We start from the raw sequence: 461373 nt of genomic DNA on the forward strand, positions 1-461373 counted from the left end.
GCACAGTGGGATGCGATCAATGGAAAGATTGATGAAATGGCAAGTAAGTCAGCCAATGCAGCTAAAGTTACTGCAGCCACTACCAGAGCTTCCCAAGGGCAGAATGGAAGAAGTTTTAAAGGGGTTAATGTAAAAGTTCCCCAGGTAAATATGGCCCCTAAAATAAGCGGTTTGCAGAATACGGCCAACAGCATTAATAATGCTAACGCACAAACTACTGGAGCTGTCAATAAAATCAATCAAACGGTATCCCGTATCGGCACTGGAGGTGCGCTGAATGGATTAAATTTCTTGAAAAGGGGATTTACAGATCTGTTCAGGATACTTAAGGGAGGTGTTACTGGGGCGGCAAGTAAACTAACCAGTACTCTTGGTAATCTTTTTCGAACAGCGGGAAATGGTGGCATGAAGCTTATGAAGGCGGCCGGTCAGGTTGTTTTCTTTGGAAGAGCATTGAGAAAAAGTGGTAACGATGCTTCCGGTGCTCAAAATGGAATGCAGAAGATGTTAAAAACGCTTTTGATCTATCGCCTTATTATCCCCATGGTAGTAAGTGCAATCCGATCTATTGGCAAGCATCTATTTGATTCCATGAGAGCCAATGATCAATTTAATAATTCTCTAAAGCTAGTTCGCTCCAACCTAAATGTGGCTTTTACCCCAATCCTACAGGCTATCATGCCCGCTTTAAATATGCTTATGGCAGCTCTGGCAAGAGTAACTGGTTATGTAGCAGCATTTGTAAGCCTATTGTTTGGTAAAACGCTTGCAGGTAGTGTCGCGGCAACCAAGAGCCTTGTAAAAGCAAAATCAGCCATGGGAGCCTATGGGAGCAGTGCAAAAAAGGCAGCCAAGGATGCACAAGGCGTCAGTACAGGTATTGATGAACTTAATATTCTCAAAAGTGATACAGGTGGTGATGATGGAGGTGGTGGAGCAGGGGCTCCTGAAATAACCACTCCTGATATAGATTCCAGTCAGATGGATGCGATTGGCACCGTTGCTGAAAAGGTAAAAGGTGTTCTAAGCCAGTTATTCAAACCATTAAAGGATTCCTGGGATCTGGAAGGTAAGAATGTAGTTGATGCTGCAAAATATGCCTTTACCAACGTAATTAGTTTGGCTAAATCTATCGGTTCCAGCTTTCTGGAAGTGTGGACCAATGGAACAGGAGAGCAGTTTTGCACTAATATCCTGCGCCTTGTAGCACAGATCTATTACATTGTTGGTGATATAGCCGGAGCATTTAAAAAGGCTTGGGATGAAAATGGGAGGGGAACTAATCTCATACAAAGCATTTTTGACCAGTTAAATTCCTGGCTGGCTCTCATTCTTACAATCGGGGAATCGTTCCGTACGGTCTGGAACAATGGAACTGGGGAATCCGTCATTGCCCATATACTTGAGATATTTACGAATATCAACAATACTATTACGAATATTCGGGATAATTTCCGTACCGCTTGGGAACTCGATGGAACGGGAACAGCGGTGATTCAGAACATAATGGACCTATTAGATGGTCTGCTTGGTTCCATTGATAGAATCACACAATCTTTATCTGAATGGAGTAAGAATCTTGACTTCGCCCCACTTATGAAGTCTTTTGAACGCATTACTGCCGCCGTAAAGCCATTAGGTGAAAAGTTAGGAGCTGGTTTAGAGTGGCTTTTTAAAAATGTACTGGAACCACTTGGAAAATGGGCTATAGAGCAAGCAATTCCTGCGGTTTTTGATACGATATCCGGAGCCCTTGATTTTTTAAACAACGTCTTAGATGCGTTGCAGCCATTAGGAGAATGGCTCTGGAACAACCTACTAAAACCGCTGGCTTCTTGGACTGGCGGAACCATCGTGGATATCATTAAAGGAATTACTGATGTCTTTAAGGGCTTAAGTAATATTTTCAAAGAAATCGCAAACGGCACCGATTGGGGGACCATTGGTCAGATGTTAATGGAAGGCTTGGTCAACGGTCTTTCTTCTTTCGTTGATTGGGCTTGGGGAAAAATCAAGGAAATCTTCTCTGGTATCATTACTGTGGTAAAAGATATTTTTGGTATCCATTCCCCATCTACCGTATTTGCTGAAATAGGTGGCTTCCTGGTTCAGGGCTTCCTGGGTGGATTTACCGATATGTGGAATACTGTCTCAGGCGTTATCAGTACGCTTGTAGGGCTTATTATTAATTTATTTTCAGGGTTTGTGGATGGGATTATACAATTAGTTTCTACGTTGTGGGATACCTGTCTTAAGCCGTTTATCTCATGGTTCATGGATACCATGCTCCCTGTGATAAAAAATGCCTTATCCGGATTAATCACTGCTTTTGGTGTGTGGTGGTCTGGCATTAAGGAAACATTATCTTACGTTGTTGATGCCCTTAAAGGTTTAATTGATTTTATAGTCGGAATCTTCACTGGAGACTGGGAAAGAGCCTGGAATGGAATTAAGGAGTTTTTCTCTGGAATCTGGAATGCTATGAAAACATTAGCGGAAACGCTGATGACAGCTATAAAAATAGTGATAGATACCATTCTTACTGCGATAAGAAGTACCTGGGAAGCTATCTGGAACGGGATTAAGACCTTTATAACTGACCTCTGGGACAACATAAAGAATAAGGCAAATGACAGTTTCTCCGCAATCAGAGATAAATTATCCGAGATATGGGATAGTGTAAAGTCTACCATTGAAGAAAAATGGAATGCAATTAAAGACTGGTTTGGAGAGATCTGGCAAAAGATTAAGGACGTATTTAAGCTAGATGAAATGACCCAGGTTGGAAAAGACGTGATGAATAGCTTATGGCGGGGCATGCAGGAAATATGGAATAGCATTACTGACTGGTTAGGTGGAATTGCAAAAACGGTGAGTGAGGCGTTTAATAACGTCATTGATGGAGCAAAGAATCTTGTTAAGGAAGCTAAGGAAGACGCAAAGGAGAAGAAGGAAAAGAAAGAAAAAGGAGACTCCTCCAGCCCTGGAAGTAGTACGGGTTATGTGAGTAGTGGGCCAGGAGTAAAAGGCCATGCTACTGGAGGTTTTCCTGGTTCCGGAAGCTTGTTTATTGCCAACGAAAACGGCAATCCAGAAATGGTTGGTAGTTGGGGAGGCAAGGCCGCAGTTGCTAACAACATGCAGATAACGGAAGGAATCACAAACGCAGTGCAATACGGTATGAGATCGGCCATTGCTCCTTTGGCTGCAAGCATGAGCGCCATTGTCAGCAGTGGAACACCTCAGCTTTCTCTGGTTGGTTCCTCTGCTCGCAATACTGGCATGGAAGATCAAGTCCAGAACATGGCCAACCAGGCTATGTCTATGCAGACCGAGTCCATGTCAGATCATTATCTATCCATTATGGTAGATCTGCTCCGGAAGATCATAGATCTTATCGAAGCCATGGACTTAACTGTAAATATAGATATTAGGGAAATTAAAACCAAACTTGTGGATCTTGAAAAGAGAAGTGGTTTTACAATGAAGAAAACTTAAAGGAGGCGGTGCTATATGGCAGTACTCACAATCAATGGCCGGGAGTTTCCGTCTCCGGACATTGGGGGCAATCTTGTTGTAGCAACCAATGTTAGTGACGGGAAAAATGCAAAAGGAGAATTTATTGGTCAGAGAGTAGGAAGGGATCAACATAAATTTGAAAACTTGCAATGGAAGTTTTTAGATGCTGCCACCTGGTCAGCCATGCTGCAGGAGTTTAATAAATTTGTAGTAACTGCCCGAATCCCGGATATGGTAAATAACCGCATGATGACAATTCGTGTGTATCCAGGGAACCGTACAGCGACTCCCGTAGAATTTGATTCTGATGGTCTTCCCACTATGTACCAGGATTGCAAAGTGAATATTATCGACTGTGGGGTGATTGAGTAATGCAGCCAGCGAGTCAGCAATACAAGGAACTTATGCGTAGTGAGTTCCGGAATCCATTTTCCCATATTCGGGTCACTATCGGCCTGATCAACCAGGAGGCGCAGGCAGGCGCCTATGTTCCCAATCAGGATAACTACACCTATTACAGTAGTTTTAAGATGCCCCTGGACAATTATGAGGTCCAGGAGCTATACGCCACTTGTGACCAGGATTACACGCCAGTTGATGGCAGTATGTACTTCCTTCCGAGGAAAAGAGCGGATGTAGTTCTCAATCAGGGGATCGTGTCAGAAGGACTTATGGGGCCGGTGGAAATCCGGTTCCCAGTCCAGCATGACATAAAGGGGCTGACCATTGAATTTGGAAAGGCATATCCGGTAGATTTTACCATACAATCCGATAACAAGACTTTGGAAATCACCGGAAATGATAACGGGCATTTTGTAACTGAAGAGATATTTAATGGGGCTACGTTCCTGCGTTTTAATCCATCGCGGATGGTAAACGGCCAGAGCCGATTCCGGATACACAAGATTACTATGGGTATCGGAATCTATTTTGATAATAGACGGATACTATCTGCCACAAAAAAGGAGCACATCAGCCCGATTATGGAGGAGCTGCCAACCATAGACTTTAACCTGTCTATAAACAATAAAGACAGAGGCTTTGACATTGAGAATGAAGAAAGCTCTGTGAATTTTTTAGAGATTGGTCAGGACATAACCATTTTATACGGTCAAGAGCTTGAAGATGGATCTGTGGAGTGGTTGCCCGGAGCAAAGCTACAATTAAAAGAATGGTCTGCTGACGATGAGGAAATGAGCTTTTCAGCCAGTGACCGATTCGATTTCATGGACGGGACTTACTATAGGGGACTTTATCGCCCGGAAGGTATCAGCTTGTATGATTTGGCACTTGATGTGCTTTCCGATGCCGGAATTGATAATCGTACCTATTGGATTGACAGTTATTTAAAGTCTGTGAAGGTTTCCAATCCGATGCCAGTGGTTACTCACAAAGAAGCCCTACAGTTGATTGCCAATGCTGGGAGGTGCATTCTTTACCAGGACCGGGAGGGGAATATCTTCTTGAAATCTAGTTTTATCCCGGACATGGAAGCTGAATCAGATAATGAGACATATTTCAGCCATGCTGGATCTGTTCTGGATAAGGCAGAGAAGAAGCCGTATGCGTTAGCAGTCCAGGACTATACAAATGTGACTTCTACACAGTATTTCCTACCAAGGCAGGAAGAAGGAACGACTTATCTAAATGTGGGATATGTTTCAGAGGCAGTAGCGAAAAGTGACGGATACTTTGTTGTTAATCCGACTGTGGAGATCAACCTGGAGGCCTCTTTCAAATGCTTTGGACTGACCTTGGAATTTGGCAGTAATAATCCAACGCAGATGGTCTTTCATGCTTACCTCGATGGGGGACTGGTGGAAGATTACATCGTAACAGATCTGACCGCAACAACGGTCATTAGCCACGAATTTGAAGAGTTTGACAAGCTGGTTATGGAATTTACAAAGGGCTTTCCTAATAACCGGGTGATACTAAACAATATTACTTTCGGAGACAGTACTGATTATATTTTTGAATATGGCCATGAATTGACCAAAACACCAAAGGGAACACAGCTTGCCAAAGTAAGAGAACTGCAGATAGTAAGAACTCTATACAATCAGGCGGGAGAGAAAAAGGAACTGGCCAAAGAAACGATTGCAGTAACGGCTGCGGATAATCGGTACACCTTTTACTTTAACAATCCCTCTTACGACTTGTCCTGCGCCCTGACAGAGCCAGGAGAGGGCCTGACTGCTACTATTATAGACAGCAGCAATTACTTTGCCACGGTGGAAATTACAGGGGTTACAGGCGTTGTAGAGGTGTCAATATCCGGTCGGGAGCTAACAAGTGTAAAGGCTAATGTAACACGGCAGCTAAATCCAACCGGTAGCCAGGAAGCATGGGAAAATCCTCTAGTATCAGATGCAATTCTTGCAGCCAATCTTGCAGATTGGATTGGTGATTACTTAAAGTCAGATCGTCAGTACGAACTGGAATATCGTGGAGAACCCAGGATTGATGCAAACGACATTGCGTTCCTGGAAAATAAATACGTATCAAATTTACTGCTCCGGGTATATGAGCATACACTGAAATTTAACGGGGCCATAAGCGGCTCTATCAAAGCAAGGAGGGACATGAGCAATGTGGCAGACTCCTAAAACAAACTGGAAAGAGGGAGACTTCTTCAACATTGAAGATTACAATCGCATAAAGGGTAACTTAAACGAGATCCGGTTACAGGCACTAATGCTCTGGCCGGATTTTGTTTTTGAGGAAATGGGCTTAGATAAAACCTATCAGGATTACGGCTATCACGCGGATGAGATCAACCGGTTTGAGTCAAACGTGGAAAATATTCGAGCTGGGACCTATCCTTTTAAGACAGGATCCCGTCAGACCTTTTATGATAATCAGCCTTTTATTAACTGGCAGGAACTCAACCGAATTGAGGAAGCCTGTAGGCTAATCTATAGCAATATTCAAAGCCGGTACAACGGCAGGAAAACAATATCTTTTACACTAAACGGAGGTGCTTTTTAAAGTGGGATTAAAAACAGATTATAAGGATGCCATGTTTGATGGCCAGCGCCGGTACCGCCTGATTCCAAATGAGGACGGCACGTATAGCCTTCCTGATGAAACAACTTATACTCAGAAGGGCGATAAGTTCGGAGCCAATGATATTAATGCAACCAATAAGGCAATCAACCAGATCAACCATGTGACGGAGATTACATTGACCGCCTCAGGTTGGACTGGTAGTGCGGCTCCATACACGCAGATTGCAGAGGTACTAGGAGCCACAGAGGACTCAGAAGCTATGGTTGTAAGTGCATTGGCTGACGGGGTCACAGAAACCGTCCAGAAAGCCTACAATAAAGCCTTTGGAATCGTAACCAGTGGTACGGCTACCCTGGGTAATGGAATCATTACCTTTAAGGCGTATAAGAAGCCTGCGACGGATATTAAAGTCGGACTGAAAGGGGTGTAATTCATGGGAAAAGTATGGATGCCCGGAGGAGGCGGTGGGGCAGATCTTGATATCGTAACAGCTGGAAAGCCTGATGTTCTGGCGGGGAAGGTGATCGTCGATAAAGATGGCGAACCATTAACCGGAACTATGCCAGATCGGGGAGCTATTAGTACATTATTAGGCATTAATGGTTCTTATACAATACCTGAAGGATATCATAATGGGTCAGGTAAAGTAACACAAAGCATTGCGACCATGGGAGGCCAAACTGTTAATCCAACGGCTTCGCAACAGATTGTGTCTACGAATGGAAAATATTTAACAGGAAATGTAACAGTCAATGGTGTAACTAATCTGTCAGCAGCTAACATTAAGAAAGGTGTAAATGTAGGGGGAATAGTGGGTACTTTTGAGGGCTATGTTCCTACTCCGACCGATTTATATCTAAGAGGTAATAATATAGCGAATTGGGCTAGAATAACCGCCAATGTATCATTGGATAGCGGGCAAATAACACTGCTTGAAAAAGGCCCAGGTACAATATACACATATATTAATATGACTGGTTATAACTGGTTAGTCATAGAGGGTTACCATAATCGTTCAGCTGGTGAAACTAAGAGTATTAAACTATTAAAAGATAGCGCATCTAGCGATAGTCAAGTAGGTTATCTAGATTTATCATCCTCTGGAGCCGGAAATTATACAGTAGCGTTTAATGTTAGTGCGTTACAAGTATATGCACGCTTTTATTTGCAATTTTACACATTAATGCCAGCCGTTTACCGAATTTGGTTAAGTTAAGGAGGTTTTTCAATGAAAATATATGTGAATGAAAATTATGAAATTATTTCGCTGGAAATTGAACCAGAAATTTATAGAGAAATTTTTGAAATAGAGCAAACAAGAGCGGAAATGTTTGGCACTCTTTGTGATGCCTGTGTCCAGGGGTATAGGTATGAACCGCAATATGAATTGCTTTTCAATGAAGTTGGGAGCAATGCAAGAGATGAAAAAACCGGGGAATTGCTATATAAGCTTGATGAAAACGGAGAAAAGATTCCTGCTGGGTACGCCTGTTATCCTTTTGTAGATTATAAAACTCTTATGCTTATTCAAAAACAGTATGAGTATTCTCAGCGACAGGTACAAGCACTTGATGCTCAAATAGAATATCTGTCCATGATGTCGGGAATCGAAACGGAGGTAAGCCATGAGTAAGTATGAAAAGGTAAAAGGTTTTTATGAGACGGAATTATGGTCTTTAGGAATGGTTAGAAATGCCGTGGACCGCTGGATTACGGCGGACGAGTTTCAGGAGATTACCGGTAAAGAATATGAAAAGAAAGAGTGAGGAAAATGAGTATGAAAAATGTATTATGTACAACCGCAGGAGTGGTGGGGAGTTTTATAGCATCGTTGTTCGGGGGCTGGGATACCGGTATTGCAACCTTACTCCTTTTTATGGGAATTGATTTCTTCTCTGGCTTAGCAGTGGCAGGAATCTTCAAAAATAGCACCAAGACGGAAACCGGGGCTTTAGAATCAAGAGCAGGCTTTAAGGGACTTTGCCGTAAGTGTATGATATTGCTATTTGTCCTAATTGCCTACCGGCTGGATCTGGCCATTGGTACCAATTACATAAGGGATGCGGTAATTATTGGCTTCATAGCCAATGAGTTAATTTCTATCACAGAAAATGCCGGGCTCATGGGAATACCTCTCCCTGGTGTTCTTACAAAGGCTATTGATGTTTTAAAGAAGAAAGCTGTAACTGAATAATTTGTTGCGATGTCGCAACACACAGGCCTGGGATAATCCTGGGCCTTTTCTTTTGGATTGGAGGAATAATTAAATGAGAGATATTACATTGTGTCACCCACGCCTGCAGGTGCTGGCTGCCAAGTTGGTGGAGGAGTGTTCTAAACAGGGATTAAAAATTAAGATTGGAGAAACCTTCCGGACTGTAGCAGAACAGGATGCGCTTTACGCTCAGGGACGAACTGTCCCCGGCAACAAGGTAACCAATGCCCCTGGCAGTACATATAGTTCCTATCATCAGTGGGGGACCGCCTTTGATATTTACCGGAACGATGGTCAGGGAGCGTATAACGAAACAGGGAATTTCTTTGGACGTGTCGGTGCCATTGGTGTAGCCTTGGGTTTGGAATGGGGCGGTAACTGGAAATCACCAGTAGACAAACCTCATTTTCAGTTACCGGACTGGGGCAGCTCAACTTCTGGAATCAAAAAGGTATACGACAACCCTGACGAATTTAAAAAGACATGGACTGCTGCAGCTCCACCTGAAAAGAAATCCGGCTGGAAAGAAGAGGACGGTGGCTGGCGTTACTACAACGGAGATACCGGGGAATGCGTGCGCAATGATTGGGTACAGGTTGATGGGAAGTGGTACTGGTTTAATGCTGCAGGGATTATGATTACAAATACATGGTATTGGTATAATAAAGCATGGTATTATTTAGGACCGGACGGCGCTATGTGCCAGTCGCAGCTTGTCGTAAACTCCGGAAAGATTTATGCAGTGGATAAAGATGGAAAGATGATCACTGAGCCAGTGACGCTGACGCCTGATCAGGATGGCGCGCTGCAGTGGCCGGGACTGGCAACGTAAAGCAATATAGTGATTTTCACAACTTGTCTTGCTATAACATATTGTATAGTATACCTAATAAGAAAGGGGTGAAAATCATGTGCTGCTTTAACAACTGGAACAACTGTCGTCGTAATTGTTGCTGTAACGGTCAGGGTAATGGTCAGGGTAATTGGAGTGACCGTGAGTGTCGCAGACGTGAGCGCGAAGCTTTTAGAAGAGGTTTTAGAAGAGGCTTAAGAGCTTGTCAGGATAACAATATCGAAGATGAAGATGATGAAGATCTTGATTTTTAATTTAAAATAAAATAGCGGGCAACCGGTAATTCCGGACCCGCCCTTTTAATATAGAAGAGATTATATCATTTTCTGACTGCATTTTGACTGCATGACATCTGGTTTTGACTGTATTTAAGTGGTAAAAGGTGGTGAGACTGAAAGGCCCCAATACCTCGGTTTTAAGCAGAAAACTACGGTTTTATAAGGTTTTCTAGTTTTCCAATAAATAAAGCACTTTACTTTTTTCTAAAGAAATATGAAACCAGGCGCCTATCTGTCATGTTTTGGCATTTTTTCACATATGTTTTACCAATTCTGATTAAAGGATGCTGTTATGAAAATATATGTGGTGCAGCAGGGGGACAGCGTGGATTCCATTGCCAGTTCGCAGGGTGTCTCAGTGGAGGCTCTTGTCTTTGACAATCAAATTCAGCCTCCCTATCGTCTGGCCATTGGTCAGTCGCTTTATATCCGCGGAGATGAACCTCCTGAGGACAGGACTCCTCTTTATGTATTTGGATATGCCTATCCTTTTATTGAACCGGTAAACCTGGATAATACCCTTCCATTTCTGACGGATCTTTACGTCTTTTCCTATGGATTTACAGAAAATGGGGATCTGGTTCCCCCGATGGCTGATGATGACTGGATGATTGACCGGGCATTAGAGGCCGGAGTTCGTCCCATTCTTACTCTGACTCCTCTTGGACCTGACGGACGTTTTAACAACAATCTGGTTACCAATGCGGTACATAACCTTCAGGTTCAGCAGCGGCTCATCTGGAACCTGGGACTTAAGATGCAGGAAAAAAGGTATGGCGGGCTAGATATTGACTTTGAGTATATTATGGCTGAGGACCGTCTGGCTTATGCGGACTTTGTAAGCCGTACCACCCAGATCATGAACCAGTTCGGCTATCAGGTAACGGTAGCACTGGCGCCTAAGACTTCTGCGGAACAGGCGGGGCTTTTGTATGAGGGTGTGGATTATGGGCTTTTAGGAGCCGCGGCAAACCGAGTGCTTTTGATGACTTATGAATGGGGGTATACTTACGGGCCTCCAATGGCAGTTGCTCCTATTAACATGGTAAGAAAAGTGGTGGAGTATGCCCTGACGGAAATCCCTGTGTACAAGATAAGTATGGGTATTCCAAATTATGGATACGACTGGCCTCTGCCTTATGAGCGTGGTGTGACGAGAGCGGAAACCATAAGCAATTTGGAAGCTGTTCAAATTGCAATTGATAATGGGGCGGAAATTCAGTTTGATGAAGAGTCTATGAGCCCTTATTTTAGATATTGGAAGTTTGGGATACAGCATGAGGTATGGTTTGAGGATGCTAGAAGTTATAAGGCGAAGTTTGATTTGATTAAGGAATATGGATTGACTGGTGCTGGATATTGGCAGTTGATGCAGTTCTTCCGGGCGAATTGGTTGATTCTCAGTCAGATGTTTGAAGCCAGGAAGGTTGGGGGTTAAAGAGATGATGCAGGGTAATTGGGGTGGGAAAATCCATTATCCTGCATTTTATTTTGCATGACATGGACAGGCACTAGTGGGTAAAAGCCACAAATAAACTTATGTAGTAGGAGACACAAAGATTAGTAATGAGGGCGTCAAACCTAAAGGGGAATTTGAAGGAACTTATAAGTAAACTCTGGTCTGATAAAAATAATAATGTATAAGGTGGCCTCCTTTTGATATTCCGTAAAAGGTACCAAGAAAGACGGTACCTATGGGAGCATTAAGATAACCAGATATCCAACTACGGTATACTACCGTAAGAAGGCGGCTATTGAGAGACTCCAGAAAATGCTTGAAATCAAAGAAATGGAATTACTGGAGCTTATGACACAGGCTGAGGAATATATTGAATCTGTCCCCAAAAGCGAAGTAAGGACTATGTTCCGCTTGTATTACATAGACGGGATTCCCTGGTAGAAGGTAGCACAGGCCATGAATCGAATATTTCCAAAGCAAAGGGTTAGCTTTACGGAGGATAGTTGTAAAAAGAGGAATTTAAGATTCTTTGAAAATGTCTCACAATGTCCCGATGAAAGATGGTAGTATGCTATCAAGCAGAAGCCAGAATTAAATTCCTCCTGTAAGATGTGAACTGGAAAAACGTATCCTATTTGTGTCCTGTTAATGAATTAATAGCTGATTTACAATTATGTTATCCAGTAGTAATGGTTCTGGATAAACAAACAGAGGAGGATTTATTTATGGCAGAATGTATGGAAGAAAGGAATGGATGTACTGTGATTAAACAGTATTATGGGTGTTGTGAAGGTAATGGTAATAGCGGCACAGGAGCAGAAAACGTTTATTCTACGGATGAGACTGTATGCGGAACATGGATTGACGGTAAGCCAATTTATCGAAAGGTTATTACCGGAACGCTTGCGAACGATAGTGGTAATAATATTGTCTTTGCTACTATTCCTGAGCTTAATATTGAACAGTTAATTAACATTCAGGGGAACATGATTTACAAGAATAAAGCAGGGCATATAGTATTTCCTGTATCCTATGCTAGTACAAATGGATTGTTTGCTGCGATAAACATGGCTTACAACGAAATTAAATCCACATTAGAGTACCATTTCTTAAATAACGGTGGAGACTATTCAGGCTGTACAGCTAACGTGATCATTGAATATACAAAGAAATAACAAATTTTTCAAGTATTATTAAAAAATAAAAGTGAGGACTTATTATGACAGGCAAAAAATATTGTATTCAGCTTGCTGAATGTGATGGAAATTCAAAGGATGTTTATTCTTTTGATGAGATTGAGATTGGAACATGGGTGGACGGTAAGCCGATTTACAGAAAGGTGATTACTGGGACATTAGCTAAGGATAGCGCCAATGCTATTATCTTTGCAAATGTGTCCGATCTTAAGATTAATCAAGTAATTAATTTGTATGGAAATGCTATTGGCAAAACTGTTGCAGATCATATGATATTACAGACTTCCTATAACCGAACAAGTGGCTTATTTACAGCAGTAAATATGTTTTACAATGAGGATACAGCAAATTTATATTATAACTTCATAGACACTAATGGGGTTTATTCAGGAAGCACAGCTTATGTAGTTATTGAATACACAAAGAAATAATACTCCTACGGCTGCCAGGTGTAACAGCTTGGCGGCTGATTAAAGCCGACGTTCTTATTTTTTCTTCATGGCTTTTCAAATCGGATAGAAAGCAGTGTTTAGGAATTATTTTTAGTTAAATCCCAATTTCCATTTATACTGATTTCCTTAAAAAACGCCTATCGATTTATGGACGATGGGTGTTTTTTGGTAAATTATGGTATCTAGTAGAAGAAAATATATAGGGGAAAAGTATGAAAAATAAAAAAAGTTAATTATTGGTTGTTGTTGTTGTTGTGTCGTTTTAGTGATCTTAGCCATTATGTTAGTTAATTTTGGTCACAAAATGAAATACTAGAGTGAGGAGAAATATCAGATTATCAATATTAAAAATACTATTTTTCATATATGTGATTTTAATCTTGCAAAATTAAGAAATGTAAGTATAATTGATTGTGCACAAAAGAAAGGGGAATTAGTATGAAAAAAGTAACAAGAAGTATTTTTCTATTTGCAGTATTAGTAATGATGTCAGCATTTAGCATTACGGCGTACGCGGAGCCTGTGGAAGCGCGAAGCGAGGCGACGTTAAGCTATCAGTTATCTGTTATACGAGAATTTAAGTTGTACATAAGTGAATCAGATACTGAAAGTGGAGTATTAGTAGCTAGTGGAAATGATTTTACAACTGTTTATCAAGGAAATATAAAATTAAAAACAAATAAAAATTATTATTTACATGTAGAGGCAAATTGTAATAACTCACGCGAGCTGGGGATGATAGGTCGTTTTACGCTTGATGGAAAAGAATTTAAGTTTATTAATAATAGTAATATATTAGCTACTTCTGTAGATAATATAAAATTCAGTCAAACTGGATTTGGTAAAGATTATATTACACCAGTTTATCTTGGAGGTCATGACCATAAAATATCTTCTGCACGTTGGGGTGGCATACTAGTAAATACGCCTACGAATTTAAAAGGTTATTTTTCTATACCTATAATATCAACAATGCCATCCTTGATTGCTCAAGCTTCTAACATCGATAATGGAGTTAATCTCACTTGGAATAACATTGATAATGCATTGAGCTACAGTGTGGAACGTTCCACAACTGCAGGAGGTCCATACACTCAAATTGCTACTGATTTAACAGAAACAAGCTATACAGATAACAGTGTAACAGCAAATACAACATACTATTATATTGTCAAAGCGAAATTATCTGATTCAGAGACAGTTACCTCTTCCGAGGTATCGGGAACGCCTACAACTGAAACACCAACTGTAGATTCCAAACTTAAGGTTGTCTTGGAACCAGAAGAAAAACTTCAGTTAAGCGTTGACGATCACTTGGATGAAAACACAAACATGACCTGGACCTCTTCTGACAGTACCGTAGCTCAGGTTGATGTGAACGGAGTCGTAACGGCTATTAAGGCAGGAAATGCTGTTATTCATGTTCAGAGTCCAGATGGAGGTTATTCCGATGACATCAGCATACTTGTTGTTGATAACGCTGACGATTATCGTTTGGCAATAGATTTAAAGGTTGGAAAAACAAGTCGTCTAACTGTAGATGATTTAACTAATACCTTAAATGTTACATGGGAATCCATTGACGCTACAGTAGCCACCGTGTCCAGCAAAGGAGTTGTAACAGCAAAGGGGAAAGGTTTAACCCTGGCAAAAGCAACAGACAGAGATGGTAATGTGGTAGGCCAGGTTTATGTAAGAGTAAGAGAATAATTATAAGTAATACATATCAAGAGGGGCGATAATCGCCTCTCTTTTATCATAATTCACACAGGAGCCAGATGGCTCTTTTTTTGTATCTTTTATTGGCTGATCATTACTCCTTTGTTGGTAAAGGTAGCCATGTAAAACTGAATTACTGAAAATTTTAAAAATAAATAAGGAAAGAATGAGGAGAACGAGAATGAAAAACGTATTATGTATAACCGCAGGAGTGGTAGGGAGTTTTGTAGCATCATTGTTCGGGGGTTGGGATACCGGTATTGCTACTTTGCTCCTTTTTATGGTTATCGACTTTTTCTCAGGTTTGGCAGTGGCCGGTATTTTTAAGAAGAGCACCGAAACTGAAACTGGAGCCTTAAAGTCAAGAGCCGGCTGTAAAGGGCTCTGTAGAAAGAGTATAACCTTACTATTTGTTTTGATTGCCTTTCGTCTTGATTTGGCCATTGGTACCAATTACATAAGGGCTGCCGTAATTATCGGTTTTATGGCTAATGAGCTGATTTCCATTGTTGAGAATGCCGGGCTTATGGGCATACCACTTCCTGGAGTTCTGACCAAGGCTATTGATGTGCTGAAAAAGAAAGCTGTAACTGAATAATTCTTACGACCGTCGCAACTCACGGGCCTGGGATTAGCCTGGGCCTTTTCTATTTGGAGGAAAATAATATAAAGATTAATAAATCACTTACACCTTACAATCATAATATCAGTATTGTAGATCGTATCAAGTATATTGTGATTCATTACGTTGGAGCGACCGGTGGAGCTGAGGCAAACTGCAAATGGTATGCCGGCGCTGAGCGGGGAGCAAGTGCTCATTATTATGTTGATTTTGATGGATCCGTGTGGCAGTCAGTGGAGGATAAAAATATCGCCTGGCATTGAGGAGCAAAGAAGTACGTGCATCCTGATTGCCGTAATGGTAAAAGCCTGGGGATTGAAATGTGTGTTCGTAATAAAGGCAATAGGGCAGATACTAGCCGGGACTGGTATTTTGAGGAGGCTACTGTGCAGGCAGCAATTGCGCTGACAAAGAATCTGATGGCAAAGCACAATATACCTGCAGATCGTGTAATTCGTCATCATGACGTGACCGGGAAAATTTGTCCGAATACTTATGTTTATAACCATACACAGCACACCTGGGAGGCGTTTAAGGCAGCTCTGGCAGATACATGGGAAAAGAGAACTGGCTGGATAGAAGAGGACGGAGGCTGGCGTTATTATAACGGAGATACTGGACTGCCGGTCCGTAATGATTGGGTACAGCATCAGGACAAGTGGTATTGGTTTAATGCTGTTGGGATTATGGTCACCAATACCTGGTACCAGTATAATAAAGCTTGGTACTATTTAGGGCTTGACGGGACTATGTGTAAGTCACAGCTTGTGGAGAGTTCTGGAAAGATTTATGCGGTTGACGCAGACGGTAAGATAATAGCGGAACCTGGACGCTCACGCCAGATCAAGCCGGAGCTTTGCAGATGCCGTTATTAACAGAGTGATAAAAATTCTATATGTAAGCTCGTTTGTATATATTTATACACTAATACATATTAAAGAAATCAATTGACAGTATCTATCTTAGAGCGTAAAATCGAAATTAAATATTGAATCAGGGGATGAGATATTATGTCAAAGTTGCAATACGATAAAGACTATCTTATGAAGGCGGATCACAGCATATATGAGAATAAAAGCTTACGGGTGCCTCAAATTCGGGCATATTATAAAGTTTAGGAACATTTTATTGTAAAAAACAACAAAACACATGCAATTATTGTTTTGCCTATTAGCGTCGGAAAAACAGGACTTATGGGATTACTTCCGTATCACATATGCAAAGGAAAAACACTTATTATATCCTCAATTGACAATTAAAGATACGGTGATAGATTCTTTAGATCCTGAAAATCCGGGGCGGAAATTCAGTTTGATGAAGAGTCGATGAGCCCGTATTTTAGATATTGGAAGTTTGGGATACAGTATGAGGTATGGTTTGAGGATGCAAGAAGATATAAGGCGAAGTTTGATTTGATTAAAGAATATGGATTGACTGGGGCTGGATATTGGCAGCTAATGCAGTTTTTTAGGTCAAATTGGCTGATTCTCAGCCAGATGTTTGAAGTTACCAAGTTTGGGGGTTAAAGTGGTGATGCAGGATAATTGGGTTGGGAAAATCCATTATCCTGCATTTTGTATATGTCAGTTACGAACGGCTCAAATGGGAAAAAACCAAAATGCATCTAGTTAATGGGATACATATAGTTATATAAGTGAAGTAGATCAACTATTATTTGAAGAATTTTAATTATCATTAATTAGTTTACTTTATATACAAAACCTATCATAATATATACGTAACTTTAAATAAACTAGGGAGATAAAATATCATGGAAGAGCTAGCAAAATTAAAAGATCAACTATCTGATTTAAAAGCTCAGTTAATCGTAGCTGAATTCGGGCTAAAAGAACAGCAAATAAACTCTTTAAAGGTTCGAATAGCAGAGGTACAAAATCAAATAAATAATCTACACATTCAGTACGAAGGAGACGAAAATTCTCCGGGTGGTAGGGAATAATTTTAAAGAGGCGGTTAACTCCGCTTCTTTTTTTATAAATAGTTAGGCTTGGTTACTTCTTTTACAGTACTTAGGTCATATATTTTATGTCCAATTCGTGTCCTGTTAATGACTATATAACTCATTTACAATAGTAACATACCACATTAGTTAAATTTCGATAAATACCATTTAGTATGTAAATGAAAGTGAGGACCTATTTATGGAAGAAACAAAATGTTGCACTGTAATCAATAATCAGTATTACGGGTGTTGTGCACACAAAGGTTATGAAGAATCTAAAGATTTTTATTCCTTTGACGAGACAGTAATTGGCACCTGGGTAGATGGTAAGCCTATTTATAGAAAGGTGATTACCGGAAAGCTTGCTATAGAAAATAACAATAAATGTACATTTGCAAATGTCTGTGACCTTGAAATTGATAAGGTTATTAATTTGTACGGAAATATGGTAGATAAAAATAATTTATTTCAGGTAACATTATCTGCCTCTATTAATCGTCCTGAGGGAATGTACGCTGCAATAAATATGTACTATGGTATGGCAACAGGAGAAATATACTATTCTTACTTAAACAATAAGGGAGATTACTCTGGTAGTACAGCTTATGTAGTAATCGAATACACAAAGAAGTAGACCATAAAGGCTGCTTCGCGATGCATGATAATAATAACTAGAATATAATGAAAGTGAGATATAATGTAATGTGTAAAGATTCTTGTCTCATCTTATGTTTCTGGTGGTAATACACATTTAATTTCCCGATTTGACAATAGCACCACTTATAATGGATTTCCAAGTAATGTAGATAAGGTAATAAACTCTACTGATAAAAAACTTTATGAATCGGTTCAGGACGTATCTATCACTACAAAAACAGCTACATATTCAGAAGTAAGATATACTGTAAGACCAACAAATACAGCAGTTCTTTATTGTATTAAGTACGAATAAAGAGAAGTTTATTTCTAGCAAAATGATTGATTTTTATTCAAATATTTGAATCCATTATAATCCACTTCCCCTGCATCTTGTTTTTTATATAAAACAATCCCTAAGTACCTATATAAAAAAGTTAAAATCAGAATTTTCCAATATAATTTATTTCCTTTTAAAACAGCCATTATAGCGGCAGATTCTAAAGCTAAAATCATGCTAGAAAAAGCCCTAAAAAACAGTTTGTCGAAAAAGAAAAAGCTTTGACAAAATATAGAATAACTGGTATCTTTAAGGCAAGAATTAAATGTTACTAATTATTCAAGCAGGAGGGTTTATACTTTTATGGAAGGTACAAAAGTAGTTATAGTGGATGATTCCCCATTTTCAATTGCTTACATCAGGGGAATTCTTGAAAGACACGGACTTGAGGTGGTCGGAGAAGCCGGCACACTGGATGCAGTTAAGGAAGTGGTAAAAGATAAGATGCCCCAGCTTGTAACCATGGATATGACATTGCCGGGAACGGACGGGCTGGAGTGTACGAGGGCAATCCATGAGATTAACAAAGATATTAAGGTAATCGTTGTAAGCTCCATGATGGATGATGAAATCGTGAAGGCAGCTAAGGACAACAAGGTATCGGCTTATGTTCAGAAGCCAATTGACGAGGACAGCCTAATGACAGCAATCAGCCGTGTAATGGAATCGGATGAGCTGTATGAGGAGTTGTCTGATAAAAATATGGAAATCTTTAAGGAATCCCTTTTAGATGGAATTAATAAGATGGCTAAATCCCTGATTACATATCAGACGGAATATCCCTGTGAAAAGGAATTCGAGTCCAAGGGCCTTACCATCATTATCGGTATCATCGGAAAGTTCTCCGGAAGAATGCTTATTGATTTAAGCATGAAGACTGCCAGTCAGCTGACAGCAGCAATCATGAAAAAAGAAAACAATACAAACGAAGAAGTGATAGCAGTGATTGGCGAGCTTGCCAATATCATTTCAGGAAATGCATGCTCCGTAATCAACCGTATGAATAAGGCCTTTGGTCTGCGTGTTGCTCCTCCTACCATCATGCATGGAGAAAGTGTCTGCATCACAGCACCTGGTTTCTATACAACTTCTGTAATTGGTGAATCAGAATATGGAGAAATTCTCCTTAACGTCGGATTTCAAAGGGGTGACGATCATTGGATGTAAAATACATGAATCCTTTTATCCAGGCATTCTTTTCCGTGATGCCTCAGCTTGGATTTGATGATATAAAAAAAGAAGGCATCAGCTTAAAGGATGACAACTTAATCAGTACAGGCGTAATTATGACCGTTGGTATTGTGGGAGAGGTCAAAGGAAATGTAGTGTATTGCCTTGGCTTAGAGGATGCAAAAAAAATTGCTTCCACCATGATGATGGGAATGCCGGTGGAAGAGTTTGATGAGATGGCACAAAGTGCTGTTTCAGAGCTTGCCAACATGCTAACTGCCAATGCTGCAACCTTCTTTTCAGAGATTGGAATTACAGTGGATATCTCCACGCCAACCCTGCTTTATGGAACTAACGTATCTATAAAGATGAGCTCCAATCAGGTGCTTTGCGTGAAACTCTCTGCGAATGGCATTCCATTTGAGGCAAATATCGCAATCAATGGATAATAATTAAGCATATGAAACATCAAACATATTTAATATACCAAATATATGAAACGTGCAGATCACAGGATTACCTGTGTCCTGCGCGTTTTTTTATACGAAATTATTATACAGCAAATGAATATTTATAAATTCCTTGTTGACAAGAAAGTGGCATGGTGCTATTATACCAACAAAACCAGTATGTTAATAAGTATAGACGGGAGACCCTATGAATAGAATGATGCATGCAGCGTGTTGTATATCCCAAAGAGCAGGAAACATGACTATGGCCATGTCTCTGATGTGCTGCGCTCATCTCTATTTTTTGTACTCCCATCCAGGCAAGTAAGGAATGCATACTCATAGCATCTTTTTACCACTTACCAAAAACGGGAGCCTTAGGGAGCCTGTTTTTTTCTATATAAGGGAGGAATTATATGATTGAACTTGAGAATGTCTCTAAGGTCTTTGGAACCGGAGAGGGGCAGGTCCATGCGATTTCAGATGTATCTTTATCCATTGATAAAGGAGAAATATTTGGAATCATCGGTTTTTCAGGAGCTGGAAAATCCACTCTGGTACGGTGCATTAATTTATTAGAGGTGCCCACAAGGGGCAAGGTAACCGTGGATTCTAAGGAGCTTACCGCTCTGTCTGCCAAAGAGCTTCGTACTGCCAGAAAAGGAATCGGAATGATATTTCAGCATTTTAACTTAATGCCATCCAGAACGGTGTTTGGAAATGTGGCGTTTCCTCTTAAGGGAAGCAGTCTCAGCCGAGAGGAAAAAGAGAAGAAGGTTCGGGAGCTTTTGCGTCTTGTTGATATCGAGGATAAGGAAAATGCTTATCCAAACCAGCTTTCCGGCGGACAAAAGCAAAGGGTAGCCATTGCAAGGGCATTGGCCAATGACCCTAAGGTTCTTTTGTGTGACGAGGCCACAAGTGCATTGGATCCTCAGACGACGAAAGCGATTCTACAGCTCTTAAAAAAGGTAAATAAGCAGCTGGGCATTACCGTTGTTGTCATTACCCATGAGATGGCTGTCATTAAGGAAATCTGCGGACGGGTGGCAGTTATGGAGAGAGGAAAGGTTGTGGAGGAGGGAGAGGTATTTTCCATCTTTGCCAATCCCAAGGAACCGGTTACCAGGGACTTTATCCGTACCACCTCTAATCTTCAGAAGATCGAAGGTCTTCTGGCGGAGGATTCACCTGTGACCAGATTAAAGCCGGGAGAGATGATCGTCCGTCTCTCTTATGTAGAAAAGAATGTTTCAGAGCCTTTGATCTCAACGGTTTCCAGAACCTTTGACATTGACCTTAATATTATATTTTCTGATATAGAGATTGTTCAGGATGCTCCCATTGGAGGAACCGTAGCTATTATGAGCGGAGAGCGGGAACAGATTACTTTGGCAATGAATTATCTGGCTGAGAAAAATGTAGGAGTGGAGGTGATTAAGGATGCAGGATATACTACATAGTTTCATACCCAATGTGATGGGAAAGCTTCCCACCTTTTATCAGGCCATTGGAGATACCCTTATTATGGCGCTCTGGTCTGGCTCCATTTCCTTTGTCTTAGGCATGGTATTTGGTGTGACCATTACCGTGACAAGGCCTGGGGGAATACTGGCTCATAAAGGAATTCATCAGGTACTTGATAAGGTGATTAATTTCTTTCGCTCCATTCCATTTATCATCCTGTTAACTGGAGTTATGCCGGTTTCCCGATTTATTATGGGGACGGCTATTGGGGTTGAGGGAGCTATTGTTCCTTTAGTGTTTGGTACGGTACCATTTTTTGCAAGACAGATTGAAAGCGCACTGGCAGAAATTGATCATGGGCTCATAGAAGCAGCCCTTTCCATGGGGAAAAGTCCTATGGAAATCATTTTCAGTGTGTATTTAAGGGAAAGCATTGCAGGAATCGCCAGAGGAACTACTATAACAGCCATCAGCCTTCTTGGTCTTACAGCCATGGCGGGAGTCGTGGGAGCCGGGGGTCTTGGAGATTATGCCATACGATATGGCCATGACAGGAATCAGACGGACGTGACGTATGTGACCGTTTTGGTCCTGGTACTCATGGTAAGTGTTATTCAGATCATTGGTAACCGGGTTGTAAAAAAGAATACCCATTAAGGGTCTATATAAGGAGGTAGAACATGGAGCTTCAAAAAAGGAAAATCATCATTGCAGGTGCCGGTCATGTTGGTTCTCATGCGGGCTACGCCTTGATTTCTCAGGGGCTATGTGAAGAAATCGTGTACATAGATGTGGATGAAAATAAGGCCAGGGCTCAGGCCATGGATCTGTTTGATTCCACAGTCTACTTACAAAAACGATGTTTGGTCAGAGCTGGTAATTACACAGATGCAGCAGACGGAGATTTGTTTATTGTAGCCGCAGGCCCCTTGCCTGATATGAGTAAGGGACAGACAAGAATGGATACTCTGCGGGAGACCATAGCCATAATCAAAGATGTAGTGGAAGGCATACGGTCCTCAGGGTTTCACGGGATCATATTGAATATTTCAAATCCTGCGGATGTGGTGACCCACTACATTCAGAGGGTCCTTGATTATCCGGCAGAGAAAATCTTTTCCACCAGTACCACGCTGGACAGCGCAAGGCTTAGGAGAGCGATTTCAGAGGCGGTAGGAGTGGATCAGAAATCCATACTGGCTTATGCCCTTGGGGAGCACGGGGAGAGTCAGATGGCGGCCTGGTCAGCGGTGACCATTGGAGGAAAGCCTCTGTTCCAGCTCATGGAGGAACAGCCAGAACGTTACGGGTCACTTGATTTAAAAGCCATTGCAGCAGAAGGAAAGGCTGGCGGATGGCACATTTTAGCAGGGAAAGGGTCCACGGAATTTGGTATTGGGGCTGCCATTGCAGAGGTGGTCCGGGCAGTATTTGGTGATGAAAACCGGGTTCTTCCCGTGTCCACACTGCTTACGGGACAGTATGGAGAAAACGGTGTTTATGCAAGCGTTCCGTCCCTGTTAAACCGCCATGGAGTGGCAGAGGTGATTGAACTGAACTTAACAGAAGAAGAACTGGAAGAATTTCATAAGTCCTGTCAGACCATGAAAGAGAACTTTAAGCTGGCACTGACTTTATAACAATAACAATGACAAAACAATGGAGGAAACAATTATGAAACTGAAAAAATGGATTACACTTACGTTATCTGCAGCAGCACTGACTCTTTCTTTAACGGCCTGCGGGGCGAAAGAAGCGGAAACCACCACAGCAAAGGATTCCAGCGCTGCAGAGACCAAAGAGGCCGAGGCCACTGCCCAGGGAAGTTCACAGGCCGAGACAACCGGTACAAAGGCCGAGTCCGTTACGGTTAAGCTTGGAGTTGTTGGTAGCATTTATGAAGAGCTTTGGGCTCCGACTAAGGAGGCCCTGAAAAAGGAAGGAATCAATCTGGACATTGTACAGTTCTCCGATTATGTAACCCCTAATAATGCATTGGCAAATGGTGAAATAGACTTAAATGCATTCCAGCACCGCATTTTCTTACAGAATGAAATTGAGAGCAATGGCTATAAAATTGAGCCAATCGGAAACACCTTTATCATTCCCTTAAACCTTTATTCCAGCAAGGTAAAATCAGTATCTGAGATTAAGGATGGAGATACTGTAGCGATTCCAAATGATGTGACAAATGGCGGCCGTGCCTTAAAGGTGCTTGAATCTGCCGGGCTTATTAAGATTAAGAAAGATGCCGGTTTTAGTCCTACGGTGGATGACATTGAAGAGTATACAGTAAAAATAAAAATCCAGGAGCTTGCAGCCAATACCATTCCTTCTACGTTAGCAGATGTGACAGCAGGAATTATCAATGGAAACTTTGCCCTTGATTTCGGCTTAAAGACGGATGAGGCTATCTTTAAGGATACCAGCCTTGGGGAAGAAAACTACTGGAATCTGATTGCAGCCCGTACCGAAGATATTTCTGATCCTGAGAAAAAAGCGGTATATGAGAAAGTCGTTAAGACCTTCCAGTCTGAGGAAACAGAGAAAATATTTAACGATACCTTTGGCGGCTATTTCATTAAGGCTGGCTGGGATCAGGATTTATTAAACAAATAAAAAGGATGGGGAAACCGTGAAGGACATAGAGAAAGATGAACTATCTGATATCATTTCAGATGAATCACGCATTGCATTTGAGCCATTGGAACCCAGGTTTTTAAGCGACAGTCTGGGGCGTTTAAAGGGCAGGGCGGATGCTCTTGTCCTTCCTGTCTCAACAAAAGAAGTCAGCCAGATTCTAAGGTATGCGTGGGAGCATGAAATACCGGTGACTCCAAGAGGCGCTGGCACCAATCTGGTAGGTTCTACGGTACCAATGGAAGGGGGGATCATTCTTGATCTATCCAGAATGAACCGGATTCTATCTCTTGATAAGGATACTCTTACTGCTGAGGTGGAGCCTGGAGTGTTTCTAAAGGATTTTCAGGCCTATGTGGAAGGAGAAGGATTTTTTTATCCGCCTGACCCGGGAGAAAAGGAATCTACGTTAGGGGGGAATATCAGTACCAATGCGGGAGGCATGAGGGCTGTAAAATATGGTGTGACCAGGGATTATGTCAGAGGGCTGGAGCTGGTTTTAGCTGACGGCACCGTACTCACTGTGGGGAGCAGGAATGTTAAGGATGCCAGCGGACTGTCCTTAAAGAACTTAATCATTGGCTCAGAAGGAACCCTTGCAGTTATCACCAGATGCATCTTAAAGCTATTGCCAAAGCCGGAGACCTCACTAAGCGTCCTGGTTCCATTCGGAAGTCTTTTAGTAGGAATTCGCAATGTACTATCTATTCTAAAGGCAAATGTCAATCCTACGGCAGTGGAATTCGTGGAACGAAAGGTCATAAGTCTTGGAGAGGAATTCTTAGGAATCCAATATCCAAGGCCGGATGCCGCTTCTTATATCCTTCTTACCTTTGATGGAAGAGAGGAAGAGGTAGAGGCTTCTGCTAATAGGGCGAAAGAGCTTGTAATGGCACAGAGAGCTTTGGATTACATAGTTCTAAGGGATAAGGAGCTTTCTGATGGAATCTGGAAGGTAAGGGGAGCGCTTGTAAAAGCAGTGGAGGCGGTATCCCAACAGGAGCCGGTTGATATTGTGGTGCCAATTGATAAAAGCAGTGAGTTCATTGATTATGTAAACCAGTTGGAGCAGGAGAAAAACATGCAGATGATCTGCTTTGGTCATGCCGGAGATGGGAACATTCATCTTTGCCTGGTCCGGGGAGAACGGGATGAGGAAACGTGGAACAGGGAGCTTAAGGAAAATATGAGGCTGGTCTATGAGAAGGCTTTTAAGCTTGGAGGTCTTACCTCTGGGGAGCATGGAATCGGGCTGTCAAAGCGTCCTTATTTTCTTTCCGGAACTTCCAGTGAAAATCTGGAGGTCATGAACCGGATCAAAGAAGCCCTTGATCCCAAAGGCATATTGAATTATGGGAAATCATACATAACAGGAGGCAAGGAACATGCAGAAACTGTCTGAACGGACGGCAGGATTTACGGATTCGGTCATTCGAAGGATGACCCGGATATCCAGTCAATACGGAGCGGTCAACTTATCCCAGGGATTTCCGGATTTTGAGCCGCCAAAAGAAATTCTTAATCGCTTAAAGGAAGTAACAGAAGGCGATTTTCATCAATATTCCATTACCTGGGGAGCGCAGAATTTCAGGGAAGCACTGGCTGAAAAACAGTCCGGGCCAATGGGACATGAGATAGATCCGGATAAGGAAATCGTAGTTACCTGCGGAAGCACGGAGGCCATGATGGCTGCCATGATGACCGTGGCAAACCCCGGAGATAAGGTCATAGTGTTTTCTCCGTTTTATGAAAATTATGGGGCAGATGCTTTATTATCCGGAGCAGAGCCTATTTATGTACCGCTTCATCCGCCCCTGTTTCATTTTGACCGGGATGAGCTGGAGGCTGCATTTCAAAAACAGCCAAAGGCCCTGATTCTCTGCAATCCTTCCAATCCCTGCGGAAAGGTATTTACTTTGGAGGAACTGACCTTCATTGCAGAACTGGCTATCAAATATGATGTTTATGTGATTGCAGATGAGGTGTATGAGCATATCGTTTATGAGCCTCACAGACATACTTACATTGCCTCCCTTCCAGGCATGTGGGAGCGGACCATTTCCTGCAGCTCCCTGTCTAAAACGTATTCCATTACAGGCTGGCGGCTGGGTTATATCATTGCATCTCCTGAGATTATTGATGTGGCGAGAAAGGTTCATGATTTTCTTACGGTAGGAGCGGCAGCCCCACTACAGGAGGCTGTGATTCCGGGGTTAAAGTTCGGACCGGATTATTATGAAAGCCTGCGTCAGAAGTATACAAAGAAGAGGGAGCTGTTTCTCAATGGGCTTGATGACATTGGGTTGGCGCATACGGTACCCGAAGGAGCATATTATGTGCTCATGGACATCGGGGAGTTTCATTATGACAGCGACCTTGAATTTTGCGAAGTTCTGGCCAGAGAAGTGGGGGTGGGTGCTGTTCCCGGATCCAGCTTTTTTAAGGAGCCAGTGAACCATTTAATCCGGTTCCATTTTGCAAAAAAAGATGCTACGTTAAAGGAAGCTCTTGACCGGCTTTCTCAAATTAGAAAAAAGATGCCTGCTGGCAGCAGGTAATGATTAAAATAACAAAAAGGGCTAAGATCCGGATTTTGGATTTTGGCCCTTCTTTTCTGTGACTACCCATGATTCCCATTGACAAACAGGAAAAGTGCCATATAATAGTTGTAGGTGCAATTGTTGCAAGTGCAACTAAAAAATAACAACGTGGAGAAACTAACATGAACAATCTGCTGCTTTACGCGAAAAAGTACAAAAGAGAATTTATTCTGGCAGTTATCTGCATCCAGGCGGAGACCATTTTCGAGCTGGTGATCCCCATGGTCATGGCCGACATCATCGATGTGGGTGTGGCAAACGGTGATAAGCACTACATACTGGTCAAAGGGTTCCAGATGGTGGCATTTGCCGTGATTTCCCTGATTTTAGGTCATGCCTGCGCCCGGTATACGGCTCGCTGCGGAAGCGGAATCGGCGCCCAGATCCGAATGGCGGAATTTCAAAAAATGCAGACCTATTCCTTTGCCAATACGGACCGTTTCAGTACGCCTTCTCTAGTCACAAGGCTGACCAGCGATATTACAGCCATTCAAAATTCCATTACCAATGGAATGAGGCCGGGATTTCGTTCTCCTGTGATGATGATAACAGCCATGGTGGTCTCTTTTCGCATAAATCCCAGGCTGGCTCTTGTATTCTTTCTGGCCGCTCCGACTCTGGCCATCATCCTTTTCTTTATTATAAAAAATGTAAGGCCTCTTTATGGCAAAATGCAGGGCGCCATGGATATGGTAAACCGGATCATTCAGGAGAATCTTACAGCCATTCGGGTGGTTAAGGCATATGTAAGAGGCGACCACGAGATAGAGAAGTTTCAGGAGGTAAATAAAAGCCTTCAATCCTCGTCGGAACGGTCCTTTTCCCTGGCCTCCTTAAATATGCCTGCCATGCAGTATGTAATGTACGGAACTATCTTAAGCATTTTATGGTTCGGTGGGAACATGGTCATCCTAGGAGATATGAAGGTAGGAGCCCTTACCAGCTTTTTAAGCTACGTGCTCCAGGTCTTAAATTCCCTGATGATGTTTTCTAATGTGTTTCTTTTATTTACCCGTTCCTTGACCTCCTGGAAGCGAATTTCTGAGGTTCTTGATGAAGAACCGGTCATTAATGATGACCGGGCGACTGATGTTACCATAAAAAAGGGTTCTATCCGGTTTGAACATGTGTATTTTAAATACAAGGATACAGCCAAGGAATACGTGTTGTCCGATATTTCCTTTCAGATAGAGCCGGGGCAGACCATAGGTATCATTGGGCAGACGGGAGCGGCAAAAAGCACTTTGGTTCAGCTGATTCCAAGGCTTTATGAAGCTACTTCAGGAAACATCTATATTGATGATCACCCCATTTATGAATATACGCAGGAGCATTTAAGGGATTCCATTGCCATGGTGCTTCAAAAGAATACTTTGTTTTCCGGCACGGTAAGAGAAAACCTTTACTGGGGAAAGGAACATGCAACGGATGAAGAACTGGACCGGGCTGTGAGAATCTCCTGTGTGGATGAATTTCTGGACCGTCTGGAACATGGCTATGACACAGAGCTTGGACAGGGCGGAGTCAATGTATCGGGCGGACAAAAGCAGAGATTATGCATTGCCAGAGCCATTCTAAAGGAACCGAAGGTATTGATTCTTGACGATTCCACTAGCGCACTTGATACGGCAACGGAGGCTAAGATAAAAGAAGGTCTGGAAAAGGAGCTGCCTGGCATGATAAAGATTATGATCAGCCAGAGAATTTCTTCTGTGATGAATGCAGATCAGATCATCATCCTGGACGATGGCAGAATCAATGGAATCGGTACTCACGATAAGCTCCTGAAGGAAAATGAAATATATCAGGACATCTTTTATTCTCAGCAGAAGGGAGGGAATCAGGCCGAATGAAACCAGTAGGAAGAGCAAAACCAAAGGACGCAAAAAAAGCGCTGATTCATCTGTTAGCATACATCGGGCATCACAAACGCTCCATGGCAGTGATTGCCGTGCTGGTATGCATCAGTGCAGTCTCAAGCATTGCAGGAACGTATCTGTTAAAGCCGGTAATCAACGATTATATCGTACCTGGAGATATTCCGGGACTTATTCGCATGATTGCATTTATGGGACTCATCTATCTGTTTGGAGCCACCTCCTGTCTCCTTTATAACCGGATGATGGTCCGTGTTTCCCAACGGGTGGTGGGAGAAATCCGTATGGATTTATTCCGTAATACCCAGAAGCTGCCACTTAAATATTTTGATACCCATACCCATGGGGAGTTAATGAGCCATTTTACAAACGATGTGGATACCATTTCAGAGGCCTTAAACAACAGTTTTACCCTGCTGATTCAAAGCTTTATTACATCGGTGGGAACTGTTATTATGCTCATTGTGCTGGATGTCAGGCTTTCTCTCATCGTAATTGTATTTCTTCTTATCATGCTGATTTATATCCGGCACAATGGGATACTGAGCAAGAAATATTTCACCCAGCAGCAGAAAAACCTGGGTAACATCAATGGTTTTATCGAGGAAATGGTAGAAGGTCAGAAGGTGGAAAAGGTATTCTGCCATGAGAAACAGGATTTTGAACGGTTCTGTGAGCTTAACGAAAAGCTGCGGATTTCCTCTACCATGGCTACCACCTATACTGGTATTACAGTTCCGACCATTGTTTCTCTTTCCTATATTAACTATGCGGTATCTGCCTGTATTGGAGGTCTCTTTGCTTTATCCGGGCTAATTAATATCGGAACACTTGCCTCTTATCTTGTTTATGTGAGACAGAGTGCTATGCCTATGAATCAGTTTACCAATCAGATTAATTTTCTCATGGTAGCTCTGGCAAGTGCGGAAAAGATATTTGATATGATGGAAACAGAGCCAGAGGTTGATGAAGGCAGGGTGACATTAAAACGGGTTATGGAATGGGAAGATGGAAGTCTTACAGAGACAGATAACTATACCGGACATTTCGCCTGGAAGGTCCCTGGGGAAAATGGAGACTATCAATTGATTTCTTTAAAGGGAGACGTTCGTTTCCACGATGTGGTGTTTGGGTATAATAAGGACCATGCTATATTAAATGGAATCAGCCTTTATGCAAAGCCAGGTCAGAAAATAGCATTTGTGGGTTCCACTGGTGCAGGTAAAACAACCATTATTAATCTGGTGAACCGTTTCTATGAAATTGACAGGGGAACCATTACCTACGATGGAATTGATATCAGAGATATAAAAAAGGATGATTTAAGGCGTTCTATTTCCCTGGTCATTCAGGACACTCATTTGTTCACGGGGACCATTGCGGATAACATTCGTTACGGAAGGCTGAATGCACCCGAAGAGGATGTGCTGGAGGCCGCAAGAATCGCCAATGCAGATTCCTTTATAAGACGTCTGCCAAATGGATACGATACGCTTTTGGAGAGCGACGGTAGAAATTTATCCCAGGGACAAAGACAGCTGATTGCTATTGCAAGGGCTGCCATCTCACAGCCCCCTGTGCTTGTTCTAGATGAAGCTACCAGCTCCATTGACACCAGGACAGAGAAGCTGATTGAAAAAGGAATGGATGCCCTTATGAAAGACCGGACGGTGTTTGTAATCGCCCATCGGCTTTCCACCGTAAGAAATTCAAAAGCCATTCTTGTTCTGGAACAGGGAGAAATTATTGAACGCGGTAGCCATGAAGAGTTGCTGGAACAGAGGGGAAAGTATTATAATCTTCATATGGGACATTTTGAACTGGAATAATTTGTTTAACAAAAGAAGCCGAAAAAGGAGGCAATGGATGGGAAATCATTATATCAGAGAGCTGATGGCACGAGGGGAAAGAGCGAGAAAGCAAATATTTTCACCGCTTTTATCTGAGTTCGGTCTAACGCCGGGACAGGGACAGGCCAGGATTTTATATTACCTGCTTTTAAAGAATAATGTCACGCAAAAGGAGCTGGCGGACAACTGCCACTTTGAAGTGACAACCATGTCAAGGAACTTAGATAAGCTGGAGAAGCTTGGTCTTATTATCAGACAGAACAACCCGGACTGCAGACGCTCATTTCTCATCTGCCTGACCGATAAAGGAATTGCAGAGGCAAAAGAGATTAAAAAGGTATTTGAGCAGTTTGAACAGATTGTGAGTGACGGTATAACAAAAGAAGAGATTGAAGTTTTTTTAAAGGTCATGACACGGATGTGTGACAATATGGAGTCCTATAACCAGAAGGAAAAATAGAGCGGTCTGTACACAGGATACATTGACATAAGACACTGGAGACTGATATAATTTTATTATGAAAAACTTGGGTCTTATAATAAGGAGTGCTTATGACATTACAGGAAAAAAATGAAGTTTTAAGAGCTTATATAAAAGAAATGGGGAGCCTTGCGGTGGCTTTTTCCTCAGGAGTGGATTCCACCTTTCTTTTAAAGACCGCTCATGAGGTGCTGGGAGATCAGGTCATTGCAGTAACTGCCCGTTCCTGTTCCTTTCCGGAGCGTGAATTACGGGAAGCAATGGAATTTTGCAAGGAGGAAGGAATCCGGCATTTTATCGTGGACAGCGAGGAACTGGATATCGAAGGCTTTGAAAGCAATCCGAAGAACCGCTGCTATTTATGCAAGCACGAGCTTTTTGAAAAGATTGCGGTAATTGCAAAGGAGCAGGGAATTGCGGAAATCGCGGAAGGTTCTAATATGGATGACAATGGGGATTACCGCCCTGGTCTTATTGCCGTGGCTGAGTTAAATATCAAAAGCCCCTTACGGCATGCCCAGCTATCGAAAGCAGATATCAGAGAGTTATCAAAGGAAATGGAATTAAAGACCTGGGACAAACAGTCCTTTGCATGTCTTTCCAGCCGTTTTGTCTATGGGGAGACTATTTCAAGAGAGAAGCTTTCCATGGTAGATAAGGCAGAACAGCGCCTTCTTGATATGGGCTTTTACCAGGTCAGAGTTAGAATCCATGGAACCATTGCAAGAATCGAAGTTCTTCCCACTCAGCTTGAGAAGCTTGTGGCAAGAAGGGAAGAGTTTACCCCATATTTTCATGAGCTTGGATTTTCCTATATAGCCATGGATTTAGACGGATACCGGACTGGAAGTATGAATGCTACGCTTGATGAGGCGGTTGTATCATAAGTTATCTTTGTATTTGGCAGAAGCTTCAGGCAGAAAATCTTGAGCTTCATGCGAATCGGTATAAAAATACAACTTACCGTGGTGGCAGTTTGGTTATATCAGAGTGTAAGGCTTTTGCATTCAGATTATTATAAGATGCATACAATATACATCGTCTCTGTATGAAAAAAGGTGCTTTGAGCGTGGCTTTCCTAGACCAGTCAAAGCGCCTTTTTGCTTTAAAGTCGGGAACTTATCCCGGTTCCTGGCATACTGTATTGGAACGAAAAGCCCATTGCATTTTCCTGGTTTTTCTGTTATATTAATTTGTTAAACAATCAGGGGGTGTCTGAAAACTCATTACACCAATCTGCACGTCCCACTTCGCAGCATATTTGGTCCAAATTCAGTTGGCGTAGCCCACTACGCCGCCTTCATCTGGGCCAAATCTCCCACAAAGTGTAACGCACATCTTGATACAAGCAGCTTTCAGAAACGCCCCGGTGGAAAGGATTTGGAAATGTTTTTATATCAGAACATAAATGACCATGTACGGATCCTGGGATACAGAGGCTTTGACGGTTTCATCCGGGTGCCGGAACGGATTGGAGGCCGGACAGTGACCGAGCTTTCCGCCTATGCATTTTCCGGCGGCTGGGGCAGGGAAGAGATGCTTTCGTCCCTGAAGGAAGAAATCCTTCTATGTGACGAAGAGGGAAATCCCATTTTGACAGAAAACAAGGACCTTCCGCCGGCCATAAGCCTGGAAGGATTAAAAGAAATATATTTGCCGGAGACAATTGAAAAAATCGGAAATTACGCATTTTATAACTGCTTTGAGCTGACTCGCTTAACATGCAGTGCAGCCATTTTAGACTTAGGCTCCGGCCTCTTTACCGGCTGTTCTGGAATGCGTTATCTTGATATTCATCTGGTAGACGGAAAGCGTTCCTGCTTAAAGGAAATTCTATCAGAATTAAGACAGTTACTTTATGTAAACTATTATACCAGTCAGGGCAATGCCAGACTTGTTTTTCCTGAAATGTATGAAGAATCGGTGGAGCATACTCCCGCCCGGATTATCATCCGGGAAATGCATGGCTGCGGCCATATGTACCGGTATTGCTTTGACCAGACCGGTTTTCAGTTTCATAAATACGATGCCCTGTTCCCTCACCTTTTGGTACAGGAATCAGAACGGGTCATTGGAGAGCTGGTCATAAACCGGCTTTATAGCCCCATGAATCTTCTGTATCATGACAGAATGGTGTACGAAGCTTATTTATTGGAGCACATAGAAGAAATATCAAAGCTTGCAATAGAAGATGAGATCATGTTCCTCTGGCTTATGGAGGAATATGCAAAAAACCAGGATAAATTTGATTCCATTGTTGAAATAGTATCAAGGGAAGATAAGCCAGAGCTTTTAAGTCATTTAATGGACTTAAGGCGTCATCGGTTCCCCGTAAAAAAACGGGTATTTTCCCTGTAACAAAATGAGGAAAGGTTGGTGAACCGTATGATCGATCCCGTAAGACAAAGACAGCTTGACGAGCTGGAAGAGGTAGAGATAGGGCACGGCATTCTAATGAATGCCAGAAATGAGCTGTATATAAATTTTCGCTATCTCGATGTTGCCTTAAGCAGCTTTGTATTTGAGGCGGATAGAAAGGGCAATGTGCTCTCTACAGACGGCTTTGTCATTTATTACCAGCCAGATCTTTTATTCTCCATGTACAAAAGCAGCCGGATTTTAGTGAACCGGGCGTACTTACACATGTTGTTCCACTGCCTGTTTAACCATTTAAATGGGAAAGGAAACAGGGATAAAATACTCTGGGACGTGGCCTGCGACATCGCCATTGAATCCATCTTAGACAGCTTTTATGTAAAGCCTGTTTACCGCCATCAGTCCCCTTACCGGAGAGAAATTTACGGAAGAATTACCGCCAGACGAAAGGTATTTACCGCCGAGGGAATTTATAAGGACCTGACAGAAATGAATCTGACCCAGGAAGAGCTGCTCCGAATGGCCGGGGAATTTTACGTAGACAGCCACGACCGCTGGGATGAGGATGAAGACCCCAGAGTCAGTACACAGCGGCAGAACCAGTGGCAGGAAATGCGGGAAAAAATGGAGACGGAAATGGAGTCCTTTGGCGAGGAGAACGCCCAGTCTGGCAAAGATTTACTGGAACAGATCAAAGCAGAAAACAGGGAACGGTACGATTACAAACGGTTCTTAAAAAAGTTCGCAGTACTGCGGGAAGAAGCAGAAGTCGATCCCGATTCCTTTGATCCCATATTTTACACCTATGGGATGACGCTTTATGAAAATATGCCATTAATTGAACCCCTTGAAACAAGAGAGGTTTTTAAAATAGAAGATTTTGTAATAGCCATCGATACCTCCATGTCAGTATCAGGAGATCTGGTAAAACGATTTTTAGAGGAGACCTACGGAATGCTTTCAGAATCAGAAAGCTATTTCAGAAAGGTCAACATCCACATCATTCAGTGTGATGAAGAGATCCGCTCCGATGTAACCATAACAAGCCGGGAAGAAATGGAAGATTATATGGAACATTTCACCATAAGCGGGTTTGGAGGAACGGATTTTCGTCCAGCCTTTGAATATGTTAACGGCCTTTTAAACAAAGGAGTATTTAAAAAGCTCCGGGGCCTTCTTTATTTTACCGATGGAAAAGGAATTTATCCCGTCGCCATGCCGCCCTATGACACAGCCTTTGTGTTTATGGAAGGACAGTATGAGGACATCTCTGTCCCCGGCTGGGCCATGAAGGTAATACTGACGGAGGAAGATTTAAATCTTTCATAACAGGAGAAACTGCCATGAATATAAAACGAGCAAAAGAAGAAATTAAAACAACCATAGAAGCTTACTTACTAAAGGATGCATACGGAAACTACGAGATTCCATCTCTGCGGCAAAGACCTATTTTCCTCATGGGACCTCCCGGTGTGGGAAAGACCCAGATTATGGAGCAGGTAGCAAGAGAATGTCAGGTTGGCCTGGTGGCTTATACCATCACCCACCATACGAGACAGAGTGCCGTTGGACTTCCATTTATCCGGGAAAAGGAATATGGAAATGAAACCTACCGCGTGACCGAATACACCATGAGCGAGATCGTAGCCTCTGTGTATGAAAAAATGGAGACCACAGGGCTTAATGAGGGGATTTTATTTATTGATGAGATCAACTGCGTTTCTGAGACCCTGGCACCGACAATGCTTCAGTTTTTACAGTATAAAACATTTGGTAACCATAAGATTCCGGAAGGCTGGGTCATTGTAACTGCTGGTAACCCGCCGGAGTATAATAAGTCAGTCCGGGATTTTGATGTGGTGACTCTGGATCGAATCAAACTTATTCAGGTCGAGCCGGATTTTGAAGTGTGGAAGGCTTATGCGTATGAGCATGATCTTCACCCGGCGGTTATTTCTTATTTGAATACAAGACCGGAGAATTTCTGCCGGATAGAAACTACGGTGGATGGGAAATTCTTTGCCACACCAAGAGGTTGGGAGGATTTATCCCGCTTTATTCAGATCAGTGAGCGGATTGAAAAGGACGTTGACCGGGATGTAGTAGGAGAGTATATTCAATTTCCTAAAATTGCCAAGGATTTCACAAACTATCTCCACCTATACTACAAATACCAGGACGATTATCAGATCGATGAAATTCTTTCTGGTGTGATAAGGGAGACTCTTTGCAATAAGTTAAACCGCGCTCCATTTGATGAAAAATTAAATGTGATTGGACTTTTACTTTCAAAGCTGGGGCAGCAGTTCCGGGCGGTAGCAGATCAGGCAGACAGGACAGGGCTTTTGATGGAGGAGCTTAAAAAGGTAAATCCAGAAGTTGATAGCGTTGGAGATCAGTCTATGGTGGAACGGCTTTCTGTTTTGAGAAGAGAGTGGAAGGAAGTTTGGAATAAAAAGCGGGAAGCTGGGCTTATTAATAGGAGAGAAGATTATCTGGCCAGGGATGTGGAAGGTATTTTGGCTAGATATGAGGAGACTTTGAAAAAGGAAGAATCTGAGGAAGAGCATGTGGATGTGAATGCTTCATGGAATCGGATCCGGGAGCTTTTCAAAGAGGAAAACCAGCGGTATGAAACACTTCTTGAGAGCGGTGGAAGGGCTTTAGAGCATGCTTTTGATTTTATGGAAGCTACTTTTATGGATGGTCAGGAGATGGTGGTATTCGTGACCGAATTAAATACCGGCTATTACAGCGTAAAATTTTTAAAAGAATACGACTGCGAGAGATATTATCAGTATAATGAAAGACTTCTATTCAAGGACCGGGAAGATGAATTAAAATCCCGAATTGATAGTTTGGGAAAATAATGTATAAAAACCATATCTCTGCTCCATAATATAAAAGAAAAGGAGGTAGAGCCATGGGAAATAAAGCATTAAATTACACAGCTCTGACCATTGCCATTATCGGCGCAGTAAACTGGGGACTGATAGGCTTCTTTAACTTTGACCTGGTTTCATTTATCTTCGGCAACATGACATGGATTACGAGGATTGTGTACGGCCTGGTAGGAATCTGCGGGTTGTACCTGCTTACCTTTTATGGTCATAATGAGGCTAGAGCAGACTGATAATTGTTGGTTAAAAACGGAGGGCATTGCTGGGTGACCGTATTTTATATGGGCATGTGGTGGTGCTCTTTTGTTGTGCGAGTAGGATAGTGGGATAGGAAAAGGGAGGTTGTTTGTAATGCATTCGGCCGGGTATGGAGTCACTGTCCGGATCAAGAAAGGATTATATTAGACTGAAATTTCTAGATGTTATTTAATAGACTATAGCTCTAGGAAGTAACGCTGTACGAATTTCATTGCTATTTACATAGTTGAGTGAGTGGTGTTAAAGTTATTGAAGATAAATTTTAGTTTTAGGAAATTTATCTTGTAATGGTAGTGAGGTTTTTATGGCTATAGAAAATAGTTAGAGGTAAATAACTTATTTTTTTATGTAGGAGAACGATATTAATTAATAGGAAGAGTAATTAGAGGGGTTTCTTCTTAAGAACCTTTACAGATAGATAAATTATGATTGATCAGGAGGGAATTTTAGTGAAAATCAAGATCAACCTTTCACAGTGTATGATTGTTAAAAATGAAGAAAAAAATATAAGAAAAGCGTTATCCTGGGGAAAAAATATTGTTTGTGAACAGATTGTTGTGGATACCGGGTCTACTGATAGAACCGTGGAGATTGCGGAGGAGATGGGCGCAAAGGTTTTTCATTTTGAATGGATAGATGATTTTTCTGCGGCTAAGAATTTTGCTATTGAGCAGGCGTCAGGGAATTGGATTGCGTTTTTGGATGCGGATGAGTATTTTTCTGAGGAAGATACTAAGAAGATTTTGCCTTTGCTTGCGCAGGTGGAAGAGGAGAGACGGAAGCTTAAGATACCATTAATGATAAGATCGTCACTGGCTAATCTAGATGAGGAAGGTAGAACTACTTCAATTGCTACACAGGCAAGATTGTTCAGTAATGTCAAGAGTTTGAGGTACGATGGCAGTATTCATGAAACGCTCATGATAGGGGGTACAAAAGCGCCTAGAGCGTTTGAAGCAAGAGATATACTTACGGTTTACCATACAGGTTATTCAAACGCAGTTTACCAAGAAACACGAAAATTAGATAGGAATATTGCTATTTTACAAAAAGAAGTAGATAAAAATCCTCAGAATTATGAGGCATGGGCTTATCTTGGAGATTCTTTTCTAGCAAACAAGCAGCTAAAAGAGGCAGAGAAGGCTTATAACTTGGTTGTAGAACATATGAGTCACGAATTGTTTCAGGAGCGTAGGGATTTTGTATTCTGTAATTTGTTAAAAATTAAATATTATAGTAATGTGGATGATGAAAGAGAACTTCTAGAAGTATATCAAAAATCTGTTGAATTTGCTTGTTTAGCACCAGATGCAGAATATTGGATGGCTCTTTGGCTGCTAGATCGGGGTAAGCTGCAGCCAGGGATTGACTATATGGAACTGGCACTGCGTCGTCTTGAACTATATGATAGCGATGGTAATTTAGATATGGCTGGTTCACTTTCAAATGTATATGGAAGGCTTTTTGAAGCTTACAGATCATTGAATCAGGCTCAGGAGGCAGTTAAGTATGGTACTCTTTACTTGCGAATGGAGCCATATGGAGAAGATGTGCTAATGGAAATGATAAAATTATTTAAAGGAGGAGCAGAGGGTGAGGAAATTGCATCAGCTATCTTATCATTTCTTTCCAAACTTTATGATTTGACCAGAGCTAAAAACAAGCTGTTTTTGATTAGAATAAGCCGAAGGCTTATGTTTAATGAATTAGAAAAGGGAGTATATGATTTGTTTACTCAGGAGGAAAAAGTTTTTTTCCATGAAAATGAGCGTGAAATACTTGGGACTTAACATTTTTATTAAAATATTTAATTTAAGTCTTATGTATAAATAATATGTGACGATATAAGATATAGTCAAGTAAATTTGACTTTTTGTGGTTTGAACGTATGGTATTCAATCTTTCATTCAGGGCCCGAATAAAAGATTTAGAATAAAAAAATGGGGGAAAAGGAATTCCCCGTCATAATTCAAGGAGGTTATTTTATGAGAATTCAGCATAATATCGCAGCTTTAAACTCTTACAAAAACTTAACAAGCAATAATGGTACTGTTGGCAAGAACCTTGAAAAGTTATCTTCTGGTTACCGTATCAACCGTGCAGGTGATGACGCTGCTGGTCTTGCTATTTCTGAAAAGATGAGAGCTCAGATCACAGGTCTTGAGACTGCATCTAAGAATGCTAGTGATGGTATTTCTTTAATCCAGACAGCAGAAGGTGCTATGACAGAAGTTCACTCTATGCTTAACCGTATGGTTGAACTGGCTCAGCAGTCTGCTAATGGTACCTATGAGAATACTGTAGATCGTGCAAATCTTCAGGCAGAATTTACTGAATTAAGTAAGGAAATTGATAGAATTTCTGATGGTACATCATTTAATGGTATGAAGCTGTTAAATGGTAATTTAGATGGTGCTGGTGCTGGTAAAACATTAACACTCCAGATTGGTGAGACATCTGATAATTATAATCAGATTGCAGTTACAATAGGAAAAATGAACAGTGCTTCATTAACCTTGAGTACTGCTAAGGTTGATTCTCAGTCTGCAGCATCAGCAGCTGTAAGTGTAATTAAAAAGGCAATTGATAAAGTATCTAGTGTTCGTGGTAAGCTTGGTGCTACTCAGAACCGTCTTGAGCATACAATCAACAACTTAAGCGTTGCATCTGAGAACATGACAGCAGCAGAGAGCCGTATCCGTGACGTTGATATGGCTAAAGAGATGATGTCCTATACAAAGAACAACATTCTTGTACAGGCTTCTCAGGCTATGCTTGCTCAGGCAAACCAGGTACCTCAGGGTGTTCTTCAGTTATTAAAGTAATTATAATCTTTGATTATAATATTAAAAAGGGATTGTCACTTTATAGTGACAATCCCTTTTTTGCGTAATAGGTAATTATTAAGATTGATTAAAAGGAAAAAAATGTATATACATAAATTATAGGAAGATATGTAATTATATGTTGTAATTTGTCGATATATTAATAGGATGTTAAACTGTTTGAGGTTTTGTTAATTTAAAGAGACTATAAGGAGTCGATTTTAGTGTTAAGCACGATAGTTTCATGTAATAAGTAGTTTTTTATTAAAAGGAGAGCTTCTTTATGACAAGAGTAATTACATATGGTTCTTTTGATTTATTTCATGAAGGACACTATAAATTGCTTGAGAGAGCAAAAGCGTTAGGAGATTATTTGATTGTGGGGGTCACTACCGAACAATATGATGAATCCCGTGGAAAATTAAATGTTGTAGACTCTATTATAGATCGAATTGAGAATGTAAAAAAAACTGGGTTTGCTGATAAGATAATTGTGGAAGATCATATTGGACAGAAGGTGGAGGATATTCATAAATACAGCATAGATATTTTTACCATAGGATCAGACTGGACGGGTGAATTTGATTACCTGAACGACTTCTGCAAAGTAATATACCTAGATAGAACAAAAGAAATTTCCAGTACATTGTTAAGAAAACAAAAGTATCCTATCATAAAATTGGGAATAGTAGGAACCGGCCGTATTGCATCTCGATTTGTGCCTGAAGCAAAGTTTGTCAGTGGTATTGAAGCAATCAGTGCCTTTAATCCACATAAAGACAGCGCAAAAAGATTTGCGGATCGTTTTGGAATTCAAGCATACTGGGAAAGTTTCAAAGACTTTTTAAAACCGTTAGATGCAGTATATATAGCATCTTTACATCAAACTCATTTTGAATATGCAAAGGCAGCTTTAAGTTTTGGAAAGCATGTTCTGTGTGAAAAACCCATGGCTTTGTCAAAAAATCAGGCTCTGGAATTATTTGCAATTGCAAAAGAAAATGATTGCCTGCTCATGGAAGCTATCAAGACGGCATATTGCCCAGGTTTTAATCAGCTTTTGGGAGTTGCACGAAGTGGTATAATCGGAAATATTGTTGATGTAGAAGCATGTTTCACCAGGATTGCAGATCCGGATACGAGAGAAAGTAGGGATCCTAATTTTGGAGGGGGATTTCTTGAATTTGGGAATCATACCATGCTTCCCATTTTTAAGCTGTTAGGAACTCAATATAAAGATGTTAGTTTTAATAGTATTAAAAATGAAAACGGTATCGATCTGTATACAAAAGCTTCTTTTGTCTTTGAAAAAGGAATGGCGTTATCTAAAACTGGTGTTGCTGTAAAGTCAGAAGGGCAATTAATTATAGCAGGAACAAAAGGATATATACTAGCAGAATCGCCATGGTGGCTGACAAAATCCTTTGAAGTTCGCTTTGAGAACGCTTCTAAAAAGGAACAGTATACTGCAAAGTTTTTAGGTGATGGATTGCGTTATGAATTAAGTGAATTTGTGTCTCTCATTCATAATGGTGAAAGGAAATCTTATAAATTTACAGAAGAAGAGTCAATTGCAATGGCCAGAGTTATAGAGAAGTTTCTAATGCTAAGATAATAGAGTATTAGCCTTTAAAAAATTAAATATACAGATTATTCACTATCCTATATTATAAACACAACCATCTTATAATTGGTGTTTTGCTATTTTAATAAAAATTAAAACAATGTATATTAAGCTATTCTATGAATAATAAATGAACTTTTAACATGCCTTCGACTATGGAGATATTAATAACTATAAACAGCTTAACTTAACTGTTGGTTGGGTAACTAAATGATCGAGAGGATCTATATTAAAACGGTGAATTATTTATGAATATATGGGCGCATAGAGGCTGTAGTCAGATGTATCCAGAAAATACATTGCTGGCCTTTTCTAAAGCTAAAAGTATAAATAAACTTACAGGTATTGAGTTGGACATTCAAATGTCTAAGGATGGTCATATGGTTGTATTTCACGATGAACGAGTTGATCGAGTGACGAATGGTATTGGTGAAGTACGGCTGCATTCACTATCAGATTTAAAAAAATTAAGAATAAGAGCAGAAAATGGGATAGAAGAGAGAATACCTACGATAGAAGAAGTATTAGATTTGTTGGAACCAAGTTTTGAAAAAGGATTGAAATTAAATATTGAATTAAAAAATTCAGATTGCCCTTATGATGGCATGGAAGAGAAAATTATTGATTTAATTCATACAAGAGATGTACAAAATTATATTATATATTCCTCTTTTAGCGCAATATCATTAGAAAAAATAAAAAAAATTGATCCTTTAGCAGAGACTGGCATTCTGGATAGAAAGGTATCCGATTGTCTTTTTAAATTGAGAGGTGGCTGTGGAGCTACAGCACTTCATCCACATTGGAAAGATATAGATTTGGAAATTGATAAATTAAAAGGCTATAATGTAAGAGCATGGTTTACTGGCCATTTATATCCTGAAAAGCCAACAGGAGTAAAACTGAATTTAGAGGACCTTGAAAGTAAAGGGATAACGGACGTTTTTTTAAACGAGCCTGAGATTTACTTGTAGAAATTTGGAAGTTAATACATGAATTAGTACAGATAATTAAAAGATTTAACTTTCTCATTTAGACTTTCAATATAAAAAAGGTGGGTGAAGAATGATGAACATAGCTATTATTTTTGCTGGTGGAATTGGTATACGTATGAATAATATTGAGAAGCCGAAACAGTTTCTCGAAATTTATGAAAAACCTATTATAATAAGAACTCTAGAAAAGTTTGAACATTGTTCTGATGTTGATGGTATCATAATAGCATGCGTAAAAGAGTGGATTGATTATTTGCAAGATTTATTATTACGATATAATTTTAAAAAAGTAGTATCTGTTATACCAGGGGGAAAAACAGGACAACTATCTATTTATAATGGCCTATGCGAAGCGCGTAATTTATATTCTGGTAAAGATACTATTGTATTGATACATGATGGTGTAAGGCCGATGATAGATGAAAATTTGATTACTAAAAATATTCACAGTGTAAAAGCGCATGGATCTGCTATTACAACTTGTACAGTAAAAGAAACAGTATTGATTGTAAACAAAAATAATAAAATCGAAAATGTACCTACACGAGAATTATCAAGAATGGCAAAAGCCCCACAGAGTTTTTACTTGAAGGATATTATAGAAGTTCATGAAATGGCTCTTAAAGAGGGGTGTAATGATTTTATAGATTCCTGTTCAATAATGAATTATTATGGCAAAGAAACTTATTTAGTAGATGGACCATCTGAGAATATTAAAGTAACAACACCTGATGATTTTTATATGCTAAGAGCCATGCTTGAATCACAAGAAAACAAACAATTTATATTTTGATTTGTGAGGTATTACTTATGCAAGAAAAGGTATATTTAATTTATAGAAATTTTAAAGGATTGGTTACATCTATTGTTTTTTTGATGTTTAGAGTTTTTCCAATAAAAAAAAATAAGATAGTATTTTGTAATCTAGAAGGGAAAGGTGGGTATGGGTGTAATCCCAAGTATATTGCTGAAGAATTAATATTACGTCTAAAAGAAGATGGCAATTTCAAGCTGTTCTGGATTGCAGATGATTTGACAAAAACATTTCCTAAAGAAATTAATGTTACTTCTAATAAATTTTTTAGTAGGGTATATCATTTATGTACAGCAGAGATTTGGATAGACAATAGTAGGAAACATTTAGGCACTTTAAAACGTAAAAATCAAATATATATACAAACATGGCATGGGGCGATCGGCTTTAAACCAGTAGGCAAGCTAAGAAAAGGTGAGTTTCCACACATAGCATATAAAGTTAGTAAGAATGATTCAAAAATGATCAACTATTTTCTTTCTAATTCAGAATGGTGCACAAGCATATGCGAAAATGGGTTTTTATATAGTGGCAATGTTATAAAAACAGGATCCCCCAGATGTGATATTCTTATAAATCGAAAGAAAGATCAATATGAAAAAATTCGTGATAAATATCAATTGCCGACTAATGCTAAAATAGTTATGTATGCACCTACATTTAGAGGCGGAAGTCAAAAGGCTCTACGAAAAGTTAGTATGAAGAATGTAAATATAGATTTTAAAACACTGATAAGTACGCTGGAAGAAGGAAATAATGAGGAGTGGTTTGTTTTTATTAGATTACACCCACAGATAAAAGATTGCTTTAAAGAGTATAATGTAGGTGAGCATTGTGAGAAGGTAATTGATGTTACTTTGGAAGACGATATGTATGAACTATTAGCAGGAGTGGATACTCTAATTACTGATTATTCAAGTGTTGGTTTTGATGCATCATTTATGAAATTACCAGTATTCATATATGCAGATGATCTTGAAAAATACTCTTTAGAAAGAGGAGAATTATTATGGGATTTGGATTCTTTACCATTTCCTGTATCAACCAGTAATGAGGAACTTATAAATAATATAAAGACATATAATCAAAAAAAATATGAGGAAAGACTGAGTGGATTTTTTGAACAGGTCGGTTTATTGGAAGATGGAAATGCTAGCAAGAGAGTTGTGAATTTAATCGAGAGGTTAACTAAATGATAAATCATGAGGCTTTAATTGAAAAGTTATCTAATAAAACAATATTACTTACTGGTGCATCTGGAACAGTTGGTAGAAATATAATAAGCTTAATTAATAAATACAATATAGAGAATAGTGCTCATATAACAATTTTTGCTTGTGTAAGGAATGAGAAGAAGATAATCCCTTTCATTATGGACAAAGATTTTATTAGATTATATCCAGGAGATATTCTTGATAAATACTATTGGTCAACTATTGACACGTCTGTAGATTATATTATTCATTGTGCTGCTAATACCAATTCAAAATTCATGATTACTAATCCAGTGGAAACTTTGGATGGAATAGTCATAGGTACAAAAAATGTATTGGAGTTCGCACTTAGGTGTAATATTATGGGTATTCTTTATGTCTCTTCAATGGAGATTTATGGAGATTTACCTTTCTTAGACAGAAAAGTGTCAGAAAACGATATAGGAAAGATAGATATTTTAGCAGAAAGAAGTAGTTACCCGCTTGGTAAAAGATTAGCTGAAAATTATTGTTATTGCTATTATAAAGAGTTTGGTTTACCAATCAAAATCGTGCGTCTAGCACAAACATTTGGAAAAGGTATTACTGAAGAGGATAATCGAGTATATGTACAATTTGCAAAATCTGCAATAAGTGGATGTGATATTATTCTTCATACAGGGGGTGAGTCTATGGGTAATTATGTTGATTCAGAAGAGGCAGTACAGGCGATGCTCCTAGTACTCCTAATGGGGAAAACGGGAGAAGCATATAATGTAGTAAATGAAGATAATTCTATGAGTATAAAAGAAATGGCAGAAATGGTAGCAAATAAAATTGCATCTTCTCGAATAGAAGTTCGTTACGATATAAGTGATAATCATGGTTACTCAAAAATTAAAGGAGCTAGATTATCGGCAAGAAAAGTTGAAGAACTAGGTTGGAAAGCTACAATAAGTTTAGAAGAGATGTATAGAAAAACAATTGAGGAAATAGGTGAATTATAAATTGGACAATGGAGTAAATAATTACCAAAATGAGGTTGACTCTTTCAGAAAAAAATTTATCAGTTTTACAGAGCAAAGAGTTGTAATTTATGGTATAGGTAGAAGAACTGCAACACTTATTCCATACTTAAAAGATTTTAATATAGTAGGTCTGATGGATAGAGATAAAGATAATATTGGTAAAGTGATGTATGGCTTACCTATTATTAGTTTACATGCTGCAGAAGATGTAGCAGATATAATAATTATTAATGCACCTCAAAGTTATTGGGAAATTATTTATAAAAGAATATCGAACGCTAAAATTCCTGTATATTACTGTAATGGTGAGATTGCCCAGAGTATAATCATAGACGATTCTTATTGTAATAATCCATATTGGGACCAATCTCTTGAGGTATTATATGATAAGGCGAGTGAATACGAAATTATATCTTTTGACTTATTTGATACATTAATTACAAGGCGAGTATATCTACCGCAAGATGTTTGGAGTATTGTAGAAAAAAAATGTTTTATTGAAAAAAATATTAATTTAAATTTTAACCAGTTAAGGAAACAAGCAATAAGTGAAGCGAAAGTGAATAATCCTAATATTCATGAAATATATAATTCACTAAAAAATTTAACAAAATTAGAAGATAGTCTAATAGAAAATATTATAGAGTTGGAGTTTGAGATAGAAGAAAGTTTGATTATTCCAAGAGTAGAAATGGTTGAGCTATTTAAAAAATTGAAGAATGATGGGAAGGATATCTACATCCTGACTGATATTCATTTACCCTTTAACTTTTTAAAAAAAATATTAAATAAATTTCAGATTAATGTTGATGATAATAAACTTTGGATATCTAATGCTAAAAGAGTTAGTAAAAATAATGGTGACATGTGGGTAAAATATGGGACAGAAGTTGTAGGAGGTAGGAAATCACTGCATATAGGTGATGATATTTATTCAGATATTAGACAAGCTGAAAAATATGGAATTGATACTTACCATGTTATGGCAGGGTCAGATATGCTCAATAATTCTTCTATTAAAAAAGTAGTAACAAAAATCTGTAGTGAGTATGCATCCATCATTGCTGGATTATTTATATCTAATAATTTTAACAACCCTTTTGAGTTAAATTCCTGGAAAGGTAAATTATATTTTGGTACAGAATATAATTTGGGATATGGACTGTTTGGACCTGTAATTTATACTTATCTACGCTGGATAGAAGAAAAGGTAATGACTGAAGGTATTGAACAATTATACTTTTTAGCTAGAGATGGGTATTTTCTTTATGAGAATTATAAATATTTATCCCAAATTAGAGGGTATGGAGTAAACTGTGATTATCTAGAAATATCTAGGCGTGCAGTCATGGTTCCGTCAGTACAATCGGAACAAGATTTAGAAGACGTAATTAGATTTCCTTATAATGGGACTTTTTCTGATTTCTTAGAGGACAGGTTCTCCATAATAGCTGATACTAGAACAAAGGATTATAATGAAAAATGGATTAGTACAGTAAATGATTATGAACAGGTATATGAGCTATGTTTAAAATATTTTGAAGAAATAAAACGGCAAATTTATGATGAAAGGAATAACTATTTAAACTATCTTGACTCAAAAGAAATGAAAGAAAAGTGCGGTTTTGTAGATTTGTTTTTTTATGGGAATACTCAATACTATTTATCTAAGTTATTAAATAAAAAGTTAATTGGATTCTATATGGCTTGCGATTTATCGCCTAGTAACAGGTGTAATGCAAATAATATTTTATTTCCCTGTTTTCAAGACGAATTAGATAGTAAAGCTAAAAACTGTAATATATTAAAAAAATGTTTATTGTTAGAAAGTTTTTTAACTGCACCAAATGGGATGTTATTAAGGATTGACACCAACGGTAAGTTCGTATATAGTTCCGATGGAAACAACCAGAAGTATTTTATAAATAGAAAAGAAATAAATCAAGGAGTAAAGAGCTTTATAAAAGATGCAACAAAGAGTTTAACAGGAAAAGAAAAAGTTGATACAAGGTTTATTGACGATCTTTATGGAGAGTTATTAAACAATAATTTTATACTAAGTGAAAGATTAAAAGAAATTTTTTATTTTGACAATGCTCTCATTCAAAGACGAGAGTTAAAGATAATGGATTAGAGTAAAGGAGAGATAAACATGGGAGATAAAATAATTTCTCAGATAAATTACTTATCAGATGATTGGCAATTAGTTCATAAGATTATTCCTTATGGATCTGGACTGGAAGCATACCGTTCTTTAAAGCGAATTATAGATGATTTTGAAGTACCATATATAATAGATGCTGACCAAAGTAAACAAGGACAGCTATTATATGGGAAGACTATAGTTGGCGTAGATAAAATAAAAGATCTGGATTCGGATAGCAAAATAGTTGTTACTATAGCTAAGAGACGTTATGCAGAAATAAAAGCACAATTAGAGGCTATAGGACTTAAAGAATATAAAGAATTCTGTCATATTAGTCAATTTGCAGTAGAATGGTATTATAAGTATAATAATGAATGCAATATATTCTCTATGGATGTCGCGATAACTACAAAGTGTACATTGAAGTGCCGCAATTGTAATATGTTTATTCCTTACTATAAGGAACCCATAAGTTACTCTTTTGATAGTATAAAGAAAAATTTTGATTTATTATTTGAGAGGATAGATTTTGTTTTTGAGATAGGTTTACTCGGAGGAGAACCACTTTTAAATAGAGAGATAAACGATGTTATCGAGTACTTATTTGAAGAATATGCAAATAAATTTGGCAGTATTTGTATAACAACTAATGGTACATTGATACCACCTGAATCTACATTAAAGATTTTTGAAAAGTATAATGTGATAGTAATTATTAGTGAATATAAGTATGCAAATATACAAAGAGGTAAAATAGAAGAACTTACTGATATTCTTAATAAAAGAGAAATTATATTTGTAGTAAGAAAGGATTTAGTATGGAGTGAGTTTGGTTTTCCATCTGTTCCTATGAATATATTAGATCATAAAGTAAAGGATCACATGATGAAGTGTGACCCTGGTTGGAGAGGGCTAAATGATGGGAAATTTTTCTTTTGCAATGTTGCCTGGAGTGCAGATAAGGCAGGTTTATTCAGCTTGGACGAGAAGGATTACATTAATTTATCTGATCTTAAACCAAATGATAAAAGTGATAAGATAAAATTACTGGAGTATAGTTTAGGAATTATACCTTCAAAATATTTGAGTTTTTGTAAAGTTTGCGGTGGTTGTGGTGAAGATAACACTAGTATTGTTAAGGCGGGTAAACAATTATAGTAAGGTAGTTGTATTTTTTATATAAGATTAATTCTATGGAGTAAATATTGTGGCTATTATTTAAAACATGTACAGTTATATCACTATGAATGTATTGTATTATTAATAATTACGTAGCATGATGCAGCAATCGAATGGAGATAAATATGAACTTAGTTAATTGTGATCTTAGAAGTTTACAAATTAATACTATGGACAAAAAAATATATTGTTTTGGTAGCGGAAAGTATGGAATTGCTTGTGCGAATGTTATGCTAGATAGTGGCTTCGGAGATAAAATCGAAGCATTTATTGATAATGATAGTGAGAGGTGGGGTGAAAATTTTGTAGTAGGTGATAAATCATATCCTATCATTTCTCCTGATGAATTATTAGAAAAGGCAGATAGTAGTTATTATATTTTAATTTGTTGTGCTGATGTTTATGGTGTTTGCCAACAGTTAGATAATATCAAAAAATTAAGTGATACTCCAGTGGTAATATGGCAATTGGTACTTAGTAAAGAATATGATAATAACGTATACCAGGGAGAATTTAAAAAAGTAAATAACCCTATTATTCCAAAGAAAATACACTATTGTTGGTTCGGAGGTAAAGAAATACCAGAGAAGCTAAAGAAATATATGGATAGCTGGAAACTCTTCTGCCCAGAATATCAGATAATACGTTGGGATGAAAATAATTATGATGTAAATAAAAACATATATATGAAACAAGCCTATGAAACTGGTAATATGGGATTTGTTCCAGACTATGCAAGATTGGACATTATATATGAACATGGAGGTATTTATTTAGATACAGATGTTGAATTGATTAGTAATTTGGATGTTATGCTGTATCAAGAAGCCTTTTGTGGATTTAATATTAGAAGGTACCCGAGTTTGGGCCTGGGGTTTGGTGCAGTTAGAAATCAACCAATAATAAAAGAAATGAGAGATTACTATGATCAAATAAAATTTATAGAGGAAGATGGTAAAGCTAACTTAATGGCATGCGATTTACATCAATATAACGTATTGAAAAAGTATGGAGTTAGATGTAATAATCAATATCAGGAAATCAAAAATATGTCAATCTATCCTTCAACTATACTGGATAGTAAGAATTGCTATTTACACTATGAGCACATAAGTGATAATACAATAGCTATCCATCATCATAATTTGAGTTGGTTTACAGAAAAGATGAATGAAGATATGAATAATAGATTTGATTTTTTTAATAAATTAAATATTTTGAAGAGTAGCAATTGAGCAATATTACAACAGCAGAGGTTTATTTACTTAGGAGAACAGAAATGAATAAAAAAATAATACTATGGGGTTGCGGCGAACGAGCTAAAAGGTATATTGAATATGGATATTTTAAAAACTGTGATATAGTAGCTATTGTTGATACTTATCATAAGGGTGAGATATTTGAGGGATTCGGGGTGCATGGAGTAGAGAATGTTAAAGAATTAACAGATCAATCAGATTTTCTAATAATAGCTAGCTCGTATTTTAGTGAAATATATAATACATGTATTGAAATGGATTTACCTAGAAACAAGGTGATATTCACAGATGTAATACATGAAAAACTGTTCGAGAAAGATTTGGAAATAGTCAAAGAGTTATCCTTACAATTATACGAAGATATGTTGCTCAACCAGTATAAGTTAATCAAATTAAATGAAAGAGATTATTTTGATAGTAATCGATTGGTTGGCATAGGAAAATATTCTAAAATTGAATATATGAATGATTATTTTAGATATAGAACATTTGAATATATTGCTGATGAGATATTGGAAAGTGGTCTGATTGGCGAAGTAGCTGAGCTTGGAGTATTTCGTGGTACATTCTCTTGCTTAATAAACGAAAAGTTTAAAGAAAGCAAGTTGTTTTTATTTGACACATTTGAAGGTTTTGATAAAAGAGAAGGTGAACAAGAAATTGCTCTTAATAGATGTAATAAGATATTTTTAGATTATCATACAGAAACATCAGAAGAGTTATTACTATCCCAGTTACCATTCTCTAATAATTGTGTGATTTGCAAAGGTTTATTTCCAGATTCCATCACAGAGGAATCAATAAACACAACGTATAAGTTTGTGTCTATAGATGTGGATTTTGAAAACTCAATTTTTGCTGGGATAGAGTTTTTCTATCCAAGGTTAGTAGAAGGTGGTGTTATCTTTTTGCATGATTATAATACAGCTAGTCTACATGGAGTAAAAAAAGCAGTAAAGCGTTATGAAGAGGTTAATAAACTATTACTTAAAAAAATACCATTAGCAGATAGAGCTGGAACACTAGTTATTATAAAGTAGCAGAATCTATTAATCCATTATAGGGTGTGAGTGAATATCGCTTACGAGGGCGTTTGATGATGAAAGAATTATTAAGTGTTATTATTACTGCTTACAATGTTGAGCAATACCTAGAACAATGTATTGAAAGCGTGTTACATCAGAGTTATATAGATATTGAAATAATAGTTGTAAATGATGGTTCAGATGATAATAGTAGTATAATAATTGACCGTTTTGCCTCAAAAAATCCTCGCATTAAGGTTATACATAAAAAGAATGAAGGGGTTATAAAAGCGCGGTATGATGGCATCAGAATTGCTAATGGAGATTTTGTAACATTTGTTGATGGTGATGACTGGATAGAGCCCGATATGTACACTAACTTGATGGAAAGTTTACTTAAGAACAACGCAGACATGATTGCCTCTGGAATCATAAGATATTATTCCGATAGTTATAAAAAATTTGAAAAGAATATTATAGAGGCTGGGTATTATAATAAATTTCAGATTATTGAACATATAATACCTAATATGCTATGGGATCTAAAGAACGATAAACATGGAATAGATCCATCACTATGTACTAAAATTTTTAATTGTCATAAGCTCTTTAAATCAATGTGTAAATTAATACAAGAAAAATATGAATTTCATTATGGAGAAGATATAGCTATACTGTATCCATTTATTTTAAATATAGATTCGATTGTTATTTCTGATCAAAAATATTATTATCATAGACAGAGAAGACATAATGAATTGGCTAATTATATAACGGATGAAAACTATTTAGAAAAATTATTTGATTTATATAAATACTTAAAAGGTGAGTTTTATTCAAATAAAAATCTATTAATTGAACAATTGGATTATTTTTATATTAACTCAGTAAATATAAGAAAAAAATGTTACAATGAGTTAGCTGAAACGGTTAAATATATGTTTCCTTTTGATAGAATAACGAAAGGAAGTAAGATTGTGTTATATGGTGCAGGAGTTGTTGGAAATACATTTTATAATCAATTGTTAAAGTTAAATTATTGTAAAGTTATTTTATGGGTAGATAAAAATTATTTAAATTATAGTACAAAAAATGTTGACATAAAAAGCGTGTCTGATATTTTAACCGTAGAATATGATCATATTGTTATTTGTAGTTCAACTAAGGAAATCAGTGACTGTATTAAACAAGAGCTAATAGAAATGGGAATAGAACAAGACATAATTGTTTAGTCCGTAAGCGGCTCTTTGTTTGTATTAGTTTATATAAATTTGTGTTTATGAAATTAGGCAGGAACACATAAAGTAAGGCAATTTATAGAGCCTAACTTCTATTTAGTAAATGGAAATTAATCAGTATCAACAATCTCCAAAGTTCCTCTCTGTTATTAATACCACTACATATGATGTTGTCTAAGTTCAATTTGGAATTTGAAAGTGAATAAAATTATTATAAATTGTTATACGTTTATAAAAATAAATACATTTATATAACGATTATAATTGACTTTGTAAATTTGGTTAACAATGTTGTTATTACTGAGTTTATTAATTAAATATAGTATAGGGGATTTTTCAATGAAGGATATTAAAACTATCGCAATGTACTTGCCCCAGTTCCACAATATACCTGAAAATGATCAGTGGTGGGGAGAAGGGTTTACAGAATGGACAGCAGCGAAAAGGGCAGATAAGTTGTTTGAGGGGCATTATCAACCAAGAGAACCTCTGAATAATAATTATTATAATTTATTGCAGAAAAGAACCATGGAATGGCAAGCAGGTTTGGCGTCTAAATATGGTTTGGATGGTTTCTGCTTTTACCACTATTACTTTAAAGACGGACGTAAGGTATTGGAAAAGCCAGCAGAGTTGTTGTTAAGTTGGTGTGATGTTAATATGCCTTTCTGTTTTTGCTGGGACAATACATCATGGGCACGATCATGGAGTAAATTGGGAAATAAATTTACATGGTTTGAAAAGGAAAAAGAACATTCTTGTGAAGGCGATGGAATTCTCCTTGAACAAAAATATGGGAGAGAAAAGGAATGGGAAGACCATTTTAAATATCTTCTACCATTTTTTAAAGATGATCGTTATATAAAAGTAGATAAAAAACCTTTGTTTATTATATACAAGACTGACGAAATGGCTTGCTTTACGGAGATGATTGATTATTGGAAGAAATTAGCACTAGACGAAGAAATAGAAGGTATTTATACTTTAGGGATAAATAGTAGCAATGAAAAAAGAGGAATGGATGGAGTTCTATATAGTGGGCCTGGTGCTTATTGGAATCCAATTATAAGTAGCAATAATTTAGATTTTGAATATAAGAATGGTGTCAAGTGTTTTGACTATGAATCCATATGGAAAAATGCATTGATTGCTAAAGGAAAGAGTAATTTAAAAACGTACTTTGGAGGATTTGTTGATTATGACGATACTCCTAGGCGGGGGGATCGGGGAGCTGCTTTTATCAATACGTCTGTTGAAGTATTCGAAAAATATCTTTATAAATTAGCTCAGAAAAATTTATTAATAAAAAATGAATTCTTATTTATTAATGCTTTTAATGAATGGGGAGAGGGTATGTACCTTGAGCCGGACAAGAAAAGGGGATATGCCTTTTTAGAAGCACTTAGATCTGTTAAAGAAAAATTAAGAAACAGTGCTGATGATGAGAAATTAGAATTTACATCGGTCTTGAATGTAGATAAAAGACCATCTGGAGACAGGGAAAAAATAAGTGCTGATATGTGGAAACAAAATAATAAGTTTAAGGAGTATTATTATTTGCTACATCGTTGGTTGCAATTAAAAGAGGAGAATGTTAATCTTAGCAAGTATTTGATAAAGTGCGGATATTGTAATATTGCTATTTATGGATTAGGTGTTATGGGTAAACATTTATTAGAAGAGTTGAGGCATACAGAAATTCAGGTATTATATGCTATTGATCAAAATGAGCTAATGGTACATCCTGATATTGAAATAAAGAGTGTAAATGATTTCTTTCCCCAGGTTGATGCAGTTGTTGTAACAGCAACCTTTGATTATGATGTAATAAGGACAATGTTAAAAGAGAAGATTGATTACCCTATTGTCTCATTGGCAGAATTACTATATGAGGTATAAGACCTAAACTTTAGATTAAAAATGAAGACAGGTGATGTATGAGAATAATAATATTTGGTATTGGCAAAATGTATGAACGCCATAAGCATGAACTTTCTAAGCTCCCTATTGTTGCTTTTTTAGACAACGATCCCAGTAATCAGGGCGCTACTTTGAATGGAGTTATTATCGAATCTCCCTCTAATATTCATAAATATAGCTATGATTATATATTTATAATGAGCGTACATTACAAGGAAATGAGGAAACAGTTACTTCAACAAGGTGTTTCAAGCACTCGCATTATAGATATTGAACACAGGGGATTTTTGGAAGGTCTACATGAAATAAAGTATTATATTAAGAAAAAAAAGATCAAAAATAGAAAAAGTATTTTATTATGTTCACATGACTTATGTCTGACAGGAGCTCCACTAGTACTCTATTATGCAGCATCTATTCTTAAAGATTATTATAACATTACTGTCTTTTCAAAATCAGACGGACCATTAAGATATGATTATCTGGAATTGGATATTTCCGTTGTAATATGCAATGATATATCTTTAGATAATTTGGAAATATACAAGTTTTTTGATGAGTTTGATCTGCTATTTGTAAATACACTTGTATTCTCTACCAACATAAATGACATGGCTTCACTAAATAAGCCAGTCTTATGGTGGCTACATGAAGATAAGGATGTTTATAATTATTTGGGGATAAGTAGTATAAAGTGTATATTAAATGAAAATATATACCCTTATTCTGTAAGTACATGTGTTGATTCTGTTTTTTATCAGCATTATGATGCTGAAATAAAGAGAATGAGATACGGTATTCCTTATGAAAACAATAAGTCAGAAAGCAAGGAAAAAAACAAACTTATTTTTGCTATTGTAGGATCTGTTGGAAAGAGAAAGGCTCAGGATATATTTATAGAAGCAACAAAAAAGCTAACGACGAATAATGAAAACATTGAGTGTTGGATAATAGGTGAGATACAAGATGAATATAGAAATATGTATGAAAGAGAAAAAGGCGTAAGAGTTTTTGGATCACTAAGCCACGAGCAAGTTATGGAACTATATTTAGATATAGATATAATTGTATGTCCATCTTTATATGATCCACTTCCAGTAGTGTTAACGGAGGGAATGATGTTGAAAAAGGTATGCATTATGTCAGATACCACAGGAACGGCTGAAATCATAGAGCCTTACAAAAATGGTTTAATCTGCAAATCAGGAGATGTAGATGATTTAGCAGGAAAAATGCAGTGGGTTATAAATAATAATGAGAAATTGCCTGCTATCGGGGAAGAAGCCTATAATGTTTATGAGAATTATTTTTCTATGAATCAATATAAAAAAAGTTTGATTAATAACATAAGTGATTTGTTGAATGCTACGCGCAAAAGAAACCAATGACATTAAAGGGGAAAAGATGGTAGGTGAAAAATTAATTATCTTTGGCATGGGTAATGTATTTAAAAGACGAATAAAGCAGTTTGATTTAACGAAAATCGTAGCTGTGACAGATAATCATGTTTCGAGTGATGGAGAGGAAAATTCTGGTTTAAAGATTATTAAACCTGAAGAAATAAGAACTTTAGAGTTCGATTTTATTGTTATTTGCACTGGATATGCGATTGCTAAAGAAATATATTCTCAACTTACAGAGGTGCTGGGGATACCTGGAATAAAAATAATAAGTGAAAAAAAGTATTTTGAAAAAGTATCATGGGAACCCATAACTTTATTGGATATTTGTAGTAAGTTGGGTATTCATTCCATAACAAATACGAAGAAATACTTTTACTCAAATGGTATCCTGAGCAATACAAATGTTTTTGGTGAAAATTTTGCTGACATTTCTTGGACTGATAGAGGTCAAGGTATTGCTATCTTACTTGGTGAAGTGTGTGATAAAGCTTCATACGAAAATATATTTGATAAATTTAAAATAGAGAATTACAAATTTAATAACAATTATAAGTTTATAATGGTTATTAATAATACATGTGGACAGGAGCGCTTAAAAGCTAAATCCATGTTGGGGTATTCTTTAAATTATATTAGCGGATTAGATTTACAATTAATAGTTTATCAAAAACAAGATAAATGTTCAATTTATGTTGCTACGCACAAAGATTATAATGCACCTACCTCTGACCTTTATATTACATTATGGTTGAGTAATAAGGAATGTACTAATACTTCTTATCTTAGAGAACATGGTGATAATATTTCCTATTTGAACTTCAAAATTAATGAATGCACTGGATTATACTGGTTATGGAAACACGCAAATGAGGAAATAGTGGGATTAAATCATTACAGAAGATATTTTAAACTTAATAATAGTAATGAAATACTATCCGAAGTAGAGTTAAGATCACTGATAGAAGAATATGATATATTAGTTGGTAATGCTGTCTGTACCTATCCAATGACCAATAGTAGATATTTAGAAAATTCAATAGATGAAAAAGCTTTTAACAAAGCAAAGCAATTAGTACAAGAAGCAATTATGAAATTGCAGCCTGATTATGTAGAATGTTTTATCGAAGTCATGGATGGATATGCATTCTTCCCATGTAACATGTTTATTACTACAAAAGTAATATTTGATAGATATTGTGAATGGCTATTTTCCATCATTATCCCTGCAGCAGAAGGTTTTGACGAAATTCCATATGATGATTATAGCAAAAGAGCAATTGGATTCTTTGCAGAACGTCTATTAACGGTTTGGCTTTATAAGAATGAATATAGAATTAAAGAATTGCCTATCTTACTTAAGGATGTAACCATGTAAATTTAAGGAGATTTCCAAAAAGTTAAAGTTTATATAGACATTATTAGTAAAGAAAAGTATTTTTTTATACGTTACTGTATGTTGGTTTATATTGTTCTCATAAAACAATTCCGTTAAGACGGTGGATGTTTACCTATCATAATAAAATAAGATTAGAATTATAGCCAATATTTAATAATGAGGGAAATAAGTGTATAAAAGTTAAAGGGGAACAGAAAAACATGCGTACATATATTAAGAAAAAGCTTATAGATCTACTAGATTCGATGAAACAATCACAGGATTCATTGCCTGCATTAATCGATAAGGCACAACAAGTACAAATACTTGCAGATTGTCAAGATGCAGCTATAGCAATAGGAGAGACACTGGAACATGATTCGTCAGACTATGTTAATATCGTCTCTGTGCTCGAACAATATTGTGAAGAAGCCTTTTATTTATCAGAATCGCTGAAAAAAATAATCTGCCTTGAAAGATTAACTAAGCTAGGCGAATTAATAGATAAAGTAAAATTTATGATTGAAGAAATTCCTTTTACGTATCAAATGATTTTCATGCCCTATAAGGCTTCTATGTGGGACAGTTTGGAAAGCATTTGGCGTGCATGTAATGAAGATGAGCGCTGTGAGTGTTATGTAATCCCCATTCCATATTATGAATTCAATTCAAATACCAACAGGTGGATGTATTGTTATGATGGTACACAATTTCCTGATGACGTTCCAATTATTAATTTTAAGGACTATTCGTTAGAACAGAATCATCCTGATGTGGCTTATATCCATAATCCATATGACGATCTCAATCTAGTTACTAGGGTAGACCCAAGATTTTATTCCCGTGAATTGAAAAATTATGTAAATAAATTAGTTTATGTACCATATTATGTTACCTCTGGATTTATTGCTCAAGATCATCTGTCGTTATCTGTTTATCAACATATGGATTACATGGTAGCACAATCAGAATATGCAAAGAGTTTTTGCAAAGGTATGTTCTATTTTGATAGAATCTTACCGTTTGGATCTCCTAAGTTGGACTGTGTAATCAAACTTAGTCAGGAGAACACTATTATACCTGAAATATGGAAACCTTTACTTGAGGGAAAGAAGGTATTGATGTTAAATACCAGTATTGGTTGCTTTTTGCATGACGGAAGTGTCTATCTAAAAAAGATAAAGAGTCTTTGCAATTCTATTATCAAACAGAATCTAGTGGCACTTATTTGGCGCCCACATCCACTATTGGAGGCAACTATCAAATCAATGAGGCCTCAGCTACTGTCAGAGTACAATAACCTGAAAGAATATTTTTTGGAGAATAAGATTGGAGTTTTGGATGATACGCCAGATATCTCAAGAACAGTTGCTTTATCAGATGGTTATATAGGTGAAGAGGGAAGCTCGGTTATTAATTTGTTTGGTGCAACCGGGAAGCCGATATTTATTCTGGATAATCATATTACAGATATTTTTACGAAAGAAGAAAAATGTAGAGTACATTTTACAGATATAATAATAAAAGATGATAAGACTTGGTTTGCTACAAGTCGGTATAATGCGCTCTTCTTCAAAGACATGAAAGAAAAACAAGTTCATTATACAGGACGAGTAGAGCATCAGCCTAAATGGTATAGCGCTTTTCCCTTCATAACAGAATTAGGAAATAATATTTATCTTTCTCCAGATTTTTCTGGAAGACCAGCTGTTTATAATATAAGATCTAATGCTTTTGAATTCATTGGAACTGAGAATATGAGGGATAGTGCAAGGCGTGGATTATGTGTTACGTATAAAAATAGTATATTTTATCTTCCAATTATAGATAATTATATAGCGGAATTTAACTTAGAAACGAGAAAATGGTACTATCATACAGAATGCATTCAAGAGCTTATAGATAACGTAGATAGCGATGTTGCTTTAAGCCAGGGAATGACATATAGATGTTCGGTATGTGGTGAAGAAATGTGGATTACTGCTACCTACACAAATTGTATTCTAAGATTTAATATGAAGAATGGAACATATGCAATTTGCAAGATAGGCAATAAAGAAAATGGATATTCAGGAATTATTGCAGATGATAAATATTTATGGTTAACAGAAGTGAATAGCGGCGATATTGTCAAATGGGAACGACGCTCAGGAAAGGTTAAGACTTTTTGTATGCCAGTAGGTTTTTCCTTCTGGACAGGAGCAATGGATCGTAAGTTGCCTCATTTATCTCTGATAGATATGGGGAAATGGGTAGTGACAGTTCCGGGTTTTTCAAATAGTATGGTTAAGATGGATAAAATAACTGGAGAAGTAAGTCTTTTTATAAACGATTTTTGGAAGAAGGTAGACCAAAATGCAAATGGTTATAATCCTAAATTTCACCTTTCCAGTGAATTTGGAGCAAGATTAGATGAGAATTCAATCATAGTACAAAGAAACTATGATGATGCCGCAGCCATTGTCAACATTGAAGACGAAACCTACGAGATGTTCTATCCAACTCTCAGCGAAGAAGATTTTGCAAAACTCACCGAAGGTGAAGATGGCTTTGAAAAGGTAGATGAAAAGTCCGGTTTCTTCCGAAGAGAAAGCAAAATATTCTCTTTTGAAGGCTTTATTGACGACTTAATCCACGACAGATTAACCGATGTTCGTGAACGACAGCTCAAAGAACTATCTACACTAGCCGCCAATTTGGATGGTACCTGCGGAATCAAAGTACATGAGTATATGATGAATGTATTAGAAAATAAAGATAATCAGTAATTTACATGGAGGCAGCTATGGAGGCGGATAAAATAATTTGGGAAATGCCCAAAGGATTGTTGAACTGGTATAATTTTTCTCCGGAAGGAAAGGTTCTCTACATTGAAAATAAAGAATGCAGTATGAAGGAACTTTTACAGGAAAAATGCAAAACAGTTATCTGTATCAGTGGAGCTGCTTCTTTAGACGAAGCATTTATAAACCAAAATAATAAAGCATTTGATTATATAATTGCAATAGGTACGGCAGAGCGCCTTCCCGACCCGGTGAAGGCTTTTTCTCTATGGAGAGATATGTTAAAAAGCAGTGGACGTTTGATTCTTGGTATGGATAACCGATTGGGTTTAAGATATTTCTGTGGAGATAGGGACCCGTTTACCAATAGAAATTTTGATGGAATTGAGAATTATCGAAGGATTCCTAAAGAAGACAGGAAAGATCTGCAAGGACGTAATTATTCCAAAGAAGAAATCTGCAATCTACTAGATACCTCCGGTTGGAAAAACAGGAAGTTTTACTCCGTTCTACCTAATCTGGATCTACCCCAGTTGATTTATTCAGAGGATTATTTACCGGTAGAAGCATTGGATATCAGGTACTTCCCTATGTATAACCACCCGGATACCGTATTTTTGGAAGAAGAATTTCTATATAAAGATATCATTAACAACGGTTTGTTTCATACAATGGCCAATTCCTTCTTAATAGAACTATCCAATGATAATTCATACGAAAATGTAAAGCATGTGACCGTTTCCATGGATAGGGGCAGAGAAAAAGCCATGGCAACTATTATCAGAGACAATGAAATAGTTGAAAAGCGTGCGTTGTATCATGATGGTATACACAGGTTGAGAGAAATAAAGGAAAACGAGGAAGACCTTAGAGCTCATGGAATCGTGGTACTGGAAGGAAAGTATGAAAATGATTCTTACACTATGCCATACATGGACAGTGAAATTTCAGTTACTTATTTCCGAAGACTAGCAAAAGAAAACTTAGATAAGTTTAAAGATGAAGTGAGCAGATTCCGAGAGCTCATTTTACAGTCATCAGAGCATATAGACGCAGCCAAGGAAAAAGGTGAGCTTGGAATAATATTAAAAAAGGGATATGTAGATCTGGTTCCTCTGAATTGTTTTTATGTAAATGGAACGTTTGTCTTTTATGACCAAGAGTTTTATGAAGAGAATTATCCGGCGAATGTAATAATTCTTCGGACGATTGAACTTATTTATGCCGGAGATCCAGAAATGGAGGCAATACTGCCAAGGCAATATTTCTATGAGAAGTTTGGCATGATTGATCATATGGATACGTTATATCGTATGGCCTGGGTATTTACAGAGAAGTTGAGAAACCAGAGGGAATTGAGAAGCTTTCATGAAAGGTACCAGCGCAACTTAGCAACCATTCATACCAACAGGCAAAGAATTAATTATTCTGCTTCGGAGTATCAGAGAATTTTTGTGGACATATTTCAAAATGCAGATAAAAAGAAAATCATTCTCTTTGGATCAGGTAATTTTACAAAGCGCTTTCTTGCTCAGTTTAAAAGTCAGTATGAAATTTATGCTATTATTGACAACAATGAATCAAAGTGGGGAGGCATGCTGGAAGGAATTAAGATCATGCAACCCCAGATTATTGATGAATTACCAAAGGAAGAGATTAGAGTTATCATATGTATAAAAAATTACATTGCAATTGTTCAACAGCTAAAGCAGATGGGAGTTGTAGATTATTGCGTTTATGATATTAATGCGGACTATCCAAGAAAGCAGCAGGCGATCCCGCTATCAATCAAAGATGGTAACTTGACACCTAAAAAATATCAAACTGGTTATATTGCAGGCGTATTTGATTTGTATCATATGGGACATCTAAATATGTTCAAAAGGGCAAAAGAACAATGTGATTACTTAATTGTTGGTGTAGTTACGGACGAGGGTGTAAGAAAATATAAAAAAACGGTCCCATTTATTCCGTTTGAAGAGAGAATAGAATTAGTACGTTCCTGCAAATATGTGGATGAGGCCGTTGAAATACCTCTAAACTATGGCGGAACCAGAGATGCATACAGAATGTACCATTTTGACTGCCAGTTTTCAGGTAGTGATTATACGGATAATCCAGATTGGCTTGCAGAGAAAGAATTTTTAGAAAAGCATGGTGCAGAAATGGTGTTTTTCCCCTATACAGAAGGTACCAGCTCTACAAAAATTAAGTCACTAATCGAACAGAAGCTAGTTTAAGAATTTCTAGAGAAGGAGTGAGAAATGAAATGAATATAATATGCGCTCCAAGTGGAATCGTTGATATAGAACGGCCCGGACAAGGGATTATGGACATTGTGAAATCAGGATTTCATGACGTTATGCTTGATATGTCAATGGTCTGTTCTCCAAATGAATTAAAATTCTCCGTTAAGACTGGTATAAATAAAAACAATAAAAAAATACGTGTATCTAGTAATCCATTAGAACTTTATAATAGCCTGATTCCCATGTTGGATCAGTGCAGCCAGGTAAAACTAAATAAAACCATAGCTTACGCTCCCTATTTGGAAAGAAGTTCAAAAGATGAATGCTACAATCAACTTTTGATTCGACTGGCGGAGGAGAGTATTAAAGCTTGCAAGAGAGCGGGGAGCCAGTCTATTATAATAAGACCATTATTTTCAGGTGTGAAGCAAGAAAATGAATGGTTAGAAAATAAGAACTATTATCTCCATCTTTCTAGGATTGCCAGAGAGCATAATGTAATGATTCTTTTAGAAAATCAGTGCCGGGATCTAAATGGTCATTTAATCAGGGGGATCTGCTCAGATGGAAAAACAGCAGTCCAATGGATTGATAGATTAAATGAAGAAGTTGGAGAAGAACGCTTTGGATTTTGTATGGATGTCGGTGTTTGCAACTTATGTGGGCAGAATATGTATGATTTTGTTTTAAGCCTTGGAAACCGTTTAAAAGCAGTTATCCTAAGGGACTGTGATGGTCATTCTGAAAATGCTTTACTGCCATTTACCTGCGTAAACAAAGCACAGCCTGTGACTGATTGGCTTAGCTTGATCCGTGGACTAAGGGAGACGGGGTTTGACGGAAGTCTTATTTTAAATTTTTCTGATACGGCTAGTTCATTTTCGCCGATTCTTCGGCCAGAGCTGATGAAGCTTGCCATGTCTGTGGCAAATTATTTTAAGTGGCAGATTGAAATTGAAAACATGTTAAAGAAATATCAATCTATTGTTCTTTTCGGAGCAGGGAATATGTGCCGCAATTTTATGAAATGCTATGGGGAGGAACATCCTCCGTTATTTACTTGTGATAATAATAGCAATATATGGGGGACAGAATTTTGTGGATTAGAAGTTAAATCCCCTGACAGCCTGCTGGAACTTCCAGATGACTGTGGAGTATTCATTTGTAATGTATATTACCGGGAAATAGAAAAGCAACTTCTTGATATGGGCATTGAAAACATTGAATTTTTTAATGATGAATATATGCCTTCCTATTTTTTTGACAGACTGGGGGATAAATAATGATGCAGATTGGAGTACAGACCAAGAATGTCGTATACGATAATCACCCGGAGGAAGGTTTTTCTATATTAAAAAAAGCTGGATTTACCTGTGCAGATTTCAGCTTAAATTCGTATCTTATGAATACATCCTTATATCAGTTAGAATTAAATAAATTTTTTGACCAGTCAATACAAGAACTTGAGAAATTTTTTTTACCTCATAAACTTGGTGCAGATGCAGCCGGAATTACTATTAATCAAATGCATATGCCCTATCCGGTCTATGTCCCAATGGCCAGTGAGGAACTGAATCAATATCTTTGGCAGGAAGTTGCACCAAAAAGTATGATGGTATGTGCCTTTTTCGGTTGTCAATATATTGTCATTCACGGTTGTAAGCTGGCAAGGTATTTGGGATCTGAGGAGGAAGAATGGAAACGTACGGAGCAGTTTATTAAAGAAATGGCTCCTTTAGCCAAGGAGCTTGGTATAACCATATGTATTGAGAATTTATATGATAGCATAGGTGGACATCTAGTAGAGGGTCCTTGCTGCGATGTTAAAAAGGCAGTGGAACGGATTGACCGCGTAAATGAAAAATACCAGGCTGAAGTTTTGGGATTTTGCTTTGATACAGGGCATGCTAATTTGGTGGGAATCGATTTTGAAAGCTTTATTACTGCACTGGGAGATAGATTGAAGGTCTTGCATATACATGATAACGATGGAGCAGCTGACCTTCACCAGATACCGTTTACATTTGCAAAAAACAGAGAGAATTTGGCTTCTACGGATTGGGATGGGTTTATCAGTGGATTGAAAAATATAAAATTTAATAGGGTACTTAGTTTTGAGACAGCACCTGTTATATCCACGTTTCCGGAAGTAATGAAACTAGATACGTTAGGATTTATTGCAAAAATAGGTCAATATTTTTCAAAAGAAATAGAAATATTGAAATAGGAATGGTACTATTAATTTTATTTTGTTATGTCTATAGATGCCACATGGATTTGCTAAGTAATAGCTATATAAAAATGATCTATTTTTAGATATTACTATATGAAGCTATTTTGGTAATGGATTATAACTATTTACTAGGGGAGAAACGCGTATGAAGGTGAATATATTAGGAAGCTGCATTTCACGTATATCACTGCTTGATGGTGATTGTTCAGGACATGGGATTGCACATGATCATATAGAAATGAAATACTTTTTAGACAAACAAAATATAGCATTGTCTGTTATGCCAGCTCCATTTTCTAAAAATGAAATAATGGATATATCTGCAGAAGAATTATGGGATAAATCACGTATCCATTCCTTACAACAATGTTTAAATAAATCCACAGTACATATGCTACTTGAATCTGATGCAGATTGGTTGGTTATGGATTTATTTGATATGCAAAATGATTTTGCTATCTATAAAGAAACAGCGTTTGCTACTTGTGCTCATGAATATATGCAAACAAAATGCTTTAATAAGTATAAAAAGGATATTCAGATTGCTAATCTTATGACGCTACCGAAATGGATATGGTATCCTTACGTTGATATATTTTTTGAAAAAATCATGAAAAAGTATGATGAAAATCATATTATATTAAATCGCTTTCGATCAAATACATATTATTTGGATAAAGACGGGCTGGTTAAGGAGATACCAAATAACTTTAAAAATCCGTTTCAGGCCAATGATAATTACAATCAACCCCTCAAAGAATTAGAAGATTATATTATCGAGAAATATAATCCTTATGTGATAGATCTTTCACAATATTTTATGGGAGATGCGACATTCTGGGATAATCTCAATGGAGCACATTTTGAAAAAGAATTCTATCGAGAGACCTATACTCAACTGATAAAAATAATACAGGGAGAAACAGACAATCGATATTATACTGAGCCTGATTTTTTTAACAAGTCCAGACGTGGCTATGAAGAGGATAAACTGAGGGTATTTGATATTGAACATGGAATTCAGACTCTAGATATGCTTATATCAAAAGAGGATTTCTTGTGGGTAAATGTTTTGGATAAACTGGATACATATGCTCCTGACGATGAAAGAGTGAAGGAATATAAGAAGTTTATGAATGATTTCTTTGTTTACGAGTAAGTTAATGAATATCCGGCAATAGAATATCGATAATTAATAATTTCCTTTAATTTGTTTTTAGAAGAAGATGCTCGTCAATGATAGGAATTTTAAAAACAGTAAAAAGTTTAGTAGTATTTAGTTATGATTTTATATGCTAATTTGTATGGGAATGGAGGTTAACTATGTTTTTCATATGCGGTATAAGCCAAGGCAGGAAACTGCTTGATTATTCAAAGACAATAATCTGTGGCCTGTGTGGAGGCTATGGCAGATATCAGGTTTATATGACCTATAGCTATTTTAGTGTATTTTTCATTCCTATCATTAAATGGGACCGTCGATATTACGTTCAGATGTCTTGCTGCAATACGATCTATGAGTTGAATGCAGAAAAGGGCAAGCAAATAAGCAGAAGAGAGTCGGTAGACATTACAGATCAGGATTTAACTATCATTGAGACTGGTAAAAGGACTACAGGGTGGAATCAAAAGGCCTGCACAAACTGCGGATATGAAACGTCAGAGGATTTTGAATATTGCCCGAAATGTGGGCAAAGATTCTAGACCCGATTGACAAATGTAATAATTAAGAATAGAAACAGCCGGTCATAGATATCAAAGACCGGCTGTTTGCGTTATGTTCCATATTAAATATTTTTTATATAACATTTTCCTAATCAACTGAAGGTGTAACGTAAGCGCATAGTTTCGGGGTATGACTCATAAATAATTTCCGGATCCTATTGCTAGGATTCGGAAATGAAAGCATTTTACTCCATTTTGTTCTTGCAAAGTTCTTGGACTGTTTTATCCCAAGGCGCAAGTTTTGCTATCTCATCATCTGACATGCCCTTGCTGGGACGATTCTCTAGCAAGAACTTCAGATATTCATATAGATTTAAGTCATACGCCTTTGCCATCTCTATGATAGTGAGATAGAGCGAATTGGCTGTCGCTCCTTCCGGAGTGTCTGAAAAGAGCCAGTTTTTCCGGCCTATAGTTACTGGACGGATTGAATTTTCGCTAAGGTTGTTGCTTAAGCTGCACCGGCCATCTTCCAGATATGTCATAAGAAAGTCTCGACGGTTTTTAATATATGTGATTGCTTTCTTAAGTTTGGCATTATCTCCGGGATTGACTTGGTTTGCCCACGCCAAGAAGCCCTCAACGACTGGTCTTTGGTCTTTGAGGCGACGATTGCCTATCTGTTTGTATGAGAGTCCTTTTTCCTTATAGACCCGTTCATACTCGAACAACTTATTACAATACAAGACTCCCTGTACTGCCGGATGACTGTAATCCTTCTCATGGCCTTTTGGGATAGCCTCCAATAGATATCTCCTGATATGTGCAAAGCAACAACAACGCCTGGCTTCATTCACCTTGTTGTAGCCCTTGTATGCATCTGTCATTAGATAAAATCCAGGTTCCATACCCTTTAGGAATTGTTTGATATTTTCTCCTGCTCTTGTGGGCGTGTAATTATAGAGGACGATAGGATTTAATCCATCTTCACCAGTTCGGACAACCCATAAATAAGATTTTGTCTGTGCCCGCCGGTCTTCCTCTTTTAATACCTGGATTGGTGTCTCGTCCATCATAAGGAATCTGCGTTTTAGCAGTTCCCTATGAAAGTAATCATACAGCGGCGTTATATATTCAATGCCAACTATAATAATCCAGTGTGCCATAGATGTTCGTCCTATTGGAGCGTTCATCTGCTGGAAATCCTGCTCCTGACGATAAAGAGGGATGTACAATCCGTACTTTCGATAAATGATATATGCCAGCAGGGATTCTGAAACATAACTTCCGGGAATCAATGCAGGCGTTCCATTATCCTTTATAAACTGTGGCTCCTCCGTATCCTTGCACTCTGGACATGAATACGTGGTTGCCATGTATTCGATACGCTCCAGCTTTGGCGGAGTATAAACGATTTCGCTTCGGATCAGTTCTGTTCCAATCGGAATCATTTGGGTTCCACAGATTGGACATGTTTTTTCCTCTTTGGTCAGTGTATCTACATTTAGCTGTCTGGTTGGAATATCCTTAAATTGTTCTGCTAAAGTAGGTTTCTTTTTTCGAGATTTCTTTGGAGCGGGGATAACTTCCGGTTCGATTAGTTCCACCGGTTTTTCGTCCTCTGTAAGATTGTCAAAAAGGTTCAATTGACCTGCGACGTCATCCACGCGGCGTTCACTGGAAGCACCAAAATACTTCTGGCGAAACCAAGCCAGTTCAGACTTAAGATTATCATTTTCAGCCTGCTGTTTATTCAATGCTTCCGCAAGTGTTTTGATCGTAGTATTTAGTTGTGAAATCATATCTTTAAGCTCAATGAGCTGGATATCTTTACTACTGTTGGCCACGTTTTTGCTCCTTAGTTTACTATAAAAAGTATACCATAAAAAGAGCGAAAAAGCCAGTAAAATCAAGGGTTTCAGCCGGTTTTAAGAGCTTTTGGCTGCTCGATTTCAAGCCCCGTCATAAGCCAGTCGAATTGTTGCCAGGTAATATTTTTTGCCTCATTGCTATTTCTTGGCCATCGATACTTGCCTTGAACAACGTCAAGCCGTTTATAGAGAAGAACCATTCCATCAGGCTCTCGGAGCAGAACCTTGATTCGGTCACATCGTCTGCCACAGAATAGATAAATTGATCTGGCATCCGGTTCCGCTTTCAACTGGTCTAGAATGATGGCGTAGAGTCCATCTATGGACTTACGCATATCCGTATAGCCTGTAATGATATAGATGTTGATTGCTGTGGAAATATCACCTAGCACAACATAACACCTCCCATGCATTTGAGAGTAGTTTCGATCAGGTTTTTATCTGTGTTATTAAAGAAGCGGATTGTTGCATTGCCAATCAGAATTTCAACCGTAGGCAATTCTTTGGTAGCAAGATCCGGAACAATGCAAGTATTTTGCTCTACTTGCAAAGGAGCAGGCATTGATGCCGAATCCGGCATTAAGTTAACCTTTACCACTTCCTGCAAAGGAGCAGATGTTTTCTTTCCTTGATCATCTAACATGGGGATCACCATTCCACGCTTACGAAGTCTACTGATCCAGTTATAAAAGGTGCCTGGATTAATATCATTCATTTGGCACCATTGATAGTCGGAGAGGCCGCTTTGTCGGCACTCCATGATGAGCAGAAACTGCTCATCGGCAGAAATTCGTTTTGATCTCATAATTGCTAGTCTCCGAAATAGAGTAAAATGCTTGCATTCTCGCAAAGGCTTAGAGTAAAACGCTCGCATTTCCTGATAACAATTATAAAGAAAAACGGTGCAATTTAAAATCCACCCTTAGATTAGGCGCTTACGGTGTAACTGCATTTATGCAGATATTCTATAGAATCAAATCATCAATTCCCCTCTTAGGAACATAATGAACCTGGTTATCATCCCTATAATACCGAATATCCCCATTTTCCTTCACTGGTACAATAACCACTTCTTCCTTAGGCTTCCCAAGTGCAAGAACCAAGTCAATGGAATAAAAGGCAGTGTCAATGCCTAATGCCTCTGCCAGGCGGCTTCTCTGCACGTTACCCAGTATGCATCCGCCATACCCTTTTTCAACCGCCCCCAGCATCATGGTCTGTGCAGCAATGCCATCATCATACAATTTATTTTTACCAAGAGACAGATCACATAATATAATAATATAGGCAGATGGGCGTTCTCCTTTTTTGGGACCATCCCATTCAGGCAGTGCTCCAGCCCAGCCAAGAGTCTCAAACACCTTTTCCGTTTCTTCCGGTGTATTACACAACCGGAATTTAAGAGCCTGGGAATTTGATGTGGAAGGTGTGAGCCTGGCAAGGTCCACCAGTTCTTTTAATTCTGCTGTCGGGATTTGTACCTCCTCATAAAATCTGCGGTATGTACGGGATTTAGTGATAAGATCTTTAAACATAACAGTACCTCCTGTTCCATATAATTCACATTGTGATTTTATTAAATTAATTAGTTGAAGTATAGCAGGAAATGATTGGGTCTGCAATGGGAGAAGTGCTAGGCATACATAGTATGCAAGTACGTATGCCGCCCATGCTCATGCACATGAAAAGTATAATGGTACTACGAAGCACCGTAAATACATTAAACTGAAGATGAGAAATTAGCAATAGCACAAGGCAAAGTGTACTAACAGACCAAGGATAATATGTTTAAGATATTCCTCTTTAGAATCCCTAATTCAAAAAAGGAATGGCCTGTATTCTATAAAGTGAAATTCCTATTGGACGTGGTATTAAAAGAACTCTAACGTCAAATTAGCACATAAACACCATCGAATCACCACATATATATCACCCGATGTCATTTCAGACTAATTATATTTCTTTTGTAAATTCCAATAGCTACATAAAAATCTACAAAAATCCAGATATTATGAGCCAAAAACCAATGAAAAATAAAATGGAAATCAGCATGTAGCGACCTTACAGCTCTAAATGCATGTAAAAATATTACAAAGATTTTACAAAAACAATACAAAAATCATACATTATGTGAATGGACAAATGAAAAGCAACTTAATTAAATTAATTTCAAGTGCACAAATTTATAATTATATTAAGCATCCACCCACCTTTCATTGTAATAATTTTTAAGAAATACCCCGATTTTAATTAAGAAAAAAATCATGAAAAGGTCATTGACTTTGTAATTCTAAGGTGTTAAACTTGGAATCGGTTTCAGGGTCGTAGGACAACATGAAACCGCGGCAACATATTACATAAAAAAATAAAAATCTATGTGGTCGCAAGGAGGAGAATTATTATGAAATTAACTACAAAGAAACTCGTACTTACAGGCGTAGCTGTATTAACAATGGCAGCAATCTCTGCATGTGGAAGCAAGACAACAGAGACAACAGCAGCTACTGAGGCTGAAGTAACAACAGAAGCAGCTACAACAGAAGCAGTTACAACAGAAGAAGCAACAACAACAGAAGAGACAACTTTAGAGTCTTCTGAAGAAGCTAGCACAGAAGAGACATCTGCAGAAGCAGCTGAGTCTGAGTCCGCAACAGAAGCATCTTCCGTAGAAGCTGAAACTACAAAGGCAGCTAACTAATTCAGTATTTATACCGAATTAATCTAGAATATGTTTTTTATGAGGCGGGGACATTTTGTCCCCGTCTTTTTTGCGCTCCTATGCTATGCAGAGAGGGGCCTCTTGTGTTATAATTTTCCCAATTAGCAAAATCAAGGAGGTCCATTCTTATGAAGATCACATATATCCATCACAGCTCGTTTCTTGTGGAGCTTGAGACTATGACTCTGTTGTTTGATTATACGGAAGGTGTCATACCTGAAATCAAAAAGGATAAGCCCCTTTTTGTGTTTGCAAGCCATAGACATGGAGATCATTATTCCCCTAAGATACTGGAGCGCTTTGATGATTTCAAAGCGATCAGATATATTTTATCCGATGACATTTCAATCAAACAAATGCTGGAACAAACCGGAAAACAAACTGGCGAACAAACCGGAAATCATATCACGTTTATGAAACCAGGTGCCAAAAGAAAATTTGGAATTATACAGGGAAGCATCTCCGATCTGGAATTGGAAGATGGCATTGCAGATATAGAAATTCAAACATTTAGTTCTACGGATGAAGGAGTCGCTTTCATCATAAAAACAGAAGGAAAGGTCCTTTACCATGCCGGGGACCTAAATAACTGGCGCTGGGAAGGAGAACCGGAAGACTGGAACCTTGCTATGGCAAAACAGTACTCTGAAGAAGTGGACAAGATGAAAGGTATGGAGATTGATGTTGCATTTTTGCCTCTTGATCCCAGACAAGAAAATGCTTTCCACCTTGGATTTGACGAGTTTATGAAAAAGGTTCAGGTAAATCTGGTATTCCCCATGCATTGCTGGGGAGATTTTTCTGTAATTAAAAAAATAAAAAGTATGGAAGTATCAAAACCTTATAAGGACCGAATCATGAACATTCAGGAAGACGGCCAAAGCTTTATTATTAAGTAGGAGACCGGAATATGGAACGCGAAACAGATCAGAAAGCAGATAAAAAAGCAGATAAGAAATCAGACCAAAAAGCAGATATGAAAGCAGGTCCCAAAGCAGACCCCAAAGCAGGCCCCAAAGCTCACCAAAAAGAAAAGCAGGAAAAAGATTTTGAGACAGACCAAATAGACTATAAATCAAAATCCAATTCCCAACCAGAACCACCTTCCTCTCATCAGACCAATCAAAGAGAAGTCCTCAATGCCGCCATGCAGGCTGGACACATTCTTTTGGAAAATGGAGCAGAAATCTTTCGGGTCGAGGAAACCATGGACAGAATCTGCCGCCATTTTGGGATTGAATCCGGGAACTCTTTTGTTTTAAGCAACGGAATTTTCACCACTTCGGGCAATGAGCGGGAGGAAATATTTGCAAAGGTACAGCATATCCCCGTGAGCGGAACACATTTGGACCGGGTAGCTGCCGTCAATCAATTGTCCAGAGAGATTGAGGCTGGTCAGGTTAGCATCTCAGAGGTAAGACAGCGCTTAGACGAAATCAGGGTCATGCCGGGGAAATCAAAGGTCATGCAGATACTTGCTTCCGGAGTAGGAAGCGCCTGCTTCTGTTATCTCTTTGGCGGCAATGTAAGAGACAGTGTGTGCGCCTTTGGGACAGGGATTCTTTTGTACTTTTACGTTTTATTTATCAGTGCTCCAAGACTTTCAAAAATTGTAGGAAATATTGGTGGTGGTGCCCTGGTCACGTTTATTTGTACCATGCTGTATCTCCTTGGCATCGGCGAACACCTTAATTTTATGATCATTGGCTCCATCATGCCTCTGATTCCGGGAGTGCCATTTACCAACGCCATTCGTGATATCGCTGACGGAGATTATATCTCCGGCTCTGTGCGGATGATGGATGCCCTTTTGGTGTTCTTTAGCATTGCCATGGGAGTTGGTCTTGTATTTGGAGTGTTTCACCGTTTGACAGGAGGTGCGCTCTTATGAGTCTGTTGTTTGAGACCTTGGCTGCCATTATTGGCACAATTTCATTTTCCCTGCTGTTTGGAGTTCCAAGGAAGTTTTATCCGTACTGCGGATTTATCGGTGGGGCTGGCTGGATTGTTTACGCGGCACTGCTTAAATTTGTGTCGACTCCTATGTCAGCCATGATTGCTACCATTGTTGTGATACTTTTTTCCAGAATGTTTGCGGTGAGAGAGCGATGCCCTGTTACCATATTTTTAATATCCGGCATTTTCCCTCTGGTTCCAGGGGCAGGGGTGTATTGGACGGCTTACTATATTGTAATGGATGAGCTTAATTTAGCGGCTCGTACTGGATTTTTAGCGCTTAAGGTGGCAGTTGCCATTGTACTTGGAATCGTATTTGTTTTCGAACTTCCTCAGGGTATTTTTAAGTTTGCGGCTAAAAAGCCGATAAAGACAGAGGAGAGAAAAGAAAGGGAGAATAAAGATGATTTGGATTAGAAATGCTCATGTCATAGATCCTACAGACAAAACAGAAAAAAATGTGGATATCTGCATCAGTGACGGGAAAATAACTGCCATTGGCGAGCACCTGGAATTTACCGTAGCAAGAGAAGATGTTGTAATTGATGCTTCTGGCTACGTGGTAGCGCCTGGCCTTATGGATGTACATGTTCATTTCCGTGATCCCGGACTTACCTATAAAGAAGATATACAAACAGGAGCCAGGGCCGCCGCCAAGGGAGGCTTTACTACGGTTGTCTGCATGGCAAATACAAAACCGCCCATTGATAATGTAGAAACCTTAAAATACGTGCTGAAAGAGGGCGAGAAGACCGGAATACGGGTTCTTTCAGCCGCAACCGTATCCAAGGGGCTTATGGGCGCTGAATTAACGGATATGGAGGCATTAAAGGCCAATGGTGCCGCAGGATTTACCGATGACGGAATTCCTCTTTTAAACGAAACCCTTGTGAAAGACGCCATGGAAATGGCGGCAAAGCTGAATCTGCCTTTAAGCTTTCACGAAGAGGATCCAGCATTTATTGTAAATAACGGCATTAACCATGGAAGCGTTTCAGAGCAGCTTGGAATCTATGGTTCTCCAGCACTTGCAGAAGACAGTCTGGTAGCCAGAGATTTAATGATTGCCCTTCATACAAAAGCGCCCGTAAATATTCAGCATATCAGCTCAAAGAGTTCTGTGAAGGCAGTGAAGTTTGCAAAGGAGCTGGGAGCAGAGGTGTATGCGGAAGTGACTCCTCACCATTTCTCTTTGACAGAGGAGGCGGTGTTAAAGCATGGGACTCTGGCGAAGATGAATCCCCCGCTTCGGACCGAAGAGGACAGACAAGCTCTCATTCAGGGATTAAAGGACGGAAGCATTGATATCATTGCTACGGACCATGCGCCTCACAGCACTGAGGAGAAGGCGAAGGGGCTTAAGGAAGCGCCAAGCGGAATTATCGGCCTGGAAACCGCCCTTTCTCTGGGTGTGACCAATCTGGTGCGTCCCGGTCATTTGACCATGATGGAGCTGATGGAAAAAATGAGCCTTAATCCTTCAAAGCTTTACCGGATACCATTTTCGGGAATTCAAATGGATGGCCCGGCAGATCTGGTGATTTTTGACCCTGATGAAACATGGACGGTGGGAGAATACGTATCAAAGTCCGTCAATTCCCCGTTTACCGGTGAATCTTTGTATGGAAGGGTCAAATACACCATTTGTAAGGGTAAAATCGTATATCAGGATGAAAAAGACTGACCGATAAGCAGAAGAAAGCATTTGGGGGAATTCAGTGAGAATAAATGAAATGGAGATCAAGGGAAAGGATCAGCCTCTTCTGGCAAAGGAAAATGATCCTTCTACCAGTGAGATCCGAAAAGCAGTGGAACAGGCAATGCTTAGAGAGACCATTGCAGCAGAGGCCAGCTTTATTGAAGAGGTTGGAGAGAATGTAAAGGCTTCTCAGACAGATGCCAGCAATGCTCCAAAAGAAGAAACCAGGGAGCCGGAAAAATCAACGGACCGGGCAGCCATTTCTGAGGAGGGGGATCCCTATAGGGACCGAAGGGATGGCAATGAAGAGCTTGACCGGATACGGGAAGAAGAGAAGTTAAAAGAAGCACTGAAAGCTTTAAAGGATTGGATGCCATCTTTTAATAAGATGGTTGAAGATGAAATCAATGATCTTACAGCCATGTACCAGGAACTTCTTCGGTCTATTCTGGAACACATCCCGGTTGGCAGCAGAGAGGCACAGATTTCCACCTTAAATGAAAAGCTTTCAGAGCTTTTGTTAAAGCTGCTTAACAGCCGTCTGGGGGAGCTAAAGGCCCTCCTTGACACTTATGGCTCGAAAGAAGCGAAGGAAGCTGTAAGAAAGGCCCTGTATTACAATGTCACCGGAAAGGCCATTGATAGAAAAGAACTTCTTATTATATTTAAAGATCTGTTCAATGCTGATATGGGATTAAAAGATGGGAAGGATTCGTTAAGTTCCTCTCAAAAATATTCACAGGGTCAGGAACGACAGGGAATGATTTACCAGCCGGATGGAAGCGGCAGGATAAAAAATGAACCAGGATATGCTGGACGGATTGCAAAGGAAGCTTATCTTCCCCAGCCTCATTGGACCAAAGAAATGGCGCTGGAAGTTAAAAACATTTCTGGAGCCCAGGTTTCTATTTCTCCTATGGCAGAAAAAAATGTATACACGATCCAAGACCTTGCTCTGGCAGAACGGTTCTCAGAATACATCAATCATTCTGGAAACTTATTTGGTGCTGCCGCTCTGTCTGGAAGCAGCGAAGAGCTATACGGCTTCCTTGCTGCCCTGATGACGATAAAGACTCAAGTATACTGTATTCGCTCTGGGCTGGATAAAGGCCTGGCCTCAGAACTGAGAGAGGCGGTAGACCGGCTCATTGATTTTTACATACAGGAAGAGTATAGAAGATCTTCGGAAAATGGAAGGCAAAGTCAGGGACAAAAACCATTCTTTCAGCCAAAGGACGCCTATAAGATCTTTTATTATATTATGGGACTCTATCATACCAATGGAGACCTTAGTGAAAGCTTCAATAAGGGCATTCGCCAGGCATACCGCCAGTTCTTAAAGAAACAGGAAGGGATAAAGGCATCTGAGGAATCTTTTTGCTTTTTTTCCGGGGAGAAAAAGGATACAAGAGAAGACTGGAAGGCTGGCAAGCGGTATGTAGAGCAGGATTTTAAGGAATTTACAGCCCTTTTAAATGAGTCTGGAGAAAATATGCTGCCCATTGGTGTATTGGAGTTAAGTCCTTGGGGTATGTTTTTAGAGCCGGAACCCTCTGATAATAAAGAGAAAGGTTTGGCCCCGCCCCACCTTATTTGGGGCCTGGGTCTTATCCTTTTTGTATTTATTTTAAGCCTTATTATTTCAATAAGATAATTCTTACCAGTCATTTTCTTCTTTACAGAAATACTTTACTGTGCTACCATGGTAACACATGAAATTAAAGAGGAGGATACAAGGATGAAAAAAATAATGATAAAAGCAGCGCTGGTATTAGGGACACTGGCAATGCTTACCGGATGTTCTGGCAAAAAGGAGGCAGCTCCCACCAGTGCAGCAGAGGCAGGCAAGACAACGGAATCGGCTCAGGCAACTGAGGCAGGAAAGACTGCAGATGGAGAGGATACGTTTACTGTAGGATTTGATCAGGATTTTCCTCCCATGGGCTTTAAGGCAGATAACGGAGAATACACTGGGTTTGATTTAGACCTGGCAAAGGAAGTAGCGAAACGTTTAGGAAAGAAATTCGTGGCACAGCCAATTGCCTGGGATGCCAAGGATATGGAGCTTCAGTCTGGAAATATTGATTGTATCTGGAATGGTTTTACCATAACGGGCAGGGAAGACGGTTATACCTGGTCCAAGCCTTATATGAAAAACAGTCAGGTATTTGTAGTGGGTAAGGATTCGGGCATTAAAACACTTTCTGACCTTTCGGGAAAGGTAGTTGAGGTTCAGGCAGATTCTTCTGCGGAAAAGGCCATTAAAGAAGATGATGCGTTATTAAAGACCTTTAAGACTTTGCAGACCACACCGGATTATAACACTGCATTTATGGATCTTGAAATGGGAGCTGTAGATGCTGTGGCAATGGACGTCATTGTGGCGGCTTACCAGATTGAGCAGAGAAAAGCAGATTTCGTTATTTTAGAGGAATCCTTATCCGCCGAAGAGTACGGCGTTGGGTTTAAGAAAGGCAATGAAGCCTTAAGAGATCAGGTGCAGGAACAGTTAGAAGCCATGGCAGCCGATGGCACATGTAAGAAGATTTCAGAGCAGTGGTTTGGAAAAGATGTTACCACTGTTGGAAAATAAGAGGATGTAATTGGAGGAGTAATCATGACTTTTATACAGATACTTTCACAGCTGGCAGGCGGGATGTGGGTCAGCATCCAGATATTTGTGGTGACGCTGGTCTTTTCCCTGCCCCTGGGGCTTTTGGTTTCCTTTGGGCGAATGTCCAAGAACCGGGTCATACAGGCCATTGTAAAATTCTATATTTCAGTCATGAGGGGAACTCCCCTGATGCTGCAGCTGATGGTAGTTTATTTCGGTCCTTATTACCTGCTTGGGATTAAGGTGAGTAATGATTACCGTCTGATTGCTGCATTCATTGGCTTTGTGATCAATTATGCAGCCTATTTTGCAGAGATCTACAGAAGCGGAATACAGTCGATGCCAGCTGGTCAATATGAGGCTTCAAAACTTCTTGGCTATTCCAAGGCACAGACCTTTGTAAGAATCATTTTCCCTCAGGTGGTAAAACGGATTTTACCTTCTGTGACCAATGAGGTAATTACCCTGGTAAAGGATACCTCCCTTGCATTTACCATCAGCGTTCTGGAGATGTTTGCAGTGGCAAAGGCCATGGCGTCTTCTCAGACAAGCTTAATCCCCTTTGTGGCAGCAGGACTTTTTTACTATGTGTTCAACCTGGTTGTAGCTGTTGGGATGGAATACATAGAAAAACGAATGAATTACTACGAATAGGAGGATTATGATGTATTTACTGGAAATGAACCACGTGCGAAAATCATTTAACGGCCAGGAGGTTTTAAAGGATATCTCCCTGTCCGTAAAAGAAGGTGAAATCGTCTCCATCATCGGTCCCTCCGGTTCGGGGAAATCAACGTTGCTTCGCTGTGCCACCATGCTGGAACAAATGGACGGGGGAGAGCTTGTTTATCTGGGAGAAAAGGCGGCCTGGAATGAGGCTGGCGGAACAAGCATTTATGCAGATAAGGATAAATTAAAGAAGATTCAAAAGAACTACGGACTTGTATTTCAGAACTTTCACTTATTCCCTCACATTTCAGTTCTTCAAAATATTATGGATGCACCTCTTCATGTCCAGAAACGTAATAAGGAAGAGGTGTATGGAGAAGCGGTGAAGCTTTTAAAAAAGATGGGGCTTGAGGATAAGGCTAAAGCGTATCCGTGTCAGCTTTCCGGCGGTCAGTGCCAGAGAGTTGCCATTGCAAGGGCATTGGCGTTAAATCCTAAGATTCTCTTTTTTGACGAGCCCACCTCTGCTCTGGATCCGGAGCTTACTGGTGAGGTGTTAAAGGTGATTCGTTCTCTGGCGGATTTGCAGATCACCATGGTCATTGTTACTCATGAAATGGCGTTTGCAAGAGATATCTCGGACCGTGTTATTTTTATGGCTGACGGTGTTATTGTAGAGGAAGGGACGCCGGAGGAAGTGTTTTCTTCTTCTAATGTTCGGACTCAGAGTTTTCTTGGAAGGTACGGAGAGAATATATAGGAATTAGGAATTTACAATAAAATAACTGAAGATTTTTCACATACCCCTGGAGATGATGGCTTATGCATTTTCGGGGGTATTGCGTTCTCATTCTTTATATTGAAGCAAAACAAATAATTTTAATCTCAAAAGCGTTTAGCCAAGATCAATGACTGCGAGTACACATAAATCATCTGCTATGAGAGAACTCTTGTTGGGAGTTGTGATAATTTGTAAATCAGCGTTAGAGTCAAAAACGATCCACACGTAGCCAACACCAAATAAAGACATCGCATTTCTTTTGATTTCGTTAAAAACTGTTCGACTGATCCGAGGCTTCTTTTGCTTGCAGGATATAAATACGCAGTCTGGTAGCAATCTGTAGGGTTGGACATACCATTAAAGTATATGAGGTGATTATAAATAACACTGGCATTATTAATGACAGACTGTCGTATTATTTCGAACCTAGAGCTGGCCATGACCTGGAGTGTGCGCTGTATGTATCCGATCAGGAAGGGGTGCCGCTCATTGGAGAGTATCGAAATTAGTGAAATAGTGCTAAATTTGTTTGGAAAGTATACCAATTGCCCAGGTTGATATAAGATGATAATATAAATGCATTCTAAAACATAAATCAAGTGCTGAAATCCCAGAATACTATAATCGATTATATTGAAAAATTTACAGGTCATTTGTTACTCTCAGAGGGCTTTTTTTCTGCACTTTATTTATTGATTTGGATTAAGTATAACAGCAATAATTACAATAAAAAAATTTGGGAGGGGCATTGTATGAAAAAAATAAGCAAATTATTAAGTTTCGCAATTGTATTAATGGCAGTAATAACATCCTATTCTTCTATTGGTTTTGCCGCAGTTACTAAACAATTAGATTTATCTAATTGGAAAAGTGTCATATTAGCAAATTCTAACGATCCACAACCTAATTGGAAATTAGACTCTTCTAAAACTACAGTAACACAAACGGTAAATGCTAAAGCGTCAGCCTTTCTAAGTGATATCGAGTGCAATAATGCTAAAATAAAAGGTAATTTTAGTGTTAATACTAATTCAGATGATGATTTCATAGGCTTTGTTTTTGGATACAAAGATGTAGGCCATTATTATTTGTTTGATTGGAAAAAAATAAGTCAAGACGCTGCAAAACAAGGAATGAGCGTTAAACTTATAAATACAGATGATTCTGTTAGTGCCGGTGATTTGTGGATAACAACGGGAAGTGAAAATAAAGTTACTTCTTTGTATAATAATAATATTGGATATAAAGCAAATACGGTATATAATTTTAATTTGAATTTTACAGGTGAGGGAAGTTTTAATATCGTTGTAAAAGAGGGAGATAAAATTTTAGCTAATATAACAATTAATGATAGCACGTATACATCAGGTAAATTTGGATTTTATAATTTTTCTCAGAGTATGGTTAATTATAGTGGTTTTACAATGGAAGAATTACCATCAGCTTTAAAAACCATTGGCGGCGATTCTAAAGTGAATTTAACATGGGACGCATTAACCGATGCTACAAGCTATATCGTTAAACGTTCCACAACCCCAGGAGGTCCATATACACCAATAGCAACAGATGTAAAAGATACTACATATACAGATACAGATGTTACTAATGGAACTACATACTATTATATTGTAACTGCGATAGTTGCTGGCAGGGAAAGTGGTAATTCGAATGAAGCCTTAGCTACTCCAGAGGCATCTCAAACACCTCCCGCAACCGAAGCTAAATTAAAAGTAGTTTTAGAAGTATCTGAAACTCTCCAATTGAGTGTAGATGATGACTTAAATATTAATACACAAATGATGTGGTCTTCTTCAGAACCAACAGTTGCTACAGTAAATGAAAAAGGTATAGTGACAGCTTTGGTGCCTGGTAATACGGTTATAACAGTTAAAAGTACGGACGGATCGTATACAGATTACATAAATGTATTAGTTGTAGAAAATGCAGACGATTACAGGCTTGCAATTGATTTAAAAATAGGAGAGACGGCCAGATTGACTGTAGATGATTTTACTAACACAGCAAATGTGACATGGGCTCCTATGGATTCATCAATAGCGAACGTAACCAGTAAAGGAAAAGTTACAGCACTGAGTAAAGGATTGGTTTTAGTTAGTGCAAAGGATGCAGATGGAAATATCATTGGCCGTATCTACGTAAGAGTAAGAGAATAACTTCATTTAGGGCAGGTATCCGGTTTTCCGGTCCTGCCCATTTATGATAGAGGAGATTATATCATTTTCTGACTGTATTTTGACTGCTTTAGATGGTGAAAGATGGTGAGATTAAAAGTCTCTAAAACCACGGTTTTAAGCGGAAAACTACCATTTTTAGGCAATCATTAAAATTATTTAAGAAAAAAGAAAAAGATTTTTCACAATCAGATGTTATACTAAAAGCGAAATCATAGGTGATTGAAAAAAGAAAGAAGAGGATGCTTATGAAGAAAACTTTGATTGCAGCATTGGTTCTCTGTGCTGCCCTTGTATTTACGGCCTGTGGAAAAAAAGCAAGTCAGACACAAAATACCGGAACGACTGCTGAGACCAAGAGCACGGAGACAACGGCCCAGGTAAGCACAGAGGCTCCGGGAAATACCGGGGAATTTAAAATATTAACTGGCAAGGTGATAAGTGTAACTGATAACATGAAAGGCATTACCATTGAAAACGGGAGTGCAAAGACCGTTCTTGATTTAAACGACGCAGCGGTTGAAACATCCTATGCCTTAGACCAGGGAGTCGAGGTATCCGTAGTCTATAAGGGAGAGATTTCAGGGGCAGATGCAAAGAATGCCAAAATCCTTCTTGTATTAGATGCACAGGAGAACATGAAGACCTTGGAAGCCACCGGAACGGTTGCTGACCAGGCAATGAGCACCTTTACCATTCAGACAGAGGACGGCAAAGAGCTTAGCTTTATGAAGAATAATGCAGAAGGTCTTGATTCTGATGTTTTAGGAACGGCTGATGATGACAGCAACGGAAGTAAGGCAAAGGTGAAGGTCACCTATGTATCGGTTACTTATGACGCTGGAAGCATATCCAATTACCCATTAAAGGTAGAAGCTGCCAAGTAAGAAAGAAGATTCCAGGAAAATCCCGGATGGGCATGGCTTTTTTGATAAAAGGCTTGCAAATTCGGGATTTTCATGTAAAATAAGAGAGATGACAAAGTGAGGGGGTCCAATGCCCCTTTTTTTATGGTTTTTTTAATTAATACGCAGATCACAGAAAGGAAATTAAAGATGATTAGTGCACATAACGTAACATTAAGAATCGGGAAGAAGGCTTTGTTTGAGGATGTAAACATTAAGTTTACAGAAGGAAACTGCTACGGCTTAATCGGCGCCAATGGAGCCGGTAAATCCACATTCCTTAAGATTCTTTCCGGTGAACTGGAGACTACGGTCGGAGATATTGTTATAACACCAGGACAAAGACTATCCTTCTTAAAGCAGGATCATTTTAAATATGATGAATTCCAGGTACTTGATACCGTTATTATGGGTAATACAAGACTTTATGAGATTATGAAGGAAAAGGATGCCATCTACATGAAGGAAGACTTCACGGATGAAGACGGCATCAAAGCAGCAGATTTAGAAGGTGAATTCGCTGCCATGAACGGCTGGGAAGCAGAGTCTGACGCAGCCAACCTGTTAAATGGACTTGGAATTGAGACTGATTTACATTATAAATACATGAGAGAGTTAAATGGTGCGGAGAAGGTTAAGGTTCTTCTTGCCCAGGCACTCTTTGGCAATCCTGATATTCTTCTTCTGGATGAGCCTACCAACCATTTGGACTTAGATGCCATTGCCTGGTTGGAAGAGTTCCTTATTAACTTTGAGAATACCGTAATCGTAGTATCCCATGACCGTTATTTCTTAAATAAGGTTTGTACCCATATTGCTGATATTGATTACAGCAAGATTCAGCTTTACGCAGGAAACTATGATTTCTGGTATGAGTCCAGTCAGCTTATGGTGAAGCAGATGAAGGAGTCAAACCGCAAGAAGGAAGAGAAGATCAAAGAACTTCAGGAATTCGTTCAGCGATTCTCTGCCAATGCTTCCAAATCAAAGCAGGCGACTTCCAGAAAGCGTGCCCTTGAAAAGATCGAGTTAGATGACATTAAGCCATCCAGCCGTAAATATCCATACATTGATTTCCGTCCGGCCCGTGAGATTGGAAATGAGGTTTTATCTGTAACCAATCTTTCTAAGACCATTGATGGAGTTAAGATTCTTGATAATCTTTCCTTTACCATTAACCGTGAGGACAAGGTGGCTCTTGTAGGACCAAATGAACTTGCAAAAACCATTTTATTTAAGATTCTTGCAGGAGAGATGGAGCCTGATGAGGGTGAGTATAAGTGGGGAATTACGACGAGTCAAAGCTATTTCCCTAAGGATAACACAGCAGAATTTGATAACGATGATACCATTGCTGACTGGCTGACCCAGTACTCTCCAGAAAAGGATGCTACCTATGTTCGAGGCTTCCTTGGACGTATGCTCTTTGCAGGAGAAGATGGCGTAAAGAAGGTCAAGGTATTATCCGGAGGTGAGAAGGTTCGTTGTATGCTTTCAAAGCTCATGATTTCTGCTTCCAATGTACTTCTGTTGGACGAGCCGACGGACCATTTGGACATGGAATCCATTACTGCTTTAAACAACAGCCTTATCAAATTCCCGGGAGTGATTCTTTTCTCATCCCGTGACCACCAGATTGTACAGACAACAGCCAACCGCATTATGGAAATCGTAAACGGTCAGTTAATTGATAAGATCACTACCTATGACGAATATCTTGAAAGTGATGAGATGGCTCGTAAGAGACAGGTATTTACTTTGACAGAAGAACAGTCACAAGAGAATCAATAATATAAAGACAAATTAAAATTAGAGACAAAGGGAGGTCAGCCGATTCAGTTCCGGCTGGCACGAGCAGCCGGTGCCTAGCCGGCCGTTCCCTTTGTCTTTTTTATGTTACAAAGCCAGGAGCCGACTCATTGGGATTGCATCAAAAGCGCATTAAGTGCTTTATGAGGATTGTTTTCCTTGTTGCGTAATAAGGTTCTCTCGGCTTATAATCAGTTTGGAAAGGAGGTGAAAGGATGGAGACAATTGATTCCTATGCCTATGAATCCCGTATGAGGGGAATCAGTCCTGGTTTTAAGACGGCAGTGGCAGCAGGAGCTTTGATATTCTGTATTGGAGCAAACCAACTGGGCATTTCCGTAGCGGTGCTTTTAAGCATGTCGTCAATTACGGTATGGTTTGGCGGCTTGCCTCTTTTTAAATATTTAAAGCTTCTTAAAATACCTCTTGGTTTTCTGATTCTTGGAACGGTTGCCATTGTAATTGAAATCTCTTCCAGGCCATATGGTCACGTGCTGTTTCATGGGTTTGGACATTATGTTTGGGTATCAGAAGAAGGAGGCATGACAGCTCTTAAACTGGTCTTAAAGGCAGTTGGGGCATTAAGTGCCATGTATATGCTGGTTCTATCTACTCCAGCCAGTGAGATTATCGGTGTTTTAAAATACCTTCGTGTACCAAAGTTAATCATAGAGCTGATGCACATGATCTATCGGTTCATTTTTGTCTTGACGGATACCCAGCGTCTTATGAAGCAGGCCGCTGTATCAAGACTTGGATACCGGGATTTTAAAACCTCATGCCGGACGTTTGGAAGCAGTGCTGGAAACCTGTTTGTGGTTTCCCTAAAGAGGGCAGGGACTTATTACGATGCCATGACAGCCAGGTGTTACGATGGAGAGCTTTTATTTTTATCAGAGGAAAAAGGGGTCAGACCATGGCAGGTAATTGCTGCTCTAAGTTATTTCCTGATTCTCCTTCTGATTTACGTACTGGTACCATAAGAGAAAGAAGGTATGGGATGGAAGATGTACTATTAAAGGCGGAGGGAATTCGCTATTCCTACGGTCAGGAAAAAGAGGCCTTAAAAGGGATTGACCTGACTGTGAAAAGAGGAGAAAAGGTTGCTGTGCTTGGTTCCAATGGAGCTGGAAAATCCACCTTATTTTTGACTCTTAACGGTGTTCTTACTCCGGATGGGGGAAGAATCACTTACCAGGGAAAAGAAATCGGGAGGAAGAACATTCAGGAGCTTCGTAAAAATGTTGGAATCGTATTTCAGGATGCAGATAACCAGATCATAGCATCAACAGTTTTTTCAGAGGTTTCCTTTGGCCCCATGAATTTAAGGCTTCCAAAAGAGGAAGTTAAAAAGCGGGTTCATACTGCACTGGCGGCCATGAATTTAACCGGGATGGAGGAGAGGCCTCCCCACTATTTAAGCGGAGGGGAGAAAAAGCGGGTGAGCATTGCGGATATCATTGCCATGGAACCAGAGGTGATTCTGTTTGATGAACCGACCGCTTCTCTTGATCCGGTCAATGTGGTGATGTTAAAAGAAGTTCTGGATGAGTTATCTGATTTGGGGAAAACTCTTCTGATATCAACCCATGATGTGGATTTCGCCTTTCAGTGGGCAGAGCGTGCCCTGGTTTTTTCCGGAGGTCGATTGATTGCAGACGGTCCCATAAGAGAGGTATTTAATTCTCCTGCGGTGCTGGAGGAAGCAAATTTAAGAAAGCCAGTGATTTTAGAGGTATTTGAAAGTCTGGTAAGATATGGAGTCTTACAAAAGGATGCCATCTGTCCCAGGCATCCAAAGGAGCTTGAGGTGATGTTGGCAGCAGGATCTGGCAAATGAAAATAATTTGACAGAATATGGTATTAAGGCTAAAATAAGAGAGTATTTTGTGAAAGGTGCCTGTGAAAATTCTCCGCAGGATAATAGGGAAAAGGGTGAGAATCCCTTACGGTCCCGCCGCTGTAAATGTGGAGCACAGTTCCATACATCACTGGGTAACTGGGAAGAGGAGCTGTTGTGAGGATGCATGAGTCAGAAGACCTGCCTTTCATTTCGCTGCGCGCCGGTTACGAGCGATGACCGGTGCGGGGGATTTTTTGTGGTACAAAGGATTCCCTTAGAGAGCGCCTGTCTGATGAGTGGGAATCGTCGGATGTAAGGTGCTTATTTTATTGGAAGGAGAATAACAAATGAGTAAGAGAGAAAAAAGTATCATGAAGCTTGCAACCGCATTTGCACTGGCTTTTGGAATTGTTCCAAGCGCCTTTGCCATGCATATTATGGAGGGATATCTGCCGGTAAAATACTGTATTGCCTGGGGAGCAATCTGTGTACCATTTCTGGCAGCGGGATTTTTCTCCATAAAGAAGACCCTTCGGGATAATAGGAAAGCGATGACGATTCTAGCCATGTCAGGTGCCTTTGTCTTTGTCATTTCCTCCTTAAAGATTCCGTCTGTCACAGGGAGCTGCTCTCATATGACAGGGACCGGACTTGGAGCTATCCTCTTTGGGCCGTCGGCGGTCAGCATACTTGGAATCATCGTTTTGATCTTCCAGGCTATTTTGCTGGCGCACGGAGGACTTACCACCCTCGGGGCCAATACCTTTTCCATGGCGATTGCAGGACCGTTCGTGTCTTTTGGAATATATAAATTATGCAGAGGCTTAAAGGTCAATAAGCTTGTCAGCGTGTTCCTGGCTGCCATGCTGGGCGATCTCTTTACATACTGTGTGACCAGCATTCAGCTTGCCCTTGCCTACCCATCAGAGGTTGGGGGTGTAGGGGCTTCTGCCATTAAGTTCTTAGGGGTATTTGCACCGACTCAGCTTCCTCTTGCAATCATTGAGGGAATCCTGACGGCAGTTATTGTTATGACTCTTGAGACTTATGCCCTTCCAGAGTTAAAATCCATTGGATTTTCCAAGGAGGTGGGTTGAGATGACAAAGAAGAATAAAATGATTATGGCCGTTCTGTTACTTCTCGTGTGTCTCATTGCAGTTATTCCTCTCTTTGCAGTAAAGGGAGCGGAGTTTGGTGGTTCTGATGATGCAGGAAGCCAGATGATTTCTGAGATTCGGGGAACAGAATATGAGCCTTGGTTTACTCCAGTGCTTGAGACCATGATTGGTGGAGAGCTTCCGGGAGAAGTGGAGAGCCTTATTTTCTGTCTTCAGACAGGAATAGGAGTAGGCGTACTGGCATTTTTCATGGGTCGGTTTGTGGAACGGAAAAAATGGCAGGAAAAGCAGAGCTAAAGAATAAAAATATTTATAAATCAGGGGGTTATCGCAGTTTATGCGGTGCCCCCTTTTCGAAACTACAGGAAAATGGTATACTATTCCTATCTTTAATTTGAGGTGATGAATGATGAAAAAAATGATTTCCTGGAATGTAAATGGCCTTCGTGCCTGCGTGGAGAAGGGATTTTTGGATTATTTTAATGAAGTGGATGCAGATGTATTTTGTATTCAGGAAAGTAAGCTGCAGGAAGGACAGATCGACCTTCCGACTCCAGGCTATTATCAGTACTGGAATTATGCAGAGAAAAAGGGCTATTCTGGAACTGCCATTTATACAAAGGAAGAGCCTATTTCCGTTGCCTACGGAATTGGGGAAGAGGAGCACGATAAAGAGGGCAGAGTTATTGCAGCAGAATTTGAAGATTATTACGTGGTTACCTGTTATACTCCTAATTCCCAGAATGAGCTGGCACGTCTTCCTTACCGCATGACCTGGGAGGAAGCATTTCTTGCTTATTTGAAAAAGCTGGAGGAGAAAAAGCCAGTGATCTTCTGCGGGGACTTAAATGTGGCCCATAAAGAGATTGACTTAAAAAACCCAAAGACTAACCGGAAAAATGCAGGCTTTACCGATGAGGAGAGAGAGAAGTTCTCTAATCTCATTGGTGCAGGCTTTATTGATACGTACCGCTATTTTTATCCGGATCAGGAGGAAGTGTATTCCTGGTGGTCTTATCGGTTCAGTGCCAGACAAAAAAATGCAGGGTGGCGCATTGACTATTTCTGCGTTTCAGAAAGCTTAGAGGACAGGCTTGTAAGTGCAGCCATCCATACAGAGGTACTTGGTTCAGACCACTGCCCGGTGGAGCTTGTGATCCGCTAAAGGACAGACAGGAGAAAAGGATAAGGAATGAATTTACTGACGATTGAGCATTTAACAAAATCATATACAGAACGGCTGTTGTTTGATGACACCAGCTTCAGCATTAACGAAGGGGAGAAGATTGGCCTGATCGGCATCAATGGCACGGGAAAATCCACGCTTCTTAAAATTGTTGCCGGACTTGAGGTGCCGGATGAGGGAAATGTGGTGAAGGGAAGGAACTTGGACATTCGGTTTTTATCCCAGAATCCTATTTTTCACGAAGGGGATACCATCATAGAAAGCATTGTCCGGGAAAATGAAGGGCATGACCACGTGTGGGATTTAGAGAGCCAGGCAAAGGCGATGCTGACCAGACTGGGTTTTACTGACTTTGATTCTAAAGTGGAGACATTATCCGGGGGACAGAGAAAAAGGGTCGCTTTAGTAAGCGTTCTTCTGTCTACAGTGGATATTTTAGTACTTGACGAGCCGACCAACCACTTGGACAGCAGCATGGCAGACTGGCTGGAGGATTATCTGCGCCGCTTTAAAGGGGCGCTTCTTATGGTAACCCATGACCGGTATTTTCTTGACAGTGTGACCAACCGGATCGTTGAGCTGGATAAGGGAAAGCTATACAGCTATCAGGCCAATTACGAAGGCTATTTAAAGCTTAAGGCAGAGCGTATGGATATGGCTGTTGCCAGTGAGAGAAAGCGCCAGTCCATACTTCGAGTAGAGCTTGAATGGATGCAGCGTGGAGCAAGAGCCCGTTCCACCAAGCAGAAGGCGCATATTGAACGGTATGAGACACTCCGTGACCAGAAAGGCCTGGAGTTTGATCAGACCGTGGAGCTGGATTCCATTTCCAGCCGTCTGGGACGGACTACGGTGGAGCTTGAAAATATTTGTAAGGCTTATGGAGATAAGGTTCTTATGAAGGACTTTACCTATATCTTCTTAAAGAATGACCGTATCGGCATCATTGGGCCAAACGGAAGTGGAAAATCTACCCTGATGAAGATTATCGCTGGATGGCAGGAAGCGGATTCCGGCACCGTTACCGTGGGACAGACGGTTAAAATGGGGTATTTCTCCCAGGAGAGCGAAGATATGGATGGCAGCGTTAAGGTCATCGATTACATTCGAAATGTGGCTGAGTATGTAAAGACCAAGGACGGAAGCATCAGCGCTTCTCAGATGCTGGAGCGTTTCCTGTTCCCGTCAAGCGTTCAGTATACCACCGTGGAAAAGCTCTCAGGTGGAGAAAAACGACGACTTTATCTCTTACGGATTCTTATGGAAGCGCCCAATGTACTGCTTCTTGATGAGCCCACCAATGACCTTGATATCCAGACCCTGACCATCTTAGAGGATTATCTGGACAGCTTTTTAGGAATTGTAATTACCGTTTCCCATGACCGGTATTTCCTGGACCGTGTGGTGCGCCGTATCTTTGCCTTTGAAGGCGATGGCCGGGTGACTCAGTATGAGGGTGGATTTACCGATTACCAGGCGGCTTATGAAGCAAAGAATCCAGAGGGAACGGAACCAAAGGATGGAGCGTTAAAGAAGGCTGAAAACGGCGAGAAAAAGAAGCAGGAAAAGCCAAAATCAGAACGAAAGCTTAAATTCTCCTTCAAGGAACAAAAGGAATGGGATACCGTTGAAGATGAAATCGGGGCCTTGGAAGAGGCTTTGGAGGGGCTGGAGATATTGATGGCTGAGGCAGCCAGAGATTACAGCAAGCTAAATGCCCTGATGAAGGAAAAGACGGAAAAAGAACAGCTTCTGGAAGAGAAAATGGAACGCTGGATGTACTTAAATGAGCTGGCGGAGCAAATCAAGAACCAGTAAAAGGGACGAAGTGGCAGAGGAGAAGATGTATGGAACAGTACAGGATTAAGGCCGGAAATGAAAACTATCCCATGGGGCTCCATATGGTGCCCGGTGGGATCCATCTTTGCACAGCCGCAGAAGGAGATAGCGTAAGCCTTTTGCTGTTTAAAGAGGGAGAGAAGGAGCCGATCTGCAGTCTTCCCTTTCCTAAGGAAACAAGAAGAGGAAATGTCTATTCTATGACTGTGCTAGGAGATGATTTTTCCGGCCTTTCCTACTGTTTTGAAATGGATGGCAAACGCTTTTCTGATCCTTATGGGAAGCGGTTCTTAAACCGGGATACCTGGGGAGATTTGGAACATGTCCAGAATATCTTACTTTCACCAGTGGAATCCGTGGACTTTGACTGGCAGGGAGATCGGCTGCCACTTATTCCTTATGAAGATACCATCATCTACCGCATGCATTGCCGTGGGTTTACAAACCATAGCTCCTCTGGTGTGAAGGAAAAAGGGACATTTCAGGGGATCATAGAAAAGATTCCGTACTTAAAAGAACTGGGAATTACAACGGTGGAGCTTATGCCGGTCAATGAGTTTCAGGAGGTAATTCTGCCGGAACGTGTGCTCGGGAACCCCTTTGGTGTGGATAAGCCTACCGGAAAAATCAATTATTGGGGATACGGGCCTGGATTTTACTTTTCTCCGAAATCATCTTATGCTTCTGGGGGGACGAATCCGGGGACGGAATTAAAAAGTCTGGTCAAGGCCCTTCATAAAGAGGGGATGGAGTTAATTGCAGAGCTTTACTTTACCGGTAAAGAGCCTGCCTCCTTTGTTCTTGATGTGGTTCGTTTCTGGGCGGAGGAATTTCATTTAGACGGAATCCATTTGTCAGGCTTTCTGCCTCTGGAGCTGTTGAGAAATGACCCTTACCTAAGCCGTTTAAAGCTTTTGGCTCATTCCTGGGAGGAAAAGAAGGAAGGCGGAAGAAAACATCTGGCAGATTGCAATGACGGCTTCCTTATTGATATGCGCAGGGTGCTTAAGGGGGATGAAGACCAGATGAAGAACCTGGCTTTTCGCTTAAGGAACAATCCACCTGACCGGGGAGTGATTAACTTTATGGCATCTACCAATGGGTTTACCATGATGGACATGGTTTCCTATGATACCAAGCACAATGAAGGGAACGGGGAGAACAATCAGGATGGAACTCCTTATAACTACTCCTGGAATTGTGGAACGGAAGGGCCTACCAGGAAAAAGGCTGTGATGGAGCTTAGAAAAAAGCAGCTGAGGAATGCATTTTTACTTCTGTTCTTAAGTCAGGGAACGCCTCTTATCAAGGCGGGAGATGAGTTTGGACATACCCAGTCAGGTAATAACAATGCGTATTGTCAGGATAACGAGATATCATGGCTTAACTGGAATCTCTTAAAGAAGAATCAGGATATGTTTGAGTTCGTGAAAGCGCTGATTGCGTTTCGGAAGTCTCACTCCGTGTTTCATATGGAAAAGGAACCTAAGTTAATGGATTATCTTGTCTGCGGTCTACCGGATATGTCTTATCATGGTGTAAGAGCATGGTGCCCGAAGTATGAGAATTTCAGGCGTCAGCTTGGTATATTCTACTGGGGTGAATACGGGAAAAAGGCGGACGGGACAAAGGATGACAGTTTCTATGTAGCCTTCAACATGCATTGGGAACCTCATCAGTTTGATCTGCCAAGTCTGAAGGAAGGAAAGTCCTGGCACGTGGTATTTCATACCGATGAAAAAGAGATCAATGGGATGTATGACTCTGGGAAAGAACCGAAAGCAGAGGGAAGACAATTTATGGTTCCACCAAGGACGATTGTTGTGTTCATGGGGAAATAAGGTGTTGGAGATTTTGGATGTTGGTACCAATGAACCGGAAGATACCTGTTACTACCCGGAGGAAGATATGTATATGCAGAAATCCAATGGCGAAAGACGGTGTTTTAGTGGAAAGGATATTAGTAACACGTGGTATCCGGATCCTAATCCATTAAGGGAGAATTGAAATGATCTGAAAATAAAGGTAAGGTTTACGCTGAGTAAAAATGACTGGGTGTGGGAGAAAATGGAAAATCGGGTGGTTGAGTATTATAAGAACTATGATGAAGATGGTAGGCTTAAGCGACATAAATTTGAGTATTTAACAACAGTAGAATATTTCAACAAAGTATTGAAACCGGGCAGCAAAATTTTAGATGCCTGTGCAGGAACAGGAATTTATTCCTTTTATTTGGCAGAACAGGGTCATAAAGTGACCTCCTGTGATTTAGTGCCTCATAATGTGGAGCTAATGAAAAAGCATGAGAAGTCCACTTTGCTGGAAGGCATTCAAGTGGCGAATGTGCTTGATTTGTCTAGATTTGGTGATGAGAGCTTTGATGTAGTCCTCTGTATGGGTGCGTTGTATCATTTAGGGGAAGAAGAGAGATTAAGAACCGTACAGGAATGTAAACGGCTCTTAAAGCCGGGTGGGGTTTTAGTACTTTCCTATATCAATCGTTTCGCCCAATTTTTTGTATACATAGAGGAAGAGTTGAAAAACATTGGAGATGGGATTCGTATATTTCAGGATAAAACAGATTCCATTTTTACATTTACAACACCAGAAGAAATTGAGAAGCTAACCAGCCAGTGTGGCATCAGGAAAATACATCATATTGGGCAAGACGGTATGATGTATGCTTTGGGTAAAAAAATGCATGAGGCATCGGAAAAGAGCCTGGAACAATTGTATCAGTATCACCTTACAACTTGTGAAGAGCCTTCAATTTTAGGCGCTAGTGTGCATGGGATGTATATAGGAATGAAATAGTTTAAGTAACTGTTTTGGGGAGGAAAGCGTGGATTATGAATGATATCATTCGCATTGAGGAAGAAAAAGACTATTTTGAGGTGGAAAATCTTATACGGGAAGCTTTCTGGAATGTTTACCACCCAGGGTGCAACGAACATTTAATCGCTCATAAATTAAGAAAGAGTTCTGAATTTATTCAGGAGCTTGATCTGGTCATCGAGAGAAATGGAGAAATCGTTGGCTCTATCATGTATTCTTATGTAACTTTACATAAAGACAGTGGGGAAACAAAAAAGTTTATTGGTTTTGGACCTGTGGCTATAAGACCTGACTGCCAGGGGCAGGGGCTTGGTAAGAACTTAATTCTCCATAGTATGAAAATGGCGGAACAGCTTTCTCATGAGGCTGTGTTCATCACTGGTAGCTCTAAGCATTATCATAAGCTCGGTTTTGAATCAGCAAGTAAATATGGGATTTATCTGGATGAGAACAGAGATGGGGAATTTACATTTTTTATGGTGAAGCCATTGGTTCATGGGGCACTGAAAGATATGGAAGGAATCCTTAAGTTTGATGAATCCTTTGAGCCTTCTAATGAGGAGACAGAAGAATTTGACAAAGATTTTCCAGAGAAGATAAAGGAAAAGCGACCTGGACAGTTATCCCATTAACATATTCAGTTGAATAGAAATGGAGGTATGAAATGTATCAAATTCGCTTAATGAAGATAGAAGATTATGATTTGGTGAACCATTTATGGTGTACCACATCTGGAATGGGAATGCGCAGTTTAGATGACTCTAGGGAAGGAATCAACCAGTTCTTGTTGCGAAATCCATACACTTGTTTTGTGGCTGAGTATGAAGGTGATTTGGCAGGAGTGATTTTATGCGGTCATGATGGACGAAGAGGCTATATCTATCATACTGCCGTTAAAGAAAACTATCGGAAAAAAGGAATCGGAAGTGCTTTGGTGAATCGGGTGCTTGAAGCATTGAAACAGCAGAATATAAATAAGGCTGCACTGGTCGTGTATTCCACCAATGAGCTAGGGAATCAATTCTGGGAAGGTCTGGGATTTGAGACACGAGATGATTTGACTTACAGGAATACTAGTTTGAACCAGGATAACAACTAAATCGCATATCATAGGAAAGATATTATTGCTTCATAAGATATTTATCTACAAACGGCTGACTATCTCTATTTTTTCGCCAGCCGTTTTTTTGTATGATTTTTTGGGATACAGAATAAAAAATATGCGGCTGTTATGAAACAGTTTACATAAATAAATGCCAATGAAGATGTAGCTGTAGCTACAGCTGAAAATACAACCATATCTATTTCAATTTCTTATAATCTTATGTTTCATTTAAATGTTCAGGTACCCCATTTTTTAAAAGCAGCTCCGCCAGATAAAACTCATACTCATCGTCAATATCAATGGAATGTAGCGGGTCCATAAAATAAGGATAGGTGGTCCCTGCATAAAAGCTTTTGTGCTTTAAATAAAATGGCACAGAGGTAAGATAGACAGCCCCATTCAACCGATATCCTGATGAGACATCCTGTCTTCTTATCTGTCTATCATGAAGAGATGGAATCCCAATTTCACCAGATTCCTTAAGGGTCACAGCCAGATAACAGTTACAGTCAAAGGGACATACGCTGACTATGGTGTCTGCCCCTGTTTTAAAGTAACGTTTCACGCTATCCCTTATATGCATTTCATTTCTCAAGGGAGATGTAGGCTGGAGCAGCATGATATAATCATACGTCTTTCCCAGTCGTTCCATCTCTTTGATTCCATGAATGATCACGTCCTTTGTGGCAGCTTTATCCCCTGAAAGCCATGCAGGCCTTAAAAATGGGGCAGATGCGCCCCATTGATTCGCGATATCCCTATACTGCTCCGAGTCTGTAGAGACAACAATATCGTCAAAAATTCCGGCTTTTTTACAGGCCTCTATGGTATATGCCATGAGTGGCTTATGATTTAGCTCCAGAATGTTCTTATTGGGCAGTCCCTTGGAACCGCTTCTGGCTGGTATAAATGCTAAAAACCGTTTATTCTCATACATTACAAACTCCAATCGATATCATAAAATTCCTTCTCCAGTTGAATCCCATTTTGAAACGCCTTCTTTATTTCAGAAATTATTCTTCCGCTGGTACTCGGACATTCATAAGGATTATGGAGGGAGGGATTTACCCAGTCAACTTCCATTGCTTTGTGAATGGCTGATAGAATGCCGTCATAAGTATCATCACAACTGATCACAGAATCTGCCATCACCCGCCCCATTTGTCTGGTACCGATGTTCACGGTCGGGACCTTAAGGCTGGGAGCCTCGATAATTCCGCTGGAAGAGTTTCCGATGACCACCTGACAGTGGCTCATAAGACTTAAATACCGAAGTGAGCCAAGAGACGTAAAAAAAGCAGCCCGTTCCGGGTGGCATTTTGCATAATCGGCAGCCAATTCATTGATACGACTTCCACCTGTATCTGAATTGCTTCCAGTAAATATGGTAAACAAAGAGGGAAGAGAATCCAGGGCTTGAAACAGTGGCTTAATTTGTTCTTCGACACTCTTTGATTCCAGTGTGGCAGGATGAAATGTGATCAGGGCAAGTTCAGATCCAAGGGAAAGATTTAAGGACTCCTCCAGTTCCTTTTTGGAGAGGAAAGACAGCTCCTTAAGCCTTTCCACACCCAGAGCTCCAACGTAAAAGACTCTCTCCGGCGCTTCTCCCAGTTGTATCACCCGTTTCCTATATTCCATTGTACTGGTGAAATGAAGGTAGCTCATTTTGGTAATTCCATGCCTCATGCAGTCATCAAAAGCGCCCCTTGTCAGCTCCCCGCCATGAATATGGGCAATGGGAATCCGGCAAATGGCGGCAGCGCTTGCAGCGGTAAAGATCTCATAGCGGTCTCCTAAAAGCAGCATCATATCCGGCTTTAACCTCTCATACGCCTTAGAAATACCAATGAGCTCAAGGCCCATTGACTTACAGATTCCATAGGAAGTGTCGCTGGCCAGATTCATTTCCACGGTTTCATCTATGGTTATCCCGTCCAGCTCCATGTCCCGGTAAGGGGAACTAAATCTGGAATCCATGTGAGCACCGGTTACTACCATTTGAAGCTTTATATCAGGATCGGCCATGGCTTTACGGATGACTGGAGTTAATAGACCGTACTCCGCCCGGCTGCCTGTTACCACGCATAACCGCTTCATTTAATAATCCTTTCATCCATTTTATAATCCCTGTCAGAAGGCGTCCCAAGGAGGGCTTTAAGCCTCATGGGAGAGATTCCAGGGGAACAGCGCTTGGCGCATAGATTATCCATGGTAAACGGCTCCCCTTTTTTTATGTCCCTGGAGGCTACCAGAAACTTTCTCACCTGGTCCCGGTTTTTACATTCTTCCTTCGATGGTTCCTTATATCCGTTTCCCAAAGCTATCTCAATGTTTCTTATGCTGTCTGTCATAAGTCTGAATTCAGCTGGCTCCAGGCTCAGTCTGTGGTCTGGTCCGGGCATGGTCTTATCTAGGGTCATATGCTTTTCAATGACGCAGGCACCCAGGGCAGCAGCGGCAATGGCGACCTCGATTCCCATGGTATGGTCGGAGTAGCCAATATTTCTTGAAAATTCTTGCCTAATATGGGACATGGCATTTAAGTTCACTTCCTCCATTGGAGTGGGATAAGCGCTGGTGCAGTGGAGCAGAGTGATATCCTGACCGCTCTCATCAAGAAGATTCAGTGCCTCCCCAATCTCTTCCATGGTAGACATGCCAGTGGAGAGAATGATTGGTTTTTGTAAGGAAGCAGCTTTCTTTAAGTACCCATAATTCGTAATTTCTCCGGAGGGGATTTTTATGATTTCAACTCCTAGCTGATCCAGATATTCCATGCTTGTTTCGTCAAATGGGGAAGATAAGAACATGATATTGCGGGAAGTACAATAAAGAGAAAGTTCTTTGAAGCTGTCATAGGATAGTTCCAGTTCTTTCAGCATTTCATATTGGGAGAGATTTTTCCCTGTGTTCCGGTACTGATACTCTGCTTTTATTGCGTCCCTGACAGCCAAAAGCTCGGTGCGGTAGGTCTGAAATTTCACTGCATCTGCTCCCGCTTCCCTTGCTGCATCCACCAGCCCTTTGGCTGTATCCAAATCTCCATTATGGTTTACCCCTGCTTCGGCGATAATCATAACTCTGTTCATAAACACCGACCTCCTTTGCAGGCTTTCCGAAAGCCAGAGTATGGGAAGAAATATTCCTTAATACGAGACTTCCGGCCCCGATCATGGTATTGTCTCCTATGGTGATATTTTGAATGACTGTGGTTCCGGCTCCAATGTGAGTATGTTCCCCCACGGACACATTGCCGCACAGAACGCAGCCAGGGGCTATGTGAACAAAATCTCCGATGCTTGCACCATGCTCTATAATTGCTCCTGTGTTAATGATGCAGCCTTTACCAAGAACCGCCCCGGCCCCAATGATAACACCCTTGCCAATAAAGCTGCCTTCCCCCATTGATACATTCTGAGATAGAACTGCACTTTTATCTATGATGTTAGGCAACACTAACCCGTTTTGCTTTAAGGTCTCATAAATCCGGATTCTTGGACGGGGGTCTCCCAGACTACCTACGGCTATGACACCGTAAGAAATTCCTTGATGGCAAAGGTCAGACAGGAGTTCATCGGTTCCCAGAACTGGAACGCCTGAAATGGCTGTGCCTGCCTCAAGGGTTTGGTCCAGAATACCAATGATATCGTATTCATTGGCAGAACGAATGGAATCAATGACGCTTTCTCCATGGCCGCCTCCCCCAATCAGTATCAGCTTTTTTTTCATAGCTTCATACGCTCCGCCATTTTTCTCATTTCACTGAATTCCCCCATGTCAAGCCAGGTGCTGTCCATTACCGGATACGCACCTGCTTTCTTCCCGTTTTGCAGACAGAGGCGGATCAGATCCGGCATATCAAATGGGGCTCCTTCCGGGAGAGTGTTTAAAACACCTTTTTCCAGAACGTACAGACCGGTGCTGACGAGAAATTCATAGCTGGGCTTTTCATTTAAGGCCTGTATGCGGCCTTCTTCATCCAGTGAAACTACACCATAAGGAACTTCATAATTTTTCATAGCAGTGACTACGGTGATCTGATTTTCATTTTTGATATGATGGTCAAGGAGCTTTTCGTAATTTACGTCTACTAAAATATCACAGTTGCTGACAAAGAAGCTGTCTGTAATTTTGTCTTTTAAAAGTGAGAGAGAGCCAGCGGTGCCAAGTGGCTCCTTTTCTTCTATAAAGTTAAGATGATAACGGTCATCATCGTTAAAATACGCTTTAATCAGTTCTTTTCGGTAGTTCACCGTGAGATAGAATTCCGTAAAACCGTAAGACATCATCTGATTCATGATTCGTTCCACGATGGGGGTATCCCCAATGGGAATTAAGGGTTTTGGTATGATTTTAGTATAAGGATAGAGTCTGGAGCCCTTTCCTCCTGCCATGATGACCACAGGAACCTTTTTGCCCTCTGTTATCCTTTCCTTGGAGGAATTCAGTTCGTTCCAGAATAAAATATCCACAACCTCCATGTGTTCATTTACAAGTGGAAGTCCTTCAATCTTTTTCTCTCTCATGATATCAAGGGCCAGGGGAGTTTCTGACCGTGTAATAACGATAGGAGAGGTGTTCATAATGCGGCTTACGGCCATGGATAGATTTTCGTTTTTTAGGATCCAGCGCCGGATGTCTCCGTCCGTAATTACCCCCACCAGCTTGTCATTTCGAACTACCACCAGGAGTTTCTTCGCCGTTTTATCTAACTGACGGATTGCTGTTTTGATGGAATCATCTGGTGAAATTGAGAATTTCTTTACGTCCATGTAAACCATCCTCCTTCCGGTAATCACCCTTCATTCAGGGTCTTAACAATAAAATTCATGTCAGCTTCCTTAAGGTTTACGCTGCAAGGAAGATTGATCAAATTGCTCTGGTAAAAGGGTGCTTTCTCAATATAATACGCCTGACAGTCCTTATACATGGTCTGGGTGTGAATAAGCTTCCAGATGGGTCTTGTTTCAATGCCGGATTCCCTTAACCTGGTCATAAGTTCATCCCGCCCAGATTTGTGGTTATTTAAGAGCAGGGAATAAAACCAATGGTTATTTCTGGCCTTTTCGCAAAATGAAAGAAGTGAGACATCGTCTCTGTCCTTTAATAAGCTTTTGTAATAACCGTAGTTCTCTCTCTTTTTTTCAATGTACTCTTCCAGACATTCCAGCTGTCCCACGCCTAAGGCTGCCTGGAGATTGGTCATACGGTAGTTATAACCGACTTCATGATGAATGTAGTGGAAGGGATCATCCTTAGCCTGTGCCGATAAATATACAGCCTTTTTTAAATCCTCCTCATTTCTGGCAGTGATCATACCGCCTCCGCCAGTGGTGATTATCTTATTGCCGTTAAAGGAATAAGCGCCAAAATCTCCTATGGTGCCTGCAAACCTGCCTTTTAAGCTTCCTTCAGTGTATTTGGTTCCAAGTGCTTCCGTTGCATCTTCAATCAGCTTTAGACGGTACTCCTTACACAAGCTCAGAAGGGTTTCCATATCAGCCATGCTGCCAAAGACATGAACAATGACAACAGCCTTTATGATCCGCCCCGTAGAACGGTTTAAAAGGCCTTCCTGAGTTTTGGTGCACTCTGTTTTTAGAAACATCTCCAGCTTTTCCAAGTCCATATTCAGGGTATGGTCGCAGTCCATAAAGATGGGATGAGCGCCTAAGTATGTCACAGGATTGACTGCGGCAATAAAGGTGAGTGTGGGAACGATGACCTCCTCATCCCTTTTAATGCCGGAAAGAAGCATAGCCAGGTGGAGGGCTGCCGTACCGCTTTGTACTGCGGCGGTGTTTGGAACCTTTAAGTAGTCTGCCATTTCCCTTTCAAAACGGGTCACATAGCTGCCAGCGGTAGAGACCCAGCCGCTTGTGATGGCATCGTCCAGATATTTCTTTTCATTTCCTTTTAAAACAGGAACGGATAACGGTATCATATGACTCCCTTTCGACTGGTCTAAACAATGTACTGGTCTGTCCGGAAACGGTCCCCATTCTCTTTGATCCACTGAATGGTATTTTGAAGACCAACGGAGAGAGGGTATTCCTGCTTCCATTGGGTGAGACGGGTCAGCTTTTCATTGGAGCCAAGAAGCCTTGTTACCTCACTCTTTTCCGGTCGAAGCCTTTGATCCTCGCAAAGGATTCTGGCTTCTGGATTGATCTGGCGTATGAGTTCCTCTGCCAGGTCCCCGATGGAGATTTCCTTGCCGCTTGCTATGTTGATTTCTTCTCCCATGGTTTCAGGGGAGCGTTCTATTTCTATGAAGCCGTTTACTGTATCCTTTACATAATTAAAATCTCTGGTAGGCGTAAGGCTGCCCAGATAAATCTCTTTTTTTCCAGCCAGAAGCTGGCTGATAATGGTTGGTATTACAGCTCTGGCCGATTGCCTTGGTCCGTAGGTATTAAAGGGACGGACAATGGTCACCGGCAGGGAAAAGCTGCGGTAAAAGGACAGAGCAAGCTGGTCTGCCCCTATTTTCGTAGCGGCATAGGGGGATTGGGCCTTTTTTGGATGAGCTTCATCAATGGGAACGTAGTCCGCACTTCCGTAGACCTCTGAGGTTGAGGTAATGAGCACCTTACCGGTCCCCAGGCTTTTGGCTGCCTGAAGGACATTTAAGGTCCCTTTTACATTGGTATCTACATAGGAATCTGGAGACTGATAGCTGTAGGGAATGGCAATGAGGGCTGCCAGATGAAAGACAGAATCAATACTGGAAAGACAGGCCCTTACCCCATTGGGGTCTCTGATATCTCCGCTTATAATCTCGATTTCATTTCTTATAGAAGCTGGCAGGGTATCCAGCCAGCCATAGCTGTTAAAGGAGTTGTAATAAGCAAGTACCCTGACTTTAAACCCCTTTAAGACCAGCTCTTCGGTAAGATGGCTTCCGATAAAACCATCGGCTCCGGTGACCAGCACCTTTTTCATGGATTTCTCCCTTCTCCGTGGCTGTTATCAAATATTTTGACACGATACGTGCTCGTTCTGTCAGAAACGGCAAAGCAGAATTCTCCATACCGATTGGTCAGGGTATGCCCCAGATAAACGCTTGATAAGTCTTCTTCCTTTCGTTCCTCGTTAAACACAGGGACCAGCCGCTCCAGGATCACTACGGCTCCCACAACAGGGGCGCGGTTGGTGTGCCGGACCAGGCCGCGAATGATTGCATGTGCCATAAGACTCCCCCTTCTTAAATGCTCTGAACCGGCTCAAACATATCAAGCTGATAATCAATCTGGGGATTTTTTAAAACAGCAACCGCAAATTCGCCGAACTGGTTGGTTAAGACATAACCGAGAAGCGTTTTCTGCTTTAAGATGCTGATCGCAGTGATGCGGACTACGGCACCTTCAATAGCCTGGCATTGTGGATTTAATACAGTACCCGTTAATAATACTTCACAGGAGGCTTCCATGGTGATTACCGCCTGAGCCACGTTACGATTATTAAATTTGTCTGGTGGAATAATCAGTTCAGTATAACCGCTCAAGAAGAGTCCTCCTTCTGGTTTGTTATGAGGGGAGCATAGACCGTCAGCTCATACTTCATCTGCGGCTTTGCTTCAAGGGAAAAAAGATACTGCCCGGCCTCATCGGTCACGGCATAGCCAAGGACAAGACGTTCCTGGTTGGCTTCATCGATTTGAGTAAGCATGATGGAAGCACCGGCGCAGGGGGTCCCCTCCTCTGAATATACCGTTCCTTTTATGATCTGGTGATGATCCCGGCTTAGATGAAAATTATAGTGATTTTCCCTCCATGGCAGAAGCTTGGAGCCCCGGATCATAAATGTGTTCCTTCTGGGACCGTCCATTGAAACTCCCCCCTCCTTACACCCTTACTCGTTTTGGGTATAAACCGTTACATTTAATTCCTGCAGGTTTTTGGTGTCCTCCCCGCGAATGATATTGCCTTCCTGCTCTTTGCCGTTTACGATCATTTTATTGATCTTTATTTCTTTGTATTTACCATCGATGATCTCGTTCTTATTTTCCTGTTCCATACAAATCCTCTTTCCTTCCGGCAGATTTATTAAACTATATGCGATTCATAAAATTCTGATACCGTAGAACGGGCAGTATCCCTGATCTCTGTTAAAATCTCATGGAGCTTTGAAAAATACTCATAGAAGAAGTTGGCCTGATATTGAAGGTCAGAAGTCAGATGTTCAAAGTCCTTTGCCAGCATGGAATTATGCTCCTCCTTTATTTCATACAGAAATTCACTGTAATATCCCCCAAGGTAACTGGTGTAGGGGTGGTTCTCAAAGCTGTTTACCAGATGCAGGATATAGAGGATACGCTGAAGGTCAATGTCATCCTCCTCAACTTCAACAAGAGATTTGGTCTCATTCTCCAGACGTATGGTCTCACATAGCTCCAGGCCCTGTTCTGTCTTGATGATAGAATCCTCTAAAAACTCCAACAGGGACTTAATAATATCCTTTGAATCCAGGGTCAGTTCATGACTGGGAAGAAAAGGTACCTTTTTCTTTGAGAAATCACCGTGACCTAGCATCTCATCAAGCTCCTTGTGAGGGGCCCCTTTTATTTCAGCACCGTAGGAGCAGTTAATGAAGCGGATAAAGGGATGGTCCTTGTATTGATTGATATAAAGCTCTAAGTTTTTTCTGAAATAATCAAGAGTCACTGTAGAACCAACCCATTGACCGTTTATGTCCTTTGCCAGGGTCTGGGGTGCATAGTTTATGGTGCTGTCATAGAGAAAGGTAGCACTGTCCGCATGATGCTTCTGGTCCGTATATGCCAGGTCCTGACCGATCAGCAAAATGGGAGAGCAGCCAAGCATAGCAGCGATGTCAATGCAGGCATGTGAAACAGAGCCGCCGCAGTAGACGGCCTTTAAATGCTCCATTCCTTTTACGGTGTGGGAAAGCAGCAGGGAGATAAAGATTTTTTCTCCCTTATAATGTTTCATAAGATACCGGTTGCTGTACTCATAAAAGGCAAGAGGCACCGTAAGATCCAAATGCTCCTTCATCATATCAAAGTTGGCATCCACCGGATCCACCGACACAATGAGATCAGGGGTAATTCCATTTTTGATCAGCGCATCTACGGTTCTGCTTCCCGTAATAATAAAGCAATCCTTTAACCTGTCTTTGTGTTTTTTCATGACCTCTATGTTCTGATCAAGAGAAGGCCCTCCCGATACCACGATGGCTGGTACCCCTGCATTGGAAAACAGGTAGTGGTGAATGGGGGTGGACTGGTCAATTATCTTCATGTTGGCAATCATATTTTTAATAAATACTTTCTTAAAGCGCCTGGCTAAGGATACCTGGGAAGCGGATTTTATAATCGTCCAGTCCAGATGCTCAATAAGCCTGTCGTGCTCCTTTTTATATACGGTACTGTAATTACCAAAGGAAAAGAAATAAATATTGTTAATGTTCTTTAAGTTAATACTTTCTTCAAATATCTTTTTTACCACATCTTCCTTATAGTACACCAGCTTTATGTTGTCCCCCGGATCATTGGAAAAGCTGCGGTATATGGTGAGATTCGGTTCAAATATAATGACTTGATTCTTTGGGCATAGCACCTTTTTTAATTCCGGCAGATAATCGCCTGTATCAATTCCAAATAAAAAAATCAGGGAATCAAATTTTAAATCACTTAGTGTATTTAAAAGATCCTTAATGCTGTTTCTGTAGCTGGCACTGTCTGCCAGTAAATGATACTGCCGGTCTTTTTTTATACGGTAGACGAAGTATCCATCTGAAGTTTTGACTTTTTTCATAGTATCCTCCATAAAATGTCGCCCTTTTGGCTTTTTTCATATGGACGAAAATGCCCGAAGTTCATATTGTCTGCCGGGAATTCTGGGAAGAGAGAGTGCATAGGTTCCGTCTGAAAGGGTAAAGGAGAGTCCCAACCGGACCACTTCATCAGGATTGTCAGGATGGTAGGATAGAATTTCAACTGCGGCTCCGGAAAGAGGGATTCCTGATGGACTGTAAACGGTTCCCGTAAGAAGCAGTAAAGAACTGCCGGGAGCCACTGCATCAGCGGTCACAACTCCGGAACAGATGAGCTGACCGCCTGTAAAACATAAGTTTGACAACGTTCTCTACCTCCTTAATAGGGGTGTCCTTACACCGTGACTGGACACCCCTAAGTGATTACTTACTGTAAAATTTCAACCGAAGTATGACGCCGGCTCTGGTTGTGATACCATAGTTTGCGTTAGCATCTGTAAATGTTACAAGATCTGGCTCTTCTGTGGTTGGTTTTGTGCTCTCCCAAATGGCAACAGCACCGCTCCTTAAAATGGTATTGCTAAAGACAGCAGTACCTCTAAGCAACAAAAGACCCCAGCTGGTTGTGGAAAGTTTTGCAACAATCACTTGTCCGGAATCTGCAACAGAGGCCAAAATAGTTTTCGCAATCGGTTTATAGTTAGCCATAAAAACGCCCCCTCACATTCTCATTAGAAATACGTATTTCTATGTTATAGTATGTCTTTTATGAAATAGAGTGACTAGGCAGTCCAAGGCCTGTGTTCTGGCCATTTAAGCATAACATAACGAAAAAATACGGCAGGCATGAATGGTTTCATGCCTGCCGTATTATCCTGTTACCGTTTCTTAAAGAACCCCTTGTCATAGAGCAATCCCAGGGAAAGACCGAATATCAACCCTATTCCAAGATTATTAATCACTGCCCCAATAATCAGACCAATACAAAGGCCTGTAGCTAAGCCATACTGATAAGAATCATCTTTATTCCGATAGAAATTTGACATTGTATGTACCCCTTATTTTTTTAGTTTATTGTACCTCACCACAGGGGGCAAGTACACTGGTATTTTCTGAGAGTGACTGTGATGGGGGGAGGCCTTACCTTGCATGCGTTACGAAAAAATGGTATACTCTTTGAAATCTTACAAAAGAGGAATACAAGGAGAAAAAGCATGAACAGAATAGAAAAAGTCAGAGAATACGTAGATGAAATGCTGCTTAAGATACCGGACCCAGAATACAGAAGGTGCGGTTACATGCATTTATACGGAGTCTCTCAGGCCTGTACCCTAATTGCCATGAAACGGAAAGAAAATGCAGAGCTGGCAGCAATTGCAGGTATGCTTCATGATATCTATTCCTATACCACCATGGATACCAGGGACCACGCCCATAAAGGCTCAGTCATGGCAAGGGAGATTTTGGAGTCTTTTTCCGCGTTTGAACCACAGGAAATGGACTTGATATGCAATGCTATCTATCATCACAGCAGCAAAGGAAAGACCCATGATTCTTTTTCTGAAGTATTGATTGATGGGGATGTGATGCAGCATTGCTTTTACAATCCTCTTTTCGAGGTGGCTGAGAAAGAAAAAGCCAGATATGAGAAGTTAAAGGCAGAGTTCGAGCTTTAAGGGATAAGGTTAATGATAACAAAATGCCCCTATAGAGGATTTTTTATATTGTCCTCTATAGGGGCGGATTTTCTTTAAATCCCTGCCGCCTGATACGTAAACTGCCCGGTCCCATCAATCCCATAAAAATCCGCAAAGGAAAGATGGAAGATATCGGTCTTTACAGAATCCAGGCAAATACGATTCTTAATCAGGTACTGATATATCCCGGAGTAATCAATAGGGCCTTGAATTAGAATACTCGTTAAGCAGCCATCCCTAAGAATGGCCTTCTTATAGCTTTCAGAATCTTCCCGAACAATAACCTGATCTCCCTCTTTCGCAATGCCGTCTCCAAGAGAAAGAGTGGTGAGTCCATAAAAATTCATGGTGTTTTTCATACCGTATTTGTCTTCGTAAATCATGCTCTGACCGCACATATTATAAGCAGCAGTCTTACCCTGTTTCATGGCATTCGGCCAGATTCCGGCGATTCCGTTCACATCTCCCGCAGCATACACATGGTCACAGGAAGTCCTTAAATAATCATCCACCTGAATAAACCGGTCAATTGCAATGTCACTTCCTTTGATACAGGAAACCGAAGGACTGACACCAGCAGCCACCACAACCATATCGCATTCAATGAGAGATCCGTCATCAAGCATGACAGAGGTGATCTCATCGGTTTCCGGCATGGTGCTTAAAACGGTTTTCCTGCCAAGGATGAATTTGCACCCATGCTCTTCAAACAGCTTCTGATAGGCTTTTCCAGCCGTCTCATCAAGCTGCTTTGGAAGAATCCTGTCTGCCATTTCAAGCACGGTCACGTCCTTTCCCTGTTCCAGGAAGGCATAAGCCGCATCCATACCAACAAGCCCGGAGCCCACAATCAGGATTTTGCTGGCTTTTTCGGAACAGGCTCTGATGTTCTGAGCATCGGAAAGATTACGAAGTCCAAATACATTTTTGGCCTCCCTGAAATTCATAATAGGAGGGATCACGCTATCAGCACCAGTGGCGATGAGGAGACGGTCGTATGCAGTTCTTGATTCATCCTCAAGTATCACCTCCTGACGGGCCGTATCAATGGATACTGCCTTTTTCTGAATCCAGTTGATGCGGGAAGCATCAAAAAAGTTTTCCGGTATAAATGAAAGAGTTTTTTCATCCCGTTCATGGCTTAAATATTTATGAAGCATACACCGGGAGTGCACATATTCATCTGGAGATATCATAATGATCCTGGCATCAGGCTCCAGCTCTCGGATGGTCTTTGCTGCGGTGATTCCGGCAGCCCCTACACCGATAATTACATGAGTCATCCCTGCACCTCCTCTACATAGATCGCACCCGTTGGGCATGATTTTACGCAGCTGGGAGAAAATCCCTTGTCTGCACAGAAATCGCATTTAATTACCTTAGTCTTTGTGCTGGTGTCCGCCTTTAACACTCCGTAAGGGCAGTTCATCACGCACATAAAGCAGGAACCGCATGCGGATTCATCATAAAGCACCAGTCCTGTTTCCCTATCCTTTGTAAGTGCCCCGCTCATACAGGACATCACGCATTCCGGCTGGTCACAATGACGGCAAAAGATTGGGGTGTAGCCCCCGTTTCTGCCTTTTTCGATGTGATTGCGGGATTCATTATGAGGATCGGAAAGCTTTAAGTCGTAGACGGAACCCCCATCCGTCCGGTGTGCCTGCATGCAAGCTATAAAACAATTCTTGCAGCCGTCGCATTTGGCTGCATCAATGAATATCCGTTTCATAAGCCAACCTCCTATATATTAAGACCCTCACGCTTCTCCATGATGATTGTTTCCAGGATATCAGCACTTTCCTTTGCATCCGGATTAATGATCACCTGTCCGCCAGTCAGGCTCTTCATGCCTTCTGTCAGGACCTTAACAGCTACGTCACTTCCGGTTACAAATGGCGGTAAGCCTAAGTGAAGAGGAAGTCCAAGGGCAAGGCCAAAGCAGCCGTCTGCAATTGCCTGCTCTTCCAGCCACTGGGCAGCAGAAAGAACCAGAGGAAGCTTCGGAAGATCTACGCCAAGCTCAGCCGCAATTTCCGTCGCCACGATTTCCAGACGTCCGATGGCAAGACAAGGGCCGAAGTTCAGTACAGGAGGAATTCCAAGAGATTTACATACCTCTCTTAAATTAGGACCGGCAAGCTCAGCCGCTTCCGGAGTCATAAGACCGCAGTTTTCAATACCGCCGGAAGAACAGCCGGCAGTCAGGACAATGATATCTCTTTTGATCAGTTCCTTTGTCAGCTCCACCGTCAGCACATCATGGCCGCCAGCGGTTAAGTTAGAACAGCCTACAATGCCTGCAATTCCTTTGATCTTACCAGCCACAATAAGGTCGATGAGCGGCTTCCAGTTTCCGCCTAAGAAGTTTCGAAGGGAACCCTCGCTGACACCGGTTAAGGTATTGTCGTTTCCGTGTTCCGGTAATAAATTAAGAGGAACGATACCACGTCTTTCCGTATAAGCTTCAATGACCTTATCAATGATCTTTTCGCTCTGTTCTTCCCTGTGCTCGAAATCAAATTTCATCAGCTCTGCATTTGATTTCTTAGCCACATCATCAAGGCAGATCTGCTTGATCTTTAATTCATCACAAATCGGCTCAATGCCAGGAAGGGTACAGTTGAATTCAGAGAGGACTGCATCAATGGCACCAGTGGCAAGAACGGCTTCGCTGGTGTAGTTATTGCCTGCATGGCCGTCAAATACTTCTGGATAAAGCGCGCCTCTTAACTGGAGATCCTGACCCACACAGGTACAGCCGACCAGCTTAAAGCCCTTGGCACCAACCGCCTTTGCCTTAGCCACAGCCTCAGGAGAGATGAGCTTTTCCTGTAAATCCACAAAAATGGTATGCTGATGGCCGGTAATCATGATATTTATGTAATCCGGATTAATGACACGAAGACCAACAGGAGCCATACGAAGCTGCGGCTGTCCCAGCAAAACGTCATTTAACAGGTTTGTCAGTGTAAGTCCGTAGATACCGGTGGAAATACCAAGGCGTAAACAGTCAACCAGCATATCAAGAGGATCGGAGTTTAAGTTGGTGGAGCATTTAACAACCCCTTTAAACACTTCACTTTTAGCACCTCCTGGCATAATGCCAAGCTCTTTCCAGCGTGCTACGCGGGGAGCATAGGCAACCTTTTCGGTCAGCTCCATTTCCACGTATTCCGGCTTGTAGAGATCAGAGAGAACCGCATCGGCAATCTTTTCTGCCTTCTTGTAAACATCTGCCTCATCAACGCCAAAAAGCTCCGCCAAATGCTCTAAGGATTCCATTCCCTTTAGTTCGCCTTTTGCCTGAGCTGTCTTCTTTAAATTGAGTGCAGTGTTTTCCACTACATGTATGTAGCAGCCGCTTCCTGAGGCAACCGCTCTTAAAAAGTTTCTTGCCACGATGGTGTCCGCATCAGCACCGCAGATTCCTCTAGGAGCATTTGGAGTAATCCGGCATGGGCCGTTGGCACAAAGGCGGCAGCATACGCCCTGGAGTCCGAAACCGCATTTCGTACTCTGTTTTTCCACACGGTGATGGGATGTTTCCATCGGCAGTGCGGAAATAAATTTTTCCAGTGGCTTGTCAGCGCTTTCACACGTGTTGCATCCATAACATTGATTCATTTTCTTCCTCCTTGTGAAACTTTACTATTTTAGTATAGATTCGGCCAAAAAATTATTCAGCCAAAATTTTAGCCAGGGAAAATTTCTTTAAATCCTGGTTTAAATTCTTTTGGATTCTTGCGAATTCCCGATGGACGTGACATGGGCGTTTATGGGAATGGACAGGGCAATCGTAACCGGCCTGCATGCATTCAATCAGCACCATCTTTGGGTCAATCACTGTGATAATATCGTATAAAGTTGTTGTTTCCAAATCGCAATTTAAGGCATATCCCCCTGCACTTCCGCGAAAGCTTTTAATATAACCCGATTTTTCAAGCTTTCTGGCAATCTTGTAGGCATTGGCAGGAGTAATCTGTTCTCTCTCACTGATGGATGGAATGCTGTCTGTCTCCCCATTTGACAGTGCCCGGATAATGCGTATTGCGTAGTCACATTCTTTCGTTATCAGCATGTAACACCTCCACGTTATAAGATTAACATACTGTACCTAAATGGTCAAGTTTTATCAGTTACAAAAATTCCCCCGCCGAAGCGGGGAGAATGGATTATGATTCCGGATAAAGAAGATGTTCATCTTCAATCCCATAAAGGACAGTATCAAGGAACTTTCTGGCTAAGTATTTCGCCATGTTAAGGTTCATATCGTAATAGTTTCCACAGTCTCTTGCAGAAGCTCCTGGAACCTCTCCTTCAAAATCACGGATAAATTCATACATCTCTGTGATAAGAGGTACAATATCTCTTGATTTATAATCTCCGCTAAGAAGAAGATAAAAGCCGGTGCGGCATCCCATTGGTCCAAAGTAGATTACTTTTTCGCTGTAGGTTTCATGATTTCTTAAAAAGGTAGCACCCAGGTGTTCAATGGTGTGAATCTCTGCGGTATTCATCACCGGTTCAAAATTAGGGCGGGTCATGCGGATATCAAATGTAGTAATAAGCGCGTCCCCAGCCTGGTCTTTTCTGGAGACGTAGATGCCAGGAAGAAGCTTTAAATGGTTAATGGTAAAGCTTGTGATCTTTTCCATATTGTCATATCCTTTCTTATATGGTGATGGGTTCCATTGGTTTCATTTATGGTTTCTTATGGTGAAATTATAATAAAAATTCCGATTTTCTGCAACCGTTAATGCAAATACATGTAAAATAAAGTGATTTTTAGATAAAAGCAATAAAGCGTAGCAAAAATGCAACGGTAAGGTCATGTAAGAACGGCACCGCTCTATGATAATATATTAAAAAAGCGAGGAGGTAAGTTCCAGTGATTTTTTCAGAAAAATTATTTGTATTAAGAAAGAGTAAGGGTCTCACTCAGGAGGATCTGGCAGAGCATCTAAATGTATCCAGGCAGGCCATTGCAAAGTGGGAGAGCGGGCAGGCATATCCTGATATCTCAAATATCATTGCAATTTCAGAATATTTCAGGGTGACCATCGACCATCTGGTGAAGGATAACAACAACTGTACCACCGCTTTGGTCACTCAGGTTCCATATGAAAAAGAAGAAGTAGTCAAATTCATGATTCAGGCAAAAAAGGAAACCTATGCGGCAAAAGCAGCTCTCCTTCTGGTTCCGGAAGATAAGCCATTTCGCGGGCCAGCCTTTTATCAGGAAAATGATTATATCTATCGTTGCAAGCTGACTGGTGATATGGATTGGTTTCAGGGCCACGAAGAAATCAGTTATAAAAATCAGCCTGTATATGAATGCTATTTCCATGGTGGAGCAATAAAATAAGGGGAAGAAAAGCGGGCGGTTGACAATTATGGTCTGATATGGTAAACTGCGGAATGAGTTAGTTGAGACTAATATAAATTAGTCTATAAAACTGCAAGTCGTAATTTACCCATGATAACATAATTAGGAGGATATTATGAGAAAATCATTTTTACCCAAGTTAACTGTCTTAGCAGCAGTATTTGCTTTAGCACTTACGGGTTGTCAAAGCAAGAGTAATAACACAACTTCTACGGAAACCAGCGCAAGTGAATCCGCTGAAACAACAGCAGCAGAAACCACAGCAGCAGAAGCGAAAACGGTGGAAGTTACTGATATTCATGGAACGGTTACTGTTCCAGTCAATCCAAAGACAGTGGTAGCATTGGATAACAGAACCTTTGAAACCTTATCCGATTGGGGAATTAAGTTAGCAGCAGTTCCAAAAGGAGTTATGCCTGCAGATTCCTCCTATGTAGCAGACAGTGAGGTTCAGGATATTGGAAACCACAGTGAGCCTAATCTTGAAATCATAGCAGCAGCAGATCCTGAGCTTGTAATCGTGGGTCAAAGATTTTCCAGTTATTATGAAGAGATAAAGAAATTGGTACCAAATGCTGCGGTAGTTGATCTTAGCTTCCAGATTTCAAAAGAAGCCGGTAAGTCTGGCGAAAGTTTTACAAATGGTCTGAAAGATTCCACCATCACATTAGGTAAGATTTTTAATAAGAATGAAGAAGCGGAAAAATTGAATGCTGATTTTGACCAGGCAATTGAGAAGGCAAAATCTGCCTATAATGGAACCGACAAAATTATGAGTGTTGTAGTTTCCGGTGGAGACATTGGTTTTTCAGCACCTGTTTCCGGTCGTGTATGGGGTCCTTTGTATGAGGTCTTTGGCTGGACATCAGCCTTAGAAGTGAGCGGTGCCACATCTGACCATCAGGGAGATGATATATCTGTGGAAGCAATTGCACAGAGCAATCCTGACTGGATCTTTGTACTGGACCGTGATGCAGCAATCTCTTCTACAAAGGATGCAGTTCCCGCTCAGGATGTAATAAACAATTCTCCAGCGCTTCAAAACACAACAGCTATTACCAAGGGACAGGTAGTATATGCACCAAATGATACATATACCAACGAATCCATACAGACTTTTATAGAGTTATTTGATAACCTTGCCAAATCTTTAACCAAGTAGGATAAAGGATGTATACCAAAATGCGGAAAAATCAAATCAATAAAATGACAGGGGCTGAGAATTCTCAGCCCCAGAATTGTTCTAATAAGACATGGACAAAATCTTTTACATTGGCAGTCATCTGTGTCCTCATGTTAGGAATCATATCACTTTTTACAGGGGTATATGACATCAAGGGGCAAGAGGACGGACTTCAGATGTTTTTTATTACACGCGTTCCAAGAACGGCAGCGCTCATGCTCACGGGAGCAGCCATGTCCATGGCTGGACTGGTAACACAGCTGATTACACAGAATCGTATGGTGGAGCCTACCACAACGGGCACCATTGAATGGGCAGGCCTTGGGCTTGTTTTTGTTTATCTGGTAATACCGGCACCGACTCTGATGCAGAGAATGGCGGGTGCGATCCTTTTTTCCTTTGTAGGTACCATGATCTTCTTTCTTTTCTTAAGAAAGGTCAAGCTTCGCTCGTCTTTAATCGTTCCTATCATAGGAATGATGCTGGGAGCCGTCATATCCTCAATTTCCACCTTTATTGGTCTCCTTTTTCAAATGACACAAAGCATTCAAACCTGGTTCGTAGGTTCCTTTGCCCCGGTCCAAATCGGACGCTATGAGTATTTATGGCTCATTGTCATTATTAATATCATCATCTTTTTCTATGCGGATCGGTTGACCTTAGCCGGATTAGGAGAAGATGTGGCAACAAGCCTTGGGGTAAATTACAATAAGATTGTAATACTTGGCACGGGTCTTATTTCGGCTGCCGTTGGTATTGTTGCGGCTGTAATCGGAAATCTTCCGTTTTTAGGCTTAATTGTTCCAAATATTGTTTCCATGTATCGAGGGGATGATCTAAAGAGCAATCTGCCCTGGGTATGCGTGCTTGGAATGGGAGCAATTACTCTATGTGACATTATTTCCCGTACACTTATCATGCCTTTTGAAGTCCCTGTCTCTTTAATCCTTGGAACTGTGGGTGCGGTAATCTTTATCGTGATTTTATTGAAACAAAGGAAGTTAAGATGAGCGAATTTATAGATAAGAATAAAAATACCGGGCTGAATCCCGGAGTTGATAATAGAAACAGATCGGCCAAAGCGTTTCGTTCCAGGAAAGAGGAGACGCGTTATTGGATCTTGCTGATAACACTTTTTGTTTTAGGTTCTCTTGCCACCTATGGACTTTTGGTTTATAACAATCCGGTTCCCATGGGTTCTCCCTCTTTTGTTCCCATTGTGAAACGGAGGCTGACCGCCATTGTTGCGATGGTCATCGCTGCTGTTTGTCAGAGCTTAGCGACCGTTGCATTCCAGTCCAGTACCAATAACCGGATTCTCACGCCCTCGCTTTTAGGGTTTGAGGCACTTTACTCCACCATACATACCAGTACCATGTTCTTTTTTGGTGCCGGTGTATTTATAAAATTCAAAGGGACTGGACCGTTTCTGTTTCAGGTAGCGATTATGGTACTCATGTGCTTAATCCTTTATGGCTGGCTGCTATCCGGAAAGTATGGCAATTTGCAGCTTATGCTTTTGGTGGGAATTATTATTGGAACCGGGCTTAAGTCGGTATCCTCCTTTATGAGAAAGCTTCTGGCACCTTCTGAGTTTGATGTGCTGCAGGCAAGATTGTTTGGTTCTGTGAATAATGCGGATGCGGAGTATTTTCCGGTAGCCATACCCATCGTCATCATTACTGCCATATTGCTTCTTGCTTATTCAAAAAAATTAAATGTACTGTCCCTTGGAAAAGGTACCAGCACTTCCCTTGGGGTTCATCATAAGTCAGGAGTCATTTATACTCTTGTATTAGTATCTGTTCTGATGTCTATTTCAACCTCATTGGTAGGCCCCCTTACGTTCTTCGGATTTTTAGTCGCTACCATGACATATCAGGCAGTGCCGACCTATGATCATCGATATGTGTTTCCAATGGCTCTTGCCATAGGCTTTTTGGTTTTAACTGGCTCATACTTTTTCATGTATCATGTATTCAGAGCCCAGGGGGTTGTATCTATCATCATCGAATTGTTTGGTGGAATTACATTTTTAGTCGTCATGCTAAGAAAGGGAACGTTATGATTGAGATTCTTAATGTTGAAAAAAAGTATTCAGATGAAGTAAAAATAGGACCTTTAAATATTCAAATTCCAAAAGCCGGTCTTACCTCCTTAATCGGGCCAAACGGCGCTGGAAAATCTACGGCGCTGTTAATGATTGGTAGACTTTTGAATCTGGATGAAGGCCAGATCAAGGTAGCCAATCTGAATGTTTCACAATCCAAATCAGAGGACCTGGCAAAAATTCTCACGATTTTACGACAAGAAAATCATTTTGTGACCAGACTGACGGTAAGACAGTTGGCGGGCTTTGGACGTTTTCCTTATTCCAAGGGGAGATTAACAAAGGAAGATGAAATGATTATCTCCAAATATATTGATTTTTTAGATCTGGGTGATTTGGAGAACCGGTATTTAGACGAGCTTTCCGGAGGTCAAAGGCAAAGAGCTTATGTGGCAATGGTTTTATGTCAGGAGACGGAATATGTGCTTCTTGATGAGCCTTTGAACAATTTAGATGTTGCCCGTTCCGTGCAGATGATGAAGCATTTAAGGCATGCCGCCAATGAATTTGGACGAACCATCCTGACCGTGATCCACGACATCAATTTTGCAGCCCAATATTCGGATCGGATCTGTGCCATGAAAAACGGACAAATTGCCGCTTTTGGAGCGGTGGAAGATATTATGAAGCCGGAGCTTCTGACGGATATCTTTGAAACGGACATAAATATTATAGAAGGTCCTCGCGGGCCAATCGCAATTTATTGATTCTATCATTCATGAAATTAAGGGGGAGGCTCATACCATAGTATGAGTAGTGGGAAGGAGCGTCATGAATGGAAGAATGGTTTCGATTATCGGAGGATGAAGCCCTGTCTCAGCTTCAGGCAAAGTGGTCAGGTCTGGATTCCGCTGAAATTATAAAGCGCAGAGAGAAGTATGGGGAGAACGCACTGTTAAAGGCAGAACGAAAAAGTGCATTCCAGGTCTTTTTGGACCAGTTTAAAGATTTGCTGGTCATTATCCTGATTATAGCGGCGGTTATTTCTATGATATCCGGGGATGTGGAGAGCACCGGAGTCATTTTTGCAGTTCTTTTGCTGAATGCGGTGCTAGGGACCGTAGAAAATCAAAAGGCAGAGAAATCCTTAGACAGCCTGATGGCCTTATCCGCACCGGTAGCCGTAGTCATTCGGGAGGGCACCATACAGCAGGTGCTGTCCGCAGAGCTGGTGCCTGGAGATATTCTTCTTCTGGAAGCAGGAGATATGGTGGCCGCCGACGGAAGAATGCTTGAAAATTACTCACTTTTGGTCAATGAAAGCTCCTTAACAGGAGAATCCATCAATGTAGAGAAAAAAACAGGAAGAATCCGGGAAGAAAAGGTACCCCTTGCCGAACAGAGCAATATGGTCTTTTCCGGCTCTCTGGTAGCGGCAGGCAGGGCAAAGGTTCTGGTCACCGGAACCGGAATGAATACAGAAATCGGCAGAATTGCTTCCTTAATGAACGACACAGGAGAGAAAAAGACACCTCTTCAGGTAAGCTTAGATCAGTTTGGCAGCAGGCTGGCAGCAGGGATATTATTGATCTGCGTCCTCGTCTTCGGCTTGAGTATATACCGGAAGATGCCGGTTCTCGATTCCCTCATGTTTGCCGTGGCTCTGGCAGTAGCCGCCATTCCTGAGGCATTAAGCTCCATTGTCACCATCGTTCAGGCTATGGGAACCCAGAAAATGGCCCGTGAAAATGCCATTATCAAGGACTTAAAGGCAGTGGAAAGTCTTGGCTGCGTCTCTGTCATCTGTTCCGATAAAACAGGAACCCTGACCCAGAACCGAATGACAGTCCAGCAGGTCTATGTCAACAACCGCCTGTATCCCCCGGAGATGTTAAACCCGGAAGTTCCAGTACATAAATATCTGCTCTACGATGCCGTTTTAAACAATGATTCCGCATACCATGACGGAAAGCTTCTGGGGGATCCTACGGAAGCAGCCCTCCTTCAGATGGCAGAGCGGGCCGGGGCAGAGGAAGCCGTCATTAAGTCTCATTATCCAAGAATCGGAGAAATTCCCTTTGATTCAGATCGAAAGCTGATGAGCACCCTTCACCCGATTGAGGGTAAGAAAATGCTGTTTACCAAAGGTGCCCAGGAAGTCCTTCTTCCCAGGATCAAAAGCATCTGGACCAGTGAAGGCATCCGCCCGGTCCGGGAAGGAGACCTTCATGCCCTCAAAGAGCAGAACATGGATTTTTCTGCCCAGGGCTTAAGAGTCCTCACTTTTGTATGCCGGGAAATCGATGACAATGAGTCACTGACGGAGAAATCCGAAAACGGATACATCTTCTTAGGCATGGCAGCCATGATGGACCCTCCAAGACCTGAGACAAAGAATGCCGTTTTAAATGCAAAGAAAGCTGGCATCCGCCCGGTGATGATTACCGGAGACCATAAAGTAACGGCCTCCTCCATAGCAGAAAAAATCGGCATTATGAGTGACGGGGATGTGGCACTCAGCGGCCCGGAGCTTGATGATATGACGGATGAGGAGCTTGACGGACGACTGGAACGGATCAGTGTTTATGCCAGAGTCTCTCCGGAGCACAAGATAAGAATTGTCCGCGCCTGGCAGAAAAAGGGCCATATTGTAGCCATGACCGGGGACGGAGTCAACGATGCTCCCGCCCTAAAGCAGGCAGACATTGGCGTTGCCATGGGTAAAATGGGAACCGAGGTTTCTAAGGATGCCTCAGCCATGATTCTGACCGATGATAACTTTGCAACCATTATAAAAGCTGTTGCCAATGGACGGAATGTGTACCGGAACATAAGAAATGCCATTAAGTTTCTCTTATCCGGAAACATGGCGGGAATCCTTTGTGTTCTATATACCTCCCTTAGGGGTCTGCCCCTTCCCTTTGCTCCGGTGCACTTGTTATTCATTAACCTGCTGACCGACTCTCTGCCTGCCATAGCCATTGGCATGGAACGGGCTGAGGCGGATCTTCTGGCCCAAAAGCCCAGGAATCCAAAGGAAGGGATCTTAACCATGAGGTTTGTCCTTCAGCTTCTCTTTCAGGGAGCCTTAATAGCCATCTTTACCATGGGAGCTTACGCAACCGGCCTGGTCACCGGAAGTGAAGCCGCAGCCAGCACCATGGCATTTTCTACCTTAACCCTGGCAAGACTTTTCCATGGGTTTAACTGCCGAAGCAGCCATTCCATTTTTAAAATCGGCTTAAGGAGCAATCTATGGAGTATTATGGCCTTTGAAGCAGGAGCTGTGCTTCTTGCAGCCGTACTGTTTATTCCCGGCCTTCACACCCTTTTTTATGTGGCAGATTTAACGGGAAGACAGTTTCTCACGATTTTAATATTTGCTTTTATTCCCACCCTTATTATCCAGGCATTAAAGACCATAAGGGAAAGCCTTTATTGATAAAATAACGCTCTTAAAACTTGACATCATATACGGGGCATGTTACTATTAAAAATATATTAATAAATAGCCTAAGAGATGAAAGAGCCAGGTGATGAGTGCGGGGAACCGTTCATTTCCGAGGCTCTTTCTTTGCTGCTTGAGAAAATTTTAACAGACAGGCAAAAAAAGGTGTAATTGGAAGGGGAAGTTAATATGGGAAGTTACGTTATTGCCCTGGATCAGGGTACCACAAGCTCCAGGTGTATTCTGTTCGATGAACAGGGAAACATCTGCAGTGTAGCACAAAAGGAGTTTACACAGATTTTTCCAAAGCCGGGCTGGGTCGAGCACGACCCCATGGAAATCTGGTCCTCACAGCTTTCTGTAACCATGGAGGCCATGGGAAAGATTGGTGCCCATAACAGCGATATTGCTGCCATTGGTATCACCAATCAGAGAGAGACTACCATCGTATGGGATAAAGAGACAGGGGAGCCGGTCTACCATGCCATTGTCTGGCAGTGCAGAAGAACCTCGGACAGAATTGAACGTCTAAAGGAGGATGGCCTGGAGAGTCTTATCATTGACCGTACCGGACTGATTCCGGATGCTTATTTCTCCGGAAGCAAGATTGAATGGATTCTGGACCATGTAGAGGGGGCCAGGGAACGGGCAGAACGTGGGGAGCTTCTGTTTGGTACCGTGGATACATGGCTGATCTGGAATCTGACGAAGGGCTGCATTCACGTTACCGATTATACCAATGCCTCCAGAACCATGCTTTATGATATTCATAAAAAATGCTGGGACGAAGACATATTAAATTATTTCAGAATACCAAAATCCATGCTGCCGGATGTCAAACCATCAAGCTGCGTGTATGGCTATACCTCTTCCGATGTCATGGGCGGAAAGATTCCCATCGCCGGAGCAGCCGGAGATCAGCAGGCCGCCCTTTTTGGCCAGTGCTGCTTTGAAGCCGGAGAAGTTAAGAATACCTATGGAACCGGTTGTTTCCTGCTTATGAACACGGGAGAAAAGGCCGTTCGTTCCGAACACGGACTCCTTACCACCATTGCAGCCAGCGACCAGGAACAGATTCAGTACGCTCTGGAAGGCAGTGTCTTTGTAGCTGGAGCCGCTGTCCAGTGGCTCAGGGATGAGATGAGAATGGTCCGCTCTGCGGCTCAGACAGAGGAATACTGCCGGGCGGTAGAGGATACTGGCGGCGTTTACATGGTCCCTGCCTTTGCAGGCCTTGGCGCCCCATACTGGGACCAGTACGCCAGAGGAACCATTGTAGGGGTCACCAGAGGTACCAGCAAGGAACAGTTCATCCGCGCCACCGTGGAATCCATGGCTTATCAGGTATCCGACGTAATCGAAGCCATGGAGCAGGATTCTGAGATTCACTTAAAGCAGTTAAAGGTAGATGGAGGAGCCTGTGCCAATAACTTTTTGATGCAGTTCCAGTCTGACTTATTAAACACTCAGATTTTAAGGCCGGAGTGCATTGAGACTACAGCCCTTGGAGCCGCCTACTTAGCAGGTCTTGCAGTGGGCTACTGGAAGGACAAAGAGGAAATTAAAAAGAACTGGAAGGTGTCAAAGGTCTTTGAAACCCAGATGGAGGAAGAGTGCCGGAAAAAACGGATCAAAGGCTGGAAAAAGGCCATTAAATGCGCTCTTATCTGGTCCCAGGATGAGGATTAGAAACACTTGACACCTGGTCTTACCTGTGATAGCATGAAATTAATTAAATAACAAACCTTTGAGACGAGAGAGTAAGGAGATAACACGGATTAATCCGTTTATTTTCCTTGCTCTTTTTTACATTCTAAAATGAATATTCATTGGGCATATGGAGGAGAAAACATGAAGGAAATGCATTACGATGCGGCAATTATCGGCGGCGGTGTCATCGGATCGGCAATCGCAAGAGAGCTGGCCCGTTATGACATGAAAATCTGTGTGGCGGATCGGGAGGAGGATGTCTGTTCCGGTACGTCAAAGGCAAACAGTGCCATCGTCCATGCGGGATTTGACGCATACCCAGGGTCCTTAAAAGCAAAGTTTAACCTGGAAGGCAATCGCATGATGGAAGAACTTTCTAAGGAGCTTGATTTTTCCTTTATTAAGAATGGTTCCCTTGTTCTCTGTTTTTCAGAAGAGGATAGGAAGGGCTTACAGGAACTCTACGAAAAAGGGGTTAAAAACGGTGTAGAAGGGCTTTCTATCCTGTCGGGAGATGAAGTCCGTAAGATGGAGCCTAATGTTACAGAACAGGTGGTAGGGGCACTCTATGCGCCGACTGGCGGCATCGTCTGTCCGTTTGGTCTTACCATTGCCCTGGCTGAAAATGCCTGTGACAACGGAGTGGAATTTCTTTTAAACACAGAGGTAACTGGCATTGAAAAGACCTCTGAGGGCTATGATCTAACGACAAATGAAGGAATCATCCATGCCACATACGTCATCAATGCGGCTGGCGTATATGCAGATGAGTTCCACAACATGGTCAGTGAAGAAAAGCTCACCATTATCCCTAGAAAGGGAGATTACCTTCTTCTTGATAAAGAAGCAGGAACCCATGTATCCCACACGATTTTCCAGCTTCCCGGAAAGATGGGAAAAGGAGTCCTTGTCACTCCTACGGTTCACGGAAACCTTCTTGCCGGGCCTACAGCTTCTGATGTGGAAAGCAAGGAAGATGTAAGCACTACGGCAGGGGAGCTTTCTGATATTTTAACAAAGGCAGCATTCGGCGTTAAGAACATCCCATTTCGCCAGGTCATCACCTCCTTTTCCGGCTTAAGAGCTCATGAGGCAGGCAATGATTTCGTTATTGGAGAAGTAAAAGATGCTCATGGATTTTTTGATGCCGCTGGCATTGAATCCCCAGGGCTTACCAGCGCTCCTGCCATTGGAGTCTATGTGGCAAAACTGGTGGCAGAGAAAGCCGGCGCAAAAAAGAAAGCTGACTTTAACCCTGTCCGCAAGGGAATCATTGATACAAGAAAGCTGACTCTGGAAGAACGGAGTAAGTTAATTAAGGAAGATCCAAGATACGGTACCATTATCTGCCGCTGTGAAGGCGTCAGTGAAGGAGAAATCGTAGATTCCATTACCCGTACTCTGGGAGCTGTTTCCTTAGACGGAATCAAGCGCAGGGTACGTGCCGGTATGGGACGGTGTCAGGCAGGATTTTGCGGGCCTAAGACCATGGAAATTCTGGCAAGAGAGACTGGCAGAGACATTGAAGACATCTGTAAGAACCGGCCAGGTTCCAATATGCTTGAAAGAGAAGAGGGAGGCGCAGCTAATGAGAGAGCATGACATTGTAATCATAGGAGGAGGTCCTGCAGGCCTTGCAGCAGCCGTTGCCGCCAGAAAAGAAGGGATCAAAGATATCCTCATTCTGGAGAGGGACGGAGTCTTAGGAGGAATCTTAAACCAGTGCATTCACAACGGTTTTGGGCTTCATACCTTTAAAGAAGAGCTGACCGGCCCGGAATATGCCGCCCGCTTTATTGATATGGTAGAAGCTGAGAACATCCCTTATCTTTTAAATACCATGGTACTCGATATTAATAAGGACAAAGAAGTGACCTTAATAAACCGGGAAGAAGGTCTTACGGTGATTAAGGCACGTGCCATCATCTTAGCCATGGGCTGCAGAGAGCGTCCAAGAGGAGCCTTAAACATACCTGGCTACCGCCCGGCAGGAATCTATTCCGCAGGAACTGCCCAACGCTTTGTGAACATGGAAGGCAAAACCGTAGGAAAGGAAGTGGTCATTCTTGGTTCCGGTGATATCGGCCTGATTATGGCAAGACGTATGACCTTAGAGGGAGCCAAGGTAAAGGTGGTGGCAGAGCTGATGCCATATTCCGGCGGCTTAAAGAGAAATATTGTCCAGTGCCTTGATGACTATGGAATTCCACTGAAATTAAGCCACACCATAGTGGATATTCAGGGAAAAGAACGGGTCACCGGTGTCACCCTAGCGAAAGTAGATGAAAACCGCAGGCCAATTCCAGGGACAGAGGAAACCATAAGCTGCGATACCTTACTGCTTTCCGTTGGCCTTTTGCCGGAAAATGAGCTTTCCAGAAGTGCCGGGGTAGATTTAAACCCTGTGACTTCGGGGCCACTGGTAGATGACAGCCTGGAGACCAGCACGGAAGGCATTTTTGCCTGCGGCAACGTACTTCATGTCCATGACCTTGTTGACTATGTATCGGAAGAGGCAGCCATGGCAGGTGTCAGTGCGGCTTCCTTTGTAACGGTTGGGCAGAGAACCAGGACTGATTTTGTGGAAATAGCGGCGGAACAAGGGGTTCGTTATACCGTACCTCAAAGGCTTGATATAGAGCACATGAAAGATCAGATCACCGTAAGGTTCCGTGTGGCTGATGTTTATAAGGATCGTTACATCAGTGTCTATTACGACGGGAAGCGGGTATCCCACAAAAAGAAACGGGTGCTGGCACCTGGTGAGATGGAACAGGTGATTATAAAGAAGGAAAGCTTAAGTGAATTTCCAGAGCTTAAAAAAATCGTGATCTGTACGGAGGTGGAATAACATGGAGACGAGAGAACTGACCTGTATCCGCTGTCCACTTGGATGTCAGCTGAAGGTTACCATAGAAGAAAATGAGATTAGCGTAACAGGCAACTCCTGTAACCGGGGCATTGAATACGGGAAAAAGGAAGTCTTAAGCCCCACCAGAATGGTCACCTCCTCGGTTCGTGTCAAGGGAGGAGAACATATCATGGTCTCCGTTAAGACCAGCCAGGATATTCCAAAGGATAAAATCTTTGACTGCATGGAAGAAATCCGTAAGGTTACAGTCCATGCGCCGGTTGCCATCGGCGATGTAATCATTAAGGACTGCGCCGGGACCGGCGTGTCCATTGTGGCAACCAGGAATGTAGATACGAAATCATAAAGCGACCGAGAAAATACCCGGCAGGCACAGGAAGAAATGAGAGATTTTTCGCTCCATTCTCCCTCTTGCCGGGACTTTTATTTCCAAAGAAAATGGTCAAAGGTCAAAAATAGCCTTGACGGTGGGGGAAAGGATTGATAAAGTAGAACAAGATCCATATTTTGTGGGTGTGGAGGAATATTGATGAAAGCAATGGAACTGTTGGAGACATCTCCAGTAATTGCAGCGGTTAAGGATGAAAACGGACTTCATAAATGCTTTGAATCAGACTGCCAGATGGTATTTGTCCTGTATGGAAATATTATTAATATCGGTGGAATCGTACGGCAGATAAAAGAACACGGAAAGTATGCGATTGTACATGCGGATCTGGCCCAGGGACTAAGCTCCAAAGAGATTGCTGTGGATTTTTTAAAGCAGAATACCTTCGCAGATGGAATTATCAGTACAAAGCCTCTTTTGGTGAAGCGGGCCGTAGAGCTTGGCTTAATCGGGGTACAGAGAACCTTTATCATAGATTCTCTTGCCATGAGCACCATGAAGAAGCAGATTGATACCTTCCATCCCGATGTAGTTGAAGTGATGCCTGGTGTCATGCCCAAGGTGTTAAAAGAGATTCGTGCCTATACAAATATTCCCATTATTGCAGGCGGGCTGATATCTGATAAAAAGGATATTATTGCGGCTTTTTCCGCAGGTGCGGATGCAATCTCCACTACCAAGGAAGAGTTATGGTTCATGTAAAAGGAGGATGCAATGAAATTAGTTACATACGAGGTTGACCGGAGAAGAGATATCGGGGTCATGAGTAAGGATGAGACATGGGTCTTTCCTCTCAGGGCTTTTGGTATGGAGTACAAGGAGATGCTGGAGGTTGTAAAAGGACTGAGCCAGTCAGAACTTGATTTACTGGAGCATGCTTCCGGGCTAGACCCATACAGCAACAACATTGTGGGAGCTGCTATGAGAAAAGAAGTAAAGCTTATGGCTCCAATCTGCAGACCAGAGCAGGATATCATCTGTCTGGGGATCAATTACATGGAACATGCTGAGGAATCCGCACGCTTTAAAAAAGAACAATTCGATGGAACACGCGCCAATGCGGTTTATTTCTCCAAACGGGTGAATGAGGCCGTTGGCCCTTATGGAGACATAGAAAGCCACAGTGACATGGTGGATAGCCTGGATTATGAGGCAGAGCTGGCCGTGATCATTGGAAAAGACGCGAAAAATGTACCGGCAGAAAAAGCCAGAGATTATATCTTTGGTTATACCATCATCAACGATGTAAGCGCCCGCAACGTGCAGAACAAACACAAACAGTGGTATTTTGGAAAGAGCCTTGACGGTTTTACGCCTATGGGTCCTTGCATTTTGACAGCAGCATCCCTTTCCTATCCTCCGGAGCTTAGCATTCAGTCTAAGGTAAACGGAGAGCTGAGACAGGACAGTAACACAAAGCTTATGATCTTTCACATTGATCAGATTATCAGTGAATTATCAAAGGGAATGACTCTTCGTGCGGGAACCATTATCTCCACCGGAACTCCAAAAGGAGTTGGGATGGGATTTGAACCTCCTAAGTTTCTACAGGTCGGAGACGAAGTGGAATGTAAGATCGAGGGCATCGGTTCCATCATTAATAAAGTAGTTTAACAAAGAAAGTACGTTTACTTTAGAATCCTCCAATAAGGATGTTTACGAAAATCATAATTGTTTAGAGCATTCAGACGATTACCGATAACATGTAAATAATCATATTTGGAGGATTTTTTCTATCTGAAATGCGCATGCAACTGGTATGTATTTTACTGGTTTTCTGTCTGTATAATGCACCTTGTCCCGGTGGTCATGATGTTATAATGTTCCTGTCTGAAAGAACAGGTAGATGAACGAGGCAGGAGGAACATTATGTACACATTGGTAATTAACTGCGGAAGCTCTTCCCTTAAATTCCAGTTAATCGAGAAGGAATCAGAGGAAGTGATGGCAATTGGACTTTGCGAACGGATTGGAATTGAAGGAAGCATGGTCACGTACCAGAGAAAGGGCGAAGAAAAGAGTGTGATGAAAGCTTCTATGCCCACGCACAAAGAAGCAGTTAACATGATGCAGAAATTGCTTACCGATGAACAGTCGGGTTTGATAAAGAGTTTAAACGAAGTGGGCGCCGTGGGACACAGAGTGGCCCATGGAGGAGAGATTTTTACATCCTCCGCGCTCATCACAGAGGAGACATTAAAAGCCATTGAAGAGTGCTGTGCATTAGCTCCCCTTCATAATCCAGCCAGTCTGACCGGAATTCGTGCCTGCAAAGAGCTGATGCCAGACACTCCCATGGTAGCAGTATTTGATACGGCATTCCATCAGACCATGCCGGAGATGTCTTATCTCTATGGGATTCCATATGAATATTATGAGAAATACAAGGTACGAAGATATGGATTTCACGGAACCAGTCACAGCTATGTTTCCATGAGGGCGGCAGAGTATCTGAACAGGAATTATGAGGACATGAAGATTGTCGTATGTCATCTGGGGAACGGTTCCAGTATTTCAGCCGTACAAAATGGAAAGTCCGTGGATACAAGCATGGGATTTACTCCTTTGGAAGGGCTCTTAATGGGAACCAGGAGCGGAGACATTGATCCTGGTGCCATACAGTTTCTCATGATGAAAGAGGAGCTGACCATTGCTGAGATGCTTGACGTATTAAACAGAAAATCTGGTGTGCTTGGTGTGTCCGGAGTATCCAGTGATTTTCGTGATATTATGAAGGCAGCAGAAGAAGGAAATCACAGAGCGCAGACAGCCCTTAATTCCTTTACATACCGGGTCGTAAAATATATTGGGGCCTATGCGGCAGCTATGGGGGGAATCGATGCCATTGTGTTCACCGCAGGCGTTGGAGAAAATGATGGAAGTATAAGAAAGAAGATTTGTAATCAGCTTGCATTTTTAGGAATTGGTTTGAATGAAGAGGCGAATTCAAAGAGAGGAAGCGAGCAGTTAATCTCAACCTCTGATTCAAACGTAGCAGTCTTAGTGATTCCTACCAATGAAGAATTAGCAATTGCCAGAGAGACAATTTCTATTGTTCAGTAATCCATGTATCAATGGATACTAATAAATAAGCAAAAGGAGAAGGAAAGAAATGAGTATTTTTGCTTTAATCGGGGCGTTTGGCGGAGGCGTTATTGGGGCTTATTTAGGAGCACTTCCAGCATTTATACTAACTGGAGTACTTGCACTTGCAGGAGCGGCGGTGGCAATGGCAGGAGGAGCGGATGTAACCTTAAGCTACGTTACATTTGGTTCTTATCTGGGTCCTCATGTTGCCTTTGCAGGCGGAGTTGCGGCTGCAGCTTACGCAGGAAAAAAGAAGCTTTTAAAAAGCGGCACGGATATTTTAACCCCTCTCTTCGGATTGTCTGATCCTATGACCCTCATTGTGGGCGGAGTGTTTGGAATCCTTGGATTTGTCATTCATTATCTTGCAGGAGGCGTCCTAAAGTTAAATACGGATCTTCCGGGTATTACGGTTATTGTATCCGCTCTCATCGCACGTTTTGCATTTGGAAGCACTGGTCTCATGGGAAAGGTGCAGCAAGGGGAAAAAAGGACCTATATCTCAGGAGGAAAAGAACTTTCCTGCCTGATACTGCTTGGTGCCGGAATCGGGACTGCCACTGGATTTGTGTATCAGACCATGGCAGCAGCAGGAGCACCGGAAGCAGTGACTGGAAACTTTCCCGTCCTTTGTTTTGGGATCGCAGCACTTTCTTTAATATTTGCCCAGACAGGTTTTGGTGTTCCCTCCACCCATCACATTGCCCTGGTCTCCGCGTTAGCGGCAGTGCTATCCGGCAATCCCCTGATGGGAGTGTTGTTTGGTATTTTGACCGCGCTGTTTGGTGATTTTGTGGGAAGGACATTTAACAGTCATTGTGATACCCATGTGGATCCTCCTGCATGTACCATTTTTATCTTCACCTTTCTTGTAAATATATTATTTGGAAACGGTTTTTTCCTGACCTAATCCGTAAAAAAATAAGCATGACCTGTTTAGCAGCGGGTCATGCTTATTTTGCGTTATGGGCAGCTGGCCGCAGCGTGTCTGGCTACGGCAATATCCTGCTCTGTTGTGCCGCCTGACACACCTAGTCCGCCAAGGAAGCGACCGCCACTGGTCAAGGGGACACCGCCTCCAAAGACGCAGAATTTTCCGGGGTGGGTCTGCTGGAGACCGTAAAGAGGCTGTCCCGGAAGAACGGTCCTGCCCGCTTCTTCGGTGGAGATGCGCAGGGCAGCCGCAGTATATGCTTTTGCATGGGAAACCGATATTGCGGCAAGGAGGGAATCATCCATACGGTGCATGGCAACCATGTTTCCTCCGTCATCCACCACGGTAAATACCATGGCAACGTGAAGTGACCTTGCCATCTCTTCCCCTCGCTTCATAATACTTAAAGCCTCTTCTAAAGTCATGCGCTCACTTTTTAAGGCTTCAATGACAGCCGCTGCAATTTCTCCCGCCATTTGGGAATCACTCACAAGAATACCTCCTTATAGGGACTTTCATGGACTTAACATCATTATATAAGGGAAGCCTTTTGCTTTCAATTACAGTACAATCCGAAAAAAGGGACAATCCAATACAGATGATGTAAAATGCGGAGGTTTCAAAAATACATGAAATCAGTCTGTAGATTACTGGAATCTTAAGTCTCATTGTCAGGGGTTGTCTGAACGCTCATTGCCCCAATCTCCACGCCCCGCTTCGTCACCTTCATATGAAGCAAATCTCCCACAAAGTGACGTACATCTTGAAACAGGCAGTTTTCAGACACCCCTAAGATGAACATATGAGACAAAAGGTTCTGGCACCTTAAGCCCTGATTTAAGAGGGGTTAAAAGCATGGATATCAGGTCAGGATAGAAGAAGTCTGGATTGTACAACTTTTATGTTTTAATAATATTTCAGTATTTTCACCTGGATGGGATATGATGTGGACAGAGGAATCAGCCAAAAACTTATTAGGTAGAAGGAGGATATTTTATGCTTGCAAAAGGGTTTACAGAGCCAACGGAGCGTATAAAAAAACTGAAAAGAGCTATTGTGGATGCAATTCCATATGTTGAATCAGAACGAGCTGTTTTAGTAACAGAATCTTATAAAGAGACGGAAGGGCTGTCTCCGATTATGAGGAGAGCAAAGGCCGCGGAGAAGATTTTTAACAGTCTTCCAATCACCATTCATGACAATGAACTGATTGTGGGTGCAATTACAAAGAACCTCCGTTCCACCGAAATCTGCCCTGAATTTTCCTATGATTGGGTAGAGAAAGAATTTGATACCATGGCAACCAGAATCGCGGACCCATTTCAGATTCCAAAGGAGACTGCAGCAGAGTTAAAGGAAGCATTTAAGTACTGGGATGGAAAGACTACCAGTGCCCTGGCAGATTCCTATATGTCCCAGGAGACAAAAGACTGCATCAGCAATGGTGTATTTACCGTAGGAAACTATTTCTATGGCGGCGTGGGACACGTGTGCGTGGATTATGGCAAAGTTTTAAAAATCGGATTTACCGGTATTATCCGTCAGGTCATGGAAGCAATGGCAAAGCTTGATACCAGTGATCCGGATTATATTAAGAAGAAAAATTTCTATGAAGCCCTCATCATTACATATACGGCAGCCACTCGGTTCGCACATCGTTATGCAGAAAAAGCAAGAGAGATGGCAGCGGTTTGTCTCGATGCGAAAAGAAAAGCAGAACTGCTTCAGATTGCAGCAAACTGCGACAAGGTTCCCAAGCAGGGTGCAACGAACTTCTATGAGGCATGCCAGTCCTTCTGGTTTGTACAGATTCTGCTTCAGATTGAAGCCAATGGACATTCCATCTCACCAGGACGTTTTGACCAGTACATGAATCCCTATCTTGCCATGGATAAAGACATTTCCCATGAGTTTGCACAGGAACTGGTAGACTGTGTATGGGTCAAGTTAAATGATATCAATAAGACCAGAGATGAAGTTTCTGCCCAGGCATTTGCTGGATACGCAGTATTCCAGAACTTAATTGTAGGCGGTCAGACAGAAGACGGACTGGATGCAACGAATGAAATGTCTTATATGTGTATGGAGGCGGTTGCACATGTTAAACTCCCTGCACCATCATTCTCCATTCGTGTGCATCAGAACACACCGGACGAATTCCTTTACCGCGCCTGTGAGCTTACCCGTTTAGGCCTTGGTGTCCCTGCCATGTATAACGACGAAGTAATTATTCCTGCACTCTGCAACAGAGGCGTATCCTTAGCAGATGCAAGAAATTACTGTATCATCGGTTGTGTGGAGCCACAGTGTCCTCATAAAACAGAAGGTTGGCACGATGCCGCATTCTTTAATATTGCAAAGGTCCTTGAAATCACTCTGAATAACGGAAAAGTTGGGGATAAGCAGTTAGGTCCTGTAACAGGAGATATTACCTCCTTTACCAATTTAGAGCAGCTTTTCGAGGCCTACAAAAAGCAGATGGAGTATTTTGTTTACCATCTTGCAGAGGCAGATAGCTGTGTGGATTATGCCCATGCAGAACGTGCACCCCTTCCATTCTTATCTGCTTTGGTGGATGACTGTATTGGCCGTGGTAAGAGTGTTCAGGAAGGCGGGGCAATCTATAACTTTACCGGACCACAGGCGTTTGGTGTTGCTGATGCAGGAGATTCCCTTTGTGCGATCAAGAAGCATGTGTTTGAAAACAAAGAGATTACCATGGCACAGTTAAAAGAAGCGCTTGATCATAACTTTGGCAACTGCTGTGACAAGACTTGTTCTTTAGCGGAATCTACGGATGAAGACAGAATTTATGAAGCAGTAAAGAGAATTTTAAGCAATAACGGTTCCATCAATCTTGCTGATTTACAGGCACAGTTGAGCAAGCCTCAAAAAGAAGCTTCAGGCAGCAAGGAAGACTATGCGCAGATTAAGAGAATTCTTGAGAATACGCCATGGTTTGGTAACGATGAAGACGAAGTGGATATGATTGCAAGACGCTGCGGACAGATTTATTCCTATGAAGTTGAGAAATACAAAAACCCAAGAGGCGGTCAGTTCCAGGCAGGATGCTATCCTGTATCCGCCAATGTATTGTTTGGTAAGGATGTAGGAGCCCTTCCTGACGGAAGACTGGCGAAAGCACCTCTTGCAGACGGAGTATCCCCAAGACAGGGAAAAGATACCAATGGTCCCACTGCGGCTGCCATGTCAGTTTCTAAACTGGATCATGCAAACTATTCAAACGGAACCTTATATAACCAGAAATTCCTTCCATCAGCCCTTGCTGGAGATGAAGGCTTAAAGCATTTTGCTTCCATTGTACGTTCTTACTTTGATCACAAGGGAATGCATGTGCAGTTTAACGTAATCGACCGTGATACCCTTCTTGCGGCTCAGAAGGATCCGGATCAGTACAAGGATCTTGTAGTCCGAGTCGCTGGCTACAGTGCGCAGTTTACTGTGCTTGCAAAAGAAGTTCAGGATGACATTATAAGCCGTACCGAGCAGACGTTATAAAGGGTTCCGGCATAGAAAAAGAAGGGAGTCGGCATGGAGTCAATTAATTATAATCTGACGGGAACCGTATTTGATATCCAGCGGTTTTCCCTGCACGATGGTCCGGGAATCCGAACAATCGTATTTTTAAAGGGTTGTCCTCTCTCCTGCCAGTGGTGCAGTAATCCGGAATCCCAGAGTATGAAGCCGGTCATGATGTATAAAAAAGATGAGTGCATTCATTGCGGACGCTGTATCAATGTGTGCAAAGCAGGAGCCATCAGCACGGAAAATGAAAACTGGATAGACAGAAAAATATGCATCAGCTGCGGAGAATGCGCCAATGCATGTCCGGCAGGAGCCCTTGTTTCTAAAGGAAAGACCATGTCCGTTCAGCAGGTGATACGGGAGTTAAAAAAAGATGCCACTACTTACCGCCGCTCCGGAGGGGGAGTCACCCTCTCTGGCGGTGAGCCACTGGTGCAGTATGAGTTTGCAGCAGAGATTTTAAAAGCCAGTAAGGGGCAGGGCTGGAACACTGCCATTGAGACCACCGGAATCGGAACGGAAGAAGCGGTAGAACAGGTTATCCCATATGTAGATACGGTTCTTTTGGATATCAAGCATATGGACCCGGAACAGCATAAGCGGTTTACGGGAGCGGACAATGATGTGGTATTAAAAAATGCTCCCCATATTACCCAGATATCAGATACGGTAATCCGGGTTCCTGTGATTCCAGGTTTTAATGATTCCCTGGAGGCAATTGGTGAAATTGCAGCATATGCAAAGACCCTGACAGGTATCAGAACCATACACCTTCTTCCCTACCATTCCTTTGGAGAAAACAAATATGAGCTGTTAGGGAAGAAGTACGAACTGGAACATGTTAAGCCACTGAATCCGGAAGATCTTACAGAGTGTAAGGAAGTTGTGGAAAAGTACGGTTTTCGGTGCGTAATTGGTGGATAAATTCAAATTGAGAATGGAGGAAAAGAATGGATCAGCAGTTAATTGAAAAAGTAATGAAACAAGTATCTGATGAGCTTGGAATCAAGAAAGAAACAACACGTCCGGCAGCAAACGGAATCGGGATGACTGAATTTGTGGGAACTGCCATTGGCGATACCATAGGACTTGTAATTGCCAGTGTTGACCCAATGCTTGCCGGGGCTATGAAATTAGGCAAGTACCGTTCGGTTGGTATTATTGGGGGCAGAGTCGGAGCCGGCCCCCAGATATGGGCTGTAGATGAAGCAGTAAAGGCAACCAATACAGAGATTATTTCTGTAGAGCTTCCAAGAGATACCAAAGGCGGAGCCGGACACGGAAGTTTAATCTATATCGGTGCAGAAGATGTATCTGATGCCAGAAGAGCAGTGGAAATCGCACTTCAGGTACTGCCAAAATACTTTGGAGATGTTTACTCCAATGATGCAGGACATCTGGAATTCCAGTATACGGCAAGAGCCAGCTACTGTCTGGAAAAGGCACTTGGAGCACCAGTAGGCAAGGCATTTGGAATGACCTGTGCAGGTCCCGCAGCCATTGGTACTGTTTTAGCAGATATTGCAGTAAAAGCAGCCAATGTTGAAGTGGTAGGCTATAGCTCTCCGGCATCAGGAACCAGCTATTCCAACGAGGTAATCCTAACCTTTACCGGAGATTCCGGAGCAGTAAGGCAGGCCGTGCGGGCCGCCATCGAAGCAGGCAAGAAAATGCTTGGAGCCTTGGGAGATGAACCAAAGACCTCTGAGACCCCTTACATTTAACTAAAAAAACATTCAGGAATCATAAGGAGGCTTTACAATGAGCGCAGATGCATTAGGTATGGTAGAGACAAAAGGCTTAATAGGAGCAATTGAAGCAGCAGATGCAATGGTAAAATCAGCAAACGTGACATTAGTTGGATATGAAAAAATCGGTTCAGGACTTGTAACTGTTATGGTAAGAGGAGATGTTGGAGCTGTAAAGGCAGCAACAGATGCAGGGGCTTCCGCAGCAGCATCCGTAGGCGAGCTTGTTTCTACTCATGTAATTCCACGTCCTCATACTGATGTTGAAAAGGTTCTTCCAACTCTTCAGTAAATATGGTTATGGGGCGATGATAGCCCCGTTACCAGAAATGAGGTGGATGAATTGACGATCAGTGAAGAGCAGCTAAAGCAGCTGGTGCTAAAAATCTTAAAGAGACTGGAAGAAGAGGAAAAAAGAGAAAAGAAACTCTTGTATATGGTCTGTACCTCAGCCTGGGATGAAAGATATTACAAATTTTTAGAAGAAATACAGAAAACAGGTGAATACCGTGTCTGCCCTGTCATTCCTGATGAATGGCAGGCGGAGGGACGGGAAGCCTGTTTTAGAGATTTTTCGTCCTGTGAAGGAGTACGGTATGTTTCTCAGGGGATTCCGGCAGATTTAGAAGAGGCAGTCACGGTTTTTCCGGTGGTTGCCACAGAGGTGGCGGTAAAGACCGCTCTGTGCATTCACGATACCTTTGAGACTACCTGGTTGGCAGCCTGTTTTCGGGCGGGAAGCCGGATCCTGTTTTTACAGTCCGGGCTTACTCCATTTTCAGGAAAGGAACAGCCAGCCTATCAGGAACAGATTTTATCTTATTACAGAAAGCTTTTAGAATATGGAATAGAAATCGGTTCCTGTAAAAGTCTTTCCCGGTCAGATTCCTTTAAGAGCGTTAATGAAAAGGAAAAGACCAGTAAATGTGAAACCCATGGGAAAAGGCTCATAACGGCATCCAATGTAGAAGAACATGCATCAGATGGAGTACTTCTTTTAAAAGAGGGGGACATCATTACAGATTTAGCAAAAGACAGGGCAAGGTTATTAAACATTGTCTTACAGTAAACATAAGTTGTGAGGTGATTCAATGAAACAGGCATTAGGATTGGTAGAAATCCAGGGATTGTCAACGGCAGTGCTGGTAGCAGATACCATGGTCAAAGCAGCCAATGTAACAATTCTGGAGATTGAAAACTCCAAAGGTCAAGGCTATATGACCGTTAAGGTTGCCGGAGATGTGGGAGCAGTCAATGCGGCTGTAAGCGCAGGAAAGCAGACAGGATTGGAAAACCAGAAGCTGGTGTCCTTTAAGGTCATTGCCCGGCCTGCAGATTCTGTGGAACAGATTTTTGGAGCTGCTAAAAACACAAAAACAGATGCGCCCATACAGCCGTCCGATTCTGCTCATGTGCAAACGCAGACAGAAAAGGAAGATGCGATAACAGGGAAGACAGTCGTAAAAGTAGCTATAAAAGAGACGGTAGAACCAGAAGTAGAAGAAAAATCAGAAGTTCAAATAGAAGTTAAACCAGAAGTTAAACCAAAAGCTGAATCAGCATTTAAAGCAGAAATTAAACCAGTAGTTGAACCCGCAGTTGAATCAGCAGTTCAACTAGAAGATAAATTAGAAGAAAAACCAGCATTAGTGGAACAGGCAGCAGAAGAAAAATCAGCTCAGGAACCACAGGCTGGAGCTCAGTCTGAATTACAGACTGAACCGCAGGCGGGAAAAGAGAAATCTTCTGCAACCCCATCCGGAACGAAAAAAACGGCTGGACATAAAACAAAAAATTAATCTCAGGATTTAGGCGGTACACAAAGTTCGTGGGGAATTTTTGTGGCCGGGAAAGGAAAGGGAACGTAAGTGAGACTGGCAAAGATTACAGGTACTGTTGTAGCGACCAGGAAAGATGAGACCTTAACGGGCTACAAGCTGATGATCGTTCGCAGGATTGATTCCCAAGGTAATTTCATAGATTCTGAAGAAGTGGCAGTAGATTATGTAGGGGCAGGAGTGGGCGAAATCGTTTTAATTGGCCAGGGTTCTTCTGTCCGCGTAGATAAGAAGAAGCGGGAAGCTGTGATTGACATGGCGATTATTGGAATCGTTGATACCGTCGTAGGTTAAAAGGCTCTCCTTATCAGCTTTAAAGGAAAGGAGGTAAGAATTCATATGATTAGCAGTATTTACTCCAGTGTAACGGCTGCGGTATCAGCAGCAAAGACCGCATCCGCAAAATATGCAGAGTTGACTTTAAATGAGCGGCGTGAAGTCGTAGAAGCCGTAAGAGCGGCACTTCGTCCCATGGCAGGAGAACTGGCGGCACTGACTGTGGCAGAGACCTGTATGGGAAATGAAGCGGATAAGACGGAGAAAATTCGTCTTGCCATAGAAAAAACTCCAGGTGTGGAGGATCTCATTTCAGAAATCAACACAGGGGATCACGGCATGACTCTATATGAGCTTGCTCCCGTAGGCGTTGTGTGTGCGGTTTTGCCCTCCACCAGCCCTTGCGCGACCCTCATTAATAATACCATCGGTATGCTTGCAGCAGGAAACAGCGTGATACATTGCCCTCATCCCAGAGCACTGCGGGTATCCCAGCTGGTGACGGCGGTAATTAGCAATGCCGTATTCACCACCTGTAATATTCCGGATCTTGTGGTAACGCTCCATGAAAGTCTTATGGGATATACAAAAGAGATTATGAGTCACCCGGATGTAGACCTGGTGGTGTGCACCGGATGTGCGGACTCTCTGAATCAGGCAATGGCTTCCGGTAAACGGGTGATTGCAGCAGGACCGGCAAACCCGGTTGCGATTGTAGATGAGACGGCTGATATCAGGCAGGCAGCGTATGACATTGTCCGCGGTGCAGCCTTTGATCACAATTTAATGTGTACCTCCGAAAAGTGCATGATTGTGACAGAGCAGGCAGCAGACGCTTTTATTTATCAGCTTTTAAAGAACGGGGTCTATTATGTAAAGAGCGAGGAAGAGATTCAAAAGCTTCTTAAAGCTGCTGTAACAGAAGACTTAATGGTGAATAAAAAGCTGGAAGGAAAAAGTGCTGATAAGATACTTGCCAGCGCAGGAATTTCCTGTTCATCTCCTGTAAAGCTGATTGTGGCAGAAACGGATAAGACCCATCCCTTTGTGACTCTTGAGCTTTTAATGCCCCTGGTCCCTCTGATTAAGGTTACTGATTTTGATGAAGCATTGGAGACGGCTCTTGAAGTGGAGCAGGGACTTAGGCACACAGCCACCATTCATTCCCAGTGTATTGGACATTTAAGCCGTGCAGCAAAAAAGATGCAGACCTCTGTATTTGTAAAAAACGGTCCGTCTTTACTGGGAGTTGGATTTGATCTGGAAGGGCACGCCAGTTTTACGGTTGCAACCACGACCGGAGAGGGAACTGCCACTGCAAGGCATTTTACCCGGAGGAGAAGGTGTACACTGACCGACGGCTTCGCCCTCCGTTAATCATCGAGAAAGCAGGTTGAAGGAATGTTTGAAAGGTGCGAGGATAGAACCTATTTGGTGACCTCTGAATCCGTTACAAAGGGGCATCCGGATAAAGTCTGTGACCAGATTGCAGATGGGATTTTAGATGCGTATTTGAAGGAAGACCCAGCATCCAGAGTGGCAGTAGAGGTCATGGCTTCTACGAACACCCTTATGCTGGCAGGAGAAGTCACCTCAACCGCCCGGATTGATGTGGTGGAAACCGCCAGGGAGGTTATCAGAGACATTGGATATGTGGAACCTGGAAAAGGGTTTGATGCAGATACCTGCATGATATTTACCAATATACATAATCAGTCTCCAGACATTTCCCTTGGTGTCACCAAAGGCAAAGAAGGGGAGAAGGAAGTGCTTGGCGGAGGAGACCAGGGTGTCATGTACGGCTATGCGGTCAATGAGACAGAGAGCCTGATGCCTCTGCCCTGTTATCTGGCAAACCGTCTGGCAGAGCGGCTTGATTTTGTCAGAAAGACCCAGGGAGCATCTTTTTTATATCCGGATGGAAAGACCCAGGTTACAGTGCGCTACAACCAGGCAGGTGAACCTGTGGGAATTCACAGCATTGTTGTATCTGCCCAGCACAGCGAAGCAGTTAGCCGGGAGGTACTTCATGCATTCATCCGCTGTATGGTCATTGAGCCGTTGATAGATTCCGGCCTTATAACACCTGAGACAAGAATCCATATCAATCCTACGGGACGTTTTGTCATAGGAGGTCCGGCTGGGGATACGGGAGTCACCGGAAGAAAGATTATGGTGGATACCTATGGTACCATTGGAAAGCATGGCGGAGGTGCTTTTTCTGGCAAAGATCCTACGAAAGTAGACCGCTCGGCAGCCTATATGGCTCGCTATGTGGCAAAGAACATTGTTGCCTCAGGTCTGGCAGACAGATGTGAAGTAGCGCTTGCATATGTCATCGGAGGTATCGAGCCAGAGGCAATTACGGTCAACACCTTTGGAACCGGTACCATTTCCGATCATCAGATGGAAGCGCTTGTAAAAAATGTGTTCTCTTTTGGCGTCTCCGATTGCATTTCCAAATTAAAGCTTCTAAGGCCCCAATACCAAAAGACAGCCGCTTACGGGCATTTTGGAAGAACAAATCAGGGATTTTGCTGGGAAGAAACAGATAAGGCATGGATATTAAGACAGTTAGCATTTTAATTTTAATAGATGGTTCGTATAACAAAAAACAGGAGGTATAACAAATGTCTAATGAAGCATTAGGAATGGTGGAAACAAAAGGTCTGGTAGGTGCAATTGAAGCTGCAGACGCAATGACGAAAGCAGCAAATGTAACGATGATAGGATACGAGAAAATCGGTTCTGGTCTTGTAACAATTATGGTTCGCGGAGACGTAGGTGCTGTAAAAGCATCCGTAGACGCAGGTGCAGCGGCTGCGGCAAATGTAGGGGAAGTGGTATCCTGCCATGTCATTCCAAGACCTCATACAGATGTGGAGAAGATTTTGCCAAAATTATAATAAGGAGTAAAAACCAGTTCAAAAGGAAAAGGGAATCATGGATAAAGAAGAATTAATCAAGCTTGTTACCAGGCGGGTAATGGAGAAAATGAAAGATTATGACATACATAAAGTTCCCATTGGGGTATCGAACCGGCATGTCCATGTATCCAGACAGGATTTAGACATACTTTACGGAAAGGATTATGAACTGACCAGGAAAAGCGACTTAAAACAGCCGGGACAGTTTGCAGGCAATGAGACAGTAACAATACGAGGCCCTAAGGGAGAATTTGAACGGGTACGGATTCTTGGACCAGTGAGAAAACAAAGTCAGGTCGAAGTATCAAAGACCGACAGCTTCCGTCTTGGAATCCGTCCTCTCATAAAGGAATCCGGAGACTTAACAGGAACCCCGGGACTGGATTTAATCGGTCCCAAAGGCATTGTTTCTCTTTCGAATGGTGCGATTGTTGCTTTACGCCATATCCATATGACGCCTGCACAGGCAGATGCTCTGGGGCTGAAGGACAAAGATATGGTAGAAGTAGAGACATTTGGCGAAAGACGGGGTGTATTTGGAGATGTTCTGGTTCGTGTATCGGATCAGTTTGCATTGGAAATGCACGTAGACGTTGATGAAGCCAATGCCTTTTCATTAAGCAACGGTGATCATGTAATCATTAGAAAAGAACGGTAAGGATTTCTAAAACAGATTCACAATAAGGGAAAGAAGGTAGAGACACTTGGATATGGATTTAAAAGCAATTGAACAAATGGTAGAACAGGTTTTACGTGAGATTCAGTCAGAGCAGATGATAAATGTAACAGAGCAAAGAAAAGAAGGATACGGTCTTTTCTCAACAATAGAGGAAGCGATAGAAGCTTCTGAAAAGGCACAGAAAAAACTTCTTTATACCGGCATGGCTGACCGCCAGAAATATGTGGATGTGATCCGAAAAACGGTCCTAAACAAAGAAAACTTAGAGCTGATCTCAAGACTGGCAGTGGAAGAGACAGAGATAGGCTGTTATGAGCATAAGCTTATTAAGAACCGTCTGGCAGCGGAAAAGACTCCTGGAACAGAAGATCTGATTTCTGAGGCAGTCACAGGGGATAACGGTCTTACTCTCATTGAGTATTGTCCTTTTGGTGTCATTGGAGCCATCACTCCTACCACCAATCCAACGGAGACCATTATCAATAACTCCATTTCCATGATCGCTGGTGGAAACACCGTTCTTTTCAGCCCTCATCCAAGAGCAAAAAAGGTATCCAGACTTCTTGTTAAGATGTTAAACAAAGCATTAATAGAAGCTGGTGCTCCTTCTGACTTAATCTCTATGGTGGAAGAGCCATCTTTAGAAAACACGGAAAAAATGATAAGCAATCCCAAAGTTCGCCTTTTAGTTGCTACCGGCGGTCCTTCCATTGTAAAGAAAGTTCTCTCCTCCGGAAAGAAAGCCATCGGAGCAGGTGCAGGCAATCCTCCTGTGGTCGTTGATGAAACCGCAGATATTAAAAAAGCAGCAAAGGATATTGTAGATGGCTGCAGCTTTGACAATAATGTTCCTTGCATTGCAGAGAAAGAAGTATTTGCCGTAGATTCCATCTGTGATCACCTCATTCAGTATATGAAGGATAATGGTGCTTATCTGATGACAGATAGACAGCAGATCGAGGAATTAAAAGCTCTTATAACCACAGAAAAAGGCGGCCCAAAGACTTCCTTCGTTGGAAAGAGCGCAGTCTATATCCTGGATCAGCTGGGGGTTAAGGTACCAGATTCTGTTCGTGTGATTATCATGGAAGTACCAAAGGATGATCTGTTTGTTCAGGAAGAGATGATGATGCCCATCCTTCCAATTGTACGTGTTTCTGACGTGGACACTGCCATTGAATATGCCTATGAAGCAGAGCAGGGAAACCGTCATACAGCAATCATGCACTCTCAGAACGTCGAGAAATTAAGCAAAATGGCAAAAATATTAGAAACAACAATCTTTGTTAAAAATGCACCATCCTTTGCAGGAATCGGAGCAGGCGGAGAAGGCCATACCACATTCACCATTGCAGGACCTACCGGAGAAGGCCTTACCTCAGCAAGATCTTTCTGCAGAAAACGGAAATGCGTTCTTGCCGATGCATTCAGTATCAGGTAAAGCGGTTCGGCTTATATTCTTGGAATAAGAAGGAGAAACGCAGATGTCAAATGTAACCATGAAAACCAGAATACAGGAAGGCAAGCAGGCAAGAGAGTATTTAAAAGGCATAAAAAATAAGCGGATTTTAATCGTTTGTGATAAGTTCCTTTCAGAGAATGGAGCTGTTACGTATTTAACAGACATTCTTTGTTCCGGCAATGCCGTAGAATTATTTGACAAAGCCATCCCTGATCCCACCATCCAGGTGGTAGGATCGGGACTTTGTATGATGTATCAGGTAAAACCGGAGATTGTCATAGGTTTTGGAGGCGGATCTGCCATTGATACCGCAAAAGGAATCATTTATTTTTCCATGGTAAAAGAACTGGTTAAAAAGCCCCTCTTTATTGCAGTACCGACAACCAGCGGAACCGGATCAGAGGTAACCCAGGCTTCTGTCATAACAGATCCTGATAACAAGAGCAAGCACCTGATTTCGTCGGATGAAATCCTTCCCGATGTAGCTGTTCTAGATCCCACGCTGACCTTGTCAGTCCCTCAGGCCGTTACAGCAAATACCGGAATGGATGTGCTGACCCATGCGTTAGAGGCTTATGTTGCCACAGGCGCCAACGCTTTCTCTGATGCCATGGCAGAAAAGTCAATAGAGCTACTACTAAAATCTCTGCTGGGCTGCTACAAGGATGGAAATGATTTAAAAGCCAGAACCAGGATGCAGGAAGCCTCTACCCTTGCAGGCATCGCATTTAATACGGCTGGTCTTGGTATCAATCACAGCATAGCCCATCAGCTTGGGGGAACCTTTCACATTCCCCATGGCCTGGCAAATGCTATATTGTTAAATCATGTAATAGAATATAATTGTACAAGCCAGGAGATTATGAATAAGTATGCCGCACTTGCTGTAAAAGTACAGTTAGCAGAAGCAAAGGAAGATTCCAGAGATGCCGTAAAAGCAATCAAAGGACTGATTACAGCTCTGATGCGCTGCATGAAGATGCCGGAGTCTGTTATGGAACTTGGAATTGACCGGATGGAATATGAAAAGCAACTTAAAAATATGGTAGATAATGCTCTTATGGATGCCTGTTTTGCCACCACCCCTACTAAAATCGCAGGTCCCGGGATACAGAAAATTCTGTTGGATATTTACGAGGGCAGGGAGAGTGGCAGAAAAGGATAATAATATCATAAGACCGAGCTGTTTTATATGACAGCCCGGTCTTCTTGTGTTATTCTGATATAGAAATAAATCATTTACAAGAAGATGACATAAAACATAGCAGCAAGGAGAGGTTATAAGGATGGAAGAATATCAGGAACTGCTTCATTTAGCCGAGATGCAGTCGGATTCCGCAGATGACTATTTCAGTATGGATGAAGACGGTAACATGACAAAACTGGATATCATCCACTTGTTTGGAAAGGAAAAGCTGGAGAATATCCAAAAGAGTCTTTCAAAAGCTACCGGTGTGGCATTTGTTACGGTGGATTTTAGAGGGGAACCTATTACGGATGCAACGTTTTTTTCCGGCTTCTGCAATCAGGTTCGAAACAGCAAAGAGGCCATAGAAGGCTGCAAATCTTCGGATGCCTTTGGATCTATCCAGGCAGCAGTCACAAAAAAGGCCAATGTATATTTTTGCCCCTGTGGACTGTTAGAGATGGCAATCCCCATTATTGTCAGAGGGCACTATCTGGGAGGCTTTATCGGGGGACAGGTCCAGTGTGTGGATGCCCCTGAATCTGTAAGCCGCCTGGCTTCTGTGATGCGTTCGGACCAATCAAAAGAGGTAAGAGAAAAATGTGAGGAGTTTCGAAAGGAAATTCCTGTTTTTCCCTATGAGAAGTTTTTAGATATCGCCAATCTGGTTTTCCTTGTAATCAATCAGCTAAGTGAAAATGAAGTCAGCAAGCATCTACATGAAGACGCATTAAAGAAGCGGATAAAAGGAATTCAGGGAGCCAACCAGCTCCTTGTCAAAGAAATTGCAAAAAAGAACATGGAACTCCAGGAACTGAAGATGAATTTCAATCCCTGTGAGACCATGGATGTCATGACTTCTCTCATGAACCTGTCCATTATAGAAGATAAAGAACAATTTCAGGAATTTCTGGGTTCTTTTATTGAATATACTAAATATAAATGTATGGACAAGGGTACCTTTGTCCCTATATCAAAAGAACTGGATCATGCAGAAAATTATCTGCTGATTCAAAAAAAGAAGCTGGGAGACCGGCTTAATTATTCCATTCAGGTGCCAAGAGAGATGCATATGAGAAAGATGCCTTCCGGTATCTTACTGCCATTTGTTCAAGATGCCCTGTATAATGGAATTGCATTAAAAAAACAGGGGGGAAAGATTTCCATAGGAGGCTCCATAAGGAATAACAACATAGTCCTTGAAATCAGCGACGATGGACCCAGTCTTTCAGAAGTGGAATTAGAAGCCAAATATGAGGCATTTAAGGACAAGCACGAAGGGTATTACATTAGCTTGGGGAAAGATTATGCCAGGGATAAGATGAGGAGGCTTTTTGGTGAAGAGTATAAAATCATATCAGAGGGCACCAGGAATAAGGGGTGCAAAAACGTTCTGATCTGGCCTGAACATTATGAAGAAAGGACGGAATAATCATGTATAGGGTTCTGATTGCAGATGATGATATATTAATGCAGGAAGCCTTAAAGATTTTAATATCCCGAGATGAATCATTCCAAATAGTCCAGGTAGTAGGCGATGGAGAGAGCGCAGTAAGGGCATGCAAAGAAGGTTCCATAGACATTGTATTTATGGATATGATGATGCCTGGAATGACAGGTCTGGAAGCCGGCAGGATCATTCATCAGTCTGATCCGGAGATCACCATTTATATGCTTTCCGCCTTTTCCACTCATGTATTTGTCCGGAGCATGGCAAGAGACGAAGTAAAGGATGTTTTGGAGAAACCCGTTACATGGGGCCACTTAAAAAAGATACTGGAGAACTACAAGACCAATCATGAAGATACCGTTATGAATCATCATGAGGCACTTGCAATGCTTCTGAGGCAAAAAGACTTTGGGGAGTTTTACAGAAGTCTTTCCGGAATCATTGACGGTATTTATGAGATGGCAGGTGGGGATTCCGTAAGACTGATTAAACTTTTCACTTATATTGGACAGAATCTTTTGGACACCAGAATGGTCTACGATGAAAATGTGCAGATTGGAGAGCTGTTTCCTATTAATGAAGCACTGATTCTCGAAAGAAAGACATCAGAGCTCTGGCTCTTTCGGGTGATGGATTATTTGTTTCAGCAAAACAGCATCAACCGATATTCCCTGTTGGAAAATATATTTCTTTATATAGAAAATCATATCAAAGAAGATATTACTCTTAACACCATTATAGAAAACTGTGCCATCAGCCAGGGATATCTAAGCCGTATTTTCCGTGAGCAGCTTAATGTAAGTGTCACAGAGTACATTCATATGAAAAAGATACACCTGGCAAAAGGATATTTTTATTTTACCGAGGACAGCATTGCCGATGTAGCCTTTCGCCTTGGTTATAATGAAAGCAGCTATTTTAGCAAGGTATTTAAGAAATATGAGAAGGTAACTGTGAAAGAATATAAAAGTGAAACGCGCAAAAAATGTTCTCTGTAAGTCATGTCTAAAGCTTCCGACCCTGCCGGAAGCTTTTTTTGTAACAGGAAATTACTTTTTGGACAGACCGCCTGCAGATTATGCAAAAAAACTGACCAGTTATGGGAGAGACAACTTAAAGGCTTCCTTTTTATGATAAAGTCTGATTACCACGAAAAACTGTGGCAATCAGTATGGAGGAGGATGAAAAAATGTTACAGATTAATATTGATGATGTCATGAATATTGTCAAGCTCTGTGCGCCCTATTTAATCGGTCTTGGCATCGCACTTGCTGCCATCATTGCCGTATTTATCGCATGCAGAAAGAAAATAGGGGCTAAAAAGTATCTGATCCGGAGTCAGGGAATTATGGCAATGGTTCTGGCTCTCATCATTACGGTGAATTTAATCTGCTGGGGGCCAATGGCAAGCCTTATTTCCCTTGCCACTGGAAGCGGAACCATCACCGAGGAAACATCGAATAAAGCTACGGAGCTTTGCACAGAAATTGCAGAAGAAGGAATCGTACTGTTAAAAAATGATTCCAGCCTGCTTCCCCTAAAAGCGGACGCAAACTTAAATGTATTCGGTTGGGCTTCCACCAACCCATGCTATGGCGGAACTGGTTCCGGTTCACTCTCTGATGCCTATGAAACGGTATCCCTGCTAAAGGGACTTGAAGATGCCGGATTTAAGTTAAACAACGCATTGTCTGATTTTTATAAGGAATACCGGGCAGATCGTCCTAGTGTAGGAATGTGGGCCCAGGACTGGACACTTCCCGAACCGGTAAAGACTTCTTACAGCCAGGAAATGCTGTCAGGCGCCAAGTCATTTTCAGACACCGCCATGGTGGTCATCACCCGTGTGGGCGGGGAAGGAGCAGATCTTCCTTCCGATGTGAGCAAAGTTACTTATACAGATAATTCCAAGGATTATAAAGATTTTGAAGCGGGAGACCATTATCTTCAGCTGAGCAAGACAGAAAAAGATCTGGTGGATCTGGTCTGCTCGAACTTTGACAATGTTATCCTGGTTTACAATGGTGCCAATGCCATGGAGCTAGGATTCTTAAACGAATATAAACAGATCAAAAGTGCCATCTGGTGTCCTGGAACCGGTCAGTCCGGATTCGAAGCTCTTGGAGAAATCATAAGCGGAGACATCAATCCATCAGGAAAAACAAGTGATACCTTTGTTAAGGACTTAACAAAAACACCTGAATATAACAACTTTGGAAGCTTTACCTATGACAATATGGCTGACTTCTCAGGAAAGGCATTTAAAGGTGAAGATACCTATCCGAGCTTTGTTAACTATGTAGATGGCATTTATGTAGGATACCGTTTCTATGAGACCGCAGCAGAGGAAGGCTTGATTGACTATGATAACACCGTCGTCTACCCCTTTGGCTATGGACTATCCTACACAGGATTTACCCAGAAGATGGGAGCGCTGACCGAGGCAGATGGTATGATTACCTTTGATGTGACGGTCACCAACACAGGGGAAGTGGCTGGAAAAGATGTGGTTCAGGTTTATTATAATCCTCCTTATACCAACGGAGGAATGGAAAAAGCCTCAGCAAATCTTGCTGCATTCAAGAAAACCGGCCTGATAAAGCCGGGAGAAACCGAGACAATAACCATTTCCTTTGGAACGGAGGACATGGCCTCTTATGATTCCACTGGAACTGGCGGTTACGTTCTGGATGCTGGAGATTACGGCATTTCCATTCGAAATGATTCTCACCGGATCATAGAGGAACAGACCATGAACGTTCCTTCCCAAATCGTTTATAACGAATCCAATCCACGGTCTACCGACGAAGTAGCAGCTGTGAATCAGTTTAAGGAAGCCAAAGGCGACTTAAAGGTCCTCTCCAGAGCAGATGGGTTCTCCAATTATAAAGAGGTGACGGCACCTCCAAAGACCATGACCATGCCGGAGGAATATAAAAAGACCTTTGTAAACAATAAAAATTATGACCCTAAGGATTACAATGACCCGGCAGATGAGATGCCGGTAACTGGAGCAAAGAATGGCCTCACACTAGCCAGTATGCGGGGACTTCCTTATGACGATCCCCAGTGGGAGAAGCTGCTTGACCAGCTTACAGTAACCGAGATGGATACCATGGTGGCAATCGGAGGCTATCAGACCTCTGCAGCCAAGAGCGTAAAAAAGGTAGGAACCGTGGATTGTGACGGACCGGCTTCCATTAACAATAACTTTACAGGGGTAGGCTCCATTGGCTTCCCTTCTGCCGTTATGATTGCCTGTACGTGGAATGAAGACATTGCCAAAGCCTTTGGTGAAAGCATAGGAGCCATGGCAGATGAAATGGATGTGTCAGGCTGGTATGCACCTGCCATGAATACCCATCGTTCTGCCTTTGGAGGACGTAACTTCGAGTATTACTCAGAGGATGGCCTGCTGGGAGGCAAGATGGCTGCCAGCGCTTTAAAAGGAGCCGAAGAGCATGGCGTTTACGGTTATATCAAGCACTTTGCATTAAATGATCAGGAGACCAACCGTTTAAGCATGCTTTGCACCTGGTCAGAGGAGCAGGCAATCCGTGAGATTTACCTAAAGCCCTTTGAAATAGCGGTAAAAGAGGGTGGTGCGAAAGCTGTCATGTCATCCTTTAACTATATCGGAACCGAGTATGCAGGTGCCTCCAGTGCCCTTCTTAAAACCGTTCTAAGAGGAGAATGGGGCTTTCAGGGCTTTGTGCTCACCGATTATTTTGGCGGCTACGGTTACCAGAATGCGGACCAGGAAATCAGAAACGGAAACGATGCCATGCTGGTCGCTTATGATACGGAAACAAACCATTTAAAGGATACAGAAAGCGCCACCAGTATAAAGGCCATGAGACAGTCTGCAAAGAACATTATGTATACCGTAGTCAACAGCAGGGCTTACGAAGGAAATAACGCAAAAGGCGGTTTGATGAGCTGGCAGATTTTAGCCATTGGAATTGATGTTATATTGGCTGCCGGTCTTGTCTATCTGGAGCTTTTCATGTGGAAGCGCTATAAAGCCAAACGGGAATCAGAAGTGACAGAAGAGGCAGTTTTAGAAGGAAAAAATGATGAAGCATAAAAATTTTTTAGATACCATGACACTGGAAGAAAAGGCGGCCATCCTAAGCGGAAAAAACGTATGGGAGACTCGTAGCATTGACCGCTTATCCATCCCTTCCATCTTCCTGGCTGACGGACCCCACGGGGTCCGGAGGCAGGCAAGTGAGGGAGACCACTTGGGGCTTAATCCCTCCCTGCCCGCCACCTGCTTTCCAACGGCAGCCGCTGTTGCAAACAGCTGGGATGAGGCCCTTTGTGAGGAGATCGGCAATGCCCTTGGAGAGGAAGCAAACTCCCAGGGGGTGAATGTTCTCTTAGGACCGGGACTTAATATTAAGAGAAATCCCCTCTGCGGAAGAAACTTTGAGTATTTCTCCGAAGACCCTTATCATGGGGGAAAGCTGGCAGCCTCTTACGTCAGAGGAATCCAGAACCAGGGCGTGTACGCCTGCCCCAAGCATTTTGCAGTCAATAATCAGGAGCTTCGTCGAATGGCAATGAATTCCGTAGTCGATGAGCGGACCTTAAGGGAAATCTACCTGGAAGGGTTTGAAATTGCAGTAAAGGAAGGCAATGCAAAAGCCATAATGACCAGCTACAATGAGGTGAACGGAACCTATGCCAATGAAAATAAGCATCTCTTAAAGGATATCTTAAGAGATGACTGGGGCTTTGACGGCCTTGTGGTCACGGATTGGGGCGGTTCTAACGACCATGTGAAAGGTGTGGCGGCTGGTTCCCATTTAGAGATGCCGTCTCCAGGGCTTGATTCTGCAAGAGGGCTTCTAAAAGCCATAGATGAGGGCAGTCTGACCATGGAAGAGCTGGATTCTTGCGTCGATGGTGTTTTAAGCGCTGTGTTTGATCTGACAAGGAAAAGCAGCGAACGGAAAACCACCTTTAATCAGAAGGAGCATCACAGACTGGCGGAAAGGGCGGCAGAAGAAAGCATCGTACTCCTTAAGAACCAGGAGTCCCTACTGCCCCTGCCATCAGGCTGTAAGGTGGCCCTGATTGGAGACTTTGCAGTAAAACCCCGGTATCAGGGAGCGGGTTCCTCTCTGGTAAATCCAATAGGACTGGAAACTATGGAAGGGGTTATCTCTAAGTATCCCTTACAGGTGGTGGGAGTGGCAAATGGCTATGAACGAAGTGGAAGGGAAAACAGCTCCCTGGAGTCCCAGGCCGTTGAGCTGGCAAAGCATGCGGACGTAGTTCTTTACTGCTTTGGACTCGATGAATTAAGCGAGACAGAAGGAATGGACCGAAGCCACATGAGAATCCCGGAAAACCAGATAAGACTTCTTATGTCCCTGGAAGAGGTGAATCCATCCATTGTTGGTATTATCAGTGCTGGCTCCGCTATAGAGATGCCCTGGGAAGAGCATTGTAAGTCCATTCTTCACGGCTATTTAAGCGGTGAGGCAGGTCCAGGGGCCATGCTTAATATCATCACAGGGGCAGTCAACCCATCGGGACACTTAAATGAGACCTATCCCTTATCCTATGTGGATACTCCTTCTTTCCGGTATTTTCCGGGAAAAGGACGTAACAGTGAATACCGGGAAGCCCTGTACGTAGGATACCGCTATTATCAGACGGCAGGCGTTTCCGTCCGATATCCCTTTGGATATGGTCTTTCCTATACCACCTTTGAATATTCAGAGCTGACGGTCACAAAGGAAGGTGTCAGCTTTATTCTGACCAATACAGGAAGCGTCGACGGAAAAGAAGTGGCCCAGCTTTATGTGGGCGGTCCCAGGGAAACCATCTTCCGTCCGGAAAAAGAGTTAAAGGGCTTTGCAAAGGTATTTTTAAAGGCAGGGGAAAGCAAACAAGTATCCATATCCTTTGATGATAAGACCTTCCGCTATTATAATACAGCAACCGGACAGTTTGAGGTGGAGGCCGGTAACTATAACCTGTGTATTGGCGGTAATGCAGATGACGTGCGGTTAAGTGGGACAATAGAAGTAGTAGGGACGACTGAGATTCTTCCCTATGACCCGGAAAAAATGAAATCCTATTACACAGCAGCCGTAAGAGACGTAAAAACGGAAGAATTTGAAGCCCTGTTAGGCCATACCGTACCAAAGGAAATTAGGTCAGAAGCTCTGAGTCTAAATGACGCTCTCTGCCAGATGCATGGGGCAAAAAGCCCCCTGGCAAGACTGGTTTATCGCATTCTGACAGGCTTAAAGAACAGAAGTGAAGCAAAGGGAAAGCCGAATCTGAACCTTATTTTTATTTACAATATCCCATTTCGCGGCATAGCAAAAATGACGAATGGTGCAGTCAGTATGGAAATGGCAGAAGGAATGGTCCTGGCGGCAAATGGTCATTTCTTTAAAGGAATCAAAAAGATCATTGGCGGGTATTTTGCCAATGCAAAAGCGAACAAATTATATGAAAAGAAATTATCAGGAAAATAGGGGGTGATACCATGCTGACCAGCATAAAAACAGGTTGGAAGTCATTTGTTAAAAAGCACCCCACAGTCGCCCAGTTCTTACTCTTTTTTCTGGTATCTAACGGCGTGACCGTGCTTCAAATGATATTAATGCCAGCATTTAAGAGCATGCTTGGATTGACTCCTCTGGTGAATACGGATTTTAAAGTATGGCATCTGGGAGCAAACCCCGATGGAACTCCTTATTATATCTTCAACTATGCAGCCGGGGAGCTGTCAAAAGGCGGCGGAGGCGGTCTGGCCTACTTTCTGGCAGTGGAAATAACCATGGCAATTGCACAGGTAATCAACTTCTTCCTCCAGCGAAATGTAACCTTTAAGGCCAATAACAGCGCGTTAAAGGCTGCTATGTGGTATGTAATTGCATATGTCATCATAACCATAGGTGCAGCGGCGCTTCAAGGAGTTTATAAGGCCCCTATCTATCATTTCTTTATCAATGGTCTGGGAATGGGAGCAGGGGGAGAGGCAGTTGCAGATGTAATTACCATGCTGATTAATTCCGCCATCTCGTTCTGGGTGTTCTTCCCAATCTTTAAAATTATATTTAAAAATGAAGCTTAAGATTAGGCTGATGCTTATCTAAAACAGAGAAATTAAAAACACGCCATAAATCGGAAATTGATATAATTAAAATTATATTTCCGTTTTAAGGCGTGTATTTGTTTATACCTTATATTATGCTACGGCTGGCTTTCATGACACATACATAGAACCAGCCCAAGGGCTTATGTTACCTCTTCGGGAATGGGTATGAGTATCTTTAAAACAAACCACTGATCCCTAGAGGCGACCGTCATGGACCCGCCGTATTTATTCGCGGCGGCCTGTATGCTTTTTAGCCCATAGCCATGAAATTTACTGTTATTCTTTGTGGTAGAAGGCAGACCACGGTCAGCCATAATGAGAGGACCATCGGAATAATTCTCGCACTGAATGAGTAAAAATCCATTTTTCTTACCAACCGTAAGTGTAATCACACGCTTTTCCGGGTCATCGTATTGGGAAACGCATTCAATGGCATTATCAAGAGCATTTCCGAAAATAGAGCAAATATCCTTTACATGGAGAAAGGAAACCGGCTTTCCGTCTGCCATACAGGTAAAGGAAATGTTATTCTGGCTGCAATATGTGCTTTTTGTGGTGAGAACTACATTAAGTACCTGATTTCCGGTGTTTAACAGAGACTCCTGCGTGAGAATGGCCTGTTCCATCTCCTTTAGATACTGCTCCTTTTTTAAGGGGTCAGACTCTGCCCGAATGGCAATCATGTAATGCTTTAAGTCGTGAAATTCTCTTCGAAGCAGCTCCATATTATCAAGAGCCATACGGTACTGATCATACTGCCTTTGAAGTACTACGTTCATGGCATGATTTTCACTTCGGACCTGAAGCTCTTTTCTCCTGTTTTGCTGGGCATAGAGCATAATCACGCCTCCAAAGTCCACCAGGGTCCGGACATAGAGCAGAGAACTGGCAGCACTGGAAAATGGAGTATTTGGCATGACAAAGCTGATGTTGCTTATTAAAAAAGCGCCAAGTCCCATGGAGGCAGTGCCAAGAAGTTCCTTTCTCTCCACATCCATACCTTCCTCTTTTGGAATGTGCTCCCGTTCCAGAAAGTAATATCCCGTATAAATAAAAAGGTAAGTGACCGTCATGACGCCGAGGGAAATGGTCTTACTTTCCCTTTGGAACATAATGGCCCACCACACATATAACTGCCACTGCAGGGAAGCTGAGAACTCAGCCAGAACAAAGGCCCGGATGCACAGAAACAAGGCATCATAAGAAGATACCTGACAGGATAAATAGATGGTAAGATAAATCATCAGGATAGCAGTCATCATTCCCGGAAACCACAAAAATAAGGGAAGCATACCGGCAATGTGGTGAAATACCAGGAATACACCCAGCATGCCAGTCATAAAAGCAGCCAGTTGAATCCCCTTAAATTTCTTCCTCAGCATGAGAACATAGAGAAAGCATGCCATCCATTCTGCAAGGGCAGTATAGGGGCGGGGAGTGTTCATCAGATCAACAGCGTTCATATTAACCTCCCAGATATTCCGTCAGGCAATCCATAAACTGCTTTTTCCTGGTACGGCTTAAAGGCACCTGCTGGTCAGAGGATAGCTGGACATGATTGTTAAGTATCCCTGTCACATGGCTTAAGTTCACAAGATAAGCATGGTGGCATTTGGAAAATCCATAGGGCATTAATGTCTCTTCCATCCGCTTCATGGGACCAGGAACCAAGTAATTCCCTTTATCCGTATGAATCAGAAGCTGATGGAGCTGGCTTTCCATATAAGAAACCGAATCCAGGCTGATTCGCATGGTGCCGCCGTCCACCACCACATTGATGTAATGAGCTTCCTTTTTCTTTTTTGTTCGTTCCACGGCCTTTTTTAGAAGCTTTGAAAAGGAAAGATAAGGAACCGGCTTTAACACATATCCAAGGGCATCCACAAGATAACCTTCCAGAGCGAACTGAGTGGAAGAAGTGATAAAGATAAAAATCACATCCTCATCAAATTCCCGTATCTTCTGGGCTGTTTTCATACCATTTAAGTGTTTCATCTGAATATCAAGTAAAATGATATCATAGCTTGCCGTATAATCCGTTATAATATCCAGACCATCGGAAAATACCTGAATCTGAAAATGCTCCCCATTCTCTGTTTCGTAGCGTTTAAGATAGCTTTTCAGTGTTTCTGCGTACCGGGCTTCGTCTTCGACAATTGCAAGTTTTATCATAGATAATCCTCAATGGGTTCATAAAATTTTTCTTCCTTTAGTATACCATGAGACAGGGGAAAAACCAAGGCACGAAAAAACCGGCCGGGAAGGCTCCCAGCCGGTTTTTCCTATTAATAATTTTCCACTTTTCGTTCGAAATAAGCTTTCGGGTGTGCACAGGTCGGACAAATTTCCGGGGCATCAGGTCCTTCGTGGATATAACCGCAGTTGCGGCACTTCCAGCCAAGAGGTGCATCTCCCTTAAAGGTCTTGTCATTCTTTAAGCTGTCAAGAAGCTTTAAGTAGCGTTTTTCATGGGCAGCTTCCACTTTTCCCACGAATTCGAATTTGAATGCCAGCTCTTCAAATCCTTCCTCTCTGGCTTCCTGTGCCATACGCTTATACATATCGGTCCACTCGTAGTTTTCCCCTTCGGCAGCTGCCGCAAGGTTCTCTTCCATGGTGCCGATTCCGTGAAGTTCCTTAAACCACATCTTAGCATGTTCCTTTTCCTGGTCAGCAGTTTCCAGATATAAGGCAGCCATTTGCTCATAGCCGGCTTTTTTTGCTGCGGAAGCGAAAAAGGTGTACTTGTTTCTTGCCATGGATTCCCCGGCAAATGCATCTTTTAAATTCTGTTCTGTTTTAGTACCCGCATATTTTGACATAAGTTAACCCTCCTGATTTTATACCTATTGGCTGATTTCGTATGTAAAATGGGAGAGCGGTAAGAAGCGCCGCCCCCTAAAAATATTAACCGAAGTATCTCTCTAATAAGCCCTTGAATGCCTTACCGTGACGAGCCTCGTCCTTAGCCATCTCATGAACAGTATCATGGATTGCATCAAGATTAAGTTCTTTCGCACGTTTTGCAAGATCGAACTTACCAGCAGTTGCACCGTTCTCAGCAGCAACTCTTAATTCAAGGTTCTTCTTTGTACTGGAGGTAACGACCTCACCCAGTAACTCTGCGAATTTAGAAGCATGCTCAGCCTCTTCAAAAGCTGCCTTCTCATAGTATAAGCCGATTTCTGGATATCCCTCTCTGTGAGCGGCTCTTGACATAGCAAGATACATACCAACCTCAGAGCATTCGCCCTCAAAGTTAGCTCTTAAATCTTTCATGATATCTTCTGGAGAACCCTGAGCAACACCGATTTCATGCTCGCAAGCCCAGGACATATCAGCATCCTGTAATTTGAACTTCTCAGAACCAGCCTTACAGATTGGACAGAACTCTGGAGCTGCCTCTCCTTCGTGAACATAACCGCATACAGTACAAACCCATTTTTTCATGATCTCATGTCTCCTTTATTTTAATTTTTTATTTATCTTTTTGTCGCAATCAAATAACAGTAATGATTACTGATATTAATTTAGCACAGCTTTTCTCTTATGTCAAGTCTTATTAAGAATTATTTCTCAATTCTTCAAACAATGATTGCAGGTTCCATAAAAGTAAATGGTATGGCTCTCAATCTGCCCATCCGCATGTTCCTGAGCAAGATGATTGATTTCTTCCATGGAATCTAAACGCAGATCCTTGACCTGCCCGCATGTTCTGCAAACAAAATGATAGTGGGGTGATGTGTCAGCATCAAAATGGTCTGCCCCGTCTCCGCAAGTCAGCTTCTGTATCTCTCCAAGCTCAACAAGGAGATTTAAGTTACGATAAACCGTACCTAAGCTGATGTTTGGATATTCCTCTCGGATGGCGGTGTATAGAGCGTCGGCAGTGGGGTGGTCATGCCTTGCCATCAGACAAGCTTTAATGGATTCCCGTTGACGGCTATACTTTAATGTTTTCATGGCCGCTTCCTTCCTATAAATGATAATTATATTAGTAATCGTTACTATTAAATAATAGTAGATTCCCCACGCTTTGTCAATGTATTGCTAAAAAACTGTTATATGTTTTCTCTGGCAATTCTTATGAATTCTTTCGTTGCCTGAGATAAGTATCGTCCCCTGTGGCATCCAAAGGCGAGAACGCCGTGACTGCGGTTATAATTTAAGGAATAATAATTAAGTCCTGATTTTCTGACTGCCACATCTCCGTTATCTGTACTGCCGGAAACGAACATTCTTGGGTAAAAGGTGATTCCCATGCCTTTTGCCGCCAAAGCTAAGACAGTTTCAATGTTCTCTGTTTCAAGAAGAACGGTAGGAGCCAGCTGGGCATCCTCAAAAATCTCGTCCGCAATGGTTCTGACCCGGTTTCCTTTGTGAATAAGAAGGTATGGGCAATCCTTTAACAAAAGAATGTCAGGATTTTCAGAAAGCTTCCGTTTGATCTCTTCCTGTTCTCCAGGAAAATACTGATCCAGAATCTGGTCAGGAACCACAAGGAGAATCTCTTCTTCACAAATAGGGATAGATTCTACATTTTCTGCCTTAAAGGGCAGGAGATCAATCATTAAATCAATTTCTCCATGAATGAGAGCCGTGCTCAGCTCCTGTGAATTTCCCTCCACCAGATTTAACTCAATATTAGGAAACTTCTCCCGGTAAGAAGGGAGAATGGCAGGAAGGAGAAAACGTCCTCTGGTATGGGAGACGCCGATGGAAAGCTGTCCAGTCGTAAAATCCTTAATATCAGAAAGCTCCCGGTAAGTCTCATCCTTAAGATCCAACAGCTGCTTGGCCCTTGTTTTTAAGGAACGCCCCGCATACGTTAAGGTCAGGGGCATGGTGCGGTTAAAAAGCTGAACGCCGAATTCCTTTTCCATATTGGAAATGTGATTGCTTAAGGACTGCTGAGAGATATAAAGCCGTTTGGCGGCCCTTGTAATATTTAATTCCTCTGCAACGGCTAGAAAGTATTCAAGATTCAGGAAGTTAATCATAGGTAAGCCTCCAGCTTGGGAATAAAGGGAAGAAGCTTATCAATAGAATCGTTAACGATCAGCTCTTTTGGAAAATTTACTTCCTCAATTAAGTCCCAGGCTCTTTTGTGATTTCCCACATCCGCCTCTACGTGGGCGTCGCTGTTTAAAATAATGTTTGTTTTATAATGTTTGCATCGTTCCAGTAACGTAACGTATTTTTCCTTCGCATTTCCCCGGACGCTGTTTGGGTGAAGGGAGCTTGCATTGACCTCCAAAAGAGTATGGTTCTCAAAAGCAGCGGCCGCCAGGGTATCATAATCAACAGGAAAACGGCTGTCATCCGGATGTCCGATAATATGAATGAGAGGGTTTTCCATGGCCCCAACGTAGGCACTGGTATTCTGCGTGACAGTTCCGCTTTGATAGCATGGCTCATGAATGCTTGCAATCCCATAATCAAGTCTTTCCAAAAGTCCCCTTCTTAAATCCACTCTTCCTTTATAATCTATAATATTTAACTCTGCACCCATTAAAATGTTGATACCATACAGCTTTCTGGGTATTACCTTGAAATTTATAAAATAAAACTCGTGGCATGTTCCAGGCATCTTAGGGGCATGGTCCGTGGAGCCAAAAAGGGCCAGGCCTTTTTCCGAAGCTGATTTTGCCATCTCATATAACGTGTTGTACGCATGTCCGCTGGCAATGGTATGGGTATGCAAATCCATTATGTCGTTCATGTTCTTGTCCTTTCTTTATCGGCACCCGGCATGAGACCGCCGGAAAAGTCATTGTCGATTACCTAAAATATATCACATAATTCCATAGAAAACTATAGAAATATCGGGCTGGATGTGTTAAATATATAATAAGATTTTACGCAAAAAATAAGGAATTATGAATGGAGGAAAACGATATGAGTCAGGAACACAATGAGACCGATGTGGTGGAAGAGAAAGTAGAAACCATGGCAGACTACATGGAAGAGTTAGAAGCGTCCTTTCAAAGAGTAAGAAAAGGGGACGTGCTTACAGGAACCGTTGTCAGTGTAACAGAGGAAGCTGTGTTACTGGATTTAAAATATTTTGCCGGAGGAATCATTCATAAGGAAGATATAAACGGTGATCCGGATTATCATCTGGCTGCAGAAATTCATCCTGGAGATGAAATCACTGCAACAGTCTTAAGACCAGATGACGGCGAAGGAAACGTTCTTTTATCCGCAAAGCTGTTAGGTGACCAGAAGGCATGGGAAACATGCAGTACCCTGTTAAATGACAGAACCATTGTAACCGTAAAGATCACAGAAATCGTAAAGGGCGGAGCTGTCGCTTATCTGGAAGGAATCCGCGGCTTTATTCCTGCTTCCAAGCTGGCAGCAGAATATGTAGAGGATCTGGAAACCTATCAGGGAAAATCCATTGAGGTTACTGTTGTTACCGCTGACGAAGAGAATAAAAAGCTCATCCTTTCCGGCAGAGAGCCAGCCCTCTTAAAGCAGAAGGAAGAGAATAACATAAAAATTGCAAAGTGCCAGGTAGGGGCAGTCATGGAAGGAACCGTAGACAGCCTAAAAGACTACGGTGCATTTATAAACCTGGAAAATGGGCTGACCGGTCTTTTACACATCTCCCAGATCAGCAGCCAGAGAATCAAACACCCGGGCGCTGTATTAAAGGAAGGTCAGAAGGTAAAGGTAAAAATTCTTTCCACCGCGGATCATAAGATTAGCTTAAGCATGAAGGCAGTGCAGGAAGAGGAGGAAGCAGCGGAAGCAGTTACCTTTGATTATGAGGAAAATGGAAGCGCTTCTACAGACTTATCCGCATTGTTAAAAGGATTAAAATTTTAGAAAGTCGGGAAAAATATATAAAATATCGGGTTTCTATGGTATAATATCTTTTATGAGCAGGGGCTGCCGGCGATGGCTTGCCCCTGTCTCACTGACCCGCATTTCGGGCAAAGGAGAGGGGGAATGAGAAATGAACGTTCCCAGTTCATTTAACCAGGTCGACCAATGGAAATCAGTGATGTTTTTGTATGACTCAGCACTAAAGGAAATCAGTACAAAAATAGAGATACTTAATAACGAGTTTGTTCATATCTATAGCTACAACCCCATCGAACACGTCAAATCAAGACTGAAGACGCCGGACAGCATCGTAAAGAAGCTAAAGCGCTACGGTTATGAGGTGACCATCGATAATATGGTGGAGAAGTTAAGCGACATTGCAGGAATCAGGATTATCTGTTCCTTTACCTCGGACATATACCAGATTGCCCAGATGATCGCAAAGCAAAGTGATGTGACCGTGCTTTATGTCAAGGATTATATTAAAAGTCCAAAACCAAACGGATACAAAAGCTATCACATGGTAGTGACCATACCCATCTATCTCACCGATGGGCCAGTGGATACCAAGGTTGAGATCCAGATCAGAACGGTAGCCATGGATTTTTGGGCAAGCCTTGAGCATAAGATTTATTATAAATTTGAAGGCAACGCCCCTGCGTATCTTCAGCAGGAGTTAAAGGCCTGTGCGGACGTTGTGAATATGCTGGACGCAAAGATGTTTTCCTTAAACCAGGCGATTCTTGAGCTGAGCGCCCAAACCCATGAAGATTCAGGAGGAGAGAAGCGGTTTAGAGAAGGGGAACTAGAACAGCCATGACAGAACAATCCGCTGCAAAGAAGGTCATTCTATGAGCACATTAACAAAAGACACCTTAAGGATTCTAAAATATAACAGGAAGAATGCGTTCTTTTTTTCTCTGGTATTCCGTCTGGTAACGACTACGCTTTATTTATTTGCGCTGGATCGGGGCTTATTTATAGCCCTTAAACTGGCGGGCTACAGTTATCTGACAGCTGCCAACATCGGAGATTTTCTCTTAAAGCCCTGGACCATTGTGATTTTGGCTGTTCTGATCTTTTTTGGCATCCTCATTCTCATATTTGAGACGGGCTGCTTTCTTACGCTTTTTCAGGGAATTTATTATACCAGAAAGCTAAAGCCTTGGGAGATTTTATCCGGTGGCCTCATAAAGCTTTGGGATGAAATCCGTAAAAAGAACTGGAGACTTGGACTACTTATACTGGCAAATTATACGCTGGCTAATTTATATCTGATTTACCGGTTCTTCACACATATAAAGCCCCTTGATTTTGTCATGGACGAAATTCTTTCTGAGCCTATGGGAAAGGTGATTTTAACGCTGGTCATCATACTGCTTTTAGTGGCAGTGGTTCCTGGCCTTTACACCTTTCATGCCTGTATGGTGGAGCAGAAGAATTTCCGGGAGGGGTATCTTAGAAGCTGGTGGCTTTTAAGGCACAGGATTCCCAAGGTCATATGCTTGTTGACGATTTATTACGGTGCCTTTGTGTTACTCTTAAAGCTGGTTTACTTCTTCTGCGTACTTATTACAGCCGTGGCAGTGATCCTGTTTACAGATAACAGACTGGCCCTCGCCTTTCTTCCGGCTGCATGCGCACGGATTGACTTAGTACTTCTTTTCTTAAGCAGCATGCTTCTTGCCATGGGAAATTACGGGGCTTTAAGTGTCCAGTATTTTCAGTTCAGCAGCAGGGTACTTAAAAAATCAGGAAATATCTCTGATTCCGGTACCCGTTGGGCAAACAGAAAAACAGCCCTTATCTCCATATCAGCGGCAACGATTTTCAGCCTGCTGACCCTGTTTCATGTGGTGTATAATGGCTCAGCCATTGCCGGTGGGATTCTTTCGACGGTTCAGATTACGGCCCATAGAGGAAGCTCTAAGGAAGCACCGGAAAATACCATGGCAGCCATTAAACAGGCCGTTGCAGATTTATCTGATTACGCGGAGATCGATGTCCAGGAGACAAAGGATGGCGTTGTAGTACTGGGACATGATTCCACACTAAGGCGGGTTGCCGGTGTCAACAGGACCATAGGCTCCTATACCTTTGAGGAGCTTCAGGCCCTTGATGTGGGTGGGTGGTTTTCCGAGGATTTTAAAGAGGAGAAGATACCAACCCTCGAAGAGGTCATGGAATACTGTAAGGGTAAGATTAACTTAAATATTGAAATCAAGGGAGCAGGAGATGACAGTCTCCTTCCGGAAAAGGTGGCTCTTCTCATCGACAAATATCAGATGGCAGAGCAGTGTGTGGTCACCTCATCAAGATTTACTTATCTTTCCAGGATAAAAAAGCTTGATGAAAAGATTCGTACCGGATATATCGTTTCAGCCGCTTACGGAAACTATTATTCCAGTGACGATATTGATTTAATCAGCCTCCAGTCCAGCTTTGTGACGGAGCGGCTGGTGGAAGCTGCCCACCAAAAGGGCAAGGCAGTCCATGCATGGACGGTGAACTCAAAAAGTGAGATGGAGCGGATGAAGATGCTTTCCGTAGACAATATCATCACGGATTATCCAGTTCTTGCCAGAGAGATCATATACCGGGAGGAAGCCGCTGAGAATCTTTTGGAGTATTTAAGGTTGGTGCTGAAATAGACAGGAGAGAAACATGAAGGTTGTTTTACAGCGTGTAAGGAAGGCTTCCGTTACCGTAGAGGGAAGCGTTACCGGTGAGATTAAGAAAGGCTTTCTGCTGTTTATCGGTGTATCCCATACGGATACAGAAGACATTGCCAGAAAGATGGCAGACAAGATCAGTAAGCTTCGAATATTTGAAGACGGGGATGGAAAGACCAATTTATCCCTTTCCGATGTATCAGGAGATATTTTGGCAGTCAGCCAGTTTACCCTGTATGCAGACTGCAAAAAAGGAAACCGGCCCAGCTTTACAAAGGCTGGAGGACCGGAGCATGCTAACCACTTGTATGAATATATGGTAGAACATTTAAGAACCAATGGTCACCGGGTGGAAAAAGGTATTTTCGGGGCGGATATGAAAGTGGAGCTTTTAAATGACGGGCCGTTTACACTGGCCCTTGACAGCGACGAGATCTGCAGTTAGCAGTACGAATAAAAATATCGGGCCGATGCCCATAGAAAAGATGGAGGAATCAATCATGGAGAAAACAAAGGGACAGCTATTACAGGAAGAACTGACATTTATGTTCCCTCACATTGGAAAAGTTGCACCTCAGCAGATGGAAGACGCTGAGATATTTTGTGAGGGCTACAAGCGGTTTTTAGACAATGGCAAAACAGAGCGTGAATGTGTAAGAGAAGCAGTGGCAATGCTTGAGATGCAGGGTTATGTACCTTTTGTAACCGGTAAAAAATACAAAGCAGGAGAAAAGGTATATTATGTAAACCGTGGAAAAGCCATTATTGCAACCACGTTTGGAAAAGAGGGTGTGGATCAGGGCGTCCGTATCAATGGAGCACATATCGATTCCCCAAGGCTTGACTTAAAGCCAAATCCGGTTTATGAGAAAAATGATCTGGCTTACTTTAAGACTCATTATTACGGCGGTATCCGCAAATATCAGTGGGGCACCACTCCTCTTGCCATGCACGGCGTAATCATTAAGAAAAATGGAGAAATCGTGGAAGTCAACATCGGCGAAAAGGAAGGCGACCCTGTTCTTTGCATTACCGATCTTCTTCCTCATCTGGCAGCAGAGCAGAACGACAGAAAGTTAAGAGACGGTTTAAAAGGAGAGGAGCTTAACATCTTAATCGGCTCCCTCCCTTATGTAGATGACGCAGATTTAAAGGATCCCGTTAAACTTCTGGCCTTAAAGCTTCTTCATGACCGTTACGGAATCACAGAAGCAGACTTTTTACGGGCAGAGATCGAGCTGGTACCAGCTCAGAAGGCATGTGACGTTGGATTTGACCGAAGCATGATCGGTGCCTACGGACAGGATGACAGAGTCTGTGCCTATACTGCACTGATGGCAGAAATCGATGCAGTTATGCCTCAGTACACCACAGTAACCGTTCTTGCAGACAAGGAAGAAATCGGTTCTGACGGAAATACAGGCTTAAACTCTGATTTCGTGCTTCATTTTATCGAGGATCTGGCTGAGATGGCAGACGTTCCGGCAAGAACCATTCTGCGCAACTCCATGTGCTTATCCTCTGACGTGAACGCAGCCTATGATCCTACCTTCTCTCAGGTATATGAAGAGCGCAATGCCTGCTTTTTAAACAAGGGCTGTGTACTTACCAAGTATACCGGAGTAAGAGGAAAAGGCGGCTCCAACGATGCCAGCGCAGAGCTGATGGCAAAGGTAATTGCCCTCATGGAAGAAGAAGGCGTATACTGGCAGATCGGTGAGCTTGGAGCAGTAGACCAGGGCGGCGGCGGCACCATTGCCAAATATATTGCAGCCATGGATGTAGATGTTGTGGATCTGGGTGTTCCCATTCTTTCCATGCACTCCCCATTTGAGCTTTCCTCCAAACTTGATGTATACAATACATATAAGGCATTCCGAGCTTTTTACAAATAACAGAATTATTCTTGAAATTTTTGTTAATTTCTGCAAAATGCTTTTTTTCCCATGCCCAATATGGTATAACAAACAGGAAGTGTTTTTCCTGTTAATCATTAAAATAGAAAGAAAAAGGATTGTATGATGAAGAAAATTTTTAAAGTATGCATGTGCGGTATGGTTGCCGCCACCCTTATTTCCGGCTGTTCCAAAAAAGATGTAAAAGAAACGACACAAGCAAGTACAGAAGCTACCGAGTCCTCAGCCCAGGAAACTGTGGCAACACAGGACTTAACTAATATTGATAACGGTAAAGTAACTCTTGGAGAGTATAAAGGAATCGAGGTCAAAAAAGATGCTGTAGAAGTGACGGACGAAGAGATCCAGCAGGCCATTGACCAGGATCTGGCAGCTCATGAGAAAAAAGTTGATGTTGACCGTGAAGTTAAGGACGGAGATGTGGTCAATATCGACTATGCAGGAACCAAGGATGGCGTTGCATTCGACGGTGGCACAGCAAAGGGCTATGACCTTACCATTGGCTCCAACCAGTTTATTGATGGATTTGAATCCGGACTGATCGGCGCTAAAAAAGGGGACAAGGTATCCTTAAATGTAACATTCCCTGAAAATTATCAGAACAAAGACCTGGCAGGAAAGCCGGTTGTGTTTGAAGTAACTGTGAATTCCGTACAGGAGAAACAGGTCCCTGAATTAAATGATGCATACGTACAGGAAAATACAAAATCAAAGACCGTGGACGAGTACAAGGAAGAAACAAAGCAGACTCTTTTAAAGAGCAAAAACGATGCAGCAGAGCAGAAGGTTAAGAATGACATTTATACTGCCATTTCAGCTAACTGTAAGGTAGAGCCAGAGCAGAAGGCCATTGATGCCAATTATGATAACCTGATTGCAAGATACACCAACCAGGCAGCTGCCTACGGTATGGATTTCACTACCTTTATCGGCGCATTTACCGGCATGAAAGAGGAAGACTTTAAGACAGCTGCTAAGACACAGGCAGAAGAAATCGTAAAGCAGAGACTGATTGTCAATGCCATTGCTGAAAAAGAGAACATTACTGTGTCCGATGATGACCGGAAAGAAGTTGCTACTGAGTTAGGCTATGAGAACGCAGATGAGCTCATTAAAGCAGAAGGTCAGTTTGAAGTAGACGATTATGTAATGAATAACAAGGTAATGGAATACTTAATGCAGAACGCAGTGATCAAATAATTAAATACAACAGGAGGAACCTTTATGCAGCTGTTAAAGGACAGAATACGTAAGGATGGTAAGATTAAATCCGGTGACGTACTTAAGGTAGATAGTTTTTTAAATCACCAGATGGATATTAAGCTGTTTGTTGAGATCGGAAAAGAGTTTAAAAGACGCTTTGCTGGTTGTGAAGTCAATAAAATCTTAACGATTGAGGCCTCTGGGATCGGAATCGCCTGTATCGTTGCCCAGTATTTTGACGTGCCGGTAGTATTTGCCAAAAAATCAAAGACAAAGAATATCGCAGGTGACGTTTACACCACACAGGTGGAGTCCTTTACCCATGGAAGAACGTATGATGTCATGGTATCCAAGGAATTTCTTGGGGCAGGAGACAAGGTGCTTTTAATCGATGATTTCTTAGCCAACGGAAAGGCCCTGGAAGGACTGGCTGCTATTGTAAAGGATTCCGGCGCTGAGCTTATTGGCGCAGGTATCGTTATTGAAAAAGGCTTCCAGCCGGGAGGTGACCGGTTGAGAGCAGAAGGTGTTAAGGTGGAATCCCTTGCCATCGTTGAACGTATGGACGAGACCACCGGCACCATTTGTTTCAGAGGTGACAAATGAACGAAAGACAGAAGGCGCTGTTCTTTGACATAGACGGCACGCTGTTTTCTGAAATCAACCGGAACGTTCCGGTAAGCGCCAAGGAGGCCATTGATCAGGCCAGAAAGAATGGTCATCTGGTATTTATCAATACCGGAAGGACCTACAGCCTGATCGGCCCTGTAGCGCGTATGGTGGAAGTGGACGGCTATTGCTGCGGTTGTGGCACCAGAGTTGTGGCAGGGGAGGAGATTCTTTACTCCACCACCATACCCAGAAAAAGAGGCAGCGAAATTAAGCAGATCATCATGAGACATAAGCTTGACGGAGTACTGGAAGGAACGGAAGGCTGTTATTTCAGAAAAGAAGATTCCTGGATGCCTGTAGTAGCAAAGATGAAAGACCAGATGATAAAGGAAGGGAAAGTTTCCTCCTTTGGCTGGGATGAGGATTGCTACGACTTTGACAAGTTCTTTGTCCTGTCAGATGAAAACAGCGATATCAAAGGATTTCACCAGGCATTGGAAGATGATATCGACATCATTAACAGAGGGAATGGCTTTTATGAATGCGTTCCAACCGGACATACCAAGGCAACTGGCATTGAGCTGATTATGAAGCACTATGAGATTGATTTATCCGATGTCTACGTGTTCGGTGACAGCATTAATGACCTCCCCATGTTCCAGTTTGCGAAAAACTGTGTACTGATGGGGCATCATAGCGTGGAACTGGAGCCGTATGCTACCTTCTTTACAAAGAATGTGGAAGATGATGGCGTGGCATATGCGATGAAGAAGCTTGGACTTATCTAGAGAATGTGAATTACATAACTATGAACCAAAAAAGGAACAGACCTTTGCCTACGGCGGGTCTGTTCCTTTTTTGCGTTATTCCTTAAAGAAGATTATAAATACTTAGGCTAATTACCTAAATGCATTGAATCGGTATACAACCGTGTTTAAGTAAACAGCAAAAAATATCAAGTATGAAGTGCAAGCCAGATTTATAATACTTATGAAAGGACGGTGGAGTAAATGGAAGAAACAAAGGTATATTTTAAAAATTTTATAGGGACAAGTTATGAAGTTGGGACACAAATAGGCAAGTGGATATTATCCACTCCCGATTTGCTGCAGAAAGTATCGCTGCCTCCTAATACTTACCCCCACGACAAGTTTATTGAAATTTTTAAGCTGCTGGATTGCTATTGTCAAGGAATTAATGAAGAAATTAAAGGATTCTCAGATACGATTGGGGTTTCCAACGAACAGGTGCTTTTTTACGCAATGACCTATTTGGAACGAGGGTGTAGTTTAATGGCAGTATTGCCACAACAGTCCGAAAGTGGACATACTGTAATGGCAAGAAATTACGATTTCAATGATAAAATGGAAGAAATGTGCTTTGCTTATACTGATATTAAGGGGAAATATCGGTATGTTGGTTCTACCTTAAATTTATTCGGTAGATGTGATGGAATGAATGAACATGGTCTTGCGGTGTGTAAGGCATCAAATGGTCTGCCTGTCGGTAATTTTGAAGGTGGTCAAAAAGCAGGAATAACAGGATTTAGCTTTTGGATAGTCGTTCGTAGCATACTTGAAAACTGCAAAAATGTAGATGAAGCAATAAAATGGACAATGGAGGCGCCTATCGGTTATAATATTAACTTGATGTTGGCTGATAGCCATAATAAAATAGCAATGTTTCAATGTGTCGATGGTCATAAGGCTTACAAAATTTTAGACGGAAGCAGCGATGAAACATACCTAAGTTCCACAAATCATGTATTATTTGATGATATAAAGCCTTATGAAAAAATGCTCATTGAAAACTCTGTAATCCGCAACGATAGAATCGTTCGTTTATTTGAGAAAAACAAACTGATTTCAAAAAACAATATAAAGGAACTGCTTTCAACTTCATACCCGGATGGGCTTTGTTGCCATTATTATAGTGAATTTTTTGGTACCTTACGCTCTATGATTTTTGATACAACGGATAAAACGATAGAAGTAACGTTTGGGTCCCCACAAGCCAATGAATGGAATACTTTTTCTGTTGGACCGTTTGACATGGAAGAAATGAAAGTGTCCCTGCCACAAGAAAAAGCAAGTCCAGATTTTTACAAAATCAACTAACTAATAAGCAGTTATTAAAAGGGAGGAGGGCTGTCTTTGAACGACAAGGCAACAATAGGCAAAGCCGTTGTATTCATAGAGAACAATTTATATCAACCCATTGCTGCAAGTGATGTTGCTGAGGCGGTTTCTTATTCCTACTATCATTTTCATCGTTATTTTCATGCTATTATGGGCGAAACAATAGGAAGCTATATCAGAAGCCGCCGTTTAACGCAGGCGGCTTGGGATTTGATACATAGTGATAAAAAAGTGTTGGATATTGGGCTTTCTCTTTATTTTGAAACGGCGGAAAGTTTTACAAGAGCTTTTAAGGATTGGTATTCCATGACACCATCGGAGTATAGAAAAAACGGGATAGATGCTTTAATTGGAAACAGGCAATCCGCACAGAAATCTGATAAGACTATTATCATACATCCTAGTTTGATTCCAGAAATTCTTGTAATGCCTGAAATAAATATCATGGGGATTCGTTTTAAAACAACCGTTTCTGGAAACGAATCCATTGCTATGTGGCAACAGTTTAACAAAAAAATCCCCCCTAATCTTCTTACAAATAAACGATTTGGAGTTTTTGAGACCTGTGAAACTTGTTCCTCGGATGTATTTAGTACCGATAGCGAAAGTATGGAATTTGTTGGAATTGAAATTTCAAAGAACTACCCTGTTTTAAACGATATGCAAATAAAAAATTGTGTGGTGGAACGTATGCAAGGTTTGTCCATAGAGGGACGGTAGATACCTTAATACAAACATATCATTATATCTGGGGTGTATGGTTTCCGAAGAGTGGTTTTGAACTTGCTAACCGCGATGATTTTGAGTGTTATACAGAACGTTTCACCGGAGTAAATGACAGCAACTCCGAAATTGATATTTATTTTCCCATAGAGTAAGTTGGAAAAAGTTGGTGGCCGCTAATAAGAGTCTTGCTTGAAGTGGTTAATATTATTAAGATTTACTCCTGATTTTATTATATTTATAAAAAAATCCGAGGATTATTCTCGGATTTTTTTGGTCAAATTTATATTATTTATTAAGAATACTTCTAGCCACACTAATCCCATTCGCAGAAGCCTGCTGTAGACCTCTGGTCACAGATGCCCCATCACCAATGGCTCTAAGTCCTTCCACACTGGTCTCAAAGTCAGCATTCACAACAACCTTATTAGAGTAGAATTTAACCTCAACTCCATATAATAAAGTCTCATCGCTGGCGATACCAGGTGTTACCTTATCAAGAGCCAGAAGCATCTCTTTTATGTCAACCATAATACGGTGAGGGAAAACTAAAGATAAGTCTCCCGGTACGGCATCCTTTAAGGTTGGGATGATATTATTTCTGCATAACCTCTCCTCTGTGGTTCTTCTTCCCCTCTGAAAATCTCCAAAGGTCTGAACCAGAATCTTGCCATCGCAGAGCATATTGCTGAGCTGGGCAATGTGCTTGCCGTATTCAATAGGGGTCTTAAATGGTTTTGTAAAGTTCTTGGAAACAAGAATGGCGAAGTTTGTGTTGTTCGTCTTGTATTCCTGGGATTTATAAGCATGACCGTTGACAACGGCCAGTCCATTTTCATAATATTCTGTGGCTACTTCACCGGAAGGGTTGGTACAGAAGGTACGCACCTTGTCGTCAAAGGTAGGAGTGTAATACACAAGCTTGGCTTCGTAAAGGTTCTTATTTAAGAACTCCATGACTTCGTCCCGGACTTCTACCCGGACACCGATGTCTACGGTTCCAACCATTGTTTCAATGTTATGATGATTGCAGATGTGGCTGAACCAGTCAGAGCCTTCCCGTCCAATGGCAGATACGATTTCGTCTGCAAAGATAGTCTCTTCCTTATCGGTAATAATGCCCTTTGCCTTATTATCTTCAATGATAATATCTTTTACCATAGTGTTAAAGGCCATCTCCACGCCTTGTTCCAGTAAATGCTCCTGGAGGCGGGTATAGATCTTATAGCCCTCTTCCGTACCTAAATGGCGGATGGGACACTCAATCAGCTTTAAATTGGCATTGATGGCACTTCGGCGGATCTCCTGGATTTCCTTTTGCTTGTCAACGCCGTAAACATTTTCATCTGCGCCGAATTTCAAATAGATATTATCGGATTCTTTTAACAGCTCCACGGTTTTATCGTATCCTAAAATCTCCGGAAGATTGCCTCCCACATCAGGAGATAAAGAAAGCTTTCCGTCAGAGAATGCTCCGGCTCCTGCAAAGCCTGTGGTAATGGAGCAGGGCTTACAGCCAACGCATGTCTTGGTGGTACGCTTTGGGCACATCCGTTTTTCAATGGGGCGTCCCTTTTCAATCATAAGTATCTTAAGTTCCGGTTTCTTCTCAATCAGTTCATAGGCACAGAAAATGCCGGAGGGGCCTGCACCAATGATGATCACATCGTATTTTTTGTTTGCATCCTTCATGAACATCACTCCTTTTTCCTTCTAACCCTTAGAAACAGCCATCACGCAGCCGGTGGAAATAACAACCGAGTTTGAACTTATATAAGCGCAACGGTATCATTCTATCATAAGAAAGACAGGAATTACAAGGGATAAGATATTAAATATTCGTTGATAGCCTTTACATCTTTTTTTGAAACTGTTAGAATAATAAATGCAGCGTTAGATCCCCCTATGGTGAAAATCTAGCGCTTTTCGGGCGTTCCAAAGCCAGAAATGTCATGAATTAAAAATACCGTTAATATAGACAATAATAAGGAGAATTATCATGTATATCATCGCAGGATTAGGAAACCCATCGAGAGAATATGAAAAGACCAGACACAATGTTGGTTTTGAAGCCATTGATATTCTGGCGGACAAACTTGGGATTCAAGTAACCGATAAAAAGCACCGGGCATTTAGCGGTATGGGATTGATTGGAACGGAAAAGGTGATTTTATCAAAACCCCAGACTTACATGAATTTAAGCGGAGAAAGCATTGGTTCCATGGCAGACTATTATAAGGTGGAGCCAGACCACATTATAGTCATCTGCGATGACATCAATTTAGAAGAAGGACAGCTTAGAATTCGGGCGAAGGGAAGTGCCGGAGGCCATAATGGACTTAAAAATATCATCAGCCATTTAGGAACCCAGGAATTTTTAAGAATCCGGGTGGGAGTGGGAGAAAAGCCAAAGGAGATGGACCTGGCGGACTATGTTCTTGGACGTTTTCCAAAGGCTCAGGAAGCCATCATGGAAGACGCGTATGGAGCAGCAGCCGAGGCTTCCATTATGATAGTAACAGACGGAGCAGATGCTGCGATGAATCAGTATAACAGAAAGAAATAAGGAGATTTCATGAGCGGATTATTTGAAAAACCATTGAGGGAGCTTAAGGACTTTGAAGACCTCTCAAAAGATCTGGAAAAAAAGGCCGGGCCCATAGGGGCAAGCGGCTGCATGGATTCCCAAAAGGTTCACTTGATGTACGAAGCAGCAAAGAATGCTGGAATGAAGCTGGTGGTGACCTATGATGATACCAGAGCCAGAGAGATTTTTGAGGATTTAAGCTATTTTGATACAAATGTGTGGTTATATCCGGCCAGGGATCTTCTGTTTTTCAATGCCGATATCCATGGGAATTTACTTACCAAGCAGCGTATGACCGTATTCCGCCGCCTGATGGAGGAAAACACCGGCTGGGTCGTTACCACCATTGACGGACTTATGGATCACCTGCTTCCATTAAAGTATCTGAAAAATCAGGTGCTTTCTGTAAAGAGCGGCCAGACCATTGAGGTAGAGACCTGGAAAAAGCGTCTGGGAGAGCTTGGGTACGAGCGAATGGGACAGGTGGACGGTATGGGACAGTTCTCCATTCGAGGCGGTATTATCGATGTATTCCCGCTGACGGAAGAGCTTCCTGTTCGAATTGAGCTTTGGGATGACGAAGTAGATTCCATTCGTACCTTTGATTTGGAAAGCCAAAGATCCATTGACCAGCTGGAGGAAATTCAGATTTATCCTGCTACGGAAATGACGCTGACGAAAACCCAGATCGAAGATGGAATTGAGGCAATCCAAAAGGAAATAAAAAAATATGAAAAAGACTTAAAGGCCCAGTCAAAGGTGGAGGAAGCCCTGCGGATCCGCTCTATTATCAATGAGCTGTTAGAAGGGCTTAAGGAAGGCTTTAAGCAGCAGGGCCTTGACGGCTATATCCATTATTTTTGCCCAGACAGCGTTTCCTTTTTCGACTATTTTGATAAAGACAGCACAGTGGTGTTCTTAGATGAGCCAGAGCGGTTAAAGGAAAAAGGGGAAACTGTGGAAATGGAATTCCGGGAAAGTATGATCCATCGATTAAACAATGGATACCTTCTTCCTGGACAGACCGGTCTCCTTTTTACGGCTAAGGAGATGCTTGCAAGAACCCAGACTGGAACTACCGTCTATTTAACCGGCCTGGAACAAAAGCTCACTGGCTTCGCAGTAAAGAACCGTTACAGCTTTCAGGTGAAAAATGTAAGTGCCTACCAAAATGGCTTTGAGCTTTTAATCAAGGACCTGACCAGATGGAAAAAGGAAGGCTACCGGGTGGTTCTTTTATCAGCCTCCAGAACCAGGGCAAGCCGCCTTGCCGGAGATTTAAGAGAGTATGATTTAAGAGCCTACTGTCCCGATGACAGCGGAGAAGACAGAGAGGTAAAGCCAGGAGAGATTCTGGTCACTTACGGTAAGCTTCACCGCGGCTTTGAGTATCCCATGATTAAATTCATCGTCATTACTGAAGGCGATATGTTTGGGGGAGAAAAAAAGAAGCGAAAGAGGAAAAAGACCACCTACGAAGGCACCAAAATCCAGAACTTCTCTGAATTGTCCGTAGGCGATTATGTGGTTCATGAGGATCACGGCCTTGGAGTTTATCGTGGAATTGAAAAAATCGAGCAGGACGGCGTGATCAAGGACTACTTAAAGGTACAATATGCGGACAACGGAAACCTGTATCTTCCTGCCACCAGACTTGACGGAATTCAGAAATACGCCGGAGCCGATGCTAAAAAGCCAAAGCTGAACCGCTTAGGCGGCGAGCAGTGGAACAAGACAAAGACAAGAGTCAAAAGTGCAGTCAAAGAGATCGCAAAGGACCTTGTCATGCTCTATGCCGCAAGACAGGAGACTCATGGCTTTCAGTACGGCGAGGATACGGTCTGGCAAAAGGAATTTGAAGAAATGTTTCCCTATGAGGAGACCGACGACCAGTGGGATGCCATTGAAGCCACCAAGGGAGACATGGAAAGTAAGAAGATCATGGACCGTCTTATTTGCGGTGACGTAGGCTACGGAAAGACAGAGATCGCCTTAAGAGCCGCATTTAAAGCCGTACAGGACGGAAAACAGGTGGTCTATCTGGTTCCTACCACCATTTTGGCCCAGCAGCATTATAATACCTTTGCCCAGAGAATGAAGGACTTCCCCATCCGGGTGGATTTGATGTCAAGATTTAGAACCCCAGGACAGATCAAGAAGACCATCGAGGATTTAAAACGGGGCATGGTGGACATTGTAGTGGGAACTCACCGGGTCCTGTCAAAGGATATACAGTTTAAAGACCTGGGACTTCTTATTATAGATGAAGAGCAGCGCTTTGGCGTGACCCATAAAGAAAAGATCAAGCAGCTAAAGGAAAATATCGACGTTCTAACCTTGACCGCAACTCCTATTCCAAGAACGCTGCACATGAGTCTGGTAGGAATCCGTGATATGAGCGTGTTAGAGGAACCGCCGGTAGACCGTATGCCCATTCAGACCTACGTCATGGAGCACAACGATGAAATGGTCCGTGAAGCCATTCATAGAGAGCTTTCCAGAGACGGACAGGTGTATTATGTATACAATCGTGTCAGCAACATTGATGAGGTGGCAAACCACATCGCAAAGCTGGTACCGGAAGCCAATGTAACCTTTGCCCATGGACAGATGCATGAGCATGAGCTGGAAAAAATCATGTTTGATTTTGTAAATGGTGAAATTGATGTTCTGGTCTGCACCACCATCATTGAGACAGGTCTTGATATCCCCAATGCCAATACCATGATCATACAGGATGCGGACCGTATGGGCTTATCCCAGCTTTACCAGCTCAGAGGCCGGGTAGGACGCTCCAGCCGGATTTCCTATGCATTTTTAATGTATAAACGAGATAAGCTTTTAAAGGAAGAGGCGGAAAAGCGTCTCCAGGCCATCCGTGAATTTACAGAGCTTGGCTCAGGAATCAAGATCGCCATGCGTGACTTAGAAATCCGTGGAGCCGGAAACGTGCTGGGAGCAGAACAGCACGGACACATGGAAGCCGTTGGATATGACCTTTACTGTAAGCTCTTAAATCAGGCTGTATTGGAGTTAAAGGGAGAGCGAAAGGAAGAGGAAACCTACAATACTGTGGTGGACTGCGATATAGATGCTTATATTCCAACTTCCTATATTAAGAATGAATATCAGAAGCTTGATATCTATAAGCGTATTTCCGGCATTGAGAATGAAGAGGAATACATGGATATGCAGGATGAGCTGATGGACCGTTTCGGAGATATCCCAAAGCCTGTTGAGAATCTTTTAAAGGTTGCGGCCTTAAAAGCACTGGCTCACAGCGCCTTTGTAACAGAGGTCAATATAAACCGTCAGGAAGTCCGCCTCACCATGTACAAAAATGCCCGCCTGAAGGTAGAGGGAATTCCAAAAATCGTGGAGCAGTACCGTGGAGATTTAAAGTTCCTTATGGGCGAAGAACCAAGGTTCACCTATTTGGATCGAAAGAAAAATCTGTCTACAGATACCATGATAAGCCAAGCGGAAGTGTTATTAAAGCAGATTGGGGAATTGTCTGAAAAAGATTGATAAAAATGAAAATTTACCTAAAAATAAAAAGGCGTTTGGTTGATTTTTTGGGTATTTTGTGATATACTAATAGTAGAAGAAGGGATTTAGTCCCAGATGCTTTCTTTACTTCAAGATGTTTGTTTCGGAGAAAGGTGGTAGCTATGGACGTTTTAAGTATGTATCTTCTACAAAGAGTATCGGATGAACTGACGATTCAGAGGAATGGTTCTTTTGAAAATCGATTTGTTTCTCCCATTCCTAATAATGCAGCAGCCAAAGTTGCGCATGAAGGTTATATTACTTCCTCGAAGGAAGTTTCTCACCACGTCAGACAAGGTGATTATTGACCTGGAGCACTAAAAGTCTCTCTTCTAAAATCTTAAGATATATAGAAAAATAAAGTAAGAATCAGGGTTTGGCCTATTTTTAGGTCCGAACCCTGATTTTAAATTTTGGGAAAAATGGCAGACTTAAGTATAATCTTCCTAATTCGTAGCAAAATAATATCAGTGATATTAAAACGTACAAGATGGAGGAATTATAATCATGAAAGCAACTGGCATAGTTAGAAGAATTGATGACCTGGGAAGGGTGGTTATACCGAAAGAGATCAGAAGGACACTTCGCTTAAGAGAGGGAACTCCGCTTGAGATATTCACAGACAGAGAAGGAGAAATTATCCTTAAGAAATACTCCCCAATGGTAGAGCTGACCGCATTCGCTTCCCAGTATGCTGAGGCAATGGCACAGACTACGGGATTAACTGTTTGCATCAGCGACAGAGACCAGGTCATTGCTGTGGCAGGCGGTTCTAAAAAGGAACTGCTCCAAAAAACCATAAGTAAGCAGTTAGAGACTGTTATCAACGAGCGTACCGTAGTACTTGCAGGAAAGGATGAAAAAGGTTTTATCCCCCTGACAGGAGAAGTACTGGAAGGGATTACGGCCCAGGTTGTGGCTCCAATTATTTGTGAGGGAGATGCAATTGGTGCCGTAGCACTTTTAAGCAGAGAGCCAAGAGCACGTTTTGGTGATATGGAGACAAAGCTTGCAACTACGGCTGCCGGATTCTTAGGCCGTCAGATGGAAGGATAAAATGAAGCATTATCATAGTCAGGAGGTGAAAGAAATGAAAGTATTTATGCCAGAAGAAGATAATTATGACGATGGTGATATCCCGGAGGTTGACACGGAACCTTATGAAAATGGTTTTTATATAGAACCCCTGCCGGAATCCGAGCGCCCCAGACGGGATGGCCCCGGGGGAAATTAATAAAAGACAGCCGCCGATGGACAGGATATTAAACTGTACCAACCGGCGGCTGTCTTTTTAAATTATTTAATAGATGATTTGGTCTCCATCTTTGATGCAGTAGTTAAGCTTTACCCCAAGCTCCTCCATCCATTGTCTTGTTTCAAGGGTTTTCCAGTCGCCGCTTCCAATGCCGGATCCCCCGTCATTGTTCCACAGCCAGAGAGGACAGGGCCACAGAGCGATTTTTGGATTTATTACCGAGTATACATCTTTGTTTACCCCGTACTGACCATGGTGAGACATCTGAACGATATCGCTTTTTAAGTCTTCCTTGCTTGTCTGCTCAAGGAGAAGCGCTCCAGCCTCTGGACCCATATCTCCCAGCACCAGGATGCTTACATTGTTTAAGAAAAACTTATAGGCAACGGAACTGTTATTGACTGAGGTCACATCGAGAAGGTAAGGATCGTTTAAAACCTTAGCTTTAATCTGACCGATTTTTATCTCGTCACCCTTGTGGACCACATGAAGCCTGTCCGCAGGAAGAGTGGCAATGGCAGCTCTGAAGTTATTGACCAAATTGGATCTTGACGGTTCCACCTTATCGTACCAGGACTGGTCTGCCAGGTTATAATAGATGTTGTCAATGGTGATCTTTCTTCCTGGATTGTTAAGTATCTGCACCAGTGCTCCCGCGTGATCAGAATGGGGATGAGTAATGAACCAGGCAGAAACATGGCCGCCTTTTTGTTCAATGACCTCTGTCAGGTGATCCGCATCAATGTCCCAGCCTCCGTCAATGACGACCAGGTTGCCACTTTTGTCCTGCAAAACCATGGATAGCATCTGACGCTTGTCATAATTGGCTAAGAGGGATAAGCTGCCGCCGTTAAAGAGCTTGCTTCCAGGACCTACTGCGATGGAAGGACCAAATCCCATGGAGTTTGCCTTTAATGATCCCTCGCCTGTGGTAGGAGAGATAGTCTGAATGTGAAAGGCGGAAAACACAATGTTTAGAAACAGCAGACCGGCTGCTATTTTTTTCCAGATATTAAATTCTTTCATGGTTACCTCCGGTAGTGAATAAATTATTTCTTATTATATCGGAATCCGTTCCATTTTAACAGGGGCGGGAGACAAATGTCAGAAAATCTTCAGAATTGGAAAGTCCATCCAGTTTGTGCTTGCATATGGTATAATCTCAAAAAAGGAGGTTTCATCAATGCATACTTTCAGTGATTTAGTAAATATTACAAGTAAACTGCGTTCCAAAGATGGCTGCCCCTGGGATAAGGAGCAGACCCACGAGAGCCTGAAGCAATATCTTTTGGAGGAAGCCGGCGAGGTAATAGAGGCCATTGATCATAAGGATAAGGAAAATCTGTGTGAGGAACTGGGAGATCTTCTTTTCCAGGTCATGATCCACAGCCAGATCGCAAAGGAGAATCAGGATTTCACCATTGATGATGTTGTAAATGGAATTTGTGAAAAAATGATACGCAGGCATCCACACGTTTTTGGCGATAAAAAGGTGATTTCGTCGGAAGAAGGAGAAGCCCTGTGGGAAGCAATAAAAATGCAGGAGAAAGCTCGTGAAAAGAGCGAAAAACCTTGACAAAAACAGGAGAAACAGCTATAAATGATATAGTAATCGTGTTAATGCGAAAAGTCGTAGCTAGAAGCTACATTTTTAGGAGGAAGATATCAATGAACAAAGCAGAGTTAATCGCAGCAGTATCAGAAAAGGCAGAACTGTCCAAAAAGGATGCAGAGAAGGCAGTGAAAGCTCTGACAGATGTTATATCTGAAGAGTTAGTAAAAGGCGAGAAAATCCAGTTAGTTGGATTTGGTACATTTGAAGTATCTGAAAGAGCTGCTAGAGAAGGAAGAAATCCTAAGAGCGGTGAAGTTATGAATATCCCTGCTTCCAAAACACCTAAGTTTAAAGCTGGTAAGGCTTTAAAGGATATGGTAAACGCTTAATCCATGAGGTTGGACAAGTTTCTTAAGGTTTCCCGCCTGATCAAGAGAAGGACCGTTGCCAACGATGCCTGTGATGCAGGCCGCGTGCTTGTCAATGACAAGCCGGCGAAAGCTTCTTTGAGCGTCAAGCAAGGCGACGTAATCGAGATACATTTTGGAACCAGTTCGGTTAAAGTTGAGGTTCTTGATGTAGCGGAAACGGTGAAAAAGGATGAGGCGAAGGAACTTTATCGTTATCTTTAGCTTTGAATCTTATACGTATGATAAATTTCAGGAATATTGAAGCGTTCCTCCTAATATACTTAAGACAGGTATATTAGGAGGTTTTTCTTATGGAAGAGAAAGTGAATATTCGCCCTCATAGGCTGACGATAGAAAACCGTGCCTCCGGTACGTTAACAGGAATACGGGAAGTGGTGTCATTTGATGAGAATCAGGTCATTCTTGATACAGACCTGGGACTGCTTACCCTGAAGGGAAAAGATCTTCACGTAAGCCGTCTGACTCTGGAAAAGGGAGAAGTGGATTTAAACGGGAGCATTGAAAGCTTAAATTATTCCTCTAACGAGGCACTTCGCCGGTCCGGCGAATCCCTGCTTTCCAGGCTGTTTAAATAAGGATCAGAAGGAGTCATATGAGCGTTCATATCGTATATGAAGTAAAACTTCTGCTCTACAGCTTTTTGACGGGAGCAGGGCTTATGATGACATATGACCTGTTGCGTGTATTTCGCATTTTTGTTCCTCACTCCTATGTATTTGTTGGGATCGAGGACATGGTATTCTGGGTATATGCTTCTTTGACCACCTTTTCTCTTTTATATGAACAAAATGACGGTGGGTTAAGGGGCTATGTCATTGTCGGAGTCTTTCTCGGCATGTTCCTATATGACAGGACCATAAGCCGTTTTTTTCTAAAGTTCTTGAAAAAATTTTGGAAATATCTTAAAATGAAAATACGTATAATTTTCCGCCGGAAAAAGCGGCAATAAGGACGACTGGTGAATGTATGAGCGTGAGAGGAAAAACGAGAAGAAAAAGAAAAGACAAGTGGGGTAACCGAATGGCCCTCGTTGGCATTACTTTTGTTGTGTTCAGCCTTGCCGTGACAGTTACAATCAAAGGCACATCTTTGAAGGAAAGAGAGAGGGAGTATCGAATCCGTCTTGAAAACCTTCAGGCCCAGGTGGACAAGGAAGAGGATCGTGCCAAGAAGCTGGAGGATTACCGCGTCTATGTTCAGACAAAGCAATACATAGAAGAGGTGGCAAAGCAGAAGCTTGGCCTAGTAAAGCCTGACGAAATTTTGCTAAAGCCTTCCCAAAGGCAGTAAGAAAAATTTATATCAAACAGGCCCTCCCTAAAAGTCCTAAAAATCGTGGGTTGTGAAAGAAAAGCACCCATCAGGTAGAACTTAATGTCCCTAAAATCATAGATATTTAAGTGGAAAGCTGTCGCACGATTTTACGAAGCGCATCAGCCATTTTGACAAAATATATTCCTTCTGTCTGTATATAATGTGGTCTAAAGCATGAAACAGGCAGGAGGGATTTTTGTGTTCAGACGTAAGCCAGCACATTATGATATGGCGAATGTGAATGTATATACGGCTAAAAGATTAAATGACATGGCAAATTCATTGGGTGAGCTTGCCAGGGCGTGCACAGATGAACTGTCCGCAGAACAGGGACTTACGAAGGAAGATGGTGTGGCAGCGCTTGAGACCGCTGCAGCCATGGTATGCGCAGGTTGTAATAAATGCTTTGTGGCTCCGGGAAAAGAACCGGACAATCAGTATTATCTGAATTATCTGATTCGTGCATTTGAACAGAAAGGAAACGTGGACTACGGGGACATGCCCCGTTTTTTTCTGGAGACCTGTAAAAGGAAAGACGAATACATGGTTCATTTGAACCGTAACCTGGGCAGGGCTACCATGAATCTGGCGTGGAAGAACCGTTTTTTAGAGAGCCGGGATGCGGTCATTGTCCAGTTTAAGGAGCTGGCTGTTATTTTAGAGGAATTTTCCCATCAGGTGGAACACGCCATGGACATCACTCCGGACTGGGAGGATGAAGTAAAGAAGGCGTTTCGGCGAAACCATATCGTGATAGAAAAAATGCTTCTTCTGGAATATGAAAATCACCAGAGAGAGGCATACTTGACCATGAGGACTTTAAATGGCCGCTGTGTCACCGTCAAGGAGGCCGCAGAGATTTTAGAAAACGCCATGGAGGATGGAGAATGGGCCGTGGCACCGGACGGCAGAAATCTGGTGACAAAGCAGCTGGACACCATTCGGTTTGTGGAAAAAGGAGAATACCGTGTCATCTACGGAGCTGCAAAGGCCGTAAAAAGCGGGGAAGAGGTATCTGGAGATAATTATACCTTTGGACAGGTTCAACCTGGACAAGTCATTATAAGCCTTTCTGACGGTATGGGAAGCGGCAAGGCGGCAGAGGAAGAGAGCCGCCAGGTCATCGAGCTGACCCAAAGACTTTTAGAGGCGGGATTTTCCACCAGAGCAGCACTTAAGATGGTGAATACCGTTCTTTTGCTGACCGGATTATCTCAACATCCAGCCACCCTGGACTTATGCTGCATTGACCTTAAAACTGGAATTTTAGAAGCCATGAAGCTGGGAGCGGCAGCGACCTATATTCTCAGTGAAAAAGGCGTGGAGCTGTTAGAGGCAGGGGAGGTGCCCATGGGTATTTTAAATCCGGTGGAGCCTGTGCTCCTTTCAAAAAAGCTATGGGATGACAACCGGATCATCATGGTAAGCGACGGGATACTGGATGCCCTTCCGGCCGATGATAAGGAGCTGATGTTAAAAGAGTTTATTTCCCGTATGCCGGTGAAAAATCCGCAGGATATGGCAGACAGGATTCTTTTGTTCGCCAGATCCTTTACGGAGACGGCAGCTGACGATATGACGGTGCTGACCGCCGGTATCTGGAAACGAAAATAATAATTGCAACAGACATGTTTTGAGGGTATATTTATAATAAAGAGGGGAGAGAATCAACTAAGGAAGGTGGCTTAATGTACAAAACGATATTGGAATTTATCAGACGGAACCGGCTTTTTCTCCCGGGGGACCGCGTCATCGTGGCGCTTTCCGGAGGAGCCGATTCGGTCTGTCTTCTTGTAGTCTTAAATGAATGTAAGGATGAGCTGGGGATTTCCTTAAAGGCCGTCCACGTCCATCACGGGCTGAGGGGCCGGGAGGCCGACAGAGACAGCGAGTATGCAAAGACGCTGTCCAAGTCCCTTTCCCTGCCTTTTTCCTGTGTCCACGTGGATGTTACAGGCTATGCCAGGGAACACAGGCTGTCGGTGGAAGAAGCGGGAAGGCTTCTTCGCTATGAAGTGCTTGAAAATGAACGCTTAAGCTTTGGGGGCAATAAAATTGCTGTGGCCCATCATAAGGATGATCAGGCGGAAACCATTTTACATCATTTGTTCCGGGGGACCGGCTTAAAAGGGCTTGGAGGAATCCGACCGGAAAGAGACCGGATTGTCCGGCCACTCTTGGCTGTTGGCAAGACAGAAATTCTTGCATATCTGGAAGAAAAAGGGATATCATATTGTGAGGACTCCACCAATTCCCACACCGATTATGCCAGAAACCGGATTCGGGGAATCTTGCTTCCAGCCATTAAAAAAGAAATCAATCAAAGGGCAGAGGATAATATTATCCACGCCGGAGAAATGGCTGCAAAAGCCGATGAATATTTAGAGAAGCAGGCGGAAAAATTTCTAAAGGAATGGGCCGTCCTTAAAAGGGATGAAAATGGGGCCCTACTTTCGATTGGAGTTAAAACGGAAGGTCTTATTTTAGAAGAGGATATTATAAGGACCTATGTCCTGCGTGCCATGATCCGCTTAGTTTCCGGCTCCATGAAGGATATTTCCATGACTCATGTGGAAGGTACAAAGGCTCTCCTTTGGGCACAGTCAGGCAAGCAGATTAATCTGCCGGGCGGACGGATCGCTCTTAGAAGTTCTGACTATTTGTGGATAAAGAATAAAATGAAGAATGAAACTGTGGATAATCCTAATGATATCTTACTTCCCCAAGTTGATTTTCAAGTCTTTCCCTATAAAAAAGGTCAGGAAATTCCCAAAAACGGGTATACGAAATGGTTCGATTATGATAAAATCAAATGTGCACTCTCTGTGAGGTATCGGCAAACCGGAGATTACCTGACACTGACCGGAGGCGGCAGAAAGACCGTCAAGGCATTTATGATAGATGAGAAGATTCCCAGAGAGGAACGTGGAAAAATTCCATTAATTGCGGATGGTTCCCATGTCCTGTGGGTCATCGGATACCGGATCAGTGAATACTATAAGATAACAGATGATACCCATACAGTAATACAAATGCAGTTAGACGGAGGAAAAGACAATGGATGATAAGATACGTGTAATGTTATCAGAGGAAGAGATCGCAGAAAGAATCAAGGAAGTTGCAGCGCAGATCAGCAAGGACTATGAAGGAAAGAAGCTTCATCTTATCTGTATCTTAAAGGGAGGAGTCTTCTTCACCTGTGAGCTTTCCAAACGAATCACTCTGCCCCTTACTTTGGATTTCATGTCCGTATCAAGCTACGGCTCTGGTACCGTATCAAGCGGTATTGTGAAGATTGTAAAGGATCTTGACGATCCGATTGAAGGAAAAGATGTTCTCATTGTTGAGGATATTATTGATTCTGGAAACACCTTATCCTATTTGATTGAGGTATTAAAACAGAGAAATCCAAACAGCATTGAGCTTTGTACCCTGCTTGATAAACCGGAACGCCGGGTAAAGAAGCAGGTTCAGGTAAAGTATACCTGTTTCACCGTACCGGATCAGTTTATCATCGGTTACGGTCTTGATTACGATCAGATATACAGGAATTTGCCATATATTGGAGTTATAGAACAGCAATAAGGAGGCAGCATGTTGAAACAACAGCAACCATTTAAAGGCTTAGGATTTCTGCTCCTTCTGGTTATCATGCTTATATTTGCCAGCAGGCTTCCCCAGAAAAGTGAGATCATCACCAACCAGGAGCTTATGCAGGCAATCGATAATGGAACCATAGCCTCGGCTACGATCCGGCAGAGCGACCCGCCGCCAACGGGAAAAATTGAGATGACAATGAACGACGGCACGTCAAAACAGGCCAACGTATCCAATGTACTTGGAATCCAGGACCGCTTAGACCGCAATGGAATTACCTATACGGTGGACGCAGTTCAGAAGGAAAACCTGTTTTTGACTATAACATTGCCGCTTATATTAACAGCAGTAGCCATGGTGTTTTTATTCATGGTCATGAATGCCAGAGCAGGAGCCGGAAGTGCCAACAGTAAGATGATGAATTTCGGAAGAAGCCGGGCACTCCTTGCCAAAGATGCCAACAAGGTGAATTTCAGCAAGGTAGCAGGACTTGAGGAAGAAAAGGAAGAGCTGGAGGAAGTGGTGGATTTCCTTAAAAATCCTCAGAAGTACACCAGCGTAGGCGCCAGAATCCCTAAGGGAATCCTGCTTGTAGGGCCTCCGGGAACCGGTAAGACACTTCTTGGCAAGGCAGTAGCAGGAGAAGCCGGAGTACCGTTTTTCTCCATTTCAGGTTCTGACTTTGTGGAGATGTTCGTAGGTGTCGGTGCATCTCGTGTCAGAGATTTATTTGAAGAAGGTAAGAAACACGCCCCATGTATCATTTTCATTGATGAAATTGATGCAGTAGCCCGCCGAAGAGGTACGGGTATGGGCGGTGGCCATGATGAAAGAGAGCAGACTCTAAACCAGCTTCTCGTTGAGATGGATGGTTTTGGAATCAATGAAGGAATCATCGTAATGGCAGCCACCAACCGGGTGGATATTTTAGATCCTGCCATCCTTCGTCCCGGCCGTTTTGACCGGAAGGTAGGAGTAGGAAAACCAGATGTAAAGGGAAGAGAAGATATCCTAAAGGTTCACTCCAAGGAAAAGCCACTTGGTGAAGATGTGGATTTAAAGAGAATTGCCCAGACAACATCTGGATTTACCGGCGCAGATCTTGAAAATCTTATGAATGAAGCAGCCATTTATACAGCCAGACACAGCAAGAAGTTCATTAGTCAGGCTGATATTGATAAAGCATTTGTAAAAGTCGGCATTGGAGCCGAGAAAAAGAGCAAGATCATTACTGAAAAGGAAAAGAAGATCACAGCCTACCACGAGGCAGGCCATGCGATTTTATTCCATCTCCTTCCTGACGAGGGACCGGTTCATACTATTTCCATTATACCAACGGGAATGAGTGCAGCCGGATATACCATGCCTCTTCCGGAAAAAGATCATATGTTCAACACCAGAGAAAAGATGCTGCAGGATATTATGGTAGATTTGGGAGGAAGAATCGCTGAGGAGCTTATTTTCGGTGATATTACCACCGGAGCTTCCCAGGATATCAAGCAGGCCACCGCATTGGCCCGTGCCATGGTGACCCAGTTCGGTATGTCCGATAAGGTAGGCATGATCAATTATGACAACGACGGTGATGAAGTATTCATTGGCAGGGATCTGGCACATACCAAGAGCTATGGCGGTCAGGTTGCCAATACCATTGACAATGAAGTGAAACGAATCATTGATGAGTGCTATCAGAAGGCAAGAGAAATTCTCGTGAAACACGAAGATGTACTTCATGCCTGCTGTCAGTTGCTTATGGAAAAAGAAAAAATCGGTCAGCAGGAGTTTGAAGAACTTTTCAAAGTTCCCACAGAAGTGATATAAATATTGCTGGCTTAAACAAAATATTGGTGCAGAATCCGGAAAAGTATCCAAGTTTGCTTTCTGGAATCTGCACTTTTTTGTAACCTATAGACGGAATAGGAAAATATGCATAAAAAATTATTTTGAAAAAAATGATGTTTGTGCACACTTATTTTCTCCAGCGTGGTATATTTATAAATGTAAACCCCCCCAATACATTATATAGTTTTTGCTACACCCCATAAGAAACGAAATACCTTCTCCGAAAAACGGTCAGCTACCCCGCTGACCGTTTTTTATTTCATTTTTTAGAGGTTAGGCAGGGTTGTATAATGGGGACCAATCGGATAGAATAGAATTAGAGTTAGGATGAAAGGAAAGAAAGAACGTATGTGCTTTCAGCAAGTTGCTTTAAATAAAGAGGCATTATTTACCGACGAGACTGACAGCTTCCGGTTTCCCTGTGAACCAGAAGAAGGGGACGAAGTAGTTCTTCTCTTCCGGACGGCCTTGAATGATATTGATTGGGTCTATTATATAGAAGCCGGCAGTGAACAACCAACTGCCATGAAAAGAACCAGCTCTGATGAAATGTTCGATTATTATGAGCACAGAAAAAAAGCAGGTTGTGATCCCATTCGGTACTGCTTTCAGGTGGTAAAAGGGAATCAGGTCTGTTATTACAGCCGCCTGGGCGTGGAAGATCAGATACCATCTGAGGGCTGGTTTTTAATGGTACCGGGCTTCTCCACACCAGACTGGGCAAAGGGGGCCGTCATGTATCAGATTTTTGTTGACCGCTTCTGCAATGGAGATCCAGCCAATGATGTGGTAGATGACGAATATGTGTACTTAAAAAGGAAGGTTACCGGTATCAGGGACTGGAATAAGTATCCCGATCAGTTTGATGTATGCAGCTTTTATGGTGGAGATTTGCAGGGGGTATGGGATAAGCTTGACTATCTGGAAAATCTGGGTGTGGAAGTAATTTATCTAAATCCCATTTTTGTATCGCCCTCCAATCATAAATACGATTGTCAGGATTATGACCATATTGATCCCCATTACGGTGTCATAGCCATGGATGGGGGAGCGGTTTTAGATTCTGAAGCCACCAGCAACCAGAATGCCACCAAATACATGATACGTACCACGGCAGAGGAAAACCTAAAAGAGAGCAATGATTTCTTCTCCAGGTTTATAAAAGAAGTACACAAAAGGGGAATGAAGGTCATACTGGACGGTGTGTTTAACCACTGCGGTTCTTTCCACAAATGGCTGGATGGAGAACGGATTTATGAGCTTTCAGGAAATTATGAGCCAGGAGCCTATGTCTCAAAAGAAAGCCCTTATCATTCCTTTTTTAATTTCCAGGATGAGAACTGGCCTTATAACGGCTCTTATGATGGCTGGTGGGGTCATGCGACACTTCCAAAGCTTAACTATGAAGGCTCTGATACTCTTTACCAGTATATCCTTAACATAGCTGCCAAATGGGTTTCTAAGCCATACAATGCCGACGGCTGGCGCCTTGACGTAGCTGCTGACTTAGGGCAAAGCAGTCAATTCAATCACAGCTTCTGGAAGGATTTCAGAAAGACAGTGAAGGCAGCCAATCAAGATGCCATCATACTTGCGGAGCATTATGGTGACCCTTCAGAATGGTTAAAAGGTGACGAATGGGATACGGTGATGAATTACGATGCCTTTATGGAGCCGGTCTCCTGGTTTCTCACTGGTATGGAAAAACATAGTGATGAAAAGGATGAAAAGCTCTTTGGAGACGGAGCAGCCTTTTTTAAGGCCATGAACCACCATATGAGCCGTATGATGGCGGGATCATTGTTCACTGCCATGAACCAGCTTTCCAATCATGATCATTCCCGTTTCCTTACAAGAACCAATAAAAAAATAGGCCGTACGGCTACAGAAGGACCGGAGGGAGCTTCCGATGGAATCAGCTACGGCATATTTCGTCAGGGTGTGATGCTCCAGATGACCTGGCCCGGTGCTCCCGCCATCTATTATGGGGATGAGGCCGGTGTTTGCGGCTGGACAGATCCAGACAATCGTCGAACCTACCCCTGGGGAAATGAAAACATGGAACTGATAGAATTCCACCGGTATATGACTGATCTTCACCGGTCCATCAAAGCGCTCCGCATTGGCTCCTTAAAGCAGCTTTTAGCAGGAGACCATCTCATTGCATACGGTCGCTTTACAGGAGACAGTATCTGCGCCGTTGCAGTAAACAGCCATGAAAATGAGCAGGAAGTCCACATACCGGTCTGGCAGCTTGGATTAAAGAGCGGCGAGACCATGTCCCGGGTCATGCTGACTTATGAGAGTGGCTATAATGTAGGTAAGCTCTCATACTCGGTGATAGAGGGGAATGTGAAGGTTTTATTGCCCCCTGTAAGCTCTGTGCTACTAGTTGGCAACAGGGACTAGCATAATTTTTTATAAAAACTGCTTGATTTTTTTGGGACAACATGTTAGAATAATAATCGCTTGTTAAAAGCTATGGGTGGGTTCCCGAGCGGCCAAAGGGGGCAGACTGTAAATCTGTTGTCGACGACTTCGAAGGTTCGAATCCTTCTCCACCCAGTTATTATTAAGAAAGAAGCCGGTATGATAATCATCATACCGGCTTCTTTGTGCTTACTTTTTATTTGTCTCAGTGACAGGCAGCTGTTATTCTGCCATCAAAGCCGCCATGGTGAAATAATTATATGGCTTGTTAAAGTGAGGCAGGAAGAAGATGTCTGTCAGCTTTAAGCGGTCAATGGTAACCTGTTCCTGAATGGCAAGAGAGAACATATGGATTGCCATGGAAATATCGTATTCAGAACACATCTGCGCTCCTAAGATGATTCTGGTCTTTCTGTCATATACGATACGGATTTTTACCTTATAATTATCATGCTGGATAAATGCAGGCTTCTGGGTGTCTTCGTAATCGGTAGCAACCGCGTCATAGCCCAATTTCTTTGCTTTTTCCAGTGTAATTCCGGTTGAGACCATCTTAAGATCCCAAATACAGATACCATTTGAACCCTGAACTCCAATGGATTTCAGTGGAGTTCCACAGGCATTATGAGCCGCTACGATTCCGGAACGCACTGCGTTGGTAGCCAGGGCAATATAGTTGGTCTTTTGAATGGAATTATCATAAATGGTCGCACAGTCACCAATGGCATAGACGTCCGGCTGACTGGTCTGCTGATGTTCATTTACCAGATAAGCCCCGTTCTTAAACAGCTCCAGGACGTCTTTTCCCAGCTGGCTGTTGGGCTTAAAGCCGATTCCAAGCACCACCATATCGGCTGGATACTCATGTTTGTCAGTGACGATCTTCTCCACCTTGCCGGTACCCTTAATGCTTGTAACGGTTTCCTCGTAAGCCAGCTTAATTCCATGGCTTTCTAAGTTCTTAGACATGATATCCGTAAATTCCTGATCATAATATCCGGACAGACAGGTGCTTGCAGTATCAATGAGAGTTACTTTCTTTCCAATACGATTAAAGGCCTCTGCCAGCTCCACGCCGATGTAGCCTGCGCCGACTACGACTACATTGCGGATCATGTTTTCGTGAAGCTTATCAATTACTTCTTTTGCGTTCTGATATAATTTTACGTACTGAACATTTTTTAAATCGGTCCCTTCAATGGTTGGAGTGACAGGAAGAGATCCGGTAGCAAGAATAAGTTTATCATAGGGAGTCTGATAGCTCTGGCCGTCTTTTCCAGTGGCAAATACCAGCTTTTTATCAAAATCAATATGATAGACAATGGTCTCTAAATATACCTTTGCGCCCTTCTGTTCAAAAATCTCCCTGCTGCAGTAAAACAATCCTTCGGAAGACGGAATCTGATTTCCAATCCATAAGGCCATACCGCATCCAAGAAAGCTGATATTGTCATTGGAGTCAAAAATCGTGACTTCCTTGTCCTTGTAGTTATCTAAAATAGTGTTAATTGCCGCAGTTCCAGCATGATTTGCTCCAATTACTACGATACGCTCCATATAATACCTCCTAAGTGGTTCGTTTTTATATAATATTGTACAGGCGAAAAAACAATTTCTCCTTAAGGTGATTCTATCACTAATTTGCCTGGGGTACAATTGCTACTTTATCTTTTTTTTATCAATATTCATTTTTTGAGGCTTGGATTTGTTTTTGTAATAATAAAATAAAGCGCTAGTATTGCTAATAATCATAGGTTACCCAAAGAGTTCCGTTCATAGAAATTATTAATTTGAAAGCAACAGTAAAATGTTTCCAGCAATGATTTTGTTTTCCTGTCTTTTTGCATTGATACGTTTACTGCTGCTGATAATGCCGTAATTCCTTGTTTTTATAGCTTATTTAAACAGCTGTAAAGGAAAATTTAAAATGAGGAGCAAATGCAATATAAAACAGTTGACAAGAAAGGCTTGTTTTTGTATAATCAATATGTTGTTCATCGGTGAGCTTTTTTTGCTTGGTCAAAAGAGGCTGTACCTTGATTACACTAGTTGCCGGCGTGGCGGAACTGGCAGACGCACAGGACTTAAAATCCTGCGGGACTTACCTCCCGTACCGGTTCGATTCCGGTCGCCGGCATTAATTGTGAGAAACCTTGTACTCGATTGAGTACAAGGTTTTTTTGCGCCCTATCTTTATTTACCTGCTTTCTGAATTGATTCAGCATAAAGTTGATGTTGGTAGTTATCATCATCCAGGTGATAACCAGGAGTATGAAGTATGATCTAACTAGGAGATTTGTAAAAGTTGTGTATATTATTGTAAAACATTAGTAAAGTGCATATAGTTATCTGAAAAATATCCGATATATTTACTGAATCTCAAGTTATATCTGAGACAAAGGCATAAATATATATTGGAGGTTTTAGCATGAACAGACACCGCAAGGGGATAAAAAAGGATTTGGTATTATTTACGTTGACCTGTATTGCCTGTATCGTATTTCTGTTGTCTGTAAGTTCTATTTATTTGATCTATGATACCGCTCATCGTTCGCTGGCAAAGAGTCTTAAGGAAACCTCGCAGCTTGTCTCGGAAAAGATTACCCAGCAGCTAAAAGAATACTCTGTCATTGCGGAGTCCATTGGCCTTTATGAAAAGGGGAATCGAGAGCGTGGAGGGAATATTGGTATATTCCTTACCATCTCAAGTTCTCAGTATGGGTTAAATAAGATTGATATCATTTCCGCAGATGGAACGTCCATGGTGAGCGGGAAATCATATAAGGATAATGTTGCCTATGAAAAGGCAAAAGGTGGCGTTCCCTTTCTATCAGACCCTATCGTTGGAAGTGATTCTGCCTCCTTTCAATACGCATATCCCTTTGGAGACCTGGTCATTATGCTGGATATTCCTTATTCCGTGCTGGAAGCCATTATAACCGAAGCTAGACTTGGAGAGACGGGAAGTACCTATATCTTAGACAGTAACGGGACGAAGGTAGCAGCCGATGATATTTCCCTTGTGCTTGAGCGGCAAAACAGCATTGAGGATGGAAAAAAGAATTCGTCAAAGAAGTCTGAGATTGTTTCTCTTGAAACGGACATGATTGGGGGAGGTTCGGGGTTTCGCTTTTATGAGGAGGGAGGAGTCCATAAGATTGGCTCTTATTCCTCCATTAAGGATACCAATGGCTGGTCTGTAAACGTAACGGCTCTTCAGTCTGAATTTATGTCAGGCATCAGGACCTCTGTCATCATGGCTGGTATTCTGGGAATCTTATCCCTTATGGTCAGTGTATATGCCGTTTTAAAGATTACAAACCGAATCACAAAGCCCATTGAAGCTGTGGTGGATTCCCTAGGTCGGTTTTCTGAAGGAGACCTTAATATGGAACTTCCCATACTGCGGGATGATGAGGTGGGGAGTATATCCAGGAAAATCAATGAAATGGCAGCAAAATATAAAGAAATCATACAGGATATTTCCGTATATCTTCATGAGATTTCCCTTGGCAATCTGGCGGTACAAAGCAGCTGTGACTATCCTGGGGAATTTCGTGACATTCGCTTAAGCATGGAGTCCATTTCCATGGCTTTAAGCGGCACTTTAAGAAAGATTCAAATCTCGGCTCATGGGGTTAATAATGGTGCAGGACAGGTTTCCGATGCCTCACAGGGCCTTGCATCAGGAAGCCAGGAACAGGCAGCAGCCGTGGAGGAATTAAATGCTTCCATAGAAGCTGTCTGTCAGCAGGCGGAAAAGAATGTGGAGTATGTAAGAAAGGCGTCTGCCTACGCAAGCCAGTCAGGTCAAAACGTAGACCTGGGGAATCGGTATATGGAAAGTCTTAAAGAGGCCATAGAAGATATCAGCTTATCCTCTGGTAAGATCAGCAACATTACAAAGATCATTGAAGACATTGCATTTCAGACCAATATATTGGCTTTGAACGCAGCCGTTGAAGCTGCCAGAGCAGGAAGTGTGGGCAGCGGATTTGCGGTTGTAGCGGGAGAGGTGAGGAATCTGGCTGTTAAATCTGCGGAGGCGGCAAAACAGACCTCAGAGCTGATTGAACACTCTGTAAAAGCTGTTTTAGAGGGGAAGAGGCTTACAGAGGAGACAGGTAAGGTGCTGGAAGAAATCGCAGGGCAGGCAAGTCAGGTGGAGGAGTCCATGAGGGAAGTAGAGGCCTCATCCATGGAACAGGTACAAGCCATAGAGCAAATCAACGATGGCCTTTCCCAGGTTTCAGCCGTGATACAGGCCAATGCCTCTACTGCAGAGCAAAGCTCGGCAGCAGGAGAGGAACTGGAGAGCCAGGCAAGAATGCTTTACGGTGAAGTGGACCGGTTCCGGTTGTGGGAAGAAGTCATTTCCCAGGAGCAAAGCGTGGAGGCGTGTATTTCATAAAAAAGCTGTTTTTATCTCATACTATTAAAATACCAAGAAAGAAATGAGGTAAAAAAATGAACGCAGACGCAGAATTGCTTAATTTCATCCATCAAAACTCACAGATGGGCGTGGAAACCATTGGACAGCTTCTTACAATCTCAGAGGATGAATCATTTAAAATCCATTTGGAGGAGGAGCTTAAGGAATACAGGCAGATTCACGAAAAGGCGAGGGAACTTTTGAATCAGCATGGCTTAGAGGAAAAGGATATCTCTGCCATGGAAATGATTATGGCTTACCTGGCAATTGATATGAAGACATTTGTGGATAAGTCCCCCTCTCATATGGCTGAGATGTTGATATTGGGAGGAACCAGAGGAATTATTGACTGCTTAAAGAGGATCCGTCAGTATAAGGGAGAGGCAAAGGAAGATATTATATCTCTCATGAATCATCTTCTCAAAGTGGAGGAAGATCATCTGGAACGGTTGAAGAAGATGGTTTAACGTTGTATCATATAGGTATCTCTATGAAAGAGGAGGAGTCAGGTGATACTAAGTGTCAGCAGGCGGACTGATATTCCCCGGTTTTATTCCGACTGGTTTTTTGAGCGGATAAAGGAGGGGTTTCTCTATGTCAGAAATCCTATGAACAGCCGGCAGATCAGCAGGATTGATTTATCTCCGGAACAAGTGGAGCTTATTGTATTCTGGACAAAGGATCCCAGTCCAATGCTTGTCCGTCTTCCAGAGCTTAATGACATACCCTGCTATCTCCAGTTTACCTTAACCGGATATGGGCGGGATGTGGAACCGGGTCTGCCGGATAAACAGGAGTTGATCCGTGTATTTAAAGAGTTTTCTAAGGTCTTAGGACCGGATAGAATGGTGTGGCGATACGATCCTATTTTTATAAATGACCGGTATGAGGAGGCCTATCACCTTCGGGCATTTAAACAAATTGCCAGGGAGTTGAAAGGACATACGAATAAAGTGGTCATTTCATTTCTTGACTGGTACGGAAAAACAGCCCGTAACATGAAAGGCATAAAAGCAGAAGAGATGACGGAAGAAAGAATGCTTAGAATCAGCCGGGCGATGGCGGAGGTTGCAGGTTCCTGCCATATGAGGATTGAAGCGTGTGCAGAAACCGCTGATTTAAGCCAGGCCGGAGTCTCACGGGGTAGCTGTATCGATCCGGTCATGGTAGAAAAGATTCTTGGTGTACCAATCAAAGAGAAAAAAGATAGAAACCAGAGGGCGGAATGCGGCTGCTTAGAAAGTGTGGAAGTGGGTGCATATGACACTTGCCTCATGGGGTGTAAATACTGTTATGCCAATGACAGTCAGCTTTCTGTGGAAAGAAAGACGGCTCTTTATGATGTTTACAGTCCTCTCCTATGCGGAAGGGTTGAAGAGGGTGATAAGATAACAGAGCGGAAAGCAGCGCTTATCAGGCAGAAATGAAGAAGGAGCTTATGCATGACATGTAATTGTCATTTACGCATAAACTCCTTTTTCTTAAGCTTCTGTCTTCCAGAAACCATGAAGATTGCAATAGGCATAAGCAGCTTTCGGAGAATCGCCCTCTTCTAAGGTGAAATAAGCCACAGGCTCACAATCCTTATCAAGGTGGACTCTCATCTGGCAGCCGGCTGTTGTGAAAAGACTGACCCATGCAATGCTGTGCTCCTCAGACATGGGGTGGAAGATGCTTCCCACCTTGACGGTAACGTGGTTTCCGTTGGTCTCAATGACTGGTGCATGCTTTTCCTGCGCACCGTCAGAGGTGTTTGGCTCCAGGATGTCAAAGGGCTTTAAACTGTCAGGAATTGCAGCATTTGGGGCTCCTAAAATTGCTTCCATAATGATATTGTGGTTCTGGTCGGTCAAAAATACAGGTTCGTTCTTCATGGAAATCCTCCAATCTTCTTGATATCATTTATCAGAATTCCCAAAAGAAGTCAGAAACATAACACCAACTTTTTCCATTGACAGATCCTTAAATGAATTTACATTATTTTTTGCTTCTGGCAAAATAAGAAGGGTACCAGGTCTGAAACCATTTTGTAAAAAGACCAAGAAGAACAGGCGTTATCGTATTTATAAGTATTAGAAAAATAGTCATCTTTGTAACGAGTAAAAAGTAGGTCCATATTGGGGTGACAAGATACAAAACTCCCCAACAGGCAGTGAGAATCCGGTTGGTCTTAAGAAAGAGAGGATTGTTCAGAGCTTTATCTCCTCCGTATCCGTACTTGGAGTAGCTGGCAGTCAGAGGTTCTTTTAAGAATACAGTGATGCTCCACATGAGACCAAATAGCAGGTATGAGGCGGGAACCAGGATAGAGATGGACACGCCCATGATAGCCAGGATACCGATGATTGCTCCAAAAAGTCCGGAGAGGCATTCATAAATGGTGGTTTTATAATGGAAAGACAAAAAGGGAATTGCCACTCCTGCTACTATTCCAAGTGCGCCTCCAAGAACTGGATTTGCTGCCATGAAAAACCAGATAGGAAACCATGGGAGCAGCATTAACAGCATAAGACTTTTCTTTTCTGGTGCCTTTGGCTTTGTGGGAACTCCAAAATAATCATCCCAATGAATCATCAATTGAAAGTCACCCTCCACACGGTATTTTTGCTCCATCAGAGCTTTTTGACCGTCCGTTTCCCCTTTTGCGATACTCATCCATAGAGATAGTGGGGTTTCAATTTTAGTTGTATAAGGAACAAAATCCTTTGTCAATACCTTTGCCCCAGTCCCAGTCAGCAAAATCTGGTATGTTTTATTGATATCACTGTAATTCATCTCCAGTACACGGTCTTTTGAGGACCAGGATTTGGGATTATAAAGAGCTGCCATTTGTTTTGTAAATGTAAGAGCAGGCTCAGAAAAAGGCTGTGTCTGATCTTTCGTGCCATCGTTTAATCCCCAGCTTTCATTGGCCGCCTGTTCAAACATCTCTCTTGGAAGAAGAAGCTGGCAAAGGCCCTGTTTTGTCTCTGGTGTAATATTTCCCAAAGCAAATTCTGCACCAGCCGCCCGTACCAGTGAAAGATACTCTTCCGTTCGATTTTTAAGTTCCGGAACCCGAAACAGCTCTCCCTGACCGCTGGTTATGGATTCATAATTTCCCTTGCCCAGATAATGGTCAAATTGGAGGAACACAGAGTCGTAATTGCCCTGTGAGGTATAAAAGCCACAGGTGGAAATTAAGAGCCAGCGTTTGCCTGACAAATCATATCTGGGTGGGTGAGAGCCGGTGTCGGAATCTTCTGTCATATAAGGAAGAGACATTGGGAGCTGGCGGTCCATTAAGGCCTTAAGTTTTGATGGGAGACCGTAATAGTAGAGAGGAAAGCTCCAGATAATGAAATCCGCTGCCAGTATTTTATCAATGACAGATGCCATATCATCAGAGATACAGCATTTTCCCGGAGTCTTGTTCCAGCAATGAAAACAGCCGGTGCAAGGCTTAATATCCATCCTATAAACGGGAAGTATTTCTTTGTTTATGGAGATGGTTTCGTCCATGCCTTCTAAAAATGCATTGGTAAGCCTCATGGTATTGCTCTTTTCGCCTCTTGGACTTCCGTTTAACACCAGTACATTCATTGGATTTCCTCCATTTTCTTTATGCTTCGGTTGGCCCAGTCTATGCACATCTTAATATAGCTGTAGCCGAAATCCGCAGTCAGCTTCCAGTACAGAGTTTCCCTTTCATCAACGAGTTCGCCGTACTGTTCTGTAGTTTTCGGGACATGGCTCAGCTCGTCTGAGTATGCTTCACAGTCCCGGATAAATTCCTTTAACATGGCAATGTTCTCTTCTGGAGCCCGGCAGCCGGAAAAAAACACTTTCATTAAGAATGCGTTCTTGGACCCTTTGTTAAATTCATTATTTTCTTTGGAGAGCCAGGATAAAAACTCTCTCTTTCCTTCTTCTGTAATGGTATAAAGCTTTTTGCTGGGTTTGTCTGTCTGAACGATGATTTCACAGGTCACAAATTCCTTTTTCTCCAGCTTGTTTAATTCTAAGTATATGTGGCTGGCCTGAGCGTACCAAAAAAAACGTATGGATGAACTAAAGGCTTTGGCTAATTCGTAGCCAGTCATGCTTCCGTAGGAAAGAAAGCCAAGAATGCTGTGGGACAGGGACATAAGTGCACCTCCATTTATAGTATAAAATTATACTATGATAATATTATGATAAAGTCAAGAATAATCTTCTTAATTTTATTAAATTTTTTAGATAACTTAGAAAACTTCTCTTGACAAAAAGGCAGAAATCTTGTAAAATTACTCGTGTTCCAAGCGGTTAGCCCAGATAGCTCAGTTGGTAGAGCAGAGGACTGAAAATCCTCGTGTCGCTGGTTCGATTCCGGCTTTGGGCATTGTGCATCTGGCACACTTAAAGTAATTTAATATTCCATGCGGGTGTAGTTCAATGGTAGAACACTAGCCTTCCAAGCTAGATACGTGGGTTCGATTCCCATCACCCGCTTTTTTCATGCCCGTAGACCGGTGATATGAGATTTCCTTTGAAGTCTGATATCACCGGTCTTTTTACATGTTAGAGGACGGTGTCAATAACAATTAACGTCCATTCCAGACTGCTTACCTCCCTTTTGTAAGTATAGGGGGCAGGCCATTGTGATTGCCTGTCCTGGATTGGGAAAAATGTAACAATCCCCATGGCAAAGTGAGAAAGTTGGATCGATAGCATTAAATATTTATAAAAAATATGGATAGCTTATTATGTTTCTAAAAAAATACAATCCAAATACTACGACTTCATGTGGTTTTAGGTATAAGTGTTGTTAAAAAAGTATCAAACCATCCATAAGGAAAACAGGGATAAAGCCATCACAATTGAGACAAGGCTGACAAAATAAAAACGATTCCTCTCTTAAGAAACCTCATAAAGGCGAAGAGTTTTCAATCATAACTCCATGCAAGCTTGAAAAAAACAAAGAAATAGTCCAAGGCTTCGTGAAATAAAAAACAGAGTAAGACAAATAAATATCAATCCTATGTGAAATTATTAATTAAATTGACAGAATCAATCTCCGGCATATAATGAACAGTACAGAAGCCAACCAGCTTTAATGGTTGCAGACACATATATGAAATATGGAAAGGAGATTTAGCAATATGGTGAACATAGAACTTCAAAAAAAATATCAACTCTTTATAGGAGGACAGTGGAAGGACGCTTCCGATGGGAAGACCTTCAAGACCACATCTCCTGCTGACGGATCCCTTCTCGCAGAATGTGCAGAAGCAACAAAAGAGGACGTAGATGAAGCGGTAAAAGAGGCCTGGAAGGCATTTGAAACATGGAAGCATGTCTCCGTGAAAGAAAGAGCCGCTATTTTAAATAAAATTGCAGATATCATTGATGAGAATAAAGAGCACCTTGCAATGGTGGAAACTTTAGATAACGGAAAGCCAATCAGAGAGACACTAAACGTAGATATTCCTCTGGCAGCCCAGCACTTTAGATACTTTGCAGGCTGTATTCTGGCAGATGAGGGCACTGCTAACATCATGGATGGGAATACTTTAAGTCTGATTTTAAGAGAACCAATTGGTGTGGTAGGTCAGATTGTTCCCTGGAACTTCCCGTTCTTAATGGCTTCCTGGAAGCTGGCACCCGTACTTGCAAGCGGTTGCTGTACGGTATTTAAAACCTCCAGTACAACTCCGTTAAGTGTTCTGGAGTTAGCGAGACTGATTGAGGATGTCATTCCGGCTGGTGTATTTAACGTAATCACAGGTGCCGGTTCCAAATCAGGACAGTATATGTTAGAGCATGAGGGCTTCCGTAAGCTCGCATTTACAGGATCAACAGAAGTAGGAAGAAGTGTGGCTCTGGCTGCGGCTGAAAAGCTCATTCCTGCTACCTTAGAGCTGGGCGGAAAGTCAGCAAATATCTTTTTTGAGGACTGTGACTGGGAGATGGCTATGGACGGAATCCAGCTTGGAATCCTGTTTAACCAGGGCCAGGTATGCTGTGCAGGCTCCAGAGTCTTTGTTCAGGAAAGCATTTACGACAAGTTTGTAGAAGAAGCAGTAAAGCGCTTTAATCAGGTGAAGGTAGGTCTTCCATGGGAAGAAGATACCCAGATGGGAAGCCAGGTCAACAATGGCCAGTTAAAGAAGATTTTAAGCTATATAGATATAGCCAAATCTGAAGGTGCTACCGTCCTTTGCGGAGGAGAAAAGTTAGATGATAACGGACTGGAAAGCGGAGCTTTCATGAAACCGACTCTCCTTGGCAATGTAACCAATGATATGAGAGTGGCGCAGGAAGAAATCTTCGGGCCAGTGGCAAGTATCATTAAGTTCAAGACAGAAGATGAAGTAGTAAAAATGGCAAACGACAGTGAATTCGGTCTAGGCGGAGCCGTATGGACCAGAGACATTAACCGCGCCATCCGGGTAGCAAGATCCGTGGAAACAGGACGTATGTGGGTCAATACCTATAACAGCATTCCTGAGGGCGCACCCTTTGGCGGCGTTAAGACTTCCGGTATCGGCCGTGAGACTCATAAGGTAATGCTGGAGCATTATACTCAGATGAAGAATATCATAATTAACTTAAGTGAGACTCCATCTGGTTTCTATCCTAAAAGGTAAAGCCTGTCTCCCTGAAATCAAAGAGTTTCTCAATGGTTGAATGAAAAGGCGGACATGGTGACATCAAAAAAACCGTAGGACATAAAATCCTGCGGTTTTTTTGATTGTTTCAGTATTACCACTTTTTATTTGGTTTCAAGTACAGCATGTACGATGATATCCAACTGCGTCGTCATAGATATGATGTCGTTGAACCAGAAGAGATTCTTAGATGCTTTTATAAGCCTTCCCTCTTTAACCGCGGGTAAATTGTTCCATACAGGATTGTCTGATAACAGTTGATCATCTGTATTTAAAAGAATATAATCACCTACATATTCCGGCATGGCTTCAAAGGAAAGATCAGCTTGTCCGGTTGATTTGAAATCTTCTGTTTCAAAAACAGCCTGAAGCTTTTCGGGGGCGGGAAAACCAAGAAAATCATAGACAAGTCTGCCTCCTCGTCCACCCTGAAATGCCCTAAGAAAGCCATCCCGAATGTCAACACAGATAAAACTTTTCTGAAGCAGTCCTGCTTTTTCCAGCTCTGCTTTTGAAGATGCCAGCTTTTCATCAAACGTCTGAATCAGTTCTTCCGCTTTTTCTGAGCGGTTAAACACATCTCCGAAAAACCGCAGTCTTTCCCGGTAGTCCATGCTAAAATAGTCACTTGCCAGGGTTGGAGCTATTTTAGAGAGCTTCTCATAGGTTTGCTCATCCTCGGTGTTCCATAAGATGAGGTCTGGGTCCAGTGCCATGATTTCTTCCTCGTTGATGGAAAATGCATCAATCACGGAAACCTCCTGTGTCTGAGGTTCAAAGGCGGAGCCGGTATTGAATGAGGTGGCTACTGGGGTCACACCAAGTGCCAGTAAATCTCCCTGTACGAAAATGACTACCACACGTTTCGGATCTGCCGGTATTTCCACGTCTCCATATTTCATATGTATCGTTTTGGTTTCTGGAGTTCCCTTCTTATTGGCCTCTGCCTTCGGTGTTTCTGTTGCCACCTCTGAGATTTGTGCAGATTCTGTGGTTTTTGTATTTACGGGTTGGGTACTGCAGGCCGACACCATCAGCATAAGCGACACAGCAGCCATGATAACTGCTTTGTTTCGTATCTGTCTAAACATTAAACTTGCTCCTTTATCTTCGAGTTTGTCATAACTAACCATACGTTCCTCATTATAAGGAAAGGAAATCAGGTTTCCAATGGAGTAATCTATCATGTTGGATTGTGAAGTCTCTCTATATTTGCCTGGAGCCAACCCTATATTTTTCATGAATAAGCGATATAAGCTGTATTCGTCGGCAAAACCGTAATGCAGGGCAATCTCCCGAACGGAAGCATTGCTGGTCTCCAGACATTTCTTTGCAGCGTCTAATCGTTTCTTAATCAGGTAATTCTGGGGAGCCATACCAATCTGCTGCTTAAAGCTCCTGTGAAAATGGCTGTAGCTGACGCCAAGTACCTGGCACAGCTCCTGAATGACAATTGCTTCACGGTAATGGGAATCCAGATACCTCCTTGCCATGGAAATGATATCCGGCTGGAACACCTGAATGTTACCCTTTTCCAACTCCTCATAAATCTCGTAGACAAAGCGGTAAAAGGCTGCTTTTCCGTAAAATACATTTAAAGGCGTGGGGCCTTTCCATTTTTCATACATCTTGCACAGCTCCTCTGAGAAAAAAAGAGGATTATGGGGCTTAAATCCGTACTGCTGACGAAAGGGATTCACTTCTTTTATCAACCGAAGATATTCTCCCCTGTGAAATACAGGTTCTCCGGCTTTATAAAAGACCATGTAATATTCCAGCCAGCCGCCATGGGCCTTAATGCTTAATTCTGTTCCCTTGCCCCCGTGAAACAGCCCAAAACGTTCCATGTTGTATGCGGTATTATTTAGCACGACCTCCGCTTTTTCACCGCAGGTGAAGAGAAATGTACTGGCAGGAAGGAGATAGTTACACAAGGGTTGCTCTGGTGAAATTAAATTATGACGGATATCTAAAAGAGAAATGGCTGCCCGATTCCATAGATCAATTGCGGCAGACAGGTTCTCATGGGGAAAAGCGGTCTCATTGTTGTTCATATTGGATGCTCCTTTGAAAAGAGAATCGAGAAAAGGTTAGATTAAACTAACTACTCTTCCGATTCTAACACACTGCCCAGGAATTGTATAGAGAATACGTGTTTGTATCAGGAATGGTTTCTTATTATTGAACTGGAATTACCAGTAGATGCGGACAGGTTCAAGCAAGAAACATATACTTGTATGCAATCTCTTTAAAAATGATTGTGAGATATAAAAGTAGAATGAGCTTGGATGCAAAAATAATTCTTAAAAATATAGTAAAAATGTTCATAATATAGTTGATTTATGTATAAATATGTGATATGTTTTACAAAAGAGCATTGATAATGTATTGGAATAAAAACATAAAGTGAAAAAATTATGTGCATCAACCGGGATACTGATGTGCAATTTGTGATATTACATAAGAAACGTGTTCAGGGAGGCCAAACCAATGATAGATACAGAGCTTGAGAAGAACGATTCAAAGAATGATGTTTATTACCAGCTTCGCAATCAGATCTTAAATATGGATATTAAGCCAGGGGAGAGGCTCAGCGAGAATCTCTTATCCAGCCAGATGAATGTAGGAAGAAATGCAGTTAGGGAGGCCTTGTCCCGTCTTGTGGAAGAGGGATATATCGTAGTTTATCCTCAAAGGGGAACTGAGGTTACATTGATTGACAGGGAGCGCATCCGCCAGGCTGTCTTTTCCCATACGGTGTTAGAGCAGGCAATGATTGAAGAGCTTTGCAGCCAGGGACTGACAAAGGAGCAGCTTAAGAGCCTGGAAGAGGTACTGACAAGGCAAAAGTCAGAGAGCAACCAGCAAAACATCATGGATTTTCTCATGATGGAACAGGAGCTACATTACCTCTTTTCCTCCTTTTGTGGCAGAGAGTATTCCTGGGAGGTGTTTCGCACCCTGGATTGCGACTTATTAAGGCTTAACTATCTGCAATATACCACATTTAACTATCGAATTGATATGTCCTCCTTGACCAGCTGGGAACATTCCCAGGTGGAGGGACGGCTTTTGGTGGATCATCTACGGCGGCGGGATGCGGAAGCGGCTTCCTTAATCTGCGCCAACCATTTTAATACCATCTTATGGAATGCAGGGACGCTTCAGGAAATCTATCCACAGTTCTTTTCCGGGCAGGCTTAGGGTACCTGACTGGTTAGAGATATATGAAAATGATGAATAAAGAAAGGAGACTGGGGTTACAGGGGGACAGGGAAAAGCAGTATTTTTATAAGGCCATAATATGAAGAGTATGTGGAGAATAAAAAGTTGAGGAGGTATTTACGTGGAGTACATCATTGGTATTATTCTGTTAATTTCTTTCTTTGGTCTGGCGTACTACTGTATTAAAGGACACAATCTAATGATCGGTTTCTTATTGATCACCCTTTTATGGACAATCGTTCCCCTTGGAGGGACCTTGTTTGTAAGCCAGGATTTTCTGGCTGCCAATCCAGTGCTTAATTTTGGAAAGGACAATACCTTAATTGCAGCCTTAAATAAGATTTACCAGTCAGCACCAGAAGGTTGGGGTACCACGCTGGTCAATGTCTGCTGGGGTGCCTGGTTTGGACGGGTTCTTATGGATACGGGAATTGCGTCTACTCTCATTCGTAAGACGGTAGAGCTTGGAGGGGATAAGCCATTTGTTACGGTAGCCCTTTTAAATATTGTGACTGCCCTGATATTTACAGCCATGACAGGAGCCGGCCCGGTTATTGCAATCGGTGTTATCGTTCTTCCTATCTTAATGTCACTTGGCATTCCTAAATCCATTGCTTTATTTACCTTTATGGGGTCGGTTGCAGCCGGAATTTATTTAAATCCAGTAAACTTTGCCCAGTACCGCGCGTTTTTCGTGACACCAGACCAGCTTCCTGATTTTAACCTTGGCTGGTATGCATCTCACTGGGGCTATGCAGCTCTGATTATCATGCTGATTAGTACCACCTTGTTATCGGCAATCTATTTAAAACGTGCCAAAACTGTTCATGCATGGGCGGCTCAAACACGTGGGGCAGCTTCTGAACAGAAAAATGCACCATTTTACACCCTGATTCTTCCGGTGGTTCCTGTGGTACTTAAAATCTGGCTGGACTTTTCCGTTATCGGTGGTTTTGTAATTGCCGGTTTCCTGGCTCTGTTCCTGTGCGGAAGAATGACAGGCAACTTTAAGGAAAATTGTCAGCTGGTAAATAAGCTTTACTATGACGGTGTGGTAGATACCGCTCCCTTAGTAGGATTTTTGCTTACACTTCCAATGTTCAATTCTGTGGCAGCCCTGGCATCTCCGTATTTCAAGGTGATTCTTGGAAATGTAATGCCAAGGAGTGAAATTGTGGTTTGTATTGTTTTTGCCGTACTTCTTTGTATGGGATTGTTCCGTGGCCCAATGACCTTAGTTGGTTGCGGTGCAGCAACACTTGGAGTGCTTTCCAATGTAGCTTCATTTTCCGTTCCTTTCTTATATGCGGTATTTGCCATTCCGACCATTACCGTCAATATCGGATGCTGCATCACCCAGTCATGGGTAGCCTGGGGGCTTGCGTACACCAAGGTAGAATCAAAGGACTTTTTAAAGCTGTCCATACCAAATGCATACCTGACCGGAGTTTTGCAGTACATAGCAGTCTTTGTCATGCTGGGCGGCTTAGGAGCGGCATGGTTCTTATCATAATATGACCCAGGAGATCATTTACAGGTCCGGGCGCTCTTAAACGGCTCCCGGACGATTTTCACCATTGATTCATGAACACTTTATGAAAAGGGAAAGGGAAGGAATAAAATGGCGGGATGTATCAAAAGAGCGGTACGCATGGGAATCGACGTAGGCGGCACCTATACCAAGTGTGTGGCCATGGATAATGATACCCATGAGATTATTGGGAAAAATGAAGTAAAGACAACACATGACCATAAAGATGGCGTGGCTGCGGGGGTAGTAAAGAGCTTTCAAAACTGTATGTGGGAAAATAATATCTCCCCGGAGGATGTGGTATTTGTGGCCCATTCCACCACACAGGCGACCAACGCATTTATTGAAGGCGACGTTGCAAACGTGGGCGTGGTGGGAGTTGCAGGAGGCGGACTGGAAGGTTTCCTGGCAAAACGCCAGCTTGCCCTAAAGGATATTGTGCTGGATGAAAAAGTAGGGCGCATGATCAAGGTTTATAATACCTTCATCAAGAAGAAAATGCTGACGGAAGAGATTATCAATAAAAACATTGGCGAACTTTTAGCAGAAGGGGCCCAGGTGGTAGTGGCTTCCATGGCCTTTGGCGTGGACAGTATGGGAGAGGAACAGCTGATTCACGACTGTGCGAAAAAGAGAAATGTGCCGGTAACCATGGCTTCTGATATTACAAAGCTTTACGGTCTCACAAGAAGGACCCGTACGGCAGCCATCAATGCTTCCATTCTGCCAAAGATGATGGCAACCGCCAATGCCACAGAAAGCTCCGTAAAATCGGCAGGAGTCACCGTACCTTTGATGATCATGAGAGGTGACGGCGGTGTTATGGAGATTAACGAAATGCGCAAGCGTCCCATTTTAACCGCGCTTTCCGGCCCGGCGGCTTCGGTCATGGGTTCTCTGATGTATCTTCGGGCCTCCAACGCCATTTATTTTGAAGTAGGAGGTACTACCACAAACATCGGCGTCATCAAAAATGGACGGCCTGGTGTGGATTATGCAAAGATTGGCGGGCATGATACTTATATCAACTCTCTGGATGTACGTATCCTAGGCTGTGCCGGTGGCTCTATGGTTCGGATTAATGACAAATGCGTGGTTGATGTGGGCCCTCGTTCTGCCCACATTGCAGGGTGTGAATATGCCTGCTTCCTGCCGGAGGAAGAAATTGAAAATCCCCAGATTGAGCTGGTTAGTCCAAAGCCGGGAGACCCGGGAGATTATGTCACCCTCCGGTTAAGAAACGGAAAGAAGATCTGCTTTACCAATACAGATGCCGCCAATGTTCTGGGGCTGATTGATAAAAAGTATTTTGCATTTGGGAATGCAGGCTCTGCCAGAAAGGCTATGAAGCCGGTAGCGGATAAGCTTGGCATTACCGTAGAAGAGCTGGCGACCCAGATTCTTGATAAGGACTTTGAAAAGGTAAGCGCCTGCATTAAGTCTCTCGCAGAAAAGTATAAGCTGGATCATGACAGCATGCGTCTCGTAGGCTGCGGTGGAGGTGCCGCCTCTCTGGTTCCCTACTGTGCAGAAAAATTAGGTCTTGCCTACAGCATTCCGGAACACGCCGAGGTGATTTCCTCCATCGGAGTTGCACTCTCCATGGTCCGTGACGTGGTAGAGCGGGTCATACCGAATCCAAGTCAGGAAGATATCAGGGAATTGAAAAAAGAAGCTTCTGACCTTGCCGTCAGCTCCGGGGCATCTCCGGATACGGTAGAGGTGCATATAGAGATTGACAACCAGACTGGAAAAGTCACAGCCATTGCCACCGGCTCCACAGAGGTTAAGACCACAGACCTTTTAAAGGAATGTGAGGAAGCTGAGGCATTAAAGCTAGCCGAGGAAGACTTTGGTCCTAAGGTAACCGGCATTCAACTGGCGGAAAAAACAGATAAGTTCTATGTTTTCTCCGGAGAAAAAGAAGGGCGCAGGCCGCTTCGTATCGTAGATAAAAAAGGCTTTATTAAGGTTCAGTGTTCCGAAGGTCTGGTGGAAAAGTGCAAGGTTAAGGATTATGAGGAAGTGGTGGAACAGCTGTGGAAGGACCATGCCATATTTAAGACCGATACGGTACTACGGCCTGATTTCTTCGTTTGTGTAGGCCCAAGGGTCTGCGATTACAGTGCCGTTGATTTAGAACAGATCATGCTGTTAATGAATCTGGACTTAGGAGACCGGGAACCGGAAGAGGAAATCATGATCATAGCTTCAATCAGGGAGAGTTAGTCCATGATGACAAGGGAAGAATTACAAAATGCGATCAAACCTATTGCAGACGGATTGTTTGGAAAACAGAATACCAGAGGCTATGAGAGGCCCAAATTTACCGTGCGTCCGTTAGAGGATATGCTTCGAGATCTGGGGGATATCCCTGTAGAAGATTGGTATGCCTATGCATTTTCCAGGGAACCCTTAAACGGAAAATTTGATGACGGCCAGCGGCGGGAATGGATGAAAAAAAGCCTGGAATGCGGCAAGGAATATGCCAATAGGCTGGTAAAAGAATATGGGACCGATGATCCCATAAAGCTGGCAGCTTCTCTTGGAATGGATATTTCCTATCCGGAGGTTCCGGATAAAACGGATCGTGTGCTCTTTGCAGAGTACCGGGTACCCAATAAAATCTGCATCTATATGGATGCGGTAAATAAAGCAAATAAGCTCTTGCTATCTCCGGGAGTTTGTGAAATACTTACAAAAGAACTCCATATCAGTGGACTTTTACTTGCCCATGAGCTGTTTCACTTTGTAGAGGAAAGGTATAGAAAAGAAATCTTCACCCAGACAGAAAAGGTCCGTCTGTGGTCTCTGGGATTTCTTCATAATGATTCCAATGTCATTGCCTTAAGTGAGATTGCCGCCATGGGATTTGCAAAAGAGCTGATGAAGCTTTCCTATTCTCCGTATCTGATGGATGTATTCCTGGTCTATGGGTATTCTCCCCAGGAGGCCAGCGGTCTTTATGAGGAGATGATGGAGCTGTCAGGGAGAATGAAATTACCAATATAAACCCACATAAGTAAAGGAGATAATATGAGTCTTAGAATTCCTTATGAAACCGTTCTTGAAACCGTGAAACAGGCGTTAATGAACAGCGGCCTTACAGAGGAAAAGGCGCAGATCTGTGCCGAGATCCATACCCAGTCCAATGCAGACGGCGTGGAAAGCCACGGACTAAATCGTGTTCCCCGTTTCGTGGACTATGTACAAAAGGGTTTCATCAACCCAAAGGGAGAGCCGGAGCTGGTAGGAGGAAAGGGTGCGGTAGAAAATTACGACGGACATTTAGGCATCGGCATTACCAATGCACTTTTTTGCGCTGACCGCGCCATGGCGCTTGCAAAGGAACATGGAATCGGCTGTGTTGCCTTAAAAAATTCCACCCACTGGATGAGAGGCGGCACCTATGCGTGGAAAATGGCAGAGGCCGGGTTTATGGGAATCAGCTGGATCAATACAGAAAGCTGTATGCCTCTATGGGGAAGTGATGAGCCTGGAGTGGGCAATAATCCGTTCTGTATCGCGATTCCAAGAGAGGATGGCCCCATTGTCCTTGATATGGCTATGAGCCAGTACGCCTATGGTAAGTTAGGAGTATACCGGCTTGCAGGCAAAAAGCTGCCATTTCCCGGAGGGTTTGATAAGGAAGGAAATTTAACCGATGATCCGGGTGCCATTGAGGAGAGCAGAAGAATTCTTCCTACCGGCTACTGGAAGGGAAGCGGTATGGCAATTGCTCTTGACCTTGCAGCCGCTTTAATGGCCAATGGAAACAGCGGTCTTGATATGGATGAAGCTGGCAATGGAAGCTGTACCGGATGTTGTCAGATCTTTATCGCCTATGATCCTTATCTCTTTGGCTCAAAGGAAGAGATTCAGGGTATGTTAAACCGCCGTGTGGCAGCAGCGGATGCCAGCCATCCGGCAAAAGAGGGTGATGTGATTACCTGTCCTGGAGAGAGAACGCGTGCGACCAGAGAACGAAGTAAAAAAGAAGGCGTCCAGGTAGATGAGACCATCTGGCAGCAGGTAGTGGCTATTTCAAAGGGAGATCTAAACACGAAGGACATTGCAAGCAAATAAGAAGATTGGAGAACGTCAATGTTTTATTCAAATATAGGAATTGCAGAAAAGTATGATTATCTGGAAGAAAAGTTCCGTAAAGGATACCAGTGGCTGAAAGAGACGGATATTTTATCCCTGCCGGAAGGAAGCTATCCCATCTCAGGAGAGGACGTAATTGCAAACGTACAGGAATATACCACATTGCCAGCCGACCAGTGCTTTTATGAAACCCATGAGAAGTATTTTGATATTCAGTATGTGGTCTCTGGAAGAGAACTGTTTGGGGTTCGCGGCCGGGAAGGGCTTACGGTGAAAGAGCGGATCGAAGAAAAGGATCTGATCTTTTATGAGGAACCTTTATTTGGAGGAAATGTCCTCTTGGAAGAAGGAGATATGATTGTTGTAGCACCAGAGGATGCACATAAACCACGGCTGATCGCTGGAGAACCAGGTAAGGTAAAAAAGGTAGTCATCAAAGTTGCTTTATAAAAAGTAAGTCCGGCTCCTATATGGAGGCCGGACGGGAAATCATATCAGATCCATCTTAAGGGGCATCATTAAGTGAGCGATCAGTGCCTGATAGGCCTGGTCTGCATCCCCCTTTTTTAAGAGCTGATAGAATTTAAGGTGTTCTTCGTAAGTGGTCTGGGCCCGTCCCGTGATGGTTAAAGCGCCAGATGTGGTTAAATGAATCATATAGAGAAGCCTTTGAAATAGTTGGTTGAACTCACTGTTTTCTGCAAAGTGGACGAAGGTCATGTGAAACTTATGGTCTTCTTCGGTGAAGGACTCCGGAAAATTTTTGGAGGTGAGTGCAGCCTTTTGACGGCTTAAGGATTCTTTTAAATCCTCTAAAAGCTCTTGTTTACGAACTTCATCCTCACAGGATGCAAATAAGTGGACGCAAAAGCCTTCGATGGCACACCGTGCCTCAATGGATTCTGCCATGGTTTTCTTATTTAGGGTTCTTATCTGAAAGCCTCTGCTGGGCATGATGGTGATATAGCCATCCTGGGAAAGGCACTGAAGGGCCTCCCGAAGGGGCGTTCTGGAAATGCCAAGCTCCTTTGCAAGCCTTGTCTCCGAATAGAGAACCCCGGAGTCAAGGGACTTTGATAAAATCAGTTCTTTCATGGTTTTGTAAGCCTGGGATTGAAGGGAACCTGTTTCGATCATGAGACTCTCCTGACATGTTTTTTTAGGAAGGCCGTGCCATTTGGCCCAGTCTTATGGGAAATATCATACCCCAGAAAAAAAGGTAAGTCAATCATTACCCATTAACCGGTATACCGGTATACCAATAGGAATGAAATTACATAAAAACAGAAAATAAAAAAACAGGAGGAATTAAAATGAGCGTATTTCAGTTGGGAAATGGATTAAGAGTCATTGATTTAACAAAAGAGCTGGATCCGGCGACAGAATCAAGAAGGTGCCATCTCTTCCGCTTTAACACAGGCGGTCCCATTCCGGATTTCCACACCATTATGGATCTCACCAGCCACTTGGGAACTCATGTGGAATGTCCTTATCATCATAACGACAACTGGACCGATGTTCAGGGGCTTCCCATTACTACCTTTATGGGCCGTGCCATTTACGTGGACATCACACACATGGCTCCCAATGAGAAAATCAAGGGAGAGGACCTTAATAAGGCCTGCGGCGACCGGATCAAAGAAGGAGACATCGTTATCCTGGATTCCCAGTATAAGCTGCCTCCATTTACCCCAGTTTCCAATACTCCGGGAGATAAGAGACTGTTTATCTGCAAAGAAACCGCAGAATGGCTGAAAGAAAAGAAAGTAAAATGTGTAGGCTTTGGAGACGGCGTTTCCATTGAAAGCAACAATACAGACGTATCCGCCTTTCATGATGTGCTGATGGAGGTAAATGTTGTATTCCTTGAGGTGCTTAAGAATTTAGAAGAACTGAAAACAGATACCTTCTTTATGTCCTATACACCTCTTCCCATCAAAGGGCTTGATTCCTGCCCCATCCGCGCTTACGCCATTGAGGGCATTGCAGAATTTTCCAATTAGCAGAAGGAGAGCTTATGAAAATAGCAGTAATCGGAGCGGGAGCCATGGGTTCCATCTATGGCTGCCACTTATCCCTTCATCATGAAGTATATATGGTGGATACCTCTTCCTCCGTCGTGGAACATATTAAGCAGCAGGGAATCCGCTTAGAGGAAGATGGAACAGAACATATTTACTGTCCCAGAGCCGCCTTACCCCAGGAAGACTTAGGGACCATGGATCTGGTTCTCTTATTTGTAAAATCCCTTTATTCAAAGGCTGCATTAAGCTCTAATAAGGGGCTCATTGGCCCGGATACTTATGTTATGACCCTCCAAAATGGTTCCGGTCATGAGGATATCTTAGAAGAATTCGTCTCAAAAGACCACATCATTATAGGAACCACAGAAGACAACGGCGCCGTATTAAGTACGGGCTGTGTGAAAAGAGGCGGTGTGGGAAATACAAACATAGGAATGCTGACTGAGGATAAGGTAGGATTCCTTCCAAGGCTTAAGGAGGCGTTTGAAAGCTGTGGTTTCCATGTGAGAATCCATGAGAACATACAGCAGTTAATCTGGGATAAGCTCTTTACCAATGTGTCCTTAAGTGCGGTTACAGCCATTTTACAGGTTGATATGGGGTATATTAGTTCCAATGACCACGCATTTTCCATGACAAAGCAGCTGATACGAGAGGCCGCCGCAGTGGCAAGGGGGCTGGGTCTTACCGCAGATGAGGACGAAATCATAGAGAAGGTAAGAAAGACCTCCCAGATGTCTCCAAACGGTCGCACCTCCATTCGTTCCGATCTTCAAAATGGAAGAAAAACAGAGGCGGATCACATCAGCGGGTCTGTGGTAAGGGTTGCAAGAAGGCTTGGCATACCCGTTCCAACCCACGAATTCGTGGTGGAGATGATTCATGCCATGGAGGAGAGAAGCCAGGGGTGATTTGATGATAAGGGGGATGATTCATCATGAAAAAATTATACGTTGCTTCCGTAACGCCTTTTGACCAGGAAGGGAAACTTAATGAAGCAGCTTTAAAGATGCTCTGGGAAAGAAATCTTTCAGAAGGAGCAGATGGATTTTTTATCGGAGGGAGCTCCGGGGAATGTTTTTTACTGACCAGAGACGAACGGGTGCGTTCCTTTGAACTGGCATCCCAGTACCGGGACAGAGGAGATATGTTCGCTCACGTAGGCGCCATCAGTACCCAAGAGGCTGTCTTTTATGCCAAAGAGGCAGTTAAAGCAGGAATTGAAAACATCGCAGCCACGCCACCCATTTATTTTGGATTTTCGGAAAAGGAAATCGCAGGCTATTATCATGATATTGCAGAGGCGGCAGGCCGTCCGGTCCTTTATTATAACATTCCCTCCAGCACCCATAAGGATCTGGATGTAAAGCACCCGGAAGTGCAGGCACTTTTAAGATCTGGTGCCATAAATGCAATCAAGCATACCAATTTAAACCTGCTGGAAATGGACCGGATTCGCAACATCAATCCTGAAATCAGGTGTTTCGGTGGATTCGAGAGCTGTATGGTGGCATTTCTGGCCTTTGGCTGTGAAGGCTTTATCGGCAGCAGCTTTAACTTCATGCTTCCCCAGTTTAAGTACCTTCTACGGTTGTTTGAGGAAGGAAAGCTTGAGGAGGCCAGAATGCTCCAGACAAAATGCAACAACATCCTTGATGTGCTGTTAAAAAACGGCCTCTGCGCCAATTTAAAATACATTCTCTCCTCCCAGGGGATTCCTGTGGGAGAGGTGAGGAAGCCTTTCGTGATTCTAACGAAGGAACGAGCCGACGAGATGGATGAGGTTTTGTCTCAATACCTGGAAATTCGTTAACATAATATATCAGGATTCATAAAAAGGAGAGAATGAATATGAAAGCCGTACAAATCGTAAAGCCCGGCCAGCTTAAAGTCATTGACACAGAAATGCCAACACTCTCCGGCCCGGGTGAGGTATTAATCCAGATGACGGCAGCAGGAATCTGCGGATCTGATGTGGGAATTTATCATGGTACCAATGCAGCCGCCACTTACCCCAGAATCATCGGACATGAAATGGTAGGAAGAGTGGTAGAGACGGGTCCTCTGGTATCCAGCTTAAAAGTAGATGACCGGGTCATCATCAATCAGGTAACCAGCTGCGGACACTGCTATCCGTGTCGTATGGGACGCGGAAATGTATGCGATCATCTTGCGGTACGAGGCGTTCACATCGACGGGGGCTACCGGGAATATATGGCTGTGCCGGAGGCGGACTGCTATGTTCTTCCTGATACCATTTCTAATGAGGATGCAGTTATGATTGAGCCTACTACCATAGGAATCCAGGCCTGTACCAGAGCCGAGTTAAATAAAGATGATATGCTCTTAATTTACGGTTCCGGAGCCCTGGGAAGCTCTATTTTAAAAACGGCACGCTTAACCTGCGAACATATCATTGTGGCAGATATCCAGGAAGACAAATTGGAGGAGGCAAGAAAACATGGAGCGGCTCATACCATTCACACAAGAGAAGAAGACCTGGTCACAAAGGTAAAAGAGTATACCATGGGACACGGAGCCACCGTATCCATGGATGCGGTCTGCAATAAGGATTCCTTAAGCCAGCTTTTACAAGCGACCGGTAATGCAGGAAGGGTCATTACCATGGGATTTTCCACTTCTCCCACAGAGGTGAATCAGTTTGTCATAACCTCAAGAGAGCTGGACGTGAGAGGATCAAGACTTCAAAATAAGATGTTTGGTAAGGCCATTGAACTGATTCGGGAGGGAAGATTGGATCTAACTGGTTCTGTCTCCCACACCTTCCCTCTAACAAAAGCACAGGAGGCGTTTGATTTCGTGGATAGCCATGATCCTTCCATACGGAAGGTGGTTCTTACATTTGATTATTAGTAGTGAAGATGACCTTTGAAATAATTATTAAAACAGGTTTGTTACAAAGTTCATGTACTTATAAAAATATGCACTGACCACTCATAAGTGTAATTAAGTTTAACTTATGGGGGCAGTTCCATATAAGTACATGGACTTTTTTGTTACGAAAAATGAGAATTGGGTAGCAAACTAAAAAGTAAGAACTAAGGTATAAAGAAATAAAAATCAACAAAAAACCAATATGCATACCAATTTTTACATTAACGAGGTTAATTTATACGTGATAAATTTTTTTGATTAATTCTATTTTATACTAAAGGAATTATGCATTTTTGCAATTAAAAATGTAACCAAAGTTACAACAAACAATTAACGGAGAGGTATTTAAATATGTCTGAACGAATTCAGGTCTATGATGGATTTTGTTTAACCTGTACCATGGGAAGTGGTCAGAGCTTCATTAGCGTTCCTGTCAGCCACGGTGTATGTATCAGCGGAAGGAATCAGGCTACGGTTATGGACTGCGAAGCCGGTGTTCATATTTCTCCCTTTGGTACTTGCAGAAAGACTGACCCCCAAAAGCCTTGCTCCCCAGTGATTCTCACGCCATGGTTGATTGATGATAAGAAATATACGATTAATGGAGAACCGGTGCTCTTTACTACCAGTATCTTATCGTGTGCCAGGGGTGGCATAATCCGGATTGATGGTAAACCATAAAATGCTAAGGAGGATGAATCTTTGAAAAAAGACACCTATAGACAGATTAAGATTGATTTGGAGATGATTCAGGAAATAACCGAATTCTTTTTGTCGGAAGAAATAAATGAGCATGGTCATTGCATGATAAAAGGAATTATTGCAGATGGAAGCCAGGACAAACTGGTGCTTGAAAACAGGAATGACGATAAAATCAGGGTCTTTTTGGAGGACGGAACCACACTTTTTACAGGGATAGCAGAAGATATTTCGGTGTATCTTGATGGTGATTTGTACAAAGCGGAAATCAACCTGATCTCAGCCACCTATTTAATGGATTTGGATAAAAAGTCAGGCTCTTACCAGGATAAGCAAGGGACCTACCAGGAAATATTAAGTCAGATATCAAAAGCATATTCTGGCGGAGATATTATGGATTCTATTTCAGGAGGAAAGCACATTGGAACTCTATTGGTCCAATATGAAGAAACGGATTGGGAGTTTTTGAAACGACTTGCTTCCCATTTTCATGCTGGAATATTACCGGATTCCAGATTTGGAGAACCAAAGATATATTTCGGCCTTAAAAAGGAAGCAGCCGTTGAGGAAATAACCAGTTATTCCTATAAAATAGAAAAAAATCTGGGTAATTATAAAAGATTACAAGCAGTCAACTGTGATTTGCAGACGGAAACAGATGCCATTAGCTTTAAGGTTAGCTCAGGACAATTTTATAAAACTGGCTCCTGTGTAAAGTTCCAGGGAAAAGATCTTTTTATCAGAAAAATGGAGGCGGAAAAGGTTCAGGGGGAAGTGGTGTTTCATTATTGGCTGGATACGCAAAACGGTCTTAAAAAACCTTTTCTCTATGCAGATAAGCTGACAGGCGTCTCCCTTGAGGCAAAAGTAATAAAATCAGTAAAGGATAAAGTCCTGGTGAAGCTGGCCATTGATGAGAAAAGGAGTGGAAATAAACCAGTTTGGGAATTTCCGTATCAAACCATGTATACTGCAGGAGCAGAAGGCGGCTGGTATTGTATGCCAGAGCCAGGAGATCAGGTCTTTATTTATTTTCCAGATAAGAAAGAAGAGAATGCAGTCGCAGAGAATTCTTCAAGAAGCGGAGAAAATAGAGATGCTTCAACCAGTGATCCTGCCATCAAATACTTTCGAACCATTCACGGAAAAGAAATCCGATTTACAAAGAGGGCGGTCATTATTACATGCAGTGACGGAACGTCTATTACCCTGAATGAGGGAAATGGAATATCCATAGAAAGTGAAGAGGGTATTACTTTGAGCAGCGGGAAAGGAATCAGTATTAATGCGAATGAAGCCATAGAATTTTACGCTTCTGACCATATCCGGCTGCACTGTAAAAAGAGTCATATAAAAATGGATACCAAGATAGATATTGCCGGACCGGATGTAAGAATCAATTAAATAGGAGACAGCCATGAATTATTTTATCATGCAGACGGATGAGAGAATTACGTTTCACAAAAATCTGGATTACTCCCAGCCTGAATTCCGAAAAAAGGAGCCTTTTGTCACCTTCAGTGAATTTGATGAAAATGACAGGTGCCCCGATTTTTTTAGCGGAAGGTCTCTGTTTGACACTTATTTTTGTGTGACGGACCGCTTAAAAGAAATATTGGAAGTCTATTCTTCAGCGCTTCAAGTGGTACCTTTTTTTCTGACAGATAAGAAGTATCGTTCTCAATTAGTATGCTGGAATATTAATCTTCCGGTGGAGGAGTGTATCTATTTGGAGGGACGTATCCATGAATCCCCCAGATTCTTCTTAAATGGAACGAATGAACAGCAATACATAGTTTGTGTCGTAAATGAAAAAGCTCATTATCTCATTGTTTCCCTGGAGCTTGCAGAAAATATATTAAGGCGGCAGCTGTATGGAATCCGCTTTATGCCGGTATCTATTGTCTGGAAGGAGGACAAAGCATTTGAAAACAATCATTCATGATACATTAAGCCTGGAGATGCCTGTAGCGCTTAAAGGAATCTCATTGCTGGAAATCAATCAAAGGATAAACAGCCATTCCATTGCAAGGATTGAGGGAACGATACGAGATGAGGATATAGAAGCATTTAGAAATATAAGCTGGAATGATAACTTCTCAATTACTTATGAGAATGGACAAGCGGATATACTTGTTTTCTCAGGTATACCAGTTGATATAAAAGTCAAATACGATGGACAGGCCTATGTTTCCATGACTCTTTCCACCAGATCCATATTAATGGATTATGAAAAAAAGACCAGGAGCTTTCAAAGGAAAGAGAAGACCTATAAAGCTCTGTTTCGGGATATGGTACGGGAACATGGGGGTGATATTCTCGATTATGCTTCAAATCAATCAATTCTGGATATTCCTCTGATTCAATATGAAGAGACAGACTGGGAGTTCCTGTTACGTGCCACCTCATACCTTGGAGCGCCGATATACCCAGGTACCGCAGGTGAAAAGCTCCAGATACTTATTGGCTTTGGAGGACAAAAAGATACATATTCAGGCGGCTCAAATCGTGTGCTTAAGAAACGAATTGCAGAGTATATAGAGTTTCGCAATGGCATCTCTTCCTTAATGGAGCATGATTTTTTGTCCATTGCCATAGATGGAGAATGGGATATGCGTCTTGGCAGCAGCATTACGTATGAGGGAAAAGAATTTCTGGTGACTGAGATATATGATAATTACCACGGTGGTCTATGGAAAAGGAAATGCATTCTCAAACTTAGTAAGGGAATAAAACGAAATAAGCTGTATCAGGAAAAAATGAGAGGTGCCTCTTTAGCAGGTACCCTAAAAGCTGTAGAGGCAGACCGGGTAAGAATTAAACTTGATGTTGATAAAAACGCTCAAGGGGAGAAGCTCCACTGGTATCCATGGCACAAAAATGACTGGTTTTGTATGCCTGAGGTGGGAAGCAAGGTAAGGCTGAGCATTCCTGGAACAGATGAAACCAAGGCTTATGCTGCAGATATCTATCGCACCGATGGAAAGAAAAATTCCAAAACACGTAAGTCTGACAATAAGTGCTTTGTCACAAAAAGGGGAAAAGGCTTTGAGGTAACTCCAAAATCCCTTACGTTTCGAGCTTCAGGAAAGAAAATCTCAATTCAAATGTCAGATCGACAGGGAATTAAAGTGAAGAGTTCCAAGGGAATTAAGATACAAGCTGGAGAAACCTTTCTGTGCGAGGGAGATAGTATCAATATTAGTAGCAAAGAACGTATTGCGCTTATTACAGACAGAAACTGCATTGTAATTGATGATTTGCTTCAGATCAAAGGATAAAGTTTGGCGAGGAGAAAGAAATGAGCGAAATCTATGCAGAAGAGATTATAAGGAATAAAAGAAAGTTGGAACAGGCAGCATCCCAGGAAGCTTTAAAGGAAGCTCTTTATCAAATAGAAAATGATATTTCAAATGGATATGTTGTGGTTAAATATGAGACTCTTGAGCTGGAAGAGAGGACAATCCTTGATGGGCGTCTAACCATGCTGCTACCCACCCGATTTGAGGAAATGAATGAGGAGTTAAAAGCAGTTAAATATCCAGGCCCGGAAGGACCGGAGTGGGTCTACAGCAATGAAAGCGGAGATATTTCCATTACCTTCACCTTGGAGAAGGGGGAGATAAAACCGAAAGAAGTTACGGAAGTAAGAGATGTATTATCAAGGGAAATGAAACGCTTATACCCTGCCTCTGCCATTGAAGAGAAGAAAACCATAGGAGACGGAGAGAATCTTGTTAGCACCTTTTCTATGGATATTCCTTTGATTGACGGAGACTGCTATCACCTGTTGTTTTTGCGTGCGGTCAGAGATGGATTGGTCATTGGATCTTTTGATTGCAGCATCAAGGAAAAGAAGCAATGGCAGCAGATTATGATGCAGATACTGGAGACCTTAAAGGAAACAGATGCTTAAGAGACCCTTAGCAATCGTATTAGATTACTAATAAATACAGAAAGTGAGATTAGAATGATTATCTGGGGATTTGGTAAAGTAACAAAAAATAGAAATGGTGACGTAATGGAAAAGGACTGCGGATACTGTAATACCACTTCCATGTGGAAGTTAAGTAAAAACACAACCTGGTTCACTTTGTATTTCATTCCGATGATTCCTTATCGTGTAACCTATTGCGTAGAATGTCCCAGATGCGGGAGCTACATAGAAATATCTAAAGATAAATTCATAGAAATAAAAAATGACATTAAAGAGAGAAAGAATCTTGGCTACAATGCCTAAATCAATAAGAAGAAAACCTTTCTCATGGGTATGATGGAACTATTATGGAGAAAAAATCATTAGAGCGTTTTAGGGAAAAAGATATAGAACCGTGTTTATCGGATATACAGTTAGAGACAGAAGCTATGTTTCAGGATATGAAGGATGAGTTTCGTATTCATTTTGTCAGAGAATTTTCAAAGGCTTGTGAAGCTTACAAAAAAGCCGCACCAGAAATGATTCCAGGATATATAATGATTCATTTATTAAGAACGGATTTGGTTCAGGGTGTATATCGTTGTCCTATTATCTTTTACGATCGTGGCTGGTATTTACATGGTGGAATATGGGTAGGTGAGCTTCAACTGGGCAGGCTGTTCTTCCTCTATGGAAAGCTCTGGGACAAACTTTGTCAAAGGGCAAAACAATACGTAGGGCGTGTAACAATGCCAGAGGTTGATTGGTTGATGCAGGAAATGGTCCCATATTTTTACCGGTATTTAAGAGAACTTATACTTTACTCCATTGGAGAGGCAACAGAAACAGAGAATTTTTTAAGTATGCCTAAGGAAGAAGGCTTTCAGATTAGAACAGGAGAATACATGGAGCCTGGAGATCTGGTTTATCAGGAACAGCAAGGTAGGAATCTGGACGAAATAAGAAAAATGCTTACTGATAATCAGGAAGATTCTTATTTGTTTGAAGATTATAAAGATATGAATTTAAGCAATACATTGCTTTACTGCCATAATTTTCACTATTCTGATTTTCGGCGTGGTTTACTTAAAAATACCAACTTTAACTTTAGCCGTCTGATTGGGTCCCGGTTCCGATACTGCAACATGGAAGGAGCTTCCCTTTCAGGCTGCATGTTACATAATACAGATTTTACCGGAGCGGATCTAAAGAATGCTAACTTCTCCTACGGCCTCAGTTATCATGGAAAAAGTGAGCTAGAACCATGGCAGCAGGAGGGGTATACCGGAAGCAGCTTTAGAGATTGTGATTTACGGGGAGCCAGCTTTTTTAGAGGAGTATTTATGGGGGCTGATTTTCGTAATGCAATCATGGAAGGTTGTAATTTTAATGAGGCTGCCTTATATGATAGCCGTTTTACAAAGAAACAGATATCAGAAGCTAATCTTAGCAGAGATCAACTTGAACAGATTCTTCTGGAGGTGTAAAATATAGGAGGTACGTCTGCATGCTAAATAATCTGTTAAAAGTTACTAAGAACGTAATATCAAAGTGTGTAAAACCAGTTTTAGAGTCTGCCAAAAAAGCGTTTCAGCCTCAAATAAAAAATCTTCAAAATTCCACCCTGGGCAAAGCAGCAGCCAAATTACTTCCTGTGGTTAATTCGCCTGCAGTTAAGTCTGGCTTCAGCCAGGTACAAAAAGCATTGGCACTTCCCAAGACAGTGGCACCTGCTAAAAAAGAAGTGGCGTCTACACCTCAATCAAGCAGCAATAATCAAGCGAAACAGCTTAGTACATCAAGCAATAGCCCAGCTCCCCAGGAAGAAAATGTTAAGCTTTTGGAGGAGTATAAAGGAAATGAAGCAAGTAAATTAGAGGATATCATACGAGGAGCGGTGAAGAGTGATGCTTTTCGTATCGCTTTCAATGCGAATTTAAGCATGGGAGCGATGCCAGGTTTTCTTAAGGTGTTAAGAGTAATGACTCCGCCGGAATACAAAAGCCTTAATCTTAAAATTCCGTATGAGCTGTTAAAAGCTGATATAAAAGCCAAATTTAATCAAGCTGGAAATGATGCATATAATGCTCAGGTTCCTATAGCTTCAAACTTAATTGGAGCATTTACCAACAGCAGTGATTATAAGGAGCATGGGCCTTTACCACTGGAAACCCCAGAAATGAACAATATGCTTGCCATAATGAATTATTTCATGTACGGAGGTCGTGGAGGCGGTATTCTAAATCAAGCAGATGTAATGTCTACATACCAAAATATAACAAATAATACGAATATGGCATCTGTGATTGGGGCTAATGCTGGTGGAGCATTGATCGATGGCGGAGCTGGAATGGCTAATTCAATAATAGAAATCATTATAGATCCTTATGAAGCTGAAAAAAATTTATTTAATCTGGTAACAAAAAGTCCCGTTATTATCCCGGCATTATTGGATAAAGCAGCAAACTATACAAAACATTATGTCACTGAAGCCACTCCCCAGGAGAAAGCAAGAGTTAAGGGAAGAATTATTTTTGAATTGGCATCACTTGCGGCATTTTCAGCAATAGGGAAAGCAATAAAAGGTGCAGAAGCTGCTCAAGGAGCCCAGAAAACGGAGGCACTGGCCAAGACAGGTAGCGAGGTTTCTGCATTAATTGATGAGGGTGGAGTCAGCATTACAAAAACAGAAGATGTGTTGACTGCTAATAGAGGTGTTGGTGAGGTATTAGAAGAAGGCGTTAAAAAGGGTTCGGGTAAGCTTTATGATGATATAGGTAACTACACAGGGGGAAGAAACAAAGCGGAGTTGGATTCTTTGGCTCATGACCCTGCACATGCAGGGTCTACAAGACAATATGACATAGATCAAGGGCTACTTGAACAAAAAGTTGGTTTGAGTTTAGAAGAAAGAGGAAAGGTTGCTGGTCCATTAACTAGAGATCCATCGGGGGCAGCTGAATTTTTTGATAAAAATGGTCAAGCTTGGGATGTTAAATCATTTAACTCAAATTATAAGCCTAGTAAAGGCGGTTATACACTCCAAAAATCGATGGATAGCATTCTTGATTCAATAAGTAAAAATGAAAATGTAATGCTTGATACTTCGAATCTAAGTTTAGCACACAAAACTGAATTATTGAATGAGATAACTAAACAAGGGTTACTGGATAAAGTTATTTTGTGGCCGTGAGGAGGTAAGTAATGGATTTATTGGAAAATTTAAAACGGTATACTGACTATTCAACGGGTATATCTAAGGAACCATGTGAACTTTTATATGAAGATATATGTCTTGATAACATTATTTTTACAAATTACGACTTGAATAATAGCAAATTTTTGGAAGTGAATTTTAAAAAATGCAATTTTGCAGAGGTTTATTTAAGTGGTGCCTCTTTGTGTGGCAGCTTTTTTGATGAATGTGTATTTGAAAATAATATATTTCGAAAAGGAATGGCTGACTATGCTAGATTCTTAAAGTCAGATATTAAGAATATTGATGCATTTAGAACAAGTTTTTATGAAACAAGCTTTGAGCATTTAAGAATAGAGAATTCGATGTTTAAAAATTGCCATATTGGACATGCAAAATTTAAAAATGTAATATTTGAAAAAACAGATTTAAGTAGAACAAATTTTAATAATTCTGTATTTGATAATGTGATATTTCAGAATTGTTATTTATATGAAACACAGTTTAAAGATCTTATGGGTTTAGAAAAAACAATGTTTTATAATACAAGCATTATGATTGATGGAGAACTAAGAACTATATCAGGTAACAAGGTAAAAGAAGTAATAATCATATAAAGGTTGCACCTACGACAAAAAAGAATCTCGTGGTTATGTTTACCTCCAAGCTGATTTAGACTAGAGAAATCAGTTTGGAGGTGTTTTTTATAAATATTATTGTTTGTAAATAAATTTCATGAGCTTCACTCCATCCAAGAATCCATGTCGATACAGAAAAATATTTTCTGATGCAAGTAAACTTATGAAAGAGTCAATGTAATTTTCAACTAGCTCTTTTTCCTTACTGGGCAAATTTTCAATGAAAATCTCAGCTTGCAAAATCCGTTCCTCTTCCCGTTCGGATTTATCAGGCTTGTTTTTATGGAATGTGTCAATCAATATATTGATACGCTCTTGAATAAACATATTCAGTAGATCCTGCTCGGTCATTATGCTTCCCTCCTTTGTGAACATACGATATCGAAATAGTGTCAGAAAGTCGATACCAGAAACTACTAAAAACAAATGCGTTGAATTGGGCAAATAGATTAAACAAATTCACGGAATGCTTATTGTCTCGATTTACTAGCTATGGTTTTAAAGGAGTCGTTCATGACCCCGTAACTTTTTTGTGTAAATGGGATTTACGCACAAGTGTAACCCTGATCACGACCCCAAACCAGGAATCCGACCCCGCTGAAAAAGTCCTTTCAGTCCGCATTGCGGGCTGATGTAACCTGAGCCGGGGAGGACTTTGACCCCGGCTCTTTAACCTGCATCATTTTCGACCCCATGGTTCACCTTTATTTTAGGGCGAGAAATGAACGGAAATTTTATGTCACCAGATTTTAAAATTGGTTGCATATGTGCAACTTAATGTATCGCGAAGACTGGCATATATGCGACATTTATCTGATAAAGCAACAGGAAGATGAACAGTAGATAGGGGTAATCCGAACATTTATCAGATAAAAAGGGAAATGCAAATTTTTTCAAATAGGCCCAACAAGGCTCAGTAAGGCTTGAATGGCATACATTTCCACCATCGGTTTTAAAGGTCACACAGGGGCGATATTTTGCGACACAGCGCTAACCGAGAATGTGACATCAAACCTGCGCTGTCATTGGTCTATGATATCTCTGCCTACACCCCATGGTTCATGGTGAACCATAGGATTTACAGGAAATTAGTTCTATGGTAAAATGGGGCTGCCGGGGGTACAGGGGGTAAAATAACCCTTGCTGTAGCTCCCTTTCCGTTCTTTTTTCTGCCGTTTTTTCTCCTGAAAATAAATCCAGAAATAACTTGCAATCCATTCGATACAGAGTTAACATCAACAACCAATAAAAGAAATAACTTGTCTTTTCACCCATTGGTTTGTTGTAGATAGGCTGTCGAACCCTTGCGGACTTATTAGAGTTAACGCTGTCATCTGAGGTTGCCGGTACGGGGACTGATTGGTTGGATACAAGATCAGGAGGGAGAGAATTGCAGAGAAGAGAAAATTTGCTTTATGTAGGGATTGACCTGCATAAGGAAACCCATACCGCAGTGATGGTGAACTGCTGGAATGAAAAGTTAGAGGTTGTTGTGATAGAAAACAAGCCCAGTGAATTTAAAAAGCTGGCAGAAAAGGTGAACAGAAAATCCAGTATTCTTGGATTAAATCCCATTTATGGGCTAGAGAATGCTTACGGTTATGGTAGAAGCTTAGCTGTTTGGCTCATTGAAAATGGATATATCGTAAAAGACATCAATCCTGCCCTGGCTTATGACCAGAGAAAAAGTGCACCCATGTATCGAAAAAATGATGAGTATGATGCGTATTGCGTGGGAACGGTTCTGATTAACCAGTTACATACCTTGCCAGATGCAAAACCAAAAGATAACGAATGGACGCTGGCACAGCTGGTGAATCGCAGAGATTTACTGGTGAAAGACGGTATCCGGTTTAAGAATGGACTCCATGAGCAGATATCCATGGCATATCCCAGTTACAGTAAGTTCTTCAGCGAGATAGACGGGAAATGTGCCATGTATTTCTGGAAGACCTACCCGTCCCCTGTCCATTTGCGAGAGAAGACGGCTGAAGAACTAACGATGGAATTCAAAGAAATGTCTCCGATAATCAGGAAAGATAAAGCGGAGTTGATTTTGGACTGTATTCATAATGATGGAGATACCTTTCGGGAATATCAGGAATCCAGAGATTTTATAACAATAAGTCTTGTAAGAGACTTGGAACATCAGAAAGAAGAATTGGCAGGGCTTGATAAAGAAATCGAGAAAATCCTGCTTAGTTTTGATTATAAACTGACCAGTATGCCTGGAATCGGAACTTCTATTGCCAGCAAACTGATTGCAGAAATCGGAGATATCCGAAGATTTTCCAATGCAGATAAGCTGGCAAGATTCGCAGGAGTGGCCCCTGTGAAGTTCAGTTCTGCCGGAAAAGGCAAGGAACAAAGCTCCAGACAAGGGAATCGTCAGTTACATGGACTGTTTTATTTCCTGGCGGTAACCATGGTGTCCAGACCAAAGAACGGAGCACCCAATCATCCGGTATTTTATGACTATTACATGCGAAAAATCGGTGAAGGAAAGACAAAGTCTCAGGCACTGGTCTGCATCATGCGCCGTTTGGTGAACATAGTGTACGGAATGATGAAAAATAAGACGGAATACAGAGAACCATTGCCAGAAAAAGAATAGTAATTTTTCTATTTAAAAACAGCACAAAGACGTGCTATAATTTTTTTAATTGAATAAAGATTTTCACCGTTTGTCGGATACCTCAGTACTCCACCTGAGGGTTCGGGTAATGCTGGGAAGGTAGGAGAGGCTATTGAGGGGACGGGTCATCAGGGAAGAATCACATATAAAATTGCACCTTTTGTAGTAGTTGCCGGCCTTAAGAAAAAGCAATGAAAGATGCAGGAACTGTTCAAGGACCCTAGAAGATGAGATTAATGCAAGAATTTTAATTAAATAAAGGGGCAGTGAGTATGAACGTGAAAACAGAAGAGTTTTTAGGTGTTATGTTGGATTTTATCTCTTCATCAAAAGATGAATACGAGAAATCTGTTGAAGATAATGGTGAAGTTTTAGAAACAGTTATAATTGAAGATGTCTTTATGCCCAAAGTGCTAAAGTTATTGGTTGAAGAAAAAAATGTCAATTTATTAAAGTATATCTTTGATTATTTTGTAGAGGTTTCTAATTGTGGTGATGCGCACTTGTTAAATACCTTCTCTGTTACAGTGCTTGAAATGTTGGGTAACGATAGAGATGTTTTAAGAATTGCTCAAAAATACATGGGACCCAAAACAATTCAATTACAAATAGAAGCTGATAGATGCTTAGGGAGAATAGATATTTAAAAATAAGAGTACAAAGTATACAACTATAAAACGACTTTAAATAATTGTTTATTTCTATTTTCTTGAAAATATAAGTAGAAATGGAGTAATGATATCAAAAGCTGTGGAAATAAACGATAAATGGCATAAAGTTTTATTGGGTAATGAGAATGTAAGGTTAGTTGATATGGTTCATAGTTAGTACATTTTAGAAAGAATAAAAAATATTTAATGCTTAAGTGACAAATGCAACGTCGACGATGTCTATGTTTAATCAAAGTATCTATTTCCGACCGGTGCATTTCCTATATTATAAGATTTAGCAGATTTATATGAATATTCATTAAGTATACTCTAATGGATAATATGTCTATAATCCAAGATATAGTGAGATTCCTGTTTCTGAAAGGAAATACTTTGAAATGGTTAATAAATTGAATTTTGAAGGAATACTGATCGATTATTAAATTTAGATACAAGTATATAATTTAGATCACCAAGGAGATATGAATGGATAATACAAATATTTTAGCTGAATATTTAAAAAAACATTTTATCATTGAACAATTAAAATATAATATGTATAATGCTGATGATATTTATTATAGAATTCCTACATTATCATTTAGGTTGGTAGATGAATCCTATATTGATGAATTAAAAGGTCATATAGAATTATTTCAAGGAAAACTAAAGTGGACAATTTTTAAAAGCTTTTATGGGAAACGTAGACCAAATTATTTGCTTTGTCCGTTAGAAATTTATCATATGAATAAAGAACTATATGAAAATGGAGATATACAATCTCAGAAAGAATATTTTTCAGAAGAAGAGTATAGAAAATTGTGTCAATATGGTATTTTAGATATACCAGAATTATACAATTATGTCAAGAATATATATGGATAGTAAGAAGTATATGATTGATAATTTTAGGAGTAGAACATGATAATAAAGGCTTTGAATTCATTGCAATAAGAATTTGGGGATGATATAGATGACTTCTTTTTTTCATATCATGTGTTTATTGGTCCAGAGGAAATAGAGGGAGCTTATGAAGTTTATGACTTTAATCTAATTAGCATCAAACGATTAGCAAGAGACTTTTCAGATTTTGGGATAATTTTAAATCGAGGTTGAATGATTTCAAAATATTTCAATGAGGAACAAATTAAATGAGAAATAGAATATATTATTAAAAAAAGTATTGATAAAAGTGATGAAATAGCATACAAAAATATAGCGATGTTTTTAAGAAGGGAAGAACAGTAATTCTTTTCTTAGGGGAAGAGATTATCTTGAATTCATTCTACCTCCAAGCTGATATAATGAAATGTATCAGTTTGGAGGTATTTTATTATAATTTATCTTAAAAGTAATAGTTTGTAAGGCAGTTTTGGAGTTTTGATTCAGCATAGATATCCTGATTATTAAAAAAATATTTATTCAAAACTAGTAAGAATCTGAGTCTGAACATTTTATTTGCTTTCTTTATAGTTTTATCAAGCTAAAAAAATATCCGGCAATACTATCCTAGAAAACGGGGCTTTAATCCATATTGTTTCTGGTGTTGAAAGTGCTAGGTGAGCTTATGCCCCAGCCCTGAAACCAGCCCTTTTTTCTCTCCGGACGAGTCATAATCGCCTCCAGTAAATATCGGTAAATCCGGTTCATAGCCTCTTTTTGAACCCATTCCGGAGAATCCCGGTATCCGCCGTGCATGGTTGTGGTGACCTCCATCTGGGATAAGATCATGTCAAACTCCGGAGGTCGTCCTAGTATGCCACTTCCCATCTGGGACAAGGCGCTTAAATACTGGATGTCCCAGTGAGGAATGATAGCAACGCTGATGGCTGGAACCCGTCTCCCTGTAAAAGAAGCTTCGTCGCTGGGAGGAAGGTATTTCACGAGAAGTCCATTGTGAGAATCCAAAATAGTTTTAGAACAAAAGGAGCGGACAGGCTCCTTTTTTGCATTTCCACGGTCATAGACTGCGATGGTATCCCCAAAACCACAAACATCTAAATTCACTACCCCTGTAATACTCTCCATCTCTTTGCTGGCGACGAAGAGCTTACTGCCTGTATTACCAGTTTCCTCTCCGTCAAAAAATACGATTCTGGCAGAGATATTCTTCTCCTTTAATACCTTTGCAAGCTCAATTAAAATGCATAAAGAAGCAGCGTTGTCATTCGCACCAAAACTTCCGGGAACAGCATCATAATGGGCGCAGAACAATAATCCCGGATCGTTGCTCCAGGGAGTTAAAAGAATGTTTATAATTCCTTTTGGGGCTTTGGAAGAAGGTTCTTCTTCCTGAGTGTAAAAAGAAAGCTCCTCCTGTTTTAGAACTGTCTTTAAAGCCTCCCGTCTTTCAGCCGGATCCTTTAAAGATAATTGAGTGATATACTGGCTCGACTTCATAGTGGTTTCTCCTGGGATAAGGCGTCTGAGAAGCCGTTTTTAACTAAACCGCTTCCAGCTAAACCGACTTCATCCAAACAACTATCCAAGGGCACCTTAATCACGATTTTACGAAGGGGAGCAGACTGATCACCCACCTGAATCGCAGGAATGTGAACATCCCATGGAAAATAAATAGCAAACGAACCCGTCATCAGACGGATTCGACCTTCCGGTGCATCTCCATCATTTTTATAGAACAAAATATCTCTTGGCGTATCAAGAAGATCTTCATCAACAATACCAGTGCCGTTATCGCTGTAAAATCCAGCTTCTTCCGGTCCGCCAAAAGCCAGAAACTGGACATCAATGTTCTTTCTGTGGACCTCCGGGCGAAGATGTTCTCTGGGTGCTGTGGTTAAATCAAGAACCTGAAGCACCGCCGATACTCCGGATAAGTCAATCTCAAATACACCAGGCTCATGAGCAGCCATATCATGGTCTCTTAAAAAACAGATGGCATCACGAAGGGGCTTTGGTAAAAGGGCAAGCTCTGTTTCCAGCATGGAATTTTGTATGTTTCCGAAAATCATAGGTATACCTCCTAAGATGATTATGGTGTGCTGTCAGATAGTTCGTCTGAATCTTTGCTCCTTTGGTCTGTAAAGTAATGGGGATTTTCTTCCATCATAGCTGGAAGCAGGAGAAAGATCTTTGATAAATGATGATGATAAATGCTGCATGCCCGATCCGTATCCCTCCCGGCCATAGCATCTGAAAGGTCAGTGAGATCCGACAGAAATTCCTTGGTTGCAGTGATGTCCTTGGCGGATAGATAAAGAAACCTTTGTAAATCCATGCCGGCGATCTGGACGGACTCCCAAATATAATCCATCTTTCCCCCAAGCTCGTATAAAAGCTTGTAATAATCCATGATCAGTCTGGCTGACTGGGACAAATCTCCCTGGGAAAGATGGTCTTCCATCTCCTTTAAGACAAGGTATAAAACGTCAAACTGAGAACCTTTTACATTGCGGATAAAAATATTTTTTATCATGGCAGTACCCAGCTGGTTATGAATCCAAAGGGTCTGCTCCAGCCTTCTGGTATCTATTTTAGAGACGAAAGCACCTTTTTGGGGAATAATATCCACCAGACTTTTTCTGGAGAGTTTATATAGCGTATCGTGGACCGGCGTACGGCTGATACCAAGTGCATCGGCAAATTCAATTTCATTCATCTTCCTTCCGGGGGGAAGATGGAGATTCAGAATGAAATATCTAAGCACCCGGTAGGCGTACTGCCTGGCGTCCTCGCTTCCTTTCCGGGGGGATATTTTCTGAAGTGGTAAGAGTGGCATGAAAAACTCCGTTCTGCCGTCTTTTTCTACGGCACTGTTTATAAAAACGGTCCGCGTCAGGAGCGCTTTTTCCTTCGTTTCTTTACCTCTGATTATACCATGAAATCCGTTATAATGGAAAGCGAAATGGACTAAAATCAATGCTCCCAATAAGGTTTAATAAAAAAATTTGGAAAAGAAATGTTAGAATTTGGAGATATGGGTAGAATGATTAGGAAGTAACCAACACATAACTGATATATTATGCAAGGGAAACATTGGATTTTGAAAAGAAATTAAATGTGTAAAGTACAACAACTAAGGGGTGGTTTTGAGATATATTTGTAAGTATTACACAAAAATATACATTCAAAACTGGTATATTACCCATATACAGACTGATATTTTAGTACTAATATATTAGTATCGACAGAAGGCGCACGCCCTCTGTGGGGAGGCGGAAGAGCCATGGATTCTTCTGCGGGTTACTATTTAAAAACATTTTATTTTAAGGAGGGTTCGTATGAACATCAATGTAATCATCGGTATTATCATGATTTTGTCCTTCCTTGGCATGGTATGGTACTGTGTGAAGGGACTCAATCTTATGGTGGGGTTTGCGGTTATGGCTACATTCTGGACCGTACTTGCCATGGTGGGAAATTCATTTTCACCAAATTCAGCCATGGAGGGCAAGTCCGTCATCGACGTGCTGACTTATGTCTACGCAGATGGTCCGGCAGGTTATGCAAAATCAATTCTCGTTAATGTATTCTTTGGCGCATTCTTTGGAAGGGTTTTAGTTGATACAGGAATCGCTGCAACCTTAATCCGTAAGGTCGTTGAACTTGGTGGTGACAAGCCAAGAATCACCTTAGGTCTTTTATGTGTTGCGACTGCAATCATCTTCATGTCCATGACTGGTATCGGTCCTGTTATCTCCATCGCAGTTATCGTACTTCCAATCATGCTTTCCTTAGGAATACCGGCACCGGTAGCCATGTTCAGCTTCATGGGTTCCATTATGGCAGGTATCTTCGGAAACATTGTAAACTTCAAGCAGTATCAGACTATTTATGCTGGGTTTAACAAAGAAGCAGAAGCTTATACCTATAACGACTATTTCCAGATTGGTCTGATCTGTATGATCGTTGCCCTGGTAGTAGTACTTATCGTGTCAAACATCTCTATGAATAAGAAGACTTCCCATGCCTGGGCAGCATCTGCTTCTCAGACAAGTGACAATGCTCCAGCTATTTCCTGGATTTCTGTTATTCTTCCAGTCATCGGTGTGGTTGCATTTAAGCTTCCGATTATTCTTGGATTCTGTATTTCCGCAATCTATGCACTTGTTACAACTGGTAAGATGAAAGGTTCTTATTCTGAAATCTGCAGACTTTTTGCAAAGCTGTTTACCGACGGTTCCATTGACGTGGCCCCTATGGTTGGTTTCCTTCTCAGCTTATCCATGTTCAACAATGCAGCAACCTATGCAGCACCTTACTTTACCGCTATCCTTGGCGGAGTTGTTCCAAAAACAGCTATTTTACTGGCAATTACCTTTGCGGTCTTAACACCTCTTGGCTTCTTTAGAGGCCCCATGAACCTGGTTGGATCAGGAACCGCTATTCTTGCCGTAGTCATTGCTGCCATTCCAAATGCACCGGTAGCATTTTTATTCCCTCTGTTTGCTATTACGACCATTGCTCCTCAGCATCTTGATATTACCCAGTCATGGGTTGCATGGGGATTTGGTTACACCAAAGTATCCACAAAAGATTATATGAAAATGTCAATCCCAACAGGCTGGATCATAGGTGCCATCTGTTGCATCGCGGTATTTGTTCTTTACGGCGGATTGTTCTAAACCACAGGGAACTGGCGGGCAGCCGCCAGTTCCATTGTTAAAAGGGATCAAAGGAAGAAAGGAGATTCTTAAAATGGGAAGATCAGTAAGAATGGGCATCGATGTGGGAGGCACCCATACCAAAGCAGTTGCTATTGATAACGCCACCCACGAAATCATTGGGAAATCTTCGGTGAAAACGACACATGATGATCCCAGAGGCGTAGCGGCAGGAGTCGTTCGATCATTTCAGAACTGTTTAAAGGAAAATGAAATCAGCCCCGATGATGTTGTCTTCGTTGCACACTCCACCACACAGGCCACCAATGCCTTGATTGAAGGAGACGTTGCCAAAGTAGGAGTTATCGGTATGGCAAAAGGCGGATTTGAAGGCTTTCTTGCAAAAAGACAGACGAAAATCGCTGATATCGATTTGGGAAATCAGAAAAAGATTAATATAGTAAATGAATTTATCAACGTAAAGAAAATGAACCGTTCCATGGTAAGCAGCACCATCGATTCCATGAAACAGTCAGGCGCACAGGTATTTGTCTCTTCCATGGCATTTGGAGTAGATGACGGAGGCCCGGAGCAGGAGGTTTATGAAGCAGCCAGCGAAAAGGGAATCCCAACCACTATGGCTTCTGATATTACAAAGCTCTATGGACTGACAAGACGTACCAGAACAGCAGCAATCAATGCCTCTATCCTTCCAAAGATGCTGGATACCGCAAGCTCTACGGAAAATTCCGTAAGAGAAGCAGGCGTTAACGTTCCCCTTATGATCATGAGAGGTGACGGCGGTGTTATGGAAATTTCTGAGATGAAGAAACGTCCGGTTCTTACCATGCTTTCCGGCCCGGCAGCTTCTGTTATGGGATCTCTTATGTACCTTCGTGCAAGTAACGGTGTTTATTTCGAGGTTGGTGGAACCACAACAAACATCGGTGTTATTAAAAATGGCCGTCCAGCCATTGATTATTCCATCGTAGGAGGACACCCCACTTATATTTCCTCCCTTGACGTACGGGTTCTCGGCGTGGCAGGCGGTTCCATGGTGCGTGCCAATAAACAGGGAATCGTTGATGTAGGACCTCGTTCTGCTCATATCGCAGGACTTGACTATTCCGTATTTACAGACACAGATAAAATCAAAGGGCCAAAGGTAGAGTTCTTCTCTCCAAAGCCTGGTGATCCAGATGATTATGTAAGAATCCGCATGGAAGACGGCTCTGCCGTTACCATTACCAACTCCTGTGCAGCCAATGTACTTGGGCTTGTAAAGAAAGAGCATTTCTCCTACGGAAATGTGGAATCAGCCCAAAAGGCCATGAAAGCCCTTGCAGATTACTGCAATACTACGGTAGAAGACATTGCCAGACAGATTATGGAGAAGGCTTATTTGAAAATTGAGCCGGTAATCCTTGAGCTGGCTGAAAAATACAAACTGGAAAAAGATCAGATTTCACTGGTAGGAGTAGGCGGAGGAGCCGCTTCCCTCATCATTTATTTCAGCGAAAAGATGGGAGTCAAATACTCCATTCCAGAAAATGCAGAAGTTATTTCCTCCATTGGAGTTGCACTCTCCATGGTCAGAGACGTGGTAGAGCGTATCATTCCTTCCCCGTCAAAAGAGGACATCAAGTCCCTTAAAAATGAGGCCTTAAACAAAGCCATCGAATCAGGTGCAACGGCTGAATCGGTAGAGATTCATATTGAAATCGATCCTCAGACCTCTAAGGTAACTGCTATTGCCACCGGTTCTACGGAAGTAAAAACGGCCGATCTTTTAAAAGAGTGTGATGAAACCGAAGCCCGTCACCTGGCAGCCGAGGATATGAGAATCCCAGATGAGTCAGCCAAGCTTCTTGCAAGCTCCGATTATTTCTATATATATGGAGATCAGTCGGAAGCAGATGGAGCAGGTGCCATTCGAATTATTGATAAAAAAGGATTCATAAAGGTTCAGCGAGGCCGTGGTATGAGTCTTAAGACAACGGCAGAAGGCTGTATCGAAGGTATGAAAAAGCTTTGGGAAGACCTGGCCGTATACCAGACAGACCTTATTATACGTCCTGATTATTACCTTTGTATGGGCGCCCGCGTCATGGACTTTGCCGCTCAGGACTTTGAGCAGCTGGAGCTTCTGATTGATCTGGAGCTTTCCTCCCTGGAAGCCAATGAAGAGGTTCTTGTAGTAGCAGCCAACAGAAAACAGAGCTAAGTTATTTGGAGAAGGATATGGATCAAAAACAGCTTAAGATTATGGCGGAAGAATTATTTAAGGTTCCGGACAGATCCTGGGGAATGTACGCATTCTCCAGGGATATCCTGAAAAATAAAGTGACCGATAAAGAAAAAGAAGCCATGATAGAAAAGGCCATACGCTGCGGGGAAGAGACTGCTGCTAAGGCTATGAAAGAATTTGGTACGAATGATCCCTGGATAATAGCAGAAAAACTAAAACTTAAGGTGGAATTTACAGACAGAGGGCAGATAGCAGACAGAGTGTTATTTGCTCTTTTTACACCTCCCGATCGGGTGGAGATTATGACAGAACCCATCAGCCGGTTGACGGAAGAATCAGGGCTTGATGGACTCATGACCAAAGAAGAGGTAATAAAGCTAATATTGGGCCATGAGATCTTTCATTATATGGAAGAAGAAATAGAGGGAATTTATACCAGAAATGAAAAAATTATCCTATGGAACGTCCTCGGATTTAAGAATAAATCAACGCTTCGGGCATTGTCCGAGATCGGAGGAATGTACTTTTCCAGGAAAATCAATGGAATTTCATATTCACCATTTGCTTTAGACATACTTTTGTATTATAATTATAGTCCAGATGAGGCCCTGAAGATGTACAGGGAAGTATTAAGCTATTAGCAGGAGGCATTGATGGGCGAAACAGACAACAGCCAGGTAGAACCTATTTATGATATTTTGCGGACGGATATACTGGATTTAAGGCTGCGCCCTGGAATGATTTTTAGCATTAAGGACATCAGCGAATCCTATCAGGTTGGCAGAACCCCAGTGCGTGATGCACTCATAAGTCTTTCCAAAGAAGGGCTTATTACCTTTCTGCCCCAAAGGGGAACCATGATATCCAAAATCGATTATGATAAGGTTAGGAACGAACGGTTTTTAAGAACCTGTGTGGAAGAGAATGTCATGATGGAATTCATGGCAGTGTGCAACTTAAAAACAATTACCGCTCTTGAGATGTCTTTAGAGAGACAGGAAAAGTTAGAAAAGTCGGGTGATATCCGTGCCTTCCTTTCTGAGGATAATTATTTTCATTCCATCTTCTACGATGGAGCCAATAAAGGGTACTGTAATGATATCCTGACTGCCAATTCCGGCCATTACCGGAGAATCCGGCTTCTTTTTATGGCGGATTCCGGAATTGAAAAAGGAATTGTCAAGCAGCACAGGGAATTAGTAGATGCCATACTTGCCAAGGATACGGAACGCCTTCATGCCATTTTGAACCATCATTTAAACCGACTGGTGAGTAAGGAAAGGCCTCTGGTGGCAAAATATGCGGAATTATTTGACCATGAGCAGACCGAAGTCCGGCGGACAGCTGATATGCTGGGCGTAGATTTTCTTGTAGACACAAAACTCAAATATCATACATAACCGGGAAATGCAAAATTTGCATTTCACCTCTTGCATTTCCTGGTTAATTATGTTATAATCTCTTTGTCTTAAAATGATACGTTTTTAACAGTTATGCGCGAGTGGCTCAGTTGGTGGAGTACGACCTTGCCAAGGTCGGGGTCGCGGGTTCGAGTCCCGTCTCGCGCTCTTTATTTTTGGATTTTTCGGATTTCCAGTTTCTGGGAGTCCTTTTTTCATTTTATTCCTTAAAATGCTTCATATTTGATGCAATATGCTGATAAAAAAACACATATAAGCGATACAATGGATTATTTTAACAGGATAAGGCATTGCATTTAAGGTTAGGAAATAATATAATACGAAATTAAATGATCAAAATGAATACCAAGGAGGTTGCTATGTCACATATTAAAAATATATGGAAGATTTTTGTTGACGATTTAAAGCGTATTACGATGAATCCGGTGGCCATCATCATTGCACTGGGCCTGATTATCCTGCCATCGTTATATGCCTGGTTTAATATTGCAGCAAGCTGGGATCCATATGGAAATACAAAGGGCCTTAAGGTTGCGGTCGTGAATAATGACAAAGGAGCGTCCATAGACAGCATATTTGATACGGATATTGATGATTCCTCCATTAACATTGGTGAGATGGTCATGGATGAATTAAGAAAGAATGACAATATTGGCTGGCAGTTTGTTGAAGGGAATGCAGCCATCGACGGCGTGCAGTCAGGGAAATATTATGCAGCCGTTGTGATTCCTGAGGATTTCAGCCAGAAAATATCAAGTGTTCTCACTACAAACATTGAACGTCCGGTGCTGCAATATTATGTAAATGAAAAGAAGAATGCCATTGCTACGAAAATAACAAACAAAGGTGTTGAGACCGTTCAGCAGCAGATCAATGAGACCTTTATCAATACAACCTCCAAAGTGATGGCAAAGGTATTAAATAATAAATCTGAAGACTGGAGTACCAATAAGGAAACTGACAGAAACGATGTGGTCAGCTCTCTTACTGATGCAAAAGATGATTTAAGCCAGATTTCCGATACCATAACAATACTTCAGTCTACCTTAAAGACTGTAAATTCTTTAAATGACGGAGTGAAAGGAACTCTCCCTGATGTCGATAAACTGGTAAACTCCGGTGGACAGACAGCAGATAGCGCAAAGACTCTCATTGATTCCAGCAGAGGCTTTTCCACCATCATGACCGATGCGCTTGATGATATTCTTGATAACATTGTGAAAACAGAAGAAACGGTTTATAATACGTTCCGTGTTGTTAATAAGCTTTCTGGTACTTCTGCGGATGCCATTGCAGATTCTTTAAAGAATATTCAGGGGCTTTTGCAGGCAGGGCTTGAACAGATTAATGGAATTAATAAAATCCTTACCACCATTAATAAGTATCTCCCCATACCTATTTCCGATGCCACTGAGCTGCAAAAGCAGCTTACGGTTCTGGCAAAGCAGCAGCAGGACGCCATCGCAAAGCTTGCCGCGGCGGAAAAGACCGTCCGTCAGACAAAACAGCTGCCAAGCGATATGGAGTCGGATATTGGTAACGTATTAGATGGACTTTATAATACGACTTCAGATACACAGAATTTCTATAAAGGCAGAGTTGAGGTTCCTCTTAATGACAGTCTCGATAAGATGTATGACACCCTGGGTGCTACATCAGGAGCATTAGACAGTCTGGGAGGTCTAATTGGCCAGGTAGACGGTACTTTAACAAGTGTTACTTCTTCTTCTCAGAGCCTCATCGAGACCCTTGACAGTACCAAAAATATGATTGCCAGGGGCCAGGAACGTATTGATGATATGATTGCGGATGTGAACAAAGTCGCTGACAGCAAGCAGCTCAATAAGGTCATGGACATCATGAAGAATGATCCGGAGCAGTTCAGCGAGTTTATGAAGACTCCAACGGATATGGTCACCAATAAGATTTATCCAATCGAGCTTTACGGATCTGCAATGACCCCGTTCTATACCACTCTTGCCATCTGGGTAGGGGGTACGCTTTTGGTAGCCTTGATTAAATGTAAGGTCGAGGAGGAAAGGGCAGAGGGGCTTAAGCTATACGAAACTTATTTTGGCAGATATCTGTTATTTTTGCTCATTGGTTCCATTCAGGCACTTGTTGTGTCTCTGGGAGATATATACCTGCTTAAGATTCAATGTCTCTACCCTGGAAAATTTGTATTAGCAGCAGTTACAGCCAGCTTTATATTTATCACTATTATCTATTCGCTGACCGTTTCCTTTGGAGACGTAGGTAAAGCGATTTCCATCGTATTTCTGGTACTTCAGGTTGCAGGCTCTGGTGGAACGTTCCCGATCCAGGTAACGCCAAGGTTCTTCCAGATGGTGAATCCATTGCTTCCGTTTACTCACATTATCAATGCCATGAGAGAATGCGTGGGAGGAATGTATCAAAATGATTACTACAGGTATTTAGGATACGCATTGATCTTTATTCCTATTTCGTATCTGGTTGGTATCGTATTGCGGAAGAAGGTGCATGAACTGAATGAATTCTTTGAAGAAAAACTTAGTGAAACAGGATTGTTCTAATAAAAAAAAGAAATTTCACATACCAGGAGTAAAGCCGTGGGTCGTAAAGCTATGTACCATTTTTCTGGCTCTGGGAATTATTTTCACGGCTGTCTGGTATGTGCTGCCCAGGTATTATGCCAAGTTTTATTTGACCCGGTCTGCGCTCTCTACCAGGGAGCAGCTGTTAAAGCTGTGGAACCAGGATGAGGGCGAGGGTAATGCCTACGAGGACAGCTTAAAGCTGGTGGCCGATGAAGTGAGATGGAACGGGCACTCCATTCTCCTCCTTCCCGGAGGGCTTGGAATCTCCTTTACAGAGCAGCGAAGCCAGGGAGATGCCTTTTCCCAGGGAAGTCTTAATGTGTACTTCTTAGGAGCGATTCGGGAAGGCATCAGTTACTGGGCGGACCAGGAAAATGTGGTGTTCCACATTCCCGGGATCACGGACATTTCGGCTCAGACCACACAGGAGTCTCTTCGCAATTCATTAGGATTTACTCTTACCCCAGGGAAAAAGAGTGACGTGAAGAACCGCCTTGAAACCCTTGGGAGGGACTCCTTACATATGATGGCTGGCAGCCAGATCCGATTTAAGACCAAAGACAATGTTGGTGTGGTAATAACTGCGGATGTTCCAGCCGCCTTATTTGATGAATATTTAGGTCGGGTGGGAGACTTTGTCTCAGATGGCCCCTTAAAGGATAATAAGGAATGGGGTCAGATGTTAAAGGATGAGAGGACCCAGGGAGAATCAAGGCGCATCACCTTTACCATTGATAAGAGCATGAATTTAAATAAGATAGAAGTGGACGGCCTGGGATACTTTTCTCTGGTAACAGAAAATAACGGGGGACTTTCCCTTGACGGTAAGGCATCCTTACAAGGCAGGGAATTTGCCGTTGATTCCAAGCTCTTTTTTGGCAACGGGGTGGAAGGAAAGCGTTCTTTCCAGATATCCAGTTTAAACATTACAACGGATGATGGGAAAAAAAGCCTGCGTCTGGAGCTGAGCGGAGGATATCAGGGCGGCAGAATATCTTCGGGAATCATGGAGCAGGATAAGTTCAACACAGGCAAGGAACAGCCAGAGCATAACAGCATTGATGATTATAAAGAAAAGTTCCTTAAGAAAATCAGCCTTTTAGGTTTTGATTTGAAAGATTAAAAAAATGTATTGACAAATATAACTGTAACTTTTATAATAACAGTAACGAAGCTGATATTACAGAAGTTACAGTTTCTTATATTTATCTAAAAACGCAGGATAATTCATACATTTATGATAAAACTATAAAATGAGTCAAATTACATGGTAAGAGAATCATTTTAATTGAAGGAGGAATATAGTTATGGCAATCGTTACATTGAATCAGAACAATTTTGAGTCAGAGGTAGTTAACAGCAAAGGCATTGTACTTGTAGATTTCTGGGCAACCTGGTGTGGTCCTTGTAAGATGTTTGCACCAATCCTTGATGAGATAGCATCAGACAACGTTCCAGATTTAAAGGTCGGCAAGGTTGACGTAGATGAGAACCAGGAGCTGGCAGGACAGTTTAAGGTAATGAGTATTCCAACTGTTGGTATCTTTAAAGACGGAAAGCTTGCAGCTACATCTGTAGGAGTAAAATCCAAGAAAGAAATCATGGAGATGGTTGACCGTTTAAAGTAAGGAAAGCTTATGGCCTCAGGCGATTCGGTAAAAGGAAACGCCTGAGGCCTTTTTTTACATATTTTAATACTTTTCAAATTGTGCGTTTTATATTAAAATACTAGTATAACTTGTGGTTGACCTTCCCCTATACAGGAAGGATTATACTTACAATATGTATGCACATGGGGCGTGTAGGAAAAGGCAAAAGAACCAGTTACTGTAGATACGACTATGCTATGGGGGCTTACATGAAAGACGAAAAATTATTCTCGATTGGGGAAGTAAGTAAAATCTGTAATATTTCAACCAAGGCTCTGCGCTTCTATGATAAAATCGGCATCATATCTCCTGACATGATCTGTAAGGAGAACAGCTACCGGTATTATAATAAAGAAACGCTCCTTACCGTCCCGGTTGTAAAGTATTACAAGCAGATGGGATTTAAGCTGGAAGAGATGCAAGGGCTCGTGGAAGGTAACACCTATTACTATCTTGAGCAGAATTTTCATAACAAGATTGAGCAGCTTCGCTTTCAGGAACAGCAGATCCACAACAGCTACATTGCTGTAAAGGACTGGTATGAGCTGATTCAGGAAGCAAAGATGGTACGGGAAAACGATGTTCATGACGTCGCCGTCAAGTATATTCCGGAAGTCACTTACTGCTGTCTGGAACAGGATTTTGATTATAACTACATGGAATCCATCATTAATATAGAATGGACCAATTACTTAGAACAGGCTGAGAATGAGATTACGGGAGCAGTGATCCTTAAGTTCCAGTCCTTTGAAGATAAGATGAATGGCAGCTGCAAGCGTGCCACCATCATGCAGGAAGCGATACACCCCTGCAAGGACTGTATGGACCGCCAGACCTATGGAGGGTTTATGGCTGCATCTGTTTACCATATCGGAAAGCTTGAGAACATCGATGAAGAATACGAGAAGATACTAGCCTGGGCCGAGAAAAAAGGTTATAAGTGCGGCAAGGAAAGCTATGAGCGGTATGTGGTGGACTATTGGACCACCAGAGATCCTGAGGAGTTTGTTACTGAGGTCAATGTGCCCATATACAGATAGTGTCTGGAGGGTGTTGTAAAATGAATTTTTCATACAAGATGCTGACGTTGATAAAACGATCAGATACCACATCTTGTTGATTTTTATCCATTTTGCAGCACCCCCCTTTTTTTGAGTTCAGGCGGTTCTTTGATTTTTGAGAGCCTGATTTACATATATTTAGGCGCATATGAGGAAGCAATCAGCTTCATCCAGTTATTGGACTTAAAAAAAAACAAAAACTGGTTGACATTCCCCATAGGGGTAAGACCTATACTAAATGCATAGAAAAACACATGACACCTTTTGAAAATTAGTAACATTAACTGATTTGCTGGTGTGAGGTGTTTTCTAAGCGTTTTCAGCTGAACGTGAAGAAATGAAGCAGGAGTGGCGCAGCTTCGCGCCCAACTCAATTGGGGGAGGAAATTAAACGATGACAGAAACACGAAAGAAATTCAAAAAGATTGGTATCACAGCGGGTATCATATCCGGTCTTATGTATGGTCTTTATACGACCTTCGTATTGATCGCTGGGCAGTATCCACCGCTGGCCGGAGCAACAGATGTAATTCCGGGACTTACGGGAGCACTGATTCTGGCTTATGTAACTTCAGGTCTTAACGATTTGTTCGCAGGTATATGGCTTACTGGTTATAACATCAAAACCGGACGAATCAATGAACTTGGAAGAAGCCTTAAGCTGTTTCCAGGAAAGATCTCACTAATCGGTTCCTTTGTAGGCGGACCGATCGCCAGCGGCGCTTACCTGTTAGGACTTAGCATGGCAGGAGCTTATGCAATCCCCATTTCAGCCATGTATATTCTGTTTGGTGCGTTTTTCTCCAGAATCATCTTAAAGCAAAAGATTGTTCCGAGAGTTGGTGCAGGAATGATGATTTGTGTCGTTGGAGCTATTGTTATCAACTGGGTGAAACCAGAAGGAAGTACCAACTTTACACTTGGTATTATCTTCGCATTCATCGCAGCCATTGGCTGGGCACTGGAAGGAGTATTTGCTGCTTACGGAAGTGCTATGCTGGATTCTGATGTACTTATTAATATCCGCCAGTTATTATCTGGTATTGTAGACTTATTTGTAATTCTGCCTATTTTAGGTGGTATGGGTCTATTAGGAAGTACCATGCAGGCAGTTCCACCAGTAGCTTGGCTTGTGCTTTCCGGATTCTGTGCGGCTGTATCCTATCTTTGCTGGTATAAATCCAACAGTACGGTAGGTTGTGCGGTAGGAATGTCCCTTAACATTACCTACGCATTCTGGGGTGTGCTTTTCTGTATTCTGTTTATCAACCAGCCTATCACCCCAACGATAATCATTGGTTCTATCATCATTATCGTAGGCGCTGTTTTAGTTTCCTTAAACCCAATGGACCTGTTTAATAAAAAGGAGGATTAAGTAATGAAATATGATGCATTAGGAATGATCGAGACAAAGGGCCTGATCGGCTCAATTGAAGCTGCAGATGCAATGGTAAAGGCAGCTAACGTAACTTTAATCGGAAAAGAATTCGTAGGCGGCGGCCTTGTTACTGTTATGGTAAGAGGTGATGTAGGAGCTGTTAAGGCAGCAACTGATGCAGGAGCAGCAGCAGCACAGAGAGTTGGAGAATTAGTTTCTGTTCATGTAATTCCACGTCCTCATGCAGAGGTTGAGACAATTCTTCCGAAGGATAAGAAGGAGATTAAGTAATGAGCAACCAAGGAATGACAGCCGCATCTGCGGATAAGCAAATGGCAGCTATCAACAAAAAGTTCAGAGTAACTGGTTTATCTACTGGTGCATTTTCTGGACTTACCTACGGAATCTACACGGTCTTAGTACTCTTAGCGGGACGTTATGCTCCCCTTGCAGGTGCAGCTGGATTGTTAGCAGGACCTTATGTATGTTCCGGTTTAAATGATCTTTTCGCAGGCATCTGGCTTACAATCTACAATGCGAAGAGCGGCCGTATCCGTGAGATGGGAAGAAGTCTTAACACATTCCCTGGTAAAATGATTGTACTTGGTTCGATTCTCGGAGGTCCGATCGCCAATGGAGCTTACCTGGTAGGCCTTGCGCTGGCAGGAGCTTATGCGATCCCGATCTCTGCGTTATGCGCTTTGTTTGGTGCAATTTTTGCAAGGATCTTTTTAAAGCAGAAGATAACCAAGAGAGTTACTGCTGGTATGCTGGTGTGTGTAATTGGAGCTATTATTATCAACTGGACAAAACCAGAAGGCAGCCCTAACTTTACGTTAGGAATCATCTGTGCTTTTGTAGCAGCGATTAGCTGGGCATTAGAAGGAGTATGTTCTACTTATGGCGGAGCTATGATTGATACAGATGTAGCAGTTAACTTACGTCAGCTCATTTCTGGTATCGTTGATTTATTTGTAATTCTTCCTATCGTTGGAGGTCTTGGACTTTTAGGTGGAACACTGGCAGCAGGAGTACCTGTAATCTGGCTTGCAGCAGCAGGCTTATGTGCAGCCGTATCTTTCCTTTGCTGGTACAAGAGCAATTCAACCGTAGGTTGTGCAATTGGTATGTCCTTAAATGTAACCTATGCCTTCTGGGGCGTTTTCTTCTGTATCCTTTTCCTGGGACAGGCAGTTACTCCTACGATCGTAATCGGTTCTATTGTAATCGTATTGGGTGCGATTCTGGTTACCATGAATCCACTTGATTTATTCAGGAAAGGGGAATAAGCGTATGTTATTACCTGCAAGAACAGCAGTTTTAAACTATTTATACGGAGTAAAGAGTGCAGACGTTGATCAGATCATGGAGGCGTTAAAGCCAGAATACGGCAATGAGCGCCAGTTTACAAAAGAGCGTTACATTGATCACGTTATGTCATTGGAAGCCAATGGAATGGTAAGCTTAAGCAGCCACGATCTGGACAAGAACGGAGTTCTGCGTATGTACTACGAAATCAACGACGACGGAAGAAGTGCTGTTGACAAATACGTAGACAAAAAATACCGCCACAAATAATTCGAGGAGGTTTACTCAAGGTGAGATATTACGGAGATGAAGCCTTAGGGCTTGTGGAAACCGTCGGACTGGTTCCGGCACTGGAAGCTGCAGATAAGATGTTAAAGGCAGCAGATGTTGAATTGATTTCTTATGAAAATGTAGGCTCCACGTTAGTTACCATTATGGTAAAGGGTGATGTAGCAGCTGTTCGTTCTTCCGTAGATGCAGGCGCTGAAGCCGCCGCAGCCATCGGTAAGCTGACGGCAAAGAATGTTATGCCAAGACCAATCAAAGAGGTTGGTGACATTGTATCAGTTCATGATATAGACGCATAAGGAAAGGAAACAGTATATGGAAAGATATGAAGCCATAGGCGCAATTGAAACATTTGGTTTGGTATTCGTACTGGAAGCGGCTGATGCAATGTGTAAGGCAGCAGAAGTAGAACTGGTTGGATATGAGAACGTAGCTTCCGGCTATATCTCAGTTCTGGTACAGGGTGATGTAGGCGCCTGTAAGACTGCGGTAGAAGCAGGAATCAAAGCTGTTAATAATTTAGGAGCTGAGGTATATAGCTCTGTGGTCATCCCAAGACCTCATCCCGATCTTGCCAAGATCGTAAAGAGATACGCGATTCCCACAGCTTCTTCAGAGGAATAACAGACATCCCGAACGAAGGGAGATATGGAAATGAGTTTTATAGATAAAGACCTGCTCTCCATTCAGGAGGCCAGGATTTTAATGGAAAGCGCACGAGAAGCCAGAGAAAGCATGCTTACCTTCCCCCAAGAGAAGCTTGATCATATCGTAGGTGTCCTTGCTATGGCTGCTAAGGAAATGGCAGAGGAGCTGGCGGTCATGTCCGCAGAAGAAACCGGATATGGACGCTGGCAGGATAAATTTGTGAAGAACACATTTATCTGTGAAACTCTTCCAAAACAGCTTGATCCAATGACCTGTGTCGGAATTCTTAACGAAGACCATGAGTTAAAGACCATGGATATCGGTGTTCCGGTAGGTGTCATTGCGGCCTTAACGCCAGCAGTGAGCCCGGTTTCCACAGCGATTTATAATGTGCTCATCGCTGTGAAATCGGGAAACCCAATCGTGATTGCTCCCCATGAAAGAGCAAAAAAAGTAACCGGAAGGCTCCTTAACCGGTTGCAGGAGGCAGGCAAGTCCTGCGGCCTGCCGGAAGGTGCCATCGGATATTTAAAAACAGTAACAACAGCAGGTGCACTGGAGCTGATTCACCACCCGGCAGCGGCAATGGTGATCAATACCGGAGTGCCGGAGCTTTGCAAAAAGGCAGCGGAAAGCGGAAAGCCTTACATCTACGGCGGAACAGGCAATGGTCCTGTATTTATCGAACGGTCCGCTGATGTAAGACAGGCCGTGGCAGATATTATCACCAGCCGTACCTTTGATTATGGAATCGTATCTGCGGCAGAGCAGTATATGGTCGTGGACAGCGTAATCGCAGCAGATGTAAAAGCAGAGATGGTAAGGAATCATGCCTATTTCATGAACAGCGAGGAAGAAAAGATGTTAATCGATCTTCTCTGGCTGGAAAGTGGAACGGCAGATACCGAGATCATGGGAAGACCGGCGGACTGGCTAGCCAGACGAGCAGGTTTTGAAGTACCTGATTCTACCACGGTTTTAGTTTCTGAACAGAAGTATATTTCAGAAAGAAACCCATTTGCAAAAGAACTTCTCTGTCCGGTACTTGCTTATTACATTGAGCACGACTGGATGCATGCCTGCGAGAAATGCATGAGCCTTCTGGTCAATGAAAGCCACGGTCACACCCTGGTGATCCATTCCAGAGACGAGGAAGTAATCCGCCAGTTCGCATGTAAAAAACCAGTCGGAAGAGTTCTTGTGAACACACCGGCTACCCTTGGAAGTATGGGAGCAACAACGAATCTGTTCCCGGCTATGACCTTAGGAAGCATCACGTCAGGTGCAGGAATGACTGCAGATAATGTCTCCCCCATGAACTTCATATACGTCCGTAAGGTAGGATATGGAGTCCGCAAAGCTGAGGAATTCCTAAAGCTGACGAATCGGGCTGACAAAGGGTATGTTGCCGTTCCCGAAGGAAAAAACGGTGCGGAAGATGCTAAGGCTCTGTTAAAGCAGATCTTAGAGGCACTGTCCAAAGAACTGGACGAGAAATAACAGAAAGAGAGGGAAATCGTATTGGATATTCGTGAATTTTCTAATAAATTTGTAGAAGCGACCAAGAACATGTCTCCAGAAGAGAGAGCTTCTCTCATGAAGATGTTCGAAAGCGTTTCTGATGAGATCAACAAAAAGGAGTCCGCTCCTAAGAGTAATTATGTAAATGTTGAGGAGGGTACTGAGATCCCTGACGGCATCACTGCAAGACTTCAGAAATTAAAAGAGAACTACTTAACACATAAGCCAACCATCACAACACACCGTGCTCGTGCCATCACTAAGATTGCAAAAGAGAACCCTGGTATGCCTAAGATCATGCTTCGTGCAAAATGCTTCCGCTACTGCTGCGAAACTGCTCCTCTTGTGATCCAGGATAACGAGCTGATCGTTGGTGCTCCTAACGGCGCTCCTCGTGCAGGTGCATTCTCTCCTGATATCGCATGGAGATGGATGGTAGATGAGATTGATACCATTGGTTCCCGTCCTCAGGATCCTTTCTACATCTCTGATGAAGATAAGAAGATCATGAAGGAAGAGCTGTTCCCATACTGGGAAGGCAAATCTGTTGATGAGTATTGTGAAGATCAGTACCGTGAAGCTGGTGTTTGGGAATTATCCGGTGAATCTTTCGTATCTGACTGTTCCTACCACGCAATCAACGGCGGCGGCGATTCAAACCCTGGTTACGACGTAATCTTAATGAAGAAGGGCATGCTGGATATTCAGCAGGAAGCAAAGGATCATTTAAAAGAACTGGATTATCAGAATCCGGATGATATTGAGAAGATCTACTTCTATAAGTCCATCATCGATACCACAGAAGGCGTTATGATTTACGCAAAGAGACTTTCTGACTATGCAAAAGAGCTTGCAGACAAAGAAACAAATCCAAAGCGTAAGGCTGAGCTTTACAAGATTTCTGAAGTAAATGCTTATGTTCCGGCTCACAAGCCAAGAACTTACTGGGAAGCTATCCAATCTGTATGGACCATCGAATCCCTTCTTGTAGTAGAAGAGAACCAGACCGGTATGTCCATCGGACGTGTAGACCAGTACATGTACGAATTCTACAAAGACGATATCCAGTCCGGCCGTATGAACGATTTCCAGGCATTCGAGCTTTCTGGATGTATGCTTATTAAGATGTCTGAGATGATGTGGATCACCAGCGAGGGCGGTTCCAAATTCTTCGCAGGATATCAGCCATTCGTAAATATGTGCGTCGGCGGAGTTACCAGAAGCGGACAGGATGCGACTAATGAATTAACCTACCTGTTAATGGATGCAGTTCGTCACGTAAAGATTTATCAGCCATCTTTAGCTTGCCGTATCCACAATAAGTCCCCGAAGAAGTACTTAAAGAAAATCGTAGATGTTGTTCGTTCCGGTATGGGCTTCCCAGCTTGTCACTTTGACGATGCACACATCAAGATGATGCTTGCTAAGGGCGTTACCATTGAAGATGCACGTGACTACTGTCTTATGGGCTGTGTAGAGCCTCAGAAGTCCGGTCGTTTATACCAGTGGACCTCAACTGCTTATACTCAGTGGCCAATCTGTATCGAGCTTGTTTTAAACAAGGGTGTTCCGTTATGGTATGGCAAGCAGGTTTGCCCGGATATGGGTGACCTAAACAGCTTTAAGACCTATGAAGAATTTGAGGCAGCAGTAAAAGAAGAGATTAAGTACATCACAAAATGGTCTTCTGTAGCTACTGTAATTTCTCAGCGTATCCACAGAGAATTAGCACCAAAGCCATTAATGTCCATCATGTACGAAGGATGTATGGAAAAGGCAAAAGACGTATCTGCCGGCGGCGCTATGTATAACTTTGGACCTGGTGTTGTATGGTCTGGTCTTGCAACTTATGCAGATTCCATGGCAGCAATCAAAAAGCTGGTATTCGATGAGAAGAAATACACACTTCAGCAGTTAAATGAAGCATTAAAGGCTGACTTTGTAGGATACGATCAGATCCGCACCGATTGCTTAAATGCTCCAAAATACGGAAACGACGATGATTATGCAGATTTAATTGCAGCTGATCTGGTTGACTTTACCGAGCATGAGCACAGAAAATATAAAACATTATACTCTGTGTTAAGCCACGGAACCTTATCCATTTCAAACAACACTCCATTCGGACAGCTGACTGGTGCATCTGCAAACGGACGTAATGCATGGCTTCCTCTTTCTGACGGTATCAGCCCAACTCAGGGTGCCGACTTTAAGGGACCGACAGCTATCATCAAATCCGTATCCAAGATGTCTAATGACAGCATGAACATTGGTATGGTACACAACTTTAAGATTATGGCAGGACTTCTTGATACTCCAGAAGGAGAAGAGAGCTTAATCGCACTTCTTCGTACTGCTTGTATGTTCGGAAACGGTGAGATGCAGTTCAACTATCTGGATAACAACACCTTAATCGAGGCTCAAAAGCATCCAGAACTGTATCGTGACTTAATCGTACGTGTTGCCGGCTACAGCGCATTCTTCGTTGAGCTTTGCAAGGACGTACAGGACGAGATCATCAGCAGAACCATGCTCACACATTTCTAATAGGAAACGGAGATTAATCACTATGGACCATGGAAATACAGGAGAGATTGAACGTAAGGCGCTAATCTTTAATGTGCAGAAGTACAATATGTATGACGGGCCGGGTATCAGAACTCTGGTGTTCTTTAAAGGCTGTCCGCTCCGGTGTAAATGGTGTGCCAACCCGGAAGGGCTGGAACGGAAATTCCAGGTGATGTATAAAAGAAATTCCTGTGTAGACTGCGGGGCGTGCACGAAAGTGTGCCCCGTAGGAATCCATGTGATATCCAACGAGACCGGTAAGCATGAAATTGTGCGGGAAAAGGATTGCATCGGCTGTATGGAATGTACAAAGGTCTGTCCCAACGCGGCGCTTAACATTGCTGGAGAGGTGAAAACCATTTCAGAGCTGCTTAAGATCGTGGAAGAGGATGTAGGATTTTACGACATTTCAGGCGGAGGGGTAACCCTTGGCGGCGGTGAAGTGACCGCCCAGCCGGAGGCAGCCTTAAACCTTTTAATGGCCTGTAAGCGGGAAGGAATCAATACAGCGATTGAAACCTGCGGTTATACAAAAACGGAAACAATATTAAAGATTGCAGAGTATGTGGATTTATTCCTCTTTGATATCAAGCATATGGATCCGGTAAAGCACAACGAGCTGGTAGGAGTGAGCAATGAGCTGATTCTTACTAACATTAAGGAACTGCTCCACCGCCGCTATAACGTTAAGGTGCGTATGCCGATGTTAAAGGGAATCAACGACAGCAAAGAAGAAATAGATGCGGTTATCAAGTTTTTGATGCCGTTCCGTGATGATAAGAATTTTAAGGGAATTGATCTCCTTCCTTACCACAAGCTGGGAGTGAATAAATACAATCAGCTGGATAAGGAATACCCGATTGAAGGTGATCCAAGCTTAAGCGCGGAGGATTTAGACCGGATTGAAGGCTGGATGAAAGAATATCAGTTCCCGGTTACTGTAGTGAAGCACTAGGAAAGGGGAAAACGTCGTGGTAGAGATGCAGCAGCGTGTCATAGAAGAATCCGTTCCGGGCAAACAGGTGACCATTGCCCATGTCATCGCATCCCCCATTGGGGAGGTATATGAATGCCTGGGCATTGATGAACTTGGAGCCATTGGAATTCTCACCTTATCTCCCTTTGAGACATCCATCATTGCTGCGGATATTGCAGCAAAGGCAGCGGATGTGCAGGTGGGATTTTTAGACCGGTTTACCGGATCTGTCATCATTGCAGGCGACGTGGATAGTGTGGAAACTGCTTTAACTGCGGTATGCGTAACGTTGGAACGTGTACTTGGTTACACCGTGCCACCGGTCACAAAGACATGAGAAAGAAGAGAATCATGATCATTGGGCCAGGCGGCAGCGGGAAAACCTCACTGGCTAATGTTCTAAACGGCATAGACGAGCCCGCGAGGCGGACCCAAAACATGGTATATGGGAAAATGACCCTGGATGTCCCGGGTGTCTACCTAGAAAGTCCCTGGATGCATAAGCATATTATTGCTGCCGCTCAGGATGCCTCCCATGTACTGATGCTGGTAGACCAGTCTTCATGCCGGGAAAGCTACCCGCCGGGATTTGCGAAAGCGTTCCGGGTACCGGTGATTGGAGTCATTACCGGAAACGGAGATAAGCCTGAAAATGACGGCTGGTGTATCCGTCAGTTAAGAAAAACAGGGGTTTTGGAACCCTACTGCCACATAAATCTAAAGGAACGAACCGGTCTTTTAGAGGTAATGGAAGCGTTAGGGCTCAGTCCGGAGAGCACGGACAAATCGAATGAAACACCCAGGGGTATCCCTGTATGCCCAATGAAACAGGGCAAATACAATGAAAGGAGGGAAATGTAACGTGGAGCAATTTGTAATGAACACAAAGGTTTATATGGGATCCTCCTGTCTTGATCAGATAAAGGAACTGCCGGTGAATAAGGCTTATATCATCTGTGACCCCTTTATGGCCCAGTCAGGAAAGGTAAGCATGATTACAGACTTATTAACGGAAAAAGGAAGCAGCTTTGAAGTGTTTTCTGAGGTAGTGCCGGATCCTACCATTGAAGTGGTATCAAGGGCAATTGGAAACATGCAAAGCTTCGGACCTGATGCCATCATCGCTCTCGGCGGTGGATCTGCCATTGATACAGCCAAGGCAGCCAGCCACATCTATACACAGATGGGCAATGCAAAGCTTTATCTGGTAGCGGTTCCAACAACCAGCGGTACCGGAAGTGAAGTGACTAACTTCTCAGTCATCTCAGATCCAGAGGCACAGGCAAAATACCCGCTTCGTTCTGACAGTATGGTGCCGGATGCAGCATTTTTAGATCCGCGCTTTACCGTATCGGTTCCGCCTCATATTACGGCAGATACCGGAATGGATGTACTGACTCATGCACTGGAAGCTTATGCTTCTACCAGCGCAGGTGATTTTACAGATGCATTTGCGGAAAAAGCAGTGAAGCTGGTTTGGGGCTATCTTGCACGTACCGTAGAAGAAGGAAGCGACTTAGAAGCCAGAACTCATATGCACAACGCATCCTGTCTGGCAGGTGTTGCCTTTAACGGAGCAGGCCTTGGACTTTGCCATAGTATGGCACATGCCCTTGGAGCTAAATTCCATATTCCTCACGGAAGAAGCAATGCAATTTTACTTCCTCATATCATCAGCTTTAATGCTGGTCTTGAAGACGCAGGAGAATACGAAGCGTGCAAGCGCTATATGGCGATTGCCAACATGCTTGGTATCGCAGCCGGAACAGATAAAGCCACGGTACACGGCCTGGTGCGTCATATAAAGAATCTTATGAATAAAATTAAGATTCCGCAGCAGATCACGGAATTAAACATTAATCGTGACGAGTTTTTACAGGCTGTAGAGGAAATGGCAGAAAAGGCGCTTCATGATAACTGCACATTAACGAACCCAAGAGTTCCGACAGCAGAAGATATCGCAAATATCTATCGCAAATTGTGTAAGGGGGGATTTTAATGAAATTCATAACAGAAGATGATTTAAGAATTTTGTTTCGCAGAGAACCCTTTACCTCTTATGATCTTCAAGGGGGGACAAGACTTACACCAGGAGCCAGACAATTTCTGGTAGATAAGAAAATCTCCTTTAGTGACGATCCTATGTCGGTAAAAAGAAAACCATTTAAGCTGGAAGAGAAAAAGGAAGAGGTAAAAGTGCAGGAAGCTAACATGCCAAGTGCACCAAGCGGAATGCTTGAGCTTAAGACAAAAACTCTTCAGGCCCAGTTTTTGGAAGTCGGACTTGTGCTTATGGAACGGGATGTACTTCTGGCACAACAGGTATTTGATCTGGAACGGAAGCTATCGGACGTGGGGAAAGAAAGCGCCGGAGAAGACAATACCATAAAGGTCTGCACAGGCTTTCATAAAGATAATATAAACGAATCCTTTTCAGACTGTTTTGATATTACAGGCTTTCATGCCCAGTCTGAAAAGGGAAAAGAGATTGTTATGCTTCACCGTCTGCGCTGCTGTGTAAGAGAATTATCAGCAGAAGCGGGAGACAATCGGTTTAACCCGGTCATTAACCGCTTATCACAGCTCATCTGTTTAGAATATGGAGGAAAAGCATGTCAAAGAAAGCAATAACATTTGATAGCTGCAATGAACTGGTCAGCCAGTTTGAAGCAGTGGTAAAGCATCCCGTTAAGGGAAGCTCCTCTGTTTACTATACGGGAGTGGATTTAGGAACAGCGTGTGTCGTACTGGCTGTGCTTGATGAAAACTTTAAGCCAGTTGCCGGTGCGTACCGGTATGCAGATGTGGTCCGTGACGGTATGGTAGTCGATTATATCGGTGCCATCCGCCTGGTCAGAGAGCTTAAGGCAGAACTTGAGGAGAAGCTGGACACCGAGCTGCTTTATGCGGCTGCAGCAATCCCTCCGGGAACGGACTCTCTGGACGGGGGAGCCATTAAGAATGTGGTACAGGGTGCGGGATTTGAAATCACTGCCCTTCTTGATGAGCCTACGGCGGCAAATGCAGTATTAAAGATTGAAAACGGAGCCGTGGTGGATATCGGCGGCGGTACCACAGGTATCTCCATCTTAAAGGATGGTAAAGTGGTATATGTAGCTGATGAACCTACTGGCGGAACCCATTTCTCCCTGGTGATATCCGGAGCCTATAATATGAGCTTTCAGGAAGCGGACGTTTATAAGCGCGAGGAGAAACACCACAAGGAGCTGCTTCCGGTATTAAAGCCGGTGGTTGAAAAAGTGGCCTCCATCATTAAGCAGCACATCGAAGGTCATGACGTAGATGAGATCTACCTGGTAGGTGGAACCTGCTGTCTGACTGGAATCGAAGGAATCATAGAAAAACAGACGGGAATCAGGACAAGAAAGCCTGAGAACCCAATGTTTGTAACTCCTCTTGGAATCGCATTCTCCTGTACACAGGAGGAAATGGCATAAAAAGGAAGTGGACGTATGGAATACCGGATCATTAAATCACCGTCAAAAGGAACCATTGATATTTTAAACCGAAGAAAAGGCTCCGGCTCTTCAACCCCCATCGGGCCGGTGGACGCTGTTGGGCTGATTCAGGGGCGTATCATTGAGATGGTCTGTGCTGCCGATGTGGCGGAAAAGGCTGTCGGCGTAACGGTGGAAGATATCAGGGGAAGCTGCCCACAGAACATGATTATGCTGGCGATTTTTGGGGATACGGCATCGGTAGAGGCAGCGATGGAAGAAATCAAACAAAGAGAGAAGAGAGGGACCATGGAATGGTAGCAGCAAGACTGATCGACAACATTTGGGCAACCAGAAAAGCCGACTCCTTAAACGGTTATAAATTCATGCTTGCTGAGATCATCGGAGGTACCAGGGAAGGCGAGCGGCTGATCGTAGCAGATATCATCAGTGCAGGTATCGGAGACCGTGTCATCGTATCTACCGGCTCTTCTGCCAGACGCATGCTGGGAAATGATGAGATTCCCATCGATGCTGTAGTAATTGGAATCATAGATGAGGATTGCCAATTTATATAGAAGGGAAGTGATCATATGAAGCAGTTGATTTGTGCAAAAGATGTAGAGATGCTCCATGCAGAAGGCAAAAAAGTATTTCACATGGAATGCGGAAGCATCATCACTCCATCTGCAAAGGATGCAGCAGATGCTTATGGAATCACCTTCTGTGACAAAGCAGAAGAAAAGCCACAGGTTCAGCCATCACTTGCAGGTATGGACATTGACAGCGAGAAAATTTATATGGTACTGAAGACACTGATGGAACGAGGAATGTTAAATGACATTTTAAAGCCATATGAGTCAGAAAGCCATGGAAACGGTCTTAAAGTAGTTCGTGGAAGCTCCGTTAAAATGGATGTATTTGACACAGGGGATCCTAACGTAAAAGCTTACTACCAGGAGTTAGTAAGCAAGGAAGAATCCAAAATCAGTGCAGGATTTCTTGTCATCGACCATTCAGAATTTGAATGGGAGCTGACATACGAAGAAATCGATTATGTCATTGAAGGAACACTTACTGTGACGATCGACGGAAAGACTTACACAGCCAAAGCTGGAGACGTGCTTTTCGTACCGTCAGGATCTAAAGTGATCTGGGGTTCCCCGGATAAGGCGAGAGTATTCTACGCAACCTATCCGGCCAACTGGGCAGATCTGGTTTAAGGAGGTAAATGATGCAGGCACTTGGCTTTATAGAAACAAAAGGTCTGCTGACTGCCATTGAGGCCGCCGATGCCATGTTAAAGGCAGCAGATGTGTCTCTATTGGAAAGAACTACAGTCGGCGGAGGTCTTATCTCTGTAACAGTAACTGGTGATGTGGCAGCAGTAAAAGCAGCGGTAGACGCAGGAGCGGCAGCGGTAGAACGTATCGATGCAGCGTCCCTGATCACACGCCATGTGATTCCAAGACCCCATGAAGAGCTTGTGGCGGTCATTGGCGGAGGAACTCCGGACGAGCCTGATGATGAACCAGTGCCGGCACCGGCGCAGGAGCCAGAAATCCAGGCAGAGCCATTAGTAGCAGTGACAGAAGAAGAATCTTCCTGTGAGACCGATACGGTAGATACGATCAAGAGAGAAACCGTTGATACATGGATGAAGCAGGATGGTTTTTTAGAGACCATGAAGATACTTGAAGATATGAAGGTAACAGAGCTTAGGACGCTTGCCCGTGAATATCCGGAATTCAGCATAGCTGGACGAGAGATTTCAAAGGCAAATAAAACCCTGCTGCTGGAAGAATTCGGGAAGTATTATGGACAAAATGATTAAGATTTTTAGAAAAGGAGAACCGGAACATGGAAAATTTTGATTATGATTTACGTTCCATCCAAGAAGCAAGGGATTTAGCAAGAAGCGGAGAAGCAGCAGCAAAAGCAATTGCAAAATATACAGATGCACAGATTGATGCAATCTTAAGAAGTATGGCAAAAGCAGGAGAGGAGCATGCGCTCTGTCTCGGCGAAATGGCAGCAGAAGAAACTGGATTTGGTAAGGCAGCAGATAAGGCATATAAGAACCATGCAGCTTCCACTCTTCTTTACGAGCAGATCAAGGATATGAAGACAACAGGAATTCTTTCCGAAGATCATGCAACAGGAACCATTGAGGTAGCTGAGCCGGTAGGTCTTATTATGGGTATTGTACCTTCTACAAACCCAACCTCAACTGTATTCTTTAAATCCATGACAGCAATCAAGTCAGGAAATGCAATTGTATTTTCCCCACATCCATCAGCAGCAAAATGTACCTTAAAAGCAGCTGAAGTGATGCGTGATGCAGCAATCGCAGCTGGCGCTCCAGAAGGAATCATCGGCTGTGTGACCATGCCATCTATGGGCTCCACCAATGAACTGATGAAGTGCAAAGAAGTTGCTATCATCATCGCAACTGGCGGTCCTGGAATGGTTAAGGCAGCTTACAGTGCAGGAAAGCCAGCCATCGGCGTAGGCGCAGGAAACTCTCCAGCTTACATCGAGAAGACTGCAAATGTAAAAGAAGCTGTTAAAACAATCATCGCCAGCAAGACATTTGACTACGGTACCATCTGTGCTTCTGAGCAGTCTATCATCTGCGAGGAAAGCAACCACGCAGAAGTGGTTTCAGAGTTAAAGGCTCAGGGCGGATACTTTATGACAAAAGAAGAGACAGACAAGGTTTGCAATCTGTTATTTAAGAACGGACATAACATGAATGCAAAATTTGTAGGACGTTCTCCTCAGGTTATCGCTGCAGCAGCTGGAATCCAGATTCCAGAAGGAACCAAAGTTTTAATCGGTAAGCAGGAAGGCGTAGGAGAAGGTTATCCGTTATCTTACGAGAAACTGACAACCGTACTTGCTTTCTATACCGTTAAGGATTGGGAAGAAGCTTGTGGACTGAGCATCCGTCTGTTACAGAACGGTATCGGACATACCATGAGCATTCATACTCAGGACCGTGACAAGGTAATCAAGTTTGCAGCTAAGCCAGCTTCCAGAATCCTTGTAAACACTGGCGGAAGCCAGGGCGGAACTGGAATCAGCACAGGTCTTCCAATTTCCTTTACTTTAGGATGCGGTACCTGCGGCGGAAGCTCTGTTTCTGAGAACGTTAGTCCAAAGCACTTAATCAACATCAAAACAGTAGCTTACGGATTAAAGGACTGTGCAACCATCGTAGAAAATGATCCTACTTTCACATGGAAGAATGGAAGCACAAAGACAGCTTGCAGTCCATCTGATTTTGTATCTTCTTTTGAGAAAAAGGAAACAGCTCAGGCAGCATCCTGTCAGAGTGGTTGTGATGACAATGAAAAGTTAGCAGCTCTTGTAAAAGAGATCGTGTTAGCGATGAAGGGTCAGTAAACACAACTGGGAAAGGAAAGTATCATGGATAAATACGAAGCAGTCATTCAGCTTTTAATGGAAGCAGTAAAATCAGATTCCGGAAAAGATGACTTCAAAATACCAGTAGGTGTTTCCAATCGTCACGTACATCTGTCCCAGGAAGATTTAGAGGCTCTTTTTGGTAAGGGATATGAGCTTACCAACATGAAAGAGTTATCCCAGCCAGGACAGTTTGCCTGCAAGGAAACACTGACCATCTGCGGCCCTAAGGGTGCCATTGAGAAGGTTCGTATCTTAGGACCGGTCAGAAAGCAGACTCAGGTGGAGATTCTGGCAGCCGACAGCTTTAAGCTTGGTAAAAAGGCTCAGCCAAAGATGTCCGGTGAATTATCCGGAACACCAGGAATCACACTGGTGGGACCGAAAGGTTCTGTTGAAACAAAAGAAGGCGTTATCGTTGCCCAGAGACATATTCATATGAGCCCATCCGATGCGCTGAAATTCGGCGTACACGACGGACAGGAAGTAAGCATTAAGACAGAAGGAATCCGTGGAGGCATCTTTGATCATGTTGCCATCCGCGTAACCGATACTTCAAGCCTTGAATGCCATTTAGACACTGAGGAAGCCAACGCTATGGGCCTTGGCGGCTCCGCAACTGTCACCATTGTTAAATAAGTGAACCAATAAAAATTTATATATATAATCAGGAGGATTAATAATATGAAATACGATGCATTAGGAATGATTGAGACTAAAGGTTTAATTGGATCTATCGAAGCAGCAGACGCTATGGTTAAAGCAGCAAACGTTACTTTAATCGGTAAGGAATTCGTAGGTGGCGGCCTTGTTACTGTTATGGTAAGAGGCGATGTAGGTGCTGTTAAGGCAGCTACAGATGCAGGTGCAGCAGCAGCTCAGCGTGTAGGCGAGCTGGTTTCCGTACACGTAATTCCTCGTCCACACGCAGAAGTGGAAACAATTCTTCCAGCAACAAAAGAGATTTAATTACAGCTTCCTAAGAGGTCTGGCTTTCTCCGTATATCGGAGGGAGCCAGACCTCTTTTCTGGTATATTGGAGAAATCATATGATTCCACAGGCATCTTGATTTAAGAAATATCATAAGGTACCTTAATATTTTCCTTGACAATATACAAAAGCTGATTTAGTATATAAATTATAAGGTACCTTAGTAATGAAAGGAGAACAAATTATGGAGACAAATACATCTGAAAAGCTATTGCAACAAATTCGAAATTGTACCAATCTGGTTCACAGACTGATTCACCGGGAACACCATACTATGAATTCAGGAATCATGGGAAGTGGTATGGGACGCGGACAAGGACTTGTCCTTCGTATGCTTGCGGAACATGATGGCATGACTCAGTCAGAGATTGCTGAGAAGCTTGATATCCGTCCTTCTTCCCTTGGAGAACTTGTGATGAAGCTTGTTGAAAACGGCTTTGTGGAACGCCGGCAAAATGAGAAAGATAAACGGGTCATCAATGTTTATCTCACAGAGAAGGGACGGGAGATGGAAGGCCAGTTTATAAATAAGAGGCAGCAGTCAGCCAAATCGTGGTGCGCCGGGTTGTCAGAAGATGAGAAGGAACAGCTTTCAGGGCTGTTGGGTAAACTGATCTCTTCTATGGAAGAATCAATGTCAAAGGACGAGGCCGGATTTTCAAGTCAGGATATGCCCTTTGGTCATGGACATATGGGTATGGGCCATGATGAGCGTTCACGCCATGACCTGCATTCCCGAGGTGGTCATTTTGGAAAACGGTGCGGTGGTCATGGAAATGATTGGCGGAATGGATTATAAGTTCATTACTGTTCGTGTATTCCATTATGAGAGGTCGAGGTCGTCAGAGGAACTCGATCTCAGACCTTTTGTTGACAATTGATGGGACAGTAGATATAATTAGATAGAATTCTAATTAATTACGGGTTTCATTAAAAAAATGTGAGCGAAGAGGCTGGTGATATATATGGATACACACATGAATAACAACAGTTATGAATTTTATTTAAGATCAATCGTACATGCCATGAAGCAAATGCTGGACAATAAGCTTCTACCTTATGACATCACCAATCAGCAGGCACGCTTGCTGGGTGACTTAGATCAACGGCTTAGAAGAGAGGAAGAAATTGTTCAAAAGGACTTGGAACGTTCCATGAAATTAAGAGGGCCGTCTATTACCAGCCTGTTGCAGGGGTTAGAGCGGAAAGGATTTATTTCACGCAGCACAGGAAACGAAGATGGTCGGACAAAACAGGTAGATATCACTGAAAAAGGAAGAGCGCTGATCGAAGAGGTTGAAAGCTCTTTTAAAGAATTAGAACAGCTCCTTGTAGAAGGAATGTCAGAGGAAGAGAAAACAGCCTATTTACGCTTTCTCCGGATATCTTTTCATAATTTAAAAATAGAGTAATGGTTGTCAATAAAAGCTTGATACTATTGCTTGGCAAATTAGATAGAATTCTATTTAATAGAATTCTAATTAAAGGAGGATTATCGTATGGATCAAACAAATTCAATTAAAAAACAAGCCGATCCATCTCGGCTCACACTACGGCTGAGACTCATATTGGCTGTTGTAATTATTGCAGATATTCTGGATCTCATGGACTCAAACATCACCAATATCGCAGCACCCTCCATTGTTCAAAACATTGGAGGAGGCGAGTCTCTGATCAAATGGCTTGGTGCAAGTTATGCTTTAGCAATGGGCGTGCTGCTGGTCATTGGCGGACGCCTGGGGGACCGTTATGGGAAACGGCGAATGTTTCTGATTGGCATAACAGGATTTACGTTGGCTTCGGCGTTTTGCGGTTTATCTGTCAATCCGTCCATGCTGATTGCAGGGAGGCTGGTACAAGGGGGCTTTGGTGCTCTGCTCATTCCCCAAGGTATGAGCATCTTAATGTCCTCATTTACCCGGGAACAGTTTCCACGTGCGGTCAGCGCTTTTGGACCGGTTATGAGTCTCTCCTCTGTGATTGGCCCTATTTTAGCAGGATTTATTATTCAGGCGAACATCGGCGGGCTTGACTGGCGCCCGGTGTTCCTCATCAACATCGTTCTTGGTCTGGTGGGCTTTGTTGCTGCGGTTAAGTTATTGCCTCATGACCAGCCTGACTCCAATGAAAAGCTGGATGGCATCGGTACTGCTCTATTGGGAGTATCAATGTTCGGTCTGATCTTTGGCTTAAATGAGGGCTCAACGGCTGGCTGGACCATTCTGCCAATTGCCAGTCTCATAACAGGTGGCGTGATGCTTGTGGCCTTTTCACTCCGTCAGCGTAACGCTGAAAATCCCCTGATTAAACCTTCGCTTTTTAAGAATAAAGGATTCACCTCCGGATTAGTATTGGGTCTCGGTTTTTTTGCAGCAGTAAATGGCCTGGCTTATGTTATTTCCTTGTTCTTTCAGCTGGTTCTTCATCTTACTCCCTATGAGGCAGCGCTTGGTCTATGCCCAATGGCAATCGGCATTGTGATCTCCTCCATGGTCTGCCGGCCACTGTTAACAAGGCTTGGACGTACCGTTATTGTCATGGGGCTTGCTGCCACACTGATAGGCGCTCTCGGTCTCTGGCTTACCGTCTTAATCAAAGGAATGGCCGATACGGCTTTACTGACAGCTCCTGCCATCTTAGTGATCGGTGCAGGTATGGGCGCTTGCTTCAGCAGCATTTATGAAGTGGCTCTCGGCGATATCGAGCATGACGAAGCAGGCAGCGCAAGTGGTTCTCTAAGTGCCGTACAGCAATTAGCAGCGGCAATGGGTTCTGCCGTAGTAACTACGATTTTCTTTCATCTTCAGACTACCGTTGGAGATATTGGAGCCATGGAGACCAGTATTTTAATTGTAGCAGGAATTGTTTGCATTTGCCTTGGGCTTGTTTGGTTTATGCCGAGGTCGGCGCCTTCAGAAGAGTAAGGAGGAAAGGAAATCCTTTTTCATGGACAAATTTCACCCCATTGGGTATAATATCAGTTGCATGTACTCAAACCGTATGCTTTAAACTGCGGTTTTATGGCATCGGAAAGCAGGAGGCATTTTATGATAAAAGAGGACAAGAAGCTGACTCTTGAGGTTGCAGCAGGAATCGGGATTTTTACAGGAGCAGCCTTGCTTTTAGCACTGATTATTTATCCCCGTCCGTCTGTATTTGCAGGACTTTTGTTAGGGATGGTCTTATCCCTGGCTATGTTTTTTTCCATGGCGGCAGTGGTTAAGCTTTGTTTAAAGACCCAGAGCAAAAAGTTTACCGTCATGTTCACTGCCACAAGCTCACTGGCCCGTTATATGATACTGTTTGCTGTCCTTTTAGTGGTAGTAAGGAAGTATTCGGACCTGTTTCAACCCATAGCGGTTGTAATTGGTATGTTTGGGGTCAAGGCTGGGGCGTTTATGCAGCCGCTGATTCACCGAATGATTCAGAAGAATAAGTAGAAAGTAATCCCAGAATCTGGATAAAAAGCCGTATGTTATAGATGAATACAGTAATTTGTGGTATACTATATGGCAGATAAAACAGAACAGGGAGAAGATATACATGAAATCAACGTCATTAGTTATTATGGCTGCTGGTATTGGAAGCCGGTTCGGGGGTGGAATCAAGCAGCTGGAGCCTGTAGGGCCAAATGGTGAGATTATTATGGATTATTCCATTCACGATGCACTGGAAGCTGGGTTTAATAAGATTGTGTTCATTATCCGTAAGGACATAGAACACGATTTTAAAGAGATTATCGGTAAAAGGATCGAAAAGGTAGCACCTGTTTTCTATGCGTATCAGGAGCTTTATGATCTTCCCCAGGGATTTACAAAGCCAGCAGAACGGACAAAGCCATGGGGGACTGGTCAGGCCATCTTATGTGCCAAAGAGGTGATTCATGAACCATTTGCAGTCATTAATGCAGACGATTACTACGGAAAAGAAGGTTTTGTTAAGATTCATGATTATCTGGTAAACCACATGGATACAGAGGCCACCCCTTATGATATCTGTATGGCCGGATTTGTCCTTGGCAACACCTTAAGTGAAAATGGTGGAGTGACCCGTGGAATATGTCAGGTAGACGAAAACGGAATCTTAAAGGAAGTGACCGAAACATATGAGCTTCAAAGAAGCGGGGAAGAAGCAAAAGGAAGAAGGGATGGAGGAGAAACAGTCCTTATTCCTCTGACCCAGAATGTTTCCATGAATATGTGGGGACTTTCACCAGAGTTTTTAGAGGAGCTTAAAAGAGGTTTTCCAGTCTTTTTAAATGAAGTGAAAGAAGGAGATATAAAGTCTGAATATCTGCTTCCTAAAATCATTGACAAGCTTGTCCAGAATCATGAAGCAAAGGTACGTGTTCTTGAAACAAAGGACCGATGGTTCGGTGTTACCTATAAGGAAGACAAAGAAGCAGTTGCGTCATCGATTAAAGCCCTGATTTCGGAAGGAGTTTACAAGACTCCATTGTTTTAAGTAAACAAGGAACGAAGAAAGATGTATTTCTGATGATTGGAAAGATCAGGAATATATCTTTTTTTTGTTAAAAAGCTCACTTTCACATCCCGGGAAGCATACTATGTGATGTATAAGTTTATAGCAGGGAGTGAGAACAACCGTGCCCAATAACTCGGATTATACTTATGGTGACGATATGGGACAGATGGGGCAGGATATGATATCCGGCGACATAATCCCTGACGGGGGTCCCTTAGAAAGCAAGGATTTCATTGTACAGGATTTGGAATACTTGCAGGGAATGTACCCAGGATACATGAAACGTCTGCAGGAGTACGTGGTTTCTGCATGTGATCATCTGGATTATAAGAACAGTCCAATGTACGACGAATATCCGGACCGTATATTAATTAACCAGATTTGTGATTCCATATGCAGCCAGATTCTTAACGATGGCATTCTATCAGAGGAGGAGCCAGAAGCAGGCAGTGAAGCCCCTGATTCCTTTCAATCTACGGTAGAAATTGAAGAATGGGGAGAGGAAGCAGAAGAACTTGAACGGCTCACAAAGCAAAATAACTCCTCCTGGGGTCCGAATCCACCTTGGGGGCCACCCTGGGGACCGAATCCGGGGCCAAAACGTCCCTGGGGTCCATGGGGCCCGCCTCCTGGCCCGAAAAACCCCTGGGGTCCATGGGGCCCGCCACCAGGAAAGAACCCTGGCTGTGGAAATCCATGGGGACCGCCATGTGGTAAGCCCTGGGGACCAAATCAACCCTGGGGCCCACCGTGGGGACCAAACTGGGGACCTCCAGGACCGAAGAATAATCGGTGGTTAACCGATGTGGTTTCCGTCCTGCTGGTCAATGAGATGCATCGCAGAAGATGCGCATCAGGTCGTTGTAGATAATATAAAAAGGTGTGTTTCCCTCTAACTTAAGTTAGTGATGAAACACACCTTTTTATATGCTAGAAATAGCCCCTATATACGCACCGTAATTCTCAGGAAAATGGCATATAGGCAATGCCAAGCTCCCCGGTCACGGGGTTCGTATAGATTTCACAGGAAACATCATATACCTCACGAATCAGCTTGCTGGTCAAAAGCTCCTTTGGCGTGCCCTGGGCCATAAGCTTACCTTGCTTCATGACATAGAGATAATCACAGTACTCCGCAGCGAGCTCCAGATCATGAAGGGCAGCAAGGGTGCCGATATTCATTTGCTTTACAATGGATAAGATCTGAAGCTGATATTTAATATCCAGATGATTGGTGGGCTCATCCATTACAAGAAAGGAAGGCTGTTGTGCAATGGCACGTGCCAGGATCACACGCTGCTTTTCACCGCCGGATAAGGTGAGATAGCTCCTGTCCTCATATCCGGTCAGACTGACTTTATTAAGGGCTTCCCTCACGATCTTATAATCTTCCTCGGTATCCCGTTCCATAAACTTTTTATGGGGAGTCCGGCCCATTAAAACCATTTCCTCTACGGTAAAATCAAAGCTTAAATCATTAAACTGACCAACAACACCCATAATACGGGAGACTGACAGAGGTTCTGAATTCAGTACGTCCAAATCGCCTAAGTAAATGTTTCCTTTTTTTGGTTTAATGACCTTATAAATGCTCTTAAGCAGTGTAGATTTCCCGCATCCATTGGGTCCTATTAAACCTACAAACTGTTTGTTTTTCACTTTAATCGAAATATCGTTTACAATATCCGTATTTGCCAATGTAACGATCATATTTTCTGCTCTAAGTTCCATCTTATTTACCTCCAAAGCCATAGCCCTTTTTCATCAGCATATACAAAAACATGGGAGCCCCGATCATGGATGTAATAATTCCAATGGGCAGCTCACTCTGAGGGATCAGGGTACGTGCCAAAATGTCGGCCCAGATTAAAAAGAGAGAACCGAATAAAATAGATACCGGAACCAGTCTTTTGTGGTCGGATCCCATGACACCTCTTACAATATGGGGAATGATCAGTCCTACAAAACCGATGGTACCGCAGCTGGCAACGATAATTCCCGTAACGAATGCAGAAACCAGCATGAAGATGCGAAGATACCGATTTAGGGAGATTCCCAGGGTAACAGCCGCTTCACTTCCCAGCAGCATGGTATTAAGAATCCTGGACTGGGTTAAGAAGAATAAGGAGGAAACGCAGATACTGACTGCCACCAAAGGCAGCTTATCCCATGTCGCAGATGCTATGCTTCCCATGGTCCAGAACGTAACTGTTTTAATGCCTTCTGAGTTATTGGCAAAATAAACAATAAAGTTAGAAAAGGAATTACAGAGTGCATTGATGACCATGCCCGCAAGTACAAGCTTCACTGAGGTAACCTTGCCCTTTACATTTGCAATGGCAAGCACCAAAAGTGCAGCTCCAAATGCCCCTAAAAAGGCCCAAATGGCAACTCCCATCTGTCCCAGGACTCCAGGAATACTAAAGCCCAGCATAATGGCAAATGTTGCGCCTAATGCGCCTCCAGAGGAAATGCCCAGGATATAAGGATCTGCCAGAGGGTTTTGTACGGATGCCTGAATGACCACGCCGCACAGGGAAAGTCCGGCGCCGATAAGCATGGACATCAAGGCCCGGGGCATACGGATATGCCAGATAATATCGGCAAAGGACGCCTGGGAAAGTCCATCCAATGAGCCAAGTCTCATACCAGAGCTCTTATAAAGCAAAATACGAAAGGTATCACCGAGTGAGATGTTAACCTGTCCGATGGAAACCGAACAGCCAATGGAAAATACTATAAAAACAATCAGGAAGATGATCAACATGACAAATGACTTTTGTTGAACTCTTCCCTTATTACGTAAACCTGCTGTAAGACTATTTTGTGACTTCATGCTTATAACTCCTTAGTAATTGGTGCATTCTGTTTTATAATGGTTAGCTGAATCTAACCAAAGTTCAATATAACATACTCAAATACGGCTGTCAATAAAAAGGACGACTCTGGGACCGGGGGGGTATGACAGAAAACTTTTTAGAACTGGTTGACAAATTGTCTCTTTCCATTGTATATTTGATAAGTTAGACATAACTAACCTATAATCCACTTAAAAGGAGAGATACCATTGAATTTCACTTGGAAAAAACAACTTATGGGCATTTCGATGCTTGCACTTATGACCGCAGGAGTGGCAGGATGCGCCTCCAAAGCCCCCTCTGCCAATAAAGAAAATGAAACTGCAAAGGAACAGAGCTCTGATTCCTCAGCCTATCCCTTAACCATATCCAATTATAGAATAAGTGATGGCGTGTGGTCACCAAAGGACCAGGTATTTAAGGCTGCCCCCACCCGTGTGGTGGCGAACAATCAGTCCACAGCAGAACTGTTGATTCGCCTGGGTCTTACAGATTCCATGGTGGGTGTAGCTGCTCTTTATGGGTCTACGGAAGAAGATATCAAGGAAGAATTTTCTAAAATTCCCGTGCTCAATGAAAAATATGTAGGAAAAGAGATAACCCTTGGTGCAAATCCAGATCTTGTCATGGGACGAGGTGACCTGTTTGCAGATTCAGAATGGGGCGTGGGTACGGTTGATGAGTTGAATTCATTAGGTGTCAATACGTATATTTTTAATACCTGTCAAAAGGGAGCTAAAATTGACGCATTGTTTAAAGACATTGATGAGATAGGAAAGATCTTTCATGCAGAAGATAAAGCTGCCGCCTTTGCAGACAGCCTTCATACCAGAATAAGCCAGCTGGAAACGAAGATGAAAGAGGTGGAGCCCCTTAAATACGGCTATATATCCTACAGCGATGGCACAATTGCTACCTATGCTGGAACCACTGATACCTATCAAAACGATGCCCTCAATATCATAAAGCTGGATAACGCGTTTAAAGATGCGTCCGGTGAAATTACCCTGGAGCAGCTTGTTTCCACCAATCCTGATATACTTCTCATCTCCCGCTATGCCGGCGGCCCTGATGCGGAGGAATCCGTTGCTTCCATTTATGAAATGCCTGCATTACAATCACTTTCAGCAGTGAAAAACCGCCAGATTTATATCATAGACTTCAGTCACTTCTGGGGATACAGCTACCAGATTTTAGATGGTGTGGAGCAGCTTGCCAAAGAAATGCATCCGGATCTGATGAAATAAAGTCGATGGAAAAGATTCCATGTAAATATCCACAATTCTGTTCTGCGGATGCAGATAGACGATAGAAGCTTACTAAGAATCAGTGTGTAATAGCAATTGATCCAGCCATATCATACAGATAACACATAAATACGTCTTGTGACGGAGTTTCAGATTGGAGTTTACCTCAAAAGGAGGTCACCTGATTTAGAAGCCGTTCAAGACGTATTTTTTAACTATTTCCCCCAACTTCTATCATAATCAGTCCGTTCAGCCCTTTCCTTTATTCCCCGCCATTCCTTAAACATTCTCTTATCGTCCTAAAAGTCTCTGGATTTACGAATGTTTAAGAAAGTTTTCATTGTAGTTTTGGTTATAATTGTATAGAATAATAAGATAGAAAGTAAAGTCAAAGGAAGTTTTCATATGAATCGAATGATTAAGAAAATTGCGGTGTTATCTGCGGTTTTTGTAGCAGCCACCGCAGTTTATTTTGTTTGGAACCAAAAAACAACGGAAAAAAAAGATGTTATGGTCTACACCTCCATGGATGAGGCCTCTCTCCCCGTTGTTTATACCGATATGTATGGCAGAAAGATGAATCTGCTTCACGGCTACACTCAGGACATGAAGCAGACCGTTTCCAGGGAAGCCCTTACCCTTTTGCCTGCCGACCGTTCTTTAAACCTTCAGATTTCAGATTACAGCGGAAGCATCAATGGAATCAGCTATGAAGTCCGCAGTCTCGATATGGAACGGCTGGTAGAGCGGACAACCGTTGAGACCTGGAATCAGGCGGACGATGGTGTTTCTGTTTCCCTTCCAATCCAGAATCTGCTGACAAAGGACAAGGAATACCTACTCGTCCTCGACCTGGATACCTCAAGCAAAGGAAATCTCCTTTACTACACAAGGATTATGTGGACAGACAACAGCAATGCCAAGGATATGATTGATTTTGCAGTTGATTTTACCACAAAGACCTTTAATTATGAGCAGGCCAAAGAGCTTACCACCTATCTGGAAAGCAATGATACAGAGGATAACAGTTCTCTTAGCCATGTTTCCATACGTTCCAGCTTTTCCCAGCTGACCTGGGGCGGGCTTTCTGTTACTCCTGTGGGGGATATTCAGGCAACCCTTAAGGATTTAAACGGAATTATGTGCAGCGTCCAGCTAAAATACCAGGTAGCCAGAGGGGAGGGTGATTCCAGAGAACTTTATGAGGTGGAGGACAACTTCACCATGAAGTGGGACAGCCGCAGAATTTATCTCATGGATTTTAACCGGGATACCAGCCAGGTCTTTTCCGGGCAGAGAGAGCTTTTTGCCGGAAAACGGATTCTTCTTGGAATTATTGACCCGGAAGAGGTACGGACAGCAAAAAGTCCGTCAGGGAACCAGATTGCCTATGTGGTGAACCGGGACCTTTGGACCTTTGACCAGAAGGGAGAGCACGGAGTTAAGGTATTTTCCTTCCGAAGCAAAGCAGATGACCGCATTCGAAGCGGGTATGACCAGCATGATATTAAGATTCTTTCCGTGGGTGACAATGGAGATGTGAATTTCCTGGTATACGGGTACATGAACCGTGGAATCCACGAGGGAAGCATGGGAATCGCCATGTATCAGTACAGCAGTCAGAACAATGCCATTGAAGAACGTTTCTTTACTCCAATTACCTTATCCTATGAGATGCTCAAAGAGGATATGGACCAGCTGGCTCATTTAGGAAGCAATGGAATGCTTTATTTAATGGCTGACCGGTCCGTATACGGAATTGACTTAAACAGCAACGAATATATGGTCCTTGCAGATTCCCTCATGGAAGGGGGCTATGCAGTCAGCGGAACGGAACGCCATTTTGCATGGCAGGAAGGAAGCGATATCTACGGGGCAGGAGTGATTCACCTCATGAATCTTGACACTGGAATCAAACGGGAGATTGCAGGGGGAGATCATGATTTATACCGTCCCTTAGGTTTTGTCGGAGATGATTTTATCTACGGCATCGCAAATGAAGGCGACAAATGGATGGAAAACGGCAGAATTTTAGATGCCCCCATGCACCGAATCGAGATTATGGACCAGACCGGAAAGATTTTAAAGGAGTATGAGCAGGAAAATGTTTATATTTCCGATGTATCAGTGGATGAAAGCCGAATTCATTTGACTCAGGTAGCTAAGTCTTTAGACCAGTCTTATGCTGCGTCCAAGCGGGATACCATTGTCTGCAATCAGGAAATCACCAATGATGAAATAGAAGGTGTGGGCTCCGCTTCGACTCAGGACCGAAAAAAGATTTATTTTATCCAGCTTTCCAAGGACACCCAAAGCAAAGATGTAAGAATCACAGTGCCAAAGAAAGTGGCTTATGAAACAACAGAAGTGGTGGAATTAAAGGGCAATCAAAAGACCAGAGAGAACCGCTACTATGCTTATAGCGGAAGCCATTTTCTTGGAAGCAGAAGAGATTTTACGGATGCTTTAGCCCTGGCCTTTGACAGAATGGGCGTGGTAACCGATCAAAATCAGGAAATTTTATGGAACCGTGTCAATCGGCCACCCATTCGAAACATGAAGGACCCCATGAAAAATGGAGCTGTATTTTTGCAGAATCTAGAAGATTTTAACGGAGAGAGAACCAAACGGGAAGGCGTTCTTATGATCGACGCCAGAGGCTGCACCTTAAACCAGGTACTGTACTTTGTAGGTAAGGGGTGCCCGGTGGCAGCGTTTACCGGTCAGGGAGGATATCTTCTCATATCGGGCTATGACCAGTACAACGTAACTCTTTATAATCCATCCACTGGAGACAGCCAGAAGATGGGGATCAACGATGCCTCATCCTTCTTTACAGAGAAGGGAAATGACTTTGTCTGCGGACTGCTTCGAGAATAGAAAATGCGTTCTCTTTACAAATTCCCAGGATGTGTTATAATTATCAAAGGCTAATCAAGAAAACGTAAGAAATTTTTAATAGATAACGTGATAATCAGAGGTGTGAAATGGAGCAGTATATTATGAAGGGCGGAAATCCACTGGTGGGCGAAGTTACCATCGGCGGAGCAAAGAATGCCGCTTTAGGAATTCTGGCAGCAGCTATTATGACAGACGATGATGTTCTGATCGATAATTTACCCGATGTTCGGGATATAAATGTATTACTGGAAGCGATTGAAGAGATTGGTGCAAAGGTAGAACGCATCGACAGACATACCGTTCGTATCAACGGCGGAACCATTCGGGAAGTATCCGTCGATGATGAATACATTCGTAAGATCAGAGCCTCCTATTATTTTATTGGAGCTATGCTTGGCAAGTATAAAAGCGCACAGGTTCCTCTTCCAGGTGGCTGCAACATTGGAAGCCGACCGATTGATCAGCATTTAAAGGGATTCCGCGCCCTTGGAGCGGAAGTAAAGATTGAGCGTGGAGCCGTAATTGCCCATGCCATTGACCTTGTGGCAAGCCATATCTACTTAGACGTGGTAAGCGTTGGTGCAACCATTAATGTAATGATGGCGGCAACTCTTGCAGAAGGACAGACTATTTTAGAAAATGTGGCGAAAGAGCCACACGTCGTTGACGTTGCTAACTTCTTAAACAGCATGGGAGCCAACATCAAAGGCGCTGGTACTGATACCATCCGCATCCGCGGTGTGAATAAGCTTCATGGAACCGAATATTCCATTATCCCTGACCAGATCGAGGCAGGCACTTTTATGTGTGCAGCAGCGATTACCAGAGGGGATGTTATGGTGAAAAACGTAATACCAAAGCATCTGGAAGCCATTTCTGCAAAGCTCCTTGAGATGGGCTGTGAAGTGGTTGAGTTTGACGATGCAGTCCGCGTGGTTGGTAAGACCAATCAGAAGCATACAGACATTAAGACTCTTCCTTATCCTGGGTTCCCTACGGATATGCAGCCTCAGATGGCAGTCACTCTGGCTCTTGCTAATGGAACCAGTGTGGTGACAGAGAGTATCTTTGAAAACCGTTTCCGTTACGTAGATGAACTGTCCCGCATGGGTGCCAGTGTTAAGGTAGAAGGTAACGTAGCAGTTATCGACGGAGTGGGTGGCTTTAGTGGCGCATTTGTCAATGCCCCCGACCTTCGTGCCGGTGCCGCTCTTGTTATCGCAGGACTGGCGGCAGACGGATATACTGTTGTCGATGAAATCGGATTTATTCAGAGAGGCTATGAGTGCTTTGAAGAGAAACTTCAGGGACTTGGAGCCATGATTGAAAAAGTAGATTCCGAGAAGGAAGCGAAGAAGTTTAAATTAAAGGTAGGCTAAGTTGAACTTTTATACTTAGTATCAATTGGCAGGTTGGAATTCTTTAGAATTCCAACCTGCCTTTACATTTTTTTAATATGTTGAATTAACTTTTTAATAGCCTTTATTATTTTTGCACCAAAGTAAATAAAAACGTAAATAATAACAAAGTCAATGAGTAAGAGTGATAAATCAATGTTCATTGAAAGGAAAAAGGAAACCTTCATTTCATTGAAAAATATATATCTATAAGGAAAACCAAATGCTCTCTCATATTTATCATTGTATGAAAAATAGTATGGGAAAAAGATTGTTGAAATAAGCAAAAAAATAACAGATGTTTTTACATATAATTTGTTCATGATTTACTCCTTGTGGATATAATGAAGATACAAAGACTTTACTACATTATAGCAGAGTCTTTTTGTATTTACTATTTTAATAAAACATAGGGGCTTGGTTTTGATTTTTATATGTTGACAGTTACTTAGATCATATGGACACTTTATTACGTATTATGTTAAAATAGATTTTGAAATAAGAATTGTCTATCTGACCATTTAGTGCCAGACAAGGCAGATAAGCGGAGGTAAGAAAAATGAGTAAAAAACCGGTTCTGGTAATCATGGCAGCAGGTATGGGCAGTCGTTACGGAGGATTAAAGCAGATTGATCCAATCGATGAGCAAGGGAATAAGATCATTGACTTTTCCATCTACGATGCCGTGCAGGCTGGATTTGAAACGGTTGTTTTTATTATAAAAAAGGCCATAGAAAAAGAGTTTAAGGAAAATATCGGAGACAGGTTGAAAGACCATGTTAACGTAAAGTATGTCTATCAGGAGCTTGATAAGCTGCCAGAGGGGTATGGGATTCCCGAAGGCAGAGTAAAGCCCTGGGGTACGGGTCATGCCATTCTTTGCTGTCAGGATGTCATTGACGGACCCTTTGCAGTCATTAATGCAGATGATTATTACGGAAGAACTGCCTTTCAGGCAATCTATAATCAATTGACCAGAGTTTCTGACGATGAGAATAAATATCAGTATGCCATGGTAGGCTATGAGCTTTATAACACCCTGACGGAAAATGGTCATGTGGCCAGAGGTGTCTGCACGGTAAATGAGGACGGTAAACTCTTAAATATCCATGAGCGCACCCGGATTGAAAAGCATGGAGAAATTGCAGAATATACAGAAGATGACGGCAATTCCTGGACCGAGCTTTCCGAGGAAACTCTTGTCTCCATGAATTTGTGGGGATTTACAGAAAGCATCTTAAAGGAGCTATCTTCCCGTTTTATCAGCTTTCTTGACCGAGAGCTCACTCAAAATCCGGTGAAGTGTGAATATTTCCTCCCCTTTGTGGTAGATGAACTTTTAAAAGAAGGGAAGGCAGAAGTCTCTGTCTTAAAAAGCTCAGACCGCTGGTACGGTGTGACCTACAAGGAAGATAAAGAGAACGTTGTTAAGGCCATACGCCAGCTGAAACAATCAGGACTCTATCCTGACATTCTCTGGGAAGAGAAGTAATATGCAGGATAGAAATGCACTTGACAGCCGATTATGAATAAGTTAAAATATAGGTGCAATTATATAGCGCCTTACAATTGAATAACAACTGAAAAGTACGTAATATCCCTTATTCAGAGTGATGGAGATACAAAGGATCTGTGAAGTCACGGCAACCCCCGCAACATAATGGCAAAAGCCATTGTGAAACTGCTGGAAGGTGCCAACCTGAGCGAGAAATCGAGCAATAAGAGGATTTGATACAGTTTATCAAGTCCGCATTTGCTGCGGACTTTTCTTTTTGTTATTCCCCCATGTAAAATAGAGGAGGAATTACAACATGGAAAAATTATTATTTACATCCGAGTCAGTAACCGAAGGACATCCGGATAAGATGTGCGATCAGATCTCTGACGCCATTCTCGATGAGCTGTTAAGACAGGACCCTATGAGCCGGGTTGCCTGCGAGACCTGTACCACAACTGGTATTGTTATGGTCATGGGAGAGGTTACCACAAATGCGTATGTGGATATCCAGAAAATCGTACGGGAAACAGTAAAGGAAATCGGCTATGACCGCGCAAAATATGGCTTTGACTACGAGACCTGCGGTGTTATGGTAGCTCTTGACGAACAGTCCAAAGATATTGCCATGGGCGTTGACCGCGCTCTTGAGGCAAAAGAAAATAAGATGTCTGATGCAGAAATTGATGCCATCGGAGCAGGAGATCAGGGTATGATGTTCGGTTTTGCCAGCAATGAAACCGAAGAATATATGCCATATCCCATCGCACTGGCTCACAAGCTGGCTCTTCAGCTGACCAAGGTGAGAAAAGACGGAACTCTGACCTATCTTCGTCCTGACGGAAAGACACAGGTAACCGTGGAATATAGTGAAGATGGAAAGCCAATCCGTCTGGACGCCGTTGTATTATCCACACAGCATGATGAGAACGTAAGCCAGGATCAGATTCACAAAGATATTAAAAAGTATGTCTTTGATGAGATTCTTCCCGCAGAATTAGTGGACGATAACACAAAATTCTTTATTAACCCAACCGGACGTTTCGTTATCGGCGGACCTCACGGCGACAGCGGTTTAACCGGACGTAAAATCATCGTAGACACCTATGGCGGTTATGCTCGTCACGGCGGCGGTGCTTTCTCTGGGAAGGACTGCACAAAGGTAGACCGTTCCGCAGCCTACGCAGCACGTTACGTGGCTAAGAACATCGTTGCAGCAGGTCTTGCTGATAAGTGTGAAATTCAGCTTTCCTACGCCATCGGTGTGGCTCATCCGACTTCCATCATGGTAGATACCTTTGGAACCGGAAAATTAAGCAACGAAAAGCTGGTTAATATCATTCGTGAGAACTTCGATCTTCGTCCTGCTGGAATCATTAAGATGCTGGATCTTCGCCGCCCGATTTACAAGCAGACCGCTGCTTACGGACACTTTGGTAGAAACGATCTTGATCTTCCTTGGGAGAAGCTTGATAAGACGGAGCTTTTAAAGAAATATTTATAAAAACAGTAAAAAAACAGTTTGAAAACAGCCAAAAGCTGGCAACGGCTGGGGCATCAGGCAGGGTAAAACCGCCTGTTGCCCCAGCTTTTTAAATTTTAGAATTGTTTTATAAATTCTTACGGCCATGTGTGTTATAATACCATTACGTTATATAATGATTTTGTCATGTATTTCTAATAGGAAGCATAGGAGAGGCGATAAAAGTGAAATTAAAATTAAAAACCAGACTGGTGGTTGCATTTATAATTATCACGGTGATCCCCCTGACCCTTATCTTTGGCGTGGTGACTGGTCTAAACAGTTACCAGAGGAATGCTTTCCGTAAAGCATATAATCTGACGGATCAGGTAGATCTTATTTCCGGCAATACCATTCAGATTTTTAGCCGCCTGACAAGCCCCGAGGTGAAGGAGATCGGCCAGTTAATACAAAGTGACTCGGGACAGCTTGGCAACAAAGAGTATTTGGACAAGCTTAATTCAGGCCTTTCAAGAAAGTACGCCTATGTCATCGTCCGTAAAGGCGATAACTTGATATTTGACGGCAACAGCCATATTACCCAGGGCTTATACAGCCAGCTTCCCAAGTATGAGGAGATTGACAGCACATTGGACGGAGCCATGTATCTGGACGGGGAGAGCCAGCATCTGGTGAAGCAGATTGATTTTCTTTTTCCAGATGGGGGTCAGGGCAGCGTATTCATTGTATCAAACATAGACGGCCTTCTTCCTGAGATTAAGATCATGATGTGGGAGATGCTTTTTGCCGGTATTATGATTATTGTATTTACCGATGCCATTCTTATGATGTGGGTATACCGTTCTGTCATAAGTCCATTGGGACGCTTAGAGGTGGCTACCAAAAAGATTCGGGATGGAAACCTGGATTTCTCCCTGGAGATTGAAGAAGATGACGAGATTGGTCAGCTTTGCCAGGACTTTGAGGAGATGAGAATCCGTTTAAAGGAATCCGCCGAGGAAAAGGTTCAGTATGATAAGGAGAATAAGGAGCTGATCAGCAACATTTCTCATGATTTAAAAACTCCCATTACTGCTATTAAGGGGTATGTGGAAGGAATCATGGATGGGGTTGCATCCTCCCCTGAAAAGCTGGACCGTTATATCCGTACCATTTACAATAAGGCTAATGATATGGATAAGCTGATTGATGAGCTTACCTTTTATTCTAAAATTGATACCAATAAAATCCCCTATACCTTTACGAAAATCAGCGTTTCCAATTATTTCAGGGACTGCGTGGATGAAGTTGGGCTTGAGATGGAAGCCAGAAACATTGAGCTTGGTTATTTTAATTATGTGGACGAAGATGTGGTAATAATAGCAGATGCGGAACAGCTTCGCCGGGTCATTAATAATATTGTGAGCAATTCGGTAAAATATATGGATAAGAGGAATGGAATCATTAACATCCGGATTAAGGATGTAGGCGATTTTATTCAGGTGGGAATTGAAGATAACGGCAAAGGAATTTCAGCAAAGGATCTGCCGAACATTTTTGACCGGTTCTATCGTACGGATTCCTCCAGAAATTCCTCCCAGGGCGGAAGCGGAATTGGTTTGTCTATTGTGAAAAAGATTATAGAGGATCATGGCGGCAGGATTTGGGCCAGCAGCAAGGAAGGAATCGGAACTGAGATTCATTTTGTGTTAAGAAAATACCAGGAGGTCATACAGGAATGAGCAGAATACTGATTGTGGAAGACGAGATAAGCATTGCAGAGCTTGAGAAGGATTATCTGGAGCTAAGCGGCTTTGAGGTAGAGATTGAAAATAACGGCACGGAAGGATTATCCCAGGCACTTCACGAGGATTTTGACTTGCTAATACTGGATCTGATGCTCCCTGGGGTAGATGGCTTTGAAATCTGCAGAAAGGTGAGAGAGGTTAAAAATACCCCCATCATTATGGTATCTGCAAAGAAGGAAGATATTGACAAGATCCGTGGTCTTGGACTGGGAGCCGATGATTATATCACAAAGCCCTTTAGTCCCAGCGAGATGGTTGCCCGCGTAAAGGCCCACTTAGCCCGTTACGAGCGCTTGATTGGAAGCGGAACACCGGATAATGAGATTATCGAGATCCGTGGCCTTAAGGTCGATAAGACGGCTAGAAGAGTCTGGATCAATGGGGAAGAAAAGAATTTTACGACTAAGGAATTCGATCTTCTCACATTCCTGGCTCAAAATCCCAATCATGTATTTACAAAAGAGGAATTGTTTAATAAAATATGGGATATGGAATCCATTGGAGATATTGCCACGGTAACCGTCCATATTAAAAAGATCAGAGAAAAAATCGAATTTAATACGGCAAAACCTCAGTATATCGAGACAATCTGGGGCGTAGGCTATCGGTTTAAGGTCTAAGGTCTGTCTGGGCGATGAACAACTACCCGGCTGTGCGAAGGAAGAATCCTGGCACAGCCGGGTTTTATGTCATAGGAGAATATGTCACAGGAGATAGGAAAGGAAAGGCAGCGATGAAGGAAAAACTATATGAAATACCGTTAAATGATGCCATGGATGCGGGAGAAGAATGCCCTTTTTGCTTCTTAGAGAGAAAGGCAGAGCAGGAATTAATGGATTTTGTTCTTGGTTCCTGCGCATCCTACATGGAAAGTGATACCAGAGCAGCCACGGATCAGGAAGGCTTTTGCCGTACCCATCAAAAAAAGATGTTTGATTACGGGAATGCTCTTGGGAACGGCTGGATTCTTAAGACCTATTATAAAAAGCTGTTAAAGGAGATGAAGGAGGAATTTAATCATTTTGCTCCACAGAAAATCTCCTTAAAGGATCGGTTGATGAAAAAGGCAGGGAATGAAAATTCCATACGTGAGTGGGTCACATCAAAAGAAAAGACCTGCTATATCTGTGACCGATTTTCCAAACGCTACGAACGGTATGTGGCAACCTTTTTCCATCTTTATAAGAATGATTCTGCCTTTCGGGAAAAGCTGACAAATAGCAAGGGGTTCTGCTTTCATCACTTTGGGGATTTATGCAGCGGAGCCGATCAGTACCTAGGTGACGGGGAACGGAAAGCATTTTACTCTGTCCTTTTTCAGCTGATGGAAGAAAATATGGAACGGATGTCTGGAGACATTGACTGGTTCATAGAGAAATATGATTATTTAAACCGGGATGCAGACTGGAAGCAGTCAAAGGATGCCGTGCAGCGGGGAATGCAAAAAATCCGGGGCGGATATCCGGCCGACCCGGTCTATAAGATGAAATAGCTCCTTACTGGTTCAGCCGTTTGAACTGTCCCGGCGTGCAGCCAGTGGTTTGGCGGAAGGTACGGATAAAGTTGGAATAATCATGAAAGCCGGATAGATAGCAGGCTTCGGAAACGGTGTGGCCCTTTAGCAAAAGCTCCTTTGCCAGGGCTACCCGTTTTACAACAATGTACTGGAAGATGCTGCTTTCTGTTTCCGATTTGAATAAGTGGCTTAAATAATACTTATCAAGAGCCAGGGCATGGGAAATAGAATCCAGTGTCATGGGAGTTGTTAAGTTCTCATCAATATAGTTCATAATGGCCTGGGCCTTATGAGGTCTTGGAGAGGTATTTTTAGAACCGGTCTTTTTATATGCTTTGTTAATTAAAACCAATATTTGGAGCAAGGTCGTAATCTCTGTTAAATCGCTGCCGTAAGAGCCGCGATTTTTTATTGCCTTTTTTAAGGTCTCTGCCATGGAAATCATGGATTGATAATCTTCCTTTGGCAGAAGAATTAAATTGTTTACTCCCGGCTCCCGATGGAAACAATCAAGGAGATTGGTATTGGGAGTAGAGTAAGGACGGATAAAGGCAGGATTCACGTGAATCACAAGGCGGGTAAAGGGCACGTTGCTGGAATTGATGGCTTTGTGTATTTCCCGGTTGGAGAAAAGGATTAAATTGCCCGGACTCATATCATAGCAGGCATTTTCCACAAAATACTGGATATGTCCGTCTAAAAGAAGATAGATTTCATGGCTGTTATGCATATGAAAATCCACATTTCCTGCGGCATGGCTGGTGGTAAAGTCGCAGCTGAAGGGTTCTGAAAATTCACTGTAATGATAAAGATTTTCCTTTTTCATGGGAGCCTCCTTAAAAAGACAATCTACGCATGTTTCTAGTCAATCTACGCAAACAAATTGCGTTAAAGAAAGTATATAATAAATCTATCATAGAAACAGCAAAAAGAAAAGGGGATGGAATTATGGTTCGGGTTGGTATCGTTGGGTGCGGTAGCATTGGAAGGGTTCATGCCATGAGCCTAAATGGACTTTCGGGGGTCAGTCTTTGTGCGTTTGCAGATATCCATAAGGAACGGGCGGAGGAATATTCAAAGGAATATACCGGTGGTGAGGGAAGAGCTTATGAATCTTTGGAAGAGATGCTTCAAAAGGAGGATTTAGAGGCGGTCCACATCTGTACGCCTCATTTCTGCCACACGGACTTGGCAGTGGAAGGATTAGAGAAGGGGATTTCCGTATTTATGGAGAAACCGCCAGCCATCACCAGAGAGCAGTTTGTCAGGCTTTCAAAGGCGGAACAATCAAGCAAGGGAAGACTTGGCATCTGCTTTCAGAACCGCTATAACGAGACTACAAAAGAGGTCAGCCGTATCTTAAAGGAGGAGATTCTGGGAAAGGTAAAGGGGGGAAGAGCCTTTGTTACCTGGAACCGGGGGCAGTCCTATTATACGGAAAGCGAATGGCGGGGAAGCCTCCAGACGGAGGGGGGTGGAGCTTTAATGAACCAGTCCATTCATACCCTGGATCTTTTGCTGCACTGGCTTGGAAGGCCTGTAAGGACGGAGGCAACCATCAGAAACCACCATTTGAAATGTGTGATAGAGGTGGAGGATATGGTAGAGGCGTATATGGAGTTTACGAAAGGGGATGACCCGGTTCGTGCAACATTTTACGCGACAACCGCTTTTGGATACGATGCTCCTGTTTTTATTGAACTGGTATGTGAAAAGGGAGTAATCAGGCTGGAAGGTGGTTCCGTCTGGTACAGGACCTGGGAAGACGAAGAGCCGGTTTATTTTCAGGCAGCAAAGGGGCTGGCTCCGGGAAAGGAATACTGGGGCAGAGGACATGAAGCCTGCATCAGGGACTTTTATCACTGCTTACTGACGAAAGAAGCTTATGGCAATGACCTTTCCTCTGTGGAAAACACATTCTTTACAGTAATGGATATTTATGATTCAGCAAGAAATAAGGAGAGATGACGATGGAACAGGTGAGACTTGGAATTATTGGAATTGGAAATATGGGGTCAGGACATGTAAAGAACATATTGGAAGCGGAGCTTTCTCAGCTGACAATCACTGCAGTGGCAGACAGACAGGAGAGCCGGAGGACCTGGGCGAAAGAACATCTGCCGGAATCCGTGGCAATCTTTGAGGAAGGAACCGAATTAATTGATTCCGGAACCTGCGATGCAGTACTGATTGTAGTTCCTCATTATCAGCATCCGGAGCTTACAATATATGCCTTAAATCATGGTCTTCATGTACTTTGTGAAAAGCCAGCCGGTGTTTACACCAAGCAGGTACGGGAGATGAATGAGGCGGCAAAAAAGAGTGACCGGGTGTTTGCCATGATGTTCAATCAGAGAACCAACAGCATCTACCGGAAGATGCATGAGCTGGTAACCGGAGGAGAGCTTGGGGCCATTAAGAGAGTGAATTGGATCGTAACCGACTGGTACCGCACCCAGTCCTATTACGATTCCGGAAGCTGGAGAGCTACGTGGGATGGGGAAGGCGGCGGAGTTTTACTGAATCAGTGCCCCCACAATATGGACTTAATCCAGTGGATTTGTGGAATGCCAAGCAAGGTAAGGGCTTTCTGCCACAATGGAAAATGGCATGACATTGAAGTGGAAGACGATGTGACCGCCTATATGGAATATCCCAATGGAGCAACCGGCGTTTTTGTTACCACCACAGCAGACGCCCCTGGGACCAACCGATTTGAAGTCACCCTGGAGATGGGCAAGCTGGTATGCGAAGATAACAAGCTGACACTTTATAAGCTGTCAGAGAATGAGCGTACCTTCTGTAAAACAGCAAAAGGCGGCTTTGATACTCCGGAATGCACCATAACCGAGGTGGAAACAGATGGACTCAATGAGCAGCATATGGGAGTTATTAAGGCATTTGCCAATCGGATTCTTCATGGGACTCCTCTTGTGGCAGACGGTGTGGAGGGTATCAACGGACTGACCTTATCAAATGCTATGCATTTATCCAGCTGGCAGGAGAAAGACATTGAACTTCCATTTGATGAAGACCTCTTCTTAGAGGAGCTTACGAAGCGCCGTATGGCATCTAAGAAAAAGGAAGGCACAGGAGTGGTGTTCAGCACAGAGGGAAGTTATTAATATTATACAAACTAATTCGAAAAAATATAATTATGAAACAATTGATGCAACAATGAAAAAGGAGAAACGATAATGTGGGAAGGAATTCAGTTATCCGGGTTTGCGGATGAAATTGATACGAATTTAGGCAAGCAGATTGAGGTGTTAAAAAAACTTCAAATGAATCATGTGGAGATGCGCGGAGTAAACGGAAAAGGTCTGGTGGATTACTCCATAAATGAAGCAAGGGAAATTAAAAAGCAGTTAGACGAGTCTGGAATCCAGTTATCTTCCGTAGGTTCTCCTATTGGAAAGATTAAGATTACCGATGATTTTGCACCTCACATGGAGCTTTATAAGCATACCGTGGAGATTGCACATGAGATGGAGACGCCCTATATCCGTATGTTCAGCTTCTTCATGCCGGAACATGAAAGCTATGATCCTTATCATGGAAAAGTCATGGACCAGTTAGGTCAGTTTGTGGATTATGCCAAGGCAAGTAATATCATTCTTCTTCATGAAAATGAAAAGGATATCTATGGTGATGTGGCAGACCGCTGCCTGGAGCTGATGAAGGAATTTTATGGGGAACATTTTAAGGCTGTGTTTGATTTTGCAAACTTTGTCCAGTGTAAGCAGGATACACTCTCTGCTTATGAGATGTTAAAGCCATACATTGCTTACATTCACATCAAGGATGCTCTTTGGTCTGATGGCAGCGTAGTTCCGGCAGGTCATGGAGATGGAAATGTGGAAAAGATTCTTAAGATGTTAAAGGACAGTGGATATCAGGGATTTTTATCTCTGGAGCCTCATCTGGCTGACTTTGCAGGCTTTAGCTCCCTGGAGCAGAGTGCAGGAGAGAAGAAAAAGCTGAGTGGGGAAGAGGCATTTACCATTGCCTGTGAAGCACTTCGTAAGATTCTTGAGAGAATTTAGTAAATGGAATCATAATAAATACCATAAAGGATGCCCTGACAGCAGTCGAAACGACTGGTCAGGGCATCTTTTATTTTTCCCCTCCATTTAAGCGTTTCACATAGGCACTGGGCGTCATGCCAGTATGCTTTTTGAAAATCTGGCTGAAATATTGGGGATTATTCCCACAGCCCACCTGTTCCGCCACCCATTGAATCTGTTCTGCATTCCCTTCTGTTAACAGCTGCTTTGCCTTTTGAATGCGAATCGTTGCTAAGTAGTTGGAGAATTTCTGCTTTGTTTCCTTGATAAAACGGGCACTGACATAATCCACATTCATGAAAAGATAATTTTCTGCAATCCACTTTAAGGTCAGATTAGGGTTACTTAAGTTATTTTCTACACATTGCTTGACTTTTTCGATGAACGGACTGCAGCACTGGGGATTTTCATGGGGCTGTTCCATAATGTGCAGAATTTTCTCTATGAGCATGTTTTTTAGGACCTCTATATGTGTCTGTTCGTTTAAGGTCATTAAATATTCTGTAGCTTCCAAAGTGGAATAATACCGATTTCCTGTTGTGAATTTAATGACCATTCGGGAGGCTGTCTGCTTTAGAAAATCCAGGTTTCCGATATTTTTAATGGTATTCAAAAGCTCCTCTAAGGAGGCATTGCCAGAATCTGAGTCTTCTGACTGCATCAGGGAGGTAGTAAGCTGTTCAATCTTTGAAATCAGGTTCTTGTAGTTACAGATGGGAACGGGCTGCAGGCCATTCATGAAATATATCATTCCGTACCTCTCGATTTTACCGGTGAGAGTCTCAATTAAGCCAGAAAGACTGGCATAAGTCGCTCTTACATAGGAAAGCTCTGTGAAAGCCTTATGGGGAGACAGTGACATCATAAAGGCATCCAGCTTATCATAGGAAACCTGATGGCTTTCAAAAAACAGGATCAGGGTGTTCTTCACATAAATGCTGTAAACCGTAATTCCTGGCGCGTGCTCCATCATGTAGAAGGAAACCTGATTGAGAACTGATGTTAGATGTTCCTCCTCCAGATAATGAAGATAACACATCTCATACCCGGTATTAAAAAAATCCATGAAGCCGGAATAGGAATCCCAGGCCCGCTCCGGTGATTCCTGAAGAAAAATCCGCTCGTTGATGATATTTGCCAGTACGCTGTAATGAAGATTGTGGGTCAGGGCCTTCTGCCTCTCCTTTAAATCCTGGAACGCCCGGCGGTGATAGTATTCCTTTACCACATCCTTCATGCTTTCTATGATCTGTCCCTCGTTGCAGGGTTTTAGAAGATAATGGTGGACCCGGAATTTCATGGCCTGCTTGGCATACTTAAATTCTCCAAAGCCGGAGAGAATAATAAACTGGGTGCCAAGGTCTGTCTGTGAGATTCTTTCCACCAGCTCAAGGCCCGATAAACCTGGCATTCTAATGTCGGTGAGCACAATATCTGGAGTCTCATCAAGAATCATGTTATAAGCCTCGATCCCGTCGCTGCAGGTACCGATTAACTCAATTCCAAGACTGTTCCAGTCGATGAGGGAAGAAATGGATTCCCGGATCATTCGCTCATCGTCGGCAATCATTAACTTTAGCATGATATCTCTCCTTTCTGGCAGCCATCTTCCTCCTGATCACTTGACAGGGGAAAGGAAAGCTTTGCAACGGCTTGTTCCTTTTCATTATATAGGGAAAGGCTTCCGGCAGAGCCGTAGGTCAGTTTCATGCGCTCCTGGATGTTAAGAAGCCCTATTCCAAAGCCATGGGGGGTAATCTGATGGTATCTTAGCTTTTCTAACAGGTTGTCTTCAAACTGGGAGCCGTTGTTCATGACAGAAACGGATAGGACTCCGTCCGTAATGGCTGCAATAATCCGAATCTGACAGCCTTCCGTATTTTCTTCCAGACCGTAACGGATTGCATTTTCAACCAGGGGCTGAAGGGTGAGCTTTAAGACACTTAAGTCAAGAAGCTCTGGAGGCACCATCACCTGGTATTCCAGACGGTCCTCATACCGGTACTTTTGAATGGTCATATAGCACTGGACCATCTCAAGCTCCCTGCGTAAGGTCACCTGCTTGCTTTTTTGGTCCAGGGTGATCCTTAGAAGGGTTCCAAGGGCTTCCGCCATGGAAGAGATATCCCTGGCCCCAAGAGCCTTTGCCCTCCAGTTAATGGACTCTAAGGTATTGTATAAAAAGTGGGGATTCATCTGGTTTTCCAGGGCTTTAAGCTGAGCTTCTTTTTTAAGTATCTCATTAAGATAATTGGTCCTGATAAGCTCATTGACAGCTAAGACCATCTGGTCAAAGCGGGTATGTAAGATTCCTACCTCATCAAAACGTTCCTTGTAATCGTAGCGTATGGTAAGCTGCTGGTTCTGCCCGTCTGCCAGATTGTTCATTTTAAGAAGAAGGATATTAAAGTGTCTTGTAATGGAATCAATGAGGGCTGAGGACAATGCCATGGCCAGAGCCATGGCTCCAATGGTTATGACAATGCAGAGATAGAAGCTTACCTGGAGGGATTCCACAATATCGTTATAGGGAATCATACACACAAAATCCCAACCAAGATCTGGTACGCTTCGTTTTACATAGAAATAATTGTTTGATTCTAAATTGACCCGCCCATATCTGGAATCAAAGCCTTGAAGCAGAGCCTGATCTGACGGAAGGGCGGAAGAATTGTAGATAAAATGTCCGTTCTGATATAGAATATAGACCGCCTTTTCATTGAGTCTGCTGGAGCTGGTAAAGGAGTTCATCAGCTGATTGATATCAATGTTCACAATGAGATTTCCAATGGAATCCAGCTTTAAAAACTGGGACCGCCTGATATTCTTTACCATAAAAAGACCGTATTCCTGGCTGTAATCCGTGACCCATAAGGTCTTTCCTTTTCCTTCCTCAGCTCGTTTGATTAAATCATTCTTTATCTCACTTGGAAGCTTTTCCTTCGTCATGATATGGGTATGAACGGATATATTTCCCTGATAAAGGCTCATGTAATTGATGTTGTTCTTACGGAAATTAAAGTAGTACTCATTTAAGGTAGTATAAAGGGTCTTGTAAGCAATGGTCCGGTCCTGGGTCTGAGAGGAATCCTTATAGACCCCAAGGCTTTTTTGCATGGAATTGTCGGCCAGCAGCATATCTGCCATGGTGCGGATATTTTCCAGCCGGTTGTTTAACTCCTGGGCAGAAAAGGAGAGAGTGGTGGCCACCGTCTGGTGAAGTACCTTTTGATGGGCCTGGGAGGAGATACGGAGGCTTAGGTAGGATGTAAAGGCTAAGAGCAGGATGCTTAAGAATACGATGGACTGAATCTTCTTTTTTAAGGATAAATTGCGGAGAAAGGATTTCATGGTGTACTCCTCTTGTTCCGGTTTTATAGTAACTTGTAACCAAATTATATACAAAATATGAAATAAATACAATTAATAAGTTGTGAAAATATACATTTTAAACAAATAACTCGGTTTTTTCCACTTCTAACTCGGTTTTGCACATTTACCGTCCCAGATGCAAAACGTATAATGAAATTACCTAAGATGAGTTAACAAGGAGGAAGGTATTATGAAGAAAAAAATGGCATTGCTCATGACAGGTCTTCTGGCAGCAGCAGCTCTGGCCGGCTGTGGGGGAAGCAAGACTTCCGCAACAACCGCGGCTCCTGAGACCACCAAGGAAACAGAGACTACCACAGCAGCGGCTAAGCAGGATGGGGGAAAGCTTACCATGAGCTGGTGGGGAAATCAGGTTCGTAATGAAAGGACCCAGGCAGCACTTGATCTGTACGCGGAGCAGAATCCGGGAATCACCATTGAGGGACAGTTCTCTGAATGGTCCGATTACTGGAACAAGCTTGCCACATCAGCAGCCGGCCAGTCCATTCCGGACATCGTCCAGATGGATTATATGTACATTGACCAGTATGTGAAAAATGATCTGCTGGTAGACTTAAAGCCATACATAGACGATAAGACACTCGATGTGTCAAATATCTCAGAGAATACCATGGCTTCCGGTACGGTAGAGGGAGGGGTATATGCCATCTGCGCAGGCATCAATTCACCGGCTATGATGTACAACAAGACACTTCTTGACCAGAACGGAATTACCGTAAAGGATTATTTAACCATTGACGAGTTTGAGGACCTTTGCCGTCAGGTATACGAAAAGACCGGCTATAAGACCTCCATTGTTTACGGAACTGCCCAGACTTATCTGGATTACTTTATGAGAGCCTATGATGTTGTGCTGTTTGGAGACAAAAAGATGGGTGGTACAAAGGAAGATTACATCCCATTCTTTGAGATGTATACCAGGGGATTAAAAGAGGGCTGGCTCATCGATCCAGGCGTATTTGCTGAAATCTCCGTGGGCTCCGTAGAGCAGGACCCAATGGTTTATGGCTCCAGCCCGGAAACCATGTCCTGGTGTGCTTTTGCAAACTCCAATCAGCTGACTGCCATTCAAAAGGCAGCACCAGAAGGCGTGACTGTTGGTATGACTACATGGCCGTCTCCTGATCCAAAGAAATCCGGTTACTTAAAATCCAGCCAGTTCTTTTCCATTGGCTCCCATACAAAGAACGCAGAGGAGGCGGTTAAAGTCCTTAACTTCCTTATCAATTCAAGTGATGCTAATAACATTTTGTTAGGCGAGCGCGGAGTTCCGGCTTCCAGCAAAATTGCAGAAGAGCTTTCTCCTAAGATGGATGAGATCAATCAGGAAATCATTCGTTATATCAATGATGTAGTAACTCCTAACAGTTCTCCGATCAACCCACCACAGCCTGATGGAGCAAGTGAGGTATTCAACCTATTAAATCAGGTACAGGAGCAGTTATGCTACGGTGCTTATGACGCTGCTACCGCTGCAGAAGAATTCTACAACGGTGCCAATAAGATCATGAGCCAGAAATAAATGGATTGGGGCAGAGAAGGCTCTGCCCCTTTTTGTGGAATCTTTTCTTTGTGAACGGAGGGGACGTATATGAACGATAGGAAAAGAGAGAGTTTCAGACATTTTATGAATAAAGAAAGCACGGCAGGTTTCGTATTCAGCCTTCCGTTTACCATTGGATTTTTGCTTTTTATGGTAGTGCCCATGGGGCTTTCCTTATATTATTCCTTTTGTGATTACAATATATTGGCGCCGCCTGTTTTTACCGGGGCCAAGAATTATATAAAGATGTTTACGGATGATGCGGTGTTTTTAAAGACCATCGGGGTCACCTTTTATTTTGCACTTGTATCCGTGCCTTTGAGGCTGATATTTGCATTGATTGTTGCCTTAATCTTATACAGGACCACTAGGATTACCGGGTTTTACCGGGCAGCTTATTATCTGCCTTCTATCATTGGAGGTTCTGTAGCTGTGGCCATTCTCTGGAAGCGTATGTTTGCCACCGATGGCGTGGTAAACCAGTTATTAAGGCTCGCTGGTGTCAATTCCAGCTTTCCATGGCTGGGAAACGTAAATACTGCTATCTGGACTCTGATTATCCTGGCTGTGTGGCAGTTTGGCTCATCCATGCTTATCTTTTTATCTTCCTTAAAGCAGATTCCTGTGACACTTTATGAGGCCGCCAGAGTGGACGGAGCCAATAAGGTTTCGCAGTTTTTTAAGATTACTCTGCCTCTATTGACTCCTACGATATTTTTTAATCTGGTCATGCAGATGATTAACGGGTTCCTTGCCTTTACCCAGTGCTTTATCATCACTCAGGGAAAACCCTTAAACTCCACCTTATTCTATACCGTTTATATGTATCAGCAGTCCTTTGAATTTTATAACACAGGCTATGGTGCGGCACTGGCATGGGTCATGCTGGCGATTATTGGTTTTATCACCATGATTTTGTTTGCCACCAAGAGATTCTGGGTTTATACGGAAGGAGTGTGACACCATGAGAACAAAGAAACGAATGGGTGAGATTGTGTATCATATCCTGGTGTGCGGATTTGGACTCATCATGGTCTACCCTTTAATCTGGATGATTATGAGCTCGTTTAAGGAAACAAGCACTATATTTACCACAGCCGGGCAGCTGATACCGAAAAAGTTCGTCCTGACAAACTATGCTACTGGCTGGAAGGGGTTTGCAAAAACAGGCTTTGTGGTATTTTTCCGCAATTCCTTTTTCATTGCAGTGGTAGCGACACTTGGAACTGTATTTTCTTCTTCCTTTGTTGCCTATGGTCTGGCGCGGTGTAAATTCTTTGGAAGAAAATTTCTCTTTGTAGCCATGCTCTTATCCATGATGCTTCCGGCTCAGGTTCTTATGATTCCACAGTATTTATGGTACCAGAAGCTTGGCTGGGTGGGAAGCTATCTTCCCCTCATCGTTCCTTACTACTTTGCCATTCAGGGCTTTTTTATTTACCTGATGATTAACTTTATTGATGGTATTCCAAGAGAGCTTGACGAGGCGGCTAAGATTGACGGCTGCTCTTATTACAGCATCTATGCCAGAATCATACTTCCATTAATAACACCGGCACTGATTACAGCCAGTATCTTTTCTTTTATGTGGCGCTGGGATGATTTTCTTTCTGCCCTGCTCTACATCAATGAATCAGCAAGATATCCCGTCAGTCTTGCATTAAAGCTATTTAGTGATCCAGGTTCTTCCTCCGATTATGGTGCCATGTTTGCCATGGCTACCTTATCCATTCTTCCGGCGGTCATTATATTTATCTGCCTTCAGAAGTATCTGGTGGAGGGGATAAGCACCTCTGGGCTTAAAGGTTAAAAAACGGCAGAGGGCTTATAAAAAACAGCTTTTTTATAAGTCCCTGCCGTTTATTTTGGTTTTCAGCTTTTCTTCTTCGGATAGAATTGATATAATTGGGCCAATTTAAAATATATTTACACTTTTAGAAAAAGACAGCACGTCACAGCTACGTTTGCGGGATTGGAGGAATTTATGATTTATAATGTATTGGAGTTCGGAGCAAAGGGCGATGGAGTGACCAATGATGCTAAGGCAATCCAAAAGGCCATAGACACATGTACCGGTGAGGGCGGCGGCCGGGTCTTACTTCCTGGCGGACATACCTATAACAGCGGTTCTATCCTGTTAAAATCAAATGTGGATTTTCATCTGGAGATGGGAGCCGTGTTAAAGGCCAGTGATGATTTAAATGATTATTATCCTCTGGCAAACGGAGGAAAGATCGTGGCTCATGAATCCGGACTTCCTTCCTTTTTAAACAGTGAATATAACGGCAGACCGTTCCATGCATTTCTCTATGGCTTTGACCAGAAGAATGTAGCCATCACAGGCCTTGGAACCATTGATGCCAATGAAAAGATTTTTTACGGAACCAACTCCGGTTTTCATATTGAGGGAACGTATTATCCAAGAATCCCTCTTATGCTGTTAGAAAAATTTGAGCATCTCACCATTCAGGATGTCACCTTAATTAACTGTGCCTTCTGGACTGTCCATCTGGTGGGCTGCAATGATGTCCTGATTCAGGGAATTCGCTTACTCAATAACCTACAGATGGCAAACTCCGACGGAATCGACCCGGACCACTGCACCAATGTGCGAATCATCGGCTGTCACATCGAATGCGGAGACGATGCCATTGTTCTTAAAAATTCCGGGGATTACAATCAGTACGGCCCCTGTGAAAATATCGTAATTTCAAACTGTACCTTAATCTCCACCAGCGCAGCCATTAAATTTGGTACGGAAGGGGAATGCAGCTTCCGAAATGTTCTGGTCGATAATTGTACCATCAGCAGAAGCAATCGTGGTATCTCCCTTCAGATCAGGGATGGCGGAAACGTGGAAAATGCCGTGTTCTCCAATATTACCATTGAGACACGCCGCTTTTCTCATGAGTGGTGGGGAAGAGCCGAGCCGATCTGCATCACCGTACAGGACCGTAAGCCTGGGGTAAAAGCTGGAAAAGTGAGAAATGTCCGGTTCCAGAACATTACCTGTAAAGGGGAAAATGGAATCTTTATTCGGGGAAGTGAAGACAATTACGTGGAAGATGTGAGCTTTGAAAATATCCATCTGACCCTGGAAAAGACCTCCCGCTGGGAGATTGAAGGATATGATATCCGTCCCTGCCAGGGCGATGGAGCCATTCATACAAAGATCTCCGGAATCTATGCGGACTATGCCAGAGATATCTCGTTTGAGCATGTGAAAATCAATGTGGAAGAGAGCATGCAGCCCTTTTACAAAGAAGATGTTACCCTGTTAAATACAGAAGAAATTACATTTTAAAGGTTATTCCGTGGCGATGCGGATGGCGCAGCCCAGTTCTTCACAGTAGGAACAGAATGCATCATCCGGCATCTGATCGGTTAGAATAGAGTCAAACTGACTCACATCTCCAAAGGTCATAAGGGATGCCCGGCCAAACTTTGAGGAATCAGCCAGAAGATAATGCTTCTGGCTTTTTTTAATCGCCGCTTTTTTCACATTATATTCTTCCGTGGAAGCATTGCAGATTCCTGCCTGTACGGAAATGCCGGTACATGCCATAAAGGCCCGTACAATGTTAAAATCCTCTAAATATTCCACGCAGGAGCTTCCCACAAGGGAGGCAGTATCCCTTTTTAAGGAGCCGGGTAGAACGATTAAGTTGATATTTGGGTAATTCATGGCCTTATTTATGACCTGAACGCTGTTAGTAATCACAGTGACCGTATTCAAATGGGTCAGATAGTCCACAATATTCATGGTCGTAGTACCGCTGTCAATGAATATGATATCCCGTTCTCTCACATAGGAGGCGGCTAAGGCAGCAATCCGTAATTTCTTTTGTGCATTCTGATTGGCCCGCTCGTGAAAGGTAATCAGCTCGGGAATAGGAGATACCGTATCTAAGGCAACTACGCCTCCATATACTTTTTCTACCGTTCCTCTTGATACCAGGACTTCTAAATCCCTTCGCAGGGTATTTTTCGATATTTCAAAGACTTCACACAGGGTATCTATGGAAGCTGTTTTGTGTTCTAAAATATATTGCTCCAATTGGTCAATCCGGGAAATTCTCATACTTTACTCCTTTTATGGCAGCCCCGCAGGCAGCCGTTCTAAAAAAATTATAACAGATGCACAAAAAAATATCAACAAATAACCAACAAGTGATCATATTAAGGAAAAAAACTGGAAGAATCTCTTGACCATACCCATGAAAAGTGCTAAAATATAACCAAAATACAACAATAAATAAATCAAAACATTATCATAAATAGGAAAGGAGCGTAATAATGGGAAGAGAGTTTATTATGCCTGGAACAATCGTCAGCGGAGACAATGCCCTCTTTGATGCGAAGGCTCATTTAAAAGAACAGGGGAATAAAGCCCTGATCGTTACCGATGAGGTGATGGTGAAGCTTGGGAATGTAGGAGTATTGACCGGGCTTTTAAAAGAAGAGGGAATATCCTATGCTATATTTGACGGAATTAACGGGGAGCCAACGGATACCATGATTGAAGACGGACTATCCTGTTACCAGAAGGAAGGCTGTGACTTCCTCATCGCACTGGGAGGCGGAAGCCCCATCGATTCCATGAAGGCAATTGCCGCTCTGTCCGCCTGCGGAGGTAACATTTCTGATTATATGGGTAAGGTCATAAAAGGAGATCTTCCTTCTATGACAGCCATTCCTACCACAGCAGGAACTGGTTCTGAGGCAACTCAGTTCACCATTATTACAGATACGAAAAAGGATATTAAGATGCTGTTAAAGGGTCCTGTCCTCATGCCGGATCTGGCTATCATTGATCCCAGGTTTACCATGACGGCTCCGCCTAAGATTACGGCGGCAACCGGACTTGATGCGCTGACTCATGCTATGGAGGCCTACACTTCAAGAAAGGCTCAACCTCTGTCCGACTCCTTTGCGTTATCAGCGGTAAAGAGAATTTTTGCCTGGCTGCCAAAAGCTTTTCATGATGGCGAGGATAAAAAGGCAAGAGAGGAGATGTCTCTGGCTGCTTTGGAAGCAGGAATTGCATTTAACAATGCATCGGTGACTCTGGTTCACGGCATGAGCCGTCCCATCGGAGCCTTGTTCCATGTTCCACACGGCATTTCCAATGCCATGCTGTTAAAGGAATGCTTCCGCTTTGCCCTTGACGGTGCCTATGACCGGTTTGCAGTGATGGCAAGAGAGATCGGGGCAGCAGGGGAAGAGACAGGAGAGGAAGAGGCAGCAAAGGCATTCCTTGACTCAGTCATTGGAATTTTGGATGAACTAGAGATTCCGTCCCTGGCTGGGTATGGCATAGACCGGGAAGCATTCTTTGCAGTCATTGACAAGATGGCAGGAGATGCCATGGACAGCGGTAGTCCTTCCAATACCAGAAAGGATATGACAAAGGACGATGTAACCGAAATTTACCGCAGACTGTGGGATTGACCCGGGGATAAAGGAGAAGAGTATGGCATTAGTAAAGATGAAGGAATTGCTTTTACAGGCGAAGGAAGAAAACCGGGCCGTGGGAGCCTTCAGCGTGGGGAATCTTGAGATGGTAAAGGGAGCTGTGAAAGCAGCAGAGGACTTAAATACCCCTGTCATTTTACAGATAGCGGAAGTCAGGCTTCCTCATTCTCCCCTGGCTCTCATGGGGCCTATGATGGTGGAAGCAGCAAAGAAATCCTCCGTTCCCATTGCAGTTCATTTAGATCACGGGAAATCCCTGGAAGTACTTTCTCAGGCACTTGCCTATGGGTTTACTTCTATTATGATGGACGGCTCCACTCTTCCTTTTGAAGAAAATATAGAAATGACCTTGCAGGCAGTTGACTTAGCGAAGAAATACGGCGCAACCGTGGAGGCGGAGCTCGGTCTGGTGGGGGGGAGTGAGGATGGCAAAACCGATGAAGGAATCCGCTGCACCAACCCACAGGATGCCAAAGTCTTTTTAGAACGGACGGGAGTGGATGCATTGGCTGTTGCCATTGGCAATGCCCATGGCAATTATCCCGTGGCACCACGATTAGCCTTTGATGTATTAGAGGCCATTGATAAGATAACCAGTGTACCTTTGGTGCTTCATGGGGGAACCGGAATTACACCGGAGGATTTTAGAAAAGCCATATCCCTTGGTATTAGGAAAATAAACATTGCCACCGCAAGCTTTGACAGCCTGACCAGAGAGGCAATCAACTATCTGGACAGGGAAGGAAAGCATGATTATTTTGGCCTAAATGAAGCAATGGTAAAGGGAGTTTATGATAATGTAACACAGCATATCCGCATTTTTAACTGTGCAGAGCCGCTGTAATCAGGAGGGAAAGCATGCAGTATATAACATTTGATGAAAAGAGACCTATGGATTTAGTCCTGCTGGGCAGAGTGGCAGTTGATTTTAACCCGGTGGATTACTTCCATCCCTTAGCAGAGTGCACCACATTTAAAAAGTATGTGGGCGGTTCTCCGGCAAACATAGCTGTCGGTGTGTCAAGACATGGATTAAAGGCAGGATTCTTTGCAAGAGTGTCTGACGACCAGTTCGGGGACTTTGTTACAGATTTTTTCAAGAAAGAAGGAATTGACGTAACCAGAATCCGCCGCTGTGAGCATGGAGAGAAAATCGGCCTGACCTTTACAGAGATTTTATCTCCAACAGAAAGCAGTATCTTAATGTATCGCAACTGCATTGCCGATTTACAGTTAAGTCCGGCGGATATTGATGAAGAATATATAAAGAATGCGAAAGCAATTTTGATTTCAGGAACCTCCCTGGCAGCGAGTCCTTCAAGAGAAGCAGCTCTTAAGGCGGTAATGCTGGCTAAGAGAAACAACACAGTTATTATTTTTGATATTGATTACCGCCCCTATAACTGGGTCAGTGAAGATGAGATTTCCATCTACTATTCCATGGTAGCAAAGGAAGCGGATATTATCATGGGCTCCAGAGAAGAGTTTAACTTAACAGAACGCCTCATTGAGGAAGGCCGCTCCGATAAGGAGAGTGCAGCAGCATGGCATAAGGAGCGGGCTAAGATTGTCATCATTAAGCATGGCAAGGAAGGCTCCACCGCTTATACAAATGACGGCAACAGCTACAGCATCAAGCCATTCCCTGTCACAGCCTTAAAATCCTTTGGCGGCGGTGACGGATATGGTTCCGGTTTCCTATATGGGCTGTTTGAAGGCTGGGAGATGATCGACTGTCTGGAATTTGGCAGCGCGGAAGCAGCCATGATGGTAGCCAGCCACTCCTGTTCCGAGGATCTTCCGGGACCGGATGAGGTTCGTGCATTCATCAAAGAAAGCAAGGAAAAATACGGCGAAATGATCGCCAGAGCATAAAGAAGGGAGACAACGTGTTATGGGGTACACCAAAATGACGGTTGCACAGGCCTTGGTAAAGTTCCTGGATAACCAGTATGTGGAACGGGATGGAGAAGTAACAAAATTCGTAGAAGGAGTCTTTACCATCTTCGGTCACGGTATCGTAGTAGGTCTGGGTCAGGCCTTAGACGAGAATCCAGGAAGCTTAAAGGTATATCAGGGACGGAATGAGCAGGGAATGGCTCATGTGGCAGCAGGCTATGCCAAACAGAACAACCGGAAAAAAATCATTGCCTGTTCTTCCTCCATCGGACCGGGAGCTGCCAATATGGTAACAGCAGCAGCCTGTGCCACGGTTAACAACATTCCTCTTCTTCTCCTTCCAGGAGATACTTATGCAACCAGACAGCCGGATCCGGTGCTGCAGCAGTTAGAGCAGAGCTACGGCCCGTCCATCACCACCAATGACGCCTTCCGTCCTGTGTGTAAGTTCTGGGATCGTATCGTTCGTCCGGAGCAGCTGATGTCAACCATGATAAACGCCATGCGTGTCCTCACAGATCCGGCTGAGACAGGTGCGGTATGTGTGGCTCTTTCTCAGGATGCAGAAGGAGAAGCTTATGAGTACCCGGATTATTTCTTTGAAAAACGGGTTCACAGAATCTCCCGTCCGGTGCCTACAGAGGCTGATTTAAAAGACTTGACTGCTATGATTGTAAGCAGCAAAAAGCCTATGATCATCTGCGGCGGCGGTGTGAGATATTCTGAGGCTGGGGAAGAGCTGATGAAATTCTGTGAGACCTTCCGCATTCCTTTTGCGGAGACTCAGTCAGGGAAAAGTGCCTGTAAGTCTTCTCACCCTTATAATCTTGGCGGTCTTGGGGTTACCGGAAACTTATCTGCAAACACCATTGCAGAAGAAGCGGATTTAATTATTTCTGTGGGAAGCCGTTTGTCTGACTTTACCACTGGCTCTAAGAACCAGTTTAAGAATCCAGAGGTGAAGATAGCTTCCATTAATATTTCCAGATTCCATGCTTACAAAATGGATTCCCTTCCTGTGGTGGCAGATGCCAAGGCAGCCCTTGAGGTTCTTTCTAAGAGCCTGAAGGAAAAGGGCTATATATCGGCTTATAATTGTGAAATCGAGGAAGCAAAGAAAGCCTGGGACGAAGAGATGGAACGCCTTAGTAACTACTGCTATGACGATGATTTTGAGCCAATCGTGAAAGCCAGAAATCCAGTATCCATCGAGGAATTTGTGGAGCTTACAGGCGGTGTGATTACTCAGACAGCAGCACTTTCCTTAATCCGTAAAGAAATTGATCCCGATGCCATTGTCATCGGTGCTTCTGGAAGTCTTCCGGGATGCTTACAGAGAATGTGGACCACAGATCAAAAGGATGCCTACCACATGGAATACGGTTATTCCTGTATGGGCTATGAAATCGCAGCAAGTCTGGGAGCCAAGATGGCATCTCCAAACCAGGAGGTATACTCCATGTGCGGCGACGGCAGCTTCCAGATGCTTCACAGTGAGCTTGCAACCTCTTTGCAGGAAGGCATGAAGATCAATGTTCTGTTGTTTGACAACTGCGGCTTTGGCTGTATCAACAATCTCCAGATGTCAAACGGAATCGGAAACCTGGCCACAGAATTCCGTTACCGTGACGAAGATGGAAACCTAAACGGCGGACTGATCCCAGTGGATTATGCCAAGGTCTGTGAAGGATATGGGGTCAAGACCTACACAGCTAAAACACTGGTAGAATTAAAGGAAGCGATTGCCGATGCGAAGAAGCAGACCGTATCTACTTTAATTGACATCAAGGTTCTCCCAAAGACCATGACAGAAGGTTACAAGTCCTGGTGGAATGTGGGCCTTGCAAGTGTAACAGGAATCGAAGGGCAGCAAAAAGCGTATGAAAATCTGATGGAAAACCGCGGGAAAGCTAGGCGGTATTAAATAATATAACAGGGAAGGGATACCGATATGTTAAACAAGGAGAAAGTAAAATTAGGAATCGCACCAATCGCATGGACCAATGATGATCTTCCAGATCTTGGAGGGGAGAATACCTTTGAGCAGTGTGTCAGTGAAATGGCACTGGCTGGGTTTACAGGCTCTGAGGTAGGAAATAAATATCCAAGAGATGTAGAGGTCTTAAAAAAGGCGCTTAATTTAAGAGGGGTAGAGATTTGCAACGCATGGTTTTCCACCTTCTTAATCAGCAAGCCTTACGAAGAGACAGAAGCAGAATTTAAAAAGCATGTGGCATTTCTCGCAGCCATGGGCGCAAAGGTAGTAGGGGTCTCAGAACAGAGCTACAGCACCCAGGGAATTCAGGATCAGCCGGTCTTTGAAGGAAAGCATGAGATGGATGACAGGGAATGGGATCTCTTATGTGACGGACTGAACCGTCTTGGAAAGGTATCCAAAGAGGAATACGGCGTTGCCCTTACCTTCCACCATCACATGGGAACCGTTGTTCAGAGTGCCAAAGAAGTAGAGCGCATGATGGCAGGCACTGACCCGGAATACGTGAGCCTCTTATTTGACAGCGGACACTTTGCTTACTGTGACGAGGACCCGGTGGAAATGGTCACAAAGTATGTGAACCGCATCAAGCATGTACATTTAAAGGATATCCGTCCTGAAGTAGTAAAGCAGGTAAGAGATGAGAAGATGAGCTTCCTTGCAGGTGTGAGAGCCGGTGCTTTTACCATTCCAGGAGATGGCTGCGTAAACTTTGATCCCATTTTTAAGGTATTAGAGGACGCTTCCTACGAAGGCTATATGGTGGTTGAGGCAGAGCAGGATCCAGCAAAGGCTAACCCATTAGAATACGCCATCAATGCAAGAAAATTCATCGCAGAAAAAACTGGTCTTTAATCCATCAAACAATAAAAGGAGAAGAAAATTATGGTAACCGTAGGAATTATTGGAGCAGGAAGAATCGGAAAGGTTCATACTACTAGCATCTGCAATATTGTTAAAAACGCAACCATCAAGACCATTGCCGACCCATTTATGAACGAAGAAACAGCCGAGTGGGCAAAGAGCATGGGCGTTTCTCATACCACCAAGGATTACAAGGAAATTTTAGCTGACCCGGACATTGATGCTGTACTTATTTGTTCTTCCACCAACACCCATTCCCCAATTTCTGTGGAAGCAATCAAAGCCGGAAAGCATGTATTCTGCGAAAAACCAATTGACCATGACATTGATAAAATCAAAGAAGTCATTGATGCATTAAAGGACAGCAAGGTAAAATACCAGGTTGGCTTTAACCGCCGCTTTGACCATAACTTTGAAGCAGTTAAAAATGCAGTGGTAGCAGGTAAAATCGGTGAGCCTCATATCATCAAGGTGACCTCCAGAGATCCAGAGCCGCCAAGTGCAGAGTATGCAGCTGTTTCCGGTGGTATGTTCCTTGATATGACCATTCATGATTTTGATATGGTACGTTTCCTGGCAGGCTGCGATGCAGAAGAAATCTATGTGCAGTCAGCAGTCCTCGTTGATCCGGCCATTGGAGAAGCAGGCGACGTGGATACCGCAGTCATTACCATTAAGATGGAAAATGGTGCAATCGCTGTGATCGACAACTCCAGAAAGGCAGTTTACGGCTATGACCAGAGAGCGGAAGTATTTGGCTCCAAGGGTATGGTAGCAACCTCCAATGACACAGAATCCAGTGCTGTTTTAAGCACCGCTGACGGTGTGACTGGTGAAAAGCCGCTTTACTTCTTCTTAGAGCGTTACATGCAGTCCTTTGCAAAAGAAGTGAACTGCTTCATCGATGCCATTGAACATAATACAGATACTCCTCTTGGTGTATTAGACGGATTAAAGCCAGTTCTTATGGGAATCGCAGCAAAGAAATCCGTAGAAGAACACAGACCAGTTAAGATATCAGAAATCACAATGTAAGAGCCACAAAGGGAGAAAGGAGCTTTCATGAGCGAATTATTCAGCTACCCGGAATTTGACAAGGACGGAATTAAAGTCCTTTGCAAAGCCGGTGATGCGAACAATGATATGTTAATGGACATTGCTGTCTATGAATTAAAAAATGGAGAGGAACGTACCTTTGCCTATTCCCAGAATGAGATGGCAGTCCTTCTTCTTACGGGAGAAGTCACCTTTTCCTGGGAAGGGAAGGAAGAGAGCGGAACGCGTACCAGCCTCATTGAGGAAGGCCCTTACTGTCTTCATGTATGCAAGGGAATGTCAGTGAAGGTATCTGCAAAGGCTGACAGCCAGATTCTCGTTCAGTGCACGGAAAATGAGAACATCTTTGAAAGCGTGTTCTACCGCCCCAGTGACTGCACCAATGATATCTTTGGTGAGGGATTATGGGAAAATAAAATGAAGCGTACGGTCCGCACCATCTTTGACTACAGCAATGCTCCTTATTCCAATATGGTAAATGGAGAGGTAATTACCCATCAGGGCGGCTGGTCCAGCTACACCCCCCACGAGCATCCCCAGCCAGAGGTATATTACTATAGTTACGAACGGCCAGAGGGCTTTGGAGCCTGCTTTATCGGCGAAGAGGCATTTAAGATTAAGGACGGAAGCTGCGCGAAGATTCCAGGAGGAAAGACCCACCCCCAGACAACCGCACCCGGATTCCCCATGTATTACTGCTGGATGATCCGCCACCTTCCAGGGAATCCCTGGACAACCAGAGTAGACGATCCAAGATACAACTGGATCAAAGACGTAAAATAAAGAGTGGAGAGATGCTTGTGTCCCATCAGGCATCTCTCTGCTTTTTCATATTTTGTCTTAACTTTTACATAAAAAGGCCGAATACAAAAAGTGCATAGTTATTGAAGAGAGAAACGCAAATTCTGCGCTGACGTTTTCAATCAAACATGTTAAATTAGTAGCATATTTATAACATAACAGTTTTATACAGAAAAGGGGTATCGTAATGATTCATGTTCAACAAATGCTGGCCGCGGTAATCGAAAAGTATGAACTCGGTTATCAGACCAGTTTGTTTTTAAGGATTGTTGTGGCAGGGGTATTCGGATATCTCATTGGATATGAGAGAAAAAGCCGTTACAAAGGAGCAGGAATGAGAACCCATGCCATTGTTGCTATGGGAGCTGCTCTCATGATGGTGGTCTCCAAGTATGGATTCAGGGACATTCCTAATTTTGATGCATCAAGAATTGCTGCCCAGATTGTTTCCGGAATTGGTTTTCTGGGAGCCGGTGTCATCTTCATTAAGAATAACTCCGTAAGCGGGCTGACCACAGCAGCCGGTATCTGGGCAACGGCAGGAGTCGGTATGGCCATCGGTGCCGGTTGCTATTATATGGGAGGAGGGGCCAGTCTGCTTCTTATCTTCACTCAGATCATACTTCACGATGTGCCGTTTTTAGCTAAGGAGCCATACCGGAGTATGTTAAAGATAAGCACCTCCAATTATGACTCGTTAGTCAAAGATCTTTTTAATATGTTAGGCGAAGAAAAGATTCGTGTGCTAAATGTAAAAATCGGAAAATCAAAGGACATCACCAAGGTAGAGCTGGACCTTCTCTATCCAGCGGGATATGAGAAAAATGACCTGATCCTTAAATGGTCCGCAGACAAACGAATCGAATCCATTAACGGTTAAACATCTGGTTGAAGCCCTCTTTTCAGGGGAATATAAGAAACGTTAACCAGACATTCAGGAAAAAGCAGGATAAAAATGATAAAACATCTGACAGCTGATTTACACACCCATACGGATGTGAGCAAACACGGCTACAGCACCGTTTATGAGAATATTATGGCTGCAAAGGCGGCCGGGCTGACCCACGTTGGAATCAGCAATCACGGCCCGGCCAACGATGACGGAGCTCCGGAGGGACATTTTAGAAATCTAAGGGCCATACCTGAGATAGTAGAAGGCATCCGGGTCTACCGGGGAGCGGAGTTAAATATTACAGATTACAATGGAAGCATTGACTTAAGCGGCGATACCATAAGAAACAGACTGGATTATACCATTGCCTCCTTTCACAATGAGGTCATATCTCCAGGCTCGCTAGAAGATCATACAAGTGCTTATCTTTCCATAGCTGCCAACCCTCTGGTGGATATCATCGGACACAGCGGGACTCCCGGCTTCCCCTATGATTATGAGCGCGTGATACCTGAATTTAAGCGGTATGAGAAGGCAGTTGAAATCAATGAGGCAACCTTTCATGTGCGAAAGCAGTCCGTAGAAAACTGCATGAACATCGCCAGACTGTGCGCCCTTCATGGAGTTTTCGTGATTGTAAACTCAGATGCCCATTTTTGCAAGCTGGTAGGCGTGTTCCATAACGCCCTGGAAATGCTTCGTCAAATCAATTTCCCGGAGGAGCTTATTTTAAATGAGGATGGGAAACGTCTGGAAGCATGGCTGCAAAGGAGAAATCTATTAAAGGAGCAGGGGATATGAGATATTACGTTGGAATCGATCTTGGAGGAACCAATATCGCAGCAGGACTGGTAGGAGAAGACGGCACGTTATTAAAGCAGCTTTCCATCCCTACAAACAGCGGAAGAAGTGCCCGTGAAATCGTTAAGGATATGGCGGATCTTGCAAAGGAAGTGGCAGACCTTGGCGGGATATCATGGGATCAAATAAAAGCAGTTGGAGTTGGTGTGCCCGGAACCGCGAACCGGGACACTGGCATTGTGGAATATGCCAATAATCTTGGTTTTTACGATGAGCCAATGGTAGCCATGCTGGAGGAAGAGCTTCCGGGAAAGGCTATCCGGTTTGATAACGATGCCAATGCCGCTGCCTGGGGAGAATATGTGGCAGGCAGCGGAAAAGGCAGCAGATCCATGCTGGCAGTCACTCTGGGAACCGGTGTAGGCGGCGGAATCATACTGGACGGAAAGCTGTTTCGCGGCGTCAATTATGCGGCAGGAGAATTCGGACACTTTGTTATTGACCGGAACGGAATCGAGTGCAACTGCGGCAGACGGGGCTGCTTTGAGAATTATGCATCGGCCACAGCTCTGGTAGCACAGACAAGGCAAGCTATGGAAAAGAACCCTCAGTCCCTTTTGTGGGAGCTGTGCGGCAAGAACATCAATCAGGTAGAGGGAAGGACCTTGTTTGACGGAGTGAGGCAGGGAGATGATACCGCAAACCAGGTGCTTCATCAGTTCATTGAATACTTAGGCACTGGACTGGTAGACTTAATCAATATTTTTCAGCCGGAGCTTATCTGCATTGGCGGAGGAATCAGTAAGGCAGGTGAGCTTTTACTAAAGCCGCTCCAGGCGATGATTGACCGGGAGGATTATGCTGCCACTTCCCGTAACCGGACAAAGATTGTGGTGGCAAAGCTTAACAATGACGCGGGCCTTATTGGTGCGGCATTGTTAGAATCGTAGAAAAGAGGAAAATCAGGATGAAACGATATATGGAACATATGATCCGTTCCGCAGAACAGAGAGTGGATCAATTTTTAAGCCTGCAGGTAAAAGACGAAAGAGATGTTTTTTTTGGAGGAATGAAACGCCCTATCTTAGAGGCAAAGCCTACGATTTATGTAATGGCAGATGCTGCGTCCGTTTATCTCAATGAAAAGAGCCGTTATTATAAAAGTGAAAGCCTGTTAAAAGCCATGGAGGCAGCCATCATTTTTATTAAGAACTGCCAGAGGGAAGATGGAAGCTTTGATTACCCCTCCTGTAATTTCAAATCAGCGCCGGATACCTCTTTTTGCTTTAAGCGTCTTATTGCCACCTACCGACTGTTCCTAAAATACACAGGAGATGAGGAGCTTGTTTCCTTAAAGGCTGGCTACCGTTATGTTCTTGTAAAGGCACTGACAGCCCTTTTAACAGGCGGTTTTCATACGCCCAATCATCGCTGGGGCATTACAGCGGCTCTCATGCAGGGAGCAAATCTTGTGAAGGAAGAAAATCCTGAGCTTTCCAGCCAGCTTATAAAGCGTGCCAAACAGTATCTGAATGAGGGCATTGACGGCAACGAGGAAGGGGAATATGCGGAGCGTTCCACAGGCAATTATAATGCAGTGGTGAACAATGCCATGATGGCTATGTATGAGGAATCTGGTGACGAAAGCTATCTTGGTTATGTGGAGCGGAATTTAAAGATGATGCTTTACTATATAGATCCTGATGATACGATTTTTACCCAGAATTCCACAAGACAGGATCAGGGCAAGGCAGATTACCCGGACAAGTACCTTTACCAGTATTTATATATGGCGGCAAAAACAGGGCTGGAAGTATTTGACCGTGCGGCCCATAAGATTATAAAGGATAATACAGAACGTGGGGACATGGCGCCGGAATGCCTTCATATTATTATGCTTCACGACTTTATGATGAATTATGAATTTAAGGGGTATGGATTTCTTGAGACCTATCATAAGCATTTTGAAGAGGCAGGGGTTATCCGTGGGAAAACGCCGGAGTATGGCTACAGTATTTTAAAAGGAAAGAGTGCCTTCCTTTTTCTTAAGTTCCAGGAGACACTGATTTACTTAAAGATTGGGGAAAGCTACTGCGATATTCGGAATTTCATTCCACAGACCATAGAGGAAAAGGACGGCGTGTGCATCCTGACATCTGTGGCTAAGGGCTGGTATTATCTTCCCTTTAGTGAAAAACAAAGTACCAACGACTGGTGGAAGATGGATCATACCAAGCGGGAACTCTTAAACAGCAGCGAAATTAAGATGACTGTAACCTTAAAGGAGCTTTCTGAAGGTATGGAAATCAGCGTGAAGGCAGAAGGACTGGATCAGGTGCCGCTGCGGGTTGAAATCTGTATTCCGGCAGGAAGTATTCTTGAGAATGAACATTTCCATATGCGTGGGGCAAAAGGAGAGGACATGGTGCTAAGAGATGGGGATGTGACCTTGATCCACGGCAATCAAAAACTTCTTTTGGGACCTGGTTATGGAACCCATGAATTTGGGGGACATTATTCAGGAGAAGAAATCAACGAATCCGGCTTCACCATTTACTTTAATGATTACACTCCTTATGAAAGAACGTTTTCCATTCGCAAGGCGTAAGGGCAGGAGAAAGATAAAGGAGAAGGTTCCGGTGCAGGGATGCACCGGAATTTTTGCAAGGTAAATCCTGTTTTATGATTGCAATGCCTGTATTAACATTTAAACATATGAAAAATATAGGAAATTAACGAAAACCAGTTGCAAAATTACCCGGAGTGAGTATATAATAAATTTACTTTTTAGTAGATGACGGCTGCCAGTGATTCTGGATTATCATATACGTCGTGGGTTGGCTAGAAATGAAAGGAGATAATTATGAAAAAATCACTTAAAAAAATTGGGTTAGCGCTTATGACCTCCATGCTGGTTCTTGGAGCGCTTACCGCATGCGGCGGGAAGGATCCGGGCGCAGAAAATAATACATCCTCCGGTGCGGCAGGGGAGACTACAAAAGCAGGTGAGTCTTTAACAGGAACAAAGACAGGTGAAGACAGTACCTTTACCTATGCCATTGCAGGCGATCCGGGAGCGAATGTAAACGTAATTACAACAAGCGACCGTTTTGGCCTTATGACAATTAAAATGATTTATTCCCCATTATATATGTACAACGCAGATGGAATCAACTATTTCCTTGCGAAAAGCGTGGAACCCTCTGAGGATAAATTGACCTATACCGTACATTTACGGGACGATGTAAAGTGGTCCGACGGAGAAAAATTCACAGCAGATGACGTAGTATTTACCTTTGATGCCATGGAAAAAGAAGAGAATGCGGGCTGGGCCTACTCTCAGCTTGTTTACCCGGAAGGCAGCGTTAAGGTTGCCAAGGTAGATGATTATACCGTTACCTTTACCATGCCAGTTGTCAATGCAGCAGCAGAGGAGATGATTTCCCAGATCTTCATCATGCCAAAGCATGTTTATGAGAATGTGACCAGCTTTGAAAACAATGAAGTGAATTCTAAGCCGGTTGGAACAGGCCCATATGTAATGTCAGAGTACTCCGCAGGTTCCTATGTGAAGTTCACAAAGAATGAGAACTATTTCCTGGGAGCACCTGCTATTGACAACATTGTTTACCGGATCATTGAAAATGAAAACACAGCGAAAACAGCCATTCAAAGCGGTGAAGTAGATGCCTGGATCGGAACTCCTACTCAGGTAGAGCAGATGGACTTAAAGTCTAATAACTTAACCGTTCATCCTTATCAGGAAGGCCGTGTCGGCTATCTGATGATGAATTCAAAGCGTATGACCGATGAGAACTTAAGAAAAGCAGTTCTTTACGCCATTGACAAAAAAGCCATTGCTGACGCTATTTTCTTAGATGCGGCAAACTACGATCTGCCATGGAGCTTTATGCCTCCTAACAGTGAGTTCTTTACAGAGGACGTAGAAAAGTATGGTCAGGACCTTGAAAAGTCAAAAGAATTTTTGGCTGCTTCCGGCAACAAGGCCCCTGAGCTTACCCTGGCATACAGTGCAACAGACAGCATTCAGTCAACCACTGCCATTCTTGTTCAGGAACAGCTTCAGAAGGTTGGCATTAAAGTAAACTTAACTGGCGTGGATTCCACTGCACTGAGCCAGCAGATGAAAAAAGAAGATAACGCATACGACATGTATTTCGGCGGTTATATCATGGGAATTGACCCGGATACCTTTACCAGCCTCTTTGAGAGCGGAAGCGGTTTTAACTACATGCATTATAATTATCCTGAGATCGATGAGCTGTTCTCTCAGGGACGGAAAGAAACCGACAAAGCAAAGAGAAAAGAAATCTATACAAAGCTTCAGCAGAAAATACAGGATACAGCCTGCTTCTATCCGCTGTACTCCAATAAGCGTCTTTTAGTGGTATCAGACAGAGTTACAGGCATCGAGGATGCAAAGCTGGTTCCTGTTTACACCTTTGAAGATACTTCCAAGCTTAAGCTCAAATAAAACGTTGAAAAAGGGGGTTTTTGCTGCTTCATTTCCTGCGGCAAATGCCCCTTTTTATAAGGAGATAATTCCATGGCCAAATATATATTAAAACGAATATTGACAGCCATACCCATGGTCCTTTTCATCACAATCCTGTGCTTTACCCTCATGCATTTTTCACCATACGATGCCATAGATGCCATGACAAATCCCAGGATGTCCCAGGAAACCATTGATTTAATTAAGGCAAAGTACGGATACGACCAGCCTCTTTATATTCAGTATTTCCGCTGGCTGGACGGACTGATGAATGGAAATTATGGATATTCTATTGTGACAAAGCAAAGCATTGCAGCGGATCTTTCCGTCAGGATTCCGAATACATTCAAGCTGGTGCTTCCAGCCTATATTACTGCTTACTTTCTGGCCGTTGTGCTGGGACTCTTGGCAGGCTCTCATAAAAACCGGGCAGCAGATAAGCTGATTGACGGTTTTTCTTCCGTTGGAATCGCAGTTCCTTCCTTCTGGTTTTCCATGCTCCTTATCTTTGTCTTTGGATATAAGCTGAAGCTTCTTCCCTTTGTTGGAATGAATTCCGTTGGTATGGAAGCCTCTGTGGCTGATTTTATGAGGCATTACATCATGCCCTTTAGCACCCTTGTATTTGCCTTTCTGCCTGCCAACATAAAGTTTGTCCGTTCCTCCACTCTGACTCAGTTTTCTGAGGATTATGTACTGGTGCAGCAGGCTTTTGGTGCCAGCAAGCGGGAAATCATGTTTAAGCATGTCTGCAAAAATGTACTCCTTCCGGTGGTTACAAGACTTGGAATGGCATTGCCGTTATTAGTAACCGGAGCCATTATCACAGAGACCGTATTTGGCTGGCCGGGGGTAGGTCCTTACTTTATCAAAGCCATTCAGGGCCTGGATTACCCCATTGTCATGATTATCCTGGTATTGTCCTCAACCCTGGTGATCCTTGGTAATCTTCTGTCGGATATTTTGTACTGCCTCATCGATCCGCGAATCCGGGAAATGGGGTGATGACAAATGAGAAAGAAAGATAATATGAAACATAACAACAGGTCCACTCGAATGGACAGCGTGATTCTTGTATTAAAGCATGATAAGGCAGCAGTACTCTCCTTGATTCTCTTAGGGATTATCATCCTGTTTGCCCTTATCGCCCCATTGCTTCCTGTAGATCCTAATGCAACGGACGTCATCAATCGGCTAAAATCTCCGTCCTTTACTCATCTGTTTGGTACCGATGAGGTGGGAAGAGATTATTTTGCAAGAGTCATCTATGGAGGCCGTGTCTCCCTGTTGGTTGGATTTTTAGCCATGCTCACAAGCCTTACCATCGGCGTTGCAGTAGGAACCATCTCCGGGTTCTGCGGTGGGATCATCGATGCCATACTGATGCGTATCGTAGACGTGCTTCACTCCATACCCTGGATGATTTTAGTAACGGTTGTCAGCATCTTTTTAAAGCCGGGACTTAAGTCCATCATACTTGTAATCGGACTCTTTACCTGGATGGAGATTGCAAGGCTGGTACGTGCGGAAACTCTTTCTTTAAAAGAGAGGGAATTTGTTCTATACGCCAAGTTTTCGGGAGTCGGTGTTTTAACTATTATTCTGCGCCATATTATCCCCGCAGTATTTCCTACCATCATCGTCTCAGCCACTACCAGCATGGCAAATGCCATTATGACAGAGTCTTCCTTAAGCTTTTTAGGGGTTGGAATCCAGCAGCCAATGTCCTCCTGGGGCAGTCTCCTTCAGGATGCCCAGGGAACCATGCAGAACAACTTTTTCATGGCCTTAATACCAGGGCTTTTAATCATAATAACGATTTTTAGCTTTAATAAGCTTGGAAATTTACTTCGTGTCTATGTGGAGCCTAAGGTCATGAACGATGAGAAAGAATAAAGTGAGGGAATAAAAGTGGAAGATTCAAACAATATAAATAAAGAAATCCTGTCTGCCAGGAATGTACACACCACTTTTCATACCCATGGAAAATCGGTGCAGGCAGTACGAGGTGTCAGCTTCCATGTCGGGCAGAAGGAAATCCTTGCTGTGGTAGGAGAATCCGGAAGCGGAAAAAGCGTTCTCATGAAATCAATCATGGGACTGATGCCTGACAATGCAGAAATTACCGCAGATGAAATCCGGTTCCTGGACCGGGAGCTTACTGCCATGACGCCGGAGCAGCTAAGAAAGATACGGGGAAAGGAAATTGCCATGGTATTTCAGGATCCCATGACAGCCTTAAACCCTTTAAGAACCATAGGATATCATCTTATGGAGGTGTTAAAACGGCACCGTAACATGAGCGGAAAAGAAGCCCATAACGAGGCCATAGAAGTGCTGAAGCAAGTAGGAATTTCCTCTCCGGAAAAACGTCTTATGCAGTATCCCCACGAGTTTTCCGGCGGAATGCGCCAGAGAGCTTTAATAGCCATGGCCCTTTGTTGTTTGCCAAAGCTTTTGATCGCAGATGAGCCTACGACAGCTCTTGATGTGACCATTCAGGCTCAGATCCTTGAACTGTTAAAGAAGCTTCAGGAAGAGAATGGAATGAGCGTGGTGCTGATTACCCATGACCTTGGTGTGGTAGCAAGCTTAAGCCACAGAATCTGTGTGATGTACGGCGGACTTATTATGGAAGAGGGACTGACGGATGAAATCTTTTATGCTCCCAAACATCCTTATACAAAAGCCCTCTTAAGAGCTATTCCAAAGCCTCAGTCAGGAAGCCGAGAGCGGCTGGAAGCCATTCCTGGAATGGCCCCATCCCTGGCTTCTCCTCCCCCTGGCTGTCCCTTTGCCGAGCGGTGTAAATTCGCCTGTGAAGCATGTAATCAGGCCATACCACAGTACCGGGTGTATTCTGACACCCAGAGGGCTCTGTGCATCTTTTCTGACGAGGAGCTGAATGCCATGGAACAGGAGGTGGAGTAAATGGAACAGAATAACCAGGAGATCCTTCTGGAAGCGAAAAACTTGTGTAAATACTTCCCCCAAAAGGACTTTTTTGGGAGGAAAAAGGCAGAGGTAAAGGCGGTAGATGGCATCAATCTTGCCATCCGAAAAGGGGAGACCTTTGGTCTTGTGGGGGAGTCTGGCTGTGGAAAATCAACCCTTGGGCGGACGCTCATCCGCATGTATGATCCCACCAGCGGTTCCATCCATTTTAAGGGTCAGGATATTACTGGATGGAAGGGGAAACAGCTTCTTCCTATCCATAAGCAGATGCAGATCATTTTCCAGGATCCCTACTCAGCCCTTGATCCCCATTTAAATGTAAGGGAAATCATCAAAGAGTCCCTGACGGCCGGAGGAAAGATGGCTGCCAGCGAAATGGATGGAAGAATCGAAGAACTCTTAAAAAGGGTGGGAATGAAACCGGATGATATGCATAAGTATGCATACGAATTCTCCGGTGGACAGCGTCAGAGAATCGGAATTGCCAGAGCACTTTCCGTGGAACCAGAATTTCTTCTTTGTGATGAACCGATATCAGCTCTTGATGTGTCGATACAGGCACAGGTGGTGAATATGCTGGAAGATCTTCAGGAAGAATTAGGGCTTACCTACCTCTTCGTTGCCCATGATTTGTCCATGGTGCGTCACATATCCACCAGGATTGGTGTCATGTATTTAGGGCGGCTGGTAGAGGTGGCAGATTGTGATGAACTCTATGAAAATCCTCTTCATCCTTACACGAAAGCCCTTCTTTCTGCCATTCCTGTGGCTGATCCAAAGGCAGCAAGAGCGGCGAGCCGCCTTATGCTATCAGGAGAACTCCCAAGTCCCATGGATGTACCAGGCGGATGCCACTTCCATACCCGATGCATGGACGTTCAGAAAGAATGTGAAGAATCCATTCCAGGCATGCGCGAAATATCTCCGGGGCATTACGTGGCATGCTCCTGTATCTGACAATTTACGTAGGATGAGGAAGAAACCTTAGAAAAATAATTCTTGACTTTTTAAACAAAACTTTTTATAATAACAACAATTAAAGAACAAAACTAAGCGAAGACGCTTAAGAGTATTTACCCTTAGGCGTTTTTTTGCATATTCGCAGTCTTTTACACAGAAAGGAGATGAAAATATGCCAGATATGGTGAAAGTCGAAAACTTAAAAAAGAACTTCGGAGACCTTGAAGTTTTAAAGGATATCAGCCTGACGGTGAAGGAAGGTGAGAAGCTTGTTATTATAGGTCCTTCCGGTTCTGGAAAGTCCACCTTTATCCGGTGCATCAACTACCTAGAGGAGCCCACAAGCGGCAAAATTACAGTAGCAGGCACGGAAGTAACAAAAAAGAATCATCTGGAAATGGCAAAAAAGTATTCATCCATGGTCTTTCAGCAATTTAATTTATATCCCCATCTTACCGTCTTAGAAAATCTTACCCTGGCACCCATCAAGCTGCAGCATGTTCCCAAAGAAGAGGCAAAAAAGATTGCTTTAAATTGCCTGGAACGAGTTGGCCTTAAGGAAAAGGCTGGTAATTATCCAGTTCAGCTTTCCGGCGGACAGCAGCAGAGAGTTGCCATTGCAAGAGCCTTATGCACCAAACAGCCACTCATTCTGTTTGATGAGCCTACTTCTGCCCTTGACCCTGAGATGGTGCAGGAGGTTTTAAGCGTTATGGTAGAGCTGGCACAGGAAAATATTACGATGATCTGCGTGACCCATGAGATGGGCTTTGCCCGTCAGGTGGCGGACCGAGTAATTTTCATGGATGGCGGGTATATTCTTGAAGAGGGCACACCAGAGCATTTCTTTGAGTGCCCGGAACATGAAAGAACCAAAGCGTTCTTAAGCAAGATCCTGCATTAGGGTGTTTGTTTAATATAATTTAAAGATCTAGGAGGAAACAGATATGATGAAAAAGATGTTATCACTTGCACTTACACTTGCTATGGTGGCTTCCATTACCGCCTGCGGTTCTAAACCGGAGACGACAACCACAGCCGCTGAGACTACAAAGGCAGGGGAGACTGCGAAAGCAGGAGACGGTGCAGCCGCTGACGTTCAGAAAATTATTGACCGGGGAACCTTAAAGGTTGGTTGTAAATCCGATATTCCTAAATTCAGCCTTCAAAATACTGCCACAGGTGAGTACGAAGGATTTGAAGATGATATTGCTTATGAGATTGCAGGAAAAATCTTCGGATGTACCGCTGACGAAGCAAAAGAGAAAAAACTGGTTGCGTTCCAGGGCGTTACCGCAAAAACAAGAGGACCTCTCTTAGAGAACGGGGAAATCGATCTTGTTATTGCTACTTTTACCATCACAGATGAGAGAAAAGAAACTTATAACTTCTCTACACCATACTATACCGATGCAGTTGGTCTTTTAGTTAATAAGGATTCCGGCATCACTTCCATCGAGGGTCTTGACGGTAAGGTTGTAGGAATTGCTCAGTCTGCAAATACAAAAGAGATGACTTTAAAGTATATCGACGAAAAGGGCTTAAAGGTAAAACCTCAGTTCCAGGAATTTGATGGTTACCCAGCACTTGCTCAGGCTCTGGCAACCAAGCAGATCGACTGCTTCTCCGTTGACCGTGCCATCTTATCCGGCTATGTAAATGATAAGAACCATATCTTAGAGGATCGTTTTGCTGAGCAGGATTACGGCGTTGCATCTGCAAAGGAAAACACAGGTCTTGCAGCATTAGTAGAAGAGAAAGTTACTTCCATGATTTCTGACGGCTCCATGAAGAAGCTTCAGGATAAATGGGAATTACAGTAAGCTGTGATGTAAAGGAAAATTGACATGATTAAAGGTCTTTTTGATACAAAACGCTGGAATGCCCTGTTTCAGGCATTTCCCGAATATTATATACCAGGCTTTCTTATGACCCTTAAAATATCACTTGTTGGGCTTGCGCTTGCGCTTGCCCTTGGAGTGGTATTTGGTCTGCTTTCTACGGCAAAATTCAAACCGTTTCGGATTCTTTCACGAATTTACGTGGAATTCATACAGAATACGCCTCTGGCTCTTCAGGTGGTGTGCTATTATTCTATCCTGCCCATGCTCTTTTCCAGTTCCGGATTTCGTATGCCCAAGTTTATCCTGGGCGTCATCGGTGTTGGAATCTACCATGGTGCCTACATCTCTGAGGTCATAAGAACCGGAATCGAAGCCATACCGAAGGGACAGTCTGAGGCAGCATCTTCTCAGGGGTTTTCTTATCTGGAGACCATGTATCACATCATTTTGCCTCAGACCATAAAGATTATCCTGCCGCCTCTTGCCAATCAGGCTCTAGGACTAGTAAAGAACACCTCCATTCTGGCCATGGTGGCTGGTATGGATCTCATGTATTTTACCGATTCCTGGGGTTCCGAGCGAGGCTACTTTGCTCAGGCATACTTTACCAGTGCGGTTATGTACTTTATCATCTGTTTCCCGCTGGCAAGACTTGCCCGCTATCTGGAGATTCGTTCTATGAGGCTTCCGACTGCAAAAAGGCTTGAGATTACAGCAGATGAGGAGGTCGCATGATAGAATTATTTCACCAGATTTTTACCCCGGCTAATGTAATCTTTATGTTTAAGGGATTACAGATGACGGTTCTTATCGCAATCCTGGCTACCATTATCAGTATGATTTTTGGTACCATATTCGCTCTGATCCGGACCTATGCTTCCGGCAAATGGAAATGGGCAGGCGTGCTGGTTGCGATCTATACAGAATTTTTCCGCTGTACCCCAAACCTGTTGTGGATTCTTTGGATCTATTTTACGGTGAAAGGGAATAAAGTAGGAGTATCGGTGTTTGCTATTTCGCTCTTTACTTCTGCTGTTATGGCAGAGATCATCAGAGGAGGGTTAAACTCCATTCCCAAGGGCCAGTTTGAAAGCGCCCAGTCTCAGGGCTTTGGATTTATAAAGACTCTCTGGTACATTATACTTCCCCAGACTTATAAGAAGGTCATTCCTGCGCTTTTAAGCCAGGTCATTACAATCATTAAAGATACCTCCTTCTTAAAGATGGTGGACGTTGCAGAATTTATGAGAAACAGTTCCGTTGTACTTGGAAGCATTTACGATGTACGGGGCATGATGATGCTGTTTGCCTTCGAAGCCCTTTGCTATTTTACCATCTGCTTTGCGTTAAGCACGGTAGTAAGGCGTTATCAGAAAACCATAGTAACTGGTTAGGGAGGAACTTTTTGAATGAAAAAGTTTACAATCACGATTGCCCGTGAGTTTGGAAGTATGGGAGGTCCCATTGCAAGGGAGCTTTCCAAAGAACTGGGAGTGAAGTTTTACGACCGTGATATTGTGGAAGAGGTGGCAAAAAAGTTAAAGCTTCCAGTTTCCACCATAAGTGATGAAGAGGAAAAGTCCAAGCATCTGTTGTTTTCCCATATGTTTCCATTGGGGACGGATGAGGACTATATGCAGGATATCATTTTTGATGTGCAAAAGGACATCATTTTGGATCTTGCAAAAAAGGAAAGCTGTATCCTGGTAGGAAGATGCTCCAATCACATCTTAGAGAATCAAAAGAACAACATCAATATATTTATTTATGCTCCATATCAGAAGCGGATTGAAAACTGCGTCAATTCCTTAGGAATGACGGTCAGTGAGGCCAAGCGAATGATTCAGTCCGTGGACAAAGCAAGAAATACTTATCATAAAAAATATGCCGGATATCTTCCCAACAATCCGGAGCATACCAACCTTATGATTGATTCCTCTCTCCTTGGAGTGACAGGTACGGCACAGCTCATTGCTGGTGTGGTCCGTCAGCTTTTTGGGGAAGAATAAAATGGGAGAAGTTTCCTATTTAAATAGCCCTTTGAAAAAGAAAAGGATGAAACCTGATTCTTTTTCAAGGGGCTATTAATTATTTATAGCTGTTTACCAGTGGTTCACCAGAGGAGATTTGTTATGAATGGAAAACATATTACGATGGCGCCGACCAGTCCATTTTCAGAAGAGGCCATTCATTTGATGGCGGAGCTATCTAAGACGCTTAAAGATATTACGGGAAGCGGTGGAAGAAATTCCTTTGACCCAAACGATGTATGCAAGGATAGAGCCATGTTCGTAATTGCCAGGGATGAAAGTGGCATGCCCGTTGGCTGCGGTGCCTTTCGTCCTATGGATGAAAGGACTGCTGAGGTTAAGCGTATGTATGCAAAGGTAAAAGGAGTGGGAGCTGGAAACCAGATATTATCCTATCTGGAATGCCAGGCCAGGGAGATGGGGTATCAGGTGTTCCGTTTAGAAACCCGCAAGGTCAATGAAACGGCCATATCCTTTTATCTAAGAAATGGATATCAGATCATTCCAAACTACGGTCATTATGAAAACAGAACGGAATCTGTCTGCTTTGAGAAAAAAATATCAATTTGACAAATATTTGTAGTTTCCACTGTTTCTGAAATAAGACAAGGAAATGTAACCATCACTCCTTGACACTGAAAAAAAAATCTGCTATAGTTTACATTTGTGTGAAACGAGAGGATGAAGGTCTGAAACGTGCCTGTTACCTCTCGTTTTGTTTGCGAAAGTGTGTGTGTGCGGCCGTCGGCAACATGGGAACCCGGCAGGCCATGAGAAAGGAATTAATCATTTATGGAAACAGTTAGATTTGAAGAATTACAGTTAGATGAAAGAATTCTGCGGGCTGTAGCAGATATGGGATTCGAAGAGGCATCTCCTATCCAGGCCCAGGCAATTCCGGTGCAGTTGGAAGGAAGAGATATCGTCGGTCAGGCTCAGACTGGTACCGGCAAAACAGCAGCCTTTGGTATTCCTATGTTACAGAAAATAGACCCTAAGGTTAAAAAGCTTCAGGCGGTTGCTCTCTGCCCTACGAGAGAGCTTGCTATCCAGGTAGCAGATGAAATCCGTAAGCTTTCAAAATATATGCATGGCGTAAAAGTTCTTCCAATTTACGGCGGACAGGATATTGTGAAGCAGATCCGTTCCTTAAAAGACGGTACACAGATCATTATCGGTACTCCAGGCCGTGTGATGGACCATATGCGCCGCAAGACCGTTAAGTTTGATTTTGTTCATACCGTTGTTATGGATGAGGCTGACGAGATGCTGAACATGGGATTCTTAGAAGACATGGAAACCATCTTAAGCCAGCTTCCGGAAGAACGCCAGACTGTTATGTTCTCCGCTACCATGCCTCCAGCTATTATGGAAATCGCAAGAAAGTTCCAGCAGGAGCCGGTAACTGTGAAAGTGGTAAAAAAAGAACTGACCGTTCCGAAAGTAACCCAGTATTACTATGAAGTAAAACCAAAGAGCAAGGTAGAAGTTATGTGCCGTCTTCTTGATATGTACGCACCAAAGCTTTCCGTTGCTTTCTGTAATACCAAAAAGCAGGTAGATGAGCTGGTTCAGTCCCTTCAGGGCCGCGGTTATTTTGCAGAAGGTCTTCATGGTGACTTAAAGCAGATACAGCGTGACAGGGTCATGAACAGCTTCCGTAACGGTAAGACAGAGATCCTTGTGGCTACAGACGTTGCAGCCCGTGGAATCGACGTAGACGACGTAGAAGCGGTATTCAATTACGACCTTCCCCAGGACGATGAGTATTATGTACACAGAATCGGCCGTACCGGACGTGCGAACAGAGAAGGTATTGCATTCAGCTTTGTTGTAGGCAAGGAAGTTTACAAGCTCCGCGACATTCAGCGTTACTGCAAGACCAAGATCGTACCTCAGGCCATTCCTTCTTTAAATGACGTAACAGCCATTAAGGTTGATAAGATTTTAGAGAGCGTTGCTGGTACCATCGGTGAGACTGATTTAAGTAACATGGTAAACATCATTGAAAAGAAGCTTCTGGAAGAGGATTACACCTCTCTGGATTTAGCAGCAGCTCTTCTTAGAAAATTGATGGGCGAAGAGAACGAAGATATCATCGATACAAGAGAACCTCGTTCCCTTGATGAGCTGGATGGCTATTTTGGCGGCAACAGCGGACGTGGTCGTGGCAGAAGCAACGGCGGACGCGGCGGCAGAGGCGATTCCTCCAGAGAAAGAGAAGACATGGCTCGTCTCTTCATCAACATCGGCAAGAACCAGAACGTGAAGCCAGGTGATATCCTTGGAGCCATCGCCGGAGAATCCGGTATGCCAGGTAAAATGGTGGGAAGCATCGACATGTATGACAAATACACCTTCGTAGAAGTTCCTAGAGAAAATGCGGACATTGTATTAAAAGCCATGAAAGATGTAAAGATCAAAGGAAAAAATATCCATATGGAAAAAGCCAACGGAAAAGGCAAATAAATTTTCGGGAGCGGAGCAGGAAGGAAAGGCGTAGCCTTTCCTGGTATGTTTCGTTCTTTTTTTGTCTCCTTCTTTCTTTACAATACTGGGAAAAAGGTTTTCTTGCGTACTGATGAAAAAAAAGATACAATAGGTGTACATGAAATAATCTAAAATGCCGGTGTTGGAAGCTTACAGGCTTCTATGGCAAACGTGTCAAGATGGAGGATGTTATGTCAGAGTGGAAGAAAAATGACAAGTTCGAAACAGTCATTGAAGATATCAGCGAGACCGGGGAAGGAATCGGTAAGACCGATGGCTTTACCTGGTTTATTAAAGATACAGTAATCGGAGACAGGGTAGAAGCAAAGGCTATGAAGACCAAGAAGTCCTATGGCTTTGCAAGGATGGAGAGAATCCTGGAACCGTCTAAAAACCGTGTGGAACCAAAGTGCCCGGTCGCAAGGCAATGCGGAGGGTGTCAGCTTCAGGCCATGGATTATAAGGAGCAGCTTACATTTAAGGAAAGAAAGATATACAATAACTTGACTAGGATTGGTGGATTTACTGAGATTCCCATGCTTCCTATTATTGGAATGGACGAGCCGTGGAGATACCGGAACAAAGCACAGTTTCCATGGGGAATGGATAAGGAAGACAATATTATCACTGGATTTTATGCAGGACGTACTCACTCTATCATTGGGTGTGAGGATTGCTTGCTGGGAATAGAAGAGAATGAGGATATTCTTAAGATAATTAAGGCTCATATGGAGCGGTTTGGACTTCGCCTTTATGATGAGGAAACTCATAAGGGGCTTATTCGCCATACGCTGATTCGGAAAGGATTTAAGACCGGGGAGCTGATGGTCTGTCAGGTGATTAATGGAAAGAGCCTGCCTCATCAGGAAGAGCTGGTAGAGGAGCTTTTAAAGATTCCGGGTATGACCAGCATTTCTTATAGTGTCAATCGGGAAAAGACCAATGTGATTATGGGAAATCAGGTGGAGAACCTTTACGGACCTGGATATATTTCAGATTATATCGGAGATGTGAAATATCGGATATCCCCTCTTTCCTTCTATCAGGTTAATCCGGTGCAGACGGAGAAGCTTTATGGTACAGCCCTTGAATATGCCGGGCTTACTGGTGGGGAAACGGTTTGGGATCTATATTGTGGCATTGGAACTATATCACTGTTTTTGGCTCAGAAGGCGAAAAAGGTGTATGGAGTTGAGATCGTGCCTCAGGCCATTGAGGACGCCAGGGAGAATGCGAAATTAAATGGTATGGAGAATGTGGAGTTCTTTGTTGGGAAGGCCGAGGAAGTACTTCCGGAGCAGTTTGAGAAGAATCAGGTGTATGCGGACGTGATTGTGGTTGACCCGCCTAGAAAAGGGTGTGATGAGGTGTGTCTTGATACCATTGTGAAGATGGGGCCGAAGCGGGTGGTTTATGTGAGCTGTGATTCTGCTACTCTTGCAAGGGATTTGAAGTATTTGGCGGAGAGAGGGTATGAGCTTAGTAGGGTTAGAGGGTGTGATATGTTTCCGCATTCTGGACATGTGGAGACGGTGGCATTATTAACTCTTGTATGAGCTAAATCCTTGAATTTATAGCAATTCAAGGATTAGCTATGCAAGTTATCAATTATATTTTCAATTTCTTTTGAAAGCTATTCATTTTGGAGTTTCTTCAATGTGTTGAATGCCAATTTTAAAGAGACCATGGCAACAAGGCTAGAGATAAGGTCAGACAGAGCACCAGCTCCCCATACACCATTTAATCCTAAGAAATTAGGTAAAATAAGCAGTAGAGGTATCAGTAAAAATACTTGTCTTAAAAGTCCTAAAAATGTTGCCTTTTTTGCTTCACCAATAGCTTGAAAGTAGCTTGCTCCTACTATTTGAGCACTTATAAGCGGAAGCATGAGTAAAAACAGACGCATTCCGGTACTTGCCTTTGAAATAAGGTCTGGTTCACGGGTAAAGATACTTGAAAGCATTACAGGAAAAGCCTGAACAAGTATAAATGTGATTGTGCAGACTGAAGAAACAGCAGCCAGTTCCAGTATTAATACCTGTCTAACTCTGTCAAAGCGTTTGGCGCCAAAATTAAAGCCTATAATTGGTGCAGCACCTTGCGTGATACCCATAGCAGACATAAGAAACAGAACCATCACAGAGTTGATTATGGTCATTGCACCTATGGCTACGTCACCGCCATATGTTTTAAGTGCGTTGTTGGATATGATACTGACAACAACTGAAGATAACTGCATAGCGAATGGAGCAAATCCAATGCTGAGTATCGATTTTATAGTCACGAAATGGAGCTTTAATTTATTCATTTCAATTCTTATTTGACTCTTTTTACTGAGGAAGTGATGTATAACCATGATGGCTGTTACGAGTTGTGCGATGATTGTTGCCCAAGCCGCACCAGAGATGCCCATATCAAGAGTGAAAATGAGAAGCGGATCCAAAATAATATTAGTGAGTGTTCCAATAAGCACAATCACCATTGATTTGAGAGGATGTCCTGCAGCTCTTATCACATTTATTAGTCCTGTTCCAATGCCTTGAAATACAGAACCATAGAGAATTAGGATCATATAATCCAGTGCATAAGGCATAGTTGCATCACTGGCACCAAATGCTTTCAGTATAGGAATTTTAAACGTCAGTCCTAAAAATGTCATGAGAAGCATTAAACCAACAAGCAATGTTATGGCATTGCCAAGTATGTCTTTGGCTTCATCCTTATTATTTTCTCCTAACTTAATAGAAATGAGTGCTGAAGCTCCTATTCCAACTAAGGAACTTACGGCGGATAGCATCATCATAAATGGTAAACTCAATCCTATTCCGGTCATGGCAAGACTACCAATTCTGCCAACAAATATTCTATCAACTAAATTATATAAGGAATTAATAATCATACCAGCAATAGCGGGAAGTGAATATTTGAGTAAAAGTCTACTGACTGGCATGGTAATGAGAGAATCAGTATTTGATTCCATATTTTATTTCTCCTTCTTAACAGCTAAAACAGTATATATGGCATCATTAATTTTAGTGGTTTTCAAAATTTTAAAGCCAATCAATGACAAAGCTTTTTCGAGTTGCTCTGAGCCAATTCGAATGGACATTGGTGGACCATTGATAATTAAGTCGTCCTTTTCATACTCCAGACATAACAAGTGTCCTCCTGTTTTTAGCACGTCAAATATACTAGAGAGCGCTTTTGCGAGTGAACTTACTTCGTGAAGTATTAAAGAGGCCATAACAAAATCAATACTGTTATTTTGAATGCTTAAGTTTTCAATAGAATCCTGAATCAGTTCAATATTAGTAAGCCCTTTTTCCTTGGCCTTTTCTTCTATAACACTGAGCATACGTCTATCAGGATCCACTGCGTACACTTTGCCGGATGTGTTTTCTGCCATAGGAATTGTAAAAAAACCTGAGCCGGCACCAACATCGAGCAAAGTATGTTCATTTTGAATTGGCATTTGTCTAATAAGTGTCTCTGGTGATATAAGATACTCCCTTTGCCTGCTATCTAAAAAAGCAATTTTGTTTGCAAATTTTTCATCTGATTCGTTATAATGATGCATGTGATTCATAATGTTACCTCCTTTTATATATAATACAGACTGTAAATATCTATAATTGTGGTAAAAAATGAGCAGTTGCAGCTGCCTTTTTTCTAACTCATTTTTTATACGATGTCATAAATATGTTTTTCTTTAAGGTGATTGACCATTTTCTCTTCGGCGTCTCTCATAACCTTTTCTATCTGACAATCGCGATTCTCGTCCATCTCACAAGTAAAAAGTGCGCCACTGCCTTCAATGGCTTGAATGACGTCATAAAAGCTTATATCAGTCTTAGGTTTCCTAAGGCTATAACCTCCGTTTACTCCAGGCGTAGATTGAATAAGGTTAGCCTTGACCAATTGAGTTAGTATCTTGGACAGGTAGGTAGGTGATATATCCATGTGACTAGCTAAAGGCTGAAGACTTAAATTGTCTTTGCCTTCTTGTTTAACGAAATAGGCTATTATATGCAAAGCATAATTTGTTGCCTTCGTATATTTCATAATAGCTCCTCCTTAAAGATAATATAGACTGTATTTATCTGTGATTATACATGATAGATATTGCTGTGTCAATAATAATTTGTAGCCCCACAAGAGTTGGTAGAATCGATTGTGCAGCTTAAACGTACAGTCGATGTGCAGTGTCCTGTCTTATCACAATTGACATTGGCTCGATTTATGAACGAAGGGTATTTAAAACGTCACATATTGCAAAGAACTCACCTGATTCATGGGTTGACGGATACGTTCGGAGAAAAGGTTCAAATATAGGGTGATGCTGCGGGTTTGCAGCTTATTGCAACTTGGCCAGGACGAAATGTTGATTCTTTGACTGTAATGGAGCGTGAGGAGCATCGTATCAAATTCTACCCAGCCGAGCGATACACCATTCGCAAAGATCAGTATAATGACAGCCTTATTATGAGGTTTGGCAATGCGAACGAGGCTCAGATTTCCAAAGGAATTCAAGCTCTTGCGCAATATATATAATACAGTGAACTGTTATGTTCAAGCCTTGGTAAAACAGATAAGCAGATACTGACTAATCTTATAATGGAGTGATAAAATGAACCATGTAGGCACACTTATGACCAGAATTAAAAGTAGGTATTTTTAAATGAGAATATCTAAAATTTGCTTAAATATATAAACTGATGTAAGATATTATTAATCAGTATTAAGGTGAATTAGCTTTAGAAAGTTAGATAAAACAATCTGTTTTTCAATTAAATATATAATTTTAAAGGAGATGGATGATAATGAACGGAAAAAATGTAAGAGTAGGCGCTTGTCTATATGCCAGCGACATGGACAGCATGGTTCGATTTTACAGAGATACATTGGGATTTGATACTCAATGGGCTGGTGGGGATTTCGCAGAGTTTGAAACGGCTAGCGGTGAGCTATCCTTGTTCATGTATAGCAGGAAAGCATTTGTGCAGGCAATAGGGGAGAGCTACGTTCCTCCAAAAGGGATTAATCAGACATTTGAAATTGCTCTTTGGCTGCCCTGTTTTGCCGATGTGGATGCGGAATATAAGCGACTATTAAAGCTAGGCGCAAAGTTTCCGACTGGAGAACCCATAACCTATCCTTTCGGCATACGAAACTTTTATGTTGCCGATCCGGAGGGGAACCTACTTGAGATAGGCAGTAGGAGTGAAGGGTAAATTGGAGAATCGTACTATTACAAAGGCTCTATTTATGTGCACTCTTATCTATATAACAAGTAAGTAATCTGGAAATCATTGATTTTGAGGAAAGTAGTTATATGATTTTAGATGAAGTGCTGGGTAAGGCGGTACGTTATATTAATAAGATGCTTGATATGGTAGATCATGAGTCTTTCTCTTAACAATTTATCTGTAATACCTGCTTACCTGTCCATCAGAAGCATTACTTAATTGGGGGTTAATATGAAAAATATTTTTATAGAAGGAATACAGGGGTCCGGTAAATCAACATTGATGAAATCACTATATGAAAAACTCAATGGATACCATATGTATTTAGAAGGAGATATTTCTCCAGTTGAGCTGGCATGGTGCAGCTATATGACAGAGGAAGAATATCAGCAATCTCTCGTAAGATTTCCTGATTTAGTGCCAGAGATAGAAAAGCATACAAAAAAAGAAGATAATCATTTTATTGTAGAATATACGCAAATTGTCACGGATGTAAAAGGGTTTCATCATTATATGGAGCAGTATGAAATCTATAATGGAAAGCGGTCATTTGATGACTTTCAAGGCATAATAATGAGCCGATTACAAAAATTTCAAGGAACAGGAAATCTGTTTGAGTGCTCTTTATTTCAAAATATTATAGAAGAACTCATATTATTCTATTGCAAGACAGAGGAAGAAATCATCGGTTTTTATAGCGAGATATTTGAGATTATCAAGCAAAAGAATTTTGTATTGCTCTATCTCTACTCTGATGATATAAAAAGTAATATTTTGAAGATTAAAAAAGAGCGTTCCGATGAAAACGGCGTGGAGATGTGGTACCCTCTTGTGATGAGATATTTAAATGAGTCACCTTATGGTAAGAAATTTGGATTTTCGGATATATCAGACATTGTCGCGCATTATAAAAGACGTATGAATCTTGAAGTGAGAATTATAAAAGAGATAATGGAAGGGTATTCGATCATTTTACCTGCCAAGATTTATGATATAAATGATGTTATAAATAAAATGGAAGAATAGCATAATATGTTTACCATGTAGTGTATAAGACAGCTTTCATAGTATATGGAGACTGTTTGCTATAGGGGAAAAGTAATATTTGAAAGGGTGGGCGTTGGTTTAATCCAACGCTTTTTTACATGGAATTTATTATAACAGTAGAAAATATATGAATATTATGATAAAATCCCTTATATATTACAAATGTAATATTAAGCTACAAACATTGTATGAGGGGGATTCAATATGAAAATATCAAATGTTAAAAAAACAGAAAAATGGAGTTTGCAAAAAGGTACGGTTGTTAAAATGAGTATTTTTTATCTTTTAACATTAATACTTTGTTTAAGCTGTATTGGCTGTAATAAAGCAAACGATACCAACAATAAAGTGAAATCTGAGGATACCACATCAGTATCAGATACTCCTGCAATCACAACTTCTCAGGATACCTCAATAGAAAAGCAAACATCTCCCAATGATATGGAGGTTACGAAAGCTGCACCAGTAATGGAAGCCGTGGACTATACGGATTGCTTTGACAACTTCAAAGGTTGTGCTGTCTTTTTCAACAGCACTAAAAATACATACTATATGTATAATCAAGAGTTATGCAAAGAACAGTCATCGCCTTACTCCACCTTTAAAATTATTTCAACTTTAATGGGATTAGAAACTGGTGTTTTAAATTCCATCAATACGACCATGGGATATGATGGAACCAAATATTCCAATGAAAAATGGAATCAAGATTTAAACTTAAAGGATGCATTTAAAGAATCCTGTGTATGGTACTATCGAAAAGTCATAGACCGTGTTGGCCATAGTGAGGTCCAAAACTGGCTTGATCAATTAGATTACGGAAATTGTGACATCAGCGAATGGGAGGGCAGTGGAGCGAATTCTATGCCTGCGTTGAATGGATTTTGGTTAGAATCCTCATTAAAGATTTCCCCCAAAGAGCAGGTAGATACCATGGCAAAGATTTTTGAGGGCAAGACCAATTTTTCTGAAAGGAATATCAATATTCTCAAAGAGGTGATGCTAATTCAGAAAGATGAAAGGCTCTCTATCTACGGAAAAACAGGTTCAGGAAAAAATGGTAAAGGCTGGTTTGTAGGTATGTTTGATAAAAATGGTGAAAGATACTACTTCGCAGTGCATTTAACCGAGGAAAACAGAAAGGACTCATGGGGACCAAAGGCAAAAGAAATAGCACTGAATATAATTGATAACTATTATTCAGAACCATAGATTCAAAAATTGGAATTAATTTAATCACTAAATATAAAAAGCCTATTGTATATCTCAATATAGCGGGTGTAAAATAGTGTAAGCTAAGGGCTTTAGCCATAGTTCTTGTCGTTAACCATGCAAATATACCTGCCCGACTGCCCAAAATCTTTATAGAAAAGCTGGTTTTTCCGATACGGGCCTTAGAAGAAATGAAGCGCTGGGGTTGCAGTTTATTTATAACTATAACTATAACTTGACATAAGTATTTTTTCGTTCATGCCAAGAGTACTGTATGGCTGGTGCAATCTATTTTGATTAAATGAAAGTGATAGAAAGGCTAAATAATGAAAAAATACATAATTACGATACTTGCAGTATCCTGGGGCTTAACGGGTCTGATATTTTTAAATCCAAAAACAGCAATAAATAATTTTGGACTCATCATGTTTATTCCTTTGATTATGACAATCATCTTTCATAAAATCGAAGAAAAGAAAACGGGCATGAAAGAGAAAATATTAAAAAAGCGTTTTAATAGAAAAGCAATGCTGTTTGGGTGTCTCTATCCAATTGTATTTGTTATGATATGTGCAGGGATAGCAGTTATGCTTGGGCAAGGTACGGTTGTGTTAGACAAGGAACCGGTTGTTTGGATTATCAGGCTCCTGGTAACCGTCTTAATTGGACTGTTTTCTGCACTTGGTGAAGAATATGGTTGGAGAGGTTATTTGCTTCCCAAATTAACCAGTATTTACGGAAAGAAGAAAGCAGTTTTATTGACAGGAGCAGTCTGGTCATTGTATCATATACCAGTTGTCTATTTATTAGCGAAGTTAACAGGGCTTGGAAATCCACTACTTATATGTGTGATTCAGGCGGCAGTTGTATTTGTTTCAAATTTTGCTTTTTCATTTTGCTATTACTTGTCAGATAGCATAATACCTGTAATATTCTATCATTCTATCTGGAATACATGGAACACCGCAATCTTGGGTGATATCTACACTGGAAAACAGGGGATTGTTCATGGTAAGATATTTATCGTAAATGGGGAAGGGGTAATTGGACTGGCAATAGCTGCAACCGCAATTAATTATTTCTGGAAACAGTTTGATAATTATAAAATAAAGAATATCGCTTAAACTTGAAATAAAGTAGCAAGTTGAATCGATTCTAGAATAATAAGGAAAAGGCAAGAATCTGGCTTATCAGGCCAAATTCCTGCCTTTATTTTTATCAATATAATCGCTGATTTATGTGATTATTTACTTATCTCGTCATAGGTCTTGTTAAATAAGTGGCGGGTCTTGTCCAACCTGTCATCTGGTTTTCTGGCTTGTGTAAAAGTTTCACCAGTATTTTGCTGGTAGCCTGCTAGTTCGGTTAAATAAACTCCACGGCCATTTGTGAACTCTGAAAGATGCTCTTTGTATAATTGGGATGTGCGTGCTGGAATTTTTCCCGACACTATAATTTCATTATGCTGTGTTTTCATAGATTCAATTTCTGCATGATATTTCTTCAGGTCATTATAAACACGTGCATTGCAGTCTTGTGGAATGTAAAGTTCGAAGGATAAACAGGGCTCTAGCAGCTCCGTACCTGACTGTCTGAAAGCCTGCTCCAGTACAATGGGAGCCAAATGTCGAAAATCAGCAGGTGTGCTTACAGGACTGTAATATACACCATATTCAAAGCAAACCTTAAGATCGGTTACCTCCCATCCATACAGCCCTTGCTCACAGCCGTATCGAATCCCCTCTTCCACAGCATTTTGAAATGATTTATTTAAATATCCATAGGAAACCTTACTTTCATAACATAGACCGGTTCCGATGGGAAGCGGCTCTATGGATAATCCGATGGATGCCCAATAAGGATTTGGCGGAACCTCAATATGAGCAGTGAATGCTGTTTTTTTAATGGGCCGTTCCTTATAAATAGTTGTTACATTTTCTATTTTCACAGGAAGGTGGTATCTGCTCTGCAATAAAGAAAGGGTTACTTCCATTTGCACCTTTCCAAGAAACTCCATAATGATATCAGTGCTTCTGGAATCCAATTTGTATTGCAAAAGAGGGTCAGTTTCTGCCAGTTCCGACAAGGCCTCCAGCAGACGCGCTCTGTCGGAAGGATAGACAGGGGCAATGTTGGACTGCATGATCAGATTTTGATTATTTAAAATTATATTTTTATAAGGTATCGCCCCTATGGAATCTCCAATTTTACATCGGGTTTCATTGGGAAGAATTGCAATATCACCGCATGGAACACGATCGGTTTCAACGATTTTTCCATTGCTGGACATCTCTAATTTCTTTATTTTAATGCTGTCAGAATGATTTTTTAACTTTAGTACATCACGAGTTCTTAGTGTTCCGCCCCAAATACGCATATAGGTGCGTTTGTTCCGATTGTCATCTCTTTCGATCTTATATACCAGCGCAGAAAAGTTAGGGTCTGGTTGTAATGTATAAGACTGGAATTCCATTATAATACCATCCATCAGTTCCTTTGTACCTATATGTTTAAGGGCACTGCCGTGATAGATAGGCAAAAGGCTGGCGTTACTCATATGTTTCGCTCTGCTCATAAATAGTTCCTCGGTTGTAATGGGCTGATCCAGTACATATTTCTCAAGCAAAGCCTCATCCCCTTCAATAATTATATTTCTAAATTCATCGGTTAGTTGATCCGGTCTGCTGGTGATAAGTGCATTTTCATTATCAATGCGTTGCATGATTAAAATGTGAGAGGTTAATTTCTCCTTGATGTCTTTATAAAGGGAATCAAGATCAATGTCAGGCTGGTCGATCTTATTGATGAAAATTAAAGTGGGAAGTTTTCTTTTTTTGATGGCATCAAATAAAATACGTGTCTGAGCCTGTATCCCGTCTTTGGCTGAAATCAACAAAATGGCACCGTCTAATATATTTAGTGAACGCTCTACCTCGGAGTAAAAATCCATGTGCCCTGGAGTATCAATAAGATTAATTTTAACATTGTTCCATTCATAGGAGGCTATGGAGGCTTGTATTGTGATTCCTCTTTGTTTTTCCAGTGCCATAGAATCAGTAATAGTAGAACCGCTATCCACACGTCCCGATTCAGCAATGGTACCGCTGGTAAAGAGCAAACTTTCTGTTAATGTTGTTTTTCCTGCATCTACATGCGCCAGAATACCTATATTTAAAATTTTCATAAATTGCACCTCAAAGAATTGTTATAATAAAAAAAGCCCTGTGATCAGAATACTTTCATCACAGGGGCTTGCTATCATAACAATTATGAGCACAACATGAAAAAACTGTAAGAGGGTTAATTTACAGCGTGGCATCAATAATATATGAAAGTATTCTTAAATAAAGGTACAAAAACCAAACCTATTACATCTGTAATAAGGCCTCATCTTTCATACCTGACATCATTCAATTGATTGTTATTTAAGAATACCCTGCCGCATTGTAGTTTATCTCCTTTGATTGCTTCTTTCATGTTACCTCATCAATCCTTCTTTTGTCAAGCTCACTTCTTGCAAACTGGAAGGCGTAAATACAAGAATTAACAATGACAAAGGCTAAGTAAGGTAGTATAATTATTAGGACTGCGGCCAACGGCCGTTTATAGTGCCCTAACAACATATGTACAATTTATCAGGAGGATTTTATTTGAGTAAAACAATCACAGAACCTTGGATCAAGCTGAAAAATAATCTGACCCGTCAGGATTACCAACAAATTCACGCACTGGAAACTCTATGTGCCAACGAAGATCAAGTTTCTTTCAAGCTCGAGCTAGACTATAAACTTAGCGTAGAAGAAACCAGTACAGACAAAGTGTGCCATCACCACATCAACGAATTCATGTACTTTGATGGAGAGCAGTTGATCGGATATATAGGCTTATGCAGCTTTGGAGGTCCAGCCATGGAGATTAACGGCATGGTACACCCTGATTACAGAAGGCAGAGGATTTTTACTAAGCTGCTTGAGCTGGTGGTTTCAGAATGCAAGAAGAGAAAATCAGGAAGTATTCTTGCTTTGTGTGATCATAGATCTGTTTCCGGTCAGAAATTTTTAGAGAAGGCAGGAGCCATCTATCAATCTTCTGAATTTGAGATGTATCTAAACCGGGAGACCTATGAGACAATCCAGAAGGAAACTCTTGGTCTCACTTTTAGAAAAGCAACCAATGAGGATGCCAGAGAGATTGCAAGACAAGACGCAATTTATTTTTCTGACATTACGGGAGAAGAGAATGAGGAAGATGCTGACGAAAAGATTCCTCTGCTTGAAGATGAAGAAGAACATGGCAACATAACTTATCTGCTGGAAAAAGACCAACAGGTCATTGGCAAGGTGAAGCTGGAAACAATCAATGGAGTCACCGGAGGAATCTACGGGTTAGGGATACTGCCGGAATACCGCGGGAAAGGATATGGACGGGCACTCTTGTTAAAATCCATAGAAAAACTACTAGAGGCAAAGGCAACGGAAATTATGCTTCAGGTCGCCACCGGAAATTCCAAAGCGCTGAACCTGTATCAATCCTGTGGATTCCAGGAGACATACCGAATGGATTATTACGAACTGAATCAATAGCAGATATAAGGACGGGATAATTAAATGGCAGTGATTTCTATTGCCAAAGATTACAAAGTCATTTACACTATAATATAACGTCTTTAAATTTTTCAATATAGAAAGAGACTGTACTACAACTGGTAACTTGAAAACGGATTTATTATAATGGAGAAAACGAAATGTCAATGAACGATATAGAGAAAATGAAAAAGTTAATTGAAGAAAAGAAAGCAAAAGGCGGCTTTTTACAGGCTGAAAAAAAGATCGGTTCTGGTAAAGTGGAAAAACGGAATAAGAACATAGGCGTTGAATTTACAAGAACTCATAAAATATCACAGTAAGCACAGCAATATTCATAGCGCCGCCTAGGGGATAGAAAGTTATCACTCAGGCGGATGGCATTGATAAAAAGAAACATACAAAAAGAAACATCAAATTACTAGAGCAGATGGGGACTTATTTTAAGTGCCATCTGCTCTTTCCATATAATCATGGATACCATACCGATATCACATTGTTTTTTCTGTGATAAGTAAGTATGATAGGTTATAGATAAATTAAAACTTATAGAGGAGAATGAACAAATGAATATAAGATTAATACCAATCTGTGATAATGACATTGCCGCCTATAAAAAAGATATGCAAGAGGCATTTCAAAAGGGGGCAGCTCATGAGTTCGGTGAATTAGATGTTGAAATACTGCCAGAAGAGGACATAGATAAATCTCTTTCAAACAAAGGGTCCGTGGCGTACAAAGCGGTAGCGGATGAAGATATAGTAGGCGGTGCAATTGTTGTAATCAATGAATCCACCCAGCATAATCACCTTGATTTTCTCTATGTAAAGCATGGTGTGCAGAGCAGGGGCGTTGGGCAGGAGATTTGGAAGGCCATAGAGAAACATCATCCCGACACAAAGGTGTGGGAAACGTTTACCCCTTATTTTGAAAAGAGGAACATTCACTTTTATATCAATCGCTGTGGATTCTCTGCGGTAGAATTTTTCAATCCCCATCACAAAGATGTAACAATCCCTGAAGATATGGTGGGTGGAGATTATTTCTTCCGCTTTGAAAAAGTAATGAAGTAAGAAGAAGTATTACCCCTTAGTCATTAAATCAACGAGGAGCAATACATTTCTAACTTTTCTTCAGAGAGAATATGAAACCGCTTTTGGCGAAATTCAAAGTAATGATTGCGCTTGCATTCGGCAATGGAACGATTTAAGCTCCTGATTGGGATGAGTGTCTCAGTACAAACGTCTTGTTTCGTAAGCGTCGCTAAATCACCTGATTTGTGATGAGTATAAATGCAGTAAAGAAGCCGGTCGCCTACGCTTAACAGTGAAATTGAAGTAAGCTTTTGAGAGCTTCGTATAAGCTTTTCTGTAAGCTGCCTGATAAGAAATTTAGTGAATTCAAAGTCAGCCTTCATCCATTCAAAGACCTGTTCTTTTTGAATTAGAATCGTGCTGCAGTCTGTATGGGCCACAACCTCAAGTGTTTTTGTATCATTATGAAAGAGCTCCAATTCCCCAAAACATTGATATGCCTCATATGTGTATAGCACAAAACCAGCCCCCGAGGGATTTTGAATCAGTACATCAGCGGTTCCCTTTATGAGGATGTACAGGTAATTATTTTCTTCTCCCGGATATAAGATATAACTTCCTTTGCTGTGCTCTTTATAGACAAAGGAAGTTTTCAAAAATTCCGGTGCGGTATTGATAAAATGAGACAGATCCATATTGACCTCCAATTTATTTTCAGTTTTGGTCATTTGACCTATTTATATATTACCATCTGTCGTAGAATTTAATCAACAGGAATCAGTCCTGAAAAAACGAATAAGATTACATGGGAGGTCATATGAGAAGAATTATAATTGATACGGATTGTGGCAGTGATGATGCAGTTGCTTTAATCATGGCCTTAAAATCAAAGGATATTCAGATTGAGGCAATTACAACTGTTTGTGGGAATGTGCCCCTTGAATTAGCGACAAAGAATGCTTTAATGACGATCCAGGTTACCAATGGGCAGAAGCCACCATTATATGCAGGTGCTTCTAAGCCGCTGATGAGGGAATTAGTAACCGCTGTGAATGTCCACGGGAATGATGGAATGGGAGATTTAGACCTAATCCACCCTTTGTTAATGCCAGAAAACATGCATGCAGTGGATGCCATTTTAAATATGGTGGAACGTTATCCAAGTGAAATTGAAATCGTTGCTATCGGCCCTGTTACCAATATTGCTTTAGCGATTATGAAGGAGCCCTCCATCATGAAAAAGGTAAAGCATATCTATTCCATGGGGACCGCTGGCTTTGGAAGAGGTAATACAACACCGGTTGCCGAATTTAATGTTTACGTTGACGCAGAAGCTTATGACATCATGCTAAGATCGGAAATCCCAATCACCATTATAGGCTTTGACATTTGTCTTGGAGACGCTGCACTGAATAAAAATGATATGGAACTGCTGATGGAGAGTGGGAAGGAAGAAGCCGTTTTTGCAGTTAAATGCAATCAGTCTTTGCTGGAGTACAATCTAAAACGCAGCGGTGAGCATATCGTGGATCTGCCGGATGCAGTGGCCATGGGGGTAGTTCTCTGGCCTGAGATCGTTACGAATTCAGCAGAGTGCTTTTCTAAGACATGTATCATGGACCCAATCACCTATGGACAAGTGATTATAGATGACGGGGCCGTACTGGCAGTCTCAGATGGGTTTACGGTTCAGAAGCCAAATTCAACGGTGTGTAAAGCAATTGATAATCAAGCATTTAAAACAAAGATGTTTCAAAGTCTGCTTCAATAAACTATAAATCAAAATCAATCTCAATATTTTATAAGAGGCTGGCAGTCAGGAGCGACTGTAACTATACGGCATTTCACCAAGACAGAATGGTGTTTTATAAGAATCTGTCAGATAAGTATGATAAGGTGATAGGTCAGGTCGCTCCTTTTTGCTGGTTGCAATTTATATTCATTCAAAGATTTAGATATCAGTAATTCATTGTGCATATTGTATAAAAAACCATCTGCATTTTGATGAAAGTTCACACGTTGACATAATATTGGTTATCCGCTATACTAATCATAGACGTAAGGTTTGTTACTCTTTGAGGCATCACCTGATTTATTTGGTGTGCATTCAAGGAGTTTTTTGTTATCTAAAAATACGGATGAAAGGAATAATCATGAAGGCGATTAAGAAGATCAACAACAATGTGGCAATATGTGTAGATGATAATAATAAAGAATTGATTGCCTTTGGAAAAGGGATTGGATTTCCCTCTATGCCCTACCAGATAACAGACCTTGGTTCCATTTCTATGACATTCTATCGGATGGATAAGAGCTACTATAAGCTCTTAGAAGAAATTCCGGAGGAAGTCTTCGAGGTGTCAGCCCTGATTGTAAAAAGGGCCCAGAATACCTTGGACTGCAGGCTGAATCCCAACCTGTTGCCGGGACTGGCTGATCATATTAATTTTGCATTGATTCGTTTAAAGAAATTTAAGAAGATGAAGATGTTGTTTTCCTACGATGTGGAACAGCTTTATCCGGCTGAAACAGAGCTTGGAAGGTATGCAGTGAACCTGATTCAAAAAAAGCTTCTGGTTAAATTACCGGAGAGTGAGATTACCAACATTGCAATGCATTTTGTCAATGCAGAAGAAGAGAACATAAACGATTCCTCAAAATGGGATGTGGAGTTGTTAATTGATGGGATCACCAATGAAATCGAGAAATGGTTCGGAGTATCCATTGATCGGAAAGGGTTCAATTACAATCGGTTTGTGATGCACCTTAGATATAGCCTGAAGCGGATTGAGGAGAAGAAGCAATTTGAGGATGATAACGGCAAACTTTTTGAAATCATGAAAGAAGAAAGCCCGGAAATCTATAAATGCTCTTTAAAGATAAGTTCCATCATAGGAGATAAGCTCCAGGAACAAATTACACAGGATGAGATTTTGTACCTGATGATACACATCAGCCGAATCTTGAAAAATAATACAGCGAATTAAGGATTGTTACTCTTAGGGAGGCATGACCGGAGCTGACGCAATAAAATCATTGCGTCTCTTCGGTTTTTTTATTTCAATAAGAACATTTTAAACAAGAGAGGGAGAAAAGCCATGGCAAAAAAAGAAAGATATGAAGAGCTTTCAGAAAAAGTACTGGAGCTCATCGGCGGTAAAGATAATATCAGTTACTTTGGTCATTGCATGACACGTTTAAGATTTAATTTAAAGGACACCAGCATTGCCCATATAGACGAAATTAAGAAAATAGACGGAGTCATAGGAGCTCAATGGTCCAACGAACAATTACAGATTATCATCGGACAATCTGTTGGTGATGCGTATAAGCTGATCTGTAAAAAGGCAGGTCTGGCTTCTGAAAAAACAGTAGAGGAAAATTTAGATGACAATAAGAAAAAGTTTAGTATAAGTGCAGTTTTAGACGGCATTTCAGGAAGCTTAATGCCGTTGATACCAGCCCTCATTGGCGCAGGTATGTTAAAGGTGGTTATCATACTGGGCGAACTTCTTGGATTTTTGACCCCGGATATGCCGACACACGCGGTTCTATCCTTTGCATCAGATGCAGGATTTTATTTCCTTCCAGTCTTTTTAGGTGCTACCGCAGCCAATAAGTTTAAGGCCAATATGGGGCTTGGTATGCTGCTTGGAGCAATTTTAATTCACCCCAAAATGGTTTCCAATGTAGCAGAAGGGGTAGGAATGTCCATCTTTGGTCTTCCGGTTTACGCTGCCTCCTATGCAAGCACTATTTTCCCGGTCATCATGGCAGTATTTGTTATGTCCTATGTGGAAAAGTTTTTTAGAAAGATTTCAAGTGACTCCGTAAAGACGATTGTAGTGCCGCTGGGTACCATTATAGTTATGCTTCCATTGACCTTATGTCTCATTGGACCAGCAGGTTCCTTTTTAGGAGTTTATTTAGCAAAGGGAATTATGTTCTTATATAATACCACTGGTTTCTTTGGTGTGGCATTGCTGGCGGCTGTATATCCGCTGTTAGTAATTACAGGTATGCACGGAGCCTTATTCCCATATATGATGCAGTCCTTTGCGTCCTTTGGATACGAGCCGATTGTCTGTGCAGCAGCTGTTATCGCTAATATCAATCAGGGGGCAGCAGCCGCAGCCGTAGCAATAAGATGTAAAGACAAAAGGACTAAATCAACGGCAGCCTCCAGTACCATCACAGCCATCATCGGCGGAGTGACAGAGCCGGCCATGTTTGGTGTGAACTTAAGACTAAAGAAGCCACTGTATGCCGTTATCATTGGAAACTTCTGCGGAGCTGCTTTTGCAGGACTTATGAAGGTATATGCCTATGCGTTATCCGGAAGTGCAGGAATCTTTGGCGTTCCAGGGTTCATAGGACCCAATGCCTTAAATGTTGTCTATATGGGCATCAGCCTTTTAATCGGCGTTGTGGTAACATTTATAGTAACACTGTTTCTGTACAAAGGCGAAAGTATTTACTAAATGAATGGAGGTAATATTCAATGAGTTTTCCAAAAGGATTTTTATGGGGAGGAGCTACGGCTGCCAATCAGTTTGAAGGCGGCTGGAGGGAAGATGGGAAGGGCGATAGTGTCTGTGATCATATGACAGGCGGAACAGCCACAACACCCCGTTACTTTACCAATACTATCAAAGAGGACACCTATTACCCGTCCCATGAAGCGGTGGACTTTTTCCACAGATACAAAGAAGACATTGCACTTATGGCAGAAATGGGCTTTGGAGTGTTCCGCCTCTCCATTAACTGGACCCGCATTTTCCCAAGGGGAGATGAAGAAACACCAAATCAAAAGGGACTTGATTTTTACCGCTCTGTATTTGAAGAATGTAAAAAGTATGGGATTGAGCCATTGGTCACCATATCCCATTATGAGCTTCCTTATCATTTGATGGATGCATATAGTGGCTGGACGAACCGGAAATGCATTGATTTCTTCCTTCACTATTGTAAAGTGTTATTTGAAGAGTACAAGGATCTGGTCAAGTACTGGCTGACCTTTAATGAAATCAACTGTCTTATTATGGGAGTTGGTGATATTTTATCTGCTGGCATTAAGTGTGAAGATGGTCCGGCTCAGGTTCTGGGACTTCCAAGCACAAGGGAGCAGCTGGCAAATCGCTTTCAGGCTCTTCACCATCAATTTATTGCCAGTGCAAAGGCAGTGAAATTAGGTCATGAGATAAATCCTGAATTTCAGATTGGCTGTATGGTGGCAGGCGGTGCCATTTATCCTTACACCTGTAATCCCGATGATATCTTAAAGGCTCAGCAGGATATGAGAATGAACTATTTTTGCGGAGATGTACAGGTGAGGGGAGAATACCCCCATTTTACAAACAGAATGTTTAAAGAGATGGGCATTTCTATTGCCATGGAAGAGGGAGATGCCAATATCCTAAAGGAAGGAACCGTCGACTTCTACAGCTTCAGCTATTATATGAGTACCTGCTCTACCGTTGACAGTGAAGCCCTGAAGGCTGCCGGAAATGTGGTCATGGGCGTAAATAATCCTTATTTAAAATCAAGTGACTGGGGCTGGCAGATTGATCCCAAAGGTTTAAGATATCTCTTAAATGAGCTGTATGGCAGATATCAGATTCCTATGATGGTGGTCGAGAATGGACTGGGAGCCATGGATCAAGTGGAAGAGGATGGCAGCATCCACGATCACTACCGGATTGATTATCTTCGTGAGCATATCAAACAGATGGAGGAGGCCATTGGGGACGGTGTGGATCTCATCGCTTTTACTCCATGGGGCTGTATCGATCTGGTGAGTGTCTCCACTGGTGAGATGAAGAAGCGGTATGGATTTGTATACGTGGATAAAGACAACGATGGAAATGGAACCTTAGACCGGATTCGTAAGGATTCTTTTTACTGGTACAAAGAAGTGATTGCATCAAATGGGGAAACGCTATAATATTACCTTATAAAAAAGACAAAGGAGATACGATGGGATTATTTGATAAACTAACAAAGAAATTTTCCAATACCACAACCGTTTACACTCCTGTTCACGGGGAAGTGATCTCTCTTAAAGATATCGCAGACGGCATATTTTCGGAAGGGATTCTGGGGCAAGGGGTTGGCATTAAACCGTTGGAAGGCGTTGTATATGCACCCTTTGATGGAAAGGTAGTTCAGATCGCAGACACCAAGCATGCCATCTGCATCGAGAATCATGCTGGCGTACAGCTCATGATCCATGTAGGACTGGACACGGTCAATATGGAAGGGAATGGATTTGAGCAGCAGGTAAAGGTTGGCGATACGGTAACCGGTGGTCAGCAGATCATGACATTTTCCATAGATGAGATTCAGAAAGCAGGATACCCTACAACTGCAGTGGTGGTGATTTTAAATTCCAATGATTACAGCTCCATTGAAATATTAGGGGAAGGTCATATGACCAAGGCAGACAAGCTAATTCAGATTTCATAAGAGAATATATTTTTTAAGGCCAGGGAAGCAAAGGAATGTTTCCCTGGCCTTTCTTTAGGCAATCTCATAATGCGATGGTACGTCGAATCAGGGAGAAAGTTCGCTATTGACATGGGACAGGTTAACAGATAGGATAAAAGCAATAAAGAGTCATGACAGCATGAGTGTTATACCACAATCAAATACATATTTTTCAGTTTTTGACTGATACTGGCTTATAAAGCGATTACTGTGAAAAAGGAGAACGAATATGGAAACATTTGATTCAAAAAGCTTAAATGAGCTCTTGCGCATGCAAAAAGAGTTCTATCATAAGGGCCATACCCATAGCATTTCCTTCCGAATCAAGCAGCTGATAAAGCTGAGAGCGGCCCTTCACCGATATGAGGATGCCATTAAAGAGGCATTGTATCAGGATTTGGGAAAAGGGGAGTTTGAAGCCTATGTAACGGAAATCGGATTTATTTACCACAGCATCGGCTATATGATGAAGAACCTTCGTAAATGGGCCAGGCCAGAAGCCGTAAAAACGCCCCTCCACCTTCAGCCTTCCAAAAGCTATATTTTAAATGAGCCATATGGAACCGTACTGATTATTGGACCATTTAACTATCCGTTTCAGCTCCTGATCGAACCGTTAATCGGCGCCATAGCAGGGGGAAACTGTGTTATCTTAAAGCCATCGGAGCATACCCCTCACCTGTCTTCCGTCATAGAAAAGCTTCTTGGTGAAACATTTCACAAGTCATACATTCGTGTGGTCCAGGGAGGCGTAGAGGAGACCTCACTACTCATTCATGCGCCTATGGATTATATCTTTTTTACCGGCAGCCCAGGCGTGGGGAAAATTGTCATGGAAGCGGCAGCTAAAAATCTGGTTCCAGTAACCCTGGAGCTTGGAGGAAAAAGTCCTGTCATTGTGGATTCCACGGCCAACTTAGACCTGGCTGCGAAACGAATTATCTGGGGGAAATTCTTAAACGCGGGACAGACCTGCATTGCGCCGGATTACGTTTTGGTAGAGGAAGGGGTAAGGGATGAGCTGGTTCAGAAGATGAAAGCCGTCCTTTTGAATTTCTTTGGCAGCTCCCCTTTAAGATCCAAAGATTTTGGCAGAATCGTAAATGAAAAGCAGTTTGACCGTCTTGTCTCCATTCTTAATAAGGACAGGGTCCATATTCTTCATGGGGGACATTATAAGAGGGAAAAGCTGTTTATTGAACCGACCCTGACAGAGGCGGTTTCCTGGGACAACGCTGTGATGAAGGACGAGCTATTCGGGCCGATTCTTCCCATTATGACCTACAAATCTCTGGATAAGGCAATCAGAATGATACTTGAACACCAAAAGCCATTAGCCCTTTATCTCTTTACCAGAAATAAACGGGTGGAACGGAAGGTATTTGCCCAGGTTTCCTTTGGCGGAGGTTGTGTCAATGATACCATTTCCCATGTGGCGAATCATCATCTTCCTTTTGGAGGAGTAGGAAATTCGGGAATGGGAGCTTATCATGGAAAATACAGCTTTGATTTATTTACCCATAAGAAAAGTATCATGAAGAAAAGCACTCTTCTGGAAACTGGTCTTACCTTTCCGCCGTATAGGAATAGGCTGAATCTGATTAAAAGGATATTAAAATAACAGGAAAATAATTACGAATGCGGGAGGTCAAGCTTATGCTTACGATTTATGACTGGTTTGGCTATGAATTACCAATTAAAGAACGGTATCGGCTCATCAAGGAGGCTGGTTTTGACGGCGTTCTTTTATGGTGGAGTGAAGACTTTGGCAGGAATTATTACCTTGACGCACCAGAGATGGCCCGGGAAGCCGGTCTCTTTATAGAGAACATCCACACCCCGGTCCAAAATCAGGATCACATCTGGCTTGATAATCTGGACGGGGAAGCGTTGACGGACTGTTATTTAAAATGCATTTCAGATTGTGCAGAATTTAAGATTCCCACCATGGTGGTGCATCTGCCCGATGAGAATAAACCTTATAATCAGCTGGGACTGGGCCGGATTAGGAGAATGGCTGAGAAGGCAGAAAGGCTGGAGGTCAATGTGGCCCTTGAGAATTTACGGAACCTTTCGAATCTATCCTATATTCTAAAACAGGTGGATTCTCCCCGCATCGGATTTTGCTATGACTGCGGCCATCACTACCATTACTATCCGGATGTGGACTTGTTGTCCATGTATGGGCCGCGGTTAATGGCTCTTCATTTACATGACGATAATGGAAGCCATGGCATGCATGGGATACCCTTTGATGGCTCCATTGACTGGGCAGTTGCCATGAAAAATATAGAAAAGACCGGGTATCAAGGCCCCACAGCCATTGAGTCCATGGGTTGGGATTACGAACATTTAACCGCCAGAGAATATTTACATAGGGCTTATGAAAGCGGAAAACGGCTGGAGGCGTTCAGAGAATAAAATTTTAAAAATAAAAATTTAATCTGGTACTTGACAAAAAAAGTAGTTGTAACTATAATGGTTACATGAGGTGGTGCAAATGAAAATCAGTAGCCGGTTCACAGTAGCGGTTCATATATTGTCTCTCATTTCCATTCAAAAGAATGTGTTATGCACTTCTGAATGGATTGCCGGAAGCGTGAATACCAATCCGGTGGTAATCCGAAGGATTATGGGAATGCTGAAAAAGGCAGGCATGGTCAGTGTTACCTCTGGAACGGGAGGAGCCTCTTTGATCAGGAATTTAAATGAGATCACCCTCCTTGATGTTTACAAAGCTGTGGAGGTCGTAGAGGAAGGGGAGCTGTTTCAGTTTCAGGAGAACCCCAACCCCGATTGCCCGGTAGGAGCAAATATCCAGGGAGTTTTAGAACTGATACTAATCAGTGCCCAGGAAGCCATGGAGCGGGTTCTAAAAGAAGTGACCATGGAAGAGCTTGTGAATCATTTAAGTAAGAAAATTGAATCTTAAAAAGTTCAATTTTTTTTAACTCATAGTTGTAACTGCGTAAGTTACAACGAAACAACAGATATGTTAATTGCTTCATTTATAATAGATAGGAGATGAATGGATATGAAGCTGAAAGTAAAGGTGTACTCAGATTACGTCTGCCCCTTTTGCTATTTAGGGAAAGACCAATTTGAAAAAGCAATAAAAGGAAAAGAAGTGGATGTGGAGTGGCTGCCTTACGAACTGCGCCCAAGACCCTCTGAGCAGCTGGACCCGGCAAATGAACCAGATAAATTACAATTATGGGACAATGCCATAACCCCCAGAGCAAAGGCCTGGAACATTGACATGAAGCTTCCCAATGTTTCCCCTCATCCTTACACAGACCTTGCACATCAGGGATTTCTATATGCCAGGGACATGGGAAAGGGAGCAGATTACAATCAACGGGTATTTAATGCCTTTTACCAGGAAGATAAAAATATTGGTGAGATAGATGTTTTGGCAAAGCTTGCAGCAGAGACAGGACTTGATGAGGCAGAGTTTAAGGAAGCATTGCTATCAGGAAAGTACCAAAAGGCCCATAAGCAGGCATTGAAACATGCTTATGAAGAGGCCCAGATCACAAGCATTCCTACATTTTTGATTGGGGAAGAGCGGATAGAAGGTGCTGCCAGCAAAGAGGTTTTTGAACAGGTAATAGAGAGTGAATTAAAGAAAATAAAATTTTAGGAGGTAATTATTATGAAAATAGGAATCATTGGTGCTACAGGTAAAGCAGGAAACCTTATTACAAAAGAAGCGTTGGGCCGAGGCCATGACGTGACCGCAATTGTAAGAAATGCTTCAAAGGTGAAAGATACTACGATACATGTTCTGGAGAAAGATGTTTTTGATTTGGAGAAAAGTGATTTAGAGGGCTTTGATGTTGTTGTGAATGCATTTAATGCAGCGCCCGGAGAAGAGAACCTTCATATCACAGCTGGGAAAAAGCTTATCAGCATATTTGAGAATGCAGGAGATACCAGATTAATCGTAGTGGGCGGAGCAGGAAGTCTGTTTGTAGATGAGGATAAGACCCTTCGTCTTATTGAGACTCCTGATTTCCCGGAAGCATACGTTCCAACGGCGAAGAATATGTTAAGCAATTTATTGGATTTACAAAATACCAAGGGACTGGATTGGACTTATATCAGCCCATCTGCATTCTTTGATTTTCAGGGCCCGAGAACTGGAAAATATGTAGCTGGAAAAGATAATCTTCTGGCCAATTCCAAGGGAGACAGCTATATAAGCTATGCAGATTATGCCATTGCGGTAGTAGATGAAATAGAACAGCCAAAGCATAGGAGAGAACGTTTTACAGTTGGATCAGCAGACTGATCGGCAGCAGATATGCGGTGATGTTTTTAGAAGCTTCTCATAGTAATTTCTGAAAAATAATAAAAGCAGTCTTCTTTGAGGTTTACGATATGTGAACTGAATCGGGAGGCTGCTTTTACATCCCTATGAGCAGATAGGGAATCTGGTAAGCTTACTTTTGGGTTAATTTAAGAGTGAGAATAAGGAGGCAATATGATAAAATCATGGATAATAGTACAAACTAAATGGTATATTGCTGAAGCTATTTATTTAGGCATGATATAAGCTTTGGCATAAATTATGGAAAATGTGAACAACTAGATGTGAATGATAAATAAATGTGGAAGAATTTCTTTTGCAAATTTCTTTCGTCATTCTATGGAGGAATTATTATGGAGCTATCACCAGAGCAGTGTAAGGAGCTGCTAAAAACATTAAAAGCCAGATTTGAAAAAAATATAGCTTATCATAAAGGGATCGCATGGGAGCTGGTACAGGAAAAGCTGGAAGCAAAATCAGATAAACTCTGGTCACTATATGAGATGGAAAGAACCGGTGGTGAACCGGATGTTGTAGGTTATGATGATGCTACTGGAGAATACACATTTATAGACTGCTCGTCAGAAAGTCCGAAAGGCCGCCGAAGTGTATGCTACGACAGGGAGGCCTTAGAATCAAGGAAAGAACATAAACCGGAGACCAGCGCCGTTGATATGGCAAATTCCATGGGCATAGAGCTTTTAACGGAGGCTCAATATCGGGAACTTCAAACACTTGGAAGCTTTGATTTAAAAACCAGCAGCTGGGTGAAAACCCCGGATTCCATAAGGAAACTGGGAGGTGCTGTTTTTTGTGACCGCCGCTATGATACCGTGTTTTTATATCATAATGGGGCAGATTCATATTATGGTGTCAGAGGCTTTCGAGGTATTTTAAGGGTTTAATGAAAGAGTTTCTGAAAAAAAGATGGTCAAAATAAGATGCGATTGAAAAGCAGGCACCTAAGAATGCCTGCTTTTTCTTTTATCAAATGATGCCTTTATCACACTTAAACATTTGGGTTATAATACTGACCTCTCTTTTCCGTTTTATTTCCATATTGAATGGCCCCAACCGGGCAGCGGTGTAAGCATGCCATGCATTTTGTGCAGTCTTTTCCCCATGTAGGATATTTATTTTTTAGCAGAATGTTTTTGGTTGGACAAATTCTTTCGCATAAACCGCAGGAGATACAATTACTTTTAACATGAAATTTTTTGGTTCCTAAACAAAAGCGATTAAAATAAGGATTAAAGATATAAGTTCTAAACCAGGGAAGGCTGCCGCTATAGCAGTCGAATGTATCCTTTGTTTTGTTGGTGATAAGACTGCTGATATCTTCGACTCTCTGTTTTGCCTGCTCCAGCTTTTTATCTTTCAACTCTTTTCTATCTAAATCATAATCAATAACATAATTATTGGGCATAAAGACAGAAAAGCCACTGTTTAGCTTGATATTTCTTTTTAGCAGGTTTGCTGACAATACGTTCATGGTCAGGCCTGCATGGTCTCCGCACGTACAGACGGAATATGTATAGTAGTCATTACGATTGGTGATTACAAGATTATTTATAAACTCCGATACTATTTTAGGAGGTGCCCAGGCATAGACTGGAAATACAAAGCCAAGCATTTCATCCTGCTTTAAGGTATATGAGAACGGCCCACGCTTTTCTTCCATAAGCTTGGGAATAAACAATATTTGATCGTCTTGAAGTTCAGCCAGCTTCTTTGCCACCCATAAGCTGTTCCCAGTACCAGAAAAATAAAATATCATACTTCTCTCTCCTTTAAATATCCATGTTTTAGTGTTACTATAATTGAGAGGCCCTGACATAATATTATATATTAAAGCTGCATGTTACAAGTACGCACATTTTTGTGCCCGCAAAATATTATATTGAGGTGGTTAAAATGGATACCAGTGATTGGTACGATGGCTCATGTGAGCTGGTTAATGCTTTTAATTATATTTGCAAGAAATGGAGACTCCCCATTCTGTGGTATTTATCTCAAGGGAATTTTCGGTATTATGAGCTAAAGAGGCAGCTTTGCGGTATTACTAATATTATGTTAACCCGCTCTTTGCAGGATTTAGAGAGCCATGGAATGATCTGGAGAAAACAGTACTCTGAAAATCCACCGCACGTGGAATATGGATTAACAGACCAGGGGAATAAAATTATTCCGGTGCTGAAAGTCCTGGAAGAATGGGGAGAAATGCAAGTGGAATTTGAAAAAAGAGTTAGTTCATAGACTTAATATACCATTCGTGCTCAAAGGAAGCTGTGATAATGAAAAAAATACTTGTAATTGACGATGAGGCTGCAATCAGAGATTTGATAGAACTTATTTTAAAAAGAGAAAACTACCAGGTGAAAACAGCAGAAAATGGCACCTTGGGACTGAAGGAGCTTGGCACCTTTCAGCCAGACCTGGTGATTCTTGATTTAATGCTGCCGGACTATTCCGGCTACGATTTATGCCGGGAAATTGTAAAGACCTCTACCATTCCAGTCATCATGTTATCGGCAAAGAATGAAATCATTGACAAGGTGCTTGGTCTTGAGCTTGGGGCGGAAGATTATATGACAAAACCCTTTGATAACAGGGAACTTATCGCTAGAATCAAGGTGGTACTAAGAAGGTATGACACAAGCGACCAGAACTTAAATAACTCTATGAGTCCAGTTCGACATAAAAATCTGGAGATTGATTTTGATACGAAACGAGTATTAAAAGGGGAAAGTCAGATTGCTCTCACTGCGAAAGAATATAAAATACTTGAAACCCTATCCAAAAGACCGAAGAAGATATTCACCAGAGACGAGCTGTTAGAAATCGTATGGGGATATGATTTTTCCGGTGACAGCCGTAGTGTGGATATGACAATTATGCGCCTTAGAAAGAAGCTGGAAGATGATACGGAGAACCCAAGATATGTGAAGACCGTCTACGGATTCGGTTATCAGTTTGGAGGTGAAGCCGATTGAAATATGCAACCAGGCTTCTCCTGAGTATTTTGTTTTTCTCTATTCTATCCTTCTCCATTATTATTTATTGGGTAAATAAAGCCATTGACCATTATAGCTTTGTCACCATAGAAAAGCAGCTTATGGAAAAGGCAGATATGTGTGAGCTCTCGTTTCGAGAAGTACTTACAAGGTATGATAAAACTGCAAACGAGCCTGATTCTTCCCAGGTAGCAAAAGATGTCTTACAGGTTTTAAAGGCTTCTGGAAGAGAGGTAAGAATCTATGATAGCAACCAGAAGCTTCTTGGGCTGGCTGAAAATGGAACGCCAGTCTATAACGGTTCTCCTAAGATTTTTGAGGAAAATATCAGTAAGGCCCTAAAAGGGAATTACTCTTACACGGTCACGGATCAGGGATTAATATATTTTGCAATCCCTATTCAAAATAAATACTATGAGAATGCTTATGTATTTGAAATCGTTGAGGATATCTCATATTTTTACGAAATTATGGAGAAAATCCGCTCCATCTTAATCTTCGGAGCCGTCGGTTTTATTATTCTTATGACAGGTTCAAGCGTATTCATTGCCCGAAGGACCACAAAGCCCATCAAGTACCTTCTTGGGGCAACCGAGAAGTTCTCCAGGCAGCAATTTGACCAGGTATCGTTAAACCGAAAGGACGAGCTTGGAAATCTGGCAGAAGGACTGAATCAGATGGGAATGAAATTAAATGACTATATTCAGTACCAGAAGCAATTTGTTTCCAATGTATCCCATGAGTTAAAGACCCCTCTTGCTGCAATCCGCGGATTCTCCCAATATTTATATGAAGGAGAACAGGAAGATGAAGAATTAAAAAAGGTTTATTCTCATCTATTAAATGAATCAGACCGCTTGACAAAGCTAATCCAGGAACTGCTCATTCTCTCCAAGTTTGACAAGGCTGCTCCGGAGCTTCAAATAGAAAAGGAAGATGTATCCCAATTAACGTTACAGGTAATAGAAGATATGAAATCAAAAGCGGTGAAAAAAGACGTACTGATAAAATGGAAGTTAGACAGGGAAATTTATGTGAATGGTAATAAAACACTTATTACACATGCAATCGCAAATGTTGTGGATAATGCAATAAAATATTCGAATGCCGGTGGACAGGTGATAGCAGAGACATTTATTTCAGATAATAAAGCAGTCATAAAAATCAGCGACCAGGGAATCGGAATTCATCAACATGAAATTGCACTGGTACAGGAACGTTTTTACCGGGCAGGAAATTCTAACTTTGCGAATGGTTCCGGGCTTGGACTTTCTCTTTGTAAGGAGATTGTGGAAAAATTTAATGGGCAGCTTATGATTGAGAGTGAGATTGGTGTGGGGACCAGTGTTTCCATTGTGCTGCCTTTGGCATAGTGGGATAATGAAAGACGTTAGAATTATGGTATATCTTAATCGTTACGGTCAGACCGATTGGAATTTGCCAGTTAGGAGGAACAATATTACCGTAGTCTAATAACTTTATCACTCATTTTCTTTATAATATATCATAATTACCTCAACTATCATGCCTATAGCAATTACTAAAACGATGTCCCAGGCTTCGGATTTAATGACGTTCCACCAGGTATCGTGAGTGGCATGTTTTTCTGCAAGCAACAATGACACGATGATAGAAAAATAAATCCAAAAACTAATAAACTTATCACTTATTTTTTTCATATAATTATAATTCTCCTGTGCGTTGCGTTTAATGAAAGCTTTATGCAGCTGCATAACTTCTGTTATTAATTAAATTGTTATTTGCCAGTATTTTTATTTTTCTTGAAATAGATTAGTGATACTGTGATATTAATAACAGATGTAACACAGATCAACCACAAAGAGATTATCGCTATCTCTTGAGATGTATCTATCAGAGCGGGCCAATCTTTTAATTTTACTAAACAGCTAGTGCTAAAAAGCTGTGCGCAAATCGAAGTGGTACAGGATACAAAACTAGACACTGTAATAACGGTATAAATCGGATAGTTGATTTTTTTCCATAAAAGTAGGATTATTAATGGGAACAGCAATGCAGAGAACCCTGAAATAATACTTATTAAGTTATATATTTCTATCACTGCAAATCCTCCTCTCTAAGCTAAAAAGGTTAGTATTATTATAGCTGACACTTAAGGGAATGTCATTAAAGAATAAATGATGGCTGGTAATTGAGGTGGTACAATGTATCTGGAACAGAAATGAATCTTATCAATATAGTGATTAATCAATAACCATTATATCATGAAATGGAATTGGTTAATATAATCATGAAAATGGGGGCGTAACTAATATGAAAAGAATATCAATATTAGCAGAGACAGACAGGTTAATCTTGAGAAGGTATGAGGAAGACGATTTACAGGATTTATATGAATATTTGTCAAATCCTAAGGTTGTAGAATATGAACCATATAAGACCAAGACTTTAAAAGAGACCGAAGATAATTTAAAGTGGAGAGTCTCATCAGATGAAATGATAGCTGTAGAGTTAAAGTCTGCTGGTAAGATGATTGGTAATGTATATTTAGGGAAACGTGATTTTGAATCATTGGAAATAGGGTATGTTTTTAATGAGGATTATTGGAACAAGGGATATGCAAAGGAAAGCTGTCAAAAGCTTATGGAACTGGTATTTCAAAAAGGGGTACATAGAATTTACGCGGAATGCGATCCTGACAACCAAGCATCGTGGAGATTATTGGAGAGTATGGACTTTACCCGGGAAGGGTATTTGAAGAAAAATGTGTATTTTTGGAAGGATGGCGATGGTAAGCCAATATGGAAAGATACTTTTATCTATTCAAAACTAAAGTAAGAGGATTAAGTGAGTCTGGTTTACATAAGCATATACCCGTAAGATGCTAATACAAAAAATAATATTGACAGCTAGTACAATTATCTATATCCTTTAAATAAAGTAGCTTTCAGGGAAAAAAGACAGAGTTCAAATGGCATGAGACATACGGAGGTAAACGATATGGTTTTACTGGTTGTTGATACACAAAAATTACTTGTTAATGATCAATTATATAATTTTAATGCCTTTACGAAAAATATTGAAAATTTAATAAGTGCTGCAAGAAAAAACAATATGGAAGTCGTTTACGTGGTACACGATAATGGAAAAGGAAGCAGTCTGACCAAGGGCGAGGAAGGATTTGAGGTTTATGAAGATTTCAAACCCCTGGAACAGGAAAAAATATTTACGAAAGAAGTTAATAGCTCCTTTAGAGGAACCGGTCTCTTAGAATATTTAAAAGATAAAAATGAGAAAGAAATTATTGTGGTAGGGCTTCAAACCGATAAATGTATTGATGCCACGGTCAAATGTGGTTTTGAGCATGGATTCCATATGATAGTGCCGGCTTACGCTAATTCCACCATTGATAATGAATATTTAAGTGGGGAAAATAGTTATAAGTATCATAATGAATTCATGTGGAATGAGAGATATGCAGAATGCATTTCCTTAGATGAAGTAATTAAGAAAATAAAGAATCATAACACAATCGAATCATAGCAAACATAGACTACTAGCTGCCTAAATAAGTTAGTAGTTTTTTATTAATCAAAGCAGTAAATGAATAGGATTATAATGCTATATAATAACAGAGGGTAATTATGATTCTGACAGTGAGGATGAAATGAGCCAATGGCATAACAATTTTAAAAATGGAGCTGTTTAACATGGTATTTAAAGAGTTCGGAACTATCAATGCACCCACAATTATTTTACTTCATGGCGGTGGTCTGTCCTATTGGTCCTGGGAAAGTGTTATATCTTTATTAACGCCTGAATTTCATGTTGTTACTCCTATTCTTGACGGATACGGCGAAAATGCCAATAAGACATTTTTAAGTATAGAAAATTCCGCAGACCAAGTGATAAACTATGTGAAAGAACAATGCAACGGACATGTATTTGCAATCGGCGGATTATCCATTGGTGCACAAATTGTTACTGAAGTTCTATCCCAAAATGCAAATATCTCAGATTTTGCCGTCATAGAAAGCGCCTTGGTCTGTCCCATAAGGGGAACCAGATTATTAGCAGTTCCCATATGCAAGCTTAGCTATAAGCTGATTACAAAGCGTTGGTTTTCAAAACTACAGGCAAAGCAGCTATGTGTTCCCAATGCGCTGTTTGAACGATATTATACCGAAAGTATAGTAATATCAAAACAGACCTTAGTAAATACAATACTAAGCAATGGGACATACAAAATGAAAGAAGAAATCAAGAAAACATCAGCAAAAGTTCTTGTTATCGTTGGAGAAAAAGAAATTACCGTCATGCAAAAATCAGCGCTAATGCTACACCGGGCAATACCAAACAGTCATCGATACATTGCACCAAGCATGAAACATGGTGAATTAAGCCTTACGCAGCCGAAACAATACGTCGAGCAGCTGAGGCAATTGTTTTCTCAATGACTGGCCGTATAAAGGAGGTTAATTTGAAATCGTTCCATGACTATTTTGATTGTGTCCCCTATTTAGAGTCCCAACGATTGATTCTTCGCCCATTTTCACGCCTCGACATGGCGGAATATTTTGATATCTTAAGGGATGATCAAGTGCAAAAATATCTTGGAGGCGGAGTACCTCTTTTTGATAAGGAGCCTCATATATCAAATTGGTTAAATAATATAAATGGCAGGCTGTTAAAAAGTAAGACCGTTTTTACCTGGTGTGTGGAAGAAAAAAGTACAGGAAAAATAGCTGGAAGAGTGGACTTGGGAGGATTTCAAAAGAAGACCATGGCAGAAATATCGTATCATTTCGGTAGAAGCTTTTGGGGATATGGAGTTGCTACAGAGGTAGTAGAAAAAGTCACATCATTTGGCCTTGAGAATCTAAACTTACAGCGTATACAAGGTTTAGTCCGGGTAGAGAATACAGCTTCAATTCATGTACTTGAAAAGAATGGTTATAAAAAGGAAGGGGTATTGCATTGCTACCCATTTGGCAAGGAATTTCATACGGTTGTAATGATGGCGATAGTTTCTCCCAAACTCGATGAATAGAAAATAAAAGGAGGATACTACAAGTGAATGTATATGAGTGAACACCAGCCGGAAAAGAACTTTAACTACATGAAATGCCATTTAATAATGTTAATTGTGAGCTGCAAGATTTTAAGGGATTTCAAATTACACAGGAAATTCGAATTTGACTAAGTATAATGTACATTGAGAACTTAATATTGATAGTTAGTAACATTTATGGTATTCTTTTCAAAAATATAAATTGAACGATAGGAGGTATCATTCGTGAAATGGAACAGTACCTTATATGATAAGTCGCATTCTTTTGTATCGGAGTATGGATATGATTTAATTACCTATCTTCCTTCTGATAAGAACCAATGTATACTGGATCTTGGCTGTGGAACAGGGGATTTAACAAAGAAACTCAGTGAAATTTGTAATGAGGTTATTGGAATTGATGGTTCAGAAGAAATGATTGAAGCCGCAAAAATAAAGTACCCTCATCTGAATTTCCAAGTCATGAATGCTTGTTTAATACCATGGGAAAGTAAATTTGATATTATTTTTTCAAACGCCGTATTTCATTGGATTCCGGATCAAGAAATACTTCTGAAAAGAATTTATAGTGCCCTTAAGGACGGAGGAAGTCTTATTAGTGAATTTGGAGCGTATGGAAATATATCAGCGATTGAATCGGCCTATAGTTCTGTTGTACCATCATATAAAAGTCCTTTTTATTTTCCAACGGTTGAATCATATTCTGTTGTACTAAAGAAAGCAGGCTTTAGTATACAAAAAATTTATGACTATGATAGACCCACGCCATTGTCTGATGGAAAGTATGGTTTACGAAAATGGATGAAACAATTTTTTTCAAATGACTTATCATCTTATAATAACCTGGAACAAGAGAATATTCTTAAAGACGTTGAAAGTTTATTGGAAAACCAACTGTTTGATGGAGAAAAATGGGTGGCAGATTACAGGAGAATTCGGGTAATTGTATCAAAATAAGGTGTTCCAAGTTACACGTAGTCTTTGCCTTAAATGGGTTTTGTCTTTATAAATATAGTAAGATACCCACAAAATCAAATATGTAAAGAAACGACTAACTATCAGTATAAAGCTGGTAATTATTAGAATTAATCTGATCGGTTTATTGCATTTTATTAAAATATTCTAGAGTGTTACATAAGTAATGCAGATGCTAAATGACTTTTTGAAAATCAATCATCATCTTCACTATAATTAAAATAATTTTTTATATATTAATACTGGTAATTCTTTTTCAAAGAAAGAAAGTTGTTCAACTAAGGTGATGAAATGTGGTGTCCTAGTATGACGCTGTAAAGCTTCCATATCTTTGTAGCAAGTCATAATGCAAATCTTACTGTAATGAAGGACGGCGAACATTGGTTTCATACGAATGAACAAATTGCCTTTTTAGACAATTGGATGAAAAAAGCAATCAATCATGAATATACTCGGTTGATATCTCTTTAACATCTAACTATCAGTATAAAGCTGGTATTTTTATTATTCTCAGAATGAAGTGAGCAAGTTGAATGGTGTTCTATTCAAGGAGACTATTCAAAATAAAAGGTTGAGGTGTAAATATGACTGGACCCCAAAAAATTGGTTTCTGGAGCAATCTCAAGGCTGTAAATATAGGAAAACAAAGACAATTCTTAAAAGAGGGGTCTAAATATCGTGTGATTAAAAATTTTACTGATTATGATGGTACAACACATAATATCGGTGAAATATGGACGTTCTTGGCATACTCATTTAATTGTTATGATAATGGTGTGCAGTGGTTTATTACTTTTGATGATACCCAGGAATGGTCTATCCCTTTGTGGTTAGATGATAACCAGCAAAAAGAAGTGGATTGCTACCCAGAAACATATATAGAATTATATGATTAGAATTAATCCTTAATATATAAATCGGAATTTTCTTAGCATATGAGCTATGGAGGTGACTATGAGTTTGAATGAAAAAGAGGCTGTTATTAAAGAATATTTTGAAATGTGGGTATTACGTGACTTTAAGAATATTGATAATATTTTTGATAGTGATATCTATTATAGCGAATGTTATGGGCCAGAGTATCAGGGTATTTCTGAAATACATCAATGGATTGACAAAATGTTAAAAGAGCAAGTAGTATTTGAATGGACTATAAAACGTTTCATTCATCAAGCCGACTCCGTTGTTGTAGAATGGTTTTTTAAGCATAAAATGCAAGATAAGATAAGTGGTTTTGATGGCGTTTCAATTATTGAATTTACTGAAAATGGAACAATCAATTCAATTAAAGAATTTGCTTCGGAGGCAATACACACAACACCATTTAGATAGGTTTTAGATTTGCTGCATTTCAAGTTAATACTATAAGTGATGAAATGAACTACTAACGATTGAGCTATTAAGTTAGTAGTTTTTTATAAAGCAAAATTATTTGAAATTATGGGAGGTAAAATTGATGTTTTATCAAAGAGAATTTCCAATCTTGGAGTTTGATTCCAATACAAAAGCAAAAATAGAACCCTCAAATATAATTACAAAAATAGATGCTCCCGAATACTGCGTGATAACTTATTTTGGTGATGTTATCAATGATTTGCTCCAATCAGATAAACTAAAACAAATTGCTACGTTCTACACTGCGACTGTCAATCTGCCAATCTATGAGACTGTATATAACGGGACTCCTATTGCAATCATGCAAGGTTTCCTTGGAGCCGCTGGCGCAGCTGCGCAATTAGAGGAACTTATTGCAATGGGATTTTCGAAGTTTATTGTTTGTGGAGCCGCGGGAGTCCTGCAAAAGGGTATCCAGGTAGGTCACTTAATTGTTCCCGATAAAGCGGTTAGAGATGAAGGCGTTTCATACCACTATGTAGAACCATCAAAAGAAATAGAATGTAATCAACATGCTATTAATATAATTGAAAAAGTCTTACAAGTAGATAATATTCCATATATAAAAGCAAAAACATGGACGACGGATGCATTTTACAGAGAAACAGAAGAGAAAATAGCACTGCGGGTTTTAGAGGGTTGTGTTACGGTTGAAATGGAAGCTGCCGCATTTTTCGCAGTATCAAAATTCCGCAACGTAATCTTAGGTCAAATATTGTTTGGTGGTGATGACTTAAGCGGTGTTGAATGGAACTCACGTAAGTGGTGTAATCGTGAGCAAATAAGAAAAAGTCTTGTTGAATTATCATTTAAGGTATGCTTACAATTATAAATTTTGACTCCACATATGGATTGAAATCAGGCCAATTGCCCCAGATAGAGCTGTTAGAGTTGATTGTTAATGAAGTAGATGATACCCTATTAATATGATTAAATGAAATATGGGGGGTAAATAGACTATGGAATCTTAATCTGAAAGGAGAAAACTATGGATTATTACAATAAAATAGAGGCACTAATGAACAAGACTTGCTATGTCATTGATATACTGCCAAAGAGGGTGGAAAAAGAGAATGGGGGACAGTATTTTGCAGTAGAAGATTATTACCAACGAAAGACAGAGTCGATTAAAATTTTTCAAAAGTTTAAAGATATTTTGCTGAAGCTAAATTGTTACTATGATTTTCAAGTGTGCTATCAAGACAGGTGTAGTGTAAATCCATCACCTGATAAATTAACCGAGTGGATTATGCAGTGCAGTATAAGCAGGAAAAAACATTTAAGTATTTATATTGAAAAAGAGGATGCTTTGATTGCAGTTAATAATGGGGACCTGTATATGGTACTATATAATCCTAATGAGGAGTTAATAACTCTGGCAAAGGAACTAGCCAGGTCAGAAGGACTTTATGTCTGGAAAACGCAGAATTGAAAAAACTGTAATATAAAAGCAGGTACTAGGAGTATAGAACGAATCAAATGGAGTAAATTCATGATAAAAATACATAACGAAACAACAATATCATTACAATCAATGAAATCGGATTGCTCAAAATGTAGTGGATTATGTTGCATAGCATTGTTTTTTTCTAAAATGGATGGATTTCCAGAAAACAAACCGGCGGGAAAGCCGTGTAAGAATCTTCAGAAAAATTTTCAATGTGATATCCATGAGGATCTGGTTAACAAAAAACTGAAAGGCTGTATCGGATATGACTGCTTTGGTGCCGGGCAGCAGGTGACACAAGCCATTTATATGGGCCAGACCTGGCAGGATACAGCTTGTAACACGAAGGAAATATTTGATGTGTTTTTAAGAACGTTTCAACTGTATCAAATGCGTTACTACTTAATGGAATCCATGACGATTACACCAGCAAAAGAGATACAGGAAAACATCATTGCTCTGATCAATGAAAATGAAATCATATGCAATTCTAATCCTGAATCCATTCTTTCCTTTGATACAGAAGCATATAGAAACAGGGTAAATATCATTTTAAAACAGGTTTGCAGCTTATTAACAAAGAGCCTAAACAGTGAAAATAAAAAATCTCCCTCGGATTATCTGGGGAGGAGTTTTAAACATAAAGATCTAAGCGGATTGGATTTGAGCTCAAAGCTTTTAATCGCAGCCAATTTCAACCATTGCTCGTTCCATGGCACTATCTTTTTAGGCGCCGATACGCGGGATGCAGATTTTAGTCACGCGGATTTAAGTGATACCGTATTTTTATCACAAGGACAAGTAAACGCTGCCAAAGGGAACCAAAATACAAAACTGCCAAAACATCTTGATTACCCTGTTACATGGAAATAAGAGTCCCTTAGCCAAAGGGTATGTATATAATTGCCACTCCGCATAATGTTACAAGAATGATACAAGTTTGTTATGACTCTAATAATATTACCAATTATAATGACCTTGTAAAGAAGAAAACCAGATACAATCTTTGTAAGGAGGAATGACAATGAACGTAATTAAAAAATATGTGATGATAACCGGATTTCTGGCAATGAGTGCCATGGCCCTTAGCGGCTGTACAAAAAGCCAGGAGAAAACAGGGGAGCCGATCACTGCCAGTACGCCTTTAGACACTTCCAAAGACTCCTCAAAAGCGACTGAGACACAGCCGTCCTCAGATTCCACTGATAAGGTTATAAAGGAAGGTTCCATAGAAAAAGAGGGAAATGTTATTTTAAAACAGCTTGCCTTTGTATACCAGGATAAGACCATCTCCCTTTCCGACATTGTAGACGATCAGAAGATGGAAAGCCTGCTAGGTAAAGCAACTGAAATCAAATCCCACACCTATTCTCCTGATGACGGCAAAAATATGGATCCGTTGAATGGTAAGACAGAAAAACAGTATCTTTACCCTGGTCTTGTGATTAAAACCATAGATGGGGCTGAGAATAATAATTCATTTATATTCAACATCGAAATTACCGATCCCAAGTATCCGACGGTAAGGAATATTAAAGTTGGCGATAGCTATGAGCTTTTGAAAGAGACATACCCGGAAGGAACCTTATTGGGAGGAGAAATAAGTAACGAAGAAGATGATTTTCGGTATGAGCCTGCAAACTATGTTGACGTTATGAAGTTTCATATCAAAGATAAAAAGGTGGAAAGCATTCAAATCTATACTTTGATTGATTAAGCCAAATAATGAGTCCCCTGATCCTGGATCAGGGGACATTTCACATTTTTTCCCCTATGCGGAAACGTTGTGCTATAATAGCATAGCAAATGGAGATAGTAAGGATGCAGGCATAATAGCATTCAGTCAAATGGAATGAGAGGCATTAGAATGGTTCAAAAAGGTTTTGGTATTTTTTCTTTAAGCGAGGACATTATTAAGGCACTAAAAGTATTAGAGTATGAGATACCAACTGAAGTTCAGGAACGTGTCATTCCATTGGTGTTAGATAAAGCAGATCTAATGGCAAAAGCCCAGACAGGCAGCGGTAAAACGGCGGCATATGCAATACCAATCTGTGAAATGGCAGAATGGCTTGAAAATAAGCCACAGGCTCTTATTCTGACTCCCACAAGAGAGCTTGCCGTTCAGGTAAAAGAAACATTTACCCACATTGGAAGATATAAACGAATCAAGGCGGCTGCAATCTATGGCAGACACCCTTTTTCCATAGAGAAAACGGAGTTGAAACAAATGACTCATGTGGTAGCAGGTACTCCAGGGCGGGTTCTGGATCACATCGAAAAAGGGACACTTCCTCTCAATAAGATCAGCTATCTGGTCGTTGATGAGGCGGACCGGATGCTGGATATGGGATTTTTAGATCAGGTGGAGTCCATTATCCATGCGCTTCCTAAAGAACGGGTGACCATGTTGTTTTCCGCTACCATGCCTGATGAGATAAAAAAGATAGCAGTGCAATCCATGAGAACACCAGTTTTCATTGATGTAAATGAGGAAAATCTAACCACAGGGGATATTGAACATTCCCTTTATAGGACGAAAGAGGAAGAGAAATTGGATCTCCTCATGGATGTGACCATTATGGAAAATCCCGATAGCTGCATCATTTTCTGCGGCACAAAGGACCGGGTGGATGCCGTTTGTGACCAGTTAAATCGTAATGGTTATCAGGCCAGAAAACTACACGGTGGCATGGAACAGGACGATAGACTCCTTACCATGCGGCGGTTCAAGCGTGGAGAATTCCGGTATCTGGTAGCCACCGATGTGGCAGCAAGAGGGATTGATGTAGAAGATATATCCCTGGTCATTAATTATGATATTCCTTTGGAAGGAGAAACCTATGTCCATCGCACGGGAAGAACCGGGCGTGCCGGACAAAAGGGGAATGCGGTGTCTTTTGTGACAGCGACCCAATCCCGATTTTTAGAGCAAATCGAAGCGCTCATTGGTTTTCAGATTCAGGAAATGCCGAAGCCGGATAAGGTACAGGTATCCCAAAGAAAGCCATTTTTTGAAGATAAGATCAATACAATCCCTGAAATCAGGAAGGCAAAGAGCGATCAACTCAATCAGGGAATTATGAAGCTGCGATTTAACGGGGGAAAGAAAAAGAAGCTGCGGGCAACGAATTTTGTTGGAGTGCTTTCGAATCTGGAGGGTATGACAGCAGAAGATATTGGAATTATAACCTTACAGGATACTCTGACCTATGTGGAAATTTTAAATGGAAAAGGACCTCTTGTATTAAAAGCAATGAAGGATACAAAAATTAACGGAAAGCAATTAAAGGTAATGAAAGCATTGGAGAAATATTAATTGCATGATATAGTAGTGATACAGATTAAATTAGAATGCAAAAGGGGATTTCATGGAAAATATCGATATTTTAAAGAGATTAAGGTATGCTTTGGATATTAAAGATGCTGATATGGTTGAGATATTCCGACTGGGCGGAGAAGCAGTCACAAAGGAAGAGGTAAAAAAGATGCTGTTAGGCCAAAACGCCAGTGACAGTGCCTCAGAAGGGACAGCCGGAAAAGAAACTTCCGATGATAATAGTAAATGGGATAACCATATGCTGGAGTCCTTTTTAAATGGTTTTATCACCTTTAAAAGAGGAAAAAAGGAAGCAAAACCAGGAGAATCCGAAAAACAGCCTTTCATGATAAATGACGACAAAGACGTAAATAATGTTTTACTGAAAAAGTTGAAAATCGCACTTTCCCTTACGGGAGAGGACATGCTGGCTGTGTTTAAAGCCGGTGGAGTTGAGCTGTCCAATGGTGAATTAAGTGCCGTGCTCAGAAGACAGGGACAGCGCAATTACAAAATATGTGGTGACCGGTATGCAAGAACCTTTTTAAAAGGTCTTGCCCTCAAATACAGAAGATAGCAATGATAGGACTCATAATTTTACAAAATAAATAAGAGCAAGGAGCAACTATGCAATTTAAAGAACTAAATGTGATACCTGAGATATTAAAGGCTTTGGAGAAGGAAAACTATTCCGTTCCGACACCAATACAGGAAAAGGCAATCCCAATTGTTTTAAGCGGCAGAGATTTACTAGGATGCGCCCAGACCGGTACAGGTAAAACGGCTGCATTTGCTATCCCCACATTACAGCTGCTAAATGAAGAAAAGGCGTCCAAAAAGGCAAACCGCAATATTAGGGCCCTGGTCGTAACGCCAACCAGAGAGCTTGCCATACAAATATATGAAAATTTCTGCATCTATGGTACTTATACAGATTTGAAATCCTGTGTCATTTTTGGAGGTGTATCACAAAAGTCACAGGAGGATAAATTAAAACAGGGCGTGGATGTTTTAATCGCCACACCTGGAAGATTAAATGACTTAATCAATCAAGGCCTGGTGGATTTAAGACATTTAAAGATATTTATCTTAGACGAAGCAGACCGGATGCTGGATATGGGCTTTATCCATGACGTGAAAAAAATCATAGCCAGGACCCCGGCAGAAAAACAGACCTTATTCTTTTCCGCTACCATGCCGGCAGATGTGGCAAAGCTTTCCGCTACCATGCTTAAAAATCCGGCTAAGGTAGAGATAACGCCGGAATCATCCACTGCTAATACCATAGATCAGTATTTATATTATGTAGATAAACATAATAAAAAGGATCTTCTGCTTCATATCCTCAAGGATGAAAGCATAGAATCCGTTCTTGTTTTCACCCGGACAAAGCATGGAGCTGACCGGCTGGTAAGACAGTTAGCAAAAAGTAAAGTAACAGCAAAAGCCATTCACGCTGATAAATCTCAGGGAGCACGCCAAAGTGCATTAAGCAGCTTCAAGGAACGAAAAATCCGAGTACTCATTGCAACAGATATCGCTGCAAGAGGAATTGATATCGATGAGCTGTCTCATGTAATCAATTTTGATTTACCTGATACTCCGGAGACCTATGTGCACCGCATTGGACGAACAGGACGTGCGGGATTGAATGGAATTGCCATTGCATTTTGCGATTTCGATGAGAAGGAAAATCTCGGGAATATTGAGAAGTTAATCAGAAAACATTTAAAAGAGGTAAAAGAACATCCTTACCCATTAATGAACAATTTCCCAGCGGTAAAAACCACACAGCCAAGGAAAGATTCCTCAAAAGCAAAGAATTCTTCCTCAGAAAAAGCTTCCAATTCAGGGAAGGCCTCATTTACAAGAAAGGAGTCTTATTCAGGGAAAGCTTCATCTACAAGAAAGGATTCCTATACAGCAAAGGCTTCTTCCACAGCAAAAACTTCTTTCGCAGGCTCTACGAGAGAGGAAAAGGTAAAAGCAGCCATTGATCCAAGCAAGAAATACAGAATGGCGGCAGATGGTACGCTGAAAGAAAAAAAGAGTTATTTTAAAACCCCAAGAAGAAATAATAAAGGCGGGGACCAAGCCAGAAGAATAGCAAAATAAACAGGAAACCAACAGATTACAAGCGGTTTCGAATGCGTATATCATCGCTCAAGTAAACTAAAACATATATATCTATCTTAAACGCCAGGATTCATGACTCCTGGCGTTTTTGTTTCTATAAAACATGTAATATTTACAAACTCCAACAAAATATCTGCTGTCCAATGCTTTTTATAGTATGTACATTATATACAAAACAGGTGTGCATCATATAAAAAAGTAACATTTGTACATATATATTTCACAAAAAACCATACAAAATCACTAAAGATAGTGATACACTAAATCAACGAACAATGTAGAACGGAATATGGGGGGAATGAAATTAGTTCTGCTTTTGGAGGCAAACAGGGAAAGGAGGTTTCGGGGTATCTGTGATAGGAAAGGGAGCGGAGCGAGATTTTCATATAACAACTAAGATGAGGGGATTCAATCAAACAAAAGTTGAGGAGGTATTAGTATGATTAAGTTGAAACGATTAACGGCCTTAATGCTCTGTGTCATGGTGATGTTATCCATGATACCGGAGATACCGGCTATGGCTGCAAATTCATTTACCGTGGATTGTTCCAGTGTGCTAAGGGATGTGACCCACTGTGCCAATGGTTCTCTCTATGGTATCACGGAAAGCATACCGGCTGATGTCAATGGCCTCGTGGCACCACTTAAGCCTTATGTCATGAGAAATCCTGCCAGAGGCGGAAGCCAGAATCAGCACCCATATGGTGATGCCATTCTGGTATCCAAACGACTGGAGTCCATTCCCAGTGCAAAGGTTTCCATTGACTTGGCGGACATGCTTCCAAACTGGCCCTATAAGTGGCCGGGCATGACCAGCTGGCTGAACCAGGTAAAATCATTTATCAATGATAAGAAAGCCTCAGGACGTGATAATTATTATGGCTATGAAATCTGGAATGAGCCTGGCGGAACCTGGAATAATGCCAACGGAAGCTTTAATGATATGTGGAAACAGACCTACGATGTGATCCGTGCCAACGATCCGGGAGCAAAGATCATCGGACCTTGTGAAAGCTACTACAACAATAGCCGTATGAAAGAATTTCTTACCTTCTGTAAGGCCAATAACTGCGTGCCTGATATTATGAGCTGGCATGAACTTTCAGGCGGCCCCCAGACAATTGCTCCCAATATTAAAGCTTACAGGTCTTTAGAGGCTTCTCTGGGAATCAGTCCATTGCCCTTAAGTATCAATGAATACTGTGATCCAGACCATAATCTGGAAGGACAGCCTGGTTCATCTGCTCGTTTCATTGCAAAATTTGAGCGTTACATGGTAGAGAGTGCCTGTATTACATGGTGGTTCGTACCAACTCCCGGAAGACTTGGAAGCCTTCTTGCAACCAATTCCCAAAAGGGAGCGGGCTGGTTCTTCTACAAATGGTACGGGGATATGAGCGGAAAGATGGTGAATGTCACTCCTCCAAACGATAACAGCAATCTGGTAGATGGAGCCGCATGCGTGGATTCCAGTGGTAAATACATCAGCTTCATTTTCGGAGGACCTAATGATGGTACTATCAATACTACTTTTAAGAACCTTCCTTCCTTTATCGGTTCCACTGCTTCTGTAAAAGTGGAAAAGGTAGACTGGGTAAGCAAGGATACGGTATCCAATGGACCGGTGGTTCTTTCCAATACCAATTATAATGTGGTTAACGGACAGATATCAGTCAGCTTATCCGGCTGTAACGCAAGCTCTGGTTACCGGATCTATATTACCCCAGGTTCCGGAACTGTTCCAGGTAATGGAATCGTATCAGGAGGAACTTACAAGCTGGTGAACCGGGCCAGCGGCAAAGCCCTTGATGTTAATAACAGCTCCACCGCAGACGGTGCCGATGTCATCCAGTGGGGGTACAGCGGTGGCAATAATCAGAAATGGGTGCTTACCGATACTGGCAATGGATATAAGATTATCAATGCCAACAGCGGAAAAGCTCTTGATGTCTACAAAAGCTCCTTAGAGGACGGCGCCGATGTCATCCAGTGGACAGACAAGGGACAGACCAACCAGAGATGGAACCTGGTAGACCTTGGAAACGGCTATTATCAGGTGGTGAATGTAAACAGCGGCAAGATGCTTGATGTTGAAAAAGGCTCCACAGCCGATGGTGGAAATGTAATTCAGTGGACCAGCAACAACGGTTACAATCAGCAGTGGCAGATTACCGCACCTTAAATCAGGGAAACGGTGTTCAACTTATTCCTGGGATGTAATTTATTATTCTTATCATAGTTCTTATTAAGATGTTTTTTAGTAATGGCAGGATTTTAACGAAAGTTATCATCCTGCCATTGCTGTTTTATTGGAGCCTTAGATACAGACAGGTGCGTATGGGTACGCAGGAAAGGATTCCCTGTTTTGCTAACAGTTATATTTTATTTCATAGAAATATTATAATTGCTCAATTGTATTTTATGATTGCTATAGTGTATAATGCAGATACAATAAGCTTTCGTAACACTTAACGTTGACATGCCTCATAGTATAATAAATACAATGAACATAAGTGGTACAAGGTCTTTATGATGATTTTCTATCATGGAACCTTTTATTAAAATGCTATAGGCTGTTTTTCAGTCTCTTATATTCATCGCTTAAATTTTATGTATTGCCGTAAAGAAAAGAGGAGAACTATGAAAAAAGAATTACCCTATTTTAGAATAGAAAATGCCTTTGGCGGTAACCAGGATTGGTTTCGTGATCCCATGATGCATCTTGGAGGCTGCGGAGCAGCGGCCGCCTGTGATGTCTGCATCAGCGAAGCCCTTCATGGAAGCAAGAACCACCTGTACCCCTATGATGTTCATAAGCTTGAAAAAGAAGACTATATAAGCTTTTCCATGAAGATGAAGCCTTATTTAAGGCCACGGATGCATGGAATTGATACTCTGGAAATATTTATCAACGGGTTTCAAAAATACTTAAAAGAAGCAGGTGAAGAGGAGATGAAGCTTTCAGGCTGTCATGGAGATACTTCTGTGAAACAGGCTGTTATGGAAGCGAAACATCAAATCGACCAGGGAATGCCAATCCCATATTTGCTGCTTCGCCATAAGAACGTGAATTTTAAGGATCTGGTATGGCACTGGTTCATGCTTGTAGGATATGAAGAACTGGAAGATGAGTTCTATGTAAAAATAGCAACCTATGGCGGATATCGCTGGCTTAATTTTAAAGAGCTTTGGGAAACTGGCTTCCGTAAAAAAGGCGGAATGATACTGGTACAAGTTCCTGATAAGCTACAGTAGGAATACAGTTTAAAACAATCATTTGATAGAACGGGCAGGCAGACCAATCATTCGGTCACCTGTCCGTTTTCGTTAAAGCTAATTTTTTTCCTATAAGCAGGCTGGAGGTATGCTTTGGGGATAGCGAAAGATATTCTCCGGGTCGTATTTTGCCTTAACCTGGGTCAGTCTTTGATAATTGCTGCCATAATAGGCCTTAGGCCAGTTGCTTGTCATCCTGGAAAATGGTCTGAATTTATCATTCCATAGAAAAAGTTGTGTTAAAGATAATGTAACATGTGGTATGATTGAAAAAATATTTGCTATTCATTTCTGAGAAAACCATTGGTAAAAAAATGTAGCGGAAAAGGAGTTTACATTATGGTGTATGTTTACTTAATGAAGAATCAAAAGCCTCTCAATGAGGAGGTCGTAAAAGGGCATGTGGAGCATTTAAAGGAATTAAAGAGACAGGGAAAACTTGTCCTTTGCGGACCATTTACCGATTATCCGGGAGGCATGGTGGTATTTACTGCAGAAGATCTGGAGGAAGCTAAAAAGATCGCTGAATCAGATCCATTTATGGCATTGGGCTATAAGACCTGTGAGGTCAGGACCTTAGAACTGGCCAATGAAGAAAATAATTATCTCTTAGGGGACTAGAGGGAAACGAAACCCTTCCTTGTGCAGAAGTTGTACAAAGAAAGGAAAGTAATTTTTAAGCGCCTGTGACATAATCATCTGGGAGGGGGGAAACCAATGGAAGTACTCAATCAGACTCAAAAAGTCATTGATCTGTTGGAAGAGGATATCAAAAATGTGGATTACAGTAAAATAGCAAAGCTCACAGGAATTCCCATTGGGCTTTATCAGCGGATTTTTACGTATATCTGCAATATTTCACTCTCGTCATATGTACGCAGGCGGAGATTAACATTATCAGCGGAGATGCTTCTAAGAAAAGAAGAAAGCATAACCCAGGTGGCAATGGAGTGGGGGTATGAAAACAGTTCTGCCTTTACAAGGGCATTTAAAGAGCAGTTTACAGTACCGCCTGCCTGCATTACCCGGGAGATTTATTTGAAGCATGCTACATTTCCTCTCTCCATGACCAATCGTGATACGTATTACGTTCTGGAGGGAAAACGAGTGATGGCGGATATTAAAAGACTGGAATATGAAGAAACCGAAGATGTGCTCCTCATTGGAATCAGCAGCAGGGATTATAAGGTGACTACGAAAGAGCTGTGGGGGATTTTCTGGGAGCAGGGCTTTGATAAGGTCCTTCATGAGTTAAGGGATAACTATATTGGCATGGAGGACTGTATTGGGCTTGGGTATATGACTGATTTTGCAGACGATACCGGGCTTGGAAAGACGTATATCGTTGGGAAGTATTTTAAAGTGGGGACACCCATTCCCAAAGGTATGATGGGAAAAATCATAAAGGGCGGGACCATTGCAAAAGCACAAATTGCTGCAAAGAGTCTGGATGAAATCATTAATAACGCATATATTCTCATTGCCAGTATGGTACAGAAAAATGGATACAGCCTTCTGTATGACGATTTCTACTGGTTGGAGTTTTATACGGTCAGCCGGTTTTGTGAGCGGTTAGAACAAGGGGCAGATGAGTTAATTCTTGATTTTCATATGCCTTGTATGAAACAAAAGATTTGACAGGGAGAGGTAAAATGGGAAATCCTTATGAGAAGTTTCCCCATATCGTTTTAGATGGGGTGGTACTTCGTAAAATCGAAGAACCGGATTTAGATGGGTTGTTTGAAATCTATAACAATGAAAATGTATTTACTTATATTCCAGGAGATGTAAAAAAGAACAAAGCAACGGTTCTGAATATGATCGGCCATTTTCAACGGGATTTTGGGAAGAAAAAAGTGATATTTTTAGGAATCTGCCTTAGGGAAGCACCTGAAAGGATCGTTGGAGTGGCAGAAATGTTTGATTATGATGAGAAGGTCAATATGATTACCGTGGGGTATCGTTTAAATGAAGCTTACTGGGGGAAAGGCATTGCAACCCAGGCAGTAAATGCCATGGCGGACTATTTGTTCCACACCATAGGAATCAACCGGATTCAGGCCTTTGTAATGCCAGCCAATGAAAAATCAAAGAGGGTCTTGTTAAAAAGCCAATTCAGGAAAGAAGGAGTTTTAAGACAAGCGCAATACTGGAAGGGCATTGGCGTTGTTGATCTGGAAGTGTATTCCAGGCTGAGTACTGATTAAGAAAAGAGATGATAGAAAACGTGCTATTGACAGCACGTTTTTCTTATGGTAATTTAGTTAAATAAATTTAATTAAATTATTCTAATTAATATACCGGTGATTGGAGAAGAGAATGCAAGAAAAGCTATCTGCTTTAGTAAATATGTTATGGCAGGAATGTATCCGGAATCTAAATACAGTAATGAAGGAAGATGAAATCAATAAGTTTTCCAATAACGACTATTATTATTTAATGGTGATTCATTCCCTTCAAATGCCCAACCTTACCCAGATTGCAGAAGCTTTGTCATTAACAAAGCCTGCAGTTTCTGTCATCATCAGAAAGCTTTTGAATCTGGATTTAATTAAGAAAATGCAGTCGGAAGAAGACAAGAGAGTCTTTTATGTTGAGCTTTCGAAAAAGGGAAAAAGCATTTTACAGGGAGATCAGGCTGTTTATCAATGGGTATCAGATACCATGGAAGAGATAGCAGAAGATGAAAAGGAACTGGAAGTTATGGACCGCATGATATCAAAGTTAGTGAAAAAGCTGGAGGAGAGAGCCGTTGGATCTAAGGAAATTAATTAAGAAAAAGAGAGATAAAATCGCTATCAGTTTAATTATTATGTCCTTTGTTCTATATTTCATCATGCCATTTAATCTTTGCCTTCCATGTTCGCCTGCATTAAAAGCAGCGGTCACTGGAACTATGATGGTGGTCAGCGAAATCTTTTTCTGGATAGGCGGCTTGATGATAGGCCGGGAGGTGGCTTTGAAAATAAAAAAATCTTTTCATATTAAGAGCCTAATCACATGCATAAAGGGTGGCAGGAAGGAAAATTAGGATGATATTTTATTTTAGTGGGACAGGTAATTCTAAACATATAGCGGAGAAAGTGTCAAAAGAAACAGGGGACAGCCTGGTTTTCATGAGTAAATCCAGGTTAAAGGAGGACATAACCTATGAAATTGGGGAGCAGGAGTCCATTGGATTTGTATTTCCTGTTTATTGGTACACGCTTCCTACGATGGTGGAACGCTTTATAAAACACCTTCGTCTATCTGGTTATAGGGGTCAATATGTATATGCCATCGCTTCCTATGGTTTCTCCGCAGGAGGTATCATGGACCGGCTTAAAAATATGTTGGAAGAAAAACAGTTAAAGCTGGATGCAGCGTTTGGCGTCAAGATGGTAGATAATTACGTGGTTGGATATGACATCGTAAGCAGAGAAAAGCAAATTAGTCTTTTAAAGAATGCCGAAGCTGAGATTGAAAACGTCTTATCTTTGATTGTAAAGAAAGAACATATCCAGAAGATAAATAAAGGAAGTCTGGCGTTTGTATCTCCACTTACGGGATACGCTTATCGAAGGACTGATCACACGAAAAAATTCTTCGTGACTCAGTCATGCAACGGATGCAGACAATGCGAACGGAACTGCCCCTGCAATACCATTAAAATGGTAGATGGAAAGCCTGTATGGAAAGAAGACTGTACCTTTTGCCTAAGCTGCCTGCACGGATGCAGGCAGAAGGCTGTTCAGTACGGAAGATTTACAGAGAAAAGGGAGAGATATCAGTACAGACAGCAGGCTTAAGATGGCAAAAGGATTAATCATTCATTAAACCAATCAATCCAACCATGTTAGAGGCTCATTCATCAAAGCCTGCAGCTCCTCTAAAAAGCATTTTACATGCCAGCCATCTGTTGTGGCATGATGTACCGATATGGAAATCGGCATAGAAACTTTGTCTCCATTGGCGGTAAATTTACCTCCTTCAATGGTTGGGAAATAATATGGCTTGTTTTCATAGCTGTGGAGGGAAAAATGTTGAAAATCGATCCATGGCAGACAAGACACGGAATAGCAGTTCGCTGGAAGAGATGAAACCGGCTGAGCCAGTACTCCACGATGATTGCCGTACTCTTTTTCATTGTCCAGGTATCCGGAATAAAAATCTTTAAATACGTTGGAATAAGGTGTCCATATCTGAGAAATGGTTTTATTATCTTCATGAAAGGTTGGATACAGAGGGGTAAGAGTATCCCAGTAGCCAAGCATCTCTTCTTTAATTGCAATCTTAAATTCCATGTGCTGATTTAATATTGTGGTTACTGCCCATACAAAGGCAGGAAAGAATTTGAACTGACGCTCTTCCAATGCTTTTTTCATAATCGTGATATCTAAAGTAGCTGTCAGTGAAAACCCGGTAAGCGTCATCTGGGTAAAATAATAAAACATCTGGCCTCTTGACCAGGATTGTAAATCCAAAGGGGTAAATTTGTTATTTTCCATTGCTTTTATCTCCTCATAAGCATTACGTAGAATCGAATGGCTTCGTTCCAATTATAATGCCCCCCAAAAGTGCTGACAATAAACGCTTCGTAGAGTCCGATGTTCATAGCCCGCCTGATTCTTATATAAGTCTGTAAACACAAGACAAAAAAGATATGATATAATGAATAAGATATATAACAAATATGTTTTAGGGGGCAACAGAATGAAAAGGAAAGCAGTTTTATTGGTAACAGCAGTAGTAAGCTTGTGTCTGATCTCAGGTTGTCAGAAAGCACAATCGGAAGCAGTCACAGAGGCAGCAAAAAGTTCAAGTCAGGGTTCAATCAAGATAGAGTCCACGACTCAGCAGAATGAGGAAAGTGAAACTCAAAAAGAATCTAAAGATTCTTCAGAAGCTGTTCTAAATGTAACTTTGGCTGAAGATCGTATCGTTAAAGATCAAACCTTCCCGGTGGACTTAAATGACTGGGGAAATGTCACTTTTGTAACGTATGGGCCAGATCCAGGTGCTGATTTTGAAGATGTCACCTTTTATTTGATGAAGGATAAAAAGGTAGTATATGAGTTTCCGTTTTTAGGAGAAAATAACAAAACCGATGAATTTGGAGGCCTTTTTGACAGCGTAGCGTCCGTGGGATTTCGTGACGTGAATCATGACAATCTAAAGGATGTAATTGTTATTATAAACTACATTACAGGTGCGGGGCCTCAGGGCATGGAACCTCGTCCAAGGGTTAGAATTTTTCTGGCAGATGGAAAGAAATTTATTCTTGCTAAAGATCTGATGCAGGATATCACTGACCATATGGAGGAAAACAACTTAACAATTAACAATGTTTATGAATATCTGAAAAATAAGTAACTGTATCGCATAGAGAATCTGCGATTGGAATTTATTAATATTGGAAGCACACAAAAACACGCCTTGAAGAGAAGGCGTGTTTTTGTGTGCTTAATTTTAACAGAGTCAGATAGCACCTAAGTCTTTAAATCCCTCGCGGTCTGCCTTAGCCAGGTTATGCCTTTGCATAATCAGCTGCGTTAGCCTTTAACTTAGGTCCGTAAGTGCTTCCATCCCCATTGTAGATCTGTCCCATTTTTGTGAAATCACGTGACTGGCAGGCTTTTAATAGACTTCCACTGCTGTAATTTACAATAAAGGTGCAAAAGCCTTCCATCTGTTTGTCTTCACTTTTGCTAAATCCAGTAAACATAGCCTTTGGTGTATCATAGCCTGTAACTTTATGATTGAAGCCCATAATCTGAGGAAGTCCCATGCTGATGGAATAATATGCATAATTTTCACTTATATTTTTAGCAAGGTTAAATGCCTCATACTCGCTGGTCTGCTTACCGGTATGTGTCTTGTACCACTTACCATTCTTTTTATAGTAATGAACTTTATCCTCAACCTTAAAGGTAGTGGAAGCACTGGGAACTGCTTTTAAGAAAATATGATTTTCAAACCGTATTTTCAGTGCTCCATCTACAAAACCAGATCCTGAGGATTCCGTAAGAATAAAACCGCCCAATACATCCTCGCCAATGGAATTTTTGGAGGCAAAAGAAGAAATGATAGATCCGAATTTTTTCTTTAAATTCTTTGCTTCTGCACTTGCATTTCCTCCACCGCTTGCTGTCTTATCAAGTTCGGTTAGGGTGGCCTTTCCTGCCTTTCCATCTACGGTTAAACTTTTAGCTCGTTGAAAGCTTTTTACTGCTGTATCGGTACCGCCACCGAATTTTCCATCAGGAGTACCGCTATCGTAACCAGCAGTATTTAATTTTGTCTGCATGGTCTTAACACCTGCGCTGTATCGAAGCTTATCATCCTTCATGTAATAGCCGGTACCTGCCAGTACCTGGGCATATGTATACCTTGAGTTATCATAATCTGCCATAATCGTATCTCCTTTTATATTTTATTGAATTTGCAAACTCATTCAATACAAAGAAGATTTTTTCCAAATTGTAAACTAAAATGTGTTTCCCATCAAGATTCTAAAGTTTGACCGGATTACTTCTATATTAAAGAATCTTGTAATATAAATGGAAACGCCTATGATTAATACTAGAGTCTGAAATAGCATTTAAGAGAGATTCTACGGTTCTTAAAATAGATTTAAATTATTTTATTTTCCCGTTTACAAATCTCTCTTAATTATCTTTATATAGTATAGACTTGCAAATCTAAAAAGTAAAAGGTAACCGAAGCTAAAACAATGGCATATAAAAGTATAGGTTCTCTTTCGAGCCGGCAGGGAGAACCAAAATGCCGCCTATCACCAAAAGAAGCGATGAAAAATAACACGTTTCCGGTGAACAAAAAAATGAAAAAAATCAAATGGAGAAGAAAAAACAGGAGGTAATTATTTTATGGGTAATGAAAAAGCTATGCTTGCTGCAAAATCAACAATTGCAAAATCAGTGGGGAATTCTAACCCACTCATTGACCATCATTTGGGAGCTGATCCCTATGCACTGACTTACAACGGCAGGGTTTACATCTACATGTCCAGCGACAATTATGAGTACAACAGCAATGGTACGATTAAGGACAATAGCTTTGCAAATTTAAAGAGTATTTTTGTCATATCTTCTGAGGACATGGTAAACTGGACCGATCATGGAGCAATTCCTGTAGCTGGGGCAAACGGCTTAAATGGGGGACAAGGTATAGCGAAATGGGCAGGTAATTCCTGGGCACCTGCGGCGGCAGTAAAAAATATCAACGGTAAGGATAAGTTCTTCCTTTACTTTGCAAACGGAGGCGCTGGAATTGGTGTACTCACTGCAGACAGCCCCATCGGACCGTGGAGCGATCCTTTAGGCAGAGCTCTGGTAACAACCAACACACCTGGTATGCCTGGAGTTGTATGGCTGTTTGATCCTGCGGTATTCATTGACAACGATGGAACCGGATACTTATACTGCGGCGGCGGAATTCCTGGAGATCCAAGGCCAACACAGGCACAGCAGGCAAATCCCAAAACGGCCAGAGTGCTTCGTTTAGGCGGTGATATGATCAGCGTTGTGGGAAGTGCCTCTACCATTGATGCACCCTTTATGTTTGAAGATTCGGGAATGCATAAGTATAACGGGGTTTACTACTACTCCTACTGTATCAACTTCTCCGGCACTCACCCGTCAGACAAGCCTGCAGGTGAAATCGGATATATGACCAGCAAAAGCCCAATGGGACCATTTACCTACGCAGGCCATTTCCTGAAAAATCCGGGCGTATTCTTCCGGTCAGGAGGCAATAACCACCACTGCGTATTCCAGTTTAAGAACCAATGGTATGTGGTTTACCATGCACAGACTGTGAGCCAGGCCTTATACGGCTCTGGAAAAGGATACCGTTCCCCTCACATTAACAAGCTGATTCATAACAGCGATGGAAGCATTCGTGAGGTAGCAGCCGATTATGCTGGCGTGGCACAGCTTTCCAACTTAAACCCATATCAGAGGGTGGAAGCAGAGACCATTGGCTGGAACGGAGGAATTTTAACTGAACGATGCTATGCATCTGGCGGTCCTTCCTACAACCAGAACGTAACCGGAATTAATAACGGGGACTGGATTGGATTAGGAAACGTTGATTTTGGCTCCCAGGGAGCAAGAAGCTTTAAGGCCAATGTGGCCTCCACTTCCGGCGGCAAGATTGAAGTACGCCTTGACAGCACAAGCGGCACCCTTGTAGGAACCCTTACGGTGCCGAACACAGGCGGTGCACAAAACTGGAGAGAGGTAGAAACTTCCATAAGCGGTGCCACTGGTGTGCATAAATTATTCTTTGTATTTACGGGAAATGGAAGCGGAGACTTATTTAAGTTCGACTACTGGAAATTCTCGTAAAGCAGTGTGAAATAGAATTGAGTTTTGGTTACAGCGTGCGGCTGAAATAGAGTATATAACCAGCTGCCGTCTGTAACCGTCCAAAAAGACAGAAAGGTCTTTTTTGTAGAAGGGGGTTTACCTATGAGCAATCAAATTAATGAAGCAGAAGTGAAATTAGCATGGCAGTCAGATAATGGTGACGGTACGTATACCAATCCAATTTTAAACGCAGATTATCCTGACATCGCAGCGGTACGGGTGGGAAATGATTTTTATATGGTCAGTTCTACCTTTGTATCCTTTCCATCGATTCCTATCATGCACTCCAAGGATCTTGTGAACTGGGAAATCATTGGATACGTGACCCAGGATTTAAACGGAACCGGGAAATCCTACAATTTAACAGATAACTTTGAGGACTATGGTCATGGTTGCTGGGCGCCTACCATCGCTTATCGTAACGGTGTATTTTATGTGGGCATCTATCAGGCACAGGGCAGATTTATCCTGTGTACTGCTACCAATCCAGCCGGTCCTTATACCAAAAAAGTCTTTGACCGGGGCTTTCATGATCCGGCACTGTTTCTTGATGATGACGGAACGGGCTACATTATTTCAGAAGCAAACGATGTAAGAATCAGCAAGCTGAGCGGTGATTATAAGTCCGTGGTAAGCAGTACGGTCAGTACCCGGATTGAAGGGATCACCGGAAAGTATCTGGTGGAGGGAACCCATGTGATTAAGAAGAACGGGTTTTATTATATCTTCCGTAATTCCACACCACCTGAATCCTACACCTATTGCCTGCGCTCCAGAAATATTTATGGACCCTATGAGATGAGAATCCTTTTAGATGGACCAAGAATCCCAGGAGGAAGCCAGATCCATCAGGGCGGCCCTATTGATACCCCTACAGGTGAGTGGTGGTTCTACGTGTTCCAGGATTGCAACGGCGTTGGCCGGAGAGATATTTTAGTTCCCATGCAGTGGCAGAATGACTGGCCAGTCCTTGGCGTTCCGTCAACCGTAAAAAATGTAACCATAGGAGGAAAGAGCTATCCAATCGGCAGCGTGCCAATTACCTATAAAAAACCAAATGTAGGCGCTTCTTATCCAGCCGTATCCATTCCCACCAGTGATGAATTCCAATCCAATACACTGGGCGTACAGTGGCAGTGGAATCATTACCCGGATAACAGCAAATGGTCCTTAAGCGAACGCTCTGGTTATTTAAGGCTTCGTGCAAAGACGGCTAAGAATTTATGGAGGGCAAGCAACACCCTTACCCAGCGGGTCCAGGGACCTGACTGCCAGGGAACCATTGAGCTTGATACAGCCAATATGAAGGATGGAGATCAGGCAGGACTTTGTCTCCTTAATATCCCTTACGGTTCCATTGGCGTTGTAAAATCCGGGGGAGTGAAGCGGATCGTAGCCAATATTAATGCAAAAGAAGACGGACAGGGCACTATTACGAGTGGGCCAGTGGTGCAAAGTAATATCATTTATTTGAGGGCAAATGCCAACCTGCTTACAGACAAAGCGACCTTTTCTTACAGCACCAACAATGTGAACTTTACTCAGCTCGGGGGCCAGCTTAACATGCCCTTTGACCTTGGCTTTTTCCAGGGAGATAAGTTTGGTATCTACAATTTCACAACAGCCTCTTCCGGCGGTTATGTAGATGTCAGCTGGTTCCGTTTTGATAGCTTAGGCAAAAAATAAAATTATAAAAAATGGAGGAAATATAAATGGATCAGAAAATTTTAGATGGACAGAATGTAGATAGAATCGGGGAAGAAAACTTAAAAGAGGATATGTTAAGAACAAGCCTGGCAGCAGCGTCAAGTGATGCCTATATCAATCTATCCGCACAAAAACAGCTCATCCGCGGCTTTGGCGGTATGAACCACGTGGCCTGGATCGGAGATTTAACCGCAGCACAGAGAGAGACTGCCTTTGGTAATGGCAATAATCAGCTTGGATTTTCCGTTTTAAGAATCTTTATTGATGAGAATAAGAACAACTGGAGCAGAGAAGTGGCAACCGCAAAGAAGGCGATTGAGAAAGGCGCCATTGTATTTGCTTCCCCATGGAATCCGCCTAGTAATATGATAGAGACCTTTACCAGAAACGGCGTAGCCAATCAGAAGCGGCTTCGCTCCAATATGTACGGTGCCTATGCTCAGCATTTAAATGACTTTGTAACTTATATGAAGAACAACGGAGTTAATCTGTATGCCATTTCTGTTCAGAATGAGCCGGATTATGCTCAGGAATGGACCTGGTGGACACCAGCTGAAATGCTTAATTTCATGAAGAATTATGCAGGAAGCATCAACTGCAAGGTCATTGCACCAGAATCATTTTCTTACGTAAAAAATATGTCAGACCCTATTTTAAACGATTCCGCAGCACTTGCCAACATGGATATCCTTGGAGCCCATCTGTATGGTACTCCAGTCAGCAATTTCCCTTATTCCCTGTTTAAGCAAAAGGGAGCTGGAAAGGAGCTTTGGATGACAGAAGTGTATTATCCAAATAGCAACGCTAATTCAGCCGATTCATGGCCGGAGGCCCTGGAGGTTTCCGTTCATATGCACAATGCCATGGTAGAAGCAGAATTCCAGACCTATGTCTGGTGGTATATCCGCAGAAACTATGGTCCTATGAAGGAAGACGGAACCATTAGTAAACGAGGCTATAACATGGCCCATTTCTCCAAATTCGTCAGACCAGGCTACGTGAGAGTAGATGCCACTAAGAGCCCAGGCAGCAACCTTTATGTATCTGCTTATAAGGGCGGTGGAAAAGCCGTTATCGTAGCAATCAATAAGAATACCTCTGCGGTCAGCCAGAAATTCACCATTCAGAACGGGAATGTAGGTTCCATTGCGTCCTGGATGACAGACGGAAGCAGAAATCTTTCTTACGGTTCCGGCTATCAGGTATCCGGCGGTTCCTTTACTGCCCAGCTTCCTGCAAGAAGTGTTACTACCTTTGTGGCTGAGTTAAAGTAAGATAAAATGATTAGACGATAAAGATAAGAAATAAAGGTCCGGGTTGGAACAAGCGTGTTCCAATCCGGATTTTTCTATTGCAATTTCTCCCTCATATGCTATGATTTCATGTAAATAAAGGCGCATACAAAACAATCTTAGGAGGGATATCATGAGCTACTTAAATGGAAATACAGGATACCGGAAGGATATATTAACCACTCGCTCTGTCATCAAAAAAGGCAATTATGCAGTCCTCGAACCAGACGGACTTGTGAAAAATACCATTCCAGGCTTTACACAATGCGAGATTACCATTCTTGCTTCTCCACTTCTTGGGGCCTCCTTTGTGGATTATTTAGTAAATGCAGCGCCTGGTGGTGGAAACAGACAGGGATTTGGGGTTTCCGGGGAAGAAATCTTTTTCTATGTATTTGAGGGAACGGTCAAGGTATGGAATGAGAAAGAGGAAGCTGTGGTTACAGGCGGTGGCTATATCTACTGTCCGGAGGGAACCAGGTTGCATTTTGAAAATACAGGAGACAGGGCGGCCAGATGCTTCCTTTATAAACGGCTGTATCAGAAAATCGAGGGGTATGAGGCCCATACGGTAATCGGAAATATCAATGATGTGGACTGGGTTCCTTATGAAGGCATGGAGGATGTGCTGGTAAAGGATTTTCTTCCTTCGGCAACCAACTTAGGCTTTGACATGAACTTTCATATCCTTGCATTTAAGCCAGGAGCCTGTCACGGATACATTGAGACTCATATCCAGGAGCATGGAGCCTACATCTACTCTGGGGAAGGCATGTACGTCCTTGACAATGATTGGATTCCTGTTAAAAAGGGAGACTACCTGTTCATGGGCGCCTATTGTCCCCAGGGGGCATATGGAGTAGGACGGGAAGATATGTTTGCTTATATTTATTCTAAGGATTGTAATCGGGACGTAAGACTCTAGCCTATACAGTCTGAAACCATAGTTCCAGTACATAATTTTGATTGTTTTTGTTTACCAGGCATTTACAGCCCATTTCCTCCATCATAGTACAGATATTCTGAACGCCAACGCCTGTGCTGTCCATTCCTTTTTCTTTGTTTACAATCTCATTGGAGAACTGCAGCACCAGCCAGCCTTCTTGATGGAGAAGGCTGATGGTGACTGTTTTTTGTGCATCAGCATACTTGATGATGTTTGAACTCACGTTATCCAGTATTCGATTCACATAATCGAACATTAGGGAAACATTGGCATTCGGCCACTGTATCTTTGTTTCCACATTAAAATCATGCTGTGTCAGATAGCATGACATATCGGATAACATGTCCTCGAAAAAAAAACGTGCCTTTTGAACTGGATCAGGGGGCAGTTTTTCTTCCTCTGACAATAAAAAGCGTTGAAAGAGCTGATCTGACATTCGTTTGATCTGGGTGGCTTTTGTACGGGCTTTTTCCAGATAGCTTATGTATTGTTCCCGATTGGAAAATGAACTTTTTTGCAGAACATCCAAATATAAAAGTAAAGCTGTCAGGGGAGTTCTCAGGTCATGGGAGACGCTTACGACCAAATTGTTATTTGCCTGTGCGGCAGCCTCTTCTTTTTGCATGTTTTCCAATAAAGAGATGCGCATTTCATTCAGTCCTTGGGCTAGGGATGCCAGCTCATCACTGCCCTTTATGGTAATTTCATAGTCCAGGCAGCCTGTTTCCAGTATTTTAATTTCTTTTTCCAGTTGAATAATATAATCGATTTTTTTCTGAACAAATTTTACAAAGATACCAAGAAACAGAAGTATGGAGAGAATTGCTTCGACAACTGTAGTTTTTACATAATACTGATAATCAAAATATCCAGATAAATATACCGTAGCAGATTCTCCGGAGAATGAAATGTTTCTGCTGGCACCGGTGCGGTAGAAGCTTGCCACCTCCTCCTCGGACTGGTCGTTTAGGGAGTCAAATAATATTTTCTCATGCTGACTTATGGCGAGTGCCACATAGCCCATTTTTTGTTTTTGAAGCCAAGACTTTATCTTTTCGGTATCGGTAAGTTTGATGCTTTCTTGTTTTACAAAGCTTTCAAACTTGTTTAAGCATTTTTCATTGGAGCGTGAGATGTAAGAAGAGTTTTGAAAGTACTCATCTAACAGCGTGTTTCCTGCTGAATTTAGCATCAGGTAAAATACAGTGGCAAGAAAGCCTGCAAAAACCAGTACCAGAAGAGACTCTGTTTTTAAACGTTTCATACCTCTATTCAAATCGATATCCCTTTCCCCATATGGTTTTAATATGCGTTGGACTATCATGGACCTTCTCAATCTTAACTCTTAATTTACTGATATGAACCATAACAGTTCCATTAGAGGAATGAAAATACGGTTCTTTCCAGACACTTTCATATATATTTTGTGCAGAAAATACTTTTCTTGGATGCTGCATCATTAATAGAAGAATCCTGTATTCCAATTCTGATAATTCTACCTCTTTGTCGTCCACCCAAACTTCATTAAAATCTTTGTTTATACGGATATTGCCAATTTCCAGGAGTTTATGTTCCGGTAGGTCCAGTCCGTTTTTTTCCTTTCCCCGATAAATTTGATAACGTCTGATTTGTGCTTTTACTCTGCCAAGAAGCTCAGAGTAAGAAAAGGGCTTTGCCAGATAATCATCGCCGCCAGCCATAAGTCCGATGAGCTTGTCGGAATCGCTTGATTTTGCAGTCAGGAATATGATTGGCACGAAAGAAAATTTCCTGATTTCTTCGCAAGTCCTGATTCCAGACATTCCAGGCATCATGACATCCAGTATTACAAGGTCAACGTATTCATTTAACAATGAAATACCTGTTTCCCCATTCTCTGCCTCAAAAACTTTATAATGCTCGCTTTCCAATAAAATCCGAATTCCCTCACGGATATCAGCATCATCTTCAATAATTATAATCGTAGCTTTTTTCATTTCAGCCCTCTTCTTAACTCTTTGTTACATGCATTTTATCATATTTCCATGGAGAATAAAATTATTGTTACGCCATAATTAGTTCATTAATTTCTTATTTTTCATATCATTGATATGAATGTCTGATGCATCAATCAAAGCTGCTTTGTTCGCAGCCTGATCGCTGATGGTTGAAGGTATAGTTCCGTTTAACTGTCCCCTGATGCTTTCTGTCCGTAATTGACAGAAGCGGTTTAATGTATTGACGGCCTTTTGATATTCTTCATAGGTGCAGAATTTACTTGGGTCTTTCTCAACATGAGGGGAGATGAGCAATGCGGTTTGTTGGATTCGTTTGGCAATATCAGAAGAATCAAGAAATTTCCTGTAATAGTCCTGATACATTTTTTGATACTTACTATCTTTCATGATCCAGCTTTGCATGGGGCGGTCTTTTAAGGCTTCGTTGATTGGCACATTAACCGCCAGGGTGGAGTCTTCGTGAGAAAATGTACCAAAGGACATATTGTAGTCCCATGGGATCATGGATAATCGGCCATCTTTCTCGTAGAGATAATAATTGTGGGCATCTTCGCCGGTGTAGCTGTCCCCATTTACCACGAAGTTGTGAACAACAAAATAACGTATTACCTTTTCTGTATCCAATACCTTATTAAAATGATTCCCCAAGTTCAGCTCTCTGATGGCTGAGATAAAACGCTTCTTATCCTTGGAAGATATCTTTGTTTTGGCATGATCAAAGAAGATGGAATAGCTCTTTGGATCGTCATTGATATATTGCAGATTCACATCTGGAGTGAATCTCTCTTCCTGGTCATCTGGCTGGAGCTCTTCCTCTTTCCCATCGGCCTCTTCTTCTTTGCCCTCAGGTTTATATAAATTACCGTAGTTAATACCATAATTTCGTTTCAAAAAGGATTCTTCCAAGCCCTCAACCGCCAGATAAAAACCCCATTTTTCACCGTTTACCAGGATGTTGGTATAACTGCTTAAGGGACTGCTGACACCGAAGTCTCCCATCATCTGATAGGCTAAGTAATCCATCATATAAGTACTGTCATGAATCATGTTATTTAATGATATTTTATCAAGTCCATGATAGTTGATTGCCTTTTCATAATGGTCAAATTCAACCTTAAAGCTATATCTGGTACTGCCAGCGTCTGCTGCATCGGTCAGAGAGGATGAGCCTTTGGCGCGGATTCCCACGTTAGTAAACGTTTCTCCATCAATGATAATGGTACAGGCGGAATATTTTTTATCCTTAGCAGAAGCGATAAACTTATCCCAATCGTCCATCACAATGTTAATGGTGTGAACGCGGGAATCGTCAAACAGGCGCTTTTCATATTCCATGGATTTATCCTGAGATTTCAGTCCCAGTTTATCACCGTTATACAATGCGCCTGTAATAAGAAGGGCCAGAATTAGGAAGGTAAGGGATAGTTTCCCTAAATGCTTGTTTGTAGACATTCTGTTCCTCCTATCCCATATAATCTCCATTGTAGCTTACTAACACAGCGCTATGTACCCCTTCTATTTCCGATAATTCATTGACAAAATCCGTATTATTATCCTTTAAACGAACCTCTAAATTAACTTCAATGGCTCCTTTTCTTACGGTCTTACTTTTAACAACGCATTTCAATGTTTTTGTATTAAGGTATTCCTTGGCCTTTGCTTCTACATGGTAGCCGTCGCATTGGAGTACTACAATATATGGGTTGGTATAAATTTTCTTATTTACAAAAATAAGAAGTACGGAGCCGATAACAATGCTTCCAATCACAGCTAAAGGTATCAAACCGGCAGCCAGGATAATGCCTACTGCAATGGACCAGAATAAGAAGGCAATATCAAGTGGTTCCTTGATCGCCGTTCGAAATCTTACGATTGAGAGTGCACCTACCATTCCCAGTGAAAGCACTACATTAGAGGTCACAGCCAGGATTACAATGGTTGTAATCATAGTTAAGGCCATTAAGGTGACTGCAAAGCTGGAAGAGAACAGAACTCCGTTGTAGGTCAATTTGTATATGTAGCAGATAAATAATCCAATGCAAAAGGATAGCAGCAATGCCACTAGCATATCCAATAAGCTAATACTCGTTACCTTGTCCACAAAGCTTGATTTAAAAACATCACTAAAATTCATACATATACCCCTTTTCATTATAATTAGCCGTATAAACGGCAGACTGCGTATTTAGAAAATGCAGAAACCCTCCGACCGGTAAGCTGAACGGTATCGCGTATGATGGAAGGGAGAAACTCATCCCATTTTACCTCCATTACGATCCCGCTATCCCCTGCTGGAATCATGGGACAGTGGGGATTGAGAAAATCAATGGAGTGAAGGCCGGTACGAATATCGTAGTCCAGAGTAACCCGTACATTTCCCGGCTTAAAGATAAAGGGCTCTCTGATGTAATCTACAATTGTTTTTGGCCTCAGCCCACAGGTGGTCATTTTAAAATATAATTCCTGGATTAAAGGTTCCTCCCTGGCTTTCATCCACTCAATCTGCCCATCCACCACATCCTGTGCCTCCTGCCTGGAAAGAGAAACGCTTTGTTTGTTTCCGAGTCCTCCGACCTTACTTTTCTTTTCAAGGTAAATGAAGTCCAGATTGTCATTGTAGTAGCGGATACGGAATTTTTCCCGTCTGCTTATGCCATCAATCTTATCCCGCAATGCCTGATCCTGAAAATCATCAAAATACAGGCTGCGGATTTTATAGGTTCCATTGATCGCATGGGAATCTAATGTTGCAACCGCAAGGAGACGTTGGCGGATTGCTATCATGTCACTATAAGATATTTCATGTTTCCATTCATGTCTAAACTTCAATAAACTTCCTCCTTTATTCTTATTTTAATGATAAGACTATTTTAGTACATGGTTATTAATAGTTTCTAAATCGTTTCTAAAAGACTCTTAACTGAATTTGGTAAGGTGATTGGAATGGACACGAAAATTTGCATCATTTATAATAGTTAGTAACGGATATGGATTAGTACGGGCAAGAAAAATCACTATGACATACAGGTGTCATAGACGTTTTGATATATTAATCTGGAAGGAGGAGTTTACTATGGAGGATGTATATAAAAGCTGTCCGGTTATGGAAAATAATCAGTATGTACTAACCCTTGTAACCATGAAGGACGCGCCTGATTTATTAAAGGTCTATGGGGATGAAAGGTCAGTCCCACTCTTTAACAGCGATAACTGCCACGGAGACTTGTTTTATTACAGCACCTTAGACCGTATGGAAGAGGCAATCCGGTTCTGGATTTCAGAGTATGAGAAAAAGCGGTTTGTCCGCTGGGGGATTTTTGTAAAGGAGAAAAAGGAAGTGGTGGGGACAATAGAACTGTTTCACCGGAATTCTGTGGATTACTTTCATGATTGCGGCTTATTACGGCTGGATCTTCGGAGTGATTATGAAAGGAAAGAGGTGATTGAGGACATACTTTCCTTAGTGGTGCCAAACACCTGGGAGCTTTTTGATTGCAGCTTGATTGCCGCCAAGGCAGTTATAGAAGCCAAAGAAAGGATCCAGGCGCTTCTTGCACTGGGATTTTCACCTACGGGCCATACGCTGATTGGCCATGATGGGACAGAATATGGAGATTATTTCGTTCTTACAAAAACACAGGAGTGAATTGTACATGAAAATTGACCGACTGTTGGGCATAACCATTTATTTATTGAACCATGGCAGAACAAAGGCATCTGTACTGGCAGAGCATTTTGAAGTTTCTATCAGGACTATTATGAGGGATATGGATACCCTGTGTATGGCTGGCATTCCGGTCTCTTCTAATTTTGGGACTGACGGTGGTTTTGAAATCATGGAAACCTTTGAGATGCAGCGGCAGGTGGCAGGAGAGATGGATTACAGCTTTGTTGTCAGTGCCTTACAAAGCCTCTCTTCTGCTTATCATGATAAGGAGTTAAATGCTACCCTGGAAAAGTTAGAAAGCCTGACAACTTCCCCCAAATCCCCTATGATTCTGGACTTAAGCGTGGTTCACGAGAACAGGGACACCAATGAGCTTCTCTATCTTTTAAATCAGTGGATTCAGAAAAAGGTGAGAATTTCATTCTCTTATACCAACGCCAAAGATGAAAAAAGTCAGGTAGAGGTAGAACCTGTGTGTACGATTTATCAGTGGTACCATTGGTATCTCATAGGATTCAGCTTAAAGCATCAGGATTACCGGATGTATAAGGTGGTACGGATGGATCAACTGAAGGCTACGGGAGAAATCAATGGAAGAGAGCATGATATCGATGAGGTAAAGGCATTTTTAAAAGGCAGAGAGGATAGCCGGAAACGAGTGAAGGTGCGCCTTTTGTGCCAGGACAGGCTCAGATCCAAATGCCGGGAATACTTAGGGGCTTCCATTACAAAGGAATATGAAACCGGTGAGTTTGAATGTGAAGTATTTACTCTGGAGGATGAGACCTTTTGGTATGGACTTCTTTTATCCTTTGGCGGGGCTGTTAGAGTATTGGAACCAAAGTCTTTGATTGAGCGGATCCAAAGGGATTGCGCGGATATCTTAAAGCATTATGAAAGAATTGAGGAGAACAAATGAAACATGTATATATTTATCTTTTAAATACAATGGCGGACTGGGAAACAGGCTATATTCTACAGGGCCTGACCGCCCAGACCATGGTAGGTGAGGTTAAGTACCAGGTAAAAACAGTGGGAATTACAAAGGAACCTATAAGGACTCTTGGAGGGATGACCATGGTACCTGACTGTTCCATTGAGGAAGTCAGCTTGGACTCTGTTGGGGCTTTATTACTTCCTGGAGGTGAGACCTGGAAGGAAGAGGTGCATCAGCCGGTTCTTGACCTGGCGCTTCTTTGTATCGAACAGAAGATACCGGTTGCTGCCATCTGCGGAGCCACCCTTGCCCTGGCTGACTTAGGCGTTTTAAACAAGCGCACCCATACCAGCAATTCTTTAGAGTTCTTAACCGGACTTTCACCCACATACACGGGCAGCAGCTTTTATGTCAATGAAATGGCAGCCAGGGATGGAAACGTCATTACCGCCAGCTCCGCAGGAGGCCTGCTCTGGGCAAGGTATATTCTGGAGAGCTTAAATATCTATTCCAAGGAAGTAATTGATGCCTGGTACGGCTATTTTTCAACCGGCAGGATGGAATATTTTATGGAATTAATGGAAGCATCTCAAAATTAAAAACAGACCAATTATGTAAACTTTTTCTGATTCCGCATCAGCGGGATGAGAGAAAGCTTTTTTCTGTCTTTCCGTAAGAAAATCAGCCCCTTTTTTCTTCTGAAAAAGTATCATATAATGAAATTAAGTTTCATAGGTTTGGACAAATATTGAAACTTTAATACAAAAAGGCTAGAATGAAAGTAACATAAATTGTGAGATAAGAACCATATTTCTTCTGGCTTTACAGAGAGGATGAGGCTTATGAAAGGACTGCTTGTAAGAATCGAAGACTATCTCCAGTATGCGGGAGAAGCAGAAAAGGAGCTGATGATCCGGCTTCAGAGAAATCCGGAGTCTGTGCTGAGAAAGAGCATTAAGGAGATTGCAAAGGAGACCTACACCTCCCCGGCCACCATTGTCAGGCTTTGTAAAAAGCTTGGCTGCAACGGGTATAAGGATTTTCAAAGTACCCTGGCCTATGAGGTAGCATTGTTTAGGGAGAGCAGGGATATTGCATTTCAAACCATTACACCACAGGACTCAGTGGAGGACATCATCTATAAGGTAACAAAGAAAAACATAGAGTCCCTGGAAACCACCAGAAAGCTTTTGGAGCCAAAGATTATAACCGAATGCGTAAAGCTTTTGGAATCCAGCAGAAGCGTTTGCTTATTCGGACTTGGCACTTCGCTTTTAGTAGCAAAAGATTTGTACTTAAAGCTTCTTCGGGCTGATGTAATCTGCAATGTATGCGATGACTGGCATGCCCAGTTTTTAACTGCCAGGAACCTAAAGAAGAACGATCTTGCCATTGTCATCAGTTATTCGGGACTGACGGAAGAGATGCTGACCTGCGCGAAGGAGGCAAAAGCCAATGGAGCAAAGGTAATTGCCATCACCAGAGCTGTGGAATCAAAGCTGGCAGCAGAAGCTGACTTTGTGCTTCCCATAGCCGCAACAGAGCTGATTCACAGAAGCGGAGCCATGTCATCAAGAATCTCCCAGTTAAATGTGGTCGATGTTCTTTTCACCGCTTATGTCAACCGAAATTACGAATTCTGTATGAAACAGTTTGGAAGAACTCATATACAAAAGGACGGAGGAACGTAACCATGATTGATTTATCAAAATTAACCACAGAGCTTCGAAACCCGGATACCATGAACCTGGATCAGATGACTCCTATGGAGATTGCAGGCATTATGAACCAGGAGGATGGTAATGTGGTGGCAGCCATTAAGGAGGTTCTCCCTTCCGTTGCCATTGCCATAGAGTGGGCCACAGAAAGTCTGAAGTCAGGAGGCAGAATCATATACATTGGAGCCGGTACTTCAGGCCGCTTAGGTGTTTTAGATGCTGTGGAGTGTCCACCCACCTTTGGGGTTTCTAAGGATCTTGTGGTGGGCCTCATTGCAGGCGGGGAGAAGGCATTTGTAGAGGCAGTGGAAGGAGCAGAGGACAGTAAGACTCTTTGTGAAGAGGAGCTAAAGGAAATCGGCTTACAAAAAGAGGATATTGTCATAGGTCTGGCAGCTTCCGGCAGGACCCCTTATGTAATCTACGGTCTTAAGTATGCCGATTCCATTGGCTGTAAGACTGTAGCAATAGCCTGTAACCGGGGTTCTGATATTGGCAGGGAAGCGAAGCTTGCCATTGAACCGGTAACGGGTCCTGAGGTGCTTACCGGCTCTACGAGACTGAAAGCAGGAACCGCCCAGAAAATGATACTTAACATGATTTCAACCGGCAGCATGATTGGAGTTGGAAAGGTATATGAAAACCTTATGGTTGATGTAAAGCAGAGCAATGAAAAGCTGGTGGTAAGATCCCAGAACATTGTTATGACAGCCACTGACTGCAGCAGGGAAAGAGCAAAGGAAGAACTGGAGAAGGCAGACGGTCATGTTAAGACAGCCATTTTAATGATTCTTTCCGGGTGTGATGCTGCCACTGCCAGAGAAAAGATTGAAATAGCCGGAGGGAATATCCGAAAGGCTTTAAAATAGATAGAAGAGCAAAGCAAAAATCTAGAGGAGGGTGAATTATGGATTACAAAAAAATCAGTGAAGCGCTCATTGAGCTTTTAGGAGGAACGTCCAATATTACCTCCAACGCCGCCTGTATGACAAGGCTTCGCATTGGGTTAAAGGACACATCAAAGGTAGAGATTGAAAGGATTAAACAGGTGGAAGGTGTTCTTGGGGTGGTAGAGAGTGACACGCTTCAGATCGTCTTTGGTCCGGGAAAAGTAAACAAGGTTTTAGATGAATTCTATCAGCTGACAGGGCTTCCAAAGGGTCAGGCACAAGACGGGGGAGAGGTACAGAGCATTGATGATGTGGCAAAAGAGAATAAGGCCCTGCAAAAAGCAAAGTACGATAAACCGGTCCAGCGTTTCTTAAAGAAGATCGCTAATATATTCGTGGCACTGTTACCCGGAATCATCGCAGCAGGTCTTATTAATGGAATCTGCAATGTAATCAACGTATCCACAGGCGGATCTCTTTCCGGAGTCTGGTGGTATGCCTGCATCCGTACCATGGGCTGGGCACTGTTTGCCTATCTGCCCATTTTAGTAGGTTATAATGCGGCAAGAGAATTTGGCGGTTCCGGTGCCCTGGGCGCCATCGCAGGAGCTATGTCCATTGTCAATCCTGCTATGCCTTTACTGGCAACGGTTAAGGACGCTCAGATTATCCTGCCTATCACAAACACTGTATTTAACCCGGCTTCCGGCGGCCTTTTGGCAGCTCTCATCGCAGGTATGTTCTTTGCAGTCCTGGAGAAGAGGATCCGAAAGATTATGCCGGATCTCATTGATACCTTCATCAGTCCCCTTCTGGTGCTGATCATTGGTGGCATTGTGGCCCTTTTGGTGATACAGCCTTTAGGAGCAGGTCTTACAAAAGTGATCTTTGCTGTTTTAAGCTTTGCATATGAAAAGATGGGCGTAGTAGGCGGTTATATTTTATCCGCAGGATTTTTACCCTTAGTAGCCGTTGGGCTCCATCAGGCACTTACCCCCATCCACTCCATGTTAAATGATCCCGCCGGAGCCACCGCAGGTATCAACTATCTGCTTCCTATCCTTATGATGGCAGGCGGAGGCCAGGTAGGTGCAGGCTTAGCCTTATACTTAAAAACAAAGAATAAGAAGCTAAAACGCTATATTAAGGATTCCATTCCTGTAGGCATTCTTGGAATTGGAGAGCCTCTTATGTATGCGGTAACACTGCCTCTTGGACGGTCCTTTCTTACTGCCTGTATCGGCAGCGGTTTTGGCGGAGCACTGGCAGCCCTTCTTCATCTTGGCACCGTTTCTCAGGGCGTTTCCGGCCTGTTCGGACTCTTAATTGTACAGCCGGGACAGCAGCTTGGATTTATCCTTTCCATGCTGACCGCTTATGCAGGTGGATTCCTTGTTACTTATTTCTTTGGTGTAGATGAAGACAGAATCAACGAAGTATACGGAGAATAATTTATGAAAACTGGAATCTCACTTTATTTCTCAAGCGGTATGGAGAAAAACAGGGGGATGATAAAAAAGGCGGGAGAGCATGGAGTACAGTATATTTTTACCTCCCTCCACATTCCTGAAGAAACTGGAGTCAACTACCGCCAGGATATTATATGTCTTTTAACTCTTTGCAAGGAACATCATTGCAACGTAATTGTAGACGTTGGCCCGGAAACCTTCAAAAAGCTAGGAGTAAATAGTCTCCATGAGTTAGGAGACCTTGGTATTACCCATGTAAGGCTGGACTATGGATTTACAGCCAGAGATGTGGTAGATATTTCCAAACGGTTCCATGTCGTTTTTAATGCCTCTACCATTACCGAGGAGGAACTTCTAGAATGGAAGCAGTACGGGGCTGATTTTACAAAGTTTGCCGCTTGCCATAACTTTTATCCCAAGGAATTTACCGGACTGTCCCTGGAACGGGTGAAGGAAATCAATCAGCGGTTAAAGTATCTGGGATTTATGACCATGGCATTTGTGCCAGGAAATTTAGAGCTTCGGGGACCACTGATGGAAGGACTTCCTACGGTAGAGGAACACAGAAGGCGTAAGGATGACGTTGTTTTCAATATGCTGGAGCTGTTTTTTAACGGGTGCTGCGATGTGGTGCTTATCGGTGATGTGGATATTAAGGGGAGTGAGTGGGAAGGCATCAAGAGCTTAAACAATGGGTATGTAGAACTGGAAGCTGACCTTCTTCCCCCCTATGAGTTCGTGAAGAGTACCATACATCATGACAGACCGGATTCCAGCAGCTATTTATTCCGGTCTCAGGAATCGAGACAGTATGGGCAGGAGATCCTTCCGGATAAGAACCAGAAAAATAAAGTCAGGAAAGCAGGAAGCATCTGCATTTCCAACAAGGATTATTTAAGATATATGGGAGAGCTTGAAATCGCAAGGGTGGAGCTTCCCCTGGATCCCCGGCTGAACCTGATTGGTCAGATAAAGGAAAAGGATATGAAATATCTTCCCTACCTTCGAAATGGATTTGGTATCAAGTTTATTTAATCCTGGAAAGAGAGTCTTAACTGACTCTCTTTTTTTGCATTCATGGTGGCTGCCTCTTTTCATTTTAAGAAAGGAATGATACTATTAAATTGTACAGAGGATTCATTGAACTATCCGTATGTTTCATTCCAATTCATTCATACTTATGATTAGATGACAATAAGATTTGCATTGGCCAGAGAAAGGTGGTGCCAGCAATGAATAAAAGTGATTTAAAAAGGGACCGATTTATGTTAACAGGTGCTCTTGGGAAAAAGGGATATGATTGGTGGTGGCATAATTTCACCGGATATCATCGGAAAACCGGTGAGGCGAAAGCGTTTTTTATAGAGTATTTCGTATGCAATCCAAAGCTGGGTCAGGATTATCCGGTGTTGGGGCAGCTGCCAGAACATCAGGCTGCCGGTGTCCGTCCCTCCTATGCCATGCTAAAGGCAGGGACCTGGGGAAAGGATGCACGGCAGATTCATAATTTTTATCCCATCTCTCAGTTCTCATACTCAAACAAACAATTAAACATAAAAATAGGAGCCAGCCTCCTGACAGAACAGCGGATAAAAGGCAGAGTTAAGGTTACAAAAGAACAGGCAAAGGATCACCCGGAATACATGAGTGACGCCGGAGAAATGAGCTGGAACCTGGCGATTCATAAAAAAGTAGCCTATCATGCCGGGTACGGGGCAAGTGCACCATTTCGCTGGCTCCATGCCTTTGAAATGTTCTGGCACGCGGAAGGAATCAAAGCGGAGTATTCCGGAGAAGTCATACTGGACGGAGAAGCCTATGATGTAATTGAAGACAGATCTTATGGGTATGCAGACAAGAACTGGGGAGCTGATTTTACCTCTCCCTGGCTATGGATCAGCAGCAGTAACATGAAGAGTATGACAACCGGAAAGGCATTAACAAATTCCGCTGTGGAATTCGGAGGCGGAAAACCAAAAGTCTGGGGATATTCTCTGAACCGGAAACTATTGGGAGGATTTTACTACGAAGGAAAGATGTATGATTATAACTTCTCCAAATTCTGGACCGGTTCCCGGGTGGATTTTAAGTTCCAGGAAGGAACCAGGTATCATACCTGGAAGATAAGAGCCCAGAACCATACCTCTCTACTGGAATTGACCCTGCGTTGCAAGGCAGATGAAATGCTTCTCATTAATTATGAAGCACCCAATGGGAAAAAACTTCATAACCGGCTTTGGAATGGTGGAACCGGATATGGGACCATTCGGTTGTATCACAAGAAAGGGAAGGAGAAAGTTCTCATCGACCATATTGAATTTAAGAACGCTGGATGTGAATATGGGGAATACGGCAACCATGATAAATATGGAGAGAATGAGGAAAACGGACAGTACGAGGCGTAAGGGAGTTTCGTTGATAGGATGTCTCCCGGCTTTTTAATTAGTTTTTTTGGTTGATAAATAACACAATCTCCAGTTCCAAGTTTTTATTAAATTATATTTTATATTTATGTAAACATAAGAAGGTGCAGCTCTCATAGCCAATAATTATCTATGAAAGCTGCACCTTCTCTTTTTTTATGCGATTTTTATATATTATTCGTTTGCAGTGAAACTGCTCCTCATCTTCCGGCCTATTCTAATCTTTATGACCTCTCAGCTATTTTATTATTCTTCCGGTAATTGGAAGGGGTAATCCCGTAATACTGTTTAAATGCGTAGGAAAAATGCTGAATCGAAGAGTAATTCAAGCGGTCAGCAATTTCCGAAATATTAATCGTATCATCATTCAAATATATCTTAGCCATAGACATCTTAGCTTCTGTTTTCTTCTGAAGAAACGTCTTTCCGTAATACTCCTTTAAAAACCGCTCCGTCTGCCGGATGCTGAGTCCTAGCCGTTCGGAAAGTATCTCAAGGGTGATGGTCTCATATTCATAGAGGAAGCATTCCTCCACAATGATATACTTGCTGTCCACCAGATTGGAAGGAGAGAAATGGGACTTTGACTGGGTCCTGTTTTCATAATTTCTGACGATCTTCACCAGGCACTGCTGCAAGAGTGCCTCCACCTGAATCATGTAGCCCGTATACCGGTGCTCCAGTTCAAAAAAAATCTGCTGCATTAAGGGGTAAAGCTCCTGGGTATCCTGTCCGAACCAAAAGTGGGTCTTTTCAAATTTATACGCCACCGTATCCACATCAGGAGCCGGGTGAGAGCTGTTCTTTTGAATTTTAAAATAGATACAATACTCGGTCATAGGATCATTCTTAACAGGAATCTGCTCGTGCTCGATGTGAGGGCCTGTCATGTAGAGAGTATTTGGAGTGATGTTATAAATCTGGTCGTCGATGCTTACCTTTCCATGTCCATAAGGAATGTAATGAAGCTCGTAGCTGTTATTACCATGGCTGTGTTTTGGCATGGACTTAAGGAAGCGTTCATACACAATATTCAGGACCAAAAAGGTAGTATCGTTAATGGTTGTCTTGATATTCAAATCCTTATAGCCTGTTCTCATGTCTTTCCTCCCTGTCTTGTTTTTCTCTTCATACAATCTTACTTTACCAGCAAAAAAAGCACAAGTCAAGGAATGTTCGATAACACGACATGCACCCAGTGTCTATGTCTGTTTATCCTCTAATTTTCTAATCTGGTTCCGGTATAATGAACATATGAGGAACTTAACAATCACCTGATCTTAAGGAGGAAAAAGATATGCCATTGGTTACGTCAGAACAAATGTTACTGGATGCCCAAAAGGGCGGCTATGCCGTAGGGGCGTTTAATGTAGAAAATATGGAAATGTTAAAGGCTGTGGTGGCAGCGGCAGAAGAGCTTCGTGCCCCTGTGATGCTTCAGACCACTCCCTCAACCGTTCGGTACGGCACGCTGGAAACCTTTAAGGCTATGGCTTCCGCAGAAGCCAAAAAGGCAACGGTTCCGGTTTGTCTTCACCTGGATCATGGCAGCAGCTATGAGCTGGTACTTAAGGCCATTCGTGCCGGATACACCTCCGTCATGTTCGATGGTTCCCACGAAACGTTTGAAGAGAATATCAGGCTGACCAAGCAGGCAGCTGACGCAGCTAAGGCCTGCGGAATTCCTGTAGAAGGAGAGCTTGGCAAGGTAGGCGGTAAGGAGGATGATTTAGAGGTCGAGGAAGATACCAATACCGACCCCATGCAGGCAAAGGAATTCGTAGAAAAGACAGGAGTCACCTCCCTTGCAGTTGCCATTGGAACGGCTCATGGTTTTTATGCCAATAAGCCAGTCCTTGATAAAGAGCGGATCACAGAGGTGAAAAAGCTGGTATCCATTCCTCTTGTTCTTCACGGAGCTTCCGGGTTAAGCGATGAGGATGTAAAGGAATGCGTACAAAGAGGAATGTGTAAGGTTAACTTTGCAACGGAGCTGAGAGTGGTATATACAGGAGCAGGAAAGAAGCTCTTAGCAGAAGACCCGGAGCTCTTTGATCCTAAAAAGCTTGGCATCGCCGGTATGGAAGCGGTAAAGGAATTTGTAAAGGGCCGCATGCTTGTTTGCGGCTGTGACCAGAAAGCCCGCTGATTGTTTGATGGAGGGGATAATGAAGCCATATTTATTGGGGATAGACATAGGCACAAGTGCCTGTAAGATCGCTGTATTTAACAGAGAAGGAACGGTCATTGATTCAGCAGCCGGGGAATATGAGGTCTATTATCCCCAGCCAGGCTGGGCGGAGCAGGACCCGGAGGAATGGTGGAGAGTCATCTGCAGTACCATGAAAGAGATGTTCGCAAAATCCATTGTGAATCCGGAGGACATTGCCGGAATCGGAATCGACGGACAGAGCTGGTCAGCCATTGCCGTAGATAAGAAAGGAAAGGTTCTCACAAACACTCCCATCTGGATGGACACCAGAGCATTTTCCATCTGCAGGGACTTAAATGAAACGGTGGGAGCAGAACGAATCTTCCAGTTATCCGGAAACTCCTTACAGCCGTCTTACACCACAGCTAAGATACTCTGGTATAAAGAACATATGCCAGAGGTGTTTGAAAACATAGATAAGATTCTCCAGTCCAACAGCTACATTGGATTTAAGCTGACCGGCCATATGACCCAGGATATTTCCCAGGGGTATGGACTCCACTGTTTTGACATGCATACCGGGACCTGGAATAAGGAAATGTGTGAGGCCCTAGGAATTCCGTCTCATATCCTTCCTGACATTTATTCCTGTCATGATGTGATTGGAACCGTGACCGAAGAGGCGGCAAAGGAATCCGGTCTTTTGGCAGGAATTCCGGTAGTGGCAGGCGGTCTTGATGCAGCCTGCGGAACCCTGGGGGCCGGAGTGATCCATACAGGAGAAACCCAGGAGCAGGGCGGTCAGGCCGGAGGCATGAGTATCTGCATTGACAGCTACAAGGCCGACGAAAGGCTGATCTTAAGCTATCATGTAGTTCCTGGGAAATGGCTGTTACAGGGCGGAACCACCGGAGGCGGCGGAGTCATGCGTTGGCTGGAAAAGGAATTTGCTGATTATGAGAGAGAAGAAGGCCGAAAAACCGGAAAAAGCTCGTTAGACCTTTTCAACCATCTGGCTCAGGCGGTGAATCCTGGAAGCGATGGATTGGTGTTCCTGCCTTATATGGCTGGTGAGCGCTCCCCCATCTGGGACCCGAATGCAAAGGGAGTCTTTTACGGGCTTGACTTTGGAAAGACAAAGGGTCATTTTATCCGGGCAGCTATGGAAGGGGTTGCCATGTCCTTAAAGCATAACTTAGATGTAGCAAAGGAAGCAGGCGCAGAGGTGGATGTGCTAAGAGCCATGGGCGGTTCTGCAAACTCCCTGTTATGGACCCAGATTAAGTCGGACATCACTGGAAAGCCCATTGTAGTTCCTTCCTCGGATACGGCAACCACACTGGGTGCCGCCATGTTAGCAGGAGTGGGCGTTGGTATGTATCTGGATTTTGAAGAGGCGGTTAAGATGACCGTGGAAAATAAACGGTATCACGTGCCCAATCAGGCAGACCGGGAGGTCTATGACAGGAATTATAAAATGTATCGCAGCTTATATGAAAACTTGAAAGATATGATGAGTGAGGAAGGAGAGCAATAGACCATGAAAGCAGCAGTTGTATGTGCCAATGAAGATGTAAAATACATGGATTACGAGGAACCACAGGTTTTACCGGGACTGGTAAAGATTAAAGTAAAGGCTTCTGGAATCTGCGGCTCTGATATACCAAGAGTGCTCCATCACGGAGTTCATTTTTACCCCATAGTTCTGGGCCATGAATTTTCCGGTGATGTGGTGGAAGTAGGAGAAGGCGTTACATCAGTAAAGCCGGGAGACCGGGTTTCCGGAGCGCCCTTAATCCCCTGCATGAAATGCGATGACTGCCAGAACGGAAATTTCTCCCTTTGCAGACACTATAGCTTTATCGGCTCCAGACAGCAGGGAAGCAATGCGGAATACGTGGTAATCCCGGAGCAGAATGCGGTTGCCTTTGACAAAAGCATTTCCTATGAGCAGGGTGCCATGTTTGAGCCGTCTACCGTAGCCCTTCACGGCCTCTTTCAAAATGATTATAAAGGCGGAGAATACACCGCAGTCTTAGGCGGAGGTACCATCGGCATGTTCACCATGCAGTGGGCCAAGATTTTCGGAGCAAAAAAGGTGGTGGTATTCGACATCAGTGAAGAGCGTCTCTCTCTGGCAAAACGTCTTGGCGCAGATGAAGTCATTAACACCTCTTTGGAGGGCTATAAAGAAAAAGCCCTGGAGCTGACCGAAGGAAAAGGCTTTGCCTTTGTCTTTGAGACCGCAGGTCAGGTACCAACCATGCATATGGCCTTTGAGCTGGCTTCCAACAAAGCCAACGTATGCTTTATCGGAACTCCTCATGTGGATTTATCCTTCACCCCTGCTATGTGGGAAAATATGAACCGCAAGGAATTTAAGCTGACCGGTTCCTGGATGTCCTACAGCTCTCCATTTCCGGGGAAGGAATGGAAGCTTACAGCACATTATTTTGCCACAGGCCAGTTAAAATTCGATCCTGGTTTCATCTTTAAAAAAATGCCCATGAGTCAGGCACAGGAGGCCTTCCAGATGTTTAAGACCCCAGGGCTTGTAAAGGGAAAAGTATTGCTGATGAACGAGGAATAGGAGGCCCTTATGATACTTACCGTTACATTAAACGCTGCCATTGACAAACGATATGTGGTCCATGGGTTTCAGGAGGGCGAGGTCAACCGTGTGGCAGAGTGTACCTATACACCAGGCGGCAAGGGCTTAAATGTCTCAAAGCCAGCCGTCATCGCAGGAGGTCAGGTGGTGGCAACGGGATTCCTCGGAGGTCATGCGGGACAGTATATTGAAACTGCCTTAAAGCCTCTTGGTATTACCAGTGCATTTTACCACCTGGAAAACGAAAGCCGCACCTGTATCAACATCTGGGATGGAAAAAAGGAGATACAGACTGAATTTTTAGAGCCTGGATTTTTAGTAAAGGAAGACGAGTTTCAGGGATTTTTAAAGCTGTTTCAGACATTAATAAACGATGCCGAGGTAGTTGCCATATCAGGAAGTGTTCCTAAGGGACTTGACGGAACCGCGTATCAGACTATGGTAAGGCTTGTAAAGGAAGCAGGGAAAAAGGTGATTTTAGATACCAGCGGAAATCTTCTTAAGATGGGAATTTTAGCATGCCCCACCATGATTAAGCCCAATCTGGATGAAATCCGTATGCTTACCGGAAACAACTGTGACAGCCTTGATGATATGGTGGAAGCAGCCAAAAAGATTCACAGCCAGGGGGTAGAGATCGTAGCCGTTTCCCTTGGGGCGGAAGGCTCCTTTGTGGTATGTGACTCAGGAGTCTACCGGGCCAGGGTGCCAAAGATTCATGCGGTGAATACGGTGGGCTGCGGCGATTCCATGATAGCCGGATTTGCTCTTGGCCTTAAAGAAAATCTTCCCATGGAAGAGATTCTAAAGAAAGCCAGCGCAATCTCTGCCGCCTCCGCCTTACGGGAAGAGACCGGATATTTCCGAATGGAAGATATGGAAAAGCTTCTGCCGGAGATTACAATCACAAGATTGGAGGAGTAGCCATGGATTATGTATTAAAGAATCAGCACCTGACGGTTACCTTCACGAAAAAGGGAGGAGCACTCACCTCCATAAAGAACGAAGCAGGCCTGGAATACTTATGGCAGGGGGACCCCAAATACTGGAGCGGTCAGGCCCCAGTACTGTTTCCCATCTGCGGGAGCTTAAGAGACGAAAGGGCAGTAACGAAAAGCGGAAAGGAAGTCCGGATGCCAAGGCACGGAATCGTCCGTAAGGAAGAATTTGAACTGGAATCCTTCACAGATGATGATATAACCTTTTCCATATCATCTACGCCCCATATGCTCGACCAATACCCATTTCCCTTTGTGCTGACCATAACCTACTTACTAAAGAACAACGAAGTTACCGTCCGGTACGGCATTAAAAACACGGGAACAGAGGATATGCCATGTTTCATTGGAGGCCACCCTGCCTTTCGTTGTCCCCTGGAGCCGGGCGAAGCGTACGAAGAGTATGAAATCCTGTTTGAAAAAGAGGAAGAAGCATCAAACCCCACACCAGATACGAGAACCGGACTTATTGATATGGAGAACCGGACCTTTCTTTCCTGGAATAAGAGAAATCTTCCCTTAAGTCATCAGCTCTTTGAACAGGACTCTGTTATATTTGACCGGATATCTTCAAGAAAAGTAACCCTTCGTCACAAGGAAAAAAAGCAGGGAGTGGAGCTTTCCTTTGACGGCTTCCCCTACCTGGTTATATGGTCCTCAGCCAATCATGGCCCCTTTGTTGCCCTGGAGCCCTGGACCGGACTTTCCACGTGCAGTGACGAAGATGATGTATTGGAACATAAGAGAAATCACATGTCATTAAAACCTGGGGAAGAAAAACAGCTGGAATATAAGATTTCCATCATTTAAAAAGAGAAGGAGAACATAAATATGAAATCATTCATTGAACCATCTATCGTTCCAAAAGTAACACTGTATACTGGTGAGGAGATTCCCTGTGTGGGAATGGGAACCTTTGGTTCCGACCGGTTTACCCCGGAAGAAGTATCTGGCGCAGTGGCAGGAGCCATTCGCTGCGGCTACCGCATGTTTGACTGTGCCGCCTGCTATGGCAATGAAGACCAGATCGGAGAAGTATTTGCAGATGCTTTTAAAGAAGGCGTTGTGGAGCGTAAGGATTTATTCATCATGACGAAGGTCTGGAATGATATGCATGACAGAGTGGAGGAGTCCTGTAAAAAGAGTATCGTTGATTTACAGTGCGATTATATCGATATGTTCTTTATCCACTGGCCATTTCCAAACTACCATGCACCACATTGTGACGTAGATTCCAGAAATCCTGATTCCAGACCATTCAGCCCGGAAGAGTTTTTAAAGACCTACCGCCAGTGTGAGGCACTGCTGGAGCAGGGCTTAATCCGCAATATCGGTATTTCCAACATGACCATACCAAAGCTGGAAGCCGTTCTTCCTCATATGAAGGTAATGCCGGCTGCCTGCGAGATGGAGCTTCACCCTTGCTTCCAGCAAAAAGAACTGTTTGATTATCTGGTTGCTCACAAGATTCAGCCCATCGGCTTTATGCCATTAGGCTCTCCTCAGAGACCAGAGCGTGATATGTGCCCAGAGGATGTGGCTGATTTACAGACACCGGAGATGAAGGAAATCGCAGCAGCTCATGGCGTTCACCCGGCAGTAATCGCACTGAAATGGGCACGTCAGAGAGGCCAGATCCCCATTCCGTTCTCCATTCATGAGATGGAATACGTAAGTAACTTAAAGGCAATGACAGAAGACCCGCTGACAGAAGATGAGATGGCAAAGATAGCTACCTTAGAGCGGAATAACCGTCTGGTAAAAGGCCAGGTATTCCTTTGGGAAGGTGCCAATGACTGGCATGACCTTTGGGATGAAGAAGGATTTATCGTAAAATAACAGAACATATAAGAAAATCAAAATCCCTGAAGCGCCCTTTGGTAACTTCAGGGATTTTGGAATAAATACTATTTTCTTTTCTAAAAAACGTGTATAATTGTATAAAGTGCACAAATAACAGTAACGATGCAACGCGGACCAGCAGCATTCATTGGATTAGGGGAGATAGTTATGTATAAGGTATTGTTGGTAGATGATGAGATTCTGATCAGGGAGCGGATTTCTCAAAGAATACCGTGGGAATCTTTGGGGTACGAGCTTAAGGGGACTTGTGAGAATGGAAAAGAAGCCATCGAATTTATGGAGAGGCAGCCGGTGGATCTTGTGCTGACTGATATTTGTATGCCGTATGTGGATGGTCTGGAGCTTGCAAAATATCTTTATGAAAATGAGAAAAGAACAAAAGTAGTGATTATTACCGGCTACGATGAGTTTGAATATGCAAAGAAGGCGGTGGAATACCGCGTTCTTTCTTACGTGTTAAAGCCGGTAACTTCTGTGGAACTGATTGAAAAATTAGAAGAAGCAAAGAAAATCCTGGATAGTGAGGAGGCCAATTTCCAGGTCAGGACTTATTATGAAGGAAGCTATCCCCTGTTAAAGAACCAGTTTCTCTTAGAGCTTTCCAAAGGGAGATTTTATGAGGAGGGGATTGAAGAGAAGCTTAAGGAATTTCACATTGATTTTCAGGGGGAATGCTACTGCGTAGCTCTGTTATATCCAAGGATACATCCGGATAAAAAGGAGCTGTCACATATGGCTTCTCTCATTGCCAGAGAGGCAGGAGAGGATGTCCTCTCCTTTGAAGGGGATGATCATAATATTATTCTCTATGTGAAGAAGAAAAATAGCTCAGAACTAAAAAAGGATATGGCTTTCATCTGCGAAGCAGCCGCCAGATGGGTGGAACATGAGTTTCACACTCCCGTATTTTCCTTAATCGGGACATGCGTATTCCGCTTGGGAGGAATCGGCTTTTCTTATGAAAAAGCCATGGAATTAAAGGAATATATTTACCTGGAGCGGGATCAGGGTATCTATGAATGGGACAAATATCAGAAATACAAGCTGAGTGCTCAGGGCATGATCTGTGAAAATGACCGGGAAAAGCGAATCGTACTTGCAGTCAGAAGCAACTTGTCTGAGGAGGTACAAAGAGAGATCACTAGCATCCGAAGGGAATGCAGAGTCAGATGGATTCCTAAGAATAAGGTAGTCGTCCTATACCAAAGCTTAATACTTGCCGTAATGAATTTCTTTGAGCGGCTTAATATTGTAGATGATGCCTTTTTATTAAAGGAGCAGGAAATCATCTCCGGGCTATTTGGATGTACCTATATTTCGGAGATGGAGAAAAAGGTGCTGGAGTTCTTTCAAATGGCTGTTGAGCTCATGAACAGCAACCGGGGCAATTACGGAGATCATCAGGCAATCGCTGCTCTGGAATATATCAACAGCCACTACGGGGACTGTGACCTTTCCCTTCAGGAAATATGCGAAAAGCTGGCCATCAGCGTCAGCTATTTCAGTTCTGCCTTTAAAAACTACACGGGTATGACCTTTGTAGAAGCCCTTACCAAAAAGCGAATGGAAAAGGCCATGGAATTAATGGAAAATACGTCCTTAAGAACTTATGAGATCGCAGAAAAATGCGGCTACAGCGATGCCAATTATTTCAGCAACATCTTTAAGAGAACCACCCATATGACGCCCCGGGACTATGTAAGAACAAGGATGAACCGGAAAGGGACCTATGAAAGCCAGAATCAGGTTTAAAAGCATAAGAACCAGCATGATTATCTACTTTTCACTTCTGGTTCTACTTACGGTCACGGTTTTTATGTTCTTTTCCATTCGGTATACAAAAAACAATCTGACGGAGAATTCCAAAAAGAACAGCCGTCTGCTCATTGAACAGGTCAATTTTAATATTGAAAATTACATTGACTATATGGAGAATATCTCTCAGGTGGTTATGAGCAACCGGGATATGACCAGCTACCTGTTTGATCAGGATACCAAAGAGACGGGAAGTGATTTAAAGGAGGCCTTTCAGACCATTCTTCATGCCAGGACGGATATTTACAACATTGCTGTTTTGGGAGACAACGGAAGGTATTTTATTAACAATGGCACCGATATTTTAAACTTAAGGTCAAGGCTGGCACAAAAGGAGTGGTATCTGGATGCCAGAAAAGAGGGAAGCGGAATCTTAATTTCCTCCTCCCATGTTCAGAATCTGGTAAAGGACGATTATAAATGGGTGGTAACCTTAAGCCGTGGAATCACAAACCCTGAAACTGGTAAGGTGGAGGGGCTTCTTGTCATTGACTTAAATTATGATGTAATCAATGACCTATGCGAATCCATCACCCTGGGAAACAAAGGCTATGTATATATCATTGACCGAAAGGGTGAGATCGTTTACCACCCCCAGCAGCAGCTGATTTTAAGCGGGGTGAAAAAGGAGCTTTTAAAAGAGGTATCAAACGGAGGAACCAGCATTTCCCACACCGATGAAAATGGGGAGAATAAGATCTACACCCCGTTTCATTCGAATAAGACCGGGTGGACCATTGTAGGAGTGGTCTACACCTCAGAGCTGGCGGGAGATGAAAAAGAGGTCAGGGCCATGTACATCGGGACCGCCTGCACACTCATTCTCTTTGCCAGCATCCTGGCTGTGTTGTTATCTGCCAGAATCACAAGACCAATCAAGCAGCTCCAGGCGGCCATGAAGGAGGTGCAGCAGGGAAAGTTTGAACAGGTCTATATTGACACAGGGGGGGAGAATGAAATCTCCAGCCTGACCCGGTCCTTTAACAAAATGACGGAACGCATTGAGGAGCTGATGAAGAATAACCGGAAAGAGCAGGCAGAGAAGCGAAAAAGCGAGCTAAAAGCCCTCCAGTCCCAGATTAACCCTCATTTTCTTTATAATACCCTGGACTCCATCATCTGGCTCATTGAAACCGAGGACTTAAGTCAGGCCATTAAGATGACCTCAGTCCTTGCCCGTTTTTTCCGGCAAGCTATTGGAAACTCAAAGATATATGTGAGCGTATGGCAGGAATTGGAGTACACCAGGAATTATCTGCTGATTCAGCAGATGAGATATAAGGACAAGGTAGCATTTCGCATTTTAGTGGATGAAGATGTGATGGAATGCGCCATTGTGAAGCTGGTGCTTCAGCCCCTGGTGGAAAATGCCTTATACCATGGCTTAAAATACAAGACCACCCAGGGCAACATCATCATTACCGGAGGACGGGAGGGAGATTTCGTTATTCTTAAAATCCAGGATGATGGAATTGGCATGTCAAAGGAAGCATTGGCCTCTGTATTTAAGGAGAAAGTTTCTGACAAACGCCATAATGGCGTTGGTATGAAGAATATTGAAGACCGCCTTAAGATGCATTATGGGCCGGACTACGGACTTTTCGTGGAAAGTGAAGAGGGGCGGGGGACGACCGTCACTGTGACCATTCCTTTCAAACGCATGGAGGAGACTGATGAAGAGACATAAAAACGGGCTAATGCTCCTTACATTCTTTTTATTATCGGTCGTTTTCCTGTCCATGGTGTTTCAGCTGGAGGAATTCCGGCAGAAAAAGACCGTCAAAATTGTATTTATCCCAAAGGTACAGGATAAGACCAATGACTTCTGGATGTCCATGATATCCGGTGCCAAAAGTGCAGGAAAGGAGTATCAGGCAGACCTAACCATACTGGCTCCTGAGGAGGAAAATGATTACCAGCAGCAAAAGAGGTTCATCGAAGAAGCGGTGAAGATGAAGCCGGATGCCATTGCCCTTGCCCCCATACAGTATTCGGAAATGACAGACAGCGTCAGAAAGATAAAAAATGCAGGCATTAAACTCATTCTCATTGATTCCAAAATTGATGAAGATATAGAAGAGACCTATATCGGCACAAACAACCGGAATGCCGGGCTTCAGATGGGAAAGAACATGAAAACCTATGTGAATAAGGAGACGAAGATAGCCATAGTATCCCACGTCAAAGGCTCCTCCACTGCCATGGAACGGGAGGAAGGGCTGAGGGAGGGGCTGGGGGAGTATGGGGACAGGATTGAAGCTGTCCTCTACAGCAATTCTGACTATAAACAGGCCTATGAAAAGACAAAGGAGCTGATGAAAGAACATCCGGATATTAACCTGATTGCAGGTCTGAACCTTTATTCAACCGTAGGCGTAGCCAGAGCCATCAAGGAAATGAATTTAAACAAGGAAGTCCATATCGTGGGATTTGATAATGATATTGAAGGCATCAAGTATTTAGAGGAGGGAATCATAGACACCCTGATCGTCCAGAAGCCATTTAACATGGGCTACCTGGGAATCCAGACTGCGGTGGAGTCAGTGAGGGGAAAGAAAATGGAGAAAAACATATACTGTGACACAGAAGTTATCACCGTAGACAATATCTATACCGATGAGAACCAGAAGCTTCTGTTTCCGTTCTAAAGAAAGTAAAATCCTCTTCTTTTTTTGTAAGATACTCTATGTTACCAGAGGTTTCTCAAAGATATAATGGTATCATCAGAGCAGGATACAAGGCTCAATTTAAAAAGAAGCGGAGAGTGAGAATGTGGGCAGTGTTATGCTGAGAATGAAGGGAATCGATAAGTCCTTTCCTGGTGTACATGCTTTGGACCACGTGGATCTGGAAGTCAATGGAGGCGAGGTCCATGCGCTTATGGGAGAGAACGGGGCCGGTAAATCAACTCTCATGAAAATCCTTACGGGGATTTATCTAAAGGACTCCGGAACCATTACATTTGAAGGAAGAGAAGTGGAATTTACTTCTCCAAAAGAAGCACAGGATGCCGGAATTGCCATCGTCCATCAGGAGTTAAATATGATGAACCACTTAACCGTGGCCCAGAATTTATTTATCGGCCGTGAGATGATGACAGGCGGATTTATAAACGATTCTCTCATGAACAAAGAGGCAAGGAAGCTGTTTGACCGGTTAAACATTGATATTGACCCCTCTGAGGTCATGGGAAACTTAACCGTAGGACGGCAGCAGATGTGCGAGATTGCAAAGGCCATCTCAAGAGAAGCAAAGCTCATGGTATTCGATGAGCCTTCCGCCGCACTGACGGAGTCAGAGATTGAGGAGCTCTTTAAGATCATAAGGGATTTAAAACAAAAGGGATTGGGGATTGTTTATATTTCCCACCGTATGGACGAAATCAAGGTGATTACAGACCGGGTAACGGTCATGCGGGACGGAACCTATGTGGGAACCTTAGTAACGAAGGACAGCACAAAGGATGACATCATCAATATGATGGTGGGCCGTGTGATCTATGAAGACCCAAAACAGACCAGCAGCGTATCAGAGGACGCGCCGGTGGTATTAAAGGTAGAGCATCTGACCGCCGGTAAGATGGTGAAGGATGTAAGTTTTGAACTTAGAAAAGGTGAGATCCTGGGCTTTTCCGGACTCATGGGAGCAGGCAGAACCGAGACGGCCAGAGCCATCTTCGGAGCAGATAAAAAGGATGGAGGAGAAATCTACATTAATGGAGAACGGGTGGAGATTGAGACCACAGAGGATGCAGTAAACCATGGAATTGGTTATCTGTCAGAGGACCGGAAACGGTTTGGTCTCGTGGTTCAAAAATCCGTAGCCGAAAACTCTTCCATGTCAGCGTTGTCCTCATTTATGAAGGGTATTTTCATTGACAAGCAAAAGGAGCGTAAGGAAGCAGAAAGCTATGTAAAGCTTTTAAATACCAAAACTCCAACCGTAGACCAGCTTGTGGTGAACTTATCAGGAGGAAACCAGCAGAAGGTGGTTATTGCCAAATGGCTTATTAGAAACTGTGATATTTTAATCTTTGATGAACCTACAAGGGGAATTGATGTAGGCGCAAAAAGCGAGATTTACCATTTAATGAATGAACTGGTCAAGCAGGGAAAATCCATTATCATGATTTCCTCGGAGATGACAGAGATTTTAAGAATGAGTGATCGGGTTCTGGTCATGTGCGAAGGGCGCATTACCGGGGAAATCCCCATTGAAGAGGTATCACAGGAACGAATTATGGCTGCAGCTACTTTGAGAAACCAGGAGGGCAACAATGGAAAAACTGAAAAATAATCCGCTCATCAAAGCGATAGGTACCCAGAGGCTGGTAGCATTGCTGGCACTTATCGTACTCTATGTGGCGTTTGGAATCATGAATCCCAGATTTGCCACTTATAACACCATGGTCAACATTTTTGACGCATCCTATTACATTGGATTTATGGCCATTGGAATCTGTTTTGTTATTGCAACTGGGGGAATCGATCTTTCCATCGGTACCGTACTGACCATGTCTGGTCTGGTGGCTGGTTACTTAAGCGTAAACCTGGGATTTCCCATTTGGCTTGTTATTATCATCTGTATCTTAATCGGTACCTTGTTCGGAGTTATGAACGGGCTTTTGGTGGCAAAGTTGGGGCTTCCTCCCTTTATTGCGACCCTGGGTACCATGATGCTTTCCAAAGGAATCGGTTCTATTATCACATCAGCTCAGTCCGTGACCTGGAAATCAGGATCAGACCCAGAGGGCTGGTACCGTGCCATATTTAAAATCAAGACAGAAAGCGGTCTTTTAATCCCAACAGGTTTTTTATTCCTCATAGCAGCAGCTGTTATTATGGCAATCGTGATGAATAAGACAAAAACAGGCCGCTATATCCTGTCCCTTGGAAGCAACAAGGAAGCAACCAGATTATCCGGTGTCAACGTAGATAAATATTTAATCATTGCCTACATCATCAGCGGTACCTTTGCAGGCATTGCTGGACTGGCTTACTCCACCATTTACTCCACTCTCTTACCAGGCGGCGGAGCCGGCTTTGAGATGGACGCTATCGCAGGTGTGGTGATCGGAGGAACCTCCATGTCAGGAGGAATCGGAACCATAGCCGGAACCATGATCGGTGTGTTCATCATCTCCGTGTTAAAGACTGGTCTTCCCTTTGTAGGATTACAGACCCATTACCAGCAGGTAGCAACCGGACTGGTGCTAATCGTAGCAGTCTTTGCAGATGTATATAGAAACCGGAAAAAGAACTGACAGGCGTAGTGATTTAAAAGATTCCACATAAAATGAAGGAGGAAGTATTTCAATGAAAAAAAATGTATGGGGCGTTTTATTGACAACAGCTATGGTGGCATCCTTAATGGCAGGCTGCACAAGCAAAACAACTTCAAATGAAGGAAAGACCGAGCCGGCTGGAACCACAGCAGAAGGAAAATCCAGTGAGGCAGCGGAGACAAAAGGGGCAGAAAATAACGGGGATGTAACAATTTACATGGTAGCAAAGGGCTTCCAGTCTCAGTACTGGCAGGCCGTTTATAAGGGAGCAGAAAAAGCTTCCAAGGAACTGGGCGTAAAGCTGGAATACCAGGGCCCAGATTCCGAATCCGACATTGCACAGCAGGTTCAGATGATGAACAATGCAGTACAGATGAAGCCGGCAGCCATCGGCCTGGCAGCTTTGGATGTATCCGCATTAAACGACAGCATTAAAACTTCCCAGGATGCAAAGATCCCCATCGTAGGATTTGACTCCGGTGTACCAAACGCACCAGAAGGAGCTGTTGTAGCCAATGCAGCTACCGATAATTACAAGGCAGGAGAAGTGGCAGCTGAGAACACATATCCGTTAATCAAGGACCAGATTGCAAAAGCTACCTCCAGCGTTAGAATCGGTGTGTTAAACCAGGATGCAACCTCAGAGTCTATCATAAACCGTGGCCTTGGCTTTATTGATAAGCTGACAGAGTTAATTAAGGCAGACGGAAAGACCGTATGCATTACCGGTAACGATAAGTTTGTAAGCGATGCAAAAGCAGATAAGGGAGATAAGGCAGATGTCATTCTTGACGTAGCCGTTCCTTCTAAGGTTGAGGCTTCTCTTATGACAACGGATGCTCAGACCATCTTAAATAAAGACGATACTATTTGTATCTTCGCTTCCAACCAAAAGACTGGAGAAGGTCTTTTAACAGGTGATGAGAACTTAGGAAGACTTGGAAAAGATGTAATCGGCGTTGCGTTTGACTCTGGAACCATGATCAAAGACGGAATCAAAACAGGCAAACTGGCTGGTGCAGTTACCCAGGCTCCTGTAGAAATCGGCTATCAGACCGTAAAACTTGCTGTTGCAGCTGCCAAAGGTGAAAAGGTAACTGACGTAGATACCGGCAGCCAGTGGTACAACAAGGACAATTTGGACAGCAGTGAGGTTTCACAGAACTTATACGATTAAAAAATCAGCGCTCTTCTTTTAAAGAAGAGCGCTATTGGAGAAGAAGGAGAACTTTATGTTAAAAGGAATACCACCAATCATCAGTCCCGAGTTATTAAAAGTATTATGCGAAATGGGCCATACCGATGAACTGACCATCGGAGACGGAAATTTCCCCGGCCATACTTATGGAAAAAAGGTCATCCGCATGGATGGACACGGAGTACCGGAAATACTGGATGCCATCCTTACACTATTCCCTCTTGATACCTACGTGGACCACCCGGTCACTTTGATGGGTGTAGTCGCAGGAGATGACTGCCAAACTCCTATCTGGGATACTTATAAGGAGATTGTGGCAAAGCATGACAAGCGTGGCGCGGATTGCTTTGAAGAGATTGATAAGTGGGAATTTTATGACAAGACGAAGGAGCGTTCCACTGTGGTAATTATGACAGGGGAGAAGGCATTGTACGCAAATATTATTTTAAAGAAGGGCGTTGTGTAGACGTACCCTTTAATGAATGAAAAAGCTGAGTCTGTAACAGGGAAAACCTGCAGGCTCAGCTTTTTATATGACATTTTATCAGGAAGAGATGGCAGGCAGATAACAGATTACCCGGCAGCCGCCTCCTGAAAGATTGGAGAAATGAGCGCTTCCATTGTGAGCTTTTATTATTTGGCGGACAATGGTAAGACCAAGTCCGTGGCCGCTTTGTTCCTTTTTTGAATCGGTCTCAGCCGGATTCTCAGCTACATTTTCGCCCATATTTTGAGTTAAATTCCCGTCCACATCCTCAGTTAAATTCCCGGATAAATTCTTACTCTCATTCTCGCCTTCATTTATGCCCTCGTTCTTACCCGTATTATCACTTTTATTCTTTATCCCATTCACTCGCTGCAACACATCTTCCGGGAACCCGGTTCCATTATCTGTAACCGATAATATAAAGTTTTCCCCATCCATACTTAACTCTATAGTAATATCACAGCCCTCTGGATTGTGCTTGATGCTGTTTAAGATGAGGTTGGACACAGCACGCTTTAAAAGCTGTTTGTCCCCCAGCAGACAACGATTTTGGGCATTATCCTTTATGGATACTTCTAAGGTGTGCCTATCTGAGAGATTGTCGTTTATGATATCAACTGCAACACTGCGAATCAGGGGGGCAAGTGGAGTCTTTTCCTTTCTTAATGGCTGCATGTCATATTCCAGCTTTGAGGCGAGATTTAAGTCGCTTACCAGATCTTTAATCCGCTGGCACTGCCGCCTTACGATGCCTGCCAGGTCCCTTTGTTCCTGTAACAGCCTTTCATCCTCTTCCAACTGACTGGAATAGCCCATGGCTACAGCAAGAGGGGTTCGGATATCATGGGAGATTCCCGCAATCCAGGTGGTTCGGGCGTCGTCTCTTTTCTTTAGGGCGGCTTCCTGTAGTATAAGTTGGCTGGAGGCTTCATTGATTCCCATGGCTAAATCTCCCAGCACTCCGTTAACAGGAAGTGATACAGGCCGCTTCCTTGTCATATCCTGAACTCCATTGGAGAGACGTTTTAAGGAACGAAACAGCCTGAGACCAAAGATCAGAGCAAGGAAAATGGCAGTAAGACAGTTCATGACAAGAAAGAAGGGAACCCAAAAGCCTAAATTGTTCATGGATTTTTGAGGAATCATGATTCCTAACTTCCACATGCTGTTTTTAGGACTTCCCACCACCAAAAGTCCCCCATCATGCCGCCAGACCGATACCGGATAATCCTTTAAGTACCACCGGGAAAATCCTGCTACATCAGAGATGGAGTAAGTCAAAGGAACATCGGCCGGAAGCATAAAGTTCCAGATGACCTTGCCATCCTGGTCTAACAGCATGGCCCATTGCTGGTTTTGTTCCAGCTGGGTTTTCCCGGACTGGGAAAGTTCATATCCATCGTTCGTGGCGGTAAGCTGGTTTGCTGTCTGGGAGATATTGTAATAATTCTTATCGTTCTTTTCCGTAAAGAGCCAGACAATCAAGACGGTAGCATTAATAACAAGCAAAAGCACCGCAACAGCAGCGGCTGACAGTACATAGCGGGATAAAACCTTCATCATGCTTTTCATAGAACCTTCACCCCCGTCAGCTTATACCCTAATCCCCGAACGGTCATTAAGTATTGAGGGGAGGAGGGGGTAGGCTCTATCTTTTCCCTGAGACGGCGGATATGCACCATCAATGTATTTTCATAGCCATAAAGAGAGTCGCCCCAGGCGGCCATACATAAGCTGTCCCCGGTTACAATCTTTTCCCGGTTTTCAAAAAGCTTTTCCAAAAGAGCAAATTCCTTTGCCGTCAGAGATGAAGTCCCCTTTTGTGAGGTTACCTCACAGCTGTTTAGATCTACTTTTATATCTCCCAGGGAGAAGACAGGCTTTGATTTCTGGCTTAAAACAGGAGGGAAATACGTACGGTTTAAAATAGCATGAAGCCTTAAAACCAGTTCCCTTGGAAGAAATGGCTTTGTCATATAATCATCAGCCCCAAGACCGAGACCCAAAAGACGGTCCTCGTCTTCATCTCTGGCAGAAAGAAACAGCACGGGAACAAAGGAAGAGGCTCTGAAATCACGCATCAGGGAAAATCCGTCCCCGTCAGGCAGAGAAACATCAAGAATTACAGCCTCCGGCTTTTCTACAGCAAACAGCCTGCGGGCCTCACTGCAGTCCCCGGCAGAAATAATTTTTTGAAAGCCATTTTGTTTTAATATAGCAATGACCATTCTGCGAAGCTCTGGCTCATCGTCCACGATGAGCAGCTTACAGTCATAGATATCTACCATGGGCGTCACATCCTTTCCCTTTCATTTATGTTTATTATAGCCGAAAAAAAGTGAAATTGGACAAGAAATCTGAAGATTTAAGGTAAATGTAAGGTGGCCTACAGCCAGATGTAAGGAGCCCCTGGTACCATGAACTCATCGAAAAGAAAAGGAGAGTATAACAATGACGGATATCATAACCACAAATGCTCTTTGCAAAAAATACGGCGAAGCCATGAGTGTAAAAGATCTGGATTTAAAAGTGCCAAGGGGAGTGGTCTATGGTTTTCTTGGCCCCAACGGAGCTGGTAAGTCCACCACCATGAAGATGATACTGGGGCTTGCAAAGCCCACCAGCGGAACCATTACCGTCTTTGGTAAAGAGATGAATCAAAGAAACCGCCTAACCATTTTAAAAGAGGCCGGTTCTCTCATAGAATCCCCAAGCTATTACGCCCATCTGACCGGCAGGGAAAATTTAAAAATCATCAGCACCTTAAAAGGAGTAGAGGAAGAGGAAATTGATAGAGTATTAAAGATTGTCCGGCTGGAAAATCAAAAGGATAAAAAAGCAGGGCAGTATTCCTTGGGAATGAAACAAAGACTGGGGCTTGCAGGCGCACTTCTTGGAAATCCCAAGCTGCTCATACTCGACGAGCCGACCAATGGCCTTGACCCGGCAGGAATCCAGGAAATGCGTGAACTCATACGCGCCCTTCCAAAGACCTTTGGAATGACAGTCATGGTTTCCAGTCATCTTTTAAATGAAATCGAGCAGATGGCAGACCACATCGGCGTCATCAGCAAAGGAGAGCTGGTATTTCAGGACCGTTTAAAGGTTCTTCATGATAAGAGCAAAAGCAGCCTGGCAGTACGTACCCTGGACAATGAAGCAGCCAAAGGGGTGTTTCAAAAACATGGAATCATGTGCAGGGAGGAAGGGGCATTTCTACTCTTGCCGGAGCTTTCGGATCAGGAGCTTTCCGCCCACATCTTTCATCTGTTTCATGAAACCATCGGAGTTGTCCGTTTGGAAGAAAGGAAAAAGACACTGGAAGAGATATTCATAGAATTAACAGGAACGGCGGTGAGTCTATGATGAGAGTACTTTTAATGGAATTTCAAAAGATAAAAAGAAAGGGGGTATTTACTACAATCGCTATCCTTCTTGGAGTACAGTGTCTGTGGGGCTTATGGTCCTTTGGCAGCATGTCCGGGGAAAAGCTGGCCCAGGGGTGGTTTCAGTGTCTCTATCATTTCCCTATTCTCAATGCCATCATGATGCCAGTCGTCATTGCAGTATTGGCATCCAGATTATGCGATGTGGAGCATAAGGGGCAGACCTTTAAGCTCTTAGAGACCATCATACCAGCGGAAGCTCTGTTTCATGCCAAGTACTTGTGCGGCGTCATTCACGTGACGGCAATTGCTTTGATTCAGGTCTTTATGATTCTGACCTTTGGCGTCATAAAAGGATTTGGCGGGCCCATTCCGTGGGATAAAATTTTGTTTTATCTCATTTCTACCATAGGGGTTCATGTAACTATATTGCTGCTTCAGCAGGTGCTATCCCTGCATTTTGCAAATCAGATGGTGCCTCTTACGGTGGGACTTTTAGGCAGTCTTGCAGGATTGTTCAGCATGTTCCTGCCGAAAGGAGTTGGAAAACTTCTGATTTGGGGTTATTACGGAGTTATGATGCGGGTAGGGTTAAACTGGGATCCCAGTACAAGAATTTCAGATTTCTATTATGTTCCGGTTGACTGGCTTGGTGTGTTCCTGCTCGCTTTCATGTTTGCAGGGATTTATGTCTATGGCCGTCGGTCGTTTGCAGGAAAGGAGTGGTAAAGTATGCTATTTAAAATAATTCGAGCGGAACAGATGAAGCTAAAGCGGAGTCCCGTCTGGCTGGCATTTTTCCTTTTACCCATTCTTCCGGCATTTATGGGGACCTTTAACTATGTACAAAATGTGGGTATTTTAAATGATTACTGGTATAGCCTGTGGACACAGCATACCTTGTTCACCTGCTATTTCTTCCTTCCTGCGACCATTGGTGTTTACTGTTCTTATCTCTGCCGCCTGGAACATACGAACCATAATTGGAATTCGGTCATGACACTGCCGGTGCCGATTCCGTATATTTATTTATCTAAGCTTTTTACCGCCTCGGTCATGGTGCTTGCGACTCAGGTATGGGTGGGAATCTTATTTATTATTTCTGGAAAGCTGTCTCATTTACCAGGCCCAGTGCCGCCAGAACTTTTTGAATGGCTGGCTTATGGTGCCATTGGGGGGATTGTGATCTGTGGAGTGCAGTTATGCCTGTCCCTTATCATTCGCAGCTTTGCGGTACCTGTTGGAATTGCCATGATTGGAGGAATCGGCGGTGTAGCCGCACTTTCTAAGGGGGCAGGGGCGTTTTATCCCTATTCCCTTATGAGCATTGGAATGAGAGCCAATAGCCCGGGCGGTCCGATGATCTGTACGCCTGGACAGCTGGTCTTAAACAGTTTTCTTTTTTTAGGGGCATCTACTGTAATTGCCGTTTTATGGTTGAGAAATAAAGATGTGATGACTTCATAAAAGTCAGGGATTGCTGCCTGATTAGTATGAAATGAGGGTGCTGCAACGTGAAAGTTGATACAAGAGACTGGTTTTAATCCAATGACCAGAAGTTATATCTTGTTGATTTCTTTCCTGTTGCAGCACCCTCAACTCTATTATCTAGAAGAGCTTCTTTGCGTTACTAACCGATCTTACCAATTAATCACAACCACAGGTTTAATCAAATCCTTTGGTTTTTCCTTCATTAACATAAGAGCCGGTTCAATGCCTTCCATACCTTCAAACCGATGGGTGACCAGTTTTCCTGGGTCTAATCGTCCGGTTGAGATAAGAGAAGCCAGTTTTTCCATACGAAGTCTGCCTCCTGGCATAAGTCCGCCGGCAATGATCTTGTGGCCCATGCCGCATCCCCATTCGATACGGGGAATCTTTATGTAATCGCCTTCACCAAGATAATTTACATTGCCGATTTTTCCGCCTGGCTTTAATATGGCAATGGCCTGCGCAAAGGTATCGTTGTCACCGCCGGCAACAATCACTTTATCCACACCCTTATTCCCGGTCTTTGACATAATTTGTTCTACGATATCCCCTTCCCGGTAGTTGATAATATCCGTTGCCCCATATTCTTTGGCAAGCTGTACGCAGTTGGGACGGGAACCTACGGCATAGATGTGGGAAGCACCACGAAGAGCAGCACCAGCAACGGACATAAGTCCAACCGGGCCGATTCCAATGACTGCCACGCTGTCTCCAAACTGGACATCAGAAAGCTCAACTCCATGAAATCCGGTAGGTACCATATCTGCCAGCATACAGGCTGCCACTGGGTCCATGCCGTCAGGAAGAATCGCCAGGTTTCCGTCAGCATCATTGACATGGAAGAATTCGCCGAAAACGCCATCCTTAAAGTTTGAGAATTTCCAGCCTGCAAGCATCCCCCCTGAATGCATCTGATAACCGCCCTGTGCTTCCACAGAATTCCAGTCCGGCGTAATGGCAGGAACAATGACCCTGTCTCCAGGCTTAAAGTCTTTAACACAGCTTCCAACTTCCACAACCTCAGCCACTGTCTCGTGTCCGAGAATCATATCCGTGCGCTCACCAATGGCACCTTCCCATACCGTATGAATATCAGAGGTACATGGCGCCAATACAATGGGACGGCAAATCGCATCAAGAGGCCCGCATTTTGGCCGATCCTTTTCAATCCAACCTGTCTTACCAATTCCCAGCATTGCAAAACCCTTCATAAGAACATCTCCTTTGGAATTATATATTGTTATAAAATTAACAAGTAACACTATGATTATTATACATCGTAATGATTGCTTGGTCAATTCGTATTTGGTATTTAATTTAATAATGTATTTTAATAAAGGCGATGTAAAAAAAAGAATAATATCAAATTCAGGATTAATAATATGATGAATTTTGCCGAGCTTTGTTTAATCAGGGAAAAAATCTGGATATGTCTTCATAGGCCGCAGCTTCTTTCATTATAGAAAGGGCAGAGGCAGTGGAAATGCCGAAGCGGTCACAGCCTGACTGCTTCATTTGCAGCAGGGTATCAAGACTTCGGATACCACCGGCAGCTTTGATTTTTGTTGTGGGCTTTATGGCAGAACGAATGGACTGGATGTGTTGTAACCGGGTGGGATTCTGGCACCAGCCGGTTCCTGTTTTTATGTAGGAAGCACCAGCCGACTCAGCAAGCTGGCTGGCTCTTACGATTTGTTCCTCGGTTAAAAGGGTGACTTCCAGAATTGTTTTAAGGGGAATCTGTCCGCAGACGTTAGCGACTGCCTTAATGTCCTCATAGACCTCGTCCCACATATTTGACTTTAAGAATCCGATGTTAATTACCATATCAATTTCTTCACACCCCATGGCAATCAGCTCCTTCGCCTGAAAGACTTTGCTTTTTGTGGTATCACAGCCAGAGGGAAAGCCTACGGTTCCTCCAATGCGGGTAATACCGGTTCCTTTTAAATGGTTGATGAGATAGGGGGTCATAGCAGGAAGAGCAAAGGCGCAGATAAATCCAAACCGCCTGGCAGCCGCTATCATATGATCCATATCCTCAGTGCTGTCAGCGGATTTTACACAGCTGATATCAATGCATTTTGCCAAAGCTTCCAAAGAAACGTCTTTCATCTCAAATTCCCCCTATGTTATTTATACCGGCCGTTGGTGGAAATGGCCAGCTCGTACTGATCTCCAAGGATACACACATCATCCACGCAGACAGGCTCCTCATTTCGGTAGCAGATACGGCGGATGCAAAGAAGGGCAGTCCCCGGCTGGACGTTAAGCATCTCTGATTCTGCAAAATCTGCGGACTTTGCAAATATCTTATCGTGGGCAGAATCAATTTCCAGGTTATAATGTTCTTCCAAAAACTGATAGAGCCCGGAGAACTTATTGGTAAACTGAATAAGTCCAGGAACCAGAGTTGTTGGAATGTAATTTCTCATAATCGCAATGGGCTTTTCGTCTATGAGCTGGATTCTCTGGACCCGGGTGATGGAATCGTCACCAGGGAGATCAAGCTCCTTGCCCAGCTTTTCACTGACAGGGATCAGGTCAATATACATGCTTTTGGTGCGGACATCGTAACCCCTTCTTCTTAAGGACTCTGTTACGGAGGTGACCTTATTTAGATCCTGAATGGTTCTCCGGTCCAGCACCATGGTTCCCCGGCCCTGCTTGATTTCAACAAAGCCTTCTTCCTTTAACAGCTCCATGGCACTTCTTATGGTGGTACGGCTTACCTTATATATTTTTTCAAGCTCAGGTTCTGTGGGAAGAAGTTCCAAGACAGGATAGGTTCCATCTTCTATTCTTTTTTTGATTAAATCGTGGACTGCCATATAGGCTGGTACTTTACGCATGGGTATCCTTTCTCTGGATTTGATATTGTATTCCCCATTCAAACATGGATTCAATGATGGGGCGCATAGTCTTACCAAGTTCCGTTAAATCGTATTCCACCCGTGGGGGAACCTCCGGGTATACAGTCCGCTCTACGATACCGTCGGCCTCCAGCTGTCGAAGCTGCAGGGTCAAAGTGCGGAAGCTGATGGCAGGCATGATTTCTTTTAACTCATGAAAACGCTTCTTGCCATCTAAAAGGCGGTAAAGGATGATACCTTTCCATTTGCCGCTCATAACAGTTAAGGTTGTTTCTACCGGGCACTTGCCACCGGGGCAGTCCGGAGTCATAGGATATGGTTCCATAAGGTTTCTCCCGTAGTATACAAATGATAGTAATGTTACTTTTTGTATATTATATAACATTATTTTTCGTACTTCAATATGTGATTCGTATGTGCTACTATGGGTTTATTACCAACTAATTGCTTAAATAAAGGAGGAGATTGCATGGAAACCATGAATCAGAACATTTTGGATATATTAAACTTTCGCCACGCCTGTAAGGGGTTTGACCCGGAAAAAACCGTTTCAAAGGAGGACTTTGAGACCATATTGGAGGCAGCCAGACTTTCCCCCACATCCTTTGGCTTTGAGCCCTGGAATATGATTGTGGTTCAGGATAAGGAATTAAAGGAGAAGTTGTTTCCCCTTGCTTGGGGCGCCCAAAACAGCTTAAAGGGAGGAAGTCATTTTGTCATTCTTCTGGCCAGGAAAAGCGGCGATCTGGTATACAATGCAGAATATATCACTCATATGATGAAGGAAGTTCATCATTTTCCGGACGAGACTGCGGAGTTTGTCCGTAAGGCATTTAAAAACTTCCAGGAAAATGATTTCAATCTCATGGAAAATGACCGGGCTTTGTTTGACTGGGCCAGCAAGCAGACTTACATCGTCCTTGCCAATATGCTGACTGCGGCAGCCTTTTTAGGCGTGGATTCCTGCCCCATTGAAGGCTTTGACCAGGCTAAGGTCAATGAGCTTTTAGTAAAGGAAGGACTTATAGACCCGAAACATTTTGGAGTATCTGTTATGGCAGGCTTTGGCTACCGGGCTGAGGCTCCCCGCCACGAGAAGTCCAGACAGCCCATAAGTGAGCTGGTGAAGTGGAAATAAAAGTATACCAATGAAATAAGTCAGTGTTTTGTCATAAAAGACAAACTCTGGCTTATTCTTAAAGGAGTACATAATAAGTAAAATTATGGAGGGTCGCAATGAAAGTGTTGGCTGTTAATGGAAGTCCACGGAAAAATGAGAACACGGCTGTATTGCTTCGGAGTGCATTAGGAGGTGCACACGAAAACGGTGCAGAAACAAGACTGGTAAATCTATATGATTTGAATTTCAAAGGCTGCTTAAGCTGCTTTGCCTGTAAACGAAAAGGCAGTCTGTGCAATGGAATCTGCGCGGTGAAAGATGATCTGAAGGAAGTGTTGGAATACGCATTGTCCTGCGATGTAATATTTCTTGGTTCACCCATTTACTTTGGTGAGGTCACCGGTGTGATGCGCTCTTTTCTGGAACGTTTGTTTTTCCCCAATCTATCCTATAATGAAGGAGAGTTATCCACCTTTCCTGGAAAGATCGCTTCGGGATTTATCTATACCATGAATGTTCCAAAAGATGTTATGGAGAAAATCAATTACGAAGCTATATTTACACAAAACCAACGCCTTTTAGAGCTGTTTCATGGAAAATCAGAGATTCTAATCAGTAATGATACATATCAGTTCCACGATTACTCCAAGTATGACGCTTCCAGATTTGATGAAAACCATAAGGCCAAAGTAAAGGAAACCCAATTCCCTATAGACTGCCAGAATGCTTATGATATGGGGATTTTGCTGACCAAAGTGGAATAGCTGTTAATGGGTCGAAAGTATGACTATTTTAAAAAGGAGAGAGCAATGAGAAAAGAAATTGATGTGTTTGATTATGCTTCAGAGATTTTAAAAGCAGTGAAGAAAGGTGCGTTGCTGACAACAAAGGCCGACAACAAGGTAAACACCATGACCATAGCCTGGGGAAGTCTTGGAATTGAATGGGGAAAACCGATTTTCACTGCATTTGTCAGAGAAAATCGGTTCACAAAGAAGCAACTGGATAAGAGTTCTGAATTTACAATTAATATCCCCTATGGTGATTTTGATAAAAAGATTTTGGGGATATGCGGAACGGAATCCGGTCATGTTGTTGATAAAATTCAGAAGCTGAATCTCACACTGGAGCCATCTGTTACGGGAACAGTGCCAGCCATAAAGGAACTTCCCCTCACCCTGGAATGTAAACTGGTATACAAACAAAAACAGGATGAACATGCGATTTTAGAAGAATTCAAAAAAGCGTGCTATCCTCAAGATGTTGACGGCTCCTTTTACGGGGCTAACAGGGATTACCATACCGCTTACTATGGGGAAATTGTGTCTGCCTATATCATTGAATAGAGGCTTTAGGATTTAACTCCTTGCAATCCGGCAAATGCATAAGATATCAGATTTCTTACGAAAGCCGAATCCACAGGTTCCCCTGTGATTAACAGCCGGTAAAAGAGCGGTGCAAAAATAAGGTCAATACTAAGCTCTAAATCAAGATTTTGCCTGAATTCTCCTCGCTCCATTCCCCGTTCCAGGATATGCTTTGAGATCAGTCTGCGGGGGTTAAAATACCGGTCTCTGTATTCCTTTGCCACTTTTTCATCGGATTGCCCTTCAGCAATCAATTCTGTTATAACTCTGCCTTTGGGGCTTGTTAGAAATGCAGCCAGATGATCTGCCTGCAGGATTAAATCTTCCTTTGCAGAGCCGGTATCCGGTACCTCTAGCAGTAATTCCGTAGCTGCAAAAAAGCCGTCCAGTACCACGGCAGCCTTATTGGGCCACCATTTATAAATGGTAGCCTTACTTACCCCTGCTTTTTCTGCAATTCCTTCCACTGTCATAGAAGGAAAGCCATTCTCGAGCAGAAGCTCATACGCTGCATCCAGTATGGCTTTCTTTGTCTTTTCGCTTCTGGGACGTCCCATTTTTTTCTCCATCTGAATCTCCCTTTTCCTCTTATCATCAATTTGAATACGTTGCGTTCATTATAACATAAAAGAATAGAAAAAAACAGGGTTGACAAAACGAAACGGTGCGTTTAATATGTAATTAATAAACGATACGTTTAGTATATAAAGGAGGATAATAAAATGATGATTGAAAACAAGGAAGAGAGAAAGATTCCCAGCTGGCTGATTCTGCTTTTGGCCGCCTCCTGCGGTCTGATTGTTGCAAACCTGTATTACTCCCAGCCTCTGGTGGGGCCTATCAGCAAGGATACCGGAATTTCTCCTGGCATGTCCGGGTTAATTGTTACCATGACCCAGCTCGGCTACGCAGCAGGACTGTTGTTTCTCGTACCTTTAAGTGACTTGCTGGAAAACAGGAAATTGACGGTTTGTACTCTTCTTGTTGCCATTGTGGGACTTTTAATGGCGCCTTTGGCAAAGAATACAGAACTCTTTTTTCTTTCAGCCGTTTTCATCGGAGCCGGGTCTGTGGCGGCTCAGGTGTTAGTGCCCTTTGCAGCCCATCTGGCACCGGCAAAGGAACGGGGAAAGGCCGTTGGAAATGTAATGAGCGGACTCTTACTAGGAATCATGCTTGCCCGGCCTGCGGCCAGCCTGATTACCGGATATCTTGGCTGGAGAGCAGTGTATTATTTATCAGCTGTTATCATGGTGGTTCTTACCGTAGTTTTAAGCAGGCTCCTTCCTAAGAGAAATCCAAAGCCTTTAGAGAGCTACCAAAAAATCATTCAGTCCCTGTGGCATCTCATTTGTTCCATCCCTCTCCTTCGCCGTAGAGCCCTTTACCAGGCAGCCCTTTTTGGAAGCTTCAGCCTGTTCTGGACCGTGGTCCCCATGTATTTATCCCAGCATTTTCATTTGGACCAGAAGGAGATTGCGCTGTTTGGTTTTGCAGGAGTGGCGGGAGCTGTGGCTGCTCCCATTGCCGGAAGACTTGCGGATAAGGGGTATTCCAGACTTCTTACAGGAATCGCATTTTTACTCGCTGCGTCTTCCTTTGGCCTTACCCATGTATTTACCAATCAGGAAGGCATTTCCTTATTCCTGTTTTGTGCTTCCGCAATCCTTCTTGATATGGCGGTTTCCGGGAATCTGGTTCTGGGGCAGCAGGCCATCTATTCTCTTGGAGATGAGATACGCGGCCGGGTCAATGGCTTATTTATGGCCATCTTCTTCCTGGGAGGTGCCGCAGGGTCAGCCCTTGGTGGCTTTACCTATGCAAGGGGAGGCTGGAATATGGCATCTGTACTGGGGTTCGTTCTTCCACTGGCCGCCTTTCTTTATTATCTGACAGAGAAAAAAGTAAGAAGACAGGATTAATTTGGCAACGGGATGGTTATTGACAAACTTTCTCTAAAAGAGTATAAGTTAAATATCAATCGCAATGGAGTCTTTGGCTCTGTTGCGATTTTTTTTACCCATTTACTAGTTCTCACAGAGAAGAGGGACTGCTTATGAAGGAAAGAAATCATGTTGGGATGCTGCATCCAAAACAGCCGGGCTTTGTTCTGGTCACGGGCGCATATAAGAAATACAGTCTTATGGATTATGGAATTTCCCATTTCTATCAGTTTGATGCGGAGTGTGATTTCATGACTGCGATTCCCGATGCCTGTGTGGATATCCTCTTTTACAATACAGGCACCCGTTTGGAATCCAGGGTCGCAGGCACCCTTCTTACAAAATCTGAGGTGGAGACAGCGGGTAAATGCAGACATTTTGGAGTGCGCTTCCTTCCTGGGGTCAATCCGGTCCTTAAGCATAGAAAGATGTCAGAGCTGGTGAGTAAAGAACAGAGCTATGAGGATATGTTTGATTCGAATTCAGAAAGAGATCAATTATTTGAAGCACTGTGGAAGGAAGAAAGCTTTGAGCAGAGAATTAAGACCTTTCTTTTGTTTTATCGAAAGAATTATGAGACCCAGCAGGAAGCATACAGCCTTAAGTCATATCTGCGTAAGGAAATCATGGCCTCAGCCGGCAATCTTAAGTTAAATGAGCTTCAGGAAAAAACGGGGTATTCTCTTCGTTACTTAAACAAGGTCATTACAGAGGAATTTGGCATGGGGCCAAAAGAGCTTCTTCGGATTATCCGGTTTCAAAATGCCATCGACGAGCTGACAAAGACTGTGAACCGTCCGGATATGACAAGGGCGGCCCTTGATACGGGATACTATGACCAGTCTCATTTTATTAAGGACTTTAAGGAGTTTACCAGTCATACTCCCTCAAAATATCTAAACAGTCTGGTGACAAACAGTTATCAGGAGAAGTTAAAGGTCATTACCAGGATGTAATGCTCCCTTGAGAAAAAATAAATATGTAGTTCCGATTTTTACAATTATTATCCGATGTCCGACGGTAGAATGTAGAGAAATAAAGGACAGAGAGGTCTTGTGATCATGACGATCACAGGGCCTCTTTTTTATTAGATAGAAAAGTTCTACTAAGGAGGTTGAGAAATGAAACGAACCAATTACTCGTCGGGAGCACCGCTTGAAGAACTGGCAGGGTATTCCAGAATGGTTAAGATAGGGGAACACATCTATATCGGAGGAACCACAGCCGTCCAGCCAGATGGCACAGTCTTTGGAGAAACTCCATATGACCAGGCAAAATACATTTTTACAAAATTCATAGAGTTACTGAAACAGGCCGATGCAGATGCCTCTCATGTATTCAAGGTAAACGCGTTCTTAACAGATATGGAATCTGCCAAAGAGGTGGGGAGAGCATATTCTGAATTCTTCAAAGAAGTAAGGCCATTGTTCACCATGGTGGAAACTCCAAAGCTCAACCGTCCGACTCAGTTTGTAGAGATAGAATTAGAAGCAATGACCGGATGTGAGTAATAAATAACTGCAGGCATGAAACAAGAAATGGAGGAAGTCAAAATGAGCGATCCAAGAATTGATTTTTTATATCTGGGTGAAGAGGAAATGATTCAGGCAGGTGTTACAGATATGGCAGGCTGTGTGGAGGCCATGGAGGAAATGTTTCGATTGATGAAGCTGGGGGATTTTCGAATGGGCGGGCCTAACGGCAATTCCCATGGCGTGATGATGACATTTCCAGAGGAGTCCCCATTTCCCAACATGCCTACCGACGGACCGGACCGGAGATTCATGGCAATGCCTGCTTACCTTGGAGGGAAGTTTGATATGGCCGGCATGAAGTGGTACGGCTCCAATACGGAAAACAGAAAGAAGGGACTGCCAAGGTCCATTCTCATGCTCACCTTAAACGATAAGGATACGGGAGCACCCCTTGCCTATATGTCCGCCAACATATTAAGTGCCTTCCGTACAGGGGCGGTGCCTGGAGTGGGAGTCAAATATTTCTCCAAAGAAGATTCCAAGGTGGTGGGAATTATCGGCCCAGGCGTTATGAGTAAAACAGCCTTTGACGCTACGATGGCAGTGAGAGAGGGGATTGAGACGGTTAAAATTAAAGGACGAAGCAAGGAATCCATTGACGGCTTTATCCGTTATATTAAGGAAAAGTATCCCAGTGTAAAGAACATCCAGGTGGTAGAGACCATGGAAGAGGCGGTAAGAGATTCCGATATCGTTCACGTGGCAACCTCAAGCCCTACCGGCGATATCAAGGAATATCCCTATATCGAAGAGGCATGGATCAAGCCCGGTGCCATTCTCTGCTGTCCGGCAGCCGCAAGGTTTGATGATGACTTTATCTGTAACCGGGCGAGGACCGTGACCGATAACATTCAGCTTTACGAAGCCTGGAAGGAGGAAATCGGGGAGAACGCTTACCACACCATCCCAATTCCAGCCGTCCGCTGCATGGACTTAGTCGAAGAAGGAAAGTTAAAGCCAGAACAGATTGACGACTTAGGAGACGTGATTATGGGAACGGTCCCGGCACATCGGAAGGAAGATGAAATCGTCATCTATTCCGTAGGTGGAATGCCCATTGAAGACGTTGCATGGGGAACCATTGTTTACCGGAATGCACTTTTAAAGGGAATCGGGAAAAAGCTTAATTTATGGGAAACCCCATATCTGGCATAAGGAGAGGAGGAGAATCATGAGAATCACAGAACATCCAGTTCTCGGAACCATGGAAGAAAAAAAGACAATTACATTTACTTATGATGGAACTCCCATCACAGGCTATGAGGGGGAACCCATTGCCATTGCCCTGGAGGCTGCTGGAATCATGATCCACCGTTATACCAAAAAGAACCATGAGCCAAGAGGCATCTTTTGTGCCATTGGAAGATGCACAGACTGTGTCATGGTGGTAGATGGTAAGCCCAATGTAAGAACCTGTATCACTCCGTTAAAAGAAGGAATGGATGTGAGGACCCAGTACGGTGTCGGAACAAAGGAAAACGGATAAGAGATGGAAAACGGAGGGCAGGAGCCATGACAAGATACGATCTAATAATTATAGGAGCGGGTCCGGCTGGCTTGTCAGCCGCAATCGAAGCTGCGGCATGCGGCCTTAAGGTCATTGTATTTGATGAGAATGCAAAGCCCGGCGGACAGCTTTTTAAACAAATCCATAAATTCTTCGGTTCAAAGGAGCATAAGGCCAAAATCAGAGGCTATCAAATCGGAGAGGAGCTTTTAAAGGAAGCCAATGAAAATGGAGTAGAGGTAGTTTTAAATGCCACAGTAGCAGGACTTTATCAGGATAAGGAAATCACGGTCTCCATTGACCAGGAAATCAGACATTATAAAGGGGATGCGGTGATTGTAGCCACGGGAGCATCGGAAAACATGGTTCCTTTTGAAGGCTGGACCCTTCCGGGAGTCATTGGCGCAGGTGCGGCCCAGACCATGATGAACTTACACGGGGTAAGACCTGGTAGTAGAGTGTTGATGCTGGGCTCCGGAAACGTAGGGCTTGTGGTCAGCTTTCAGCTTCTTCAGGCTGGCTGTGAAGTGGTGGCACTGGTGGATGCGGCACCAAAGGTGGGAGGATATGGAGTCCATGCGGCAAAGGTGGCACGGTGTGGTGTTCCCTTTTACTTATCCCATACCATAATAAAGGCAGAAGGAACGGACCGGGTCACCGGGGTTACCATAGGGGAAGTGGATAAGAACTGGCAGGTCATTCCAGGGAGCAGCAAGCATTTTGAAGCAGATACCATCTGTCTTGCGGTCGGATTATCTCCCATGTCCCAGCTGACCAAGATGGCAGGCTGTGATATGAAGGATACTCCCACCGGTTACGTGCCGGTATGTGACGAAACAGGAGCCACAAGCATTCCTGGAATCTTTGCAGCAGGAGATGTATCCGGCATTGAAGAGGCCAGCTCCGCCATGATAGAAGGAAGAATCGCAGGAATCAGTGCAGCAGAATATTTAGGCTTTGCCACCAGAGAGAAGCAGGAAGAAAGAATCAAGGAATTAAAGGAAGCTTTGGTAAGCTTACGGGAAGGCATGTTCGCACCGGAGAACCGTGGAAAAAACGTGGAAAAAACAGATGAGGGCATTGACGTCTCCTTAAATCTTCTAAAAAAGGGATATGTGGCAGATTCTGAAATCAGCCGTTTTCCTGGAGTCACCAGAGGAAAAGGAATTCATCCGGTCATCGAATGCACCCAGAACATTCCCTGTAACCCCTGTCAGGATTCCTGCCCCAGAAAATGCATTCTGGTGGGCAATAAAATCACAGCTCTTCCAGTATTTCAGGAAGAAAAAGGCTGTACCGGCTGCGGCTTATGCGTTTCCTCCTGCTCCGGTCAGGCCATATTTTTAATCAATGAGGAATTGGAGCCTGGCTTTGCCTCTATCACCATGCCATATGAATTTCTTCCTCTCCCAGAGCCGGGAGATATGGGAGCTGGCCTTGACCGGAGCGGAGCGGAGGTTTGCGAGGCAGAGGTCATCGAGGTGAAATCAAAAAAAGCCTATGACCACACCTCTTTGCTTACCATCAAGGTACCCGTAGATATGGCAATGAAAGCCAGATTCTTTCGCAGACAGGAGGTAGAGACATGAGTAAGAGAAATGACCGGTCCAGGGAATTAAAGGAATTTATGCAGGAGCCGGATGATGGTCTTATCATCTGCCGCTGTGAGGAGGTCACCAAGGGAGAAATCAGAAAGGCTGTTCATGAGGGAATGTTCACCTTAACGGAAATCAGGCGTTTTCTCCGCTCCGGCATGGGGCTTTGTCAGGGGCAGACCTGCGGAAATCTGGTAAAGAGAATCGTGGCCAAAGAACTGGGAGTATCCTCTCTTGAGCTGGAGCCGACTCCCTCAAGAGCCCCCATGAGACCCATTGAGATGAAGGTACTTGGAAATGAACGAAGGGAGGAGTAGGAGCATGTCAAAGTGTGCGGATATCATAATTATCGGCGGAGGAATCATAGGAAACGCCACTGCTTATTATCTGGCAAAAAAGGGCTGTTCCGTTATCGTCCTGGAGAAAAGCGACCATATGGGAAATGGCGGGTCCAGCAGAAATGGAGGCGGCGTGAGGCAGTCAGGCCGTGACAAACGGGAATTGCCTCTTGCCATGTACGGAATCAAACATCTATGGCCTCATCTATCGGAAGAGCTTGGCATGGATGTGGAATATTATCAGCACGGAAATCTCCGTCTGGGAAAAACGGAAGACCATCTAAACATACTGAAAAAACTGGCAGACAATGCATCATCCATGGGACTTGATGTCCAGATGGTAGATGGAAAAGAAGCAAAAAGCATCTGTCCTTATCTTTCCGACGAGGTGGTGGGAGCAAGCTGGTGTAAGACGGACGGCCACGCAAATCCCATGCTTGCCACTCTGGCCTATTATCGAAGCGCAAGAGCCCTTGGCGTTCAGTTCATCACAGGAGAAGAGGTGTTGAGCATCCGAAAAATCAGGGGTAAGGCAAGGCAGGTTATTACCTCAGAAGGCAGTTATGAGGCAGAGACCATTATACTGAGTGCAGGCTATGACAGCAGAAAGCTGGCTGCTACGGTTGGGATCGACATTCCTGTGAATCAGGCGCTGTTAGAGGTTCTGGTCACAGAGGCACAGCCTCCCATGTTTTATCAGATGCTTGGAACGGCAATGGCAGATTTCTACGGGCACCAGAGCACCCATGGGTCATTTGTATTCGGAGGAGCTTCCGGATACGAGGGGGTCAATAAAGATGACGGGACTCCGGTGACCAGCAGCCTTACTGCTTCCTGCATATGCAGAGGAATCATGAAATATTTCCCCTGTCTTTCCGAAGCGAAAATCGTCAGGACCTGGGCTGGCTGGATCGATGCTTGTGCAGACCACGTTCCGGTCATCAGCCAGGTGGAGGAGGTTCCCGGACTGATCCTGGGCTGCGGCTTCTCAGGTCATGGGTTTGGAATCGCTCCCACGGCTGCTACATTACTTTCCCAGATCGCGGTTGGAGAAGAACCCATTCTGGATGTAAGTGCATTTCGCTACGACCGATTCAAGGCAAAAATATAACAAGACAAGGAAGCTTAAAAACCTTAGGTGGCAAAGGCGTCTACGTACTGTAGACGCTTTTTGTGTTCCTATAAGCATTTAAAGGAGGAGCGGAAATGGAAAATAACACAACACTGAAACGAACGCTGAAAACAAAAGATCTGATTATTTACGGCCTTATCTTTATGATTCCTTTGGCCCCTGCCGCCATGTACGGCACCTTTTTAGCCCCCTCCGGGGGTATGGTTGCCTTATGTTACCTGATTGGAATGGTGGCGATGTTCTTTACCGGACTCAGCTATAAGCTGATGTCCCAGAAATACCCTCTATCAGGGTCTGTCTATGTCTATGTTCAAAAGGGAATCAACCCTGCCTTTGGCTTTCTCACAGGCTGGTCCATTCTTCTTGATTACATCCTGCTTCCGGCCACGGTGGTGATCATTGGAAGCTCCTTTGCCAATGCCATGTTTCCAGGGGTGCCGGTCTGGATCTGGGCCATGGGATTTATTTTATTCAGTACCGTGACCAACATCATTGGCGTGGATATTATGTCAAAGTGCAGCTGGATCTTGTTTGCCTTACAGATTGCAGTGATACTTGCCTTTATTCTCTGTACCCTTCGGTTGCTTTTTAATGGTACCATTCATTTTAATACCATATCCTTTTATAATCCGGAACAGTTCGATCTATCCGGTATTTTAAGGGCAACGGGAATCGTAATCTTAAGCTACCTTGGATTTGATGCCATCAGTACCCTGGCAGAAGAGACGCTTAACCCGGAAAAGGCAGTTGGAAGGGCTATTATCTTAGCAATCCTGGTCATTGGGGTGATTTTTATTGTCATTACCTTTTTTGCAGGAATGGTCTATCCTAATTATGAAGAATTGAATGTAGATACTGCTTTCATTGATGTAGTAAGCTTTGTAGGGGGCAAATGGCTGACAGCCATCACTTCCTTCACCCTTGTCTTATCCTTTGGCGTAGCAACCACCCAGGCATCTCATACGGCGGTTTCCAGAGTTCTCTTTGCCATGAGCAGAGACGGCGTGCTGCCAAAGCAGTTGTCCTATATCAGCAAAAAATACCATACTCCCTTTGTGGCGATCATATTTGTAGGCATTCTCATTACTCCTGTGGCCCTTTTCTGTTCCCTGGAGGTCATAACCACCATGGTAAGCTTTGGCGCACTTTTTGGGTTCATCCTTTTAAACTGTGCGGTCATCATTAAGTTCTATCTTCAAAATGAAGAATCCAGAAGGGGACTTAAGGGAAAAGAATTCTTTTCCTATCTGGTATGTCCCTTCATTGGTCTGGTGGTTGATGCATGGATATTTATCAATCTTGGCTTCAATGCACATACGGTAGGCTTCTTATGGCTGTTTTCCGGCTTCTTATACCTGGTCTGGGTGACCCGGTTCTTTAAAAGTCCGGTTCCTCAGCTTGATATGACCTGATAATAACTGTGAACTTGGAATCAGAACAATAAAAAGGAAGAGAAAATGGCTTTGAACATAAAAGCCTTTTTCTCTTCCTTCCTTTATGAAGTACAGCCAGACCTTGCAGCTTTTTCTGCGTGAATCCTCGCCGTATCAAATACGGGAAGTGAGGTGTCCTCCTGCTTTATCATCAGACCGATTTCCGTACAGCCAAGAATCACGCTCTGTGCTCCCTGAGTTTCAAGCTGTCCGATAATCCGCAGATATTCTTTTTTTGAGTCCGGGGACACGATTCCCAGACACAGCTCTTCAAAAATCACCCGGTTGATGATTTCAATATCCTGTGGTTCTGGAATCAGGATTTCAATTCCGGCTTTCACAAGCTTTTCGATATAAAAGGTCTCTGTCAAGGTATACTTTGTTCCAAGAAGTGCCGCCTTTGTAATCCCGTGCTGCTTTAATTCCTGGGAAACAGCATCTGCGATATGAAGAATGGGGATGGCAATGTTTTCCTGAATCTGAGGTACCACCTTATGCATGGTATTGGTACAGATTACGATAAAATCCGCACCAGCAGCTTCTAAAGATCTGGCTGCATCAATCATCATGGTGGCACAGATATCCCATTCACCTTTTGACTGATGTTTTTCAATTTCATAGAAATCTACACTGTTTAAGAGAATCTTTCCAGAGTGCAGGCCTCCAAGCATTTCTTTCACTGTTGTATTGATGATCTGATAATATGTCATGGTGCTTTCCCAGCTCATTCCGCCGATTAATCCGATGGTCTTCAATGTCTTAGCCTCCGCTCTCAAGTTTTATGCTCCTATCCTATCACAAGTGAAATCGGTTTTCCACGTTTTTTATAATTCCTGCATTTACTTGATGGGAAAAATATAATAAAATGTATTAGAATTATGGAAACATGTTTTACTTTTGATAGTTACCTGAAAGACGAGGATCATTGAGTGAATAACAAATACCTGATATTAGCCGCCATGTACCGTTATGGAATTCTTCCTATGGAAGATAATCCATCGATGGATCAGATAAAAGATATATTGACTACGGTCAATCCACATACTGCATTTCCGTACAGCAAGCTCATTGTAAAGAAGGCCTTAAACGATAATTACGGAATTACAAAGCCCCAGGAAGTGGAACCTGTGCTGAAAGAGCTTCTTCATTACGCCGTAACAGACGGAATCATTTACAGCGCCCTTATTGAGATATACCTTCATGCTCCGGAACAGTTTGCCTCTATGTCCCGGGAAAAGGCAGCGGTCTATTTCTCCGCTGGTGAGAGGATAAAACGATACATAAAGCCCTTTGCCCCCGTGTGGGAGCAGTTTCATCTCATGGAACGTTTCAGTGATAGTAAGGAAAAGCTCCGTTCCTCTATCCTGGAGTTTTTCCGTCGGGAAAATGACGGGGAGCGTGAAAATCTATCCATGCTCTTTAAGAAAAATAAATGCTGGCTTTCCTTGACGGGAGGGCGTTCCATGGCTGGCTTTAACTTATCAAGAATCATTTCCATTGTCTCTGATGCGAGTATGATCGGTTTTCTGACAGAGAAGGAAACAGAAGCTTTGTTAAACCAATACGGGAAAGTGACCGAAGCTCTCTTTGGCAGCTGGCAGACTTATTTTTCCAGTGCCGTGTTTGGAAAACAGCTAATGTCAGCGGTCAGCGGCACCTTTATTCTGGATTCCTCAGGCTATGTGGAAAACTGTTATAAGCTGGCAGCCCACAAGGGGAAGCTTTTAGAAGTATCCGGGCTTTGGCCCGGGAGCGATATGACAGAGTTTTGCAGATGTATTTCCGAAGGGTATGGATTCGGGCTTCATGAATCAGAATCCCATACCGGAATATCGGAACCACGCTTTGCCTTTTCCCGGTCCAGGGTATTTCCCATTTTTCATAAATACGGAGTCGGTTATCTGCTTGACCAGGAAATTTGTGAGCCTTCCTATAGAGTACCTGTTTCTGATACGAACTCAGGGTGGTTCTCAGATATGGAGGCTCTGGTAAAGAAAAAGAAGTTTAAACACTGCCCGGATGAGATTCCTTTTATGGCTAATTCAAGGCTTCTGATGACTGACCGTTATATCCGTCTGCTGGAAAAAAAGCTGTTCGGTTCCAGACTTCATGTGATTCCCTGGAGCCAGAAGCTACATTTTTCCTATGAGTTTACAAAGCATGATTTGATCGCTTTTAAGGTAAATGATATGACTATGTTCCATCTGCCCCGGAATTATAAAAAGGCAGGAATCAGCAAAAAGGATGACGGGAAGCTTCATAAAGATAAAGTGATTTCCTACTATTTAGAGGATATTAAGAATGCTGTTCTGGCGTTTTCCGAGCTGAATCAGATTCTTGGAAAAAATCGTGTGCAGAAGGAGAGATAAGGGATGAACATAGGGGTAATCAGTGATATTCACAGCAATTATCATGGGTTAAAGGCCTGCGTGGACCATGCCATTCTTCAGGGAGCAGACCGGTTTCTATTCCTGGGGGATTACGTCAGTGACTGCGCCTATCCCCAAAAGACTATGAAGCTTCTATATGAGCTGAAGGACAGCTATGAATGCAGCTTTATAAAAGGAAACCGGGAAGAGTATATGTTAGATCACAGGGATTGTATAGGGGCTGGCTGGGTAATGCCATCGTCTGCCACAGGAAGCCTTTTATATACGTATGAGAACCTGACAAAACGTGATCTGGACTTTTTTCATAGCCTGAGCATATCCGGGCGCATGATCGTGAAAGGATATCCGGATGTGCTTTACTGCCATGGTTCCATGGAACACACCAAAGGAATTTTACGGCTGGGAACCAAGGAAACAGAAGCGGTATTAAAGGCCATGGATGCCGGTGTCCTCTTATGCGGTCACACCCACATACAGGGAACCCAGGAATATGAAGGGAAAAAGCTGATTAACGTCGGATCCGCAGGAGTGCCTTTCTATTACCAGGGAAATGCCCAGTATGGGATTCTCCACGGGGAGAGGGGGACCTGGCAGGAAGAGCTTCTTCAGATTGAATATGATAAGAATCAGGCGGCTTTTGAACTTCATGAAAGCGGTCTGTTTGAGAGCGCCAGCATATGGGCCAGAATCGTGGAAATCTGTTTGCTTACGGGAGTGGACCATTCGAAGGAATGCCTGGAACTTGCCCTTTTTAAATACAGGGAGAGAGAAGGCAAAAAGGAATGGACCACACTCCCGGAAGTCTACTGGCAGGAGGCTGCTGCGGAGCTTGGAATTTAAGCATATCATTCAATCAGAAAATATTCCCGTATATAAAAAGCCATTAACAATTCAAATTTAATCTTGGAGTCATTCAGCTCCGTATGCAACAATTCTTTTATCTTTTTCAGACGGTAAACAATGGTATTTCGATGGGCATGCATGCTGGAAGCAGTCTCCAGCAGATTGCAGTCCGAAAGAAGAAAGGTTCTTAAGGTATCCACATAGTCTGAATCATGTAAAGCATCAAACTCTTCCAAAACTCCCAGACTTTTCTGACTGATTCCCTTTAGCATTTCCGGGTCTGAGGAGGAAAAAAGAATCTGAAAAATCCCCAGCTCTTCAAAATATACAGAAGGAATACTCCAAAAGGAAGCCGCCGCCAGGGCAAACCTTGCCCGTTTATAGCAGAGTCCAAAGTCCATAAGGGATGAAAAAGAATTGCTGATTCCAAGGGTTATGCTGTCACAAAAAAGAAGAATATCAAGGAGCTCATTAAGGGGGATATTAGGCTGGGACATGAGCACTATCAGGATCTGAAGATGATCATGTTCAAATAAGTGGTATTTTAGTTGTTTGTGGTTTAAGGAAAAGGTGATTCTTGTTGTGGTCTGAAGGTTCGAGATGACAAAGATACGGTATTCAGCCTTCGTAGGAAAGCCGTGCTGATTTAAGGTGAGAAGTGTACTTTCATGAAGGGGAGACTGATAGATGGCTCCAAGAAAGGCGGCGTTGATAAGATCTGCATTTCTGGTGCTTAACAAAAGGGTTCGGCAATAATCCTGCATAATGTCCACCAGATGAATCTTCCAGGGCATGGTGATTAAGGGGAAGTCACTGTTTTTGCAAAACTCCTTAATTTCCTCTGTGATATCTCCTTCGTGGATATACTGCCCTACATTGATTAAGATTCCGCTGCAGCTTCTGGTAACAAGGGCGCAGATGAATTCAGAAAGCGTGATTCCGCTCTGCATAAAAAGCCCGGTGGTAATCACAAGCTCTCCCCCCTTTAAAAATGGCATGTTCTGAAAATCCTCAGCCAGATAGACCCAGGAGATTGAGTTGGTAAGTCCTGCTTCGCCGCTTAAAAGCTTTAAGCTGTATTTTTCCTTCGTGGTGTGGTAAAGATCCAAAACCTGAGTTCTCATGTAGGCGTCCTCCCTGATGATATGATGGTACAGTATATCATGCTTTGTACTTGGAGTACAACAATAACCGAAAAAATTGGAGGATACACCTATTGAAGCAGGAGAGTCCACAGCGTATAATATCAAAATAATACAGAACCTGAGGAAAGAGGTGTTCCATGTGAGGGAAACATTTGTTGTTACCATTACGAGACAATTTGGCAGCCTGGGAAGACCCATTGCACGGCTGGTCAGTGAGAAGCTGGGAATTGAATACTATGACAGGGACATTGTTGAAATGACTTCAAAGGATTTAAATCTTCCCGTTTCAGCTATCAGCGATGTTGAAGAAAGTGCAAAAACAGCATTCTTTAACATGAATTATCCACTGGGCATGGGAACCACAGCCATTCAGGATTCCGTTTTTTCCGCCCAGAGAAAGATTATCGTAGACTTAGCAGAGCGGGAATCCTGCATTATCGTAGGGAGATGTGCGGATCACATTTTAAGGGATCATAAAAATATCATCCATATTTTTATTTACGCTCCTTATGAAGCAAGGCTTTCCAACTGCATCGAGCGGCTGAATATGAAGCCGGATGAAGCAAAGAAGATGATCGCCTCCGTAGATAAGGCCAGAGAATCCTACCACAGGCATTACTGCGGATACTTAATGTCTGATAAGGACTATAAGAATGTAATGATTGATTCCAGCTTACTTGGAGTAGAAGGAACCTGTGATATCTTAACAGAGCTTATCCGCAAGAAATTTCCGAACCTTGTTTCTTAACAGGGCAGACAAGTAAATATCAGATACGTCCAGGGCAATGGAGCTTTTGAAAAAAAGACATTGCTCTTTTTTGTTAAAAAAACCAGGAGAGAGGAGGACTAAGGTCATGCTGCAAATAAAAAATTTATCAAAATGTTTCGAGGATCTGGAGGTTTTGCGGGATGTGAATATGACCGTCAGTAAGGGAGAGGTCGTTGTTATTATCGGTCCCTCCGGTTCTGGAAAAAGCACATTTTTACGGTGCATTAACCTGTTAGAAAAGCCTACCGGAGGAGAGATTTTGTATCTGGGAGACAACATAGTCCATTTAGGGAAGAAGGTAACGGATTACCGAAAGCAGGTGGGAATGGTATTTCAGAGGTTCCATCTCTTTCCCCTGATGAGCACACTTGAAAATGTAATGTATGCGCCCATGAAGCTTAATAAGCTGCCTCAAAAGGAAGCCAGGGAGGAGGCACTAAAGCTCCTTGAAAAAGTAGGGCTTTCCCACAAGGCGGATTCCTATCCCTCGTCCTTATCCGGAGGGCAGCAGCAAAGAGTCGCCATTGCAAGAGCCCTTGCCATGAAGCCGGAAATCCTTCTCTTTGATGAACCCACCTCCGCTCTTGATCCTGAGCTGGTAGGAGATGTTCTGGAGGTCATGAAGCAGCTGGCCGGAGAAGGAATGACTATGATCGTAGTGACCCATGAAATGGGGTTTGCCAAAGATGTGGCGGACCGGGTCATCTTTATGGACGGCGGCTACATCGTAGAAGAAGGACCGCCGGATGAAATATTTACCCAGCCGAAAAATGAAAGAACAAAGGCATTCTTATCCAGAGTGCTTTAGGGAGGTGACACCATGGAACTTAATTTCGCAAAAGCATTCGGAACCTTACTGCCCAGTCTTTTAGGAGGCGTGGGAATCGTCCTTTATATTACTCTGGCAGGCTTTTCCCTGGCCTTAATCGCAGCCTTACTCATAGCCATCGGAAGACTTTCAAAGCATAAGCTTCTTGGCCGGTCTCTTGGAATCATCATTGAACTGGTCCGGGGAACGCCTCTTCTGGTTCAGCTGTTTTATATCTATTATGTAGTCCCCACCCTGATTAACGGAGTGCTGCTGGCTTTTGGATATGAAGCCAATGTCCAGCTAAGGGCATCTACCTGCGGTATCATCGGTTTTGCAGTCAATTATGGCTGCTATATGTCAGAGGTCATACGGTCAGCCATACTGGCCATCGATCCCGGTCAGAGGGAAGCCGGCCTTGCCCTTGGCTTTAGCGAGAAGAAGGTGCTCTTTCATTTTATCATACCTCCGGCTTTGCGAAATTCCGTACCCGTTTTTGGAAATTATCTGGTCATGTTAATTAAAGACACATCCCTTCTTGCCATGATTTCGGTTCAGGAGCTTCTCCTTCGAACAAAAACCTTTGCCTCCCAGACGTTTCTTACGGTCGAGGCTTACACCATACTGGCATTGGTATATCTGATGTTAAGTCTTCCCCTTTCCCAGCTTGGCGGGATTTTGGAGAGAAGGCTGAAAAGGACCCCATAACAAGCATAATAAAGAAAGGAAACAGGAGTATGAAGAACAGAACAAGAAGAAATGGAATCCTATGGCTCATGGTATTTACGCTGACAGTGGTGTCACTTATGGGCTGTCAGGGAAAGAAAGCAGAAACAAAGACAGTAGCAGGAGAATCCGCCATGCTGACAAAAGCAAAGGAAAAGGGCTATCTCCTCATTGGCTCCTCCAACGACGCCCCATTTTCTTATACGGATGTGGAATCCGGTAAGTTAAAGGGACTTGATATTGAAATATTAAAGGAGATATGCAAGCGTTTGGGAATCGGCGATATCCAGATGAAGGTCACAGACTTTTCCAATTTATTGGTGGAGCTTAACAACAAGAACGTGGATATGGTTGCAGATGCCATGTATGTAAAAGATGAACGGCTTCAGATTGCTGCTTTTACGGATAAATGGTATCAGGAAGGCGAAGCAGTGGTAATCCCGGAAAGCTCCTTCATAAAGACCAAGGAAGATTTAAAGGATAAAAAAGTAGGAGCCCAGCCAGGAACCACCTTTTATGAGACCGCGCAAAAATGGCTGGATGAAGGAAAAATCGGCGGACTGGAAGCGTATGACAATCAGGCGACCTTAATGACTGCTGTCAATACCGGGAAAGTGGATGCTGTAGTCACCGATGGAATCGTTGCAGGCTATACCCTTTCTTCTGACAGCTCCTTAAAGCTTAAGCTTCTTTCCCCATATGAGGCAGAGGCAAGCGGTCAAATCGGTGCTGCGGTGCGCTTTGAAGACAAAGAATTTCTGGCAGAAATAAACAAGGCGCTGAATGATATGAAGGCAGATGGAACGCTGTTAAAGATATTAAAGGATTACGGTCTGACAGAGGATTACCTTGTAGGTGTAGAAGAAGGAAAGACAACAAATGTAAAATAGCAGTATGCAGACCCGCTTTTAACAAGCGCTGGCAAGCCTGCTGTTCGAGAGGAAAGAGGATTTTACATGGAATTTCAGTATTATTTACCGGTCAACCTGGTGTTTGGGCGGGGGAAGGCAGATGTCATAGGAGAAAGAGCAGCCGCTCTTGGGACCCGGGCACTAATTGTTACCGGCGGAAGCAGCACCAGAAAATCAGGACTCTTAGACAGAGCCATAAAGCAGCTAGAAAATCATGGAGTTTCCTATGTATTGTTTGACAAAGCAGAACCAAATCCCCTGACGACCACCGTATGGAAAGGGGCCGAAACTGCTCGAAGGGAAGGGTGCGACTTCATCCTTTCAATAGGAGGCGGAAGCAGCCTGGATACGGGAAAGGGGATTGCCTTTCTGGCAGTAAATGAAGGGGATATCAGCGATTATATTTATGGAAAGAAGAAAAGCGATAAGGCCCTTCCTGTTCTGGCAGTACCAACCACCTGCGGAACAGGAAGCGAGGGAAATGGCTTTGCGGTAATGACCAATCCAGACACCCTGGATAAGAAATCCCTGCGGTGCAGCGCCATCGTTCCGGCTTGTTCCATTGTGGACCCTCAGCTCATGATGACAATGCCAGGAAACATACTTGCTTCCGTTGGCTTTGATGCCCTTTGTCACAACATAGATGCTTACTTATCTGCCACATCTCAGCCCCTTACGGAGCTTATGGCCTTAGAAGGAGTAAGACTTGCAGCAGAAAGCCTTGTGAGCCTTTATGAGGGTTCAAAAGATTTAAACCATTGGGATCAGCTCTCTCTTGCCAGCACTCTTGGCGGTATGGTAATCAATACCGCTGGGGTCACGGCTCTTCATGGAATGGAGCACCCGGTCAGCGGTTTAAAGGACGCCGTTCACGGAAGAGGACTTGCGGCACTGGCACCTTATGTGTTTGAAGCATCCATAAAGGGGGCACCCCATAAGTTTTCTGCTCTTTCCAGGCTTCTTGGGGGAAAGGGAGAATGGGATTTTACAGACCAGATCCGAAGCCTTATCACTCGTTTGGGCCTTACGGAAGGTCTTAAGGATATGGGAGTAGAAGAAAGTGATTTAAATTGGCTGACAGAGAACTGCTTTAAGGTTTCTGCCCCCAGCATGGCAAACCATCCGGTGGTATTTACCCCGGAAGAAGTTAAGGAAATCTATAGAAAATCACTGTAAGACGTTGTGAAAACGCAGCGCAGAATGGGAGGATATTATGTTAAAGGATTCGCTGCCGGAAATAAAGACACCTTTGCCGGGACCAAAGGCTGATGCTATCTTAAAAAGAAGAATGGAAGCAGTACCCAATGCCATAAAGTCGGTTTATCCCTGTGTCATCAAACGGGGAGAAGGAGCTATGCTTGAGGATGTAGACGGAAACCGTTTCCTTGACTGGGTGGGAGGCGTTGGGGTATTGAACATCGGATACAGCCGCCCGGAGCTCATAGAAGCAGTCAAAGAGCAGTCAGAGCAGTATTTCCATGCCATGATGAATATCGTGACTCATGAGGGATACATAAGCCTGGTAGAAAAAATGAATGAAATTGTTCCCTTAAAGGCAGAAACGAAAAAGACCATGTTTGCCAATTCGGGAGCTGAGGCCATAGAAAATGCGGTAAAGATAGCAAGATCCTATTCCGGCAGACCCAATATTATTGTCTTTTCCGGTGCCTTTCATGGAAGAACTCTTCTTGCAGCCTCTATGACGGCAAAGAAGTCTTATGCCGCCGGGATCGGACCATTTCCTGACGGCATTTACCGGGCAGAATTTCCTTATCTCTACCGTGGGCCTAAAGGATATGGGGAAGAAATGGCAATTGAGTATTACGTGGAACGGCTTCATAAGGTCTTTGAGGAGGCATCACCGGCGGAATACGTGGCAGCAATTGTAGTGGAGCCAGTCCAGGGAGAGGGCGGTTTTATTCCGGCTCCTTTGGAATGGGTGAAGGCGCTTAGAAAAATCTGTGACGAGTATGGAATCTTACTCATTGCCGATGAGGTGCAGACCGGCTTTGCAAGGTCCGGCAGGCTCTTTGTATCCCATTACTGGAAAGAAGCAGGCTGCCCGCCGGATATCCTGGTTTCTGCAAAGTCCATAGCCGGAGGTCTTCCCTTAAGCGCAGTCACAGCAGCCAAAGAGGTTTTTGACGGGGTAAGAGGCGGTGTCATCGGAGGAACCTTCGGGGGAAATGCCCTAGCCTGTGCTTCCGCCCTTAAGACCATTGAAATCATAGAAAAAGAAGACTTATGCACCAGAGCTCTTAAGATTGCTGAAAAATGCCGGAAGGAATTTGAAAGCTGGAAGAAGGAATTTGAGGAAGTGGGAGATGTGAGAGGGATTGGATGCATGATGGGAATCGAATTTGTGAAAGACAAAGAGAGCAAGATTCCAAACGGAACGCTGGTATCCGCCATCGTAGCCCACTGCGTGCAGAAAGGCCTGATCGTAGAGAGTGCTGGCTCCGGGTCCAATGTGATACGGTTCTTATGTCCTCTTGTGGTCACAGACGAGCAGCTTGACAGCGGGCTTTCCATATTAAAATCCGCAATAGAAGCGTGCCGATAATCGATCATACGCAGAATGAATCATGCTAATATCAATCATACAAAAAATGGGCTGTCGCAAAATGAGTCAGTGATAGCAAATTTGTATAAAATAATTCTATTAACAGTACAAAAATGCGCCTTGAAACAGCTTTTAAAGCTTAGTCAAGACGCATTTTTTGTGCTATCGTTTTCAGTATGTCTATTTTGCCATAGACGCTCCATTTTGTTTACCCATCACACATCCGGGGTATCATACTCCTGTGGTTCCTCTTCCAGGGAAAAGAGCAGTTTTTTAAGCAGCTGGTTAAAAAGAGCAGTTTCTTCTCCCGATAAATCTTTTAAGATAGAATCTTCGGTTTCCGTATGGGTAACAATAGCCTGGCTGATGAGATCCAGGCCTTTTTTCGTCAGCTCCACGCAGATGGCTCTCCGGTCAGTGTCGTCATGAGTCCGTGAAACAAGCCCCTTTTTTTCCAGAGTATCGATCCGGTTCGTCATGGCACCAGAGGTGATCATAAGGGACTGGTAAAGCTCCGTTGGTTTTAGGCGGTAACCATTACCACCAGTACCGGAACGCCGAAGGGTAGCAAGCACATCGAATTCTCCGCTGTTAAGGTTGTACGTTGAAAAATTCTTTCCTAACCTCTTTTCTATATGTTTTGCGACTCGGTTCAGCCGTCCCAAAACAGCCATGGATTCTGTAGCTAGCTCCGGCAGCTCCTGGTTCCATTGTTCCATAAAAGTATCCACTTTATCTTTTTTCATAGAACCAGTGTAACATCAGTAAATTAAAAAAACAAGAAAAACATTAAGGTTAACTATCTTAATGTTAAGATACTTGACAAGAAAAGAAGACAGGCATATAATTCAGTTATCTTAACATTAAAATACTTTTGATTAAGATACAATACACCCTAAGAAAAACAAATAGAAAGGACAACGGTATGAAAGATTTTAAAGATACTCTCTTAACCATGCTTACTCCCATACTGTGGGGGTCTACCTATATGATCACAGCCGTATGGATTCCCATAGACAGACCCATCTTTGTTGCTTTAATGAGGGGACTGCCCATCGGACTTATACTTTTATTGTGTTACCGCACCTTCCCAAAGGGAATCTGGCTGTTTCGTTCCATTTTACTTGGAAGCTTAAATATTGGTATTTTTTTCCTGCTTTTATTTATAGCAGCTTACCGCCTTCCCGGTGGAATTGCCTCCATTATCGGCAGCGTGCAGCCCGTTTTTATTATTCTTCTAAGCTGGCTCATTTTAAAGGAAAAGCCAACCACCAAATCCTATCTTGCCATAGGAATGATCATGGTGGGGGTGTTCCTGTTATTCTTTAAGCAGCAGGCAGCCATTGATCCTATTGGTGTCCTGGCCGCATTGACAGGTTCAGCTCTCATGTCCCTTGGTGTTGTACTTACCAAGCACTGGGGAAAGCCGGAAGGCGTAAGCCAGATGGCCTTTACCTCCTGGCAGTTATTTTTCGGAAGCCTGATTCTCATCCCAGCCTTTTTGTTATTCGAAGGCCCGGTTCCGCCACTGTCTGGCGCAAATATTCTGGGAATCGCCTTTATCGCCATATTCAACACGGGACTTGCTTATTTCCTCTGGTTTCGGGGAATTGAGAAAATCGGTCCGGCGAAAGCTTCTTTTTTAAATCCCTTAAATCCTTTGACTGCCTTTTTCCTGGGGTATCTCATGCTGGGACAGACCATTAATTTCCTTCAAGTACTTGGAGTAATTATCATCATTTCCAGTGTCTTTGTATCTCAAAGCAAGGGCAAGGTAAAAAGATCAGCTGCCGCAGGAAGTGGGCAGCCACAAAACAGCTTTCAATAGACAAAAGAAAAAAGTGGTACCTTTCCTCACGCGTAAACGCCAGAGGATGGGTATCACTTTTTTATCGTTAGAATTATGCCGTTTGCTGACCGTCAGAATCAGCGTCTGCGAACTGGCTGTTATATAGCTTTTCATAAAAGCCTTGTTTTTTAAGAAGCTCTTCATGGGTTCCCTGCTCAATGATGGTGCCGTGGTCCATGACCAGAATCAGGTCTGCATCCCGAATGGTAGACAGCTTATGGGCGATGATAAAGCTGGTGCGCCCCTTCATTAAGTTGTTCATGGCCTTTTGAATCTCGGCCTCTGTTCTGGTATCTACACTGGAGGTGGCTTCATCAAGAATTAATATAGCTGGGTCAGCCAGGATCGCTCTGGCTATGGTCAACAGCTGCTTCTGTCCCTGTGATACATTGGAGCCGTCTTCCGTTAACAGCGTCTGGTAGCCCTCCGGCAGAGTGCGGATAAAATGATCTGCCCTGGCGGATTTAGCCGCCCCTATGATTGCTTCATCCGGGGCTTCAAAATTGCTGTACGCGATGTTATCCCGAATGGAGCCGCCAAAGAGCCAGGTATCCTGAAGAACCATGCCGAACTTGCTTCGAAGCTCTGCTCTTGACATGGATTTAATATCCACCCCGTCGATCTTAATGGCACCGCCCTGAATCTCATAGAACCGCATAAGAAGGTTTACCAGTGTTGTCTTTCCCGCACCGGTTGGCCCCACGATGGCAATTCGGTCACCAGTCTTTACATCAATGTTAATGTCCTTCATTAAAATGTGGTCATCAGAGTATCCAAAGCGGACATGCTCAAAGCTTACATCTCCCTTTGTTTCAGGAAGTACCTCTGTAGAGCTGTGATCCGGAACCTCATCAAGCTCATCCATGATTTCAAAGTATCGGATGGAAGCCGCAAATGCGGACTGCATGGAGCTGATGATCTGGGAAAGCTCAATGACCGGCTCAGAGGCTTTATCTGAATACTGAATGAATGCCTGAACGATACCAATGGTCATTCTGCCCTGAATAATGGCAATTACACTTAAAACCGCAACAATGGTATAACCGAAGTTATTAATGAGCCTCACGCAGGGAGCAACGATGAACTGGGCGATCTGAGAGGAACTGCTGTGTTTATAAAGCTCCTGATTGATTTCCCTGAATTTCTTTAAAGAAGCATCTTCCTGGTTAAATGCCTTGATGACCAGCTGTCCTGTAAAGGTTTCTTCCACCGCTGCATTTAACTCACCCATGGAGGTCTGATACTTTAAGAAGTATCTTCTGGACTTACTGGCAATGCAGATGGTCAGGACCGTAGCAGTACCAATGGTAAGAAATGCGACCACAGATAAGGCTGGGCTGATGACAAGCATCATGATAACGGCTCCGATGATGGATATGATACAGCCAATCAAACGGTTGAAGCCTTCTCTTAAGGCATCCGCTACCTTTTCCACGTCATTGGTGGCCCGGCTTAAGATATCTCCACGCTCGGTCGCATCATAAAAACGCAGAGGCAGGCGGTTTAACTTATCCATTAAGGCGCCTCTCATATTAAGAGTTACTGTTTCCGTCACAGCAGCCATCATGTAATTCGCCAGGTAGTTGGTGATAAAGCTTAAAACATAAAGCGTGAGGAGAATGGCAAAAATATTCCCCATGGTATTCCAGTTCACCTGGAATTTAGTACCGTTAGCCAAGGAGGACTTAATCCCCTCGGCAAGCTGATCCAGTGCCTTTCCTAAAAAGATAGGAGAAGCGATGAAAAGAGCGGCGCTTAATATGGAAGAAGTGATGACAGCCGCCATCTTAAGCTCCAGGCCCTTAAAATAAGTAATAAGTCTTAAAACCGTTCCTTTTTTCCGATTATTCATGATTGTGGTCCTCCTTTCTTTTTAATTCTTTTTCACTTAACTGGGTCGCTGCAATCTGCTGATAGACTTTACAGCTTTCCATAAGCTCCTCATGACGCCCCACGCCCACTAACTTACCGTCGTCCAGTACAAGAATCTGGTCCGCATCCATAATGGTACTGATTCTCTGGGCCACGATGATCAGGGAAGATTCCTTTATCTGAGACTTTAAGGCCTTTCTTAACATGGAATCCGTTTTAAAATCCAGGGCAGAGAAGCTGTCATCAAAGACATAGACCTCTGGTTTCTTTACAAGGGCTCTGGCAATGGCGACTCGCTGCTTCTGTCCGCCAGAAAGGTTGGAGCCAGCCTGAGCCACATAGGACTCATACCCATCCTCCAATCCTTCAATAAAGTCATGTGCCTGAGCCACCTTTGCAGAGGCAATGATTTCCTCCATCGTTGCATCTTCTTTTCCAAACCGGATATTGCTTTCAATGGTTCCCCGGAAAAGGAATGCCTTCTGAGGAATAAAACCGATCCTTTCCCTTAATGCTTTCTGTGGATATTTCCTGATATCAATACCATTTAAGAGAATTTCCCCTTCCTGAAACTGATAAAAGTAAGGAATGAGGTTTGCAATGGTGGATTTTCCTGAGCCGGTTCCGCCGATGATGGCAGTGGTCTGTCCTGGCTTTGAAGTAAAGGAAATATGGCTTAAGACAGGTTCCTCTGCATTTGCATACATAAAGGAAACATTTTTAAATTCCAGAGTACCTCTTAGCTCACTTTGTGGCAGGGCATCGGTATCATCATTGATTTCAGGGGTCAGGTTTAATATCTCATTGATTCGGCCTATGCTGCTTAAGGCACGGGGGATTTCCATAAATCCCATAACAGCCATAACACAGCAAAAGAGAATGATAGTCAGGTATTCAATGAGGGCAAAAATGCTTCCGATTTCCATGGAGCCGTTGGTAACCTGAATTCCACCGAACCAGATGACAGAAGCTACGCTTAAATCAAGAATCAGAAACAGAAATGGAAGGAGAATCGCAAAGACTCTTCCCGTCTTAATGGCAACATCACGGTAATCATCGCAGGCCTCTACAAACCGGTTCCTTTCAAACGCCTCCCGGTTAAAAGCACGGATAACCCGGACTCCGGTAATTCCTTCCCGAAGCACATAAGTGAGCCGGTCCATCTTTCTTTGGATCATTTGGAACAATGGAATTGCCTTTTTTCCAATTAAGTAAGCCATAATTCCGAAAAATACGATCACTGCAATAAAGAAGCAGGCCATCTGCACATTAGTTCTAAATGCCAGGGTAAGGCCTACAATCGTCATAATCGGTGCAGGCAAAAGGATTCTTAAGAACATCATGCCAGACCTTTGAATGATATTGATATCATTGGTACAGCGTGTAATCATGGATGCAGTTCCAACGGTTTTAAAATCAGTAAGGGAATAAGTCTGCGCTTTGGTAAACACAGCTTCCCTTAAATCCCTGGCAACGCCAGCCGATGCCTTTGATGCCAGGATCGCAGAGACAATGGAGCTGAGCCCACCCAGGACGGCAACCGTAAGCATTAGCCCACAGGTCTGGTAGATATAGGTCATATCCTGATTGGCGACCCCCACGTTAATTAACCTGGCTGTCAGGGTCGGAATGAACATGGCAGTAAAGTTATTAAAAAATAAAAATATAATGGCACCTGCCAGAAGCCTTTTGTGGGGCTTTATGTAAGGCAGTAAATCTCTCATTTTAGTCCTCCTGTATCATGTCTTAGTTTAGAAACAATTTCTTGACGGATGTTAGCAACTATGTCATTATAAAGTATAGGGTAACCCTAAAGTCAAGATTTTTCAACCAACTGTAAAAATCAAGAAATGGGACAAATAGAAAGCAGGAAAGGGAAGCAGATGTCAGGAAATAACAAGCAGTATATGACGACCAAAGAATTCGCCCACCTTTGCGGAGTGAGCAAACATACCTTATTTCATTATGATGAAGTGGGAATCTTAAAGCCGGAGATGGTTAAGGAAAACGGCTACCGCTATTATTCCATAAAACAATTTTTCACTTATGATATCATTCATATTTTAAAGCAGGCTGGCTCCTCCCTGGAAGAAATTAAGGATTACATGAATAATTATAACCCAGATATGTTTCTTTCTATCCTAAGGCAGAAAGAAAAACAGCTGGAGGAAGAGATTAAAAAGATGAATCTCATGAGAAATAAAATTCTTGCCACCATAGATACCACGGAAGAGGCGCTTCGCTCGGTCTATGGAGAGCCTTTTTTAGAGGAGTGCAAGGAAGAGTATTATATTGTTGTTAACTTAACGAAAGATATGTCAGCGAAAGAAGAACTGGAAAAGCTGAGAGATCATTTTCAGTATTGCGAAGAAATCAATGGAGAAACCGAGCTGCTTCTGGGAGTGATCATGAAAAAGGAGAACATTCTCGCTGGGGAATATATGAAGGTCTCCTGCTACAGCAGCAAGATTAAATCTTACCTTGACAGTGAACGTGTCCATGTAAAAAAGGCCGGTCTATATGCCGTAGTGATTCATAAGGGGGCATATACAGATACAAAAAAGTCTTATGAGAAACTGAAATCGTTTATAAAAAAGAACCATCTTGACATCAGTGGTGATACGTATGAGGACGATATGCTCAGTCATCTGGCGGGTATGAATGATGACGAATACGTAATAAAGATACAGATTCCGGTAATTCCCAGATAAGGCCATTGTGTAATGCCACAATGTGCGGTAAAATTTAATCAGGATAATGGAAGAACAGGAGGAGTTTGCTTTGAAGAAGAAAGGTTTTTCCGTCAGGAGACCAGGCATCATAGGAGAGGAAGCCTTCCGTAAGTATGCAGTCCTGATTCCTTTAATCGAGGTTTCAGGAATTCCTCATTTACTATTTGAAAAAAGATCAGGAAAGCTAAAGCACCAGCCAGGAGAAATCTGTTTTCCAGGAGGAAAGCTGGAACCGGGAGAATCCTTAAAGGCGTGTGCCGTCAGAGAGACCATGGAAGAGCTTCTTGTGCAAAGGAAACAGATTAAAGTATTGGGGCCTGGGGATATCTATCTGTCTCCCTTTAATCTGATGATCCAGCCCTTTATCGGCACCATAAAGGATTATAAGGATACCTTTAGTACGGATGAGGTGCAGGCTGTCATTAAAGTGCCTCTTGACTTTTTTCGGTCCAATGCGCCAAAGACCTACACCAGCCAGCTGATACAGGAGCCTCCAAAGGATTTTCCGTACGAATGGATTCCAGGCGGCATGGAATACCCCTGGGTCAAGGGAAATCATTCCATATCATTTTATCAGTATGAGGATACCACCATATGGGGAATGACAGCCCAGATGGCTACCTCCGCAGTTAGGCTCATGGAAAAATACCACATAATATAGATAAAGTATTTTAGACGAAAGATTAGATGGGAGAGGGTATATGAAATTTAACATCATTGGTTCCGGAGGCTGCGTAAGTATACCAAGGCCCTTATGCAAATGCCGGGTCTGCAGAGAGGCCAGAGTAAAAGGAGTGCCCTATGCAAGATGCGGCTGCAGCCTCTATGCAGAGGACATTCATGTTCTGGTAGATACCCCGGAGGATATCGTCCAGGCGTTGAACCGTGGGAATGTGGAGTCCATAGACTATATTCTATATAGCCACATCGACCCGGATCATACCATGGGAATGCGGATCATTGAACAGCTTCGCCTTGACTGGCTGGCTGCCTCAATGGGGGAAAGCTGCGAAAACCCCATTGTGGTAGGGGCTCTGCCTAAGGTACTTAAAGATTTAGATAATCAGAGAACTGCATATGGTTCCATGCTTTCCTATTATAAGTCCTTAAATCTCATAACCGAACAGCCGCTTCATGAACTTAATATAAACGGTATTCATGTAGATTTAGTACCAGTGGATGAAAGGGGCGATGTAACTGTTTTTGTATTTACAGAAGGGGAGAAAAAGTTAATCTATGCCCCCTGTGATGTAAAGCCGTTTCCAGAGTCTGAGAGCTTTTATGAGGCGGATTGCCTTATAATTGGAAACACCATAATAGGGGACGTGTTAAAGGACGGCTTTGTCCTGGAGGAGAGTAACAGCCTTCGAACGGAGCTCTTTGTTATGGAGGAGATTATAGCCATTCAGGAAAAATATAAGATCAAACGGGTCATCATCACTCATTTGGAAGAAGACTGGGGCAAAAGCTACGACGATTATAAGTGCCTGGAGAAAAAATATGAGAACATAGAATTTGCTTATGACGGCATGAAGATTGAAATCTAGAATGAGAAGGAGTAAGGAATATGAAACACTTAATCGATAAACTGTATGAGACACACAACCTTTCCAAGGAAGAGTTTGTTTATTTGCTGGAGAATTTCGACCAGGAGACAAGCGATTACCTGTTTTCCCTTGCAAGAACCTACAGCCAGAAATATTTTGACAAGGAAGTTTATATTCGTGGACTGATTGAATTCACCAATTACTGTAAAAATGACTGCTTTTACTGCGGAATCCGGAGAGGAAACAGCAATGCAGACCGTTACCGCTTAAGTAAGGAAGAGATTCTTTCCTGCTGTCAGACAGGACATGAGTTAGGCTTTCGTACCTTTGTGCTACAGGGAGGAGAGGACCCCTATTACACCGATGAGATTATGGTAGATATTATAAAATCCATCCGGGAAGGTTACCCGGACTGTGCCATTACCCTTTCCATCGGAGAAAAAACCTATGACCAGTACTTAAAGTATCATGAAGCCGGGGCTGACCGCTACCTTCTCCGCCATGAGACGGCTGACGAAGAGCATTATAAAAAGCTACATCCAGAGTCCCTTTCTCTGGAAAACAGAAAGGAATGCCTACGGAACTTAAAACGAATTGGATATCAGGTAGGAACCGGTTTTATGGTAGGATCTCCCTACCAGACTACAGAATGTCTGGCAAAGGATCTTGCCTTTATCAAAGAGTTATCCCCTCAGATGGTAGGAATCGGTCCGTTTATCCCCCATAAAGATACACAGTTTGGGAATTTTCCGGCGGGAAGCGTGGATCTGACCTTGTTTCTCATCGGAATCTTAAGGCTTATGCTTCCAAACGCCTTACTTCCGTCCACCACGGCTCTTGGGACACTTGATAAAAAAGGAAGAGAAAAAGGCATATTATCCGGTTCTAACGTGCTGATGCCTAATCTTTCTCCCATTGGGGTCCGGAAAAAATACGACCTCTACGACAATAAGATCTGTACCGGAGAAGAGGCCGCAGAATGCAACATGTGCCTGAGAAACCGTGTCTCCTCCATTGGATATGAAGTCGTGGAAAAAAGAGGAGATTTTGTAGAAGATACGATCGGTTAATTATTTAACAATACTTACAAACTTTTTTGCCATCTGCTCCGGTTTTTTAGATTTTATAACCATAGCCATCTCCTGATTTGTGAACATCAAACCGATGAACCTGTCAATATTTAGAAAATACAACATGGTTTCACCTATAAATTGAAAATGATTCAAAATAGTCCAAATAAATGTAGTTGCGAAACAGGTATGAACTCTATATAATAATGGTCGATGTAATGCTAGAAAATACAGGACAAGAAAAGGGTTTTTGTACTTTGTGAGGAGAAAAGCAATGAAAAAAAAGCTATTTTGGATTGCTGTGGGGCAGTTTATTTCAGCATGTGCGTATTGTCAGATACTCAATGCCAATGATTTGGTAGCGACCGGAATCGGAGGACTGGCAGCAGTGATCAATCGTTTGACCGGAGCTGATGTTCAGATGCTTCTTATATTTATGGCTCTGCCAATATTTATCTGGTCGTTTTTCAGCTATAATAAGAAACAGATTTTTTATGCGGGATTCAGTTATCTCATGTTTACCTTTTATGTAGGCATTGTAAACCGCTATCTTCCACCCCTTCAGACCGACCCCATTGCAGCAGCCGTCAGCGGCGGCCTGGTAGGCGGTATTGCAGGTGGAATCATTATGAAGCAGAGAGTGGCCAATGGCCCGGAATCCATTGTCGCTCTTTACTTAAAAGAGAAAAAAGGAATTTCAATAGGAACCTATTATCTCATTCTCAATACAGTCGTTATTTGTTCCTCTATCATATACGGAAATGTGACCATGATCATTTACTCCCTGATCTGTACCTTTGTACAGAGCGCGGTAACCGATAAGCTGATCATCGGCTTTGAGAAATACTATAATGTGAGCATTATGTCAGACCAGTATTTAGAGATCACTCAGTTTATCCAGGATGAGTTAAAGCGCGGAGCCACATTCATTCAGGGAATGGACACCTCCAATGTAAAAAAGAAGATGCTGATTCAGTCCGTGTTAAATCAGCAGGAGCTGATTGCCATAAGAGATTACGTGAAATCCTTTCATGATGACAGCTTTATCTGCGCCAGCAGAAGCAACAGCATCATTGGAAGAGGCTTTGATGTGGAATAAGATATATTATTAGTTAGAAAAAACCTGCCGGTTACTACCCGTCTCCTTTTTTGTAGGAAATGTGGTATTTTTCCGGCAGGTTGTTTTTATATTGAATTAAGAACACGAGTCTCTTATAATGAGTATAAACGGGTCAAGAGCCTGCCGCTAATCCAGTGTCAGTATGTAATCATCTTGATTGAAAAGGCTGGTGTCTGGGGAGGAATACTGGCGGTCTCAAAATCTCCGTATTCCACGCGGATCATTTGGCCGGGCTGCAATATATTAAGAGGAATGGGATTGTTATTCTGATCCAGAATCTGGGTCAGGTTGGAGATGGTGAACCGAATCTGGTCCGCCATATTGTTCGGGTTTCCTACATAAAGAAATCCATTTTGGTCATCTATGGAAGCAATCCGATCCACGAGAACCCGGACATTAGGGGCCGGAAGAAATGCCACAATCCGATAGGCATTGGTCTGGGGAGGGGTGGAATTCGTAAAGTCTGGGGAGAACCAGGCATTGATGGTCATTCCCTTTAAGATCCTGCATAGACTGATGGATTCATTATATTGATTGATTAAAATGGTGTTCCAGTTTACATTTAATTGTAGCAGATTGGTAAATATCATCTCCCGTTCTCCTGGAAAGGAATAGGAAATTCTCACGTATCCGGTTCTGCTGTCTGGGGTATAGACTTCTTCCACCAGTGCATTCTGGACCTGCATGACATTTCCGTCTTGGAATAAGGTGCTGTTAGCGCCACCGGTTAAGTCACTCATAATAGGCTCCTGCTGTTAAGAAATTTATTACTAATGTATGCGGTCACAATTAAAATTATATAATAGGGATTCAACATGGAGGAGAAAGATGGAATATAACACGGTAACCATTGCCTGCTTCTCAGGAACAGGCGGTACAGAGCTTGCGGCGGAGTATCTGGAACGACAGCTTACGGAAAAAGGAGTGAAGGTACAAAAAAAGAATATAGCCAAGGTATCTCCTCTTAAAATCGAGGAATCGGATCTGCTTCTTATCATGTCTCCTGTTTATGCCTTTCGTCTGGCAGAATTAACAGAGCGATGGATTAAAAAGCTTCCCAATGGAAATCACAGGCATGCGGCTGTTATATCCGTTTCCGGAGGAGGGGAAGTATCCCCCAATACGGCCTGCCGTGTCCCTGCCAAAAAGTATTTAACGCGGAGGGGCTATGAGGTTGTTTATGAAAACATGGTGATCATGCCGTCAAACTTCCAGACTCAGGTAGAGCCTCCCTTAAACCTGGCTCTCTTAACCGTTCTTCCCCATAAGATGGAGACAATAAGTAAAGAGCTTTTAGAAGGAAAGAAGCGGCTTACGGTGCCAAAGACAAAAGATAAGTTCATTACTGCCTTCGGGGTCATGGAGCATCTGGGAGGCCGGTTATTTGGGAAGAAATTATACGCCACCAGTGACTGCAACCAGTGCGGCTTGTGCGTGAAGAACTGTCCCAAAAAGAATATACGCATGGAAAATGGAAGACCGAAATTTGGCTGGCGGTGTATGTGGTGCTTAAAATGTGTCTATGCCTGCCATCGAAAGGCCATAGTTCCTGGTATCATGAAGTCCATCATATTAAAAGACGGGTATGATATCAAGAGGATGAACCGGCTGGCGTTAAAGGAACCCAGAAAAGAACAATACACATCAGACTCAAAAAATGTTTGGGAAGGTATTATAGAGTACTTAAATAATTGAGAAAAGAAAGGAGAAGTCATATGTCTGCCGAAATGCTTGAAATAATCAAAAAAAGAAGGTCCATTCGAAAATTTACGGAGGAAGAGGTGTCAGACCAAAACCTTGATGAAATTTTAAAAGCAGGACTCCTTGCCCCATCTTCAAAAAATAAGAAGCCTGTGGAATTTATTGTGGTCAAAGACCGGGAAACCATAAAAAAATTAAAGGATTGCAAAAGTATGGGAACCATTGGCCTTGATACGGCTCCTGTTGTCATTGCTGTGATCGCTGACAGTGAAACGAGCGATGTATGGGTAGAGGACGCTTCCATCGCTGCTACCATGATGCAGCTGGTGGCAGAAAACCTGTCACTTGGCTCTGTATGGATTCAGATGAGATGCCGCCAGAGCACCAACGGAGATTCGGAAGCAGCGGTAAGAGAGGTTCTTAACATCCCTGAGAAATACGGTGTTTCCTGTCTTCTTGCCATTGGACATAAGGCAGAGGAACGAGCTCCCTATAAAGATGAGGATGCAGATTTTAATCGAGTTCACAAGGAAACATATTAATCCTTTATAAGAGGAAGCTTCATGGTGACTGAGGTGCCCTTTCCATACTCACTTTCAATGGAAAGGCTGCCTCCGTGAAGCACCATGATTTTCTGGGAGATAGCAAGCCCAAGTCCTTCCCCTGGCGACCGTTTGTCCGCCTTAAAAAAGGAATGGGTGATGTATTTTAAATGTTCTTTTCTAACCCCAATTCCGGTATCCCGGATTACCAGACTCACCCAGTCGTCTGAGGCTGTCATAGTGATGTAAATCTCACCATTCTGTTCTGAAAACTTGATCCCATTGTCTAAAACATTGATGACCACCTGTTTTAATTTATCCCAGTCTCCCTGTATTCTTGCCGGCGTTAAATCTTTCATCAGTCGGATGCCCTTTTTCTCTGCTTTCTTACTGAGCTCCAAAGAAACCTTTTCTACCAGCTGGTCGAAGGACAGCGGGGAAAGAGATAATACCATGCGGTCAGACTGGTATCTGGAAAAATCAAGGAGACTTTCCACCATACGGATGAGACGCTCTGTTTCCTCCTCTATGATTTTAAGCCCAAACTTCATTTCTTCTTCTGTAACGGAATCAGGCTCTTTTATGGTCTCCGCCCAGCCCTTGATTCCTGTAAGAGGAGTTCTTAACTCATGGGATATGGAGGAGATGAAATCATTTTTCATTCGGTCCGATTTCGTAATCTCATCTGCCATATAGTTAAGCATCTTTACCAGCTCCCCAGCTTCGTAAGGGTATTCTTCCTGAATCTTTTCTTCATAATTACCTTCTGCCATCCGCTTTGTCAGCCTTATAATGTTTTTTAAAGGCAATACAATGGAATTTCCAAGACGAAGGCTTACCACAAATGCAACAAAAGCCACCATGAGACAGGCAGCAAGGCCCCAGGATAACAGGGTGAAGATTCTTTCATCGGTCTTAGCCAGAGACATTTCATACTTTAAGACTCCCACCGTTTGCCCCTGATATAGAAGAGGAGTATATACCGTCATGTTCCTCTGCCCCATGGGATCTTGTATTTTGTATACGGTTTCAAAGGATAAGACTTTGGAATCAATAGAGACCTTATGGTCTTCCAGATAGCCGGTGGTGGATTGAATGGGATCCCCTTTTCTCGTGAGAAGAGTAAGACTGATTCCTTCCATCTGGTATGCTTTTATTACTTCATCACTTTTTCTGATTAAATCCTCACTGGTAAACTCCCCAAGCTCGGCCCATACAAAGGGAACGGCTTCCGCATGGCTTTTTATGCTGTTAGAAAGCTCCTGATAAAAATACCGCCTCATTCCAAACCCAAAGCAAACCATAACAAGAGTCAGGGTCAATATAGTCAAAAGCATGAAATAAGAGACTACCTTACGCTTCATGAGCTTACTCCTTCCACAGATATCCGTAGCCCCATTCCGTACATAAATACCTGGGGTTTTTCGGGTCTGGTTCTATCTTTCTTCGGATTCGCCGTATGTTTACATCTACGACCTTGGGGTCCCCTATATAATTGGTGCCCCAGACCTGGTCAAGAATCTCATCTCTCGTAAATCCTTTGTTTTTATTGGAGATTAGAAACTGCAAAAGACAGGCTTCGGTAGGTGTAATCCTGATTTCGGTTCCCAAATAGGTTAATTTATTCCGAAGGCTGTCAAGAGAAAAGGAGCCGGAAACCATGACCCCGGATGTCTCTTTTTCCAGACCATGGGACAAGCGCCGTAAGAGAGAAAGAATCCTTGCTTCCAGCTCGCTCATCAAAAAGGGCTTTGTCAGGTAGTCATCGGCGCCCAGAAGAAGCCCCTTCACCTTATCTTCATCCTGGGAGCGGGCGGTAAGCATGATGATTCCTGCGGTAGGATTTAGATTTCTCATCTCGTCACAGACAGCAAAGCCATCTATACCCGGAAGCATAATGTCTAAAATCACTACATGAATGGTCTGATCCTGAAACAGAACCAGGGCATCTTCCCCGGTTTCTGCTTCAAAAACCTCATATCCTTTTTTTCTTAGATTCAGGCAGACAAAGCTGCGAATGGACAGCTCATCCTCCACCACCAGAATTGTTTTCATATATTTAACCTCAGTTTAATTCTTCCTCCATCAGATGGAATGCACTTGCTGGTATTTTTGTTTCTGATTTTGATTCTGTATAAAAGGCAGTATCCTTTGTGCTGGCAAGTAAAACAGCGTCAGCAGGAACGGCTTCCTTTGAAGCCCATTTTACCTGGAATAACAAGGCATCTCCCTGGGTGGAAAGAAGTTCCACTCCGTCATCCAGTCGTTTTACCGTTACACCCTCATAAAGTTCTCTGGGGAAGGAAATATAAAAATGCTGACCGTTATCCGCATACCGTTCTTCCACCACCTGAAAGCTTCCGTCAAGTTTATAGTCTTGATACGTATAAATAAAGGGAATCTCAGCCATGGCAGCGTCCTCATAGCCCTTTGGACTGTACATTCCTCCGACCTCTATGATACCATCCCCGTTCAAGTCCCTGCTGTAAAGAGGATATGGCTTTAAAAGTACGCTGTCGGAAGGATCTCCTACTTTTGAAAGAGTTCCGTTGTTGTAAACAATAATTTCCGTCAGCATGGAATGGGCGCCAAGGCCGCTGTCGGCATACAGAGCTTTTTTTCCGTCTGCTAACGTTCCAAATGCTGCATGCTCGAACATGCCCTGGGGGTCTAAATCAATCTGGGAAATCAAGGTGAGAGCACCAGCTTTATAAGAATACAGTCCGGCTGCCCTTGTCTCATCCTGCTTCTTCGTTATAGCCATAAGATCAGGAATCTTATCGTCAGTATAATCCTCAATGGAAAGGGCATCGTAGCTTAATTCCCCGGCCTTTTTAAGTCCATCCTTCTCCAGCTTATAGATTGTAAGCTGGTTGTCGTGCCCTGATTCTGAAACAGTCCCGCCAACAATAGCCTCCTTTGCTCCATCTCCGTCAAGATCAATAAGCTCAAAGGTATCAAAGCCTAAGAATCCTGTTTCAATGTCTTCTTTTTTCTGCCAGGTGTCCTTTTCCTTTGTAAGATAGAGAAGATGGGCCTGACGGTTGTCTGATGGATTCCGGTATAAAAGAAAGGCCTCTTTATTTTCACCGCCTGCCTGAGCATTCAGATAGATGCTCTGCTTTTTCCCTGCCTTTTGCGGAACTAAAAGCTCTGAGCCGGAAGGAAGAAATCCTCCAATGGAAGCCGCGTCATCCTGTGGCTGATTTTTTGTGGTATTTTGGTTTTCTGCTTTGCCGCAGCCTGTAAGGAGAATGGCTCCTGTCAGCAAAAGAGGAATAAGCTTTTTCATGTTATATTTCATATCAGTGCTCCTTTTCGTTTTCTTTCATTTGTAGCTTGCTTCCTACGTAGTATAGCTCATAGACAGGCGTATGGGGTTACAAAAAAGTTACAGCACTCAAATGGAAGAGTTTACCACTATGAAAATGGAAAAAAGATTCATTTAGTTGCTATTTAAACTATGTTATTATGTGAATATGCATAAAAATATTAATATTTAAGCAAGAAATAAGTAAAAAGTTAACAAAAAACTTGGGCGGTTTATGGTGATCAATCCGATTATAATATAATCTGCCCCAAGATACCACTAAAAAGCGCAAGCTGGCATGAATCGATAGGAGTGAACATATATGGATAGGCGAAAGAGACAGATCCTTGATATTTTGTCAGACAAAGAATACGTTACCGCACAGAATCTTGCACAGCAGATTCAGGTGGGAACGAAGACCATAAGAAACCTGTTAAAGGAAATGAACCGGGAGATGGAAGCTTGTGGTGGTGCCATTCTTTCTAAGTATGGGGTTGGCTATTATTTAAAGATTACCGATAAAGAAAAGTTTGAAACGTTTCAAAGGAAATTATACTCCCGCCTTTCCGATGAATATCTGCCTGGAACCTCGGAAGAACGAATTCAGTATCTATTGGAGTATTTATTTAACAGCCCCTCCTATGTAAAGCTAGATGAGTTAAGCGAGAGCCTGTTTATTTCAAAAAGAACCCTGACCGCAGATTTAAAGGAAGTGGAACAATACATCAAACAGTTTAATATCAAAGTAATCAGAAAGCCCAATTACGGAATCAAGCTGGAGGGAGGAGAATTCGATGCCAGGCTGTGCATTGCTTCCTTTTCCGGAAAACGGCTTCATAAAGGAAATCAAAGCATGGACGAAATTGCGGCCTGTGTTTCCTCCGTCTTAAAGAGCAATGATTTTACCATAACCGGCGCCTCCTATCAAAATCTGGTGGTGCACCTTTATATTGCCATCAGCCGTATCATGGAATGCCATTATGTGCCTCTGCCAAAGGAGCATATGGAAAAGAAGGATGACAGCCTGGAATACCAGATTGCAACGGAAATTGCAAGGAGCCTTCAAACCACTTTTCATATTACATTTCCAGAGACAGAGATCTTTTATATTGCCATTCATCTGGCAGGAAAGAAAATCATTTATCCAAGAGATGAGGCAGAACAGAATATGATCATTACCCAGGAAATCAATGATCTGGTGACTGCCATGCTGGAACGGGTCTATGACCTGTTTAAATTTGATTTCCGAAATGACTTGGAGCTTCGCATGATACTGTGCCAGCATCTGGTACCTTTAAGCGTCCGGATTAAATACGATATGAACTTAAAAAATCCCCTCCTTCGTGATGTGAAGGAGAAATTCTGTCTTTCCTACACTATGGCAAGCAATGGGGTCACAGTCATCAATGAACACTTTCATGTGCTTTTATCCGAGGATGAAATCGCATATTTTGCCTTTGCCTTTGCTCTTGCCCTGGAGAGAAAAAAGTCTGAAATCCAGAAGAAAAACATACTCCTTGTCTGTTCCTCCGGCCGGGGAAGCGCAAAATTACTTCAGTACAAATACCAGAGCTACTTTAAAGATTACATAAACAACATTACAGCCTGTGACCTTGGCAGTCTGTATAAAGTGGATTTTGCAGATTATGATTATATTTTCACCACGGTTCCCATAACGGTTCCGGTTCCACTACCCATCCTGGAGGTTCAGTATTTCCTTGACGATAATGACATCGTTAATGTGAAAAAGGTCCTTTGCTCGGAGAAGACCTCTTCTGTGATGAATTACTATGAGAAAGAGATGTTTCTCCCTCATTTAAAGTTACGGACAAAGGAAGAGGTCCTTCGCTGCATGTGTCATTTTGTCATGGAGGAGAAGAATCTGCCCCAGGAATTTTACGAATCGGTCTTAAAACGGGAGAGGCTTGCAAAGACTGCCTTTGGCAATATGGTAGCCATGCCTCACGTTTATAAGGCCATCAGCCAGGAGACCTTTGTCTGTGTTGGAATTCTTGATGAGCCTGTGGACTGGGGAGGACAAAAGGTGCGGGCTGTGTTCCTGGTATCCATTGCCAATAAGGACCATACCAGCGTTGAGCTACAGCGTTTTTACCAGATGACTGCCGCATTTTTGCTAAGCCAGAAGGAGATTCAGGATCTGGTTAAAAAGCAGGATTATGATGCATTTATTGAGGCTATGACATGGATAGAAAAACAGCTCCCAAAGGAGCTGTAGTCTATTCTTCATATAAGCTGAGACCGTTTGTCTCTATGACCTTCTTGTACCAGTAAAAGGACTTTTTCTTAAGCCGTTCATAGGTGCCTTCTCCATAATCGTCACAGTCCACATAGATGAAGCCGTAGCGCTTTGACATCTGCTTGGTGGATTCAGAAACAAGATCAATGCAGCCCCATGAGGTATATCCAAGACATTCAACCCCGTCGATTTGGATTGCTTCTGAGACTGCCTTTAAGTGCTCTCTAAAGTAATCAATCCGATAGGTATCATCAATGGTGTCGTCCTCCTTAACCACATCCGCTGCACCCAGGCCGTTTTCTACAATGAATAGAGGCTTCCGGTAACGGTCATAAAGGTCTACCATGGAGATGCGAAGCCCGGTGGGATCAATCTGCCAGCCCCAGTCAGAAGCCTTCAAATAGGGGTTTTTAATGGCATTGATGGTGTTTCCGGGGGTCAGGCTAAGCGCACTGGTATCCTCGGCAGAGCAGGAAGAATTATAGTAGGAAAAGGATACGAAATCAACGGGATAAGCCTTCATAATTTCATCGTCCCCCATTTCCTTGCGGATATGAATGCCCTCATTCTGAAACCGGGAAAGGAGGTAGGCCGGGTATTCTCCGAATACCTGGGTATCGCTGTAACAGTAAGTGCCTCTCATGGTCTGCTGTGCTTTTAAGACATCCTCAGGCTTGCAGGTATAAGGGTAGTAGGTGAGCTTCGTCAGCATACAGCCAACGAGAGAGTTTGGTATGGTCTCATGGCAGATTTTTGTTGCATAGGCGGAAGCCACGAACTGGTGGTGCATGGCCTGGAAGATGACCTCCTCAAAGTTCTGCCCGGGAAAGCGGTCCTCAATTAATGCTCCGGTGGTAAATGGGTGGCGGATCATGGAATCCACCTCATTAAAGGTGAGCCAGTATCTTACCTTATCCTTATAGCGGGTGCAGATGGTTTTAACGAACCGGATAAAGAATCCCACCGTCTCTCTGGAGTACCAGCCCTTGTAGTTTAAGACCAGGTTGATGGGCGGTTCATAATGGGACATGGTGACCAGAGGCTCGATGCCATACTTTTTAAGCTCGTCAAAGACATTGTCATAGAACTTAAGCCCTTCTTCATTGGGGGTTAAATCATCCCCATTAGGAAAGATTCTGGACCAGGCGATGGACATTCGGTAAACCTTAAATCCCATTTCGGCAAACAGCTTGATATCCTCTTTATAGTGATGATAGAAATCAGAGCCGTGCCGCTTGGGATAGGATGCCGTATCCTTATCTTTCAGTGCTTCTTCGATATCTTTAGAAGTGACGGTGTTATGGGCCTTATAATTGGTAACATCTGTTCCAAAATGAGCTTTTGCGCAGTCGGAAACAGAGATTCCCTTTCCCCCTTCTAAGTATCCGCCCTCCACCTGATTGGCTGCGGTCGCCCCTCCCCAGAGAAAACCAGCCGGAAATGCGTTTATTTGCTTCATAAATACCCCTCCTCTTTAAAATGAACTGTAATGAAGATAAATCCATTATATCAGAGCCTTAAAGCAATCTCCAAGCACAGTTTTTCCACTTTCCTGGTGGCGTTTATTTCCCAGAAAAAGGAAGCAAAGGTTGCCATTATGAAAATGGAAAAAGACCACATGGAGTTCTTTGGTACAGTGTGCTACCATGTGATTACAAATAAAGAACCGGTTACGATTACCGCCAAAAGCGGTGGATATGGAGGAAGAGATGAAAGAAAAGATTATGAACGGTCTGCTTTCTGCAGCAGGAGTCATGCAGACACAACGTCATCTGGCAGCCATTAAGAATGCATTTATGAGCCTGCTGCCAATCATTATCATTGGCTCATTCTGTACCCTGTTTTCCAATGTTATCTGCAGTACCACGCCAGGCTTTTTAAGTCTTGCAAACGTTCCGGGGCTTGGCTTTTTGGGAAAGCTCAATCCCATGTTCGTGGCTGCCAACTATGGAACCATGAACTTTATTGCCATTGGCTGTGTCATACTCATTGCCATGGAGCTTGGAGAGCATTACGGGATTAAGGATAAGGCCCTTCCCGTAGTGGCACTTGGCGCTTATATTTCCCTCTGTGCCTTCAGCGCATCTGGTAAGGCTGTAGATGGAAGTGAGGTGGTGGTGACCAATGTACTGGCCAGAATGTACACCAATGCACAAGGCTTATTTGTAGGCATGTTTGCTTCGGTGGGAGCCACGGAAGTTTACTGCAGGCTGGTAAAAAGCGGTAAGTTCGAGATCCATATGCCGGACAGCGTTCCTTCCAATGTGGCCCGCTCCTTTACCATTTTGTTTCCGTCCCTGATTACCATACTTATTGTTTCAGGAATCGGCATGGTATTTGAGATGATAACAGGCATGTCCCTCTTTAATGCCATCATTGCATTTATCCAGAAACCATTGTCCAATATTCTCACAAGCTTTCCCGGATACATAACCCTTATCTTTATCACGACTTTACTATGGACCTTTGGAATTCATGGAACTCAGGTAACAAAAGCAGTGTACGAACCCATTTTGTTAGCAGCCTTTGCAGAAAATGAAGCAGCCTACGCCGCAGGTGCTCCCATACCGAATATCATCAACACACCGTTCATGTCCTGTTTCTCAACGGTTACGGGAGCAGGCATTACAGGCGGCCTGATTATTGCCATTATGATCTTCTCAAAACGGGACGATTTTAAGGCAATCGCAAAGCTTGCCATACCATGTGCCCTGTTTAACATCAATGAGCCAATCATCTTCGGTCTTCCGGTGGTCATGAACCCCATTATGGCAATTCCCTTTATGATTGCTCCGGCAGTATCAGCGACCTTTGCCTATCTTATGACCAATCTTGGCTTTGCAGGCAGAATGGTGGTCAATGCTCCCTGGACCACACCTCCGGGACTTATGGCATTCCTTTGTTCGGGAGGCAGCATCGGAGCAGCAGTGACCCAGATCCTTTGTATCCTGCTTGCCTTTGTTGTATACATTCCATTTGTGCTTGCATCCAACCGGCAGAGGATTGAAACCGAAGAATAAAAAGAATACAATATGAGCATGAGGTGATTGTGATGGAAGAAGTCTTTACCAGAGAAAGGATCAAAACGTATTTCTGGCTTATCTTTGCTCCGCCCTTTGGATTATACCGTGTCTTAAGCAGAAAATCAGAATTCCGGAGATCGGAACAATGGGTTTGGACCATGATTGTTTTAATTACCCTTGTTACCTACGTGAAACTCATAATCACAGGTTAAGAGAGAGAGGCTCGTTGATATGGATATGGAAATGATTGTGATGAAGCTTGTAGTCAGTGCGGGAAATGCCAGAAGTACTGCCATTGAAGGGCTTCGTGCTGCAAAAAACGGAGAGTTTCAACTGGCAGAGAAGCGGTTAGAGGAGGCGGATCAATTAATCCTGGAAGCTCATGAGATTCAGACGGAGATGATCCAGAATGAACTGAATGGAAAGAAGGTTGAAGTCGGCCTTTTGATGGTTCATGCTCAGGATCATCTGATGAATGCCATGACGGTCATGGATCTCTGTAAGGAAATGATTGATATCTTAAAAATAAATATGAAGTAATAGAAAGGAAGTCATTTATGAGAAACATTGTACTATTTTGTGCGGCAGGAATGTCAACCAGTCTTCTGGTCAATAAGATGAAAGAAGCAGCAGCAAAGGATAATTATGAATGTATCATCAATGCGTATGCTCTAGCAAGCACCAGAGAAAAAGGTCCTGATGCAGACATCATATTATTAGGGCCTCAGGTCCGCTTTAGTAAATCAAAGGTGGAAAAGGACTGCCCTGGTAAGATCATTGAATGCATTGATATGCAGGCTTACGGCACCATGAATGGAGCAAAGGTCATTGCACAGGTGAAAAAGGCATTGGGAGACTGAGAAAGGAAAGTAAGGGGCACAGGTTAAACGCATATGGATCTGGCATTATTAACAGCAAAGAAAATTCTGGAGATGTTTTTCATCCTGCTGATTGGAGCAGGTACCATAAAGGCAGGGGCGGCAGACGGCACCACCGGGAGTCGTATGACCTCCATACTCTTAAATGTTGTGTCTCCCTGTGTGATTCTTATGTCATATCAGATGGAGTTTGACAAACAAAAGCTGATGGGACTTCTTATCACCGCTGTCCTGTCTCTGGCAAGCTTTTCAGGGGCCATTGCCATATCTAAGCTTGTGGTCCCGGCCAGGACGGGGCCGGATATGGCCGTAGAGAGGATGTCAATTGTTTATTCCAACTGCGGATTCATCGGCATTCCTCTGATTCATGGGCTTTTAGGCTCAGAGGGCGTATTTTATATGACCTCATATATTACCGTATTCAACCTGTTCGTATGGTCTCATGGAATCATACTGATGAAGGGAAAGACAGAGAATTTAAAGGCTGCGGTCAAAAATTTCATTCAGCCCTCCAATGCTGCAATTTTGGTTGGCCTGATTTTTTACATAACGGGAATCCGGTTTCCAAATGTAATCGCAGCTCCACTGGAGATGATCGGGAACATGAATACGCCCATGGCAATGCTGATATCCGGTATGAACCTGGCAGAAAGTGATCTGCTATCCTCTTTAAGAATGCCAAGGACGTATCTCTTAAGTGCAGCCAGACTTATTTTTGTCCCCCTGGTGACCTTAGGAGTTCTCCTTCTTTTCCATGCAGACCGTATAATTGCCATTACAGTTCTTGCAGCTGCGGCCTGCCCCAGCGGAGCCATGGGAACCATGTTCGCCCTGCAGTATCATAAGAACAGCCAGTATGCTTCCAAGCTGCTTACCATTACCACATGTTTGTCCCTGTTTACCATTCCGGTCATTATGCTGGCCGCAGGCAGAATCTTTTCGTAAAGGAGATCATATGATTGTAATCAATACACCACTTCGGGCAGAGCTGTTTCAGCAGGCTGCTGAAGAAGAGGGCCTTGTTTTCGTTAAAAGAACGGGCATGAAGCTTCTGTTTGAGAATCCTCACGGTGAGGATGGAAAGATGGCAGAATTGTTAAAGAAAAAGTGTAAGGGAAAGAAAGAACTGGCGGCAATTTACTTTCAGGTTCTTCCCTTATAGCAGGATAAAAGAGGGCTGATTGCCCTCTTTTTAATTTCAGTATAAATTTACCATATAAAATAAGACAATTTTTCGTCCATGTGTTATACTATCCCTATTCGATCCCGTTTGGATTTTATTTTTTAGATATCCGATTCAATCAATGGGAAGGGGGAATTAGTTATTCGGCGTAAATATGCAATATTTTTAACCATAATCAGCAGTATAATCTGTACGGTTATGGTATGTTTTTATTTGTTTTCCATTGATAAGATCGGTCAGATCTATCTCGGAAGTTCAAGGGATGTGATCTGCAGCATAAAAAAGGATTTTTTAAAGGATACAGTCAATAACCTTGTTACTGAAATCGACTTGAAACGGACTGCCAAGTCCAAAAACGTGGAAAAGTACGTTGCCAGGACCTTTAATACCATCGATGTGCAGATGGACCTTACAGATGAGGAATTTAAGGACTTTTTCATCCATTTCTTTCAAAATAACCCGGATTACAAAAATGTTATGGTGGTATTGTGGGATGGCTCGGCTCAGAAAGCCGTTTATGATCCTTACGGTCTTTCTCATGAGACCTGGGTGGACACGGTTTATAACAATGCAGGAACCTTTAGTGCATATCGGGTAGCCATGCATGGAAAATACCGTTACTTTTTAGGAGTTACCAAGGATTACACAGAATCTTTGGTAAAAACGGATATTTTAAACACCATTCGTGGAGTACAGTTTGCTGGAAATTCCTTTATCCGTGTCAATGAAGTCATGAATGACAAGGGTGGGGAAAACTATGCTGTGTGCAGAATCAATACGGAGATGCCAGAGCTTGAGGGAACCTACTTATCCACGAATACAACTGATAGCGAAGGAGATTATCCAAACAAGAAAGAACTGGATGGAATCAATAAGAAGGGGGAGATTTTTTACAGCTATTACGTGGAACAGAAGAATAGCAAAGAAGCTGCTAAAACAATGGTCTATTCCAAGCGGTATCAGAACTATAATTGGGTGATCAGCATGGGGATTTACCTTGATGACTTAAATCCTTATTTAAATCAGATTGACCGGGAGAGCAACCAGATGGTATCAAGGCTTACCTATACGCTGGTGCTTTTATTTGCTCTCATACTGGCTGTCAGCCTAAGCTCTATTTCCCTCATTGAAAATCTGTATCACAGGAATTCCAGAAAGCAGATGGAATCAGAGATGAATCTGGATTCCTTAACTGGTGCCGCCACTCGCAGGAATGGAGTAAAGGAGCTGACAAGAGCCTTTCATAAATTTAAACAAATAGGAACAGGCCCTGGCATTATGATGTGTGACCTGGACCATTTTAAGAGCATTAATGACAAGTACGGCCATTCCGCCGGAGATCGGGTTCTTTCCTTGTTCGTGTCGGAGATGAAGTTGTTTTTAAGAAGCTCAGATATGGTGATCCGCTGGGGCGGAGACGAATTCGTCTTTCTCCTCCAGGGCTTAAGGGAAGAGGCAGCCATGGATTTTTGCAGGAAATTCATTCTTAAGGTATCTGAATTAAGGATAGGGGATATCAAAGAAGAGCTGTCCGTTACAGTCTCTGTCGGCATCACCTTTTTTAAGGATACGGATGAGGATTATATTCAGGCAATCAACCGGGCAGACGAAGGGCTTTATCAGTCAAAGGGAAAAGGACGCAACAGTGCAAGCGTCATAATTTAAACATTAGTAACAGACCGGAAAAATCACCGGCCGGAAAGAGGAAGAGTATGAAACTAGAAAAACAGGAATATTGTATCAAAGGATTAAAATATACCATCCGTTCCGCCGAAGAATCCGATGCAGCGGTGTTAGCAAAGCTTAGGGTTTTAATTGATGGAGAAACGGAATATATGGACCGGGAAGCAGGGGAAGGCCTTCTCGATGAAAATGATTTTAAGCAGCTCATTATGAAGGATACCAGGGAGAACAATCATTTGTTTCTGGTAGCTCTTGTCAATGAAACTCCCATAGGGTTTTCCAGATGTGAAGGAAGTCCCCTAAAGCGAATGGCTCATAAGGTGATGTTCGGTGTCTGTGTACAGAAAAAATACTGGGGACACCAGATCGGCAGAAATCTTCTTTCCCGTTCTATGAACTGGGCAGATGCAAATGGGATAAAAAAAGTAGAGCTGGGTGTGTTAGAGACCAACCGGAGAGGAATTCTCCTGTATATGGATCATGGGTTTAAGGTAGAAGGGGTATTAAGACAGGATAAGCTTCTATCAGACGGAAATTATTATGACACCATAATCATGGGCAGAATTCCTTCCTTAAAATAAAATAAGGAATAATCTTATGGAAAAAGAAGATTTAAATACCGTTCATCTTGCGGAGATGGAAAGGGAGCATGCTCAGATTTACAAAAACTGGCTGATTCTTCATTATAAGATTACCATTGGAGTGGTCATATTTGCTCTCCTGGTAGAGTGCATGATGAGCCTTTTATTTTTAAATTCCGATGTGATCTCCATCCCTCTTGGACGGTATTTTTTTAAGTATATCATCGTGCCCAGCGGATTAAACGTTATATGCGTTTTTCTGGAATCCATGGCACTGAAAATGGATTTTTTGTCTCTGGATCAGAAGATTTATCTGGTATCACTGACCTTTGTGTTTATCTGCTTTGTTATATTCTGTGTTCACAGTGCCCTCACGTCCACCTACTACATTTTCACCGGTGCAGTGATGCTGACCATTATTTATGCCAATTACCGCCTGACCAGCATCACAGCCTTTCTAAGTATTATTTCCATTGTTGTTTCAGAGCTGGTGGTAAAATGGGATGGAGATAAGCCCTATGTTCTTGATAATATGATGCTGTTTGGAGATTTTCTTGTTTCCATCATCGTCTTATTCGCATTTTCTGCGGCATGTATGGTAGTGATTCGCTTTGAACGAAAGAAGAATAAGGCTATCCTGAAAAAAGATATGGAACGGTATGAGCTGAGACAAAGTCTGCAAAAGGATGAACTGACGGGAATCTTTAACCGAAAGGCTCTTCAGGAAGCCCTGTTTAACATGGAAACACAGGAAAGTCATAAAAAATGGGTACTGGCAACGGTTGATATCGATCATTTTAAAGGAATCAATGACAACTGGGGCCATTCCATGGGAGACCAGTGCTTACGGGAATTTGCCAGGATTTTAAAGGAAAATGAAGGGAAGTACATACCTTTTCGTTATGGGGGAGATGAATTTTGTCTCTTGTTTCCGGATTCCGTGGTGGAAGAGGCCGTAGCCTTGTGTCACCGGATTCGAAAGCAGATAGAATCCGTTCGATTTGAGGAAGGACCAAAGATTCACTTAACAGCCAGCTTTGGTCTGGCAGTCTATTCTTCCAACATGGATGCAACCCGTTTATTCGTCCACTCGGACCATGCGTTATATGAAGCAAAAAAATGCAGAAATGCTATCTTTGTTTACGATGAAACAAGGATGGCGACAAAGCCGATGGGTAGATAATCCCGTTGGTTTTTTTTGTGGTCTGCCATTAACAAATAAAGCCTGCTATCAGATGTATGGAATTCTTTTATTGACATTACACAATATGTAATGTTATAATTCGTGTAACGAAAAATGAAAGGATATAAGGTATGGAAAAAGTCATTTTATCTACGAAAAAAGAATTGGAAATCTATATGAATCCTGTAAGGCAGCAGCTACTCCGCATTCTGGAATTATCAAAAGAGCCCCTGACACCAAAGATGATCTCTGATAAGATGGGAATTTCCGCATCCAGTGTCCAGCATCATATAGGAAAGCTCATGTCCCTGGGACTGTTAGAGCTTGACCATACCAGACAGATTAACGGGATTACAGCAAAGTTTTATAAATCAAGCTATGCAATGGTTCAAATAGGGCTTGAACATAATGACCAGTGGACCTCTCAGAGAGAGGTGTATTTACAGGAAAAGGTGGCTCAGGCTTACGAAGGCTTTATTTCAAATAAGAGAAAAGTCTTAGATAGCGGCCAGGAGGTGCGCCCGGATATGGTTCACCAGTTTGGAGATATCATAACAGGAGTGATGCACCTTACAGAGGAAGAATCCAAAGAGCTTTTCCAGATGATTTCCCGATATTTAAAAGCTCATGATAAACCATCTGAGGAGAAGTCTCCCTGGGAGTACGCGTTAATCCTGTATCAAGCGAAGGAGGATCTGGATGAATAAGACCCAGCAGTCGGTCATTTTTATTAACTATTTTTCCCTGGGGATTTTAATGCCTGTGCTGAATCTTATTTTCCTGGAGCGTGGGGCAGATTTAAAGACCCTTCCCCTTTTAATCGGCCTTTATGCCCTGTCAGCCCTGATTTTTGAGCTTCCAAGTGGAATCTGCGGGGATTTGTTGGGAAGAAAGACTGCTTTTTTATTATCCGCAGTAATGAAATTATTTTCTCTTACCCTTTTGATTGCGGCTGATGATATCACCCTCTTAATTCCTTGTGTTATCCTTAACGGCATGAGCCGGGCTTTTTCCTCTGGCAGTCTGGACGCTTTGTTCATTGAGCAGGCAGTAGAAGCACATGGGCAGGATTGTATCCCATCGGTCTCCTCCCGTTTGTCGATCCTGGAGGCAGCAGGATTTGCAGCAGGCAGTATATCAGGAGGATTTATCTCCTATTGGGGAGGGACAGAGGGGGTAATCATGGTCCAGGGAGGCCTTACCGTCATTGTATTTCTTTTATGTGTGGTTGGCATAAGGGAAAAGAAGGAGAGAAAAGAGAACGAAAAAAGAGTAGCTCTTGGAGCTCATTTAAGAATGGGAAAGGAAGCTGTCATATCCTCTGGAAGTTTAAAATACGTTCTTTTAGGCATGTTCTTTACCGGACTTTTGATCTCATCCATTGAGACCTACTGGCAGCCTGTATATTTGGAGGTATCTGCTCTAAAAGACGCCACATGGACACTGGGGCTGGTATCATTTATGGGATTCTTCATGTCTGCCATGGGAAATGCAGCCAGTGAAAAGCTGCTCATTAAGTACCCCCTTGGTAAGTGGAACATATATGGTATCTGCAGGCTGAGCTTTAGTCTTATTCTGGTGATTCTGTCCTTACAGACCAATACGCCAGGGTTTCTTCTGGGGTATGCAGGATTTTATCTTTTTCATGGTATGGGAAATGTGGCAGAAAACACGCTCATCAACCAGTATACGCCCAATCATATCAGGGCGAGCATACTATCCTTAAGCTCCTTTGTGTTCCAGCTTGGATGCTTATCCGCTTCCCTGGCAAGCAGCTTTCTGGCAGCCAGAATCACCATTGCGGGCATCTGGAAATTATCTGGAAACTTGTGTTTTGTATCCCTAATTATTCTGCTTGTCCAAGTGATGAAGAGAAATAAAACAATAATTGACCCCAAAACTCCATAATATGATTGATATATAAGCGAAATCCTGATATAAATAAAGTACAACACATGAGATGTGCTGGATGATATGGATGAAAGGAGATTGCTTATGATACATCCAATGTTTTTATGCCATGGTGCACCAGACCTCGTACTGGAGGATAATGAATATATTAAATTATTAAGAGAGCTTGGAAAAAATTTAAAGCCAAAGGCAGTAGTGCTGTTTACGGCACACTGGGAAACAGAGGTCACGACAATTTCATCGGTGGAAGGAACCTATGATATGATTTATGACTTTTACGGATTCCCGGCGGAGCTTTACCGCATAAAGTATCCGGCGAAAGGCTCTCCTCAGCTGGCAGAAAAGGTAAAGAATCTTTTAAAAGAGAAGCAGATAGAATCCAACCTGGACCATACAAGAGGAATGGATCACGGAACCTGGTCCTTACTTTCCATCATGTTCCCAGAGGCAGATATTCCGGTGGTACAGGTATCTATTAACCCATTCCGTTCCAAAGAGGAACAGTTTCAGATTGGAGAGGCCCTAAAGCCTCTGGCAGAAGAGGATATATTAATCCTTGGAAGCGGTTCTACAGTACACAATCTGGGCGATTTGAATGGAAATGCAACAAAGCCGGTAGCCTGGGCAGTAGAATTTGATGACTGGATCATTAAGAAGGTGGAAGAGTTGAATCAAAATGATCTTTTTCATTATCAGTCCCTTGCTCCTAATGCCAGAATGGCAGTTCCAAGAGAGGAACATATCATGCCTCTTTTTACAGCAATGGGAAGCGGGGGAGATAGAACTCCAAAGCTCTTGCATCGAAGCTATGCTTACGGAACCTTTACTTATCTTGGTTTTGAGTTCTGATTATAAAATTAGAAAAAAGATGGACTGCGAGAATATGCTGTCCATCTTTTTTCATCATAGGAAATTGATCAAGCCTGTTCATGTATCTAAGCCATTTCTTCAGTCTTCCTGGCATTGTCCTTTTTTACAAGTAGTTTTATCCCAAACCCAATTAATACAAAGCCTACCACCGCGTTCAGCAATTGTATCAAAGCGGAAGGTAAAAATCCGCTTGCCATACTCCCAATCAAAGAGACACCTGTTAAAAATACTATGGTAGCCATGACACACCCAGCGGCAAAGAGGAAAAGCTGTTCCTTCTTCCAGTTGTTCTCAATCATCTGAGTGGAGAACATACCGCTCCAGAAAATAATGGTAAGAGGATTGGAGGCGGTCAGAACCACTCCCTTCATAAACAGGCTTCCCCCTGTAACATCAGGGAATAAAGGAATGTCTGGCAGGAGATTACGATGAAAGGCACTAAAAATCGTATTGACACCAGAGAAAACCAGGACAATACACCCTATGAGCTTAACTGTTTTTTGAACGCCAGGCCGACTCATGACAGCGGCAACTCCCACACAGGAAAGTGCGATGTAGAATGCGTCAACCAGTGCAATGGCAAATACAACAGACAGGCCCTTAATAAATCCGTAGGCCGTGGCTGTCTGAAAGACGATCAGGCACATGGGGCCAACAGCAAATTGCAGTAATAATCCAAATCGGAACCCTTTTAAAATCGCAAAGCTGAAATTCTTACCCTCCATAGTTACCAAGACATCCTTTCATTTTGGGTAATTCTACCAGATTGCTTCGGTTAAGTAAACCATTTCCTCCCAATTCCATGGAAAATAAAGTGCTACAATAAAGGCTGTTTTTTTGCATTGAACTCATATAGGTCGTTGAATTTTTCAATGGCCGCTTTTTTCTGCTCCATCAGAGAATGGGCATAGATATTTAAGGTGATGGAGACACTGGAGTGCCCCAGCAGCTCACTGATGGTTTTAATGTCAACCCCCAGCTCTAAGGCACGGGTAGCAAAGGTATGGCGGATGGCATGGAACTTCCGGTCTGTGACCCCTGCCTGATTTAAGATTCTTTTATATAGCTTTTGAAAACGGCGGGGATCATAAGGCTGTTGATTTCCAGAGTAAATATAATCCTCCTCATCAAATTCGCCCCTCTTTGCTTTCAGGCGCTGTAATAAAAATTCGGGAAGAGGGATTTTTCTTAATGATTTACGGCTTTTTGGAGAACCTACAAATAGCATGGTCTTATCTTCGCCGTCTTCTAAGTTTCTGACTCTGGAAACAGTCCGGTTAACGGACAGAGTGCCGGTTTCTAAATCCAGGTCCTTCCATTTGAGGGCACATAGTTCACCCAGACGGATTCCGGTATAAAAGCACATGACTACGCCAATGGCTCGTTTATCCTCATGGTGAAGGGCGGCCTGCTCAATAAGGCGCTGGTCCTTCATGGAAAACACTTCCACCTCTTTTTCTCCTCCCTTTGGCGGCTTAATCTGTTCCAGGATAGCAATATACTCCGGGGAGCCTTTTAGAATTTCTCTTAAAGCAATTTTGAAGATGGCCAGAATCTTTCTCCGGGATGAATCTGCAAGATCTGTTTCCTCCTTCATCAGCTTGGTAAAGCGAAAAACAGATTCTTCTGTGATCCGGGAATACTTGTTATTTTCATAAAATGGAATTATGTATTTGTTCATACAGCGGTAATAGCTGTCATAGGTAGATGGCTTCACCCTTTGAGCCGTATCCTCTAACCATGCTTCCAATAAACCGGCTGCATCTTTTGCGGGGACAGCGTCCTGTTTCTTTTTGGACTTTTTAGTTTCAGGAGAATGTTTCATTTTTTCTTTCACGCCCTTATAGCTGGAATCGTAAAAATACTGATATTTTCCATCTTTTTTTAACAGCCGTCCTTCCCATCTGCCATCCTTACGCTTATAAATATTTTCACCTCGTCTTGGCATGGTAAAACTCCTTTGCTTATAATCATCCATTATAAGGTGTTTGTGGTGGAAGGACATAATCCAAATATTACCACATTTTTTAGATTGGGATCTTAAGGTTGACATTTGATAGCAGGTGGTCTACACTTAATATGAAATACTATGAAAAAAGGAGTGAAGACATGGACAGTTGCCCTCGAAGTCAGATGTACGGCTTCAAGCCCCAATATGAATATAAAACCCAATATATGGAAGTTATGACCGGGAAGATGTCCTATGTCTTTTGATACATAAGGGCTTTATTTTCCTGTTGATTTCTGCCGTCTGTTGGGACGGCTATTTTTATGCCTTTTTTTATTTTCATTGGGGACTCTAAAAAAGAAAGGAATGAGACCAATGAGATTTTTAACAGGAAAATTAAAGGATACCCAGCAAATGAAGAACCGTCTTTTTAAGGAAGAGGAGATCAGAAATTTTGCATTTCTTAAGGAAGAAGAGCTTTTTTTGCTTCTATCAGCAAAAAAGACGGGCCTTACAGAGAGTGAGGCAGAAGAGAGGCTGGAGGAATTTGGCCCTAACGTAATTACAGCAGGAAAAAAGGATACGGCGCTTCACCGTTTGAGAGAAGCAGTCATTAATCCCTTTAACGTGATTCTTTTAATCATAGCTGCTGTTACTTATTTTACAGATGTTTTGGCATCTTCAAAACCGGATTATCTGACCGTAGGAATTATCGTAGGGCTTGTGGTGCTGTCAAGCCTGGTAGCATTTATTCAGTCCCAGCGCTCTAATGCAGCCGCTGAGCAGCTGACCCAGATGATATCCAATAAAGCAGATGTATGGAGAGACGGGGTGCTTACGGAAATCCCCATGAGTGAGGTGGTTCCGGGTGATGTGGTTCAGCTATCCGCCGGCCACATGCTGCCTGCGGATGTCCGCTTTTTAACCACCAAAGATACCTTCCTGGCTCAGGCAGCACTTACAGGAGAATCAGCTCCGGTGGAAAAATTCAGCCATGGGGACAACAGCCCAAAGGATGCATTGACCGATCTTAAGAACATAGGCTTTATGGGTTCCAATGTGGTCAGCGGTAGTGCAGGAGCCATCGTCTTAATGACAGGAAACAGTACATTCTTTGGTTCCATGGCCCAGTCCCTTTCCGGTGACAGGGCAAAGACCAGCTTTGAGCGTGGTGTGGATTCCGTCAGCGGACTTTTGGTGCGGATGATGCTTATTATGGTTCCCATTGTATTTTTAATCAATGGAGTTGCCAAGGGAGACTGGGCAGGTGCTCTTTTGTTCTCCTTTAGCATTGCGGTTGGTCTGACTCCGGAGATGCTTCCCATGATCATGACCTCCACCCTTGCAAAGGGAGCCGTCTCCATGTCAAAGCACAAGGTCATCGTCCGCACCCTGGGAGCCATTCAGACCTTTGGGGAAATGGATATCTTGTGCACCGATAAGACCGGTACCTTAACAGAGGATAAGGTGGTGCTGGAAAAATACATGGATATCAGGGGCGTGGATGATACCAGAATTTTACGTCACGCATTTTTAAACAGCTATTTCCAGACCGGACTTAAGAACTTAATTGACCTGGCTATTATAAACCGTGCCGAGCTAAATGGCCTTAATGATATATTGGAATCCTACCACCGGGTGGATGAGATTCCCTTTGATTTTGCCAGAAGAAGAATGAGCGTGGTCTTATCAGACCGCTTAGGAAAGCTTCAGCTGATCACCAAGGGTGCCGTGGAGGAAATGCTGGAAGCCTGCAGCTTTATGGAAATGAACGGAGAGGTTCTTCCCATGGATGAGGAGACCAGAAACATTGCCATGGCTACCTACAATAAATACAATGCAGAAGGCCTGCGCATGATTGCTGTGGCTCAGAAAAATGAGGTACCTGGAGTGGGCACATTTGGCGTGGCAGATGAGCAGGACATGGTACTCATTGGATTTGTAGGATTTCTTGATCCGCCAAAGGAGAGTGCAGGAGCCGCTGTTTCCGCCCTGTTAGAACACGGAGTACGAACTGTGGTGCTTACCGGGGACAGCGAAGGAGTGGCAGCCAAGGTCTGTAAAAAGGTAGGGGTCGATGTAGATCATATCTTGACCGGGCGTGATGTGGAGGCCATGACAGATGAGGCACTTTTTGAGGCTGTGAAAGCCTGTAATCTCTTTGCCAAGCTGTCACCGTCCCAGAAAGAGCGGGTGGTGAAAACCTTCCAGAGCGCAGGCCATACCGTAGGCTATATGGGAGACGGCATCAACGATGCACCCGCCCTTCATCAGGCCGACGTTGGAATCTCTGTTGAAAGTGCAGTTGACATTGCAAAAGAAACCGCGGATATTATCTTGCTGGAAAAGGATTTGATGGTGCTGGAGGAAGGCGTTATAGAAGGACGCCGTACCTTTGGAAACATTATTAAATACATTAAGATGGCGGCAAGCGGAAACTTTGGTAACATGATTTCCGTCATCCTTGCCAGCCTGTTCCTTCCGTTTCTTCCTATGCTTCCGGTACAGATTTTAACCCAGAATCTGCTTTGTGATTTTTCCCAGATGGGAATTCCATTTGACCGTGTAGACAAGGAATATTTAAAGAAGCCCCACAAATGGGAGACGAAATCCATTAAGACCTTTATGGGCTTTTTCGGTCCTTTAAGCTCCATCTTTGACCTGTTATGCTTTGGCGTTATGTGGTGGGCAGTGGGAGCCAACAAGCTGGAACTTTCTCCCCTGTTCCAGTGCGGCTGGTTCGTATTCGGTACGGTATCCCAGGTACTTGTTATCCACATGATCCGCACAGAAAAGCTGCCTTTTATACAAAGTGTACCGTCTCTTCCCCTTCTGATATCCACCTGTATTGTTGCCGCCCTGGCACTGGGAATTGGATTTTCAGGCTTTGGTGTGGGATTTGATATGAGACCTCTGCCGCTTATATTTATTCCCTGGCTGGTGGCACTGCTTGCAGGATACTTAATCTGTGTACAGATTTTAAAAAAGGTATATATCAAACGCTATAAAGAATGGATGTAAGCCCTGCGTATGTCCCGGACAGGATTGGTTATAATAACTCTCAACGTAACACAGTAGGGAGGATTCTAATGCAATCATTAAATGATGTAAAAATCGGTGGGACCTATACCATTCAGTGGATGATGTGCAGCCCTCATACCATGGAGATGATGAAAAGTCATGAATTAGAAGAAGGCATGACCGTCCGAGTGGTAGGAGAGTTTTATGGAAGCGTGATTCTTGGTGTGGGTGATAAGCGGCTTGCCATAGGCAGGGATGCGGCAAAAGAAATTAAGGTGTCCAGCTTTTCTTAAGGTGATGACAGAGTATTGACAAGCCATGGATTTTAACCCATAATGTCCATATACCCTTGGTGGTATATGGAGGTGTGACATGAAACAATGTATGGATGCTGATAATCTGCATCGGCGCTTAAAGAAAATCATCGGACAGGTCCAGGCTATTGACCGCATGGTGGAAGAAGATGTTCCCTGCGAAGATGTTCTTGCCCAGATCAACGCAGCCAAATCTGCCCTTCACAGGGTAGGCCAGGTAGTTTTGGAAGGCCATATCAATCACTGCGTCAGAGATGGAATTGAACATGGAGATGCAGAAAAGACCATTGAAAGCTTTACAAAGGCAGTCGAACGATTTGCCAATATGACTTAAAGCCTGTGTAGAGGGTATCGCAATATCACAAGACATGATGTGATTGAGCGATACCCTTATTTTTTTGCCATAAATAAAGGCTGACCTCTTGACAACCCATACCCCCATTGGTATATTAAGGATGTACATATACCCCCATAGGTATAAAAGACGGGAGGAAGTCATGGAAAAATTAGAAGAAATAATGGATTGGGGCGGTAGTAAAAAGGATATCACATTTCTTGTAATATCCGGTGTGTTTCTGATAAACAGTCTTTTTCATCTGGTTCCCCTTCCCTTTGACGGGGCTTGGGTAGCCATACTTTTATGCGGGATTCCCATTATTCTGGAGGCAGTCATTGGCCTTGTGACAGAATTTGATATCAAAGCCGATGTCCTGGTTTCCATTGCTTTGATTGCGTCTGTCATCATTGGAGAGCACTTTGCTGCCGGAGAAATAGCCTTTATCATGCAGCTTGGAGCGCTGTTAGAAGACCTGACTGTAGAAAAAGCAAGAGCAGGAATTGAGAAGCTGGTTCATTTAACGCCACGCACTGGAAGAAGGCTTGTATCTAATAAGGAAGAGATTATCCCAGCCGAGCAGATAAAAGCAGGAGATATCTTAAGAGTATTGCCAGGAGAGACCATTCCCGTAGACGGTGTAATTTTAACGGGTCAGACCTCCATGAATCAGGCGGTAATGACCGGAGAATCCATGCCTGTGGATAAGAAAGAAGGGGACGAAGTCTTAAGCGGATCGGTCAACCAATTTGGTTCCTTTGATATGAAAGCCATAAAGGTTGGAGAAGACAGCTCCATACAGCGGATGATCCGTCTGGTCCAATCTGCAGATGCAGGTAAGGCTAAGATCGTAGGCATTGCCGACCGGTGGGCCACCTGGATTGTTATAACAGCGGTTCTTTCTGCCGCACTCACCTGGTTTCTCACTGGTGAGATTTTAAGAGCAGTAACCATTCTGGTAGTATTTTGTCCCTGTGCCCTTGTCCTTGCCACCCCCACCGCCATTATGGCTGCCATTGGAAATGCGACGAAACATGGATTTCTGGTAAGAGAGGGAGATGCCCTGGAGCGTCTGGCAGCTGTTAAAAAGGTTACCTTTGATAAAACAGGAACCCTCACCTACGGGACTCCTGGAGTCTCTAAGGTATCCAGTTTTTTAACGGAGTTAACGAAAGAAGAGGTATTTGAAATGGCAGCGGGAGCGGAAGCGCGTTCTGAGCACCCATTGGGAAAGGCTATTGCTCTTTCCTACCGGGAAACCACAAAAAAAGAGGTACCTGATGGGGAAGAATTCATTATGCTGCCAGGCAGAGGCGTTAAGGCGAGGGTGAAGGGAAAGGAGGTCATGGCGGGAAGTCCTGAACTTCTCCTGACAAAGGATATCAGCCTTTTGCCACAGCAGATGGAGGAAGGGGAAGAGTACAGGAAAACGGGCTGTACCGTTGTTTATGTTTCCGTGGATGAAAGGGCAGCAGGCTTTGTGGCCTTATCAGATACCATGCGAGAGGAAGCGACTATGGTGGTTTCCAAGGTGAAAGAGGCCGGAATCACTCCAGTGCTGCTTACGGGAGATCACAGAAACGGGGCAAGACAGATCGGAGAACAGCTGGGAATCGGGGAGGTTCATGCAAGTTGTCTTCCAGAAGACAAGATGAGCTTTATAGAATCCTGGCAGAAGGAAAAAGAATATGTCTGCATGATTGGGGATGGAGTCAATGACGCACCGGCCCTTAAAAAGGCGTATGTAGGAATTGCAATGGGAGGCATAGGAAGCGACATTGCAGTCGACGCTGCTGATATCACCCTGGTAAGTGATGAGATCAAGGAACTGCCTCATCTGTTTCAGATGTCAAAAAAGATGATGAAGACCATAAAGTACAATCTGGCATTTTCCATGATTCTAAACTTTATTGCCATAGTTCTTGCTATGACAGGTGTACTAAATCCAGTCTTGGGTGCCCTGGTACATAATGCAGGTTCGATTCTGGTAATTATTAATTCTGCATTTCTCTTAACCTGGAGGGAAAAGAAATAAAAAAAGAAAGTGTGTAAGTATCCATATGACTTACACACTTTTCTTTATGGGTTCTGATCCTTATTCACATGATCCTTAATCGCAGCAAAGCTTTCAGCGCTTATCACGTGTTCAACTCTGCAGGCATCATCAAGTGCGACCTTGGGAGTGACACCCAGAGAGATGAGCCAGTCAGACAGTAACGTGTGGCGCTCGTACATTCTTTCAGCGATTTCCTGTCCTTCTTCCAGCAGAGTGATGTAACCGTTTTCGTCCACCTCAATGTACCCGTTCTCCCGGAGATTTTTCATGGCGACGCTGACGCTGGGCTTGGAGAATTCAAGCTCTCCTGCGATGTCAATGGACCGTACATTTCCATTTTTCTTATGAAGCATTAAAATGGTTTCCAAATAATTTTCAGCAGATTCCTGAATCTTCGTAATAACACCTTCTTTCTGCATAATCTCTTCTTATTCTATCACAGATTGCCCCTGGTTTTCAAGTCGGGTCTTCGTTTCCACTTCCTTTATGCTTTTTTATCATGGTCCGAAACTGACTGATGGTAATTCCCAAAGCTTCACTTGCGGTTCTTAAGCTGTATTCCCTTCTCTTCCATTTTTCATAAACCGGATAAAAATCCTCTGGAAGAGGAGACGGGAACCGCCCTAAATGCCGGCCCTGAGCCTTTGCAATGGCGATTCCTTCTGCTTGTCTCTGCTTAATATTCTCACGCTCCGCTTGTGCGACATAAGAAAGCAGCTGAAGGACAATGTCTGAAATCAAGGTACCAATTAAGTCCTTATTGGTACGCGTGTCAAGAATAGGCATGTCAATAATGACAATATCTGCTTTTTTGATTTTGACAATTTCCCTCCATTCCCTTTGAATGTCCTCGTAATTTCTTCCCAGCCGGTCAATGCTTTTCACCACCAGGACGTCTCCTTCTTTTAGCTTTCTCTTTAGCTTCTGGTATTGCGGCCTGTTAAAATCCTTACCGGATAATCTATCACAATATATGTTCTTTTCCAATACTCCCCATTTGTTAAGTTCAACTAACTGCCGTTCCATATTTTGGTCGAGGGTTGATACTCTCACATAACCGTAGAAATTGTTCATACTGTTTTAAAACCTCCTGTCGTTACTAGTATGGCAGAAAGTGCAGATTTTAAAATGAGACAAGCATACCATGTTGCTAAAAAGGTGTACCTTTTTGGCAATATGGTATGCTTGTCTAAAGAGTAAAATCAACCATAATATATTATAATCAAAATTTCGCCATATTTCAACAATAATTATGGAAGGAGGATAGATTGTAGGCCTGGTATAAAAAGGTACACCTTTTTATCAGGAAGAAATAAAAAAACGGACAGGCAGGAAATACTTACCCTCACACAAAATGAGAAGGCTTATGAATATATTAATCATATATATCACATACGTATCGAGTTTGTCTCCGCAGGTTTCTTTTATGTTCCATGCAAAAGGGTTTGCAGACAGAGTAGAATGTATCGGAAGGGGGCAATGCCTGTGTTTGATATCTTTCATTCAGGGGAGGAGACTTCAATCTCCCGGGATACGATAGGAAATATAGCAGAAGGACGGAAGCATCTTGGAGAAGAAATGCCTGTAATGGTATATCGGCTGTATGAGTATACCATAAAAGCAGAATTATCACACCGGTACGGAGAAAAAGCGGCAAAAATTCTATTTTGTAACGCGGGCAAATCGGTTGGATGGGCTTATGCTTCGCATTTTATAAATCAGGACCTTCCTTTCAAAGAGTTCTTTAAGACACTAAAGGAGCTTTTAAGAGTACATAAGACCGGTATCTTAAAGGTAGAAACATTAGATGATAGAACAGAGGAAGAACTTCTTACCAGGAGAGAGGACGTCGACTGCTCCAGACGGTCCTTTGCTGGTAAGACTCATTGTAAGTATGACAAGGAATTTCTTTCCGGCATT

The 461373-nt window shown here is 42.5% G+C and carries 450 protein-coding genes, 5 tRNA genes, 2 pseudogenes and 2 riboswitches (2 of these 459 running past the window's edge); of the genes and pseudogenes, 365 read left to right on the top strand and 92 right to left on the bottom strand.

Annotation, left to right across the window (positions count from 1 at the left end; all coding sequences use genetic code 11):
* The 20 genes and pseudogenes from OW255_RS00555 to OW255_RS00655 form a co-directional block, all read left to right on the top strand.
* Positions 1-3498 carry the 3' portion of a phage tail protein gene (locus OW255_RS00555; RefSeq protein ID WP_268115287.1) on the top strand. The gene continues 633 nt to the left of window position 1, outside the view, so 3498 of the gene's 4131 nt are visible here — the last part of the coding sequence; its start codon lies beyond the left edge, outside the window; it ends in the stop codon at positions 3496-3498.
* A gap of 15 nt (positions 3499-3513) precedes the next feature.
* Positions 3514-3891, top strand: a complete 378-nt coding sequence (locus OW255_RS00560; protein WP_268115288.1) for a hypothetical protein — start codon at positions 3514-3516, stop codon at positions 3889-3891.
* Positions 3891-6128: a hypothetical protein gene (locus OW255_RS00565; protein WP_268115289.1), complete on the top strand. Its 2238-nt coding sequence runs from the start codon at positions 3891-3893 to the stop codon at positions 6126-6128. Before OW255_RS00560 ends, OW255_RS00565 begins: the two co-directional genes overlap by 1 nt.
* Positions 6112-6510 (top strand): hypothetical protein, encoded by a 399-nt coding sequence (locus tag OW255_RS00570; protein ID WP_268115290.1) that lies wholly within the window; start codon positions 6112-6114, stop codon positions 6508-6510. Before OW255_RS00565 ends, OW255_RS00570 begins: the two co-directional genes overlap by 17 nt.
* A 1-nt stretch (position 6511) precedes the next feature.
* Positions 6512-6961 (top strand): hypothetical protein, encoded by a 450-nt coding sequence (locus tag OW255_RS00575; RefSeq protein WP_268115291.1) that lies wholly within the window; start codon positions 6512-6514, stop codon positions 6959-6961.
* Positions 6962-6964: 3 nt separating this feature from the next.
* Positions 6965-7747: a hypothetical protein gene (locus OW255_RS00580; protein WP_268115292.1), complete on the top strand. Its 783-nt coding sequence runs from the start codon at positions 6965-6967 to the stop codon at positions 7745-7747.
* A gap of 12 nt (positions 7748-7759) precedes the next feature.
* Entirely contained in the window at positions 7760-8164 is a 405-nt protein-coding gene (locus OW255_RS00585; RefSeq protein WP_268115293.1) for a hypothetical protein, read from the top strand.
* Positions 8157-8297 (top strand): XkdX family protein, encoded by a 141-nt coding sequence (locus OW255_RS00590; protein ID WP_268115294.1) that lies wholly within the window; start codon positions 8157-8159, stop codon positions 8295-8297. Before OW255_RS00585 ends, OW255_RS00590 begins: the two co-directional genes overlap by 8 nt.
* Before the next feature lie 11 nt (positions 8298-8308).
* Positions 8309-8725 carry a phage holin family protein gene (locus OW255_RS00595; RefSeq protein ID WP_268115295.1) on the top strand — a complete coding sequence of 139 codons (417 nt, stop codon included), beginning with the start codon at positions 8309-8311 and terminating at the stop codon, positions 8723-8725.
* A 73-nt stretch (positions 8726-8798) separates the two neighbouring features.
* Positions 8799-9578 carry a M15 family metallopeptidase gene (locus OW255_RS00600; protein ID WP_268115296.1) on the top strand — a complete coding sequence of 260 codons (780 nt, stop codon included), beginning with the start codon at positions 8799-8801 and terminating at the stop codon, positions 9576-9578.
* Positions 9579-10169: 591 nt separating this feature from the next.
* Complete coding sequence (locus tag OW255_RS00605; protein ID WP_024837828.1) at positions 10170-11315, top strand: glycosyl hydrolase family 18 protein; 1146 nt, start codon at positions 10170-10172, stop codon at positions 11313-11315.
* 333 nt (positions 11316-11648) lie between these two features.
* Positions 11649-11777 carry a hypothetical protein gene (locus OW255_RS00610; protein WP_268115297.1) on the top strand — a complete coding sequence of 43 codons (129 nt, stop codon included), beginning with the start codon at positions 11649-11651 and terminating at the stop codon, positions 11775-11777.
* Between the two features lie 284 nt (positions 11778-12061).
* Positions 12062-12511 carry a hypothetical protein gene (locus tag OW255_RS00615; protein WP_268115298.1) on the top strand — a complete coding sequence of 150 codons (450 nt, stop codon included), beginning with the start codon at positions 12062-12064 and terminating at the stop codon, positions 12509-12511.
* 44 nt (positions 12512-12555) lie between these two features.
* The gene (locus OW255_RS00620) at positions 12556-12963 is read left to right on the top strand and encodes a hypothetical protein (RefSeq protein WP_024837826.1); all 408 of its coding nucleotides are present in this window, start codon (positions 12556-12558) and stop codon (positions 12961-12963) included.
* Between the two features lie 459 nt (positions 12964-13422).
* Positions 13423-14694, top strand: a complete 1272-nt coding sequence (locus OW255_RS00625; protein ID WP_024837825.1) for an Ig-like domain-containing protein — start codon at positions 13423-13425, stop codon at positions 14692-14694.
* A 190-nt stretch (positions 14695-14884) separates the two neighbouring features.
* The gene (locus tag OW255_RS00630) at positions 14885-15301 is read left to right on the top strand and encodes a phage holin family protein (RefSeq protein ID WP_024837824.1); all 417 of its coding nucleotides are present in this window, start codon (positions 14885-14887) and stop codon (positions 15299-15301) included.
* A 137-nt stretch (positions 15302-15438) separates the two neighbouring features.
* Positions 15439-16200: pseudogene (locus tag OW255_RS20820) on the top strand (peptidoglycan recognition protein family protein).
* A gap of 420 nt (positions 16201-16620) precedes the next feature.
* Positions 16621-16851 (top strand): annotated as a pseudogene (locus OW255_RS00645) (glycoside hydrolase); the annotation flags it as partial.
* Positions 16852-17096: 245 nt separating this feature from the next.
* Entirely contained in the window at positions 17097-17285 is a 189-nt protein-coding gene (locus tag OW255_RS00650; protein ID WP_024837822.1) for a hypothetical protein, read from the top strand.
* A 202-nt stretch (positions 17286-17487) separates the two neighbouring features.
* Positions 17488-17922, top strand: a complete 435-nt coding sequence (locus OW255_RS00655) for a hypothetical protein (protein WP_024837821.1) — start codon at positions 17488-17490, stop codon at positions 17920-17922.
* Between the two features lie 332 nt (positions 17923-18254).
* Here the strand turns inward: OW255_RS00655 and OW255_RS00660 are convergent, their stop codons facing one another.
* A complete protein-coding gene (locus OW255_RS00660) occupies positions 18255-18440 on the bottom strand; it encodes a hypothetical protein (protein ID WP_155857774.1) in 186 nt (61 codons plus the stop codon).
* A gap of 127 nt (positions 18441-18567) precedes the next feature.
* Here OW255_RS00660 and OW255_RS00665 point away from each other — a divergent pair, with 127 nt between their 5' ends.
* The 12 genes from OW255_RS00665 (at position 18568) to larE (ending at position 31685) form a co-directional block, all read left to right on the top strand.
* The gene (locus OW255_RS00665; RefSeq protein WP_024837820.1) at positions 18568-19431 is read left to right on the top strand and encodes a response regulator; all 864 of its coding nucleotides are present in this window, start codon (positions 18568-18570) and stop codon (positions 19429-19431) included.
* 5 nt (positions 19432-19436) lie between these two features.
* Entirely contained in the window at positions 19437-19883 is a 447-nt protein-coding gene (locus tag OW255_RS00670; protein ID WP_331485718.1) for a chemotaxis protein CheX, read from the top strand.
* 416 nt (positions 19884-20299) lie between these two features.
* Positions 20300-21346, top strand: coding sequence for a methionine ABC transporter ATP-binding protein (locus OW255_RS00675; protein WP_268115299.1), 1047 nt, complete (start codon positions 20300-20302; stop codon positions 21344-21346).
* A complete protein-coding gene (locus OW255_RS00680; protein WP_024837817.1) occupies positions 21327-22007 on the top strand; it encodes a methionine ABC transporter permease in 681 nt (226 codons plus the stop codon). Before OW255_RS00675 ends, OW255_RS00680 begins: the two co-directional genes overlap by 20 nt.
* Before the next feature lie 23 nt (positions 22008-22030).
* Complete coding sequence (locus tag OW255_RS00685) at positions 22031-22990, top strand: L-lactate dehydrogenase (RefSeq protein WP_268115300.1); 960 nt, start codon at positions 22031-22033, stop codon at positions 22988-22990.
* A gap of 34 nt (positions 22991-23024) precedes the next feature.
* Entirely contained in the window at positions 23025-23969 is a 945-nt protein-coding gene (locus OW255_RS00690) for a MetQ/NlpA family ABC transporter substrate-binding protein (RefSeq protein ID WP_268115301.1), read from the top strand.
* A gap of 16 nt (positions 23970-23985) precedes the next feature.
* The gene (locus OW255_RS00695) at positions 23986-25392 is read left to right on the top strand and encodes an FAD-binding oxidoreductase (RefSeq protein WP_331485720.1); all 1407 of its coding nucleotides are present in this window, start codon (positions 23986-23988) and stop codon (positions 25390-25392) included.
* On the top strand, positions 25376-26548 hold the full coding sequence (locus OW255_RS00700) for a pyridoxal phosphate-dependent aminotransferase (RefSeq protein WP_268115302.1): 1173 nt from the start codon (positions 25376-25378) through the stop codon (positions 26546-26548). The genes OW255_RS00695 and OW255_RS00700 overlap by 17 nt, the downstream gene beginning before the upstream one ends.
* Before the next feature lie 164 nt (positions 26549-26712).
* On the top strand, positions 26713-28443 hold the full coding sequence (locus tag OW255_RS00705; protein ID WP_268115303.1) for an ABC transporter ATP-binding protein: 1731 nt from the start codon (positions 26713-26715) through the stop codon (positions 28441-28443).
* Entirely contained in the window at positions 28440-30296 is a 1857-nt protein-coding gene (locus tag OW255_RS00710) for an ABC transporter ATP-binding protein (RefSeq protein WP_268115304.1), read from the top strand. Before OW255_RS00705 ends, OW255_RS00710 begins: the two co-directional genes overlap by 4 nt.
* A 37-nt stretch (positions 30297-30333) precedes the next feature.
* Positions 30334-30777: a MarR family winged helix-turn-helix transcriptional regulator gene (locus OW255_RS00715; RefSeq protein WP_268115305.1), complete on the top strand. Its 444-nt coding sequence runs from the start codon at positions 30334-30336 to the stop codon at positions 30775-30777.
* Positions 30778-30869: 92 nt separating this feature from the next.
* Positions 30870-31685, top strand: coding sequence for an ATP-dependent sacrificial sulfur transferase LarE (larE, locus tag OW255_RS00720; RefSeq protein WP_268115306.1), 816 nt, complete (start codon positions 30870-30872; stop codon positions 31683-31685).
* A 385-nt stretch (positions 31686-32070) separates the two neighbouring features.
* On the opposite strand, the gene OW255_RS21025 is transcribed toward larE, so the two are convergent.
* Positions 32071-32136, bottom strand: a complete 66-nt coding sequence (locus OW255_RS21025; RefSeq protein WP_416861730.1) for a DUF6783 domain-containing protein — start codon at positions 32134-32136, stop codon at positions 32071-32073.
* Positions 32137-32184: 48 nt separating this feature from the next.
* Here OW255_RS21025 and OW255_RS00725 point away from each other — a divergent pair, with 48 nt between their 5' ends.
* The 25 genes from OW255_RS00725 to OW255_RS00845 all read left to right on the top strand — a co-directional run bounded on the left by OW255_RS00725 (position 32185) and on the right by OW255_RS00845 (position 65325).
* The gene (locus OW255_RS00725; RefSeq protein WP_268116651.1) at positions 32185-33156 is read left to right on the top strand and encodes a leucine-rich repeat protein; all 972 of its coding nucleotides are present in this window, start codon (positions 32185-32187) and stop codon (positions 33154-33156) included.
* A 27-nt stretch (positions 33157-33183) separates the two neighbouring features.
* Complete coding sequence (locus OW255_RS00730) at positions 33184-34503, top strand: vWA domain-containing protein (RefSeq protein ID WP_268116652.1); 1320 nt, start codon at positions 33184-33186, stop codon at positions 34501-34503.
* A 14-nt stretch (positions 34504-34517) separates the two neighbouring features.
* The gene (locus OW255_RS00735) at positions 34518-36044 is read left to right on the top strand and encodes an ATP-binding protein (protein WP_268115307.1); all 1527 of its coding nucleotides are present in this window, start codon (positions 34518-34520) and stop codon (positions 36042-36044) included.
* A 53-nt stretch (positions 36045-36097) separates the two neighbouring features.
* Positions 36098-36307 (top strand): DUF378 domain-containing protein, encoded by a 210-nt coding sequence (locus OW255_RS00740; RefSeq protein ID WP_024837805.1) that lies wholly within the window; start codon positions 36098-36100, stop codon positions 36305-36307.
* Between the two features lie 474 nt (positions 36308-36781).
* Complete coding sequence (locus OW255_RS00745; RefSeq protein WP_268115308.1) at positions 36782-38122, top strand: tetratricopeptide repeat-containing glycosyltransferase family 2 protein; 1341 nt, start codon at positions 36782-36784, stop codon at positions 38120-38122.
* 195 nt (positions 38123-38317) lie between these two features.
* The gene (locus tag OW255_RS00750; protein ID WP_268115309.1) at positions 38318-39157 is read left to right on the top strand and encodes a flagellin N-terminal helical domain-containing protein; all 840 of its coding nucleotides are present in this window, start codon (positions 38318-38320) and stop codon (positions 39155-39157) included.
* A 283-nt stretch (positions 39158-39440) separates the two neighbouring features.
* A complete protein-coding gene (locus tag OW255_RS00755; RefSeq protein ID WP_268115310.1) occupies positions 39441-40772 on the top strand; it encodes a Gfo/Idh/MocA family oxidoreductase in 1332 nt (443 codons plus the stop codon).
* Between the two features lie 290 nt (positions 40773-41062).
* Positions 41063-41755: a glycerophosphodiester phosphodiesterase family protein gene (locus OW255_RS00760; protein WP_268115311.1), complete on the top strand. Its 693-nt coding sequence runs from the start codon at positions 41063-41065 to the stop codon at positions 41753-41755.
* Positions 41756-41846: 91 nt separating this feature from the next.
* Positions 41847-42569 (top strand): IspD/TarI family cytidylyltransferase, encoded by a 723-nt coding sequence (locus tag OW255_RS00765; RefSeq protein ID WP_268115312.1) that lies wholly within the window; start codon positions 41847-41849, stop codon positions 42567-42569.
* 17 nt (positions 42570-42586) lie between these two features.
* Complete coding sequence (locus OW255_RS00770; RefSeq protein ID WP_268115313.1) at positions 42587-43786, top strand: CDP-glycerol glycerophosphotransferase family protein; 1200 nt, start codon at positions 42587-42589, stop codon at positions 43784-43786.
* The gene (locus tag OW255_RS00775; RefSeq protein WP_268115314.1) at positions 43783-44790 is read left to right on the top strand and encodes an NAD-dependent epimerase/dehydratase family protein; all 1008 of its coding nucleotides are present in this window, start codon (positions 43783-43785) and stop codon (positions 44788-44790) included. Before OW255_RS00770 ends, OW255_RS00775 begins: the two co-directional genes overlap by 4 nt.
* A gap of 1 nt (position 44791) precedes the next feature.
* Positions 44792-46945, top strand: coding sequence for a hypothetical protein (locus OW255_RS00780; protein ID WP_268115315.1), 2154 nt, complete (start codon positions 44792-44794; stop codon positions 46943-46945).
* A gap of 18 nt (positions 46946-46963) precedes the next feature.
* Positions 46964-48115, top strand: a complete 1152-nt coding sequence (locus tag OW255_RS00785; RefSeq protein WP_268115316.1) for a radical SAM protein — start codon at positions 46964-46966, stop codon at positions 48113-48115.
* 146 nt (positions 48116-48261) lie between these two features.
* The gene (locus OW255_RS00790; protein WP_268115317.1) at positions 48262-49371 is read left to right on the top strand and encodes a glycosyltransferase family 32 protein; all 1110 of its coding nucleotides are present in this window, start codon (positions 48262-48264) and stop codon (positions 49369-49371) included.
* A gap of 44 nt (positions 49372-49415) precedes the next feature.
* Positions 49416-50435, top strand: a complete 1020-nt coding sequence (locus tag OW255_RS00795; RefSeq protein ID WP_268115318.1) for a TylF/MycF/NovP-related O-methyltransferase — start codon at positions 49416-49418, stop codon at positions 50433-50435.
* 56 nt (positions 50436-50491) lie between these two features.
* A complete protein-coding gene (locus OW255_RS00800) occupies positions 50492-51652 on the top strand; it encodes a glycosyltransferase family 2 protein (RefSeq protein ID WP_268115319.1) in 1161 nt (386 codons plus the stop codon).
* 345 nt (positions 51653-51997) lie between these two features.
* Complete coding sequence (locus OW255_RS00805; RefSeq protein ID WP_268115320.1) at positions 51998-53557, top strand: glycosyltransferase WbsX family protein; 1560 nt, start codon at positions 51998-52000, stop codon at positions 53555-53557.
* 38 nt (positions 53558-53595) lie between these two features.
* Positions 53596-54966 carry a glycosyltransferase family 4 protein gene (locus tag OW255_RS00810; protein ID WP_268115321.1) on the top strand — a complete coding sequence of 457 codons (1371 nt, stop codon included), beginning with the start codon at positions 53596-53598 and terminating at the stop codon, positions 54964-54966.
* Between the two features lie 16 nt (positions 54967-54982).
* Positions 54983-56356, top strand: a complete 1374-nt coding sequence (locus OW255_RS00815; protein WP_268115322.1) for a DUF4422 domain-containing protein — start codon at positions 54983-54985, stop codon at positions 56354-56356.
* A 221-nt stretch (positions 56357-56577) separates the two neighbouring features.
* Positions 56578-59124 (top strand): NHL repeat-containing protein, encoded by a 2547-nt coding sequence (locus OW255_RS00820; protein WP_268115323.1) that lies wholly within the window; start codon positions 56578-56580, stop codon positions 59122-59124.
* A 17-nt stretch (positions 59125-59141) separates the two neighbouring features.
* Complete coding sequence (locus OW255_RS00825; RefSeq protein WP_268115324.1) at positions 59142-61379, top strand: adenylyltransferase/cytidyltransferase family protein; 2238 nt, start codon at positions 59142-59144, stop codon at positions 61377-61379.
* Between the two features lie 98 nt (positions 61380-61477).
* Positions 61478-62671, top strand: coding sequence for a sugar phosphate isomerase/epimerase family protein (locus OW255_RS00830; RefSeq protein ID WP_268115325.1), 1194 nt, complete (start codon positions 61478-61480; stop codon positions 62669-62671).
* Positions 62672-62790: 119 nt separating this feature from the next.
* The gene (locus OW255_RS00835; RefSeq protein WP_268115326.1) at positions 62791-63615 is read left to right on the top strand and encodes a sugar phosphate isomerase/epimerase family protein; all 825 of its coding nucleotides are present in this window, start codon (positions 62791-62793) and stop codon (positions 63613-63615) included.
* A 151-nt stretch (positions 63616-63766) separates the two neighbouring features.
* Positions 63767-64780 (top strand): DUF6270 domain-containing protein, encoded by a 1014-nt coding sequence (locus OW255_RS00840; protein ID WP_268115327.1) that lies wholly within the window; start codon positions 63767-63769, stop codon positions 64778-64780.
* A gap of 164 nt (positions 64781-64944) precedes the next feature.
* Positions 64945-65325 carry a zinc ribbon domain-containing protein gene (locus tag OW255_RS00845; protein ID WP_268115328.1) on the top strand — a complete coding sequence of 127 codons (381 nt, stop codon included), beginning with the start codon at positions 64945-64947 and terminating at the stop codon, positions 65323-65325.
* A 206-nt stretch (positions 65326-65531) separates the two neighbouring features.
* Here the strand turns inward: OW255_RS00845 and tnpC are convergent, their stop codons facing one another.
* From tnpC to OW255_RS00865, 4 genes are all read right to left on the bottom strand, one after another.
* Positions 65532-67133, bottom strand: coding sequence for an IS66 family transposase (tnpC, locus tag OW255_RS00850; protein ID WP_268115329.1), 1602 nt, complete (start codon positions 67131-67133; stop codon positions 65532-65534).
* A 71-nt stretch (positions 67134-67204) separates the two neighbouring features.
* Positions 67205-67549: an IS66 family insertion sequence element accessory protein TnpB gene (gene tnpB, locus OW255_RS00855; RefSeq protein WP_268115330.1), complete on the bottom strand. Its 345-nt coding sequence runs from the start codon at positions 67547-67549 to the stop codon at positions 67205-67207.
* Positions 67543-67962 (bottom strand): IS66 family insertion sequence element accessory protein TnpA, encoded by a 420-nt coding sequence (gene tnpA / locus OW255_RS00860; RefSeq protein WP_268115331.1) that lies wholly within the window; start codon positions 67960-67962, stop codon positions 67543-67545. Before tnpA ends, tnpB begins: the two co-directional genes overlap by 7 nt.
* A gap of 160 nt (positions 67963-68122) precedes the next feature.
* Positions 68123-68692 (bottom strand): nitroreductase family protein, encoded by a 570-nt coding sequence (locus OW255_RS00865; RefSeq protein ID WP_268115332.1) that lies wholly within the window; start codon positions 68690-68692, stop codon positions 68123-68125.
* Between the two features lie 866 nt (positions 68693-69558).
* On the opposite strand from OW255_RS00865, the gene OW255_RS00870 reads away from it, so the two are divergent.
* The 9 genes from OW255_RS00870 to OW255_RS00910 all read left to right on the top strand — a co-directional run bounded on the left by OW255_RS00870 (position 69559) and on the right by OW255_RS00910 (position 77574).
* Positions 69559-69855, top strand: coding sequence for a hypothetical protein (locus tag OW255_RS00870; protein ID WP_024837782.1), 297 nt, complete (start codon positions 69559-69561; stop codon positions 69853-69855).
* 149 nt (positions 69856-70004) lie between these two features.
* A complete protein-coding gene (locus OW255_RS00875) occupies positions 70005-70775 on the top strand; it encodes an MBL fold metallo-hydrolase (protein ID WP_268115333.1) in 771 nt (256 codons plus the stop codon).
* Between the two features lie 248 nt (positions 70776-71023).
* On the top strand, positions 71024-71767 hold the full coding sequence (locus OW255_RS00880) for a threonine/serine exporter family protein (protein WP_084326242.1): 744 nt from the start codon (positions 71024-71026) through the stop codon (positions 71765-71767).
* The gene (locus tag OW255_RS00885; protein ID WP_268115334.1) at positions 71764-72249 is read left to right on the top strand and encodes a threonine/serine exporter family protein; all 486 of its coding nucleotides are present in this window, start codon (positions 71764-71766) and stop codon (positions 72247-72249) included. The genes OW255_RS00880 and OW255_RS00885 overlap by 4 nt, the downstream gene beginning before the upstream one ends.
* Positions 72239-73516, top strand: a complete 1278-nt coding sequence (locus tag OW255_RS00890) for a dihydroorotase (protein ID WP_416861732.1) — start codon at positions 72239-72241, stop codon at positions 73514-73516. The genes OW255_RS00885 and OW255_RS00890 overlap by 11 nt, the downstream gene beginning before the upstream one ends.
* Before the next feature lie 34 nt (positions 73517-73550).
* Entirely contained in the window at positions 73551-75185 is a 1635-nt protein-coding gene (locus OW255_RS00895) for a hypothetical protein (RefSeq protein ID WP_268115336.1), read from the top strand.
* 84 nt (positions 75186-75269) lie between these two features.
* Entirely contained in the window at positions 75270-76124 is an 855-nt protein-coding gene (locus tag OW255_RS00900) for an amino acid ABC transporter substrate-binding protein (protein ID WP_024837776.1), read from the top strand.
* Positions 76125-76148: 24 nt separating this feature from the next.
* Entirely contained in the window at positions 76149-76799 is a 651-nt protein-coding gene (locus tag OW255_RS00905; RefSeq protein WP_034598298.1) for an amino acid ABC transporter permease, read from the top strand.
* Between the two features lie 10 nt (positions 76800-76809).
* A complete protein-coding gene (locus OW255_RS00910; protein WP_268116653.1) occupies positions 76810-77574 on the top strand; it encodes an amino acid ABC transporter ATP-binding protein in 765 nt (254 codons plus the stop codon).
* A gap of 135 nt (positions 77575-77709) precedes the next feature.
* Here the strand turns inward: OW255_RS00910 and OW255_RS21030 are convergent, their stop codons facing one another.
* Positions 77710-77844 carry a Fe-Mn family superoxide dismutase gene (locus tag OW255_RS21030; RefSeq protein ID WP_081752367.1) on the bottom strand — a complete coding sequence of 45 codons (135 nt, stop codon included), beginning with the start codon at positions 77842-77844 and terminating at the stop codon, positions 77710-77712.
* Between the two features lie 503 nt (positions 77845-78347).
* On the opposite strand from OW255_RS21030, the gene OW255_RS00915 reads away from it, so the two are divergent.
* The 15 genes from OW255_RS00915 (at position 78348) to OW255_RS00985 (ending at position 92422) form a co-directional block, all read left to right on the top strand.
* Positions 78348-79769, top strand: coding sequence for an Ig-like domain-containing protein (locus tag OW255_RS00915; RefSeq protein WP_024837773.1), 1422 nt, complete (start codon positions 78348-78350; stop codon positions 79767-79769).
* Positions 79770-80035: 266 nt separating this feature from the next.
* Complete coding sequence (locus tag OW255_RS00920) at positions 80036-80674, top strand: hypothetical protein (protein WP_268115337.1); 639 nt, start codon at positions 80036-80038, stop codon at positions 80672-80674.
* Between the two features lie 168 nt (positions 80675-80842).
* Positions 80843-82483 carry an ABC-F family ATP-binding cassette domain-containing protein gene (locus tag OW255_RS00925; RefSeq protein ID WP_026891003.1) on the top strand — a complete coding sequence of 547 codons (1641 nt, stop codon included), beginning with the start codon at positions 80843-80845 and terminating at the stop codon, positions 82481-82483.
* 233 nt (positions 82484-82716) lie between these two features.
* Positions 82717-83484 carry a cobalt ECF transporter T component CbiQ gene (cbiQ, locus tag OW255_RS00930; protein WP_268115338.1) on the top strand — a complete coding sequence of 256 codons (768 nt, stop codon included), beginning with the start codon at positions 82717-82719 and terminating at the stop codon, positions 83482-83484.
* A 17-nt stretch (positions 83485-83501) separates the two neighbouring features.
* Complete coding sequence (locus OW255_RS00935; protein ID WP_268115339.1) at positions 83502-84341, top strand: energy-coupling factor ABC transporter ATP-binding protein; 840 nt, start codon at positions 83502-83504, stop codon at positions 84339-84341.
* A gap of 37 nt (positions 84342-84378) precedes the next feature.
* Positions 84379-84564, top strand: a riboswitch (cobalamin riboswitch).
* Positions 84529-84660: a hypothetical protein gene (locus OW255_RS00940; protein ID WP_268115340.1), complete on the top strand. Its 132-nt coding sequence runs from the start codon at positions 84529-84531 to the stop codon at positions 84658-84660. (Overlaps the previous riboswitch by 36 nt.)
* Positions 84661-84691: 31 nt before the next feature.
* Complete coding sequence (locus OW255_RS00945) at positions 84692-85441, top strand: energy-coupling factor ABC transporter permease (protein ID WP_268115341.1); 750 nt, start codon at positions 84692-84694, stop codon at positions 85439-85441.
* Between the two features lies 1 nt (position 85442).
* Positions 85443-85760, top strand: coding sequence for an energy-coupling factor ABC transporter substrate-binding protein (locus tag OW255_RS00950; RefSeq protein WP_268115342.1), 318 nt, complete (start codon positions 85443-85445; stop codon positions 85758-85760).
* Positions 85761-85872: 112 nt separating this feature from the next.
* Positions 85873-86628 (top strand): exodeoxyribonuclease III, encoded by a 756-nt coding sequence (locus OW255_RS00955; protein WP_024837767.1) that lies wholly within the window; start codon positions 85873-85875, stop codon positions 86626-86628.
* A 27-nt stretch (positions 86629-86655) separates the two neighbouring features.
* Entirely contained in the window at positions 86656-88467 is a 1812-nt protein-coding gene (locus OW255_RS00960) for an ABC-F family ATP-binding cassette domain-containing protein (protein WP_268115343.1), read from the top strand.
* Positions 88468-88496: 29 nt separating this feature from the next.
* Entirely contained in the window at positions 88497-90329 is a 1833-nt protein-coding gene (locus OW255_RS00965; protein WP_268115344.1) for an alpha-amylase family glycosyl hydrolase, read from the top strand.
* A gap of 1 nt (position 90330) precedes the next feature.
* On the top strand, positions 90331-90495 hold the full coding sequence (locus OW255_RS00970) for a hypothetical protein (protein WP_268115345.1): 165 nt from the start codon (positions 90331-90333) through the stop codon (positions 90493-90495).
* A gap of 60 nt (positions 90496-90555) precedes the next feature.
* A complete protein-coding gene (locus OW255_RS00975) occupies positions 90556-91302 on the top strand; it encodes a class I SAM-dependent methyltransferase (protein WP_268115346.1) in 747 nt (248 codons plus the stop codon).
* A gap of 35 nt (positions 91303-91337) precedes the next feature.
* The gene (locus OW255_RS00980) at positions 91338-91955 is read left to right on the top strand and encodes a GNAT family N-acetyltransferase (protein WP_268115347.1); all 618 of its coding nucleotides are present in this window, start codon (positions 91338-91340) and stop codon (positions 91953-91955) included.
* A gap of 32 nt (positions 91956-91987) precedes the next feature.
* Positions 91988-92422, top strand: coding sequence for a GNAT family N-acetyltransferase (locus OW255_RS00985; RefSeq protein WP_268115348.1), 435 nt, complete (start codon positions 91988-91990; stop codon positions 92420-92422).
* Positions 92423-92645: 223 nt separating this feature from the next.
* On the opposite strand, the gene OW255_RS00990 is transcribed toward OW255_RS00985, so the two are convergent.
* The 15 genes from OW255_RS00990 to OW255_RS01060 form a co-directional block, all read right to left on the bottom strand.
* On the bottom strand, positions 92646-93365 hold the full coding sequence (locus tag OW255_RS00990; protein ID WP_268115349.1) for an acylneuraminate cytidylyltransferase family protein: 720 nt from the start codon (positions 93363-93365) through the stop codon (positions 92646-92648).
* On the bottom strand, positions 93365-94528 hold the full coding sequence (gene neuC, locus OW255_RS00995; protein WP_268115350.1) for a UDP-N-acetylglucosamine 2-epimerase: 1164 nt from the start codon (positions 94526-94528) through the stop codon (positions 93365-93367). The genes OW255_RS00990 and neuC overlap by 1 nt, the downstream gene beginning before the upstream one ends.
* On the bottom strand, positions 94525-95520 hold the full coding sequence (gene neuB, locus OW255_RS01000; RefSeq protein WP_268115351.1) for an N-acetylneuraminate synthase: 996 nt from the start codon (positions 95518-95520) through the stop codon (positions 94525-94527). Before neuB ends, neuC begins: the two co-directional genes overlap by 4 nt.
* Positions 95477-96160 (bottom strand): acetyltransferase, encoded by a 684-nt coding sequence (locus OW255_RS01005; RefSeq protein WP_268115352.1) that lies wholly within the window; start codon positions 96158-96160, stop codon positions 95477-95479. The genes neuB and OW255_RS01005 overlap by 44 nt, the downstream gene beginning before the upstream one ends.
* Positions 96157-97203: a nucleotidyltransferase family protein gene (locus OW255_RS01010; RefSeq protein WP_268115353.1), complete on the bottom strand. Its 1047-nt coding sequence runs from the start codon at positions 97201-97203 to the stop codon at positions 96157-96159. The genes OW255_RS01005 and OW255_RS01010 overlap by 4 nt, the downstream gene beginning before the upstream one ends.
* A 23-nt stretch (positions 97204-97226) precedes the next feature.
* Positions 97227-98375 carry a LegC family aminotransferase gene (locus OW255_RS01015; protein WP_268115354.1) on the bottom strand — a complete coding sequence of 383 codons (1149 nt, stop codon included), beginning with the start codon at positions 98373-98375 and terminating at the stop codon, positions 97227-97229.
* Positions 98376-98395: 20 nt separating this feature from the next.
* Positions 98396-99376, bottom strand: a complete 981-nt coding sequence (locus tag OW255_RS01020; protein WP_268115355.1) for an NAD-dependent 4,6-dehydratase LegB — start codon at positions 99374-99376, stop codon at positions 98396-98398.
* On the bottom strand, positions 99373-99624 hold the full coding sequence (locus tag OW255_RS01025; protein ID WP_268115356.1) for a hypothetical protein: 252 nt from the start codon (positions 99622-99624) through the stop codon (positions 99373-99375). The genes OW255_RS01020 and OW255_RS01025 overlap by 4 nt, the downstream gene beginning before the upstream one ends.
* A gap of 14 nt (positions 99625-99638) precedes the next feature.
* Positions 99639-99938 (bottom strand): hypothetical protein, encoded by a 300-nt coding sequence (locus OW255_RS01030; protein WP_268115357.1) that lies wholly within the window; start codon positions 99936-99938, stop codon positions 99639-99641.
* Positions 99935-100261, bottom strand: a complete 327-nt coding sequence (locus tag OW255_RS01035; RefSeq protein ID WP_024837754.1) for a carboxypeptidase-like regulatory domain-containing protein — start codon at positions 100259-100261, stop codon at positions 99935-99937. The genes OW255_RS01030 and OW255_RS01035 overlap by 4 nt, the downstream gene beginning before the upstream one ends.
* A gap of 24 nt (positions 100262-100285) precedes the next feature.
* Entirely contained in the window at positions 100286-100450 is a 165-nt protein-coding gene (locus tag OW255_RS01040) for a hypothetical protein (RefSeq protein WP_155857773.1), read from the bottom strand.
* Positions 100451-100479: 29 nt separating this feature from the next.
* Positions 100480-102210 (bottom strand): motility associated factor glycosyltransferase family protein, encoded by a 1731-nt coding sequence (locus OW255_RS01045; RefSeq protein WP_268115358.1) that lies wholly within the window; start codon positions 102208-102210, stop codon positions 100480-100482.
* 36 nt (positions 102211-102246) lie between these two features.
* Complete coding sequence (locus OW255_RS01050; RefSeq protein WP_024837752.1) at positions 102247-102534, bottom strand: peptidase associated/transthyretin-like domain-containing protein; 288 nt, start codon at positions 102532-102534, stop codon at positions 102247-102249.
* Between the two features lie 58 nt (positions 102535-102592).
* Complete coding sequence (locus OW255_RS01055; protein WP_024837751.1) at positions 102593-102877, bottom strand: hypothetical protein; 285 nt, start codon at positions 102875-102877, stop codon at positions 102593-102595.
* Between the two features lie 170 nt (positions 102878-103047).
* On the bottom strand, positions 103048-103215 hold the full coding sequence (locus OW255_RS01060) for a cell envelope integrity protein CreD (protein ID WP_166429803.1): 168 nt from the start codon (positions 103213-103215) through the stop codon (positions 103048-103050).
* Positions 103216-103383: 168 nt separating this feature from the next.
* Here OW255_RS01060 and OW255_RS01065 point away from each other — a divergent pair, with 168 nt between their 5' ends.
* The gene (locus OW255_RS01065) at positions 103384-103845 is read left to right on the top strand and encodes an HD domain-containing protein (protein ID WP_268115359.1); all 462 of its coding nucleotides are present in this window, start codon (positions 103384-103386) and stop codon (positions 103843-103845) included.
* A 74-nt stretch (positions 103846-103919) separates the two neighbouring features.
* On the opposite strand, the gene OW255_RS01070 is transcribed toward OW255_RS01065, so the two are convergent.
* From OW255_RS01070 to OW255_RS01090, 5 genes are all read right to left on the bottom strand, one after another.
* Positions 103920-105149, bottom strand: a complete 1230-nt coding sequence (locus OW255_RS01070) for an NAD(P)/FAD-dependent oxidoreductase (protein ID WP_268115360.1) — start codon at positions 105147-105149, stop codon at positions 103920-103922.
* Complete coding sequence (locus tag OW255_RS01075) at positions 105146-105598, bottom strand: 4Fe-4S dicluster domain-containing protein (protein WP_024837748.1); 453 nt, start codon at positions 105596-105598, stop codon at positions 105146-105148. Before OW255_RS01075 ends, OW255_RS01070 begins: the two co-directional genes overlap by 4 nt.
* An 11-nt stretch (positions 105599-105609) precedes the next feature.
* Positions 105610-107493, bottom strand: a complete 1884-nt coding sequence (gene cooS / locus OW255_RS01080; RefSeq protein ID WP_268115361.1) for an anaerobic carbon-monoxide dehydrogenase catalytic subunit — start codon at positions 107491-107493, stop codon at positions 105610-105612.
* 52 nt (positions 107494-107545) lie between these two features.
* Positions 107546-107947 (bottom strand): RrF2 family transcriptional regulator, encoded by a 402-nt coding sequence (locus tag OW255_RS01085; protein ID WP_024837746.1) that lies wholly within the window; start codon positions 107945-107947, stop codon positions 107546-107548.
* A gap of 94 nt (positions 107948-108041) precedes the next feature.
* Positions 108042-108524 (bottom strand): S-ribosylhomocysteine lyase, encoded by a 483-nt coding sequence (locus OW255_RS01090; RefSeq protein WP_024837745.1) that lies wholly within the window; start codon positions 108522-108524, stop codon positions 108042-108044.
* 233 nt (positions 108525-108757) lie between these two features.
* Here OW255_RS01090 and OW255_RS01095 point away from each other — a divergent pair, with 233 nt between their 5' ends.
* The 14 genes from OW255_RS01095 to OW255_RS01160 all read left to right on the top strand — a co-directional run bounded on the left by OW255_RS01095 (position 108758) and on the right by OW255_RS01160 (position 124903).
* Positions 108758-109234 carry a DUF5680 domain-containing protein gene (locus OW255_RS01095; protein ID WP_268115362.1) on the top strand — a complete coding sequence of 159 codons (477 nt, stop codon included), beginning with the start codon at positions 108758-108760 and terminating at the stop codon, positions 109232-109234.
* Between the two features lie 136 nt (positions 109235-109370).
* Positions 109371-110417 (top strand): siderophore ABC transporter substrate-binding protein, encoded by a 1047-nt coding sequence (locus OW255_RS01100; RefSeq protein WP_024837743.1) that lies wholly within the window; start codon positions 109371-109373, stop codon positions 110415-110417.
* A 20-nt stretch (positions 110418-110437) separates the two neighbouring features.
* Complete coding sequence (locus tag OW255_RS01105; RefSeq protein ID WP_024837742.1) at positions 110438-111448, top strand: ABC transporter permease; 1011 nt, start codon at positions 110438-110440, stop codon at positions 111446-111448.
* Positions 111445-112506, top strand: coding sequence for an iron chelate uptake ABC transporter family permease subunit (locus OW255_RS01110; protein WP_024837741.1), 1062 nt, complete (start codon positions 111445-111447; stop codon positions 112504-112506). The genes OW255_RS01105 and OW255_RS01110 overlap by 4 nt, the downstream gene beginning before the upstream one ends.
* Positions 112503-113255, top strand: a complete 753-nt coding sequence (locus OW255_RS01115; RefSeq protein WP_024837740.1) for an iron ABC transporter ATP-binding protein — start codon at positions 112503-112505, stop codon at positions 113253-113255. The genes OW255_RS01110 and OW255_RS01115 overlap by 4 nt, the downstream gene beginning before the upstream one ends.
* 68 nt (positions 113256-113323) lie before the next feature.
* A complete protein-coding gene (locus OW255_RS01120; protein ID WP_024837739.1) occupies positions 113324-115930 on the top strand; it encodes a cation-translocating P-type ATPase in 2607 nt (868 codons plus the stop codon).
* A 195-nt stretch (positions 115931-116125) separates the two neighbouring features.
* The gene (gene glpK / locus OW255_RS01125; RefSeq protein ID WP_024837738.1) at positions 116126-117625 is read left to right on the top strand and encodes a glycerol kinase GlpK; all 1500 of its coding nucleotides are present in this window, start codon (positions 116126-116128) and stop codon (positions 117623-117625) included.
* Positions 117626-117787: 162 nt separating this feature from the next.
* Entirely contained in the window at positions 117788-119248 is a 1461-nt protein-coding gene (locus OW255_RS01130) for an NAD(P)/FAD-dependent oxidoreductase (protein WP_268115363.1), read from the top strand.
* Entirely contained in the window at positions 119235-120497 is a 1263-nt protein-coding gene (locus OW255_RS01135; RefSeq protein WP_024837736.1) for an NAD(P)/FAD-dependent oxidoreductase, read from the top strand. Before OW255_RS01130 ends, OW255_RS01135 begins: the two co-directional genes overlap by 14 nt.
* Before the next feature lies 1 nt (position 120498).
* On the top strand, positions 120499-120864 hold the full coding sequence (locus tag OW255_RS01140) for a DUF1667 domain-containing protein (RefSeq protein WP_024837735.1): 366 nt from the start codon (positions 120499-120501) through the stop codon (positions 120862-120864).
* A gap of 183 nt (positions 120865-121047) precedes the next feature.
* Positions 121048-121608, top strand: coding sequence for a glycerol-3-phosphate responsive antiterminator (locus OW255_RS01145; RefSeq protein ID WP_024837734.1), 561 nt, complete (start codon positions 121048-121050; stop codon positions 121606-121608).
* Positions 121609-121620: 12 nt separating this feature from the next.
* The gene (locus OW255_RS01150) at positions 121621-122520 is read left to right on the top strand and encodes a fumarylacetoacetate hydrolase family protein (protein ID WP_268115364.1); all 900 of its coding nucleotides are present in this window, start codon (positions 121621-121623) and stop codon (positions 122518-122520) included.
* Positions 122521-122775: 255 nt separating this feature from the next.
* Complete coding sequence (locus OW255_RS01155; protein ID WP_268115365.1) at positions 122776-123969, top strand: acetate/propionate family kinase; 1194 nt, start codon at positions 122776-122778, stop codon at positions 123967-123969.
* 49 nt (positions 123970-124018) lie between these two features.
* Positions 124019-124903 carry a DUF7973 family transport facilitator gene (locus OW255_RS01160; protein WP_268115366.1) on the top strand — a complete coding sequence of 295 codons (885 nt, stop codon included), beginning with the start codon at positions 124019-124021 and terminating at the stop codon, positions 124901-124903.
* Between the two features lie 53 nt (positions 124904-124956).
* On the opposite strand, the gene OW255_RS01165 is transcribed toward OW255_RS01160, so the two are convergent.
* Together OW255_RS01165 and OW255_RS01170 are read right to left on the bottom strand one after the other, a co-directional pair.
* Positions 124957-125418 carry a GlcG/HbpS family heme-binding protein gene (locus OW255_RS01165; RefSeq protein ID WP_268115367.1) on the bottom strand — a complete coding sequence of 154 codons (462 nt, stop codon included), beginning with the start codon at positions 125416-125418 and terminating at the stop codon, positions 124957-124959.
* A 167-nt stretch (positions 125419-125585) separates the two neighbouring features.
* On the bottom strand, positions 125586-125738 hold the full coding sequence (locus OW255_RS01170; protein WP_268115368.1) for a hypothetical protein: 153 nt from the start codon (positions 125736-125738) through the stop codon (positions 125586-125588).
* A 185-nt stretch (positions 125739-125923) separates the two neighbouring features.
* On the opposite strand from OW255_RS01170, the gene OW255_RS01175 reads away from it, so the two are divergent.
* From OW255_RS01175 to OW255_RS01260, 18 genes are all read left to right on the top strand, one after another.
* Positions 125924-128446, top strand: a complete 2523-nt coding sequence (locus OW255_RS01175; RefSeq protein ID WP_268115369.1) for a glycyl radical protein — start codon at positions 125924-125926, stop codon at positions 128444-128446.
* Between the two features lie 33 nt (positions 128447-128479).
* Positions 128480-129397 (top strand): glycyl-radical enzyme activating protein, encoded by a 918-nt coding sequence (locus OW255_RS01180; RefSeq protein ID WP_268115370.1) that lies wholly within the window; start codon positions 128480-128482, stop codon positions 129395-129397.
* Between the two features lie 26 nt (positions 129398-129423).
* The gene (gene pduB, locus OW255_RS01185) at positions 129424-130197 is read left to right on the top strand and encodes a propanediol utilization microcompartment protein PduB (RefSeq protein WP_326498142.1); all 774 of its coding nucleotides are present in this window, start codon (positions 129424-129426) and stop codon (positions 130195-130197) included.
* A gap of 37 nt (positions 130198-130234) precedes the next feature.
* A complete protein-coding gene (gene pduA, locus OW255_RS01190) occupies positions 130235-130513 on the top strand; it encodes a propanediol utilization microcompartment protein PduA (protein WP_024837727.1) in 279 nt (92 codons plus the stop codon).
* A gap of 51 nt (positions 130514-130564) precedes the next feature.
* Entirely contained in the window at positions 130565-131290 is a 726-nt protein-coding gene (locus tag OW255_RS01195) for a hypothetical protein (RefSeq protein ID WP_268115371.1), read from the top strand.
* 22 nt (positions 131291-131312) lie between these two features.
* On the top strand, positions 131313-132020 hold the full coding sequence (locus tag OW255_RS01200; protein WP_024837725.1) for a BMC domain-containing protein: 708 nt from the start codon (positions 131313-131315) through the stop codon (positions 132018-132020).
* Positions 132021-132089: 69 nt separating this feature from the next.
* Positions 132090-132353, top strand: coding sequence for a EutN/CcmL family microcompartment protein (locus tag OW255_RS01205; protein ID WP_024837724.1), 264 nt, complete (start codon positions 132090-132092; stop codon positions 132351-132353).
* Between the two features lie 45 nt (positions 132354-132398).
* Positions 132399-133712: an aldehyde dehydrogenase gene (locus OW255_RS01210; protein ID WP_268115372.1), complete on the top strand. Its 1314-nt coding sequence runs from the start codon at positions 132399-132401 to the stop codon at positions 133710-133712.
* A 24-nt stretch (positions 133713-133736) separates the two neighbouring features.
* Entirely contained in the window at positions 133737-134921 is a 1185-nt protein-coding gene (gene metK / locus OW255_RS01215; protein WP_268115373.1) for a methionine adenosyltransferase, read from the top strand.
* 44 nt (positions 134922-134965) lie between these two features.
* Positions 134966-135241 (top strand): propanediol utilization microcompartment protein PduA, encoded by a 276-nt coding sequence (gene pduA, locus OW255_RS01220; RefSeq protein WP_024837721.1) that lies wholly within the window; start codon positions 134966-134968, stop codon positions 135239-135241.
* A gap of 37 nt (positions 135242-135278) precedes the next feature.
* On the top strand, positions 135279-135920 hold the full coding sequence (locus OW255_RS01225) for a phosphate propanoyltransferase (protein WP_268115374.1): 642 nt from the start codon (positions 135279-135281) through the stop codon (positions 135918-135920).
* Between the two features lie 46 nt (positions 135921-135966).
* Positions 135967-137382: an aldehyde dehydrogenase family protein gene (locus tag OW255_RS01230; protein WP_268115375.1), complete on the top strand. Its 1416-nt coding sequence runs from the start codon at positions 135967-135969 to the stop codon at positions 137380-137382.
* Positions 137383-137425: 43 nt separating this feature from the next.
* Positions 137426-138568 (top strand): 1-propanol dehydrogenase PduQ, encoded by a 1143-nt coding sequence (locus tag OW255_RS01235; RefSeq protein ID WP_268115376.1) that lies wholly within the window; start codon positions 137426-137428, stop codon positions 138566-138568.
* A 121-nt stretch (positions 138569-138689) separates the two neighbouring features.
* Complete coding sequence (locus OW255_RS01240; protein WP_024837717.1) at positions 138690-140021, top strand: PocR ligand-binding domain-containing protein; 1332 nt, start codon at positions 138690-138692, stop codon at positions 140019-140021.
* Positions 140022-140023: 2 nt separating this feature from the next.
* Positions 140024-141037 (top strand): response regulator, encoded by a 1014-nt coding sequence (locus tag OW255_RS01245; RefSeq protein ID WP_024837716.1) that lies wholly within the window; start codon positions 140024-140026, stop codon positions 141035-141037.
* 191 nt (positions 141038-141228) lie between these two features.
* On the top strand, positions 141229-144126 hold the full coding sequence (locus OW255_RS01250; protein WP_268115377.1) for a glycoside hydrolase family 3 C-terminal domain-containing protein: 2898 nt from the start codon (positions 141229-141231) through the stop codon (positions 144124-144126).
* Positions 144116-146539, top strand: coding sequence for a glycoside hydrolase family 3 C-terminal domain-containing protein (locus OW255_RS01255; protein ID WP_268116563.1), 2424 nt, complete (start codon positions 144116-144118; stop codon positions 146537-146539). The genes OW255_RS01250 and OW255_RS01255 overlap by 11 nt, the downstream gene beginning before the upstream one ends.
* 11 nt (positions 146540-146550) lie before the next feature.
* Positions 146551-147141: a hypothetical protein gene (locus tag OW255_RS01260; protein WP_268115378.1), complete on the top strand. Its 591-nt coding sequence runs from the start codon at positions 146551-146553 to the stop codon at positions 147139-147141.
* A 164-nt stretch (positions 147142-147305) separates the two neighbouring features.
* On the opposite strand, the gene OW255_RS01265 is transcribed toward OW255_RS01260, so the two are convergent.
* The 7 genes from OW255_RS01265 to OW255_RS01295 form a co-directional block, all read right to left on the bottom strand.
* On the bottom strand, positions 147306-148628 hold the full coding sequence (locus tag OW255_RS01265; protein ID WP_268115379.1) for an ATP-binding protein: 1323 nt from the start codon (positions 148626-148628) through the stop codon (positions 147306-147308).
* A gap of 1 nt (position 148629) precedes the next feature.
* Complete coding sequence (locus tag OW255_RS01270; protein WP_268115380.1) at positions 148630-149337, bottom strand: LytR/AlgR family response regulator transcription factor; 708 nt, start codon at positions 149335-149337, stop codon at positions 148630-148632.
* Positions 149338-149450: 113 nt separating this feature from the next.
* Positions 149451-149987 (bottom strand): rubrerythrin, encoded by a 537-nt coding sequence (rbr, locus tag OW255_RS01275; protein ID WP_024837710.1) that lies wholly within the window; start codon positions 149985-149987, stop codon positions 149451-149453.
* A gap of 85 nt (positions 149988-150072) precedes the next feature.
* Complete coding sequence (locus OW255_RS01280) at positions 150073-150615, bottom strand: NADH peroxidase (RefSeq protein WP_024837709.1); 543 nt, start codon at positions 150613-150615, stop codon at positions 150073-150075.
* A 126-nt stretch (positions 150616-150741) separates the two neighbouring features.
* On the bottom strand, positions 150742-151128 hold the full coding sequence (locus tag OW255_RS01285) for a Fur family transcriptional regulator (RefSeq protein ID WP_026891074.1): 387 nt from the start codon (positions 151126-151128) through the stop codon (positions 150742-150744).
* 98 nt (positions 151129-151226) lie between these two features.
* On the bottom strand, positions 151227-152165 hold the full coding sequence (locus tag OW255_RS01290) for a LysR family transcriptional regulator (RefSeq protein WP_024837708.1): 939 nt from the start codon (positions 152163-152165) through the stop codon (positions 151227-151229).
* Entirely contained in the window at positions 152162-152887 is a 726-nt protein-coding gene (locus OW255_RS01295) for a phosphatase (protein WP_268115381.1), read from the bottom strand. Before OW255_RS01295 ends, OW255_RS01290 begins: the two co-directional genes overlap by 4 nt.
* A gap of 176 nt (positions 152888-153063) precedes the next feature.
* On the opposite strand from OW255_RS01295, the gene OW255_RS01300 reads away from it, so the two are divergent.
* The 11 genes from OW255_RS01300 to OW255_RS21035 all read left to right on the top strand — a co-directional run bounded on the left by OW255_RS01300 (position 153064) and on the right by OW255_RS21035 (position 163418).
* Positions 153064-153999 carry a S1 RNA-binding domain-containing protein gene (locus OW255_RS01300; protein ID WP_268115382.1) on the top strand — a complete coding sequence of 312 codons (936 nt, stop codon included), beginning with the start codon at positions 153064-153066 and terminating at the stop codon, positions 153997-153999.
* A gap of 130 nt (positions 154000-154129) precedes the next feature.
* Positions 154130-154819: a GTP pyrophosphokinase gene (locus OW255_RS01305; protein WP_024837705.1), complete on the top strand. Its 690-nt coding sequence runs from the start codon at positions 154130-154132 to the stop codon at positions 154817-154819.
* Positions 154820-154850: 31 nt separating this feature from the next.
* On the top strand, positions 154851-156650 hold the full coding sequence (locus OW255_RS01310) for a glycerophosphodiester phosphodiesterase (protein ID WP_268115383.1): 1800 nt from the start codon (positions 154851-154853) through the stop codon (positions 156648-156650).
* Positions 156651-156663: 13 nt separating this feature from the next.
* Positions 156664-157116, top strand: coding sequence for a D-aminoacyl-tRNA deacylase (dtd, locus tag OW255_RS01315; protein ID WP_268115384.1), 453 nt, complete (start codon positions 156664-156666; stop codon positions 157114-157116).
* Between the two features lie 52 nt (positions 157117-157168).
* Complete coding sequence (locus OW255_RS01320) at positions 157169-158566, top strand: aminopeptidase (protein WP_268116564.1); 1398 nt, start codon at positions 157169-157171, stop codon at positions 158564-158566.
* 123 nt (positions 158567-158689) lie between these two features.
* A complete protein-coding gene (gene tig / locus OW255_RS01325; protein WP_268115385.1) occupies positions 158690-159787 on the top strand; it encodes a trigger factor in 1098 nt (365 codons plus the stop codon).
* Between the two features lie 24 nt (positions 159788-159811).
* On the top strand, positions 159812-160396 hold the full coding sequence (locus tag OW255_RS01330) for a xanthine phosphoribosyltransferase (protein ID WP_268115386.1): 585 nt from the start codon (positions 159812-159814) through the stop codon (positions 160394-160396).
* A complete protein-coding gene (locus tag OW255_RS01335) occupies positions 160393-161190 on the top strand; it encodes an HAD family hydrolase (RefSeq protein WP_268115387.1) in 798 nt (265 codons plus the stop codon). Before OW255_RS01330 ends, OW255_RS01335 begins: the two co-directional genes overlap by 4 nt.
* Positions 161191-161412: 222 nt before the next feature.
* Positions 161413-162519, top strand: coding sequence for a C45 family autoproteolytic acyltransferase/hydolase (locus OW255_RS01340; protein ID WP_268115388.1), 1107 nt, complete (start codon positions 161413-161415; stop codon positions 162517-162519).
* A 36-nt stretch (positions 162520-162555) separates the two neighbouring features.
* Positions 162556-163260: an AraC family transcriptional regulator gene (locus OW255_RS01345; protein WP_268115389.1), complete on the top strand. Its 705-nt coding sequence runs from the start codon at positions 162556-162558 to the stop codon at positions 163258-163260.
* Positions 163215-163418, top strand: a complete 204-nt coding sequence (locus OW255_RS21035; RefSeq protein WP_268115390.1) for a GyrI-like domain-containing protein — start codon at positions 163215-163217, stop codon at positions 163416-163418. Before OW255_RS01345 ends, OW255_RS21035 begins: the two co-directional genes overlap by 46 nt.
* Before the next feature lie 133 nt (positions 163419-163551).
* Here the strand turns inward: OW255_RS21035 and OW255_RS01355 are convergent, their stop codons facing one another.
* Positions 163552-164955 carry an NAD(P)/FAD-dependent oxidoreductase gene (locus tag OW255_RS01355; RefSeq protein WP_268115391.1) on the bottom strand — a complete coding sequence of 468 codons (1404 nt, stop codon included), beginning with the start codon at positions 164953-164955 and terminating at the stop codon, positions 163552-163554.
* Positions 164956-165262: 307 nt separating this feature from the next.
* Between OW255_RS01355 and pth the strand changes: the two genes are divergently transcribed.
* The 5 genes from pth to OW255_RS01380 all read left to right on the top strand — a co-directional run bounded on the left by pth (position 165263) and on the right by OW255_RS01380 (position 170633).
* The gene (pth, locus tag OW255_RS01360) at positions 165263-165829 is read left to right on the top strand and encodes an aminoacyl-tRNA hydrolase (RefSeq protein WP_268115392.1); all 567 of its coding nucleotides are present in this window, start codon (positions 165263-165265) and stop codon (positions 165827-165829) included.
* A gap of 9 nt (positions 165830-165838) precedes the next feature.
* Positions 165839-169378 carry a transcription-repair coupling factor gene (gene mfd / locus OW255_RS01365; protein WP_268115393.1) on the top strand — a complete coding sequence of 1180 codons (3540 nt, stop codon included), beginning with the start codon at positions 165839-165841 and terminating at the stop codon, positions 169376-169378.
* Between the two features lie 143 nt (positions 169379-169521).
* The gene (locus tag OW255_RS01370) at positions 169522-169707 is read left to right on the top strand and encodes a hypothetical protein (protein WP_024837693.1); all 186 of its coding nucleotides are present in this window, start codon (positions 169522-169524) and stop codon (positions 169705-169707) included.
* Positions 169708-169906: 199 nt separating this feature from the next.
* Positions 169907-170455: a stage V sporulation protein T gene (gene spoVT, locus OW255_RS01375; RefSeq protein WP_024837692.1), complete on the top strand. Its 549-nt coding sequence runs from the start codon at positions 169907-169909 to the stop codon at positions 170453-170455.
* Positions 170456-170489: 34 nt separating this feature from the next.
* On the top strand, positions 170490-170633 hold the full coding sequence (locus OW255_RS01380) for a hypothetical protein (RefSeq protein ID WP_024837691.1): 144 nt from the start codon (positions 170490-170492) through the stop codon (positions 170631-170633).
* Between the two features lie 66 nt (positions 170634-170699).
* Here OW255_RS01380 and OW255_RS01385 read toward each other — a convergent pair whose 3' ends face one another.
* Positions 170700-171680 (bottom strand): ComEC/Rec2 family competence protein, encoded by a 981-nt coding sequence (locus OW255_RS01385; protein ID WP_268115394.1) that lies wholly within the window; start codon positions 171678-171680, stop codon positions 170700-170702.
* Between the two features lie 157 nt (positions 171681-171837).
* Here OW255_RS01385 and OW255_RS01390 point away from each other — a divergent pair, with 157 nt between their 5' ends.
* From OW255_RS01390 to OW255_RS01445, 12 genes are all read left to right on the top strand, one after another.
* Positions 171838-172230 (top strand): MazG family protein, encoded by a 393-nt coding sequence (locus OW255_RS01390; RefSeq protein WP_024837689.1) that lies wholly within the window; start codon positions 171838-171840, stop codon positions 172228-172230.
* A gap of 92 nt (positions 172231-172322) precedes the next feature.
* A complete protein-coding gene (locus OW255_RS01395; RefSeq protein ID WP_024837688.1) occupies positions 172323-172598 on the top strand; it encodes an HU family DNA-binding protein in 276 nt (91 codons plus the stop codon).
* A 3-nt stretch (positions 172599-172601) separates the two neighbouring features.
* Positions 172602-172841 (top strand): RNA-binding S4 domain-containing protein, encoded by a 240-nt coding sequence (locus OW255_RS01400; protein ID WP_026891096.1) that lies wholly within the window; start codon positions 172602-172604, stop codon positions 172839-172841.
* Between the two features lie 89 nt (positions 172842-172930).
* Positions 172931-173215, top strand: a complete 285-nt coding sequence (gene yabP, locus OW255_RS01405) for a sporulation protein YabP (RefSeq protein WP_024837686.1) — start codon at positions 172931-172933, stop codon at positions 173213-173215.
* An 86-nt stretch (positions 173216-173301) separates the two neighbouring features.
* Positions 173302-173589 (top strand): spore cortex biosynthesis protein YabQ, encoded by a 288-nt coding sequence (gene yabQ, locus OW255_RS20945; RefSeq protein ID WP_242842207.1) that lies wholly within the window; start codon positions 173302-173304, stop codon positions 173587-173589.
* Between the two features lie 17 nt (positions 173590-173606).
* Positions 173607-173930: a septum formation initiator family protein gene (locus tag OW255_RS01415; protein ID WP_024837684.1), complete on the top strand. Its 324-nt coding sequence runs from the start codon at positions 173607-173609 to the stop codon at positions 173928-173930.
* A 222-nt stretch (positions 173931-174152) separates the two neighbouring features.
* Positions 174153-175568 carry a SpoIIE family protein phosphatase gene (locus tag OW255_RS01420; protein ID WP_024837683.1) on the top strand — a complete coding sequence of 472 codons (1416 nt, stop codon included), beginning with the start codon at positions 174153-174155 and terminating at the stop codon, positions 175566-175568.
* Between the two features lie 74 nt (positions 175569-175642).
* On the top strand, positions 175643-177019 hold the full coding sequence (tilS, locus tag OW255_RS01425; RefSeq protein WP_268115395.1) for a tRNA lysidine(34) synthetase TilS: 1377 nt from the start codon (positions 175643-175645) through the stop codon (positions 177017-177019).
* Positions 177012-177539 carry a hypoxanthine phosphoribosyltransferase gene (gene hpt, locus OW255_RS01430; RefSeq protein ID WP_024837681.1) on the top strand — a complete coding sequence of 176 codons (528 nt, stop codon included), beginning with the start codon at positions 177012-177014 and terminating at the stop codon, positions 177537-177539. The genes tilS and hpt overlap by 8 nt, the downstream gene beginning before the upstream one ends.
* A 12-nt stretch (positions 177540-177551) precedes the next feature.
* A complete protein-coding gene (ftsH, locus tag OW255_RS01435; protein WP_024837680.1) occupies positions 177552-179372 on the top strand; it encodes an ATP-dependent zinc metalloprotease FtsH in 1821 nt (606 codons plus the stop codon).
* Between the two features lie 369 nt (positions 179373-179741).
* Positions 179742-181802 carry a glycoside hydrolase family 13 protein gene (locus OW255_RS01440; protein WP_268116565.1) on the top strand — a complete coding sequence of 687 codons (2061 nt, stop codon included), beginning with the start codon at positions 179742-179744 and terminating at the stop codon, positions 181800-181802.
* A 74-nt stretch (positions 181803-181876) separates the two neighbouring features.
* Positions 181877-181958: transfer RNA gene (locus OW255_RS01445), tRNA-Tyr, on the top strand.
* A gap of 87 nt (positions 181959-182045) precedes the next feature.
* Here OW255_RS01445 and nox read toward each other — a convergent pair.
* Positions 182046-183380, bottom strand: coding sequence for a H2O-forming NADH oxidase (nox, locus tag OW255_RS01450; protein WP_268115396.1), 1335 nt, complete (start codon positions 183378-183380; stop codon positions 182046-182048).
* A gap of 494 nt (positions 183381-183874) precedes the next feature.
* Here nox and OW255_RS01455 point away from each other — a divergent pair.
* The 4 genes from OW255_RS01455 (at position 183875) to OW255_RS01470 (ending at position 187682) form a co-directional block, all read left to right on the top strand.
* Positions 183875-183960: transfer RNA gene (locus OW255_RS01455), tRNA-Leu, on the top strand.
* Positions 183961-184251: 291 nt separating this feature from the next.
* Positions 184252-186234 carry a methyl-accepting chemotaxis protein gene (locus OW255_RS01460; RefSeq protein ID WP_268115397.1) on the top strand — a complete coding sequence of 661 codons (1983 nt, stop codon included), beginning with the start codon at positions 184252-184254 and terminating at the stop codon, positions 186232-186234.
* Between the two features lie 56 nt (positions 186235-186290).
* Positions 186291-186722: a hypothetical protein gene (locus OW255_RS01465; protein WP_268115398.1), complete on the top strand. Its 432-nt coding sequence runs from the start codon at positions 186291-186293 to the stop codon at positions 186720-186722.
* Between the two features lie 42 nt (positions 186723-186764).
* Entirely contained in the window at positions 186765-187682 is a 918-nt protein-coding gene (locus OW255_RS01470) for a DUF1848 domain-containing protein (RefSeq protein ID WP_035317713.1), read from the top strand.
* Between the two features lie 54 nt (positions 187683-187736).
* Here the strand turns inward: OW255_RS01470 and OW255_RS01475 are convergent, their stop codons facing one another.
* The 3 genes from OW255_RS01475 to OW255_RS01485 all read right to left on the bottom strand — a co-directional run bounded on the left by OW255_RS01475 (position 187737) and on the right by OW255_RS01485 (position 190382).
* Positions 187737-188129, bottom strand: a complete 393-nt coding sequence (locus OW255_RS01475) for a desulfoferrodoxin family protein (protein WP_024837675.1) — start codon at positions 188127-188129, stop codon at positions 187737-187739.
* Positions 188130-188232: 103 nt separating this feature from the next.
* Positions 188233-189837 carry an NAD(P)H-dependent oxidoreductase gene (locus OW255_RS01480; RefSeq protein WP_268115399.1) on the bottom strand — a complete coding sequence of 535 codons (1605 nt, stop codon included), beginning with the start codon at positions 189835-189837 and terminating at the stop codon, positions 188233-188235.
* Positions 189834-190382: a PadR family transcriptional regulator gene (locus OW255_RS01485; protein WP_268115400.1), complete on the bottom strand. Its 549-nt coding sequence runs from the start codon at positions 190380-190382 to the stop codon at positions 189834-189836. Before OW255_RS01485 ends, OW255_RS01480 begins: the two co-directional genes overlap by 4 nt.
* Before the next feature lie 160 nt (positions 190383-190542).
* Between OW255_RS01485 and OW255_RS01490 the strand changes: the two genes are divergently transcribed.
* The 3 genes from OW255_RS01490 (at position 190543) to OW255_RS01500 (ending at position 192863) form a co-directional block, all read left to right on the top strand.
* Positions 190543-190615, top strand: a tRNA-Phe gene (locus OW255_RS01490).
* A gap of 39 nt (positions 190616-190654) precedes the next feature.
* Positions 190655-190725, top strand: a tRNA-Gly gene (locus OW255_RS01495).
* A gap of 650 nt (positions 190726-191375) precedes the next feature.
* A complete protein-coding gene (locus OW255_RS01500; protein WP_268115401.1) occupies positions 191376-192863 on the top strand; it encodes an aldehyde dehydrogenase family protein in 1488 nt (495 codons plus the stop codon).
* A gap of 125 nt (positions 192864-192988) precedes the next feature.
* On the opposite strand, the gene OW255_RS01505 is transcribed toward OW255_RS01500, so the two are convergent.
* The gene (locus OW255_RS01505; protein ID WP_268115402.1) at positions 192989-194938 is read right to left on the bottom strand and encodes an AraC family transcriptional regulator; all 1950 of its coding nucleotides are present in this window, start codon (positions 194936-194938) and stop codon (positions 192989-192991) included.
* A 436-nt stretch (positions 194939-195374) separates the two neighbouring features.
* Here OW255_RS01505 and OW255_RS01510 point away from each other — a divergent pair, with 436 nt between their 5' ends.
* The 6 genes from OW255_RS01510 (at position 195375) to OW255_RS01535 (ending at position 202197) form a co-directional block, all read left to right on the top strand.
* Positions 195375-196088: a GntR family transcriptional regulator gene (locus OW255_RS01510; protein ID WP_268115403.1), complete on the top strand. Its 714-nt coding sequence runs from the start codon at positions 195375-195377 to the stop codon at positions 196086-196088.
* A 142-nt stretch (positions 196089-196230) separates the two neighbouring features.
* Entirely contained in the window at positions 196231-197622 is a 1392-nt protein-coding gene (locus tag OW255_RS01515) for a hypothetical protein (protein WP_024837670.1), read from the top strand.
* A gap of 108 nt (positions 197623-197730) precedes the next feature.
* Complete coding sequence (locus OW255_RS01520) at positions 197731-199869, top strand: hydantoinase/oxoprolinase family protein (RefSeq protein ID WP_268115404.1); 2139 nt, start codon at positions 197731-197733, stop codon at positions 199867-199869.
* A 3-nt stretch (positions 199870-199872) separates the two neighbouring features.
* Positions 199873-200652, top strand: coding sequence for a hypothetical protein (locus OW255_RS01525; protein WP_268115405.1), 780 nt, complete (start codon positions 199873-199875; stop codon positions 200650-200652).
* 24 nt (positions 200653-200676) lie between these two features.
* Positions 200677-201726 carry a 3-dehydro-L-gulonate 2-dehydrogenase gene (gene yiaK, locus OW255_RS01530; RefSeq protein WP_268115406.1) on the top strand — a complete coding sequence of 350 codons (1050 nt, stop codon included), beginning with the start codon at positions 200677-200679 and terminating at the stop codon, positions 201724-201726.
* 18 nt (positions 201727-201744) lie between these two features.
* A complete protein-coding gene (locus tag OW255_RS01535; protein WP_268115407.1) occupies positions 201745-202197 on the top strand; it encodes a NanQ anomerase/TabA/YiaL family protein in 453 nt (150 codons plus the stop codon).
* Between the two features lie 39 nt (positions 202198-202236).
* On the opposite strand, the gene OW255_RS01540 is transcribed toward OW255_RS01535, so the two are convergent.
* Complete coding sequence (locus OW255_RS01540; RefSeq protein ID WP_268115408.1) at positions 202237-202884, bottom strand: GntR family transcriptional regulator; 648 nt, start codon at positions 202882-202884, stop codon at positions 202237-202239.
* Between the two features lie 176 nt (positions 202885-203060).
* Here OW255_RS01540 and OW255_RS01545 point away from each other — a divergent pair, with 176 nt between their 5' ends.
* The 13 genes from OW255_RS01545 to OW255_RS01605 all read left to right on the top strand — a co-directional run bounded on the left by OW255_RS01545 (position 203061) and on the right by OW255_RS01605 (position 215094).
* Complete coding sequence (locus OW255_RS01545) at positions 203061-203750, top strand: cyclase family protein (RefSeq protein ID WP_268115409.1); 690 nt, start codon at positions 203061-203063, stop codon at positions 203748-203750.
* Positions 203751-203764: 14 nt separating this feature from the next.
* On the top strand, positions 203765-204682 hold the full coding sequence (locus tag OW255_RS01550; protein ID WP_268115410.1) for a ketopantoate reductase family protein: 918 nt from the start codon (positions 203765-203767) through the stop codon (positions 204680-204682).
* A 26-nt stretch (positions 204683-204708) separates the two neighbouring features.
* Positions 204709-205584: a dihydrodipicolinate synthase family protein gene (locus OW255_RS01555; protein WP_268115411.1), complete on the top strand. Its 876-nt coding sequence runs from the start codon at positions 204709-204711 to the stop codon at positions 205582-205584.
* A gap of 38 nt (positions 205585-205622) precedes the next feature.
* Positions 205623-206645, top strand: coding sequence for a zinc-binding alcohol dehydrogenase family protein (locus OW255_RS01560; protein WP_268115412.1), 1023 nt, complete (start codon positions 205623-205625; stop codon positions 206643-206645).
* A 372-nt stretch (positions 206646-207017) separates the two neighbouring features.
* Positions 207018-207347 (top strand): DUF4280 domain-containing protein, encoded by a 330-nt coding sequence (locus OW255_RS01565; protein WP_268115413.1) that lies wholly within the window; start codon positions 207018-207020, stop codon positions 207345-207347.
* Between the two features lie 21 nt (positions 207348-207368).
* The gene (locus OW255_RS01570) at positions 207369-208769 is read left to right on the top strand and encodes a contractile injection system protein, VgrG/Pvc8 family (RefSeq protein ID WP_268115414.1); all 1401 of its coding nucleotides are present in this window, start codon (positions 207369-207371) and stop codon (positions 208767-208769) included.
* 13 nt (positions 208770-208782) lie between these two features.
* Positions 208783-209310, top strand: a complete 528-nt coding sequence (locus tag OW255_RS01575) for a hypothetical protein (protein WP_024837658.1) — start codon at positions 208783-208785, stop codon at positions 209308-209310.
* A complete protein-coding gene (locus tag OW255_RS01580) occupies positions 209291-210646 on the top strand; it encodes a hypothetical protein (RefSeq protein ID WP_024837657.1) in 1356 nt (451 codons plus the stop codon). Before OW255_RS01575 ends, OW255_RS01580 begins: the two co-directional genes overlap by 20 nt.
* 20 nt (positions 210647-210666) lie before the next feature.
* A complete protein-coding gene (locus OW255_RS01585) occupies positions 210667-211281 on the top strand; it encodes a hypothetical protein (protein WP_024837656.1) in 615 nt (204 codons plus the stop codon).
* A gap of 54 nt (positions 211282-211335) precedes the next feature.
* A complete protein-coding gene (locus OW255_RS01590) occupies positions 211336-211605 on the top strand; it encodes a zinc-ribbon domain-containing protein (RefSeq protein WP_268115415.1) in 270 nt (89 codons plus the stop codon).
* A gap of 44 nt (positions 211606-211649) precedes the next feature.
* Positions 211650-212768 carry a pentapeptide repeat-containing protein gene (locus OW255_RS01595; protein WP_035317709.1) on the top strand — a complete coding sequence of 373 codons (1119 nt, stop codon included), beginning with the start codon at positions 211650-211652 and terminating at the stop codon, positions 212766-212768.
* A gap of 20 nt (positions 212769-212788) precedes the next feature.
* A complete protein-coding gene (locus tag OW255_RS01600; RefSeq protein WP_268115416.1) occupies positions 212789-214474 on the top strand; it encodes a hypothetical protein in 1686 nt (561 codons plus the stop codon).
* A gap of 11 nt (positions 214475-214485) precedes the next feature.
* On the top strand, positions 214486-215094 hold the full coding sequence (locus OW255_RS01605) for a pentapeptide repeat-containing protein (protein WP_024837652.1): 609 nt from the start codon (positions 214486-214488) through the stop codon (positions 215092-215094).
* A gap of 96 nt (positions 215095-215190) precedes the next feature.
* On the opposite strand, the gene OW255_RS01610 is transcribed toward OW255_RS01605, so the two are convergent.
* A complete protein-coding gene (locus OW255_RS01610; protein WP_024837651.1) occupies positions 215191-215466 on the bottom strand; it encodes a hypothetical protein in 276 nt (91 codons plus the stop codon).
* A gap of 1039 nt (positions 215467-216505) precedes the next feature.
* Here OW255_RS01610 and OW255_RS01615 point away from each other — a divergent pair.
* The 3 genes from OW255_RS01615 to OW255_RS01625 all read left to right on the top strand — a co-directional run bounded on the left by OW255_RS01615 (position 216506) and on the right by OW255_RS01625 (position 219285).
* Positions 216506-217729, top strand: a complete 1224-nt coding sequence (locus OW255_RS01615; protein WP_024837650.1) for an IS110 family RNA-guided transposase — start codon at positions 216506-216508, stop codon at positions 217727-217729.
* Between the two features lie 293 nt (positions 217730-218022).
* Positions 218023-218397, top strand: coding sequence for a DUF7674 family protein (locus OW255_RS01620; RefSeq protein ID WP_024837642.1), 375 nt, complete (start codon positions 218023-218025; stop codon positions 218395-218397).
* Positions 218398-218886: 489 nt separating this feature from the next.
* Positions 218887-219285 carry a hypothetical protein gene (locus OW255_RS01625; RefSeq protein WP_268115417.1) on the top strand — a complete coding sequence of 133 codons (399 nt, stop codon included), beginning with the start codon at positions 218887-218889 and terminating at the stop codon, positions 219283-219285.
* 639 nt (positions 219286-219924) lie between these two features.
* Here the strand turns inward: OW255_RS01625 and OW255_RS01630 are convergent.
* Genes OW255_RS01630 through OW255_RS01640 form a run of 3 tightly spaced genes read right to left on the bottom strand, consistent with a single transcriptional unit; the run spans position 219925 to position 222139 of the window.
* Positions 219925-220800 carry a M28 family peptidase gene (locus OW255_RS01630; protein WP_024837640.1) on the bottom strand — a complete coding sequence of 292 codons (876 nt, stop codon included), beginning with the start codon at positions 220798-220800 and terminating at the stop codon, positions 219925-219927.
* Positions 220797-221372, bottom strand: coding sequence for a NanQ anomerase/TabA/YiaL family protein (locus OW255_RS01635; protein ID WP_268115418.1), 576 nt, complete (start codon positions 221370-221372; stop codon positions 220797-220799). The genes OW255_RS01630 and OW255_RS01635 overlap by 4 nt, the downstream gene beginning before the upstream one ends.
* 20 nt (positions 221373-221392) lie before the next feature.
* Positions 221393-222139: a GntR family transcriptional regulator gene (locus OW255_RS01640; RefSeq protein WP_268115419.1), complete on the bottom strand. Its 747-nt coding sequence runs from the start codon at positions 222137-222139 to the stop codon at positions 221393-221395.
* Between the two features lie 502 nt (positions 222140-222641).
* Here OW255_RS01640 and OW255_RS01645 point away from each other — a divergent pair.
* The 36 genes from OW255_RS01645 to OW255_RS01820 all read left to right on the top strand — a co-directional run bounded on the left by OW255_RS01645 (position 222642) and on the right by OW255_RS01820 (position 254843).
* Positions 222642-223985, top strand: coding sequence for a hypothetical protein (locus tag OW255_RS01645; RefSeq protein WP_024837637.1), 1344 nt, complete (start codon positions 222642-222644; stop codon positions 223983-223985).
* 73 nt (positions 223986-224058) lie between these two features.
* Positions 224059-226188, top strand: coding sequence for a hydantoinase/oxoprolinase family protein (locus OW255_RS01650; protein ID WP_024837636.1), 2130 nt, complete (start codon positions 224059-224061; stop codon positions 226186-226188).
* A 17-nt stretch (positions 226189-226205) separates the two neighbouring features.
* Positions 226206-226853, top strand: coding sequence for a hypothetical protein (locus OW255_RS01655; protein ID WP_268115420.1), 648 nt, complete (start codon positions 226206-226208; stop codon positions 226851-226853).
* Between the two features lie 12 nt (positions 226854-226865).
* Positions 226866-227612, top strand: coding sequence for a GntR family transcriptional regulator (locus OW255_RS01660; RefSeq protein WP_268115421.1), 747 nt, complete (start codon positions 226866-226868; stop codon positions 227610-227612).
* Between the two features lie 95 nt (positions 227613-227707).
* Positions 227708-227780: transfer RNA gene (locus OW255_RS01665), tRNA-Gly, on the top strand.
* Positions 227781-227992: 212 nt separating this feature from the next.
* Complete coding sequence (locus OW255_RS01670; protein WP_268115422.1) at positions 227993-230188, top strand: YhgE/Pip domain-containing protein; 2196 nt, start codon at positions 227993-227995, stop codon at positions 230186-230188.
* Positions 230145-231335 (top strand): hypothetical protein, encoded by a 1191-nt coding sequence (locus tag OW255_RS01675; RefSeq protein WP_268115423.1) that lies wholly within the window; start codon positions 230145-230147, stop codon positions 231333-231335. The genes OW255_RS01670 and OW255_RS01675 overlap by 44 nt, the downstream gene beginning before the upstream one ends.
* Positions 231336-231519: 184 nt before the next feature.
* Positions 231520-231840 carry a thioredoxin gene (gene trxA, locus OW255_RS01680; RefSeq protein ID WP_024837631.1) on the top strand — a complete coding sequence of 107 codons (321 nt, stop codon included), beginning with the start codon at positions 231520-231522 and terminating at the stop codon, positions 231838-231840.
* A 230-nt stretch (positions 231841-232070) separates the two neighbouring features.
* The gene (locus OW255_RS01685; protein ID WP_024837630.1) at positions 232071-232901 is read left to right on the top strand and encodes a MerR family transcriptional regulator; all 831 of its coding nucleotides are present in this window, start codon (positions 232071-232073) and stop codon (positions 232899-232901) included.
* A gap of 415 nt (positions 232902-233316) precedes the next feature.
* Positions 233317-234297 (top strand): DMT family transporter, encoded by a 981-nt coding sequence (locus tag OW255_RS01690; RefSeq protein WP_024837629.1) that lies wholly within the window; start codon positions 233317-233319, stop codon positions 234295-234297.
* A gap of 3 nt (positions 234298-234300) precedes the next feature.
* Positions 234301-234591 carry an ethanolamine utilization microcompartment protein EutM gene (gene eutM / locus OW255_RS01695; RefSeq protein ID WP_024837628.1) on the top strand — a complete coding sequence of 97 codons (291 nt, stop codon included), beginning with the start codon at positions 234301-234303 and terminating at the stop codon, positions 234589-234591.
* A complete protein-coding gene (locus OW255_RS01700) occupies positions 234591-235589 on the top strand; it encodes a DMT family transporter (protein WP_024837627.1) in 999 nt (332 codons plus the stop codon). Before eutM (OW255_RS01695) ends, OW255_RS01700 begins: the two co-directional genes overlap by 1 nt.
* A 4-nt stretch (positions 235590-235593) precedes the next feature.
* Positions 235594-235878 (top strand): hypothetical protein, encoded by a 285-nt coding sequence (locus OW255_RS01705; protein WP_024837626.1) that lies wholly within the window; start codon positions 235594-235596, stop codon positions 235876-235878.
* Positions 235879-235898: 20 nt separating this feature from the next.
* Positions 235899-236195 carry a BMC domain-containing protein gene (locus OW255_RS01710; protein ID WP_024837625.1) on the top strand — a complete coding sequence of 99 codons (297 nt, stop codon included), beginning with the start codon at positions 235899-235901 and terminating at the stop codon, positions 236193-236195.
* Between the two features lie 16 nt (positions 236196-236211).
* Positions 236212-236520 (top strand): BMC domain-containing protein, encoded by a 309-nt coding sequence (locus OW255_RS01715; protein ID WP_024837624.1) that lies wholly within the window; start codon positions 236212-236214, stop codon positions 236518-236520.
* Positions 236521-236550: 30 nt separating this feature from the next.
* Positions 236551-238044, top strand: a complete 1494-nt coding sequence (locus tag OW255_RS01720) for an aldehyde dehydrogenase family protein (protein WP_268115424.1) — start codon at positions 236551-236553, stop codon at positions 238042-238044.
* A 21-nt stretch (positions 238045-238065) separates the two neighbouring features.
* The gene (cutC, locus tag OW255_RS01725) at positions 238066-240612 is read left to right on the top strand and encodes a choline trimethylamine-lyase (protein WP_024837622.1); all 2547 of its coding nucleotides are present in this window, start codon (positions 238066-238068) and stop codon (positions 240610-240612) included.
* 22 nt (positions 240613-240634) lie between these two features.
* Positions 240635-241588 carry a choline TMA-lyase-activating enzyme gene (gene cutD, locus OW255_RS01730; protein WP_024837621.1) on the top strand — a complete coding sequence of 318 codons (954 nt, stop codon included), beginning with the start codon at positions 240635-240637 and terminating at the stop codon, positions 241586-241588.
* Positions 241589-241613: 25 nt separating this feature from the next.
* Positions 241614-241946, top strand: a complete 333-nt coding sequence (locus OW255_RS01735; RefSeq protein ID WP_034598571.1) for a BMC domain-containing protein — start codon at positions 241614-241616, stop codon at positions 241944-241946.
* Positions 241943-242470, top strand: a complete 528-nt coding sequence (locus OW255_RS01740) for a EutP/PduV family microcompartment system protein (RefSeq protein WP_024837619.1) — start codon at positions 241943-241945, stop codon at positions 242468-242470. The genes OW255_RS01735 and OW255_RS01740 overlap by 4 nt, the downstream gene beginning before the upstream one ends.
* A gap of 1 nt (position 242471) precedes the next feature.
* On the top strand, positions 242472-243608 hold the full coding sequence (locus OW255_RS01745) for a 1-propanol dehydrogenase PduQ (protein ID WP_268115425.1): 1137 nt from the start codon (positions 242472-242474) through the stop codon (positions 243606-243608).
* Positions 243608-244240: a hypothetical protein gene (locus OW255_RS01750; protein WP_024837617.1), complete on the top strand. Its 633-nt coding sequence runs from the start codon at positions 243608-243610 to the stop codon at positions 244238-244240. The genes OW255_RS01745 and OW255_RS01750 overlap by 1 nt, the downstream gene beginning before the upstream one ends.
* Positions 244222-245067 (top strand): ethanolamine utilization protein EutJ, encoded by an 846-nt coding sequence (eutJ, locus tag OW255_RS01755; RefSeq protein ID WP_024837616.1) that lies wholly within the window; start codon positions 244222-244224, stop codon positions 245065-245067. The genes OW255_RS01750 and eutJ overlap by 19 nt, the downstream gene beginning before the upstream one ends.
* Positions 245068-245082: 15 nt before the next feature.
* Positions 245083-245388, top strand: coding sequence for a BMC domain-containing protein (locus OW255_RS01760; protein WP_024837615.1), 306 nt, complete (start codon positions 245083-245085; stop codon positions 245386-245388).
* Positions 245382-245645, top strand: coding sequence for a EutN/CcmL family microcompartment protein (locus OW255_RS01765; protein ID WP_024837614.1), 264 nt, complete (start codon positions 245382-245384; stop codon positions 245643-245645). Before OW255_RS01760 ends, OW255_RS01765 begins: the two co-directional genes overlap by 7 nt.
* Positions 245646-245660: 15 nt before the next feature.
* Positions 245661-246290: a cupin domain-containing protein gene (locus OW255_RS01770; RefSeq protein ID WP_024837613.1), complete on the top strand. Its 630-nt coding sequence runs from the start codon at positions 245661-245663 to the stop codon at positions 246288-246290.
* A gap of 8 nt (positions 246291-246298) precedes the next feature.
* Entirely contained in the window at positions 246299-246901 is a 603-nt protein-coding gene (locus OW255_RS01775) for a BMC domain-containing protein (RefSeq protein WP_331485738.1), read from the top strand.
* A gap of 26 nt (positions 246902-246927) precedes the next feature.
* Positions 246928-248475 (top strand): acetaldehyde dehydrogenase (acetylating), encoded by a 1548-nt coding sequence (locus OW255_RS01780; protein WP_024837611.1) that lies wholly within the window; start codon positions 246928-246930, stop codon positions 248473-248475.
* A 24-nt stretch (positions 248476-248499) separates the two neighbouring features.
* On the top strand, positions 248500-249135 hold the full coding sequence (locus OW255_RS01785; protein WP_024837610.1) for a phosphate propanoyltransferase: 636 nt from the start codon (positions 248500-248502) through the stop codon (positions 249133-249135).
* Positions 249136-249180: 45 nt separating this feature from the next.
* Entirely contained in the window at positions 249181-249465 is a 285-nt protein-coding gene (gene eutM, locus OW255_RS01790) for an ethanolamine utilization microcompartment protein EutM (RefSeq protein WP_268115426.1), read from the top strand.
* 206 nt (positions 249466-249671) lie between these two features.
* Positions 249672-250286: a MarR family winged helix-turn-helix transcriptional regulator gene (locus OW255_RS01795; protein WP_268115427.1), complete on the top strand. Its 615-nt coding sequence runs from the start codon at positions 249672-249674 to the stop codon at positions 250284-250286.
* A 166-nt stretch (positions 250287-250452) separates the two neighbouring features.
* Complete coding sequence (locus OW255_RS01800; RefSeq protein WP_268115428.1) at positions 250453-250899, top strand: MarR family winged helix-turn-helix transcriptional regulator; 447 nt, start codon at positions 250453-250455, stop codon at positions 250897-250899.
* An 87-nt stretch (positions 250900-250986) separates the two neighbouring features.
* The gene (locus OW255_RS01805; RefSeq protein WP_268115429.1) at positions 250987-252411 is read left to right on the top strand and encodes an MFS transporter; all 1425 of its coding nucleotides are present in this window, start codon (positions 250987-250989) and stop codon (positions 252409-252411) included.
* 123 nt (positions 252412-252534) lie between these two features.
* Positions 252535-252927: an ATP synthase subunit I gene (locus OW255_RS01810; protein ID WP_268115430.1), complete on the top strand. Its 393-nt coding sequence runs from the start codon at positions 252535-252537 to the stop codon at positions 252925-252927.
* Between the two features lie 103 nt (positions 252928-253030).
* On the top strand, positions 253031-253951 hold the full coding sequence (locus OW255_RS01815) for a sugar phosphate nucleotidyltransferase (RefSeq protein WP_268115431.1): 921 nt from the start codon (positions 253031-253033) through the stop codon (positions 253949-253951).
* A 142-nt stretch (positions 253952-254093) separates the two neighbouring features.
* On the top strand, positions 254094-254843 hold the full coding sequence (locus OW255_RS01820) for a hypothetical protein (RefSeq protein WP_268115432.1): 750 nt from the start codon (positions 254094-254096) through the stop codon (positions 254841-254843).
* A 92-nt stretch (positions 254844-254935) separates the two neighbouring features.
* On the opposite strand, the gene OW255_RS01825 is transcribed toward OW255_RS01820, so the two are convergent.
* Both OW255_RS01825 and OW255_RS01830 read right to left on the bottom strand, forming a co-directional pair.
* On the bottom strand, positions 254936-255703 hold the full coding sequence (locus OW255_RS01825; RefSeq protein ID WP_268115433.1) for an ABC transporter ATP-binding protein: 768 nt from the start codon (positions 255701-255703) through the stop codon (positions 254936-254938).
* 1 nt (position 255704) lies between these two features.
* Positions 255705-256808: a FecCD family ABC transporter permease gene (locus tag OW255_RS01830; protein ID WP_331485741.1), complete on the bottom strand. Its 1104-nt coding sequence runs from the start codon at positions 256806-256808 to the stop codon at positions 255705-255707.
* 258 nt (positions 256809-257066) lie between these two features.
* On the opposite strand from OW255_RS01830, the gene OW255_RS01835 reads away from it, so the two are divergent.
* The 3 genes from OW255_RS01835 (at position 257067) to OW255_RS01845 (ending at position 262357) form a co-directional block, all read left to right on the top strand.
* Positions 257067-258077 carry an ABC transporter substrate-binding protein gene (locus tag OW255_RS01835; protein WP_268115434.1) on the top strand — a complete coding sequence of 337 codons (1011 nt, stop codon included), beginning with the start codon at positions 257067-257069 and terminating at the stop codon, positions 258075-258077.
* A 405-nt stretch (positions 258078-258482) separates the two neighbouring features.
* A complete protein-coding gene (locus OW255_RS01840) occupies positions 258483-260957 on the top strand; it encodes a hypothetical protein (RefSeq protein ID WP_268115435.1) in 2475 nt (824 codons plus the stop codon).
* A gap of 107 nt (positions 260958-261064) precedes the next feature.
* Positions 261065-262357 (top strand): UDP-N-acetylglucosamine 1-carboxyvinyltransferase, encoded by a 1293-nt coding sequence (locus tag OW255_RS01845; protein ID WP_268115436.1) that lies wholly within the window; start codon positions 261065-261067, stop codon positions 262355-262357.
* A gap of 62 nt (positions 262358-262419) precedes the next feature.
* Here the strand turns inward: OW255_RS01845 and OW255_RS01850 are convergent, their stop codons facing one another.
* Positions 262420-262698 carry a hypothetical protein gene (locus OW255_RS01850; protein ID WP_268115437.1) on the bottom strand — a complete coding sequence of 93 codons (279 nt, stop codon included), beginning with the start codon at positions 262696-262698 and terminating at the stop codon, positions 262420-262422.
* Between the two features lie 236 nt (positions 262699-262934).
* Between OW255_RS01850 and OW255_RS01855 the strand changes: the two genes are divergently transcribed.
* The 5 genes from OW255_RS01855 to OW255_RS01875 all read left to right on the top strand — a co-directional run bounded on the left by OW255_RS01855 (position 262935) and on the right by OW255_RS01875 (position 268632).
* Positions 262935-263867 carry a nucleotidyltransferase family protein gene (locus OW255_RS01855; protein WP_268115438.1) on the top strand — a complete coding sequence of 311 codons (933 nt, stop codon included), beginning with the start codon at positions 262935-262937 and terminating at the stop codon, positions 263865-263867.
* A gap of 106 nt (positions 263868-263973) precedes the next feature.
* Positions 263974-264100: riboswitch (SAM riboswitch) on the top strand.
* An 86-nt stretch (positions 264101-264186) separates the two neighbouring features.
* Entirely contained in the window at positions 264187-265374 is a 1188-nt protein-coding gene (metK, locus tag OW255_RS01860; protein WP_268115439.1) for a methionine adenosyltransferase, read from the top strand.
* Between the two features lie 203 nt (positions 265375-265577).
* Positions 265578-267074 (top strand): sensor histidine kinase, encoded by a 1497-nt coding sequence (locus tag OW255_RS01865; RefSeq protein ID WP_024837596.1) that lies wholly within the window; start codon positions 265578-265580, stop codon positions 267072-267074.
* Complete coding sequence (locus OW255_RS01870; RefSeq protein ID WP_024837595.1) at positions 267071-267760, top strand: response regulator transcription factor; 690 nt, start codon at positions 267071-267073, stop codon at positions 267758-267760. Before OW255_RS01865 ends, OW255_RS01870 begins: the two co-directional genes overlap by 4 nt.
* 113 nt (positions 267761-267873) lie before the next feature.
* Positions 267874-268632, top strand: coding sequence for a DUF6062 family protein (locus OW255_RS01875; protein ID WP_024837594.1), 759 nt, complete (start codon positions 267874-267876; stop codon positions 268630-268632).
* Positions 268633-268636: 4 nt separating this feature from the next.
* On the opposite strand, the gene OW255_RS01880 is transcribed toward OW255_RS01875, so the two are convergent.
* Positions 268637-269482, bottom strand: coding sequence for an AraC family transcriptional regulator (locus tag OW255_RS01880; RefSeq protein WP_024837593.1), 846 nt, complete (start codon positions 269480-269482; stop codon positions 268637-268639).
* A gap of 122 nt (positions 269483-269604) precedes the next feature.
* On the opposite strand from OW255_RS01880, the gene OW255_RS01885 reads away from it, so the two are divergent.
* The 3 genes from OW255_RS01885 to OW255_RS01895 all read left to right on the top strand — a co-directional run bounded on the left by OW255_RS01885 (position 269605) and on the right by OW255_RS01895 (position 272702).
* Positions 269605-270624 carry a Gfo/Idh/MocA family protein gene (locus OW255_RS01885; protein ID WP_024837592.1) on the top strand — a complete coding sequence of 340 codons (1020 nt, stop codon included), beginning with the start codon at positions 269605-269607 and terminating at the stop codon, positions 270622-270624.
* Between the two features lie 2 nt (positions 270625-270626).
* Positions 270627-271781, top strand: a complete 1155-nt coding sequence (locus tag OW255_RS01890) for a Gfo/Idh/MocA family protein (protein ID WP_024837591.1) — start codon at positions 270627-270629, stop codon at positions 271779-271781.
* 72 nt (positions 271782-271853) lie between these two features.
* Positions 271854-272702, top strand: coding sequence for a sugar phosphate isomerase/epimerase family protein (locus OW255_RS01895; protein ID WP_268115440.1), 849 nt, complete (start codon positions 271854-271856; stop codon positions 272700-272702).
* Positions 272703-272772: 70 nt separating this feature from the next.
* On the opposite strand, the gene OW255_RS01900 is transcribed toward OW255_RS01895, so the two are convergent.
* Both OW255_RS01900 and OW255_RS01905 read right to left on the bottom strand, forming a co-directional pair.
* Positions 272773-274305, bottom strand: coding sequence for a response regulator (locus OW255_RS01900; protein WP_024837589.1), 1533 nt, complete (start codon positions 274303-274305; stop codon positions 272773-272775).
* Positions 274299-276074, bottom strand: a complete 1776-nt coding sequence (locus OW255_RS01905; protein WP_024837588.1) for a cache domain-containing sensor histidine kinase — start codon at positions 276072-276074, stop codon at positions 274299-274301. Before OW255_RS01905 ends, OW255_RS01900 begins: the two co-directional genes overlap by 7 nt.
* Before the next feature lie 211 nt (positions 276075-276285).
* Here OW255_RS01905 and OW255_RS01910 point away from each other — a divergent pair, with 211 nt between their 5' ends.
* From OW255_RS01910 to OW255_RS01925, 4 genes are all read left to right on the top strand, one after another.
* Positions 276286-277638, top strand: a complete 1353-nt coding sequence (locus tag OW255_RS01910) for an ABC transporter substrate-binding protein (RefSeq protein ID WP_024837587.1) — start codon at positions 276286-276288, stop codon at positions 277636-277638.
* A gap of 69 nt (positions 277639-277707) precedes the next feature.
* A complete protein-coding gene (locus OW255_RS01915) occupies positions 277708-278619 on the top strand; it encodes a carbohydrate ABC transporter permease (RefSeq protein WP_024837586.1) in 912 nt (303 codons plus the stop codon).
* A gap of 4 nt (positions 278620-278623) precedes the next feature.
* A complete protein-coding gene (locus OW255_RS01920; protein WP_024837585.1) occupies positions 278624-279469 on the top strand; it encodes a carbohydrate ABC transporter permease in 846 nt (281 codons plus the stop codon).
* A gap of 174 nt (positions 279470-279643) precedes the next feature.
* Positions 279644-280963: a glycoside hydrolase family 28 protein gene (locus OW255_RS01925; protein WP_268115441.1), complete on the top strand. Its 1320-nt coding sequence runs from the start codon at positions 279644-279646 to the stop codon at positions 280961-280963.
* Positions 280964-280966: 3 nt separating this feature from the next.
* Here the strand turns inward: OW255_RS01925 and OW255_RS01930 are convergent, their stop codons facing one another.
* The gene (locus OW255_RS01930; RefSeq protein WP_024837583.1) at positions 280967-281740 is read right to left on the bottom strand and encodes a DeoR/GlpR family DNA-binding transcription regulator; all 774 of its coding nucleotides are present in this window, start codon (positions 281738-281740) and stop codon (positions 280967-280969) included.
* A gap of 215 nt (positions 281741-281955) precedes the next feature.
* On the opposite strand from OW255_RS01930, the gene OW255_RS01935 reads away from it, so the two are divergent.
* From OW255_RS01935 to rlmD, 24 genes are all read left to right on the top strand, one after another.
* Entirely contained in the window at positions 281956-283110 is a 1155-nt protein-coding gene (locus tag OW255_RS01935; RefSeq protein ID WP_268115442.1) for an iron-containing alcohol dehydrogenase, read from the top strand.
* Positions 283111-283132: 22 nt separating this feature from the next.
* Entirely contained in the window at positions 283133-283978 is an 846-nt protein-coding gene (locus OW255_RS01940) for a class II fructose-bisphosphate aldolase (protein ID WP_268115443.1), read from the top strand.
* 14 nt (positions 283979-283992) lie between these two features.
* Positions 283993-285009: a 5-dehydro-2-deoxygluconokinase gene (iolC, locus tag OW255_RS01945; RefSeq protein WP_024837580.1), complete on the top strand. Its 1017-nt coding sequence runs from the start codon at positions 283993-283995 to the stop codon at positions 285007-285009.
* 19 nt (positions 285010-285028) lie between these two features.
* The gene (gene iolD / locus OW255_RS01950; RefSeq protein WP_268115444.1) at positions 285029-286957 is read left to right on the top strand and encodes a 3D-(3,5/4)-trihydroxycyclohexane-1,2-dione acylhydrolase (decyclizing); all 1929 of its coding nucleotides are present in this window, start codon (positions 285029-285031) and stop codon (positions 286955-286957) included.
* Positions 286958-286984: 27 nt separating this feature from the next.
* A complete protein-coding gene (gene iolE, locus OW255_RS01955; RefSeq protein WP_268115445.1) occupies positions 286985-287884 on the top strand; it encodes a myo-inosose-2 dehydratase in 900 nt (299 codons plus the stop codon).
* Between the two features lie 30 nt (positions 287885-287914).
* Complete coding sequence (gene iolG, locus OW255_RS01960; protein WP_024837577.1) at positions 287915-288928, top strand: inositol 2-dehydrogenase; 1014 nt, start codon at positions 287915-287917, stop codon at positions 288926-288928.
* Between the two features lie 27 nt (positions 288929-288955).
* Entirely contained in the window at positions 288956-289732 is a 777-nt protein-coding gene (locus tag OW255_RS01965) for a 5-deoxy-glucuronate isomerase (RefSeq protein ID WP_024837576.1), read from the top strand.
* 205 nt (positions 289733-289937) lie between these two features.
* Complete coding sequence (locus tag OW255_RS01970; protein ID WP_268115446.1) at positions 289938-290630, top strand: MgtC/SapB family protein; 693 nt, start codon at positions 289938-289940, stop codon at positions 290628-290630.
* A gap of 75 nt (positions 290631-290705) precedes the next feature.
* A complete protein-coding gene (locus OW255_RS01975) occupies positions 290706-291443 on the top strand; it encodes a phosphatase (RefSeq protein WP_268115447.1) in 738 nt (245 codons plus the stop codon).
* Complete coding sequence (locus OW255_RS01980; RefSeq protein ID WP_268115448.1) at positions 291440-292393, top strand: ROK family protein; 954 nt, start codon at positions 291440-291442, stop codon at positions 292391-292393. Before OW255_RS01975 ends, OW255_RS01980 begins: the two co-directional genes overlap by 4 nt.
* A 17-nt stretch (positions 292394-292410) precedes the next feature.
* Positions 292411-294051, top strand: coding sequence for a hypothetical protein (locus OW255_RS01985; RefSeq protein ID WP_268115449.1), 1641 nt, complete (start codon positions 292411-292413; stop codon positions 294049-294051).
* A 255-nt stretch (positions 294052-294306) separates the two neighbouring features.
* The gene (locus OW255_RS01990; RefSeq protein ID WP_268115450.1) at positions 294307-295938 is read left to right on the top strand and encodes an ABC transporter substrate-binding protein; all 1632 of its coding nucleotides are present in this window, start codon (positions 294307-294309) and stop codon (positions 295936-295938) included.
* A gap of 72 nt (positions 295939-296010) precedes the next feature.
* Positions 296011-296964, top strand: coding sequence for an ABC transporter permease (locus OW255_RS01995; protein WP_268115451.1), 954 nt, complete (start codon positions 296011-296013; stop codon positions 296962-296964).
* 6 nt (positions 296965-296970) lie between these two features.
* A complete protein-coding gene (locus tag OW255_RS02000) occupies positions 296971-297855 on the top strand; it encodes an ABC transporter permease (protein ID WP_268115452.1) in 885 nt (294 codons plus the stop codon).
* A gap of 15 nt (positions 297856-297870) precedes the next feature.
* Complete coding sequence (locus OW255_RS02005; protein ID WP_268115453.1) at positions 297871-298890, top strand: ABC transporter ATP-binding protein; 1020 nt, start codon at positions 297871-297873, stop codon at positions 298888-298890.
* Entirely contained in the window at positions 298891-299871 is a 981-nt protein-coding gene (locus OW255_RS02010) for an ABC transporter ATP-binding protein (protein ID WP_268115454.1), read from the top strand.
* A 175-nt stretch (positions 299872-300046) separates the two neighbouring features.
* Positions 300047-300778 carry an amino acid ABC transporter ATP-binding protein gene (locus tag OW255_RS02015; protein ID WP_024837567.1) on the top strand — a complete coding sequence of 244 codons (732 nt, stop codon included), beginning with the start codon at positions 300047-300049 and terminating at the stop codon, positions 300776-300778.
* Between the two features lie 43 nt (positions 300779-300821).
* Positions 300822-301697, top strand: coding sequence for a transporter substrate-binding domain-containing protein (locus OW255_RS02020; RefSeq protein WP_268115455.1), 876 nt, complete (start codon positions 300822-300824; stop codon positions 301695-301697).
* Positions 301698-301721: 24 nt separating this feature from the next.
* Complete coding sequence (locus OW255_RS02025) at positions 301722-302453, top strand: amino acid ABC transporter permease (RefSeq protein WP_024837565.1); 732 nt, start codon at positions 301722-301724, stop codon at positions 302451-302453.
* Positions 302450-303112 (top strand): amino acid ABC transporter permease, encoded by a 663-nt coding sequence (locus OW255_RS02030; RefSeq protein WP_024837564.1) that lies wholly within the window; start codon positions 302450-302452, stop codon positions 303110-303112. The genes OW255_RS02025 and OW255_RS02030 overlap by 4 nt, the downstream gene beginning before the upstream one ends.
* Before the next feature lie 15 nt (positions 303113-303127).
* Positions 303128-303727 carry a cytidylate kinase-like family protein gene (locus OW255_RS02035; protein ID WP_268115456.1) on the top strand — a complete coding sequence of 200 codons (600 nt, stop codon included), beginning with the start codon at positions 303128-303130 and terminating at the stop codon, positions 303725-303727.
* A gap of 123 nt (positions 303728-303850) precedes the next feature.
* Complete coding sequence (locus OW255_RS02040) at positions 303851-304318, top strand: GNAT family N-acetyltransferase (protein ID WP_268115457.1); 468 nt, start codon at positions 303851-303853, stop codon at positions 304316-304318.
* Positions 304319-304540: 222 nt separating this feature from the next.
* Positions 304541-306217, top strand: coding sequence for a DEAD/DEAH box helicase (locus OW255_RS02045; RefSeq protein ID WP_268115458.1), 1677 nt, complete (start codon positions 304541-304543; stop codon positions 306215-306217).
* 212 nt (positions 306218-306429) lie between these two features.
* The gene (gene rlmD, locus OW255_RS02050) at positions 306430-307794 is read left to right on the top strand and encodes a 23S rRNA (uracil(1939)-C(5))-methyltransferase RlmD (protein WP_268115459.1); all 1365 of its coding nucleotides are present in this window, start codon (positions 306430-306432) and stop codon (positions 307792-307794) included.
* A 77-nt stretch (positions 307795-307871) separates the two neighbouring features.
* Here rlmD and OW255_RS02055 read toward each other — a convergent pair whose 3' ends face one another.
* The 3 genes from OW255_RS02055 to OW255_RS02065 all read right to left on the bottom strand — a co-directional run bounded on the left by OW255_RS02055 (position 307872) and on the right by OW255_RS02065 (position 310300).
* Positions 307872-309218, bottom strand: coding sequence for an MATE family efflux transporter (locus OW255_RS02055; protein WP_268115460.1), 1347 nt, complete (start codon positions 309216-309218; stop codon positions 307872-307874).
* Between the two features lie 3 nt (positions 309219-309221).
* A complete protein-coding gene (locus OW255_RS02060) occupies positions 309222-309824 on the bottom strand; it encodes a class I SAM-dependent methyltransferase (RefSeq protein WP_268115461.1) in 603 nt (200 codons plus the stop codon).
* A gap of 95 nt (positions 309825-309919) precedes the next feature.
* The gene (locus tag OW255_RS02065; RefSeq protein WP_024837558.1) at positions 309920-310300 is read right to left on the bottom strand and encodes an RrF2 family transcriptional regulator; all 381 of its coding nucleotides are present in this window, start codon (positions 310298-310300) and stop codon (positions 309920-309922) included.
* A gap of 758 nt (positions 310301-311058) precedes the next feature.
* Here OW255_RS02065 and OW255_RS02070 point away from each other — a divergent pair.
* From OW255_RS02070 to OW255_RS02085, 4 genes are all read left to right on the top strand, one after another.
* Positions 311059-311469: a VOC family protein gene (locus OW255_RS02070; protein WP_035317700.1), complete on the top strand. Its 411-nt coding sequence runs from the start codon at positions 311059-311061 to the stop codon at positions 311467-311469.
* 246 nt (positions 311470-311715) lie between these two features.
* Complete coding sequence (locus OW255_RS02075) at positions 311716-312510, top strand: P-loop NTPase family protein (RefSeq protein ID WP_024837555.1); 795 nt, start codon at positions 311716-311718, stop codon at positions 312508-312510.
* Between the two features lie 225 nt (positions 312511-312735).
* Entirely contained in the window at positions 312736-313743 is a 1008-nt protein-coding gene (locus OW255_RS02080; protein WP_024837554.1) for a penicillin-binding transpeptidase domain-containing protein, read from the top strand.
* Positions 313744-314069: 326 nt separating this feature from the next.
* Entirely contained in the window at positions 314070-314867 is a 798-nt protein-coding gene (locus OW255_RS02085; protein WP_268115462.1) for a CPBP family intramembrane glutamic endopeptidase, read from the top strand.
* A gap of 119 nt (positions 314868-314986) precedes the next feature.
* Here OW255_RS02085 and tet read toward each other — a convergent pair whose 3' ends face one another.
* Positions 314987-316927: a tetracycline resistance ribosomal protection protein gene (gene tet / locus OW255_RS02090; RefSeq protein ID WP_268115463.1), complete on the bottom strand. Its 1941-nt coding sequence runs from the start codon at positions 316925-316927 to the stop codon at positions 314987-314989.
* A gap of 466 nt (positions 316928-317393) precedes the next feature.
* Here tet and OW255_RS02095 point away from each other — a divergent pair, with 466 nt between their 5' ends.
* The 3 genes from OW255_RS02095 to OW255_RS02105 all read left to right on the top strand — a co-directional run bounded on the left by OW255_RS02095 (position 317394) and on the right by OW255_RS02105 (position 319399).
* On the top strand, positions 317394-318326 hold the full coding sequence (locus OW255_RS02095; RefSeq protein WP_024837552.1) for a GNAT family N-acetyltransferase: 933 nt from the start codon (positions 317394-317396) through the stop codon (positions 318324-318326).
* Positions 318327-318487: 161 nt separating this feature from the next.
* The gene (locus OW255_RS02100) at positions 318488-318649 is read left to right on the top strand and encodes a hypothetical protein (RefSeq protein ID WP_155857769.1); all 162 of its coding nucleotides are present in this window, start codon (positions 318488-318490) and stop codon (positions 318647-318649) included.
* Positions 318650-318892: 243 nt separating this feature from the next.
* Positions 318893-319399 carry a GNAT family N-acetyltransferase gene (locus OW255_RS02105; protein WP_268115464.1) on the top strand — a complete coding sequence of 169 codons (507 nt, stop codon included), beginning with the start codon at positions 318893-318895 and terminating at the stop codon, positions 319397-319399.
* A 23-nt stretch (positions 319400-319422) separates the two neighbouring features.
* Here the strand turns inward: OW255_RS02105 and OW255_RS02110 are convergent, their stop codons facing one another.
* On the bottom strand, positions 319423-320055 hold the full coding sequence (locus tag OW255_RS02110; protein WP_024837550.1) for a Crp/Fnr family transcriptional regulator: 633 nt from the start codon (positions 320053-320055) through the stop codon (positions 319423-319425).
* 122 nt (positions 320056-320177) lie between these two features.
* On the opposite strand from OW255_RS02110, the gene OW255_RS02115 reads away from it, so the two are divergent.
* From OW255_RS02115 to OW255_RS02165, 11 genes are all read left to right on the top strand, one after another.
* Positions 320178-321131 carry a nucleoside hydrolase gene (locus tag OW255_RS02115; RefSeq protein ID WP_024837549.1) on the top strand — a complete coding sequence of 318 codons (954 nt, stop codon included), beginning with the start codon at positions 320178-320180 and terminating at the stop codon, positions 321129-321131.
* A 382-nt stretch (positions 321132-321513) separates the two neighbouring features.
* On the top strand, positions 321514-322347 hold the full coding sequence (locus OW255_RS02120; RefSeq protein WP_024837548.1) for a PRD domain-containing protein: 834 nt from the start codon (positions 321514-321516) through the stop codon (positions 322345-322347).
* Positions 322348-322458: 111 nt separating this feature from the next.
* On the top strand, positions 322459-323841 hold the full coding sequence (locus tag OW255_RS02125; protein ID WP_268115465.1) for a PTS transporter subunit EIIC: 1383 nt from the start codon (positions 322459-322461) through the stop codon (positions 323839-323841).
* A gap of 20 nt (positions 323842-323861) precedes the next feature.
* Positions 323862-325304, top strand: a complete 1443-nt coding sequence (gene ascB, locus OW255_RS02130) for a 6-phospho-beta-glucosidase (RefSeq protein ID WP_268115466.1) — start codon at positions 323862-323864, stop codon at positions 325302-325304.
* Positions 325305-325336: 32 nt separating this feature from the next.
* Positions 325337-325825, top strand: coding sequence for a PTS sugar transporter subunit IIA (locus OW255_RS02135; protein ID WP_268115467.1), 489 nt, complete (start codon positions 325337-325339; stop codon positions 325823-325825).
* Between the two features lie 250 nt (positions 325826-326075).
* Entirely contained in the window at positions 326076-327467 is a 1392-nt protein-coding gene (locus OW255_RS02140) for an aldehyde dehydrogenase (protein ID WP_268115468.1), read from the top strand.
* A 35-nt stretch (positions 327468-327502) separates the two neighbouring features.
* The gene (locus tag OW255_RS02145) at positions 327503-328267 is read left to right on the top strand and encodes a sugar phosphate isomerase/epimerase family protein (protein ID WP_268115469.1); all 765 of its coding nucleotides are present in this window, start codon (positions 327503-327505) and stop codon (positions 328265-328267) included.
* 79 nt (positions 328268-328346) lie between these two features.
* On the top strand, positions 328347-328778 hold the full coding sequence (locus OW255_RS02150; RefSeq protein ID WP_268115470.1) for an Rrf2 family transcriptional regulator: 432 nt from the start codon (positions 328347-328349) through the stop codon (positions 328776-328778).
* Positions 328779-328880: 102 nt separating this feature from the next.
* Positions 328881-329489: a DsbA family oxidoreductase gene (locus OW255_RS02155; RefSeq protein ID WP_268115471.1), complete on the top strand. Its 609-nt coding sequence runs from the start codon at positions 328881-328883 to the stop codon at positions 329487-329489.
* 12 nt (positions 329490-329501) lie between these two features.
* Positions 329502-330140: an NAD(P)-dependent oxidoreductase gene (locus tag OW255_RS02160; RefSeq protein WP_268115472.1), complete on the top strand. Its 639-nt coding sequence runs from the start codon at positions 329502-329504 to the stop codon at positions 330138-330140.
* A 371-nt stretch (positions 330141-330511) separates the two neighbouring features.
* Positions 330512-331063: a DUF4256 domain-containing protein gene (locus OW255_RS02165; protein WP_268115473.1), complete on the top strand. Its 552-nt coding sequence runs from the start codon at positions 330512-330514 to the stop codon at positions 331061-331063.
* A gap of 104 nt (positions 331064-331167) precedes the next feature.
* Here the strand turns inward: OW255_RS02165 and OW255_RS02170 are convergent, their stop codons facing one another.
* On the bottom strand, positions 331168-331935 hold the full coding sequence (locus OW255_RS02170) for an EFR1 family ferrodoxin (protein WP_268115474.1): 768 nt from the start codon (positions 331933-331935) through the stop codon (positions 331168-331170).
* 137 nt (positions 331936-332072) lie between these two features.
* Between OW255_RS02170 and OW255_RS02175 the strand changes: the two genes are divergently transcribed.
* The 3 genes from OW255_RS02175 to OW255_RS02185 are packed head-to-tail and all read left to right on the top strand — an operon-like array spanning position 332073 to position 334545.
* A complete protein-coding gene (locus OW255_RS02175; protein WP_024837538.1) occupies positions 332073-332414 on the top strand; it encodes a winged helix-turn-helix transcriptional regulator in 342 nt (113 codons plus the stop codon).
* A 38-nt stretch (positions 332415-332452) separates the two neighbouring features.
* Positions 332453-333151, top strand: a complete 699-nt coding sequence (locus tag OW255_RS02180; RefSeq protein WP_268115475.1) for a response regulator transcription factor — start codon at positions 332453-332455, stop codon at positions 333149-333151.
* A complete protein-coding gene (locus OW255_RS02185; protein WP_268115476.1) occupies positions 333148-334545 on the top strand; it encodes a sensor histidine kinase in 1398 nt (465 codons plus the stop codon). Before OW255_RS02180 ends, OW255_RS02185 begins: the two co-directional genes overlap by 4 nt.
* A 108-nt stretch (positions 334546-334653) precedes the next feature.
* On the opposite strand, the gene OW255_RS02190 is transcribed toward OW255_RS02185, so the two are convergent.
* On the bottom strand, positions 334654-334851 hold the full coding sequence (locus OW255_RS02190) for a hypothetical protein (RefSeq protein ID WP_268115477.1): 198 nt from the start codon (positions 334849-334851) through the stop codon (positions 334654-334656).
* Positions 334852-335464: 613 nt separating this feature from the next.
* Between OW255_RS02190 and OW255_RS02195 the strand changes: the two genes are divergently transcribed.
* The 16 genes from OW255_RS02195 (at position 335465) to OW255_RS02270 (ending at position 350749) form a co-directional block, all read left to right on the top strand.
* Entirely contained in the window at positions 335465-335989 is a 525-nt protein-coding gene (locus tag OW255_RS02195; RefSeq protein ID WP_268115478.1) for a GNAT family N-acetyltransferase, read from the top strand.
* 162 nt (positions 335990-336151) lie between these two features.
* The gene (locus OW255_RS02200) at positions 336152-336694 is read left to right on the top strand and encodes a cysteine hydrolase family protein (protein ID WP_268115479.1); all 543 of its coding nucleotides are present in this window, start codon (positions 336152-336154) and stop codon (positions 336692-336694) included.
* A gap of 167 nt (positions 336695-336861) precedes the next feature.
* The gene (locus OW255_RS02205) at positions 336862-337608 is read left to right on the top strand and encodes an alpha/beta fold hydrolase (protein ID WP_268115480.1); all 747 of its coding nucleotides are present in this window, start codon (positions 336862-336864) and stop codon (positions 337606-337608) included.
* A gap of 23 nt (positions 337609-337631) precedes the next feature.
* On the top strand, positions 337632-338201 hold the full coding sequence (locus OW255_RS02210) for a GNAT family N-acetyltransferase (RefSeq protein WP_268115481.1): 570 nt from the start codon (positions 337632-337634) through the stop codon (positions 338199-338201).
* Positions 338202-338447: 246 nt separating this feature from the next.
* On the top strand, positions 338448-339179 hold the full coding sequence (locus OW255_RS02215) for a class I SAM-dependent methyltransferase (protein ID WP_268115482.1): 732 nt from the start codon (positions 338448-338450) through the stop codon (positions 339177-339179).
* A 602-nt stretch (positions 339180-339781) separates the two neighbouring features.
* Positions 339782-340093: a DUF3601 domain-containing protein gene (locus tag OW255_RS02220; RefSeq protein ID WP_268115483.1), complete on the top strand. Its 312-nt coding sequence runs from the start codon at positions 339782-339784 to the stop codon at positions 340091-340093.
* A gap of 58 nt (positions 340094-340151) precedes the next feature.
* A complete protein-coding gene (locus OW255_RS02225; protein ID WP_268115484.1) occupies positions 340152-340529 on the top strand; it encodes a nuclear transport factor 2 family protein in 378 nt (125 codons plus the stop codon).
* A 124-nt stretch (positions 340530-340653) separates the two neighbouring features.
* A complete protein-coding gene (locus OW255_RS02230; protein WP_268115485.1) occupies positions 340654-341424 on the top strand; it encodes a nucleoside phosphorylase in 771 nt (256 codons plus the stop codon).
* Positions 341425-341580: 156 nt separating this feature from the next.
* Positions 341581-342024, top strand: coding sequence for a hypothetical protein (locus OW255_RS02235; RefSeq protein ID WP_268115486.1), 444 nt, complete (start codon positions 341581-341583; stop codon positions 342022-342024).
* Positions 342025-342186: 162 nt separating this feature from the next.
* Positions 342187-342912 carry a pentapeptide repeat-containing protein gene (locus tag OW255_RS02240; RefSeq protein ID WP_268115487.1) on the top strand — a complete coding sequence of 242 codons (726 nt, stop codon included), beginning with the start codon at positions 342187-342189 and terminating at the stop codon, positions 342910-342912.
* A 151-nt stretch (positions 342913-343063) separates the two neighbouring features.
* Complete coding sequence (locus OW255_RS02245; protein WP_268115488.1) at positions 343064-343756, top strand: hypothetical protein; 693 nt, start codon at positions 343064-343066, stop codon at positions 343754-343756.
* A 150-nt stretch (positions 343757-343906) separates the two neighbouring features.
* A complete protein-coding gene (locus OW255_RS02250; RefSeq protein WP_268115489.1) occupies positions 343907-345358 on the top strand; it encodes a DEAD/DEAH box helicase in 1452 nt (483 codons plus the stop codon).
* Positions 345359-345410: 52 nt separating this feature from the next.
* A complete protein-coding gene (locus OW255_RS02255) occupies positions 345411-345935 on the top strand; it encodes a YehS family protein (RefSeq protein ID WP_268115490.1) in 525 nt (174 codons plus the stop codon).
* A gap of 50 nt (positions 345936-345985) precedes the next feature.
* Entirely contained in the window at positions 345986-347473 is a 1488-nt protein-coding gene (locus tag OW255_RS02260; protein WP_268115491.1) for a DEAD/DEAH box helicase, read from the top strand.
* 460 nt (positions 347474-347933) lie between these two features.
* Positions 347934-349676, top strand: a complete 1743-nt coding sequence (locus OW255_RS02265; protein WP_081752359.1) for an RICIN domain-containing protein — start codon at positions 347934-347936, stop codon at positions 349674-349676.
* A gap of 458 nt (positions 349677-350134) precedes the next feature.
* Positions 350135-350749: a hypothetical protein gene (locus OW255_RS02270; RefSeq protein ID WP_024837517.1), complete on the top strand. Its 615-nt coding sequence runs from the start codon at positions 350135-350137 to the stop codon at positions 350747-350749.
* Positions 350750-350839: 90 nt separating this feature from the next.
* Here OW255_RS02270 and OW255_RS21040 read toward each other — a convergent pair whose 3' ends face one another.
* Positions 350840-350965: a BBE domain-containing protein gene (locus tag OW255_RS21040; RefSeq protein WP_416861699.1), complete on the bottom strand. Its 126-nt coding sequence runs from the start codon at positions 350963-350965 to the stop codon at positions 350840-350842.
* A gap of 144 nt (positions 350966-351109) precedes the next feature.
* Here OW255_RS21040 and OW255_RS02280 point away from each other — a divergent pair, with 144 nt between their 5' ends.
* The 6 genes from OW255_RS02280 (at position 351110) to OW255_RS02300 (ending at position 354558) form a co-directional block, all read left to right on the top strand.
* A complete protein-coding gene (locus OW255_RS02280; RefSeq protein ID WP_268115492.1) occupies positions 351110-351391 on the top strand; it encodes a YciI family protein in 282 nt (93 codons plus the stop codon).
* 96 nt (positions 351392-351487) lie between these two features.
* Entirely contained in the window at positions 351488-352408 is a 921-nt protein-coding gene (locus OW255_RS02285) for an AraC family transcriptional regulator (protein WP_268115493.1), read from the top strand.
* 14 nt (positions 352409-352422) lie between these two features.
* Positions 352423-352977, top strand: coding sequence for a GNAT family N-acetyltransferase (locus OW255_RS02290; protein WP_268115494.1), 555 nt, complete (start codon positions 352423-352425; stop codon positions 352975-352977).
* 112 nt (positions 352978-353089) lie between these two features.
* Complete coding sequence (locus OW255_RS02295; protein ID WP_268115495.1) at positions 353090-353545, top strand: MarR family winged helix-turn-helix transcriptional regulator; 456 nt, start codon at positions 353090-353092, stop codon at positions 353543-353545.
* Positions 353546-353606: 61 nt separating this feature from the next.
* Complete coding sequence (locus tag OW255_RS21045) at positions 353607-353801, top strand: transporter suffix domain-containing protein (RefSeq protein WP_416861715.1); 195 nt, start codon at positions 353607-353609, stop codon at positions 353799-353801.
* Positions 353802-353853: 52 nt separating this feature from the next.
* Positions 353854-354558: an EFR1 family ferrodoxin gene (locus OW255_RS02300; RefSeq protein ID WP_268115496.1), complete on the top strand. Its 705-nt coding sequence runs from the start codon at positions 353854-353856 to the stop codon at positions 354556-354558.
* A gap of 33 nt (positions 354559-354591) precedes the next feature.
* On the opposite strand, the gene OW255_RS02305 is transcribed toward OW255_RS02300, so the two are convergent.
* Positions 354592-355257, bottom strand: a complete 666-nt coding sequence (locus tag OW255_RS02305) for a CatA-like O-acetyltransferase (protein ID WP_268115497.1) — start codon at positions 355255-355257, stop codon at positions 354592-354594.
* A gap of 205 nt (positions 355258-355462) precedes the next feature.
* Between OW255_RS02305 and OW255_RS02310 the strand changes: the two genes are divergently transcribed.
* On the top strand, positions 355463-356122 hold the full coding sequence (locus tag OW255_RS02310; RefSeq protein ID WP_268115498.1) for a hypothetical protein: 660 nt from the start codon (positions 355463-355465) through the stop codon (positions 356120-356122).
* 154 nt (positions 356123-356276) lie between these two features.
* Here the strand turns inward: OW255_RS02310 and OW255_RS02315 are convergent, their stop codons facing one another.
* The gene (locus OW255_RS02315) at positions 356277-357161 is read right to left on the bottom strand and encodes an N-acetylmuramidase domain-containing protein (RefSeq protein ID WP_268115499.1); all 885 of its coding nucleotides are present in this window, start codon (positions 357159-357161) and stop codon (positions 356277-356279) included.
* 475 nt (positions 357162-357636) lie between these two features.
* Here OW255_RS02315 and OW255_RS02320 point away from each other — a divergent pair, with 475 nt between their 5' ends.
* From OW255_RS02320 to allE, 4 genes are all read left to right on the top strand, one after another.
* Positions 357637-359118 carry a glycoside hydrolase family 43 protein gene (locus OW255_RS02320; protein ID WP_268115500.1) on the top strand — a complete coding sequence of 494 codons (1482 nt, stop codon included), beginning with the start codon at positions 357637-357639 and terminating at the stop codon, positions 359116-359118.
* A gap of 123 nt (positions 359119-359241) precedes the next feature.
* The gene (locus tag OW255_RS02325; protein WP_268115501.1) at positions 359242-360825 is read left to right on the top strand and encodes a glycoside hydrolase family 43 protein; all 1584 of its coding nucleotides are present in this window, start codon (positions 359242-359244) and stop codon (positions 360823-360825) included.
* Positions 360826-360851: 26 nt separating this feature from the next.
* Positions 360852-362120, top strand: a complete 1269-nt coding sequence (xynC, locus tag OW255_RS02330; RefSeq protein ID WP_024837506.1) for a glucuronoarabinoxylan endo-1,4-beta-xylanase XynC — start codon at positions 360852-360854, stop codon at positions 362118-362120.
* A 151-nt stretch (positions 362121-362271) separates the two neighbouring features.
* The gene (gene allE / locus OW255_RS02335; protein WP_268115502.1) at positions 362272-363063 is read left to right on the top strand and encodes a (S)-ureidoglycine aminohydrolase; all 792 of its coding nucleotides are present in this window, start codon (positions 362272-362274) and stop codon (positions 363061-363063) included.
* Position 363064: 1 nt separating this feature from the next.
* Here the strand turns inward: allE and OW255_RS02340 are convergent, their stop codons facing one another.
* The 5 genes from OW255_RS02340 to OW255_RS02360 all read right to left on the bottom strand — a co-directional run bounded on the left by OW255_RS02340 (position 363065) and on the right by OW255_RS02360 (position 367910).
* Positions 363065-364348, bottom strand: coding sequence for a sensor histidine kinase (locus OW255_RS02340; protein WP_155857767.1), 1284 nt, complete (start codon positions 364346-364348; stop codon positions 363065-363067).
* Between the two features lie 4 nt (positions 364349-364352).
* Entirely contained in the window at positions 364353-365060 is a 708-nt protein-coding gene (locus tag OW255_RS02345; RefSeq protein WP_268115503.1) for a response regulator transcription factor, read from the bottom strand.
* Between the two features lie 78 nt (positions 365061-365138).
* Positions 365139-366533, bottom strand: coding sequence for a CotH kinase family protein (locus OW255_RS02350; RefSeq protein WP_268115504.1), 1395 nt, complete (start codon positions 366531-366533; stop codon positions 365139-365141).
* 10 nt (positions 366534-366543) lie between these two features.
* On the bottom strand, positions 366544-367215 hold the full coding sequence (locus tag OW255_RS02355; RefSeq protein WP_035317695.1) for a DUF4956 domain-containing protein: 672 nt from the start codon (positions 367213-367215) through the stop codon (positions 366544-366546).
* Between the two features lie 23 nt (positions 367216-367238).
* A complete protein-coding gene (locus OW255_RS02360) occupies positions 367239-367910 on the bottom strand; it encodes a polyphosphate polymerase domain-containing protein (protein ID WP_024837500.1) in 672 nt (223 codons plus the stop codon).
* Between the two features lie 244 nt (positions 367911-368154).
* On the opposite strand from OW255_RS02360, the gene OW255_RS02365 reads away from it, so the two are divergent.
* The 8 genes from OW255_RS02365 (at position 368155) to OW255_RS02400 (ending at position 376167) form a co-directional block, all read left to right on the top strand.
* Positions 368155-368727, top strand: a complete 573-nt coding sequence (locus OW255_RS02365; protein ID WP_268115505.1) for a GNAT family N-acetyltransferase — start codon at positions 368155-368157, stop codon at positions 368725-368727.
* Between the two features lie 7 nt (positions 368728-368734).
* On the top strand, positions 368735-369667 hold the full coding sequence (locus OW255_RS02370; protein ID WP_024837498.1) for a helix-turn-helix transcriptional regulator: 933 nt from the start codon (positions 368735-368737) through the stop codon (positions 369665-369667).
* Positions 369664-370284: a DJ-1/PfpI family protein gene (locus OW255_RS02375; protein WP_268115506.1), complete on the top strand. Its 621-nt coding sequence runs from the start codon at positions 369664-369666 to the stop codon at positions 370282-370284. Before OW255_RS02370 ends, OW255_RS02375 begins: the two co-directional genes overlap by 4 nt.
* A gap of 243 nt (positions 370285-370527) precedes the next feature.
* On the top strand, positions 370528-371376 hold the full coding sequence (locus OW255_RS02380) for a MurR/RpiR family transcriptional regulator (protein ID WP_268115507.1): 849 nt from the start codon (positions 370528-370530) through the stop codon (positions 371374-371376).
* A 2-nt stretch (positions 371377-371378) separates the two neighbouring features.
* Entirely contained in the window at positions 371379-372272 is an 894-nt protein-coding gene (gene murQ, locus OW255_RS02385; protein WP_268115508.1) for an N-acetylmuramic acid 6-phosphate etherase, read from the top strand.
* A gap of 38 nt (positions 372273-372310) precedes the next feature.
* Positions 372311-373744, top strand: a complete 1434-nt coding sequence (locus OW255_RS02390) for a PTS transporter subunit EIIC (RefSeq protein WP_024837494.1) — start codon at positions 372311-372313, stop codon at positions 373742-373744.
* A 3-nt stretch (positions 373745-373747) separates the two neighbouring features.
* Entirely contained in the window at positions 373748-374797 is a 1050-nt protein-coding gene (locus tag OW255_RS02395; protein WP_268115509.1) for a MupG family TIM beta-alpha barrel fold protein, read from the top strand.
* Between the two features lie 197 nt (positions 374798-374994).
* The gene (locus tag OW255_RS02400) at positions 374995-376167 is read left to right on the top strand and encodes a tocopherol cyclase family protein (protein WP_268115510.1); all 1173 of its coding nucleotides are present in this window, start codon (positions 374995-374997) and stop codon (positions 376165-376167) included.
* A 242-nt stretch (positions 376168-376409) separates the two neighbouring features.
* On the opposite strand, the gene OW255_RS02405 is transcribed toward OW255_RS02400, so the two are convergent.
* Positions 376410-377285, bottom strand: coding sequence for an AraC family transcriptional regulator (locus OW255_RS02405; RefSeq protein ID WP_024837491.1), 876 nt, complete (start codon positions 377283-377285; stop codon positions 376410-376412).
* 197 nt (positions 377286-377482) lie between these two features.
* Between OW255_RS02405 and OW255_RS02410 the strand changes: the two genes are divergently transcribed.
* The 13 genes from OW255_RS02410 to OW255_RS02470 all read left to right on the top strand — a co-directional run bounded on the left by OW255_RS02410 (position 377483) and on the right by OW255_RS02470 (position 392572).
* Positions 377483-378334 (top strand): class II fructose-bisphosphate aldolase, encoded by an 852-nt coding sequence (locus OW255_RS02410; protein WP_268115511.1) that lies wholly within the window; start codon positions 377483-377485, stop codon positions 378332-378334.
* A 19-nt stretch (positions 378335-378353) separates the two neighbouring features.
* Positions 378354-379874 (top strand): xylulokinase, encoded by a 1521-nt coding sequence (gene xylB / locus OW255_RS02415; RefSeq protein WP_268115512.1) that lies wholly within the window; start codon positions 378354-378356, stop codon positions 379872-379874.
* Between the two features lie 3 nt (positions 379875-379877).
* Positions 379878-380927 carry a galactitol-1-phosphate 5-dehydrogenase gene (locus OW255_RS02420; protein ID WP_024837488.1) on the top strand — a complete coding sequence of 350 codons (1050 nt, stop codon included), beginning with the start codon at positions 379878-379880 and terminating at the stop codon, positions 380925-380927.
* Positions 380928-380936: 9 nt separating this feature from the next.
* Positions 380937-381872, top strand: coding sequence for a 1-phosphofructokinase (gene pfkB / locus OW255_RS02425; RefSeq protein ID WP_268115513.1), 936 nt, complete (start codon positions 380937-380939; stop codon positions 381870-381872).
* 2 nt (positions 381873-381874) lie between these two features.
* The gene (locus tag OW255_RS02430; protein WP_268115514.1) at positions 381875-382756 is read left to right on the top strand and encodes an aldose 1-epimerase family protein; all 882 of its coding nucleotides are present in this window, start codon (positions 381875-381877) and stop codon (positions 382754-382756) included.
* 21 nt (positions 382757-382777) lie between these two features.
* Positions 382778-383785, top strand: coding sequence for an aldo/keto reductase (locus tag OW255_RS02435; RefSeq protein WP_268115515.1), 1008 nt, complete (start codon positions 382778-382780; stop codon positions 383783-383785).
* A gap of 171 nt (positions 383786-383956) precedes the next feature.
* Positions 383957-385561, top strand: coding sequence for a response regulator (locus tag OW255_RS02440; protein ID WP_268115516.1), 1605 nt, complete (start codon positions 383957-383959; stop codon positions 385559-385561).
* Positions 385539-387311 carry a cache domain-containing sensor histidine kinase gene (locus OW255_RS02445; RefSeq protein ID WP_024837483.1) on the top strand — a complete coding sequence of 591 codons (1773 nt, stop codon included), beginning with the start codon at positions 385539-385541 and terminating at the stop codon, positions 387309-387311. The genes OW255_RS02440 and OW255_RS02445 overlap by 23 nt, the downstream gene beginning before the upstream one ends.
* Entirely contained in the window at positions 387298-388272 is a 975-nt protein-coding gene (locus OW255_RS02450; protein ID WP_268115517.1) for a substrate-binding domain-containing protein, read from the top strand. The genes OW255_RS02445 and OW255_RS02450 overlap by 14 nt, the downstream gene beginning before the upstream one ends.
* A 124-nt stretch (positions 388273-388396) precedes the next feature.
* The gene (locus tag OW255_RS02455) at positions 388397-389920 is read left to right on the top strand and encodes a sugar ABC transporter ATP-binding protein (protein ID WP_024837481.1); all 1524 of its coding nucleotides are present in this window, start codon (positions 388397-388399) and stop codon (positions 389918-389920) included.
* The gene (locus tag OW255_RS02460) at positions 389901-390887 is read left to right on the top strand and encodes an ABC transporter permease (protein WP_024837480.1); all 987 of its coding nucleotides are present in this window, start codon (positions 389901-389903) and stop codon (positions 390885-390887) included. The genes OW255_RS02455 and OW255_RS02460 overlap by 20 nt, the downstream gene beginning before the upstream one ends.
* A 52-nt stretch (positions 390888-390939) precedes the next feature.
* Entirely contained in the window at positions 390940-392085 is a 1146-nt protein-coding gene (locus OW255_RS02465; RefSeq protein WP_268115518.1) for a substrate-binding domain-containing protein, read from the top strand.
* A gap of 55 nt (positions 392086-392140) precedes the next feature.
* Positions 392141-392572: an RbsD/FucU family protein gene (locus OW255_RS02470; protein WP_268115519.1), complete on the top strand. Its 432-nt coding sequence runs from the start codon at positions 392141-392143 to the stop codon at positions 392570-392572.
* Positions 392573-392650: 78 nt separating this feature from the next.
* Here the strand turns inward: OW255_RS02470 and OW255_RS02475 are convergent, their stop codons facing one another.
* Both OW255_RS02475 and OW255_RS02480 read right to left on the bottom strand, forming a co-directional pair.
* Positions 392651-394165: a HAMP domain-containing sensor histidine kinase gene (locus OW255_RS02475; protein ID WP_268115520.1), complete on the bottom strand. Its 1515-nt coding sequence runs from the start codon at positions 394163-394165 to the stop codon at positions 392651-392653.
* The gene (locus OW255_RS02480) at positions 394162-394881 is read right to left on the bottom strand and encodes a response regulator transcription factor (protein WP_268115521.1); all 720 of its coding nucleotides are present in this window, start codon (positions 394879-394881) and stop codon (positions 394162-394164) included. Before OW255_RS02480 ends, OW255_RS02475 begins: the two co-directional genes overlap by 4 nt.
* A 163-nt stretch (positions 394882-395044) precedes the next feature.
* Here OW255_RS02480 and OW255_RS02485 point away from each other — a divergent pair, with 163 nt between their 5' ends.
* Genes OW255_RS02485 through OW255_RS02495 form a run of 3 tightly spaced genes read left to right on the top strand, consistent with a single transcriptional unit; the run spans position 395045 to position 397446 of the window.
* Positions 395045-395959, top strand: coding sequence for an ATP-binding cassette domain-containing protein (locus OW255_RS02485; protein ID WP_268115522.1), 915 nt, complete (start codon positions 395045-395047; stop codon positions 395957-395959).
* On the top strand, positions 395956-396708 hold the full coding sequence (locus tag OW255_RS02490; RefSeq protein WP_268115523.1) for an ABC transporter permease: 753 nt from the start codon (positions 395956-395958) through the stop codon (positions 396706-396708). The genes OW255_RS02485 and OW255_RS02490 overlap by 4 nt, the downstream gene beginning before the upstream one ends.
* A 3-nt stretch (positions 396709-396711) precedes the next feature.
* Positions 396712-397446: an ABC transporter permease gene (locus OW255_RS02495; protein WP_268115524.1), complete on the top strand. Its 735-nt coding sequence runs from the start codon at positions 396712-396714 to the stop codon at positions 397444-397446.
* A gap of 173 nt (positions 397447-397619) precedes the next feature.
* On the opposite strand, the gene OW255_RS02500 is transcribed toward OW255_RS02495, so the two are convergent.
* The 4 genes from OW255_RS02500 to OW255_RS02515 all read right to left on the bottom strand — a co-directional run bounded on the left by OW255_RS02500 (position 397620) and on the right by OW255_RS02515 (position 400668).
* On the bottom strand, positions 397620-398681 hold the full coding sequence (locus OW255_RS02500; RefSeq protein ID WP_024837472.1) for an NAD(P)-dependent alcohol dehydrogenase: 1062 nt from the start codon (positions 398679-398681) through the stop codon (positions 397620-397622).
* Positions 398682-398880: 199 nt separating this feature from the next.
* Positions 398881-399585: a deoxyribose-phosphate aldolase gene (gene deoC, locus OW255_RS02505; protein WP_268115525.1), complete on the bottom strand. Its 705-nt coding sequence runs from the start codon at positions 399583-399585 to the stop codon at positions 398881-398883.
* A gap of 17 nt (positions 399586-399602) precedes the next feature.
* Positions 399603-400322, bottom strand: coding sequence for a GntR family transcriptional regulator (locus tag OW255_RS02510; RefSeq protein WP_268115526.1), 720 nt, complete (start codon positions 400320-400322; stop codon positions 399603-399605).
* Positions 400315-400668, bottom strand: a complete 354-nt coding sequence (locus tag OW255_RS02515) for a winged helix-turn-helix transcriptional regulator (RefSeq protein WP_035317694.1) — start codon at positions 400666-400668, stop codon at positions 400315-400317. Before OW255_RS02515 ends, OW255_RS02510 begins: the two co-directional genes overlap by 8 nt.
* A 144-nt stretch (positions 400669-400812) precedes the next feature.
* Here OW255_RS02515 and OW255_RS02520 point away from each other — a divergent pair, with 144 nt between their 5' ends.
* The 3 genes from OW255_RS02520 to OW255_RS02530 all read left to right on the top strand — a co-directional run bounded on the left by OW255_RS02520 (position 400813) and on the right by OW255_RS02530 (position 402809).
* Complete coding sequence (locus tag OW255_RS02520) at positions 400813-401481, top strand: NAD(P)H-dependent oxidoreductase (protein ID WP_268115527.1); 669 nt, start codon at positions 400813-400815, stop codon at positions 401479-401481.
* 98 nt (positions 401482-401579) lie between these two features.
* Positions 401580-402227, top strand: coding sequence for a flavodoxin family protein (locus OW255_RS02525; protein WP_268115528.1), 648 nt, complete (start codon positions 401580-401582; stop codon positions 402225-402227).
* Positions 402228-402272: 45 nt separating this feature from the next.
* Positions 402273-402809, top strand: coding sequence for a flavin reductase family protein (locus OW255_RS02530; RefSeq protein WP_268115529.1), 537 nt, complete (start codon positions 402273-402275; stop codon positions 402807-402809).
* 5 nt (positions 402810-402814) lie between these two features.
* Here OW255_RS02530 and OW255_RS02535 read toward each other — a convergent pair whose 3' ends face one another.
* Complete coding sequence (locus OW255_RS02535) at positions 402815-403399, bottom strand: TetR/AcrR family transcriptional regulator (protein WP_268115530.1); 585 nt, start codon at positions 403397-403399, stop codon at positions 402815-402817.
* Between the two features lie 153 nt (positions 403400-403552).
* Between OW255_RS02535 and OW255_RS02540 the strand changes: the two genes are divergently transcribed.
* The 9 genes from OW255_RS02540 (at position 403553) to OW255_RS02580 (ending at position 412292) form a co-directional block, all read left to right on the top strand.
* The gene (locus tag OW255_RS02540; RefSeq protein WP_268115531.1) at positions 403553-404752 is read left to right on the top strand and encodes an MFS transporter; all 1200 of its coding nucleotides are present in this window, start codon (positions 403553-403555) and stop codon (positions 404750-404752) included.
* 134 nt (positions 404753-404886) lie between these two features.
* On the top strand, positions 404887-405729 hold the full coding sequence (locus tag OW255_RS02545; protein ID WP_268115532.1) for a helix-turn-helix domain-containing protein: 843 nt from the start codon (positions 404887-404889) through the stop codon (positions 405727-405729).
* 165 nt (positions 405730-405894) lie between these two features.
* Positions 405895-406284 (top strand): Rid family hydrolase, encoded by a 390-nt coding sequence (locus tag OW255_RS02550; RefSeq protein WP_268115533.1) that lies wholly within the window; start codon positions 405895-405897, stop codon positions 406282-406284.
* Between the two features lie 42 nt (positions 406285-406326).
* On the top strand, positions 406327-407463 hold the full coding sequence (locus OW255_RS02555; RefSeq protein ID WP_268115534.1) for a tyramine oxidase subunit B: 1137 nt from the start codon (positions 406327-406329) through the stop codon (positions 407461-407463).
* A gap of 16 nt (positions 407464-407479) precedes the next feature.
* A complete protein-coding gene (locus OW255_RS02560) occupies positions 407480-407794 on the top strand; it encodes a (2Fe-2S)-binding protein (protein ID WP_026892293.1) in 315 nt (104 codons plus the stop codon).
* 26 nt (positions 407795-407820) lie between these two features.
* Positions 407821-409404 carry an FAD-dependent oxidoreductase gene (locus OW255_RS02565; RefSeq protein WP_268115535.1) on the top strand — a complete coding sequence of 528 codons (1584 nt, stop codon included), beginning with the start codon at positions 407821-407823 and terminating at the stop codon, positions 409402-409404.
* Positions 409401-409727 (top strand): (2Fe-2S)-binding protein, encoded by a 327-nt coding sequence (locus OW255_RS02570; RefSeq protein ID WP_268115536.1) that lies wholly within the window; start codon positions 409401-409403, stop codon positions 409725-409727. The genes OW255_RS02565 and OW255_RS02570 overlap by 4 nt, the downstream gene beginning before the upstream one ends.
* 4 nt (positions 409728-409731) lie before the next feature.
* Positions 409732-410859 (top strand): NAD(P)/FAD-dependent oxidoreductase, encoded by a 1128-nt coding sequence (locus OW255_RS02575; protein WP_268115537.1) that lies wholly within the window; start codon positions 409732-409734, stop codon positions 410857-410859.
* 95 nt (positions 410860-410954) lie between these two features.
* The gene (locus OW255_RS02580) at positions 410955-412292 is read left to right on the top strand and encodes an APC family permease (RefSeq protein WP_268115538.1); all 1338 of its coding nucleotides are present in this window, start codon (positions 410955-410957) and stop codon (positions 412290-412292) included.
* An 83-nt stretch (positions 412293-412375) separates the two neighbouring features.
* Here the strand turns inward: OW255_RS02580 and OW255_RS02585 are convergent, their stop codons facing one another.
* A complete protein-coding gene (locus OW255_RS02585; RefSeq protein WP_268115539.1) occupies positions 412376-413068 on the bottom strand; it encodes an aspartate/glutamate racemase family protein in 693 nt (230 codons plus the stop codon).
* Between the two features lie 174 nt (positions 413069-413242).
* Between OW255_RS02585 and OW255_RS02590 the strand changes: the two genes are divergently transcribed.
* Positions 413243-414682 (top strand): DUF1266 domain-containing protein, encoded by a 1440-nt coding sequence (locus OW255_RS02590; protein ID WP_268115540.1) that lies wholly within the window; start codon positions 413243-413245, stop codon positions 414680-414682.
* Positions 414683-414685: 3 nt separating this feature from the next.
* Positions 414686-415543 (top strand): metallophosphoesterase family protein, encoded by an 858-nt coding sequence (locus OW255_RS02595; RefSeq protein ID WP_268115541.1) that lies wholly within the window; start codon positions 414686-414688, stop codon positions 415541-415543.
* A gap of 5 nt (positions 415544-415548) precedes the next feature.
* Here the strand turns inward: OW255_RS02595 and OW255_RS02600 are convergent, their stop codons facing one another.
* Positions 415549-416670 (bottom strand): PucR family transcriptional regulator, encoded by a 1122-nt coding sequence (locus OW255_RS02600; RefSeq protein WP_268115542.1) that lies wholly within the window; start codon positions 416668-416670, stop codon positions 415549-415551.
* 160 nt (positions 416671-416830) lie between these two features.
* Between OW255_RS02600 and OW255_RS02605 the strand changes: the two genes are divergently transcribed.
* From OW255_RS02605 to OW255_RS02630, 6 genes are all read left to right on the top strand, one after another.
* The gene (locus tag OW255_RS02605; RefSeq protein ID WP_024837459.1) at positions 416831-417439 is read left to right on the top strand and encodes a cytidylate kinase-like family protein; all 609 of its coding nucleotides are present in this window, start codon (positions 416831-416833) and stop codon (positions 417437-417439) included.
* A gap of 106 nt (positions 417440-417545) precedes the next feature.
* Positions 417546-418268: an amino acid ABC transporter ATP-binding protein gene (locus OW255_RS02610; RefSeq protein WP_268115543.1), complete on the top strand. Its 723-nt coding sequence runs from the start codon at positions 417546-417548 to the stop codon at positions 418266-418268.
* 12 nt (positions 418269-418280) lie between these two features.
* On the top strand, positions 418281-418976 hold the full coding sequence (locus OW255_RS02615; RefSeq protein WP_268115544.1) for an amino acid ABC transporter permease: 696 nt from the start codon (positions 418281-418283) through the stop codon (positions 418974-418976).
* A gap of 29 nt (positions 418977-419005) precedes the next feature.
* Positions 419006-419884, top strand: coding sequence for a substrate-binding periplasmic protein (locus OW255_RS02620; RefSeq protein WP_268115545.1), 879 nt, complete (start codon positions 419006-419008; stop codon positions 419882-419884).
* 66 nt (positions 419885-419950) lie between these two features.
* A complete protein-coding gene (locus OW255_RS02625; RefSeq protein WP_268115546.1) occupies positions 419951-421081 on the top strand; it encodes an iron-containing alcohol dehydrogenase in 1131 nt (376 codons plus the stop codon).
* Between the two features lie 37 nt (positions 421082-421118).
* The gene (locus OW255_RS02630; protein ID WP_268115547.1) at positions 421119-422468 is read left to right on the top strand and encodes an aspartate aminotransferase family protein; all 1350 of its coding nucleotides are present in this window, start codon (positions 421119-421121) and stop codon (positions 422466-422468) included.
* A gap of 215 nt (positions 422469-422683) precedes the next feature.
* Here the strand turns inward: OW255_RS02630 and OW255_RS02635 are convergent, their stop codons facing one another.
* Positions 422684-423187, bottom strand: coding sequence for a MarR family winged helix-turn-helix transcriptional regulator (locus OW255_RS02635; protein ID WP_268115548.1), 504 nt, complete (start codon positions 423185-423187; stop codon positions 422684-422686).
* 206 nt (positions 423188-423393) lie between these two features.
* Here OW255_RS02635 and OW255_RS02640 point away from each other — a divergent pair, with 206 nt between their 5' ends.
* Positions 423394-424296, top strand: coding sequence for an EamA family transporter (locus tag OW255_RS02640; protein ID WP_024837452.1), 903 nt, complete (start codon positions 423394-423396; stop codon positions 424294-424296).
* Between the two features lie 73 nt (positions 424297-424369).
* Here OW255_RS02640 and OW255_RS02645 read toward each other — a convergent pair whose 3' ends face one another.
* Positions 424370-426169 carry an ABC transporter ATP-binding protein gene (locus OW255_RS02645; protein ID WP_268115549.1) on the bottom strand — a complete coding sequence of 600 codons (1800 nt, stop codon included), beginning with the start codon at positions 426167-426169 and terminating at the stop codon, positions 424370-424372.
* Positions 426162-427913, bottom strand: coding sequence for an ABC transporter ATP-binding protein (locus tag OW255_RS02650; protein ID WP_268115550.1), 1752 nt, complete (start codon positions 427911-427913; stop codon positions 426162-426164). The genes OW255_RS02645 and OW255_RS02650 overlap by 8 nt, the downstream gene beginning before the upstream one ends.
* 159 nt (positions 427914-428072) lie before the next feature.
* Between OW255_RS02650 and OW255_RS02655 the strand changes: the two genes are divergently transcribed.
* The 5 genes from OW255_RS02655 to OW255_RS02675 all read left to right on the top strand — a co-directional run bounded on the left by OW255_RS02655 (position 428073) and on the right by OW255_RS02675 (position 432637).
* On the top strand, positions 428073-428900 hold the full coding sequence (locus OW255_RS02655; protein ID WP_024837449.1) for a MerR family transcriptional regulator: 828 nt from the start codon (positions 428073-428075) through the stop codon (positions 428898-428900).
* 70 nt (positions 428901-428970) lie between these two features.
* A complete protein-coding gene (locus OW255_RS02660) occupies positions 428971-429582 on the top strand; it encodes an NUDIX hydrolase (RefSeq protein WP_268115551.1) in 612 nt (203 codons plus the stop codon).
* Between the two features lie 40 nt (positions 429583-429622).
* Entirely contained in the window at positions 429623-430468 is an 846-nt protein-coding gene (locus tag OW255_RS02665; protein WP_268115552.1) for an MBL fold metallo-hydrolase, read from the top strand.
* 20 nt (positions 430469-430488) lie between these two features.
* Positions 430489-431538 carry a [FeFe] hydrogenase H-cluster radical SAM maturase HydE gene (gene hydE / locus OW255_RS02670; protein WP_268115553.1) on the top strand — a complete coding sequence of 350 codons (1050 nt, stop codon included), beginning with the start codon at positions 430489-430491 and terminating at the stop codon, positions 431536-431538.
* Between the two features lie 274 nt (positions 431539-431812).
* Positions 431813-432637 (top strand): YitT family protein, encoded by an 825-nt coding sequence (locus tag OW255_RS02675; RefSeq protein WP_268115554.1) that lies wholly within the window; start codon positions 431813-431815, stop codon positions 432635-432637.
* Between the two features lie 158 nt (positions 432638-432795).
* On the opposite strand, the gene OW255_RS02680 is transcribed toward OW255_RS02675, so the two are convergent.
* Positions 432796-433398 (bottom strand): hypothetical protein, encoded by a 603-nt coding sequence (locus OW255_RS02680; RefSeq protein WP_268115555.1) that lies wholly within the window; start codon positions 433396-433398, stop codon positions 432796-432798.
* 88 nt (positions 433399-433486) lie between these two features.
* Here OW255_RS02680 and OW255_RS02685 point away from each other — a divergent pair, with 88 nt between their 5' ends.
* Both OW255_RS02685 and OW255_RS02690 read left to right on the top strand, forming a co-directional pair.
* A complete protein-coding gene (locus tag OW255_RS02685; RefSeq protein WP_024837443.1) occupies positions 433487-434353 on the top strand; it encodes an EFR1 family ferrodoxin in 867 nt (288 codons plus the stop codon).
* 20 nt (positions 434354-434373) lie between these two features.
* Positions 434374-434901, top strand: coding sequence for a nitroreductase family protein (locus OW255_RS02690; RefSeq protein WP_268115556.1), 528 nt, complete (start codon positions 434374-434376; stop codon positions 434899-434901).
* Here OW255_RS02690 and OW255_RS02695 read toward each other — a convergent pair.
* Genes OW255_RS02695 through OW255_RS02705 form a run of 3 tightly spaced genes read right to left on the bottom strand, consistent with a single transcriptional unit; the run spans position 434898 to position 438205 of the window.
* Complete coding sequence (locus tag OW255_RS02695; protein ID WP_268115557.1) at positions 434898-436265, bottom strand: sensor histidine kinase; 1368 nt, start codon at positions 436263-436265, stop codon at positions 434898-434900. The genes OW255_RS02690 and OW255_RS02695 overlap by 4 nt on opposite strands.
* Positions 436266-436269: 4 nt before the next feature.
* A complete protein-coding gene (locus OW255_RS02700; protein ID WP_268115558.1) occupies positions 436270-436956 on the bottom strand; it encodes a response regulator transcription factor in 687 nt (228 codons plus the stop codon).
* A 10-nt stretch (positions 436957-436966) separates the two neighbouring features.
* Entirely contained in the window at positions 436967-438205 is a 1239-nt protein-coding gene (locus OW255_RS02705; RefSeq protein WP_268115559.1) for a hypothetical protein, read from the bottom strand.
* 328 nt (positions 438206-438533) lie between these two features.
* Between OW255_RS02705 and OW255_RS02710 the strand changes: the two genes are divergently transcribed.
* A complete protein-coding gene (locus OW255_RS02710) occupies positions 438534-440447 on the top strand; it encodes a BglG family transcription antiterminator (protein WP_268115560.1) in 1914 nt (637 codons plus the stop codon).
* Between the two features lies 1 nt (position 440448).
* Here the strand turns inward: OW255_RS02710 and OW255_RS02715 are convergent, their stop codons facing one another.
* The gene (locus OW255_RS02715) at positions 440449-441927 is read right to left on the bottom strand and encodes a family 1 glycosylhydrolase (protein WP_268115561.1); all 1479 of its coding nucleotides are present in this window, start codon (positions 441925-441927) and stop codon (positions 440449-440451) included.
* A 138-nt stretch (positions 441928-442065) separates the two neighbouring features.
* On the opposite strand from OW255_RS02715, the gene OW255_RS02720 reads away from it, so the two are divergent.
* The 13 genes from OW255_RS02720 (at position 442066) to OW255_RS02780 (ending at position 451759) form a co-directional block, all read left to right on the top strand.
* On the top strand, positions 442066-442254 hold the full coding sequence (locus OW255_RS02720; protein ID WP_268115562.1) for a hypothetical protein: 189 nt from the start codon (positions 442066-442068) through the stop codon (positions 442252-442254).
* Positions 442178-443488, top strand: coding sequence for a PTS sugar transporter subunit IIC (locus tag OW255_RS02725; RefSeq protein ID WP_268115563.1), 1311 nt, complete (start codon positions 442178-442180; stop codon positions 443486-443488). Before OW255_RS02720 ends, OW255_RS02725 begins: the two co-directional genes overlap by 77 nt.
* A gap of 29 nt (positions 443489-443517) precedes the next feature.
* Entirely contained in the window at positions 443518-443703 is a 186-nt protein-coding gene (locus tag OW255_RS02730) for a hypothetical protein (protein ID WP_155857765.1), read from the top strand.
* 19 nt (positions 443704-443722) lie between these two features.
* The gene (locus tag OW255_RS02735) at positions 443723-444031 is read left to right on the top strand and encodes a PTS sugar transporter subunit IIA (RefSeq protein ID WP_268115564.1); all 309 of its coding nucleotides are present in this window, start codon (positions 443723-443725) and stop codon (positions 444029-444031) included.
* A gap of 17 nt (positions 444032-444048) precedes the next feature.
* Positions 444049-444351 (top strand): PTS sugar transporter subunit IIB, encoded by a 303-nt coding sequence (locus OW255_RS02740; protein ID WP_268115565.1) that lies wholly within the window; start codon positions 444049-444051, stop codon positions 444349-444351.
* A 33-nt stretch (positions 444352-444384) separates the two neighbouring features.
* On the top strand, positions 444385-445314 hold the full coding sequence (locus OW255_RS02745; RefSeq protein WP_268115566.1) for an AEC family transporter: 930 nt from the start codon (positions 444385-444387) through the stop codon (positions 445312-445314).
* 10 nt (positions 445315-445324) lie between these two features.
* Complete coding sequence (locus OW255_RS02750) at positions 445325-445531, top strand: hypothetical protein (RefSeq protein ID WP_268115567.1); 207 nt, start codon at positions 445325-445327, stop codon at positions 445529-445531.
* Positions 445532-445816: 285 nt separating this feature from the next.
* Complete coding sequence (locus OW255_RS02755) at positions 445817-447217, top strand: sensor domain-containing diguanylate cyclase (RefSeq protein ID WP_268115568.1); 1401 nt, start codon at positions 445817-445819, stop codon at positions 447215-447217.
* A gap of 47 nt (positions 447218-447264) precedes the next feature.
* A complete protein-coding gene (locus OW255_RS02760) occupies positions 447265-447816 on the top strand; it encodes a GNAT family N-acetyltransferase (protein ID WP_268115569.1) in 552 nt (183 codons plus the stop codon).
* Positions 447817-447832: 16 nt separating this feature from the next.
* A complete protein-coding gene (locus OW255_RS02765) occupies positions 447833-448999 on the top strand; it encodes a GGDEF domain-containing protein (protein WP_268115570.1) in 1167 nt (388 codons plus the stop codon).
* Between the two features lie 131 nt (positions 449000-449130).
* Entirely contained in the window at positions 449131-449706 is a 576-nt protein-coding gene (locus tag OW255_RS02770; protein ID WP_024837428.1) for an ArsR/SmtB family transcription factor, read from the top strand.
* Positions 449699-450907 (top strand): MFS transporter, encoded by a 1209-nt coding sequence (locus OW255_RS02775; protein WP_268115571.1) that lies wholly within the window; start codon positions 449699-449701, stop codon positions 450905-450907. Before OW255_RS02770 ends, OW255_RS02775 begins: the two co-directional genes overlap by 8 nt.
* An 87-nt stretch (positions 450908-450994) precedes the next feature.
* A complete protein-coding gene (locus OW255_RS02780) occupies positions 450995-451759 on the top strand; it encodes a DODA-type extradiol aromatic ring-opening family dioxygenase (protein WP_268115572.1) in 765 nt (254 codons plus the stop codon).
* Positions 451760-451845: 86 nt separating this feature from the next.
* Here the strand turns inward: OW255_RS02780 and OW255_RS02785 are convergent, their stop codons facing one another.
* Entirely contained in the window at positions 451846-452505 is a 660-nt protein-coding gene (locus OW255_RS02785) for a LysE family translocator (protein WP_268115573.1), read from the bottom strand.
* A gap of 92 nt (positions 452506-452597) precedes the next feature.
* Positions 452598-453728: a tyrosine-type recombinase/integrase gene (locus OW255_RS02790; protein ID WP_268115574.1), complete on the bottom strand. Its 1131-nt coding sequence runs from the start codon at positions 453726-453728 to the stop codon at positions 452598-452600.
* A 375-nt stretch (positions 453729-454103) separates the two neighbouring features.
* On the opposite strand from OW255_RS02790, the gene mgtA reads away from it, so the two are divergent.
* The 4 genes from mgtA (at position 454104) to OW255_RS02810 (ending at position 459432) form a co-directional block, all read left to right on the top strand.
* The gene (mgtA, locus tag OW255_RS02795) at positions 454104-456749 is read left to right on the top strand and encodes a magnesium-translocating P-type ATPase (protein WP_268115575.1); all 2646 of its coding nucleotides are present in this window, start codon (positions 454104-454106) and stop codon (positions 456747-456749) included.
* Between the two features lie 68 nt (positions 456750-456817).
* On the top strand, positions 456818-457042 hold the full coding sequence (locus OW255_RS02800; RefSeq protein WP_024837422.1) for a FeoA family protein: 225 nt from the start codon (positions 456818-456820) through the stop codon (positions 457040-457042).
* Positions 457043-457121: 79 nt separating this feature from the next.
* Positions 457122-457397, top strand: coding sequence for a metal-sensing transcriptional repressor (locus tag OW255_RS02805; RefSeq protein ID WP_024837421.1), 276 nt, complete (start codon positions 457122-457124; stop codon positions 457395-457397).
* A 163-nt stretch (positions 457398-457560) separates the two neighbouring features.
* Positions 457561-459432: a heavy metal translocating P-type ATPase gene (locus OW255_RS02810; RefSeq protein ID WP_268115576.1), complete on the top strand. Its 1872-nt coding sequence runs from the start codon at positions 457561-457563 to the stop codon at positions 459430-459432.
* 44 nt (positions 459433-459476) lie between these two features.
* Here OW255_RS02810 and OW255_RS02815 read toward each other — a convergent pair whose 3' ends face one another.
* The gene (locus OW255_RS02815; RefSeq protein ID WP_035317688.1) at positions 459477-459872 is read right to left on the bottom strand and encodes a metal-dependent transcriptional regulator; all 396 of its coding nucleotides are present in this window, start codon (positions 459870-459872) and stop codon (positions 459477-459479) included.
* A gap of 37 nt (positions 459873-459909) precedes the next feature.
* Positions 459910-460527 carry a recombinase family protein gene (locus OW255_RS02820; protein WP_024837418.1) on the bottom strand — a complete coding sequence of 206 codons (618 nt, stop codon included), beginning with the start codon at positions 460525-460527 and terminating at the stop codon, positions 459910-459912.
* A 411-nt stretch (positions 460528-460938) separates the two neighbouring features.
* Between OW255_RS02820 and OW255_RS02825 the strand changes: the two genes are divergently transcribed.
* Positions 460939-461373: the 5' portion of a 4-vinyl reductase gene (locus tag OW255_RS02825; RefSeq protein WP_268115577.1), read on the top strand. 99 nt of this gene lie beyond the right edge of the window; 435 of the gene's 534 nt are visible here — the first part of the coding sequence; its start codon is at positions 460939-460941; its stop codon lies beyond the right edge, outside the window.

The sequence above is a fragment of the Lacrimispora xylanolytica genome, from assembly GCF_026723765.1.
In the GTDB taxonomy this organism is placed as follows: Bacteria; Bacillota; Clostridia; order Lachnospirales; family Lachnospiraceae; genus Lacrimispora; species Lacrimispora xylanolytica.

What these genes read in the sequence shown, in the direction of transcription:
- OW255_RS01645 (WP_024837637.1), top strand. Translation starts at nt 222,642, where the DNA reads ATGAACATCAATGTAATCATCGGTATTATCATGATTTTGTCCTTCCTT.
- OW255_RS02255 (WP_268115490.1), top strand. Translation starts at nt 345,411, where the DNA reads ATGGAAAATATCGATATTTTAAAGAGATTAAGGTATGCTTTGGATATT.
- OW255_RS01290 (WP_024837708.1), bottom strand. Translation starts at nt 152,165, where the DNA reads ATGATTAACTTCCTGAATCTTGAATACTTTCTAGCCGTTGCAGAGGAA.
- OW255_RS00580 (WP_268115292.1), top strand. Translation starts at nt 6,965, where the DNA reads ATGGGAAAAGTATGGATGCCCGGAGGAGGCGGTGGGGCAGATCTTGAT.
- OW255_RS02245 (WP_268115488.1), top strand. Translation starts at nt 343,064, where the DNA reads ATGAACGTAATTAAAAAATATGTGATGATAACCGGATTTCTGGCAATG.
- OW255_RS00660 (WP_155857774.1), bottom strand. Translation starts at nt 18,440, where the DNA reads ATGATTTTAGCTTTAGAATCTGCCGCTATAATGGCTGTTTTAAAAGGA.
- OW255_RS00770 (WP_268115313.1), top strand. Translation starts at nt 42,587, where the DNA reads ATGCAAGAAAAGGTATATTTAATTTATAGAAATTTTAAAGGATTGGTT.
- OW255_RS02035 (WP_268115456.1), top strand. Translation starts at nt 303,128, where the DNA reads ATGAAAAAGTTTACAATCACGATTGCCCGTGAGTTTGGAAGTATGGGA.
- iolG (WP_024837577.1), top strand. Translation starts at nt 287,915, where the DNA reads ATGGTAACCGTAGGAATTATTGGAGCAGGAAGAATCGGAAAGGTTCAT.
- OW255_RS00990 (WP_268115349.1), bottom strand. Translation starts at nt 93,365, where the DNA reads ATGTATGAGAATAAACGGTTTTTAGCATTTATACCAGCCAGAAGCGGT.
- OW255_RS01750 (WP_024837617.1), top strand. Translation starts at nt 243,608, where the DNA reads ATGAAATTCATAACAGAAGATGATTTAAGAATTTTGTTTCGCAGAGAA.
- OW255_RS01780 (WP_024837611.1), top strand. Translation starts at nt 246,928, where the DNA reads ATGGAAAATTTTGATTATGATTTACGTTCCATCCAAGAAGCAAGGGAT.
- eutJ (WP_024837616.1), top strand. Translation starts at nt 244,222, where the DNA reads ATGTCAAAGAAAGCAATAACATTTGATAGCTGCAATGAACTGGTCAGC.
- OW255_RS00630 (WP_024837824.1), top strand. Translation starts at nt 14,885, where the DNA reads ATGAAAAACGTATTATGTATAACCGCAGGAGTGGTAGGGAGTTTTGTA.
- OW255_RS01565 (WP_268115413.1), top strand. Translation starts at nt 207,018, where the DNA reads ATGTCTGAACGAATTCAGGTCTATGATGGATTTTGTTTAACCTGTACC.
- OW255_RS00955 (WP_024837767.1), top strand. Translation starts at nt 85,873, where the DNA reads ATGAAAAAAATGATTTCCTGGAATGTAAATGGCCTTCGTGCCTGCGTG.
- trxA (WP_024837631.1), top strand. Translation starts at nt 231,520, where the DNA reads ATGGCAATCGTTACATTGAATCAGAACAATTTTGAGTCAGAGGTAGTT.
- OW255_RS01070 (WP_268115360.1), bottom strand. Translation starts at nt 105,149, where the DNA reads ATGACTCATGTAATTATCGGTGTAGGGGCTGCCGGAATCACCGCAGCA.
- OW255_RS02195 (WP_268115478.1), top strand. Translation starts at nt 335,465, where the DNA reads ATGAAAAGAATATCAATATTAGCAGAGACAGACAGGTTAATCTTGAGA.
- OW255_RS01920 (WP_024837585.1), top strand. Translation starts at nt 278,624, where the DNA reads ATGAGAACAAAGAAACGAATGGGTGAGATTGTGTATCATATCCTGGTG.
- OW255_RS02620 (WP_268115545.1), top strand. Translation starts at nt 419,006, where the DNA reads ATGAAGAACAGAACAAGAAGAAATGGAATCCTATGGCTCATGGTATTT.
- OW255_RS01415 (WP_024837684.1), top strand. Translation starts at nt 173,607, where the DNA reads ATGAGCGTGAGAGGAAAAACGAGAAGAAAAAGAAAAGACAAGTGGGGT.
- OW255_RS00560 (WP_268115288.1), top strand. Translation starts at nt 3,514, where the DNA reads ATGGCAGTACTCACAATCAATGGCCGGGAGTTTCCGTCTCCGGACATT.
- OW255_RS01830 (WP_331485741.1), bottom strand. Translation starts at nt 256,808, where the DNA reads ATGAAGTCACAAAATAGTCTTACAGCAGGTTTACGTAATAAGGGAAGA.
- OW255_RS01115 (WP_024837740.1), top strand. Translation starts at nt 112,503, where the DNA reads ATGATTGAGATTCTTAATGTTGAAAAAAAGTATTCAGATGAAGTAAAA.
- OW255_RS01805 (WP_268115429.1), top strand. Translation starts at nt 250,987, where the DNA reads ATGGATCAAACAAATTCAATTAAAAAACAAGCCGATCCATCTCGGCTC.
- OW255_RS02725 (WP_268115563.1), top strand. Translation starts at nt 442,178, where the DNA reads ATGAAAGAAAAGATTATGAACGGTCTGCTTTCTGCAGCAGGAGTCATG.
- hydE (WP_268115553.1), top strand. Translation starts at nt 430,489, where the DNA reads ATGAAACACTTAATCGATAAACTGTATGAGACACACAACCTTTCCAAG.
- OW255_RS02705 (WP_268115559.1), bottom strand. Translation starts at nt 438,205, where the DNA reads ATGAAATATAACATGAAAAAGCTTATTCCTCTTTTGCTGACAGGAGCC.
- OW255_RS00915 (WP_024837773.1), top strand. Translation starts at nt 78,348, where the DNA reads ATGAAAAAAATAAGCAAATTATTAAGTTTCGCAATTGTATTAATGGCA.
- OW255_RS02805 (WP_024837421.1), top strand. Translation starts at nt 457,122, where the DNA reads ATGAAACAATGTATGGATGCTGATAATCTGCATCGGCGCTTAAAGAAA.
- OW255_RS01845 (WP_268115436.1), top strand. Translation starts at nt 261,065, where the DNA reads ATGGAGCAGTATATTATGAAGGGCGGAAATCCACTGGTGGGCGAAGTT.
- OW255_RS01005 (WP_268115352.1), bottom strand. Translation starts at nt 96,160, where the DNA reads ATGAAAAAAAAGCTGATACTGATTGGGGGAGGCGGCCATGGAGAAAGC.
- OW255_RS02070 (WP_035317700.1), top strand. Translation starts at nt 311,059, where the DNA reads ATGAACGGAAAAAATGTAAGAGTAGGCGCTTGTCTATATGCCAGCGAC.
- metK (WP_268115373.1), top strand. Translation starts at nt 133,737, where the DNA reads ATGTTTGAAAGGTGCGAGGATAGAACCTATTTGGTGACCTCTGAATCC.
- OW255_RS01155 (WP_268115365.1), top strand. Translation starts at nt 122,776, where the DNA reads ATGTACACATTGGTAATTAACTGCGGAAGCTCTTCCCTTAAATTCCAG.
- OW255_RS01300 (WP_268115382.1), top strand. Translation starts at nt 153,064, where the DNA reads ATGAGTCAGGAACACAATGAGACCGATGTGGTGGAAGAGAAAGTAGAA.
- OW255_RS02265 (WP_081752359.1), top strand. Translation starts at nt 347,934, where the DNA reads ATGATTAAGTTGAAACGATTAACGGCCTTAATGCTCTGTGTCATGGTG.
- OW255_RS02470 (WP_268115519.1), top strand. Translation starts at nt 392,141, where the DNA reads ATGTTAAAAGGAATACCACCAATCATCAGTCCCGAGTTATTAAAAGTA.
- cooS (WP_268115361.1), bottom strand. Translation starts at nt 107,493, where the DNA reads ATGAATCAATGTTATGGATGCAACACGTGTGAAAGCGCTGACAAGCCA.
- nox (WP_268115396.1), bottom strand. Translation starts at nt 183,380, where the DNA reads ATGGAGCGTATCGTAGTAATTGGAGCAAATCATGCTGGAACTGCGGCA.
- OW255_RS00650 (WP_024837822.1), top strand. Translation starts at nt 17,097, where the DNA reads ATGGAAGAGCTAGCAAAATTAAAAGATCAACTATCTGATTTAAAAGCT.
- OW255_RS00820 (WP_268115323.1), top strand. Translation starts at nt 56,578, where the DNA reads ATGCGTACATATATTAAGAAAAAGCTTATAGATCTACTAGATTCGATG.
- OW255_RS02405 (WP_024837491.1), bottom strand. Translation starts at nt 377,285, where the DNA reads ATGAGAACAGGCTATAAGGATTTGAATATCAAGACAACCATTAACGAT.
- OW255_RS02220 (WP_268115483.1), top strand. Translation starts at nt 339,782, where the DNA reads ATGACTGGACCCCAAAAAATTGGTTTCTGGAGCAATCTCAAGGCTGTA.
- OW255_RS01150 (WP_268115364.1), top strand. Translation starts at nt 121,621, where the DNA reads ATGAAATTAGTTACATACGAGGTTGACCGGAGAAGAGATATCGGGGTC.
- yabP (WP_024837686.1), top strand. Translation starts at nt 172,931, where the DNA reads ATGGAAGAGAAAGTGAATATTCGCCCTCATAGGCTGACGATAGAAAAC.
- OW255_RS02140 (WP_268115468.1), top strand. Translation starts at nt 326,076, where the DNA reads ATGGAAACATTTGATTCAAAAAGCTTAAATGAGCTCTTGCGCATGCAA.
- OW255_RS00755 (WP_268115310.1), top strand. Translation starts at nt 39,441, where the DNA reads ATGACAAGAGTAATTACATATGGTTCTTTTGATTTATTTCATGAAGGA.
- OW255_RS01850 (WP_268115437.1), bottom strand. Translation starts at nt 262,698, where the DNA reads ATGAACAAATTATATGTAAAAACATCTGTTATTTTTTTGCTTATTTCA.
- OW255_RS01855 (WP_268115438.1), top strand. Translation starts at nt 262,935, where the DNA reads ATGAGTAAAAAACCGGTTCTGGTAATCATGGCAGCAGGTATGGGCAGT.
- OW255_RS01875 (WP_024837594.1), top strand. Translation starts at nt 267,874, where the DNA reads ATGAAGGAAAAACTATATGAAATACCGTTAAATGATGCCATGGATGCG.
- OW255_RS01140 (WP_024837735.1), top strand. Translation starts at nt 120,499, where the DNA reads ATGGAGACGAGAGAACTGACCTGTATCCGCTGTCCACTTGGATGTCAG.
- OW255_RS00875 (WP_268115333.1), top strand. Translation starts at nt 70,005, where the DNA reads ATGAAGATCACATATATCCATCACAGCTCGTTTCTTGTGGAGCTTGAG.
- OW255_RS02240 (WP_268115487.1), top strand. Translation starts at nt 342,187, where the DNA reads ATGGATGGATTTCCAGAAAACAAACCGGCGGGAAAGCCGTGTAAGAAT.
- OW255_RS01285 (WP_026891074.1), bottom strand. Translation starts at nt 151,128, where the DNA reads ATGAAAACATTAAAGTATAGCCGTCAACGGGAATCCATTAAAGCTTGT.
- OW255_RS02190 (WP_268115477.1), bottom strand. Translation starts at nt 334,851, where the DNA reads ATGAAAAAAATAAGTGATAAGTTTATTAGTTTTTGGATTTATTTTTCT.
- OW255_RS02145 (WP_268115469.1), top strand. Translation starts at nt 327,503, where the DNA reads ATGCTTACGATTTATGACTGGTTTGGCTATGAATTACCAATTAAAGAA.
- OW255_RS02080 (WP_024837554.1), top strand. Translation starts at nt 312,736, where the DNA reads ATGAAAATATCAAATGTTAAAAAAACAGAAAAATGGAGTTTGCAAAAA.
- OW255_RS01385 (WP_268115394.1), bottom strand. Translation starts at nt 171,680, where the DNA reads ATGAAAGAATTTAATATCTGGAAAAAAATAGCAGCCGGTCTGCTGTTT.
- OW255_RS00825 (WP_268115324.1), top strand. Translation starts at nt 59,142, where the DNA reads ATGGAGGCGGATAAAATAATTTGGGAAATGCCCAAAGGATTGTTGAAC.
- OW255_RS01765 (WP_024837614.1), top strand. Translation starts at nt 245,382, where the DNA reads ATGGTAGCAGCAAGACTGATCGACAACATTTGGGCAACCAGAAAAGCC.
- OW255_RS02720 (WP_268115562.1), top strand. Translation starts at nt 442,066, where the DNA reads ATGAAAATGGAAAAAGACCACATGGAGTTCTTTGGTACAGTGTGCTAC.
- OW255_RS00840 (WP_268115327.1), top strand. Translation starts at nt 63,767, where the DNA reads ATGAAGGTGAATATATTAGGAAGCTGCATTTCACGTATATCACTGCTT.
- OW255_RS02150 (WP_268115470.1), top strand. Translation starts at nt 328,347, where the DNA reads ATGAAAATCAGTAGCCGGTTCACAGTAGCGGTTCATATATTGTCTCTC.
- OW255_RS01250 (WP_268115377.1), top strand. Translation starts at nt 141,229, where the DNA reads ATGTTACAGATTAATATTGATGATGTCATGAATATTGTCAAGCTCTGT.
- larE (WP_268115306.1), top strand. Translation starts at nt 30,870, where the DNA reads ATGACATTACAGGAAAAAAATGAAGTTTTAAGAGCTTATATAAAAGAA.
- OW255_RS00750 (WP_268115309.1), top strand. Translation starts at nt 38,318, where the DNA reads ATGAGAATTCAGCATAATATCGCAGCTTTAAACTCTTACAAAAACTTA.
- OW255_RS01120 (WP_024837739.1), top strand. Translation starts at nt 113,324, where the DNA reads ATGGAAGAATGGTTTCGATTATCGGAGGATGAAGCCCTGTCTCAGCTT.
- OW255_RS02340 (WP_155857767.1), bottom strand. Translation starts at nt 364,348, where the DNA reads ATGAAACGTTTAAAAACAGAGTCTCTTCTGGTACTGGTTTTTGCAGGC.
- OW255_RS00685 (WP_268115300.1), top strand. Translation starts at nt 22,031, where the DNA reads ATGGAGCTTCAAAAAAGGAAAATCATCATTGCAGGTGCCGGTCATGTT.
- OW255_RS02125 (WP_268115465.1), top strand. Translation starts at nt 322,459, where the DNA reads ATGGCAAAAAAAGAAAGATATGAAGAGCTTTCAGAAAAAGTACTGGAG.
- OW255_RS02020 (WP_268115455.1), top strand. Translation starts at nt 300,822, where the DNA reads ATGATGAAAAAGATGTTATCACTTGCACTTACACTTGCTATGGTGGCT.
- OW255_RS01540 (WP_268115408.1), bottom strand. Translation starts at nt 202,884, where the DNA reads ATGATCGAAACAGGTTCCCTTCAATCCCAGGCTTACAAAACCATGAAA.
- OW255_RS01475 (WP_024837675.1), bottom strand. Translation starts at nt 188,129, where the DNA reads ATGAAGAACGAACCTGTATTTTTGACCGACCAGAACCACAATATCATT.
- OW255_RS01065 (WP_268115359.1), top strand. Translation starts at nt 103,384, where the DNA reads ATGAACAGAATAGAAAAAGTCAGAGAATACGTAGATGAAATGCTGCTT.
- OW255_RS02495 (WP_268115524.1), top strand. Translation starts at nt 396,712, where the DNA reads ATGCTATTTAAAATAATTCGAGCGGAACAGATGAAGCTAAAGCGGAGT.
- OW255_RS02390 (WP_024837494.1), top strand. Translation starts at nt 372,311, where the DNA reads ATGGATTACAAAAAAATCAGTGAAGCGCTCATTGAGCTTTTAGGAGGA.
- OW255_RS01620 (WP_024837642.1), top strand. Translation starts at nt 218,023, where the DNA reads ATGAACGTGAAAACAGAAGAGTTTTTAGGTGTTATGTTGGATTTTATC.
- OW255_RS01810 (WP_268115430.1), top strand. Translation starts at nt 252,535, where the DNA reads ATGATAAAAGAGGACAAGAAGCTGACTCTTGAGGTTGCAGCAGGAATC.
- OW255_RS01980 (WP_268115448.1), top strand. Translation starts at nt 291,440, where the DNA reads ATGAGATATTACGTTGGAATCGATCTTGGAGGAACCAATATCGCAGCA.
- OW255_RS01225 (WP_268115374.1), top strand. Translation starts at nt 135,279, where the DNA reads ATGGATAAAGAAGAATTAATCAAGCTTGTTACCAGGCGGGTAATGGAG.
- OW255_RS01555 (WP_268115411.1), top strand. Translation starts at nt 204,709, where the DNA reads ATGAAAAAATTATACGTTGCTTCCGTAACGCCTTTTGACCAGGAAGGG.
- OW255_RS02410 (WP_268115511.1), top strand. Translation starts at nt 377,483, where the DNA reads ATGCCATTGGTTACGTCAGAACAAATGTTACTGGATGCCCAAAAGGGC.
- OW255_RS01635 (WP_268115418.1), bottom strand. Translation starts at nt 221,372, where the DNA reads ATGATTTTCGGAAACATACAAAATTCCATGCTGGAAACAGAGCTTGCC.
- OW255_RS01525 (WP_268115405.1), top strand. Translation starts at nt 199,873, where the DNA reads ATGATGACAAGGGAAGAATTACAAAATGCGATCAAACCTATTGCAGAC.
- OW255_RS02815 (WP_035317688.1), bottom strand. Translation starts at nt 459,872, where the DNA reads ATGCAGAAAGAAGGTGTTATTACGAAGATTCAGGAATCTGCTGAAAAT.
- OW255_RS02000 (WP_268115452.1), top strand. Translation starts at nt 296,971, where the DNA reads ATGAGAAAGAAAGATAATATGAAACATAACAACAGGTCCACTCGAATG.
- OW255_RS02460 (WP_024837480.1), top strand. Translation starts at nt 389,901, where the DNA reads ATGGAAAAACTGAAAAATAATCCGCTCATCAAAGCGATAGGTACCCAG.
- OW255_RS01090 (WP_024837745.1), bottom strand. Translation starts at nt 108,524, where the DNA reads ATGGAAAAGATCACAAGCTTTACCATTAACCATTTAAAGCTTCTTCCT.
- OW255_RS02760 (WP_268115569.1), top strand. Translation starts at nt 447,265, where the DNA reads ATGAAACTAGAAAAACAGGAATATTGTATCAAAGGATTAAAATATACC.
- ascB (WP_268115466.1), top strand. Translation starts at nt 323,862, where the DNA reads ATGAGTTTTCCAAAAGGATTTTTATGGGGAGGAGCTACGGCTGCCAAT.
- OW255_RS02235 (WP_268115486.1), top strand. Translation starts at nt 341,581, where the DNA reads ATGGATTATTACAATAAAATAGAGGCACTAATGAACAAGACTTGCTAT.
- OW255_RS02535 (WP_268115530.1), bottom strand. Translation starts at nt 403,399, where the DNA reads ATGGAGAAAAAAATGGGACGTCCCAGAAGCGAAAAGACAAAGAAAGCC.
- OW255_RS00940 (WP_268115340.1), top strand. Translation starts at nt 84,529, where the DNA reads ATGAGTCAGAAGACCTGCCTTTCATTTCGCTGCGCGCCGGTTACGAGC.
- OW255_RS02055 (WP_268115460.1), bottom strand. Translation starts at nt 309,218, where the DNA reads ATGGAATCAAATACTGATTCTCTCATTACCATGCCAGTCAGTAGACTT.
- OW255_RS02120 (WP_024837548.1), top strand. Translation starts at nt 321,514, where the DNA reads ATGAAGGCGATTAAGAAGATCAACAACAATGTGGCAATATGTGTAGAT.
- OW255_RS01660 (WP_268115421.1), top strand. Translation starts at nt 226,866, where the DNA reads ATGGGCGAAACAGACAACAGCCAGGTAGAACCTATTTATGATATTTTG.
- OW255_RS02490 (WP_268115523.1), top strand. Translation starts at nt 395,956, where the DNA reads ATGATGAGAGTACTTTTAATGGAATTTCAAAAGATAAAAAGAAAGGGG.
- OW255_RS01160 (WP_268115366.1), top strand. Translation starts at nt 124,019, where the DNA reads ATGAGTATTTTTGCTTTAATCGGGGCGTTTGGCGGAGGCGTTATTGGG.
- OW255_RS02305 (WP_268115497.1), bottom strand. Translation starts at nt 355,257, where the DNA reads ATGGAAAATAACAAATTTACCCCTTTGGATTTACAATCCTGGTCAAGA.
- OW255_RS02525 (WP_268115528.1), top strand. Translation starts at nt 401,580, where the DNA reads ATGAAAGTGTTGGCTGTTAATGGAAGTCCACGGAAAAATGAGAACACG.
- OW255_RS01025 (WP_268115356.1), bottom strand. Translation starts at nt 99,624, where the DNA reads ATGGCACATGCAATCATTCGCGGCCTGGTCCGGCACACCAACCGCGCC.
- OW255_RS02030 (WP_024837564.1), top strand. Translation starts at nt 302,450, where the DNA reads ATGATAGAATTATTTCACCAGATTTTTACCCCGGCTAATGTAATCTTT.
- OW255_RS00925 (WP_026891003.1), top strand. Translation starts at nt 80,843, where the DNA reads ATGATTAGTGCACATAACGTAACATTAAGAATCGGGAAGAAGGCTTTG.
- OW255_RS01995 (WP_268115451.1), top strand. Translation starts at nt 296,011, where the DNA reads ATGGCCAAATATATATTAAAACGAATATTGACAGCCATACCCATGGTC.
- OW255_RS02575 (WP_268115537.1), top strand. Translation starts at nt 409,732, where the DNA reads ATGTCAAAGTGTGCGGATATCATAATTATCGGCGGAGGAATCATAGGA.
- OW255_RS01630 (WP_024837640.1), bottom strand. Translation starts at nt 220,800, where the DNA reads ATGAAGTCGAGCCAGTATATCACTCAATTATCTTTAAAGGATCCGGCT.
- OW255_RS00665 (WP_024837820.1), top strand. Translation starts at nt 18,568, where the DNA reads ATGGAAGGTACAAAAGTAGTTATAGTGGATGATTCCCCATTTTCAATT.
- OW255_RS02655 (WP_024837449.1), top strand. Translation starts at nt 428,073, where the DNA reads ATGTCAGGAAATAACAAGCAGTATATGACGACCAAAGAATTCGCCCAC.
- OW255_RS02115 (WP_024837549.1), top strand. Translation starts at nt 320,178, where the DNA reads ATGAGAAGAATTATAATTGATACGGATTGTGGCAGTGATGATGCAGTT.
- OW255_RS00885 (WP_268115334.1), top strand. Translation starts at nt 71,764, where the DNA reads ATGAGTCTGTTGTTTGAGACCTTGGCTGCCATTATTGGCACAATTTCA.
- OW255_RS01330 (WP_268115386.1), top strand. Translation starts at nt 159,812, where the DNA reads ATGCAGCTGTTAAAGGACAGAATACGTAAGGATGGTAAGATTAAATCC.
- OW255_RS01535 (WP_268115407.1), top strand. Translation starts at nt 201,745, where the DNA reads ATGTTTTATTCAAATATAGGAATTGCAGAAAAGTATGATTATCTGGAA.
- OW255_RS00805 (WP_268115320.1), top strand. Translation starts at nt 51,998, where the DNA reads ATGAAGGATATTAAAACTATCGCAATGTACTTGCCCCAGTTCCACAAT.
- tnpA (WP_268115331.1), bottom strand. Translation starts at nt 67,962, where the DNA reads ATGAGATCAAAACGAATTTCTGCCGATGAGCAGTTTCTGCTCATCATG.
- OW255_RS02500 (WP_024837472.1), bottom strand. Translation starts at nt 398,681, where the DNA reads ATGAAGGGTTTTGCAATGCTGGGAATTGGTAAGACAGGTTGGATTGAA.
- OW255_RS02700 (WP_268115558.1), bottom strand. Translation starts at nt 436,956, where the DNA reads ATGAAAACAATTCTGGTGGTGGAGGATGAGCTGTCCATTCGCAGCTTT.
- OW255_RS01895 (WP_268115440.1), top strand. Translation starts at nt 271,854, where the DNA reads ATGTGGGAAGGAATTCAGTTATCCGGGTTTGCGGATGAAATTGATACG.
- OW255_RS02715 (WP_268115561.1), bottom strand. Translation starts at nt 441,927, where the DNA reads ATGAAGCAAATAAACGCATTTCCGGCTGGTTTTCTCTGGGGAGGGGCG.
- OW255_RS01900 (WP_024837589.1), bottom strand. Translation starts at nt 274,305, where the DNA reads ATGCTAAAGTTAATGATTGCCGACGATGAGCGAATGATCCGGGAATCC.
- OW255_RS01575 (WP_024837658.1), top strand. Translation starts at nt 208,783, where the DNA reads ATGAATTATTTTATCATGCAGACGGATGAGAGAATTACGTTTCACAAA.
- OW255_RS01650 (WP_024837636.1), top strand. Translation starts at nt 224,059, where the DNA reads ATGGGAAGATCAGTAAGAATGGGCATCGATGTGGGAGGCACCCATACC.
- OW255_RS02740 (WP_268115565.1), top strand. Translation starts at nt 444,049, where the DNA reads ATGAGAAACATTGTACTATTTTGTGCGGCAGGAATGTCAACCAGTCTT.
- OW255_RS02160 (WP_268115472.1), top strand. Translation starts at nt 329,502, where the DNA reads ATGAAAATAGGAATCATTGGTGCTACAGGTAAAGCAGGAAACCTTATT.
- OW255_RS02380 (WP_268115507.1), top strand. Translation starts at nt 370,528, where the DNA reads ATGAAAGGACTGCTTGTAAGAATCGAAGACTATCTCCAGTATGCGGGA.
- OW255_RS01055 (WP_024837751.1), bottom strand. Translation starts at nt 102,877, where the DNA reads ATGGCTAACTATAAACCGATTGCGAAAACTATTTTGGCCTCTGTTGCA.
- OW255_RS02790 (WP_268115574.1), bottom strand. Translation starts at nt 453,728, where the DNA reads ATGCCAAGACGAGGTGAAAATATTTATAAGCGTAAGGATGGCAGATGG.
- pfkB (WP_268115513.1), top strand. Translation starts at nt 380,937, where the DNA reads ATGATACTTACCGTTACATTAAACGCTGCCATTGACAAACGATATGTG.
- OW255_RS01280 (WP_024837709.1), bottom strand. Translation starts at nt 150,615, where the DNA reads ATGAAAAAATGGGTTTGTACTGTATGCGGTTATGTTCACGAAGGAGAG.
- OW255_RS01640 (WP_268115419.1), bottom strand. Translation starts at nt 222,139, where the DNA reads ATGCCACTCTTACCACTTCAGAAAATATCCCCCCGGAAAGGAAGCGAG.
- OW255_RS01885 (WP_024837592.1), top strand. Translation starts at nt 269,605, where the DNA reads ATGGTTCGGGTTGGTATCGTTGGGTGCGGTAGCATTGGAAGGGTTCAT.
- OW255_RS01355 (WP_268115391.1), bottom strand. Translation starts at nt 164,955, where the DNA reads ATGAAGGATGCAAACAAAAAATACGATGTGATCATCATTGGTGCAGGC.
- OW255_RS01760 (WP_024837615.1), top strand. Translation starts at nt 245,083, where the DNA reads ATGGAATACCGGATCATTAAATCACCGTCAAAAGGAACCATTGATATT.
- OW255_RS00690 (WP_268115301.1), top strand. Translation starts at nt 23,025, where the DNA reads ATGAAACTGAAAAAATGGATTACACTTACGTTATCTGCAGCAGCACTG.
- OW255_RS00625 (WP_024837825.1), top strand. Translation starts at nt 13,423, where the DNA reads ATGAAAAAAGTAACAAGAAGTATTTTTCTATTTGCAGTATTAGTAATG.
- OW255_RS00800 (WP_268115319.1), top strand. Translation starts at nt 50,492, where the DNA reads ATGATGAAAGAATTATTAAGTGTTATTATTACTGCTTACAATGTTGAG.
- OW255_RS01245 (WP_024837716.1), top strand. Translation starts at nt 140,024, where the DNA reads ATGTATAGGGTTCTGATTGCAGATGATGATATATTAATGCAGGAAGCC.
- OW255_RS02695 (WP_268115557.1), bottom strand. Translation starts at nt 436,265, where the DNA reads ATGAAGCGTAAGGTAGTCTCTTATTTCATGCTTTTGACTATATTGACC.
- tig (WP_268115385.1), top strand. Translation starts at nt 158,690, where the DNA reads ATGATGAAGAAAATTTTTAAAGTATGCATGTGCGGTATGGTTGCCGCC.
- OW255_RS00910 (WP_268116653.1), top strand. Translation starts at nt 76,810, where the DNA reads ATGTATTTACTGGAAATGAACCACGTGCGAAAATCATTTAACGGCCAG.
- OW255_RS00710 (WP_268115304.1), top strand. Translation starts at nt 28,440, where the DNA reads ATGAAACCAGTAGGAAGAGCAAAACCAAAGGACGCAAAAAAAGCGCTG.
- OW255_RS02545 (WP_268115532.1), top strand. Translation starts at nt 404,887, where the DNA reads ATGAAGGAAAGAAATCATGTTGGGATGCTGCATCCAAAACAGCCGGGC.
- OW255_RS00735 (WP_268115307.1), top strand. Translation starts at nt 34,518, where the DNA reads ATGAATATAAAACGAGCAAAAGAAGAAATTAAAACAACCATAGAAGCT.
- OW255_RS00620 (WP_024837826.1), top strand. Translation starts at nt 12,556, where the DNA reads ATGACAGGCAAAAAATATTGTATTCAGCTTGCTGAATGTGATGGAAAT.
- OW255_RS02520 (WP_268115527.1), top strand. Translation starts at nt 400,813, where the DNA reads ATGGAAACCATGAATCAGAACATTTTGGATATATTAAACTTTCGCCAC.
- OW255_RS01395 (WP_024837688.1), top strand. Translation starts at nt 172,323, where the DNA reads ATGAACAAAGCAGAGTTAATCGCAGCAGTATCAGAAAAGGCAGAACTG.
- OW255_RS01990 (WP_268115450.1), top strand. Translation starts at nt 294,307, where the DNA reads ATGAAAAAATCACTTAAAAAAATTGGGTTAGCGCTTATGACCTCCATG.
- OW255_RS01370 (WP_024837693.1), top strand. Translation starts at nt 169,522, where the DNA reads ATGGACGTTTTAAGTATGTATCTTCTACAAAGAGTATCGGATGAACTG.
- OW255_RS01010 (WP_268115353.1), bottom strand. Translation starts at nt 97,203, where the DNA reads ATGGACGTAAAGAAATTCTCAATTTCACCAGATGATTCCATCAAAACA.
- OW255_RS02065 (WP_024837558.1), bottom strand. Translation starts at nt 310,300, where the DNA reads ATGAAATATACGAAGGCAACAAATTATGCTTTGCATATAATAGCCTAT.
- OW255_RS00590 (WP_268115294.1), top strand. Translation starts at nt 8,157, where the DNA reads ATGAGTAAGTATGAAAAGGTAAAAGGTTTTTATGAGACGGAATTATGG.
- tet (WP_268115463.1), bottom strand. Translation starts at nt 316,927, where the DNA reads ATGAAAATTTTAAATATAGGTATTCTGGCGCATGTAGATGCAGGAAAA.
- tilS (WP_268115395.1), top strand. Translation starts at nt 175,643, where the DNA reads ATGTACAAAACGATATTGGAATTTATCAGACGGAACCGGCTTTTTCTC.
- OW255_RS00865 (WP_268115332.1), bottom strand. Translation starts at nt 68,692, where the DNA reads ATGTTTAAAGATCTTATCACTAAATCCCGTACATACCGCAGATTTTAT.
- pduB (WP_326498142.1), top strand. Translation starts at nt 129,424, where the DNA reads ATGGATCAGCAGTTAATTGAAAAAGTAATGAAACAAGTATCTGATGAG.
- OW255_RS01180 (WP_268115370.1), top strand. Translation starts at nt 128,480, where the DNA reads ATGGAGTCAATTAATTATAATCTGACGGGAACCGTATTTGATATCCAG.
- OW255_RS00960 (WP_268115343.1), top strand. Translation starts at nt 86,656, where the DNA reads ATGAATTTACTGACGATTGAGCATTTAACAAAATCATATACAGAACGG.
- OW255_RS02540 (WP_268115531.1), top strand. Translation starts at nt 403,553, where the DNA reads ATGATGATTGAAAACAAGGAAGAGAGAAAGATTCCCAGCTGGCTGATT.
- OW255_RS00675 (WP_268115299.1), top strand. Translation starts at nt 20,300, where the DNA reads ATGATTGAACTTGAGAATGTCTCTAAGGTCTTTGGAACCGGAGAGGGG.
- OW255_RS02015 (WP_024837567.1), top strand. Translation starts at nt 300,047, where the DNA reads ATGCCAGATATGGTGAAAGTCGAAAACTTAAAAAAGAACTTCGGAGAC.
- iolC (WP_024837580.1), top strand. Translation starts at nt 283,993, where the DNA reads ATGCAGTATATAACATTTGATGAAAAGAGACCTATGGATTTAGTCCTG.
- OW255_RS02175 (WP_024837538.1), top strand. Translation starts at nt 332,073, where the DNA reads ATGGATACCAGTGATTGGTACGATGGCTCATGTGAGCTGGTTAATGCT.
- OW255_RS02250 (WP_268115489.1), top strand. Translation starts at nt 343,907, where the DNA reads ATGGTTCAAAAAGGTTTTGGTATTTTTTCTTTAAGCGAGGACATTATT.
- OW255_RS02085 (WP_268115462.1), top strand. Translation starts at nt 314,070, where the DNA reads ATGAAAAAATACATAATTACGATACTTGCAGTATCCTGGGGCTTAACG.
- OW255_RS02440 (WP_268115516.1), top strand. Translation starts at nt 383,957, where the DNA reads ATGTATAAGGTATTGTTGGTAGATGATGAGATTCTGATCAGGGAGCGG.
- OW255_RS01670 (WP_268115422.1), top strand. Translation starts at nt 227,993, where the DNA reads ATGTCACATATTAAAAATATATGGAAGATTTTTGTTGACGATTTAAAG.
- OW255_RS02450 (WP_268115517.1), top strand. Translation starts at nt 387,298, where the DNA reads ATGAAGAGACATAAAAACGGGCTAATGCTCCTTACATTCTTTTTATTA.
- OW255_RS01840 (WP_268115435.1), top strand. Translation starts at nt 258,483, where the DNA reads ATGAATCGAATGATTAAGAAAATTGCGGTGTTATCTGCGGTTTTTGTA.
- OW255_RS00700 (WP_268115302.1), top strand. Translation starts at nt 25,376, where the DNA reads ATGCAGAAACTGTCTGAACGGACGGCAGGATTTACGGATTCGGTCATT.
- murQ (WP_268115508.1), top strand. Translation starts at nt 371,379, where the DNA reads ATGATTGATTTATCAAAATTAACCACAGAGCTTCGAAACCCGGATACC.
- OW255_RS02370 (WP_024837498.1), top strand. Translation starts at nt 368,735, where the DNA reads ATGAAAATTGACCGACTGTTGGGCATAACCATTTATTTATTGAACCAT.
- OW255_RS02110 (WP_024837550.1), bottom strand. Translation starts at nt 320,055, where the DNA reads ATGGATCTGTCTCATTTTATCAATACCGCACCGGAATTTTTGAAAACT.
- OW255_RS01340 (WP_268115388.1), top strand. Translation starts at nt 161,413, where the DNA reads ATGGAAGAAACAAAGGTATATTTTAAAAATTTTATAGGGACAAGTTAT.
- OW255_RS02365 (WP_268115505.1), top strand. Translation starts at nt 368,155, where the DNA reads ATGGAGGATGTATATAAAAGCTGTCCGGTTATGGAAAATAATCAGTAT.
- OW255_RS21040 (WP_416861699.1), bottom strand. Translation starts at nt 350,965, where the DNA reads ATGACAAGCAACTGGCCTAAGGCCTATTATGGCAGCAATTATCAAAGA.
- OW255_RS02690 (WP_268115556.1), top strand. Translation starts at nt 434,374, where the DNA reads ATGTCTGCCGAAATGCTTGAAATAATCAAAAAAAGAAGGTCCATTCGA.
- OW255_RS00610 (WP_268115297.1), top strand. Translation starts at nt 11,649, where the DNA reads ATGCTTGAAATCAAAGAAATGGAATTACTGGAGCTTATGACACAGGCT.
- OW255_RS02465 (WP_268115518.1), top strand. Translation starts at nt 390,940, where the DNA reads ATGAAAAAAAATGTATGGGGCGTTTTATTGACAACAGCTATGGTGGCA.
- OW255_RS02665 (WP_268115552.1), top strand. Translation starts at nt 429,623, where the DNA reads ATGAAATTTAACATCATTGGTTCCGGAGGCTGCGTAAGTATACCAAGG.
- eutM (WP_024837628.1), top strand. Translation starts at nt 234,301, where the DNA reads ATGAAATATGATGCATTAGGAATGATCGAGACAAAGGGCCTGATCGGC.
- allE (WP_268115502.1), top strand. Translation starts at nt 362,272, where the DNA reads ATGAGCTACTTAAATGGAAATACAGGATACCGGAAGGATATATTAACC.
- OW255_RS02375 (WP_268115506.1), top strand. Translation starts at nt 369,664, where the DNA reads ATGAAACATGTATATATTTATCTTTTAAATACAATGGCGGACTGGGAA.
- OW255_RS02635 (WP_268115548.1), bottom strand. Translation starts at nt 423,187, where the DNA reads ATGGAACAATGGAACCAGGAGCTGCCGGAGCTAGCTACAGAATCCATG.
- OW255_RS02770 (WP_024837428.1), top strand. Translation starts at nt 449,131, where the DNA reads ATGGAAAAAGTCATTTTATCTACGAAAAAAGAATTGGAAATCTATATG.
- OW255_RS01590 (WP_268115415.1), top strand. Translation starts at nt 211,336, where the DNA reads ATGATTATCTGGGGATTTGGTAAAGTAACAAAAAATAGAAATGGTGAC.
- OW255_RS01085 (WP_024837746.1), bottom strand. Translation starts at nt 107,947, where the DNA reads ATGCTGATAACGAAAGAATGTGACTACGCAATACGCATTATCCGGGCA.
- OW255_RS01610 (WP_024837651.1), bottom strand. Translation starts at nt 215,466, where the DNA reads ATGACCGAGCAGGATCTACTGAATATGTTTATTCAAGAGCGTATCAAT.
- OW255_RS02355 (WP_035317695.1), bottom strand. Translation starts at nt 367,215, where the DNA reads ATGAATTTTAGTGATGTTTTTAAATCAAGCTTTGTGGACAAGGTAACG.
- OW255_RS00870 (WP_024837782.1), top strand. Translation starts at nt 69,559, where the DNA reads ATGAAATTAACTACAAAGAAACTCGTACTTACAGGCGTAGCTGTATTA.
- OW255_RS01815 (WP_268115431.1), top strand. Translation starts at nt 253,031, where the DNA reads ATGAAATCAACGTCATTAGTTATTATGGCTGCTGGTATTGGAAGCCGG.
- OW255_RS01910 (WP_024837587.1), top strand. Translation starts at nt 276,286, where the DNA reads ATGAAGAAAAAAATGGCATTGCTCATGACAGGTCTTCTGGCAGCAGCA.
- neuB (WP_268115351.1), bottom strand. Translation starts at nt 95,520, where the DNA reads ATGAACAGAGTTATGATTATCGCCGAAGCAGGGGTAAACCATAATGGA.
- OW255_RS00795 (WP_268115318.1), top strand. Translation starts at nt 49,416, where the DNA reads ATGAATAAAAAAATAATACTATGGGGTTGCGGCGAACGAGCTAAAAGG.
- OW255_RS01040 (WP_155857773.1), bottom strand. Translation starts at nt 100,450, where the DNA reads ATGGAACAGGAAAATAAGAACGAGATCATCGATGGTAAATACAAAGAA.
- OW255_RS02765 (WP_268115570.1), top strand. Translation starts at nt 447,833, where the DNA reads ATGGAAAAAGAAGATTTAAATACCGTTCATCTTGCGGAGATGGAAAGG.
- OW255_RS01985 (WP_268115449.1), top strand. Translation starts at nt 292,411, where the DNA reads ATGAAACGATATATGGAACATATGATCCGTTCCGCAGAACAGAGAGTG.
- mfd (WP_268115393.1), top strand. Translation starts at nt 165,839, where the DNA reads ATGAGCGGATTATTTGAAAAACCATTGAGGGAGCTTAAGGACTTTGAA.
- xynC (WP_024837506.1), top strand. Translation starts at nt 360,852, where the DNA reads ATGGATCAGAAAATTTTAGATGGACAGAATGTAGATAGAATCGGGGAA.
- OW255_RS01440 (WP_268116565.1), top strand. Translation starts at nt 179,742, where the DNA reads ATGTGCTTTCAGCAAGTTGCTTTAAATAAAGAGGCATTATTTACCGAC.
- OW255_RS02345 (WP_268115503.1), bottom strand. Translation starts at nt 365,060, where the DNA reads ATGAAAAAAGCTACGATTATAATTATTGAAGATGATGCTGATATCCGT.
- OW255_RS02010 (WP_268115454.1), top strand. Translation starts at nt 298,891, where the DNA reads ATGGAACAGAATAACCAGGAGATCCTTCTGGAAGCGAAAAACTTGTGT.
- OW255_RS02105 (WP_268115464.1), top strand. Translation starts at nt 318,893, where the DNA reads ATGAATATAAGATTAATACCAATCTGTGATAATGACATTGCCGCCTAT.
- OW255_RS01740 (WP_024837619.1), top strand. Translation starts at nt 241,943, where the DNA reads ATGAGAAAGAAGAGAATCATGATCATTGGGCCAGGCGGCAGCGGGAAA.
- OW255_RS01060 (WP_166429803.1), bottom strand. Translation starts at nt 103,215, where the DNA reads ATGTCAAATTTCTATCGGAATAAAGATGATTCTTATCAGTATGGCTTA.
- OW255_RS01135 (WP_024837736.1), top strand. Translation starts at nt 119,235, where the DNA reads ATGAGAGAGCATGACATTGTAATCATAGGAGGAGGTCCTGCAGGCCTT.
- OW255_RS02165 (WP_268115473.1), top strand. Translation starts at nt 330,512, where the DNA reads ATGGAGCTATCACCAGAGCAGTGTAAGGAGCTGCTAAAAACATTAAAA.
- OW255_RS01675 (WP_268115423.1), top strand. Translation starts at nt 230,145, where the DNA reads ATGAATTCTTTGAAGAAAAACTTAGTGAAACAGGATTGTTCTAATAAA.
- OW255_RS02645 (WP_268115549.1), bottom strand. Translation starts at nt 426,169, where the DNA reads ATGAATAATCGGAAAAAAGGAACGGTTTTAAGACTTATTACTTATTTT.
- cbiQ (WP_268115338.1), top strand. Translation starts at nt 82,717, where the DNA reads ATGGAGACAATTGATTCCTATGCCTATGAATCCCGTATGAGGGGAATC.
- OW255_RS02745 (WP_268115566.1), top strand. Translation starts at nt 444,385, where the DNA reads ATGGATCTGGCATTATTAACAGCAAAGAAAATTCTGGAGATGTTTTTC.
- OW255_RS00900 (WP_024837776.1), top strand. Translation starts at nt 75,270, where the DNA reads ATGAAAAAAATAATGATAAAAGCAGCGCTGGTATTAGGGACACTGGCA.
- OW255_RS21030 (WP_081752367.1), bottom strand. Translation starts at nt 77,844, where the DNA reads ATGTCTTTATTTGGTGTTGGCTACGTGTGGATCGTTTTTGACTCTAAC.
- OW255_RS02100 (WP_155857769.1), top strand. Translation starts at nt 318,488, where the DNA reads ATGTCAATGAACGATATAGAGAAAATGAAAAAGTTAATTGAAGAAAAG.
- OW255_RS01305 (WP_024837705.1), top strand. Translation starts at nt 154,130, where the DNA reads ATGAACGTTCCCAGTTCATTTAACCAGGTCGACCAATGGAAATCAGTG.
- OW255_RS02560 (WP_026892293.1), top strand. Translation starts at nt 407,480, where the DNA reads ATGAGAATCACAGAACATCCAGTTCTCGGAACCATGGAAGAAAAAAAG.
- OW255_RS02205 (WP_268115480.1), top strand. Translation starts at nt 336,862, where the DNA reads ATGGTATTTAAAGAGTTCGGAACTATCAATGCACCCACAATTATTTTA.
- OW255_RS02060 (WP_268115461.1), bottom strand. Translation starts at nt 309,824, where the DNA reads ATGAATCACATGCATCATTATAACGAATCAGATGAAAAATTTGCAAAC.
- OW255_RS02290 (WP_268115494.1), top strand. Translation starts at nt 352,423, where the DNA reads ATGGGAAATCCTTATGAGAAGTTTCCCCATATCGTTTTAGATGGGGTG.
- OW255_RS01110 (WP_024837741.1), top strand. Translation starts at nt 111,445, where the DNA reads ATGAGCGAATTTATAGATAAGAATAAAAATACCGGGCTGAATCCCGGA.
- OW255_RS02775 (WP_268115571.1), top strand. Translation starts at nt 449,699, where the DNA reads ATGAATAAGACCCAGCAGTCGGTCATTTTTATTAACTATTTTTCCCTG.
- OW255_RS01545 (WP_268115409.1), top strand. Translation starts at nt 203,061, where the DNA reads ATGAGCGTATTTCAGTTGGGAAATGGATTAAGAGTCATTGATTTAACA.
- OW255_RS01105 (WP_024837742.1), top strand. Translation starts at nt 110,438, where the DNA reads ATGCGGAAAAATCAAATCAATAAAATGACAGGGGCTGAGAATTCTCAG.
- OW255_RS01915 (WP_024837586.1), top strand. Translation starts at nt 277,708, where the DNA reads ATGAACGATAGGAAAAGAGAGAGTTTCAGACATTTTATGAATAAAGAA.
- metK (WP_268115439.1), top strand. Translation starts at nt 264,187, where the DNA reads ATGGAAAAATTATTATTTACATCCGAGTCAGTAACCGAAGGACATCCG.
- OW255_RS00810 (WP_268115321.1), top strand. Translation starts at nt 53,596, where the DNA reads ATGAGAATAATAATATTTGGTATTGGCAAAATGTATGAACGCCATAAG.
- OW255_RS01045 (WP_268115358.1), bottom strand. Translation starts at nt 102,210, where the DNA reads ATGAAAAAAGTCAAAACTTCAGATGGATACTTCGTCTACCGTATAAAA.
- yabQ (WP_242842207.1), top strand. Translation starts at nt 173,302, where the DNA reads ATGACATATGACCTGTTGCGTGTATTTCGCATTTTTGTTCCTCACTCC.
- eutM (WP_268115426.1), top strand. Translation starts at nt 249,181, where the DNA reads ATGAAATACGATGCATTAGGAATGATTGAGACTAAAGGTTTAATTGGA.
- OW255_RS01925 (WP_268115441.1), top strand. Translation starts at nt 279,644, where the DNA reads ATGATTTATAATGTATTGGAGTTCGGAGCAAAGGGCGATGGAGTGACC.
- yiaK (WP_268115406.1), top strand. Translation starts at nt 200,677, where the DNA reads ATGAGTCTTAGAATTCCTTATGAAACCGTTCTTGAAACCGTGAAACAG.
- OW255_RS01015 (WP_268115354.1), bottom strand. Translation starts at nt 98,375, where the DNA reads ATGATACCGTTATCCGTTCCTGTTTTAAAAGGAAATGAAAAGAAATAT.
- OW255_RS02435 (WP_268115515.1), top strand. Translation starts at nt 382,778, where the DNA reads ATGAAATCATTCATTGAACCATCTATCGTTCCAAAAGTAACACTGTAT.
- OW255_RS02445 (WP_024837483.1), top strand. Translation starts at nt 385,539, where the DNA reads ATGAAAGCCAGAATCAGGTTTAAAAGCATAAGAACCAGCATGATTATC.
- OW255_RS02810 (WP_268115576.1), top strand. Translation starts at nt 457,561, where the DNA reads ATGGAAAAATTAGAAGAAATAATGGATTGGGGCGGTAGTAAAAAGGAT.
- OW255_RS01970 (WP_268115446.1), top strand. Translation starts at nt 289,938, where the DNA reads ATGATTCATGTTCAACAAATGCTGGCCGCGGTAATCGAAAAGTATGAA.
- OW255_RS01145 (WP_024837734.1), top strand. Translation starts at nt 121,048, where the DNA reads ATGAAAGCAATGGAACTGTTGGAGACATCTCCAGTAATTGCAGCGGTT.
- OW255_RS01500 (WP_268115401.1), top strand. Translation starts at nt 191,376, where the DNA reads ATGGTGAACATAGAACTTCAAAAAAAATATCAACTCTTTATAGGAGGA.
- OW255_RS00965 (WP_268115344.1), top strand. Translation starts at nt 88,497, where the DNA reads ATGGAACAGTACAGGATTAAGGCCGGAAATGAAAACTATCCCATGGGG.
- OW255_RS02570 (WP_268115536.1), top strand. Translation starts at nt 409,401, where the DNA reads ATGAGTAAGAGAAATGACCGGTCCAGGGAATTAAAGGAATTTATGCAG.
- OW255_RS01465 (WP_268115398.1), top strand. Translation starts at nt 186,291, where the DNA reads ATGAACGCAGACGCAGAATTGCTTAATTTCATCCATCAAAACTCACAG.
- OW255_RS01835 (WP_268115434.1), top strand. Translation starts at nt 257,067, where the DNA reads ATGGGCATTTCGATGCTTGCACTTATGACCGCAGGAGTGGCAGGATGC.
- OW255_RS00655 (WP_024837821.1), top strand. Translation starts at nt 17,488, where the DNA reads ATGGAAGAAACAAAATGTTGCACTGTAATCAATAATCAGTATTACGGG.
- OW255_RS02615 (WP_268115544.1), top strand. Translation starts at nt 418,281, where the DNA reads ATGGAACTTAATTTCGCAAAAGCATTCGGAACCTTACTGCCCAGTCTT.
- OW255_RS00945 (WP_268115341.1), top strand. Translation starts at nt 84,692, where the DNA reads ATGAGTAAGAGAGAAAAAAGTATCATGAAGCTTGCAACCGCATTTGCA.
- iolD (WP_268115444.1), top strand. Translation starts at nt 285,029, where the DNA reads ATGGGGTACACCAAAATGACGGTTGCACAGGCCTTGGTAAAGTTCCTG.
- OW255_RS01520 (WP_268115404.1), top strand. Translation starts at nt 197,731, where the DNA reads ATGGCGGGATGTATCAAAAGAGCGGTACGCATGGGAATCGACGTAGGC.
- OW255_RS02310 (WP_268115498.1), top strand. Translation starts at nt 355,463, where the DNA reads ATGAAAAGGAAAGCAGTTTTATTGGTAACAGCAGTAGTAAGCTTGTGT.
- rbr (WP_024837710.1), bottom strand. Translation starts at nt 149,987, where the DNA reads ATGTCAAAATATGCGGGTACTAAAACAGAACAGAATTTAAAAGATGCA.
- OW255_RS01390 (WP_024837689.1), top strand. Translation starts at nt 171,838, where the DNA reads ATGCATACTTTCAGTGATTTAGTAAATATTACAAGTAAACTGCGTTCC.
- OW255_RS21045 (WP_416861715.1), top strand. Translation starts at nt 353,607, where the DNA reads ATGCCATTTAATCTTTGCCTTCCATGTTCGCCTGCATTAAAAGCAGCG.
- OW255_RS00565 (WP_268115289.1), top strand. Translation starts at nt 3,891, where the DNA reads ATGCAGCCAGCGAGTCAGCAATACAAGGAACTTATGCGTAGTGAGTTC.
- OW255_RS02315 (WP_268115499.1), bottom strand. Translation starts at nt 357,161, where the DNA reads ATGGCAGATTATGATAACTCAAGGTATACATATGCCCAGGTACTGGCA.
- OW255_RS01460 (WP_268115397.1), top strand. Translation starts at nt 184,252, where the DNA reads ATGAACAGACACCGCAAGGGGATAAAAAAGGATTTGGTATTATTTACG.
- OW255_RS00725 (WP_268116651.1), top strand. Translation starts at nt 32,185, where the DNA reads ATGTTTTTATATCAGAACATAAATGACCATGTACGGATCCTGGGATAC.
- OW255_RS02025 (WP_024837565.1), top strand. Translation starts at nt 301,722, where the DNA reads ATGATTAAAGGTCTTTTTGATACAAAACGCTGGAATGCCCTGTTTCAG.
- deoC (WP_268115525.1), bottom strand. Translation starts at nt 399,585, where the DNA reads ATGAAAGACGTTTCTTTGGAAGCTTTGGCAAAATGCATTGATATCAGC.
- OW255_RS01825 (WP_268115433.1), bottom strand. Translation starts at nt 255,703, where the DNA reads ATGGAACTTAGAGCAGAAAATATGATCGTTACATTGGCAAATACGGAT.
- OW255_RS01480 (WP_268115399.1), bottom strand. Translation starts at nt 189,837, where the DNA reads ATGAATGTACTGGTGTTAAACGGAAGTCCAAGAGGCGAAAAGAGCAAT.
- OW255_RS02200 (WP_268115479.1), top strand. Translation starts at nt 336,152, where the DNA reads ATGGTTTTACTGGTTGTTGATACACAAAAATTACTTGTTAATGATCAA.
- OW255_RS02230 (WP_268115485.1), top strand. Translation starts at nt 340,654, where the DNA reads ATGTTTTATCAAAGAGAATTTCCAATCTTGGAGTTTGATTCCAATACA.
- OW255_RS01560 (WP_268115412.1), top strand. Translation starts at nt 205,623, where the DNA reads ATGAAAGCCGTACAAATCGTAAAGCCCGGCCAGCTTAAAGTCATTGAC.
- OW255_RS02735 (WP_268115564.1), top strand. Translation starts at nt 443,723, where the DNA reads ATGGATATGGAAATGATTGTGATGAAGCTTGTAGTCAGTGCGGGAAAT.
- OW255_RS02155 (WP_268115471.1), top strand. Translation starts at nt 328,881, where the DNA reads ATGAAGCTGAAAGTAAAGGTGTACTCAGATTACGTCTGCCCCTTTTGC.
- OW255_RS00600 (WP_268115296.1), top strand. Translation starts at nt 8,799, where the DNA reads ATGAGAGATATTACATTGTGTCACCCACGCCTGCAGGTGCTGGCTGCC.
- OW255_RS01735 (WP_034598571.1), top strand. Translation starts at nt 241,614, where the DNA reads ATGCAGCAGCGTGTCATAGAAGAATCCGTTCCGGGCAAACAGGTGACC.
- OW255_RS02040 (WP_268115457.1), top strand. Translation starts at nt 303,851, where the DNA reads ATGAATGGAAAACATATTACGATGGCGCCGACCAGTCCATTTTCAGAA.
- OW255_RS01940 (WP_268115443.1), top strand. Translation starts at nt 283,133, where the DNA reads ATGGCATTAGTAAAGATGAAGGAATTGCTTTTACAGGCGAAGGAAGAA.
- OW255_RS02650 (WP_268115550.1), bottom strand. Translation starts at nt 427,913, where the DNA reads ATGAGAGATTTACTGCCTTACATAAAGCCCCACAAAAGGCTTCTGGCA.
- OW255_RS00765 (WP_268115312.1), top strand. Translation starts at nt 41,847, where the DNA reads ATGATGAACATAGCTATTATTTTTGCTGGTGGAATTGGTATACGTATG.
- OW255_RS01200 (WP_024837725.1), top strand. Translation starts at nt 131,313, where the DNA reads ATGAAACAGGCATTAGGATTGGTAGAAATCCAGGGATTGTCAACGGCA.
- OW255_RS02785 (WP_268115573.1), bottom strand. Translation starts at nt 452,505, where the DNA reads ATGGAGGGTAAGAATTTCAGCTTTGCGATTTTAAAAGGGTTCCGATTT.
- OW255_RS00775 (WP_268115314.1), top strand. Translation starts at nt 43,783, where the DNA reads ATGATAAATCATGAGGCTTTAATTGAAAAGTTATCTAATAAAACAATA.
- OW255_RS00670 (WP_331485718.1), top strand. Translation starts at nt 19,437, where the DNA reads ATGAATCCTTTTATCCAGGCATTCTTTTCCGTGATGCCTCAGCTTGGA.
- OW255_RS02350 (WP_268115504.1), bottom strand. Translation starts at nt 366,533, where the DNA reads ATGTCTACAAACAAGCATTTAGGGAAACTATCCCTTACCTTCCTAATT.
- OW255_RS02320 (WP_268115500.1), top strand. Translation starts at nt 357,637, where the DNA reads ATGGGTAATGAAAAAGCTATGCTTGCTGCAAAATCAACAATTGCAAAA.
- OW255_RS00615 (WP_268115298.1), top strand. Translation starts at nt 12,062, where the DNA reads ATGGCAGAATGTATGGAAGAAAGGAATGGATGTACTGTGATTAAACAG.
- OW255_RS02625 (WP_268115546.1), top strand. Translation starts at nt 419,951, where the DNA reads ATGGAATTTCAGTATTATTTACCGGTCAACCTGGTGTTTGGGCGGGGG.
- OW255_RS01880 (WP_024837593.1), bottom strand. Translation starts at nt 269,482, where the DNA reads ATGAAAAAGGAAAATCTTTATCATTACAGTGAATTTTCAGAACCCTTC.
- OW255_RS02225 (WP_268115484.1), top strand. Translation starts at nt 340,152, where the DNA reads ATGAGTTTGAATGAAAAAGAGGCTGTTATTAAAGAATATTTTGAAATG.
- OW255_RS01770 (WP_024837613.1), top strand. Translation starts at nt 245,661, where the DNA reads ATGAAGCAGTTGATTTGTGCAAAAGATGTAGAGATGCTCCATGCAGAA.
- OW255_RS02685 (WP_024837443.1), top strand. Translation starts at nt 433,487, where the DNA reads ATGGAATATAACACGGTAACCATTGCCTGCTTCTCAGGAACAGGCGGT.
- OW255_RS01310 (WP_268115383.1), top strand. Translation starts at nt 154,851, where the DNA reads ATGAGCACATTAACAAAAGACACCTTAAGGATTCTAAAATATAACAGG.
- OW255_RS02640 (WP_024837452.1), top strand. Translation starts at nt 423,394, where the DNA reads ATGAAAGATTTTAAAGATACTCTCTTAACCATGCTTACTCCCATACTG.
- OW255_RS02480 (WP_268115521.1), bottom strand. Translation starts at nt 394,881, where the DNA reads ATGGTAGATATCTATGACTGTAAGCTGCTCATCGTGGACGATGAGCCA.
- OW255_RS00605 (WP_024837828.1), top strand. Translation starts at nt 10,170, where the DNA reads ATGAAAATATATGTGGTGCAGCAGGGGGACAGCGTGGATTCCATTGCC.
- OW255_RS00740 (WP_024837805.1), top strand. Translation starts at nt 36,098, where the DNA reads ATGGGAAATAAAGCATTAAATTACACAGCTCTGACCATTGCCATTATC.
- rlmD (WP_268115459.1), top strand. Translation starts at nt 306,430, where the DNA reads ATGTCAGAGTGGAAGAAAAATGACAAGTTCGAAACAGTCATTGAAGAT.
- OW255_RS00975 (WP_268115346.1), top strand. Translation starts at nt 90,556, where the DNA reads ATGGAAAATCGGGTGGTTGAGTATTATAAGAACTATGATGAAGATGGT.
- OW255_RS00585 (WP_268115293.1), top strand. Translation starts at nt 7,760, where the DNA reads ATGAAAATATATGTGAATGAAAATTATGAAATTATTTCGCTGGAAATT.
- OW255_RS01265 (WP_268115379.1), bottom strand. Translation starts at nt 148,628, where the DNA reads ATGAACGCTGTTGATCTGATGAACACTCCCCGCCCCTATACTGCCCTT.
- OW255_RS01255 (WP_268116563.1), top strand. Translation starts at nt 144,116, where the DNA reads ATGAAGCATAAAAATTTTTTAGATACCATGACACTGGAAGAAAAGGCG.
- hpt (WP_024837681.1), top strand. Translation starts at nt 177,012, where the DNA reads ATGGATGATAAGATACGTGTAATGTTATCAGAGGAAGAGATCGCAGAA.
- OW255_RS01585 (WP_024837656.1), top strand. Translation starts at nt 210,667, where the DNA reads ATGAGCGAAATCTATGCAGAAGAGATTATAAGGAATAAAAGAAAGTTG.
- OW255_RS01595 (WP_035317709.1), top strand. Translation starts at nt 211,650, where the DNA reads ATGGAGAAAAAATCATTAGAGCGTTTTAGGGAAAAAGATATAGAACCG.
- OW255_RS02780 (WP_268115572.1), top strand. Translation starts at nt 450,995, where the DNA reads ATGATACATCCAATGTTTTTATGCCATGGTGCACCAGACCTCGTACTG.
- OW255_RS01935 (WP_268115442.1), top strand. Translation starts at nt 281,956, where the DNA reads ATGGGAAGAGAGTTTATTATGCCTGGAACAATCGTCAGCGGAGACAAT.
- pth (WP_268115392.1), top strand. Translation starts at nt 165,263, where the DNA reads ATGTATATCATCGCAGGATTAGGAAACCCATCGAGAGAATATGAAAAG.
- mgtA (WP_268115575.1), top strand. Translation starts at nt 454,104, where the DNA reads ATGAGATTTTTAACAGGAAAATTAAAGGATACCCAGCAAATGAAGAAC.
- OW255_RS02630 (WP_268115547.1), top strand. Translation starts at nt 421,119, where the DNA reads ATGTTAAAGGATTCGCTGCCGGAAATAAAGACACCTTTGCCGGGACCA.
- OW255_RS02555 (WP_268115534.1), top strand. Translation starts at nt 406,327, where the DNA reads ATGAGCGATCCAAGAATTGATTTTTTATATCTGGGTGAAGAGGAAATG.
- OW255_RS01295 (WP_268115381.1), bottom strand. Translation starts at nt 152,887, where the DNA reads ATGAACGACATAATGGATTTGCATACCCATACCATTGCCAGCGGACAT.
- OW255_RS01775 (WP_331485738.1), top strand. Translation starts at nt 246,299, where the DNA reads ATGATGCAGGCACTTGGCTTTATAGAAACAAAAGGTCTGCTGACTGCC.
- OW255_RS02485 (WP_268115522.1), top strand. Translation starts at nt 395,045, where the DNA reads ATGACGGATATCATAACCACAAATGCTCTTTGCAAAAAATACGGCGAA.
- OW255_RS02820 (WP_024837418.1), bottom strand. Translation starts at nt 460,527, where the DNA reads ATGAACAATTTCTACGGTTATGTGAGAGTATCAACCCTCGACCAAAAT.
- OW255_RS01550 (WP_268115410.1), top strand. Translation starts at nt 203,765, where the DNA reads ATGAAAATAGCAGTAATCGGAGCGGGAGCCATGGGTTCCATCTATGGC.
- OW255_RS01605 (WP_024837652.1), top strand. Translation starts at nt 214,486, where the DNA reads ATGGATTTATTGGAAAATTTAAAACGGTATACTGACTATTCAACGGGT.
- OW255_RS00705 (WP_268115303.1), top strand. Translation starts at nt 26,713, where the DNA reads ATGAACAATCTGCTGCTTTACGCGAAAAAGTACAAAAGAGAATTTATT.
- OW255_RS01685 (WP_024837630.1), top strand. Translation starts at nt 232,071, where the DNA reads ATGAAAGACGAAAAATTATTCTCGATTGGGGAAGTAAGTAAAATCTGT.
- OW255_RS02530 (WP_268115529.1), top strand. Translation starts at nt 402,273, where the DNA reads ATGAGAAAAGAAATTGATGTGTTTGATTATGCTTCAGAGATTTTAAAA.
- OW255_RS02295 (WP_268115495.1), top strand. Translation starts at nt 353,090, where the DNA reads ATGCAAGAAAAGCTATCTGCTTTAGTAAATATGTTATGGCAGGAATGT.
- OW255_RS01905 (WP_024837588.1), bottom strand. Translation starts at nt 276,074, where the DNA reads ATGAAATCCTTTCTCCGCAATTTATCCTTAAAAAAGAAGATTCAGTCC.
- OW255_RS01785 (WP_024837610.1), top strand. Translation starts at nt 248,500, where the DNA reads ATGGATAAATACGAAGCAGTCATTCAGCTTTTAATGGAAGCAGTAAAA.
- dtd (WP_268115384.1), top strand. Translation starts at nt 156,664, where the DNA reads ATGAAGGTTGTTTTACAGCGTGTAAGGAAGGCTTCCGTTACCGTAGAG.
- OW255_RS02180 (WP_268115475.1), top strand. Translation starts at nt 332,453, where the DNA reads ATGAAAAAAATACTTGTAATTGACGATGAGGCTGCAATCAGAGATTTG.
- OW255_RS00680 (WP_024837817.1), top strand. Translation starts at nt 21,327, where the DNA reads ATGCAGGATATACTACATAGTTTCATACCCAATGTGATGGGAAAGCTT.
- OW255_RS02610 (WP_268115543.1), top strand. Translation starts at nt 417,546, where the DNA reads ATGCTGCAAATAAAAAATTTATCAAAATGTTTCGAGGATCTGGAGGTT.
- OW255_RS00570 (WP_268115290.1), top strand. Translation starts at nt 6,112, where the DNA reads ATGTGGCAGACTCCTAAAACAAACTGGAAAGAGGGAGACTTCTTCAAC.
- OW255_RS01700 (WP_024837627.1), top strand. Translation starts at nt 234,591, where the DNA reads ATGAGCAACCAAGGAATGACAGCCGCATCTGCGGATAAGCAAATGGCA.
- OW255_RS01260 (WP_268115378.1), top strand. Translation starts at nt 146,551, where the DNA reads ATGCTGACCAGCATAAAAACAGGTTGGAAGTCATTTGTTAAAAAGCAC.
- OW255_RS01100 (WP_024837743.1), top strand. Translation starts at nt 109,371, where the DNA reads ATGAGAAAATCATTTTTACCCAAGTTAACTGTCTTAGCAGCAGTATTT.
- OW255_RS02680 (WP_268115555.1), bottom strand. Translation starts at nt 433,398, where the DNA reads ATGAGTGACTTAACCGGTGGCGCTAACAGCACCTTATTCCAAGACGGA.
- OW255_RS01510 (WP_268115403.1), top strand. Translation starts at nt 195,375, where the DNA reads ATGATAGATACAGAGCTTGAGAAGAACGATTCAAAGAATGATGTTTAT.
- OW255_RS00920 (WP_268115337.1), top strand. Translation starts at nt 80,036, where the DNA reads ATGAAGAAAACTTTGATTGCAGCATTGGTTCTCTGTGCTGCCCTTGTA.
- OW255_RS02075 (WP_024837555.1), top strand. Translation starts at nt 311,716, where the DNA reads ATGAAAAATATTTTTATAGAAGGAATACAGGGGTCCGGTAAATCAACA.
- OW255_RS02595 (WP_268115541.1), top strand. Translation starts at nt 414,686, where the DNA reads ATGAACATAGGGGTAATCAGTGATATTCACAGCAATTATCATGGGTTA.
- glpK (WP_024837738.1), top strand. Translation starts at nt 116,126, where the DNA reads ATGGGAAGTTACGTTATTGCCCTGGATCAGGGTACCACAAGCTCCAGG.
- OW255_RS02285 (WP_268115493.1), top strand. Translation starts at nt 351,488, where the DNA reads ATGGAAGTACTCAATCAGACTCAAAAAGTCATTGATCTGTTGGAAGAG.
- OW255_RS01400 (WP_026891096.1), top strand. Translation starts at nt 172,602, where the DNA reads ATGAGGTTGGACAAGTTTCTTAAGGTTTCCCGCCTGATCAAGAGAAGG.
- OW255_RS01655 (WP_268115420.1), top strand. Translation starts at nt 226,206, where the DNA reads ATGGATCAAAAACAGCTTAAGATTATGGCGGAAGAATTATTTAAGGTT.
- xylB (WP_268115512.1), top strand. Translation starts at nt 378,354, where the DNA reads ATGAAGCCATATTTATTGGGGATAGACATAGGCACAAGTGCCTGTAAG.
- spoVT (WP_024837692.1), top strand. Translation starts at nt 169,907, where the DNA reads ATGAAAGCAACTGGCATAGTTAGAAGAATTGATGACCTGGGAAGGGTG.
- OW255_RS01965 (WP_024837576.1), top strand. Translation starts at nt 288,956, where the DNA reads ATGAGCGAATTATTCAGCTACCCGGAATTTGACAAGGACGGAATTAAA.
- OW255_RS01930 (WP_024837583.1), bottom strand. Translation starts at nt 281,740, where the DNA reads ATGAGAATTTCCCGGATTGACCAATTGGAGCAATATATTTTAGAACAC.
- neuC (WP_268115350.1), bottom strand. Translation starts at nt 94,528, where the DNA reads ATGAAGCGGTTATGCGTGGTAACAGGCAGCCGGGCGGAGTACGGTCTA.
- OW255_RS00835 (WP_268115326.1), top strand. Translation starts at nt 62,791, where the DNA reads ATGAATACATCCTTATATCAGTTAGAATTAAATAAATTTTTTGACCAG.
- OW255_RS01715 (WP_024837624.1), top strand. Translation starts at nt 236,212, where the DNA reads ATGGAAAGATATGAAGCCATAGGCGCAATTGAAACATTTGGTTTGGTA.
- OW255_RS02580 (WP_268115538.1), top strand. Translation starts at nt 410,955, where the DNA reads ATGGAAAATAACACAACACTGAAACGAACGCTGAAAACAAAAGATCTG.
- OW255_RS01795 (WP_268115427.1), top strand. Translation starts at nt 249,672, where the DNA reads ATGGAGACAAATACATCTGAAAAGCTATTGCAACAAATTCGAAATTGT.
- OW255_RS02400 (WP_268115510.1), top strand. Translation starts at nt 374,995, where the DNA reads ATGAATAAAAGTGATTTAAAAAGGGACCGATTTATGTTAACAGGTGCT.
- OW255_RS01035 (WP_024837754.1), bottom strand. Translation starts at nt 100,261, where the DNA reads ATGGACGGTCCCAGAAGGAACACATTTATGATCCGGGGCTCCAAGCTT.
- OW255_RS01130 (WP_268115363.1), top strand. Translation starts at nt 117,788, where the DNA reads ATGAAGGAAATGCATTACGATGCGGCAATTATCGGCGGCGGTGTCATC.
- OW255_RS02550 (WP_268115533.1), top strand. Translation starts at nt 405,895, where the DNA reads ATGAAACGAACCAATTACTCGTCGGGAGCACCGCTTGAAGAACTGGCA.
- OW255_RS02395 (WP_268115509.1), top strand. Translation starts at nt 373,748, where the DNA reads ATGAAAACTGGAATCTCACTTTATTTCTCAAGCGGTATGGAGAAAAAC.
- OW255_RS00730 (WP_268116652.1), top strand. Translation starts at nt 33,184, where the DNA reads ATGATCGATCCCGTAAGACAAAGACAGCTTGACGAGCTGGAAGAGGTA.
- OW255_RS00785 (WP_268115316.1), top strand. Translation starts at nt 46,964, where the DNA reads ATGGGAGATAAAATAATTTCTCAGATAAATTACTTATCAGATGATTGG.
- OW255_RS02325 (WP_268115501.1), top strand. Translation starts at nt 359,242, where the DNA reads ATGAGCAATCAAATTAATGAAGCAGAAGTGAAATTAGCATGGCAGTCA.
- OW255_RS00980 (WP_268115347.1), top strand. Translation starts at nt 91,338, where the DNA reads ATGAATGATATCATTCGCATTGAGGAAGAAAAAGACTATTTTGAGGTG.
- OW255_RS02565 (WP_268115535.1), top strand. Translation starts at nt 407,821, where the DNA reads ATGACAAGATACGATCTAATAATTATAGGAGCGGGTCCGGCTGGCTTG.
- OW255_RS01210 (WP_268115372.1), top strand. Translation starts at nt 132,399, where the DNA reads ATGATTAGCAGTATTTACTCCAGTGTAACGGCTGCGGTATCAGCAGCA.
- OW255_RS00880 (WP_084326242.1), top strand. Translation starts at nt 71,024, where the DNA reads ATGCAGGCTGGACACATTCTTTTGGAAAATGGAGCAGAAATCTTTCGG.
- pduA (WP_024837721.1), top strand. Translation starts at nt 134,966, where the DNA reads ATGTCTAATGAAGCATTAGGAATGGTGGAAACAAAAGGTCTGGTAGGT.
- OW255_RS01075 (WP_024837748.1), bottom strand. Translation starts at nt 105,598, where the DNA reads ATGAAACGGATATTCATTGATGCAGCCAAATGCGACGGCTGCAAGAAT.
- OW255_RS00950 (WP_268115342.1), top strand. Translation starts at nt 85,443, where the DNA reads ATGACAAAGAAGAATAAAATGATTATGGCCGTTCTGTTACTTCTCGTG.
- OW255_RS01020 (WP_268115355.1), bottom strand. Translation starts at nt 99,376, where the DNA reads ATGAAAAAGGTGCTGGTCACCGGAGCCGATGGTTTTATCGGAAGCCAT.
- OW255_RS00815 (WP_268115322.1), top strand. Translation starts at nt 54,983, where the DNA reads ATGGTAGGTGAAAAATTAATTATCTTTGGCATGGGTAATGTATTTAAA.
- OW255_RS02280 (WP_268115492.1), top strand. Translation starts at nt 351,110, where the DNA reads ATGGTGTATGTTTACTTAATGAAGAATCAAAAGCCTCTCAATGAGGAG.
- OW255_RS00715 (WP_268115305.1), top strand. Translation starts at nt 30,334, where the DNA reads ATGGGAAATCATTATATCAGAGAGCTGATGGCACGAGGGGAAAGAGCG.
- OW255_RS01890 (WP_024837591.1), top strand. Translation starts at nt 270,627, where the DNA reads ATGGAACAGGTGAGACTTGGAATTATTGGAATTGGAAATATGGGGTCA.
- OW255_RS02510 (WP_268115526.1), bottom strand. Translation starts at nt 400,322, where the DNA reads ATGCGTAAAGTACCAGCCTATATGGCAGTCCACGATTTAATCAAAAAA.
- OW255_RS02430 (WP_268115514.1), top strand. Translation starts at nt 381,875, where the DNA reads ATGGATTATGTATTAAAGAATCAGCACCTGACGGTTACCTTCACGAAA.
- OW255_RS01175 (WP_268115369.1), top strand. Translation starts at nt 125,924, where the DNA reads ATGCTTGCAAAAGGGTTTACAGAGCCAACGGAGCGTATAAAAAAACTG.
- OW255_RS01240 (WP_024837717.1), top strand. Translation starts at nt 138,690, where the DNA reads ATGGAAGAATATCAGGAACTGCTTCATTTAGCCGAGATGCAGTCGGAT.
- OW255_RS02260 (WP_268115491.1), top strand. Translation starts at nt 345,986, where the DNA reads ATGCAATTTAAAGAACTAAATGTGATACCTGAGATATTAAAGGCTTTG.
- OW255_RS01705 (WP_024837626.1), top strand. Translation starts at nt 235,594, where the DNA reads ATGTTATTACCTGCAAGAACAGCAGTTTTAAACTATTTATACGGAGTA.
- OW255_RS02675 (WP_268115554.1), top strand. Translation starts at nt 431,813, where the DNA reads ATGAAAAAAAAGCTATTTTGGATTGCTGTGGGGCAGTTTATTTCAGCA.
- OW255_RS02270 (WP_024837517.1), top strand. Translation starts at nt 350,135, where the DNA reads ATGAAAAAAGAATTACCCTATTTTAGAATAGAAAATGCCTTTGGCGGT.
- OW255_RS01800 (WP_268115428.1), top strand. Translation starts at nt 250,453, where the DNA reads ATGGATACACACATGAATAACAACAGTTATGAATTTTATTTAAGATCA.
- OW255_RS02750 (WP_268115567.1), top strand. Translation starts at nt 445,325, where the DNA reads ATGATTGTAATCAATACACCACTTCGGGCAGAGCTGTTTCAGCAGGCT.
- OW255_RS02600 (WP_268115542.1), bottom strand. Translation starts at nt 416,670, where the DNA reads ATGAGAACTCAGGTTTTGGATCTTTACCACACCACGAAGGAAAAATAC.
- OW255_RS01235 (WP_268115376.1), top strand. Translation starts at nt 137,426, where the DNA reads ATGTCAAATGTAACCATGAAAACCAGAATACAGGAAGGCAAGCAGGCA.
- OW255_RS01270 (WP_268115380.1), bottom strand. Translation starts at nt 149,337, where the DNA reads ATGATAAAACTTGCAATTGTCGAAGACGAAGCCCGGTACGCAGAAACA.
- OW255_RS02135 (WP_268115467.1), top strand. Translation starts at nt 325,337, where the DNA reads ATGGGATTATTTGATAAACTAACAAAGAAATTTTCCAATACCACAACC.
- OW255_RS00790 (WP_268115317.1), top strand. Translation starts at nt 48,262, where the DNA reads ATGAACTTAGTTAATTGTGATCTTAGAAGTTTACAAATTAATACTATG.
- OW255_RS01690 (WP_024837629.1), top strand. Translation starts at nt 233,317, where the DNA reads ATGACAGAAACACGAAAGAAATTCAAAAAGATTGGTATCACAGCGGGT.
- OW255_RS02710 (WP_268115560.1), top strand. Translation starts at nt 438,534, where the DNA reads ATGGATAGGCGAAAGAGACAGATCCTTGATATTTTGTCAGACAAAGAA.
- OW255_RS02420 (WP_024837488.1), top strand. Translation starts at nt 379,878, where the DNA reads ATGAAAGCAGCAGTTGTATGTGCCAATGAAGATGTAAAATACATGGAT.
- OW255_RS01335 (WP_268115387.1), top strand. Translation starts at nt 160,393, where the DNA reads ATGAACGAAAGACAGAAGGCGCTGTTCTTTGACATAGACGGCACGCTG.
- cutD (WP_024837621.1), top strand. Translation starts at nt 240,635, where the DNA reads ATGGACCATGGAAATACAGGAGAGATTGAACGTAAGGCGCTAATCTTT.
- OW255_RS01975 (WP_268115447.1), top strand. Translation starts at nt 290,706, where the DNA reads ATGATAAAACATCTGACAGCTGATTTACACACCCATACGGATGTGAGC.
- OW255_RS01505 (WP_268115402.1), bottom strand. Translation starts at nt 194,938, where the DNA reads ATGAACAACAATGAGACCGCTTTTCCCCATGAGAACCTGTCTGCCGCA.
- OW255_RS02800 (WP_024837422.1), top strand. Translation starts at nt 456,818, where the DNA reads ATGCAATCATTAAATGATGTAAAAATCGGTGGGACCTATACCATTCAG.
- OW255_RS01600 (WP_268115416.1), top strand. Translation starts at nt 212,789, where the DNA reads ATGCTAAATAATCTGTTAAAAGTTACTAAGAACGTAATATCAAAGTGT.
- OW255_RS00760 (WP_268115311.1), top strand. Translation starts at nt 41,063, where the DNA reads ATGTATCCAGAAAATACATTGCTGGCCTTTTCTAAAGCTAAAAGTATA.
- OW255_RS02515 (WP_035317694.1), bottom strand. Translation starts at nt 400,668, where the DNA reads ATGGAACCATATCCTATGACTCCGGACTGCCCCGGTGGCAAGTGCCCG.
- OW255_RS00935 (WP_268115339.1), top strand. Translation starts at nt 83,502, where the DNA reads ATGGAAGATGTACTATTAAAGGCGGAGGGAATTCGCTATTCCTACGGT.
- OW255_RS01485 (WP_268115400.1), bottom strand. Translation starts at nt 190,382, where the DNA reads ATGTCCCTGTCCCACAGCATTCTTGGCTTTCTTTCCTACGGAAGCATG.
- iolE (WP_268115445.1), top strand. Translation starts at nt 286,985, where the DNA reads ATGTTAAACAAGGAGAAAGTAAAATTAGGAATCGCACCAATCGCATGG.
- OW255_RS02045 (WP_268115458.1), top strand. Translation starts at nt 304,541, where the DNA reads ATGGAAACAGTTAGATTTGAAGAATTACAGTTAGATGAAAGAATTCTG.
- OW255_RS02170 (WP_268115474.1), bottom strand. Translation starts at nt 331,935, where the DNA reads ATGATATTTTATTTTTCTGGTACTGGGAACAGCTTATGGGTGGCAAAG.
- OW255_RS01625 (WP_268115417.1), top strand. Translation starts at nt 218,887, where the DNA reads ATGGATAATACAAATATTTTAGCTGAATATTTAAAAAAACATTTTATC.
- OW255_RS00845 (WP_268115328.1), top strand. Translation starts at nt 64,945, where the DNA reads ATGTTTTTCATATGCGGTATAAGCCAAGGCAGGAAACTGCTTGATTAT.
- OW255_RS00985 (WP_268115348.1), top strand. Translation starts at nt 91,988, where the DNA reads ATGTATCAAATTCGCTTAATGAAGATAGAAGATTATGATTTGGTGAAC.
- OW255_RS02475 (WP_268115520.1), bottom strand. Translation starts at nt 394,165, where the DNA reads ATGAAAAGCATGATGAAGGTTTTATCCCGCTATGTACTGTCAGCCGCT.
- OW255_RS00595 (WP_268115295.1), top strand. Translation starts at nt 8,309, where the DNA reads ATGAAAAATGTATTATGTACAACCGCAGGAGTGGTGGGGAGTTTTATA.
- OW255_RS00905 (WP_034598298.1), top strand. Translation starts at nt 76,149, where the DNA reads ATGACTTTTATACAGATACTTTCACAGCTGGCAGGCGGGATGTGGGTC.
- OW255_RS01870 (WP_024837595.1), top strand. Translation starts at nt 267,071, where the DNA reads ATGAGCAGAATACTGATTGTGGAAGACGAGATAAGCATTGCAGAGCTT.
- OW255_RS01380 (WP_024837691.1), top strand. Translation starts at nt 170,490, where the DNA reads ATGAAAGTATTTATGCCAGAAGAAGATAATTATGACGATGGTGATATC.
- pduA (WP_024837727.1), top strand. Translation starts at nt 130,235, where the DNA reads ATGAGCGCAGATGCATTAGGTATGGTAGAGACAAAAGGCTTAATAGGA.
- OW255_RS01720 (WP_268115424.1), top strand. Translation starts at nt 236,551, where the DNA reads ATGAGTTTTATAGATAAAGACCTGCTCTCCATTCAGGAGGCCAGGATT.